Source organism: Bordetella genomosp. 10, assembly GCF_002261225.1.
In the GTDB taxonomy this organism is placed as follows: domain Bacteria; phylum Pseudomonadota; class Gammaproteobacteria; order Burkholderiales; family Burkholderiaceae_B; genus Bordetella_C.
The window spans coordinates 627725-1082692 of record NZ_NEVM01000001.1; the positions used below are offsets into that span (position 1 = coordinate 627725).

General features: G+C 67.9%; 392 protein-coding genes and 3 pseudogenes (2 of these 395 only partly in view). 210 read left to right on the forward strand and 185 right to left on the reverse strand.

Features of this window, described 5'->3' with window-relative positions:
* A protein-coding gene (locus CAL29_RS02725; protein WP_094851455.1) for a CYTH and CHAD domain-containing protein crosses the window boundary here: on the reverse strand, nucleotides 1-1258 show its 5' portion. It extends 491 nt beyond the left edge of the window; the window shows 1258 of its 1749 coding nt (coding positions 1-1258); its start codon is at nucleotides 1256-1258; its stop codon lies off the left edge, out of view.
* 407 nt (nucleotides 1259-1665) lie between these two features.
* Between CAL29_RS02725 and ribBA the strand changes: the two genes are divergently transcribed.
* Genes ribBA through CAL29_RS02755 form a run of 6 tightly spaced genes read left to right on the forward strand, consistent with a single transcriptional unit; the run spans nucleotide 1666 to nucleotide 5929 of the window.
* Entirely contained in the window at nucleotides 1666-2835 is a 1170-nt protein-coding gene (gene ribBA, locus CAL29_RS02730) for a bifunctional 3,4-dihydroxy-2-butanone-4-phosphate synthase/GTP cyclohydrolase II (RefSeq protein ID WP_094851456.1), read from the forward strand.
* A gap of 12 nt (nucleotides 2836-2847) precedes the next feature.
* Nucleotides 2848-3375: a 6,7-dimethyl-8-ribityllumazine synthase gene (gene ribH, locus CAL29_RS02735; protein WP_094851457.1), complete on the forward strand. Its 528-nt coding sequence runs from the start codon at nucleotides 2848-2850 to the stop codon at nucleotides 3373-3375.
* Entirely contained in the window at nucleotides 3359-3850 is a 492-nt protein-coding gene (gene nusB, locus CAL29_RS02740) for a transcription antitermination factor NusB (RefSeq protein ID WP_094851458.1), read from the forward strand. Before ribH ends, nusB begins: the two co-directional genes overlap by 17 nt.
* A 32-nt stretch (nucleotides 3851-3882) precedes the next feature.
* Nucleotides 3883-4848 (forward strand): thiamine-phosphate kinase, encoded by a 966-nt coding sequence (gene thiL / locus CAL29_RS02745; protein WP_094851459.1) that lies wholly within the window; start codon nucleotides 3883-3885, stop codon nucleotides 4846-4848.
* Between the two features lie 38 nt (nucleotides 4849-4886).
* The gene (locus CAL29_RS02750; RefSeq protein ID WP_094852666.1) at nucleotides 4887-5393 is read left to right on the forward strand and encodes a phosphatidylglycerophosphatase A family protein; all 507 of its coding nucleotides are present in this window, start codon (nucleotides 4887-4889) and stop codon (nucleotides 5391-5393) included.
* Nucleotides 5390-5929, forward strand: a complete 540-nt coding sequence (locus tag CAL29_RS02755; protein WP_256977150.1) for a CinA family protein — start codon at nucleotides 5390-5392, stop codon at nucleotides 5927-5929. Before CAL29_RS02750 ends, CAL29_RS02755 begins: the two co-directional genes overlap by 4 nt.
* A gap of 18 nt (nucleotides 5930-5947) precedes the next feature.
* On the opposite strand, the gene pyrF is transcribed toward CAL29_RS02755, so the two are convergent.
* From pyrF to CAL29_RS02770, 3 genes are all read right to left on the reverse strand, one after another.
* Nucleotides 5948-6766: an orotidine-5'-phosphate decarboxylase gene (gene pyrF, locus CAL29_RS02760; protein WP_094851461.1), complete on the reverse strand. Its 819-nt coding sequence runs from the start codon at nucleotides 6764-6766 to the stop codon at nucleotides 5948-5950.
* A gap of 73 nt (nucleotides 6767-6839) precedes the next feature.
* On the reverse strand, nucleotides 6840-8159 hold the full coding sequence (locus CAL29_RS02765; RefSeq protein ID WP_094851462.1) for an NAD(P)/FAD-dependent oxidoreductase: 1320 nt from the start codon (nucleotides 8157-8159) through the stop codon (nucleotides 6840-6842).
* Between the two features lie 92 nt (nucleotides 8160-8251).
* Entirely contained in the window at nucleotides 8252-8653 is a 402-nt protein-coding gene (locus CAL29_RS02770) for a diacylglycerol kinase (RefSeq protein ID WP_094852667.1), read from the reverse strand.
* A gap of 264 nt (nucleotides 8654-8917) precedes the next feature.
* Between CAL29_RS02770 and CAL29_RS02775 the strand changes: the two genes are divergently transcribed.
* Nucleotides 8918-9781, forward strand: coding sequence for a fumarylacetoacetate hydrolase family protein (locus CAL29_RS02775; RefSeq protein ID WP_094851463.1), 864 nt, complete (start codon nucleotides 8918-8920; stop codon nucleotides 9779-9781).
* Between the two features lie 159 nt (nucleotides 9782-9940).
* Nucleotides 9941-11029 carry a mandelate racemase/muconate lactonizing enzyme family protein gene (locus CAL29_RS02780; protein WP_094851464.1) on the forward strand — a complete coding sequence of 363 codons (1089 nt, stop codon included), beginning with the start codon at nucleotides 9941-9943 and terminating at the stop codon, nucleotides 11027-11029.
* Nucleotides 11030-11057: 28 nt separating this feature from the next.
* On the opposite strand, the gene CAL29_RS02785 is transcribed toward CAL29_RS02780, so the two are convergent.
* Nucleotides 11058-11969, reverse strand: a complete 912-nt coding sequence (locus tag CAL29_RS02785; protein ID WP_094851465.1) for a YihY/virulence factor BrkB family protein — start codon at nucleotides 11967-11969, stop codon at nucleotides 11058-11060.
* Between the two features lie 500 nt (nucleotides 11970-12469).
* Here CAL29_RS02785 and CAL29_RS02790 point away from each other — a divergent pair, with 500 nt between their 5' ends.
* The gene (locus CAL29_RS02790) at nucleotides 12470-16333 is read left to right on the forward strand and encodes a M48 family metallopeptidase (RefSeq protein WP_094851466.1); all 3864 of its coding nucleotides are present in this window, start codon (nucleotides 12470-12472) and stop codon (nucleotides 16331-16333) included.
* A 169-nt stretch (nucleotides 16334-16502) separates the two neighbouring features.
* Here CAL29_RS02790 and groL read toward each other — a convergent pair whose 3' ends face one another.
* The 9 genes from groL to CAL29_RS02825 form a co-directional block, all read right to left on the reverse strand.
* Nucleotides 16503-18143: a chaperonin GroEL gene (groL, locus tag CAL29_RS02795; protein ID WP_094851467.1), complete on the reverse strand. Its 1641-nt coding sequence runs from the start codon at nucleotides 18141-18143 to the stop codon at nucleotides 16503-16505.
* 38 nt (nucleotides 18144-18181) lie between these two features.
* Nucleotides 18182-18469, reverse strand: a complete 288-nt coding sequence (gene groES / locus CAL29_RS02800) for a co-chaperone GroES (protein ID WP_094851468.1) — start codon at nucleotides 18467-18469, stop codon at nucleotides 18182-18184.
* Nucleotides 18470-18979: 510 nt separating this feature from the next.
* A complete protein-coding gene (locus CAL29_RS31180; protein WP_143277588.1) occupies nucleotides 18980-19504 on the reverse strand; it encodes a hypothetical protein in 525 nt (174 codons plus the stop codon).
* Nucleotides 19505-20015: 511 nt separating this feature from the next.
* Complete coding sequence (locus tag CAL29_RS31185) at nucleotides 20016-21005, reverse strand: hypothetical protein (RefSeq protein WP_143277589.1); 990 nt, start codon at nucleotides 21003-21005, stop codon at nucleotides 20016-20018.
* A 645-nt stretch (nucleotides 21006-21650) separates the two neighbouring features.
* Nucleotides 21651-22265 carry a hypothetical protein gene (locus CAL29_RS31190; protein WP_143277590.1) on the reverse strand — a complete coding sequence of 205 codons (615 nt, stop codon included), beginning with the start codon at nucleotides 22263-22265 and terminating at the stop codon, nucleotides 21651-21653.
* A gap of 571 nt (nucleotides 22266-22836) precedes the next feature.
* A complete protein-coding gene (locus CAL29_RS02815) occupies nucleotides 22837-24969 on the reverse strand; it encodes a peptidase domain-containing ABC transporter (RefSeq protein ID WP_218831797.1) in 2133 nt (710 codons plus the stop codon).
* Nucleotides 24966-26216 (reverse strand): HlyD family secretion protein, encoded by a 1251-nt coding sequence (locus tag CAL29_RS02820; RefSeq protein WP_094851470.1) that lies wholly within the window; start codon nucleotides 26214-26216, stop codon nucleotides 24966-24968. The genes CAL29_RS02815 and CAL29_RS02820 overlap by 4 nt, the downstream gene beginning before the upstream one ends.
* A 14-nt stretch (nucleotides 26217-26230) precedes the next feature.
* The gene (locus CAL29_RS31195; protein WP_143277591.1) at nucleotides 26231-27079 is read right to left on the reverse strand and encodes a hypothetical protein; all 849 of its coding nucleotides are present in this window, start codon (nucleotides 27077-27079) and stop codon (nucleotides 26231-26233) included.
* A gap of 112 nt (nucleotides 27080-27191) precedes the next feature.
* Nucleotides 27192-28373 carry a radical SAM protein gene (locus CAL29_RS02825; protein WP_094851471.1) on the reverse strand — a complete coding sequence of 394 codons (1182 nt, stop codon included), beginning with the start codon at nucleotides 28371-28373 and terminating at the stop codon, nucleotides 27192-27194.
* A 1155-nt stretch (nucleotides 28374-29528) separates the two neighbouring features.
* Between CAL29_RS02825 and CAL29_RS32250 the strand changes: the two are divergent.
* Nucleotides 29529-29699 (forward strand): annotated as a pseudogene (locus CAL29_RS32250) (IS66 family transposase); the annotation flags it as partial.
* Between the two features lie 38 nt (nucleotides 29700-29737).
* Here the strand turns inward: CAL29_RS32250 and CAL29_RS32255 are convergent.
* A complete protein-coding gene (locus CAL29_RS32255) occupies nucleotides 29738-30046 on the reverse strand; it encodes an Ltp family lipoprotein (RefSeq protein WP_373559689.1) in 309 nt (102 codons plus the stop codon).
* Between the two features lie 184 nt (nucleotides 30047-30230).
* On the reverse strand, nucleotides 30231-30866 hold the full coding sequence (locus tag CAL29_RS02845; protein ID WP_143277592.1) for a hypothetical protein: 636 nt from the start codon (nucleotides 30864-30866) through the stop codon (nucleotides 30231-30233).
* Between the two features lie 591 nt (nucleotides 30867-31457).
* Between CAL29_RS02845 and CAL29_RS02855 the strand changes: the two genes are divergently transcribed.
* A complete protein-coding gene (locus CAL29_RS02855; RefSeq protein ID WP_094851476.1) occupies nucleotides 31458-32174 on the forward strand; it encodes an immunity 52 family protein in 717 nt (238 codons plus the stop codon).
* Between the two features lie 97 nt (nucleotides 32175-32271).
* On the opposite strand, the gene CAL29_RS02860 is transcribed toward CAL29_RS02855, so the two are convergent.
* The 5 genes from CAL29_RS02860 to CAL29_RS02880 all read right to left on the reverse strand — a co-directional run bounded on the left by CAL29_RS02860 (nucleotide 32272) and on the right by CAL29_RS02880 (nucleotide 38359).
* Entirely contained in the window at nucleotides 32272-33249 is a 978-nt protein-coding gene (locus CAL29_RS02860) for a tripartite tricarboxylate transporter substrate binding protein (protein ID WP_094851477.1), read from the reverse strand.
* 40 nt (nucleotides 33250-33289) lie between these two features.
* Nucleotides 33290-33967: a GntR family transcriptional regulator gene (locus tag CAL29_RS02865; RefSeq protein WP_094851478.1), complete on the reverse strand. Its 678-nt coding sequence runs from the start codon at nucleotides 33965-33967 to the stop codon at nucleotides 33290-33292.
* The gene (locus tag CAL29_RS02870; RefSeq protein WP_094851479.1) at nucleotides 33964-35106 is read right to left on the reverse strand and encodes a 2-methylaconitate cis-trans isomerase PrpF family protein; all 1143 of its coding nucleotides are present in this window, start codon (nucleotides 35104-35106) and stop codon (nucleotides 33964-33966) included. Before CAL29_RS02870 ends, CAL29_RS02865 begins: the two co-directional genes overlap by 4 nt.
* Nucleotides 35103-37754: an aconitate hydratase AcnA gene (gene acnA / locus CAL29_RS02875; protein ID WP_094851480.1), complete on the reverse strand. Its 2652-nt coding sequence runs from the start codon at nucleotides 37752-37754 to the stop codon at nucleotides 35103-35105. Before acnA ends, CAL29_RS02870 begins: the two co-directional genes overlap by 4 nt.
* A 224-nt stretch (nucleotides 37755-37978) precedes the next feature.
* A complete protein-coding gene (locus CAL29_RS02880; RefSeq protein WP_094851481.1) occupies nucleotides 37979-38359 on the reverse strand; it encodes a tautomerase family protein in 381 nt (126 codons plus the stop codon).
* A gap of 85 nt (nucleotides 38360-38444) precedes the next feature.
* On the opposite strand from CAL29_RS02880, the gene CAL29_RS02885 reads away from it, so the two are divergent.
* Nucleotides 38445-39302 (forward strand): LysR family transcriptional regulator, encoded by an 858-nt coding sequence (locus CAL29_RS02885; protein ID WP_094851482.1) that lies wholly within the window; start codon nucleotides 38445-38447, stop codon nucleotides 39300-39302.
* A gap of 12 nt (nucleotides 39303-39314) precedes the next feature.
* On the opposite strand, the gene CAL29_RS02890 is transcribed toward CAL29_RS02885, so the two are convergent.
* On the reverse strand, nucleotides 39315-40688 hold the full coding sequence (locus tag CAL29_RS02890) for a DUF4189 domain-containing protein (protein WP_094851483.1): 1374 nt from the start codon (nucleotides 40686-40688) through the stop codon (nucleotides 39315-39317).
* 206 nt (nucleotides 40689-40894) lie between these two features.
* On the reverse strand, nucleotides 40895-41320 hold the full coding sequence (locus CAL29_RS02895; protein WP_094851484.1) for a YybH family protein: 426 nt from the start codon (nucleotides 41318-41320) through the stop codon (nucleotides 40895-40897).
* 479 nt (nucleotides 41321-41799) lie between these two features.
* Here CAL29_RS02895 and CAL29_RS02900 point away from each other — a divergent pair, with 479 nt between their 5' ends.
* Nucleotides 41800-42054, forward strand: coding sequence for a hypothetical protein (locus tag CAL29_RS02900; protein WP_094851485.1), 255 nt, complete (start codon nucleotides 41800-41802; stop codon nucleotides 42052-42054).
* Nucleotides 42055-42193: 139 nt separating this feature from the next.
* Here CAL29_RS02900 and CAL29_RS02905 read toward each other — a convergent pair whose 3' ends face one another.
* Nucleotides 42194-43168 carry a Bug family tripartite tricarboxylate transporter substrate binding protein gene (locus tag CAL29_RS02905; RefSeq protein ID WP_094851486.1) on the reverse strand — a complete coding sequence of 325 codons (975 nt, stop codon included), beginning with the start codon at nucleotides 43166-43168 and terminating at the stop codon, nucleotides 42194-42196.
* A gap of 238 nt (nucleotides 43169-43406) precedes the next feature.
* Here CAL29_RS02905 and CAL29_RS02910 point away from each other — a divergent pair, with 238 nt between their 5' ends.
* From CAL29_RS02910 to CAL29_RS02925, 4 genes are read left to right on the forward strand one after another with little or no spacing between them, the layout of a single operon-like run.
* Complete coding sequence (locus tag CAL29_RS02910) at nucleotides 43407-43865, forward strand: Zn-ribbon domain-containing OB-fold protein (RefSeq protein WP_306430673.1); 459 nt, start codon at nucleotides 43407-43409, stop codon at nucleotides 43863-43865.
* Nucleotides 43862-45022 (forward strand): acetyl-CoA acetyltransferase, encoded by a 1161-nt coding sequence (locus CAL29_RS02915; RefSeq protein WP_094851488.1) that lies wholly within the window; start codon nucleotides 43862-43864, stop codon nucleotides 45020-45022. The genes CAL29_RS02910 and CAL29_RS02915 overlap by 4 nt, the downstream gene beginning before the upstream one ends.
* Nucleotides 45023-45029: 7 nt before the next feature.
* Complete coding sequence (locus CAL29_RS02920) at nucleotides 45030-45716, forward strand: 3-oxoacid CoA-transferase subunit A (RefSeq protein WP_094851489.1); 687 nt, start codon at nucleotides 45030-45032, stop codon at nucleotides 45714-45716.
* Nucleotides 45713-46375 carry a 3-oxoacid CoA-transferase subunit B gene (locus tag CAL29_RS02925; RefSeq protein ID WP_094851490.1) on the forward strand — a complete coding sequence of 221 codons (663 nt, stop codon included), beginning with the start codon at nucleotides 45713-45715 and terminating at the stop codon, nucleotides 46373-46375. The genes CAL29_RS02920 and CAL29_RS02925 overlap by 4 nt, the downstream gene beginning before the upstream one ends.
* Nucleotides 46376-46390: 15 nt before the next feature.
* Here the strand turns inward: CAL29_RS02925 and CAL29_RS02930 are convergent, their stop codons facing one another.
* Nucleotides 46391-47389 (reverse strand): Bug family tripartite tricarboxylate transporter substrate binding protein, encoded by a 999-nt coding sequence (locus CAL29_RS02930; protein ID WP_094851491.1) that lies wholly within the window; start codon nucleotides 47387-47389, stop codon nucleotides 46391-46393.
* A gap of 364 nt (nucleotides 47390-47753) precedes the next feature.
* Between CAL29_RS02930 and CAL29_RS02935 the strand changes: the two genes are divergently transcribed.
* The 3 genes from CAL29_RS02935 to CAL29_RS02945 all read left to right on the forward strand — a co-directional run bounded on the left by CAL29_RS02935 (nucleotide 47754) and on the right by CAL29_RS02945 (nucleotide 52010).
* A complete protein-coding gene (locus tag CAL29_RS02935; RefSeq protein WP_256977152.1) occupies nucleotides 47754-49832 on the forward strand; it encodes a 3-hydroxyacyl-CoA dehydrogenase NAD-binding domain-containing protein in 2079 nt (692 codons plus the stop codon).
* Between the two features lie 65 nt (nucleotides 49833-49897).
* A complete protein-coding gene (locus tag CAL29_RS02940; protein WP_094851493.1) occupies nucleotides 49898-51079 on the forward strand; it encodes a CaiB/BaiF CoA transferase family protein in 1182 nt (393 codons plus the stop codon).
* Between the two features lie 85 nt (nucleotides 51080-51164).
* Entirely contained in the window at nucleotides 51165-52010 is an 846-nt protein-coding gene (locus CAL29_RS02945) for an enoyl-CoA hydratase (RefSeq protein ID WP_094851494.1), read from the forward strand.
* On the opposite strand, the gene CAL29_RS02950 is transcribed toward CAL29_RS02945, so the two are convergent.
* Nucleotides 51991-52905: a LysR family transcriptional regulator gene (locus CAL29_RS02950; RefSeq protein ID WP_094851495.1), complete on the reverse strand. Its 915-nt coding sequence runs from the start codon at nucleotides 52903-52905 to the stop codon at nucleotides 51991-51993. The genes CAL29_RS02945 and CAL29_RS02950 overlap by 20 nt on opposite strands.
* 392 nt (nucleotides 52906-53297) lie before the next feature.
* On the opposite strand from CAL29_RS02950, the gene CAL29_RS02955 reads away from it, so the two are divergent.
* Complete coding sequence (locus CAL29_RS02955; protein ID WP_094852668.1) at nucleotides 53298-54020, forward strand: SDR family NAD(P)-dependent oxidoreductase; 723 nt, start codon at nucleotides 53298-53300, stop codon at nucleotides 54018-54020.
* 74 nt (nucleotides 54021-54094) lie between these two features.
* On the opposite strand, the gene CAL29_RS02960 is transcribed toward CAL29_RS02955, so the two are convergent.
* The 3 genes from CAL29_RS02960 to CAL29_RS02970 form a co-directional block, all read right to left on the reverse strand.
* Nucleotides 54095-55048: an HpcH/HpaI aldolase/citrate lyase family protein gene (locus tag CAL29_RS02960; RefSeq protein ID WP_094851496.1), complete on the reverse strand. Its 954-nt coding sequence runs from the start codon at nucleotides 55046-55048 to the stop codon at nucleotides 54095-54097.
* Nucleotides 55045-56202 (reverse strand): CaiB/BaiF CoA transferase family protein, encoded by a 1158-nt coding sequence (locus CAL29_RS02965; RefSeq protein WP_094851497.1) that lies wholly within the window; start codon nucleotides 56200-56202, stop codon nucleotides 55045-55047. Before CAL29_RS02965 ends, CAL29_RS02960 begins: the two co-directional genes overlap by 4 nt.
* A gap of 166 nt (nucleotides 56203-56368) precedes the next feature.
* A complete protein-coding gene (locus CAL29_RS02970) occupies nucleotides 56369-57286 on the reverse strand; it encodes a LysR substrate-binding domain-containing protein (protein WP_094851498.1) in 918 nt (305 codons plus the stop codon).
* Nucleotides 57287-57464: 178 nt separating this feature from the next.
* On the opposite strand from CAL29_RS02970, the gene CAL29_RS02975 reads away from it, so the two are divergent.
* From CAL29_RS02975 to CAL29_RS02990, 4 genes are all read left to right on the forward strand, one after another.
* Entirely contained in the window at nucleotides 57465-58910 is a 1446-nt protein-coding gene (locus tag CAL29_RS02975) for an aldehyde dehydrogenase family protein (RefSeq protein ID WP_094852669.1), read from the forward strand.
* A gap of 68 nt (nucleotides 58911-58978) precedes the next feature.
* A complete protein-coding gene (locus tag CAL29_RS02980; RefSeq protein WP_094851499.1) occupies nucleotides 58979-60091 on the forward strand; it encodes a zinc-binding dehydrogenase in 1113 nt (370 codons plus the stop codon).
* A 159-nt stretch (nucleotides 60092-60250) separates the two neighbouring features.
* The gene (locus tag CAL29_RS02985; RefSeq protein WP_094851500.1) at nucleotides 60251-61282 is read left to right on the forward strand and encodes a TRAP transporter substrate-binding protein; all 1032 of its coding nucleotides are present in this window, start codon (nucleotides 60251-60253) and stop codon (nucleotides 61280-61282) included.
* A 68-nt stretch (nucleotides 61283-61350) separates the two neighbouring features.
* Nucleotides 61351-63180 carry a TRAP transporter large permease gene (locus CAL29_RS02990; RefSeq protein WP_094851501.1) on the forward strand — a complete coding sequence of 610 codons (1830 nt, stop codon included), beginning with the start codon at nucleotides 61351-61353 and terminating at the stop codon, nucleotides 63178-63180.
* A 105-nt stretch (nucleotides 63181-63285) separates the two neighbouring features.
* Here the strand turns inward: CAL29_RS02990 and CAL29_RS02995 are convergent, their stop codons facing one another.
* Together CAL29_RS02995 and CAL29_RS03000 are read right to left on the reverse strand one after the other, a co-directional pair.
* Complete coding sequence (locus CAL29_RS02995; RefSeq protein WP_094851502.1) at nucleotides 63286-64686, reverse strand: four-carbon acid sugar kinase family protein; 1401 nt, start codon at nucleotides 64684-64686, stop codon at nucleotides 63286-63288.
* 6 nt (nucleotides 64687-64692) lie between these two features.
* Entirely contained in the window at nucleotides 64693-65970 is a 1278-nt protein-coding gene (locus tag CAL29_RS03000) for a ribulose-bisphosphate carboxylase large subunit family protein (protein ID WP_094851503.1), read from the reverse strand.
* Nucleotides 65971-66202: 232 nt separating this feature from the next.
* Here CAL29_RS03000 and CAL29_RS03005 point away from each other — a divergent pair, with 232 nt between their 5' ends.
* Nucleotides 66203-67081, forward strand: a complete 879-nt coding sequence (locus CAL29_RS03005) for a LysR substrate-binding domain-containing protein (protein WP_094851504.1) — start codon at nucleotides 66203-66205, stop codon at nucleotides 67079-67081.
* 62 nt (nucleotides 67082-67143) lie between these two features.
* Here CAL29_RS03005 and CAL29_RS03010 read toward each other — a convergent pair whose 3' ends face one another.
* The 3 genes from CAL29_RS03010 to CAL29_RS03020 form a co-directional block, all read right to left on the reverse strand.
* The gene (locus CAL29_RS03010; protein ID WP_094851505.1) at nucleotides 67144-67902 is read right to left on the reverse strand and encodes an SDR family NAD(P)-dependent oxidoreductase; all 759 of its coding nucleotides are present in this window, start codon (nucleotides 67900-67902) and stop codon (nucleotides 67144-67146) included.
* 179 nt (nucleotides 67903-68081) lie between these two features.
* Nucleotides 68082-69863: a sensor histidine kinase gene (locus tag CAL29_RS03015; protein ID WP_094851506.1), complete on the reverse strand. Its 1782-nt coding sequence runs from the start codon at nucleotides 69861-69863 to the stop codon at nucleotides 68082-68084.
* Nucleotides 69863-70549: a response regulator gene (locus CAL29_RS03020; protein ID WP_094851507.1), complete on the reverse strand. Its 687-nt coding sequence runs from the start codon at nucleotides 70547-70549 to the stop codon at nucleotides 69863-69865. The genes CAL29_RS03015 and CAL29_RS03020 overlap by 1 nt, the downstream gene beginning before the upstream one ends.
* Nucleotides 70550-70768: 219 nt before the next feature.
* Between CAL29_RS03020 and CAL29_RS03030 the strand changes: the two genes are divergently transcribed.
* The 4 genes from CAL29_RS03030 to CAL29_RS03045 all read left to right on the forward strand — a co-directional run bounded on the left by CAL29_RS03030 (nucleotide 70769) and on the right by CAL29_RS03045 (nucleotide 79812).
* Nucleotides 70769-76174 carry an autotransporter domain-containing protein gene (locus tag CAL29_RS03030; RefSeq protein WP_179283881.1) on the forward strand — a complete coding sequence of 1802 codons (5406 nt, stop codon included), beginning with the start codon at nucleotides 70769-70771 and terminating at the stop codon, nucleotides 76172-76174.
* A 50-nt stretch (nucleotides 76175-76224) separates the two neighbouring features.
* Nucleotides 76225-77163 (forward strand): LysR substrate-binding domain-containing protein, encoded by a 939-nt coding sequence (locus tag CAL29_RS03035; RefSeq protein ID WP_256977155.1) that lies wholly within the window; start codon nucleotides 76225-76227, stop codon nucleotides 77161-77163.
* Between the two features lie 137 nt (nucleotides 77164-77300).
* Nucleotides 77301-78743, forward strand: coding sequence for an argininosuccinate lyase (locus tag CAL29_RS03040; RefSeq protein ID WP_094851509.1), 1443 nt, complete (start codon nucleotides 77301-77303; stop codon nucleotides 78741-78743).
* 109 nt (nucleotides 78744-78852) lie between these two features.
* A complete protein-coding gene (locus tag CAL29_RS03045) occupies nucleotides 78853-79812 on the forward strand; it encodes a Bug family tripartite tricarboxylate transporter substrate binding protein (RefSeq protein ID WP_094851510.1) in 960 nt (319 codons plus the stop codon).
* A 52-nt stretch (nucleotides 79813-79864) separates the two neighbouring features.
* On the opposite strand, the gene CAL29_RS03050 is transcribed toward CAL29_RS03045, so the two are convergent.
* Nucleotides 79865-81028, reverse strand: a complete 1164-nt coding sequence (locus CAL29_RS03050; RefSeq protein ID WP_094851511.1) for a glycosyltransferase family 4 protein — start codon at nucleotides 81026-81028, stop codon at nucleotides 79865-79867.
* A 384-nt stretch (nucleotides 81029-81412) separates the two neighbouring features.
* On the opposite strand from CAL29_RS03050, the gene oxlT reads away from it, so the two are divergent.
* The 7 genes from oxlT (at nucleotide 81413) to CAL29_RS03085 (ending at nucleotide 89383) form a co-directional block, all read left to right on the forward strand.
* Nucleotides 81413-82672, forward strand: coding sequence for an oxalate/formate MFS antiporter (gene oxlT / locus CAL29_RS03055; RefSeq protein WP_094851512.1), 1260 nt, complete (start codon nucleotides 81413-81415; stop codon nucleotides 82670-82672).
* 186 nt (nucleotides 82673-82858) lie between these two features.
* Complete coding sequence (locus CAL29_RS03060) at nucleotides 82859-84169, forward strand: SGNH/GDSL hydrolase family protein (protein ID WP_373559714.1); 1311 nt, start codon at nucleotides 82859-82861, stop codon at nucleotides 84167-84169.
* Nucleotides 84170-84223: 54 nt separating this feature from the next.
* A complete protein-coding gene (locus tag CAL29_RS03065; protein WP_094851514.1) occupies nucleotides 84224-85153 on the forward strand; it encodes a LysR family transcriptional regulator in 930 nt (309 codons plus the stop codon).
* Nucleotides 85154-85386: 233 nt separating this feature from the next.
* On the forward strand, nucleotides 85387-86385 hold the full coding sequence (locus tag CAL29_RS03070) for a threonine/serine dehydratase (RefSeq protein WP_256977157.1): 999 nt from the start codon (nucleotides 85387-85389) through the stop codon (nucleotides 86383-86385).
* A 5-nt stretch (nucleotides 86386-86390) separates the two neighbouring features.
* Nucleotides 86391-87458, forward strand: coding sequence for a DUF4392 domain-containing protein (locus tag CAL29_RS03075; protein WP_179283882.1), 1068 nt, complete (start codon nucleotides 86391-86393; stop codon nucleotides 87456-87458).
* Entirely contained in the window at nucleotides 87455-87928 is a 474-nt protein-coding gene (locus CAL29_RS03080) for a RidA family protein (RefSeq protein WP_094851515.1), read from the forward strand. Before CAL29_RS03075 ends, CAL29_RS03080 begins: the two co-directional genes overlap by 4 nt.
* 54 nt (nucleotides 87929-87982) lie before the next feature.
* Nucleotides 87983-89383: an MFS transporter gene (locus tag CAL29_RS03085; protein WP_256977158.1), complete on the forward strand. Its 1401-nt coding sequence runs from the start codon at nucleotides 87983-87985 to the stop codon at nucleotides 89381-89383.
* A 117-nt stretch (nucleotides 89384-89500) separates the two neighbouring features.
* Here CAL29_RS03085 and CAL29_RS03090 read toward each other — a convergent pair whose 3' ends face one another.
* The 6 genes from CAL29_RS03090 to CAL29_RS03115 are packed head-to-tail and all read right to left on the reverse strand — an operon-like array spanning nucleotide 89501 to nucleotide 97058.
* Nucleotides 89501-90832, reverse strand: coding sequence for an FAD binding domain-containing protein (locus CAL29_RS03090; RefSeq protein ID WP_179283883.1), 1332 nt, complete (start codon nucleotides 90830-90832; stop codon nucleotides 89501-89503).
* Nucleotides 90829-93174 (reverse strand): xanthine dehydrogenase family protein molybdopterin-binding subunit, encoded by a 2346-nt coding sequence (locus CAL29_RS03095; protein ID WP_094851517.1) that lies wholly within the window; start codon nucleotides 93172-93174, stop codon nucleotides 90829-90831. The genes CAL29_RS03090 and CAL29_RS03095 overlap by 4 nt, the downstream gene beginning before the upstream one ends.
* Nucleotides 93175-93178: 4 nt before the next feature.
* On the reverse strand, nucleotides 93179-94261 hold the full coding sequence (locus CAL29_RS03100) for an ABC transporter ATP-binding protein (RefSeq protein ID WP_094851518.1): 1083 nt from the start codon (nucleotides 94259-94261) through the stop codon (nucleotides 93179-93181).
* 8 nt (nucleotides 94262-94269) lie between these two features.
* Nucleotides 94270-95076 (reverse strand): ABC transporter permease, encoded by an 807-nt coding sequence (locus tag CAL29_RS03105; protein WP_256977160.1) that lies wholly within the window; start codon nucleotides 95074-95076, stop codon nucleotides 94270-94272.
* A complete protein-coding gene (locus CAL29_RS03110; protein WP_094851519.1) occupies nucleotides 95073-95969 on the reverse strand; it encodes an ABC transporter permease in 897 nt (298 codons plus the stop codon). The genes CAL29_RS03105 and CAL29_RS03110 overlap by 4 nt, the downstream gene beginning before the upstream one ends.
* A 3-nt stretch (nucleotides 95970-95972) precedes the next feature.
* Nucleotides 95973-97058, reverse strand: coding sequence for an ABC transporter substrate-binding protein (locus CAL29_RS03115; RefSeq protein ID WP_094851520.1), 1086 nt, complete (start codon nucleotides 97056-97058; stop codon nucleotides 95973-95975).
* 112 nt (nucleotides 97059-97170) lie between these two features.
* Here CAL29_RS03115 and CAL29_RS03120 point away from each other — a divergent pair, with 112 nt between their 5' ends.
* Nucleotides 97171-97857 carry a response regulator transcription factor gene (locus CAL29_RS03120; protein ID WP_094851521.1) on the forward strand — a complete coding sequence of 229 codons (687 nt, stop codon included), beginning with the start codon at nucleotides 97171-97173 and terminating at the stop codon, nucleotides 97855-97857.
* Here the strand turns inward: CAL29_RS03120 and CAL29_RS03125 are convergent.
* From CAL29_RS03125 to CAL29_RS03135, 3 genes are all read right to left on the reverse strand, one after another.
* The gene (locus CAL29_RS03125) at nucleotides 97814-99880 is read right to left on the reverse strand and encodes an ATP-binding protein (protein ID WP_179283884.1); all 2067 of its coding nucleotides are present in this window, start codon (nucleotides 99878-99880) and stop codon (nucleotides 97814-97816) included. The two genes, CAL29_RS03120 and CAL29_RS03125, sit on opposite strands and share 44 nt — an antisense overlap.
* A 411-nt stretch (nucleotides 99881-100291) precedes the next feature.
* A complete protein-coding gene (locus tag CAL29_RS03130; protein WP_218831798.1) occupies nucleotides 100292-102034 on the reverse strand; it encodes an ABC transporter ATP-binding protein in 1743 nt (580 codons plus the stop codon).
* Nucleotides 102035-102154: 120 nt separating this feature from the next.
* Nucleotides 102155-102796 (reverse strand): PadR family transcriptional regulator, encoded by a 642-nt coding sequence (locus CAL29_RS03135; RefSeq protein WP_094852676.1) that lies wholly within the window; start codon nucleotides 102794-102796, stop codon nucleotides 102155-102157.
* 83 nt (nucleotides 102797-102879) lie between these two features.
* On the opposite strand from CAL29_RS03135, the gene CAL29_RS03140 reads away from it, so the two are divergent.
* A complete protein-coding gene (locus CAL29_RS03140; protein WP_094851523.1) occupies nucleotides 102880-104682 on the forward strand; it encodes an ABC transporter ATP-binding protein in 1803 nt (600 codons plus the stop codon).
* A 39-nt stretch (nucleotides 104683-104721) separates the two neighbouring features.
* Here CAL29_RS03140 and CAL29_RS03145 read toward each other — a convergent pair whose 3' ends face one another.
* The gene (locus CAL29_RS03145) at nucleotides 104722-105747 is read right to left on the reverse strand and encodes a Bug family tripartite tricarboxylate transporter substrate binding protein (protein ID WP_094851524.1); all 1026 of its coding nucleotides are present in this window, start codon (nucleotides 105745-105747) and stop codon (nucleotides 104722-104724) included.
* 97 nt (nucleotides 105748-105844) lie between these two features.
* The gene (locus CAL29_RS03150; protein ID WP_094851525.1) at nucleotides 105845-106882 is read right to left on the reverse strand and encodes an isopenicillin N synthase family dioxygenase; all 1038 of its coding nucleotides are present in this window, start codon (nucleotides 106880-106882) and stop codon (nucleotides 105845-105847) included.
* 548 nt (nucleotides 106883-107430) lie between these two features.
* On the opposite strand from CAL29_RS03150, the gene CAL29_RS03155 reads away from it, so the two are divergent.
* The 6 genes from CAL29_RS03155 to CAL29_RS03180 all read left to right on the forward strand — a co-directional run bounded on the left by CAL29_RS03155 (nucleotide 107431) and on the right by CAL29_RS03180 (nucleotide 115172).
* Complete coding sequence (locus CAL29_RS03155; protein WP_094851526.1) at nucleotides 107431-108369, forward strand: ABC transporter permease; 939 nt, start codon at nucleotides 107431-107433, stop codon at nucleotides 108367-108369.
* Nucleotides 108366-109253, forward strand: coding sequence for an ABC transporter permease (locus CAL29_RS03160; RefSeq protein ID WP_094851527.1), 888 nt, complete (start codon nucleotides 108366-108368; stop codon nucleotides 109251-109253). The genes CAL29_RS03155 and CAL29_RS03160 overlap by 4 nt, the downstream gene beginning before the upstream one ends.
* A gap of 26 nt (nucleotides 109254-109279) precedes the next feature.
* Nucleotides 109280-110851 (forward strand): ABC transporter substrate-binding protein, encoded by a 1572-nt coding sequence (locus CAL29_RS03165; RefSeq protein WP_094851528.1) that lies wholly within the window; start codon nucleotides 109280-109282, stop codon nucleotides 110849-110851.
* Between the two features lie 75 nt (nucleotides 110852-110926).
* On the forward strand, nucleotides 110927-112378 hold the full coding sequence (locus tag CAL29_RS03170) for an amidohydrolase family protein (protein ID WP_094851529.1): 1452 nt from the start codon (nucleotides 110927-110929) through the stop codon (nucleotides 112376-112378).
* Nucleotides 112375-114126, forward strand: coding sequence for an ABC transporter ATP-binding protein (locus CAL29_RS03175; RefSeq protein WP_094851530.1), 1752 nt, complete (start codon nucleotides 112375-112377; stop codon nucleotides 114124-114126). The genes CAL29_RS03170 and CAL29_RS03175 overlap by 4 nt, the downstream gene beginning before the upstream one ends.
* A gap of 95 nt (nucleotides 114127-114221) precedes the next feature.
* Nucleotides 114222-115172, forward strand: a complete 951-nt coding sequence (locus tag CAL29_RS03180; RefSeq protein ID WP_094851531.1) for a LysR family transcriptional regulator — start codon at nucleotides 114222-114224, stop codon at nucleotides 115170-115172.
* On the opposite strand, the gene CAL29_RS03185 is transcribed toward CAL29_RS03180, so the two are convergent.
* Both CAL29_RS03185 and CAL29_RS03190 read right to left on the reverse strand, forming a co-directional pair.
* Nucleotides 115173-116099 carry an N-carbamoyl-D-amino-acid hydrolase gene (locus CAL29_RS03185; protein ID WP_094851532.1) on the reverse strand — a complete coding sequence of 309 codons (927 nt, stop codon included), beginning with the start codon at nucleotides 116097-116099 and terminating at the stop codon, nucleotides 115173-115175. It abuts the gene before it with no gap.
* 300 nt (nucleotides 116100-116399) lie between these two features.
* On the reverse strand, nucleotides 116400-117383 hold the full coding sequence (locus CAL29_RS03190; RefSeq protein ID WP_094851533.1) for a LysR family transcriptional regulator: 984 nt from the start codon (nucleotides 117381-117383) through the stop codon (nucleotides 116400-116402).
* A gap of 244 nt (nucleotides 117384-117627) precedes the next feature.
* Here CAL29_RS03190 and hydA point away from each other — a divergent pair, with 244 nt between their 5' ends.
* The 8 genes from hydA (at nucleotide 117628) to CAL29_RS03230 (ending at nucleotide 125483) form a co-directional block, all read left to right on the forward strand.
* On the forward strand, nucleotides 117628-119124 hold the full coding sequence (gene hydA / locus CAL29_RS03195) for a dihydropyrimidinase (protein WP_094851534.1): 1497 nt from the start codon (nucleotides 117628-117630) through the stop codon (nucleotides 119122-119124).
* Between the two features lie 79 nt (nucleotides 119125-119203).
* Nucleotides 119204-120058 (forward strand): transporter substrate-binding domain-containing protein, encoded by an 855-nt coding sequence (locus tag CAL29_RS03200; protein ID WP_094851535.1) that lies wholly within the window; start codon nucleotides 119204-119206, stop codon nucleotides 120056-120058.
* A gap of 33 nt (nucleotides 120059-120091) precedes the next feature.
* A complete protein-coding gene (locus tag CAL29_RS03205) occupies nucleotides 120092-120844 on the forward strand; it encodes an amino acid ABC transporter ATP-binding protein (RefSeq protein ID WP_094851536.1) in 753 nt (250 codons plus the stop codon).
* On the forward strand, nucleotides 120844-121521 hold the full coding sequence (locus CAL29_RS03210; protein ID WP_094851537.1) for an amino acid ABC transporter permease: 678 nt from the start codon (nucleotides 120844-120846) through the stop codon (nucleotides 121519-121521). Before CAL29_RS03205 ends, CAL29_RS03210 begins: the two co-directional genes overlap by 1 nt.
* 12 nt (nucleotides 121522-121533) lie before the next feature.
* On the forward strand, nucleotides 121534-122202 hold the full coding sequence (locus CAL29_RS03215; protein ID WP_094851538.1) for an amino acid ABC transporter permease: 669 nt from the start codon (nucleotides 121534-121536) through the stop codon (nucleotides 122200-122202).
* Between the two features lie 106 nt (nucleotides 122203-122308).
* A complete protein-coding gene (locus CAL29_RS03220) occupies nucleotides 122309-123244 on the forward strand; it encodes a dihydrodipicolinate synthase family protein (RefSeq protein WP_094851539.1) in 936 nt (311 codons plus the stop codon).
* 147 nt (nucleotides 123245-123391) lie between these two features.
* A complete protein-coding gene (locus tag CAL29_RS03225; RefSeq protein WP_094852677.1) occupies nucleotides 123392-124051 on the forward strand; it encodes an aspartate/glutamate racemase family protein in 660 nt (219 codons plus the stop codon).
* A 4-nt stretch (nucleotides 124052-124055) separates the two neighbouring features.
* Nucleotides 124056-125483 carry an FAD-binding oxidoreductase gene (locus CAL29_RS03230; RefSeq protein WP_094851540.1) on the forward strand — a complete coding sequence of 476 codons (1428 nt, stop codon included), beginning with the start codon at nucleotides 124056-124058 and terminating at the stop codon, nucleotides 125481-125483.
* Here CAL29_RS03230 and CAL29_RS03235 read toward each other — a convergent pair.
* The 6 genes from CAL29_RS03235 to CAL29_RS03260 all read right to left on the reverse strand — a co-directional run bounded on the left by CAL29_RS03235 (nucleotide 125458) and on the right by CAL29_RS03260 (nucleotide 130978).
* A complete protein-coding gene (locus CAL29_RS03235; RefSeq protein ID WP_094851541.1) occupies nucleotides 125458-126009 on the reverse strand; it encodes a hypothetical protein in 552 nt (183 codons plus the stop codon). The two genes, CAL29_RS03230 and CAL29_RS03235, sit on opposite strands and share 26 nt — an antisense overlap.
* A gap of 4 nt (nucleotides 126010-126013) precedes the next feature.
* Nucleotides 126014-127246, reverse strand: coding sequence for an aconitase family protein (locus CAL29_RS03240; RefSeq protein WP_094851542.1), 1233 nt, complete (start codon nucleotides 127244-127246; stop codon nucleotides 126014-126016).
* Nucleotides 127243-128157 (reverse strand): isocitrate lyase/PEP mutase family protein, encoded by a 915-nt coding sequence (locus CAL29_RS03245; RefSeq protein ID WP_094851543.1) that lies wholly within the window; start codon nucleotides 128155-128157, stop codon nucleotides 127243-127245. The genes CAL29_RS03240 and CAL29_RS03245 overlap by 4 nt, the downstream gene beginning before the upstream one ends.
* Nucleotides 128158-128211: 54 nt before the next feature.
* Nucleotides 128212-129195 carry a Bug family tripartite tricarboxylate transporter substrate binding protein gene (locus tag CAL29_RS03250; protein ID WP_094851544.1) on the reverse strand — a complete coding sequence of 328 codons (984 nt, stop codon included), beginning with the start codon at nucleotides 129193-129195 and terminating at the stop codon, nucleotides 128212-128214.
* Between the two features lie 113 nt (nucleotides 129196-129308).
* Nucleotides 129309-130124, reverse strand: a complete 816-nt coding sequence (locus CAL29_RS03255; protein ID WP_094851545.1) for an HpcH/HpaI aldolase family protein — start codon at nucleotides 130122-130124, stop codon at nucleotides 129309-129311.
* A complete protein-coding gene (locus tag CAL29_RS03260; protein ID WP_094851546.1) occupies nucleotides 130121-130978 on the reverse strand; it encodes a TauD/TfdA dioxygenase family protein in 858 nt (285 codons plus the stop codon). Before CAL29_RS03260 ends, CAL29_RS03255 begins: the two co-directional genes overlap by 4 nt.
* Nucleotides 130979-131193: 215 nt before the next feature.
* Between CAL29_RS03260 and CAL29_RS03265 the strand changes: the two genes are divergently transcribed.
* A complete protein-coding gene (locus tag CAL29_RS03265; RefSeq protein WP_179283885.1) occupies nucleotides 131194-131973 on the forward strand; it encodes an IclR family transcriptional regulator in 780 nt (259 codons plus the stop codon).
* A 94-nt stretch (nucleotides 131974-132067) separates the two neighbouring features.
* Here the strand turns inward: CAL29_RS03265 and CAL29_RS03270 are convergent, their stop codons facing one another.
* The gene (locus CAL29_RS03270; RefSeq protein ID WP_094851548.1) at nucleotides 132068-132940 is read right to left on the reverse strand and encodes a LysR substrate-binding domain-containing protein; all 873 of its coding nucleotides are present in this window, start codon (nucleotides 132938-132940) and stop codon (nucleotides 132068-132070) included.
* A gap of 154 nt (nucleotides 132941-133094) precedes the next feature.
* Between CAL29_RS03270 and CAL29_RS03275 the strand changes: the two genes are divergently transcribed.
* The 4 genes from CAL29_RS03275 to CAL29_RS03290 all read left to right on the forward strand — a co-directional run bounded on the left by CAL29_RS03275 (nucleotide 133095) and on the right by CAL29_RS03290 (nucleotide 137589).
* The gene (locus tag CAL29_RS03275; RefSeq protein ID WP_094851549.1) at nucleotides 133095-134093 is read left to right on the forward strand and encodes a Bug family tripartite tricarboxylate transporter substrate binding protein; all 999 of its coding nucleotides are present in this window, start codon (nucleotides 133095-133097) and stop codon (nucleotides 134091-134093) included.
* A 47-nt stretch (nucleotides 134094-134140) separates the two neighbouring features.
* A complete protein-coding gene (locus tag CAL29_RS03280; RefSeq protein ID WP_179283886.1) occupies nucleotides 134141-135520 on the forward strand; it encodes an MmgE/PrpD family protein in 1380 nt (459 codons plus the stop codon).
* Between the two features lie 64 nt (nucleotides 135521-135584).
* Nucleotides 135585-136568: a Bug family tripartite tricarboxylate transporter substrate binding protein gene (locus CAL29_RS03285; protein WP_094851551.1), complete on the forward strand. Its 984-nt coding sequence runs from the start codon at nucleotides 135585-135587 to the stop codon at nucleotides 136566-136568.
* A 118-nt stretch (nucleotides 136569-136686) separates the two neighbouring features.
* Complete coding sequence (locus CAL29_RS03290; RefSeq protein WP_094851552.1) at nucleotides 136687-137589, forward strand: NAD(P)-dependent oxidoreductase; 903 nt, start codon at nucleotides 136687-136689, stop codon at nucleotides 137587-137589.
* Between the two features lie 73 nt (nucleotides 137590-137662).
* On the opposite strand, the gene CAL29_RS03295 is transcribed toward CAL29_RS03290, so the two are convergent.
* Nucleotides 137663-138484: an N-acyl homoserine lactonase family protein gene (locus CAL29_RS03295; RefSeq protein ID WP_094851553.1), complete on the reverse strand. Its 822-nt coding sequence runs from the start codon at nucleotides 138482-138484 to the stop codon at nucleotides 137663-137665.
* A 217-nt stretch (nucleotides 138485-138701) separates the two neighbouring features.
* On the opposite strand from CAL29_RS03295, the gene CAL29_RS03300 reads away from it, so the two are divergent.
* The 8 genes from CAL29_RS03300 to CAL29_RS03335 are packed head-to-tail and all read left to right on the forward strand — an operon-like array spanning nucleotide 138702 to nucleotide 146010.
* The gene (locus tag CAL29_RS03300) at nucleotides 138702-139445 is read left to right on the forward strand and encodes an SDR family NAD(P)-dependent oxidoreductase (RefSeq protein ID WP_094851554.1); all 744 of its coding nucleotides are present in this window, start codon (nucleotides 138702-138704) and stop codon (nucleotides 139443-139445) included.
* Between the two features lie 15 nt (nucleotides 139446-139460).
* The gene (locus tag CAL29_RS03305) at nucleotides 139461-140429 is read left to right on the forward strand and encodes a branched-chain amino acid ABC transporter permease (RefSeq protein WP_256977164.1); all 969 of its coding nucleotides are present in this window, start codon (nucleotides 139461-139463) and stop codon (nucleotides 140427-140429) included.
* Nucleotides 140429-142306: a branched-chain amino acid ABC transporter ATP-binding protein/permease gene (locus CAL29_RS03310; RefSeq protein ID WP_094851555.1), complete on the forward strand. Its 1878-nt coding sequence runs from the start codon at nucleotides 140429-140431 to the stop codon at nucleotides 142304-142306. The genes CAL29_RS03305 and CAL29_RS03310 overlap by 1 nt, the downstream gene beginning before the upstream one ends.
* Nucleotides 142296-143006: an ABC transporter ATP-binding protein gene (locus CAL29_RS03315; protein WP_094851556.1), complete on the forward strand. Its 711-nt coding sequence runs from the start codon at nucleotides 142296-142298 to the stop codon at nucleotides 143004-143006. Before CAL29_RS03310 ends, CAL29_RS03315 begins: the two co-directional genes overlap by 11 nt.
* Before the next feature lie 44 nt (nucleotides 143007-143050).
* A complete protein-coding gene (locus CAL29_RS03320; protein ID WP_094851557.1) occupies nucleotides 143051-144271 on the forward strand; it encodes an ABC transporter substrate-binding protein in 1221 nt (406 codons plus the stop codon).
* A 24-nt stretch (nucleotides 144272-144295) separates the two neighbouring features.
* Complete coding sequence (locus CAL29_RS03325) at nucleotides 144296-145246, forward strand: NAD(P)-dependent oxidoreductase (protein WP_256977166.1); 951 nt, start codon at nucleotides 144296-144298, stop codon at nucleotides 145244-145246.
* Nucleotides 145247-145250: 4 nt separating this feature from the next.
* Entirely contained in the window at nucleotides 145251-145640 is a 390-nt protein-coding gene (locus tag CAL29_RS03330) for a cupin domain-containing protein (RefSeq protein ID WP_094851559.1), read from the forward strand.
* 43 nt (nucleotides 145641-145683) lie between these two features.
* Nucleotides 145684-146010, forward strand: coding sequence for an NIPSNAP family protein (locus CAL29_RS03335; RefSeq protein WP_094851560.1), 327 nt, complete (start codon nucleotides 145684-145686; stop codon nucleotides 146008-146010).
* Between the two features lie 93 nt (nucleotides 146011-146103).
* Here the strand turns inward: CAL29_RS03335 and CAL29_RS03340 are convergent, their stop codons facing one another.
* Entirely contained in the window at nucleotides 146104-147495 is a 1392-nt protein-coding gene (locus CAL29_RS03340) for an MmgE/PrpD family protein (RefSeq protein ID WP_094851561.1), read from the reverse strand.
* 231 nt (nucleotides 147496-147726) lie between these two features.
* Here CAL29_RS03340 and CAL29_RS03345 point away from each other — a divergent pair, with 231 nt between their 5' ends.
* The gene (locus CAL29_RS03345) at nucleotides 147727-148437 is read left to right on the forward strand and encodes a GntR family transcriptional regulator (protein WP_094851562.1); all 711 of its coding nucleotides are present in this window, start codon (nucleotides 147727-147729) and stop codon (nucleotides 148435-148437) included.
* A 30-nt stretch (nucleotides 148438-148467) separates the two neighbouring features.
* Here the strand turns inward: CAL29_RS03345 and pcaC are convergent, their stop codons facing one another.
* Complete coding sequence (gene pcaC, locus CAL29_RS03350) at nucleotides 148468-148878, reverse strand: 4-carboxymuconolactone decarboxylase (RefSeq protein ID WP_094851563.1); 411 nt, start codon at nucleotides 148876-148878, stop codon at nucleotides 148468-148470.
* 160 nt (nucleotides 148879-149038) lie between these two features.
* On the opposite strand from pcaC, the gene CAL29_RS03355 reads away from it, so the two are divergent.
* The gene (locus tag CAL29_RS03355; protein WP_094851564.1) at nucleotides 149039-149953 is read left to right on the forward strand and encodes an NAD(P)-dependent oxidoreductase; all 915 of its coding nucleotides are present in this window, start codon (nucleotides 149039-149041) and stop codon (nucleotides 149951-149953) included.
* A 210-nt stretch (nucleotides 149954-150163) separates the two neighbouring features.
* A complete protein-coding gene (locus CAL29_RS03360; RefSeq protein ID WP_094851565.1) occupies nucleotides 150164-151147 on the forward strand; it encodes a Bug family tripartite tricarboxylate transporter substrate binding protein in 984 nt (327 codons plus the stop codon).
* Nucleotides 151148-151229: 82 nt separating this feature from the next.
* Here CAL29_RS03360 and CAL29_RS03365 read toward each other — a convergent pair whose 3' ends face one another.
* Both CAL29_RS03365 and CAL29_RS03370 read right to left on the reverse strand, forming a co-directional pair.
* Nucleotides 151230-152033, reverse strand: a complete 804-nt coding sequence (locus CAL29_RS03365; RefSeq protein WP_094851566.1) for an SDR family NAD(P)-dependent oxidoreductase — start codon at nucleotides 152031-152033, stop codon at nucleotides 151230-151232.
* A gap of 96 nt (nucleotides 152034-152129) precedes the next feature.
* Complete coding sequence (locus CAL29_RS03370; RefSeq protein ID WP_094851567.1) at nucleotides 152130-153482, reverse strand: MFS transporter; 1353 nt, start codon at nucleotides 153480-153482, stop codon at nucleotides 152130-152132.
* A 130-nt stretch (nucleotides 153483-153612) separates the two neighbouring features.
* On the opposite strand from CAL29_RS03370, the gene CAL29_RS03375 reads away from it, so the two are divergent.
* A complete protein-coding gene (locus CAL29_RS03375; RefSeq protein WP_094851568.1) occupies nucleotides 153613-154710 on the forward strand; it encodes a LacI family DNA-binding transcriptional regulator in 1098 nt (365 codons plus the stop codon).
* Between the two features lie 163 nt (nucleotides 154711-154873).
* Here CAL29_RS03375 and CAL29_RS03380 read toward each other — a convergent pair whose 3' ends face one another.
* From CAL29_RS03380 to CAL29_RS03405, 6 genes are all read right to left on the reverse strand, one after another.
* The gene (locus CAL29_RS03380) at nucleotides 154874-156139 is read right to left on the reverse strand and encodes an MFS transporter (protein WP_094852679.1); all 1266 of its coding nucleotides are present in this window, start codon (nucleotides 156137-156139) and stop codon (nucleotides 154874-154876) included.
* 148 nt (nucleotides 156140-156287) lie between these two features.
* Nucleotides 156288-157274, reverse strand: a complete 987-nt coding sequence (locus CAL29_RS03385) for a tripartite tricarboxylate transporter substrate binding protein (RefSeq protein WP_179283887.1) — start codon at nucleotides 157272-157274, stop codon at nucleotides 156288-156290.
* Between the two features lie 133 nt (nucleotides 157275-157407).
* Nucleotides 157408-158550, reverse strand: coding sequence for a hypothetical protein (locus CAL29_RS03390; protein WP_094852680.1), 1143 nt, complete (start codon nucleotides 158548-158550; stop codon nucleotides 157408-157410).
* Nucleotides 158547-159332 carry a ferritin-like domain-containing protein gene (locus CAL29_RS03395; protein ID WP_094852681.1) on the reverse strand — a complete coding sequence of 262 codons (786 nt, stop codon included), beginning with the start codon at nucleotides 159330-159332 and terminating at the stop codon, nucleotides 158547-158549. The genes CAL29_RS03390 and CAL29_RS03395 overlap by 4 nt, the downstream gene beginning before the upstream one ends.
* Entirely contained in the window at nucleotides 159322-160305 is a 984-nt protein-coding gene (locus CAL29_RS03400) for a hypothetical protein (protein WP_094851570.1), read from the reverse strand. The genes CAL29_RS03395 and CAL29_RS03400 overlap by 11 nt, the downstream gene beginning before the upstream one ends.
* Nucleotides 160306-160362: 57 nt before the next feature.
* Nucleotides 160363-161382 carry a glycosyltransferase gene (locus CAL29_RS03405; protein ID WP_094851571.1) on the reverse strand — a complete coding sequence of 340 codons (1020 nt, stop codon included), beginning with the start codon at nucleotides 161380-161382 and terminating at the stop codon, nucleotides 160363-160365.
* A 283-nt stretch (nucleotides 161383-161665) separates the two neighbouring features.
* Here CAL29_RS03405 and CAL29_RS03410 point away from each other — a divergent pair, with 283 nt between their 5' ends.
* Nucleotides 161666-162913, forward strand: a complete 1248-nt coding sequence (locus CAL29_RS03410) for an acyltransferase family protein (protein WP_179283888.1) — start codon at nucleotides 161666-161668, stop codon at nucleotides 162911-162913.
* Here CAL29_RS03410 and CAL29_RS03415 read toward each other — a convergent pair.
* Together CAL29_RS03415 and CAL29_RS03420 are read right to left on the reverse strand one after the other, a co-directional pair.
* Complete coding sequence (locus CAL29_RS03415) at nucleotides 162882-163763, reverse strand: EamA family transporter (RefSeq protein ID WP_094851573.1); 882 nt, start codon at nucleotides 163761-163763, stop codon at nucleotides 162882-162884. The genes CAL29_RS03410 and CAL29_RS03415 overlap by 32 nt on opposite strands.
* A gap of 215 nt (nucleotides 163764-163978) precedes the next feature.
* A complete protein-coding gene (locus CAL29_RS03420) occupies nucleotides 163979-165574 on the reverse strand; it encodes an MFS transporter (RefSeq protein WP_094851574.1) in 1596 nt (531 codons plus the stop codon).
* A gap of 147 nt (nucleotides 165575-165721) precedes the next feature.
* Here CAL29_RS03420 and CAL29_RS03425 point away from each other — a divergent pair, with 147 nt between their 5' ends.
* Nucleotides 165722-166669 carry a LysR substrate-binding domain-containing protein gene (locus tag CAL29_RS03425; protein WP_094851575.1) on the forward strand — a complete coding sequence of 316 codons (948 nt, stop codon included), beginning with the start codon at nucleotides 165722-165724 and terminating at the stop codon, nucleotides 166667-166669.
* A gap of 1 nt (nucleotide 166670) precedes the next feature.
* Here the strand turns inward: CAL29_RS03425 and CAL29_RS03430 are convergent.
* The 4 genes and pseudogenes from CAL29_RS03430 to CAL29_RS03450 all read right to left on the reverse strand — a co-directional run bounded on the left by CAL29_RS03430 (nucleotide 166671) and on the right by CAL29_RS03450 (nucleotide 171395).
* A pseudogene (locus CAL29_RS03430) lies at nucleotides 166671-167654 on the reverse strand (tripartite tricarboxylate transporter substrate binding protein).
* Nucleotides 167655-167770: 116 nt separating this feature from the next.
* Nucleotides 167771-168580: an HpcH/HpaI aldolase family protein gene (locus CAL29_RS03440; RefSeq protein WP_094851578.1), complete on the reverse strand. Its 810-nt coding sequence runs from the start codon at nucleotides 168578-168580 to the stop codon at nucleotides 167771-167773.
* Nucleotides 168581-168650: 70 nt separating this feature from the next.
* On the reverse strand, nucleotides 168651-170408 hold the full coding sequence (gene araD, locus CAL29_RS03445) for an L-arabinonate dehydratase (RefSeq protein ID WP_094851579.1): 1758 nt from the start codon (nucleotides 170406-170408) through the stop codon (nucleotides 168651-168653).
* A gap of 6 nt (nucleotides 170409-170414) precedes the next feature.
* On the reverse strand, nucleotides 170415-171395 hold the full coding sequence (locus tag CAL29_RS03450) for a Bug family tripartite tricarboxylate transporter substrate binding protein (RefSeq protein WP_179283889.1): 981 nt from the start codon (nucleotides 171393-171395) through the stop codon (nucleotides 170415-170417).
* Nucleotides 171396-171558: 163 nt separating this feature from the next.
* Here CAL29_RS03450 and CAL29_RS03455 point away from each other — a divergent pair, with 163 nt between their 5' ends.
* The gene (locus CAL29_RS03455) at nucleotides 171559-172683 is read left to right on the forward strand and encodes a LacI family DNA-binding transcriptional regulator (protein ID WP_218831799.1); all 1125 of its coding nucleotides are present in this window, start codon (nucleotides 171559-171561) and stop codon (nucleotides 172681-172683) included.
* 43 nt (nucleotides 172684-172726) lie between these two features.
* On the opposite strand, the gene CAL29_RS03460 is transcribed toward CAL29_RS03455, so the two are convergent.
* The 3 genes from CAL29_RS03460 to CAL29_RS03470 form a co-directional block, all read right to left on the reverse strand.
* Nucleotides 172727-173533: an amidohydrolase family protein gene (locus CAL29_RS03460; RefSeq protein ID WP_094851581.1), complete on the reverse strand. Its 807-nt coding sequence runs from the start codon at nucleotides 173531-173533 to the stop codon at nucleotides 172727-172729.
* A gap of 22 nt (nucleotides 173534-173555) precedes the next feature.
* Complete coding sequence (locus tag CAL29_RS03465; protein ID WP_094851582.1) at nucleotides 173556-174356, reverse strand: SDR family NAD(P)-dependent oxidoreductase; 801 nt, start codon at nucleotides 174354-174356, stop codon at nucleotides 173556-173558.
* Between the two features lie 96 nt (nucleotides 174357-174452).
* Nucleotides 174453-175010: a carboxymuconolactone decarboxylase family protein gene (locus CAL29_RS03470; RefSeq protein ID WP_094851583.1), complete on the reverse strand. Its 558-nt coding sequence runs from the start codon at nucleotides 175008-175010 to the stop codon at nucleotides 174453-174455.
* A gap of 494 nt (nucleotides 175011-175504) precedes the next feature.
* On the opposite strand from CAL29_RS03470, the gene CAL29_RS03475 reads away from it, so the two are divergent.
* Nucleotides 175505-176377, forward strand: coding sequence for a LysR substrate-binding domain-containing protein (locus tag CAL29_RS03475; RefSeq protein ID WP_179283890.1), 873 nt, complete (start codon nucleotides 175505-175507; stop codon nucleotides 176375-176377).
* Between the two features lie 111 nt (nucleotides 176378-176488).
* Here the strand turns inward: CAL29_RS03475 and CAL29_RS03480 are convergent, their stop codons facing one another.
* The 4 genes from CAL29_RS03480 to CAL29_RS03495 all read right to left on the reverse strand — a co-directional run bounded on the left by CAL29_RS03480 (nucleotide 176489) and on the right by CAL29_RS03495 (nucleotide 181052).
* Nucleotides 176489-177292 carry an SDR family NAD(P)-dependent oxidoreductase gene (locus CAL29_RS03480; RefSeq protein ID WP_094851585.1) on the reverse strand — a complete coding sequence of 268 codons (804 nt, stop codon included), beginning with the start codon at nucleotides 177290-177292 and terminating at the stop codon, nucleotides 176489-176491.
* An 86-nt stretch (nucleotides 177293-177378) separates the two neighbouring features.
* Entirely contained in the window at nucleotides 177379-178362 is a 984-nt protein-coding gene (locus CAL29_RS03485) for a Bug family tripartite tricarboxylate transporter substrate binding protein (protein WP_094851586.1), read from the reverse strand.
* Between the two features lie 118 nt (nucleotides 178363-178480).
* Nucleotides 178481-179473, reverse strand: coding sequence for a Bug family tripartite tricarboxylate transporter substrate binding protein (locus CAL29_RS03490; protein WP_179283891.1), 993 nt, complete (start codon nucleotides 179471-179473; stop codon nucleotides 178481-178483).
* 133 nt (nucleotides 179474-179606) lie between these two features.
* Nucleotides 179607-181052, reverse strand: a complete 1446-nt coding sequence (locus CAL29_RS03495; protein WP_143277595.1) for a CoA transferase — start codon at nucleotides 181050-181052, stop codon at nucleotides 179607-179609.
* A gap of 103 nt (nucleotides 181053-181155) precedes the next feature.
* Between CAL29_RS03495 and CAL29_RS03500 the strand changes: the two genes are divergently transcribed.
* Nucleotides 181156-182097: a LysR family transcriptional regulator gene (locus tag CAL29_RS03500; RefSeq protein WP_094851589.1), complete on the forward strand. Its 942-nt coding sequence runs from the start codon at nucleotides 181156-181158 to the stop codon at nucleotides 182095-182097.
* 35 nt (nucleotides 182098-182132) lie between these two features.
* Here the strand turns inward: CAL29_RS03500 and CAL29_RS03505 are convergent, their stop codons facing one another.
* Both CAL29_RS03505 and CAL29_RS03510 read right to left on the reverse strand, forming a co-directional pair.
* Nucleotides 182133-182435: a hypothetical protein gene (locus tag CAL29_RS03505; protein ID WP_094851590.1), complete on the reverse strand. Its 303-nt coding sequence runs from the start codon at nucleotides 182433-182435 to the stop codon at nucleotides 182133-182135.
* A 40-nt stretch (nucleotides 182436-182475) separates the two neighbouring features.
* Nucleotides 182476-182820 carry a DUF2322 family protein gene (locus CAL29_RS03510; RefSeq protein WP_094851591.1) on the reverse strand — a complete coding sequence of 115 codons (345 nt, stop codon included), beginning with the start codon at nucleotides 182818-182820 and terminating at the stop codon, nucleotides 182476-182478.
* A gap of 145 nt (nucleotides 182821-182965) precedes the next feature.
* On the opposite strand from CAL29_RS03510, the gene CAL29_RS03515 reads away from it, so the two are divergent.
* Nucleotides 182966-183790 (forward strand): isocitrate lyase/PEP mutase family protein, encoded by an 825-nt coding sequence (locus CAL29_RS03515; RefSeq protein ID WP_094851592.1) that lies wholly within the window; start codon nucleotides 182966-182968, stop codon nucleotides 183788-183790.
* Between the two features lie 44 nt (nucleotides 183791-183834).
* Here the strand turns inward: CAL29_RS03515 and CAL29_RS03520 are convergent, their stop codons facing one another.
* The 12 genes from CAL29_RS03520 to CAL29_RS03575 all read right to left on the reverse strand — a co-directional run bounded on the left by CAL29_RS03520 (nucleotide 183835) and on the right by CAL29_RS03575 (nucleotide 196801).
* Nucleotides 183835-184938 (reverse strand): porin, encoded by a 1104-nt coding sequence (locus CAL29_RS03520; RefSeq protein WP_094851593.1) that lies wholly within the window; start codon nucleotides 184936-184938, stop codon nucleotides 183835-183837.
* Between the two features lie 322 nt (nucleotides 184939-185260).
* The gene (locus tag CAL29_RS03525) at nucleotides 185261-186052 is read right to left on the reverse strand and encodes a heme ABC transporter ATP-binding protein (protein WP_094851594.1); all 792 of its coding nucleotides are present in this window, start codon (nucleotides 186050-186052) and stop codon (nucleotides 185261-185263) included.
* Nucleotides 186052-186993: a FecCD family ABC transporter permease gene (locus CAL29_RS03530; RefSeq protein ID WP_094852683.1), complete on the reverse strand. Its 942-nt coding sequence runs from the start codon at nucleotides 186991-186993 to the stop codon at nucleotides 186052-186054. Before CAL29_RS03530 ends, CAL29_RS03525 begins: the two co-directional genes overlap by 1 nt.
* A gap of 52 nt (nucleotides 186994-187045) precedes the next feature.
* On the reverse strand, nucleotides 187046-187900 hold the full coding sequence (locus CAL29_RS03535; protein ID WP_373559691.1) for a heme/hemin ABC transporter substrate-binding protein: 855 nt from the start codon (nucleotides 187898-187900) through the stop codon (nucleotides 187046-187048).
* Between the two features lie 97 nt (nucleotides 187901-187997).
* Nucleotides 187998-189254, reverse strand: a complete 1257-nt coding sequence (locus CAL29_RS03540) for an MFS transporter (RefSeq protein ID WP_094851595.1) — start codon at nucleotides 189252-189254, stop codon at nucleotides 187998-188000.
* A gap of 253 nt (nucleotides 189255-189507) precedes the next feature.
* On the reverse strand, nucleotides 189508-190947 hold the full coding sequence (locus tag CAL29_RS03545) for an NAD-dependent succinate-semialdehyde dehydrogenase (RefSeq protein WP_094851596.1): 1440 nt from the start codon (nucleotides 190945-190947) through the stop codon (nucleotides 189508-189510).
* Nucleotides 190948-191129: 182 nt separating this feature from the next.
* Nucleotides 191130-191819: an aspartate/glutamate racemase family protein gene (locus tag CAL29_RS03550; protein WP_094851597.1), complete on the reverse strand. Its 690-nt coding sequence runs from the start codon at nucleotides 191817-191819 to the stop codon at nucleotides 191130-191132.
* Nucleotides 191820-191880: 61 nt separating this feature from the next.
* Complete coding sequence (gene pepE, locus CAL29_RS03555; RefSeq protein ID WP_094851598.1) at nucleotides 191881-192570, reverse strand: dipeptidase PepE; 690 nt, start codon at nucleotides 192568-192570, stop codon at nucleotides 191881-191883.
* Between the two features lie 49 nt (nucleotides 192571-192619).
* Nucleotides 192620-193354: an AroM family protein gene (locus tag CAL29_RS03560; RefSeq protein WP_256977168.1), complete on the reverse strand. Its 735-nt coding sequence runs from the start codon at nucleotides 193352-193354 to the stop codon at nucleotides 192620-192622.
* Nucleotides 193355-193376: 22 nt separating this feature from the next.
* A complete protein-coding gene (locus tag CAL29_RS03565) occupies nucleotides 193377-194309 on the reverse strand; it encodes a DUF1177 domain-containing protein (protein ID WP_094851600.1) in 933 nt (310 codons plus the stop codon).
* Between the two features lie 31 nt (nucleotides 194310-194340).
* Nucleotides 194341-195942 carry an OPT/YSL family transporter gene (locus tag CAL29_RS03570; RefSeq protein ID WP_094851601.1) on the reverse strand — a complete coding sequence of 534 codons (1602 nt, stop codon included), beginning with the start codon at nucleotides 195940-195942 and terminating at the stop codon, nucleotides 194341-194343.
* A 91-nt stretch (nucleotides 195943-196033) separates the two neighbouring features.
* Nucleotides 196034-196801 carry an IclR family transcriptional regulator gene (locus CAL29_RS03575; protein ID WP_094851602.1) on the reverse strand — a complete coding sequence of 256 codons (768 nt, stop codon included), beginning with the start codon at nucleotides 196799-196801 and terminating at the stop codon, nucleotides 196034-196036.
* 336 nt (nucleotides 196802-197137) lie between these two features.
* Here CAL29_RS03575 and CAL29_RS03580 point away from each other — a divergent pair, with 336 nt between their 5' ends.
* The 13 genes from CAL29_RS03580 to CAL29_RS03640 all read left to right on the forward strand — a co-directional run bounded on the left by CAL29_RS03580 (nucleotide 197138) and on the right by CAL29_RS03640 (nucleotide 212052).
* Nucleotides 197138-197707, forward strand: a complete 570-nt coding sequence (locus CAL29_RS03580; RefSeq protein ID WP_094851603.1) for a hypothetical protein — start codon at nucleotides 197138-197140, stop codon at nucleotides 197705-197707.
* A gap of 119 nt (nucleotides 197708-197826) precedes the next feature.
* Nucleotides 197827-198606, forward strand: coding sequence for a hypothetical protein (locus CAL29_RS31955; RefSeq protein ID WP_143277596.1), 780 nt, complete (start codon nucleotides 197827-197829; stop codon nucleotides 198604-198606).
* Between the two features lie 220 nt (nucleotides 198607-198826).
* Complete coding sequence (locus tag CAL29_RS03590; RefSeq protein WP_094851605.1) at nucleotides 198827-199222, forward strand: BlaI/MecI/CopY family transcriptional regulator; 396 nt, start codon at nucleotides 198827-198829, stop codon at nucleotides 199220-199222.
* A complete protein-coding gene (locus CAL29_RS03595) occupies nucleotides 199219-200964 on the forward strand; it encodes a M56 family metallopeptidase (protein WP_094851606.1) in 1746 nt (581 codons plus the stop codon). The genes CAL29_RS03590 and CAL29_RS03595 overlap by 4 nt, the downstream gene beginning before the upstream one ends.
* A 64-nt stretch (nucleotides 200965-201028) precedes the next feature.
* A complete protein-coding gene (blaOXA, locus tag CAL29_RS03600; RefSeq protein WP_094851607.1) occupies nucleotides 201029-201865 on the forward strand; it encodes a class D beta-lactamase in 837 nt (278 codons plus the stop codon).
* Entirely contained in the window at nucleotides 201862-203136 is a 1275-nt protein-coding gene (locus CAL29_RS03605; RefSeq protein WP_094851608.1) for an acyltransferase family protein, read from the forward strand. The genes blaOXA and CAL29_RS03605 overlap by 4 nt, the downstream gene beginning before the upstream one ends.
* Before the next feature lie 83 nt (nucleotides 203137-203219).
* Nucleotides 203220-205046 (forward strand): ABC transporter ATP-binding protein, encoded by a 1827-nt coding sequence (locus CAL29_RS03610; protein ID WP_094851609.1) that lies wholly within the window; start codon nucleotides 203220-203222, stop codon nucleotides 205044-205046.
* Between the two features lie 204 nt (nucleotides 205047-205250).
* Nucleotides 205251-206180 (forward strand): ABC transporter substrate-binding protein, encoded by a 930-nt coding sequence (locus tag CAL29_RS03615; protein ID WP_256977171.1) that lies wholly within the window; start codon nucleotides 205251-205253, stop codon nucleotides 206178-206180.
* A 22-nt stretch (nucleotides 206181-206202) separates the two neighbouring features.
* Entirely contained in the window at nucleotides 206203-207072 is an 870-nt protein-coding gene (locus tag CAL29_RS03620) for an ABC transporter permease (protein WP_256977172.1), read from the forward strand.
* Nucleotides 207069-207797 (forward strand): ABC transporter ATP-binding protein, encoded by a 729-nt coding sequence (locus CAL29_RS03625; protein WP_094851612.1) that lies wholly within the window; start codon nucleotides 207069-207071, stop codon nucleotides 207795-207797. Before CAL29_RS03620 ends, CAL29_RS03625 begins: the two co-directional genes overlap by 4 nt.
* Nucleotides 207798-207814: 17 nt before the next feature.
* A complete protein-coding gene (locus CAL29_RS03630) occupies nucleotides 207815-209149 on the forward strand; it encodes an LLM class flavin-dependent oxidoreductase (protein WP_094851613.1) in 1335 nt (444 codons plus the stop codon).
* Between the two features lie 150 nt (nucleotides 209150-209299).
* Nucleotides 209300-210352 carry a mechanosensitive ion channel family protein gene (locus CAL29_RS03635; protein ID WP_094851614.1) on the forward strand — a complete coding sequence of 351 codons (1053 nt, stop codon included), beginning with the start codon at nucleotides 209300-209302 and terminating at the stop codon, nucleotides 210350-210352.
* Nucleotides 210353-210495: 143 nt separating this feature from the next.
* Nucleotides 210496-212052 carry a DHA2 family efflux MFS transporter permease subunit gene (locus tag CAL29_RS03640; protein WP_094851615.1) on the forward strand — a complete coding sequence of 519 codons (1557 nt, stop codon included), beginning with the start codon at nucleotides 210496-210498 and terminating at the stop codon, nucleotides 212050-212052.
* Here the strand turns inward: CAL29_RS03640 and CAL29_RS03645 are convergent.
* Nucleotides 212000-212974, reverse strand: coding sequence for a LysR substrate-binding domain-containing protein (locus CAL29_RS03645; protein ID WP_094851616.1), 975 nt, complete (start codon nucleotides 212972-212974; stop codon nucleotides 212000-212002). The genes CAL29_RS03640 and CAL29_RS03645 overlap by 53 nt on opposite strands.
* Before the next feature lie 185 nt (nucleotides 212975-213159).
* On the opposite strand from CAL29_RS03645, the gene CAL29_RS03650 reads away from it, so the two are divergent.
* The 4 genes from CAL29_RS03650 (at nucleotide 213160) to CAL29_RS03665 (ending at nucleotide 217589) form a co-directional block, all read left to right on the forward strand.
* A complete protein-coding gene (locus tag CAL29_RS03650) occupies nucleotides 213160-214161 on the forward strand; it encodes a tripartite tricarboxylate transporter substrate binding protein (protein ID WP_094852685.1) in 1002 nt (333 codons plus the stop codon).
* A 4-nt stretch (nucleotides 214162-214165) separates the two neighbouring features.
* Nucleotides 214166-215689 carry a UxaA family hydrolase gene (locus CAL29_RS03655; RefSeq protein ID WP_094851617.1) on the forward strand — a complete coding sequence of 508 codons (1524 nt, stop codon included), beginning with the start codon at nucleotides 214166-214168 and terminating at the stop codon, nucleotides 215687-215689.
* A 31-nt stretch (nucleotides 215690-215720) separates the two neighbouring features.
* On the forward strand, nucleotides 215721-216506 hold the full coding sequence (gene hpaI / locus CAL29_RS03660; RefSeq protein WP_094851618.1) for a 4-hydroxy-2-oxoheptanedioate aldolase: 786 nt from the start codon (nucleotides 215721-215723) through the stop codon (nucleotides 216504-216506).
* Between the two features lie 126 nt (nucleotides 216507-216632).
* Nucleotides 216633-217589 carry a Bug family tripartite tricarboxylate transporter substrate binding protein gene (locus CAL29_RS03665; RefSeq protein ID WP_094851619.1) on the forward strand — a complete coding sequence of 319 codons (957 nt, stop codon included), beginning with the start codon at nucleotides 216633-216635 and terminating at the stop codon, nucleotides 217587-217589.
* A 15-nt stretch (nucleotides 217590-217604) separates the two neighbouring features.
* Here the strand turns inward: CAL29_RS03665 and CAL29_RS03670 are convergent, their stop codons facing one another.
* From CAL29_RS03670 to CAL29_RS03710, 9 genes are all read right to left on the reverse strand, one after another.
* The gene (locus CAL29_RS03670) at nucleotides 217605-218471 is read right to left on the reverse strand and encodes an IclR family transcriptional regulator (RefSeq protein ID WP_179283892.1); all 867 of its coding nucleotides are present in this window, start codon (nucleotides 218469-218471) and stop codon (nucleotides 217605-217607) included.
* Complete coding sequence (locus CAL29_RS03675; protein WP_094851621.1) at nucleotides 218455-219609, reverse strand: CaiB/BaiF CoA transferase family protein; 1155 nt, start codon at nucleotides 219607-219609, stop codon at nucleotides 218455-218457. Before CAL29_RS03675 ends, CAL29_RS03670 begins: the two co-directional genes overlap by 17 nt.
* A 1-nt stretch (nucleotide 219610) precedes the next feature.
* The gene (locus tag CAL29_RS03680) at nucleotides 219611-220507 is read right to left on the reverse strand and encodes an HpcH/HpaI aldolase/citrate lyase family protein (RefSeq protein WP_094851622.1); all 897 of its coding nucleotides are present in this window, start codon (nucleotides 220505-220507) and stop codon (nucleotides 219611-219613) included.
* Complete coding sequence (locus tag CAL29_RS03685) at nucleotides 220494-221417, reverse strand: MaoC family dehydratase N-terminal domain-containing protein (protein WP_094851623.1); 924 nt, start codon at nucleotides 221415-221417, stop codon at nucleotides 220494-220496. Before CAL29_RS03685 ends, CAL29_RS03680 begins: the two co-directional genes overlap by 14 nt.
* A gap of 11 nt (nucleotides 221418-221428) precedes the next feature.
* A complete protein-coding gene (locus CAL29_RS03690; protein WP_094851624.1) occupies nucleotides 221429-222625 on the reverse strand; it encodes an acyl-CoA dehydrogenase family protein in 1197 nt (398 codons plus the stop codon).
* A 147-nt stretch (nucleotides 222626-222772) separates the two neighbouring features.
* Complete coding sequence (locus CAL29_RS03695; RefSeq protein ID WP_094851625.1) at nucleotides 222773-224125, reverse strand: MmgE/PrpD family protein; 1353 nt, start codon at nucleotides 224123-224125, stop codon at nucleotides 222773-222775.
* A 129-nt stretch (nucleotides 224126-224254) separates the two neighbouring features.
* Nucleotides 224255-225406, reverse strand: a complete 1152-nt coding sequence (locus CAL29_RS03700; protein WP_094851626.1) for a CaiB/BaiF CoA transferase family protein — start codon at nucleotides 225404-225406, stop codon at nucleotides 224255-224257.
* A 10-nt stretch (nucleotides 225407-225416) separates the two neighbouring features.
* Complete coding sequence (locus tag CAL29_RS03705) at nucleotides 225417-226397, reverse strand: Bug family tripartite tricarboxylate transporter substrate binding protein (protein ID WP_094851627.1); 981 nt, start codon at nucleotides 226395-226397, stop codon at nucleotides 225417-225419.
* Nucleotides 226398-226467: 70 nt separating this feature from the next.
* Complete coding sequence (locus tag CAL29_RS03710; RefSeq protein WP_094851628.1) at nucleotides 226468-228165, reverse strand: acyl-CoA dehydrogenase family protein; 1698 nt, start codon at nucleotides 228163-228165, stop codon at nucleotides 226468-226470.
* A 164-nt stretch (nucleotides 228166-228329) separates the two neighbouring features.
* Between CAL29_RS03710 and CAL29_RS03715 the strand changes: the two genes are divergently transcribed.
* Nucleotides 228330-229199, forward strand: coding sequence for a LysR substrate-binding domain-containing protein (locus CAL29_RS03715; protein WP_094851629.1), 870 nt, complete (start codon nucleotides 228330-228332; stop codon nucleotides 229197-229199).
* On the opposite strand, the gene CAL29_RS03720 is transcribed toward CAL29_RS03715, so the two are convergent.
* Nucleotides 229192-229962, reverse strand: coding sequence for a lysozyme inhibitor LprI family protein (locus CAL29_RS03720; protein WP_094851630.1), 771 nt, complete (start codon nucleotides 229960-229962; stop codon nucleotides 229192-229194). The two genes, CAL29_RS03715 and CAL29_RS03720, sit on opposite strands and share 8 nt — an antisense overlap.
* Before the next feature lie 486 nt (nucleotides 229963-230448).
* Here CAL29_RS03720 and CAL29_RS03725 point away from each other — a divergent pair, with 486 nt between their 5' ends.
* From CAL29_RS03725 to CAL29_RS03750, 6 genes are read left to right on the forward strand one after another with little or no spacing between them, the layout of a single operon-like run.
* The gene (locus CAL29_RS03725) at nucleotides 230449-234204 is read left to right on the forward strand and encodes a nitrate reductase subunit alpha (protein ID WP_094851631.1); all 3756 of its coding nucleotides are present in this window, start codon (nucleotides 230449-230451) and stop codon (nucleotides 234202-234204) included.
* A gap of 10 nt (nucleotides 234205-234214) precedes the next feature.
* A complete protein-coding gene (gene narH, locus CAL29_RS03730) occupies nucleotides 234215-235771 on the forward strand; it encodes a nitrate reductase subunit beta (RefSeq protein WP_094851632.1) in 1557 nt (518 codons plus the stop codon).
* 9 nt (nucleotides 235772-235780) lie between these two features.
* Nucleotides 235781-236557, forward strand: a complete 777-nt coding sequence (narJ, locus tag CAL29_RS03735; RefSeq protein ID WP_094851633.1) for a nitrate reductase molybdenum cofactor assembly chaperone — start codon at nucleotides 235781-235783, stop codon at nucleotides 236555-236557.
* Between the two features lie 13 nt (nucleotides 236558-236570).
* Nucleotides 236571-237257: a respiratory nitrate reductase subunit gamma gene (gene narI, locus CAL29_RS03740; RefSeq protein ID WP_094851634.1), complete on the forward strand. Its 687-nt coding sequence runs from the start codon at nucleotides 236571-236573 to the stop codon at nucleotides 237255-237257.
* Between the two features lie 9 nt (nucleotides 237258-237266).
* A complete protein-coding gene (locus CAL29_RS03745) occupies nucleotides 237267-238010 on the forward strand; it encodes a peptidylprolyl isomerase (protein ID WP_094851635.1) in 744 nt (247 codons plus the stop codon).
* A gap of 29 nt (nucleotides 238011-238039) precedes the next feature.
* The gene (locus CAL29_RS03750) at nucleotides 238040-239329 is read left to right on the forward strand and encodes an MFS transporter (RefSeq protein ID WP_094851636.1); all 1290 of its coding nucleotides are present in this window, start codon (nucleotides 238040-238042) and stop codon (nucleotides 239327-239329) included.
* On the opposite strand, the gene CAL29_RS03755 is transcribed toward CAL29_RS03750, so the two are convergent.
* Nucleotides 239326-240291, reverse strand: a complete 966-nt coding sequence (locus CAL29_RS03755; RefSeq protein WP_094851637.1) for a Bug family tripartite tricarboxylate transporter substrate binding protein — start codon at nucleotides 240289-240291, stop codon at nucleotides 239326-239328. The genes CAL29_RS03750 and CAL29_RS03755 overlap by 4 nt on opposite strands.
* A 68-nt stretch (nucleotides 240292-240359) precedes the next feature.
* A complete protein-coding gene (locus tag CAL29_RS03760) occupies nucleotides 240360-241562 on the reverse strand; it encodes a mandelate racemase/muconate lactonizing enzyme family protein (RefSeq protein ID WP_094851638.1) in 1203 nt (400 codons plus the stop codon).
* Nucleotides 241563-241718: 156 nt separating this feature from the next.
* Between CAL29_RS03760 and CAL29_RS03765 the strand changes: the two genes are divergently transcribed.
* The 4 genes from CAL29_RS03765 to CAL29_RS03780 all read left to right on the forward strand — a co-directional run bounded on the left by CAL29_RS03765 (nucleotide 241719) and on the right by CAL29_RS03780 (nucleotide 245178).
* Entirely contained in the window at nucleotides 241719-242459 is a 741-nt protein-coding gene (locus CAL29_RS03765; RefSeq protein WP_094851639.1) for a FadR/GntR family transcriptional regulator, read from the forward strand.
* A 66-nt stretch (nucleotides 242460-242525) separates the two neighbouring features.
* Nucleotides 242526-243182 (forward strand): TetR family transcriptional regulator, encoded by a 657-nt coding sequence (locus CAL29_RS03770; protein WP_094851640.1) that lies wholly within the window; start codon nucleotides 242526-242528, stop codon nucleotides 243180-243182.
* 165 nt (nucleotides 243183-243347) lie between these two features.
* Nucleotides 243348-244190 (forward strand): amidohydrolase family protein, encoded by an 843-nt coding sequence (locus CAL29_RS03775; protein WP_094851641.1) that lies wholly within the window; start codon nucleotides 243348-243350, stop codon nucleotides 244188-244190.
* Between the two features lie 16 nt (nucleotides 244191-244206).
* Nucleotides 244207-245178 carry a tripartite tricarboxylate transporter substrate binding protein gene (locus CAL29_RS03780; protein WP_256977173.1) on the forward strand — a complete coding sequence of 324 codons (972 nt, stop codon included), beginning with the start codon at nucleotides 244207-244209 and terminating at the stop codon, nucleotides 245176-245178.
* A 39-nt stretch (nucleotides 245179-245217) separates the two neighbouring features.
* Here the strand turns inward: CAL29_RS03780 and CAL29_RS31205 are convergent, their stop codons facing one another.
* The 4 genes from CAL29_RS31205 to CAL29_RS03790 all read right to left on the reverse strand — a co-directional run bounded on the left by CAL29_RS31205 (nucleotide 245218) and on the right by CAL29_RS03790 (nucleotide 249220).
* The gene (locus CAL29_RS31205; RefSeq protein ID WP_143277597.1) at nucleotides 245218-246270 is read right to left on the reverse strand and encodes a Bug family tripartite tricarboxylate transporter substrate binding protein; all 1053 of its coding nucleotides are present in this window, start codon (nucleotides 246268-246270) and stop codon (nucleotides 245218-245220) included.
* Between the two features lie 53 nt (nucleotides 246271-246323).
* Nucleotides 246324-247178, reverse strand: coding sequence for an MBL fold metallo-hydrolase (locus CAL29_RS31210; protein ID WP_179283893.1), 855 nt, complete (start codon nucleotides 247176-247178; stop codon nucleotides 246324-246326).
* A gap of 5 nt (nucleotides 247179-247183) precedes the next feature.
* Complete coding sequence (locus tag CAL29_RS31215; RefSeq protein ID WP_143277599.1) at nucleotides 247184-248134, reverse strand: hypothetical protein; 951 nt, start codon at nucleotides 248132-248134, stop codon at nucleotides 247184-247186.
* 156 nt (nucleotides 248135-248290) lie between these two features.
* The gene (locus CAL29_RS03790; RefSeq protein ID WP_094851642.1) at nucleotides 248291-249220 is read right to left on the reverse strand and encodes a LysR family transcriptional regulator; all 930 of its coding nucleotides are present in this window, start codon (nucleotides 249218-249220) and stop codon (nucleotides 248291-248293) included.
* Nucleotides 249221-249312: 92 nt separating this feature from the next.
* Between CAL29_RS03790 and CAL29_RS03795 the strand changes: the two genes are divergently transcribed.
* Nucleotides 249313-249771, forward strand: coding sequence for a GlcG/HbpS family heme-binding protein (locus CAL29_RS03795; protein WP_218831800.1), 459 nt, complete (start codon nucleotides 249313-249315; stop codon nucleotides 249769-249771).
* A gap of 77 nt (nucleotides 249772-249848) precedes the next feature.
* On the opposite strand, the gene CAL29_RS03800 is transcribed toward CAL29_RS03795, so the two are convergent.
* On the reverse strand, nucleotides 249849-250316 hold the full coding sequence (locus CAL29_RS03800) for an Lrp/AsnC family transcriptional regulator (protein WP_094852689.1): 468 nt from the start codon (nucleotides 250314-250316) through the stop codon (nucleotides 249849-249851).
* Between the two features lie 103 nt (nucleotides 250317-250419).
* Between CAL29_RS03800 and CAL29_RS03805 the strand changes: the two genes are divergently transcribed.
* The 3 genes from CAL29_RS03805 (at nucleotide 250420) to CAL29_RS03815 (ending at nucleotide 253591) form a co-directional block, all read left to right on the forward strand.
* A complete protein-coding gene (locus CAL29_RS03805) occupies nucleotides 250420-251703 on the forward strand; it encodes a diaminopropionate ammonia-lyase (protein WP_094851643.1) in 1284 nt (427 codons plus the stop codon).
* A gap of 36 nt (nucleotides 251704-251739) precedes the next feature.
* The gene (locus CAL29_RS03810; protein WP_094851644.1) at nucleotides 251740-252513 is read left to right on the forward strand and encodes a LamB/YcsF family protein; all 774 of its coding nucleotides are present in this window, start codon (nucleotides 251740-251742) and stop codon (nucleotides 252511-252513) included.
* 136 nt (nucleotides 252514-252649) lie between these two features.
* On the forward strand, nucleotides 252650-253591 hold the full coding sequence (locus tag CAL29_RS03815) for a Bug family tripartite tricarboxylate transporter substrate binding protein (RefSeq protein ID WP_179283894.1): 942 nt from the start codon (nucleotides 252650-252652) through the stop codon (nucleotides 253589-253591).
* A gap of 15 nt (nucleotides 253592-253606) precedes the next feature.
* Here the strand turns inward: CAL29_RS03815 and CAL29_RS03820 are convergent, their stop codons facing one another.
* The 8 genes from CAL29_RS03820 to CAL29_RS03855 form a co-directional block, all read right to left on the reverse strand.
* Nucleotides 253607-254584: a Bug family tripartite tricarboxylate transporter substrate binding protein gene (locus tag CAL29_RS03820; RefSeq protein WP_256977174.1), complete on the reverse strand. Its 978-nt coding sequence runs from the start codon at nucleotides 254582-254584 to the stop codon at nucleotides 253607-253609.
* A 124-nt stretch (nucleotides 254585-254708) separates the two neighbouring features.
* The gene (locus tag CAL29_RS03825; RefSeq protein WP_094851646.1) at nucleotides 254709-256094 is read right to left on the reverse strand and encodes an LLM class flavin-dependent oxidoreductase; all 1386 of its coding nucleotides are present in this window, start codon (nucleotides 256092-256094) and stop codon (nucleotides 254709-254711) included.
* 40 nt (nucleotides 256095-256134) lie between these two features.
* Nucleotides 256135-257019, reverse strand: a complete 885-nt coding sequence (locus tag CAL29_RS03830; RefSeq protein ID WP_094851647.1) for an ABC transporter ATP-binding protein — start codon at nucleotides 257017-257019, stop codon at nucleotides 256135-256137.
* Between the two features lie 17 nt (nucleotides 257020-257036).
* Entirely contained in the window at nucleotides 257037-257816 is a 780-nt protein-coding gene (locus tag CAL29_RS03835) for an ABC transporter permease (RefSeq protein ID WP_094851648.1), read from the reverse strand.
* The gene (locus CAL29_RS03840) at nucleotides 257813-258700 is read right to left on the reverse strand and encodes an ABC transporter permease (protein ID WP_094851649.1); all 888 of its coding nucleotides are present in this window, start codon (nucleotides 258698-258700) and stop codon (nucleotides 257813-257815) included. The genes CAL29_RS03835 and CAL29_RS03840 overlap by 4 nt, the downstream gene beginning before the upstream one ends.
* Nucleotides 258697-259761, reverse strand: a complete 1065-nt coding sequence (locus CAL29_RS03845; RefSeq protein ID WP_094851650.1) for an ABC transporter substrate-binding protein — start codon at nucleotides 259759-259761, stop codon at nucleotides 258697-258699. Before CAL29_RS03845 ends, CAL29_RS03840 begins: the two co-directional genes overlap by 4 nt.
* A 47-nt stretch (nucleotides 259762-259808) precedes the next feature.
* Nucleotides 259809-261329, reverse strand: coding sequence for an amidohydrolase family protein (locus tag CAL29_RS03850; protein WP_094851651.1), 1521 nt, complete (start codon nucleotides 261327-261329; stop codon nucleotides 259809-259811).
* A gap of 275 nt (nucleotides 261330-261604) precedes the next feature.
* Nucleotides 261605-262489, reverse strand: a complete 885-nt coding sequence (locus CAL29_RS03855; protein WP_094851652.1) for a LysR family transcriptional regulator — start codon at nucleotides 262487-262489, stop codon at nucleotides 261605-261607.
* A 95-nt stretch (nucleotides 262490-262584) separates the two neighbouring features.
* On the opposite strand from CAL29_RS03855, the gene CAL29_RS03860 reads away from it, so the two are divergent.
* The 3 genes from CAL29_RS03860 to CAL29_RS03870 are packed head-to-tail and all read left to right on the forward strand — an operon-like array spanning nucleotide 262585 to nucleotide 266078.
* Entirely contained in the window at nucleotides 262585-263628 is a 1044-nt protein-coding gene (locus CAL29_RS03860; RefSeq protein ID WP_094851653.1) for a Bug family tripartite tricarboxylate transporter substrate binding protein, read from the forward strand.
* A 5-nt stretch (nucleotides 263629-263633) separates the two neighbouring features.
* On the forward strand, nucleotides 263634-265043 hold the full coding sequence (locus tag CAL29_RS03865) for an MmgE/PrpD family protein (RefSeq protein ID WP_143277600.1): 1410 nt from the start codon (nucleotides 263634-263636) through the stop codon (nucleotides 265041-265043).
* A gap of 45 nt (nucleotides 265044-265088) precedes the next feature.
* Entirely contained in the window at nucleotides 265089-266078 is a 990-nt protein-coding gene (locus tag CAL29_RS03870) for a quinone oxidoreductase family protein (RefSeq protein ID WP_094851655.1), read from the forward strand.
* Between the two features lie 3 nt (nucleotides 266079-266081).
* Here the strand turns inward: CAL29_RS03870 and CAL29_RS03875 are convergent, their stop codons facing one another.
* Nucleotides 266082-267725, reverse strand: coding sequence for an ATP-binding domain-containing protein (locus CAL29_RS03875; protein WP_094851656.1), 1644 nt, complete (start codon nucleotides 267723-267725; stop codon nucleotides 266082-266084).
* Between the two features lie 185 nt (nucleotides 267726-267910).
* Here CAL29_RS03875 and CAL29_RS03880 point away from each other — a divergent pair, with 185 nt between their 5' ends.
* The 9 genes from CAL29_RS03880 to CAL29_RS03920 all read left to right on the forward strand — a co-directional run bounded on the left by CAL29_RS03880 (nucleotide 267911) and on the right by CAL29_RS03920 (nucleotide 275591).
* A complete protein-coding gene (locus CAL29_RS03880) occupies nucleotides 267911-268834 on the forward strand; it encodes a helix-turn-helix transcriptional regulator (protein WP_218831801.1) in 924 nt (307 codons plus the stop codon).
* A 115-nt stretch (nucleotides 268835-268949) separates the two neighbouring features.
* Nucleotides 268950-269654 carry a fumarylacetoacetate hydrolase family protein gene (locus tag CAL29_RS03885; protein WP_094851657.1) on the forward strand — a complete coding sequence of 235 codons (705 nt, stop codon included), beginning with the start codon at nucleotides 268950-268952 and terminating at the stop codon, nucleotides 269652-269654.
* A 287-nt stretch (nucleotides 269655-269941) separates the two neighbouring features.
* Nucleotides 269942-270388, forward strand: coding sequence for an SRPBCC family protein (locus tag CAL29_RS03890; RefSeq protein WP_094851658.1), 447 nt, complete (start codon nucleotides 269942-269944; stop codon nucleotides 270386-270388).
* Nucleotides 270389-270565: 177 nt separating this feature from the next.
* Entirely contained in the window at nucleotides 270566-270865 is a 300-nt protein-coding gene (locus CAL29_RS03895; protein ID WP_094851659.1) for a YXWGXW repeat-containing protein, read from the forward strand.
* 367 nt (nucleotides 270866-271232) lie between these two features.
* The gene (locus CAL29_RS03900) at nucleotides 271233-271811 is read left to right on the forward strand and encodes an RNA polymerase sigma factor (RefSeq protein WP_094851660.1); all 579 of its coding nucleotides are present in this window, start codon (nucleotides 271233-271235) and stop codon (nucleotides 271809-271811) included.
* Nucleotides 271808-272296, forward strand: a complete 489-nt coding sequence (locus CAL29_RS03905; RefSeq protein ID WP_094851661.1) for a hypothetical protein — start codon at nucleotides 271808-271810, stop codon at nucleotides 272294-272296. Before CAL29_RS03900 ends, CAL29_RS03905 begins: the two co-directional genes overlap by 4 nt.
* Complete coding sequence (locus tag CAL29_RS03910; RefSeq protein WP_094851662.1) at nucleotides 272293-272781, forward strand: periplasmic heavy metal sensor; 489 nt, start codon at nucleotides 272293-272295, stop codon at nucleotides 272779-272781. Before CAL29_RS03905 ends, CAL29_RS03910 begins: the two co-directional genes overlap by 4 nt.
* A gap of 96 nt (nucleotides 272782-272877) precedes the next feature.
* The gene (locus CAL29_RS03915) at nucleotides 272878-274437 is read left to right on the forward strand and encodes a DUF1800 domain-containing protein (RefSeq protein WP_094852692.1); all 1560 of its coding nucleotides are present in this window, start codon (nucleotides 272878-272880) and stop codon (nucleotides 274435-274437) included.
* A gap of 5 nt (nucleotides 274438-274442) precedes the next feature.
* The gene (locus tag CAL29_RS03920) at nucleotides 274443-275591 is read left to right on the forward strand and encodes a DUF1501 domain-containing protein (RefSeq protein ID WP_094851663.1); all 1149 of its coding nucleotides are present in this window, start codon (nucleotides 274443-274445) and stop codon (nucleotides 275589-275591) included.
* A 13-nt stretch (nucleotides 275592-275604) separates the two neighbouring features.
* On the opposite strand, the gene CAL29_RS03925 is transcribed toward CAL29_RS03920, so the two are convergent.
* The 5 genes from CAL29_RS03925 to CAL29_RS03945 form a co-directional block, all read right to left on the reverse strand.
* On the reverse strand, nucleotides 275605-276426 hold the full coding sequence (locus tag CAL29_RS03925; RefSeq protein WP_094852693.1) for an alpha/beta fold hydrolase: 822 nt from the start codon (nucleotides 276424-276426) through the stop codon (nucleotides 275605-275607).
* 81 nt (nucleotides 276427-276507) lie between these two features.
* Complete coding sequence (locus CAL29_RS03930) at nucleotides 276508-277047, reverse strand: DUF2846 domain-containing protein (RefSeq protein WP_179283895.1); 540 nt, start codon at nucleotides 277045-277047, stop codon at nucleotides 276508-276510.
* A 92-nt stretch (nucleotides 277048-277139) separates the two neighbouring features.
* Nucleotides 277140-278273 (reverse strand): DKNYY domain-containing protein, encoded by a 1134-nt coding sequence (locus tag CAL29_RS03935; RefSeq protein WP_094851665.1) that lies wholly within the window; start codon nucleotides 278271-278273, stop codon nucleotides 277140-277142.
* Nucleotides 278274-278277: 4 nt separating this feature from the next.
* Entirely contained in the window at nucleotides 278278-278784 is a 507-nt protein-coding gene (locus CAL29_RS03940) for a YcxB family protein (protein ID WP_143277601.1), read from the reverse strand.
* A 119-nt stretch (nucleotides 278785-278903) separates the two neighbouring features.
* Entirely contained in the window at nucleotides 278904-280247 is a 1344-nt protein-coding gene (locus tag CAL29_RS03945) for an energy transducer TonB (RefSeq protein WP_094851667.1), read from the reverse strand.
* A 446-nt stretch (nucleotides 280248-280693) separates the two neighbouring features.
* Between CAL29_RS03945 and CAL29_RS03950 the strand changes: the two genes are divergently transcribed.
* The 3 genes from CAL29_RS03950 to CAL29_RS03965 all read left to right on the forward strand — a co-directional run bounded on the left by CAL29_RS03950 (nucleotide 280694) and on the right by CAL29_RS03965 (nucleotide 284967).
* A complete protein-coding gene (locus tag CAL29_RS03950) occupies nucleotides 280694-281212 on the forward strand; it encodes a sigma-70 family RNA polymerase sigma factor (RefSeq protein WP_179283896.1) in 519 nt (172 codons plus the stop codon).
* 50 nt (nucleotides 281213-281262) lie between these two features.
* Nucleotides 281263-282309 carry a FecR domain-containing protein gene (locus tag CAL29_RS03955; protein WP_094851668.1) on the forward strand — a complete coding sequence of 349 codons (1047 nt, stop codon included), beginning with the start codon at nucleotides 281263-281265 and terminating at the stop codon, nucleotides 282307-282309.
* A gap of 150 nt (nucleotides 282310-282459) precedes the next feature.
* The gene (locus CAL29_RS03965; protein WP_179283897.1) at nucleotides 282460-284967 is read left to right on the forward strand and encodes a TonB-dependent receptor; all 2508 of its coding nucleotides are present in this window, start codon (nucleotides 282460-282462) and stop codon (nucleotides 284965-284967) included.
* Between the two features lie 17 nt (nucleotides 284968-284984).
* Here CAL29_RS03965 and CAL29_RS03970 read toward each other — a convergent pair whose 3' ends face one another.
* The 7 genes from CAL29_RS03970 to CAL29_RS04000 all read right to left on the reverse strand — a co-directional run bounded on the left by CAL29_RS03970 (nucleotide 284985) and on the right by CAL29_RS04000 (nucleotide 291817).
* On the reverse strand, nucleotides 284985-285911 hold the full coding sequence (locus tag CAL29_RS03970) for an SMP-30/gluconolactonase/LRE family protein (protein ID WP_094851671.1): 927 nt from the start codon (nucleotides 285909-285911) through the stop codon (nucleotides 284985-284987).
* 2 nt (nucleotides 285912-285913) lie between these two features.
* Complete coding sequence (locus CAL29_RS03975; RefSeq protein WP_094851672.1) at nucleotides 285914-286873, reverse strand: Bug family tripartite tricarboxylate transporter substrate binding protein; 960 nt, start codon at nucleotides 286871-286873, stop codon at nucleotides 285914-285916.
* A 97-nt stretch (nucleotides 286874-286970) separates the two neighbouring features.
* Nucleotides 286971-287930, reverse strand: coding sequence for a tripartite tricarboxylate transporter substrate binding protein (locus tag CAL29_RS03980; protein ID WP_094851673.1), 960 nt, complete (start codon nucleotides 287928-287930; stop codon nucleotides 286971-286973).
* A gap of 51 nt (nucleotides 287931-287981) precedes the next feature.
* The gene (locus CAL29_RS03985; RefSeq protein WP_256977289.1) at nucleotides 287982-289046 is read right to left on the reverse strand and encodes a cyclase family protein; all 1065 of its coding nucleotides are present in this window, start codon (nucleotides 289044-289046) and stop codon (nucleotides 287982-287984) included.
* A 65-nt stretch (nucleotides 289047-289111) separates the two neighbouring features.
* A complete protein-coding gene (locus tag CAL29_RS03990; protein ID WP_094851674.1) occupies nucleotides 289112-290053 on the reverse strand; it encodes a hydroxyacid dehydrogenase in 942 nt (313 codons plus the stop codon).
* Nucleotides 290050-290733: an RraA family protein gene (locus CAL29_RS03995; protein WP_094851675.1), complete on the reverse strand. Its 684-nt coding sequence runs from the start codon at nucleotides 290731-290733 to the stop codon at nucleotides 290050-290052. Before CAL29_RS03995 ends, CAL29_RS03990 begins: the two co-directional genes overlap by 4 nt.
* Before the next feature lie 91 nt (nucleotides 290734-290824).
* Nucleotides 290825-291817: a Bug family tripartite tricarboxylate transporter substrate binding protein gene (locus CAL29_RS04000; RefSeq protein ID WP_094851676.1), complete on the reverse strand. Its 993-nt coding sequence runs from the start codon at nucleotides 291815-291817 to the stop codon at nucleotides 290825-290827.
* Between the two features lie 97 nt (nucleotides 291818-291914).
* Between CAL29_RS04000 and CAL29_RS04005 the strand changes: the two genes are divergently transcribed.
* A complete protein-coding gene (locus tag CAL29_RS04005; protein ID WP_094851677.1) occupies nucleotides 291915-292646 on the forward strand; it encodes an IclR family transcriptional regulator in 732 nt (243 codons plus the stop codon).
* Between the two features lie 89 nt (nucleotides 292647-292735).
* On the opposite strand, the gene CAL29_RS04010 is transcribed toward CAL29_RS04005, so the two are convergent.
* On the reverse strand, nucleotides 292736-293629 hold the full coding sequence (locus CAL29_RS04010; protein WP_094851678.1) for a LysR family transcriptional regulator: 894 nt from the start codon (nucleotides 293627-293629) through the stop codon (nucleotides 292736-292738).
* A gap of 23 nt (nucleotides 293630-293652) precedes the next feature.
* A complete protein-coding gene (locus CAL29_RS31515; RefSeq protein ID WP_179283846.1) occupies nucleotides 293653-293877 on the reverse strand; it encodes a hypothetical protein in 225 nt (74 codons plus the stop codon).
* Nucleotides 293878-293931: 54 nt separating this feature from the next.
* Here CAL29_RS31515 and CAL29_RS04015 point away from each other — a divergent pair, with 54 nt between their 5' ends.
* The 6 genes from CAL29_RS04015 (at nucleotide 293932) to CAL29_RS04040 (ending at nucleotide 300934) form a co-directional block, all read left to right on the forward strand.
* The gene (locus tag CAL29_RS04015) at nucleotides 293932-294930 is read left to right on the forward strand and encodes a Bug family tripartite tricarboxylate transporter substrate binding protein (protein ID WP_256977176.1); all 999 of its coding nucleotides are present in this window, start codon (nucleotides 293932-293934) and stop codon (nucleotides 294928-294930) included.
* A gap of 27 nt (nucleotides 294931-294957) precedes the next feature.
* On the forward strand, nucleotides 294958-296019 hold the full coding sequence (locus CAL29_RS04020) for an Ldh family oxidoreductase (RefSeq protein ID WP_094851679.1): 1062 nt from the start codon (nucleotides 294958-294960) through the stop codon (nucleotides 296017-296019).
* A gap of 24 nt (nucleotides 296020-296043) precedes the next feature.
* Nucleotides 296044-297081, forward strand: coding sequence for a Bug family tripartite tricarboxylate transporter substrate binding protein (locus CAL29_RS04025; RefSeq protein ID WP_256977177.1), 1038 nt, complete (start codon nucleotides 296044-296046; stop codon nucleotides 297079-297081).
* A gap of 98 nt (nucleotides 297082-297179) precedes the next feature.
* The gene (locus CAL29_RS04030; RefSeq protein WP_094851680.1) at nucleotides 297180-297947 is read left to right on the forward strand and encodes an MBL fold metallo-hydrolase; all 768 of its coding nucleotides are present in this window, start codon (nucleotides 297180-297182) and stop codon (nucleotides 297945-297947) included.
* Between the two features lie 177 nt (nucleotides 297948-298124).
* On the forward strand, nucleotides 298125-298865 hold the full coding sequence (locus tag CAL29_RS04035; RefSeq protein WP_094851681.1) for an ABC transporter substrate-binding protein: 741 nt from the start codon (nucleotides 298125-298127) through the stop codon (nucleotides 298863-298865).
* A 134-nt stretch (nucleotides 298866-298999) separates the two neighbouring features.
* On the forward strand, nucleotides 299000-300934 hold the full coding sequence (locus CAL29_RS04040; protein ID WP_094852698.1) for a redoxin family protein: 1935 nt from the start codon (nucleotides 299000-299002) through the stop codon (nucleotides 300932-300934).
* On the opposite strand, the gene CAL29_RS04045 is transcribed toward CAL29_RS04040, so the two are convergent.
* Nucleotides 300913-301254, reverse strand: coding sequence for a winged helix-turn-helix transcriptional regulator (locus tag CAL29_RS04045; protein WP_094851682.1), 342 nt, complete (start codon nucleotides 301252-301254; stop codon nucleotides 300913-300915). The genes CAL29_RS04040 and CAL29_RS04045 overlap by 22 nt on opposite strands.
* Nucleotides 301255-301416: 162 nt before the next feature.
* Here CAL29_RS04045 and gstA point away from each other — a divergent pair, with 162 nt between their 5' ends.
* Nucleotides 301417-302046: a glutathione transferase GstA gene (gstA, locus tag CAL29_RS04050; RefSeq protein WP_094851683.1), complete on the forward strand. Its 630-nt coding sequence runs from the start codon at nucleotides 301417-301419 to the stop codon at nucleotides 302044-302046.
* A 96-nt stretch (nucleotides 302047-302142) separates the two neighbouring features.
* Here gstA and CAL29_RS04055 read toward each other — a convergent pair whose 3' ends face one another.
* On the reverse strand, nucleotides 302143-302520 hold the full coding sequence (locus CAL29_RS04055; RefSeq protein WP_094851684.1) for a YXWGXW repeat-containing protein: 378 nt from the start codon (nucleotides 302518-302520) through the stop codon (nucleotides 302143-302145).
* 388 nt (nucleotides 302521-302908) lie between these two features.
* Between CAL29_RS04055 and CAL29_RS04060 the strand changes: the two genes are divergently transcribed.
* The 4 genes from CAL29_RS04060 to CAL29_RS04075 all read left to right on the forward strand — a co-directional run bounded on the left by CAL29_RS04060 (nucleotide 302909) and on the right by CAL29_RS04075 (nucleotide 307817).
* A complete protein-coding gene (locus tag CAL29_RS04060; RefSeq protein WP_094851685.1) occupies nucleotides 302909-303568 on the forward strand; it encodes a M24 family metallopeptidase in 660 nt (219 codons plus the stop codon).
* 131 nt (nucleotides 303569-303699) lie between these two features.
* Nucleotides 303700-304218, forward strand: coding sequence for a sigma-70 family RNA polymerase sigma factor (locus CAL29_RS04065; protein WP_256977178.1), 519 nt, complete (start codon nucleotides 303700-303702; stop codon nucleotides 304216-304218).
* A gap of 49 nt (nucleotides 304219-304267) precedes the next feature.
* Nucleotides 304268-305281: a FecR domain-containing protein gene (locus CAL29_RS04070; protein ID WP_094851687.1), complete on the forward strand. Its 1014-nt coding sequence runs from the start codon at nucleotides 304268-304270 to the stop codon at nucleotides 305279-305281.
* Nucleotides 305282-305414: 133 nt separating this feature from the next.
* A complete protein-coding gene (locus CAL29_RS04075) occupies nucleotides 305415-307817 on the forward strand; it encodes a TonB-dependent siderophore receptor (protein WP_094851688.1) in 2403 nt (800 codons plus the stop codon).
* Nucleotides 307818-307868: 51 nt separating this feature from the next.
* Here CAL29_RS04075 and CAL29_RS04080 read toward each other — a convergent pair whose 3' ends face one another.
* Together CAL29_RS04080 and CAL29_RS04085 are read right to left on the reverse strand one after the other, a co-directional pair.
* Entirely contained in the window at nucleotides 307869-308912 is a 1044-nt protein-coding gene (locus CAL29_RS04080; RefSeq protein WP_094851689.1) for an NADPH:quinone reductase, read from the reverse strand.
* An 18-nt stretch (nucleotides 308913-308930) separates the two neighbouring features.
* Nucleotides 308931-311255 carry an acyl-CoA dehydrogenase gene (locus tag CAL29_RS04085; RefSeq protein ID WP_094851690.1) on the reverse strand — a complete coding sequence of 775 codons (2325 nt, stop codon included), beginning with the start codon at nucleotides 311253-311255 and terminating at the stop codon, nucleotides 308931-308933.
* A 273-nt stretch (nucleotides 311256-311528) separates the two neighbouring features.
* Between CAL29_RS04085 and CAL29_RS04090 the strand changes: the two genes are divergently transcribed.
* The 5 genes from CAL29_RS04090 (at nucleotide 311529) to CAL29_RS04110 (ending at nucleotide 316574) form a co-directional block, all read left to right on the forward strand.
* The gene (locus CAL29_RS04090; RefSeq protein ID WP_094851691.1) at nucleotides 311529-312497 is read left to right on the forward strand and encodes a Bug family tripartite tricarboxylate transporter substrate binding protein; all 969 of its coding nucleotides are present in this window, start codon (nucleotides 311529-311531) and stop codon (nucleotides 312495-312497) included.
* Nucleotides 312498-312506: 9 nt separating this feature from the next.
* Nucleotides 312507-313454, forward strand: a complete 948-nt coding sequence (locus CAL29_RS04095) for a LysR family transcriptional regulator (RefSeq protein WP_094851692.1) — start codon at nucleotides 312507-312509, stop codon at nucleotides 313452-313454.
* A 62-nt stretch (nucleotides 313455-313516) separates the two neighbouring features.
* On the forward strand, nucleotides 313517-314470 hold the full coding sequence (locus CAL29_RS04100) for a Bug family tripartite tricarboxylate transporter substrate binding protein (RefSeq protein WP_094851693.1): 954 nt from the start codon (nucleotides 313517-313519) through the stop codon (nucleotides 314468-314470).
* Nucleotides 314471-314487: 17 nt separating this feature from the next.
* Nucleotides 314488-315720, forward strand: coding sequence for a CaiB/BaiF CoA transferase family protein (locus tag CAL29_RS04105; RefSeq protein WP_094851694.1), 1233 nt, complete (start codon nucleotides 314488-314490; stop codon nucleotides 315718-315720).
* A gap of 71 nt (nucleotides 315721-315791) precedes the next feature.
* Nucleotides 315792-316574 (forward strand): enoyl-CoA hydratase/isomerase family protein, encoded by a 783-nt coding sequence (locus CAL29_RS04110; RefSeq protein WP_094851695.1) that lies wholly within the window; start codon nucleotides 315792-315794, stop codon nucleotides 316572-316574.
* Nucleotides 316575-316592: 18 nt separating this feature from the next.
* On the opposite strand, the gene CAL29_RS04115 is transcribed toward CAL29_RS04110, so the two are convergent.
* On the reverse strand, nucleotides 316593-317651 hold the full coding sequence (locus CAL29_RS04115; protein WP_094851696.1) for a LacI family DNA-binding transcriptional regulator: 1059 nt from the start codon (nucleotides 317649-317651) through the stop codon (nucleotides 316593-316595).
* 237 nt (nucleotides 317652-317888) lie between these two features.
* Here CAL29_RS04115 and CAL29_RS04120 point away from each other — a divergent pair, with 237 nt between their 5' ends.
* From CAL29_RS04120 to CAL29_RS04175, 12 genes and pseudogenes are all read left to right on the forward strand, one after another.
* The gene (locus CAL29_RS04120; protein ID WP_094851697.1) at nucleotides 317889-318872 is read left to right on the forward strand and encodes a Bug family tripartite tricarboxylate transporter substrate binding protein; all 984 of its coding nucleotides are present in this window, start codon (nucleotides 317889-317891) and stop codon (nucleotides 318870-318872) included.
* Nucleotides 318873-318914: 42 nt separating this feature from the next.
* Entirely contained in the window at nucleotides 318915-320270 is a 1356-nt protein-coding gene (gene gudD, locus CAL29_RS04125; protein ID WP_094851698.1) for a glucarate dehydratase, read from the forward strand.
* A gap of 295 nt (nucleotides 320271-320565) precedes the next feature.
* Nucleotides 320566-321576, forward strand: a complete 1011-nt coding sequence (locus CAL29_RS04130) for an aldo/keto reductase (protein ID WP_094851699.1) — start codon at nucleotides 320566-320568, stop codon at nucleotides 321574-321576.
* A gap of 385 nt (nucleotides 321577-321961) precedes the next feature.
* Nucleotides 321962-322480 carry a (2Fe-2S)-binding protein gene (locus tag CAL29_RS04135; RefSeq protein WP_094851700.1) on the forward strand — a complete coding sequence of 173 codons (519 nt, stop codon included), beginning with the start codon at nucleotides 321962-321964 and terminating at the stop codon, nucleotides 322478-322480.
* Nucleotides 322480-324756 carry a xanthine dehydrogenase family protein molybdopterin-binding subunit gene (locus CAL29_RS04140; RefSeq protein WP_094851701.1) on the forward strand — a complete coding sequence of 759 codons (2277 nt, stop codon included), beginning with the start codon at nucleotides 322480-322482 and terminating at the stop codon, nucleotides 324754-324756. Before CAL29_RS04135 ends, CAL29_RS04140 begins: the two co-directional genes overlap by 1 nt.
* A 50-nt stretch (nucleotides 324757-324806) precedes the next feature.
* Complete coding sequence (locus tag CAL29_RS04145) at nucleotides 324807-326216, forward strand: c-type cytochrome (protein ID WP_094851702.1); 1410 nt, start codon at nucleotides 324807-324809, stop codon at nucleotides 326214-326216.
* A 154-nt stretch (nucleotides 326217-326370) separates the two neighbouring features.
* Nucleotides 326371-327372 carry a tripartite tricarboxylate transporter substrate binding protein gene (locus tag CAL29_RS04150; RefSeq protein WP_094851703.1) on the forward strand — a complete coding sequence of 334 codons (1002 nt, stop codon included), beginning with the start codon at nucleotides 326371-326373 and terminating at the stop codon, nucleotides 327370-327372.
* 102 nt (nucleotides 327373-327474) lie between these two features.
* Nucleotides 327475-328623 carry a mandelate racemase/muconate lactonizing enzyme family protein gene (locus CAL29_RS04155; protein ID WP_094851704.1) on the forward strand — a complete coding sequence of 383 codons (1149 nt, stop codon included), beginning with the start codon at nucleotides 327475-327477 and terminating at the stop codon, nucleotides 328621-328623.
* 239 nt (nucleotides 328624-328862) lie between these two features.
* Entirely contained in the window at nucleotides 328863-329588 is a 726-nt protein-coding gene (locus CAL29_RS04160) for a DUF3348 domain-containing protein (RefSeq protein WP_094851705.1), read from the forward strand.
* A 12-nt stretch (nucleotides 329589-329600) separates the two neighbouring features.
* On the forward strand, nucleotides 329601-332897 hold the full coding sequence (locus CAL29_RS04165; RefSeq protein WP_094851706.1) for a DUF802 domain-containing protein: 3297 nt from the start codon (nucleotides 329601-329603) through the stop codon (nucleotides 332895-332897).
* Nucleotides 332894-333535, forward strand: a pseudogene (locus tag CAL29_RS31800) (OmpA family protein); the annotation flags it as partial. The gene CAL29_RS04165 and the pseudogene CAL29_RS31800, both read left to right, overlap by 4 nt.
* A gap of 596 nt (nucleotides 333536-334131) precedes the next feature.
* Nucleotides 334132-334881, forward strand: a complete 750-nt coding sequence (locus CAL29_RS04175; protein WP_094852699.1) for a DUF2894 domain-containing protein — start codon at nucleotides 334132-334134, stop codon at nucleotides 334879-334881.
* 114 nt (nucleotides 334882-334995) lie between these two features.
* On the opposite strand, the gene CAL29_RS04180 is transcribed toward CAL29_RS04175, so the two are convergent.
* The 5 genes from CAL29_RS04180 to CAL29_RS04200 all read right to left on the reverse strand — a co-directional run bounded on the left by CAL29_RS04180 (nucleotide 334996) and on the right by CAL29_RS04200 (nucleotide 341570).
* Nucleotides 334996-336204 (reverse strand): hypothetical protein, encoded by a 1209-nt coding sequence (locus tag CAL29_RS04180; RefSeq protein WP_143277602.1) that lies wholly within the window; start codon nucleotides 336202-336204, stop codon nucleotides 334996-334998.
* A gap of 30 nt (nucleotides 336205-336234) precedes the next feature.
* The gene (locus CAL29_RS04185; RefSeq protein WP_094852700.1) at nucleotides 336235-337158 is read right to left on the reverse strand and encodes a LysR family transcriptional regulator; all 924 of its coding nucleotides are present in this window, start codon (nucleotides 337156-337158) and stop codon (nucleotides 336235-336237) included.
* Nucleotides 337159-337331: 173 nt separating this feature from the next.
* The gene (locus CAL29_RS04190) at nucleotides 337332-339851 is read right to left on the reverse strand and encodes a FepA family TonB-dependent siderophore receptor (protein WP_094851708.1); all 2520 of its coding nucleotides are present in this window, start codon (nucleotides 339849-339851) and stop codon (nucleotides 337332-337334) included.
* A gap of 203 nt (nucleotides 339852-340054) precedes the next feature.
* Nucleotides 340055-341068 carry a FecR domain-containing protein gene (locus CAL29_RS04195; RefSeq protein WP_179283899.1) on the reverse strand — a complete coding sequence of 338 codons (1014 nt, stop codon included), beginning with the start codon at nucleotides 341066-341068 and terminating at the stop codon, nucleotides 340055-340057.
* Nucleotides 341061-341570, reverse strand: a complete 510-nt coding sequence (locus tag CAL29_RS04200) for a sigma-70 family RNA polymerase sigma factor (protein ID WP_373559715.1) — start codon at nucleotides 341568-341570, stop codon at nucleotides 341061-341063. Before CAL29_RS04200 ends, CAL29_RS04195 begins: the two co-directional genes overlap by 8 nt.
* Before the next feature lie 250 nt (nucleotides 341571-341820).
* Between CAL29_RS04200 and CAL29_RS04205 the strand changes: the two genes are divergently transcribed.
* The 6 genes from CAL29_RS04205 (at nucleotide 341821) to CAL29_RS04230 (ending at nucleotide 348660) form a co-directional block, all read left to right on the forward strand.
* Nucleotides 341821-342489 carry a PepSY-associated TM helix domain-containing protein gene (locus tag CAL29_RS04205; RefSeq protein WP_094851711.1) on the forward strand — a complete coding sequence of 223 codons (669 nt, stop codon included), beginning with the start codon at nucleotides 341821-341823 and terminating at the stop codon, nucleotides 342487-342489.
* 29 nt (nucleotides 342490-342518) lie between these two features.
* On the forward strand, nucleotides 342519-343034 hold the full coding sequence (locus tag CAL29_RS04210) for a DUF2271 domain-containing protein (RefSeq protein ID WP_094851712.1): 516 nt from the start codon (nucleotides 342519-342521) through the stop codon (nucleotides 343032-343034).
* 38 nt (nucleotides 343035-343072) lie between these two features.
* A complete protein-coding gene (locus tag CAL29_RS04215; RefSeq protein ID WP_094851713.1) occupies nucleotides 343073-343885 on the forward strand; it encodes a DUF4198 domain-containing protein in 813 nt (270 codons plus the stop codon).
* 92 nt (nucleotides 343886-343977) lie between these two features.
* Nucleotides 343978-344961, forward strand: coding sequence for an FAD:protein FMN transferase (locus CAL29_RS04220; RefSeq protein ID WP_094852701.1), 984 nt, complete (start codon nucleotides 343978-343980; stop codon nucleotides 344959-344961).
* On the forward strand, nucleotides 344958-346553 hold the full coding sequence (locus CAL29_RS31805; RefSeq protein ID WP_256977180.1) for a sulfite reductase subunit alpha: 1596 nt from the start codon (nucleotides 344958-344960) through the stop codon (nucleotides 346551-346553). The genes CAL29_RS04220 and CAL29_RS31805 overlap by 4 nt, the downstream gene beginning before the upstream one ends.
* Before the next feature lie 106 nt (nucleotides 346554-346659).
* Entirely contained in the window at nucleotides 346660-348660 is a 2001-nt protein-coding gene (locus CAL29_RS04230) for a DUF4139 domain-containing protein (protein WP_094851714.1), read from the forward strand.
* A gap of 132 nt (nucleotides 348661-348792) precedes the next feature.
* On the opposite strand, the gene CAL29_RS31530 is transcribed toward CAL29_RS04230, so the two are convergent.
* From CAL29_RS31530 to CAL29_RS04240, 3 genes are all read right to left on the reverse strand, one after another.
* Entirely contained in the window at nucleotides 348793-348945 is a 153-nt protein-coding gene (locus CAL29_RS31530) for a hypothetical protein (RefSeq protein WP_179283900.1), read from the reverse strand.
* Between the two features lie 245 nt (nucleotides 348946-349190).
* Nucleotides 349191-350054 (reverse strand): hypothetical protein, encoded by an 864-nt coding sequence (locus CAL29_RS04235; RefSeq protein ID WP_094851715.1) that lies wholly within the window; start codon nucleotides 350052-350054, stop codon nucleotides 349191-349193.
* The gene (locus tag CAL29_RS04240; RefSeq protein WP_094851716.1) at nucleotides 350047-351498 is read right to left on the reverse strand and encodes a DUF2515 family protein; all 1452 of its coding nucleotides are present in this window, start codon (nucleotides 351496-351498) and stop codon (nucleotides 350047-350049) included. Before CAL29_RS04240 ends, CAL29_RS04235 begins: the two co-directional genes overlap by 8 nt.
* A 566-nt stretch (nucleotides 351499-352064) precedes the next feature.
* Here CAL29_RS04240 and CAL29_RS04245 point away from each other — a divergent pair.
* From CAL29_RS04245 to CAL29_RS04275, 7 genes are all read left to right on the forward strand, one after another.
* On the forward strand, nucleotides 352065-354191 hold the full coding sequence (locus CAL29_RS04245; RefSeq protein WP_094852703.1) for a TonB-dependent siderophore receptor: 2127 nt from the start codon (nucleotides 352065-352067) through the stop codon (nucleotides 354189-354191).
* Nucleotides 354192-354426: 235 nt separating this feature from the next.
* Nucleotides 354427-356712: an ATP-binding protein gene (locus CAL29_RS04250; protein ID WP_094851717.1), complete on the forward strand. Its 2286-nt coding sequence runs from the start codon at nucleotides 354427-354429 to the stop codon at nucleotides 356710-356712.
* Nucleotides 356705-357172: a response regulator gene (locus CAL29_RS04255; RefSeq protein WP_218831803.1), complete on the forward strand. Its 468-nt coding sequence runs from the start codon at nucleotides 356705-356707 to the stop codon at nucleotides 357170-357172. The genes CAL29_RS04250 and CAL29_RS04255 overlap by 8 nt, the downstream gene beginning before the upstream one ends.
* Complete coding sequence (locus tag CAL29_RS04260; RefSeq protein WP_094851719.1) at nucleotides 357169-359151, forward strand: hybrid sensor histidine kinase/response regulator; 1983 nt, start codon at nucleotides 357169-357171, stop codon at nucleotides 359149-359151. The genes CAL29_RS04255 and CAL29_RS04260 overlap by 4 nt, the downstream gene beginning before the upstream one ends.
* Nucleotides 359152-359551: 400 nt before the next feature.
* Nucleotides 359552-360886 (forward strand): MFS transporter, encoded by a 1335-nt coding sequence (locus tag CAL29_RS04265; RefSeq protein ID WP_094851720.1) that lies wholly within the window; start codon nucleotides 359552-359554, stop codon nucleotides 360884-360886.
* A 140-nt stretch (nucleotides 360887-361026) separates the two neighbouring features.
* Nucleotides 361027-361860 carry a substrate-binding domain-containing protein gene (locus CAL29_RS04270; RefSeq protein WP_094851721.1) on the forward strand — a complete coding sequence of 278 codons (834 nt, stop codon included), beginning with the start codon at nucleotides 361027-361029 and terminating at the stop codon, nucleotides 361858-361860.
* Between the two features lie 174 nt (nucleotides 361861-362034).
* Nucleotides 362035-362433 (forward strand): hypothetical protein, encoded by a 399-nt coding sequence (locus CAL29_RS04275; RefSeq protein ID WP_306430674.1) that lies wholly within the window; start codon nucleotides 362035-362037, stop codon nucleotides 362431-362433.
* A gap of 71 nt (nucleotides 362434-362504) precedes the next feature.
* On the opposite strand, the gene CAL29_RS04280 is transcribed toward CAL29_RS04275, so the two are convergent.
* The gene (locus tag CAL29_RS04280) at nucleotides 362505-363407 is read right to left on the reverse strand and encodes a LysR family transcriptional regulator (protein ID WP_179283901.1); all 903 of its coding nucleotides are present in this window, start codon (nucleotides 363405-363407) and stop codon (nucleotides 362505-362507) included.
* Between the two features lie 222 nt (nucleotides 363408-363629).
* On the opposite strand from CAL29_RS04280, the gene CAL29_RS04285 reads away from it, so the two are divergent.
* A complete protein-coding gene (locus tag CAL29_RS04285) occupies nucleotides 363630-364262 on the forward strand; it encodes an RraA family protein (protein ID WP_094851723.1) in 633 nt (210 codons plus the stop codon).
* 112 nt (nucleotides 364263-364374) lie between these two features.
* Entirely contained in the window at nucleotides 364375-365364 is a 990-nt protein-coding gene (locus CAL29_RS04290) for a Bug family tripartite tricarboxylate transporter substrate binding protein (protein ID WP_094851724.1), read from the forward strand.
* 100 nt (nucleotides 365365-365464) lie between these two features.
* On the opposite strand, the gene CAL29_RS04295 is transcribed toward CAL29_RS04290, so the two are convergent.
* Entirely contained in the window at nucleotides 365465-366259 is a 795-nt protein-coding gene (locus CAL29_RS04295; protein ID WP_094851725.1) for an IclR family transcriptional regulator, read from the reverse strand.
* Between the two features lie 102 nt (nucleotides 366260-366361).
* On the opposite strand from CAL29_RS04295, the gene CAL29_RS04300 reads away from it, so the two are divergent.
* From CAL29_RS04300 to CAL29_RS04315, 4 genes are all read left to right on the forward strand, one after another.
* Nucleotides 366362-367369, forward strand: a complete 1008-nt coding sequence (locus CAL29_RS04300) for a Bug family tripartite tricarboxylate transporter substrate binding protein (protein WP_256977184.1) — start codon at nucleotides 366362-366364, stop codon at nucleotides 367367-367369.
* A 50-nt stretch (nucleotides 367370-367419) separates the two neighbouring features.
* Nucleotides 367420-368934, forward strand: coding sequence for a class I adenylate-forming enzyme family protein (locus CAL29_RS04305; RefSeq protein WP_094851726.1), 1515 nt, complete (start codon nucleotides 367420-367422; stop codon nucleotides 368932-368934).
* Complete coding sequence (locus tag CAL29_RS04310) at nucleotides 368931-369785, forward strand: citryl-CoA lyase (protein WP_094851727.1); 855 nt, start codon at nucleotides 368931-368933, stop codon at nucleotides 369783-369785. Before CAL29_RS04305 ends, CAL29_RS04310 begins: the two co-directional genes overlap by 4 nt.
* 118 nt (nucleotides 369786-369903) lie before the next feature.
* Nucleotides 369904-370731 carry an SDR family NAD(P)-dependent oxidoreductase gene (locus tag CAL29_RS04315; protein ID WP_094852706.1) on the forward strand — a complete coding sequence of 276 codons (828 nt, stop codon included), beginning with the start codon at nucleotides 369904-369906 and terminating at the stop codon, nucleotides 370729-370731.
* A 3-nt stretch (nucleotides 370732-370734) separates the two neighbouring features.
* Here the strand turns inward: CAL29_RS04315 and CAL29_RS04320 are convergent, their stop codons facing one another.
* Nucleotides 370735-371199, reverse strand: a complete 465-nt coding sequence (locus CAL29_RS04320; RefSeq protein ID WP_143277603.1) for a hypothetical protein — start codon at nucleotides 371197-371199, stop codon at nucleotides 370735-370737.
* Between the two features lie 396 nt (nucleotides 371200-371595).
* On the opposite strand from CAL29_RS04320, the gene CAL29_RS04325 reads away from it, so the two are divergent.
* Nucleotides 371596-372279, forward strand: coding sequence for an antibiotic biosynthesis monooxygenase family protein (locus CAL29_RS04325; protein WP_179283902.1), 684 nt, complete (start codon nucleotides 371596-371598; stop codon nucleotides 372277-372279).
* A 150-nt stretch (nucleotides 372280-372429) separates the two neighbouring features.
* Nucleotides 372430-373503, forward strand: coding sequence for an ROK family protein (locus CAL29_RS04330; protein ID WP_094851730.1), 1074 nt, complete (start codon nucleotides 372430-372432; stop codon nucleotides 373501-373503).
* 20 nt (nucleotides 373504-373523) lie between these two features.
* Here CAL29_RS04330 and CAL29_RS04335 read toward each other — a convergent pair whose 3' ends face one another.
* Nucleotides 373524-373844: a thioredoxin family protein gene (locus CAL29_RS04335; RefSeq protein ID WP_094851731.1), complete on the reverse strand. Its 321-nt coding sequence runs from the start codon at nucleotides 373842-373844 to the stop codon at nucleotides 373524-373526.
* Between the two features lie 283 nt (nucleotides 373845-374127).
* On the opposite strand from CAL29_RS04335, the gene CAL29_RS04340 reads away from it, so the two are divergent.
* The gene (locus CAL29_RS04340) at nucleotides 374128-374910 is read left to right on the forward strand and encodes a class I SAM-dependent methyltransferase (protein WP_306430675.1); all 783 of its coding nucleotides are present in this window, start codon (nucleotides 374128-374130) and stop codon (nucleotides 374908-374910) included.
* Between the two features lie 41 nt (nucleotides 374911-374951).
* Here the strand turns inward: CAL29_RS04340 and CAL29_RS04345 are convergent, their stop codons facing one another.
* The 3 genes from CAL29_RS04345 to CAL29_RS04355 all read right to left on the reverse strand — a co-directional run bounded on the left by CAL29_RS04345 (nucleotide 374952) and on the right by CAL29_RS04355 (nucleotide 378888).
* Entirely contained in the window at nucleotides 374952-375878 is a 927-nt protein-coding gene (locus CAL29_RS04345) for a 2-hydroxyacid dehydrogenase (protein WP_094851733.1), read from the reverse strand.
* A gap of 151 nt (nucleotides 375879-376029) precedes the next feature.
* Nucleotides 376030-377658, reverse strand: coding sequence for a methyl-accepting chemotaxis protein (locus CAL29_RS04350; protein ID WP_094851734.1), 1629 nt, complete (start codon nucleotides 377656-377658; stop codon nucleotides 376030-376032).
* A gap of 234 nt (nucleotides 377659-377892) precedes the next feature.
* Complete coding sequence (locus CAL29_RS04355) at nucleotides 377893-378888, reverse strand: Bug family tripartite tricarboxylate transporter substrate binding protein (RefSeq protein WP_094851735.1); 996 nt, start codon at nucleotides 378886-378888, stop codon at nucleotides 377893-377895.
* Between the two features lie 312 nt (nucleotides 378889-379200).
* Between CAL29_RS04355 and CAL29_RS04360 the strand changes: the two genes are divergently transcribed.
* Entirely contained in the window at nucleotides 379201-379662 is a 462-nt protein-coding gene (locus tag CAL29_RS04360) for an Lrp/AsnC family transcriptional regulator (RefSeq protein WP_094851736.1), read from the forward strand.
* 31 nt (nucleotides 379663-379693) lie between these two features.
* Here CAL29_RS04360 and CAL29_RS04365 read toward each other — a convergent pair whose 3' ends face one another.
* From CAL29_RS04365 to CAL29_RS04385, 5 genes are all read right to left on the reverse strand, one after another.
* Complete coding sequence (locus tag CAL29_RS04365) at nucleotides 379694-380248, reverse strand: cysteine dioxygenase family protein (RefSeq protein WP_094851737.1); 555 nt, start codon at nucleotides 380246-380248, stop codon at nucleotides 379694-379696.
* A gap of 175 nt (nucleotides 380249-380423) precedes the next feature.
* Entirely contained in the window at nucleotides 380424-381932 is a 1509-nt protein-coding gene (locus CAL29_RS04370) for a class I adenylate-forming enzyme family protein (protein ID WP_094851738.1), read from the reverse strand.
* A 30-nt stretch (nucleotides 381933-381962) separates the two neighbouring features.
* Entirely contained in the window at nucleotides 381963-382412 is a 450-nt protein-coding gene (locus tag CAL29_RS04375; RefSeq protein WP_094851739.1) for a PaaI family thioesterase, read from the reverse strand.
* Nucleotides 382409-383422 (reverse strand): zinc-binding dehydrogenase, encoded by a 1014-nt coding sequence (locus tag CAL29_RS04380; RefSeq protein ID WP_094851740.1) that lies wholly within the window; start codon nucleotides 383420-383422, stop codon nucleotides 382409-382411. The genes CAL29_RS04375 and CAL29_RS04380 overlap by 4 nt, the downstream gene beginning before the upstream one ends.
* Before the next feature lie 41 nt (nucleotides 383423-383463).
* Nucleotides 383464-384351 carry a VOC family protein gene (locus CAL29_RS04385; protein ID WP_094851741.1) on the reverse strand — a complete coding sequence of 296 codons (888 nt, stop codon included), beginning with the start codon at nucleotides 384349-384351 and terminating at the stop codon, nucleotides 383464-383466.
* Between the two features lie 428 nt (nucleotides 384352-384779).
* Here CAL29_RS04385 and CAL29_RS04390 point away from each other — a divergent pair, with 428 nt between their 5' ends.
* Nucleotides 384780-388025 (forward strand): hypothetical protein, encoded by a 3246-nt coding sequence (locus CAL29_RS04390; protein ID WP_094851742.1) that lies wholly within the window; start codon nucleotides 384780-384782, stop codon nucleotides 388023-388025.
* Nucleotides 388026-388029: 4 nt separating this feature from the next.
* On the opposite strand, the gene CAL29_RS04395 is transcribed toward CAL29_RS04390, so the two are convergent.
* Nucleotides 388030-388902 (reverse strand): FadR/GntR family transcriptional regulator, encoded by an 873-nt coding sequence (locus tag CAL29_RS04395; protein ID WP_094851743.1) that lies wholly within the window; start codon nucleotides 388900-388902, stop codon nucleotides 388030-388032.
* Between the two features lie 282 nt (nucleotides 388903-389184).
* Here CAL29_RS04395 and CAL29_RS04400 point away from each other — a divergent pair, with 282 nt between their 5' ends.
* From CAL29_RS04400 to CAL29_RS04430, 7 genes are all read left to right on the forward strand, one after another.
* A complete protein-coding gene (locus tag CAL29_RS04400; protein WP_094851744.1) occupies nucleotides 389185-390387 on the forward strand; it encodes an ABC transporter substrate-binding protein in 1203 nt (400 codons plus the stop codon).
* The gene (locus CAL29_RS04405) at nucleotides 390384-391241 is read left to right on the forward strand and encodes a branched-chain amino acid ABC transporter permease (protein WP_094851745.1); all 858 of its coding nucleotides are present in this window, start codon (nucleotides 390384-390386) and stop codon (nucleotides 391239-391241) included. Before CAL29_RS04400 ends, CAL29_RS04405 begins: the two co-directional genes overlap by 4 nt.
* Nucleotides 391241-392314, forward strand: a complete 1074-nt coding sequence (locus tag CAL29_RS04410; protein ID WP_094851746.1) for a branched-chain amino acid ABC transporter permease — start codon at nucleotides 391241-391243, stop codon at nucleotides 392312-392314. The genes CAL29_RS04405 and CAL29_RS04410 overlap by 1 nt, the downstream gene beginning before the upstream one ends.
* Nucleotides 392311-393114, forward strand: coding sequence for an ABC transporter ATP-binding protein (locus tag CAL29_RS04415; protein ID WP_256977186.1), 804 nt, complete (start codon nucleotides 392311-392313; stop codon nucleotides 393112-393114). Before CAL29_RS04410 ends, CAL29_RS04415 begins: the two co-directional genes overlap by 4 nt.
* On the forward strand, nucleotides 393111-393827 hold the full coding sequence (locus CAL29_RS04420) for an ABC transporter ATP-binding protein (RefSeq protein ID WP_094851747.1): 717 nt from the start codon (nucleotides 393111-393113) through the stop codon (nucleotides 393825-393827). The genes CAL29_RS04415 and CAL29_RS04420 overlap by 4 nt, the downstream gene beginning before the upstream one ends.
* 135 nt (nucleotides 393828-393962) lie before the next feature.
* The gene (locus CAL29_RS04425; RefSeq protein WP_094851748.1) at nucleotides 393963-395207 is read left to right on the forward strand and encodes a Zn-dependent hydrolase; all 1245 of its coding nucleotides are present in this window, start codon (nucleotides 393963-393965) and stop codon (nucleotides 395205-395207) included.
* A 10-nt stretch (nucleotides 395208-395217) separates the two neighbouring features.
* On the forward strand, nucleotides 395218-396726 hold the full coding sequence (locus CAL29_RS04430; RefSeq protein ID WP_094851749.1) for a M81 family metallopeptidase: 1509 nt from the start codon (nucleotides 395218-395220) through the stop codon (nucleotides 396724-396726).
* Between the two features lie 47 nt (nucleotides 396727-396773).
* Here the strand turns inward: CAL29_RS04430 and CAL29_RS04435 are convergent, their stop codons facing one another.
* On the reverse strand, nucleotides 396774-397853 hold the full coding sequence (locus CAL29_RS04435; RefSeq protein ID WP_094851750.1) for a hypothetical protein: 1080 nt from the start codon (nucleotides 397851-397853) through the stop codon (nucleotides 396774-396776).
* A gap of 186 nt (nucleotides 397854-398039) precedes the next feature.
* Between CAL29_RS04435 and CAL29_RS04440 the strand changes: the two genes are divergently transcribed.
* Entirely contained in the window at nucleotides 398040-399428 is a 1389-nt protein-coding gene (locus CAL29_RS04440; protein WP_094851751.1) for an MFS transporter, read from the forward strand.
* On the opposite strand, the gene CAL29_RS04445 is transcribed toward CAL29_RS04440, so the two are convergent.
* The 3 genes from CAL29_RS04445 to CAL29_RS04455 form a co-directional block, all read right to left on the reverse strand.
* Nucleotides 399406-401025: an EAL domain-containing protein gene (locus tag CAL29_RS04445; RefSeq protein ID WP_094851752.1), complete on the reverse strand. Its 1620-nt coding sequence runs from the start codon at nucleotides 401023-401025 to the stop codon at nucleotides 399406-399408. The genes CAL29_RS04440 and CAL29_RS04445 overlap by 23 nt on opposite strands.
* A gap of 158 nt (nucleotides 401026-401183) precedes the next feature.
* Nucleotides 401184-402809 (reverse strand): DUF3999 domain-containing protein, encoded by a 1626-nt coding sequence (locus CAL29_RS04450; RefSeq protein ID WP_256977187.1) that lies wholly within the window; start codon nucleotides 402807-402809, stop codon nucleotides 401184-401186.
* An 11-nt stretch (nucleotides 402810-402820) separates the two neighbouring features.
* A complete protein-coding gene (locus CAL29_RS04455) occupies nucleotides 402821-405928 on the reverse strand; it encodes a DUF2339 domain-containing protein (protein ID WP_094851753.1) in 3108 nt (1035 codons plus the stop codon).
* A 316-nt stretch (nucleotides 405929-406244) separates the two neighbouring features.
* On the opposite strand from CAL29_RS04455, the gene CAL29_RS04460 reads away from it, so the two are divergent.
* The 6 genes from CAL29_RS04460 to CAL29_RS04485 all read left to right on the forward strand — a co-directional run bounded on the left by CAL29_RS04460 (nucleotide 406245) and on the right by CAL29_RS04485 (nucleotide 411596).
* Nucleotides 406245-407270, forward strand: coding sequence for an acyl-CoA dehydrogenase (locus CAL29_RS04460; protein WP_143277604.1), 1026 nt, complete (start codon nucleotides 406245-406247; stop codon nucleotides 407268-407270).
* Nucleotides 407258-407875, forward strand: a complete 618-nt coding sequence (locus CAL29_RS04465) for a class I SAM-dependent methyltransferase (RefSeq protein WP_094851755.1) — start codon at nucleotides 407258-407260, stop codon at nucleotides 407873-407875. Before CAL29_RS04460 ends, CAL29_RS04465 begins: the two co-directional genes overlap by 13 nt.
* Nucleotides 407872-408549: a glycosyltransferase gene (locus CAL29_RS04470; protein WP_094851756.1), complete on the forward strand. Its 678-nt coding sequence runs from the start codon at nucleotides 407872-407874 to the stop codon at nucleotides 408547-408549. The genes CAL29_RS04465 and CAL29_RS04470 overlap by 4 nt, the downstream gene beginning before the upstream one ends.
* 10 nt (nucleotides 408550-408559) lie before the next feature.
* Nucleotides 408560-409252, forward strand: a complete 693-nt coding sequence (locus tag CAL29_RS04475; RefSeq protein ID WP_179283903.1) for a PIG-L deacetylase family protein — start codon at nucleotides 408560-408562, stop codon at nucleotides 409250-409252.
* Between the two features lie 190 nt (nucleotides 409253-409442).
* A complete protein-coding gene (locus tag CAL29_RS04480) occupies nucleotides 409443-410525 on the forward strand; it encodes a tripartite tricarboxylate transporter substrate binding protein (RefSeq protein WP_256977188.1) in 1083 nt (360 codons plus the stop codon).
* Nucleotides 410526-410657: 132 nt separating this feature from the next.
* Complete coding sequence (locus CAL29_RS04485; RefSeq protein WP_094851758.1) at nucleotides 410658-411596, forward strand: 2-hydroxyacid dehydrogenase; 939 nt, start codon at nucleotides 410658-410660, stop codon at nucleotides 411594-411596.
* Nucleotides 411597-411687: 91 nt separating this feature from the next.
* On the opposite strand, the gene CAL29_RS04490 is transcribed toward CAL29_RS04485, so the two are convergent.
* From CAL29_RS04490 to CAL29_RS04500, 3 genes are all read right to left on the reverse strand, one after another.
* Nucleotides 411688-412668, reverse strand: a complete 981-nt coding sequence (locus CAL29_RS04490; RefSeq protein WP_094851759.1) for an NAD(P)H-quinone oxidoreductase — start codon at nucleotides 412666-412668, stop codon at nucleotides 411688-411690.
* A 216-nt stretch (nucleotides 412669-412884) separates the two neighbouring features.
* Nucleotides 412885-413586, reverse strand: coding sequence for an LrgB family protein (locus CAL29_RS04495; protein WP_094851760.1), 702 nt, complete (start codon nucleotides 413584-413586; stop codon nucleotides 412885-412887).
* Nucleotides 413583-414035, reverse strand: a complete 453-nt coding sequence (locus CAL29_RS04500; RefSeq protein WP_094851761.1) for a CidA/LrgA family protein — start codon at nucleotides 414033-414035, stop codon at nucleotides 413583-413585. Before CAL29_RS04500 ends, CAL29_RS04495 begins: the two co-directional genes overlap by 4 nt.
* 196 nt (nucleotides 414036-414231) lie before the next feature.
* Here CAL29_RS04500 and CAL29_RS04505 point away from each other — a divergent pair, with 196 nt between their 5' ends.
* Nucleotides 414232-415236 carry a LysR family transcriptional regulator gene (locus CAL29_RS04505; protein ID WP_094851762.1) on the forward strand — a complete coding sequence of 335 codons (1005 nt, stop codon included), beginning with the start codon at nucleotides 414232-414234 and terminating at the stop codon, nucleotides 415234-415236.
* Here the strand turns inward: CAL29_RS04505 and CAL29_RS04510 are convergent.
* Together CAL29_RS04510 and CAL29_RS04515 are read right to left on the reverse strand one after the other, a co-directional pair.
* Nucleotides 415166-415912, reverse strand: coding sequence for an SDR family oxidoreductase (locus CAL29_RS04510; protein WP_094851763.1), 747 nt, complete (start codon nucleotides 415910-415912; stop codon nucleotides 415166-415168). The two genes, CAL29_RS04505 and CAL29_RS04510, sit on opposite strands and share 71 nt — an antisense overlap.
* A 255-nt stretch (nucleotides 415913-416167) precedes the next feature.
* A complete protein-coding gene (locus CAL29_RS04515) occupies nucleotides 416168-416827 on the reverse strand; it encodes a protein-L-isoaspartate(D-aspartate) O-methyltransferase (protein ID WP_094851764.1) in 660 nt (219 codons plus the stop codon).
* Nucleotides 416828-417371: 544 nt separating this feature from the next.
* Between CAL29_RS04515 and opgC the strand changes: the two genes are divergently transcribed.
* The gene (gene opgC / locus CAL29_RS04520; RefSeq protein ID WP_094851765.1) at nucleotides 417372-418628 is read left to right on the forward strand and encodes an OpgC domain-containing protein; all 1257 of its coding nucleotides are present in this window, start codon (nucleotides 417372-417374) and stop codon (nucleotides 418626-418628) included.
* Here the strand turns inward: opgC and CAL29_RS04525 are convergent.
* The gene (locus CAL29_RS04525; protein WP_256977189.1) at nucleotides 418609-419382 is read right to left on the reverse strand and encodes an SGNH/GDSL hydrolase family protein; all 774 of its coding nucleotides are present in this window, start codon (nucleotides 419380-419382) and stop codon (nucleotides 418609-418611) included. The genes opgC and CAL29_RS04525 overlap by 20 nt on opposite strands.
* A gap of 473 nt (nucleotides 419383-419855) precedes the next feature.
* On the opposite strand from CAL29_RS04525, the gene CAL29_RS04530 reads away from it, so the two are divergent.
* Nucleotides 419856-420539, forward strand: coding sequence for a lipopolysaccharide kinase InaA family protein (locus CAL29_RS04530; protein WP_094851766.1), 684 nt, complete (start codon nucleotides 419856-419858; stop codon nucleotides 420537-420539).
* 47 nt (nucleotides 420540-420586) lie between these two features.
* Here CAL29_RS04530 and CAL29_RS04535 read toward each other — a convergent pair whose 3' ends face one another.
* The gene (locus tag CAL29_RS04535; protein ID WP_094851767.1) at nucleotides 420587-421294 is read right to left on the reverse strand and encodes a GntR family transcriptional regulator; all 708 of its coding nucleotides are present in this window, start codon (nucleotides 421292-421294) and stop codon (nucleotides 420587-420589) included.
* 422 nt (nucleotides 421295-421716) lie between these two features.
* On the opposite strand from CAL29_RS04535, the gene CAL29_RS04540 reads away from it, so the two are divergent.
* The 11 genes from CAL29_RS04540 to CAL29_RS04590 all read left to right on the forward strand — a co-directional run bounded on the left by CAL29_RS04540 (nucleotide 421717) and on the right by CAL29_RS04590 (nucleotide 432312).
* Nucleotides 421717-422502, forward strand: a complete 786-nt coding sequence (locus CAL29_RS04540; protein WP_094851768.1) for an SDR family oxidoreductase — start codon at nucleotides 421717-421719, stop codon at nucleotides 422500-422502.
* 14 nt (nucleotides 422503-422516) lie between these two features.
* The gene (locus tag CAL29_RS04545) at nucleotides 422517-423650 is read left to right on the forward strand and encodes a pyridoxal phosphate-dependent aminotransferase (protein ID WP_094852711.1); all 1134 of its coding nucleotides are present in this window, start codon (nucleotides 422517-422519) and stop codon (nucleotides 423648-423650) included.
* Between the two features lie 138 nt (nucleotides 423651-423788).
* Nucleotides 423789-424670 (forward strand): alpha/beta fold hydrolase, encoded by an 882-nt coding sequence (locus tag CAL29_RS04550; RefSeq protein WP_094851769.1) that lies wholly within the window; start codon nucleotides 423789-423791, stop codon nucleotides 424668-424670.
* A gap of 36 nt (nucleotides 424671-424706) precedes the next feature.
* Nucleotides 424707-425957 carry a hydantoinase/carbamoylase family amidase gene (locus tag CAL29_RS04555; protein WP_094851770.1) on the forward strand — a complete coding sequence of 417 codons (1251 nt, stop codon included), beginning with the start codon at nucleotides 424707-424709 and terminating at the stop codon, nucleotides 425955-425957.
* Nucleotides 425954-426832, forward strand: coding sequence for an ABC transporter ATP-binding protein (locus tag CAL29_RS04560; protein ID WP_094851771.1), 879 nt, complete (start codon nucleotides 425954-425956; stop codon nucleotides 426830-426832). Before CAL29_RS04555 ends, CAL29_RS04560 begins: the two co-directional genes overlap by 4 nt.
* Nucleotides 426832-427641 (forward strand): class II aldolase/adducin family protein, encoded by an 810-nt coding sequence (locus tag CAL29_RS04565; RefSeq protein WP_094851772.1) that lies wholly within the window; start codon nucleotides 426832-426834, stop codon nucleotides 427639-427641. Before CAL29_RS04560 ends, CAL29_RS04565 begins: the two co-directional genes overlap by 1 nt.
* Before the next feature lie 78 nt (nucleotides 427642-427719).
* Complete coding sequence (locus tag CAL29_RS04570; RefSeq protein WP_094851773.1) at nucleotides 427720-428562, forward strand: TauD/TfdA dioxygenase family protein; 843 nt, start codon at nucleotides 427720-427722, stop codon at nucleotides 428560-428562.
* A gap of 112 nt (nucleotides 428563-428674) precedes the next feature.
* A complete protein-coding gene (locus CAL29_RS04575; RefSeq protein ID WP_218831804.1) occupies nucleotides 428675-429709 on the forward strand; it encodes an ABC transporter substrate-binding protein in 1035 nt (344 codons plus the stop codon).
* The gene (locus tag CAL29_RS04580; RefSeq protein WP_094851774.1) at nucleotides 429706-430491 is read left to right on the forward strand and encodes an ABC transporter permease; all 786 of its coding nucleotides are present in this window, start codon (nucleotides 429706-429708) and stop codon (nucleotides 430489-430491) included. Before CAL29_RS04575 ends, CAL29_RS04580 begins: the two co-directional genes overlap by 4 nt.
* Nucleotides 430488-431273 (forward strand): ABC transporter permease, encoded by a 786-nt coding sequence (locus tag CAL29_RS04585; protein ID WP_218831805.1) that lies wholly within the window; start codon nucleotides 430488-430490, stop codon nucleotides 431271-431273. The genes CAL29_RS04580 and CAL29_RS04585 overlap by 4 nt, the downstream gene beginning before the upstream one ends.
* Nucleotides 431257-432312 carry a cupin domain-containing protein gene (locus CAL29_RS04590; protein ID WP_094851775.1) on the forward strand — a complete coding sequence of 352 codons (1056 nt, stop codon included), beginning with the start codon at nucleotides 431257-431259 and terminating at the stop codon, nucleotides 432310-432312. The genes CAL29_RS04585 and CAL29_RS04590 overlap by 17 nt, the downstream gene beginning before the upstream one ends.
* 26 nt (nucleotides 432313-432338) lie before the next feature.
* Here CAL29_RS04590 and CAL29_RS04595 read toward each other — a convergent pair whose 3' ends face one another.
* The 9 genes from CAL29_RS04595 to CAL29_RS04635 form a co-directional block, all read right to left on the reverse strand.
* Nucleotides 432339-432848 carry a hypothetical protein gene (locus tag CAL29_RS04595; protein WP_094852714.1) on the reverse strand — a complete coding sequence of 170 codons (510 nt, stop codon included), beginning with the start codon at nucleotides 432846-432848 and terminating at the stop codon, nucleotides 432339-432341.
* A 170-nt stretch (nucleotides 432849-433018) separates the two neighbouring features.
* Entirely contained in the window at nucleotides 433019-434089 is a 1071-nt protein-coding gene (locus CAL29_RS04600; protein ID WP_256977190.1) for an alpha/beta hydrolase, read from the reverse strand.
* A 109-nt stretch (nucleotides 434090-434198) separates the two neighbouring features.
* Nucleotides 434199-436730 (reverse strand): TonB-dependent siderophore receptor, encoded by a 2532-nt coding sequence (locus CAL29_RS04605; RefSeq protein WP_179283904.1) that lies wholly within the window; start codon nucleotides 436728-436730, stop codon nucleotides 434199-434201.
* A 119-nt stretch (nucleotides 436731-436849) separates the two neighbouring features.
* A complete protein-coding gene (locus CAL29_RS04610; RefSeq protein ID WP_094851777.1) occupies nucleotides 436850-437857 on the reverse strand; it encodes a FecR domain-containing protein in 1008 nt (335 codons plus the stop codon).
* Nucleotides 437850-438398 (reverse strand): sigma-70 family RNA polymerase sigma factor, encoded by a 549-nt coding sequence (locus CAL29_RS04615; protein ID WP_256977191.1) that lies wholly within the window; start codon nucleotides 438396-438398, stop codon nucleotides 437850-437852. The genes CAL29_RS04610 and CAL29_RS04615 overlap by 8 nt, the downstream gene beginning before the upstream one ends.
* Nucleotides 438399-438619: 221 nt before the next feature.
* The gene (locus CAL29_RS04620; protein ID WP_094851778.1) at nucleotides 438620-439546 is read right to left on the reverse strand and encodes a PhzF family phenazine biosynthesis protein; all 927 of its coding nucleotides are present in this window, start codon (nucleotides 439544-439546) and stop codon (nucleotides 438620-438622) included.
* Between the two features lie 142 nt (nucleotides 439547-439688).
* Nucleotides 439689-441896: a DUF2207 domain-containing protein gene (locus CAL29_RS04625; RefSeq protein ID WP_143277605.1), complete on the reverse strand. Its 2208-nt coding sequence runs from the start codon at nucleotides 441894-441896 to the stop codon at nucleotides 439689-439691.
* On the reverse strand, nucleotides 441883-442446 hold the full coding sequence (locus tag CAL29_RS04630) for a LemA family protein (protein WP_094851780.1): 564 nt from the start codon (nucleotides 442444-442446) through the stop codon (nucleotides 441883-441885). Before CAL29_RS04630 ends, CAL29_RS04625 begins: the two co-directional genes overlap by 14 nt.
* 240 nt (nucleotides 442447-442686) lie before the next feature.
* Nucleotides 442687-443931, reverse strand: a complete 1245-nt coding sequence (locus CAL29_RS04635) for a DUF445 domain-containing protein (RefSeq protein ID WP_256977292.1) — start codon at nucleotides 443929-443931, stop codon at nucleotides 442687-442689.
* A gap of 178 nt (nucleotides 443932-444109) precedes the next feature.
* Between CAL29_RS04635 and CAL29_RS04640 the strand changes: the two genes are divergently transcribed.
* Complete coding sequence (locus tag CAL29_RS04640) at nucleotides 444110-445021, forward strand: ketopantoate reductase family protein (protein WP_094851782.1); 912 nt, start codon at nucleotides 444110-444112, stop codon at nucleotides 445019-445021.
* 1 nt (nucleotide 445022) lies between these two features.
* On the opposite strand, the gene wrbA is transcribed toward CAL29_RS04640, so the two are convergent.
* On the reverse strand, nucleotides 445023-445622 hold the full coding sequence (gene wrbA / locus CAL29_RS04645) for an NAD(P)H:quinone oxidoreductase (protein WP_094851783.1): 600 nt from the start codon (nucleotides 445620-445622) through the stop codon (nucleotides 445023-445025).
* A gap of 166 nt (nucleotides 445623-445788) precedes the next feature.
* Here wrbA and CAL29_RS04650 point away from each other — a divergent pair, with 166 nt between their 5' ends.
* Nucleotides 445789-446682, forward strand: a complete 894-nt coding sequence (locus tag CAL29_RS04650) for a LysR family transcriptional regulator (protein WP_094851784.1) — start codon at nucleotides 445789-445791, stop codon at nucleotides 446680-446682.
* A 91-nt stretch (nucleotides 446683-446773) separates the two neighbouring features.
* Here CAL29_RS04650 and CAL29_RS04655 read toward each other — a convergent pair whose 3' ends face one another.
* Nucleotides 446774-447166, reverse strand: a complete 393-nt coding sequence (locus CAL29_RS04655) for a hypothetical protein (protein ID WP_094851785.1) — start codon at nucleotides 447164-447166, stop codon at nucleotides 446774-446776.
* Between the two features lie 319 nt (nucleotides 447167-447485).
* On the opposite strand from CAL29_RS04655, the gene CAL29_RS04660 reads away from it, so the two are divergent.
* Complete coding sequence (locus CAL29_RS04660) at nucleotides 447486-447842, forward strand: YciI family protein (RefSeq protein WP_094851786.1); 357 nt, start codon at nucleotides 447486-447488, stop codon at nucleotides 447840-447842.
* 179 nt (nucleotides 447843-448021) lie between these two features.
* A complete protein-coding gene (locus CAL29_RS04665; RefSeq protein ID WP_094851787.1) occupies nucleotides 448022-449302 on the forward strand; it encodes an RNA polymerase sigma factor in 1281 nt (426 codons plus the stop codon).
* 87 nt (nucleotides 449303-449389) lie between these two features.
* On the opposite strand, the gene CAL29_RS04670 is transcribed toward CAL29_RS04665, so the two are convergent.
* A complete protein-coding gene (locus CAL29_RS04670; protein WP_094851788.1) occupies nucleotides 449390-449959 on the reverse strand; it encodes a Dps family protein in 570 nt (189 codons plus the stop codon).
* A 412-nt stretch (nucleotides 449960-450371) separates the two neighbouring features.
* Complete coding sequence (locus CAL29_RS04675) at nucleotides 450372-452378, reverse strand: NYN domain-containing protein (protein ID WP_094851789.1); 2007 nt, start codon at nucleotides 452376-452378, stop codon at nucleotides 450372-450374.
* Between the two features lie 217 nt (nucleotides 452379-452595).
* Between CAL29_RS04675 and CAL29_RS04680 the strand changes: the two genes are divergently transcribed.
* Nucleotides 452596-453855 carry an aminotransferase class V-fold PLP-dependent enzyme gene (locus tag CAL29_RS04680; protein WP_179283905.1) on the forward strand — a complete coding sequence of 420 codons (1260 nt, stop codon included), beginning with the start codon at nucleotides 452596-452598 and terminating at the stop codon, nucleotides 453853-453855.
* Nucleotides 453856-454175: 320 nt separating this feature from the next.
* The gene (locus CAL29_RS04685; RefSeq protein WP_094851791.1) at nucleotides 454176-454715 is read left to right on the forward strand and encodes a hypothetical protein; all 540 of its coding nucleotides are present in this window, start codon (nucleotides 454176-454178) and stop codon (nucleotides 454713-454715) included.
* Nucleotides 454716-454740: 25 nt separating this feature from the next.
* Here the strand turns inward: CAL29_RS04685 and CAL29_RS04690 are convergent, their stop codons facing one another.
* Nucleotides 454741-454968 carry the end of an FUSC family protein gene (locus CAL29_RS04690; protein ID WP_094851792.1) on the reverse strand. Its footprint extends 1857 nt past the window's final position, so 228 of the gene's 2085 nt are visible here — the last part of the coding sequence; its start codon lies off the right edge, out of view; it ends in the stop codon at nucleotides 454741-454743.

Here is a 454968-nt window from a genome sequence, read left to right on the forward strand (position 1 = left end):
CCTCGGCGGCGCGCAGGGCTTGCGCGGCGGCATCCTCGCCGGTCAGGCCCAGCGTGGTTGCCGCTTCGTCGCCCGCCGTCACGCCGTTGGCCGCAATGGCGTCGGACGACGGGGAGGCGGCGCCGGCCAGCCCGCTGGCCGGTCCGGTGGCGGCGGCCGGCACGTCCAGGCTCCATTCCAGCATGTCCAGCAGCCAGCCCTGGAATTCCGGGCTGGCGGCGATCTCGCGCGAAGGCGCGGAAGGCGGCGGCGCTTCCATCGGGAAGGTCGGCATGCCGGCGCGGACCAGGGCGGGGATGATGCTCTCCTGCAATACGTCCTGGTCGCGATTGGCGCCGAAGGCGGCGAAGAAGGTCCGTATGCCTTCCTGCAGCGGCGCCGGCGGCAGCCCCGCCCAGCCGTCGTACAGGCGCCAGGCCGAGCGCAGCCGGCGCATGCCCACGCGCAACTGGTGCACGTGTTCGGGGTTGCCGGCCTTGCGGATGCCGTCGGTGTCGACTTCGGCCAGGACGGCCGCGTTGCGGATGATCTGGTCCAGGCACTCGGCCGCGACCGCCCCCAGCGCCTGGGCTGGCGACATGGCCGGGTCCAGGCGCACGTTGCGCGCGCCGGTGCTGGTCCAGAATTCATCGATGGCGGCGGCGCGGGCCTCGTCGTCCTGCAAGCCGTCCAGGGTGTGGGCCAGGCGCGCCAGGCGGTCGCCGCGCTCGGATTTGCTGCGCGCGTCCATCACCAGCCCGTGGCGGCGCAGCCAGGCGCGAGCCGCGGTGAACAGCGCGGCGGGCTTGCCCGACATCAGCTCGAACTCGATCTCGCTGATCGGTAGTTCCAGCGCGCCGGCGCGCAGTAAGCCGCGGTCGTAGGCGATTTCCACCGTGCCCTGGCGGTTGCGCACCTTGCGGATCAGGCGCGTGACGTCCGTCTCGTAGCGCAGGCCCAGCTCGCCCTTCAGGCCGGCCAGGGTGGCTTCCACCTCCGTGCCGGCATAGACCGAAAGGTCGAGGATGGGGCCGGGCCGGGGGTGATTGAGCTCGATGCGGGTAATCGCGTTGTTACCCGGCGTCTTCAGCGTCTGCACCCAGACATTGCCTTCGCGGCGCAGGCGTATCGCCACCCGGGCGCGGGCCAGCTCGCGGTCCGGCGTGTCGAAATACATCGCATGCAGGCGAATGCGGCTGGCGTCGCGCTGTTTGACTTCCTGCTCCAGGGCCTTGCGCGCGGCGGCGGGCACGTGAAGTTTCAATTCCTGTTCCGACATGACGCTCCGGGAAACGATAAAAAAAGCCCACAAACCACCGCGCGGCTGACGCCGCTTGCTCTCCCCCAATGGGGGCCGCAACCCTCGGTGCCCATCCAGGGCGTAGCGGAGCCGGCTTTGCCGGTCCGCCAACGCCGCCCCCTTGAGGGGGCCCGCGAAGCGGGTACGGGGTGGGCTCCCCCTGGCGGCTCGGTGGCAAAAAAGACAGGGGATATTACCGACCGCAGGCCGAAATTTGATGACGATTCATAATCCTGTCACCGATCGGTTGGTTGTATCCTTATATATCCATTCCGATGACAGGGTTATGTCTCCCAGTGTATCGCCGGGACGCCTGCCGCGGATATCCGGCCGCGCGCCCCCGAGAGCGGTAAAATCCCTTCCTTTACCGCTCACGCTCCTTCGCCATGTCCGCACAGTTGAGTCCCGCCCCTGCCGAACCCGGTTCGTTCGGCATCGCGCCGGTGACTGAAATCATCGCCGAACTCCGCGCCGGCCGCATCGTCATTCTGGTCGACGAGGAAGACCGGGAAAACGAAGGCGACCTCGTCATGGCCGCCGAATTCGTCACGCCCGAGGCCATCAATTTCATGGTCACCCACGGCCGCGGCCTGGTTTGCCTGACCTTGACCGAAGAGCGCTGCCGCCAGCTCGACCTGCCGCTGATGGCCAGCCGCAACGGCACCCGTTTCGGCACCAACTTCACGGTGTCCATCGAGGCCGCCGAGGGCGTGGAGACCGGCATCTCGGCCGCCGACCGCGCCCGCACCATCCGCGTCGCCGTGGCGCGCGACGCCCGCCCGGCCGACCTGGTGCAGCCCGGCCACATCTTCCCGGTGCGCGCGGTGCCCGGCGGCGTGCTGATGCGCGCCGGCCATACCGAAGCCGGCTGCGACCTCACCGCCATGGCCGGCCTGACCCCGGCCGCGGTCATCTGCGAAATCCTCAAGCCGGACGGCACCATGGCGCGCCTGCCCGACCTGGTGACCTTCGCGCGCGAGCATGGCCTGAAGATCGGCACCATCGCCGACCTCATCCAGTACCGCAGCGAACACGAATCCATCGTCCAGCGCATCGGCGAGCGCGCCATGCAGACCGCCTGGGGCAGTTTCCGCGCCATCGCGTATCGCGACACCGCCACGGGCTCGGCCCACCTGGCGCTGGTCCACGGCGACATCGACCCGCAGCGCGAAACCCTGGTGCGCGTGCACGAGCCGGCCTCGGTGCTGGACGTGCTGGACACCGGCGCCAGCGAGCATAGCTGGGGCGTGTCGCAGGCCTTGCGCACCATCGCCCAGGCGCCCGCGGGCGTGGTGGTGCTGATGAACCTGCAGGCGGCCGCCGACGAACTGTTCGGCCAGATCGCCAACTGGTCGGCCGGCGACGTCAAGCATGCCACGGGGGGCGGCGACCGCATGGGCCTGCGCACCTACGGCATCGGCGCGCAGATCCTGCGCGATCTCAACGTCGGGCAGATGAAATTGCTCGCGCGTCCGCGCAAGATGCCCAGCATGGCCGGCTTTGCCCTGACGATTACCGGTTACGATTGCGATCCTCCGATATCCACCCAGCAATAAGGCAGCTCATCCATGAATCCATACACCTTATCCCCTGATATGAACGGCGAGGGGCTGCACATCGGCATCGTCCGCGCCCGTTTCAATGAGGAAATCGGCCAGGCCGAACAGGATGCCTGCCTCGAGGAACTGGAAAAGCTGGGTGTCGACGAGCGCGACGTGATGCTGGTGACGGTGCCGGGCGCGCTGGAACTGGGCGTGACGCTGGCCAAGATGGCCGAAACGTTCGAATTCGATGCGCTGGTGGCGCTGGGCGCGGTGATCCGCGGCGAAACCTACCACTTCGAAGTGGTCAGCAACGAAATGGCCGCCGCCATCACGCGCATCTCGGTGGAAACCGGTATCCCTATCGCCAATGGCGTGCTGACGGTCGACACCGACGAGCAAGCCCAGGCGCGCGCCGCCGTCAAGGGCCGCGATTGCGCCCAGGTCGCGGTGGAAATGGCCAACCTGGTCGCCGCCCTCGAGCCCGAGGAAGACGACGAGGATGAAGAAGACGAAGATTTTGATGACGAAGACGACGATGACGACCGCCGCTGATAACGCCGCGCAGGCGCGCGCCAATGCGCGCAGCGCCCGCCGCCGTGCGCGCGAATTCGCGCTGCAGGGTGTTTACGCGTGGCTGCTGCGCGGCGACCAGGGAACCCAGGACGCCGGCGAGATCGATGCCCACCTGCGCGACGCGGAAGATTTTTCCGAAGCCGACGCGCAGTGGTTCAAGACCTTGCTGCACGGCGTGCTGCGCGAAGCGCCGACCCTGCGCGAACGCTTCATGCCCTTCGTGGACCGTCCGCTGGCGGAGCTGTCGCCGGTGGAGCACGGCATCCTGCTGATCGGCAGCTATGAACTGGTGCACCACGTCGAGGTGCCGTACAAGGTCGCGATCAACGAGGCGGTGGAACTGGCCAAGTCGTTCGGCGGCACGGACGGCTTCAAGTTCGTCAACGGCGTGCTGGACAAGCTGGCCGCCGAAGTGCGCGAACACGAAGTGCGCGCGGCCGCGGCGCGCCGCTGACGGCGCCCGCGCGCCGGAGGCAGGGAGAGCCTGTGGCGTCCGAATTCGATCTCATCGACCGCTACTTCAAGCGGCCCGCGCCGGCGGGCATGCTGGGCGTGGGCGATGACTGCGCGCTGTTCGGCGTGCCGCCGGGCATGCGGGTCGCCACCAGCACCGACCTGTTGATCGAAGGGCGGCACTTTTTCCCGGACGTCGATCCGCGCGCGCTGGGACACAAGGCCCTCGCCGTCAACGTTTCCGACCTGGCCGCGATGGGCGCCCGTCCCATCGGCTGCCTGCTGGGCCTGGCCCTGCCGACGGTCGAGCCGGCCTGGCTGGCGGCGTTTTCCGAGGGATTTCACGCGCTGGCCGAGGCCAGCGCCTGCCCCTTGATCGGCGGCGACACCACCGGCAGCACCCTGGGAATCGCCATCAGCGTCACCGTGTTCGGCGCCGTCGCGCCGGACCAGGCATTGCGCCGCGACGGCGCGCGCCCGGGCGACCAGGTGTGGGTCTCGGGCGCGCTGGGCGCGGCGGACATCGCCTATCGCCTGCTTAGCGGCCAGATGCCGGCCGACGCCGGCCTGCTGGCGGCCACGCGCGGCGCGCTGGAATGGCCGCAGCCGCGCGATGCCCTGGGCCAGGCGCTGGCCGGCGTGGCCAACGCCGCCATCGATATTTCCGACGGCTTGTTGCAGGACCTGGGCCACGTGCTCAAGGCCAGCGGCGTGGGCGCCGAATTGCGTTTTGCCGATCTGCCGGCGGCTCCCGCGCTGCGCGGCGTCGATCCGGCCCGCCTGCGCCATGCCTTGCTGGGCGGCGGCGACGTCTACGAACTCTGTTTCACCGCCGCGCCCGAGCGCGCCGACGCCGTGCGCGCCGCCGCCGCGCGGGCGGGGGTGGCGGTTACCGCCATCGGACGCATCACCGCCGCCGCCGGCCTGGCCGTGCTGGGCCCGGATGGCCGGCCGGAAACCGACCTGCCGCGCGGCTTCGATCACTTTTCCACGCCATGACAGATCCCAATTCCGGGCAGCCGCCCGTTTCGCCGTCCATGCGCGACCGCGCCCGCGTGCCTTATCCCACCCTGGGCTGGATCTGCCGGACCCCGGCCCGTTTCATCGCCTTCGGTTTCGGCAGCGGCCTGGTGCGTCCGGCCTCCGGCACCTGGGGCACGCTGATGGCCTGGTTCCTGTGGCGCGTGGCCGTGCCGCCGGCGTCCAATGTGGCATTGGGCCTGTTTCTTGCTTTTGCGTTCGTATATGGTTGCTGGGTTTGCCACCGCGTCGGCGCGGAACTGGGCGAGCACGATCATGTGGGCATGGTATGGGACGAGGTGGTCGCCTTTTGGCTGGTCCTGTGGCTGAGTCCGGCCACGTGGATGGCGCAACTGGTCGCATTCCTTTTGTTCCGCGCCTTCGATATCGTGAAGCCGCCCCCGATCAAGTACTTCGATGCGCGCATGAAGGGCGGCATCGGCGTGATGTGGGATGATTTGCTGGCCGCTGTCTATGCCTTGCTATGCATGGCCGTGTTGGTTCGACTAGGAGTCTTGCAATGATGAATCGCGATGATGGCGGGGATGCCATCGAACTGGCCACCCGGCTGGGCAAGGAATTGACGCGGCGCGGCTGGATGCTCGGGACGGCCGAATCCTGCACCGGCGGGCTGCTGGCGGGCGCCATCACGTCCGTGCCCGGGGCCAGCCGCTGGTTCGACCGCGGCTACGTGACCTACAGCAACGAAGCCAAGGCGGTGGACCTGCAGGTGCCCACCGAGACCATCGATTCCTTCGGCGCGGTCAGCGAGCCCGTGGCGGTGGAAATGGCCAACGGCGTGCTGCTGGCCTCGCGCGTGTCGCACATCGCGGTATCGACCACCGGCATCGCCGGCCCCGAAGGCGGCACGCCGGGCAAGCCGGTCGGCCTGGTCTGCTTCGGCTTTGCCATGCGCGCCGGCGACGGCATCACCACGCTGGCCGCCACGCACGTATTCCAGGGAGATCGCGCGCAGGTGCGCCAGGCTTCCGTGGTGTTCGCCCTGCGCGGCGTGCTGGAAATGATGGGCGTGCGCGAGACGGAACTGGACGCCGTCTGATTTCCTTCGATTACGCCGTCAACGCACCGCGTTGATCTGGTCGCGGAAGGCCCGCGCCGATTCCGCGGCCGCTTCGCGCCAGTCGTCGCCGCCCGACGCGTACAGGATGGCGCGGGACGAATTGATCAACATGCCGGTGCCGGCCTGGTTGCGGGCATTGTTGACGGTGGCGGTGATGTCGCCGCCCTGGGCCCCGATGCCCGGTATCAGCAGCGGCACGTCGTCGCCGATGCGCTCGCGCACCAGCGCGAGTTCATTGGGGAAGGTGGCGCCGACCACCAGGCCGCACTGCCCCTGGCGATTCCAGATGTCGGCCACCAGGCCAGCCACGTGCAGGTAGAGCGGCTGGCCGTCCTCGGTCTTGAGGAATTGCAGGTCGGAGCCGCCCGGGTTGGACGTGCGGCACAACACGAAGACGCCGCGATCGCTCCAGCCGAGATAGGGCTCCACCGAGTCCAATCCCATATAGGGGCTGACCGTCACGGAATCGGCCTGGTAGCGCTCGAAAGCCTCGCGCGCATATTGTTCGGCGGTCGAGCCGATGTCGCCGCGCTTGGCGTCGAGAATGATGGGGAGGCTCGGGTGGTTGGCGCGGATGTGCTGGCACAGCGCTTCCAACTGGTCTTCGGCGCGATGCGCGGCGAAATAGGCGATCTGCGGCTTGAAACTGCACGCATAGGGCGCGGTGGCGTCGACGATGTCCCTGCAGAACTGGAAGATGGCGTCGGGCTTGCCGGCCAGCTCGGCCGGCAGGCGGCCCGGATCCGGGTCCAATCCCACCGTCAGCAGCGAGTTGGTCGTGGTCCAGGCTTGATCCAGTTTTTGCTTGAAATTCATGGGAGATACGGTAAACGGCGAGAGACGGGCCGGGGCCGGCTGGTGCGAGGCCAGGCCATGGCCGGGAATGGATTCAGTGCAGCTTGACCCGCGCCCGCGTGCGCCGCATCAGCAGGCGGGCCAGCGCCAGGCACAGGGTGCGCCAGATGCCCAGCACCGCGCGGTGGTGCATCAGGTGCAGGTTCATGTACATCAGGCGTGCCAGTGTACCGCTTACGAACAGGCCGCGGCCGGCCAGCTTGCCCATGAGGCTGCCGAAGCCTGCCCCCTGGCCCAGGGAGGCCAGGGACCCGCGGTCCCGGTAGTGAAAGGCGTTGTCCGGTTCCGGCTGGCGGCGGATGCGGCAGCCGATCTTGCGCGCCAGGTAGGCGGCCTGCTGGTGCGCCGCCTGGGCCCGCGCGGGCACGCTGCCGTGTCCCGCCCAGGGCGCCGCGGCGCAATCGCCCAGGGCCAGCACGCGCGCGTCGGCCGTTTCCAGCCGTTCGTTGACCTCCACCTGATGCAGCCGGTTCAGCGGCAGGTCCAGCGTCCGCAGCACGGCGGGGCCCTGCATGCCGGCGGCCCAGATGCAAAGCAGGGCGGGAAACTCGCCGCCGTCGGCCATCTTCACGCTGTGGCTCGTGACCTCGGCGACGCGGCGGCCGGTCTGCAGCTTGATGCCCAGTTCGGCCAGGCGGCGGTGGGCGGCCGCCGACAGCTTCTCCGGCAGGGCCGCGAGGATGCGATCGGCGTCTTCGATCAAGGTGATCGTCAGGTCGCGGTCGGGCTCGAAACTGGGCAGGCCGTAGGCGCCGACCACCCGCCCGGCTTCGTGCAGCTCGACGGCCAGTTCGACGCCGGTGGAGCCGCCGCCGACGATGACCAGGTTCAGCCGCGCCGTCGGATCGTGCACCTTGGCCTGGTCCACCTGGATCATGGCCTTGAGCAGGGTGAGGCGAAACTGCTCGGCGTTCTCGGTGGCGTCCAGCGTCACCGCGTGCCGCGCGGCGCCCGGCGTGTCGAAGAAATTCGATTGGCCGCCGATGGCCAGCACCAGCGTGTCGTAGGGCAGGGCGCGCTGGGGGATGACGGGAATGCCTTGGGGGTCCGTGATCGTGCCGACGGTGATGGTTTGCCGCTCGCGGTCGACGCTCGCCAGCTTGCCCAGCACGAAGCGGAATCCGCACAGATGGGCCAGGACGAGGTAGGACAAACCTTCCTGGTGGATGTCCAGCGTGCCGACGGCGACTTCATGCAGCGACGGCTTCCAGATATGGAAGGGCCTGGCGTCGACCAGGGTGACGAAGTCCGGCCCATGGAGCCGGCCCAGACGCGCCGCCAGCTCCAGGCCCCCGGCGCCGCCCCCGACGATGACGACACGATGCGGAGACGGGGAATGGGGGTTCGGCGGCATGGCGCGAGTATAGACTTTCAGCCGCCTGACTCGTAAGGAAAACTTTCAAATATCCCTATATTCTGGCGTCTTCAAGGAGACCGGCAGGCGGCCTAAAGGACGAACCTGCCGAGCGCGACGGCAACCCAGAGAACGACGGTGAAAATCAGCAACAGCATGACCGCCGCGCTGCCCAGGTCCTTGGCGCGGCCGAGCAGCGGATGCATTTCCACGGACAGGGCGTCGGCCAGGGCTTCGACCGCGGAATTGAGCAGTTCGGTGACCAGCACCATGATGACGGAAAAAATCAGCAGGAAGACTTCCGCCACCGATCGGCCCAGCCAGAAGGCGGCGGGAATCATGAGGATGGCCAGCGCCAGTTCCTGGCGGAAAGCGGCTTCGTAGCGCAGCGCGGCCTTCAGGCCCTGCAGGGAATAGCGCAGGGCGTTGAAGATGCGGCGCACGCCGCCGGTGCTTTTGAAAGGCGAGTGCTGGGGAGGGGGCGTAGGCGTCATGGCGAATACGTCGTGGGGGCGCGCGGGCGCGGCCCGCGGGTGTCGATGCCGGCGGCTCGGAATGGCGGCCGGACCCGCATCATAACTGCCGCGGGTGGCGGCAGTGCGGTAGAGTTTGCGTCGGGGCGCGCGCGGCATCCCGCGCGGCGCGGATATTTTTCATCGCCGGGCCGCTCCCAAGATGAAAAGCGCCCCCTCGGGGGGCAGCAAGCGGCGCAGCCGCGCGGCGTGGGGGCCTTTTTTCACTTCGAGGAAGAGATAGCCATGAAGTTGATGCGTTACGGCGCCAAGGGCGCCGAAAAACCCGGACTGGTGGATAGCGAGGGCCAGGTGCGCGACCTGTCCGGCGTGGTGACGGACATTACCGCCGACCTGCTGACGCCGCAGGGCCTGGCGCCGCTGGCCCGGATCGACCCCGCCGCCTTGCCGCGGGTGGCGCAGCCCGGCCGCATCGCGCTGCCCTGGGCCGGCATGGGCAAGTTCGTGTGCATCGGCCTGAACTACGCCGATCACGCCGCCGAGGCCGGCCTGGCCTTGCCGGCCGAGCCCATCATTTTCATGAAGCCCATCAGCGCGGCGGTCGGCTGCAACGACCCGGTGGTGCTGCCGCGGGACTCGGTCAAGGGCGACTGGGAAGTGGAGCTGGGCGTGGTCATCGGCGCCCGCGCGCGCTACGTGTCCGAGGCCGACGCGCTCAAGCACGTGGCGGGTTATTGCGTGGTCAACGACGTGTCCGAGCGCGAATACCAGATCGAGCGCGGCGGCACCTGGGACAAGGGCAAGGGATGCGACACCTTCGGGCCGGTCGGGCCCTGGCTGGTGACGGCCGACGAGGTGCCGGATCCGCAGGCGCTGGATATGTGGCTGGACGTCAATGGCGAACGGGCGCAGACGGGCAATACCCGCACCATGATCTTCGGCGTCGCCCAACTGGTCAGCTACGTCAGCCGCTTCATGACGCTGTACCCCGGCGATCTCATCAGCACCGGCACGCCGCCGGGCGTGGGCATGGGCGCCAAGCCGCCGCGCTACCTGAAGCCGGGCGACGAAATGCGCCTGGGCGTCGCGGGGCTGGGCGAACAGCATCAGACGGTCCATGCCTGGGATCCGGATCTGATAGATGGCTGAATGAGGCCATGCGGCGGCGGGGCCGGCGCGGCGGAAGCGCGAGGTTACCGACGAAACGAATTCGAACGCGGTAGCGGCGGCGTCCTCGGGTAGATTGGACCGATACCCATCGACGCCGCCGGCTCATCGTGATCCGGCGCCTGCACTGGAGCATATTGCATGAGCAAGGCACCCACCGCCGTGCGCGCATTGCGTTTCTACGAAGCCCGGATCCAACTGGGCAAGCCCATCGTCGACGCCGCGCACACGATACCCGCCATCGGTTTCCTGGTCGCGGAAATCGAGCTGTACAACGGCAAGCGAGGCCAGGGCTATCTGCTGGCCTATCACTATTCCCCGCACGCGATCCGCGGCGCGCTGCGCGATATCGAACAACAGGCCGTGGGCCTGGATTGCGCCGCGCCCGGCCTGCTGCGGACGCGCTGCACCATGGAACACGCGTATTTCGGCAACGAGGGGCTGTTGCATTGGGCCCTGGGCGTGGTCAACGTCGCCTTGTGGGATGCATGGGCGCGCACGCTGGATGTCTCCATGCATCGTTTGTTCGGCACCCACTGCGACAGCATCCTCGTCTATGGCTCGGGCGGCTGGTTGTCGTTCTCCGACCAGGAGCTGGTGGAGCATGTGTCCGACCAGGCCCGCCGCGGCTATCGCGCGGTGAAGATCAAGGTGGGCTCCTCCGATATCTCGCGCGACATCGCGCGCCTGCGCAAGGCGCGCCAGGCCATCGGCCCCAGCGTGCGCATCATCATGGACGCCAACCAGAGCCTGCAACGCTCGGATGCCTTGCTGCTGGCGCGCGAGGCCGAGAACCTGGGCATGGTGTGGTTCCAGCAGCCCCTGGACCGCCTCGACTACGACGGCTATGCCGCCTTGCGCCGCCAGACCGGACTGCCGCTGGCCATGGGCGAGTCGGAGTCCAACCTGGAAGGCCTGAAGCGGCTGATCGCCGGCAACGGCATCGACATGTGGCAGCCGGACCTGATCCGCCTGGGCGGCGTCGAGAACTGGCGCGCGTCCGCCGCCTACGCGGCCGCCCATCACGTGCAGATCATGCCGCACTACTACCGCGACTACGACGTCCCGCTGCTATGCGGCACGCCCGGCGGCTTGGCGGCCGAGAGCTACGACTGGATCGACGACCTCATCGACACGCCCATGCGCATGGAGAACGGCAACGCCTTTCCGCGCGAGGGCCCGGGGTGGGGCTTTCGCTTCAAGGAATCGGTGCTGACGGAAATGCGTTGAGGATGCGGCCGGCGCCTGGGGCCTGGCCCTAGGCGGCGGGGTCGGCCGGCACGGTCCGCGTTTCCTCGGACTTGGACCCCAGGTGGCGCGCATATTGCCGGGTGAACACCGCGCCGAAGAAAAAGATCTGCGCGGAATAGTAGATCCACAGCAGCAGCGCCACCACCGAGCCGGCCGCGCCGTAGGCCGAGGCCACCTTGCCGCTGCCCAGGTAGAGACCGATCCCCCACTTGCCCAGCACGAACAGCGCCGCCGTCACGATGGCGCCCGGCACCACGTCGCGCCAGGGGATGGTGACGTTGGGCAGCAGCTTGTAGATCACGGCGAACAGCGCGGCCACCACGGCGAAGGAGAACAGGCTGGACAGGACGTCGGCCAGCGTCGCGAAAGCCGAATTGGCCCATAGCGCGCCGTAGTAGTGATGCGCCGCCGCCAGCGCCGCGTTGACGGTCAGCGAGATCAGCAGGAACAGCGCCAGCACCAGCACCAGGCCGAAGGACAAGAGGCGGCTGCGCACCAGGCCCTGCACGCCGGCCTTCTTCTGGCCGCGCACTTCCCACAATTCGTCCAGGCTCTCCTTCAATTCGGCGAAGGCGGTGGTGGCGCTGAATATCAGCACGCCCAGCGAAATGACGGTGGCGATGACGCCGCTGCCCGATTCATGCGCGCTGGCGAGCACGATCTGGATGACCTCCGCGCCGCGGTCGCCCATCAGGTCGCGCAACTGGTCCACCAGTTGGGAACGCACGGCGTCTTCGCCGAAGAACATGCCGGCCAGCGCGATCACCAGGATCAGCATGGGGGCGAGCGAGAACACCATATACAGCGCGAGCGCCGCGCCTTTGCTGGACGCGCGGTGCTCGGACCATTGGCGCGCCGACGCCATCAGCAGGCGCAGCAGGGTGGAAGGGCGGTCGCGCAGGCGGGACAAATAGGACATGGCGTATGCGGATCGTGGAAGGCTGCTCAAAGGCCGAGGGTCTCATAGTACCGGCAGGCTGTCCCAGGAAATGGGATTCGGCTGTGTCGGCGTTGCAATTGGCATGCCCGCCGGGGCTGCCGGGTGGGCATAGCTATGCCTTCGCGTCCCTCGGTTTGCCCCTCTGCAAACGGAAACAAAAGGAAATTGCTGGGCAGGGCTCATTCCTGCGCCCCGCGTTTACGTCATCCGTAGGGAAAAGAAGCTGCATGGGATGACGGCGCCGGCTTGGCGACGGGCTGCCCTGGGAAAATCCCATGGGCAAAATTTCCATCCAGGAACAACGCTTGCCCCTCGGCAGTCACACGACTCCATGGGTATTGATTCCAACTATTACACATTGAGTTTCTATTTGTAGCAAAGCCGGCCGTGGCTGGGCTACGATTCGGGCGCTCCGCGCTGCGGTAAGCAAGGACACCGCCGCGGGCCTGAATCCAAGACCCCAACGACGGAACTTGCTCGTGTCCACACTCCCCGACTCGCTGCCGCCCGGCTTCCCCGCCACGTCATCGCCTCCCCGCCCGACCAGCGCCTATCGCAACCGCGCCTGGATCGCCGTGGCCGGCCTGCTGGTATTCATGGTGCTCTACCTGGGGCTGGCCGGCTGGCTGGTCTATACCGCCTATCGCCTGCTGGGCGGCGCCATCGCGTCGAGCGGCGCGCTAGCCGGTCCCGGCGAATCGGCCGGCGACAACGTCATCGTCGGCTACGCGGTCGGCGGCTGCGCGGCCTTCCTGGCCGCCTTCATGCTCAAGGGCCTGTTCTTCGTCAAGCGCGGCAGCGTCGACGACGAATACGAGGTCAAGGCCGATACGCAGCCGGAACTCTTCGCCTTCCTGCGCGCCATGGCCGACGCCGCCGGCGCGCCGCGGCCGCACCGGGTCTTCCTGTCGTCGCGGGTGAACGCGTCGGTGTCGTACGACCTGTCCATCCTCAATCTGTTGATGCCCTCGCGCAAGAACCTGGAGATCGGCCTCGGGCTCGTCAACGTCTTGACGCTGGGCGAGCTGCGCGCGGTGCTGGCGCACGAATTCGGCCATTTTGCCCAACGCTCCATGGCGGTCGGCCGCTGGGTCTACATCGCCCAGCAGATCGCCGGCCACCTGGTGGCGCGGCGCGACCGCTTCGACCGCTTCCTGCAATCCATCTCCAATTCGGATTTCCGCATCGCCTGGATAGGCTGGCTGATCAGCCTGATCGTCTGGGCCATCCGCGCCCTGGTCGATTCCGCCTTCCGCGTGGTGGTGCTGATGCAGCGCGCCTTGTCGCGCGAAATGGAATTGAACGCCGACCTCGTCGCCGTGCACCTCACCGGTAGCGACGCCCTGGTGCATGCGCTGCATCGCCTGCAGGCCGCCGACGACTCCTGGGACCGCGCCCTGCGCTTCGCCTTCAACGAGAAGGGCGACGGCCATCCGCCGGCCGATATCTTCGCGGTGCAGACCCGCATCCTGAGCCATATGCGCCGTATCCTGAACGATAGGACCTACGGCGTCGTCGACCCCGTGCCCGCCGAGAACCCGGCCGCGCACCGCGTCTTCACGGCCGGCCTGGCGCAGCCGCCGCGCATGTGGCTGACCCACCCGCTGAATCACGAGCGCGAAGCCAATGCCAAGGCCAACTACGTGCCCTCGCCGGTGGAGGAGGGCAGCGCCTGGGACCTGTTCCGGGACGTCGAGGCGCTGCGCCTGCGCCTGACGGAAATCACGCTCGGCCCCAAGGACAAGGACGCGGTCGCGCCGGAAGCGCCGGACGTCACCTTGCGGCGCCTGGACGAACAGTTCAACCGCGAGTACCTGGACAGCCGCTATCGCGGCATCTACTTCGGCCGCTCGCCGGTGCGCCACACCGCCGACGCGGGGGCGTTGTTCGATCCGTCGGCCTCGGCCGATCCGGCGGTGCACGCCAGCTTCTATCCGGCCAGCCTGACGCAGGACATGGAGGAGTTGCGCGCCCTGGAGCTGGATGTCGACCAGTTGTGTGGCCTGGCCGAAGGCGACCTCAAGGTCGAGGGCGGCAAGATCCGCCATCGCGGCGGCGAGGCGTCGCTGTCGGAACTGCCGTCGCTGCTGCAATCGACGCAGCGCAACCTGGACACGGTGCGCGCCCGCCTGCGCGATCACGATTATGCCTGCCGTAGCTGGCACCTGGCGGCCGCGCGAAACGCCGGCCCCGAATGGGCCGCCTATCTGGAAGGCGTGCTGCGCGCGCTGCATTTCGCCGATCACGCGGAAGCCGATCTGCGCGACGCCAACGCCGCCTTCCATAGCCGGATTTCGGTGGAGACCGTCGCGCGCCGCGTCAGTCGCGGCGGCCGCAAGCGCGTCCTCGCCGCCGCCAAGGATCTCTACGCGACGCTGCAGCAGACCTACGCCAAGGCCACCGAGGTGCAATTGAATCCGCGTTTGGCCGCGGCGACCGGCATCGAGGACTTTCCGAAGGAACTGGGCGCGTTCGAGCTGACCGAGCCCACCGCCAAGAATCTCGGTAGCTGGATCGACGTCATCGACGGCTGGGTCAACTCCGCCACGGGCATGCTGGGCGCCTTGCGCAGCCGCTCCCTGGACGAACTGCTGCTGACCGAATCGCGCATCGCCGCGCACGCCCTGCAACAGGCGCCGCTCGATGCCGCGGAGACGCCGCCGCGCGTGCCGCGGTCCTACAGCACCCTGCTGCCGGGGCAGGAGCGCCAACGGCAGACCAAGCTGAACTGGTGGAGCCGCTTCCTCATCGCCGACGGCGTGTTCCCTTCGTTGTTGCGGCTGGCGGTCGCGGGCGCCATCGTCGCGGTCGTGCTGGGCATCAGCATGTTCCTGGGCAACGCCACCTTGATCATCTATAACGGGCTCGCCCAGCCGGTCATGGTCAGCGTGGGCGACAAGCTGCGGGTGCAGGTGCCGGCTCACGGCTACGTGAGCCATACGATGGAACCGGGCGCCGCCTATACGGTGGAGACCCGCACGCTCAAGGGCGACGTCATCGAGTCCTTCAACGGCGACATCGACCGCCGCTTCTCCCACGTGGTGTACGACGTCGCCGGCGCCAGCCCGCTGGTGGAGTGGACCGCCGCCTACGGCAACGCCTCGCAGCGGCCGCCGGTGTGGCACGGCGCGCCGCGGTGGAGCACCATCAGCGTCGACTACTTCTTCCGCGACCCGCCCAATTCCGTCAAGACCAAGGGAGGCGGGGCCACGCGCACCGCGCTGGAGGGCGGCGGCGACGGCAGCCCGGCCGAATTGCTGCGCCTGGTGCCGTCCGAGGAAGAACGCGCGACCATGCTGCTGGCGCACGCGCGCTGGGATCCGCCCACCAACCCGCATTCCATGGAATGGTTGATCGCCGCGGCCGGCGCGCCGGGGTTCGACGAGGTGCTGGCGCAGCGCCTGCGCCTCGCGCCCAAGGACATCATGCTGAATCGCCTGCGCCAGGACACGACCACCGGCGCGCAGCGCGAGGCGGTGTGCAAGGACCTGCAGCAGCAGGCGCAGGCGAATCCCGCGGACGCCGACGCGCAATACCTGGCCATCCGTTGCATGCCGGAGTCTCCCGCCAAGGACCAGGCCTTCTTCGATGGCAACAAGCGCTGGCCGCAGCACGCCTGGTTCGCCAATGCGGCCGGCTATCTCGCGGCGGCGAAGGGCGATTGGGCGACCGCCCAGCCGCGCCTGCTGACGGGCTATCTGCACCTGCCCATGATGCAGCCCGCCATCGGGTCGGAGCTGGTCCGCGTGATGCGCGCCAGCGATCATCCCGATACCTTCCGCATCGACGAGATCGTCAGCAATTCGCGCGAGCTGAGCACGTTGCGCGTGCTGGAAACCGGGCAGGGCCTGGCGCAGCGGCCCGACCTGCAGGCCTTCTCCGCGCTGGCCCAGGGGCGTCTGGAAGTCGCCGTCGGCCTCGCGCACCAGAAGCCCGCGACCGAGGCGCGCATCCTGCGCCTGGTCGGCGCTTCCGACGGCGCGTCGCAAGCCGCAGTCGATCGCGCGCTGGCGCTGCCGGGCGGCGAGGGCCTGGACGAGGATACGATCTGGACCAGCATCGCCTTGGCGGCGCGCGCCAAGCGCGACTATGCGCCGCTGCTGGCCCAGGTGCCGGACGCGCTGCAGCGCTACAAGCCGGCCATGGTCCAGTTCCTCGAAGCGCTCCAGCAGAAGCGCCCGGCCGCCGTGGCGGAACAGAGCCTGAACGGCCTGCCGCCCGCGATGCGCGGCCAGGCCTATGCGATGGCGACGGTCCTGCTGGGCAAGGATACGCCGCCGGCCTGGCGCCGGGGCGCGATGACCCTGCTGTTCGCGCCGGAGCATCCTTACTTCAAGAGTTGAGGTCTCGGAGGCGGCGGAGCGAGGGCGATTTTATAAAGCGAAGAAGTTGCCTTGCCGCCTCGCTCGCCATAGACCATAGACGTAAAAAACCCCGGGGGTTGGATTCCAACCCCCGGGGTTTTTGCTTGGGAAGGCAGCCGTTGCCGGCCGCCTCTTGGGCAAGGACTTCTTAGAAGTCCATGCCGCCCATGCCACCCATGCCGCCGGGCATCGCCGGGGCAGCGGGCTTGTCTTCGGCCAGTTCGACCACGGCGGCTTCGGCGGTCAGCAGCAGGCTGGCGACGGAGGCGGCGTTTTGCAGGGCGGTGCGGGTCACCTTGGTGGGATCCAGCACGCCTTGCTCGACCAGGTCGGTGTACTCGCCGGTCGCGGCGTTGTAGCCGTAGTTGCCCTTGCCGTTCAGCACGGTGTTGACGACCACGCTGGCTTCTTCGCCGGCGTTGGTGACGATGGTGCGCAGCGGTTCTTCGACGGCACGCAGGATCAGCTTGATGCCGGCGTTCTGGTCAGGCGTATCGCCCTTCAGGTCGACGATGGCTTGCTTGGCACGCAGCAGGGCCACGCCGCCGCCGGCCACGACGCCTTCTTCCACCGCCGCACGCGTGGCGTGCAGGGCGTCTTCGACGCGAGCCTTCTTTTCCTTCATTTCGACTTCGGTCGCGGCACCGACGCGGATCACGGCAACGCCGCCGGCCAGCTTGGCCACGCGTTCTTGCAGCTTTTCACGGTCGTAGTCCGAGGTGGCTTCGTCGATCTGCACGCGGATTTGCTTGACGCGGGCTTCGATCGAGGTGCTGTCGCCGGCGCCGTCGATGATCGTGGTGTTTTCCTTGCCCACTTCGATGCGCTTGGCCTGGCCCAGCTCTTGCAGCGTGGCCTTTTCCAGCGACATGCCGGTTTCTTCGGAGATGACCACGCCGCCCGTCAGGATGGCGATGTCTTCCAGCATGGCCTTGCGGCGATCGCCGAAGCCGGGCGCCTTGACGGCGGTGGTCTTCAGGATGCCACGGATGTTGTTCACCACCAGGGTCGCCAGGGCTTCGCCCTCGACGTCTTCGGCGATGATCAGCAGCGGACGGCTGGACTTGGCGACTTGTTCCAGCACCGGCAGCAGATCGCGGATGTTGCTGATCTTCTTGTCGTAGATCAGGACGAAGGGATCGTCCAGCGCGGCGACTTGCTTTTCCGGGTTGTTGATGAAGTAGGGCGACAGGTAGCCGCGGTCGAATTGCATGCCTTCGACGACATCCAGTTCGTTTTCCAGCGACTTGCCGTCTTCGACGGTGATGACGCCTTCCTTGCCGACCTTGTCCATCGCGTCAGCGATGATCTGGCCGATGGAGGAATCGCTGTTGGCCGAGATCGAGCCGACCTGGGCGATTTCCTTGCTGGTGGTGACCGGCTTGGATTGCTTCTTCAGCTCGGCGACGGCGGCGGCAACGGCCTTGTCGATACCGCGCTTCAGGTCGATCGGGTTGAAACCGGCGGCAACGTACTTCAGGCCTTCCTGAACGATGGCCTGGGCCAGCACGGTGGCGGTGGTGGTGCCGTCGCCGGCGTTGTCGGAGGTCTTCGAGGCGACATCCTTGACCAGTTGGGCGCCGATGTTTTCGAACTTGTCCTTCAGTTCGATTTCCTTGGCGACGGACACGCCGTCCTTGGTCACGGTCGGGGCGCCGAACGAGCGCTCCAGCACGACATTGCGGCCCTTGGGACCCAGGGTGGTCTTGACCGCGTTAGCCAGGACGTTCACGCCGCGGACGATGCGTACTCGGGCGTCGTCGCCAAACAGAACTTGCTTGGAAGCCATATTCTTTCCTTACGGGGAATTCTGATGAGATGAGGGATTTACTGGATCACGGCGAGGATTTCTTCCTCGCGGATGACGAGCAGTTCCTCGCCATCGACCTTCACCGACTGGCCGGCGTACTTGCCGAAGAGCACCTTGTCGCCTGCCTTCAGATCGACCGGCAGGATCTTGCCGTCTTCCGTGCGCTTGCCGGGGCCGACGGCGATGACTTCGCCTTGGTCAGGCTTTTCAGCGGCGCTGTCAGGGATGACGATGCCCGAGGCGGTTTTGCGCTCGTTGTCCAGACGCTTGATGATCACGCGATCATTCAGAGGACGCAGGGCCATGAAGAACTCCTGTTTTCTTGAAACGGTAAGGGGGGTTGTCTCGCTTGCCCCGGGGCCGGAAGGGCGAAGGTGCTTGTTAGCACTCACCGGAGGCGAGTGCTAATTATAAGGATGCTTGGAGAGGGTTCAAGGGGGGAGGGGGTGGCTGTTACAAAATTGGGGGAGGTGTTGACGGAGGTGGCGGATTGTTGTCGATGTTCACGGCCGATGAAATTTGTCCACCTAGCGTGAAATTTTCGAACTGCCCCCTGATCGACGGTTTCGCCTGTAGGCAAGAAGGGGACAAATTCGATTCCTCTTGCTGCAATCTTCTGCCACCGAATGGCTTCCGCCGGTTGAACAAAACGGGTGATCGGTAGATATCCGTTCGGGATGTGGGCCTTAACACGCACCGAAAAACTTCACGGCCTGCCGCCCCCGGTTCTCTAAGATTGGGGTGACGGGCAACCAGGATTAAAAGCTGCCGTAGAGTTCGGGAGCGACCGCCTGCGGCTAGAAAGCACTGGAGGCTTATTCACCCACGTAATGGAACCAGCCCTTCCCGATACGGGTGACCATACCTTTGGGTTCGTAGGGCGGCACATCCCTAGCGTCGTAAAGATAGGCATCGTGGCCCACGAGCTGCTGTTCTAGCAGATCAGCGTAGTCAACAGATCCGTCGTCTGCGAAAGTGAAGCTTGCCTCCATGATGCTTATTCCGGCAGCGTCAAACGCTCGTCGCAGTTCGGAGAAGATCGCCTTCGAGGCGGGCGTGAATGGCGCATACGGCTCTCGATTTGCCAGGCAGGCGCCGCTGGAACTGGTCGGGGGATCCGCGTAAAGTTGCGTGCCAGTCTTTAGATAGCGGCACCAGTCCATATCCCGATAAGCAACAACATTTCGATCGCGCGCAACGGTGAGGATGCCAGAGAGATCGCTGGGTCCCGTTACCGAACGCCTCGCAAGAATCATCACGGCAAGCAACGCTAACGCCAATACGATGCCGATGATCGCGATTCGGCGTGGTCTGACGATGCGGATTTGTCCCATGTTCATTCGCAACGGTGAGGCCGTTTAGACCCGCCAGGCGATTCACCCCAAGGGCAGATCGAACCCCAGATGAAGCACATATACAAAATCACTTATCTAAATGGAAAGATCTACGTCGGGATGGATCTCACGGGTAGCCTGAGCTACTTCGGCTCGATCAACGAAGCGCTTCTGCGCAGCGACTTTACCCGAGGGGAAATGCTCGATTTCACCATCAGGAAACAAATCCTGTGGGAGTCTTCGACGGCTACTGATGCTGAGGTTCGGAGGCAAGAAGTGGAGATTATCCGTACCCTTGGCGCCAACGACCCGAGCGTCGGCTACAACCGTTGGGCGAAATTCGGGGAGCTAACCGGGGCCGGTGTCGAAGTTTACGGTAGCTGGAATTCTGGTCAGGAAAGTGGACCTAGCCGGAGCCGGCCGCGCCGGTCGGGACCGTCTAAGGATATCTCGTCCGTCCGCTTTCGACTCTGGGCGGTCTTACCGACGTTGTGGCCATTCGGATGCCCGCTATCCTCTAGAAGAGTTGGATCGACATACGCGCCGCATGCCTGGATTGCAGTGTCGGCAGATGTCTATCAATGAATGTATTCAAGCCATCGTGCGCATCTTGAGACCAAGTATCGTTGAAGATGCTGGTGTCCAAGGTGGCCTTGAACTTGTCGAGGTCAACTAAGGACAAAGATCGCAAGAACTCCGTCACATCAGCTAGCGCATGGCTAGTGACGTCCGGTATCGGCCAATGATCGTAGAAGCTCGTGCCGAAACGCACTGCGCAGACTTTGATTTCGCCGCTTCGGTACTCCGAGATCGACGAGACGAGCCCTCCGCTGCCGTTGGGCCAACTGAATTGCGTCTCTTGCAGGCTCAGCTGCCAGATGTGCTCGTCCACAGCCTGACCTATTAGAAGGAGCGTCCAGCCATGGCCTTCCGCTGCCATACCCACAATTGTTCCCGTATCGATGTGGCGTTCCAATTCTTGCCAAAGGGCGCCTTTTGCGCAGAGTAGAGCAGCTTCAAGTGCTGCGCGTGATGCACGATCCGCAGCTTGTTGGCGAATTACTCGTGCCTCCCTCCGCTCATTTTTCTCCGCCTTGTTTTGTGCCCGTCTGGCAATGAGTTCAAATGTTGGAGCGGTCAGTTCCTTTACCTGTGTATTCAGTGCCTCACCGGTAATGCGGATATATGAAAAGATGTCCTCGATGTGCGCCAAAAATAAGTCGATACGCCATCGGCAATCGCTGCGCATCCACTCTGTGGCACCGTCAAGCACGCCTGCGTCGGCAGCGACCTCGGCTGCTGAGAGCCGCCATTTATCGAATATGCGTAGGAGAATTCGTTCCAGGAGTACCGCCACCTTGGCGCTCTGTACTTCAAGCCCGGCTGAGTTAGTCCAGTCAATGTCGTCCAGACCGAAGCGGCGCGCCCGTTGAATGATGTCATTGGCCTTTCCAATCTTGAAGCGTCGGCCGTTGCGATGAGCAAGCAAATAGACGTGTGATTTCATTTTCAGTGGTGTTCATCAAGCCCGCACCTTGCTTGTAACAAGGCAGCTAATATTCGTGAGTCAGCTATTCTGCTGGCCATACGAGATGCCGAAGTCTTGCCCCCCATCTATGATGAAAATTTTGTCTGGTCTCCTGGGAAAAATCGACAGCATAGTTACTTTTTGGACGTTAGTCTTCAACTTCCGGTTTGGGTGAGGCCTGACGATCACCGTTATGGCTTCTAGGGTCAGCAGCCAGCCTGAAGCAGTCGGCCAAGGGGGTGTTGCGACAGGCAGTTCCTGGCCGATGTCGGTCACCGCCAAGCCATTGAGGTTGTATCACTGAGCCGGCGGAATGGGTCAAAAAAGGAAAAATTCCACGCTAGGTGGACAAGAAGCGGGAAAGTTCTACCTTAGCTGGACAAAAAATTCCATCTTGTTTGAACAATTCCAACCTGACCATTGATTTTGCGAAACTCACGATTCCATCGTGTGTGAACTTCGACAGGGGGGATGTGGGAGGTCAGAGAGCTGGGATTCCTCTCCGCGAGTTTGGAACTCTAGGCGCCCCCGGGGGTACCAGCTGAGTCTAATTGAAAGGGATGCTAACGTTAGAGGTAAGCGATCTGCCCAAGGCTCGTCCGCTTGACCCAAAAGTTAGACCGCTCAAGCCGATGGCCAAACATTCGAGAAGTCCATTTTTACCCTGATTTGATTCTCGAAATCCATAATGCTTCTGGCACACTCGACTTTTCCCCACCAACGGTCAACAACATAGCCGTTAATTGGGTCGCGATAATAGTAGCTATTGCTTCCGATTCTTTGATCTGAATTCACCGGGGCTAGCACACACGGCAAGCCAAGTGCATAGATGGCACTTTCTGGAAAGGTCATCGCTCGGTGTTCGATATCGATCATGAAGTTTTGAATGCCATTTGCTACCTTTATCGTTATGCCATATCCATCCGGCAGTTGATTGCCATGTGCGTAATTGCAGCGGAATTTTTCGTAGACGATATTCTCGAACTTCATGCCAATCCTTCCATTTTTGTTCTTGAAGGGGAATAATGTATCTTTAAGGTTGAGGCCTCCATGCATGAGTTCGATGATATCGAGATATTCGACAATAAACTTTCTGAACCTATCCCCTACGGGCTTAATCTTCGGGTACATCTTCTTTGCCGTGCCGTCGATGGCTAGGCACGCAAAGAGCATTGCCTTATCTAGGTCTCCGCTATCACATGCATCTAACGAGTATTTAATATGATCAGCAATTTTCATGGCTATTTAACTATGAAGATGAACGACAAAAATGTAGCCTAATATTGGTCGCCTAAATTTGGAATTTAATTATTCCGATCAGAAAAAGCTATTAGATTTCATTTGGGCAATCGTACCTTCATGAGCGCAAGGTGACTTTTGTCTAGCTGCTAGCCATTAGCAGCATGCTGCCGCAACTCTTCTCCGAGAAAACTACAAGTAAGATGACACGGCAATAACCTCCCTGATGACAGAATTTCTGCTTGGTCGTCGATGTTAGTGGATGCGGATTCCGCGCTGCCGGAAATTAGGCAAAGGGGATGTCAAATGTTGACACCGAATTCCATTGAATGCGGGAGTTGGGGGTGGTGGTTTCGGACGTGGGATCAGAAGCCTCGGCCGGTTCTCAACACGGTTTCACCCGTGCAGGGATTCGTCAGGGGACATTTGCGGGGGCTTTGATTCGCCCTTCGCCAGCCTGCCGTGTAAATACAGCAAGGGTCAGAGTGTCGATGGTGTGCGGTCCCGCTGGGCGCGCGCCACGAAGCCGAGTGGCTGCCCAAAAAGAGCAACATCGTTGTCTCAGCCAGCCTTAGCGCTCGCTCACGATCCTACCGTGTTCGAGATGGAGGACTCGGTCCGCACTAAGAATAGTTTCGGGGCGATGCGCGATGATGATTCGTGTCATCTTAAGAGAACCGACGGCCGTATTTACGTTGCGTTCGCAGGCGATGTCCAGGTGGCTAGTTGCTTCATCAAGAAGCAGGCAGCTGGGCTTCTTATAAAGCGCCCGCGCCAATAGCACGCGTTGTTTTTGTCCGCCGGATAGCACGCTACCCATATCTCCGGTCAGCGTGTCGTAACGCATCGGGAGGGCCTCGATTTCATCGTGGATACAGGCCATCTTCGCGCAGGCCACTACCCAGTCCGGATCAGCTTCAGGATCGAAAAAGCTAATATTCTCGAATAGCGAACCAGCAAAGAGCATGTCGTCCTGCATCACGGTCCCAAACACCTGACGCCGCGTCCTAGAGTCTGTTTGTTGGGTGGCCGAATTCCTTACGACGATGGAACCCGTGCTTGGCATAAGAATACCGAGCAACAAGTTTGCCAACGTTGATTTGCCGCTACCCGAGACGCCAGTGATGGCCACTGATTCTCCCGGCTGAATCGTGAAGCTCACATCGTTGAGTACAAGCGGTTCGAAGTCGCCATAGCGAAAGCTTAGATTCGAAACTATCAATTGGATAGCGCCTGCGTCGTCCGCAATTGAGCCGACATGCTGTGGATTCTCCAGATATTCCGTTCCCATCAGTGCAATATCTGAGAGTCGCTCCGCCTGCACCACCAGCATGCGATAGTCGACAGTCTTGTCGATTAACGCAAACATGCGGGTCTGAAACAGTACTTTGTACGCGAGGAAGGCTATCAACGTCCCCAATGTGAGCTCGCCAGCGATAACGAAATGCGAGCCTAACCATACGACAACAATATTTTCGAAACTAGAAAAAAATCCGTTTGAATGCTTATGGAAGAAAGTTAGCCGTTGGACGCGAATATTCGCATTGATTTGATCGGTCAACAATGGGAGCCACGCTCCTCGACGGCCATCCTCTTTGGAGAATAGCTTGATAGCTCTTATGCCGCGCAGCGTTTCAACGAAGTGACTTTGTTGTTTTGCTTCATGGACCAAATGCGCCTGCATGGCAGCACGCAGAGGTTTAAACCAGATCGTACGAATTGTCGCATAGGCCCCTGATGCCAAGAGAACCACGCTGGCAAGGATTGGGTTATAGAGAAATAATAGTGCAAGGGCCAAAAGCGTCATGACGCCATCTAATGCACCTTCCAGAAAAGAGGTGGTAATGGTGCGCTGAATGTCATCGATGGCGCCGAACTTCGAAAGTAAATCTCCTAGATGGCGCTTGTTGAAAAAGTCGACCGGCAGACGGATAAGGTGAGAAAAAATATTGGCGCGCCAGCGCAAATTCCATACGGCACCCACATGCATCAGCAACCACGATCGTAAAAAAGCAGTTGTGTGCTCACATATGGCCAGTACCAAGAAGGCGGTGGCCAGCAGATTCATTAATTCAACGTCGGCCGAAATAAGAACGTGATCAATAGTCCACTGAACATAGAATGGTGCAGCAAGGACAAAGATTTCAAGCACCACCGAGAAAACGAAAGTTTGCAAAAAAGCGCCGCGTAGACCTTCGAGTGAACCGATTAGATGAAATAGCGGAATTGTCTGCTGTTCGTCTTTTTTTTCAAACTCGGTAGCTGGCCAGAGTTCTAACGCTACTCCCGTGAATTTTTGTGAAATCTCCGCCATTGAGATTTTCCGATAACCGCGAGCGGGGTCATGAATATATACTGCGCCAGATTTAACGCGCTCGAGTACTACGAAATGATTGAATTCCCAATGCAGAATACACGGCGTTCGCAGATTTCTTAGGGAATCGAGTTTCAATTTAACCGCTCGGCTGACCAGCTGCATACGAGAGGCGATCTGAACGAGTCCGGTAAAGTTTGTGCCCTTTTGAGAGATGAAAAAACGCCTGCGTAGTTCCGGCAGTCCTACGCGGTGTTCATAATATCCCGCGATCATGGCCAGACAGGCCAAACCGCATTCAGCAGCCTCTGTCTGAAGTACAGTCGGTATGCGGCGCTCCCTGTGAAAAGAAAATGTTGTTTGCGCTGTTTCTTTTTGGCCGTGTGTCACAGCTTTTCTCTTAATCGATAAAGTGGTACAAACGCCCATTCGAAAAGGCGTCGAGTCTCTAGTGGCAAACTTGCATCTAGTAGCATGCCCGCGCGCAGGCGTTGTCCCTTGCCACGCAAATCATCGAGGAATTGACGCTCTAAATTAATCTTGACTAGATATACCGGGTTCCTGTTGTTTTGGTGATAGGGTGCTATATCTGCGATTTCTTCATGCAGCGTCGAGATTTCGGCAATGGAGAGAATGTTCCCGCGTTGTAAGCCGTATTTTTGATACGGGAATACGCGATAGCGTAACTTCACCGGCAGGCCTGGCTTTAGATGACCTACAGCGTGACTTTGCACATAAAGATGAGCTTCCAGCGGCTGATCATTTGAAATTATGGACATGAGAGGTTTGGTGGGGCTCACGCGCTGGCCGATATGAGCCACAACAGCCGTTGCCGAACCGTCGGCAGGGGCGATCACAGAAAACTCGCGAGCGGCGTCGTTTTCAGTTAGTTGTTGAGATATTTCGGCTAGTTTTCCTCTAAGCTGCGAACGTTCCTGCTGATGCTTATGCGGCATCCCCGCCAACGTTTCTGCGGTGTCCTCCTTCACCCGAATGGCGGTGAGGTGATCGCGTTCAAGAGCATATAGTCGACTCTGTTTCTCGTGGAAATCGGCTTGGACTTTGTCCGCCAGTTCTTTTGAGACTGCACCTAGTGGCTCGAGTCGACGATACCGGCTGGTGCTATCGCGTGCCAGCATCACGAGTTTTCGCTGCTCATCGATTAGTTCGCCATATTTGGCGATTTCCCGGGACTGATTTTCCAACCGCTGCTTCCATCGCCTCAGTTCAATCTCTTGCAATTTCTCCACGACTGAAAGATTCTTTGCAAGCAACTGCTGTCGCACGGAAAGGTGTTTATTGATGGCTACCATGGTTGGATTGCCACTGCCATCCCATTGCTCTCCTGACACTACGTAGAGGACGGCACCCGTTTTGACCTCTTGGTCGTCTGCTACGTGTTTAGCTGTGATAACCCCACGGAAGGGTGAAAACACTTTGACAATGCCATCTCTTGGGACTAGCTGTCCGGCCACTGACGTGTACCTCGTATAGCTTCCTATCACAAAGATTGCTATCAGCACGCTGGCGGCTACCGCTGATAATGCGGCTATGGTCTTCAGAGATGGCGGTTGGGCAATAATGGTCTCGCTCGTATGTCTAGCACGGCTCGCCTCTATAGCTGCTTTTCGGAACATGACTGTTCGACGTGTCAGTCTGCGCGAATTTCATTTTCATTGTGCAGGCGTTGGGCGGTTCCTTGTCGGCTCAGAAGATTAAAATCGTGGTGTGTTCCGTCGTAGTAGATGATGTTGTTTTTCAGGATATCCATACCGATGTAGCCCAAGTTATCGACTACTTCTTCGTTTTTTGTATGTCTGGGAATTACTGGTAGCGATTTGAGAATCTGTCCGTTAATTTTCAAATCAACAAGTCTCATGTGCTCGTTTCTTGGCAGCTCTGCTTTGAATATATCCATAATTTTTGGACTTTCTTTTCCTTTGGGTTTTGACGCTAGTAGCGAAGCTTGAATAAAGGTAAAGGGAGCACCGGAGTCGACCAACATGGGAATCATACGGTTGTCGAGTTCGACCGAAGTTGCGATGACGTAGTAGGGATTCGGGATGGTAGTTCCCCGTCGTATGTTGAGGTCGTTGACAGTTCCTATATCGAACGGCGGGCTGGTAAAAAAGCAATTCTCTTCGAAGTCCACAACGACAGCATTAGGCCCTGCGATAGCTTGTGGACTCAATATTCCAGAATAGCCATCTTCAGAAAGAGCCGATTCGGTGAGAAGGTAGAAGTCCTGCCGAATAGCATTTCCATGATAGTCCGCCAGGGTTGCCTTCACCTTTCGTGCATTGCCTGAACCGACAATGGCATGCTGTCTCTCGATCGTCGCGCTGGGATTCTCGTCGAGCAGGAATTCATCCCATAGGCTGTGCGAGTTGGAGCCTGTATCCAGCATCATCTTGGCGGGTCTACCATTGACTAGAATATGGACTGTCGGATTCGCTTTGCTCTGCATGTCGTCGTATTGAATTGAGCTTTGGAATTGCACGGGATTGCTAGTCAGAGTGGTAGCGCAACCCACTGCTTTCGCTTTTGCCAAGACTGGAATAAAAAGCATAGTTAAAGAAAGAAAAAAAGAGTTCTGGATGCTGTCATGACAATTAAAGCGAATCAGAAGAATGGAGGTTCTTGGAAATTTCGTGGAGCGGAACCCCTCGCTTGGCGAGGTATGCGGCGCTCTTTAAATACATTGCCTTCAGTGCCTCACAATAAATCGAGGGCTGATCAGCGTTACCATTCTTCATGCGATGGAGAGGGGTTTCGTCACGTGTAACGTGCCCACATACATTGAGCCAAGTGCATCGGGCGCATGAAGACGGGATGCTTCGTGGTGCACATATGCTGGAGACCATACTGTGCCAAGCTAGAAATTCTGGAAAAGTGGCGCTTTTGACATTCATGCCGGAGTTAAAGATTTCCGGCGCGGCGTTTCGCAATGTGTCGTCATGCCCAATGTCGCCACCACTCGATACAGTGAAAACTACTGTGTCGCTCGTCGAAGCTATTAACCGGTCTTTTGACGCCTTCTCTTTTTTTTGGAGAATTCCCTGCAGCGTCAGATCAATAATATTTATTCGATTTTTTTTGTTTTCGTCTCTTTCCCAGCACTCGAAGAGATCGCCTACAAACTTTACAAAGCGTGCTGTATCCGTCGGGCTCGCAGAGTCATGTGTTTCGTCGGGAAAGAGGAATTGCATGCGAGAGAAGCCTAACTCCTTAGTCAGGCACATATAAGTGGTGCTCGCATTGGACTCAGGGCTGACCACGCAAAGCGAACCGAAGCTAGGTATACGTCCTTCGGAAAATGCCTGCTTCACTGCAGCAATCTTTGGCACCATGCTGTCGAACGTTCCGCGGCCGCGGTGGTCAATCCGATTCGCGTCATGCTGTGCTTTGGATCCGTCGATACTGATCCCTACGGAAATCTGGTGGCGCGAGAACACTTCAAGCCAAGCTTCGTTTATCAAAACGGCATTGGTTTGCACGGTGAATCGAACCTGCTTTGCGTCATGCAGTCCGGTTTTTATTATCGATACGATTTCCGCGAACCGCTTCGGTCCTAGAAGCAAAGGCTCTCCACCATGCATATCTAGTTGGAAAGCCGTTTCCGAGATTTTCTGAGGCAGCGTTCTCAGAAATTTCACAAGGCTCTGGACGGTTTCCGCTGAAATGAGCGGAGGGTGATTTTCAAAGTCCTTGTTTCCCTTGTTGAAGAAGTAACAGTACTTGCAGTTTAAATTGCATCTCTCGGCAACCTTTAGAATGATCTCGATGTGGCGCATCGTTAACGTCCTCCGTGGAAGGTCCCCGAGGGCCTGTTAGAGCCGTCGGAGACGTTGCAAGGAACTGTTCGTATAACAACTAGAAGGCCTTGCTCCAGATTCTGTTAAAAGGTGTAGGGGGAACCTGCGGCGCTGCACCTACGATCTGATCAAGCTCAGATTGTGGGATATCTTCGATGAGCTTGTTCTCGGTGGCTTCACGTTGAGCGCGCTCCAAGTGCCGAATAATGTCATGGGTAGTCATTTTTCAATCTCTCTTTCCCGCGTTGAAGGATCGGATCCGCGGCGGCGGGTCGCTGAGGTCCGGAGACGGTGATTGATTGCTTGTTGCAGATGAGGTGTTCTTGGCGAACACACGCTTCTAGCTTTTCGAGTTCTTCCGCTTCAGAAGAAGCTCAACGGCAGGACCCAACGCCACTACGAGGTGGAAGGATAGATTTGGAGGTCGATTTGGAACGCTGCTGTTTCGCTTCAGTGGTACATCTATTGGGAAGGGTTCCGATGTAACTCCCTTCCTTTAGCGAGTGCTTGTGGAGGCCAAATTGGTCTGAATTCGGCTTGCGGCGCACGATCTTGCGTGCAGTTAATGCAAGCTGCGCGGTCGTTAGGTGGTAAGCGACTACCCAGTACCGCCTTTACTGTTTGACTGGTGATGTCCTGTGTGCACCAGCCGGCCATCGCAGGTGTGACGAGCACCGCGTATGCTCAGGCGGCGGGCGAGCCGATAGAATGGCCACCATGCAATCAATCGTCCTCACCTCCACCCGACGACATCGATGTGAAGGCCCCGTTGCCAAGCAGCTCAAAGAGGTGCGGGCGTTGCGTGAGGAACGTTCCGCCTGACATGAGGAGTGCGAAGCACTGCAACAGTCCAGGCATGATGATAAGAACGAGATCGCGTTGGAACTTGAACTCGAAGAGCTCAGGGTCAATCAGGGCGAGTGGGCAGCCGTCACCGAACGGTCTGCATGCAAGCCCTCGTCTGCGCCGATTCGTTGCCCCTTGCCGCCGTATCTGCCGCGTGCGGTCATCGAACCCCGTCCGCACGCCCCGTTCTGCCTGGATTGTGGTAGTCAGTGGTGGTGCTTGGGCTGTAGAGTACGTGCCAGCCAGCTTCAAGGTCATCCAGCACGTCCGCCCGTGCTTTATCTGCATGTGCTGCGACTGCATGATTCAGCAAGTACGCAAGACCATACCTTTTTGCATCGGCAGCCTGCCATCTACGCTCGCGAAGGCGTCGAACTCAGCGACAGCACAATGGCCAACTGGGCCGGCGTGCACCATCAACTGCTCTTGCCCTTGGTGGCACGGCTGCGCGATCATGCCTTCGCGGCTAGGGAGCTGCGCACGGCACACGCCGGTCTTCAGCATGCTCCTGCTGCATGTGCTCCGTGGGTTGTCTGGCTTTTGGTGTATTTGTTGCCAGCGCTCGACGACAGTCGCTCAATGAGTCCCTTACATGAAAAGCCCATCATATCGAGATACTGCCTCGCGGATCTTTCTGCCTGTTTGTTCCAATCCACATAGAGACTATCGACAGCAACTGTCGCATCTGACAGCTTATAACCATCCCCTGTAGCCGAAGATGGCTGCTCAATCAGCCCATCGCGTGAGAAACCTTGGATGCTCAGATATAGATTACGGAAGCGCTGAGGCGACAGGGTGGCTCCCAACAGATCAAATATTTTTTTTCTATGGGAATGCGTCCGCTATCCGAGGAAGAGACTCATACTGTCTGTCGTCGCGTCACGGACAGTGTCCCTTCTGGGTTGTTTGACAAGTTAATATGGTCGCCGAATGGAATGGCTTAACGGCTACTAATGCAGCGAAGAACATATTGTTTCTGTGGACACGCCCTTACTTGCTGCCAGGTTCAACACCGTCATTCGGATGCAGAGTCCGCTGATCTATGTCCTCGGGACGCTTACTCTGCCAGACTGCCCAGTAACGCTGACGTTTGTCTTCGATGGACTCTCGGTTCTGCTCAAACCATTGCGCCGAGGCCGGAGTCAGCTCCATCCAGGCATTGTTTTTTAGAAGGTCGCTGAGATCCTTGTCGCTGAGCGTGCGACGAGTGTAGGTATTTGAGTAAGCTGGCCACAGTGAAAACCTGCCGTAAAGTGCGCCCATTCGGACGATGCCTTGAGCATAGTAGACCTTACCGGCCGCGAGATCGGCTTCCAGAAAGTCCGCGGCTTCCGAAACAATCATAAAAAGGTGGTGACCGGGTGTGGTGGTGTACGCCAGGTTGGTTCCCTTCGCTAACGTGCCAATGAGCTTTGACTGAGGGTCCGTTGCGTCATAGACGGTGCCATTGACACCACCGCCAAAGAATGAATTGTTCCGCAGGAAAATCACTTGAGATTGTTCGATGCTCGGCGGAGCCGGAGCCTTCGAGCGGACCATAGGCGCACCGCATCCGGTGAGGGCCAGTACAAGACAAGTAAACAGGATGCTGCGGATCGGCATGGTGTTCCGGGAAGGTTGCGACATGGGATAGCTAGCTAACGCCTAAATTAATAGTAACCTATTAAAACTAAATATGTAAATTGGAATCAACGAGATTTTGTTTGTGTGTGATAGACCGACGCGCTCCGGATTTAGCACGAAGCAGGTTTAGAGTCCGGAATTAAAATCTCTTCTTGTCCGCCACCCTTGGTGAGTTGCTGAGACGGCCGGCGCAAGCGCCATATACTGGGCGGGATTGCCACCTTGGTTGGTGATACGCGACGAGAGGGACGCCTTGCCCAGAAGCGGGAAGCCTTGCGAGACGTGCCTGCCCGATCTGCGAGTGCAGGTCAGGCGTAGGTACGGCGTGAACTGGAACACCTACGAATACCAAGCCAGAAGAACGGGATTTACCTACGACACCGAGTGTTGTCCTCATGGAGGATGATGGGGAGGGCGCCGAAATAGTGAGCAGGCTTTCGTACCATACAGGGGGAAATTGAACGGCAAGCTTTTATTGTTAATGGTTCTTTTGTCTATGAGATAGTACTTTTAAAACCTTAAGGCATTCGCCCGAATGCTCTCAATATTGAATGAATATCGTCGAGTTCGAAAGACTTGTCTAGAAGACGAAGAATGATCATTACGTGCAAATTCAGAGACCCCACGCTCGCTTCGGAAGACTTTCCCGAGATGCTGCGTCGAATGTACTGCGTTACCTCCTCGCTCGCGGAAAAGTCGGAAGGGTTGAACCACTGGTTCGCACAAGGAAACTCTCTTGAAGAGGCGCATCTATATCCAGCTTTTGAAGGTGGCGAACCATCAACAGCACTACTTGCTGTGCTGAATCATAAGTATCGGAACGACAAATCCTTCACGTTCATCTCGATATGGAATGGGGCTGCCGAGCAACGTGACGGAGTTTCGCTTGCGTTGTACGTGAATGACAGGGGCCAACCTTGCACTTTGACTATTTCGAATCATAAGCGGAGAGCCAATAGGTTTGGCGGCGCAGATGCTGTTAAAGATATAGTCGCTGCATTGGTAAGGCTGTTTCAACCTTTGTTTGTATCTGTCTCGCCTCGCTATTACGCTCAAAAGCAAGTTTTCGACGACAAACCTGGCGTGGGTTGGATGCTGTACCTCCCGCAGGTAATCACGGCAGAACAGGTTCCGGAAGCCCAAGCTTTAATTCCTCTGCCCGTTGGCGGAAAGAAGCAGACCGGTACTATCATCGTCAGCGTGGCGGACGAAGTGTTTTCGCTGGACAATCCCCGCCATGTCGAGTTGGCGAACCAGATTGAGATTCGCCTGGTGGACCAGGACTTGTTGCCGCGCTACGCGGACCTCTAGTGCTTGGCCTGTCTCCCAATCACGATCAACATTGACCGAATGAAATCTCGCAGGCCAGCCGGATCGATACGCCCGATCTGGCCTGCTCAGGCCGTCCTCAGTCTGCCTTGAGAGCCACCGTCGAACTCAACTTGTGCCAGGTCGCCACCTCGTTCTTGATGATCGACGCAAATTCCGCCGACGTTCCGCCGGCGGGCGTCAGGCCTTCGGCTTTCAGCTTTTCCGCGAGGTCCGTCGATTGCAGCGCCGAGTTCACCGCGGCATTGATCTTTTCGACGATTTCCGGCGGCGTTCCCTTTGGCGCGATGAGCCCGTGCCAGAGCGGTACCGCGTAATCGGGCACGCCGGATTCCTGCACCGTCGGAACGTCCGGCAGCGTCGGGATACGCTCGGCCGTCGTCACGGCCAACGCTCGCAGCTTGCCGCTTTGTATCATCGGGATGGCCGCTGCCGCGCTGCTGAAAAAGACATCGACGGTGCCGGACAGCGTGTCGGCCAAGGCAGGCCCCGTGCCCTTGTAGGGGATGTGCCTCAGCTTGATTCCGGCGCGCTGGTTCAATAGTTCGCCGGCGGCATGAACGATGCTGCCCGTGCCGCTGGACGCGAAAGTGATCTTGCCGGGCTCGGCCTTCGCCAGCGCGATAAATTCCTTGAAGGTCTTTGCCGGGAGTTTCGGATTGGCGACCAGGATCAACGGGCCCTGCGAGATCCGCACGATCGGAGCGATGTCGTTCACCGGATCGAACTTCAGCTTGAAAACGCTCGGGTTCACCGTGTAGCTGGAGGCGATCAGCGTGAGCGTGTAGCCGTCGGGCGCGGCTCTGACACCATACTCGGCGCCCAGATTGCCGCCGGCGCCCGGCTTGTTTTCTACGACGATGGATTGCCCCAGCGAGCCCGATAGCTTGCTGGCGATGAAGCGCGCCTCGAAGTCCGATCCCCCGCCGGCCGCGAAGGGAACGACGATCCTCACGGGCTTGGAGGGCCATTGGTCGGCCGCCTGCGTGGCGGTGGCCGTAAGAACAGCCAAGGCGGCTGCGGAAAGAAGCAAGGTACGGCGATATTTTTTGATCATTATGTCTCCCTCTGTGGTGGAAATGCAGAAACGGTGCTGCCTACATAGTCATGTTGTCGAGAATGTCCTGTCTGGCGCGCGCAATGTGACGGCGCATGGTTAGCTCGGCCATTTCCGGATCCCGGTCCGCGATCGCGTCGACGATGCGTTGGTGTTCATGCATCGATCGCTCGGTACGCTGCGGCCGGCGACGCTGCTGCCGCCGGCAGAGATCGATAAGGCCGTGGTAGTCCTCGCTGAGGAACTTGATGAGAAACTCGTTGCGGCTGGCCCGGACAATGGCCGAGTGGTAGTCGATGTCCAGATTGGGAAACGAGGTGGCGGGATCGTCGGGCATGGCCTGCCTGGCAAGCCATTGGCGCTCCAGCGCCTCGCGCAATTGGTCGATCTCGGGTTGTGTGATCCGTAGCGCCGCTTCGCGGGCCGCCATTCCTTCGATGGCCTCGCGCAGTTGGAAGATGTCGTTGACCTTTTTCGCGTCAAGCACCACCACGCGCGCGCCCTGGCGTGGAATACGGGTAACGAGGCTGCGTTCCTCGAGGCGGCGTATGGCTTCGCGCAGGGGCGCGCGGCTGACCCCGAACTTGCGTGACATCTCGGGCTCGCTGATCTTGGCGCCCGGCGGAATCTCGCCTTCTAGAATGGCATCCCGAAGCCTAGCCAGCACGTTGTCGGACACCGGCTCCCATTCGCGATCGAAGTCTTCCTTCGCACTCATGCCGCGCTCCTTTCCACGCTTGCGGCGGGAACGTAGACCTTGCCCTCCATCAAGCGGCGGGCCGTGCGGTAGACCGAGGTTTCGCAGACATGCGGCCTGCCGTCTTTCTCCTGGACCTTGGCGCCGACGAGGAGGATGCCCGACGGGTGTTCGATTGCGACGTCTTCGCCCGTGGGACGCCTGGCCATTGCATGAGCGACCGTCCCGTCGAGATGAATCGCCGCCGCGACGCACATGCCGCCGGTCAGGGGCGTCGCCCGATGCGGTTGGCCGGTCGACATCACGCGCACGCGCAGGTGGCAGTCTTCACGCGACGGACTGGATAGAAGGGCGACCTGGGGCAGGCTGCGCACTCGCAGGCGCGCATCGTCGGCGTCGGTGGCGATGCCGATCTTGACGGCCGCGGCCCTGCGGATCGCTTCGCAATACATCAGGGCACGCGAGTCGGCGTCCAGTTCGGCGGGCGTCTCCCCGCCGGTCAAGCCGATCGCGTCGGCCCGAAGCATGACGACCGGATTCGCCGCATCGACGATGCTGACCTCGATGGATGGCCAATCGCCTTCCAGCTCGAGATTCTCAATACGTGAGTCGGTCGGGATCAGCTTGCCGGTGACGGCGCCGCCGGGTTCCAGGAACGATAGCCGGACAGGCGCGCCGGCGCCGGCGATGCCGGGCAGTACGCAGTCTCCCTGCACGGCCGCGCGGCCGCCGACCAGGGGGAATCGCGACACGATCACCTTGCCGGTGTTGGTGTTGTGGATGCGAACGGTCGCCGCATCGCCCGTGGCGTGTACGAGGCCTTCATCGACAGCATACGGGCCGACCGCCGAGGAAATGTTGCCGCAGTTTCCCTTGTACTGGACGATGGCCGAGTCGATCGGCACCTGCGCAAAGGTGTAGTCGACGTCCGCATCGGGGCGCGTGGACGGGCCGACGATGGCGATCTTGGACAGCGACGAAATACCGCCGCCCATGCCGTCGAGCTGCCGTCCGTACGGATCCGGCGTCCCCAGCACCGCGCAGAAGATCGCGTCGCGTTCCCGCTCGCTTTCAGGCAGGTCGGACACCTTGAAGAACAGCGCGCGGCTGGTGCCGCCACGCATATAGACCGAGGAAATGGCCAATTGGTCGCCGTTCATGCGGTGGTCTCCTCCTGGTGTATGAGACGATCCAGCACGAAGGGGAACATCCCGCCGCGCCGCCACACCTCGACTTCACTGGCGGTGTCCAGCCTGCAACGGCATTGGAATCGCTCGGTACGGCCATCGGCACGATGCATCGTGACCGTCACCGTGCCGCCGGGCGCGGCCGACGACGTGTCGATATCGAAGGTCTCGATGCCCTCGAGACCCAGCGTCGAGCGGCTTTGGCCGGGCAGAAACTGCAGCGGCAGGACGCCCAGGTTTGCGAGATTGGCGCGATGGATGCGCTCGAAGCTTTCCGCGATGACCGCGCCGACGCCGAGCAGGCGCGTACCCTTGGCGGCCCAGTCGCGGGACGAGCCCGCGCCGTAGTCCTTGCCGGCGATCACGACGACCGGCACGCCCGCCGCGCGGTAGCGTTCCGCCGCCTCGAAGACGCTGCTTGGCGCCTGGTCGCCGAAGACCTTGGTATAGCCGCCCTCGATACCGGGAACCAGTTCATTGCGCAGCCGCGTATTGGCAAAGGTGCCGCGCACCATCACCTCGTGGTTGGAGCGGCGCGAGCCGTAGGCGTTGAAGTCGATGCTCGCGACGCCGTGGTCCTGCAGGTATTTCGCCGCGGGCGTGCCAGCCGCGATCGCGCCGGCCGGGGAAATATGGTCGGTCGTGATGCCGTCTCCGAGCATGAGCAAGGCGCGCGCGGAACGGATGTCCGCGGGGGCGCCATCGGCCCGCTTGAGTTCGGCATAGGGGGGACGACGGATATAGGTGCTGCCGTCGTCCCAGGGAAAGAGTTCCGACAGGGGCGGGGAAAGCGTTTCCCATGCGTCCTCGCCCTTGAACACGTCGGCGTAGCCCGTGACGAACGCGGCCGGTGTGACGTGGCGCGCGACGATCTCCTGCACCTCGGCGGCATCGGGCCAGATCTCGGACAGGAAGACCGGCTTGCCATCGGCGTCGACACCGATCGCATCGCGCGTCAGGTCGATGCCCATATGGCCCGCGATCGCGTACGCGACCACCAGGGGCGGCGACATCAGATAGTTGCCGCGCACCAGCAGGTGGATGCGGGCCTCGAAGTTGCGGTTGCCCGAAAGCGCCGAGCACACATGCAGCTTGCGGTCTCGGATGGCGGCCTCGATGGCCGGATCCAGCGGTCCCGAGTTGCCGCCACAGGTGGCGCAACCATAGCCCGCGATGCCGAAGCCCAGCTTCTCCATCGGTTCCAGCAGGCCGGCCGCGGCAAGGTAGGCGCCGACGGCGCGGGAGCCGGGGGTCAGCGAGGTCTTGACCCATGGACGGCTGATCATGCCGCGGCGAACCGCATTCCGGGCCAGCAGGCCGGCGGCGATCATGACGGCGGGGTTCGATGTGTTGGTACAGCTCGTAATGGCGGCGATGACCACCGCGCCGTCCTCGAACCGGACCTCGGCCGGGGCGATCGGCTTGTCGCCATGCTGCGCGGCGACCTCGCCCAGCGGCACCCGCTGATGCGGCTTGCTGGGGCCCGCGACGCAAGGCTCCACCTCCGACAGGTCCAGCGTCACCAGCGCCGAATAGGTCGGTTCGACGCTGTTTGCATCGCGCCACAGGCCTTGGAACCGGGCATAGGCCTCGACCAATGCCACTTGCTCGTCGCCGCGGCCAGTCAACGAGAGATAAGCCGTCGTCGCGGCGTCGATGGGGAAAAGCACACAGGTCGAGCCATACTCCGGTCCCATGTTGGCGATCGTCGCCCGGTCCGCCACGGGCAATTCGTCGAGGGCCGGACCGCAGAACTCGACCATGGCGCCGACCACGCCGGCCGCCCGCAGCTTTTGCGTCAGCGTGAGCACGAGGTCCGTCGCCGTCACGCCGGGCCTGAGCTTGCCGCTCAGCCTCACGCCGATGACGCGGCCCAGGGGCGTGACCAGCGGCAGGCCCATCATGGCCGCCTCGGCCTCGATGCCGCCGACGCCCCAGCCGAGCACACCCAGCCCGTTGACCATGGTGCTGTGGCTGTCGGTTCCGACCATGGTGTCCGGATAGGCGACAACGCCGCGCGCCGTCTCGCTCGTGCGTACGACAGTCGCAATGTGTTCGATATTGACTTGATGGAGGATGCCCTTGCCGGGCGGGACCACGCGCACGTTGTCGAAGGTCTTCTGTGCCCACTTGGCAAGGCGAAAGCGCTCCGCGTTCCGGGAAAACTCCAGATCCATATTGCCGATCAGGGCGTCCGGCCGGCCCGAGAAATCCACGACCAGCGAGTGATCGATGACCAGGTCGACCGGAATCTGCGGGTTGACGCCGCGTGGATCGCCGCCCGCATCGGCCATGTCGTTGCGCAGCGTCGCGATGTCGACAAGCGTGGGGATGCCCGTGTAGTCCTGCATCAGAACGCGGGCCGGGTGATAGGAAACCTCGATGGGCTGCGTCTGGTCGGGTTGCCAGTGGATCAGCGCGGACAGATCGTCCTGGCTGATGCCATTGACCCCAAGATTGCGCAACACGTTCTCCGCAAGAATACGCACGCTGTAGGGCAGTCTGGCCAGGTCGATATCGGGAAAGGCGGCAGCCAGGCTGTAGCCAAGAACCGGCGTGGATCCAGTCGTCGGGACCGGGCGCAGGTAGGCGTCTTGAGGGCGGCTTTGGTCGGAGGGCATGGATCTTTTTCGGTCGTTTGGTGCGGGGAAGTGTATTCCTGTGTTTGTTGAGTTGTCGACAGATTTATGAAAAAAAGGCGTTTCATGTTATGAAACGCCGTTTTACAGGAGGGTTTTGTCTACAGAAGATTTGCCGGCTTGAAGAGCTGTCGACAGAAAAGTGCGACCGAGAGTGCTCCCACCGCATGCGGGCCGGTACGCCAGCGGCGTCGCACGGGTACGCCTCAGGCGTACTGCGCGATGCCGTTGCCGAGAGACCAGTTCTCCTTCACCACCTCCAACACGTTGATGAATACGTCCTCGGGACGGATGCCGGGATTCTCGCCGAGCAGCTCGGCGATCCGCCGGAACAACGCTTTCTTCTGGTCCGCGCTGCGGGTGTTGTTCGCGGTGATCTGGATAAAGACAAGGTTGTCGCTGCGCGCGACATCGAGGTATGAAGCGCCATAGCGGAAGTTCGCGGCTTCATGTTCCGTCAAGACCATGAACTGGTCATCCTCGGGGACGTCGAACGTTTCGCGCAATGCGCGATAGACGCCGTCAAAGATGGCCTGCCGGTAGGCTTCCGTCTTTCCTGTACGTAGTGAGATATGGGCGAGTGGCATCGTGAATCCTGTTTAAGGGTTGTCCTGCCAGCCATTATCTATTTTGGTAGGATATAGGTGTTTATTTCAGAAATAAATATTAGAAATGTCTGAACGCCTTCTCGATCTGGATGCCGTCCGGGCCTTCGTCCGCATCGCGGAGCTGGGCAGTTTCACGCGCGCGGCTGAAGTCCTGCGGACCACGCAGGCCGCGGTAAGCCTGAAGCTGAAGCGGCTCGAAGACAGGCTCGGTTTCCGGCTCGTCGAACGCACGCCGCGCCATGTGGAGCTTTCGGGGCAGGGCGCCGCCTTCCTCGTGCACGCGCGAGCGCTCCTGGAGGCACATGAACGGGCCTTGTCCGTCGCCGGCGGCGCCCGGCGCCGCCTGGCCATAGGTATCAGCGACCACGTGGCGGGGCCCGAGCTGCCTGAGCTCATCGCCCGCATGAACAGCCAGAATCCGCAGTTGCTGATCGAAATCCGGATCGGCTCGTCGGGGGACCTTCTTCAGCATTTCGACCGGCGGGAACTGGATACGGTGATCGTTCGTCAGCACGCCGATCGGAGCGACGGCGAAATGATCGTCGAAGAGAAATTCGGCTGGTTCGCCGCGCCAGGCTGGCAGCATCGCGCGGCGGATCCGCTGCCGCTCGCCACGATGGCGGCGCCCTGCGGCGTACGGGCGATGGCCGAGCAGTTGCTCGATGAGGCAGGCGTCCCCTGGGCCGAGGTCTTCGTCGGCGGCGGTGTCATGACGGTTGCCGCTGCCGTCATGGCCGGACTCGGCGTTGCCGCGCTGTCTCCGCGCATGGTCCCCCTCGGCGCCGTGGACGTCGGCCCCAAGCTGGGACTCCCCGATCTGCCGCGGCTCCCCGTTTTGCTGCATTCCAGGGTCAAGGACGATCGAGGGCGGGACGCGCTCCGCGCACTGTCAGCGGCTTTCCGCAGCGCGGTGCGAGGATAACCGAGCCTTGAATCAACGCCGCGCCAGCATCGCTTCCAGTTCGGCGGCGCGGTCGGCCGTCCGGTTCAGCACGCAGGAATTACTGTCCAACATGGCTGCCGTGCCGCCGTTCGTGTCCGGCGCGCAATCCGAATCGCGTGACTTGATCCACGCGCGCTCCTGATCTCGCAGGGTGCTCATTGCGGGCTGGTCGAGCACCTGGCGCAATTGCCCGTAGGCTTTGTTCAAGCGCGCGTCCTGGAAAGCGAGTTCAGTGCCGATGCAGTCGTTCATCGACGCGGTGACGCCGCCACTGGCGTTCACGCAAGCCTGGAAGGAAGGACGCAGCTTGGGCTGCGCTTGCGCCTGCGGGTTTTTATTGGCGAGGGGCGGCGTGGGCGTGCTGTCCTGCCGATGCGCCTGCGGCGTTTGTGGCGTTTGCTCCTGAGCCGGAGCGGCCGAGGAAGACTGTTGCTTGGCGAAAGGCGCCGTCGACGGATAGGAGGCGCCGGTGCAGCGGACCATTACCGCGCACTGCTTGCCATATTTCGCATCGCACTTTGCACGGAAAGCCTGGTTCAGCACATTCGGGTCGGGATTGGTTTCCGGCGTCAGATATTCGTCGTTCTTCGAGGGATCCAAGGGGTAGCCCGTGGCAACGCAGGTGTTGTTGAACGTGGCGAGGATCCGGCATGCGCCGCCTTGGCAGCGCGCCATCGCGTGGTCCTCGGCGTCTTTCCGGGTAAGCTCGTCGACGGAAATACGCACGGTGTCGTCGCGCGGTCCCACGGCGATTGCGCCCCAGAATTGGCGCAGGGCCCGGTAACCCCTGGAAAACTTGTCCAGTTCCTCGGCCGTTGCCTGGGCAGCATGCTCACTGGCCTCAGCTTCGAATTTGTCGGAGTACCTGGCGCCGGTGCAGATCGCGAACGTGACGAGGCGGCATTGGCCGGTCGGATTGGCCTTGTCGCATTTTTCGACGGCGTAGCGGCCCGCGTCCCGCGGGTAGGCGGCGAAGCCCGAATAGACCTTGTTCTGGTTGTCCACGGCCAGCGCGCCGCAGGCTTCGGAGAAGGTTTCCATTACCTGGCAGTCCTGGCCATCCGCCTTGCGGCAGGACGCCACGGCGGCTCGGGATGCCTCGGCTTCGCTGCGTTGCTCGTACGCCCAGGACAGCCGCCCCTTGGCGTCGGCGGCGAAAGCCGCCCAGGTCGCCGCGCGCGCGGCGGGCTCGGGCTGCTGGTAGCCGCCGTTGTCGCCCTGGCCGTTGTAGTAAGGTGAATTCGGACGATCAGGGGGAATGCCCGCCGGATTTCCGGCACAGGGAATGCCCGGCGCGCACTGCGCCCAAGTCGAGGAAAAACATGCCAGACACAGCAAAAGTCCGAACAGTCCACGCCCGATCATCTTCGAATACTCCTATTGGCAATATGCATGGCGCGCCGTCCGAACGGCAGCGCGCAGTATTTTGGGGATTACCCATCGATCTTAAAGGATGCTTGCCTGGATACGCTGGTTTCCGCGCGACCCGGGTAATGACTTTCCCGTCGCGCAGTGGATACCGTGGACCGCGAGCTATATAAATAAGCGTAGCGTCGCTTGGGGAAGCGCCGTCAGGAGCCTTGGCGGTCTCTCAACACTGTTTCCCCGGTGCGGGGATTCGTCAGGGTGACGTTTTCGAGCGCCTTGATTCGCCATTCGCCCGCCTGCCGTGTCAGCACGGCAAGGATCAGCGTGTCTACTGTGTGCGGTCCCGCCGGATGATGAGGACCGGCCGCGAGGCGGCTCCAGAAGTGCACGACCGCGGCGGCGTCGCCGATCGCAACCTTGTCGATCAACTCGTTCTCGAGCGTGGAGTCGCTGTAGATGGTTGCGTGGATGGGAGCATGCAGCTTGATGATCTCGTCAACGCCGCGCACATAATGTCCAAACCGATTCACGAACGTCGCATCCTCATGAAACAGTCCGCCGAGAGCCTGCATGTCGTGATTGTTCCAGGCGGCTTGAAATGCCCGGGGTGCGTCTTCGGGTTGTTTCATTGGATGCTCCAAGGCGTTTATATGATCAGGGCATCCAATGCCCGTCTTGGATGCCTATAGTCCGGAAGGCAGGGCGAGTTTTGCATATTAAGGTGCGGTCCTTCCGTGTCATTGGCCGCCTGAACTTGTTGACCTGCAATCGACGTATGACACAATCGACTTCTTGAGATTAACAGCAAAATTGGATGCCAAAAATGTTCCCGGCGAATAGTGATATTCAATCCGATTGCCTGATCTCTGCGTTCCCGAGCTTGCTTCGTTCCGAGGTGACCGTCGTCACGGATTTGATTCGTCCCTGCGTGGATTCGGAATCTCTCGTCTCTGTTTCAGGCGAGTCTCTCAATGCTCCGTACCGAATTGCAAATGGAGCGCTTTGACCTGACAGCCTGACGGGCGTCCCGTATTGAGAGTAAGGTACGAAGTAGAGGCCTTGATTTGCCCGGCACTTCGGCCTGTGCCTCAGCGGGAACCGGAACATCATGAAGACCTATCGCTTAGTGCTGCGGCCAGTCCTCGCCGCGGTCGCGTGCGCGACGATCGCCGCCTGCGCGGATAATCCGCCACGGCAGGCCGATATGGACTATCGGAGCCAGCCATCTCCCACCACGCAGGGGACGAGCAACGCCCCTGGTTCCTCGGGCCAGCGCTTGACCATACAGTCTGGCGAGGGAGAAAGGTTGAATCTTCCCTGGTTCGTCAGGGACACGCAGGACTGGATCAACAACAGCAACTGATCCAGGTCTGATTCACTGCGCGGGAGCCGCCGCTCCCGGCCATGGATCTACCCGTAACCTCCAAGTAGCGTTGGCTTTCCGCGCATCGTGGCATGGCCTCGCCGGCGAAGATCGCCGGCGGACCCTTGCACCTCCGGGCCTATTCCACTTTGACCCCCGTGGTCTTCACCACTTCCTTCCACTTCGATGCTTCGCCGGCCACGTAATCCGTCACTTGCGAGGGCGACATGGGGCCGACGGGTTCGCTGTATTGGCCGGCCAGACGCTGCACCATTTCAGGCGAGTTCATGATTTCGTTGACGGCCTTGTTCAGCTTCTCGACGATGGACGGGTCCGTGCCGGCCGGCGCATAAAGTCCCAGCCAGGTGTAGACGTCGAGGCCGGTAACGCCGCTTTCGGCCAGGGTAGGCAGATCGGGGAAGAGTTTGCTGCGCTGGGCGCTCACCACGCCGATCGGGCGCAGTTGGCCCGACTTGATGAAGGCCGCCACGCTCATCGAATCCTGGATCGCTACCTTTACTTCACCGGATACCACGGCGTTGGTGCCGGGCGCGGCCCCCTTGTAGGGAACGTGCACCATGGGCAGTCCGGTGATTTTCTTGAGCCATTCGCCCCCGAGGTGCGTCGACCCGCCGAAGCCGGCCGTGGCATAGGGAATGCCTTGCTGGGATTTGCCCCAGGCCAGAAATTCCGGGATGGTCTTGACGGGTAGCGCGGGATTGACGACGAGCAGGTTCGGTGCCTTCGCCAGTATGGAAATCGGAGCGAAGTCCTTTACCGGATCGTAGTGGACACGGTCGTTCACCGCGGGTCCGATCACGTGCCCCGTGGCGCTGACGAGCAGGGTATAGCCGTCATTCTTCTGCCGGGCGACGAACTCCGTACCGAGTTGGCCGGCGGCGCCCGGCTTGTTCTCCACGATGAAGGTCTGGTTGAAGCGTTTTCCCAGATCCACCGACAGCAGGCGCGCCACGATATCCGTCATGCCGCCCGGCGCGAAGGCCACGACGACGGTCACGGGGTGGTCGGGATACTCGGCCCGAGCGGCGCCCGCCGCCAGGGTGGATACGAGGAGCGCGCCAATGGCGCAGCGGCCAAGCAATTTGCGAATCATGAAGTCTCCAGGGATTCTTATCGTTGGGCCCCCCGGCGGGGGCCGCCGAATGTGACGCAAGGTCCCATTTCACTCGGAGTATGGCGTTTGCGCGCGTGAAGCTCCATCCGAAAGTTTCGAACGCTTTGTTCGATACCGTCCAAGCGTGCGACGCCCCGGCACCTGTTCGAAACTCCCTAAACATGGGTTCGAATATTTCTGATGGCCCGGCTCGGCAACTGTTTCTAGAATGCGATGGATGCCGCGCTTTTCCGCGGCGCATCTCTATAAACCGGAGACGGCTGCCGCCACGGCAGCATTGGACGATATGTCGCAGATTCCCACGGAGACGCCAGATAGCGCCGAACGGCAGTATTTCGACTGCCTGTCCAAAGGCCTTTTCATGTTGCCGCATTGCCTCGAATGCGGTCGCCACCATTTCTATCCCCGTGTGCTGTGCCCGCACTGCGGCGCCGACAGCCTGGAATGGGTGCCCGCCAGCGGCAAAGGCGTGGTGTATGCCACCACGACGGTGCGCAGCAAGGCCAGCGTCCATAATGTCTGCCTGGTCGACCTGGAAGAAGGCCCCCGGCTGATGAGCCGCGTCGTCGACATCGACAGTACGGCGGTGCAAATCGGCCTGCCGGTGCGCGCGCGCGTGGACGAAGTCGACGGCAAGCCATTGCTGGTGTTCGTGTCCGCGGAGGGCCAGGCATGAAAAAGAGCTATCGAGGCGCCATCGCGATTCTCGGGACCGGCATGGCCGGGCTGGGCGACTGCGGCGGAAGGACGGAACAGGAAATCATCGCGCAAGCGGCCCACGCGGCGGTGGCGGCCAGCGGCCTGTCCATGAAGCAGATCGACGGCATCATCACGTCCAGCCTGACGTCGCCATGGTGGGTTATGCGCATGGCCGAATACCTGGGAATCACGCCCACGTTTTCGGACAGCACCATGTTCGGCGGGTCTTCGTTCATCGCGGATCTGAAGGTCGCCGCGATGGCCGTCGAGGCCGGCCTCTGCGAAAACGTATTGGTCTGTTATGGCGCCAACCCTCGCAGCGTCCCCAGCAGCAGCGAAATCAACCAGATGCGCGCCACGCTCGATCCGCAACCTTTCGAGCACCCTTACAAACCGTTCAACCCCGTGTCCAGCTACGCCCTCGCCGCGTCGCGGCATATGTACCAGTACGGGACGACCCGCGAACAACTGGCCGAAGTCGCCGTCGCCGCGCGCGCCTGGGCGCAATTGAATCCGCTGGCGTTTTCGCGAAAACCGCTGACCGTCGAAGACGTCATCGGCGCGACGATGATTTCCGATCCCTTGACCGTGCGCGATTGCTGCCTGGTCACCGACGGCGCGGGCGCCTATGTCGTCACCAGCGCGGCCAGGGCCAGGGACCGGCACGACAAGCCTATCTATGTCCTGGGCACCGGTCATGCGCATTGGCACCGCCAGATATCATGCATGCCGGATCTCACCGTGACACCGGCGGTGGACTCGGGACGGTCCGCATACGAGGAGGCCGGAGTGCGGCCATCCGACATCGACGTGGTGGAGCTCTACGACGCCTTCACCATCAATCCCATACTCTTCCTGGAGGACCTGGGATTTTGCCCGAAGGGGGAGGGCGGCCGTTTCATCGGCGGTGGAAGAATCGCGCCGGGCGGGGATTTTCCGCTCAACACGAACGGCGGCGGCCTGTCTTTCGGCCATCCCGGGATGTACAGCATTTTCCTGATCATCGAAGCCGTATCGCAATTGCGCCGCGAGGCGCAGGCGCGTCAAGTTGCGAAAGCCGACCTTGCGTTGGTTCATGGCAATGGCGGCGTCCTGTCCAGCCAGGCGACGGCCATTCTTTCGCACAGTCTGTGAGACCTTCATGAGTAAAGTCGTTGAATCACTGGCCCGGGCGGTCGAAGACCTGCCGGACGGCGCCACGGTATTGATCAGTGGGTTCGGCCTGTCCGGCCAACCGAGCGAGCTGATCGAGGCCGTGGTGGACCAGGGCGCCCGGGATCTTACGGTCGTCTGCAATAACGGCGGCACCGGGGAGGCCGGGCTGGCCCGCCTGATCAATCTGGGCAGGGTGCACAAGTTGATTGCTTCGTATCCTCGCGGGGCCAGCGCCCAGGCTTTCGAAACCGCGTTCGCGGCCGGCCGGCTGGAATTCGAATGCGTTCCGCAAGGTACGCTGGCCGAGCGTTTGCGTGCGGCCGGAGCAGGCTTGGGCGGCTTCTTCACGCCGACCGGCTATGGAACCCTGCTTGCAGCCGGGAAGGAAACCCGCATGATCGATGGCGTCGGCCATGTCTTCGAAAGTCCTTTGCGCGCCGACTTCGCGCTGGTCAAGGCCTACCGCGCGGACCCGCTGGGAAATCTCGTCTACCGCAAGGCCGGGCGCAACTTCGGGCCGCTCATGTGCATGGCGGCCAGGACGACGGTGGCGCAGGTCCATGCCCTGGTCGAAGCGGGAAATCTCGATCCCGAGCACATCGTCACGCCGGGAATCTTCGTGCAGCGGGTCGTCCCGCAAGCTGACGCATGGTATGAAGGGGCGAACGCATGATCCATCGATTTACGCGGACGGAAATCGCGCGGCGGGCCGCGGCCGATATCCCGGCCGGCTCTTACGTCAACCTGGGCATAGGCATGCCGGTGATGGCCCTGGATTTCTGGCGGCCCGGGGACGGCGTCACCGTGCACAGCGAAAACGGCATTCTCGGCATGCGGGCGCGCACGGAATCCGATCCGGAAGACCCGGACCTGACCAATGCGTCCAAGACCAGCGTGGCGCTCGCGCAAGGCGGCAGTTTCTTCCATCATGCCGATTCATTCGCCATGATGCGCGGCGGCCATCTCGACTATTGCCTGCTCGGGGCTTACCAGGTTTCCGAGCGCGGGGACCTGGCGAACTGGTCTCTCGGGGATCCGAATGTGGCGGCGGCCGTCGGCGGCGCGATGGATCTCGCGGTGGGAGCCAAGCGGGTTCACGTCCTGATGGAACACCTCACGCGCGACGGACATTCGCGTTTGCGGCGGGAGTGCAATCTTCCTTTGACGGGAATGGCCTGCGTGGACCGTATCTATACCGATCTGGCCGTTGTGGATGTGACGCCTGAAGGGTTTCTCGTGCGGGACATGGCGCCGGGGCTGAGCCGGCGCGAACTCGATACGGCGACGGATGCCCCGCTGCGTTACGCGGCGGAGCTGGACCATATCGCGTGAACGGGCAGGCTCGGATCAGTCCTTGATTCGTATGCCCGTGGTCTGGACGAGAGTGCGCCATTTATCCAGTTCGTCCAGCACGAACTGCCGGGTCTGGGCCAGGTCCCGGGGCGGCGTTGGTTCGCTCGACTGCTTGCGCAGGGTCTCCACCATTTCGGGCGCCTGCACGATGCGGGTGGTGGCCGCGTTGATTTTGGCGGCGATGTCCGGCGGCAGATTGGCGGGCGCGAAAAGGCCCAGCCACGTGTAGACGTCGAAGTCCTTGAAGCCGGACTCGGCCAGCGTGGGGATTTCGGGAAAGAGTTCGCTGCGGTGCGCGCTCGTCAACGCGATCGGGCGCAGCTTGCCGGCCGCGAGGAAAGGCGTCACCGTCACGGAGTCCATTACGGAGACCTGTATCTGCCCGGCGACGGTATCCGTGACCGCCGGCGCCGCGCCCCGATAAGGAACATGCACGAAAGGCGCGCCGCTTTCCTTGCGCAGGAGTTCGCCGGCCAGGTGGGTCGACCCGCCCGCGCCGGAGGTCGCATAGGGGACGCTCGTCTGCTTACGGGCCCATTCGAGGAATTCCGCCGGGGTCCGGGGCGGAATCCCGGGATTGACGACGATCATGTTCGGCGTCTGCACCAGCGCGGCGAGCGGCAGAAGATCCTTGGCGGGATCGTAATTCACATGCTGCTGCGTGAAAGGGGAGATGACGTAGCCGGTTGCCGTGATCAACAGGGTGTAGCCGTCGGCCGGTCGCCGGGCGACATATTCCGTGGCGACTTGCCCCGCCGCGCCCGCCTTGTTCTCGACGATGAAGTTCTGCTTGAACGTGGCCGTGAGTTCCTTGGCGAGCAAACGGGAGACGATGTCGGTCATGCCTCCGGGCGCATATCCCACCACGATCGTGACGGGCCGCTCGGGCCAGTCGTTCGCGGCGGCATGAGCGGTCGCCGGCACCGAGGACAATGCCGACGCGAGGGGAAGCAGCCAGGCGCATAGGCGCCGGCGCATGTACGGACTGAGCATAGGGTCTCCTTCCTGCCGATGTGCGTTGGATGAAGCGTCTTTGCGCCTCACCGTGCCGTCGGGACGTCGGCGGCATGGCGCCAAGTGTAGGAACGCACCGCGGGCGTGGCTATCCGAAATTTTGAAACGCCGGATTCGGCAATTTCAAACCGCGAGCAGGCAGGCGTTCGCGCGCTCCTGCGTTCGTGGGGACGGCTGGCCAGGTTTGAATATCACGAAGGCGAGCTTCGAATATTTCCCATGGTCAGGGCGGCGTGCCGCTCCCTAAAATCCAAAACCATAGGATGGGCGTCTCGCTTCGGACGTCCTGATTTAGCCGGCACAAAAAAACAGGAAACCACAGATGGACGTAAGTACGCTTGCCTTGACCTCACTGACCGAAGCCGTGGGTTACGCCGTGACCGGCCGGGTCGCCATCCTGGTACTGGACAACGCACCGGTCAATGGCCTGGGCGACACTGCCCGCGCCGGCCTGCAGCAGGGGCTGATGCGCGCAAGGGAGGATGAAAGCGTTGCCGCCGTGGTGATCATCGGTGCGCGCGACATATTCTGCGGCGGCGCGGACATACGCCAATTCAACACGCCGGCAGCGAGCGCGCGGCCGATGTTGCGGGACGTCATCGCGACGATCGAGGGCCTGTCCAAGCCCGTGGTGGCCGCGATTTCGGGCTTCGCGCTTGGCGGCGGCCTCGAGCTGGCGCTCGGGTGCCACTATCGCCTGGCGAAGTCCGGAGCAAGGCTTGGCTTGCCTGAGGTCGCCTTGGGGCTCATACCGGGCGGGGGCGGCACGCAACGTCTGCCGCGCGTCGTCGGATTGGAAACGGCCTTGCGGATGATCACCAGCGGGAAGCCGGTTTCGGCCGAGAAGGCGGGCGCCATCGGCCTGGTCGACAAGGTCGTGCAAGAGGACCTTCTGGGCGCCGCGATCGCCTATGCGGACGAAGCCGCCGGCAAGACCGCGCATCCCGTCGTTGGCCTGCGCGATATCGGCAACGATGCGGCCCTCCTGGCGGGTTTCCGGGAGAAACTCAACCGCAAGGCGCGCAACGCGAAAGCCCAGATGGCGGCGATCGACAGCGTGGAGGCGGCAATGCGCTTGCCCATCGAATCCGGGCTCGCCGAGGAGCGGCGGATATTCGATAGCCTCGTGGAAGACCCGACGTCGCGCGCCTTGCGCCACCTCTTCTTCGCGGAGAAGAGCGCCCCGCGCTTCAGCCATGAGGGCCCTTCCAGGTCCATCGAGCGCGTGGGGATCCTCGGCGCCGGAACGATGGGCGGCGGTATCGCCATGGCTTTCGCCAACGCCGGATATACCGTCGCGCTGGTCGAGCGCGAGCAGGCGGCGTTGGACCGCGGCGTGGCCCTCATCAGGAAGAACTACGAGATATCCGCCGCGAAAGGAAAGTTCAGCGCGGCGGACGTGGCTGAGCGATTGGCTCGTATCGAGACCGGACTGGACATCGGCGCATTCGCCGACGTCGACCTGGTCATTGAGGCCGTGTTCGAAGACATGGGTGTGAAGCAGGACGTCTTCAGGCAACTGGATCGTATCTGTCGTCCCGACGCGATATTGGCCAGCAACACCTCTCGATTGAACATCGACGAAATCGCGCGGAGCACCTCGCGTCCAGCGAATGTGATCGGCCTGCACTTCTTCAGCCCGGCCAATGTGATGAAACTGCTGGAGGTGGTCCGCGGACAAGCCACCAGCGACGGCGTCATCGCCGCCTGCATGGCGGTCGCACAAAAGATCGGCAAGATCCCCGTGCTGGTTCGCGTGTGTGAAGGCTTCGTGGGCAACCGCATGCTCACCGGGTATTGGCGCGAGGCCAACTTCTTGCTGGAGGAGGGCGCCAGCCCGCAGCAGATCGACCGGGCCCTTACGGCATTCGGCATGGCCATGGGGCCGCTGGCCATGGCCGACCTGGCGGGCCTGGACATCAACTGGGCGACGCGCAAGCGCCTGGCGCCGACAAGGCCGGCGCATCTCCGATATTCGAAGGTCGCCGACCGGATCTGCGAAGCAGGGCGTTTCGGACAGAAGACCGGCGCGGGCTATTACCGCTACGAGCAGCATGGCCGCGAACCTGTCCCGGACCCCCTCGTCGACGCGATTGCCCGGGAATGCGCGCGGGAGGCAGGCATCGAGCGCAGGACCATCGGCGACGAGGAAATCGTCGAGCGCTGCATGCTCGCGCTGATCAACGAAGGCGCCCAGATCTATGCGGAAGGCATCGTCCAGCGGGCTTCCGATATCGACGTGGTCTATGTGAATGGCTACGGGTTTCCAGGCTGGCGGGGCGGGCCGATGTTCTACGCGGAAGCGCTGGGACTTGCGACGGTCCTGCAAAGATTGCGGGCCTTGCATAGCTTGCACGGCGCCCATTGGCAGCCCGCCGCCATCATCGAGAAGCGCGTGGCCGAGGGCGCGTCGACCTTTTGACCGTGACGGCGGGAATTTCAACCGGCGGGTCGATCGTTCAAATTACGAGGAAGAGTGGAGAAAATATGCTGCATGAAGCCATGAGCGGCATTCGGGTCATCGATATGTCCCGCATCCTGGCCGGACCCTGGTGCACCCAGAACCTGGCGGACATGGGCGCCGAGGTCATCAAGATCGAGCACCCGGAACGCGGCGACGACACCCGTGGATGGGGGCCGCCCGATCACCGCGCTGAAGACGGCTCGGCTTCGATGGCGGCCTACTTCATGGCCTGCAATCGCGGCAAGAAGTCGGTCCGCCTGGATTTCTCGACGCCCGAGGGGGCCGCAATCATCAGGAAACTCGTGCTCGAGGCCGACGTTTTCGTTGAAAACTTCAAGGCGGGCGGATTGCGCAAGTATGGCCTGGACTACGAATCCCTGCGCGCCATCAACCCCAGGCTGGTCTATCTCTCCGTGACCGGATACGGTCAGACCGGGCCGATGGCGGACAAGCCCGGATACGACTACGTCTTCCAGGGCATGGGGGGCTTGATGAGCTACACCGGCCTGCCCGATGGCGCGGCCGGCGCCGGGCCCTTGCGGACCGGTGTCGCGGTCGTCGATTTGACGACAGGCATGTATGCCACGGTGTCGGTGGTGTCGGCGCTTCGGCAGAGGGACCACACCGGACTGGGCATGCATCTGGACATCTGCCTTCTCGACGTCGCGGTCGCGCTGAATGCCAACCAGGCCGCGAACTACCTGGTGTCCGGCGACCCGCCCAGGAGAACCGGCAACGCCCACCCGAATTGCGCGCCTTATGAAGTATTCGCGTGTTCCGATGGCCATCTCATTCTGGCGATCGGCAATGACGGCCAGTTCGGACGCTTCTGCCGTTTAATCGGCCGGGAGCAGTGGGCCGGCGATCCGCGGTTCGCCACCAACAGCAGCCGGCTGCGGCACATGGCGGAGCTGGGGCCGATGATCGCCGCATTGCTGAAAGAGCGGCCCCGGGCGGAGTGGACCGGGCTGTTCGATGCTCACGGTGTCCCCTGGGGGCCTATCCAGAACCTCGAAGAAGTGTTTTCCCACCCTCAGGTGCTTCATCGGAAGATGATTCAAACGGCGCACCATCCTCAACTCGGAGTCCTGCGGCTGGTCAGGAATCCGCTTCTTGCCGGCAGCCCGGACAGTGCCCTGGCGGACGCCCCGCCGGTTCTGGGCCAGCACGATGATCTGCTGGCCGTGTACCAGGAACAGGCCTGATCGCCCGATTTGTATTGCGGCGCCACCCGCCTGCCGTCGCGGCGGGCAGGGCGCCGGCCACCGACATCACTTCAGGATCACGACTATGACGACAAAAAATCATCCCCACGCGCTCGTGGAAATGGACGCGAAGGGGATCGCCACGCTCACCATCAAGGACGCCGGCGTTCTCAATCTGCTGGGCTCTCCCGTCATGGACGGTCTCCTCGCAGCGTTGGACGAGCTGCGCAACGAAGCGGACGTGCGGACGGTCATTCTCACGGGCGGGAGCGACCGCGCCTTCGTGGCGGGCGCCGACATTGCCGAAATGGCGAAGCTGAATGACGAAACGGGACAGCGCTTCATCTCCAAACTACGCGACCTGTGCAATGCGGTCAGGCACTTTCCGGTTCCCGTCATTGCGCGCATCCCCAATTGGTGTCTCGGTGGTGGAATGGAACTGGCGTTGGCGTGCGATCTGCGGATTTGCGCCGATCATGCGCAATTCGGCATGCCCGAGGTAAAAGTAGGCATTCCCTCGGTCATACACGCCGCGCTGCTTCCGCGGCTGATCGGCGGCGCGAACAGCGATTGGATGCTGCTGACGGGCGAGCTGATCGACGCGGCCAAGGCGAAGGCTTGGGGATTGGTCAATGACGCGGTGCCGATGGAAAGGCTGGATGAGCGCGTCCGCGGCCTAGCCGAAAACTTCGCGGCGCTTGGCCCGGCGGTTATCCGGCAGCAGAAGCGCTTGCTGCGCGCGTGGGAGGTATCTTCGATCGATGCCTCCATAGAGGCGAGCGTGGCCGAGTTCGGCGCCGCGTTCAGCACCGGCGAGCCGCAGAAATTCATGCGCGAGTTCCTGGAGCGCAAGCGCGCGGAGCCAAAGCCTGACGCGCGCGCTGCCGGGCCCCTTGGCGGAGCGGCGCCGGTCAGTAACCTTCCCGGGTAGCCGCCACCGCCGGGTCTTCCAGCAGGTACTCCGCCACCTGTTCAGCGAGGGGCGAAAGAGGCCCTGTCGAGGGCCGGACCAGGGTGAGTTCACGGATCGCCCACGGCTCGGCCAGTTCGACCGCTGCGATCTGCTTATCGGCGAGCGCGACGGTGGCGACGCTCCTGGGCACCAGGGCCACGCCGACGCCGCCCGCAACCAGGGATAGCACGGCGTCGAAAGTATGGGCATGGATACGGACATTCGGCGTCTTTCCCGCCAGCTTCGCCATGTCCCGCAGAAAGACATAGTTGCTGCTCGTCTTGCTCATGCAGACAAAGTCCAGGTCCAGGACGGCCGGAAACTTCAACGGCCCGTTTGCAACGATGGGGTGATTCGGCGGCGCCGCGATAATCAGCTCGTCGACGGCATAGCGGCGGGCACGGACGCCTTGCGACCGGGATTCGCCGGCGAATATTCCAATATCCGCTTCCTGTCCCGCGACGGCGGCCTCGATCGTCGTGCTGGTGCGCTCCTCCAGCAGGATGTTCACATTGGGATTGGCGGACAGAAAACGCCGGAGGCTGGGAACGATGAAGCCATTCAGGGAGCTGCTATTGGCGAAAAGCTTCACGCTTCCCTTGATTCCGCTGGAGAAGCTGCCAAGTTCGCCATGCATGCGTTCCACGTCGGCGAGCACCGTCCGGACGTGCTTCAGAACGAACTCCCCTTCGGCGGTAAGTTCCATGCCGCGCGCTTCCCGCTTGAATAGCGGCACGCTCATGGCGAACTCGAGATTCTTCAGCCGGTAGCTTGCCGCGGACGCAGTCAAATGCAGCGCGCTCGCGCCGCCCGACAGGCTTTTTGCTTCAGCAATCGCCAGGAAGAGCCGCAGGTCGGTAAGTTCGTAACGCATCCGGAAGTGTCCTTACTCGTCTTTCCGCGACGCGGGAAGACCGGCGTGCATTGTAGTCGACCGGAAAATGGCTGACGGATTTCAGCAGCGGGCATCCGCTCTCCGGCCATTCCAGTCTGCTGCGCGACGGAATATCGCCATCCGCGCATCGCCTACTCCTGCGGTGATCTTTACTCACATTACGCTGCATTAATATCCATTGAGCCTCCCCCAAGGCGTCTCTGATAATGGGATCGCGCCAGAGCCGTGAGTCATAGGCAGCAGCGCATACGCGCCGGCACTGGCGGCGAACCCGGCAAGCGCGGGTTCTCACCAAAAAAACTGGAGACAGCGTGGAGAAGACGATCGAAGGCGGCGCGGCCGGCCGGGTCGCCGTCGTGACGGGCGGCGCAATGGGCATAGGCGCGGAAACGGCCGAACAACTGGGCAAGCGCGGTTATCACGTCGTGCTTGCCGATATCAACAAGGAAAACGCCGATGACACGGCCGCGCGCTTGTCCGCGCAGGCGTTGTCGGTGTCCGCCGTGCAGATGGACGTGGGCAAGCCGGAATCGATCGCGGCGGCCTTCGCGTCGATCGCCCGGGAACACGGCCGTTGCGACGTGCTCGTCAACGGCGCGGGCATCGCCAAGCTGGTGCCATTCATCGACTATCCGCTCGACACGTTTCTTGCCACGATGAACGTCAACGTCACCGGCACGCTGCTGTGCGCCCAACACGCCGCGCGCATGATGGCGCAGCGCCGCTGGGGGCGCATCGTCAATATCGCGTCGGTGGCAGGGATGCGCGCGGTGGGCCGCGGCCGCACGGCCTACGGCACGTCCAAGGGCGCGGTGATCGCGCTGACGCATCAGATGGCCGTCGAGCTGTGCGATTACGGCATCACCGCCAACGCGGTCGCGCCGGGGCCCGTCGATACGCCGATGACCAAGGTCCTGCACAGCGACCAGTTCCGGGAGGAATATTCGCGCGCCATTCCGATGAAACGCTACGGCACGACCTCGGAAATCGCCGCGGCAATCTGCTATCTCGCTTCCGACGAGGCGGCCTACACGAACGGCATCGTGCTGCCGGTGGACGGCGGCTTCCTGTCGTGGGGCGCGGGCGCCGTCTGACGCACGGGCGGCGCATCCGCGGCGCCGCTACAAGAAACGCCGTCCGGAACAGGAAATTCCGAACGGCGCGCTGTTCAGTGAAGGTCCGCCGCCCCCAGCATCAGGATGCGTTGGGCCATGCGCAGATTCGCGTAGTCGATCATCTTCCCGTCGACGGCCACGGCGCCGCGTCCTTCGCTCTCCGCCTGCCGCATCGCGTCGACGACGCGGGTCGCGAAAGCGAGTTCTTCCGCCGAGGGCTTGAACGCATCGCATGTTGCTTTGATCTGTGAAGGGTGAATCACTTGCTTGCCATCGAAACCGAGAGCCGCCGCCTTTTCCGCCCATGCGCGCGTGAGCGTCGCATCGTGGTACGCGCCGCACGGCCCGTCGATCGCGCGCAGCCCGAAGGCGCGCGCCGCGACCAGCACGCGCATCATCGGATAGGCGAACAGGTCGAGCGGCGTTTCGAGGTAACGGCCATCGGCGCCGGAAACGGTCTGCCGATAGCCGGTCGGCGAGCCTCCGATCTCCGCGCTGCGGGCGCCGATGGAGCCGGCAAAGTCGCCGACGCCCAGATGCAGCGCCGCGACGCGCTTGCTGCTCTGCGCGAGGCTGTCGACCATGACGAGGCCGAGCGCGGTTTCGATCAGCAGATCCAGCATGAGCGGCGCCCGGCGCGCGTCGCCTTCCGTCGCGTCGATCATGCGCGCGATGTCCTCGATATGCGCGGGGCGCTCGGCCTTCGGCACGATCAGCGAATCGAGCCGCGCGAGCGGACTGAGCGTGCGGATCTCCTCCTCGATGGTGCGGCTGCCGTAGGCATTCACGCGCACCAGGACGGTCTTGCCGCCCCAGTCCAGTTCTCGCAGCGCGCTGACCGCGCCTTGCAGGGCGCCGGCTTTCTCGGATTCGGGCACGGCGTCCTCGAGATCGAGGAACACCGCGTCCGCGGCGGAGCGCGCCGCCGATTCGACGTGACGCCGGCGGTTGGCCGGCACCGCGAGCACCGTGCGCGTCAGGCGATAGCCGGTGGTGGGCTGGCTCATACGGCGCTCCGCTTGCTCAGGTCAAGTTCTTCCAGCACGCGCTGCGTGTGCTCGCCGACGGCGGGAATCGGCTTCATGACGGGCTCGACGCCCGCAATCGTGATGGCCGGCACGAACATGGTCAAGGGACCGGCCGGCGACGCGACTGTGCGCGTACGCCCGCGGGCATGGATTTGCGGATGATCGACGAACTCCTCGACCGAATTCATGCGCGCGTTGGCGATCGCGGCGTTGTCGAGGCGCGCGAGCACGTCGTCGCTGGTCCACTCGGCGAAGCGCGCTTCGATAAGCGCTTCGAGCGCGTCGCGATGGGCGAGGCGCCGTGGATTGCTGTCGAAGCGCGGATCGGCGGCGATAGCCGGGTCGCCGAGCACGATATTGCAGAACGACTGCCATTCGCGCTCGTTCTGGATGCCGAAGAAGATGCTGCGGCCGTCGCCGGTGCGAAACGGCCCGTACGGCGCGATGGTCGCGTGGCGCATGCCGTTGCGCTTGAGCGGCTTGCCGCTGCCGCTCACGTAGTAGGCGGGGTAACTCATCCACTCGGTCATGGAATCGAAGAGCGAGACCTCGAACGCGGTGCCGAGGCCGGTGCGCTCGCGGTTGTACAGCGCCATGAGGATGCCGTTGAGCGCGTACATGCCGGTGGCGATGTCGGCGATCGCGATGCCGCATTTGGCCGGCTCCGCTTCGCTGCCGTTGATGTCGAGAAAGCCGGATTCGCATTGCACGAGCAGGTCGTAAGCCTTCTTGTCGCTGTACGGGCCGCCGCTGCCGTAGCCGGAGATATCCACGGCGATCAGGCGCGGGAAACGTTCGACGAGCGTCTTCGCGTCGAGGCCGAGCTTGGCGGCCGCGCCGGGCGCCAGGTTCTGCAGGAAGACGTCCGCCGTTTCGAGCAGCGCGAAGAGCGCCCGCGCGCCTTCAGGGCTCTTGATGTCGAGCGCGACGCTCTCCTTCGAACGATTGGTCCAGGCGAACTGGCTCGACATGCCGTTCATGACGGTGTCGTAGTCGCGGCAGAAATCGCCCCGGCCGGGACGTTCGATCTTGATGATCCGCGCGCCCCAGTCGGCCAGATGGCGGGACGCGAGCGGCGCGGCGATGGCCTGTTCGAGCGATACGACGGTGATGCCCGAAAGCGGAAGCGGCATGCTTTGTCTCCTGATTATGCGGGTCACGATGACGGCGCCTTGGGCCGCCTCGCGAAAATCGTAGCGCCGACCGCGTTCCAGGAGGAAATACTCTTTGGAACTACGGGATATAGGCGTGACTAATATGACCTTCGTCCCGGCTTCCGCTCACGCGATTAATGCAGCCTCACGCCGGCGCCGGCGAGGCGCCGAGCGTTGGCGCCATCTCCGCGACGAGCGCGCGCATGCAGTCCTGCACCGCGCGGGCGGCGGCGGTCTGCGGCACGGCGTTCAGGCGGCACAGCGCGACCGAGCGCTCCAGCGTCGGGCTGACGATGTAGCGCGCCGGCGTGTTCCGCGACGTGTCGCGGCCGAGCAGGCCGGAGAGGATGGTGGCCGCTTCGCCGCGGCGCGCGAGTTCGAGCATGGCCGGCAGCGAGTCGATATCCGCGATGACGTTCAGGTCAAGTCCCGCGCTGTCGAATGCGCGCTCGACCAGCAGGCGCAGGCCGTGCAACTTGCCGGGCAGCACCAGCGGCACGCCGGAAAGCATTTCCAGGGCCAGGGTCTCGCCTTGTGGATCGCCGACCCACGCCGCGCCGTACACGGCCAGACGTTCGTTGAAAAGCGGAACGACCGTGACGCCGCGCGTCTCGGTCTCGCGGAACAGCACGGCGATGTCGAGTCTTCCGCTGGCGAGCAGTTCGTTGAGATAACCGCTCATGCTTTCGAAGATATCCAACTGGATGCCCGGGTGCCGTGCGCGCATGCGCTCGAACAGGGGCACCGCGAGCACCGAGGACACGCTCGTCGGCAAGCCGATGGCGACCTGGCCGGAAAGCGCGTGCTCGCCGCGCTTGACGTCGCCGCGCATCTGCGCGAACTGCTTGATGATGGATTGCGCGTGCCGGTAGAAGGTGGTGCCTGCGTCGGTCGGGGCGACGCCGGTGTAGCTGCGAACGAGGAGCGGCACGCCCAGATCGTCCTCCATTTCGGCTATCTGTTGCGACAGCGAAGGCTGCGAGATGGACAGCGCGAGCGCCGCCTTGGACAGGCTTCCAGCATCGACGCAGGCAACGAAATACCGCAATTGGCGGATGTCCATGCGTGTTTGTCTCCTCTGTATGCGGCCATGCGCGCGGCGCCGCTGGGTATAGGGATGAACTATGCCGAGTATCGCCAATTCGTATTTGTAGCGTCACTTGCGGCGTCCATATACTTTATTCGCCCAAGCGGGATTGACCAATAACCATTACATCGAACACATCGAACAGGAGACGCACATGCCCACGGAGGCTGGAACCATATTCATCGGCGGCGAATGGAGCGGCGCGGAATCGCGGGCATCGCTCGAAGTGCGCTCGCCGATCGACGGCGAGGTGTTCGCCGCGATCTCGCGCGGCGGGAAAGCCGAAATCGAACGAGCCGTCGCCGCCGCGCGCGCCGCGTTGGGCGGTCCGTGGAGCACGATGGCCGGGTTCGAGCGCGGCCGCATCATGAGCAAGCTGTCCGCGCTGATTCTCGATAACGCCGAGGAACTCGCGCAGATCGAGGCGCGGGACACCGGAAAGCCGATCACGCAGGCGCGCACGGATATCAAGGCGACGGCGCGTTATTTCGAGTTCTATGCCGGCGCCGCCGACAAGGTGCTGGGCGACGTGCTGCCCTTCCTCGACGGCTATCAGGTCACCGTGCAGCGCGAGCCGCGCGGCGTATGCGGCCTCATCATCCCCTGGAACTACCCGGCCTCGATGTTCGGCCGCACCATCGGTCCGGCGCTCGCGACAGGGAACACCGTCGTCCTGAAGCCCGCCGAGGATGCCAGCATGAGCTGCGCGCGCCTGACCGCGCTCGCGCACGAAGCGGGTTTGCCCGCCGGCGTCATCAACCTGGTCACCGGTCTGGGCGAGGAAGCGGGCGCGGCGCTGTCGCAGCACGCCGACGTCGATTTCCTGTCGTTCACCGGTTCGCCGGAAGTCGGCACGCTGATCCAGACGGCGGCCGCGAAGAATCATGTGCCGTGCGTGCTGGAACTCGGCGGCAAGTCGCCGCAGATCGTGTTCGAGGACGCCGATTTCGAGGCAGCCGCCAAGACCATCGTCGGCGTCATCACGCAGAACGCGGGGCAGACCTGCTCGGCGGGCAGCCGCGTGCTGATCCAGCGCTCGGTCTATGAACGCTTCGTCGGCGTGCTCAGGGAGAAGATGAGCGAGGTGCGCGTGGGCGCGCCCGCGGCGGATCTCCAATGCGGACCGGTCATCAACAGCGCGCAGCACGTCAAGGTCAAGGGTTTCATCGAGCGCGCCGCCAGCGGCGGCATCAATGTGATCGCGCAGGGCACGCTGGACGAGAGCGCGGCCGCGACCGGTTACTTCGTCACGCCGACGCTGTTCGGGCCGGTGCCGGTCGAGCACGAACTGGCGCAGGACGAAGTGTTCGGTCCGGTGCTCGCCGCCATCCCGTTCGAGGACGAAGCCGAGGCCATCGCCATCGCCAACGGCACCGCATACGGTCTCGTCGCCGGCCTGTGGACGGAGAACGGCGCGCGCCAGATGCGCGTCGCCAAGAAGCTGCGCGTGGGCCAGGTGTTTATCAACAACTACGGCGCGGGCGGCGGCATCGAATTGCCGTTCGGCGGCGTGAAGCGCAGCGGCCACGGCCGCGAAAAAGGTCTCGAGGCGCTCAAGGAATACACCGTCGCGAAGACCGTCGTGTTGAAGCACGGCTAAAGAGAGCGACGGCCCGCCCAAGCGGGGGCCGCACGCTATCGATTACAAGCTTCAGGAGACAACATCGCATGACCGCCTTTCCCGAGTTTTCCCGCGCAGCCGTGCTGCGTGAATTCAAGGCGCCGCTCGCCATCGAGGACGTGCCGATTCCCCGCGACGTCGAACCTTCCGCCGCGCTCGTCAAGCTCGAAATGTCGTCGATCTGCGGCACCGACATTCATCTGTGGCAGGGCTCGCTGTCGCTGAAGGTGAACCTGCCGGTGATCGTCGGCCACGAGATGGTCGGCCGCGTGGTGCGCGCGGGCGCGGGCGTCACGACCGATTCCGTCGGCACGCCGCTGAAAGTGGGCGACCGCGTGGTCTACACGCACACGTCGTGCGGCGGCTGCTTCTTCTGCACCACCGCGCGCAAGCCGACGCTCTGCATGAATCGCCGCGCGTACATGTACGAAAACATCGAGGAAGCGCCGTATCTGCTCGGCGGATTCTCGCAATACGGCTATATCCTGCCGCAGGCAGGCCGTCTGCGCGTGCCGGATTCGGTGTCGAACGAACTTGCCAGCCTTTCCAGTTGCGCCCTGCGCTCGGTGATGAATGCGTTCTCGCAGATCGGCGAAATCGAGCCGACCGAGACCGTGGCGATCCAGGGCGCGGGTCCGCTGGGCTTGCTCGCGACGGCGAACGCGCGCGTGCGCGGGGCGAAGAAGATCATCGTGATCGGCTCGCCGTCCGCGCGGCTGAAGATGGCCGAGCGCTTCGGCGCGGACGTGTGCATTCCGGTCGAAGGCACGACCGCGCAGGAGCGCCTGGACGCGGTGCTCGCACAGACCGAAGGCCGCGGCGCGGACATCGTGATGGAGTTCACCGGTGTGCCGGCGGCGTTCGCCGAAGGCCTGGCGCTCGCGCGCAAGGGCGGCCGCTATCTGGTGGTCGGGCAACTCGGCGAAGCCTCGACGACCGTGGCGCCGTCCATGATCGTCAAGAAGAATCTGCAGGTGTTCGGCTCGTTCTCGGGCGACGCGCGCAGCTACTCGCTCGCGCTCCAGTTCCTCGAAAAGCACCAGCACGACTTCCCGTTCCACGAAATGATCACCGGCCGCTACACGCTCGACCAGGTCAACGTCGCGATGCAGCGTATGAAGAATTTCGAGGAAGTGAAGCCGGTCATCACGATCGACTAGGCGATCGACCAAGCGATCGACCAGGACCCAGGCCAGTATTTCGCGGCAGCGCCGCGGCACGTCCGCCGGCTCGTTCCGGCGGCTTTCAGAAGAAGCCCATCTTCCGCGCAGCCTGCGCCGGAACGATGCATGGCGGATTGAACAACCAGGAGACAAAGCATGAAAATCAATCGTCGAAGCTTTCTCATGACGGGCGCGGGCGCGGCGGCGTTGGCCGCGTCGGACATGGTGGGCGCGCCATGGATCAAGCGCGCTCAGGCGGCGGAGTTCAGCTACAAGGTCGGCACGGACCTGCCGGCGTCGCATCCCCTGAACGTGCGTATCCAGCAAGCCGCGGACGCCATCAAGAACGATACCGACGGGCGCATGGAAATTCGCGTGTTCGCGAACAACCAGCTCGGCGGCGACCCCGATATGTTCGCGCAACTGCGGGCGGGCGCGCTGGAGTTCTTCACCCTGTCGGGCGCGAATGCGCTTTCGTCGCTCGTCCCGAAGACGGCGATCACCGGCGTGGGCTTCGCGTTCAAGGACTACAGCCAGGTGTTCGGCGCGCTCGACGGTGAACTCGGCGCGCATCTGCGCGGCCTCATCACCAAGGGCGGTCTCGTCGTGCAGGACAAGGTATGGGACAACGGCTTTCGCCAGATCACGACCAGCTCCAAGCCGATCAATACGCCGGCCGACCTGCGGGGCTTGAAGATCCGCGTGCCGCCGGGCCGGTTGTGGATCTCGCTGTTCCGCGCGCTGTCGGCCGCGCCGGCCTCGATCAGCTTCAACGAAGTGTATTCGTCGTTGCAGACCAAGGTCGTCGAAGGTCAGGAAAACGCGCTCGCGGTGGTCGACACGGCCAAACTCTACGAAGTGCAGAAGTATTGCTCGATGACCAATCACATGTGGGACGGCTTCTGGTTCCTGGGTAATCGCGCGGCATGGGAAAAACTGCCGGCGAGCGTCCGCGACGTCACCTCGAAGCACCTCAACGCCTATGCGCTGCTGCAACGCCACGACGTGGAAAAACTCAACGCCTCGCTTCAACAGGCGCTGGAGAGCAAGGGCTTGAAGTTCAACGCGCCCGACATGACCGGATTCCGTGAAGTGCTACAGAAAGGCGGGTTCTACGCCGAGCAGAGGAAGTTCTTCGGCGAGGAGGAATGGGGGCTGCTCGAGAAGGTCACCGGGAAGCTGGCATGAGAACACAGATCGCGGAGGATTTCTCGCAAGGAGCGCGCGACGGCAGGGCGACGCCGTCCGTGCCTGCCATGCCGGCCGGCCTCGCGGTGGCCGACCGCGTGCTCGGGCTGATCGTGTCCGTGCCCGCGGCCCTGCTCGTGTTGGCGGAGATCGTGCTGCTCTTCAGCGGCGTGGTGGCCCGCTACGCGCTTCACAACCCGCTGGTGTGGAGCGACGAACTGGCGGGAATCCTGTTCCTGTGGCTCGCGATGACCGGCGCCGCGACGGCCTTGCATCGCGGCGCGCACATGCGGATGACGGCGATCGTCAATCGCGCGGGCAAGGAGTGGGGAGCGATCTGGGACACCGTCTCGCTGGTCGCGAGCCTGTTGTTCCTGGGGCTGATCGCGGCGCCGGCCTATGCGTACTTCAACCAGCAATGGGGGCTCGTCACGCCGGCGCTGGAAATCAACGACGCGCTGCGCGTCGCCGCGATCGTCTACGGCGTGTCCGTCATGTTGCTGATGTCGATCGTCAAGCTGCTGGCGCTCGGCTGGAAGCAGGCTGCCATGGGCATCGTCGTGGTCGCGGCGGTCATAACGGGCCTGCACGCGCTCGGTCCGGCGCTGCAATCGCTCGGCAACGTCAACCTGCTGATCTTCTTCGTCGGCGTGGTTGGATTCACCGTGCTGTCGGGCATGCCCATCGCGTTCTCGTTCGGCTTGGCGGTGTTTTCGTATCTGTCGCTATCCACCTCGATGCCGCTGGAGATCGTCGTGAGCCGGATGGACGAGGGCATGTCGCAGCTTCTGCTGCTTGCCGTGCCGATGTTCATCTTTCTCGGCCTGCTGATCGAAATGACCGGCATGGCCCGCGCGATGATCAACTTCCTCGCTTCGCTGCTCGGCCACGTGCGCGGCGGCCTGTCGTATGTGCTGGTCGGCGCGATGTACCTGATCTCGGGCATTTCCGGCTCCAAGGCCGCCGACATGGCCGCGGTCGCGCCGATCCTGTTCCCGGAGATGAAGGCGCGCGGCGAGAAACCGGGCGAGCTCGTCGCGCTGCTGTCGGCGACCGGCGCGCAGACGGAAACCGTGCCGCCGTCCATCGTGCTGATCACGATCGGCTCGGTAACCGGCGTGTCGATCTCGGCGCTCTTCACGGGCGGCCTGCTGCCGGGGCTCGTTCTCGCGATGGCGCTGTGCGTCCTGGTGTGGTGGCGTGCGCGCGGCGCCGTCCCGGCGTCCGCCGAACGCGCGCGCGGCTCGGAAATCGCGAAGCTCCTGGTGATTTCGATTCCCGCGCTCGCCTTGCCGGTGGTGATCCGCTTCGCGGTGGTCGAGGGCGTGGCGACGGCGACGGAAGTATCGACGGTCGGCATCGTCTATTCGCTGATCGCCGGCCTGCTCATCTATCGCCGGTTCGACTGGAGGCGCATTTTCCCGATGCTCGTCGAGACGGCGGCGCTGTCGGGCGCGATCCTGATCATCATCGGCACGGCGACGTCCATGGCCTGGGCGCTTACGCAGTCGGGTTTCTCGAACAGCCTGGCGTCGTTCATGGAGCATCTGCCGGGCGGCGCCGTGAGTTTCATGGCCGTGTCGGTGGTGATGTTCGTGCTGCTGGGCAGCGTGCTGGAAGGCATTCCGGCGATCGTGCTGTTCGGGCCGCTGCTGTTCCCGATCGCGCGCGACGTGGGCATCCACGAAGTGCAGTACGCGATGGTCGTGATTCTGTCGATGGGCCTGGGGCTGTTCTCTCCACCGTTCGGCGTCGGCTACTACGGCGCGTGCGCGGTCAGCAAGATTCATCCGGACGAAGGCATCCGGCCGATCGTCGGCTATATGCTGGCGTTGTTCGTCGGCATCATCGTGATTGCGGCGGTGCCGTGGATTTCGATCGGATTCCTGAAGTCCTGACGGTGCGGATGTCCTGCCGCCACCGTCGAGGGCAGGCGGTTGTTCTGGGGGTGGCGATGTCGGAAGACATCGTCACCCTCGGGGGTCTGCGTCGTCAGGTCTCTATCAGGCGATGTTCCCGTCGCGCGCACTGACGAAGAATCCCGCGTCGCCCATTTGACCGCCCTTCAATGCAAGCTGAAGGTTCCGCAGATGCGGCTTTTCGGAGATGACGCGGCATAGCGGCGCGCCGGGCGTCAGACGCGTGTCGATCTCGAGCGCATCCGGCCCGAGCACCTGCGTGACCTGGCTCGACGTGTCGCCACCGGACAGGATCAGGCGGCGCAGCGGCTGGGCCTTGAGCACCGCATCCGCGATCGCGCCGAGCCGCTGCCCCAGCGCGCGGCCACCGAGATGACGCGCATCGTCGCGGGTCATGCCTCGCGCCGTGAGCGCGTCGAGCATCTCGCCGATGCGCGGGTCGCGCGGCCCGCGCGCCGTATGCAGGATCACGCTGCGGCCGTCGCGCAATGCGTGGAGCGCGCGATTCACGATGTCGTCGAATGCGCTTGCGCCCTGTCGATCGTCGATCAGCGCGCGGGCGTCGATGGCGATGTCCGCGAAACCCGCCGCGATCGCCGCGTCGATCTGCGTCGCCGACAGCGGCGATGCGCTTCCCGACATCGCGAGTATCGGCGCGGCCGGCTCGATCCGGTCGAACGAACGCGTTACCGCGGGCAGGGTTCCTTGCTCGGCCCACCATTGCGTCATGGCGTATTCCAGGCCGGACGAGCCAACCGCAAATACCGGCCCGTGGGTCTGCGCATAGCCTTCGAGCAGTCGCCCGATTTCGGTCAGATGTGCGCGCGTCGCGGTATCCAGCAGCAGGCCGGCGGGCGCGGCGTCGAGCGCCGCCTGCCACGCGCCATCGAGCGCGGCGCGGCCCTCCTCGAAATTCGGCAGGTGGAAGCCTTCCAGCGGCAAGTCCGTCTGCCGCGCGAAGTGGCGCAGGAGATCGCCTTCGTCCATCGGCGTGACCGGATGCGCGCTCATGATGGGATGGCGATCGATACGGTAGATCTTGCCGTCCGTGCCCGAGCGCGCGAAAAGATTGCCGAAGATGCAATAGCGCTTCAGCGCGGGCGTGCCCGCGACGATCGGAATGGTTCGCGGGCCGAAGCCTGCGCGCGCGATTTCCATCACGCGCCCGATGCTGCCGATATGGGGCGCGCTGTCGAACGTCGAGCAGACTTTATAGTGAAGGATAGGCGCGCCGAGCGCGCGCAGCGCGGCGAATATGGGCGTCAGCGCCGGGGTCATTTCGGCGGGCGTCATCGCCCGGCTGTCGCCCGCCACCCCGATGGCGTCGAATCCGCCGAGCGCGGCGAGCCGTTCGGGCGTGGGCGGCTTCAGGAAGAGGGCGCAGCGCAGCCCCGCGAAGGCCAGCACTTCGAGCGCATCGGTGGATCCGGTGAAATCGTCGCCGTAGAAGGCGAGTCGCAAGGTCGGACGGCAGGCTTCGCTCATCGTCGTTCAAATCGCCTTGAAGTGGGACAGCGCGGCGCTGAGCGCGGGGTGCGTCTGCGCGTACGTGTCGAGGTCGATGCCTTGCATCGCCGCTTCCCAGCCTTCGCGCATGCTGGCCACGCCCGCTGAGATGCCCCGTGGATGCCCGATGATGCCGCCGCCCGCGAGGTGCATCAGATCGACCGAGCCCAGGGCTTTATACATATCCGGGGCCTGCGACGCCCATTGTCCCGACGAGAACACCGGCATCAGCGGCTGTACGCCCGCAAAAGGGGCGAGGCACGAGCGCGCGGAGTCGATCACCGACGCATCCGGCTCCCAGAACTTGCCGCGCACGCCGTTCACGTGCAGATGGTCGATGCCCGCGAGCCGCCAAAGCTTCTGGTACGCCGCGAACGAAAAGCCGAGCTGCGGACAGCGCGTGAACGCGCCCCAGCCGTTGCGGTGGCCGTGCAGGGGCAACTGCGAATGCCGGCGCATGTGCTCGATGCCCGCGAAGCCAACCCAGTTTATGCACATCATGATGCAGGTGCCCCCGGCGGCGAGCACCTGGTCGTGACGGCGCAGCATCTCGTCGATGGTGCCGGAGATGTTGATCGCGTACATCGGCATGCGTCCCATGCGGTCGGCATGGCGGTGCAGCACCGGCATGACGGCCGCGAGACGCGCGTCGAAACTCGCATATGACGGATTGCCGAGCAGTTCGTCATCCTTGACGAAGTCGATGTCGGCGGCGCAAAGATCGTCGACGATCTTCGCGGTCTCCTCCGGCAACAGGCCGATGCTCGGCTTGACGATCGTGCCGATCAGCGGACGGCCATGCACGCCGGTCACGCGTCGCGTGCCTTCGATGCCGAACGCGGGGCCGGGAAAGCGCGCGGCATAGTCGTCGGGCAGGTCGATGTCGAGCAGCCTGAGGCCGGTGACTTCACCCAGCTCGAACAGGTTGCCCGCGATGGTCGAGAGCAACTGCGGCAGATTCGTGCCCACGTTGTCGACCGGGAAGGCGATTTCTATCTCGCCGCGATAATAGATCGGCGTGGGGTCGCGGCGCTCGACGAACGCGCTTCGCAAGGAAGGCTCCAGCACGGGCGGGAGCGAATCCACGCGTACCACGCGAGCGCGGGCGCGCTCCTTCAATTCATCGGTTTCGCCGGATAGCGCGAGAAAGGTGCCGCTCGACTGTTCTCCCGCGATGACTTCGGCGGCCTTTGCCAACGGCACCGAGCTTTCCGCGAAGTAACGCGCCGTGAATTCCGCGCGGGGACGAGGGTTGTTGAGCATGTTGACGGCTTTACATTGCAGCGGGCGCGAACGGAATGGAGTGCGCCGTCTGTCTCCATATCTCGATTTATTCGGCGCGCACGAGAAGGCAAGGAACGCCTTTGCATGCGCGCTTCCGAGCGACTGACTATAAGATTGACGCTCAAAAGCTTCAAACGATATGATTTCTGCGCGCGATGCGAAAAACTCACAATAGCCGCCGCGAGCGCTCCGTCTGCGAGGAAATCTACGCATGCCCCGTCCTTCACTCAATGCGTTGCGTGCGTTCGAAGCCACCGCGCGCCTGCGCAGCTTTGGCGAAGCCGCGTCCGAACTATCCGTCACGCACGGCGCGATCAGCCGTCACATCCGCTCGCTGGAGGACAACCTGGGCGTGCTGCTGCTCCTGCGCAACGCCCATGCCACCGAGCCGACGCCGGAGGGCGCGCAACTCGCCGAAGGCCTGTCTCGCGCGTTCGCCCTGATCCAGGCGAGCGTAGACAGGGTGCGGCCGGGTCCGCTCACGCTGTCGTGCTCGGCCTCCATCATGATGTACTGGCTATTGCCGCGCCTCTCCAGGCTGCATAGGAAGGAGCCGCAACTCGAAATCGGCTTTCACACGGGCTACGGCGAGGTCGACTTCGCGCGCGATAACGTCAGCGTGGCGATCCGGCTGTCCACCATCAAGCCGCCGAAGGACATCGAGCCGAAGCCGCTCGTCGATGAGTGGATCGGGGTGGTCTGCTCGCCCGAGTACATGCGCATGACGCGCATCACCACGCCCGACGATCTCGAACGCGCGCGCTTGCTCGCTACGGCTACACGCCCGGCCGCGTGGGACAACTGGTACGAGGCGAGCCGCTTGTCGCCCGCGCGCCGTCCCGCCGTTGCCGAATCGTTCGAGCATTTCTATCTGCAGATCCAGGCCGCGAAGTGCGGTCTCGGCGTGGCGGCGGTGCCGCGCATGCTGGTGCGCGACGAACTGGATTCCGGCACGCTGGTTGCGCCGTTTGGCTTTGTGAAGGGGCCGCGCAAGCTGGTGCTGTGGGTGGCGCCGCATCTGGAGGCGCGGCCGCAGGCCGTGGCGCTCGTCGATTGGCTCAGGGAAGAATGGCTGAGCACCGAGGGTTAGGCCGGATGATGTGACAGCATGAAGTGGCGGCATGACGCGGCCGCGCGAACCCGCTGCCAGGCTTACATCGCCGTTCCGCCGTCCGCGTTATAGACGCTGCCCGTCACGAACGACGCCTGCGGCGACGCGAGGAACGCCACCACTTCCGCGATTTCCTCCGGCTGCGCGCCACGGCCTATCGGCGTGACGGCGTAGATCGAGTCGATGAAGCCTTCCGGCTTGCTTGCCAGTTGCCGGCGCACGAAATCGGTCAGCGTGAAAGCCGGCGCGACCGCGTTCACGCGTATGCCCGACTTGGCGAATTCGCGCGCGAGCGACTTGGTCAGCGCGAGTATGGCGCCCTTGGACGTCGCGTACGCGGAGGTGCCCAGCATGCCGCCGCCCCTGATGCCCGCGATCGAGCTGAGATTGACGATGGAGCCGCTCTTCTGCTTCAGCATCTGACGGATCGCTTCCTGGCCGCAGAGCCAGGTGCCCGTCGTGTTGACTTCGATTACGCGGCGGAACTCCTCCGGCGTGATGTCGAGAAACGGCTTGGCGCTTTCGAGCCCCGCGCTGTTGACCAGTACGTCCAGGCGCTCCCATTTCGCGACGACCGCGTCGACCATCGCCTTTACGCTGGTTTCGTCGGCGACGTCGACCGTCACGGGCATCGCCTCGAAGCCGCTTGCGCGTATCGCTTCGGCGGCCTCCTGCGCGGCGGGTCCACGTAGGTCGGCGATGGCGACGCGATAGCCGCGGCTCGCGAGCAGTTGGGCGGTGGCGTGGCCGATGCCGCTGGCCGCACCGGTGATGATTGCTACGGGTGTCTCGTTCGTCATTGTTGTGATCGCAGGGTTCGTCAGGTAGACGGCAAGGCCGTCCAGGTGGGAGAAAAGGCGGGGAGCGCGCTGGGCTGGCAAAAATATAGATCGCAGGCCTTGGCGGCATCAAACGAAAACATCTCAGCGGGCGCGGAGAAAAAGTCACAAAAGGCGCGCTGTACGGCCCGGCATGGAACCTAACCCGCCCCCACCCTCCCAATCTCAAGCCAAACCCGCGTCCCCTCGCTCCCGCTCTCGATCGCGAGCCTCGCCCCCAGCTTCGCCGCCCGCGCCCGCATCCCTCTCAACCCATGCGCCCCGGCCCGCTCCACCCCGTCAGTGGAAAAACCGCGCCCGTCATCGCTGATGGAAATCAGCGCCCCATTCCCTTCCGGCCGCGCCGCGATGCGGACGTTCCTGGGCTGCGCATGCCGGATCGCATTGTTGACCGCCTCCTGCACGATGCGCAGCACCGCCAGCGTTTCGTCCGGCGTCAGGGGCGGCAGGCCGGGCAGCGGATGGATATCCCATTCCAGGCGGATGCCGATGGCCTTGAGCTGCGGTTCGAGGCGGAAGCGGAGATTGGCCAGCAGCGGCAGCAAACCGGGAGACTGAGTGTCCAGCGAGTCGATGATCAGGCGCATGTCCTGTAGCGATTCCTCCAGCGACCTGACGAGTTCGCGCTTGTCGGTTTCCGGACGCCGCGCCATATGCAGCGCCGCGACCAGGTGCGCGCCCATGCCGTCGTGCATGTCCTGCAGGATGCGTTCGCGCTCCGTCGTCACGGCCGTGCGCTGCGATACCGCGGCCTGTTCCCGATCCAGGATGAAGGCCTCGGCGAAGGCGAAGAGCAGCACGAGGCAGAAAGGCGCCGCGCCGATCACGCTCCACCGGAAGTCGTTCCAGGACATCAATTCCATCCCGACCAGCGAGGCCTGGGCGATGCCGGCCAGCCACAGCAGGGCGGTCAGCCCCAGCGCCCAGTGCTTCAGGGAACGCGAGATCCAGCCCCGGTAGAGCAGCAGGCCGATGACCGCGGCGCGCGCCAGGATGTGCGGCCAGAGCAGCAGCCATAGCAAGTCGGTGACCGGGCGCATGATGGCCGCGACGGACACGGCAATGAGCGTCGCGATGGTCAAGGCATGCCAGGCGGGCAGGAGCCAGCGCACGCGGAAGCCGGCCAGGTTATACCCCGCCACGAACAACACCCAATACATGGTGGTCGAGGAGAATATGCGCAGCAATTCCTGTTGCCCGCGGCTGATCGGCAGGACCCAGGAGATATACGAGGTGGCCGCGAATACGCCCACCAGCAAGCCGAATTGCAGAAGGTGCGTGCGCCGCTGGCGGCGCAGGTAAGCCACCAGGAAGCACAAACCCGCGCCGAGGACGATCAGCAGTCCGTACGGTATCGCCACCTGCAAGGCGTAGCGAATCCGCCATGCCGGATCTATCTGCTCCGCCGGCCCTATGGTTATCGCGGACAGGCCGCTGCGCACTTGCGAGCTGCCTTGCAGGCGGACGGCCAGGGTGTTGGCGCCGGGGAGAAACAGGCGCGATGGCAGCACCAGGCGCACGGGGGCGTCGCTCATCGTCGTGCCCATCTTGTCGGGCGTGTCGAAAGCGACGCCAGCGTTCAGAAGCGATCCGTTGAGCCAGAATTCCGCGATGACGGAGATATGCGGGGCATAGAGCACCAGGGGCTGCGTGGGAATCTCGTCCAATGTGAACGTCATGACGTACCAGGCATAGCCGTCCAGGTCTCGATGCGTGAGTCTCCAGACGTCGGGAAGCGTCACCGGCGTGCCGCCCGAAACAGGAGGCTGCGCCGCGTCGCCGGGGATGAATCGCGCCTGCCGCAACTCGATGGCCGGGTTCTCGGCCAAGGCCGGCGCCGCGGTGATCGCCAGGAAACACATGGCCGCCAGGAAATGCGCCAGCACTGCCCGGAAGACGACGGCAGGCGTGCGCCCGCTCACTAGATCAGTCCCTTGCTGCGCGCGGCGTTGACGGCTTCCACGCGATTGTGCACGGCCAGCTTGCCGTAGATGCGCTTGATGTGCGTGGTGACGGTATGGATGGACACCGACAGGCGGGCGGCGGTTTCCGAGGCCGAATAGCCCAGCGCGACATGGTTCAGGATGTCCACTTCGCGCGGCGTCAGGTCGCCGGCTTGCGGGCCGTGACTCGAGGATCTGCGCTCGGAAGCCAACGGCGCCGGCGCGAAACGCTTGAGCAGGTGCCGCGCGATCTGCGGCGACAGCGGCGCGTCGCCCGCGTGCACGGCCAGGAGCGAGCGGACGAATTCCGCTTGCGTCGTGTCCTTGAGCAGATAGCCGCGCGCGCCGGCCTCGATGGCGCGCACGACGTGCGTTTCGTCGCCGAAGACAGTGCTGACCAGCACCGTGGCGTTCGGCCGTTCGCGGTTCAGCCATGCGATCAAGTCCGATCCGTCGCCGTCGGGCAGCCCCAGATCGACGATGACGACGTCGCACGGCATCTGTCCCAGCAGGCGGCGCGCGTCGGCCATGTTCTGCGCGCTGCCCGCCAAGACCAATCCTTGCCGGGCGCTGAGCATGCGCTCGAACTCGATGCGCAAGGCGGCGTCGTCCTCCACGATGAAAACGCGCACGGGGGCCTTTGTCTGTCCGGGTTCCATGTCCATTGCAAGTCGGGTCCTGGGCCGTATTCTAGAGCCAGCACCTCGTCCCGGGGATGGCGGTCTTCAGCGGCTCGCCAAGTGTTGTTTCGTACCTAGAACGGGTGATTCGCGGACGCCGGCATTTCCATAGACTCGCGGGGTTTTCCATCCTCCTATCCAACGGCCATGGGCGCTTCCAAGAAAACCCGCAAGACCTCTCATCGAAAATCGGGAAAAACGGGCGTGCTGCGCCGCAACGTGCTCGCGCTAGCCACCTTGTTCGCACCGGTGGCCGCGCTGGCGGACGGCGGGGCGGGCGGATCGGGGGTGGTGGCGTCCAGTACGCATGCGGCGGGGGGCGAAGCGAACTACGCGCCGGGAGGCGAGGGCGGGGCCGGCGCCAACGGGTCTGTCGATAGCGGCGCTGGCGGCGGCGGCGCGGGTTTTGTCGCGGGCGCGGGCGGCATGACGCCTTATGGCGGCCTGGGTGGCGCTGGAGGGGTGCATGGACGCGAGCTCTCCGTCGTGTCAGGCGGGATTTCAGGCTCTTTCGTGGGCTCCCCGGGGGGAGACGGCTGGCAAGCCACGATCCCGGGCGGTGGCGGCGGCGGCGGCGGGGAAGGCGGCTCCGGGCTGGTGATTACTTCGCCGGTGACCTCGCCCATTGGTCCCGGATCCATGATCGTATACGGGTCCGCCAACGGGGGAAGCGGTGGCGGCGGTGGGACTGCCGGATTGGACGGCTCCGGCCTTTCCAGCGGCGGATGGGGCGGCGACGGCGGCAATGGGGTCGTGGTCACGACCTCTTCCGGGGTCTCGCTGGCGTCGAGCACCACCAGCTTTTCGGGCGGCGGGGGCGGAAAGGGCGGTAGCGGCAACACGGACAACGCCGGCTTGGCGGGCGACGGCGGCCGCGGCGGAGTCGGGCTGCTCTACATCACGACGGCGTCCAGCGGCAGCGTCATCGAGATTTCGCTGGTGGATGGCGGCACGGTGCGCGGTGGCGTCGGCGGTGGCGGCGGCTTCGCGCTTCCGAGCCCGGGCGGTAACGGTGGAACGGGCGGCAACGGAATACAGACCGGGGCCGGGGCCTATTCCATCGATATCGGCGGCGCGGGCCAAGTGGTGGGCGGACGCGGCGGCGTGGGGGGCTTTTCCGCAATTTCGACGCCCGGCACGGGCGGGTCGGGCGGCATAGGCATCCTGGGCGACAACATCGCTGTGAACAATCATGGATCGATCAGCGGCGGCGCGGGCGGGTCGAATACCAACCCGGGCGGTGGCGTGTCGCTCGGCGGCGTCGCCATCCAGGGCAGCGATTTGAGCATCGAGACCGACGGCCTCATCGCCGGCGGCGTGAGCGGCGACCTTGCGACGCAGGCGCCCGCCATCGTCTTTACCGGCGGCTCGAACGTGCTGCGGTTCGACGGTCCCGTCGCGGGATTGACGGGAGATATCCAGCTCGGCGCCTCGCCGTCGCCCGGCTTGACGGCATTGACGTTCAACCAGCCCACGGACATCGTGCTGCCGAACGACATCACCGGCGCGGGCAATATCACCAAGAAAGGGGCCGGGACCCTGGCCCTTACCGGAAACAATACCTTCGACGGCGATGTCGACGTTGCGCAGGGCACGCTGGCGGTGGGCAGCGACGCGGCCCTGGGCGTCGCGTCCAACAAGCTCGCGTTCGGCGACGGCGCGGCCTTGAAATGGCTCAATGCCTTCGACCTGGCGCCGACGCGCGGAATTACCCTGAACCCGGGAACGGCGACGCTCGACACCAATGGCTTCGATACGACGATCTCGACCAGGATAGCCGGTTCGGGCTCCTTGAACAAAGCGGGCGACGGCAAGTTGACGCTGCTGCTCAACCAGGCATACACCGGCACGACGACCATTTCCGGCGGGACGCTGCAGCTCGGCGACGGGACGACGGGAGCGTGGTTGAGTGGTCCCATCGTCGACAACGGCCAGCTCGTCCTGGATCCGCCCGCGGTCGGTCTTTCGCTCGACAGCGTGGTCCAAGGCAGTGGGAGCGTGGTGGTCGGCGGCAGCGGCACGACCCTGTTCACCGCGGACAGTACCTACACAGGAAGCACGACGGTATTGCCGGGCGCGATCCTGCAATTGGGCAGGCGCGATTCGCCGAACGATACGGGCTCGATCACCGGCGACCTCGTCAACAACGGGACCGTGTTTTTTTTCCGGAACGGGGACTACGCCTACAACGGCGCGATCTCCGGCAACGGCATCGTTGTTCCAGGCGGCGCCGGGACGCTGGCGTTAAACGGCGTCAGCGCTACGCCCGGCTACATGGAAGTCATGTCCGGCAAGCTGCTGGTAGGGGACAACCCCGTCACGCACGGCAACGCGGTCTACGGCAACAGCATTACCGTCGACGCGGGCGCCACGCTCGGCGGCTACGGCAGCGTGGGCGGCGCGGTCCGCTTGAACGCCGGCGCGCATCTTCAGCCGGGCAACGGCTTGGGCACGTTGACGGTCGGGAGCCTTCAGGGGTTGCCGGGCAGTTTCCTGGATGTCTCCCTGGGCGCGCCCGGGCCGAATTGGACCATTCCCGGCGCCAGCGGCAGCGTGGCGGTGACGGGCGATCTGGAGCTGGACGGCGTCAGGGTCAACGTCGCCTACGCCAGCGGAATGGGCGCGGGCGTATACAACCTGTTCAGCTATGGCGGCACGCTGACCGGCTCCATGCCGATCCTGAGTAAGACGCCGATAGGCAGCAGTTTGTTCGTGCAGGGATTGAGCGACGACAAGCGCATCAACCTGGTCAGCGGCGATGTGCCCGATCTGAATTTCTGGAACGCCGACGGCAGGGCGCTGCCATCGCGGATGGGCGGTGGTTCCGGAACCTGGTCCAGGACCGCGACGGATTGGGCGGATATGACCGGGCACGTGATGGGCGCCATGCGCCCGCAGCCCGGCTTCGCGATCTTCGGCGGCACGGCGGGCACGGTGAACGTGTCGAATGCGGCGGGCGCGGTGCAGGCGACCGGCATGCAGTTCGCCAGCGACGGCTACGCCATGACGGGTGATGCGCTGACGCTCGTCGCGGATGGCGGCCATCCCGCGCCCGTGCAAGTGACCGTGGGCGACGGCAGCGCGGCCAGCGCCGGCTGGACGGCGACGCTGGGCAATGTCCTGGCGGGCAGCGATGGCCTGGACAAGCGGGGCCTGGGGACATTGGTGCTGACGGGCATGAACACCTATACCGGCGGCACGACGATCAGCGCCGGGAAACTATCCATAGGCGACGACCGTTCCCTGGGCGACGTCGCCAACGCCTTGACCTTGAATGGCGGCGTGTTGCGCGTGACTGGCGCCACCTTCCGCGGCACCCTGCGCGATATCACGCTGGGCGCGGCGGGCGGCGGTTTCGATATCGCCGACGCGGTCAATACCTTTACCCTGAACCAGGCGTTGTCCGGGACCGGCTCCTTGAGCAAGTCGGGCGACGGCACCCTGGTATTGGTACGCGACAACAGCTATGGCGGCGGCACGTCGGTCACGGCGGGGACGCTGCAGCTAGGCATCGGCGGCAACTTCGGCGGCATCGCCGGCGATGTGAATGTGGGCCCCGCCGGCACGTTGGCTTTCGACCGCGGCGACATCGTGACCTTCGGCGGCGCGATTTCCGGCGCCGGCACGGTGCGGCAGATGGGCGTGGGCACGCTGGTCCTGGCCGGGCAGAATACGTTCACCGGCACGACCGTGGTCGATGCGGGCCAGCTTCAGGTGGGCGACGGCGCGACCGGCGGCAGTTTGTCCGGCGATATCCGGAACAACAGCCGCCTGGTCTTCAATCGTTCCGACGATACGAATTTCAGCGGCTCCATCTCCGGGGCTGGCACGCTGACGAAACTGGGCGCGGGTACCTTGGCGTTGAGCGGCGACAGCAGTGGATATGCCGGCATGACGCAGGTGGCGATGGGTGGCCTGCAAGTCGATGGCGCGCTGGGCGGGACGCTTTTCGTCAATCCGATGACCACGCTGTCCGGCGTGGGCGCCGTGGGGCCCGCGACGATCGCGTTCGGCGCGACGCTGTCGCCCGGCAACGCCGCCACGCCGATGGGAACGCTGCGCGTCAACGGCGACCTGACGTTCATGCCGGGCGCGACCTTGCGCGTGCAGACCGCGGCCGACGGCAGTCATGGCAGCGTGCACGTCGCCGGCACGGCGAGCCTGGCGGGCTCGGTGGTGGACCTGGGACAGGACGGCACTTATGCGGCCTCGACGTCGTACACCATCCTGACCGCGGACAACGGCGTCCGCGGCGCCTTCGGCGCGGTGTCGAGCAACCTGGCTTATCTGACGCCCAGCCTGGCCTACAGCGCCAATGACGTGGACCTGTTGATGCAATTGAAGCAGGTGCCGGATGAGGGGGGATCGGACAATGGCGGCGGGTCGGACAGTGGCGGCGGGTCGGACAGTGGCGGCGGGTCGGACAGTGGCGGTGGGTCCGATGATGGCGGGGGCACCCGGCCTATCCGGTTCGCGGATCTTGCCGCCACGCATAACCAGCGCGCGGTCGCCAATGCGCTGCAAAGCCTGCCCGCGAGCAACGGGCTGTATACGCGGGTGTTGAACCTGCCCGAGGGCGCGCCGCCCGCCGTGTTCGATTCGATGTCGGGCGAAGCCTATGCCGGCGCCATCGCCGTGCTGCGCGGCGTGAGCGATAACGTGACCAGCGTGCCGCTATCGCATTTCCGCGCGAATCTGGACGCGGCGCGCCTGCCTGGCGCGGCCACGGCCCAACTGGGGAACGGAGATGCGTCCGCGCTGCCGTCGTCCGCCGCGCAGCCTGTCTGGGCGCAGGTTTTCGGCAACTGGCGCACGCTGAGCGGCAACGGCGATGCATACAGGACGCAGGATTCCGATGGCGGCCTGTTCCTGGGCGGCGATCATGGCGTGGGCAATGGCTGGCGCGTCGGCGGCGCGCTGGGCTATACCGACAGCCATGCCACCGTGCGGGATCTGTCTTCGACCACCGACGCCGACAGCTACAGCGCCACGATCTATGGCGGCAAGGGGTTCGAGGCCGGACCCGGAAAGATCAACGTGACCGTGGGCGCCGCGTACACCTGGCACGACGTCAAGACCCGGCGCAGCGTGGACGCGGCCGGCGCGAACGAATCGCTGAAGAGCAATTACCACGCGAGCACGGGTCAATTCTTCACCGAGCTGGGCTATGCCTTGCCCTTGAATGACCGCGTGTCCGTCGAGCCATTCGTGGGCGCGGACTATAGCGATCTGCGCACCCGCGGGTTCGCCGAATCGGGCGGCGACGCCGCGTTGGCGGGCAAGCCCGGCCGCAGCCAGCTCGCCACCACCACGCTGGGCCTGCATGCGCAGACGACCTTCGAAAGCGCCGGCGCGCAAGGCCGCCTGCACGCCACCGTGGGCTGGCGCCATGCCTACGGGGATGTCGATCCGAAGGCCACGCTGGCTTTCGACGGCAGCCAGCCGTTCACGGTCTATGGCGCGCCGGTCGCGCATGATTCGGCGGTGCTGGCGCTGGGCGTGGATATGGAGGTGAGCCGGCACACGACGGTCGGCGTCAGCTACAACGGCCAGTTCGGCGCCGGCAGCCAACTGAATGCCGGGATGCTGGATGTAAAGTATCGCTTTTGAAGCGTGCCGGAAGGTGGGACATCGGTCCCGGCCGGGACCGCCTGCCGTCCATGTCTATCACTTTCCAGCAACTGCATTGCCTGCGTGAAGTCGTCGCCCACAAGTTCAACGTGTCGCGTACGGCGGGCGCGCTGTTCACCACGCAGCCCGGCATCAGCAAGCTCATCCGCGCGCTCGAGACCGAACTGGGCGTGGAGGTGTTCGTGCGGCGCGGCAATCGCCTGGTCGGCCTGACCGAGGCGGGCAAGGAAGCCTATACGCTGGCCGGGCGCATCCTGCGCGATACCCAGGCGCTTCGCCAGTTGGGCGCGGGCGGGGAGGGCGCCGAGGCCGAAGGCGTGCTGCGCGTGGGCACCACCCACATCCATGCCCGCTATCACCTGTTGTCGCCGACCGACCGCTTCGTCGCCGCCCACCCGAAGGTGCGGCTCGAATACTCCTTGGGCACGCCCGCCGAAATCTACCTGAAGGTGCGCGACGGTTCGCTGGATTTCGGCGTCAGCACGCTGCCGGGCGCCACGCCGCCCGGCCTGCTGGCCATCCCCGCCTACGATATCCCGCGCTGCCTGGCGGTGCCCGACGGCCACCCCCTGCTCGATGGCCGTCCCATCACGCTGGACGAGCTGGCGCGCTGGCCGTGGGTCGTGCACGACGAGCGCTACACGTCCGGCGCGGTGGTCAGCCAGGTCTTCCAGCGCCATGGATTGCAGCCGCGCGTGGTGATGCGGGCTTCGGACGTCAGCATCATGAAGACCTATGTGGCGCGCGGCATCGGCATCGCCGTGCTGCAGAAGATCGCCATGTCCGACGAGACCGATGGCCGCTTGCGCGAGATCGACGTCAGCCACCTGTTTCCCGCCTCCACCGCCATGGTCACGCTGCGCGAGGACTATCTGCTCAGCGCCTACGCCCTCGACTACCTGGCCATGATCCTGCCGCATCTTACGCGCGCCGAACTGCTCGCGCAGCTCGGCGGCGAATCGGCTTGAGACGCGCCGCCACGCGGCTCGGCGCGCCCGCGATCATTCCCCGCGGGGAATGATCAATACCCGAAAAGTCATTTGACCGTGCGCCGAGGCGCCCTGCAGAATCCCGCCGGCAACTTACCTTACCGTCAGGATCGCGCATGTCGAACATCACGCCTACCGGCGCCAGCCCCGCTTCGGACGTCAACGCGGTATTCCGCGGCGGCGCGCGCGCGCCGCGCTGGCTGTCGCAGATCAATATGGCGTCCCTGCGCATGCTGGCCGAGCGCGGCATCGTGGCGCGGGACAAGGCCGCGGCAATCGCGCGCGGTGTGCTGCAACTGCACGAAAGCGTCTCCGGCACCGGCGCGGACTATCTCGACTACGAAAAGCAGTTGACGGCGCTGGTCGGCGACGACGCGTCGCTCATCCACGCCGGGCGCAGCCGCCAGGATATTTCCTCCACGCTGGTGCGCATGAACCTGCGCGACGACCTGCTCGGCTATCACCAGGCCATCGGCCGCACCCGCTCGCGCCTGGCCGAACTGGCGGCGCGGCACCGCGACACGCTGATTCCCGCGTATACGCACGGCGTGCAGGCGCAGCCGACCACGCTGGCGCACTACCTGCTGGCCTTCTCCAGCGCGCTGGGCCGGCAGATGGCGCGCCTGGCCGATGCCTGGAAGCGCGTGAATCTCTGCACGCTGGGCACCGCGGCGCTATCGACCTCCAGCTTTCCCATCGACCGCCGGCGGCTGACCGCCTTGCTCGGTTTCGACGGCATGGTGGAGAACGCCTACGACGCCAACCAGCTCGGTCCGGTCGACAGCAGCCTGGAGCTGGCCGGCGCGCTGGCCTCGTGCGCGGTGCAGATCGGCATGTTCGCCCAGGATCTGCATGCGCAATACGCCTCGCCCACGCCGTGGATGACGCTGCAGGGCGCGCTGACCGGCATCAGCAGCCTGATGCCGCAGAAACGCAACCCCGCCGCGCTCGAACAACTGCGCGCGCAGAGCAGCCTGCTGCTGGCGGAATTGCAGGGGCCCTACCTGACCGCCCATAACGTGCGCAGCGGCATGTTCGACTACCGCGCCTACGAACCGCTGCCGCCATCGCGTCCCGGCCTGGTGCTGGACCTGCTGGAGAAAGTCGTGGGGGGCTTGATGGTCGACCCCGCGCAGGCGCGCGCCGAGGTCGAGGCCGACTATTCCACGGCGACCGAGATCGCCGACAAGCTGATGCAGAAGGCCGGCGTGCCCTTCCGCATCGGGCACCACTATGCATCCGAGTTGACCGACCTGGGCCGCCGGCAGAAGAAGGCGCTCAAGGATATTCCCTACGCCGAGGCGTCGCGCCTCTATCGCGAGCAGACGGGCGCCGGCCTGCCCCTGGACGAACAGGACTACGCGCAGTGCATCGACGCCGGCCGAATGATCGCCGGGCGGCAAGGACTGGGCGGTCCGCAGCCTGGCGAGATCGACCGGCTGCTGCAAGCCGATATCGAGGACAACGCGCGTGCCGGTTCGTGGAACGACACCATGCGCGAGCGCTTGGAGACGGCTACGCGGGAGTTGTCGCGCCTGACGCATGAATTGACGAACTGACGAATTGACGGACGCCTGGCGCGGCGCATGACGCGCCAGGCCGCGCCGCGGGCAACCGCGGCGGGACGTGCGCCTCATAACGACACGAAGCCACAAGGAGACCTCGAATATGAAACGCCTCTTATCCTTACTCGCCGCGGTGTCCGTCTGCGCGGCAGCGCATGCGGCGTCCTATCCTTCGCGGCCGATACGGCTGGAGCTGCCGTATTCGCCGGGCGGCGGCGCCGACGTGGTCGGCCGCCCGCTGGCCGAAGCCTTGACCAAGGTGCTGAAGACGTCGGTCATCGTCGAGAATCGCGGCGGCGCCAGCGGCATCATCGCGATGAACTACGTCAAGAACGCTGCGCCCGACGGCTATGCGCTGGTGCTGCCGCTGACCGCGCAGGTGGCGGTCAACCAGAACCTGTTCAAGAGCCTGCCCTACGATCCCCTCAAGGACTTCCAGCCCATTGCGCTGCTGGGCAAGGCGCCTTATTTCCTGACGGTCAATCCCAGCCTGCCGGCGCAGAACCTGCAGCAATTCATCGCCCTGGCCAAGCAAGACCCGGGCAAATACTCTTACGCGTCCACGGGCCCGGGCAGCGGCCTGCATCTGTCGATGGAGCTGCTCAAGTCCATGGCCGGGATCAATATCGCCCACATCCCTTACAAGGGTGGTGGCGACGGCATCGCCGACCTGCTGGCCGGCCGCGTGCAGGCGATGTTCCTGAGCGCCGGCAGCGCCAAGGGCCTGATCGACTCGGGCAAGCTGCGCGCCATCGCGGTGACCACCAAGACCCGGTCCGAGGTCTATCCGAATGTCCCCACCATCGCCGAGGCCGGCCTGCCGGGCTACGAATCGTACGTCTGGTATGCGCTGATGGCGCCCAAGGCCACGCCGCCGGAAGTCGTCAAGACGCTGCACGACGCCGTCGTCGCCGCGCTGAAGGACCCCGTCGTGACCAGGGAATTCGCCGTGGACGGTATCGAACCCGTCGGCTCCACCCCGCAGGAACTGCACGATTTCATCGTGTCGGAAAGCCTGAAGTGGAAGCAGGTGATGCAGCAGGCGGGGGTGAAGCAGCAATAGGGGTAGATGGCCGATTGGAGGCGCTTGGGTTTTAACGTCCAAGCGCCAGGCCTCAAGGAAAGGTCGCCTGGATCCACCCTAGAAGATCGTCCGCATGCGCTTGCCAGGTGCGTCTCTCGTCCACGATCCATTGCGCGGCGCGGCGGCCTAGCAGGCGTGCTTTGGCGCGGTTCCGGTACACCCATTCCAAGGCCTCGACGATCTCGTCGACGCTGCTTTCGCCCCAACCTTCGGTTCCCGCGCCGGGCACGGGTGCCTGATGCTTCAGGGCGATGCTGTTTTCGCTGGTCAGGATGTCGAGCATGCCGGTATTCGCCGCCGCGATGACGGGGGCGCCGCAGGCCATGGCTTCCTTCACCGGGAGGCTCGTGCAGGGTTCCGCCCGGGAAGGCTGCAAGCAGACGTCGATGTCTCGCAATACCGTCGGCATCATCTGGTTGGGGATGTGGCCCAGGTCGATGACCTTGTTCGGGTCCACGCCGTTATCGCGGGCCCAGGCTTTCACGTCCACCGTGCCGTTTCCACTCAGCTTGACCCCGTGTTCCAGGCGGCCCTTGAAGCCCGCTGCCCATTGCGGCCAGGGTGACTGCCAGGAGGTCACCAGGACGGCGTCGGGATGCCGCGCCGAGAATGCGCGAAACGCCATCAGGGTGAGGTCCTGTCCCTTGCGGGCCTCGATTTTTCCGCCGGTGAAAATGTAGAACTTGCCGGGATCGAGCACGCCGGAGCGGGTGCCCGGGCAGAAGAGGGACGTGTCCACGCCTTCGAGAATCACTTTGACTTCGCGTCCCGTCGCCGCGCGCAGGCATTGCGCGTTCCATGCCGAGCCGCATAGCAGGGCGTCGTAGCGGGACAAGGCCTGTTTGGCATCGGGCAGGCGCGTATCGGCATAGACGATGCGGCCGATATTGGATTGCCCGTGGACATCGTTGCCGCGGACGTCGTCCCCCAGCGAGTCGATCACCGTTCCCTTGATCCTGGCCATGCCGCCGCTGTCGCGCTTCATCGTGGCGAGGAACTGGTTGGACTCCATCATCGCCGACAGGATCGCGCCGCGGCGCAGCGGGTCGACCATGACCAGGTCGAGGTCGTCTATCGCCACGCCCATGAGCGGGCGGACGTCAGGAACCTTGACGAACTGGCTGAAGAGGTTGAAGCCGAGAATCCCCCACCCGAAGGTGTTGTTCATCTGCCAGTTCAAAAAAATATTTCGCATCGCGTGTGCTGCTTGAAAGAGGAAAGCGAACCCGCGATTCTCTCAGGAGATGAGTTCTTTCGGTAGCGAAAACCTCTGATATACGCCCGTCAAACGCAATTTCTCATGATGTGGAGTGTTTGTGACGTGAAGTTATCGAACTGGGAACAACATGGTTCCCGCGGCAGATCCGACTTTGCTTATTCGGCTTGCCCCCGGTGGCGAGGAAATGCCCCGCTGCACTATCACAGGGCCTGGATCGCGCACCATAAGGTGGCCAACGAACGATGTCCCCATTTTATTCGGCCCATCCTTCCGCCCGTTTTCCAGGGGAAAGCCCGTAGCGCGACATGGCATGTCCTTTGCATTCGGTTTACCTCCAGACCAACCGGCCTGGAGCCCGACATGAACGTATCGACCGAAGCCGCCCTGAGCAGTCCCAAGGACATCCTGGGCAGTCGCTGGACCCAACTGGTGCTTGGCCTGGTTTGCATGATGGCCATCTCCAGCCCGCAATACGTGTGGACTCTTTTTACCAAGCCGCTGTCGGCCAAGCTCGGCGTGCCGCTGTCGGAGCTTCAGGTCACCTTTTCGCTGTTGATCGTCCTGCAGACGTTCTTCTCGCCTTTCCAGGGCAGCCTCATCGACCGCTTCGGCCCGCGCCGCCTGATCGCGATCGGCACGCTGATGTCGGGATGTAGCTGGATCCTGGCGTCCATGGCCTCGTCCATCGGCATGCTTTACCTGACGTACGGCATCGTGGGCGGCCTGGGAACCGGCATCGTCTATGTCGGCGTGGTGGGGCTGATGGTGCGCTGGTTTCCCGACCGGCGGGGCTTCGCGGCCGGCATGGTCGCGGCCGGATACGGCATGGGCGCGATCCTGACGACGTTTCCGATCTCCAACGCCCTGGCCGGCAGCGGCCTGGAGGCGACGTTGTGGCAGTTCGGCATCATCTTCTCCATCATCGGCGTCCTCGCCGCGCAGGGGCTGCGCGCGCCGGCGCATCCGGTGGAGGCGGCCGCGGGCGTGCCGGCCGGCAGCCCGAAGGACCTGGCGCCCCGCCAGATGCTCAGGCAGCCGCTGTTCTGGCTGATGTTCGTCATGATGACCATGATGTCCACCTCCGGGTTGATGGTGACCTCGCAGATGGCCAGTTTCGCGCGCGACTTCGGCGTCGCCGACCTGCTGGTCTTCGGCATGGCGGCGCTGCCGCTGGCCTTGACGGTGGACCGCCTGACCAACGGCCTGACCCGTCCTTTCTTCGGGTGGGTGTCGGACCGCTACGGCCGCGAGAACACGATGTTCCTCGCGTTCGCGCTGGAAGGCGTCGCGATGGCGATCTGGCTGGCCACGCGGGATCATCCGATGCTCTTCGTCCTGCTGTCGGGCGTGGTGTTCTTCGGCTGGGGGGAAATCTTCTCCCTGTTCCCGTCCACGCTGACGGACACCTTCGGCACCCGTCACGCCACCGCCAATTACGGCTGGCTGTATATCTCGCAGGGCATCGGCTCCATTCTGGGCGGGCCGCTGGCCGCCCTGATGCACGAAAAGACCGGTAGCTGGCACCCGGTGTTCTATTCGGCGATCACGCTGGACATCGTCGCCGCGGTGGTGGCGATCGCCGTGCTCAAGCCGGCCCGGGCGCGCTACCTGGCGCGTTGACCCGCTTGCCGGGAGCCATGGCCGGCGTCGCGGCGGGGATCGCCCTATACTCGCAATGCGTCGTCGGCCGGTCGATGCGGTTCGACCCGGCTTCTTGAGTCAACTTGCCTGTCCCAAGCCTTGTGTCCTCCGGGGCAAGACACTGGGGCAGGGCCCGTGCTTATGCAATCCTTGATCAGACTTTGCCTGGCGTATCGCCGCTTGGCCGCGGCCTTGCTCGCGGGGGGATGCGCCGCCGCGTTTTCTTCGGCGGCGTGCGCGCAACCGCCACAACCACCACAATCGCCACAATCATCACAAGCGCCGCAAGCCTGGCACACGTCGTGGAGCACGGCGTTGCAGGAGATTCCGCGGATGGCCGCGCTTCCTCCGCTTTACCAGGCGCCGCCGGTGGCGGGGCGCACCGTGCGCCAGGTGATCGTGCCCACCTTGAGCGGCGGCGTGGCGCAATTGCGCGTCAGCAACCGCTATGGGACCCGGCCCCTGTCGATCACGCGGGTAAGCATCGCGCGCAGCGGCGCCGGGGCCGGCATCGTGCCGGGCAGCGAGAAAGCGGTGACGTTCGGCGGCAGCGGCGCGCTGGTATTGCGTCCGGGCATGGAGATGGACAGCGATCCCATTCCTATCGCCGTGACGCGCGGCGCGCGCCTCGCGGTCAGCATGGTCATGGGCGGCGACGACGCCATGCAGGCGTGGCACAGGATTGCCGGCCGGGTCAATTACGTATCGTCCGTGGGCAATCACGCCGGCGACATATCCGAAGCGGCGTTCAAGGTCCGTTTCACGCAATACGCATGGATCACCCGCCTGGCGGTGGGCGGCAAGGGCCCGGGCGGCGTGGTGGCCATCGGCGACTCCATCACCGATGGCCTGCGGTCGACGCTGGGCGCGGATCGCAGTTGGCCCAGCGTGCTGGCCGTCCGGGTGGCCACCGAAGGCAGCGTCCCGATGGCCGTGTTGAACGCGGGAATCAGCGGCAACCGCCTGCTGTCCGGCTCGCCCTGTTATGGCGACAGCCTGGAATCGCGCGTCGAGCATGACGCCCTGGCGCTGCCCGGCGTGCACACGGTGATCGTGCAGGTCGGCATCAACGACATCAATTTCTCCGCCATGCCCCCGCGACGCGGCCTGGACTGCGATACGCCGCACACGGTCGTCAGCGCGGACGACCTCGTCGCCGGCTACCGGCGCGTCATCGCCGCCGCGCACCACCGCGGCCTCCGGGTCCTCGTCGGCACGCTCACGCCCGCCGCGCTGCCGCCGGATCGGGAAGTCGTGCGCCAGCGGGTCAACCGCTGGATCCGCGGCGGCCAGGGCTTCGACGGCGTCGTGGATTTCGACAAGGCCTTGCGCGACCCCGGCCAGCCGGGGAAGTTGAAGCCGTCCTACGACAGCGGGGACCATGTGCATCCGAGCGACGCGGGCTACGCCGCGATGGCGCACGCGGTGCCCTTGGCGCTTTTGAACGGAAAACCGCCGCCTCGTGGGGCGATGTGAGCAGGCGCGGGACAGGCTGGCGCCTGCGCTTCCCGGCGGCACGATAGGCCGACAATGAATCTGAAGAGCCTCGAGATTTTCTATTGGGTCGTCAACCTGAGCAGCTTCAATAAAGCGGCGGCCAAGTTGCACACGACGCAACCCGCGGTTTCCCAACGCATCGCCGCGCTGGAAGAGGAATTGGGAATTCGCGCGCTGGACCGGAGCTCGCGCGCGGTCAAGCTGACAGCCAAAGGGCGCGTCCTATACGACTATGCCGAGCGATTCCTGGCATTGCACGCGGAGATGATGCAGGAAGTCGCCGAAGCGCACCTGGTAAGCGGCGTGTTGCGGCTGGGCGTGGCGGAGACCATCGTTCATACCTGGCTCGTGGAGTTTCTGGAGCAGTGCCGCCATAAATATCCCAACCTGACCGTGGACATCGTGGTCGACATCACGCCGAAGCTGCGCGACGACGTGAAATCGGGGGAACTGGACATGGCGTTCCTGCTCGGCCCGCAGCAGGACGGCGAGCTGGTCGAAGAACCGCTGTGCAGCTACGAACTCAATTTCTTTTCGGCGCCGTCGTTCAAGGTGGGCAAGGAGCCCTTGTCCATCAGCGATATCGTCGCCCATCCGCTCCTCACGTTTCCCAAGCGGACGTACCCGTATACGTTTCTGCGCCAGGCGCTCATGACGCCGGAGCACGGGGCTCCCCGGATCTTCACGAATTGGTCGATGTCGACCATTGTCCGCATGGCCGAAGACGGCTTCGGCGTGTGCGTGGTGCCCAGGCTGGCGGTGCTGAAGGAAGTGGAGCAAGGCCGCCTGAAGGTACGCCGCACGCAGCTTCAGTTGCGCGATCTCAGCTTCGCGGTCGCCTACGCGCGCGGGAGCGACGAACCCATAAAGGCGGCGCTTGCGAAGCTCGCCGGGGAAATCGCGCGCACGTCGATGGCAGGCCATCGCAAGCGGACTCGAACCGCCAGATCGGCGGCATCCTGATGCCCGTGCCCCTGGCATGGGGCCGGCGGACGCGCAAGACCCGTTCGCGTTTCTCATAAGTGCTTTCCCTGATAACCGTCCGTGCAACGGCGAGTCCTACCCCCGCGTCTCTCTGGGAACAGAAGCGAAGAATAAGTAAATCTTATTGAAATCAATCCAAAATCAGGATTTGTAGTTATAGAACCGAGCAGATGTAATGGCCGTGCAATCTCGCATTTCAGCCAGGACCTGCCTTGGATACTCACACAAATTCCGATAGCTACGCGATCGCCTTCGGCGACGTGCAACAGGCGCACGCTCGCATCCGCCCCTACGTCGTGCGTACTCCGCTCCTCGAGAGCCGGACGCTCAACGACCTGATCGGCGCCCGCGTTCTCGCGAAAGCCGAATGCCTCCAGAACGCCGGTGCGTTCAAATTCCGTGGCGCCTGCAACCGGCTGCTGCAGTTGACCGACGCGCAGCGCAAGGCCGGCGTCGTGGCCTTCTCATCGGGCAACCACGCCTTGGCTACGTCCGCGGTGGGCCGCATGTTCGGCGTGCCCGCGACCATCATCATGCCCGCCGACGCGCCCAAGGCAAAGATCGAAGGCGCGCGGGCCAACGGCGCGACCGTCATTCTCTACGACCGTGAAAAGGACGACCGTGAAGCCATCGGCGCCGACATCGCTCGCAAGACCGGCGCCATCATCGTTCCGCCTTACGACGATCCCCACATCATGGCGGGGCAGGGCACCGCGGGCATCGAGATCGTCGAGCAGGCGCAAGCCATCGATGCCCCGCTCGACGTCGTCATCGCGGCGAGCAGCGGCGGCGGGTTGGTCGCGGGCGTGGCGACCGCGGTCAAGCATCTGTCGCCCCGCACGGCGGTATATGCCGGCGAGCCCGCGGGCTTCGACGAACTCGCGCGCTCGCTGGTTTCCGGGCAACCCGAAACGAATGCGCCGGGCACCCGCTCGATATGCGACTCCCTGCAGGTCGCCAAGCCCGGCAAGCTGACGTTCCCGATCAACAAGCGCTATCTGGCCGGCAGCCTGGTGGTCACCGACGACGAAGTCAGGCAGGCGATGAAAGCGGCGTATCAGCACCTGAAGCTGGTCGTAGAGCCGGGGGGCGCGGTGCCCCTGGCCGCGCTGCTTGCCGGCAAGCTGGACGTGTCCGGCAAGACCGTCGCCATCGTTCTGAGCGGCGGCAACGTCGACGCTTCCGTCTTTATCGAGGCCCTGAAGGGATAGCCGCCATGTTGAGTCCTGAATCCAAGACCTATCACCGCGTCGCGCGCACCATCGACGATTTCATGAAGGTCGACTACACCGGCGTGGGATTGATCGGCAATCTCTACGCGGCGCTGCAATCGCGCCAGCCCGGCTACGCTTGCATGGGCGCGGCCGAGCGCATCGTGAAGGCCGTCGAGGCGAATCCCGGTCCCATCCTCATCGCCACGGGCTTTCCGGAGGGCGGCGGCGCGCCGGAGACGGACGGTCCCATCGGCGCGGCCTTGATGGCGCGGGCATTCTTCCTGGGCTTGCGCCGGGAAACCGTGATCGTCATCGACGAGGACTGGGAAGAAATGATGGTGGCGACGTGCCGCGGCGCGGGGATGGCCGTCATGCCGTTCCCCGGCGATGGCGTGATCAGGCCCTTCGACTTCCTGCGGCCCGTCTATATCCGGACGGTGCCCAAGGACGATCGCGGCGCTCACGCCATCTGCGACGCGCTCATCAGGGAAACGAAACCGAGCGCCGCCATTGCGATCGAACGCCCCGGCTGCAACGCGAAGGGTCTTTATCACGGCCTGGGCGGCCGCCCCCTGGACGGCCTGGTTGCCAACCTGGATTACCTCTTCGAGCAGGCGAGGCAGGCCGGCATCCCGTTCATCGGCATCGGCGACGGCGGCAACGAGCTGGGCATGGGCGTCATCGCCGAGGACCTGCCGCAGTTCTCCCCCAAGGCCGCCGATACCGGCATTCCGGGCCGAGGGGGCGTGGCGGCGGTCACCGCCGCCGATTGGCTGGTCGTGGCGAATATCTCGAATTTCGGCGCCACCGGCGTCGTCGCCGCGCTGGCGGCGCTTCTGGAGAATCCCGTCGTCTTTCACGAGCCGGAGCTGGAAACCCGGAGCACCGAACTGTGCGTGGCCCATGGTGGCGTCGACGGCATGTTCATGGCGCCCGAGCCCGCGCATGACGGCATCGCGATGGAGGAGTACGCAGGCATGGTCCGCGCCTTGCGCGGCAGCGTGATGCGCGCGCTCGGACATTCGATCAACTGGCAGGGGCATCGCGGCGACTGGAGGCAGTTGAAATGAGCGCGAACACGTTTTCGGACAGGTTGGCCGAACTGGGGTTGGCGCTGCCTGCCGTCAACCCACCACGCGGCAGTTATGTTCCCTCTGTGCGAGCCGGTGATCTGTTGTTCATCGCGGGCCAGGCGCCCCGGCTGGACGGGGTGCTGAAGTTTGCCGGAAAAGTCGGCAAGGACCTGACCGTCGAGGACGGCCAGCAGGCGGCCCGGTTGTGCGCGCTCAATATCCTGGGACATCTGGCGGCCGCGTGCAACGACGATATCGGCAAGGTGGCGGCGGCGGTGCGCCTGGCCGGCGTCGTGAATTGCGGCGAGGATTTCGAGTCGCATTCGAAGGTCCTCGATGGCGCGTCGGAGCTCATTGCCGCGGTATTGGGCGAACGCGGCCGGCACGCGCGCATCGCCACCGGCGCCTCTTCGCTGCCCACCGGCATGGCGGTAGAGGTCGAAGCGGTGTTTCAACTCAAGTCATGAGTCCGGCGCCCCCGGGCAACCGCCCCGGGGGCCGGACAAAGCCACGAAAAGGGGATGATCGTGCACGCCACGGCGAATTCGCCCGCGCATGCGGGCCTGCAACTCGAACGCGATTCTGTCTATAGAAAGGTCGCATTTCACACCATGCCATTCCTGATGCTGTGCTACGTCGCGGCATACCTGGATCGCATCAACATCGGTTTTGCGAAGTTGCACATGCTGGCGGACCTGGGCTTCAGCGATGCGGTCTACGGGCTGGGAGCCGGTCTGTTCTTTATCGGCTACCTGATCTTCGAAGTGCCGAGCAATCTCTGGATGATGCGCATAGGCGCCAAGAAGACGATATCCCGCATCATGATCCTGTGGGGCCTGATCTCGGCGGCTTTTTCCTTCGTCGAGACGCCCACGCAGTTCTACGTCCTGCGCTTCCTGCTGGGCGCGGCGGAAGCCGGATTCTATCCCGGGGTGATCCTGTACCTGACGTACTGGTTTCCCGCCGATCGGCGCGCAAAAATGGTGGCCCTGTTCGTCGGCGCCGTTCCCTTGTCGGGCATGATAGGCGCGCCGCTTTCCGGCGCCATCATCGAGTTCGGCCACGGCGGTCACTGGACTACCCTCCTGTCGCTGCGCGACCTCCTCCCCGAGGGAGGATTCGCGCTTGGGGCGGCCCGGCGCGCTCATGCGCTGGCAGGCTGGCAATGGATGTTCATCATCGAGTCGGTGCCGTCCTTGATTCTCGGGCTGCTTTGCCTCAAGTACCTGTCCGACGGACCTGCCGACGCGAAGTGGTTGTCGGAGTGCGAGCGCGCGCTGATAGAAAGGGAACTCGCGTCCGAACAGGCAGCCAGCCGCCATGACAAGTCGGCCACCTCCCTGGCCGCGGCGCTCGGCGATCGCCGCGTGTGGAAGATGACCTGCATCTGCTTTTGCTCGGCCATCTGCTCCTATGGCGTTTCATTCTGGCTGCCGACGCTCGTGCAACAACTGAACGTCGGCGACGTGATGCATGTCGGCTGGTATACGGCCGTTCCGTTCACCGCTGCTTTTGTCGTCATGTACCTGATAGGGCGCAGTTCCGACCGTCTGCGGGAAAGGCGCTGGCATCTGGTCGGGCCGTTCGCTTGCGTATGCGCCGGCCTGGCGGGCAGCGTCTGGGCGCACGATTCGATGGGTCTGGCCCTCCTTGCCTTGACAGTCGCCGCGATCGGCGCCTATAGCACGACGTCCATGCTGTTCAGCATTCCGGGCTTGTTTCTTTCCGGGGTGGGAATGGCCGCCGGCGTGGCGATGATCAACTGCTTCGGCGGCCTGGGCGGCTTCGTCAGTCCCTACGTGGTCGGCGTGGTCAAGGACATGACCGGCAGCACGGACAACGGCGTATTCTTCATCGCCTGCGTGGCGATCGTCGGCGCGGGCCTGACGCTGACCTTGCCGCCAAAACTGGTCAACCGGTAGAAGGGCGGCCGCCCCAGCACCTCTTCCCGCGGCCCCGCATCGACCACGCGGCCGGCTTCCGGTACGACGACGGTGTCGAAGCGGGCGAGCTGCCTGGAGCGCGTGCGGGCGCGTCCGTCAAGCGGAAGCGGCCAGATCGCCGCGGAGCCCCAGGAGTAGCTCCCGCAATATCGCCGTCCTGTATGCGCCATGCGCGTACGTATCGTCGACCGGATCGCGGCCCAGCAGTGCCGGCAAGGTGTCGTTCGCCTCCGGCTGGTCCAATCCGCGCAGCAGCATTTCAGGATCGGGCGCGCGGAAAGCGCAGGCGGCATAACCCGCTATGCCGATGCGCACATGGCCATCGGCGGCGCGCGCGGCGGTGACGCCTATCAGGGCCGCCCGGCCTGGCCGCTGGCGAAAGTTCCGGTGAAAGAGCGACCGCGGAACAGGTATCCGGACGCCGACGATCAATTCCGTCGACGCCGCGCCTGCCGAAAACCATTCGTCGGCGGGAATGGCGCCTGATCGGCCGAGTATCCATGCCCCGGCGGCGATCAGCAAGGGCGAATAGCAGCCATCGCGGGCGTTGCTGACGAGGTTGCCGCCCAGCGTTCCCCGGCTTCGCACGTAGACGTCGCCGATATGGCCGGCAACCTCGGCCAGCTTCGGCAACGACTGGTCGACCACGGGCGACGCGGCGATATCGGCGTGCGTGCAGCAGGCGCCGATGTGCAAGTTTCCCTCCAGGATGGAAATGCCTTTCAGCGCTTCGATTCCCTCGATGTCGATCAGTTCGGCGGGCTTCTCGGTGGCCCGCCGCAATGCGGGAACCAGTTGCTGGCCGCCGGCCAGCCAGCGCGACCCTGGCAGCCGGGCAGAGAGCTGGAGAGCCGCCGAGAGCGACCCGGGGCGATGGATCCGCGGCTGCGGCGCGTTCCTGTCCCGCTGCCGCATGTTCTGGATAGCCTTCTCCACGGCGTCGACGATGGTCTGATACCCCGTGCAACGGCACAGGACGCCGGCGAAGGCGGCGCGGATGTCGTTTCTGCTCGGCTCGGGATTGGATGCCAGCAACGCATGGCATGCGAAGACGAATCCGGGTTTGCAATAGCCGCACTGGAATACGGCCGGTTGATTGCACGCGTCGTTCAGCGCGGACAGTTTTCCCGGATTGCGCTCGAAGCCCTCCAGCGTTACGACGTCGCTGCCGATCAGGGTGTCCGTCAAGACCGTGCAGGATTTGGCGGGCCGGCCGTCGAGCAGTACCGCGCAATTCCCGCAATGGCCCGAATCGCACGCGGGCTTCGGCGATTCGATCGAAAGCTCGCCGCGGAGCCAGTCCATCAAGACCATGCCGGTCTCGGGCGCGCCGTGCCACTCTCCGTTGATGCGTACCGCATTCGCGCCGTTCGCGGGCGCGTGGCGGGGCGCCACTCCATTTCGTTCTTCGGGGGCGTTCTCTTTCATTGTTTTGCGCGCCTGTGATGAAGCGCGTTCCATACGTGTTCCGGCGTGGCGGGCATCTGTATGATCCCGTCGGACTCTTGATGCAGCGCATGCTGCACGGCATTCATGATGGCGGGCGGCGCCGCGGATGCCGCGGCCTCGCCACACCCCTTCAGTCCCAGGCGGTTGGTGCCGGAGGGCGTGTTCTGGAAAATCAGCCGCGCGTCGGGCATGTCCGCGGCCTGGGGCAGGTGGTAACTGGAGAAGTCGGCGCTGGCCAACTTTCCCCTGTCGTCATACCTGCATTCCTCGATCAGGGCCTGGCCCAATCCCTGGGCGATGCCGCCATACTGCTGGCCCATGACCCCTTCGGGGGAAAGCAGATGGCCGAAGTCCGAAACGGCGGTATAGCGGACCACGGACGTCCTGCCCGTCGCCGGATCGACCTCCACCTCGCATATGTGGCAGCCGTTGCCATGCGTGCCGGATTGAACGGTCGCCGTGACATGCGAGTCGAAGGGATGTTGCAAGCCGCTTTCGGAGCGCGCCATCTTCGCCGCATCGAGCAGCGTCAATGCGATGTCGCCCATCCACAGGCGGCCCATGCGCCAGACGATATCGTCCGCGGATATGCCGGTGCGCGCGGCCAGCCAGGCGCGCGCCTTGGCCAGTGTTTCGTCCGCCGCGTCGAGGATCGCCGTCGAGCCGGACAGCATCGATTTGGATCCGCCGGTGCCCGTGCCCTGGCGCAGGCGGTCGCTGCGGCCTTGGGCGACCTGTATGGCCGCCGCGGGCAGCGAGAGGTAATCCGCCAGTACGCGGGAATAGGCCCTGCGATGCCCCTGCCCGCTGCTCTGCGTGCCGACGTCCAGGCGTATGGCGGCATCCGGAAGAAAGGTGATGCGGGCCGTCTCCCGGGGCAGGCCGCCCGTGTTCCGCTCCAGGATCTTGGCCAGTGCAAACCCGCCGTTGGTTTCGATGAAGTTTGCCATGCCGATGCCGCGGCGCAGGCCTCGCGCCCGGCTTTCTTCGCGCCGTTGCGCGAATCCCGCATGGTCGGCTTCCTCCAGGGCCCTTTGGAAGTTGGCGCGGAACATGCCGGACTCGATATGTATGCCCGTGGCCGTCGTATAGGGAAGCCGCGTTTCGTCGATCAGGTTGCGCCGGCGCAATGCGACGGGATCCATGCCGGTCTCCCGCGCCGCCTCGTCGATCATGCGTTCAAGGACATAATGCGCTTCCGGCCTGCCGGCTCCGCGATAGGAATCCAGCGGGGCGGTGTGGGTCAGGACGCCGCGCACGCGGGCGTGCACGGTTTCGATGGCGTAGGGGCCGCACAGCAGCGGCGCGCCGCAGGTCGTCGAACTGAAAGGGCCATAGTTGGACAACTGGGCCCCAAGGTTGGCGATGGTGTCGGCCGCAATGGCGAGAATGCGGCCGTCGGCGCTCAAGGCCATGGTCGCGTCGGTCCAGTTGTCGCGGCCTCGCACATCGGTGAGGCAGCCTTCGGTCCGCGTCGCGCTCCATTTGACGGTCGCCCGCAGATGCTCGGCGGCCAGCAGGACAAGCACCTGTTCCGGATAAACGAATATCTTCGCCCCGAAACTGCCGCCCACGCGCGGCGTGACGACCTCCAGCCGGCTCGCGGGCCAGCCCAGAACGTCGCACGCGATCACGTCTCGCGTCCAATGGGCGCCCTGGGTCGCCGACACCAGCACGAAGGAGTCCGACTTCTCCACGAAAGCAGCAATGGCATTGCGCGTTTCCATGGGAGAAATGATGATGGCGTTATTGCGCAGGCGGCGCCGGACGATATGCGCGGCGCCGCGCAATGCGGCGTCGCGAGCCGCGGAACTGCCCATCTCCCAGTCGAAGCACAGGTTGTCCGGAATGTCGTCCCAGACCAGGGGCGCGCCATCCCGGGCGGCCTCGTCGGCATCCGTTACGGCGGGCAGGAGACGATAGGAGACGCGGCATCGGGCGGCGGCCCGGCGCGCGGCCAGCTCCGAGCGCGCGACGACCATCGCCAGGATTTCTCCTTCGTAGCGGCATTTCGCGGACGCCATCAGCGTGCGCGGCGGATCGGCCCGCGGACTGCCGTCGCGGTTGTCGAGCGGAATGATGCAGGGGATGGGCTTGATGCCGGCGGGCAGGTCGTTCGCCGTCCAGAACGCCAGGACGTCCGGATCGTCCAGGACATCGCGGCTGATGTCCAATATCTCCGCGTGCGGGTGCGCCGCGCGGACGAATGCCGCGTGCAGGCAGCCCGCGGGATGAATATCCGCGGTGAAGCAGCCGTTCTCATAGGCTTGCCGCAGCCAGGGCAACGCGTCGACGGGCGAGCTCGTGGGATCGTTTCGCATCGCCTCAAACCGGCAGCAGGCGGGCGGCGTCGGACCGCCAATGAATATGCACGGGAAGCCCGGGCGCCAGGCGCCGCGCCAGGTCCGTGTCGGAATTCGGCACCAGGGCCTTGATCGTCAACCTGTCGTCCACCGCAACGTTCGTTTCGATGGCCTGCCCCAGGTAGGTGACCGAAAGAATCCGGCCGGGTACGCGATTCTCTCCGCGTCCGGTATCCGGTGTTCCCGTATCCGCCTCCAGCCGCGTGCGTTCGGGACGAAAACTCACCAGCGCGCGGCTGCCCGGACGGAATCGGCGCGTATCGCATTGGAGCGTTCGCTGCGTGGCCGCGCAGAGAAAGTGTTCTTCGTCGACGATGGTTCCCTCGATGAAATTCGAGCGTCCCATGAACTCGGCGACGAAGCGGTTGGCCGGTTCCTCATAGACCTGCGATGGCGTGCCGATCTGCTCGATGCGCCCTTGATTCATGATGACCAGCCGGTCCGCCATGCTCAGCGCCTCGTCCTGATCGTGCGTCACCATGACGGTGGTGAGGCCGGACTCCTTCTGGAGTTGGCGAATCTCCTGCCGGACGTCATGCCGCAAGCTGGCGTCCAGCGCGGAAAGCGGCTCATCGAGCAGCAATACCGCGGGGTCGATCGCCATCGCGCGCGCCAGCGCCACGCGTTGCTGCTGTCCGCCCGACAACTGCCGCGGCAGGCGGTCCGCCAGGCTTTCCAGTTTTACCCGCTCCAGCGCGCGCCGCACGCGCAGGGAAACTTCCGATGCCGGAAACTTGCGCATGCGCAGGCCGAACGCGACGTTTTGCTGCACCGTCATGTGGGGGAACAGGGCATAGCCCTGGAAGACCATGCCGATGTTGCGCAGATAACTGGGCGTCGCGGTAATTTCCTTTCCGTCCAGGAAGATTTCTCCTTTGCTGGCCGAAACGAAGCCGGCCAGCATGCGCAGCGTGGTGGTCTTGCCGCAGCCGCTGGGACCGAGGATGGCGACGAGCTCCCCCCGTTCGATGTCGAGGTTGAATTCCGAGACGGCCCGGAAATTGGCGTAGTGCTTTTCCACGCCCTTGAATGAGAGATAAGTCATGGCGGTGCTCAGAAAACCCGGCTTAGCTTGACGTAGCGGTCGGAGATCATCAGGGCGGCGCCGATGATCAGGATCTGCACGGTGGCCACGGCGCATACCGTGGGGTCCATATTCCATTCGAGATAATTGAGGATCGCGATGGGCAGCGTGGTCATGCCGGGGCCGACCAGGAAAATGGATTTCTCCAGGTCGGTGAAGGAGACGATGAAGCTGAACAGGCCGCCGGCGACCAGCCCGGGCCGGATCATGGGCAGCGTGACGTGCCACAGCACGGCCCACGGTTTCGCGCCGAGATTCAACGCGGCCTCTTCGACGCTTTCGCTGACGGAAGCGAGCGAAGCCACCGTGAGCCTGACGATCCAGGGGATGGTCAACACGACGTGCGCGCCCAACAGCCCCGGCGTCGTGCCGGCGACCTGCCAGTCCGTGAGCACTTCGAACTGGATATAGAAAACGTAGAGGGCGCTGCCGGCGACGACGCCGGGGATCAGCATGGGCGAAAGCAGGACGGTCGAGATCAGGGCGCGTCCCGGAAACCGGCCCCGGACCAGCGCCAGGGCCGCCGGCACGGCGACCAGCAGGCCGGCCGCCGTGGACAGCAGCGCGACCTGCATGCTCAATAGGAAACCGTCGCGGAAGTTGTCCAGGTTCCACGCGTTCACATACCAGGCCACCGAGTAGCCGTGGGGAGGGAGGCTGATGATCTTGTTGCTGAACAGGCTGACCCATGCCACCGCGACCAGCGGCATGACGACGAAACCCAGGGTCAGGAAGACCAGGCAGCGGTAGGCGGCAATCGACAGCCGGTTGGTCACGACGCGGACTCCTTGCGTTGGGGATCGTGCCGTCCCAGCAGCCAGGACGACAGGACCGTCAATACCAGCGTCGTCGCCATCAGGACGAACGCCAGCGCGGCGCCGAAGGGCCAGTTGTTCGCGCGCGTGATCTGCTCATAGACTGCCGGGGCCATCATCTGGAATTTGGGACCGCCTATCAGCAACGGCGTGGCGTACGCGTTCATCGACAGGATGAAACACAGCACGGTGCCGGCGATGACGCCCGGCATCATCATCGGCAACAGGACCTCCAGGAACATTCTTGCCGGCGCCGCGCCGAGGCCCAGGCCCGCTTCCTCCAGCGGGCGCGGAATCGATTCGATCACGCTTTGCAGGGTGATGATCATGAAGGGCAGATTCACCGAAATGATGCCTATGAGCACCGCCTTGCCGGTATAGAGAAGCTGGACGGGATCATGCGTGAGGCCTATCGCGGTCAGGAAGGCATTCACGACGCCCCTGTCGCCCAGCAGGACCAGCCAACCGGCGACCCGCACGGCGTTGCCCATCAGCAGGGGCAGGATGACGCAGATCAGGAGGAAGCTCTTCAGCCTGGTGGAGGTGACGCGCGCGATGTAGTAGGCAGGGGCGACGCCGAGGACGAGGCACAGCGCGGTGCTGAACAGGCTGATGCCTATCGTCCGCCACAGGATGTCCAGGTAGAACGGGTCCGAGAAGAACCGGAGGAAATTCTCGATCGTCAGGCCGTCCACCATGAATTTTCCCGGCACGAACCGGTTCAGGCTGTACCTTCCGAGCAGGACGAGCGGAAATGCCAGAAGGATGACGACCAGGACGATGGACGGGGAAAGCAGGAGCGGGGCGGCAGCCCCGCGCGGGCGCAAGGGGCCGAGATCCAGCGAGCGGCTCATGGCTCAGACCTTGATGTTCTTGTTCCACCAGTCGAGCCAGGCCGACTGATTCTTCGCCGTGTATTCCAGGTCGAAGTGATTCAGTTTCTGGCGCTCCGCCGCCGTGAATTCGACCGCGGCGGCCTGCTCCGGGGGCAGGGCGGCGTTGTCGATGGGCACGGCGTAATAGGTCAGCGTCGCCATCCGCTGGGCGACGGCGGGCGTCAGCATTGCGTTCAGGTAGCGGTACGCGTTCTGCTTGTTGCGCGCCTTCTTCGGGATGCACATTCCCGTCTGGTAGGCGATGGCGCCCTCCTTCGGATAGGCGGCCCGCACGGGCAGGCCATTGGCGCGCCACTGGGCGGCGCGGGCCAGATAGTTGGCCGTGATCCATATCTCGCCGGAGGCAAGCGCCGCCTCGGTTTGCTGGTGCGACGGGTAGATGCGCGGATTCACGGCCTTTTTCAGTTCGAGGAGCTGCTTGAACGCCGGCGTGACATTGCTCATGCCGCCGCCATCGAGCAGGCCGAGCGCGAAAAAGTAGTTGTAGTAAATCTGGTCGATCAGTCCGACGCGGCCCGCATAGGCGGGATTCATCAGGTCCGCGAACGAGGTGGGAGGCGTCTTGATTTTGTCGGGGTTATAGATGAGGACGACGCCGCTCAGGCCGAAGGGAATGAAATAAGGCGTCTTCATGCCGGGCAGCAAGTGCCTGGCGTTGGGTATCTTGTCGTAGTCCAGCGTTTCCAGCGCGTCCTGCAACTGCAATTCGTAGGCATCCGCATCGGTGAAATTGGCGATGTCTATCGTGCCGCGCGGCAGGGCGCGCTCCGCCAGGATCTTCGTTTTGCGCTCCGGCGCGCCGGCGAGATCCCGGCGGATGGTCATGCCCTTGGCTTCCAGCTCGGGAGACTCCAGGGCCTTGACGACGTTGGCGTTCCAGTCGCCGCCCCAATTGGAGACGACAAGGTCGCCGCTGAACGATTCGGCCCAGGCGGAGCGGGGCAGCCCATAACCCAGCATGGCCGAACCGGCAGCGGCGCCCATGCCCTGGAGGAACCGCCGGCGCGGCGGGAATGAGGGAAATCGATCGCTGGCTTCCTTGGACATATGAGACCCCTTGGTTTTGCGTTGGTGATATGGGGGTCCACTTTAGGAAGGAATATTTTCTGGAATTCTTCTTGTATATTTCTGGAATGTTTCTATAAACGTATACCCTGTCATGACTTACCCGATATTGATCGTGGAAGACGATGCGACCATCAGCACCATCGTTTCGGGATACCTGGAGTCGGAAGGATTCGTGTCCGAGGTGGCGCACAGCGGACAGGAGGCCTTGCGGCGCGTGGCGGTTGGCCGCTATAGCCTGGTGCTGCTCGATCTGGGGCTGCCGGACGAGGACGGGCTGGCCGTCTTGCGCAAACTGCGCAGCCGTATTTCCGCGCCCGTCATGGTCGTCTCCGCCCGCAATTCGCTGGATGCCCGGTTGACCGCGTTCGAGTTGGGGGCCGCCGATATCCTGGCCAAGCCTTTCGATCCCCGGGAGCTGCGGTACCGGGTGCTGAACCTGATAGGGCGCGAACGGCAGGCGGAGTTGCCGGCGTGTTTCAGGATCGGCGATTGGACGATGGACGCGGTGACCCGCACGATCACGGACGAAAACGGGCGGGACGCCGGCTTGACCAGCCAGGAGTTCGCCGTGTTGCTGCTGCTGGCCGGCGGCAACGGCAAGGTGTATTCACGCGGGCAGATTATCGATGCGGCCTCGGTTGCCTCCGAGCCGGAATCCGACCGGTCGGTGGACATCCTGATCAGCCGCATTCGCAAGAAACTTTCCGTCCGGCGCGATCATGCATGGCGGATAGTCACGGTGCGCGGGATCGGCTACCGGGCCGAGCGCGCGGCCTGACTTTTTTCCGAGGCGGCGGCAGGAAGCGGTCCAGGATGAGAATGGCTTCCCGCGCGCATTGCGCCAGGTTGGCGCGGGCGGCTTCCAGGCTGTAGTCGCCGGTGATTCCCGTTGCCAGACCCTGCTGCGCCTCGACCAGGACTTCCAGGGAGGAGGCTGCCTCGCGTAGCGCGAGAAATCCCAACTGGGCGGCATTGCCCTGCACCCGGTGCAGCAAGCCCGGAGATGGATAGGACGTTCCTTCCGGCATGCCGGCGATCAGCTTGTGCAGCAGATCGCGGGCGCTGCCGCAGGCGTCGGCGAAACGGCGCTCGCCGATATCCTTTCGCAGTCCTTCAAGCACCGCGGCCGGTCCCGCATGCCCCTCGGCATCTTCGGCGCCGGCGGCCGGCACGGCCTGCGCGGGCGGTGGCGCCGGGTCGGCCTGCGCGAACGCATTCTGCGCGGGGCGCCTCAGGCTGGTGCGCAGGACACGCCCCAGCTCGGCCAGGCGTAGCGGCTTCTCGATGACGCCGTCCATGCCGGCATGCTCGCATCGCGTGCGCGTGTTGCCGGAGACATTGGCGGTAACGGCAATGATGCGAAGGTCGTCATGGCATTTTCCCCGCCGGGCGCGCAGCCGGCAGGCGACGTCGTAGCCGCTTTCTTCCGGCATTTCCAGATCCAGCAGCACCACGTCCAGCCGATCCGCCACGACCGCGTCGCAGGCATCGTCGCCGCTGGAAAGAATGCGCGGAATATGGCCGAGACGGTGCAGGAAATCCTCCGCGACATACATATTGAGCGGGTCGTCATCCAGCACGCCCACGCGCAGCGCCGCCGCGGGCGCGGTATATCCCGTCCCGTCCTCGGCGCCGGCGGACGGCGCGGAGTCGGCGGGGATGTCGAACCAGAACCGGGCGCCCCGGCCAGGATTGTTGCGCGCGTGAATGGCGCCGCCCATGGCGCCGACAAGTTGCCGGGATATTGCCAGCCCCAGGCCCGTGCTCTCCGCATTGTCGGGAGAGGCGCTGGCGAAGAACTCGAAGATATTGCCCAATAGGGAAGCCGGAATGCCCGAGCCCTCGTCGGACACCGTGTACTGCAAACTTCCTGCCTTGCGCTGCACGGAAATGCGTACGGTCCCCGAGTCGGAATATTTGACGGCGTTGCTCACGAGATTGACCAATACCTGCACGACCCGGGCGCCGTCGATGCGCATTCTTGGCATGGCCTGGGCGGGCATGTCGTATTCCAGCCTGAGCCCGCGCTCCCGCGCGCGCTGGCTGAATTCCGCGTGCACCTGCAGGACAGGTTGCACGGGGTCCATGTCCGTGGGCGTGATGGTCACCCCATTCGCTTCGTTTTTCAGGTAGTCCAGGAGATCGGTCATGACGGCCGAAAGCCTGTTGCAGGAATCCAGCAGGAGCGTGCCCTGCCGCTGCTGGGCGGGCGAGACGGCGTCGAGCGCCAGCATCTGGGCAATGCCCAGCACGCCATTCAGTCCATTGCGCACTTCATGGCCGAAGATCGCCAGGAATCGCGCCATGGAGCGGGACATGAACTCCGCCTGGCGGACGGAGCGGCGCAGCGAGCGTTCGCGGGCCTTCAACTGCGTGATGTCGGCGCGTACGCTGACGACGCCTCCGGACCGCGTGCGGCGTTCGCTGACCCGTATCCACTTGCCGGTATCCAGATGCTGTTCGAAGAAGCCCACGCCATTGCGGTGGAAGTCGATTCTCCGCCTCAACCAGTCCTGGGGATCCTCGTTGATGACGAATTCCCCCGTGCGGACCGAACGGGTGGCGATTTCCTCGAAGGGAACGCCGCGATGCGCCATCGCGCCGGCTGACGGGTAAATGCGGTAGTACTGTTCATTGGCGAGGATGAGCCTGTCCGCCTTGTCGAACAGCACGAAGGCTTCGGGAAGCGCGTCCAGGCTGCTTTCCAGCTCCGACAGGAAGTTCCATAGCGAGTGCACGCGGCCGTTGGCCACGGTCGTGTGTTGCAGAATCCCGCTTTCCGCGCCCGTGGCGGTCGCCACCAGGGACCTGCGCCCGGCCGTTATCGATATCTGTGCGGAAACGGGCGCGGCGGCCGGACGGGTGTTGGCGTGTTCAAGCGGGTTTCCGCTCCGGTCATCCGGGGGCGATTCGCATGCGTGCGCATTCAAGAAATCGCGTAACTCGCCGGGAAGCTTATCCCAGGGCAGGGTGCGCGCGCGCCATCGTCCCATCGGACGGTGCAGGGGACCTTCCAGCTTGAGCGAGATGCCGGGCCGGCAATGCCAGCGATAAGTCGGCGCGTCTCCACCGGACGCGAAGGAGGGAGGAGCTTGCGAGAACTCGTACACGGCATTGTTTCGCAGGCGGCGACGGCCGCCGGCCAGGACCAAATACGTATCCTAGCCATGTGCGCGCTGCCGTGGCAACGTAGAGGTATCCCCGATGCGGCTTCAAGCCCCCCGCCGCCCCAGCACCTCTTCCCGCGGCCCCGCATCGACCACCCTCCCGGCTTCCAGCACGACGACGGTGTCGAAGCGGGCGAGCAGGCTGGGGCGGTGCACCGAGGCGATGATGCAGGCGTTGGGGAAGGCGGCGTCCATGCGGTCGAAGACGTGGCCTTCGGCCGTGGGGTCGAGCGCGCTGGTGGGTTCGTCCAGCAGCAGGATGGAACTGCCGTGGGCGGCCAGCACGCCGCGCGACAAGGCCAGGCGCTGCCGCTGGCCGCCGGAGAGATTGCTGCCCCGTTCGTTCAGTCCGCTGGCCAGTCCATCCGGCATGCGTTGCAGCACCTCGTCGAACACGCCCGTGTGCACCGCCGATTCAAGCGCCTGCGCGTCGGCCGGTTCGCCGAAGGTCAGGTTTTCCTGCACGCTCGCCTCGAACACCTCGGCCTCTTGCGGGATGAGGGTGGCCAGCGTGCGCAGCTCGGCCCAGTCCACCGGCTGGCCGTCGCGCAGCAGTTCGCCTTCTTGGGGCGGGTACAGGCCGGCCAGGGTGCGCAGCAGCGTGCTCTTGCCGCCGCCGCTGGGGCCGATGAGCGCCACGCGCGCGCCGCGCCGCAGTTGCAGGTTCACGCCATGCAGGCCGCCCCGCGCGTTGTCGGCATAGCGCCAGGTGGCGCCGCGCAGTTCCAGGGTCTGCCACGGCGCCTCGGGGATGACCGCGGGGATGGCCGCCTCGGGGTCGCCGGGCGCGTGCCAGATCGGCTCGGCGCTGCCGTAGTCGGTGTGCATGCGCGCGAAGCTCTGGAAGTTCGCGGCCATCGCGCCGACCACCTGGGCGGCCTGCTGCGCGTATTGGTAGATCATGAAGACGGTGCCCAGCAGCACGGCCTGCCCGGGTTCGCGATTGCGCAGCACGTATTCCACCACCAGTATCCACGTAAGCCCCATGCCCAGGATGTCCACGGCGAACCACTTGCCTTCGGTCACGGTGACCGAGCGGCGCAGCGGCACCATGATGGCATCCATGCGGCGGCCCAGCAGTTTGCGCGAAGCCGCCTGTAGCCGCAGGCCGATGACCGTGCCGGCGTTGCCGACGAAGTCGAGCAGCGCGGCGGCATAGCGGCGCTCTTCGTCGTTCTCCGCGCGCGCCAATTGCATGAGCGTGCGGTCGAAACGCAGGATGATGACGGCGATGACGATGTAGCCGCTGATCGCGATGGCGCCGCTGACGTAGGACAGCAGGGCCAGCGCGACCAGCGGGCCGACGAAGTTGAAAATACTTTGCAGGTAGCCGAACTGGTTCTGCGCGAAGTCGGACAGCGCGCGGCTGGACTGCATCACGCGGTGCTGCAATTCGCCGGAATGCCGGCCGTCGCGCCACGCCAGCGGCGCCGCCGCGATGCGCGCATACAACTGGTCGGCCAGGCGCGTGCGCACCTGCACCCCCACGTTGCGTTCCAGGATGCGCCCCGGGCCGTGCAGGAACCACGACAGCAGGTAGATGAGGACGAGATAGACGATCCAGCGGCCGGACGTCATCATGTCGCCCTGCTGCAGGGCGTTGATGGCGTGGGACGCCAGCCAGGGCATGGTCAGCCGCAGCAGTTGCGCCGCCGAAAGCAGGCCGGCGGCGCCCAGCAATTGCGGGCGCTTGCCCTGCGCGTGGCGCCAGAGGGCGGCATAGAGTTCGCGGGCGGCGTTGCCCAGGCTGGTGGAAGGCTTACGGGTGGCGGATGCGGATTTGGTCACGTGCTGGCGGTCGGCTTGGGTTGATGCCCCTCGAGCGGGCGGTCGGACAACGCTCGTTCGGTCAAGCAAAGCAGGGCGTTAGCCTACTACATACGCCGCGCGCGTTCGCCGCCCGCGGCGTCAGCCCCGGGGCGCCGGACCGCCTTCCGCGCCGGCCGCCGTGCCCTCGATCTCCGCGGCCGCGCGCAGGAGGATGGCGGCCACGCGGCGCTGTTCTTCCTGCGGCGCGTCGCTTTTTTGCAGCAGGGCGCGCTTCAGGCGCCTGCGCGCCTCGACGAATTCCGGCAGCCACGCGCCGCCGGGGTTTTCGCCGTCCTCGGCCATGGCCCCGCGCAGGTACTTCATTTTCCGCGCCAGCAGCGCCAGATCCTGGAACATCTCGTCCAGCCGCTGCTGCCGCGCCTGCACGAAGCGCCTGCCTTCTTCCGACAAGCGGTACGACTTCTTGTTGCCTACGACGTCGGCCTCGACCAGGCCCAGTTCGTGCACATAGGTCAGCGCCGGGTAGATCACGCCGGGGCTGGGCACGTAGGCGCCTTCGCTGCGCGTCTCCAGCGCCTTGATCAATTCGTAGCCGTGGCTGTCGCCGCCGGCCAGCAGGCCCAGCAGCATCAGTTGCAGGTCTTCCGACGAAAACCGGCGCCCGCGCATCAGCTCGCCGCGGCCGCCGAAATCTCCATGGCGGCCATGGCCGCCGCGCCCGTGTTCGTCGCGCCGGGGCGCGTGATGGCCCGGGCAATGCGTGTGGTGGCGATGTCTCATGAACAACTCCCATATCGTAAGATATGTCGTATGATATGTCTTAAGATATATATCGTCAATCGACTGGTCTATCGACTATCGCTATGAAACGTGTCTCCTTCTTCTTCACCCAGGCCGTCCAGGCGATAAGCCTGGTCTGGAACACCTCCCGGATCCTGTTCCTGGGATTGATCGTGGCCACCATCGCCGCCGGCGCCTTGCCCGCCTGCGCGGCATGGATCGGACAGCACATCGTCGACGCCGTGGTCGCCGCCATCCAGCTCCGTTCGCGGACCGGCAGCGCGCCGCTATGGCCCGTACTGCGCTATGTCCTGCTGGAAGCCGGCGCGCTCATCCTGCTGGCCGCCATGCAACGCGCGCTTTCCGTCCAGCAGTCGCTGCTGCGCGTGCAACTGGGCCAGAAGGTGAACATGCTGATCCTGGAAAAGGCCCAGCAGTTCTCGCTCATCCAGTTCGAGGACGCCGAGTTCTACGACCGCCTGGTGCGCATCCGGCGCGACGCCTCCACCCGCCCGCTGTCCCTGATCATGAAGTCGCTGGGACTGGTGCTGAACCTGATCCTGCTGGCCAGCTTCGCCGTGCTGCTGGTGCATTTTTCGCCCTGGGTCTTGCTGCTGCTGGTCGCGGGCGCCTTGCCCGTGTTCGCGTCCGAGGCGCATTTCTCCGGCAACGCCTTTCGCCTGTTCAGCCGGCGCGCGCCGGAAAGCCGGCAGCAGAACTACATAGAAAGCCTGTTGTCCCAGGAGGCCAATATCAAGGAAGTGAAGATATTCGGCTTCGCGCCGCTGCTGCTGCAACGCTACCGGGACACCTACGCGCGGCTGTATGCGGAAGACCGGCGCCTGACGCTGCGCCGCGACGGCTGGGGGTTCGTGCTGGGGCTTTTCGGCACCGCGGCCTTCTATGGCGCTTATGCCTGGGTTGCCTTCGACACCGTGCAGGGCCTGATCTCCCTGGGCCAGATGACGATGTACCTGGCGTTGTTCCGCCAGGGCCAGTCGGCGATCAGTTCGGGGCTGACCGCGATAAGCGGGCTGTATGAGGACGGGCTTTATCTATCCAACCTGCACGACTACCTGGCCCATCCCGTCGCGCCGCGAACCGGCACCTTGACGCAGGGCGTGCGGCCGGGCGACGGCTTGCGCTGCGAAAACGTCGGCTTCACCTATCCGGGCGCCGGCGAGCCCGCGCTGCGCAATATCGACCTGCACCTGGCCCCGGGCCGCAGCCTGGCGCTGGTGGGTGAAAACGGTTCCGGCAAGACCACCATGATCAAGCTGCTGACGCGCCTGTACCGCCCCGACCAGGGCCGCATCCTGCTGGACGGCAGCGATCTCCAGGATTGGGAGGAGGACGCCTTGCGCCGCCGTATCGGCGTCATCTTCCAGGACTTCATCCGCTATCAATTGCCGGTCAGCGAGAACCTGGGCGTGGGCGACGTGCGGGCCTTCGGCGAGGAGGCCCGCTGGCGCGAGGCCGCCGGCCAGGGCGCGGCGGCGGAATTCATCGAGCGGCTGGAGCACGGCTATGCGACGCAGCTCGGACGCTGGTTCGCGGGCGGCCAGGAACTGTCGGGCGGCCAGTGGCAGAAGATCGCCCTGTCGCGCGCCTACATGCGCCGCGACGCGGACATCCTGGTGCTGGACGAACCCACCGCGGCCCTGGACGCGGCCGCCGAGGCCGAGGTGTTCGAGCATTTCCGCAAGCATGCGCAGGGCCGCATGACGCTCCTGATATCGCACCGCTTCTCCAGCGTCAGGAACGCGGACGAGATCCTGGTGCTCGATCGCGGCCGCATCCTGGAGCGCGGCGATCACCAGGAACTGATGAAGCTGGACGGACGGTACGCCCACCTGTTCGATCTGCAGGCGCGGGGATACCGGTAGGCCGGACGCGAGTCCGGGCGCACGGACCCCGGCGCCGGCCTATGCCGTCTGTTCCAGCTTGAACCGGTGGACCAGGTCCTGCCACATGGCGTGTTCCCGCACGACGTATTTCTGGAAGTCCTCGGTGCTGCCGCCCACCGGCACGGCATGGAAGGTGTCCATCCACTTCCGCACTTTCTCGTCCTTCAGGGCGACGTTGAATCCCTCGTTGAGCCTGTCCACCGCTTCCTTCGGCACGCCGGCCGGACCGAATATGCCTTGCCAGGAATTGAGCGGCTGGGGCGAGGCGCCCGCCTCGACGATGGTGACCGCGTCGGGCAGCGCCGGCGACCGCTGGGCCGTCGTCACCAGCAGCGCCCGCGCCCGTCCGTCGTTGACCAGCGGCATGGCGTCGGCGATGTTGAGCACCGCCACCTGGATCAGGCCGCCCATGAAGTCCTGCATGGCCGGCGTGACGCCGCGGTAGGGAACGTGGGTCAGTCCCAGCTTGAAGGCGGTCGACACCAATTCGCCGGTGATCTGGTTCGAGGTCGCGACGCCGGGCGTCGCGTACGCGGTGCCGGGTTTCTTGCGGGCCCAGGCGACGAACTCGTCCATGTTCTTCGCCGGCACGGACGCATGCACCAGCAGGACGTTGGGCTGGTCCGTCAGGTGGATGATGGGCGTGAGGTCTTGCAGCGCCCGGTAAGGCATCTTGTCGCCCATCACCGCGGGCTGCACCGCCAGCGTGCCGACGTGCGCCATGCAGAAGGTATAGCCGTCGCCGCGCGCATGGGCCACGCTGGCAACGCCGATCATGCCGCCGGCGCCGTCGCGGTTCTCGACCACGACGGGCTGGCCCAGGAAGGTCGACAGCGGCTCGGCCATCAGCCGCGCGAAGGCGTTGATCGACGCGCCCGGCGGGAAGACGATGACGAACCTGACGGGCTGGGTGGGCCAGTTGCCCTTCGCCGCCCGTCCCTTGGGCATTCCCAGGGTCATCAGCGAAAGGCCGCCTAGGCCCGCCAGGACGCGGCGCCGGCCGCGGGTGGTGCTGCTTTCCTTGCTGCTTGCTTCATCGAACATGCGGTTCCCCTTGCTCGTTCACGCGCTCACGCGCTTGTGCGCTTCGGCATCGTCGTCCGCGCGCGTATTTTCCCGTGCTCCGCTCTCAGGCCCGGTCTCAGTACGCCGACAGCGTGACGTCCGAGGCCGGCTTGTCGCGGTCCGCGTAATTCTGGTTGCGATACCACGCCAGGTACTCGGTGTAGGTGATGGGCGCGTACTTGGGCGGATGATCCTCGTCCTGGCAGGTGGGCAGGCATTCCATGGTCCAGTCGATATTGCAGTCCATGAAGAAGGGAATGGCGTAGCGTTCCTTGCCGGAATTGTTGATGACGCGGTGAGGCGTCGCCAGGAAGCGGTCGTTGGTCCAGCGCCGCAGCAGGTCGCCGCCGTTGACGAGGAAGCTGCCGGGCAGCGCCGGGGCGTCGATCCATTTCCCGTTGGGCAGGCGTATCGACAGGCCCTGGACCTTGTTCTGCACCAGCAAGGTCATGAAGCTGGTGTCGGAGTGCGGGGCGAGCCCGAACTGGTTCTCCACCTGCGGCTCCTGCTCGGGATAGTGGGACAGGCGCAGCGTGTACATAGGGTCGCTGAAGGCCTGCTGGAAGGCATCGGCGGGCAGGTCCAGGGCCAGGGCATAGAGCGGCAGCAGCGATTTGCCGAGTTTTTCCAGGGCATCCGCATAAGCCGTCACGACGCCGCGGAATCCGGGCAATTCCGGCGGCCACCGGTTGGCGGCGCGAAAGCGCACGCCGTTGACGACGTCGGGATGGTTCTCGGGCAGGTCGCGCTTGACGAAGAACGACTCGACCATATTGGGCCGGTTGTTCCGATTGAGCTGCGAATGGCGCGTGGTCGAGCCCTTCAGCGGCAGGTAGCCCATGTTGTGCTCGTTGAAGGGATGCTTCATCTTGGCATCGAGCGCCAGGGCATGGAAGGCGGCGGCCGCCTCGAAGGTTTCATCGATCAAGGCCTGCGGGACGCCGTGATTGACGATGAAGTAGAAGCCGATGTTTTCCAGCGCGTGCCGGAGCTGCGCCGCCAGCGCTTCCCGGGCGCCCGGCGCGCCGGCCAGGAAGGGCCCGATGTCGAAGACGGGAATCTCCTCTTTCGCGTCGGGACGGATGTCGGCGAGACTGGGGGCGTATTCGGTCATGGGGCGCTCCGGGTTGGTGGCGCTTTCATCTTGCCGCACGCCCGGGCGCGGCCATCCATGGGGTATGCCCTAGGACCCCGCGGCCGCGCGCGCGTAACACGCGTCCATCCGCGTTGCAGGTGATTGATTTATAGAAGAAAAATCCGGCGGCCCGCGTGCCGTTCCCTGGCCGCCATAACCGTGGCTCATGGGGCCTGCGCAAAAATCTATAGATGGCGCGTGCCTTTCCGGGTGCCGGCCGCGGGTATCACTCTTTGCCTAGACGCCATAACGCAGTGTTATCGGTGGCGCCCGCACATGCGCGCGCGGGGTTTTCCAATGCCAGGGAAATCAAGGGCTTAGGCCCGGCGCCGGCGGTGGTTGCCGCATTTCCCGTTAGTGGATTTCCCCTACCTGTCGGCGGGCCGGGGTGGTGGCATTCTGCTGGCAGACCGTTGGCCTGGGGGGCTGGCGGACCCGGCTCACGGCTCACATATAAGGTCTTGCCGCATGCGTATCTGCTTGCCGACGGAAGACGTTTCCGTCCGTCACCCGTTCGCGGGTGCCGCATGATCCGACAACTGCTTCATCGCGCCTATGTTTCCCTCCCGGTGCTGCTGGGAGTCATCCTGATCTGCTTCGTCCTGCTCCAGGTCGCTCCGGGAGATCCCGCCGCCGTCATCGCGGGTCCGACCGCGAGCGCCGCGCAAATCGCCGACATCCGCGCGGAGATGGGGCTGGACAAGCCCTGGCCCTACCAGCTCGGCATGTACGTCTGGCGGCTGGTCCATCTGGACCTCGGCCGATCGATGATCACCAACGTGCCCGTCGTCGACGAGATCGCGGGCACCATAGGCGCCACCGCCGAACTCATGCTGGCCAGCGTCGTCTGGTCGGTCCCCCTGGCGATCTTCCTGGGCACGGTGGCCGCCTACCGGCGCGGGAAACTCGTCGATCGTTTCGTGATGACGCTTTCGGTCATCGGCGTCTCGCTGCCGGTCTTCTGGGTCGGCTTGCTGCTCGTCCTCTACGTCGGCGGGGCGGGGTGGCTGCCCTATATCGGCCGCGGCGGCCCGCTCTGGACCATCGCGGGCCTGGCGTCCATCGCGCTGCCCGCGCTGACGCTGGGTTCGGTGCTGATCGGCCCGGTGGCCCGGATCACCCGCACCGCCGTCATCGAGACCCTGAGCGGCGACTATGTCAGGACCGCCCGCGCGAAAGGGGCGGGGGAGGGGCGCGTGGTCCTGCGCCACGCGCTGCGCAATGCGCTCCTGCCCATCGTGACGCTGGTGGGCCTCCAGGTCGGCAATCTCCTGGGCGGCGCCGTCGTGACCGAGCAGATCTATTCCTGGCCCGGCATCGGCCGGCTGGCGGTCGGCGCGATTTTCAGCGGCGACTATCCCCTGACGCAAGGGGCCATCCTGGTGACGGCATTGGGGTTCATCTTCATCAACCTGATCGTGGATCTCCTGTACGGCTACCTCGATCCGCGAGGAAAGAAATCATGAGCGCAACGACCGGGGAAGGCGCGCCGGGCGCGATGCCGCTCGCGCGGATCGCGGCGAGGCTGCGGGCCGATCCCATCCTCCTGCTGTCGCTGCTCGCCGTCGTCGCCATCGTCGGGATCGCCGTATTCGCGCCCTGGATCGCGCCGCACGATCCCTACCTGACCAATATGGCGATGGCGCGCAAGGCGCCGGGGTGGGTGTCGCCGGACGGCGTCCGATACCTGCTCGGCACCGACGTCCAGGGCAGGGACATCCTGTCCCGCGTGATCTATGGCATCCGCGCGACCTTGACGTTCAGCGGCCTGGCGGTGGTGTTCGGCTCCGGCGCGGGCGCCTTGCTGGGGATCTTCGCGGCCTATTTTCGCCAGCTCGACGGCGTGGTCATGCGCGTCGTCGACGTGCTGCTGTCGTTTCCGGCGATCCTGTTCGGCCTGAGCCTGTCGGCGCTCCTGGGCCCCGGCACGCTGTCCATGGTGCTCGCCCTGGCGATATCGGCGGTGCCCGGCATGGCGCGCATCGCGCGCGGCTCGGCCATGGTCGTGATGAAGCAGGAGTACATGGAGGCCGGCCATGCGATGGGTTTCGGAAACGGCTATCTCATCTTCCGCTACCTGCTGCCGAACTGCTCGTCCATGCTGATGATCTACGCCACCTTGCAGCTCGGGCACACCATCCTGCTCGGCGCCGTGCTGTCCTTCCTGGGCCTGGGCCCGCAGCCGCCGTTCGCGGAGCTGGGCAGCATGGCCGCGGACGGCAGGAAGTTCCTGCAGATATTTCCCCACATCTCGACCATTCCCACGATGACGATCTTCCTGATCGTCCTTGCCTTCAATCTGCTAGGCGACAGCCTGCGCGACGCGCTGGATCCCAAGCTGCGGACATAGAAACGCTTTCAGAGAAAGGAATCGATATGAAGTCTCTTCCTCAGACCCTGGCGCCCCTGGTGCTCGGCTGCGTCGCCATGCTGCCCCTGGCGAACGCCTGGGCCGAGACGACCGTCACCATCCTCCGCGAGCTGGAGTCGGAACGCTACGATCCGCCGCGGACGACCGCCCGCGGCGCGGCCGAGGTCCTGTTCATGGCCGGCGATACCCTGGTGGGCCTGGACTACGACATGAAGACGCCCGTGCCGGCGGTGGTGAAAAGCTGGACGGTTTCGCCCGACGGCCTCACGTACACCTTTCAATTGCGCCAGGACGTGACCTTCTGCAGCGGCAAGAAGATGACCGCCAAGGACGTGGTCGCCACCTACGACCACTGGCTCGATCCCGAGACCAAGGGCCTGGAAAAGTGGCGGGCCGGTCCCGTGGACAGCATCACGGCGCCGGACGACTACACGGTGGTCTACAAGCTGAAGCAGCCCTACAACGAGCTGCTGACGCAAATGGCCCACTACATGCATACCATCATCAACATCGATCAGGTGAAGGCCCTGGGCAAGGACTTCGGCGTGAAGGCGTTCGACGGCACCGGGCCCTATTGTTTCGTCAGTTGGACGCCGCGTGACCAGGTCGTCCTGAAGCGGCACGAAGGCTACGACTGGGGGCCGGCGATCTACAAGGATCCGCGGCCCAAGGTGGACCGCATCGTCTGGAAAATCGTGCCGGAGGAAAGCACGCGCCTGACGGCGGTGCAAGGCGGCCAGGCCGACCTGAGCCGCTACCTGCCCCAGTGGTCCATCAAGGACCTGAAGGCCGACAAGCGGCTGTCCGTGAGCAAGGCCGATCCCTTCTACTGGACCTTCTTCCTGGGCTTCAAGCTCGACAAGCCGGTGCTGGCCGACGTGAACGTGCGGCGCGCGCTCAACCTCGCGATAAACCGCAAGGCCCTGACCGAGGCCATCACCTTCGGCGAAGCCACGCCGGCGACCAGCATGCTGGCCACGTCGACCCCCGCCGGCAAGAACGAATATTTCCGCTACGACCCCGCCGAAGCGAATCGGCTTCTGGATGCCGCCGGCTGGAAGATGAGCAGCGACGGCTATCGCTACAAGGATGGACAGAAGCTGTCCATCCTGCATTACGGCATCGCCGGCTACTGGAAGGACATCCTGGAGGCCGTGCAGGGCGATATGAAGAAGGTCGGGGCGGAGCTGAGGGTCCAGTTGTTCGACTCGACCGCGGCCTGGGGGAAACTGGCGACCCAGGAATTCGACGAGTTCAGCATGAGTTTCGGCTACATGAGCACCGGCGAGGCCCTGAACAGCTATTTCCTTTCCAGCAGCATCCCGGTGCCGAACCGCATGAACTGGCGCGATGCCGATACGGACCGGTGGCTGGCCGAGGGCGCGGCCTCGCTGGACCCGGCGAAGGCGGACGCCACCTTGTCGCAGGCCCTGACCAAGCTCTCGGAGGCCGCGGTGTGGATTCCGCTTTATCACGACTCGCTCTACCTGGTGGCCGGCCAGCGGCTCAAGCCCGTGCGCGCCCACGGGATTTTCGGCACCGGCACCTACAAGGGCCTGGACATCGAGCTCAAGTAAGGACGCGGGCCCCGCGCCCGGTCCGCTTTCGCGGCCTCCCGCCATAGACGACATAGATTCCCCCGACGATTACTCATGCAAACGCTCCACTTCAAGAACTTGTCCATGGTCCTGGCCTGGGATGCCGACGCCGGGTCGCACGTCTACCTGGCGGATGCCGACCTGGTCATTCGCGGCAACGAGATCGTCCACGTCGGACCGGCCTATGCCGGACCCGCGGACCAGGTGATCGACGGCCGCGGCCGCATGGCCATGCCGGGCCTGATCAATATCCACACCCACCCGTCCTCGGAACCGGGCAACCGCGGCCTGCTGGAGGAACTGGGCAGCGAGAAGCTGGGCCAGAGTTCCCTGTACGAGTACATGCCCGTCTTCCGGCTGGGCATCGAGTTCGCGCCCTACGCCAACCAGGTGGCGATTTCGGAGATGCTCAAGAGCGGCGTCACCACCGTCGTCGATATGTCGCTGCCCCGGCCCGGCTGGGCCGACGTGGTGGCGGAAACGGGGATACGCGGCGTGTTGGGGCCGATGTTCCGGTCGGCCTCGTGGAAGACCAACGACGGCCATTCGGTCGAATATTCCTGGGACGAACCGGCGGCGCGCAAATCCTTCCAGGCGGCGCTGGACGTCGTGGACAGCGCGATGAAGCATCCCAGCGGCCGGCTGTCCGCCATGCTCTGCCCCTCCCAGATAGACACCTGCTCGCCCGAATTGCTGAAGGACGCGCAGGCCGAGGCGCGCCGGCTGGACATTCCCTTGCAGATCCACGCGGCGCAGAGCGTGGTCGAGTTCGCCGAGATGACGCGCCGGCATGGCCGCACGCCCATCGAGTGGCTGGACGATCTCGGGCTGCTGGATAGCCGCCTGGTCATCGGCCACGGCATTTTCCTGAACGACCATCCGGCCTTGTTCTGGCCCCAGGCCGACGACTTCGAGCGCTTGAGGAAATCCGGCGCGCACGTCGCGCATTGCCCGACCGTATTCGTCCGCCGCGGCATCGCCCTCAATTTCCTCGGCCGCTACCTGCGCGCCGGCATCAACGTGGGCATAGGCACGGACACCTTTCCGCACAACATGCTGGACGAGCTGCGCACCGCCTGCTACGTGGCGCGCCTGCAGGCCGGCAATTTCAAGGCTGCCTCGACGCAGGAGGTCTTCGACGCGGCCACGGTCAACGGCGCGAAAATCCTCGGCCGCGACGACATCGGGCGCCTGGCGCCGGGCTGCAAGGCGGACTTTTCGCTGGTCGACCTGACGCACGACTACATGCGGCCGTGCCGCGAACCGCTGCGCAGCCTGATCTACTCGGCCGGCGACCGCGCCGTCCGCGACGTTTACGTCGACGGCCGGCAGGTGGTGCGGGACGGGCAGGTGTTGACCATAGACGTGGATCGCGCCCTGGCGGAGGTGGAGCGCGGCCAGCAACTGAACATCGCGACGGTCTCGCAACGCGACTACGCGGGCCGGGACATCGATGCCATGTCGCCGCGCGTATATCCGTTGGCGGCCGGCGGGACCGGCGTATGAGCGACTGCCTGTTGTCGGTCCGGGGCCTGACGGTCGAGTTCGGCAAGCGCGCGTCGCCTTTCCGGGCGGTCAAGGGCCTGGACTTCGATATCGGGAAAGGGGAAACCGTCGCGCTGGTGGGGGAGTCCGGGTCCGGGAAGTCGGTGACGGCCTTGTCCATCCTGCGGCTGATCGAGCGCGCCGGCGGGCGCATCGCCGGCGGCCAGGCGCGCTTCGTCGCGCGCGACGGCCAGGCGATGGATCTGTTCTCGCTGGAAGAGTCGGCATTGCGCAAGGTGCGCGGCAATGAGATTTCGATGATCTTCCAGGAGCCCATGACCTCGCTCAACCCGGTGATGACGATCGGCGACCAACTGGCCGAAGTCTATCTGCTGCACCAGCGGGTGTCGCGCGACGCCGCCTGGAAGCAGGCCGAGGCCATGCTGGAGGCCGTCAGGATCTCGGAACCGCGGCGCCGGCTGACGCAGTATCCCGGCGATCTCTCCGGCGGCATGCGGCAGCGGGTCATGATCGCCATGGCATTGGCGTGCCGTCCCGCCCTGCTGATCGCCGACGAACCCACCACCGCGCTGGACGTGACGGTGCAGGCCGAGATCATCCAGTTGATCCAGGACCTCCAGCGCGAGGTCGGCATGGCGGTGCTCTTCATCACCCACGATATGGGCGTCGTCGCCGAGGTCGCCGACCGCGTGGTGGTGATGCGCCACGGCGACCGCATCGAAGAAAACCAGACCGCGCGCCTGTTCGCGCGGCCGGAACAGGCCTATACGCGCGACCTGCTCGCGGCGGTGCCCAAATTGGGAGAGGGAGCCCCGCCGGCGGCGCCGCCGGCCGGCACGCCCGTGCTGGCGGTCAAGGGACTGTCCAAGCGCTTCCCGGTCAAGGGCGGGATGCTGGGGCGGGTGGTGGCGAACGTCCATGCCGTGGAAGGGGTTTCGTTCTCGTTGAACGCGGGGGAAACGCTGGCCATCGTCGGCGAGTCCGGGTCGGGGAAATCCACGACGGGCCGGCTGCTGATGAAATTGATCCAGCCCTCGGCGGGCACCATCCAGCTCATGGGGCAGGACGTGACCGCGCTGACGCCGGCGGAAATGCGCGAGAAGCGCCGCCACATCCAGATGATCTTCCAGGATCCCTACGCGTCCTTGAATCCGCGCCTGCATGCCTGGGACCTGGTCAGCGAACCGCTCAAGCTGTATGGCGGCCTGGACGCCGGGCAGCGGCGCGAACGGGCCGCGCAGCTCTTCCGGCGGGTCAACCTGCCCGAGGAATTCCTGGACCGCTATCCCCACCAGTTTTCCGGGGGACAGCGGCAACGGCTATGCATCGCGCGCGCCTTGAGCGTGAACCCCAGCATCGTGGTGGCCGACGAGCCGGTGTCGGCCTTGGACGTGTCGGTGCAGGCCAAGGTGATAGACCTGATGAAGGCGCTACAAGCGGAACTCGGGCTGTCCTACGTCTTCATTTCCCATGACATGGCGGTCGTGGAGAAAATGAGCCATCGCGTGGCGGTGATGTACCTGGGGCAGGTCGTTGAAATCGGCCCGACGGCGGAGGTGCTGCACCGCCCCCGCCATCCCTACACGCAGCGCCTGCTCGCCGCGGTCCCGATCCCGGACCCCGCCCGGCGCGGCCACAAGGCGGCGCTGGCGCCGCGCGAGATTCCCAGCCCCATACGCAAGCTCGGCGACGAGCCGGTCGTTCACGCGCTGCGGGAAGTCGGCAACGGGCATTTCGTCCAGGCCTGAGGGGGAGGGGGCGGCGCCCCCCATCGGGTAGAATCCTTGCGAAAAAAGACGGTCGGTCCGACGGACGACGACCGCCCTTCAAGAGGAATTTCAGGATGCCGGACGAACTACCGGGCAAGGTCCGCGCGGGCGCGCTGAACCTGCGACAGATCGAGGTCTTCCACGCCATCATGATCACGGGTTCGCTGAGCGCGGCGGGCCGCCTGCTGCACGTGACGCAGCCGGCGATCAGCCGGGTGCTGGCGTCCATCGAGTACCGCCTGGGCTATACGCTTTTCGAGCGCTTCAAGGGCCGGCTGCATCCGACCAAGGAAGCGCGCAAGCTCTTCGAGCAGGTCGAATCCATACAGGCCGGCGTCGATCGTCTCAACGAGCTGGCGGTGGGCATGGCGCTGCATGGCGGCGGAAGCATCAGCGTGGTGTCCAGCCCCAGCTTCGCGGAGTGGTTGATTCCCCACGCCACGTCCAAATTCGTCGCCCGGCATCCCAATGTCAGGGTGCGCTACCGGCCATTGGGCATGGACGCGCTGCTGCCCCAGGTCCTGCTCGGCCACGCCGACCTGGCGATTTCGACGTTCCGGCCCGAACATCCCAATCTCATTACTCAGGACCTGGCGTGCGGCCGGATCGTCTGCGTCCTTCCGACGGGGCATCGCCTGGCCAGGGAAGCGGTGATCGACGCCGCCATGGTGGCCCAGGAACTGCTGGTGGGCTACGTCGAGAATACGCCCTTGCGGGACGCGCTGGCGCCGTTCTGGAAACCGCTGGGCCGCGAGGTGGAGCCCGCCATCGAGGTGCGCTCGGCGCAGACGGCGTGTTCCTTCGTGAGAAGCGGGGTGGGCGTCGCGCTGGTCGATTCCTATGGACTGGCGCCGGGGCATGGCCTGGTGGTCCGCCGCATCGAGCCCGCCATCGACCTGTCCGTCCACATTACGCACTCGCGCGTGGAGCCGCCTTCGTCGATGGCGAAGGCCTTCCTGGCGCAGTTCTCGCGCGTCGTGAAAGCGGAATTGCCCGAGATGGAACGGGCTATCCTCGATCGCTGATCAGTCGCCGGTGGGCAGCGGGTCGCCCGCGCCGGTGCGCTCGACGATCAGCTTGTAGTGGTGCGGGCTGCGATGCTTGGCGAAGTTGAAGACATGGTCGCGGAACATCTGGCCCAGGCCCAGGTCGATCCTGGCCATGATGACCTCGTCTTCCTCATAGCTGGACCGTGCGACGATTTCCCCCGACGGCGCCACGATCATGGAGCTGCCTATCATGTGGTGGCCGTCTTCCGAGCCGCATTTTCCGGCGGCGCCTATCCAGACGGCGTTCTGGTAGGCGCTCGCCTGCAGCACGATTTCATGCGTGGTCGTGCGCCAGTGGATCAACTCGTTCCAGTGGATGTTCCAGGACGGCGTGTTGTAGCCGAGGACGATCAGCTCGGCGCTCTGGAGCGACATGACGCGATAGGTCTCCGGCCAGCGGCGGTCGTTGCAGATGCACATGCCGACGTTCGTATCGTCCATGTTCCAGACGCCGAAGCCGAGGTCGCCGACTTCGAAGAACTTCTTTTCGAGATGCTGGAAAGGCGCGTCGGGCTTGTGGTCGCTGTGGCCGGGCAGGTGGATCTTCCGGTACTTGCCGATGATCTTCGCCGTCTTGTCGACGAGGATGGAGGTATTGAAGCGGCGTCCTTCCGGCGTGATTTCGGCGTAGCCCAGGTAGAAGCCGATGCCCAGCTCGCGCGCAGTGTCGAAGAGCGGCTGCACGTCCGCGTTGGGCATGCTTCGTTCGAAGAAGCGGTCCACGGCCTCGGCCTCGGTCATCCAGTAACGCGGAAAGAAGGTCGTCAGCGCCAGTTCCGGGAAGACCACCAGTTCGGCGCCGCGGGAGGCCGCTTCGCGCATCATCGCCAGCAGGCGCTTGACCACGGCGGCGCGGTCCTCGGCGAGATGGACGGGACCCATCTGCGCCACGGCCAGGCCCATTTTGCGGCTGTTTGAAGATTTGCTCACAGAGATGACTCCTCGGATTTCCCATTGCCGCCCATGGCAAGGCCGCGTCCGGATGAACGTCAAGCATGCATGCGCGCGGGAATTAGGGGAACCCTGGGAATATGCCCAGGGCCGGGCCCGCCATGGCTGCAGGCGGTCAGGCTAAACCGATGTTTTTCATGGGTTTTTCGCCGTTCTTGCGCACGGCGCGCGCGGCCGGGCATAACCGCGGCGCATAGGTAATGCGCAAAGATTGATAGAAACGGGCCGGGGAGGGCGCGGCCACCGGCGCCGCTACTTGCGGCGCGGCGCCGATGCCTTGCCGGCGCCCGTGTGGGCGCCGGCGTTGGCCGCGGCCGGCATGTCCAGGTCGAAGTTGCCGAAGTCGCCTTCCTTGCGGAACGTCGCCTTCAGCGTCTCCATGAAGGAGAGGGAAATCTGGGACACCGGCTCGTCCCGCAGGCGCACGAGATAGGCTTTCAAGGTGGGGGCCGCCGCGATGGGGCGGGTGACGATGCCGCTGGCGGTCCAGCTCTTGGCGGAGAACTGGTCGACCAGCGCGATGCCGGCGCCGGCCTGCACCAGGGCGCACGCGTTCTGCGGCGAGCCGACGTCGAGCACGGAGCGCGCTTCGTGGCCGCTGTTCTCGAACAGCTCGCGCACCATCTGGCCGAACGGCGATCCCTTGTCGTAGGAGATGAAGGGATATTCGAGTAGATCCTTGATCTCCAGCATGGAACGCCGGGCCAGCGGATGGTTGTACGGGCAGATGCAGACGAGCCGCGCGCTGCCGATTTCCTCCTGTTCGAGATTGGGATGCTTGATCGGCAGGATGGTGACCGCGAGATCGGCCTGCTGCTTGATCAGCCTGTCCGTCAACGGCGTATGGGTGAGGTAGTGGAAGGTGAGCTTGACGTGCGGGTGCGACTGGCGATACGCGGCGATGGCGGCGGGAATCAGCATATGGCCGACGCTGGGGCTGGCGACCAGGTTGAGGATGCCTTCCTGGTGCTCGTACAGCTCGCGCGCCATGTCGTTCACGCGCTGGACGCCGTCGTAGACCGCCTCGACCTGGTGGAAAAGTTTCTTCGCTTCCTGGGTCGCGTGCAGGCGGCCGCGGATGCGCTTGAACAACGGGAAACCGATCCGCTGTTCCGTGTGCGAGAGCAGGCGGCTCACGGCGGGCTGCGAGACGTAGAGCATTTCCGACGCGCCGCGGATGGAGCCGGCGATCATGACGGCCCGGAAAACTTCGATCTGCTTGAGGTTGATCTTCATGGAAGGGCGCTCGCCCGAGGATGTCGAGGAATGAACCTAGGGTTAATACTAAAGCAGTCTAGCGGCCAGGGCGTAGCCGGTGTACGCGCCAAACCCCGTGAAAACCCGAATTCGGGAAGGTTTGTCGCCGGCGCGGCAGAGAGAGACTTAACACAAAGTTAAGGTAGGTGCTTAAACAAGCAATAGGCACCGCGTCGCCGGCGCTTCAATAATCTGCCGGTTGAACTTGAGAAGGCAAGCAGCCATGGCGACTTCAAAGCAGGATTCGGGGCCGTTCGATCTCACCATCCGCAACGGCCGGATCGGCAACGCCGACGGAACGCGCTTCGCGGACATCGGCGTGCGCGACGGCGTCATCGTCGCCATCGAACAGGGGCTGCCCGCCGGCAAGGAGGACGTCGACGCCACCGGACTGTGGCTGCTGCCCGGCGGCATCGACAGCCATACGCACATCGAACAGTTGTCGGGGATGGGCGTGATGTGCGCCGACGACTTCTATTCGGGAACGGTGGCGGCGGCATTCGGCGGCACCACCACCATTCTTTCCTTCTGCGCCCAGCATCGCCAGGACCGCATTCCCGACGTCCTGGCCGACTACGCGCAAAGGGCGAAGGAAAAAGCGGTCATCGACTACGGCTTTCACCTGATCCTGGCCAATCCGGACGAGCAGGCGCTGGTTCACGACCTGCCCCGGATCATCAAGGACGGCATCACGTCCCTGAAGGTCTACATGACCTATGACAAGCTGAAGCTCGACGACTACCAGCTCCTGGACGTGCTGGCGGTGGCGGGGGAGCAGAGCGCGATGGTCATGCTCCATGCCGAGAACCACGACATGATCCGCTGGATCGCCAAGCGCCTGCTGGAGCGGGGCCATGCCGCGCCGAAATACCACACCATCGCGCACGACGCGCTTGCCGAGTCGGAAGCGACGAATCGCGCCATCGCCTTGTCGCGGCTCGTGGACGTGCCGGTCCTGATCGTGCACGTGGCGGGCGAGGAAACGGTCGACATCATCCGCAAGGCGCAGCAACTGGGCGCCAAGGTCTTCGCGGAGAGTTGCCCACAGTATCTCTTCCTCGAAGCCAGCGACGCCGACAAGCTGGGCATGGAGGGCGCCAAGTTCTGCTGCAGCCCGCCGCCCGGCGACAAGGCATCGCAGGAGGCCGTGTGGGCGGGCTTCAAGGACGGGACGCTGAGCGTCTACTCGTCCGACCATGCGCCCTATCGCTTCGACGCTTCGGGAAAGCTGCCGAAGGGAGACGCCACGACGTTCAAGGAAATGGCCAATGGCGTGCCGGGGATCGAGCTGCGGCTGCCCCTGCTTTTCTCGGAAGGCGTGATGAAGGGGCGTCTTTCCATCGAGGAATTCGTGGCGCTGACGGCGACGAACCATGCGCGGATGTATGGTTTGGCCCCGAGAAAAGGGGCGATCGCCGTTGGCGCGGATGCGGACGTCGCGCTCTGGGACCCGGCTTGCAAGGTCGTCGTGGACGCCGCCATGCTGCACGACCGCGTCGGCTATACGCCCTACGAAGGGCGCGAGCTGCAAGGCTGGCCGGTGCGGGTGTACAGCCGCGGGCGCTGCGTGGTCAAGGATAAGGAACTCCAGGTGGAGCGCGGCAGCGGACAGTTCATTGCGCGCACCCGGCCGGAGCCGATGATCGATCGGAAGCCCTCCGCCGGGCGGGGCCTGTTCAGCGGGCTGGTCGGCCTGAAAAACCCGTTTTCCGGGAAGTAGGCATTTCGCCAAGCCTGGCAAGAACCGCAAGCCCCGCAAGCCCCGCAAGAGCCGCACGTCCTCTATCCAGGAGCCGTCTATGCAATGTCTTACCAAGTTGATTCGTCAATGCCTGCTGGGAAGCGCCTTGTTGCTGGGCGCGGCAACGGCGGGCATGGCGCAGACCGGTCCCATACGCACGGCGGTGGATTCCACCTTCGCGCCGCATGCGATGACCAAGCTCGACGGCGGGCTCCAGGGGTTCAACATCGACCTCGGCCATGAGATCGCGAAGCGGCTGGGCCGCGAGATCACCATCGAGCCGGCCGAGTTTTCCGGCCTGGTGCCGGGCTTGAACAGCGGACGCTACGATTTCCTCATCGCGCCGGTCACCGTCACGCCGGAGCGCGCCAAGTCCCTGCTCTTCACGGAAGGGTACCTGGACACGGACTACACCTTCCTCGGCAAGAAGAGCACGCCGCCGGTGACCTCCCTGGACGACCTCAAGGGCAAGGTGATCGCGGTCAACAAGGGCTCGAACTACGAGGCCTGGGCCAAGGAGAACGCCGAGAAATACGGCTTCAAGTACGAGGTCTACGGCGCGAACGCCGATGCCGTGCAGGCGGTCATCGCCTCGCGCGCCGACTACAACCTGGCCGGCACCACCGTCGTCGCCTGGACGGCCAAGCAGAATCCCCGGCTCGCGACCAGCTACACCATCAAGACCGGCCTGGTCTGGGCGGTGGCTTTCCGCCGGGACGACCAGGCGGGCCGCGCCAAGGTATCGAATGTCCTGAAATGCATGAAGAAGGACGGCACGATCGCGGCGCTGGCGAAGAAATGGTTCGGCTTCACGCCCAAGCCCGAGGATTCGGCGGTGGCCATCGCGGCCGGCACGGGCGTGCCCGGCATGGACGGCTACGACCCGACGCCCGTGACGCCGACGTGCCCGTGATCCATCGGTCCTGAAAAAAACAAGGGGTGCCAGATGAGTTCCATGCCCATGTTGCAGATTTCGGATTTGCGCAAGCGCTATGGCCAGACCGAGGTGCTGCGCGGCGTGAACCTGCGGGTCGACGCGGGGCAACTGGTCTGCGTCATCGGTCCTTCCGGATCCGGGAAGAGCACCATGCTGCGCTGCTGCAACCTGCTGGAGGTGCCGACGGCGGGCAGCATCGTCGCGAACGGCCATGACGTGCTCGATCCCCGCACCGACGTGAACCGGATGCGCCAGGACGTCGGCATGGTCTTCCAGCAGTTCAACCTGTATTCGCACCTGACCGCGATCCAGAACGTGTCCCTGGCACTGCGCAAGGTCCAGAAGCGTAGCAAGGCGGAGGCCAGGTCCGTCGCCATGGCGGCATTGGAGCGCGTGGGCCTGGCGCACAAGGCGGATTCCCTGCCCGCGCAGCTTTCGGGAGGCCAGCAGCAGCGCGTCGGCATCGCGCGGGCGATCGCCCTGGAGCCGAAGATCATCCTGTTCGACGAGCCGACCAGCGCGCTGGACCCGGAACTGGTGGACGACGTGCTGGGCGTGATGCGGCAGCTCAGGGAAAGCGGCATGACCATGCTGGTGGTCACCCATGAAATGGCGTTCGCCCATGCCGCCGCCGACCACGTCGTCTTCATGGACGGCGGCGTGGTGGTGGAAGAAGGGTCGGCCGCCGACATCTTCGAGCAGCCGCGCGAGGCGCGCACGCGCAGCTTCGTTTCCCGCTACGCGTCGAGGCTGAGTCACTGATGGCGGCGACCAGCGGATTCGTCTTCACCTTCTTCAACTACGACGTCGCCGCTCAATATGCGGGCGCGGTGGCGAAGGGGGCGCTGATCACCGTCGGCACGGGCCTGGCGGTCATCGTCACCGGCCTGGTGGCGGGCATCGTGCTGGCGGTTTTCAGGGCGTGCCGCAACCCGGTCGCGACTTTTCTCATCGTCGTGTTCGCGGACGTCTTCAGGTCCCTGCCGCCCCTGGTCATTCTGATCGTCCTGTATTTCGGCCTGCCGGAGGCGGGGCTGCCGCTTTCGTCCTTCTTCGTGACCTGGTTCGCGCTCAGCCTGGTCCTGGCGGCCTATGCGGAAGAGAGCGTGTGGGCCGGGATATCGTCGCTGCCCGTGGGGCAGATGGAAGCCGCGCGGTCGACCGGATTGGGATGGTGGCAAGCCATGGGCAGCGTGGTCCTGCCGCAGGCGCTGCGCCGCGCGGTGCCGACGCTGACCAACCGGGTGATCTCGATTACCAAGAACACCGCGCTGGGATCGGTGGTCGCCCTGAACGAGATGCTGAACGTGGCCCAGGGGGCGAGCAGCCTCTCGGGCAACCCGACGCCGCTGATGATGGCGGCCTTCGCCTACGTGATCATCTTCCTGCCCTTCGTGGTGTTCTCGCGATGGCTGGAGAAGCACTGGGTCGCGGGCTGACGGGGCGGCGACATGGACAACATCATCCAGACCTTCTTCGACGCCAAGACCTACTCGGACGTCTTCCCCTATTTGCTGAAGGGGCTGTGGACCACGATATGGCTGTCCGCCATCGTGATCCCGCTCGGCGCGCTCGCCGGCCTGGCGCTCGCCATCGTGATGACCCAGGCGCGCCGGCGCCTGGCGCGATGGACCGCCATCGCCTACGTCGATTTCTTCCGGGCCTTCCCGCCCCTGGTCCTGCTGATCCTGATCTACTTCGGATGGCCGTTCCTGGGCATCGAGTTGAACAAGCTGGCGGCGGTCGTCATCGCCTTCGTGTTGAACAACGCCAGCTACTTCGCCGAGGTCTTCCGGGCGGGAATCGAGAGCGTGCCCAAGGGGCAGGCCGAGGCCGCGCGCTCGACGGGACTGGCGAACTGGCAGACGCTGCTCCACGTCGTGATCCCGCAGGCCGTGCGGAACGTGCTGCCGGACCTGGTGGGCAACAGCATCGAGATTCTCAAGCTGACGACGATCGCCAGCGTGGTGGCCCTGCCGGAGCTGCTGCGCGCGGCCCGCGACGCCCAGGCGCTGGTGTTCAACCCGTCGCCGATCACGTTGGCGGCCATCATGTATCTGGCCTTGCTGTGGCCCCTGACCCGGTGGCTGGGTTGGCTGCAGCGGCGGCGGGCGCACTGAGCGCGCGGGACATAACGAGAAACCGGAGCGCGCGCATCGGCGCGCGCCGCCAAGGGAGAGCGGGTCCCCGACGGGACGGAACGCATTTATTTTCGTGAGGACAACCATGAGCAACGGCAAGCATCGCCTGGATGAAAAGGCATCCGGCGTCTATATCATCGCGGCGACGCCTTTCGGCGACGACGGCGAACTCGATCTGTACAGCGTCGACAGCCTGACCGACTTCTACCTTGAGAAAGGCGTCACCGGCTTCACCATCCTGGGCATGATGGGCGAGGCGCCCAAATTGAGCGAGGCCGAGACGACGACGGTCATGGAACGCATCCTAAAGCGCGTGAACGGCAGGGCGCCGGTCGTCGTCGGGGTCAGCCATTCCTCCAACCGCCACGTGCATCGCCTGTCGAACGAGGCGATGTCGCTCGGCGCGGCCGGCGTCATGGTGGCGCCCGCGCCGAACCTGAAGACCGACGAGCAGGTCCATGGCTACTACGCCGCGATCGCCGACCTGCTGGGCAAGGACATCCCGATCTGCCTGCAGGATTTCCCGCAGGCGACGGCGGTCCATACCTCGGTATCGGTCATCCATCGATTGATCGACGAATTCCCGCAGATCGTGATGCTCAAGCACGAGGACTTCCCGGGCATGCGCAAGCTGAGCCGGATCCGCAAGGAAAGCGAGGAGGAAGGGCGCCGGCGCATCAGCATACTGGTGGGAAACGGCGGGCTGTTCCTGCCCCAGGAGATGCTGCGGGGCGCGGACGGCGCGATGACGGGCTTCGCCTATCCCGAGATGCTCGTGCAGGTGTGCAAGCTGTTTGCCGACGGCAAGCCGGAAGAGGCGGAAAACCTGTTCAATATCTACCTGCCGCTGCTGCGCCATGAGTTCCAGTACGGCATCGGCCTGGCCTTGCGCAAGGAAACCCTGCGCCGCCGTGGCGCGATCCGGTCGGCGTTCGTGCGCAAGCCCGGTCCGGTGCTGGACGCGACGGACCAGGCGGAACTGACGCGCCTGATCGCGCGGCAAGACGCCGCCCTGACTTGAAAGGGAAGCCCACCCCCTACCCGCTTCGCGGGCCCCCTCAAGGGGGCGGCGTTGGCGGACCGGCAAAGCCGGCTCCGCTACGCCCTGGATGGGTACCGAGGCTTGCGCCCGGCTTTTTTCTTAAACAGCGGAAATTCGGAGATGATCATGAGCAAGACTCTGTATGTCATCAATCCAAACAGCAATACGGATGTCACCGCCGGGATCGACGCCGCGCTCGATCCCTTGAGAAGCGCCGATGCGCCCCGCATCGAGTGCGTCACGCTCGCGGAGGGGCCGCGGGGCATCCAGACCCAGGACGACGTGGACCGCGCCGCGGTCCTGGTGCGGCGTTTCGCGGAGGAGCATCGCCAGCAGGCCGCGGGCTTCGTCACGGCATGCTTCAGCGATCCGGGGCTGCATTCGATCCGGGAGATTCCCGACGTCCTTTCGCTGGGCATCAGCGAATGCGGCGTCCTCACGGCGATGACCATGGGGCTGCGGCTGGGCGTCATCGCCATCCTGGACATCTCCATCCCGCGGCACTTGCGAACCTGGGCGGCGATGGGCGTGCAGGACCGCGTCGTGGGCGAGCTGGCCATCGGCAGGACGGTGGCGGAGCTGGCCGATAGCGAGGCGACCCTGGAAGCGATGATACGCACCGGGAAAGCGCTGCGGGACACGCATCGCGCCGACGTCCTCGTGATGGGCTGCGCGGGCATGGCGCCCTACCGGCAACGCCTCCAGGATGCCGTCGGGCTGCCCGTGGTCGAACCCACGCAGGCGGCCGTCTCGATGGCGCTGGGCCGGCTGCGCCTGGGATGGTGACGGCATGACGTCCGCGACGCCCGCCGTCCGGCCGCGGTTCGAGGACAAGCTCCGTGCCATCGTGGGCGAGGCCGGCCTGGTGACGGCCGGGGACGAAAGAGAGCCGTACGAGATCGACTGGCTCAGGAAGTGGCGGGGCAGGGGCAGCGTCGTCGTCAGGCCGGGGACGACCGAAGAGGTCGCCCAGGTCATGCGCCTGTGCAACGAAGCGCGGATCCCCGTGGTGCCGCAAGGCGGGAATACGGGCATGAGCGGCGGCGCCACGCCGGACGACAGCGGGGCGCAGGTCATCCTGAGCACCACGCGCCTGCGCGCCGTCAGGGAAGTGGACCCGCTGAACAACACGATCACCGTCGAGGCCGGCGTGCCGTTGGCCCGCGTCCAGGAAGAGGCCGACGGCGTGAACCGCTTTTTCCCGCTCAGCCTGGGGTCGGAGGGAAGCTGCACGATAGGCGGCAACCTGGCGACGAACGCGGGCGGCATCGCCGTCCTCAAATATGGCAACACCCGCGACCTGGCGCTGGGCCTGGAAGTGGTCTTGCCCGACGGGCGGATCTGGCGCGGCCTGCGGGGCTTGCGCAAGGACAATACCGGGTACGACCTGCGCGATCTTTTCATCGGCTCGGAAGGCACGCTGGGGATCATCACCGCGGCGGTGCTGAAGCTGTTTCCCAAGCCGGCCGCGCGCGCGACGGCCTGGGTGGGCTGCGCCGGGCTCGAACAACTGGTGCGGCTGTTGGCCCGCGTCCGCGATGCCTGCGGCGATCGCCTGGTGGCCTTCGAAATGCTGACGGGCCCCTCGCTCCGGTTGATCCTGGACCAGGTCGCCGACGTCAGGAATCCGCTCGAAGGGCCGCACGCGTACCATGCCTTGATCGAGGTGGCCGATACCCGGGACGAAGGCCTGGCCGCCCTGCTCGAACGCAGCCTGGCGCAGGCGGTGGGCGATGGCCTGATCGACGATGCGGCCATTGCCTCCAGCCTTTCCCACCGCCTCTCGTTCTGGAAGATCCGCGAGGGAATATCGCAGGCCCAGGTCAGGGCGGGGAAGGCGGTCAAGCACGACATCGCGCTGCCCGTCTCGGTGCTGCCGCGTTTCGTGGAAGCGGCCGAGACGGCGGTGCGGGGCGTCATGCCGCATGCCCACATCGTCAATTTCGGACACCTGGGCGACGGCAACCTGCATTTCAACGTGCTGCTGCCGAAGAACGCGAGCGCGGGCAAGGTGGCCGAGGCCAATGCGCTGTTGAACCGCGTCGTCCACGACCTGGTGGTCGAGAACGGCGGCAGCATCAGCGCCGAGCACGGCATCGGCCAACTGCGCCGCGACGAGCTGCGGCACTACAAGTCGGCCGTCGAGTTCGACCTCATGATGACCTTGAAGCAGGCGATCGACCGCAACCAGATCATGAATCCGGGCAAGCTGATCTGACGCCGGCGTCGCCCGCATGCGCCTTGAGCCAGTTGGCCTCGCCGCCTGCCTCCAGGATCTCCAGGGCCGCGCCCGCGAGCGGGGCCACGGACAATCGTCCGCCCGTGGTCAGGTTCGCCACTTCCCCGGTGCGGAAATCGACTTCCAGTTCGTCTCCCTGGCTGGCGAAGGCCCGTATGCCGGTGGCGAAGGGCAGCACCCGCAGGCCCACGGACACCGACAGGCGGTAGAAGCTGCGCGCCATCGATTCGCTCAGGACGGCGAGGCCCAGCGCGGCCAGCGCGATCGGCCCCTGGATGTGCATCGGTCCGCGCCCGAAACGTTCGCCGGCGATCACGAAATCGCCTGGGCGCGCCTTGCCGGCGAACGCCGGGTCCAGGCCGCACATCGCCAGCGGCGCGAGCCGCTCGGGCTCGTACACCACCTGCCGGGTCATTTCGATGTCCATGATCTGGCCGTCGTTGAGCACGTCGTCGCCGAATACCCAGGCGCGGCCCCGTTGTTTCATGTCCTTGATGTCGGCCATCGGCTCATTTCCCCGTATCCAATGCCGCCGGATTCGCGATCGCGCCGGCGACGGCCGACGCGGCCACCACGGCCGCGTTGGCGATGTAGACGGCGGACTGCATGCTGCCGAGCCGGCCCGCGTCGTTGCGGGTGGCCGTGCAGATGGACGTGTCGCCGTCGCCCAGCGGCGTGTAGGCGCCATAGCAGGGCCCGCACACGCCCGCCGCCATTTCCGCGCCGGCCTGCGCGATGTCGGCGACCAGTCCTTCGCGCAGCGCCTGCTGATAGATGGCCTGTGTCGCCGGAATGACCGTCAGGCGGGCGGTCCGCGCGACGCGCCGGCCGCGCAGGACGCGGGCGGCGGCGCGCAGGTCCTCCATCTTGCCGCCGATGCACGAGCCGATGAAGGCGGACGTGATGGGCGTGCCCAGCGCCTGCGTCAGCGGCACGCAGTTCTGCGGATCGGGTGGCAGGCAGACCTGCGGCTCGATGCCGCCGACGTCCCATGCCAGACGGCGTTCGAACACGGCGTCGTCGTCGCTGCGCCAGGGCGTGGACTCGTCCGGACAGATGGCGGTCTTGACGCCGATGTCGACTACGGCATTGCACAGGGTGTGCCGCTCGTCCTGGCTGGCATGGCGGATGTAGGGCCCGCAGAATTCGATGCACTTGTAGTCGCCGGCGTCCGCCCCGATGCGCGCGGCGATCCATTGCGCGATGTCGCGGCTCATCACGCCCTCGGCCGGCGTGCCGTGGAGGTCGACCCGGATGGTGCGCGGCACGCGCAGCCAGACCTTGCCGGTGGCCAGGGCCAGCGTGACGCTCATGCCCAGCGCGATGCCGATGGCGCCGTCGCACCCCAATGCCGGCGCCCGCGTGTCGGCCGCCACGACCAGCATGCCGGCGCCGAGTGCGCCGGTCTCCAGCGGCAGGTTGTGGCTGATGCCCTGCCGGCCGGTGTCGAAGAACCAGCGCACGCCCTGCGCCTTCGTGTCCGCGCGCATGAAGGCCTGCGCCTCCAGGTGGCCGGGCGCGGAGGAGTGCGTGGTGTGGTCGATGGTGACGAGCATTTTCCCGGGCGCCGCCAGGTTCGCATAGCCCAGCGACGCGATCAGCTTCCGGTGCCGGTGGTAGTTCAGGTCGTGCGCCGCGATGATGTCCGGCTCGGCCCAGACGACGTCGTCGGCGCGCACCCGCGGCAGCTTGGCGGCGCGCGCGAGGATTTTCTCGACGGCCGTATGACCTTGCGCGATCATGCGGCACCCGCCGGGACAGCCGCCAGGGCCTTCGCGACGTGGCCGGAGAAGGCCTCGTCGATGGCGTTGGCTTCCTCCAGGCCCAGCAAGGCCGCGATCTGCGGCAGGGACCACATCGAGGACGCCGCGGCCTCGGCGCCGCCGGTCTCGCGCAATTGCCGCAGGTAGTGCTCGTGCGTGTACGCCTGGGCCTGGAGCAGCGAGACGGGATAGAGCACCAGCGGATAGCCGAGCTGCTTCAGGCGGCGCGCCGGCACGGTGGGGCGCAGGCCCTCCACCATCAGCACGATGGTCGGCTTCCTCAGGCTGGACGTGACGCGCCGCATGTCTTCCTCGGACGACACCGACATCAGCATCGTCGCGTCCGCGCCCGCGTCCTCGTAGGCCCGCAGCCGGGCGATCGACGCATCCAGTCCTTCCACTGCCAGCGCATCGGTGCGCGCGATGATCATGAAGTCGCGATCGCGGCGCGCGGCGAGGGCGGTCTGGACACGCGCCGTCATCTCCGCTACCGGCACCAGCTTCTTGCCCGACATCGCCGCGCATTTCTTGGGGAAAGGCTGGTCCTCCAGGTGGATGGCCGCCGCGCCCGCCGCTTCGAAGGCGCGCGTCGCGTGCGCCACGTTGACCGCGCCGCCGTAGCCCGAATCGGCGTCGGCGATCAGGGGCAGGCCGCTGGCGCGGGTGATGACGCGCACCCGGTCGACCATGGCGTCGACGCTGATGACGCCCACGTCGGGCTCTCCCAGCGTGGCCGCCACGCACAGGCCCGACATATAGGCCACGCGGAAGCCCGCCTGCTCGACGAGCCGGGCGGAAATCCCGTCATAGCAGCCGGGGGCGATGAGGGCGCCGGCGCTGTCCTCGCGCAACAGTTCCCGCAAGCGGGCGCCGGGGTGTAGGGTCGTCATGATGATTCCTTATTGATCGATATTCGGAAGCCGGCCCGCGTCCGGGGCTCGACGCTAGTTCGCCGTGGCGCCGCTGGTCTTGACCAGTTCGCCCCAGCGCTGCGTTTCGGCGTGCACGAACCGCTCATAGGCGTCCCGGTCGATATAGGTGGCGGGCGTGTATCCGGCCGACCGCACGCGTTCCTGATAGTCCTTGGACGCCAGCAGCGTTTTCAGGCTGGCGCTGAGCACGTCCAGGACCGGGACGGGCGTGCCCTTGGGCGCGAACAGTCCATACCATCCCTGGATCACCATGTCGGGCTCGCCCAGCTCCTTCACGGTCGGGATGTCGGGATAGCCGGGCACGCGCTGGTCGGCGGTCAGCGCGAGCGCGCGGATCTTGCCGGACTTGATGAAGGGGCCGGCCGTGCTCAGCGTGTCGAAGATGACCTGCACCTGGCCGCCCACCAGGTCCTGGATCATCGGCGCGCTGCCCTTGTACGGCACATGCGTCAGCTTGACGTGGTTGCGGGTGTTGAACAGCTCGCCGACCAGGTGTCCGCCGCTGCCCACGCCGGCGCTGCCGAAACTCATCTTGTCGGGGTGCGCGCGGGCATAGTCGGCCAGTTCCGCCAGGCTGTGGACCGGCACGCTGCTGTTCACGGCGATGACGAAGGGGTACGTCGCCAGGTTGCCGATGGGGATCAGGTCTTGCTCCGGGTTGTACGGCATCGCCTTGTACAGGCTGGGATTGATCGCCTGCGTGCCGACGTAGGAGGCCAGCAGCGTGTATCCGTCCGCCGGCGCCCGCGCCACCTGCGCCGCGCCGATGTTCCCGTTCGCGCCGGAGATGTTCTCCACGATCACGGTCTGGCCGGTGTGCTCGGACCAGTGCATCGCGTATTGCCGAGCCAGGAAATCCGTGCCGCCGCCGGCCGGCGCCGGCGCGATCAGCCGCACGGGCTTGGATGGATAGACTTCCGCCTGGACGGAAGGCGCGATCAGCAGCGCCGCCAACAGGGCCCAAGAGGGGGCGATACATCGCCATTTGTTTTGCATCGTTGTCTCCAGTTTTATATTTGGCTGTTCCTGCCTCGGCGCCCGGCGGCGGGGCGGGCAGGCGGTTCGTATTCTTGTCGGCCGGTTCGCCGGCCGGAAGACAAGCTGTCCATTTACCGGACAGCCGGGGCCGGCCTGGCTGCGGCGAGCGTCGCGGCGAAGCCGTTCGAGAGGAGGCGGCGGTCGCTGCCCGCCACCAGGATGCGGCAACCGGCGCGGACATAGTGTTCGCGGGATACTCGCATGGCCTCGGGGCCGGCGTCGAACAACAGGCCCACCACGTCGACGCCGGCGCGGTGCACGCGTTCGATCATGCCGTCGAGCACGCGTTCGACTTCCGGGTCGCGCCGATCGCCGTCCTTGCCCATCGACACGGCCAGGTCGAACGCGCCCAGGACGATGGCGTCGACGCCGGGGACGGCGAGGATCTCGTCGAGATTGCGCAGGCCTTCCATCGTTTCCACCAGCAGCCAGACGGTCGTGTTCTCGTTGGCCCAGCGCGCATACGCCGGCCAGTCCAGCGTCTGGTGGCCGGTGGCGCGGATCAGGGGACAGGCGCCGCGGCGTCCCGGCTCGTAGCCGGCGGTCCGGTATTTGGCCGCCCCCACCGCCTGCCGGGCGGCCTCGGCGGTCGATACCTGGGGCACGATGATGCCCATGGCGCCCGCGTCCAGCACCCGCGCGATCTCGGCCGGTTGTCCGCAGGGCACGCGGACGATGGGCGTGAGGCCGGTGGCCTCCGCCGCGCGGATCATGTCGACCACGGTATCGAGTTCGAACGAGCCGTGCTCCCAGTCTATCCAGACGTAGTCGTAGCCGGCGTGTCCCGCCGCCTCGACGATCTCGGCGCAGCGCATCTGCACGAAGGCGCCGACGGGCACGCGGTCCTGGTGCAAGGCTTCCAGGACATTGTTTTTCCGCTCTATCATGCCGCCGCCTCCTGATGCTGGAGATATTCGCCGCGATGGTCGCCCAGGATGGTGGCGCGGAACAGCCGGCGCAGTTGCGCGTGGTCGTAGTCCAGCAGCGCCAGGTGCATCGTGCAGCGGTTGTCCCACATCAGCAGATCGTGCTTGCGCCACTGGTGCCGGTAGACGAACTCGGGCTGCACGGAGTGCTTGAACAGGTATTGCAGCAGGGGCGCGCTTTCCTCCTCGGTCAGGTGTTCGAAGCGGCTCGTCAGCATCTCGCTGACGTACAGCGCCTTGCGCCCGGTCGCGGGATGGACGCGCACGACCGGGTGCAGCACGGGCGGATTGCGCAGTTCCTTCTGGCGCCGCGATTCCGCGTCCATCCGCTTCAGGTGCCCGGCGTTCACCACGGTATGGACGGCGCGCATGCCCTCCAGCAGGCGCTGCATGCCGGGCGAGAGCGTGTCGAAGGCCATGTACATGTTCGTGAACATGGTCTCGCCGCCGACCTCGGGCAGCTCGTGCGCATGCAGCAGCGACGCCATGCTGGGGCAGATCGTCTGCGAATGGTCCGAATGCCACTGCTGGCCGAAGACCGTCTTGCGTTCCTTCCCTTCGTTCGTCACCTCGATCAACTGCGGATACTTGCCGGACCGGTATTCCGGAACGTGGGAGTGATCGTCCAGCTCGCCGAACAGGGCGCTGAAGCCGATGTGCGTCTCGAAGCCGATGGCCTGGTCGCGGAACAGCAAAACCTGGTGCCGGTGGAACAGCTCCTTCAGTTCGCTGAGCGTTTCCGCGGAGGGTTTGTCCGTCACCTGGAATCCGAGGACTTCGGCGCCGAGTGCGTATGAGAGTTTGCGTACCTTCATGTGCTTCCTGTCTCCATGACCCGCCCTGGTGGCCCAGGGCAAAGTGTTGTATACGTGCGTTGGGTGTCCGGCGCCACGATGCGGCGACGGATGGATTGTTCGATGGGCGCGGCGCCCGGTGAAGGCTTCGTGTCCGTATACCGGACAGCCGCCGGGCCCGCGGCGTCGCGCGCGGCGAAACTACGATGCCGGGCATGGGGACTGGGGGGCGGGCGGTGAGCAAACAGAGCGACGAGGCTGCCGGTCCGGGCGCGCTGCGGCGCGGCCTGCGCATCCTGCTGCACTTGCAGCGCGGCACGCGGCCGCTCGCGCCCGCCGAGATCGCGAAGGCGGTGGACATGACGCGGCCTACCGTGTATCGCCTGCTGGACGTGCTCGAAGCCGAGGGCTTCGTCCGGCGGGACGAGTCCGGCAAGGCGTTCGTGGCGGCGGCGCCGGAAGTCGATGCGGGCAGCGAGTGGGCCATGTTCATCAAGCGCATGCGGCCCCTCATGGAAAGGATCGCCGCCCAGACCGGCAACGCGGTCTTCCTGTCCCGCCGCGACCAGCGCGACCTGATCTGCCTGCATCGCGAGATCGGCTCGCACCCCGTGCAGATACTGTCGTTGCCGATCGGCGGCCGTTCGCCGCTGGGCGTGGGCGCCGGCGGGATCGCGATGCTGGGCTCGCTGAGCCAGCGCGAAATCGATGAGGTGATCGAAGCCAACGCCGCCGAATACCTGGAGTGGGGAAACCTGCACGTCTCGACCATCCGGAAACTGATCGAGAACTGCCGCGCCCGGGGATACTCCGTGGTGGGCAACTACGCGCTACAGGGCGTCCTGGCCGTGGGCGTGGCGATCGCCGGCAACGCGCGCCGGCCCGTCACGTCCCTGAGCGTGACGGCGCCGCACGACCGTCTGCCGCTCCAGCGCCAGCGCGAGGTCGCGGCGCTCATGCGCGGCGAGTTGGCGGCGGCCGGCATCGAGCGCACGCCTTCCAGCCGTGGGCGCTAACCGCCGGTCGCCATGCTCGGGCCATAAACGGCGGGCCACAAACCACGGGCCACAAACCGCGCGCCATGGGTAGCGGACCGGCCGGCCATGGCGCCTACCTCACGCTGACTATCCAGTCGGCAAAGGTGCTGAACGGCGGGACCGCCGCGCGGACCGGATCGCTGACGAGGTAGTAGCCGTTGCCGCTGAGCGCGCTGTGCGCCAGCGGCTGCACCAACTGGCCGGTGGCGAAGTCCTGCGCGATATAGGCGCGTTGCGTGACCGCGATGCCCAGGCCTTCGGCGGCGGCCTGCAGGCACAGCACGGCGTTCGCCAGGGGAAGGAAGCGCGTCTCGCCGCCCGCTGCCACGCCGGCGGAAAGCAGCCAGCGGTCCCAGCAGTCCGGCGCGATCATCGACTTCAGCAGGGTTTCGCGCAATACGTCCTCGGGGGCGCGCAGGCGTTCGGCCATCGACGGCGCGCAGGCCAGCACCAGCTCGTCCGCGAACAGCAGGTCGGCGCGCAAGCCCGGCCAGCGGCCGTTGCCGCAACGCACAACGAAATCGGCGTTGTGCAGGTCCGTGTCGTCGGCGCGGGCGACCGTGGCGACCTCGATGTCGATGTCGCTGTGCCGCGCGTAGAGCGACCCCAGCCGGGGCATCAGCCATTTGATGGCGAGGCTGGGGATGACCTTGACCCGGATGCGGCGATTGGCGCCGGCTTCGGACGCCCTCGCCAGCACCGACTCCAATTGGTCGAACAACTGCGCCGCCTGCACGGCCAGTTCGGCACCGGCGGTGGTGAAGCCGATGTCGCGCCCGTCCTTGTGCACCAGTTGCACGCCCAGTTCGGTCTCCAGGCGGCGCAACTGGTGGCTGACCGCGCCCGGCGTGATGTGCAGGAGTTCGGCGGCGCGGCCCACGCCGCCGCTGCGATGCACCGCGTCCAGCACCCGCAGCGGCCCCAGTCGGTTTCTCAGTTTGTGCATTGTTGAGATGGAGTAAATGATCCGGGAATAAATTTCCACAGACGCCGGAGAGGAAGCGGCCTACAGTCTGCCTTGCGAGACAAAAACAAATCAAGTGTCGGACCGATCGCCGCCTGTTGCATCGCGGCAAGGATCCGGCCCAGGAGGAGACGGCATGAACACGCTTCATCGGCGCCGGGCGCTCGCCCGCGCGTTGCTCCCGTTCGCTTGCGCGGCCCTGTGGGGCGTGCGCGCCGAGGCGGCCTACCCGGACCATCCCATCAAGCTCGTCGTGCCCTTCGCCGCCGGCAGCGCCGCCGACACGCTGTCGCGCGTGGTGGCCTCGGCGCTGGCCGAGCAATTGGGCCAGCCCTTGGTGGTGGACAACCGCGGCGGCGCGGGCGGCACCATCGGCACGGTGGACATCGCGCGCGCCAAGCCCGACGGCTACACCCTGGGCATCGCCGCGCAGGGCACTCTCGTCAACAACCAGGTGCTTTACCGTTCGCCCGGCTACGACTCGATCAAGGACTTCAGCTTCATCAGCGAAATCGCCGACGTGCAGAATCTCCTGGTCGTCTCCGAGAAGTCGCCTTACCACAGCGCGCGGGCGCTGCTGGACGCCATCAAGGCCAAGCCGCCGGAGACCTTCCGCTATTCGTCCAGCGGCGTGGGCACCAGCCACCACATCGCCGGCGCCACCGTGGCGAAGTACCTGGACAAGCCGATGATGCACGTCCCCTATACCGGCGCGCCGCAGGGCCTGAGCGCCATCCTGAGCGGCGACGTCGACATGGGCCTGTATAACCTGCCCGCGGCCATCGGCCTGGTGAAGTCGGGCAAGCTGCGCGCGCTGGCGGTCACCGGGCCCAGGCGCTCGGCCCTCTTGCCGGATATCCCCACGCTGGACGAGAGCGGCCTGAAGGGCTATTCGGTGACGCTGTGGTGGGGGCTGGTGGGGCCGGCCGGGCTGCCCGCCGACGTTTCGGCGCGCCTGTATGCGGCGCTGGACAAGGTCATGAGCAATCAGGCCCTGCGCGACAAGCTGATCGGCCAGGGCTTCACTTTGCCCGATACCCCCATTCCCAAGCCCGCCGCCTTCCAGGACCTGGTGCGGCAGGACCTGGCCAAGTGGGTGCCCGTGCTGAAGGAATTGGGCACGGCGGCGCAATGATTCCGCCGCGACACGCCAAGAACGACCAAGTACCAAGGAAACCTAACGTGCAATCCCTTTCCGAGACGCCGCCCCTGGCGCGCCGGCTGGCCGATCTCGTCCTGTCCATTCCCGACGAGGAACTTCCGGCGCTGGCGCTGGAGCATGCCAAGATGAGCCTGGCCAGCACGCTCGCCAGCGCCGCCGTGGGCTACGGCATCGCGTCCGCCCGCATCATCCGCGAGCTGGAGCTGGCCGACGGCGGCGCGGAGACCGCTGCCGTCTGGTTCGACCGCCGCCGCCTGCCGCTGGCGAACGCCGCGCGGGTCAACGCGGTGGCGAGCGACGCGGCCGCCTCGGACGACAGCGATATGCGCAGCATCGCGCACATCGGCACCATCGTCTCCAGCGTGGCGCTGGCGGTGGGCGAGCGCGAGGGATCGAGCGGCCGCGACGTGCTGGCCGCCATGGTGCAGGGCTACGAGGTCGCCGGCCGCATCGACGAGTCGCTGACGCCCGCGCGCATGCAGCGCGGTTTCCATGGCTCCTATTCCACGGTGTTCGGCGCCTGCGTCGCGGCCGGCCGCTTGCTGCGACTGGATGCGCGGCGGCTGGCCCATGCCATCGCGCTGTCGGCGACGTCGATAGGCGGCATGGCCATCGCGGCCGACACGAGCTGGGCCCGCGAGTATCACGCCGGCCTGGCGGCGAGCACGGGCATCCGCGCCGCGCTGGCGGCGCAGCGCGGCTTCGAGAGCGAGCTGGGCGTGCTGGAGCGGCCGCGCGGCTTTCTCGATGCCCTGGGCGGGCAGGCGCGCGAGGACATCGTGCGCGACTGGGGCGCTTCCTGGGACATCGTGACCGACATGGCCATCAAGCTGATGCCGGGCGCCCATCCCTTCCACGCCACCGCCGAGGCGGCGGCCGAGGCGGCGCGCGCCGGCCGCGTGCGGCAGGACGATATCGCGCGCATCGTCGTGTCGTCGGCGGTGCAGTGGACCGATTTCAAGGGCGAGCCGCATCCGCGCAATCTCGTCGACGCCGCCCATAGCCTGCACTATTTCGTCGCCGCGGCCATCGCCGACGACGGCTTCTCCTGGCAGCACATGGACGAGGCCAGGATGGCCGATCCGGCGATCGCCGCGTTGCAGGACAAGGTCGAGTTCGATCCCGATCCGCCGCCGCTGCCGGACCGCTTTCCGCACCGGCATGGCGGCACGGTCGCCATCCACATGAAGGACGGCAGCGTGCATCGCGGCGTCTGCGTCGCGCCGCGCGGGTCGGGCGCGCGCGGCATCGATTGGCGCGACGTGGAGGACAAGTTCCTGCGCCTGTTCCCGCGCGCCGGCTTGCCGGCGGACGCGACGGCGGCCTGCCTGGAGGCCGTCAGGCATCTGGACCGGGCCGATTCCATCCGGTCCCTGATCCATCTGCTGGGCAGGCGTTGACCGTATTCCCGACCTGGACCAACAAGGCCGGAAAGGCCGCCCCAAAACGAAGAGAGGAGACACCATGAAACGACGCATCGCATTCGCACTGGCCGGCATCGCCCTGTGCCTGGGCCTGGGCCGGACGGCCGCGGCCGCCGACAGTTTTCCGTCCAAGCCCGTCACCATCATCGTTGGCGTGGCGCCGGGCGGCAGCCTGGACGCGCTGGCCCGGCTGCTGGCCACCGAGCTGGGCAAGGTGACGAACAACACCTTCGTGGTGGAGAACGTCACCGGCGCGGGCGGCCTGCTCGGCTTCCAGCGGCTGACCCGCTCGCCGGCCGACGGCTACACGCTGATGTTCAGCAACCAGTCCATGGTGCTGATTCCCTTGCTGTATCCCAAGGCCGGCCTGGACATCGTGAAGGACACGACGGCGATCGGCACGGTCGCCAACGTCCCCATGGTGCTCAGCGTGAGCAACCAGAGCGGCATCCAGGACCTGCCTTCCATGTTGAAGGGCATGCGCAGCGGCGCGCTGAAGCTGTATTTCGGCTCGGGCGGCCCCGGCACGACCGCCCATCTGGCCGAGGCGCTGTTCCTGCAGATGGCCGGTGTGAAGGCCGAGCTGATCCAGTACCGTGGGTCGGGTCCGGCCATCACCGATTTGATGGGCGGCACCATCCAGGCGGTGCTCGACCAGACGGTCACCATGCTGCCCCTGCATAAAGGCAAGCAGGTCAAGGCCATCGCGGTGGCATCCAAGGAGCGCCTGCCGCAGATGCCGGACGTGCCGACCTTCGCCGAGGGCGGGGTGCCGCAGTTCGACCTGCAGATATGGAATGGGCTGGTCGGTCCCAAGGGGATGCCCAAGGACGTGGTGGCCAAGCTGGCCGACGCGGTGTCCAAGGCGGTCCAGACGCCCGCCTTCCGCGAGCGTATCGATACACTGGCCGCGCGGGTCCCGTCGCCGGAGGAGCGCAATCCCGCGGCCTTCACGAACACCTTGAGGCGCGACCAGAAGCAGTTCGCCGACCTGGCCAGGAAGATCGGCCTGGAACCCCGTTGAACCCGCGGCCGCGCTCGGGCGCGGCGTGGGTGCTTTATTTTTTGCCGCTGGGCCTTTGAAGGCGAAAAATGCCTTTGGGGGGATAACAAGCGGAATAGAGACTTTTTGGAGGAAGGAAATGAGCGACACGATCTACGGATTCATTGGACTGGGCAATATGGGCGGCCCCATGGCGGGGCGCCTGCTCGACGCCGGCTGCACCTTGCACGTCACGGACAGCAATCCGGCGGCGGTGCAGCCGCTGGCGGCGCGCGGCGCCGTGGCCCACGGCAGCGCGCGGGAAGTGGGCGACGCGGCCGACGTGGTGTTCCTCAGCCTGCCCGACGGCAAGGTGGTGGAGAAGGTGCTGGGCGGCGAGCAGGGCCTGGCGCGGGCGAGCCGGGCCAAGTGCGTGGTCGACCTGTCGACCATCGGCCCCGCGGCGGCGCGGCGCGCCTTCGAGATCCTGGCGGCGCAGGGCATCGAGTACGTCGATGCGCCCATCAGCGGCGGCGTCAGCGGCGCCGAGCGCGGCACGCTGGCGATCATGGTCGCCTGCCCGCCGGCGCGCTACGAGGCCCTGACGCAGGTGCTGGGCAATTTCGGCAAGCCTTTCTATCTCGGCGCCGAGGCCGGCCAGGCCCAGGTGATGAAGCTGGCGAACAACCTGCTGTCGGCCACGGCGGTGGCCATTACGTCGGAAGCCATGGCGCTGGGCGTGAAGGCCGGGCTGGACCCGAGCGTCATGATCGACGTCATCAATGCCGGCTCGGGCCGCAACTCCGCCACCATGGAGAAATTCCCCAAGGCGGTGCTGACCGGCACCTTCAACGTGGGCTTCGCCGCGCGCCTGGCGCACAAGGACGTGCGCCTGTGCCTGGAAGAAGCCGAACTGCGCGGCGTGCCCATGGTGGTGGGCTCGTCGGTGCGCGAGATGCTGGTGATGACCACCGCCATTTGCGGCCAGGACGCCGACTATGCCGACGTGGCCCGCGTCGTGGAGGACTGGGCCGGCGTCAAGGTCCGTGCGAAGAAGCCCTAGGCGTCGCCGGCCTGGCCCGCGCCGCCGGCCCAGGCTGCGCCGCGCGCCGGCGCGGCCCGGCGCGCGGCGGGGTTCAGGCGGAAGGCGCGACGTCCAGGCGCACCACCTTGCCTTCGAGGCTGGCGTCGGGCGCGGGGTAGCGCTGCATGACCAGGGGATCGTGGCCCGGCACGATGTGGGCCTCGGAATCGGCCATGGCGCGCACGATGGCGTAGCCCTCCAGCATGTCGGCCACGTTGTGCACCAGCGGGAAGGGCGCATTGCGGCCGATGTTGCCGTACAGGTGGGACGCGTCCGAGGCCAGCACCACCCAGCCGCGCCGGGTCCAGACGCGCACGATCTGCAGGCCCGCGGAGTGGCCGCCCACCAGGTGCAGGGACAGGCCGGGCGCGAGCTCGACGGTACCGCGGTGGAATTTCACGCGCTCCGCGTACACCCGGCGCACGAAGGCGACGACGTCCTCGATGTCGTACGGGTGGCGCATGATCGCGTGGCACATGCAGCGGCCGGTGGCGTAGGAGACCTCGGCGTCCTGCACGTGCAGGGTGGCGGCGGGAAAGTCGCCCAGCGTGCCCGCGTGGTCGTAGTGCAGGTGGGTAATGACGATGTCGCGTATCGACGCGGCGTCGATGCCCAGCAAGGCCAGCCCCTGGGCCGGCCGCATCAGCAATTGGCGGCCGCGCTGCGAGGCCGCGTCTTCGCCGAAGCCGGTGTCGACCAGGTAGACCTCCTGCCCGCGGCGCAGGACCCACACGAAGTAGTCGAGGTCGGAGTCGGCGTCATGGAAATCGACGGTGCCCAGGTAGTTGTCGGAGGCGCGCCGATTGGCGTGATGCGCGTAGCGGATGGCATAGACCTCGAACGGATCGGGGGCGTGCCCGGAAGCGGTGCTCATGGTTGTCTCCTGTCGTTGTGTCCTGCGTTCTGTCCGGTTGGGCGCGGCGGCCGCGGCACGCCCTGGGCGGGATCAGGGTAAATCCTTAAATGAAATGCTTGTGTGACTGGTATTCAATCATACAATCAGTCTATAGTACAAAGGTACAACGATAATAACTATCCGGAAAAAGACGACGCGGCCGGCAACGCCGGCATCCGCGCGCAAAGGAGACGGTATGGGAGTGCTCGAAGGAAAAGTCGCGGTCGTCACCGGCGGCGCCGGCGGCATCGGCCTGGAAATCGCGCGGGCCTACCTCCGCGAAGGCGCCAGCGTAGGGATACTGGACATCGACGCGAAGGGCCTGGCCGAGGCCGCGCGCCAATTGCCGGGCGTCCAGGCGCTGTCCTGCGACGTCTCCGACCGGGCGCAGGTGAAAAGCGTGGTCGACGCCTATGCGGCGCGGGCGGGCGGCCTGGACATCCTCGTGAACAACGCGGCCTATTTCTACTACGCGCCGCTGGTGGACATGCCCGAGGACAAGGTGTCCCGGATGATAGACGTGGGTCTGAAGGGCGCCTTGTGGTCCTTGCAGGCCGCCACGCCGCACCTGGTCGCGCGCGGCGGCGGCGCGGTCATCAACCTGTCCTCGGTGGCCGTGTCGGTGTCCATTACCAACGCGGCGGTGTACAGCGCTATCAAGGGCGCGCTGGACACCCTGACCCGGCAGCAGGCGGTGGAGCTGGGCGCGCACGGCATCCGCGTCAATGCGCTGGCGCCGGGACCCGTGGTCACGCCCGGCGCGAGCTCGGTGATTACCGAGGAGGGCTGGGCCAAGCGGCGCGGCCGCACGCCGCTGAACCGCCTGGCCACCGGCGCCGACATCGCCGAGGTCGCGGTGTTCCTGGCGTCCGATGCCAGCGCGACGGTGGCCGGCGTCACGCTGAAGGTGGACGGCGCGATGACCGTCCAAGGCTACTGACGCGGCCCCTTCGCCATGGACATGACCGGATTGCAGATCCAAGTCGAGGCCTTCCTGCAGGCGCTCACCGCCGGCGTGCTGGTCGGCGGCCTGTATGGCTTGATGTGCGTCGGGCTGGCGCTGATCTTCGGCATCATGCGCGTCATCAATTTCGCCCAGGGCGATTTCATGATGCTCGGCATGTACGTGACGTATTACTTCTCCATCCTGCTGGGCGCGCACTGGCTGGCGGGCTCCGTGCTGGGGCCCTACGTGTCGGTGCTGCTGGCCGTGCCCGTGATGTTCGCGGTGGGCTACCTGGCGCACCGCTTCCTGATTTCCCGCGTCACGGGCCGGCGCGGCGCCGCGCTCGACGGCGACGGCCACTATGCCCAACTGGTGCTGACGCTGGGCATCGCCCTGATCCTGCAGAACGGCGGCATGATGGTGTTCGGCCCGCAACTGGTGTCGCTGCGCACGCCGCTGTCGAGCAGCGCCTGGGAGATCGGCCCGCTGTGGGGCGACTACGTCAGCGTGTTCGCCAACAAGGGCCGCACCGTGGCCGCGCTGATCTCGGTGGCCGCCATCCTGGTGCTGTGGGCGGTGATCGCGCGCAGCCGCCTGGGCAAGGCCCTGCGGGCTTCGGCCGACAACCCGGTCGCCGCTTCCTACATGGGCATCGACGTCAATCGCTCATACCGCCTCGCCTTCGCCCTGGGCACCTGCGTGACGGCGTTGGCCGGCGGCCTGCTGGCCACCAATTTCCCCTTCCATCCCTTCGTCGGCCTGGAGTACGTGATCATCATGTACGCCGGCGTGGTGCTGGGCGGCATCGGCAGCATCCTGGGGGCGTTCTGGGGCGGCATGGCGATCGGACTGGTGCAGCAGTTGTCCGCGCTGGTGCTGCCGATGCAATTGCAGAACGCGGCGATCTTCGTGTTCTTCCTGTTGATCGTGATGCTGCGGCCGCAGGGATTGTTCGGCCGGGTATCGGAGCGGACGTGATGAAACGACTGTCGACTCCCCTGGCGTTGCTGCTGCTCGCGGCGATCTACCTGGCCGCCGCGCTGCTGGTGAGTAATGCGTACCACCAGTTGATCTTCACGCTGGTGCTGGTGTGGGCCTGCTTCGGCCTGTCCTGGAACATGCTCAGCGGCTACACGGGCCTGGTCTCCTTCGGCCATGCGGCCTTCTTCGGCCTGGGCGCCTACGCGACGGTGCTGGGGCAGATCTACCTGGGCCTGTCGCCCTGGGCGATGCTGCCGCTGGCCGCCGCCATCGGCGCCGTCGCCGGCGTACTGGTGGGCCTGCCCACCTTCCGCCTGCGCGGGCACTACTTCGCATTGGCGATGCTGGCGTATCCGCTGGCCTTGCTGTACGTATTCGAGTGGCTGGGACTGCAGGAAGTGACCTTTCCCATGCAGCGCGAGCATCCCGCGCTGTTCATGCAGTTCGCCGACCGGCGCTACTACACCGTGGTCGGCCTGGCCATGCTGCTGGTGTTCGCATGGATCACCCTGCGCGTGGAGCGCACGCGCTTCGGCATGGCCCTCATCGCCATCAAGCAGAACGAAGCGGCCGCCGAGGCCGCCGGCATCGACACGCTGCGCTGGAAACTGCGCGCCATCGCGTTGAGCGGCGCCATCGCGGGGGCCACGGGCGCCTTCTACGCCGTGGTGCTGCTGGTGGTGACGCCGTCCTCGGTGTTCGGCATGCTGGTGTCGGCGCAGGCGCTCACGGTGTCGATGTTCGGCGGCGTCGGGACGGTATGGGGGCCCATCATCGGGTCGGCCATCCTGGTGCCGCTGGGCGAGCTGCTGCATGCCGAGCTGGGCGCCACCTATCCGGGCATCCAGGGGGTGATACTGGGCGTGGCCATCATCGCGGTGATCCTGGCGGCGCCGGAGGGCGTGTTCTGGAAGCTGCGCGACGCCTTGCAGCGGCGCAGGGCCGAACGCGGCCAGGCCATGGCTGCGGCGACTGCCGCGGGGACCGCGGGACCGGCCGGCGTCGAGGGCGAGGACGAACCCCGCCCACGGACGCTCCAGCCCGTCCAGCCCACGGAGCCTGCCCAGCCCACCTCGTCTGCCCCGTCCGTCCAGCCCGCCCGGTCCTCGAACGCCGCGTCCGCCGCGCCCGCCGCCGGCGACATCATCCTGGACGTGCAATCGGTATCGCGCAGTTTCGGCGGGCTCAAGGCCGTGCAGAACGTCAGCTTCTCGGTGCGCCGCGGCATGATCCTGGGCATCATCGGCCCCAACGGCGCGGGCAAGACCACGCTGTTCAACCTGCTCAACGGCTTCCTGCGGCCGGACACCGGCAAGGTGATCGTCAACGGCGTGGACATGGCGGGCCGCAAGCCGCACGTGCTGTGCGCGGCGGGCGTGGGCCGCACGTTCCAGGTGATGCGGCCCTTCATGCGGCTGACGGTGGCGCAGAACGTCAAGGTGGGCGCCTACGTGCGCGCCCGGGACGAGGCGCAGGCCGAGGCGCTGGCGGCGCAGGCCATCGCGCGCGTCGGCCTGTCCGATTGCGCGGGCAAGATCGCCGCGCTGCTCACCACCCGCGAGCTGCGCCTGATGGAGCTGGCCCGCGCCGTGGCCGGGCAGCCCGAACTGCTGCTGCTGGACGAAACCCTGGCCGGCCTGGGGCATGGCGAGGTCGACGACATCGTCGGCGCCATCCGGGCGCTCTCGGCCGAAGGCGTCACCGTCGTCATCATCGAGCACACCATGCAGACCATGGTGCGCCTGGTCGACGAGTTCCTGGTGCTGGACCACGGCCAGGTGCTGACCCGGGGCGACCCGCAGTCGATCACCCGCGATCCCCAGGTGGTGCAGGCCTACCTGGGCAAGAAGTGGAGCGCGCAACATGCTGCTTGAGATCGATCGACTGGAGGCGGGCTATTCCGCGGCGCCGGTGCTCAAGGGTGTATCGGTGACGGTCGGCGAGGGGATGTTCGTCTCCGTCGTGGGCCCCAACGGCGCGGGCAAGAGCACCCTGTTCAAGACCATCTCGGGCAGCGTCGCGGCCCGCTCGGGAAGCATCCGTTTCGACGGGCGCGACCTGCTCGCGGTGCCCGTCGACCGGCGCCCGCACCTGGGCATCGCCCACGTGCCGGAAGGGCGGCAGGTGTTCGCCTCGATGACCGTGCGGGAGAACCTGGAGATGGGCGCCTATACCGAGGCCGGGCGGCGCGACTGGGCCCGCAACCTGGAGCGCATCCATGCCTGGTTTCCCGTGCTCGAACAGCGCGCGCGGCAACTGGCGGGCACGCTGTCGGGCGGCGAGCAGCAGATGGTGGCGATCGGCCGGGGCCTGGCGTCGTCGCCGCGCCTGCTGATGCTCGACGAGCCGTCGATGGGCCTGGCGCCCGCCGTCGCCGATTTCATCTTCGAACGCCTGATCGACATCCGGCGGGAAGCGAACCTGACCATCCTGCTGGTGGAGCAGCGGGTGGCGGAGGCGCTGCAGTACGCCGACCGGGGCTACGTGCTGGAAACCGGGCGCGTGGTGCTGGAAGGCACGCATCAGACGCTGCAGGCGGACGACCGCGTCCGCCGCGCATACCTTGGGATGTAGAACGTGAAGCGCCCCGAGCGGGCGGGAAAGGCGAGGAGATCGACATGCAGAAGAAATCCGCGGTTTTCAGTTTCATGGCGGGCGTGGCCCTGGCTGCGAGCCTGCTGCCGGGCGCCGGCGCCGTGGCCGAGCCGGCGCCGGTGAGCGTCGGCCTCATCGCGCCCATGTCGGGCATCTATGCGCGCTACGGGCAGGTCATGCGCATGGGCGCGGAGATGGGCGTCAAGGACGTCAACGACCAGGGCGGCATCAAGGCGCTGGGCGGCGCCAAGCTGAAACTGGTGGTGGTCGATTCCGGCGATTCCACCGAGAAGGCCAAGAGCGCGGCCGAGCGCATGGTGTCCGACTACCCCGACCTGGTCGTCGCCACGGGGGCCTACCTGAGCTCCTTCACCCTGGCCGTGACCGAGGTGACGGAGCGGGCCAAGCTGCCGATGCTGACGCTGTCGTATTCCGACCTCATCACCTCGCGCGGCTTCAAGTACATCTTCCAGACCTCGGCGCCGGCCGGCAAGCAGGCCGATATCGCCCTGCCCAGCATTCTCGAACTGGCGCAGAAGGCCTCGGGCAAGCGTCCCAAGACCGTGGCCATCGTGACCGACAACACGGCTGCCTCGCTGTCCACGGTCAAGGCGCTGAAGGACGGCCTGTTGAAGAAGAACGGCCTGGAGCTGGTCGTCGACGAGACCTTCACGCCGCCGCTGGCCGATGCCTCGTCCCTGATCCAGCGCGTGCGCTCGCGGCGGCCCGACCTGCTGTTCTTCCTGCCTACCGTGATCTCCGACGCCAAGCTCATCCTGGAGAAGATGAACGAGACCAACGTGAAGGTGCCGGTGATCTCCTTCGGCATCGCCATCGCCGAGCCCGAGGTGGTCAACACGGTCAGCCCGGCGCTGCTCAACGGCGTCATGTCGGCCGTCGGCAATTGGGGCGCCAAGGGCCAGGAAGCTTTGATCCAGCGCATGAAGACGGAATACAAGGAGCCCTGGATGACGCAGAACGCCATTTCGACCTATGGCGACATATGGATCATGAAGGCGGCCCTGGAACGCGCCGGCAAGGCGGACCGCGAGGCCGTCGGGCAGGCCATGCACGCGCTGGACGAGGGGCCCAGCCCGTATTTCCCCGGCGGCGTGATCAAGTTCGACGAGGCCGGGCATCGCGTCGGCGCGACGCTCACGGTCATCCAGTGGCAGAACGGCGTGCCGGTCACCGTGTTCCCGGAGGCGCAGGCGGTGGCCAAGCCGATCTGGCCGGGCAAGTAGGCGGGTTGCCCGCCGCTGCGTGGGTTGAGTGGGTCGGACACGACATCAGGAAATCAGGAAGGTAGGCAAATGGACAGGAATCGAATCGGCTTCATCGGTTTGGGCAATATGGGCGGACGCATGGCGCGCCGGCTGGTCGACGCCGGCATCGCGGTGTTGGGCTTCGACACCGACTCGTCGCGCGCGTCGGCGGCGGGGGCCGAGGCCGCCGCGACGATTGGCGACGTCGTGGCCGGCGCCGACGTGGTGCTGCTGTCCTTGCCCGACAGCAAGGTGGTGGAGGCCGTGGTGGAGGGCCCGGGCGGCATCCTGGAAAACTGCCGTCCCGGCCAGATCGTGGTCGACCTGAGCACGGCGGCGGCCAGTTCCACCGTGCGCCTGGGTGCGCGCTTCGCGGCGTCTGGCGTACAGTATGTCGATGCCGGCATATCGGGCGGCGCGGCGGCGGCGGAGAAGGGCACGCTGACGCTGATGGTCGGCGGCGACCCCGGCGCCATCGCGGCCCTGGACTGGATATTCGCGCCCATCAGCGCCAAGGTGGTGACGATGGGCGCCAGCGGCGCCGGGCATGCCACCAAGCTGCTCAATAATTTCCTGAACGCGGTCAGCCTGGCGGCGACGGCCGAGGTCATGGTGGCCGGCAAGAAGGCGGGCCTGGACCTGCATCGCCTGCTGGACGTGATCAATAGCAGCAGCGGGGTGAACTTCGCCTCGCTCAAGCGCTTTCCGTTCATCGTCGACGGCGATTACCTGGAGGGAGGCCTGACCAGCAAGCTGATGACCAAGGACGTGGTGCTGTACGTGGACATGGCGCGCGAGCTGGGCGTGGCGTCGCTGAACGCCGCCGGCCCGGCCGCCTGCTTCGGCCTGGCCACCGCGCTGGGCTATGGCGACCAGATCAGCAATCGGGTGGTGGACGCCATCGGCGATGTGTCGGGCGGCGTCCGTTTGAATAGCGTTTCAACCAAGGAGTAGCGACATGCAAGTATTTCACGGCCGGGACCAGGGTAAGCCTTCGGAGCAGCGTGGTCCGACGTTCACCGGCGTGGTGTGGGCCGATCCGGTCATGCCCACGTCGGACAACGTCGGCATCAACCACGTGTTTTTCTCGCCGGGCGCGCGCACCTTCTGGCACGCCCACGAGTACGGCCAGGTCCTGCACGTGACCGCGGGCCGCGGCTGGATCTGTTCCGACGGCTCGCCGCCGCAGGAAATCCGCCAGGGCGACGTGGTCTGGATCCGTCCCAACGAACGGCACTGGCACGGCGCGGCCGCCGATACCTTCATGGCGCACCTGGCCATCTCGCTGGGCAAGGCCGATTGGCAGGAAGAACTGCCGCAAGCCGAGTATGCTCAGGCGGGACGCTGAACCCGCGTCACCCGCGTCACGCGACGCTGCAAAGGAAACGCCAATGATCATCGAAACACGCATCTACCATTGCCTGCCGGGCCGCCTGCCGGCGCTGAACGAGCGCTTCAGCAAGACGACGCTGGAGTTCTTCAAGAAATACGGGATCCGGCCCATCGGATTCTGGACGACGCTGGTCGGTTCGAGCAACCACGCGCTGACCTATATGCTGCAATGGGACAGCATGGAAGAACGCGAGCGCAAGTGGAACGCCTTCCAGGCGGACCCGGAATGGATCGCCAAGCGCGCCGCCAGCGAAGCGGAGAAGGCCATCGTCGAGCGCATCGAGAACAACTTTCTCGCGCCGACGGACTATTCGCCCATGCGTTGACCGTTCGTTGGCTGTTCGTTGACCGTTGACGGCCATGCCCCAAGGACGCGCGCCCGCCCGGCGCCGCGTCCCTTGCGGGCCGCCGTGGCCGCGCTAAGGACGCGTGGCCAGGCGCATGGGCAGCGATCCGTCGGCGGCGTGCTCCAGCGACCAGACCGCGTCTATCAGGCGATCGGCATCCACGTTCACGCCGCCATCGTGGTTCAGTTGCCGCAGCTTCTGTTCGATCTCGCGGTCCTCCAGTGGGCGGGCGAGGGAGCCGCGCGGGGCCGAGATGTCGCGCTGCAAGGTCTTGCCGTCCGCGAAGACGACATGGACCTTGACGGCGTCGACGGACATGTCGGCGTCGTAGCGGAAGACCACGCGTGATCCCAGGGCGCGCAGCGTCGGATCGGCCGCCGCCTCGTCCGAGAATTCCGCGAGACCCGCGCGTCCCCGGACCAGCGACACCGCCACCGCATGCTGGGCGCAGACCTGCGATTGCCGGCCGTTGGAAATGGCCGGGCGGTCCGTGCGCTGCCGCAGCAAGGGGTGGCCGAGCAGTTCGATGGACGCGATGCCGCGCCATCCTCCGTCGGCGATCGCCGGATCCCGCGCCAGGTCCAGGCATGCGTCGATGACAGGATTCAGGACGACGCCGCAAGGGTAGGGCTTGTATGCGTTGTTCAACAATTCCCACCGTTCTCCCAGCCCTTGGGTGATCTCCGTGAAGCGCGGCGCGTCGCTCACCACGCGCAGGAATCCCCGCTCTCCCTCCAGGGGTCGGGCGGGACCGTCGAAGCCTTCGAGGACCAGGAAGGAGGAAAGCAGGCCATTGCGCGCCGCGTTGCCGACGCTGATGCTCTTGGCCGCCGTGCCCAGCGTTTCCACCAGGCCGCCCGCCTGGACCGCGGCCGCGCCGATGACATGGACGTTTTGCGCGGCATCCAGTCCCAGGCATCGGCCGGCCGCCAGGGCCGAGCCGAAGACGCCGCAGGTCGACGTGATGTGCCAGCCCCGGGCGTAGTGTTCCGGTGAAATGGCGTTGCCGATGCGGCACGCGGCTTCGACGCCCAGGACGAAGGCGTGCAGCAGTTGGCGGCCGCTGACGGGACGGGCCTCGGCGAGGGCGAACAGCGCCGGCGCGATCGGCGAGGTGGGATGGATGATGGTCGGATGATGCGTGTCGTCGAAATCGTAGAGATTCGCCGCCATGGCGTTGAGCGCCGCCGCGGTCGGCATGTCCACGCGCTCCGCGCGCCCCGCCAGGCTGGCCTGGGGACCGGCGGAAAAGCGGGAATAGGCGCGCAGCGCGGCTTCGATCGTCGGCGTGCGCGCGGCGGACAGCGCGACCGCGAAGAAATTCAACAGCGCGCGGCAGGCGGCGTGGCGCACGTTCGCGGGGACGTCCTCCCACTGGCTGGCGGCGATGAAACGGGCGAGTTCCGCGCTGACGGCGCCGGCGTCAGCGGCGCCGTCGGTCGGGGAGGGAAGGGTCGGGCTCATGGCGCATCCTGTTTTCGGTATTATGGATGGATTGTATTATTGAGTGATCATATTGGGTGATCATAGTCAGGGAGACCACGGCGTGCAACGTGCGCAAGATGTGCGACGTGCGCGATGCCGCGAGACCAGGCCGGATGGCCTGGATTTGCCGGCTAAACTATCGACCTTCGGGATGTTCCACAGCGGTCCCGCGGCGCTTGCCGCGCCGGGCCCTTCTTGCCTCAAAGACGCATGACTTCTTCCGCAGAGACACAAGACGATTTCAAGGTCGAGCGCGTTGCCTCGGTGCTGCGCCACCGTGTCACGGACAGCATCCGGAATGCGATTCTCGTCGGCCGCTTCGCCGCGGGCGAGCGGCTTCCCGAACGCGAACTCTGCGAGATGACCGGCGTCAGCCGCACCCTCGTGCGCGAAGCGCTGCGGCAACTGGAGTCCGAAGGGCTGATCGTCGTCATCCCGCATCGGGGACCGGTGGTCGCCCGGGTGACGCCCGAGCAGGCGCGCGGCATCTACCAGGTGCGCGAAGAGCTCGAAGGCCTGGCGTGCCAGCTTTTCGCGGAATTCGCCTCGGAGGCGCAACTGGCGGATTTGCGCGAGGCGTTCCAGACGCTCAAGCGGGCCTTCACGCGCGGCACCGCGCTGGAACGGATCACGGCCAAGAACGCGTTCTACCAGTGCCTGCTGGACGGCGCCGGCAACGAGGCCCTGATGACCACCCTGCGGCTCCTGAATTCCCGCGTCATGCTGCTGCGGTCGACCTCCATGCAGGCGCCCGGCCGCGCCAAGCAGAGCGTGGCGGAACTCTCCGTGCTCATGCAGGCGCTGGAGGCGCGCGACGGCAAGGCGGCCCGGGCCGCCGGCAGCCAGCACGTGCGCAACGCGGCCAACGTCGCGATAGCGATACTCCAGGAATCGCTGGCGGCGCAGGCCGTCGCCGTGTAGTAGAAGGCAGGCGCGTAAGGAGCCGGCGGATCAGGCGACCGGACCGTCCTTTTCCATCTCGGCGATCACTTCGCGCGCGGCCTTCATGGCGTCCAGCGATGCGGGCACGCCGCAATAGATCGCCGCCTGCAGGACGACCTCGACGATCTCGGCCTTGGTGATGCCGTTGTTGATGGCGCCCCGCATGTGCAGGCGCAACTCGTTCGGCCGGTTCAGCGCGATCAGCATCGCCAGGTTCAGGAAGCTGCGCGTCTTGCGCTCCAGGCCGGGCCGGGTCCACACGTCTCCCCAGCAATACTCCGTGACCAGCTTCTGCAAGGGCGCCGTCAGGTCGTCCGCGCTGTCCAGCGATTTGTTCACGTAGGCGTCACCGACGACGGCGCGACGCACTTCCAGGCCTTTCCTGAATTGCTCTGACTGAAATTCCGGCCTCATTGCCATGACTGTGATCTCCACGGGTTGAAACGCGGCGGCGGACCATCCCATTGCCGTCGTTTGTGTATTAGCATAATACAATCCTATTGTATTTCCATAAGCGAGATGGCGATGCGGCGGAAATCTTCCGCCGCTCGTCCTCGAAATCGACCGGAGCGAGACTTCAATGACGACGCAAATGCATCTCGGGTTCGTGGGCATCGGACGCATGGGCGCCCCCATGGTGGAGCGCCTGCTGAATGCTGGATTCAAGGTCACCATCCACGATAGACAGCCGGCGGCGCTGAAAGCCCTGCAGGCCAAGGGCGCGGACATCGCCGCGTCGCCCAGGGCGGTCGCGGACGTCGCGGCGACCGTGCTGGTGTCGCTGCCGACGCCGGACATCGTCCTGGCGGTGGCCCTGGGGGACGACGGCCTGGTGCACGGCAAGGCGGTGCGCACCGTGGTCGACCTGTCCACCAGCGGGTCCCAGGCGGCGCGGTCGCTGGCCGAAGGCCTGGCCAAGCGCGGGATCGAAAGCATCGATTGCCCGGTCAGCGGCGGCGTGACGGGCGCCGGGAAGGGCACGCTGGCGCTGATGGTGTCCGGCCCGAGCGCCCGCTTCGAGGCGTTGCGGGAGGTGCTTGCTGTGCTGGGCAAGCCCGTCCACGTGGGCGAGAAGCCCGGCATGGCGCAAACGATGAAGGTGATCAACAACCTGATCTCCGTCACCGCGCTGAGCGTCACCTCCGAGCTTATGGTCATGGGGGTGAAGGCCGGGCTGGATCCGGACGTCATGCTGCAGATCATCAATGCCGGTTCCGGCCGGACCAATGCCTCCGAGGACAAGATTCCTCGTTTCGTCCTCACCCGGCGTTTCGATTTCGGCTTCGCGCTGGGGCTGTCGGCCAAGGACGTACGCCTCTGCCATGAGGAGAGCGAGCAACTGGGCATGCGGCTGCGGGTGGGCGAGGCGGCGCGCCTCCTGCTCAACGATGCGCGGGACAAGTTCGGCGACGACGCGGACCTGACCGAGATCATCCGCTACGTCGAGGAGGAGGCCGGCGTGGAGGTGCGTGGCAAGGCCGCCGGGGAAAAGTAGGCGTCCATCGCGGTAGGTGCTCATCGCAGTAAGCGTCCATCAGTAAGCGCCCGTCGCCCCCATTCCCGCGGGCAGCCGGGCGGGCGCGCGGGGCGTCGGAAATCAAAAATGCCCCCACGCCGCGCGGCTCACGCCGCTTGCTGCCCCCCAAGGGGGTGTTTTTGCCTTGGGGCGGCCCGGCGGCAAAAAAAGAAAGATCGGAGACTATCGATGTACGGCTTATCCAGAAAAGTCGGCGCGGCGCTTGCGCGCCTGGCGCTCTGCGCGGCGATCCTGCCGGGCGCGGCCCAGGCCGCCTATCCCGACCGTCCGGTCAGGGTCATCGTGCCGTTCGCCGCCGGTGGCGGGGCCGACATCGTCGCCCGGCTGGTCTTCAAGGGCGTGGGCGAGCAACTGGGCAAGGCCTTCATCATCGACAACCGCGGCGGGGCCGGCGGCATCGTCGGCGCGGACGCCGTCGCCAAGGCCGAGCCCGACGGCTACACGCTGCTGCTGGGGCAAAGCGGCCCGAACGCCATCAACCCGTCGGTGTTCAGCAAGCTCCCCTACGACGCGCGCAAGGACTTCGCGCCGATTACGCAACTCACGCGCTATCCCTACGTGATCGCCGTCAAGAAGCAATTGCCGGTCGACAACCTGAAGGCGCTGATCGATCTGGCCAAGCGGAAGCCCGGAACGCTGACCGTGTCCACGGCCGGGCAGGGGAGCTCGGCCCACCTCGCCATCGAGCTGTTCATGCGGCAGGCGGGGATTTCGATCAACCCGGTGCCGTACAAAGGGGCGGGGCCGGCCTTGCTGGACGTGGTCAGCGGCGTGGTGGACATGACGTTCGGCGACGCCGCTTCCGCGTCCAAGCAGGCCCAGGCCGGGAACGTCAAGGCGCTTGCCGTCACGGGCGCCCGGCGATCGCCGCTGCTGCCCGATGTGCCGACGGTGGCCGAGGCCGGCGTGCCGGGCTACGAGGCCTCGGCGTGGCACGGCGTCCTGGCGCCGCGCGGCACGCCGGCGCCCATCGTCCATACCTTGCAGCAGGCCATCGCCAAAGTGCTGGCGGATCCGGCCTTGCGGGCGCGCCTGGCGCAGGACGGCATTGAAACGGTGGGCAGTTCGCCCGAGGAATTCAACCGGGCGCTGCTGGCCGAAATCGACAAATGGCACCAGGTCGTGGTCGACGCGCACATCAAGCTCGAATAGCGGACGGACGTTCCGGGTATGCCGGAACCGGAATGATGGGCCTGCATGGGACCTACATGGAACCGGCGGCCTGCCCGCCCGATCAGCTTGCGAGCCACCCGCCGTCTATGGGCATGACGACGCCCGTGATCTGCCGCGCGGCGGGGCCGCACAGATAGACCACCATTTCCGCCACGTCCGCGGCGTCCACCAGTTGTCCGTTCGGCTGCTTTCCTTTTAGAAAAGCCGTGACGGCCGCCTCCCGTTCCAGGCCTTGCTCCCGCATCAAGGCGTCGATACGGGCGTCGATGCTGGGCGTCAGCACCGAGCCGGGACAGAGGGCGTTGCAGGTGATGCCGTCTTCCAGGCACTCCAGCGCGACGGCACGCGTCAGGCCCACGATGGCCGTTTTCGTGGTGACGTAGTCCACCCGGTTCGGGGCCGCGCGCGCGCCGTACACGGACGTCATGTTGAAGATGCGGCCCCATCGCCGGGCGCGCATGGACGGAATGACCTGCTGGATCGCGCGAAACGCCGCGGTGAGGTTTATCGCCAGGGAATCGTTCCACTGTTGCAGCGGCAGGCGCTCGACCGCGTCGAAGTGCCGGACCACCGCATTGTTGACGAGGATGTCGATGGGTCCCGCCCGCGCGACGGCCCGGTCGACCAGGGCGCCTGCCGGATCCGGGTCGTGTCCGGGGAGCAGGTCGCACTGGACATAGAAGGCCTCGACGTCGAACGCGCCGCGCAGTTCGGAGACTTTCTCCGCCATGCTTTCCTCGGGCGCCAGGCCGTGCAATACGATGCGGCAACCCTCCTTGGCGAGGCGCTCCGCGATGGCCAGTCCCAGGCCGTCGTTGGAGCCGGTGACCAATGCGGTTTTGCCGCGGAGGTTCGATAAGGTCATGATGCGTGGGTGTCCGGTGATTCGAGGGGCCGCTGGGGCTGAATGGCATGGTGCCGGCGGGCCGCGTGTATGGCAAGGGCCCGCCCGCGTCCGCGCTCAGTGCCGATATTGCGCCGCGGCGACGGTGGATGGCGTATTCATGTCCGGCGCGTCGTCGCTGGAAAGGTCCCGGCCCTTCGTCTCCGGCAGGAAGCGCAGGATGATGGGCAGCGCGATGACGGAGACCGCGATCAAGTAGCCGGCGGGCGCGATCGGATTGCCGGTGACGACGCCGAGCCAGGTGGCGACATACGGGCCGGGGCCGCTGACGAGCACGTTGGCCAGGTTGAAGCCGGTGGCGCTTCCGGTGGAGCGCGATCCGGCGGGGAATAGCTCGACCATCAGGACGACGGTCGAGACGCTGGCCAGGGACTGGCACAGCGCGATCAGCGACAGACCCGCGACGATCAGCATGACGTCGCCGGTGGAGATCAGCTTGAAGGCCGGGACGAGCAGGACGATGAAGCCCACCGTTCCCACCAGGTTGATGCTGCGGCGGCCGTATCTGTCGACCAGGTGGCCCGCCACCACGCACAGGCAGAGGTAGATGGCCAGGGTGACGGTGCTGATGGTCAGCGCGAGCGGGCGCGTCAGGCCCACGGACACGATCAGCAGGTTCACGGCGAACGCGGCCAGATAGTAGTAGCCGACGCCTTGCACGGCGCCGACGGCGAAGGTCAGCAGGATAGGGCGATAGTCCTTGCGGGTCTTGGTCCACAGCGAGGAGTCGTCGATGCGGTTTTCGCGCTTTATCTGGTTGAAGACGGGCGTGTCTTCCAGCTTCAGCCGCAGATAGAGGCCCGCGAAGGAGAGCGGCGCGGCCGCGATGAAGGGCACGCGCCATCCCCAGCTCTCCAGGTCGGCCACCGAGAGCGAGGTGGTAAAGATCAGGGCCGTCAGGCTGGCCATCATCAGCGCGAAGGCCGAGGTGGCCGAGCCGATGCTGCCCACCAGGCCGCGGCGGTGCGCGGGCGCGCTTTCGACCAGGAAGGCATTGGCGCCGGTGACTTCGCCGCCGGTGGAAAAGCCCTGGATGCAGCGGATGACCAGCAGCAGGACGGGCGCCCAGATGCCGATCTGGTCATAGGTGGGCAGCAGGCCCAGGAATGCGGTGCTGATGCCCATCAGCAGGAGCGAGATCGACAGGGCGACCCGCCGGCCGTGCTTGTCGCCGATGGGGCCGAGCACGACGCCGCCGAGGGGGCGCAGCACGAAACCCACCGCGAAGATCGCCAGCGTGGCGAGAATCTGCGTCGCCGGCGTGTTATTGGGGAACATCTGCTTGCCGATCACCACGGCGAAGAAGCCGTACAGGCCCCAGTCGAACCACTCCATGAAATTGCCGATACCTACGGCGATAGCTACGCGTTTTAGGTCCGGCGAGCCGGATTCCTGGACGTTTCTCATCATTTGTCTCCTTTTCGCCTTGAGCGGAATCGCGATGCGCGAGGAAGGAATCTATGTCGTTTTTCTGTTAGCGCTATCAGCGATAGGGGCGATCTTACCTCAGGGCGCGGGCCTGTCAAATATAATTTTCGCCATGGAAACGCCCCTCGATAGAAGCCGAAAGCAAGCCGTCCGTGGCGGGAAAGCGGCGCCGGCGCGCGCCGGCGACGGCGTGGCGGGCAAGCGCCGCCCCAGCGGCCAGGGCGTGCGCATGATCGACGTGGCGCACGCCGCCGGCGTCTCCCTGATGACGGTTTCGCGCGCCCTCAGGCAGCCGGACCTGGTCTCGGAGGCGGCCCGCAAGGCCGTCCTGGACGCGGTGCGCAAGACCGGCTACGTCACGAACAGCGTCGCCGCGACGCTGGCGTCGAACCGGTCGAATGTCGTCGGCCTGATCGTTCCGGGCATCCAGAACTCGCTCTATGCCGAGACGACGAAGGGCATCGCCGACGTCCTGCGCGCCAGCGGCCTGCACCTGATCCTGGCGGACAGCGGCAATTCGCTGGACGAGGAGGAGTCGCTGGTGGGGGCGATGCTGTCCCAGCGGGTGTGCGGCCTGATATTGCATAACACCGACCACACGCCGAGGGCGCTGGCGATCATGAAGAACGCCGGGATTCCCATCATCGAAACCGGCGACATTCCCGCCGATCCGATCGACATGGCGGTCAGCTACTCGAACGCCGAGGCGTCGACGGCCATGACCTTGCACCTGGCCAGGCGGGGCTACAAGCGCATCGCTTTCGTCTCCCTGGACACGAAGCACAACCGGCGCGCCAGCGAGCGCTTGCGGGGCTACCTGGCCGCCTTGAAGTCCGCCGGCTTGCGCAAGGACCCGCGCCTCATCCGCGAGGCGGCGCCCGGCATCGCGTCGGGCGCGGAGGTCATGAGCCAGTTGATGAAGGTGACGCCCGCGGTCGACGCGATTTTCTTCGCCGGGGACGTGCTGGCGCTGGGCGCGCTGTTCGAGGCGCAGCGCCAGGGATGGAAAATCCCCGACCGCGTCGCCATCGCCAGCTTCGACGACCTGCCCATCCTGCAACACTCCGTCCCCCGCGTCACCTGCCTGCGCCTGCCCCGCCTCGACGTCGGCCGCCGCAGCGCCCAAGCCCTCCTAGACCGCCTCCAAGGCCTCGACGCCCCGGTGCATCTCAACCTGGGCTTCGAAATCATCCAGCGCGAAAGCACCTGATCCTTCGTGCCCCCGGGGCGCTTACCCGGAAAAGCCCATATGGCGCCCGGCTCAGGGTGAAGGATTTAGCTTCGTTATTCTTGATAGCGCTATCAGCGTCGGGTATCGCCAAGCGGTATCCGCATGAACATGCGTGGCAACGTGCGACGGAGGCCAGGACGCCTCAGGTCGCCGGTGCGGGGGCTTGTTCCGGGGTGGTGGCGGCGTAGGGGCTGACGCGGCCTATCCACCACATGGCGAAGAGGATGCAGGCACAGCATAGCCATCCGTTCACGCCGTAGCCGGAGATGCGGCCGGCGGGGGTGGTGCTCAGCGTCAGGCCGCCGATCCAGGCGCCGGTGCCGGTGGCGATCTGCTGCACCGCGGAATTCACGCTCATGAAGGCGCCGCGCCGGTGCGGTTCGGGCACCGTGGTGAGCAGCGCCTGGACCGGGATCATGCGGGAGTTCGCCGACACCATGAAGAAGGGGAACAGCACGATGAGGCACCACAGCGGCAACTGCGGAAGATGCGTGATGAACAGGACGGGCGCCAGGGAACACAGCGCGGCCACCTGGAACACCCGCCGCTTGCCGTAGCGGTCGGAAAGCTTGCCGACCCGGCGCGACGTGAAGAAGGTGGCGAAGCCGCCGGCCATGTAGATCAGCGAGATATTCTCCGGCTCCACCCCCAGGTTGCCCACGAAGGTCGGGGAGATGAAGGGCACGATCAGCATGTGCGAGCCCATGACGATGGCCGTCAGGATGAAGCCGCGCACGTGCGCGGGCTCGCGCAGCAGGGACCACAGGTCGGGCAGGGTTCTCGACAAGGGCACCGGCGGAATGCGGATGTGCGCGGTGAGGGTGGGCAGCACCTTGCAGGCGCCGGCCCAGATCAGCACGGAAAGCAGGACCAGTTCGAAGAACGGCGAGCTCCAGCCGTAATGCGCGCCGAGCACCACGCCTAGCGGCACGCCCGCCACCGCGGCCAGCGAAAACGAGGTCATGACCAGGCCCATGGCCGCGCCGCGGCGCTGCGGCGGGATGACGTCGCCGATGATCGCGAGCAGCACGGAGTTCAGCACGCCGCCCGTCAGCCCCGCGAAGGCGCGCGACAGCAGCAGCGCGTGGTAGTTGGTCGCCATCGCGCAGACCAGGTTGGACAGGGCGAAGAGCGCGTACACGACCAGCATCATCGTGCGGCGGTCGAAGCGGTCCACGTAGGTCGCCGCCAGGAGGCCGGAAATGCCGGCGCACCAGGAATAGGCCGATACCGCCGCCGCGAAGGCGGCCGGGGAGATGGTGAAGGCCTGCATGATCTGCGGCCCCAGCGGCATCATCACCATGAAGTCGACGATGATGGTGAACTGGGTCAGCGCGAGCAGCCACAACAAGGCGCGCTCCCTGCCCGGGGTGAGCAGCGCGGCGGAAGATGCGTTGGAGGAAGACATGGATGCCAGGGATGCGGTGCGCGGGCGCATCGACGTGCGCCGCGCGTTAAGCGGAAGGTGACGGGGAATTCAACGACCGGACGCGGGATGGATGTACCCGCGGCGCGTCCAGGGCAGGTGCGAGGCCGTTTCTCGGATCGCCACGCCTTCAGTCCACGACTGCATGGGATTGTTGCACAATGACCCGCCAGCGCGCTATTTCATCGGCCAGGTATTTCTTGAAGAACGCCGGCGACTCCGCCATCGGCGCCATGCCGAGGTCGATGAAGCGTTGGCGCAGCGCCGGTTCCTCCATCGCCTGGTTGATGGCCTTGTTCAGCTTGTCGACGATGGGCTTGGGCGTGCCGGCGGGGGCGACGATGGAGTACCAGGTGGCGACTTCCATGCCGGTGACGCCCTGCTCGGCCATGGTCGGTATGTCCGGCACGGCCGGGAAGCGCTTGGCCGCGGTGATCGCCAGCGCCCGTATCTGGCCGCTTTCGATCAACTGCTTGGAGCTGGGGATGTTGATGAAGCTGAAGTCGGCCTCGCCGCTGATGACCGCCGTCAAGGCCGGCGCCGAGCCCTTGTAGGGCACGTGGGTGGCCTGGATGCCCGCCTTGATCTTGAACAGCTCGCCCGACAGCTGCTGCGTGCTGCCGCTGCCGGCCGACGAGAAGTTCAGCTTGCCGGGATGCTTCTTGGCGTAGTCGATGAACTCGGCCACGGACTTGACCGGCAGCTTGGGATTGATCAGCAGCAGGTTGGGCGCTTCCGCGAATATGGCCACCGGCTCGAAATCCTTGACCGCGTCGTAGTCGAGGTGGCGATACAGCGATTTGTTCACCGCCAGGGCGGTCGACGACAGCGACAGCGTGTAGCCGTCGGGGGCCGAGCGGGCGACATAGGACGCGGCGATGTTGGTGCCCGCGCCGGGACGATTCTCGACCACGATGTTGCCATGCAGTATGTTGGCGAGCTCCTTGGCCAGCAGCCGCGCCGCCACGTCGTTGCCGCCGCCGGGCGTGTAGCCGACGACGATCTTCACGGGATGCTCGGGATAGTTGTCCGCCGCGGTGGACTGCGCGCAAGCGGCGCCGGACAGCAGGGAAAGGCCAAGAAGGGCTGTAGCAAGTCTTGTCGTTACCTTTTTCACAGGCTTAGTCTCCGTCGTTTTTTTGTGTGTGGTGGTGCTACGGAGACGAGTCTGCGCCGTTCGCGCCGGCTCGGCATTCACGATAGGCCAACCCCTCTTCAGAAAAAACGAAGGGGGTGGGCTGCGACTACGGCTATGACGCCAGCTTCAGCAGGACGCGCACCCATGCGTCGAGCCGCGCCTGGGCCAGCGCCGGGCCGTCCCGCGCCGGGCCATCGGCGGCGTCTTCGTCCCTCAGCGCCCGCGCAGCCTCCGCCACCTGGTCCCTGAAGGAGGCCGCATCCCCGCGCCACGCCACGATCCGATGACGCAGGCCCAATTGGGCTGCGCGGACGGCGTTCGCGGCCTGTTCGGGCTGGTCGGTGAGCACCAGCACGATGGGCTTGCGGTAGACCGAGGCGATGGACAAGGTGGCCATGCCGGGCGCCGAGACGATCACGTCGCTGTGGGCGGCGCGGTCGACCCAGCGTTCGTCGCGTCCGGTCCAGCCGGGCAGGCCCTCGTAGCCTTCGCCCACGCAGTGGGCGGCCATGCCGGCCGCGGCCAGCCCCGCCGTCAGGGCGCCGGCCAGGTCGGGGCCTCGAAAGTGCGGATTCAGGTAGACGGCGGCGCGGCCCGGTTGGCGGAGACCGGACACGTCATCGCCCGGTTCGCCTGAAATCGCCGGGCCGGGCGCCGCCGCCACGGCGACCGGCGTCGGCAAGCGGTAGGTATCGCCCGCGCCCGTCGTCTCCGCGTCGCCATAGGCAAAGTCATGCTCGATCCGTGCCCGCGCCGACGCGATCTGCCATGCCACCACGCGCCCGAACAGGCCGGCCAACCACCCCGCCAGCCGGCCCTGGAAATTCCCCTCCAGGGCCGCGCGCAGGCTGGCTCCATAGACGTGCACCACCTTGCGCCGCCCGCCCGGCAGCCATCCCAGGGTCAGCAAGGCCGGGTGGAAGGAATCGTTGACCACCAGGTCGGCGTCGCGCATCCATGCGCGCAGGCGCCGGATGTCGCGCAGCATCCGGGTCGGGAAGAACATGTAGCGGGCGACGTTGCGGTCGGTCTCGCGGCGCAGCATGTTCTGCGCGGCGTCGAATTGCACCGCGTAGTGCCGCGAGAGCACGGGCGCGTCGATGCCGAATCCCGCCAGGAACCGCCGCCCTTCATCCGAAGTGGTGACGACCTGGACCCGCGCGCCCGCCGCCGTCAGGGCATGCGCCAGCAACTGGGCCCGCATCAGGTGCCCGCGGGCGTCGGCGGTCGCCAGGTAAAGAATCCGTGGCGTCATCGATGCGGATCGCGCTCCGGCGTCCGCATGGCGTCCGCCGCCGGCCGGGATCGCCAGGCGCATAGCCAGCCCGCCAGGTACATCCCTATCGATCCGCTGATGCCGAAGCCGCGCTCGATGCCGCGTATCTCCCGCAGCAGCGCTTCCAGCCGGGGCAATTCCGGCGTTGCGACGATGCGCGTCAGGGTGTGCATGCAGAGCCGGACATGCCGGGACTCGTCATCCAGCACGCCCGCGAGCAAGGGATGCAGCGGATGGTCCGCGCCGATGGTGTCGCAATGGCGGCGCAATACGCGGACGCCCATCTGTTCCGCGCACAGTCCGATGGCATAGGCCGGCACCAGCACGCCTTGCGAGAAGTGCGGCGCGTGGCGCAGGGCCAGTCGCTTCCAGCGGGCGATCTTGCGGCGGCTGAGCCAGTCCGGCTCGCCGGTATGGGTCGAGCCGCCGCGCTGCGCGATGGCGTCCGCGAACATGCGCACATGCCCGCGTTCTTCCTCCAGGTGCCGGGCGGCCTGGCGCGACAGCCAGGCCGGCGAGTCCTGCGACGTCCACTCGTCCTGCAGGGCTTGTTCGGTGGACGCTTCGCCGATGAGATACATGCGCAGGAGCAGGACCTCGCCCGCCTGGCTGGCATGCAGCCGGCGCAGCGCGGCGCGCTTGATGCGGTCCACCAGCCGGGCTTGAAGGCGCGGCCAGCCGCGCGCCGGCGGCGGCAGCAGGCATGCGTGGACATCCCGCGCATCCGGGGCGTCCGGGGTATTCGGGGCGCTAGTCGGCATGGTCCGTATGCGCATCGCGTTGCCGGGTGAGGATCAGGCCGAGGAAGCTGTCTTCCATGAACAGGCGCGCCACCCGCGCCGCCTGGGGAAAGGCCTGCTGGATGCCGTTGTAGCGGAGATAGCCCTGGCCGTCGCGGGCGCCGACGGTCAAGGCGTCGTTCTTGGCGAAGCCATGTTCGCGCAGGGGCTGCAATAGCGTTTCGTTTTCCAGGCCGAACAGGAACAGGTCTCCCTGGACGGCGCGGCGCGGAATGTGGCCGCTCAATGCCTGCATGTCCAGCGACCAGTTGCCCTGCGCGATCCGTGCCGGAATGTCCGCCTCGCCGCCCAGTTGGCTCTGGAAGCGGACGCGCGCGAGCTGCTTGGCGACCTTGCCCACGCCCAGGGAAACGATGATGTCGGCGGCGTCCGCCCGCTGCCCCGCCACGCGCACCTGCACCAGTCCCTGCGCGATGCGCGCCGTCAGCGATGGCTTGGCCAGCACGTCGACGGCGCGCTCGGGCGTCAGGACGGTCTCCTCGCCCTTCGGCCCATTCACGGTGACGCGATACGGATCGAGCTGGATGTCCGTGAAGTCGCCCCGGACCGGCGCATGCGCGTGCATGCTCGTTTTCCACTTGGCGCCGTCGCGGCTCAGCTTCAGGTGCAGGCTCAGCGGCACGCGCGCGCCGTGCGCGTCCACGCCGCTGCCTTGCAGCAGGACGTCGCCCACCGGCGTGTCCGAGGCATAGGCGCGCGCATTGTCGAAGCGGATCGCGTGGGCCTCGGTATCCACCGTGGCGCGCGTGTCGGGATCGGCCAGCGCCAGGCGGTCGCAGGCCTGGCCGCCCGCGGTGGCGTCGCCCAGCGGGCACCCGCTATGGGACTCGAAATTGAAGACGCCGCGGCCGGTGTACGACGCGGCGGCCGCATGGGCACTGGCACACAGGAACAGGGCGGTGGCGAGAGTGCGGGAAGTCGGGCGGATGGCCATCTGGAGTTTCCACGGAATAATCATGCCCGCGCCTCCGATGGGAGGGCGGGGCGGCGATCAATGACGATGATAGGAGAGCGCCTGGGCGTCGGCGCCGCGGCGCGCGGTATCGATGCCGATGCCTCGCGCCAGCGCCCCCAGCGCATCCACCGCGGAGAATCCCAGGATCATGGCGATGGCGGCCAGCCGGCGCGGCCCGCGCAGCGGCGCCATGTCCTGCCGGTTCAGCGCGCGCAGGCTGTGGCGCAAGCGGATCGCCAGCACGCACAGCGGACCGACGGGCCCGCTGCGCGCCAGCCATTGCAGGCGGGCGGGCGCGTAGGCGCGCACCAGGAAGGGCGTGAGGCCGACGCTGTCCTGGCCGCGCATCCAGCGCAGTTGCAGCGCTTCGCGCCTGCTGTCGGGCAGGCGATGTTCGGTGTGCGCGCGCGGCGCGTAGCGCAGGGCGATGCCCGCGGCGGCGAGGCGCAGTCCCATGACCTGGCAGTGCGCGCGATAGACGCCCTGCATGGGCTGATAGCGGTATTGGTCGAACAGCGCGCGCTCGAAGGCCACGTTGTTGGCGTAGAAATTGGCCGTGGCCGCCGGCCCCAGCCGGCTGGGGAAGTACATGAAGTCGATGGTCGTCAGCGCCGTGCCCGCCACGGTCCCGGCATAGCTCGTGCGGCCGGCCACCACGCGCGGCGCGCCGGCTTCGGCGAAGGGCGCCAGCAGTTGCGCCAGCCAGTCGGCGTCGGGCACGCAATCGGCGTCGCCGAAGACGACGTAATCGCAGCGCGCGGCGTCGGTGCGGTCGAAGCCCTGGTTCTTGGCCTCGTAATAACCGGTCTCCGGCTGGATGCGGACGAAGTCGACCGGACGGCCGGCCAGCGCTTCGATCTCGCCGCAAACCGCTGGCGGCAAGCCGTCGTGGGTGATCACGACCTGGGCCAGGCAGGCCAGGGGAAGACTTTGTCGAGTCAAGACCGCTACCAGCCGTTTCAGGCTGCCTGCAACGCGTTGCGGATCGGCCCCGCCGCGCAGGTTGTTCGTTTCCAGCACCAAGGCGGTTCTTGCGGCGATCTGTTCTGTGGACATCGCGCTCTCGTTCTTCGGAGGTCGGCCAATTCTAAACCGATGAGCAAGCGGCGCGCCGGAAGATAAGGAAACATTCTCTGAGTTATCGAGACCGCGCGCCCCCGGCTCGCGTGATAGCCTCCCCGCATACTTTCATCCCATCGCGGCCGGGCGCATTTTTCCGCCTCGGACCGCAACGCCCGGGACAACGCGCCCGGGACCACCGGGCGAGGCGCGATGCGCGCAGGCATCGACGCCGATTGTTCCCGCGCGTAGCTCCCATATGCTCCCACGCTGCCGGAGATTGCCGCCTCGCCCTTTCATCGAGGAGGGCCGAGCGATCGCGGACCGCAATATCTGGCAAAACACACCCCAACCGGCGCCCGGCCAGCGCGCCTCCCATCTTCCCTCGCTGACGCCGCTGCGCGGCATTGCCGCGGTCTGGGTGGTCCTGTACCACTACGGCGTGCTCTACTTCCCCAGCATGCAGCCGGACAAGCACACGGGTCTCTTGAACAAGGGCTACCTGGCGGTGGACCTGTTCTTCCTGCTGAGCGGCTTCGTCATGGCGCATGTCTACCGCGACATGTTTTCGCGCCAGGTCGATACGCGCAGCTATTGGACTTTCCTGTCGGCGCGCATCGCGCGCCTGTATCCGCTGCACCTGGTGGTGCTGGGCCTGTTCGTGGCGCTGGCGCTCGTGGTCGGCGTCGTGAGCTACGCCTCGGGCGGGCCGCCGGCGGGCATCCCGGTCACCGGCGTGCGATCCCTGCTCGCGCTGGTCGCCAATCTTTTCATGCTGCAAGGCCTGCATGCCAGCACCTTGAGCTGGAACTACGCGGCGTGGTCCATCAGCCTGGAATTCATGGCGTATCTGGTGTTTCCTTTCGTGCTGGTGGCGGTATGGCGGGCGCGTCTGCGGACGCAGGGCGCGCTGGCGCTGGCCTTGTGCGCGGTGCTGGCCGGGCTGGCGTGGTGGTCGGGCGACGACTTCAACCAATGGGACGGGCCCACCACCTTGCTGCGCTGCCTGCCGGAATTTCTGCTCGGCACGCTGCTTTATCGCGTCTACCTGTCGCCGGCGCGCGCCGCCTTGCTGTCGGGCGACGCGGTCGCGCTCGGCTTGCTGGCCATGCTGCTGCTGACGCTACACGCCAAGGGGCCGGACCTCCTGGCGATCCTGTTGCTGGCGGGGCTGCTGATGGCGGTGGTGTCGAACCGCAGCCGCATCGGCGCATGGCTGAACAGCAGTCCGCTGGTCTGGCTGGGCGAAGTCTCGTATGCCCTGTACCTGGTCCATGGCCTGGTGCAGCATACGACCAGCGAAGTGCTGTCGCGCGGGCTGCACATCCAGGACAGGCACGTGCTGTCGAGCAATTCCTCGCTGGGGATGCTGGTCCTGATGCTGGGGACCAGCCTGTTGCTGGCGGCCGCCTGCTACCGCTGGATCGAGAAGCCGGCGCAGCGTTACCTGCGCGGGGCGCTGGCGGCGCGGCGCGACGGCGCGCTTGCCCGCCGCGCTATCCTGGCAACGAAGCCGCCGCCGGGCTGACCGGCGTGCGCGGCGCGGTGAAGGCGCTGCCCATGGAGGCGGCCATGATCATGCCGATCGCCAGCCATTGCGTGGCGCTGAGGTGTTCGTCCAGCATGAGCAGGGCCAGCAGCGCCGCCGCGGCGGGCTCCATGCTGAGCATGATGCCGAAGGCCTGCTTGGGCAGGCGCTTGAGCGCCACCATTTCCAGCGACATCGGGATGGCGCTGGAGAGCGCGGCCACGCCCAGGCCGACCAGGAGCACGGTGGGCGACAGCAGGGCCATGCCGGCCTGCGCCGCGCCGATCGGCACGACGACGAGGGCGGCGACGGTCAGCCCCAGCGACACGGAGTGGCCCGCGTGCAGATGCCCCACGCGCTTGCCGTTGACGATGTAGGTGGCCCACAGCGCGGCGGCGGCCAGGGCGAACGTGACGCCGGTGGGGTCCAGCGTGCTGACGTTGTTCACCATCGGCAGCAGCAGCCCCAGGCCCACGATGGCCAGCAGCACCCAGACGAAATCCAGGGGCCGGCGCGAGCCGAGCAAGGCCACCAGCAGCGGCCCGGAAAACTCGATGGCCACGGCCACGCCGAAGGGTATGGTGCGCAGCGCCATGTAGAAGCACAGGTTCATCGCGCCCAGGGCCACGCCGTAACAGGCGACCCGCCGCGCATCCCGCGCGCGCAGGGGCCAGCGCCAGGGGCGCCATAGCAGAAGCAGCAGCAGCGCGGAGAATCCCACCCGCACCGCCGTCGTGCCCGCCGCCCCGACCAGCGGAAACAGCGTGTGCTTGGCCCACGAGGTCCCCAGCGCGAGAAAGATCACGGAGCCGAGAACGGACAGTAACGGTAACAACGAGGCGCGGCGCATGGGGTGGGCGAACGGTGGGCGTAAGGCGTGATTTTGCCGCATTTCGCCGATTGCCGCCCCGTCGCCCGATTCGGAAAATAGATGCGATCGAATCCATTTCGAGGAGAAAAGGCAAGGAAATCGAAAAAAAGATGCGATGGCATCTTTTCGGAGGCAACGTCGCCCCGCTGCGATGTCTTTCGGCCGGATGGCATGGCGGCGGGGCGTCGGCAGGATCAGGATGCGCTGGCGGTGGTGGCTCGGCGCATGGTGAGGTAGCTCGCGAACGCCAGGGTCCAGACGGCGAGGGCGCCGTAGAGCATGATCCAGCCGAAGCCGTGCGTGAGCGCGGCACGGGCCAGGGCTTCCAGCGTTTCCGGCGGCAGGCCGGTGGTTGTGGCGGCCGTGGGGTTGCGCAGGTCGCCGGCGGCGATGCGGCTGGCAAGGGCGCGGATGGCGTCGCCGGCGAGCTGTGCGGGCAATGCGGTCCGTAGATGCCGGGCGACGCCCGCGACCAGCAGGAAGCCCATCGTGGCGATGTTCACCGCCAGGGAAATCATGCGGGCGCTCATGTCGATGCCGGACGCCATGCCGGCGCGCGCACTCGATACGGAGCCGGTGCTGGTGTTGGTGACGGGAGTGTTGGTCAGGCCCAGCCCGGCGCCGGCGACCAGGCATCCCGGCAGCACGGTCAGCCACGGCGTCGTGCTGCCGATGCGCATCAGCAGGAAGCCCAGTCCGATGACGAACAATCCGCCCGGGATGACGATGCCGGGCCGATAGCGCAGCGCGAGCCGTTCGCCCAGCGGCGGAAGGACCAGCGTGGGCAGCGTGTAGGCCAGCAGCCAGGCGCCCGCGGTGGCGGCGTCCAGGCCCAGGGCGCCCTGGAAGTAGATGGGCAGGTAGATGACCATGGGCCAGAAACTGAAGTTCATGCCCGCGGAACCCAGCAGCGCACCGGAGAAATTGCGGATGCGGAAAACCGGGAAATGGAACATGGGATGCGCGGCGCGCCGCTCGGCGGCGAGGAACGCGCAGAAGGAAACGAGGCTCGCCGCCAGCGCCGCAAGGGCGGAGGCGTCGCCGAAGCCGGCATCGGCGCCCTGCGTCACGAAGTACGCCAGTCCCAGCACCGCCAGGGATAGCGTGACGGTGCCCGCGACGTCCAGCCGGCCCGCGTCCGGATTGCGCGATTCCCGCACGCTGTTCATGGCGAGGATCCACGTCAGCACGGCGACGAAGACGTGCACCCAGAAGACCCAGCGCCAACTGGACAGCGCCACGATGACGCCGCCGATCAAGGGGCCGAAGCCCAGTCCGATGCCGAAGACGATGCCCCAGGCGCTGAACGCCTTGGCGCGCAGGCCCGGCTGGCTGAACTGGCGCGAGAGCACGGCCACCAGGCAGATCAGCATCGCGCCGCCGCTGGCGCCTTGCAGGACGCGGGCGCCGATCAGCAGGGGCGTGCTCCAGGCCAGGCCGCACAACAGGGACGACGCGCCGAACAGCGCGATCGCGTAGAGGAATACCCGCTTGCGGCCATAGCGGTCGGCCAGCGTGCCGGTGGCCATCAGCACCGCGGCGCAGGCGATGGTGTAGCCGTTCATGATCCACTGCATGCCCTGGAAGCTGCCTTGCAGGGTGTTTTCCAGGAGGGGCAGGATCACCGGCACGCTGGAGATCTCCAGGCCGGACATCAGGGCGGCCAGGCAGACGGCCAGCAGGGCGAGGCGGTCGCGCGGCGAGAAGGCGGTTTGCGGCGGCGGGTGTGTCCGCCGCGGGGATGGGGGCGCCGGTGGCGTGGCGGAGGCTTCGAGGTTGCGCGCCTGCATGCTGCGGTTACTCCGTGGGGAAGAAGGCGTCCGACGTAAGGGCATAAGGGGGCGGACACGACGAACGGAGTTTATGGGAATAAAATTCTCAAATTGTCTAGATAAATTCCTGGCTTTGGATCCTGAAATGATCCAATTGGACGCGTGATGATCGACAAGCTGGACGGCGTGACCACCTTCGTGCAGGTCGTGGAAGCGGGCGGGTTCGCCGCCGCCGCGGAACGGCTGGACCTCACGCGTTCGGCGGTCGGCAAGGCCATCGCCCGGCTCGAGGCCCGGCTGGGGGTGCGCCTGATCCAGCGCAATACGCGCAACCAGGCCCTGACGGCCGAGGGGCTGGCCTATTACGAACGCTGCGTGCGCGCGCTCGCCGAACTGGATGCCGGCGAGGCCGACCTGGACAGCGGCCGCATGGCGCCCAGCGGGCGCTTGCGCGTCAGCGTGCCCGAGGCCTTCGGCCAGCTCTGCGTGGCGCCGGTGCTGCTGGACCTGACGCGCCAGCATCCGGCGCTGCACGTCGACCTGTCCTTCACCGACCGCTACGTGGACCTCATCGAGGAAGGCTTCGACCTCGCCGTCCGCATCGGCGCGCTGGAAGACAGCAGCACGCTGGCGGCGCGGCGCCTGGGCACGCAGCATACGGGCATCGGCGCGTCGCCGGCCTACCTGGCGCGCCACGGCACGCCGCGCGACGTCGACGACCTGGAGGGGCACGTGCGCATCGCCTATTCGCATGGCGGCGCCACCGCGGCATGGACGCTGCGCGACGCCGCCGGCCGGACGCGGCGGGTGGACGTGCCCACGCAGATCAGCATGGACGACATACAGGCCATTGCCAACGCCGCCGCCGAAGGCCTGGGCCTGGCGTGGCTGCCGAGCTGGCTGATGGCGCATTACGTGCGGCGCGGCGCGCTGGTGCAGGTGCTGGAGAACACGGCCATCCCGCCGCAGGAGATCTACGCCGTCTGGCCCCGGGTCCGTCATCTGCGCTGCAAGACCCGCGCGGCCATCGATGCCCTGGTCGCGCGGATCCCGGCGTTGATGGGCGCGGAAACGGCGTCGCGCCACGGCCGTCCCGGCGCGCTTATCCCTTAGCCTATTCCTTGTCCAGCCCGATCCGCTTGACGATGGCGCCGTAGCGCGCGTATTCCGCGTTGACGAAGGACGCGAAGTCGGCGCCTTTCTTGTAGACCAGGGGCGTGTCCAGCTTGTTCGCCGCTTCCTGGTACGCCGCCGTGTGGACCGCCTGGTCGCAGGCCGCTTCCAGCCTGGCGCGCACGGCGGCGGGAAGGCCCTTGGGCGCGATGAGGCCGCCCCATACGGAGAAGGCGATGGGATAGCCCAGTTCCTTGACCGTCGGCACGTCCGGATACGCCGCCAGCCGCGTTTCGCTGAACAACGCCAGGGGCCGGAGCTTGTACTGCCGGGACACGGTGGGGGTTTCGTCGAAGACGTCTATCTGTCCGCCCATCAGGCCGGTGACCATCTCGCTGGAGCTCTTGTAGGGCACGTGCAGCGCGCTCGCGCCCGCCGCGTCCATCAGGCCCTGCATGGAAAGATGCAGGACCGTGCCGGCGCCCGACGACCCGTAGTTGATCTTGCCCGGGTGCTGCCTGGCCGCATCGATGACGTCCTGCAGGCGATGCTACGGCGAATCGCTCTTCACCATCATCATCAACGGCACCTCGTAGGTTCCGCAGATGTGGTCGAAGCTGTCCGGCGCGTAGCCGGTCTTGCGGATGGCCGGCTGGATGGCTTCCGGGCCCACCACGCTCAGGCCGATGGTATAGCCGTCGCGCGGCGCGCGGGCGAGCTCGGACATGCCGATGGCGCCGCCCGCGCCGGCGCGGTTCTCGATGACGACGCCCTTGCCCAGCGCCTCCGTCAGCGGCTTCTGCAGGATGCGCGCCATGATGTCGGAGGTCCCGCCCGGTCCGAAGGGAACGATCATGGTGATGGGCCGCGCCGGGTAGTCGTCGCGGGCCCACGCGGGCGCGGCGGCCGTGGCGAGCAGGACCAGGCAAAGGGATGCGGCGGCCGGGCGCGAGGACCTGGCCGTACGGCGTATCGGGGCTGGCATGGGTTGTCTCCCTGGTTTTTTTTCGTGATGGTTGCGGCCGGCCGCCGCCGCTTTCCGGCGATGCGCGCCGGGGCGGCAGGGCGAGGTCTCCCGCCGGCCGGCGCGGGTCTATCGGTTCAATACACCGTGCCGTCGAACGTGCGCGCGAGGTCCGGCTGGATGGCCTGGATGAAGGCGGTGGCCTGGCGCATCATCATTCCCATGTCGGACGCCACGGCGACGAAGCGGTAGCCCAGCGCCAGGAACTGGCGCACGATCTCCGGCGTGGGGCCGACGATCCCGCAGGGCTTGCCCAGGGCCTGGCAGCGCTTCGCGACGTCCTCGATGACGGCCAGCACGTCGGGATGGGTGATGTTGCCGATGTGCCCCATATTGGCCGACAGGTCGCCGGGCCCGAGGAAGAAGGCGTCGACGCCGGGCACCGCCGCCATCGCCTCCAGATTGCTGACGGCGCGCGGCGTTTCCAACTGGATGATGGTGAAGACCGAATCGTTGGCCCGCGCGCCGTAGCCGGTCGCCGTGCCGTAGCCGCTGGCCCGATGCACGGCCGCGAAGCCGCGCGTGCCCTGCGGCGGATACTTGGCGTTGGCGACGGCCTGCGCGGCCTGTTCCGGCGTGTCGATGAAAGGGAACATCAGCGTGCCGGCGCCCAGGTCCAGCGCGCGCTTGACGCAGACGGCGTCGTTGGCGGGCAGGCGCGCGATGGCGCAGGCGGACGTGCCCGCGATCGCCTGCAGCGTGTGCAAGGTGTCCTTCTGGTCCATGGGCACGTGCTCGAGGTCGACGAGCAGCCAGTCGAAACCGGCGCGCCCCATGGCCTCGGCGGTGCTGGTGGCGCCCGACATCAGCCAGGTGCCCAGCGGCACGCCCGGTCGGGCCAGGCGCTGGCGGAAGGGATTGACGAGCAGGTCGTTGTTCGCGGTCATGAGGATTCCTGATGGGAGATGGAAGTGGGGCGCCGGCTTGCGTATCGGGCGGGCGCGGCGCCGGTACGGGTCAGTAGATCGGCGGCTCCGGCGTCGGCGCGCTGCCTTGCAGGAAGGCGAAGTCGCAGCCTTCATGGGCCTGGGTGACCTGCTCCTGGTACAGCTTGGCGTAACCCCGCGCATAGGGGCGGGCAGGCGGCTGCCAGGCCGCGCGGCGCGCCGCCAGTTCCGCATCCGATACGTCCATGTCCAGGCGCCGCGCGCCGATGTCCAGGGTGACGCGGTCGCCCGTGCGCAACAGCGCGAGCGGCCCGCCCACCGCCGCCTCGGGGGAGATATGAAGCACGCAGGTCCCGTAGTGCGTGCCGCTCATGCGCGCGTCGGACAGGCGCAGCATGTCGCGCACGCCCTGGCGCAGCAGTTTCCTGGGTATCGGTAGGTTGCCCCACTCGGGCATGCCCGGCGCGCCGACGGGGCCGCCGTTGCGCAGCACCAGCACGGTGTTGGCGTCCACGTCCAGGTCGGGATCGTTCATCGCCGCGAGCATTTCCTCGTTGGAGTCGAAGACCAGCGCGCGGCCGGTGTGGCGCAAGAGCGCGGGCGTCGCGGCGGAAGGCTTGATCACCGCGCCGTCCGGACAGAGATTGCCCCGCAGCACGGCCAGCGCGAGCCCGGTCTCGGGACAGCCGGGCTCGGCCGCCTTCAGCGGGCGGTCGGGATCGCGGATCACGTCGTCGTCTTCACAGGCCTTGCCGGCGATGTTCTCGCCCAGGGTGCGTCCCGTGACGGTCAGGGCGCCCAGATCCAGCCGCGGCCGCAATTTTTCGAGCAGGGCGGGCAGGCCGCCGGCATAGTGGAAGTCTTCCATCAGGCGGTCGCCCGAGGGGAACAGGTTGGCCAGCACCGGCACTTCGCGGGCAATGGCGTCGAGGTCGTCCAGGCTCAGGGACAGGCCCGCGCGGCCCGCCATCGCCATCAGGTGGACGGCGGCGTTGGTCGATCCTCCCAGGGCCATGTAGGCGACGATGCCGTTGCGCAGGGAGCCTTGCGTCAACAGGCGCGAGGGGCGCAGGTCTTCCCAGATCATCTCGGTGATGCGCCGGCCGCAAGCCCAGGCCATGCGCGTATGCGCGGCGTCCATGGCCGGCAGGCTGCTGGCGCCCGGCAGCGACAGGCCCATGGCCTCGACGATGGACGTCATGGTGCTGGCGGTTCCCATGGTGTTGCAGGTGCCCGGCGCGCGCGTCATCCGCGATTCCAGCGCGATCCACTCCTGGCGGCCGATATTGCCCACGGCATATTCGTCCCAGTATTTGCGGGTGTGGGTGCCCGCGCCCACGGTCTGGCCCTTGTAGCGGTCATTCAGCATGGTGCCCGCGGGACAGAAGATCGCCGGCAGGTCCATGGACAGCGCGCCCATGACCAGCCCCGGCGTGGTCTTGTCGCAGCCGCCCATGAGCACCGCGCCGTCCAGCGGCAGGCTGCGCAGCAGTTCCTCGGCCTCGATGGCCAGGAAGTTGCGGTACATCATCGTGGTGGGCTTGACCATGACCTCGCCCAGGCTCAGCGCCGGCAGTTCCAGCGGATAGCCGCCGGCCTGCAGCACGCCGCGCTTGACCGCGGCGGCCCGTTCGCGCAGATGGGCATGGCAGGGCGAGAGCTCGCTCCACGTGTTCAGGATGCCGACCACCGGCCGGCCCATGAATTCCTCGCGATCCAGCCCCTGTTGCTGCATGCGCTGCCGGTGCGCGAAACCGCGCATGTTGTCGGCGGCGAACCATCGCTGGCTGCGCAGGTCTTCGAGGGCTTTGCGTTTGGCGTCGGACATGCTGCTTCATTCCATCTTGATGTTGGCGCGCTTGACCAGGTCGCCCATGGCGGCATAGTCCTTGCGCAAGAGCGTCGCGAACTCCTCCGGCGTCGAGCTGAGGATGTCGTAGCCCTGCGACGTGAGCAGTTTGCGGAATTTCGGATCGGCCAGGACGGCGCCCATGGCCGCGTTCAGTTGCGCGACGAGCGCCGGCGGCGTGCCGTGCCGGACCAGGATGCCGTTCCACACGACGGAGTTCGCGTCGGCGATGCCCGCTTCCCGCATGGTCGGCACGCCGGGCAGCAAGGGCGAGCGCTTGTCGTCGGCGATGGCCAGCGCCCGCAGCTTGCCGGCCTGCACCAGCGGCACGATGGCGGGAAGGTTGTTGAACATCATGGGGATGCGGCCGCCGAGCACGTCGTTCAGCGCTTCGGGGCCGCCCTTGTAGGGCACGTGCAGCAGCTTGATGGACGCGCGCAACTGGAACAGCTCGGCCGCCATGTGCATGGTGTTGCCGATGCCGGCCGAGCCGTATTCGATCTTGCCCGGCTGGCGCTTGGCGGCGTCGATGAGTTGCGCCAGGGTGCGGTAGGGCGTATCGGCGCCGACGACCAGCACGTTGGGCATGCTGTGCGTCAGGCTGACCGGCTGCAGGTCGTCCAGCACGGAATAGCCCATCGAGGGGTAGATGTGCGGGTTGATGGCGAGCGTGCTCAGGGAGCCGAGCAGCAGGGCATAGCCGTCGGCCGGCATGCGCTGCGCGACATAGGCCGAGCCGATGTTGCCGTTGGCGCCCGGCCGGTTCTCGACGATCACCGATTGGCGCAGGCGATCGCCCAGGGCCTGGGCGAAAGGCCGGGCGAACTGGTCGGCGGCGCCGCCCGGCGGATAGGGCACGACGAAGGTCAAGGGCCGGTCGGGGTAGGAAGCGGCCGCACAGGCCGGCTTCAGTATTCCGAAACAGAGGGCCGATGCGGCCCCGAGGGTAAAGCCACGGCGGTTCATGATGTCTCCTTCCATTTTTCCCTGCGGCGCTGGACGGGGTCGCGGGCGCTTTCTTGGTTACCGGTAACATACGACATTGGTTACCGGTAACACCGAGCTGCGCCAAGTCTATAATGCGTTTCCTCCCGCCGTCAACGCGGCGGTCCGGATAGAAGGGGCATCGTTGGCAGGCAAGAAGAAGGCATCCACGCGGACGGCGGCGCCGCCCGCGCCCGCGGGGCGGCGCAAGATCGCCGCGATCACCATTCACGACGTGGCCGCGCTCGCGGGGGTTTCGGCCATTTCCGTGTCCCGTTATTTCAACCAGCCGGACAGGGTGTCGGAGGCGCTGCGCGCGCGCATCGAGGACGCCGTCGCCCGGACCGGCTTCGTGCCCAGCCAGGTGGCGATGGGCCTGGCGTCCGCGCGCTCCAAGGTGGTGTGCGCGGTGATACCGAGCATCGCCAATTCCGTTTTTTCCGAAACCGTGCAGGGCATGACGGACGTGCTGCGCTCGTCAGGCCACCAGTTGCTGCTGGCGACCAGCAACTATTCCATGGCGGAAGAGGAAACCGCCGTCTGCGCCTTCGCGGGCTGGCGGCCGGCCGCGATGATCTTGACCGGACCCACGCATACCGAGCGCACCGACGCGGTGCTGCGGGCCGGCGGCTTCCCGGTCGTGGAAACCTGGGACGTGCGTCCCAACCGGCCTTTTCATCAAGTGGGATTCGCGCACGACCGGGTGGGATACGAGCAGGCCAGGCACCTGCTCGGGCAGGGCTTGCGCCGCATCCGCTTCCTGCGCACCGGCATGCGCGAGGACTTCCGTGGGGAACAGCGGTCGCAGGGGTATGCGCGGGCAATGGCGCAGGCGGGCCTGCAAGCGGACATCCACGTGCCGGAGTCGCTCGATCCCTACGAGGCCGGCGCGCAAGCGATGGCCCGGTTCGCCGCGGAGCCGGTTCGCCGGCGGCCGCAGGGCATCATTTTCGCCAACGACAATATGGCCGCGGGCGCCATCCTGGCCGCGCCCGCGCTGGGGCTCGCGCTGCCCGGGGATTGCGCCATCGTCGGCTTCGGGGATTTTCCGGTCGCCCGGCGCTTGACGCCGGCGCTGACGACGGTGCATCCAGGCCGCTACGAAATCGGCCGCACGGCGGCGCTGCTGGTCCTGCGCCTGATCGGGGAGGACGGCGGGCCCGGCGCCGCGGCGCCACCCGAGTCCCATTTGATCGACACCGAGTTCCACATTCGCGCCAGCTCGCTGGTGGCGGGCCGGCGGCGCCCTGGAAACCCGGGCTCTCCTTGACCTTGGCGTCCTTCGCCGCGGTTCGCGTTCCCGGGGGATTCGGTCAGCCGTAGAGACGGGCGGGGTTGGCGTTCAGGATGGCCGTCAACGCATCCGGGGTATCGGCGCAGGCCTGGCGCAGCAGGTCGAACAGGGTGTCGACGCTGGGGCGGTCATAGGCGATGTTGACGTGCGGCCAGTCGCTGCCCCACAGGATGCGGTCGGGCGCGCGCGCGATCAGCCGCCGCATGAGCGGCAGCGCCGCCCGGTAGCCGTCGTGTCCCCGGGTGATGCGGTCGGCTCCCGATATCTTCATCCAGACGCACGGCTCGTCGAGCAGGCGCAGCAGGGGAGTGGGATCCTGGCCCTCGTCGACCGGTATCCGGCCCATGTGGTCGATGACCAGCGGCACGCCATGGGGCGCCAGCGCCGGCACCGCTTCGAGCACGTCGGCCAGGTCGGCGTGGACCAGGGCATGCCAGCCGTACGGCCGTATGCGCCGGAGCAGCGCGCTCATCCCGTCCAGGTCGGGTTTGCCGGCCAGATGCTTCATCATGCCCAGCCGGATTCCGCGCACGCCCAGCCGGTGCATGTTGTCCAGGGTCTCTTCGGGCGTGTCGCGGTCGATGAGGGCGATCCCGCGATAGGCCCCGGCGCTGGCTTCCAGCGCGGCCAGCAAGGCGCCGTGGTCGTCCCGGTAGGGCGTGGCCTGGACGATGACGCCGCGCGTGATCCCGCAACGGGCATGCGCGGCGCGCAGCGCGGAAAAGGGCGCTTCCTCCGGCCGGTATGTAGGATTTCCCGTCAATGGGAAATCCTTCCATGGGCCGAAGATATGCGTATGGCAATCCCAGATATCGTTTGTCGGCATGTCCGCTATCCCTGGCCGGCGCTCAATCGCACCGCACGCTCATGCCGCCGTCGACGATGATCTCGGTCCCGGTGATGAAACGGGCCTCGTCCGACGCCAGGAACAGCGCGGCGTTGGCCGTGTCGGTACCGTCGCCCATGAAGCCGAGCGGAATGCGCGCCTGGCGCTGCCGCAGCAGGGCTTCCACGTCGCCGCCGGCGCGTTGCTTGGCCAGGCGCGCCTCCACCATGGGGGTGTGCATCTGGCCGGGTACGACGGTGTTCACGCGGATCCGGTGCTTGGCATATTCGACGGCGACGACCCGGGAGAACTGGATGATCCCCGCCTTGGACGAGGCGTAGCCGACCTGCGCCGCGCCGGTCCAGCGGATGCCGGAAGTCGACGCCGTGTTCACGATGGCGCCTCCGCCTTGCTGCTGCATGACGGGGATGACGTGCTTGCAGGCCAGGAATACGCTCTTCAGATTGAAGTCCATCTGCGCGTCCCAGTCTTCCTCGGAGAGATCGACGGGGCCGCCGCGGCGCGATCCGCCGACATTGTTGACGAGAATGTCGATGCGGCCATAGTGGTCCAGGCAGGCCTGGACCATGGCCTTGACGTCCGCGCTGCGGGTGGCGTCCGCCGTCCACGCGCGGATTTCACCCGGCGCGTCCTTTGCCAGCGCAAGCGTTTCCGTCATGGCATTGGCGTCGATATCGACGGCCAAAACCTTGGCGCCTTCCTGCGCGAAGCGCACCGCGACCGCCCGGCCATTGCCCCAGCCGGGACCGACGCAGCCCGCGCCGGTGACGATCGCCACCTTTCCTTCCAGTCTTCCGTTCATGGTGTCATGACTCCTTATGAGTGAGGGGGAGGCCCGGCATGTGCATGGTGCGCCCTCCTGCCGCTGCGCGGCCGCGTTTGGGGCGGCCCGGCACGCTCATGCCCCAGCCCGCATTTCGCGCGGTTCGCCTTCGGGCGGGTCGATGCGGAATACGTTCAAGGTCATCGAGATCAGGGTGTAGTAGCCGGCCAGGGTGACCAGGTCGAGAACGCCGTCGCGTCCGAACATCGCTTCGGCGCGCTGATAGACCGGGTCGGGCACGTCGTGCGTTTCATGCAGGACCGTCAGGAACTCGTGCACCAGGGCCTCGTCGTCGCGGGTGAAGGGAATCGGCCGCCGGTCGCGGATGGCGTCGACGACCGCGGCGTCCACGCCGGCCTCCAGGGCGATCTTCTTGTGCGCCCACCACTCGAATTCCGCGCCCCACCAGCGCGCGAGCACCAGGATGCCCAGCTCCGACAATCGCGGCGGCAGCGAACTGTCGTAACGGCAGAATTGCCCCAGCGCCTGCGCCGGCTCCGCCATCGCCGGCCGATGCAGCCATACGGCCAACGGCCCGCGAACACGGCCGCGCGGCCCGGCAGCGATGAGATCGTGGACCCGCTTCTGCGCGGGCGACATTGCCTCTACCGAGGGAGGGGTGACTCTTGCCATGGAAGGGCTCCTGTTCAGGTTGCGGGCCGGACCGGGATCTCGGCCAAAGCGTCATTCGGGCTTGATGCCCAACGCGGGGTAAAGGCCGGGAGTGACCGTTGCTCGATGAAACCAGCGTCAGGGTGCGTAGCCGTCCAGATTGATGCTTCGGCCCGCCCCGATGCCGCTTGCCAAAGTAGCTGGGGGAGCGGCGATGGCGAGCAGCCAATGCAGGATGCGCTTGGTCAAGGAAGTCTCCTCCGTATTTGTTGTCTTGTGGGGAGATTCTGCTTAAGCTCGAAGATATCCGTCCAATTGCATTTTTGGATGTGAGTAATTCCTTATCGGAATTACCGGGGTGGATGGGTATGTTCCTTCCGCTAACCGCAACCGCAACCGCAACCGCAACCGCAACTGCTTTCCTCTTTCCGGCTTCCGATTCTCGATTCTCGATTCCCCGATTCCCCGATTCCTCGATTCTCCCTTCCCATCCCATGGATCCCAAATTCCTGCGTATGTTTCTCGTCCTGGCCGAGGAGTTGCACTATGGCCGGGCCGCGGAGCGGCTTTTCATTTCGCAGCCGCCGCTGACCAAGGCGATCCAGCAGATGGAGGAACGCCTGGGAGTGACGCTTTTCGATCGCAACAGGCGCAGCGTGCGCCTGACCGTGGCCGGCCGCGTGCTGGTCGAGGAAGCGCGCCGGTTGCTCACGCAGACCGAGCTTTCCGTCCGCGCCGTGCAGCGCGCCGAGCGGGGCAATGCCGGCCGGATACGCATCGGTTTCGTCGCCGCGGTGCTGTTCATGGACATACGCGAGGTGATTCTCGGACTGGAGCGCAAGATGCCCGGCCTGGAGACCGTATGGGAGGAAATGGGATCGTCCGAGCAGATCCAGGCGCTGGCGCAGGATCGCATCGATATCGGCTTCGCGCAGATATCGCGGGGGATGAGCGAGATGATGTCCATTCCGGTGGGACGGGTGGACCTGGTGGTTGCGCTGGAGACGGGGCATCCCCTCGCGCGCCGCCGCAAGGTCCGCCTGTCCGACCTGGCCGAGGATGCGTTCATCGCCATTCCGCGGCATAGCGGTCCCAGCTTCCACGACCTGACCATTGCCGCGTGCATGGGCGCGGGCTTCAGTCCCCGCATCGTCCACTACGCCAAGCACCTGGTGTCGGTGGTCAGCCTGGTCGCGATGGGACGGGGCGTGTCGCTGGTGCCGCGATCCTTCGCGCGCGCCGGCGTGCCGGGGGTGGTGTTCAAGCAGATCGACGGCATGGCCATCGAGGCGGAGTATTCGGCGGTCTGGAATCCGGCGAACACGCTGCCGCTGCTGCCGCGCGTCCTGTCGCTGCTGGAGACGGGACGCGCTGCGGGGCGGACGTGAGGCCCCGGCGCATCGAAGCATCGAAGCGTCGAAGCATTGGTGCATTGGTGCATTGGAGTATCGAACATCCAGCATCGAAGTCCACGGCCCGATCCGGCGGCGCGTCCCCGCTCAGCCTCGCTTGACCAACAGCCCGCCGTCGACCGGCAGCAGCACGCCGGTGATGTACCTGGCTTCGTCCGACGCCAGGAACAATGCCGCGTTCGCCACGTCCATGGCGGTGCCCATATGACCCATGGGAACGAGCGCGTCCCGTTCCGCCCGCACCTGTTCGCGCGGCACGCCCCGTTCGCGCGCCCGCCGCTCGATCGCCATGGGCGTGTCGATCAGGCCGGGAAGCAGCGCGTTCGCGCGGATGCCGTATTGCGCGTTTTCCATGGCCAGGTGCTGGGTCAGCGCATTGACCGCGCCCTTGCTGGTCTTGTAGGTCAGCGTGGGGCGCGCGGCCAGGGACGAGGTGGACGATACGTTGATGATGCAGCCCGAGCGCTGGGCGATCATCACCGGCAGGACGTGCTTGCAGGTCATGAACATGCCCTTCAGGTTCATGTCCATGATGGCGTCCCACATGGCGACGTCCAGGTCGGTGGTCCGGCGGTCGCCCGTGGAGCGGCCGACGTTGTTGTGCAGGATGTCGATGCGGCCGTAGCGGTCGACGCAGGCCTGGGCGATCGCGCGGCAGTCTTCCTCTTTCGTGATGTCCGCCCGCAGGGTCGATGCGCTCGCGTCCAGCTTGGCGACGGCTTGCAGCGTGTCGTCGGCCCATTCGGGATTGATGTCGACGATCAGCAGCGTGGCGCCCTCGGCGGCGAAGCGTTCGGCCACCGCGCGACCGTTGCCTATCGTCCCGCCCGGCTGCTGTCCGCCGCCGACGATGATGCCGACCTTGCCGGCCAGCCTTCCTTTTTCATTCATGGGACTTCCTTTCCAACGTTTGAAACGGGGGCTTCATGGCCGCGCGGCGCCGGTCCTTCCGCCGGGAAGCGCGCGCAACGGGTCGTTCAGCCCATGGAGACGTGCCCCTCCTGGATGACCTTGCGCCACCGCGCGATTTCCTCGTGCACGTAGCGGGCGAGATCGGCGGGGGTATTGGGGGTGTTGGTGATGCCCTCGCTGCCCATGCGCTGCCGGAACAGGTCGGATTGCGTGGCCTCGATGGCCGCCCGGTTCAGCGTGTCGACGATGGCCGGCGGCGTGCCGGCCGCGGCGAACAGGGCGTACCAGACGTCGGCGGCGTAGCCCGGGTAGGTCTCCGCGATTGTCGGGATGCCCGGCCAGGAGGGCGAACGTTCGGCGCTGGTGAGCGCGATGGCGCGCAGCTTGCCGGCCTTCACCAGCGGGGTGACGGCGCCGGCGGTGCCGAAGAACATGTCGATCTGGCCCCCGACCAGGTCGGTCATCGCCGGGCTGGCGCCCTTGTAGGGAACGTGCGTCAGCGAGACGTGCGCCATCTCCTTGAACAGTTCGGCAGCCAGGTGAACCGCCGTGCCATTGCCGGACGAACCGAAGGTCAATTTCCCGGGATGGGCCTTGGCGTAGGCGGCGATGTCCCCGATCGTCTTGAAAGGACTGTCCGGCCGCACCACCAGGACGTTCGGCGCCCGTCCCACGATGGCGATGGGCGCGAAGGCCTTTTCGGTCTCGTAGGGAAGCTTGGGCGCCAGCGTGTCGTTGATGGCGTGCGCGGACGTGTTCAGCAGGACGGTATAGCCGTTGGGCTCGCTGCGCGCGACGTAGTCGCTGCCGACTACCGTGCCCGCGCCGGGCCGGTTCTCCACGATCACGCTGGTCTTCAGTTCCGCGCCGATGCGTTCGGCCAGGACCCGCGCCAGGGTGTCCGTCCCGCCTCCAGGGGGGAAGGGGACGATGAGATGGATGGGCTTGTCGGGGAAGGTATCGGCCGCGTGTCCGGCGAGGGGAAGCCAGGCCAGGATCGCGGCCAGGCCGAGGCCGGCCACCAGCCGCACGAGGAACGGCTTGCGCATGCTTGTCTCCGAATATGTTCTTTTGTGCGGGTAATGTCGCCTTTTCCGTCCGCCGGGTCCAATTTGCATTTGGGATTGCAGTAATTCGCTGCGGGAATCACTGGTCCCAGGAGTTGCGCTATTCGGACTTCAGGCCCAGCCGCTTGATGGTGTTGGACCAGCGCGCGTATTCCTGGCCGATGTAGGCCTTGCACTGTTGCTGGTCCATGTTCATCGGCTCGGCGCCCTGAAAGTCCAGGCTTTCCTTGACCTTGGCGTCCTTCATCGCCGCTTGCATGGCGTCGTTCAGTTTCGCCAGCACCGCGGGCGGGGTGCCCTTGGGCGCCGCCAGGACCTGCCAGGTGCCGGCGTCGAAGCCGCGCAGTCCCGCCACGCTTTCGCTGAGCGAGGGCACGTCGGGCAATGCCTGCGAACGATGGCCCGACGTCACGGCCAGGGGCTTGACCTTGCCGGCCTTGATGAAGGGCAGCGCGCTGTTGAACGAGCCCGAATACATGAAGTTGACGTTGCCGCTGGCGAGGTCCGACAAGGCCGGGCCGTTGCCCTTGTACGGCACGTGCTGAAACTTCAGGCCCAGCCTGCCCGCGATGTCCATGGACACCAGGTGGTCGATCGAGCCGTTGCCCGAGGAACCCTGGAAGTACTTCGACGGATCCGCCTTGACCGCCTTGTAGAAAGCCTCGGCGCTGGTCGCGGTGTCGCTCTTGGGCACCAGCAGGATCAGCGGCACGGACACCGAGCAGCCGGCGACGTCGAAGGCCTTGGTGGGGTCGAGATCGGCCCGGTTGAACAGCGCGGGCGCGGTAGTCACCGAGGAGGTGCCGTACATCAGGGTGTAGCCGTCCGGCTTGGCGCGCACCAGTTCCTGGGTGCCGATGTTGCCGCCGGCGCCGGGACGGTTCTCGATGATGATGGGCACGTTCAGGATTTCGGACACGCGCTTGAATAGCACGCGGCCGATGGCGTCGGTGGGACCGCCCGGCGCGAAACCGATCAGCAGGGTGATGGGCTTGTCGGGATAGGTATCGGCGGCGCGCGCTTGCGGGAGCGCGGCGGAAAAGGCGATCAACGCCAGGGCGGCGGTTTGCGCGAGTTTGATGCGGGGCGTCATGGTTTGTCTCCTTGTTATAAGAATATGGGCCGGCGAATCGGGAAGGGGCCGGTGAATCAGCGGTGATTCGGTCGACGAATCAGCCGGTGATTCGGCCGACGAATCGGCCAGTGAATCGGCCAACGCGCCGGCGTCAGCCCATGCCGGCCAGCCTGTCCAGCCACGTCGCCGGATGGGCGCCGTTGGGCGCGGGCGGCAGCGACCAATGCGCCGGCGTGTGGGAAAACTGGGCCACGGGCGGAAATTGTTGCAGCACGCCATAGGCCGAGGGGCGGGTCTCCAGCAGCGGCAGGAGGCCTTCCGCGAAATGGCGGCGGTCCTCGCGCGGCGTGAAGCCGGGTTCCAGTCCCAGGCCTTGCACCCACATCGACGTCCGCGTCAGCGATACCTTGACGTGATAGCTGCCGCCTTCGGTGGCGCGGCGCAGCAAGGCCAGCATGACGCCGGCCGCGCCCAGGTAGCCCGTCAGGTAGTCGTTGAGCAGATAGGTCGGCACCACGCGCGGCTTGCCGCCGGGCACGCCCTCGCTCACGGCGATGCCGGCCACCGTCTGGCCCAGTTGCTCGAAGCCGCCGCGTTCGGCCCACGGGCCGCTGTCGCCGAAGGCGCTGACGCTGACGTAGATCACGCCGGGACGCAGGGCGGCCGCGTCCTCGGCGCCCAGGCCGCGGCGGGCCAGGCTGCCGGGCCGCCAGGACTGCACCACCACGTCGGCGCCGCTGACCAGTTCGCGCGCGCGCTGCCGGTCGGCGGCCTGCGTCAGGTCGAGAAAGGCGGAGCGCTTGCCGATGTTCGTGTCTATCGTCTGGCGGAAGGGATCCTGGTTCATCGGCGGCGTGATGCGCAGCACCTCGGCGCCGTGTTCGGCGAGCGAGCGCGCGATGACGGGGCCGGCGATGACGTGGCCCAGGTCCAGCACGCGCAGCGCGGACAGCGGCCGCGGGCCCGGGCAGGGCGGTTCGGGATCGCTGTCGGCGATGCGCGTGACCTCGATCACCGGCTGCTGCGCCAGCAGCGCGCCCTGGGGATGGCGCAGCCATTCCTCGGCGCTGCGGGCATAGACGCCGGGCAGGCGTTTTTCCTCGAAGGCGGCTTCCAGGTCGTCGCCTTTCCAGCGGCCGATGGCGCGGCCCAGGGCGGCGGGGGTGTTGGCGCAATCCAGCAGCTCCAGCACGCCGTCTCGCAGGTGGGGATAGGAGCCGATGGGGAAGAACCAGCGCTGGTCGGCGGTCCGGTAGAAGTCCGCCTTCAGTTCGGTCAGCAGCGACAGCGCCGGCAGGCCGTAGCCGTTCTGGGTCTGGAAATGGCCCGGGTTGAGCGAGGCCGCCGCCTGCATCCAGTCGATGGCGACGGTCTGGCGCCGGCCGGTGGCCAGGTGCCACCATTTCTCCACGGCCAGCGCATAGGCGCCGATGGCCGCGCCGGCCGACAGCGTCAGCGCGTGCGGCGAGTCGAACGCCGGCGCCTCGCCGTGAAAGCGCAACCTGGCGGCGGGCGAGCCGTCCCACGGCTGTTGCGCGCCGAGCAGGTCCGCGATGGCCTGGCAGGCGCTGTGGGACAGGGCGGGAGAGACTGGCATGACACGGGCTCCATCTTCATCGAATGCGGGAAAGCAGTCTATAAAGCAGGAAAAATCGCGTCCAACATATAATTTATGGGTCTGTGAGACATAGCGTGTCTTTATGATCAACAGCCGCCTGCTTCGCCAATTCATCGCCGTGGCCGAGGAACTGCACTACGGCCGCGCCGCCGCGCGCGTCGGCATTGCCCAGTCGCCGCTCAGCCAGGCCATCCAGAAGCTGGAGGCGCACGTCGGCACGCCGCTGTTCGTGCGCAACAAGCGCTCGGTGGCGCTGACGCCGGCCGGCGCCGTGTTTCTCGAAGAGGCCTATCAGTGGCTGCGCTACGAGACGGTGGCGATCCAGCGCACCTTGGGCGCCAGCAGCGGCGGGACCGGGCAATTGGCCATCGGCTTCATCGGCAGCGTGGGCTACGGCTTCATGCCCGAATTGATCAGCCGCTTTCGGCTGGAATATCCCCAGGTGCGCCTGCGCGTCGTCGAGATGACGACCAAGGACCAATTGGAGCAGATGCAGGGACGGGCGCTGGACGTCGGCATGCTGCGCACGCCGCTGCCGGTCGCCGCCCCGCAGATCCAGACGCGTTTCTACCAGCGCGACGTGCTGGTGGTCGCGCTGTCCAGGAGCCATCCCCTGGCCGGCCGCAAGCGCATCGACCTGCGCGAGCTGGCGGGCGAATCGTTCATCTCGTTTTCGCGGGAGAAGGTGCCCGCCGCGCACGCGCAATTGATTTCCGTGTGCGGCGCGGCGGGTTTCTATCCGAACATCGAGCAGGAGTGCTCGCAGATCGCCAGCGTCATCTGCCTGATCGCGGCCGGCTTGTCGGTGGCGCTGGTGTCCGGCAACCTGACTTCGCTCATGCACCCCAAGGTCTGCTACGTGCCGATTTCGAATCGCACGTCCGCGCTCGACCAGGAGGTCTCGATCGCCTGGCGGCGCAACGACGCCAATCCGGCGCTGCATTCCTTCCTGGAGGTCGCGCGCGCCTTGGGGACGGGGGCGAGGAATGCGCCGGCGGTTCCAGCCGGTGGCGGCATGGCGTGACGCGCGGTGCGCCGTACGGAACGCGCCGGCAGCGATTACTCGTACTGGTTCCTGTAGCGGGCAGGGGGCCGCGTCCGGGTGATTTCGAACAGTTCGGCCTCGGACGAACCCGGGTTCGGGCCCGAGGGATCGTTCCATCCGTGTATGACGGTGATGGTGCCCTCGTCCTCGGTCTCGAGTACGTATTGCCAGTAGGCGGTCTTCCAGGCGCTGGCGACCTCCTTCATGCCCAGGGCTTCCGCGACGTCGACCACGGGCCTGTCTTTCTTTTCCAGGCAGGCCTGGTCGATGGCGGCGACGAGCTGCTCGTACGCGGAGGCGGGAGTTGATGTCGGCATACGGGATCCTTGACGGGTTTCGTTGATGGCGTGGCCTCGTTCAGCGGCCGGCCTTCACGACCTCGATGCGCAGCGCTTCGCCGCCGCCCACAATCGCCAGCAGGCGGTCGACGTTGGGATGGGCGCCGGGACGGTTGCGCGCGTCGGTGGTGTGCTCGCCGAACACGGCCAGGCCATGCTCGGCCGCCGCGGCGTCCAGCTTGCCGAACGCCTGCGACAGGTATTGGTAGATCGCCAGCGATCCCTGCTTGCCGGGCTGGTTCTCTATGCTCGCCACCACGGCGCCCTTGCCGTCGATGAGATCGATACGCTGGACGCCGTCGATGGACGGCAGTTGCTGAAGATTGTCCTTGAACACCGGGCCGGGATGGATGACTGGAAGCATTGCGGATTTCCTGAAGTGGCTTGCGAGCCGACATCTTATCCGAGGCCGGCGCTTCGCCGCCGCGCGGGGGCGCCAGGCGGGTTATCGTGCAGTACTTATCGCGGAACCGGCGGAACACCCGACCATCCTAGCCACGGAGACCTCCATGTCACGAACCATCGCGGAAAAACGCGCCGCCTTCCGTGCCCTGCACGCGAGCGGCTGCTTCATGTTGCCCAATCCCTGGGATGCGGGAAGCGCCCGCTATCTGGCCAGCCTGGGATTCCAGGCCCTTGCGACGACCAGTTCAGGTTACGCCTGGTCGAAGGGCCATGCGGACAACCATGTCGAGCGCGATGCGGTGCTCGCGCATCTGCGCGAGATGGTCGCCGCGACGGACCTGCCGGTGAATGCGGATTTCGAGAACGGGTTCGGCGCGGACCCGGCCGCGGTGGGCGAAAGCGTGAGGCTGGCCGTCGCCACGGGCGTGGCCGGCCTGTCGATCGAAGACGCCACCGGCGCCGCCGATGGTTCCCTGTTCCCGCTGGATGTGGCGGTGGCGCGGGTGGCGGCGGCGCGGCGCGCGATCGACGAGAACGGCGGCGATACGCTGCTGGTCGGCCGCGCGGAGAATTTCTTCTCGGGCAAGCCGGATATCGACGACGTGCTGGTCCGCCTGCGAGCCTATGCCGAGGCCGGCGCCGATTGCCTGTACGCGCCGGGCATCAAGACCCGCGAGCATATCGAGGCGGTGGTCGGGGCGGTGGCGCCCAAGCCCGTGAACGTGCTGGTCAGCGGACCCTCCGACTTCACGTTGCAGGACCTGGCCGCGATGGGCGTGCGCCGCGTCAGCGTCGGCGGCGCGCTCGCGCGCGCGGCCTGGGGCGGGGCCATGCGCGCGGCGCAATTGCTGGCGCAGGGCCGCTTCGACGGTTTCGCCGACGCGGCGCCGGGCGCCCAATTGAATGCGCTGTTCCTGAAAGACCGGTAAGGCGGCGGCTTCGGCGGCACACGATCGCAGGCGGTCGGAAGCGGTCAGAAGCGGTGCTGCATGCCCACGATGAACTGCGTGGCGTTCCACTCCTTGTCGAACCACGCGCCGTCGAGATAGGCGACGTAGGTGTAGACGTTCGTGCGCTTGCTGAGGTCGTGGCTGTAGCCCAGGCTGTACACCTTCTGGTCGTGGGCGCGCTTGCCGAAGCGGCGCACGTTGCGGTTGGGCGCGTTCCACTGCACCTGCCCGAGCAGTTTGCCGGCGCCGGTTTCGTAGGATGCGCCCAGCGTGTAGCCGTTGACCAGGCCGCCCCGGAACACGGCGGCCTGGCCCAGGTTGTTGGGATGCACGCCGTTGATGTAGGCGTCGCGGTGCTGCGCCCAGCCGGCATGCAGGGTGGCGGGGCCGAACGAGGCCTTGCCGCCCAGGCCGTATTCGCGCGGGGAGACGTCGTAGTGCATGCCGCGGGTGCTGGTGCGCGATTCCAGCGAGGTTTCCTGGTAATAGGCGGCCACCTTCCAGGCCGCCCCGCCGTAGCTGGCCGCGCCGCTGAATACGCGGTCCCTGGCGTCCTTGCCCAGGAGCGACGGGTGCAGGCCGTCCTTGTTCTGCGCGAGGTGCGCGTCGAAGGAATAGCTGGCCGTGGCCTGGAAGCCGCCGAGGTCGGCGGTGATGAACTTCAGCGTGTTGTCGGCGCGCGGCGTGGTGTTGCTGTTGATCGCGCTGCCGGCGCCGGCCAGCCTGTAGCTGGCGCCGAAGGGGCTGAAGATGTCCGTCATGGCGCTGGCGGCGAGCGTCTGCCGGCCCATGCGGAATTCGCCGAAGCCGCCTTCGAGGCCCAGCCAGGTGGTGCGGCCGAACACGCCGCGCTCGGGCGGCGTCCCCTTGCCGTTGGCGGCATTGAAGCCGCCCTCCAACTGGAAATTGACCCTGAGCCCGTCGCCCAGGTCCTCCGAGCCGCGCAGGCCGAACTTGGATGCGCCCTGGCCCCCGCTGATCATGCCGTTGGAGGCGCCGAGGCCCTTGATGTGGAGATACTGGTAGCCGGCGTCGAGCGTGCCGTACAGCTTGACTTCACTCGCCGAGTGCGCCGGCATGGAGACGCTGGACGCGGCGATGGCGAATGCGAGCGGATAACGTTTCATGTGTGTGGTGTTTCCCAAGAAGGATGGTGATCGCGGCAAGCGGGGCAGCAGCGTCGGGACCCAGGGGCCGGCCGTCGTCCTCGCACGGATGCGATCGGACGGCTGGGCGTCATGGGTGCGGATAGCGTGGGCGTTCGACGGCCCGCGGTTCGACGGGCCGCGAACAGGCGGCCGCGCCGGACGAACCGCGCGCTCATCGAAGCGCGTACGCTGCGGGGTAGGTGAGGGGTGGCGGGACGAACGTTCCGCGGCGATTTTTTGCTATTTGCTTGCGCTGCGGTGTACGGAAATATCAGTCCGCGTTGCGATGTTTCATCGGCGCCTATTCGCGCGCCAGCACCAGCAGCTTGCCCGCCTGGCGGGGATGCGGCATCACGTCGGCGTCGATGTCGTACACCGCGCGCAACAGGGCGGGCGTGAGCACCGCGGCGGGTTCGCCCGCGGCCGCGACCGTGCCGCCGGCCAGCAGCACCAGGCGATCGCACCAGTACGCCGCCAGGTTGATGTCGTGCACGATCACCAGGACGCCCAGGCCGTCCTGGTGCGCCATCGTCCAGGCCGTGCGCAGCAACTCGATCTGGTGCTTGGGGTCCAGGCTGGAGATGGGTTCGTCCAGCAGGAGATAGGGCGGCGCGCCGTCGCGGAAGGCGGCGCGGCATTGCGTCAGCACGCGGGCGAACTGCACGCGCTGCTGCTCGCCGCCGGACAGTTCGGGATAGCGGCGGTCGGCCAGGTGCGCCACGCCGGCCTGCGCCAGCGCGCCGTCGATCAACGCGTCGACCTCGTCCGGATTCAATTCCGGGAACGGGTAGGCGCCCATGGAGACGACGTCGCGCACGCCCAGGTCGAAAGTCAGCGACGGTTTCTGCGGCAGCACCGCGCGGCGGCGCGCCTGCTTGCGCGCCGGCACGCCATGCAGGTCGGCGCCGTCCAGCAGGACGCGGCCGGCGCCGGGCCGCAGCTCGCCCGCCAGGGCGGCCAGCAGCGTGGACTTGCCGGCGCCGTTGGCCCCGAGCAGGCCCGTCATGCTGCCCGGCCGCACCGACAGCGATACGTTCTTCAGTACGCGGGCTTGGCCGCGCGTCACGTCGATGTTGTCGGCCTGCAGCGTCATCAGAATCTGCGCCCCCGCGCCAGCAGCCACAGGAAGAAGGGACCACCGACCAGGCTGGTGACCAGGCCGATGGGCAGTTCCGCCGGAATCACCGCGACGCGCGCCAGCCAGTCGGCCAGCAGCAGCGCCAGCGCGCCCGCCAGGATGGAGGCCGGCAGCAGCCTGCGATGGTCGGCGCCCAGCGTCATGCGCAACAGGTGCGGCACCACCAGGCCGATGAAGCCGATGCCGCCGGTGGCGGCCACCAGGGGACCGACGATCAGCGCGGTGGCCATGACCAGCCGCCGCCGCACCGAGGTCAGCGCGTAGCCCAGGTGGCCCGCCTCCCGTTCGCCCAGCAGCAATGCGTTCATCACGCGCCATTGGCCGATCAGCCATGCCGAGCACAGCAGCGTCCAGGGCCCCAGGAAGGCCAGCAGGCGCCAGTTGGCGCCCGCCAGGCTGCCCATGCTCCAGAAGGTCAGGTCGCGCAACTGGTTGTCCGACGCCAGATACGTCAGCAGGCCGATGAGGCTGCCGGCCACCGTGTTGATCGCCACGCCGGCCAGCAGCAGTCCGGCCACGCCCGGCGCGCGGCGTCCGACGAGATAGGCGCAGGCGGTGGCGGCCAGGCTGCCGGCGAAGGCGGCGGGCGCGATGACGGCATAGCCCCCGCTGGTCAGGACGATGGCGCTGACCGCGCCCAGCGCGCCGCCGGCCGAGATGCCGACCAGCCCGGGTTCGGCCAGCGGATTGCGGAACAGGGCCTGCAACGCCGCGCCGCAGACGGCCAGGCCCGCGCCGGTCACCGCGGCGAACAGGACGCGCGGCAGGCGGATGTTGAACAGGACGTTGCGCCAGAGTTCGTCGTCGGGCTTTTGCGGCGTGTGCGACCACAGCAGCCGCAGCGCATCGGCCAGCGGAATGCGCACCGCGCCGCTGGACGCCGCCAGCAGCGCCACGGCCACGACCGCCAGCGCCAGGCCCAGCAGCGCCGCGTCGCCCTTCAGCGCGTCAGGCGGGCGTGCGCCGCGGACTCTGGCGAGCGACACAATCGGTCTCTTTCAATTGGCGCACCGCTTGCGGCAGGCGCGGTCCGGTGCCCAGCGCCAGCAGGTCGTCCATGACGACGATGCACGAGGCCGCCGGCGTGCCGGCGATGCCGGGCATGGCGCGCAGCTTGTCCAGGCCGCCGGAGGCCTCCAGCGAGGTGCTGGTGATGACCAGCACCTGGGGCGCCAGCGAGGAGAAGGCTTCGGCCGACAGGGTCTTGTAGCCGTGCTGGTCCTGCAGCACGTTGTGCAATCCGGCCAGCCGCAGGACCAGCCCGGCGGCGGTGCCGCTGCCCGCGCCTTGCGGCGTGCCGGTGCGGTTCATGATCAGCAGCGCCCGCGCGTTCGAGGCCGGCAGGGCCTGGGCGGCTTGCAGGTCGCGGTCGACCGATTCGATGAGGCGCCGGCCCGCGGCCTCGTCGCCCAGGATTTGAGCGATCCGGCCGATGCGCTTGTGCAGGGATTGCACCGAGGGCTCGTCGGAAACGGTCTCCACTTGCACGCCCGCGCTGGCCAGTTGCTTGATGGCGTCGGGCGGCCCGGCCTGCTCCGACGCCAGGACCAGGTCCGGCTTCAGCGCCAGCACGCCTTCCACCGGCGTGGCCCGGTAGTAGCCGACCCGCGGCAGCTTGGTGGCCGCCTCCGGGTACAGGCTGGACAGGTCGTCGCCGACCAGGCGGTCGCCATGTCCCAGCGCATAGACAATTTCCGTGACGCTGCCGCCCAGGGTTACCACGCGGTGCTGCGCCTGGGCCTGCGCGGACCCGGCCCAGGCCAGCAAGGCGCCCAGCAGGAAGGCCGTCGCTCGATGCATCATGATGTCGTCCTTTCTTCGGCGGCCGCCGGTGCGGCCACAGCGGCAACGATAACAGTTCTCAATAGGCGCGTGGCGGATCCGGCGGCGGCCATCGTCGCTATTCGCTCGCCGCCTGGTCCATCGCGCCGCGCATCAGGTCCTCGGTCACGCGTATTTCGACGCCCACGGGAGACATCTGCGTCGCCGGCTCGAAGGGCGCCACCGGCGCGCCCGCCGGCGACCGTCCGCGCCGCCAGACAAAGAACACCGCCATGCCCAGGTTGAGCAGGGCCATGGCCCAGAAGAAGCCCGCCGCCCCGGCGTGCTCCATCAGCAGGGAGATGGTCATGGGGCTGACGGCCGAACCGACGGAGTTGATCAACAGCAGGCCCTGGATCATGCGGACCAGCGCATCGGGGCCGGCCTTGTCGGCGGAATGGCTGACGGCGACGGGATAGATGGCGAAGATGCCGCCGCCCAGCAGGAACAGCGGCACGCACAGCCACGCCGGCGTGCTCGGCAGCAGGAGGATCAGCAGCGAGTCCGCCACGCACACGAAGCCCAGCGCGATCAGCACGGTCTGCCGGTCCTTGTGATCCGACCAGCGTCCGACGGGGTATTGCAGCAGCATCGCGCCCAGGATGGTGGCCGACATCAGGCTGCCCACCTGGTCGACGTTCATGCCCACGTGCTGGAGGTAGAGCGGCAGCAGCGTATAGATGGCCGCGATGGCCACGCCCGAGCCGAAGCAGCCCACGACGCCGGTGGAGGTGGTGCGCAGGAGGTCGCCGAAGCGCAGGGGCTGGACCCGTTCCATCACCGGCGAAATGCGCGGGATGATGACCATGGGCAGCACCGACAGCGATGCCAGCATGCCGCCCACGATGAAGGGCACGGTGGCGCCCGCCGCGTCGACCGCGCCCAGTATCAACTGGCCCAGCAGGGTCGAGCCGTAGAACGAGATCATGTACAGCGCCAGCAGCCGTCCCCGCTGCCGGGGCGTGCCGGCCAGCAGCAGCCAGCTTTCGACGACCAGGAAGACGCCCAGCGTCGCCCAGCCGTTGACCAGGCGCAGGATGAGCCAGAACGCGGGATCCGAGAACAGGCCTTGTAGCAGGAAGGTCACGGAAATGACCGATACGAAGCTGCTGTAGGCCCGGATATGCCCCACCCGCGCGATCAGGCGGTCGTTGAAGAACGCGCCTATCGTCAGGCCGATGAAGTAGGCGGACGAAATCAGGCCCACGGTCATCGCCGAGGCGCCCGAGGAATCCAGGCGCAGGGTGGTCAGGGATGAAATGAAGCCATTGCCGGTCGCGACGACGAAAAGACCAAGGATCGGCGCCAGGACGGTAGTGAAAAGCTGCCCAAACATCGTGGGTGAAGGTGTAGCGGTGAGAAGACGCGCATGCGCCGGAACGGCCGCGGGCCACGGGGCCGGCCGGCAATGCCCGCGTCTCGTGCGGGCGGGGCAATCCGGCGGGCGTGATTATCGCTCATCGGCGTTGGACGGGTGGGAAAAGAAACGGGGCGCGCGTTCCTGGGTGGAACACGCGCCCCGTTCGGCGCCGGCGGCTGCCGCGGGACGCGCCGCCACGGATCGCGGCGGCGCGCCGGGCCGGCCGGAATCAGACGCCGACCACGGACACCGCCTTGGTCACCAGGTAGGCTTCCAGCGCTTCCGGACCGCCTTCCGAGCCGTAGCCGGAGTCCTTCACGCCGCCGAACGGCAGTTCGGCCGAGGGCGTGGCGGGCTGGTTGATCCAGACCATGCCCACTTCGAGGCGGCGCGACAGTTCGGTGACGTTCTTGAACGAGCGGGTGAACGCATAGGCGGCCAGGCCGAAGGGCAGGCGGTTGGCTTCCTTGATGGCGTCTTCCAGGTTCTCGAAGCTGCGGATCGCGGCGATCGGGCCGAACGGTTCTTCGTTGAACACGTCGGCGTCCAGCGGCACGTCGGTCAGGACGGTGGGGGCGAAGAAGTTGCCCGCCGAGCCGATGCGCTCGCCGCCGGTGGCGACCTTGGCGCCCTTGGCGCTGGCGTTCTTCACGATCTTGTCCATCGCGACCAGGCGGCGGTCGTTGGCCAGCGGGCCCAGGGTGGTGCCGTCGGCCAGGCCGTCGCCCAGCTTGAGGCTTTCGGCGTGCTTGACCAGCGCTTGCTCGAAGGCCGCCTTGACGTCCTTGTGGACCAGGAAGCGCGTCGGCGAAATGCAGACCTGGCCGGCGTTGCGGAACTTGGCGCCGCCCGAGGCCTTGACGGCCAGTTCGACGTCGGCGTCCTGCGCCACGATCACGGGGGCGTGGCCGCCCAGCTCCATGGTCACGCGCTTCATGTGCTGGCCCGCCAGCGCGGCCAGTTGCTTGCCGACCGGGGTGGAGCCGGTGAAGGTGACCTTGCGGATGATGGGGTGCGGAATCAGGTAGCTGGAGATTTCGGCGGGCGAGCCGAACACCAGGCCGACCACGCCCTTGGGCAGGCCGGCGTCGACGAAGCAGTTCAGCAGGGCGGCGGGCGAGGCCGGGGTTTCCTCCGGCGCCTTCACCAGGAAGGAGCAGCCGGAAGCCAGGGCCGCGCCCAGCTTGCGCACGATCTGGTTGACGGGGAAGTTCCAGGGCGTGAAGGCCGCCACGGGGCCCACCGGCTCCTTGAGGACCATCTGCTGGGCCGCCGGGTTGCGGGCCGGCACGATGCGGCCGTACACGCGCAGGGCTTCGTTGGCGAACCAGTCGATGATCTCGGCGCCGGCGGCGACTTCGATGCGGGCTTCGGCCAGCGGCTTGCCCTGTTCCTGCGTGAGCAGGCGGGCGATGTTGTCGACGCGCTCGCGCACCAACTGGGCAGCCTTGCGCATCAGGGTGCAGCGCTCGTGGGCCGACATGTCGCGCCAGGTTTCGAAACCGCGCTGGGCGGCGGCCAGGGCCAGGTCGAGGTCTTCCTTGCTGGCGTTGGCGACCTGGCCGATCTTGCTGCCGGTGGCGGGATTGACGACGTCGATACGCTTGTTGCCGCGCGCTTCGCGCCATTCGTTATCGATCAGGAGGAGAGTGTCGGGGTAACTGCTCATGGATGCTCCATACCTTTCAAGGGAGAGTTCGGGTCACGTCACGGGATCGCGTCACGATGTCGTTGTTATCTTGCGGTGCGTTCTTCCGCCCAGCCGGGAGGGAAACGCCTGCGCAGCTTGGTAGGCTAACATTTTTAACGATTCGTTCGAAAGTTCCCCTTTCCCTGTTTCCGGTATTTCCCCTATTCCTTTCCGGCATGCCTTCCGGGAATGCCTTCCGGCATCCCCGGGACGGCGCCAGCCCCCAGCCACTCCGCCGCGAACATCCCCGCCGCGCTGACGGCGTCGACCGCCGCGCAGCCGATTTCGGCGCGGACGCGAGGGGCCAGGCCGATGGTGGTCAGTCCCGTGCACGAGAAGACGATGACCTTGGCGCCTTCTTCGTGCAGCCGGCGCGCGCAGGCCAGCGCCGCCTCGCGGCCGACGGGCGTCAGGAGATCCATCGTTTTCGTCACGCCGTCCGGCCGCGCGTAGGGGACGTCCTCGCCCAGCAGGCGCCGGAAAGGCGCCGGCGCGGCGGCGCCTATGCCCATGACCGCCGCGGGCAATCCAAGACAGGCCGCGACACGGGCGGCGGCGCTGCCGGCCGACACCACCGGTATGGAAACCGCCGCGCGCAGTTCGGCCAAGCCGGGATCGGCCGCGCAACTCAGGAACAGCGCCTTGCACCCCTGGTCCTGGAGCGCCCGGCCGAGGCGGACGATCTTGGGGACGGCCATGGCCTGGCTTTCATCGTCGTAGATGCCCTCGGGCTGATCCTCGATGCATCGCGTGATGGTGCGCAGGCCGTATTCCCGTTCGAGGATGCGGCCGTGTTCCAGCAGCACGGCCGGGTCCGCCGTGGTGAGTACCCGGATGATGCCCAGGGACATGGGGATTCTCCTTGTTCCGCTTGGTTCGCGTTCGATTCGGCGTTGGCCGGCCGGCTTGCATTCACTCCGCCAGCATGGCCGGCGGGGCGACGTCCACCGCTTCGCGGCCGCCCTGGAAGACGCGGGCGGGGAAGGGGCCGTTCAATTGCATCTGCTTGCCGCGCACGCGCAGCCAGTCGCCTTCGGGCAGGCCGATGATCTTCATTTCCGGGCGCACCGCCATGAATTCGGCGAGGCGCTGGTCGCGCGTCTCGCCCTGATGGCCGGCAGGCAGGGCATTGGTGTAGTGCGGATTGATCTGCACGTCGATCAGGCCCAGGGCGTCGAAACCGCCCGGGTCGACGATGGGCATGTCGTTCGTCGTGCATATCGTCGGGCATGCGAGATTGGCCCCCGCGCTCCAGCCCATGTACGACATGCCCGCGGCGGCGGCGCGCCGGATGGCGTGCAGCCAGCCGCGCTGCCGGGCTTCCCGCGTCAGTTGGAAGGTGTTGCCGCCGCCCACGATCACCAGTTCGAAGGCGTCGATGTCGGCGGGCTTGACGGTATGCGCGCCCGTCAAGGCTACGCCCGCCGGCGCCAGCGCCCGGCCCGCCTTGTCCGTGTATTCATCCCAGGTGGTGGTCACCCCGGCAAAGGGCAGGAAAAGCGCCTTGGCGCGCGCGCCGGCCAGTTCGCGCACCAGTTCGATCGCGTGGTTCAGATAGCCGCCGTCCGGCGAGCGTGAGTTGCTTAGCAGAAGAAGATTCATGGCTGAAATCGGTGTCGATGATGGAAGGGATGCGGACGCGGACCGAAGATCAGGCCAGCAGTTCGGCGGTGAGTTTGGCGATGAGCGCGTTCGACAGGATCACGGGCAAGCCGCTGGCCCGCGCGGCCGCGCGGCGATGCGCTTCGGTGAAGCCCATGCAATCCAGCAGCAATACCTGCGCGCCGCGATCTCGCAACGCGACGGCCGCGCGCTCCAGTGCGTCCAGGCCGTCGGCATAGGGCGACGCGGCCTCGCAGATGGGCGGCTTTGCCAGCATGGCGAACTTGCCCGCCTCGCTGGCGGCCTGCTGCGGCAAGGGCACGACAATGCCGACCTGGCGATCCCCGGCGATGGCGGCCGCCGCGGGCGGGACGATGCGGTCGGGTTCGACCAGCCAGGCCGGATCGAGGTCCAGGCCGTGGAATTCACCCGTGCACAGGATCAGCACGACCTGGCAGCCGCGCGTCTGCAACTCGGCCAGCTTGCCGTCCAGGTCCCGGCGCACGGCGGCCTTGTCCAGCGTGACCGAGCTGCCGTCCAGCAGGCGGGTCACCAGCAGCGGCGCGTCCGCCCGCGGCGCGTAGCGGGCGGCGATTTCCTCGCGCGACAAGCCGTCGAGCACGCCCAGGTGCAGGCATTCGACGCCTTCAGGCAAGGCGGCGTCGAGTATGGGAGCGATATCCGCGCGCGGCGCCTGGCCTATGGTCAAGGTGCCCAGGCGCTTGCGGCCGTGCGTCTCGGTCGTCGCCGTCGTCGCGGTCGTTGTCATGGAAGCAGTTTTCATGTCGTTTCCTCGGCTGGCGCGGTCATTGGCGCTTTTGCAGATGGGCCAGGGAGCCGTACAGGCTCAACAATTTCTGGTACTCCGCCTCGTCGTGGAAACGGCAGGTGCCGCGCGTGTATTCCTTGGCGACTTCCACGGCGAAGCGCACGGCGGCGGCGATGTCGTATTCGTCGCTGGCCCCCGTGCCGCAACCGGGCACGACGCTTTGCGCCGAGATGGCCACGCCCACGGTGGGCGCGGTGGTGGCGGTGGAGGGCTGGAGGATGCTGTTCAGGTGATAGACGCCGTTGCCGTAAGGCGTGATGTCCTGGGTGGTGATGGGGAAGGTCACGGCGGGGCGGCCGCTGGTCATTTCCATGATGCGCACCAGGTCTTCGGACACGCGCAGGATATAGCCTTCCTTCACGGTCGGGGAGATCGCATAGCCCTTGTGGTTGAGGATGCGGTTGCCCTTGGTGGTGTCGATGGACAGCACGGCGTCCATCTCGGGCGTGATTTCGTTCGCGTTCAAGGTCTCCGTGTCCATGGGCGAGTCCATGAAGTCCACCGGTTCGTGCGGCCGCGTGGGCGCGTCCGGGCAAATATGCGTGCTCAGCACCACGTCGCCGGGCAGCGCGTCGCCCTGCTGGCGCATGTGGGCCAGCTTCAGCGCGGCGGCGACGGCCGCCACCGCGCCGTCGCCGTCGGACACCAGGCCGATGCGGCTGGGGCGCGCGCCCACGCCGCCCAGGCGGCCGACGATGCCCAGGGTCGGGGCCTTGCCGCCGGCATGCCTGCCTTCGGTGCCGGCGATTTGCACGCGCACCAGGTCGGTCTTGCCTTTCGGGCCTTCGATCGTCTTGACCGTGACCTTGGCGTATTGGGCATAGGGGGACAGCAGGTCGACGACCGTCTGGCCGCTGCAGTAGGCGCTATCGAGGGCGTCGTAGGCCTTGAGGGTGTGGGAGAGGCTCATGAGGTTTCCTTGTCGTGGTTGGCGTGGCGGCTTACTTGGACTTCAGGTGCGCGCGGGCCATGGAATTGAAGAAGTTGTAGAGGGCGTCGCCGGCGATGCAGCCCGCGGCGAAGACTTCGGCCTTGCCGCGGGCCGACTCGCCCCAGCGGCGTTGGATCAGGATGCGCAGCAGGATACCGACCAGCACGGCCCAGCCGGCGCTGGCGTTCAGGATCAGCAGGCCGGTGGACAGCAGCACGCCCAGTTGGCGGCGCGGTCCGCCCGCCAGTTGGATGAGCGCGCCCGGGATCGCCCACATCAGCAGCTTGCCGGCTACGCCGGGCGCGATGCCTGCCTTGATGGTGGCGACATAGACCTTGGCGACCGGCGGGATCAGGTTCTGGGCGAAGTAGGCGCCAAAGGAGAAATACACCATCGGGATGGCAATGACGAAAGCCAGCATGCCCGCCGCGAGTTGCTGGCGGCGGCCTTCGAGTTCGAAGCGGGGGTCCGCGCCATTGCCCCGCAGCATGTAGCCCGCCCGCAGGTCGTAGCCCATGTCGGCGAAGGCCGGGCCGGTGGCCGCGGAAAAGCCGCACAGCATGACCAGGGCGATGGGCGGGAAGCCCAGCAGCATGCCGATGAGCAGGGTGATCAGGGCGACGGCAAAGGCCGGAAACCAGCCCGAGTGCATGGCCGCGATGCCGACGATCATCTCATGCACGAAGGCGGCGAAGGCGGCGTAGGCGATGAAGAGAACCAGCATGGGCAGGGACATCTCGGCATACAGGCCGCTGCCCAGCGCGATCAGCGCGGCCAGCACGATATAGGCGATGGCCCCGAAACGCAGGGTTTTCGTGAGTTCGAAAGCGATCTGCCCGGTGCCGGGCGCGGACGCCGCGGCTGTCGCCATGGCCGCGGTTTCCGGCGCGCGCCGTTGCCGGATCTGGCCGATGACCTGTAGCAGCGCCACCAGGCCGGCGCCTATCATCAAGCCGTGCGGCAGGTAGATGGCGTTGATGTCCACGCCGGCGATCGGCTGGGCATAGGCGCGCGCCAGCAGGCCGATGCCGAACATGGACAGCGCCCAGATGTTGCCCAGGAACGCGGTTCCGAAGGCCGACATCGGCACGCCCAGCCAACTGCCGGCCACGCCCGCGCCTATGCCCAGGCCCAGCAGGGCCGCCTGCTTGCCGCCGGTGTCGCCCGCCTTGATCGCTTCCGCCGCCGCGGTGCCGGGCGGCCAGGCGCCCGAGGCGGGGAAGATGCGCGTGTCGAACATGCGGTACAGCAGATAGCCGTCCAGCAGCATCGCCAGGGAAACGCCGATGAACATGGGGACGATGAGGTCGTTGCGGCCGAACAGGAAGGGAATGGCGATGGGCAGCAGCAGGCTGTTGGCGGCGCCGAACGTGGCCGAGGAAATGGCCGACTGCGCCAGGTTCTGCTCGTGCACGGAGCGGAAGCGGTTCAGGGCGGACAGCGGCACGCGGGCGAGCAGCATGGCGATGAGCGCGCCGATGATGGACGTATTGGGCGTCACGCCCAGCGAGGTCAGCAACTGGATGCCGATGATGGCGCCGAGGACGCTCAATAGCGCCAGCAGCACCAGCGTGCCGCCGGCCAGGGCGCGAGGATGGGACGGTGTTTGCATGGATTCCCTTGATTTCGTATCGGTGTACGTATCGGTGTTCGTATTGGTGCTCACTCACATCGGCGACGGCATGCCGCTATGCCGCTGGCGATCAGGACCGCGCCGTCCAGAATTCATCTCCCGCCGCGCGGCCGATGGCGCGGGCGTGGCCGACGAGCCGTTGGGTCAGGGCGTCGACGAAGTCCTGATCTTCCTGCGGCACGGGAAAGCTCAGGCAAAAGGCCAGGGTTTCGCCGCTCTCCGGATCGGCCACCGAGCAACTGATGGAGCCAACGCCCGGCAGCGCTTCGTCCATGGCGATGGACCAGCCGTCGCGCCGCACTTGCTCCAGCCGCTTGCGCAACGCGGGCAGGTCGCCGGGCGCGCGCGCCGGCACCACGGGATAGTGTTCGCCATAGAGGCGCGTCAACGTGTCGTCGGGGATGCGCGCCAGCAGCGTGCGGCCGGTCGACACGGCGACCGCCGGCGAGCGGTGGCCGGGCCAGGTCACGACGCGCAAGGGGTGCGAGCCGTGGCGCACGCGCAGCACGACCACGTCGCGGCAGGTTTCATCCAGCACCGAGATGTAGGCGGTATGGCCGGTTTCCCGCACCAGCGCTTGCAGGGCGTCCTCCATGCGATCCAGGATCGAGGAGGACGAGCGCACCTGATGGGAGAGTTCGAGTATGAGCAGGGCGGGGCGGTAGGCCAGGGTGCGCGCATCGCGCTCCAGGAGGCCGCACGCCATCATCTGCTTCAGTACGCGCGATGCGCTGCTCTTGGGGACGCCGAGGTGGTTGACCACGTCGGTGACGGTGAGATCGCGGCCGCTATGGGCCAATAGCCGCAGGACATCCGTGGCGCTGTCGAGAATGCTCATTGTTGGAGAATGCTCATTATCGAGTTCCGTAAAATGGAACTGTGTCTTGAAAAATGGAACCAGTTAATTCTATGGTGCGCCGCACAGGGTGGAAGCTGGAGAAAACCCTAGATAGGCCGGCATAGGGGGCGCTTCCTTCGCAAGAATGGCCGTTACGGGTACGCTGCCACGGAGCGGTGCGCGAGCCGTTCAGCGATTCGGCGATTCGGTAATTCGGTAATTCGGCGTTTCCGCGCGTTTCCCATGCAGGTTCATCGTGGCGGCCGGGCGCGAGGTTTGCGGGCGGCGTCATTGCCATTCTTTTTTTAGCCGGCATCACCCGGTGCCGAACCCATCATGAACACTTCCCATCCCATCATGCTTATCCGCCATGCGGAGAAGCCCCTGCGCGAATCCCGCTACGCGCAGGACATTGCCGGCGCGGGCGGCAGGCACGGCCTGAGCTCGCGGGGCGAGCGGCGCGCGCAACTGCTGGCGGCGTATTTCATGTCATCGGAGGACCTGCTGCGCGAACGCGGGCTGTGCCGGCCGCGGTTCATCTTCGCGGCGGCGACCACGCCGCGGCATCGCAGCACCCGGCCCGTGGATACGGTCAAGCCGCTGGCCGCGGCCCTTAACCTGGCGGTGCGCGACGAGTTCGCCTCCGACCCGCCCTTCGACAAGGCGGCCGACACGCTGTGCAGCGCCGCGGCGCAAGGGGCGGTGCTGGTCAGTTGGCGGCAGGACACCTTGCCCGAACTGGCCCGCGCCATCGGCGCGCGCGGCGTGCCCGACGTCTGGCCGGAGAGCCGTTTCGACATGATCTGGCTGCTGGAGCGTTCGGGCGGCGTGTGGACGCTGACGCAAGTGCCGCAGATGCTGCTGCCGGAAGACAGCGATGCGCCGATCCGGGACGAGCGAGGATAGCCGCCCGGCCGTTGAAACAGTTTGCTACCTGCTTGCCATATCCGGGTCCAAACCGAATATCTTCTTGCCTCGCGTGCGGCCCGCCGCTGCCGCTTCCTCCACTCGAAGCCTGAAGAAGAATGCATAAAGCCCTCGATCGTGACCCGAGCATTGCCCTTGTCCCCTTGAAATGGCTGCGCCGCGCCGGCGTCGCCGCCGCCGTCGCGATGGCCTTGCCGGTCGCCGCGCCGGCATCCGCCCAGGGCGTGACGCAGTCCGCCCACGCGGGCGCCCACGCCGCGCCGCCGCAGGATGGCGCGGCGGATGCCTCCGGCGCGGCCGCTCATGCCGGGGCGGCAGCGCCTGCCGCTTCGCCTGCCCCCGCGCCGACGCAGGGCGCCGGCGGTGCTTCCGGCGCGTCGGCCCACGCCGGCGCCGCTTCGCCGGGCGCCTCCTCGCCGCAGGGCGATGCCGCGGATCCCTTCGCCGCGCCGGTGACGACCGGCCCGATGAATCCCTATGCGCCGCGCCAGGCGCTGGCGCCGGTGCAGAAGACCGTCATCCAGAACCAGGCGGCCTACGAGCGGCTGATGAACAACAGCGGCATCACGGTGCAGTGGCTGTGGCACGCCGACCGCGGCCATCTGAAGGCGCGCGACGTCAACGACGTGGTCAGCATCGAGGGCACGCAGTCCAACTACGAAGGCACGCTGAAGATCAAGGGCGACGTGGTCGCGATCTCGGCCGACCGCTTCCGTTTCCGCGGCACCATCCTCATCGTCGATGCGCCCGACAAGGGACGGAACTGTGAACGCACCGGCGATTTCGATTTCCGCATCAGCGGCAAGCGCAAATACTGGCGCTTGCAGCAGATGGAATTCTGCGACGGCCTGACCGACTACGTGGACGTCTATTTCTAAGTCCCCGGGCACTGAAGGGCGCGGCCGAGGTCGGGCCTTTCGTGCCGGGTATGTTCATCCGATGGCGACAGCGGCCGCAAACAGCCGCAATGGCCGTGGCCGCGCAAAGTCGGGGTGAGTGCGTCCTGAAGTAGAAGAATAGTTCTAGACAATATTTTCTAGAACGAATATTCTAGCTACTCCGCATGATCTTCAACGCCCGCCCGCCGTCCATCCAAGCATGAACACCCGATCCAGCCCCCCGCCGGTCAAACCCACCAGCGCCGAACTCGACGTCTTGCAGACGATCTGGGAGATCGGACCCTCGACCGTCAAGCAGGTGCACGCGGCCATGGCGCCGGCGCGGCCGGAGCTGACCTATGCGAACGTGTTGCGGCTGATGCAGATCATGCACGGCAAGGGGCTGCTCGCGCGCGACGAACGCGAGCGTTCCCACGTCTATGCCGCGGCGCAGAGCCAGAAAGCGACGCAGGGCGGACTGGTGAAGGACCTGATCCGCAAGGCCTTCGCCGGCTCCGGCAAGGCGCTCGTCCTGGCGGCCTTGCGCGAGGGCCACGTGAGCAAGCAGGACCGCGCCGAAATCGAGGCCTTGCTGCGGGGCGAGGACAAGCCGTGAGCCAGTCGCTGCTCGTCCTCGCCTGGGCCTTGGGCAAGACCCTGCCGGTCTTCCTCTGGAAGGGACTGTGCATCCATGCCGTGGCCGCGGGCCTGCTGCTGCCGATGCGTCCCGGCGATACGCGGCCGCGCCATGCCGTGCTGTGCCTGGCCTTGCTGGCCTGCGGCGTGGTGTTCGCCGTCGACGTGGCGGGCGCATATCGCGCCGAGCTGGCGTCGCTGGCGTCCGGGCGGATTTCCTACGTGGGTGGCGGGCAGGCGGCGCCGGCCGGCGCGTTCTGGCCCTTGTGGCTGGCGGCGGGCTGGTTCGCGGGCGCCGCGCTGGTCGGCGCCAGGATAGGCGTGGGCCTTGCGTGGCTGCGCCGCGCGCTGGACGCCAGCGCGCCCTGGACCGATGCGGCGTGGCGGACGCGGGTCGACGCGATGGCGCGCGCGCTGCGCCTGCCGCGCGCGGTCGGCTTGCGCATCGCACACGGCTTGTCCTCGCCCGTGACGGCGGGATGGCTCAAGCCGGTGATCCTGGTGCCGGCCCATATCGTCACGGGAATGCCCGCCGATCTGTTGGAAGCCTTGCTGGCGCACGAGCTCGCCCACGTGCGGCGTCTCGATTTCCTGGTGAACCTGCTGCAGCATGGGGCCGAGGTCCTGCTGTTCTTCCATCCTTCGGTATGGTGGCTCTCGCGCCGGATCCGGGTGGAGCGCGAACGGATCGCGGACGAGGTCGCGGCCGGCCTGATCGGCGATCCGCGCCGGCTGGCCCGCGCGCTGGATGCATTGAGCCGCGCGGCGGACCCCGGCGCCGGCGATGCGCGCGTGCGCATCGCACAGGGCGCGAAGGACGGGCCATTGGTGGATCGCATACGCCGCCTGGCGCATCCGCGCCCGGCGCCTCGCCGCGGCTTGGCCCTGCCGCTGCTGGCCGCCATGCTGGCGCTGGCCGGCGCCACCTTGTGGTCGGCCGCCGACCTGGGACCCGCGCGGGCTGCGCGGGCGCTGGCGGAAAATGGCGGGCATGGCGGCGTGCTGGCGGACTATCCGGCCATCCAGGCGCTGATCGAAGCCAGCGGCGCGGCCCATGTGCTGGTGGTGGACAGCCGCTCCGGCGACAGGCTGGCGGCGCGCGCGGAAAACGATGTCGTGCCCATCGCGTCCCTGACCAAGCTGATGACGGCCATGGTGGTGATGGACGCTTCCCTCGACATGACGCAGCCGGTGCGCGTCGCGGAGGAGGACGCCGCCGCGACAAAGGACGGGATGTCGCGCCTGCCGGTCGGCACGGTCGCCACGCGCGATACCTTGCTCAAGCTGACCCTGATGGCCTCGGACAACCGGGCGGCGTACGCGCTCGCGCGCAGCTACCCCGGCGGCTTGCCGGCGTTCGAACTCGCCACGCAGCGCAAGATGGCGGCGCTGGGGCTGGCGCACACCACGTTGCGGGAGCCCGCCGGCGTTTCGTCCGCCAACCAGTCCACCGCCACCGATATCGAACGCATCGTCCGCGCGGCGGCGAACTATCCGGCCATCGTGCGCGACACGGTCGCGCTGGGCGAGGACGTGCGCGGGGAGGACGGCGTCATCCGCTACCGCAATACCAATGTGCTGGTCGGGCGGCCGGATTGGGATATCCGCTTGTCCAAGACCGCCACGTCCGAACGGGCCGGCCGCTGCCTGGCGATGCGCGTGCAGGTCCACGGCCATGATTTGACGCTGGTGCTGCTGAACGCGCGCCGGCAACCCGCATAGCGGCGGCTCGCCGCCAAGTGTCTTCTTTTCCTCTGTCCTTTTCCCCTGTCCTTTTCCCACGATCATGAAATCATGCTTCACGCGGCGCGCCGCCGCGTTCCTGGCACTGTCCGCGGCTTTCGTCGCCGTCGCCGCCCCCGTGCAGGCTCGCACGATCTGTACCCTTGCCGCCGATGCCGCCGATGGCCGCGTCCTGGTGGAGCAGGGAGCCTGCGGCGATCGCTATACGCCGGCCTCCACGTTCAAGATCGCCATCAGCCTGATGGGATTCGACGCCGGCATCCTGAAGGATGAGAACACGCCGGTCTGGAATTTCCAGCCCGGTTATCCCGATTGGGGCGGTGAGGAATGGCACAAGCCCGCCACGCCGGCGCGGTGGATCAAATACTCGATCGTCTGGTATTCGCAGCAGGTCGCCGAGCGCCTGGGCCAGGCCCGGTTCCAGGAATACACGTCGAAGTTCCACTTCGGCAACGAGGACGTGTCCGGCGAGCCCGGCAAGCACAACGGCCTGCAGGGCGCGTGGATCATCTCCTCCCTGCGGGTGTCGCCGCGCGAGCAGGTCGATTTCATGCGCAAGATCGTCAATCGCCGGCTGCCCGTCAGCGCGCATGCCTACGACATGACGGCCCGCATCCTCGACCTGGGACCGATCGCGGACGGCTGGCGGCTGTACGGCAAGACGGGCACGGGGTCGCCGGGCAGCGACGGCCATTACGACCCCAGCCGCGCCTACGGCTGGTTCGTGGGCTGGATGGAGAAGGACGGCCGGAAAGTCGTTTTCGCGCGCCTGATCCAGGACGAGAAGGCGATGACGCCCAGCGCCGGCATGCGCGCGCGCGGCAGCCTGGCCGAAGCGCTGCCGGGCCTGGTCGCGGCGGCGGATGGGCGAGGAAAATGAGCCCGAGCCCGCCGCCGCCGGGGCCGCCCGCGCGCGACCTGGGCATCGATACGCTGCGCGGCGTCGCCATCCTGCTGGTGTTGCTGCATCACTTCAATATCGCGTATTCCCTGCGGGACACGACGCTTGCCGCGTGGCTGGGCTGGCCGCTGCTGCATGCGATCGCGCGCAACGGCAACTATGGCGTGACGATCTTCTTCGCCGTGTCGGGATTCCTGATCACGCGCAATGCCCTGGCGCGCTGGGGCGACCTGGCGCGCATCGACGTGGCGGATTTCTACGCGCTGCGGGCGGCGCGCATCCTGCCCTGCCTGGCGCTGGTCGTGGCGGCGGTCGATGCGCTGGCGTTGGCCGGGCTGCCCCTCTTCGACAACCGGGCGGGCGCGCCGGTGTCGCTCTGGACCGTCAATGCCGCGGCGCTGACGTTCTGGATGAATGTCCTCGTCACGCACGTGGGATGGATCAACTATCCCTTGGGCGTGTTGTGGTCGCTCTCCGTCGAGGCGGTGTTCTATTTGTTGTTTCCCGTGTTGTGCGTGGGACTGGCGGGCGCGCGGCGCTGGCTGCTGCCCGGGCTGGCGATCGGGGTCATTTGCGCCGCGCCGTGGTATCGCCTGGCCAACCAGGGAGAGGCGGAGGCCTATCTCTACGGCTACCTGGCCTGCTTCGACGCCATCGCCATCGGCTGCTGCGGCGCGGTGCTGGCGCGGCGCGGCCATGCCGGCCTGTTGGGAACGCGCGTCGCGCGCGCCGCGATCCTGGCGGCGATGTCCGCCTTGTACCTGGCCTGGCCCATCGGCGTGAGCAACGTGCTGGGCACGACGGCGATGGCCCTGGGCACCGTGCTGTTCCTGGCGGGATCGGGGGCGGCGGAACCGCGTCGCCATGCCGACCCGGCCACGCGGCGCGCGGCAGGATCGCACGATGAGGCGCGCGAGGAGGCGCGTGAGTACACCAGCGGCCACGCGATTGCCCGGCCGCTGTGGATAACTCGCGCGCTGGCGGCGTGCGGCCGCCGCAGCTACGAACTCTATCTCTTTCACCTGATCGTCCTGGGCATCGCCCGCGGCATGCTGCCCGCCAGCCATGTAGCGGGGGATGGGCGCCTGCTCATGCTGCTGGCGTATCTGCTGGGCTCGGCCGCGCTGGCCGCGGCCGTGGCGCGGATGTGGTCGGACCCCGCCAACGCCGCCATCCGCAAGCGCTTCGTCCGCGGGCTGCCCATGAAGGCGCGCGCTGACGCGGCGGCGGGCGCGGACTCGGCGGGTTAGCACGGAGAGGGGCGGAGAGGGCGGAAAGGGCGGGATACACTGGAAATTACTCGTCCGTTTCGCGACAGCCCGTTTTTTCCGCCATGCCACGTAAATCCAAGCGCACGCGCATCGATATGCGAGGCCACGTCTTCAAGGACGTCCTCGGTTACACCCTTCGTCACTGGCGCCAGCAGCCGCGCCGCATCGCCCTCATCGTTTTCCTGGTGCTGGGCGGCGCGCTCGCGGACGTGGTCACGCCGCTGTTCGCCGGCCGCCTCGTCGATGCGGTGACGGCGGGGCCGGCCTCGAATCCCGCCATCTGGAAAATGGCCCTGTCCGCCTTCGCCCTGCTGGTCGTCGTGGGCCTGGCCGGCACCGTGCTGCGGCAGTTGTCCTATGGCGCGATCTCGGCGCTGACCGTGCGCATGATGAACCGCATCTGCGCGCAGGCCTTCCACCGCGTCCAGCGCTTTTCCAGCGACTGGCACGCCAACACCTTCGCCGGCTCGACCGTGCGCAAGATCACCCGCGGCATCTGGGCGCTGGACCTACTGAACGACACCCTGCTGGTCGCGCTGCTGCCTTCGCTGACCATGCTGGTGGGCGCGGCCGTGCTGCTGGGCTGGCACTGGCCCGTCATGGGACTGGTGGTGGGCGGCGGCGCCGTCGTCTACCTGGTCGTGATCGTTTCCCTGTCGCTGCTCTACGTCGCGCCGGCGGCGCGTCTGGCCAATTCCTGGGATACGCGGCTGGGCGGCGCATTGGCCGACGCGGTGAGCTGCAACGCGGTGGTCAAGGCCTTCGGGGCCGAGTCCCGCGAGGAGAAGCGCCTGGCGCGCATCCTGGACAAATGGCGCGACCGCACCTACCGGGGCTGGATACGGGGCACCATCAACGGCGGCCTGCAAGGCGCGCTGCTGATCCTGATGCGCACCGCCATCGTCGGCGCCGCGCTGCTGCTGTGGGCCGACAAGCAGGCCAGCGCGGGCGACATCACCTTCGCATTGACCATGTACTTCATCCTGCACGGCTACATGCGCGAGGTCGGCATGCACGTGCGCAACCTGCAGCGCTCGGTCAACGACATGGAGGAACTGGTGAGCCTGGAGCGCCAGCCCCTGGGCATCGCCGACCGGCCGGGCGCGCGGCCCATCGTCATTACCAAGGGCGACATCCGCTTCAATCGCGTGACCTTCCAGTACGGCGGCCACCTGACGCCGCTGTACCGCGACTTCTCCCTGCACATCGCGCCGGGCGAACGCATCGGCCTGGTGGGGCATTCCGGTTCCGGCAAGACCACGCTGATCAAGCTGATCCAGCGCATGCACGACGTGAACGCCGGCAGCATCGACATCGACGGACAGGACATCGCGCAGGTGGCGCAGTCGTCGCTGCGCGCGCAGATCGCCATCGTCATGCAGGACCCGGTGCTGTTTCACCGCACCCTGGCGGAGAACATCGCCTATGCGCGCCCCGGCGCCTCGCAGGCGGACATCGAGGCGGCCGCGCGCTTGGCCAATGCCCACGATTTCATCGCCGCGCTGCCGCGCGGCTATGACACGCTGGTGGGCGAGCGCGGCGTGAAGCTGTCCGGCGGCGAGCGCCAGCGCGTTGCCATCGCCCGCGCCTTCCTGGCCGACGCGCCCATCCTGATCCTGGACGAAGCCACCTCCAGCCTGGACAGCGAAAGCGAGATGCTGATCCAGCAGGCGATGGAACGGCTGATGGTGGGCCGCACCACGCTGGTCATCGCGCATCGGCTGTCGACGGTGCGCGCGCTCGACCGGCTGATCGTGCTGGAGAAGGGCCGCATCATCGAGGAAGGCACGCACGACGACCTGATCCAGCGGCCCGGCGGCGTCTACCGGGGCTTGTTCGAGCGGCAGGCGCTGTCGCTGACCCAGGCGCTGGAAACCGCGGCGGAATGACGCGCCGCGGCCGGCGGCAAGCGGTGGTGCCGCGCGGCCGGACGCCAGGGGCGCATTGCGGATCGTCGCCGGATTAGTTCATGCGTATTTTGTATTTTTGCCGGCCGCGGCGGCTTCTTAAGATGTCCGGATATTCTCGATTCGGATGTTATGGACAGGCGCACATTTCTTGCCGCGACGTCGTCGGCGGTACTTTCAGTCGGCTTGAACGCGAGTGTTCGGGCCCAGCCGGCGGTGGATCCCAAGACCAGGCTGGTCGCGGCCGACCAGGGCGAGCTGGTGCGGGTCCTGCTGGAAGCGAGCGGGGAAAGAAAGAAGCTGGGCTTCGATCTACAACTGCCGAATTTCGCCGGCGGGCCCGCCATCTTCGAAGCCATACGGGCCGGGGCGCTCGACATCGCCTATGTCGGCGACACGCCGCCCATCCAGGCGCGGGCGGCCGGCACCTTGCTGCCCATCATCGCCACCATCTCGCGCCAACTGTCGACGTACCGGCTGGTCAGCCGGCCGGGGCTGACGATCGACAAGCTGGCGGAACTCAAGGGCAAGCGCATCAGCTATATCGAGGGCTCCGGGCGCCAGGTGTTCCTGATCGAGGCGCTGGACCGCGCGGGCCTGACCCTGAAGGATATCCAGCCCGTCGCGCTGCGGATCGCCGACCTGCCGGATGCGATCCGTTCGGGGGCCATCGACGTCGCCGTGCTGAACGAGCCCTATGTCACCCGGCTGGCCGCGCAGGTGGGCGCGACGCCGGTGCGGGACCCGGTCGAGCGCCAGCTCCTGCCGGGCGTCAGCTATTTCTACGCGCGGCCGGAGGTGCTGGCCAATCCCGCGCAATCCGCCGCGATCGGTGAATTCCTCGGCGCCTTCATCCGGGCCGGGAAGTGGAGCAACGAACACCAGCAGCAGTGGGGCAAGGCCTACTACACGGACTTCCAGCGGCTTACGCCGCAAAGCACCGCGGCCATTCTCGCGTCCCAGTCGCCCCTGGTTTTCCAGACGTCCCGCGAAGCCGTGGCCGATCATCAGAAGCTGATCGACATCCTGTATGCGGCCGGATCGATCAAGCAGCGCCTGGACGCGGCGCAGTCATTCACCGACGCCTACGACGCGATCATCGTCGCGCAGCGTTGAGCCGGTCATCCCAGGAAAGCCGATGTCGCCACCCTCGATGTCCCCGCCCGTTTCGCGGGCAGCCGCCTACCCGGAGCACGCCGCCGCCGATGACGCCGCGCCGCGGGAGACGCCCGTCACGCGTTTCGTCCCGCGGCGCCTGCCTGCGGGCATGCGCCTGCTCGGCCCGCTCATCGCGCTGGCCGCGTGGGAGGGCGCGTCGCGCCTGGGATGGCTCTCTCCCGCGACGCTCAGCGCGCCGTCCCAGGCATTGGCCACGGCAGTCCAGATGTTCTCCGACGGCGAACTGCTGCCCCATCTGCTGGCTTCCGCGACGCGCGCCTACACCGGCCTGTTGCTGGGCATCGTCGTGGGCGTGGTCCTGGCGCTGGCGGCGGGCCTGACCCGCGCCGGCGAGGCATTGATAGACGGCCTGGTCCAGATCAAGCGGGCCATTCCCACGCTGGCCCTGATTCCCCTGGCGATCATCTGGCTGGGCATCGGCGAGGCCATGAAGGTGTTTCTTATCTTCACCTCGGTGCTGGTGCCGATCTACATCAACACGCACGCGGCGTTGAAGGGCATGGATATCGGACACGTCGAACTGGCGCAGACGCTGGGCCTGACCCGTGGCGAATTCATCAGGAAGGTGGCGCTGCCGGGCGCCTTGCCCGGTTTCTTCACCGGCTTGCGGCTGGCGGTCGCGCTGTGCTGGACGGCGCTGGTGGTATTGGAGCTCGTCAACACCCAGACGGGAATCGGCTACCTGATGAACCGCGCGCGCGATTGGGGGCAGACCGACATCATCGTGGTCGGCATCATGATCTACGCCGTGCTGGGCCTGGTTTCCGATGCGGCGGTCCGGCTGCTGGAAGCCCGCGCGCTTTCCTACAAGCGTTCGCTCGGATCATGAGCGCCCGCCCTTCGACGGACGCGGCCGTGCAACTGCGCGGCCTGTCGCGCGGCTTCGGCGGCGGGACCGTCCTGGACCGGGTGTCGCTCAGCGTGCCGTCCGGCCAGTTCGTCGCCTTGCTGGGGGAATCCGGCTCCGGCAAGACGACCTTGCTGCGCACGCTGGCGGGCCTGGACGACGATGCGCAGACCTCCGGAAGCGTGCGCGTGCGGGGCAACGTGTCCGTGCTGTTCCAGGATTCCAGGCTGTTGCCCTGGCTGTCGGTCATCGACAACCTCAAGCTGGGCCTGCGGCGCGCGGATGCCGACCGGGCCGCCCTGGAGATGCTGGACGCCGTCGGCCTGGCCGGCAAGGCCACGGCGTGGCCGTCGACCTTGTCGGGCGGGCAGAAGCAGCGCGCCGCGCTTGCCCGGTCCCTGCTGCGCGAGCCGGACGTTCTGCTGGCCGACGAGCCATTCGGGGCGCTCGACGCATTGACGCGGCTACGCATGCACGCCCTGTTGTTTCGCCTGGTCGAACGGCAGCGTCCCACGGTGATCCTGGTGACCCACGACGTGGACGAGGCGCTGGCGCTGTCGGACCGCATCCTGGTGCTGCGCAACGGCCGCATCGAGGAGGATCACCACGTCGGCCTCTCCCATCCGCGGCAGGCCGGCGATGCGGCGTTCGTCGCCCTCAGGGCAAGGCTGCTGCGCGGCCTCGGGGTAGAGAAGAATCCAGTCTAGAAGGGAAAGGACCCGCCATGGCTCGACAACTGCATCTGAACCTGTTCCTCATGGCTCGTGGACACCACGAAGCCGCCTGGCGCCATCCCGCCTCCAGCCGGCGCGCCTTGACCGATATCGAGCTTTACGCCGGGGCCGCGCGCATCGCCGAGGCGGCAAAATTCGATGCCGTGTTCCTGGCGGATTCCCTGGCGGCCGCCGAGAACGGCGGGCTGATCGCCTCCGGCGCGCTGGAGCCGCTTACGCTGTTGACGGCGCTGGCGGGGCGGACCAGCCGCATCGGGCTCATCGGCACCGCGTCGACGACCTACAGCCATCCCTATACGCTGGCCCGCCAGTTCGCTTCCCTGGACCATCTGTCCGGCGGCCGGGCCGGCTGGAACATCGTCACGTCCTGGGCGCCGCGCGCGGGCGCCAACTACGGACGCGAGGAAAACGTGGGCCATGGCGACCGCTACCGCATCGCGGAGGAGTTCATCGAGGCGGTCGACGCGCTCTGGCGCAGCTATCCCGCCGACGCGGTGCTGGACGACCGCGCGGGCGGCCATTATCTCGATACGGCCCGTGTCCGGCCCGTCGGCTACAACGGCGAGCACATCAGGACCCGCGGTCCGCTCAATGTGCCCGCCGGTCCGCAGGGACGGCCCCTGTACGTCCAGGCGGGCCAGTCCGACGATGGCCGCAACTTCGCCGCGAAATGGGCGGAGGCGATCTTCACCGCGCACCTGACCAAGGCCTCGGCGCAGGCGTTCTACAGCGACGTCAAGGGGCGCGCCGCCGGCCATGGGCGGCGCCCGGAAGACATCGTCATTCTTCCCGGCATCAGCGCCGCCATCGGCTCGACCGGGTACGAAGCGCGCCAGGTGTGGGAAGAACTCGACGCGCTCACGCATCCGGACGTGGGACTGGCCCGGCTCTCCGACCGCTTCGGCGGGCACGACTTCCGCGGCATTCCGCTGGACAGGAAGCTGACGCGGGACGATTTTCCCGATCCCGACCAGGTGCAGGCGTCGAAGAGCCGTTCCATCGGCTACGTCAACCTGGCGCTGGGCGAGGGCCTCACGCTGCGTCAACTGCTCAGCCGGCTGGCCGGGGCCCGCGGCCACCTGGCCGTCGCCGGCACGCCGGAAGAGATTGCCGACATCATCCAGGACTGGTTCACGTCCGGCGCGTCCGACGGATTCAACGTCATGCCGCCCATCATCTACCGCCAACTGGAAATCTTCGCCACCGAAGTCGTACCACTGCTGCGCAAGCGCGGCCTGTTCCGCGAGGAATACACGGGCACGACGTTGCGCGAACACTATGGCCTGCCGGCCGTGAGGCAGGCCGGACAGGCCCTGGCGGCATAGCGGCGGCCGCGCGCCCCGGAAACGGCGGCGGAATGACAATTGCTGCGCGGCGCCCCTGGAGAGGGGCGCCGCGCCATGGACGCCGAGTCCCTTGATCCCGCGCCGCGCGCGCGCCGACGGGCGTTTGCCCGGAACTTCAAAGGAGACTCGATGAGGAAATGGCTGGATATTCGCGCATTCATGGGCATACCCGCACTGGACTGGCTGTATGCCGCCGCCGCGACCCTGCTGGGATTTTTCATACTCACCTATCTGCTGCGCTTCGTCGTCGACCGCGCGCAGGCGCTGGCGCGGCGAACGCGGTCGAGGTACGCGCAGATCCTCGTCGACGTGCTGCGCGGCACCAGCAAGACCACGCTGTTCATCGCCGCCTTGATCATAGGCGCCAAATTCCTTCCCCTGACCGAGCGTTGGGACAGCCGGCTGGACCACGTCTGGTTCCTGGTCATCGGCTTCCAGATCGCCCTGTGGATAAACCGCGGCGTCGGCATATGGACCGCTTCGCGCCTGGCCGCGACCGGCGACGTCGTCCACAATCCCGTCATCACGACCATGACCGCCTGGACCCTGCGGGCCCTGCTCTGGTCCATCCTGCTGCTGGCCGTGCTGGCCAACATGGGGGTCAACATCACGGCCTTCGTCGCCAGCCTGGGCGTCGGCGGCGTCGCGGTGGCGCTGGCGGTCCAGAGCATTCTCAGCGACCTCTTCGCGTCCCTCGCCATCGGCCTGGACAAGCCGTTCGAGCTGGGCGACTTCGTCGTTTTCAACGACATCGCCGGCAGCATCGAGCATATCGGGTTGAAGACCACCCGCATCCGCAGCCTCAGCGGCGAGCAGATCGTCTGCGGCAATACCGAGCTGCTGAAGAATACGCTGCACAACTACAAGCGCATGAAGGAGCGCCGCATCCTTTTCACCTTCGGCATCAGTTACGACGCCCGGCCCGAACAGTTGCGCCAGGTGCCGGACATGGTCCGGCAGGCGGTGGAGGCGGCGGGCGACACCCGCTTCGATCGCGCCCATTTCAAGGGCTTCGGCACGCAGGACCTGACCTACGAGGTGGTCTATTACGTCACCGACCCTAGCTACAACCTGTACATGGACGTGCAGCAGAAGGTGAACCTGGACATCATGGAAGGCCTGGAGCGGCTGGAACTGGCGTTCGCGCTGCCGATGCGCAATATCCACGTCGTCAGGCGGTAAGGGCGGCCCAGCCTGGAAAACGGGGGCGTATGGGGGGCATTCCCCCTGCCCGCCGTGGGGCCGGTCAGGCCATATTCAGCTATTCATGCGACGCTATGGCAATTGCTGCGCCGCAATGCCGCGGCCGCTCCCTATCCGAATCCATGGCTGCCCAACAACCCCCTTCCTACCCGCCCCTGCACGGCGGGCAACTCGTGCTCGCCACCTTCGCGGTGGCGCTGGCGACTTTCATGAACGTGCTGGATACGTCGATCGCCAACGTGGCGATTCCCACCATCTCGGGAAATCTCGGCGTTTCCGTGGACGAAGGCACGTGGGTGATCACCGTGTTCGCGGCCGCCAACGCCGTGTCGATCCCGCTGACCGGCTGGCTGACGCAGCGGCTGGGGCAGATCAAGCTGTTCGTCGGCGCGGTCGCCCTGTTCACGCTGGCCTCCTTCCTGTGCGGCATCGCGCCCAACCTGCCCGTGCTGCTGTTCGCGCGCGTGCTGCAAGGCGTGGTCGCGGGACCGCTGATTCCCATGTCGCAGGCGATTCTCCTGGGCTCCTATCCCAAGGAGAAAAGCTCGATGGCGCTGGCGCTCTGGGCCATGACGGCGACCGTCGGGCCCATCGCGGGGCCTTCGCTGGGGGGCTGGATCACGGACCGCTATAGCTGGTCGTGGATCTTCTACATCAACATCCCGGTCGGCATCTTCGCGGCGCTGGTGAGCTGGAGCATCTACCGCCATCGCGAATCGCCCACGCGCAAATTGCCCATCGACCTGGTGGGCCTGTTCCTGCTCGTCACCTGGGTCGGCGCCTTGCAGATCATGCTGGACAAGGGACGCGACCTGGACTGGTTCAATTCCGGACTCATCGTCGGGCTGGCCGTCACGGCCTTCGTCAGCTTCGTCCTCTTCGTGATCTGGGAGCTGACGGAGGAACATCCCATCGTCGACCTGCGCCTGTTCGGGCAGCGCAACTTCCTGGGCGGCACGGTCGCCATCTCCATCGCCTATGGCGTGTTCTTCGGCAACCTGGTCCTGCTGCCGCAGTGGATGCAGGAATACCTGAACTACCGCTCGGTCGACGCCGGCATGGTGATGGCGCCGCTGGGCATCTTCGCGCTCATCCTGTCGCCGGTGGTGGGCAAGCTGCTGCCCAGGTCGGATGCGCGCATCATCGCCACGGTGGCCTTCCTCACCTTCGCGGGCGTGTTCTACATGCGGGCCGACTACGTGCTGGATATCGATACCTGGCACCTGGTGCTGCCCACCTTGCTGCAAGGCATCCCGATGGCGCTGTTCTTCATTCCCTTGACGGCCATCATCCTGTCCGGCCAGCCACCGCAGCGCATACCCGCCGCGGCGGGCCTGTCGAACTTCGTGCGCGTGTTCTGCGGCGCCGTCGGCACCTCCATCGCGGGCACGGTGTGGAACAACCGCACCGTCCTGCACCACGAGCGGCTGACCGAGGCGGCCAACGCGGACAATCCGGTGTTTTCCCACCAGATCGACTTGATGCGCTCGCTGCTGCACCTGGACACCAACGCCGCGAACCACCTGTTCGATTCCACGGTCAACGCGCAGGCGGCGATGATGGGGCTGGACGACATCTTCTTCGTGTCGGCCCTCATCTTCCTGATGATCATCCCTCTGATCTGGATCACGCGGCCGGCCAAGGGCGGCGGCGGGGCGGACGCGTCAGCGGCGCATTGAATGCGGCGCGCCGCAGGCATTCGATCATCCGCAGCGCGATCGCGGTCGGCGCGACGTTGCGCATGGCGATGATGCCGACGCTGGGCAGGTCCAGCTCCACGGGCAGGGGCAGCACGCGCAGCGCGCCCGCCCGCTCGTACTCCCTGGCCGCGCTGGACGCCAGGAAGCCGACCCCCGCGCGGCGCTGCACGAAGAGCACCGTGGCCTGGTAGGACGACGACTCGATCACATCGCCGGGCGGCTGCACGCCGTGGCGGTGGAACTGCTGTTCCAGCTTCACACGCAGCGAGGCCCACGGCGGCGGCATGACGCAGGGCAGCGCCGCGATGTCGGCCCAGCCCGGCTTGCGCCGCCGCGCCAGGGGATGGTCCGGCGCGACGACCGCCGCCATGGGCTCCGCATAGAGCGCTTCGGTCGTCAGGTCGGGCGCGGCATAGCCCGGCTCCAGGCGGCCCAGGAACAGGTCGATCTCGCCCAGGCGCAGCTTGGGCAACAGTCCCGTCAGGTCGCCCGTCTCGACCAGCACCGTGGCGCGCGCGGACTGCTTCTTCAAGGCATCGACGGCGTCGGCCAGCAGCGGCGACAGCGCCACGCCCATGACGCCGATGCGGACGCGGCCGGCGGCGCCGCTTTCCTGCGCGCCGATCTCGTCGCGCGTGCGCTCGTACTGGGCCAGCACCGAACGGGCGAAGCGCACCATGGCGACTCCCGCCGCCGTCGGCTCGGTGCCGCGCGTGGATCGCGTGAACAACGTCTGTCCCAGCATGGCTTCGATTTCCGTCAGCATGCGAGACACGGCCGGTTGGCTGACGGAGAGGAATTCGGACGTGCGTCCCAGATGGCGGAACTGGTCCAGCGCCACCAGCAGTTGCAGATGGCGCAGCTTGATATTGCTGCGCAGCACGCGATCCAGTTGAGCCATGGCCGCGAGTGTACTTAACCGGGACGTTATGTAGCAATGCCGATATTCGAATGGAGGGTTATGGCAAGGGCGGCCACAATGCGGGCACGCCCGGGCGTTCGATCCGGGCCGACAGCACCGCCGCCCTCGGGCCGCCGCCTGTCCGGCGGCCCGAGGGCGCGGTAGAAAAACAGAGCGAGGAGACCATGAAAAAACATTCCGCGGCATCGCCGCTGCGTAGAACGCTATTGCTGGGCAGCGCGGCCATGGCCGCGTCGGCGCTGCTGCCGCGCGCCGCCCGCGCGGCGGGTTTCCCGGACCGGCCCATCACGTTCATCTGTCCGTGGGCGGTGGGCGGCACCGCCGACCAGTCCATGCGCGTGCTGTGCCAGGCCGCGGGCAAGGCGCTGAACCAGACCATCGTGGTCGAGAACCGCGCGGGCGCGTCGGGGATGATAGGCGCCAAGGCCATCGCCGCCGCCAAGCCGGACGGCTACACCATCGGGCAGATCCCCATCTCCGTCACCCGGTTCGCGCAACTGAACATGCTGTCCGCCGACCCGCGCACCGACTTCACCTACATCGCGCGCACGTCCGGGCAGACCTTCGGCATCGTGGTGAAAGCCAATTCGCGCTTCAAGACGCTGGCGGACATGGTGGCGTACGCCAAGCGCAACCCCGGCCTCGTGTCCTACGGGCACGCGGGCGTGGGCGGCGCCACCCACGTGGGCATGGAGCAGTTCGCCATCGCCGCCGGCATCAAGCTCAACGCCATCGCCTACAAGGGCGGGGCGCCGGCGTTGCAGGACCTGCTGGGCGGGCAGATCGACCTGCTGGCCGACTCCAGTTCGTGGGCGCCGCAGGTGCAGGCCGGCAATCTGCGCCTGCTGGCGACGTGGGGCGAGCGGCGGCCGCCGCGTTTCCGCGACAGCCCCACGCTGAAAGACCTGGGCTACGACGTGGTGGTCGACGCGCCCAACGGCGTGGGCGCGCCCAAGGGCCTGGACCCGGCCGTGGACAAAATCCTGCGCGACGCCTTCCGGCAGGCGGTCGCCAGCGATGACTTCAGGAAGATCACCGACACCATCGACGCGCCCATCATGTATCTGGATGGCCCCGACTACCAGCGCTATGTGTCCCAGGTCTACGACCAGGAAACGCAGTTGATCGCCCGCCTGAAACTGAAGGCTCTGTTGCAACAAGGTTGAACCCGTGACGTTTTCCCCGCTGATCCGGCTGCACCCCGAAGACAATGTGTTGATCGCGCGCGACGGCCTGGCCCTGGGCCAGGTCATCGCCGAGCACGGCCTGCGCGTGCGCGCGCAGGTGCCCGCCGGGCACAAGATCGCCGCGCGGCGGATCGCGCGCGGCGAGGCGGTGCGCAAGTACGACGTGGTCATCGGCGTGGCCGGCCGCGACATCGAGGCGGGTGACCACGTGCACACGCACAACGTCGAACTGGCGGACTTCCAGCGCGACCCCGGCTTCTGCCGGGACGCCGTGCCGGTCGACTGCCTGCCGGAAGCCGAGCAGGCCCGCTTCATGGGCTACGTCAGGCCCGACGGCCGCGTGGGCACGCGCAATTTCATCGGCATCCTGTCCTCGGTGAACTGTTCGGCGACCGTCATCCGGAATATCGCTGCGCACTTCGACGCCGAACGGCTGGCGGCGTATCCGAATGTCGACGGCGTGGCGGCCTTCGCGCAGACGAGCGGCTGTGGCATGTCCTCGCCGAGCGAGCATTTCGACGTGCTGCGCCGCACCCTGGCGGGCTATGCGCGGCATCCCAACCTGGCGGGCGTGCTGATCGTCGGCCTGGGCTGCGAGCGCAACCAGGTCGACGCGCTGGTCGATTCGCAGGGCCTGGCGCAAGATCCGCGCGTGCGCACGCTGGTGATGCAGGACACGGGCGGCACGCGCGCCACCATCGCCGCCGGCATCGCGGCGGTGCGCGAGATGCTGCCGGCCGCGAACGCCTGCCGCCGTGTCGCGGTCTCGGCTCGGCACTTGAAAATCGGCCTGGAGTGCGGCGGTTCGGACGGTTTCTCCGGCATCACCGCCAACCCCGCGCTGGGCGCGGCCATGGACATCCTGGTGCGGCATGGCGGTACCGCCATCCTGTCGGAGACCCCTGAGATCCACGGCGTGGAGTACCTGCTGACGCGGCGCGCGGTCAGCCGCGAGGTGGGCGAGAAATTGCTGGCGCGGCTGGCCTGGTGGGAGCGCTACGCGGCCGGGCAGAACGCGCAGTTCAACGGCAAGGTGGGGCACGGCAACCAGCAGGGCGGCCTGGCCAACATCTTCGAGAAATCGCTGGGGTCGGCGATGAAGGGCGGCAGCACGCCCTTGCAGGCGGTGTACGAGTACGCGGAGCCGATCGAGCAGGCCGGCCTGGTGTTCATGGACTCGCCCGGCTACGACCCCGTCGCGGTGACGGGGCAGATCGCCAGCGGCGCCAACCTGATCTGCTTCACCACGGGCCGCGGGTCGATGTTCGGCTCCAAGCCCGCGCCGACCCTGAAGCTGGCCAGCAACACGCCCATGTACCGCCGGCTGGAGGAGGACATGGACATCAATTGCGGGCGCGTCCTGGACGGCGAACTGAGCGTGGCGGAGATGGGGCAGGTGATTTTCGGCGAGATCCTCCAGGCCGCCTCGGGCCGGCCCACCAAGAGCGAGATCCTGGGCCTGGGCGACAATGAGTTCGTGCCCTGGCACCTGGGCATCGTCAGTTGACGACCGCATATTTTTCTCTGGAGACCATGCCATGCCCGCTCTGAATCCTTTCAAATCCGCGCTGGCGTCGGGGACGCCGCGCATCGGCCTGTGGCTGTCCATGGCCGATTCCTATCTCGCCGAGGTCGCGGCCACCGCGGGCTTCCATTGGCTGCTGATCGACGGCGAGCACGCGCCCAACGACTTGCGCAGCACGCTGTACGCCTTGCAGGCGATCGCGCCCTATTCCTCGCAGGCGGTCGTGCGGGCCGCCGACGGCGACACGGCGGGGATCAAGCGTCTGCTGGACATCGGCGCGCGCACGCTGCTGATTCCGATGGTGGACACCGCCGAGCAGGCCCGCGCCCTGGTCGCTGCGACGCGCTACCCGCCGCATGGCGTGCGCGGCGTGGGCAGCGCCGTGGGGCGGGCGTCGCGCTGGAGCCAGCGCACGGATTACCTGGGCGTGGCCGACGACGAGATCTGCCTGCTGGTGCAGGCCGAGAGCGTCACGGCCCTGGGCAACCTGCAAGCGCTGTGCGAGACGGACGGCGTGGACGGCGTCTTCATCGGCCCGGCCGACCTGGCCGCGTCCATGGGACATCGCGGCAATCCCGCGCACCCGGAGGTGCAGGCCGCGATCGAGCAGGCCATGCGCACCATCGTCGCGTCGGGGAAGGCTGCCGGCACCCTGACCTCCGACCCGGCCCTGGCGCGGCGCTACCTGGACCTGGGCTGCACCTTCGTCGCCACGGGAGTGGACGTCCTGCTGTTCGCCAACGCGGCGCGCGCGCTGGCGCGGGATTTCGGCTGCCGGGCCGATCCGCGGGGGGATTGAAAGGTTGCGGCCGGCCCGCGCCGCGCCGCAGATATCAGGCCGCTGATATCGTCGCGCCCTGTATTGACCGTGAAGGAGCCGATTCCAATACTTACGCCATTCCGATAACAGGAGACAACCGTGGAAATGGCGAGAAGAGTATGGGTGGCGGGTCTGCTGGCGGGCGCCTTGTGCGCGCCGCTGCCCGGCATGGCGCAGGAGAACGGCCCCATCCGCATGATCATGCCGTATACGCCCGGCGGCGGCGCCGACACGCTGGGACGCCTGGTCGCCACCAGCATGAACAAGCGCGGCGATCGCAACATCGTGGTGGAGAACAAGCCGGGCGCCAACACCATCCTGGCGACCGACTACGTGTCCACGCAAAAGCCGGACGGCAATACGCTGCTGTACGCCTCGAGCTCGTTCACGATCAATCCCCATCTCTACAAGGTCAGCTACGACCCCGCGACCAGCTTCAGCCCCGTGGCGCTGCTGTCCGAGATTCCCCTGGTGATGGTCACCACCAAGGACTCGCCTTTCCACCGGGTGCAGGACGTCATCGACAAGGCCAAGGCCAAGCCCGGCCAGGTGTCCTTCGCGTCGTACGGACTGGGCAGCGCGGCGCACCTGGGCGGCATCCTGTTCGAATCCAAGGCGAGCGTGAAGATGCTGCACGTGCCCTACAAGGGCAGCATGCCCGCCCTGAACGACCTGATGGGCCATCACGTCGACGTGGCCATCGTCAGCCTGGAGTCGGCCCTGGCCATGATCAAGGGCGGCGAACTGCGGGCCTTGGGCATCTTCAACCAGGACCGCCTGTCCTCCCTGCCCGACATTCCCACCATGGTGGAAACCGTGCCGGGCTGCGTGGCCGTCGGCTGGAACGGCATCCTGGCGCCCAAGGGCACGGACCCGGCGGTGGTGAAGAAGCTGAACGAGCAGGTCAACCAGGCGCTGGTGTCGGCCGACCTGAATCAGTACTTCGCCAACCAGGGATTGGAGCCCAGGCAGCGCACGCCCGAGGCGTTCACGCAGATCATCAAGGACGAAAACGCCAAGTGGGGCCAACTGGTGCAGGCGGCCGGGCTCAAACTGCAATAGCGTGGACGTGGAGGCTCAGCCGGTCTTCCCCACGGCATAGCGTCCGGGGGCAGGCGGGGCGCCCGCCGGACGGTCCTGCGCGGCCGTCGCGGGGGCGCCGAAATGCCGGCGCAATTCCTCGCGCAGGATGGTCTCCATCCGCTCGCGCGAGGCTTCGAATTCATGCGCGTGCACGCCGATGCCGATGGCCAGGGGCGAGCTCGCGACGTCGATCGGCAAACGCGTGGCGACGACCGACGACCCGGCGGTGACCGCTTCGCGGCTGTACGCGAAGCCGCTTTGGCGGCAGGCGCGGATTTCCGCCATCAGGGCGTCGAGGTCCAGCGGCGCGGCGATCTCGCTGTCTATGGCGTTGGCGTTGCGCGCGATGCGCAGGATCTCGTCGTCGTCGCGCAGGCTCAGCAGGACCTTGCCCACCGCGGCGCGGCAGATCGGGCGCATCAGCCCGGGCTTCAGGCCGACCCGCGACGGACGCGCGGAGACGATGTGCATGTACTGGGCGTACAGGCCGTTCTGGATCGCCAGCAGCACCACGTGGCCGGTGGCCTGCGCCAGCGTCTCCATCAACTGCAGCAGGCTGCCTTCGTTGAACAGGCGATGATGCATCCAGAGGCCGAGGAAGGCCACCCGCACGCTGGGATAGAAGGTGCGGGCGCGGCGGTCGTGCAGCAGGTAGCCGAGGTTGTGCAGTCCGTGCAGCAGCACCGAGGTGCTGGATTGCGGATACCCCAGCTTGCGGGAAATGTCGTTGACCGTCAGCGGCGTCTGCTCGACCGCGAAGAGTTCCAGGATCTCCAGGCCGCGGTGCACGGCCCCCACGGACTTGCCGTAGGGATCGTTGGGAAGGTAGGCAGTGGCCGGCGGGTCATCCGCGCCTTGCATCGTGGTCGTCTCCAAGCAGCCGCGCGTTGGCCTCGCCGAGCGCGGGGGAGGCGGCGCGCAGCGGCGGGCGCAGGCCATCGAAGCGGATCGGCAGTCCGACGGTTCGCTGACCGTCTTTTTCCTGGATCATACCCAACCGGCGGGCGTGTTCGTCTTCGGCCAGTTGGGCGATGGTCTGGACGGGGGCGTTGGGGATGCCGGCCTCGTCCAGGATGCGGGACAAGGCGTCGCTGTCGTATCGCGCGGCGTAGGCCTCGATGACGGGCAGCAGGGTCTGCTGGTTGACCACCCGGTCGCCGTTGCGCAGGTAGCGGGGATCCTCGGCCAGGTCGGGGCGGCCCATGACGCGGCACAGTTGCGCGTACAGGCGGTCGTTGCCCGCGCCGATGACCAGCCAGCCGGTGCGGGTGCGGAAGGCCTGGTAGGGCACGATGCCGGCGGCGCCGGAGCCCTGGGGTTTCTGCGGGCCGCCGCCCATGGCGTGGCGGGCCATGGGCGTGGCGACCCACGCCAGGGCCGTCTCGAACAGGGAGGTCTCGATGTGTCCGCCCACGCCGGTGTCCTTGCGCTCCAGCAGGGCGGCGAGGATGCCGAGGGCCGACCACATGCCCGCGCCCATGTCCACCATGGAAACGCCCACCCGCACGGGGGGCCGCTCGGCGCTTTCGCCGGTGACGCTCATGAGGCCGCAATAGGCCTGCATCAAGGGGTCGTAGCCCGGCTTGTGCGACAACGGGCCGCCGCTGCCGAAGGCGCCCAGGTCGCAGTACACCAGCGCCGGCTTCAGCGCCCGCAGGCGGGCCGCGTCCACGCCCAGCTTGGCGGCGGCGCCCGCGCGCAGGTTGCAGACCACCGCGTCGGCGCGCGCCAGGATGAGGGCGACCAGGGCGTCGCGCTGCGCGGCGTCGGCGAGGTTCACCGCCAGGCTGGCCTTGTTGCGGTTGAACGCGCTGAAGTGGGGGCCGGCGCCGTTGACGAAGGGCGGCCCCCAGCCGCGCGCGGCGTCGCCGCCGTCGGGGTTCTCGACCTTGATGACCTCGGCGCCCATCTCGGCCAGGATCAGGCCCGTATAGGGCGCCGCCACGCTGTGGCCGAGTTCGACGACGACGTATCCCCGCAAGGGGTGCGCGCTGGACATATCAGGATTCCTTGTCGGGGTGCGCCGCGGCGGCGGCGCGCTGGAGCAGGCGCATGGCGCGCAGCGCCACCGGCCGGTCTATCATTTCGCCTTCATGCGCCACGGCGCCGGCGCCGCGCGCCACCGCCTCCTCGTAGGCCGCGACCACGGCGCGGGCGCGTTCGAGCTGCGCCGCGCCCGGGCTGAAGGCTTCGTTCAATACCGCCACCTGGCGGGGATGCACGCAGGTGGCGGCGGCGAAGCCCAGCCGGCGCGAGCGCAACACCATCTGGCGGTAGGCGTCGTCGTCATGCGTGCCGGCCACGCTGGCCAGCACGCCCAGCGGCAGGATGCCCGCCGCGCGGGCGGCGTGCACGCCCATCATCTTGGCGACGTACAGCGTGTCGGCGGACGGCTCGGCGTCCAGGTCGGTGGCCAGGTCCTCGCCGCCCACCGCCATGCCGACCAGGCGCGGATGCGCGCGGGCGATGGCGTCCAGCCGGGTGACGCCCGCCGCGCTTTCGACCAGCGCGACCAGGCGCGTGTGGCCGCGCGGCAGGCCGCGCTCGGCCTCGCGCGCGTCGATCACCTCGGCGATCAGTTGCAGTTGCTCGGGGCCCAGCACCTTGGGCACGACCAGGCCGTCGACGGCGGGACCGACGGCGGCATGGATGTCGGCGACCGCCAGGTCCAGTTCGCGATTGATGCGGACCAGCACGTCGGCGCCGCCGGCGCCCGCCTGGGCGGCGGCCTGCGCGACGCCTTGCCGCGCGGCGGCCTTCTCGGCGACCGCGACGGCGTCCTCCAGGTCCAGGATGATGGCGTCGGCGCCGCGTTCATGGGCCTTGGCGACGAAGCGGGGGGCGTTGGCGGGGCAGAACAGCAGCGAGCGCCAGAACGGCAGTTCAGCGTGCGGCATGGTCGGCCTCCCCGGCGGACGCGAAACCCAGCGTGACCTGGGCGCTCGGGCGGCCCCGCGGATCGAGGGCGCGGGCCTGGACGATGTCCAGGCCGGCGTCCCCGTCCCTGGCCGGCCCGGCGCCTTCCAGCGTCATCGTGTCGCCAAGGAAGAGGGGGCTGGACAGACGCGCCTCCAGCCGGCGCAGCGGCGCGCCGCCCATGCGGCGCAGGGCGGCATCCACCAGCAGATGCAGCGTCAGGGCGCCGTTCATGACGCAGCCCCGGTAGCCTTCCTTTTCACGGGCATAGTCGGCGTCGTAGTGGATGCGATGGCTGTTCCACGTCAGCGCGCTGTAGCGGAACAGCAGCACGGGATCGATCAGGCGCTGTTCCCGCCACGCGGCCGGCGGCAGGCCGGCATCCGTGGAGGAGACGGCCGCGGAAGCGCCGTCTGAGGATGGCGCTTCGCGATAGACCACGTTCTGCTTCTCGATGACGGCGTCCTGCCCGTCGACGCTGATCGTATGCGTGACCTGCACGAACACCAGCGGTCCCGAGCGGCCGGTCTTGGGCGTGATCGCGCTGATGCGGGAGGTCTTCACCGCCTCCGCGCCGATGCGCAAGGGATGCAGGAACACGACTTCGCGGCCGACGAACATGCGGCGCGGCAAGGCGATGGGCGGAAGGAAATCGCCTTTCGCGGGATGGCCGTCGTGGCCGATGCGCGCGGCCGGGACGTTGGGCGTGAAGAAGATCGAATACCAGTGCGGCGGAATGGCCGAACCGCGCCGGTAGGCCTGGGGGTCGAGGTCGCTGAGCACGGCGGCGCGGCGCGCCAGGGTCAGGCCGATTTCGTCGTCACGGGTTTCCGTCCGGCCTATCCATTCGGAATAGTCGGATGCGGCGGTCGTGGAAGTGTCGGGGGGCATATCGTTTCCGTTCAGTAGGAGCGCGGCAGGTCCAGGGTGTGCTGCGCGATATTGGCCAGGATCAGGTTGGTGGACACCGGCGCGATGCGCGCCAGGCGCGCCTCGCGCCACTTGCGCTCGACGTGGTATTCGCGGGCGAAGCCGAAGCCGCCGTGCGTCTGCATGCATGCTTCCGCGGCGTTCCACAGCGCCTCCGCCGCCACGTAGCGCGCCACGTTGGCCTGCTCGCCGCAGGGCAGGCCGGCCTCGAACATGGCGGTCGCGCGGCGGATCAGCATGTCGGCGGCTTCCGACTGGATATAGGCCTGCGCCAGCGGGAACTGGATGCCCTGGTTGGCGCCGATGGGACGGCCGAACACCACGCGGTCGCGCGCGTATTGCGTGGCGGTCCGGAGAAACCAGCGCGTCGAACCCAGCGCCTCGGCGGCGGTGATCATGCGTTCCGCGTTCATGCCGTCGAGGATGTAGCGAAAGCCCCGGCCTTCCTCGCCCACCAGCGCATCGGCGGGGATCTCCAGGTTCTCGAAGAAGACTTCCGTGGCGTGGTGGTTGACCATCGCCTTGATGGGACGGATCTCCAGGCCGCGGCCCAGGCTCGCACGGATGTCGACGAGGAAGGTGGAAATGCCGTCGATGCGCTTGGCCACCTCGTTGGCCGGCGTGGTGCGGGCCAGCACCAGCATCAGGTCGGAATGCTCGGCGCGCGACGTCCACACCTTCTGGCCATTCAGCACGTAGCCGTCGGCGGTCCGGGTCGCGCGCGTCTTGATCTGCGTGGTGTCCGAGCCGGTGGTGGGTTCGGTGACGCCGAAGGCCTGCAGCCGCAATTCGCCGGCGGCGATGCGGGGCAGGTACTTGCGCTTCTGCGCCTCGCTGCCGTGGCGCAGCACGGTGCCCATGATGTACATCTGCGCGTGGCCCGCGGCGGCGTGGCAGCCGGCGGCGCAGATCTCCTCCATGATCACGGCGGCCGCCCGCAGGGGCAGCCCGGTGCCGCCGTATTCCTCGGGAATCAGCGCCGCGAGGAAGCCGGCGTCCGTCAGCGCCTTGATGAAATCGGTGGGGTAGTCCTCGCGCTCGTCCAGGCCGGACCAGTATTCGGCGGGGAAGTCGGCGCATACGCGGCGCACCGAGTCGCGGATGTCGGGATAGTCCTCGCCCAGCGCCATGGAGAGAGGCGAGTCGGAGGTGGATGGATTTTGCGTCATGGTGTAGGTCCGGAAAGAAGGAAAGGGTTTCGGCGGGCCGGCGGCGTTGCGGGATTTATCGTTGGAGGTATCGGGGAATCCGCCGGCGCGCGTGACGGCCGGCGCGCGGCCCGCGCCGCGGCAAGGGCGAGCGGCCCGCGCGTCGCGTCAGTGCGCGCGCGTTGGCCAGAGTTCGTCCAGCGGCGTTTCGTCCAGCTCGCGCACGGTCCGCAGCAGGGCGTCGCCCACGGCCGCATAAGGACTGTGATCGAGGCAGTCGCGGAACTTCGCGTCCAGTTCGAAGGGCGTCAGCGGCCGCTTGGCGTGGCCGGCGGGATGCGCGACCCGGTCGCTGCGCAGGGGAGGCGCGCCATGGCGCTCCACGATGACTTCGTCGAACGCGGCGGCGCCGTTCCAGTCGGCCGAGTCGGCGGCGACGGTTTCCACGCGCACGCGGCGCATCAGGTCCTGCATGTCGGGCGCGGCGGCGCAGGCGTCGGTCAGTTCCGCCAGGCCGACCTTGCCGTGCCGCAGCGCGCAGGCCATGGCGAATTCCATGCTGAACTTCGCCTCCAGCCCGGTGCGCGGCGCGTGATTGCGCAGGATGGTCGCGTGTTCCTCGCTGATGCGGACGCGCACGGCCGCCACCTCGCGCGCGGGTATCGGCGTGCGGGCGAGCAGGGCCAGCAGGGCGTCCAGCGCGCGATGGGTGTAATAGCAGGTCGGGTAGCGCTTGAGGCTGACCGGCTGGCGCTCCACCAGCCAGCCGCTTTCCGTGGCGCGCGGGGCGCGGGCCGTGTCCACGTCGCCCTGTGGAGAATGGGCGCGCAGGAAGCCTTGCGGGTGTTCGAGGACGTCCGCGCCGGCCGTCATGCCGGCCGCGGCCAGTTGCGCGGCGACGACGCCGGCCTGCGCCGCCCGGCCCGTTTGGTATGACTTCGCCATGCTCCCGAAATTGGCCATCAGGCCGGCGCCCTGCGTCGCGCCCAGGCCGATGGCGTGCGCCGCGCGCGCGCCGTCCAGCCGCAGCAGGCAGGCGCAGGCCGCGGCGGCGCCGACGGCGCCGAAGACGCTGGTCGTATGCCAGCCCTTGATGGGATGCATGCCGCGTTCGCGCTCGACCAGGTCGCCCCAGGTCTCGTAGCCGACGACGTAGGCGTCCAGCGCGTCGCGGCCGCTGCGCCCCAGGGCCTGTCCCAGCGCCAGGATGGCGGGCGCCATGACGGCGCTGGGATGGCCGCGCAGCGCCACGTCGTCGTAGTCCAGGACGTGTGCCGCCATGCCGTTGACCAGGGCCGCGCTGGCGGCGTCGACGCGCGATCCGTTGACGCATTCCCAGGCCTGGCCCGCCGGCAGCGGGGCCAGGCCCGCGCACAGGACCCGCGGCGGCGCCTCGGCCGATCCCGCCATCATCGTGGCGATGGTGTCCACCACGCCGGGCAGCGCGGCAAGCCGCGCGGCGGCGGAGGTGCCGGTGACGGCGGCGCGCGCGATGCGTTCGCCGAGATCCCGCGTAAGCATTGTCTCTTCCTTCTCGTTGCCTTGGGCACGGTCGCCGTCGCGGCGGCCGTGCCGGTTTTCAGGCAATGAGAATAGGGACGCGGGAAAGGCGCGGCAATACTTGGCGCCCGGATATCAGCGGGCTGATATTCAGGACGCCGCGGGGATCTCCTCCGGCGGCAGCGGCGCGAAATCCTGGCCTTCGGCCAGCGGCGCGTGGCGGTAGGTCGCCGGCGTGCGGCTGAGCTTCACCGGCGCGCCCAGGCCGCGGTAGCCGCCTTCCATCTCGACCACCATGCCGCGATGGGCGGTATGCGGATGCGTCAGCGCCGCGTCCACGTCCAGCACCGGCGCGGCCGGCACGTTGGCGGCCATCAGGCGTTGCAGCAGGTCCGCGGCGTCGAAATCCGCCAACGCGGCTTCCAGGGCCTGCTTGAGCTCGGCCCGGTGGGTCGACCGGCCGCCCGCGTCGGCGTAGCGCGGGTCGCCGGCCAGCGCGGGGCGGCCGATGACGGCGCACAGGATGCCGAACTGGCGGTCGTTGCCCACGGCCAGGAACAAGGGGTCGGTGCGCGTGCGGAAGGTGTCGTAGGGATAGATGTTGGGATGCGCGTTGCCCGTGCGGCGCGGCGTGCGGCCGTCCGTGAACCAGTTGGCCGCATGCGGATGCAGCAGCGAGATGCCGCTGTCGTACAGCGCGGCCTCGACGAATTGCCCGCGGCCGCTGCGCTGGCGCTCCTGCAGCGCCAGCAGGACGCCGATGACGGCGTTCAGGCCCGTCACCATGTCCACCACCGGCAGGCCCACGCGCAGCGCGTCGCCGCCCGCTTCGCCGTTGACGCTCATGATGCCGCTCATGGCCTGGATCGCCGCGTCGTAGCCGGGCAAGGCGCCCAGCGGGCCGTCGGCGCCGAACCCGGAGACGCGGCACCAGACCAGGCGGGGAAAGCGCTCGGACAGCGCCTCGTAGCCCAGGCCCCAGCGCTCCATCGTGCCGATCTTGAAGTTTTCCACCAGCACGTCGGCCTGGGCGATCAGCGTCAGCAGCCGCTCGCGGCCGGCGTCCGTGGAGAAGTCCAGGCGCTGGATGCGCTTGTTGCGGTTCAAGCCGAAATAGTACGACGCCACGCCGTCGCGGAAGGGCGGCCCCCAGGCGCGGGTGTCGTCGCCCTGGGGCGGTTCGATCTTGAGGACGTCGGCGCCATGGTCGCCCAGGATCTGCCCGCAATACGGGCCGCCCAGGATGCGGGAAAGATCCAGGACACGGATGCCGGCCAGGCTGCCGGGACCGGATTGCGTCATGCGGTGCTCCTCAGTTGATTTGCGCGCCGGAGCGCTTGACCACGTCGGCCCACTTGGCCTTTTCCCGCGCGATGAAGGCGCCCAGCGCCTGCGGGCTGCTGTCCGGCGCGGACTCCAGCCCCTGCGAGGCGAACAGGGCCTTGACCCTGGGCGAGGCCAGCGCCTGCACGAAGGCGCGATTGAGCGCGTCGATGCGGTCCGCGGGCGTGCCCGCCGGCGCGACGACGCCGAAGAACACGCTGACGTCGTAGCCCGCATAGCCTTGCTCGGCGATGGTGGGCACGCCCGGCAGCGCGCGCGAGGGGCTGGCGGTGGTGACGCCCAGGGCGCGCAGCTTGCCGGTTTCCACATAAGGCTTGGCCGTGAGCACGTCGGTGAAGCTCATGGCCACGTGGCCGCCCAGCAGGTCGTTGAGCGCCGGGCCGGTGCCCTTGTACGGGACGTGCAGGAAGTCGGTGCCGGCGACGCTGTTGAACATCACGCCCGCCAGGTGCGAGGACGCGCCGCTGCCCGACGAGGCGAAGGACAGCGCGCCCGGATGGGTCTTGGACCAGGCCACCAGCTCCGGCACGGTCTTGGCCGGGATGCCGGGATTGACCACCAGCACGTTGGGCAGGTAGCCGACGTGGATGACGGGCGCGAAGCTCTTGACCGGATCGTAGCCCAGCCCGTGGTACAGGCTGGCGTTGATGGCCAGCGGCCCGGAGGTGCCGAACATCAGCGTGTAGCCGTCCGGCGCGGCGCGCGCGACGTATTCCGCGCCGATGTTGCCGTTGGCGCCGGCGCGGTTCTCGACGATCATCGGCTGCGGCAGGTGGGTGGACATCTCGTTGGCCAGCGTGCGCGCCATGGCGTCGGTGGGACCGCCGGGCGGGTAGGGAATCACCAGCGTAATGGGCTTGGCGGGAAAGGCGTCGGCCGCGTGGGCGGCCAGGGGGGCGAGGACCGCCGCCGCGATGGCGGCGCCGGCAATGAGATTGCGTCTTTGCATGGTGGTTTGTCTCCGTTTCGTTTTATCGGCTTTCGCCTTGGTTCTGTTTTCTGTTTGCTGTCGCTTTGGATTACGCCGTGGGCGCCGTGGCCGCGACTGGGTTCCAGTCCGCGGGCAAGCCATCCGGCGCCAGCGGATCGCGGGGCAGCACGCGGTGTTGCAGGACCAGTTGCGCCCAGCGCAGGCGGTCGGCCGAGCCGCCTTCGACGGCTTCCCAGGCCATGGCGATGGCGCTGGCGCAGTGGTACAGCGCCGAGGCGGCCTGCCGGGCCAGCACGTCGCCGCCATCCCGGGCCGCGGTCTCCGCCAGGGCGCAGGCGCCGTCCATCGCCCGGCGCAGCGCGTCGGCGAAGGCCGGGGCAAGCCCGCCGGCGGCGGCGCGGGCCAGCAGGTCTTCCGTGTGCGCGCGCAGCGCGGGCAGGGCGTCGTCGCGCTTGATCGCGCGAATCACGTCCAGCGCCACGATATTGCTGGTGCCCTCCCAGATCGAGCCGAGATGGGCGTCGCGGACCAGGCGCGGGTCGCTCCATTCCTCGATATAGCCGCAGCCGCCGCGCACTTCCATCGCGTCGCCGGTGACCTTGCGGGCGTCGCGGCAGGCGCGGAACTTGATCAGCGGGGTGAGGATGCGCAGCAGGGAATAGGCGCCGGCCTCGCCCGCGTCGGAGCGCGCCAGGGCCCGCGCCGTCTGGAACATCATCGTGCGCGCCTGTTCGGCGGGGACGCGCAGCTTGTCGAGCTGGCGCCGCATCAGCGGCATGTCGCGCAGGCTGCGGCCGAAGGCGCGCCGTTCGCGGGCGATGAACTCGGCCTCCGCCACGGCGCGCCGCATCAGGCCGGCCGCGCGCACGCCGTTGGACAGCCGGGAGTTGTTCACCATGTCGGCGATCTGCACGAAGCCCCGGCCCGCCTCGCCGACCAGGTAGGCGACCGCCCCTTCCAGGCGGATCTCGCCGCTGGCCATGGAGCGCGTGCCGAGCTTGTCCTTCAGCCGCACGATGCGGTAGCGGTTGGCGCTGCCGTCTTCCAGGCGGCGCGGCAGCAGGAAGAGCGAAATCCCCTTCATGCCAGCCGGCGCGCCGTCGGGCCGCGCCAGCACCATGGCCAGGTCGGCGTCCGGATTCGAGCAGAACCATTTGTCGCCGTGCAGCAGCCAACTGCCGTCGCCGGCGGGTTCGGCGCGCGCCGTGGTGGCGGCGATGTCCGAGCCGGCCGCCTGCTCCGTCATGAACATGGCGCCCTGGGCCAGTTCCTCGAAATCCAGCGAGGTCAGGCGCGGCAGGTAGCGGGCGATCAGCTCGGGGCTGCCGAACTTGCGCAGCGTGCGGGTCAGGGAGTCGGTCATCGACACCGGGCAGCACAGGCCGAATTCGGACTGCACGAAGAGATAGGTCAGCACGTACTTGACGGTGGCCGGCATGGGACCCCGCCAGCCGAGCGTTTCGTCGCGATGCGACATGGCGCCCAGGCCGAACTCGCTGAGCGCGATGCGCTCCAGCGCCACGTAGGCGGGATGCTTGAGGACGCGCTGTTCGTCCAGGCCGTTGCGCGAGCGGTATTGCAGCGTGGGCGGATGATGGTCCGCGATGCCGGCGAGGTCGTCGACCTTGCCGCCGGCCAGCTCGCCCATGCGCGAGAAGTGGGGCGCCATGTGGCGCAGCAGGTCGCCGGGCAGGTAGAGCGGCAGCAGCGCATGCAGCTCGGCGTCGGCGGCGTAGAAGTTCTCGCCCCGGCGGTCGGGGATGGGGTGTTGTTCGGCCTGCGGCATGCCGTGTCTCCTCGGCGGGATGGTTTATCCACGGATTCTAGGCAGGCGTACGATAGCTATCCAATATTGATTTTGTTTTATACGATTCGAGAAAAATATGATGGCCTCGCCTGCCTGCGCGGACGGCGCGGCCTTCGCCATTCCGCGAAGGAAGGAGGCTACCCATGGAACTGAGGCATCTGCGCTATTTCTCCGTCCTGGCCGAGGAGCTGCATTTCAGCCGCGCGGCGGCCCGGCTGTCGATCTCGCAGCCGCCGCTGTCGGTGGCGATACGGCAATTGGAGGAAAGCGTCGGCGCGCGCCTGTTCGAGCGCAACAACAAGGAAGTGCGCCTGACGGCCGCGGGGCAGGCGATGCGGATCTCCGCGCGCAAGATCCTGGCGCAGGCCGAGGAAGCGGCGCTGGAGGCGCGCAACGTGGCGGCCGGCCTGGCCGGCCGGCTGCGCGTCGGCTTCGTCGGCGCCATGCTGTACCGCGGGCTGCCGCAGGCCCTGCGCAACTTCCAGGCGCGCTATCCCCAGGTGCGGGTGACGCTGACCGAATTGAACTCGGGCGACCAGATCGCGGGCCTGATGCACGACCGCCTGGACCTCGGCTTCATCCACACCAGCCGCATGCCCGACGAGCTCGACAGCCGCCTGCTGTTGTCCGAACCGTTCGTCTGCTGCCTGCCGGCCCGGCACCGGCTGGCGCGCGGCGCCGCCGTGCGGCCCGTGGACCTCACCGGCGAGCCCTTCGTCCTGTTCTCGCAAAGCGTCTCGCCCGACTACTACGACCGTATCCTGGCCATCTGCGCGGAGGCGGGCTTCCGTCCGGAGGTGCGGCACGAGGTGCGCCATTGGCTGGCCGTGGTGTCGCTGGTGGCGCAGGGCCTGGGGGTGGGATTGGTGCCGCGGGCCCTCCAGCACTCTGCCCTGCGCGGGGCGGCGTTCCGCCCCCTGGCCGGCGTGGAGGCGCGTTCGGAAACCTATGGCGTCAGCCGGCGCGACGCGCACAATCCGCTGGTGGCGCGGCTGTTCGACGAATTCAGCTAAGGTCTCGCGCCAGGCCCCAGTCGATGCGCATGCGCTTGATTTCCCAGACCCGTTTCGCGGTCAGCGGCAGCAGGCAGCCGGCGTGCGATTCGGGGTCGGCGGCGGCACCGCACAACGCGTTGGCGCCCTTCAGCCATTTCCGCTGGCTATCGCGCAGGCCGCGCACGCGATCCGGCGCCAGGCCGGGCGCGTCCAGCGTCTTGCGGTACAGCAGGTTCAACTGGTCGTCGTAGCGTTCGTGGAGAAACTGGTAGGGCGCGTCGGGGTTCATCACGCCGGGCAGGCGGCTCAGGTCGTAGAGCGAATCGGCGTTGCCGTTGTACAGGCCGTTGTAGCCCGTCTTGATATAGACGAAGTGGCCGTCGTTGGCCTCGCCGCTGGTGCGCCAGCGCAGCAGCACGTAGTCGGTGTTGCCCAGCCGCGCCACCACGTTGGACTGGATGTCCGACACCTGCAGATGGCTGTCGGTCAGCGTGAAGGCGTAGCAGGGACCGTCGCGGTTGATGTCCTCGGTGTTGGGCAAGGGGCACTGGCCCAGCTTGATGCTGCTGCCTTCGATGGTGTCCGATTCGTTCAGGTCGACTTCCATGATGGCCAGCATGGCCGCCGCCTCGTCGCCCTGGCGCCACATATCGAGCAGGTCCAGGTTGAACAGGCCCTCGGCGCGCGCGCAAGGCATGAACGCCGTGGCCAGGGGCAGGGCCAGGGCCAGCGTGGCCGCGGCGCGGCGCGCGGCGCGTTGCAGGAAGCCGGGAGTAAGCATGATCCGTCCATCTCGGTTGTGGCCGGGCAAGTGTAAACGCACCGGGGACGTTGCGGCGGCGCGGCGTTCCGGATGACGGCGGCCCCGCTTTCTTGATCTGGCGCAAACAATCCCGTTTTTTCCCGCTCCCGCAAGAGGAACGGCGCTTTTCCGCCTGGGGTTGCCTGTATAGTTCAATCGCTGACTGATTAAAGAACAGTTGACTGGCGGTCCCGGGGTCTCTTGTTGAGACGACGACGGCGTAACGCTCTTCATCCTGTGCGCGGCGCCACTGCCGCGACTGTCATCAGCGCTGGCGGCTGCAGCCGCCGCAATCCTCGGGGCAAGTCCGGCCGGTTTCCGCGCCTGGACCCGGCCTCAGTCGCGCGAGTCCAATGGGGGGCTCGCCCGCGCATCCAACCTTCGTCATTTGATACGACGCCGCCCGCCGCGGCCCGTCGGGTTTCCTCGCGCGTCCGTGCCGCGCGCGGGAGAGGAGTGCTTGCCGTGAGTTTCTTTCTAGACCGTCTCAAGTATTTCTCCCGTCCCAGGAAGGCTTTCGCCGACGGGCACGGCAGCCTCAGCCGCGAGGACCGGACCTGGGAAACGGCCTACCGCGACCGCTGGCAGCACGACAAGGTCGTGCGCTCCACCCATGGCGTCAATTGCACCGGCTCCTGTTCGTGGAAGATCTACGTCAAGGGCGGCATCGTCACCTGGGAGACGCAGCAGACCGACTACCCGCGCACGCGGCCGGACATGCCCAATCACGAACCGCGCGGCTGTTCGCGCGGCGCGTCCTATTCCTGGTATCTCTATAGCGCCAACCGCATCAAGTACCCCATGATCCGCGGCCGCCTGGCCCGCATGTGGCGCGAGGCGCGCAAGACCATGGCGCCGGTGCAGGCCTGGCGCCACATCTGCGCGAACCCGGAGCTGTCGCAAGCGTACAAGTCCGTGCGCGGCATGGGCGGCTTCGTGCGCGCCGGGTGGGACGAGGTCAACGAGCTGGTGGCCGCCGCCAACCTGCATACCGCCAAGGAATACGGCCCGGACCGCGTGGTGGGTTTCTCGCCCATCCCGGCCATGTCCATGGTGTCCTTCTCCGCGGGCAGCCGCTATCTGTCGCTGCTGGGCGGGACCATCCTCAGCTTCTACGACTGGTATTGCGACCTGCCGCCGTCCAGCCCGCAGACCTGGGGCGAACAGACCGACGTGGCCGAATCGGCCGACTGGTTCAACTCCAGCTTCATCATGATGTGGGGCTCGAACGTGCCGCAGACGCGCACGCCCGACGCGCACTTCATGGTCGAGGCGCGCTACCGCGGCGCGAAGATCGTCTCGGTCTTCCCCGACTATGCCGAGGGCGCCAAGTTCGGCGACATCTGGCTGCATCCCAAGCAGGGCACCGACGCGGCGCTGGCGCTGGCCATGGGCCACGTGATCCTGAAGGAATTCCATCTGGAAGGGCGCAGCGCCTACTTCCGCGATTACTGCAAGCGCTACTCCGACATGCCTTTCCTGGTGCGCCTGGCCGAGCGCGACGGCCGCTACGTGCCGGAGCGCCTGCTGCGGGCGGCCGACATCGAGGGCGGCCTGGGCCAGGACAACAATCCCGAATGGAAGCCGCTGGCCTACGACGAGGGCCAGGGGCGCGACGTCCTGGTGGCGCCGCGCGGCTCCATCGGTTTCCGCTGGGGCCAGAAGGAAGGCGGCGACCAGGGCAAGTGGAACCTGGAAAGCAAGGACGCCGACGGCGCCGACGTCGACCTGCGGCTGAGCCTGGTGGGCGTGCACAGCGACGTCGTGCCGGTCGCCTTTCCCTATTTCGGCGCGCGCGAGCACGACTATTTCCAGGGCACGGACCACGACGAGATCCAGGTGCGCAACATGGCGGCGCGCCGCGTCGCCACGCGCGAAGGCGAGGCGCTGGTGGTCACGGTCTACGACCTGCTGATGGCCAACTATGGCGTGGACCGCGGCCTGGGCGGGGGCAACGTCGCTGCGAGCTACGACGACGACGTGCCCTACACCCCGGCCTGGCAGGAGCGCATCACCGGGGTGAAGCGGGAAGACGTCATCACGGTGGCGCGCCAGTTCGCCCAGAACGCCGACAAGACCCAGGGCAAGTCCATGATCATCCTGGGCGCGGGGCTGAACCACTGGTACCACATGGACATGGTCTACCGCGGCATCATCAACCTGGTGGTGATGTGCGGCTGCGTCGGCAAGTCCGGCGGCGGCTGGTGCCACTACGTGGGCCAGGAAAAGCTGCGGCCGCAGACCGGCTGGACCACGCTGGCCTTCGGCCTGGACTGGAACCGGCCGCCGCGCCACATGAACGGCACCTCCTTCTTCTACGCCCATACGGACCAGTGGCGCTACGAGACGCTTAAGGTCGACGAGATCCTGTCGCCGCTGGCTGACGCCAGCCAGTTCCGCGGCTCCATGATCGACTTCAACGTCCGCGCCGAACGCATGGGCTGGCTGCCCTCGGCGCCGCAACTGCACGACAATCCGCTGGCGGTGGCGCGCGCCGCCGAGGCCGCCGGCCAGGACCCGGTGGCCTACGCCGCCGAGGGCCTGCGCAGCGGCCGCCTGAAGTTCGCCTGCGAGGACCCGGACCATCCCAACAACCATCCGCGCAACCTGTTCGTGTGGCGCTCCAACCTGCTGGGCTCGTCGGGCAAGGGACACGAATACTTCCTCAAGCACCTGCTGGGCACCGAGCACGGCGTGCAGGGCAAGGACCTGGGCGAGATGGGCGGGGAGAAGCCGCAAGAGGTGGTCTGGCGCGAGGAAGCGCCGCGCGGCAAGCTGGACCTGGTGGTGACGCTGGATTTCCGCATGTCCACGACCTGCGTGTACTCCGACGTGGTGCTGCCGACGGCGACCTGGTACGAGAAGAACGACCTCAACACCTCGGACATGCATCCCTTCATCCACCCGTTCACGGCGGCGGTGGACCCGGTGTGGGAATCGCGCAGCGATTGGGACATCTACAAGGGCATCGCCGCGGCCTTCAGCCGCCTGGCCAAGGAAGAATTGCCGGTGGCGCGCGACCTGGTGCTGACGCCGCTGCAACACGACACGCCGGGAGAACTGGGCTATCCCTGGGAAGTGAAGGACTGGACGCGCGGCGAGGTCGACATGATCCCCGGCAAGACGGCGCCGTCGATCGCCCTCGTCGAGCGGCGCTACGGCGACCTGTACGACCAGTACACCTCGCTCGGCCCCCTGACCCGCAAGCTGGGCGTGGGCGGCAAGGGCATCAACTGGAAGGCCGAAACCGAGTGCGACCTGCTCGGCAAGCTGAACTACGTGGTCGGCGAAGCGGGCGCGGCCCAGGGCCTGCCGCGCATCGACACCGATATCGACGCGGCGGAGACCATCCTCACCCTGGCGCCGGAGACCAACGGCCAGGTCGCGGTGAAGGCCTGGCAGGCGCTGTCGGCCCAGACCGGCCGGGACCACACGCACCTGGCGCTGCCGCGCGAGCACGAGAAGATACGCTTCCGCGACCTGGTCTCGCAGCCGCACAAGATCATTTCCTCGCCGACCTGGTCCGGCGTCGAGTCCGACAAGGTCAGCTACAACGCCGGCTACACCAACGTGCACGAGCTCATCCCGTGGCGCACGCTCACGGGGCGCCAGCAGTTGTACCAGGATCATCCCTGGATGCTGGCCTTCGGCGAGGGGCTGTGCGTCTACCGGCCGCCGGTGGACACCAAGTCGGTGCGCCCGATGGAAGGCGTGCGCGACAACGGCAACAAGAGCGTGGTGCTGAACTTCATCACGCCGCACCAGAAGTGGGGCATCCATTCCACCTATACCGACAATCTTCTGCTGCTGACGCTGTCGCGCGGCGGTCCCATCATCTGGATGTCGGAAAAGGACGCCGTGCGCGCGGGCCTGGTGGACAACGACTGGGTGGAAGCCTTCAACGTCAACGGCGCCCTGGTGGCGCGCGTGGTGGTGAGCCAGCGCGTGCCGGAGGGCATGACGATGATGTATCACGCGCAGGAGAAGATCGTGAACATGCCGGGTTCCGAGATCACCGGGACGCGCGGCGGCATCCACAACTCGGTGACCCGCATCGTGCTCAAGCCGACCCACATGATCGGCGGCTACGCGCAGTTGTCCTATGGCTTGAATTACTACGGCACCGTCGGCTCGAACCGCGACGAATTCGTTATCGTGCGCAAGCTGGCGCGCGTCGACTGGCTGGAAGGCGAACGCCGGGCCGCCACGGCCGAGGCATGAGGAGATCGGCATGAAAGTACGCGCGCAAATCGCCATGGTGTTGAACCTGGACAAGTGCATCGGCTGCCACACCTGTTCGGTGACCTGCAAGAACGTCTGGACCTCGCGCGAGGGCATGGAGTACGCCTGGTTCAACAACGTCGAGACCAAGCCCGGCATCGGTTATCCCAAGGATTGGGAAAACCAGGCGCACTGGAACGGCGGCTGGCGCCGCCTGGCCAACGGGCGGATAGAGCCGCGCCAGGGCGGCAAGGTCAAGCTGCTGGCGCACATCTTCGCCAACCCCAACCTGCCGGAGATCGACGACTACTACGAGCCCTTCACCTTCGACTACGACCACCTGCAGTCGGCGCCGGAGCTCAAGGCCGCGCCGACAGCGCGTCCGCGTTCGCTGATCACCGGCCAGCGGATGGAGAAGATCGAATGGGGCCCCAACTGGGAGGAGATCCTGGGCGGCGAGTTCGCCAAGCGCTCGAAGGACTACAACTTCGAGGACGTGCAGAAGGACATCTACGGCCAGTTCGAGCACACCTTCATGATGTACCTGCCGCGCCTGTGCGAGCACTGCCTGAATCCCAGTTGCGTGGCGAGTTGCCCGTCGGGGTCGATCTACAAGCGCGAGGAGGACGGCATCGTGCTGGTGGATCAGAACAAGTGCCGCGGCTGGCGCATGTGCGTGTCCGGCTGCCCGTACAAGAAGATCTACTACAACTGGAACAGCGGCAAGGCCGAGAAGTGCATCTTCTGCTATCCGCGCATCGAGGCGGGGCAGCCCACGGTCTGTTCGGAAACCTGCGTCGGGCGCATCCGCTACCTGGGCGTGCTGCTGTACGACGCCGACCGCATCCAGGCCGCGGCCTCGGTGGCGGACGAGCGCGGCTTGTACGAGTCGCAACTGGACGTGTTCCTCGATCCCGAGGACCCCGCGGTCATCGCCCAGGCGCGCGCCGACGGCGTGCCGGAGGACTGGCTGCAAGCCGCGCGGCAGTCGCCCACCTACAAGATGGCCGTCCAGTGGCGCATCGCCTTCCCCCTGCACCCGGAGTACCGCACGCTGCCCATGGTCTGGTACGTGCCGCCGCTGTCGCCCATCCAGGCCGCCGCCAGCAGCGGGCAGGTCGGCAGCTTCGGCGAGCTGCCGGACGTGAAGTCCCTGCGCATTCCGCTGCGCTACCTGGCCAACCTGCTGACCGCCGGCGATGAGGCGCCGGTGGCGCTGGCGCTGGAGCGCCTGCTGGCGATGCGCGCATTCATGCGGGCGCGCACCGTGGACGGGGAGGAGCGGCCGGCCATCCTGCAACAGGTGGGCCTGTCCGTGGCGCAGATCGAGGAGATGTACCGCTACCTGGCCATCGCCAATTACGAAGACCGCTTCGTCATCCCGACCGCGCACCGCGAATACGCCGAGGACGCCTTCGACCTGAAGGGCAGTTGCGGTTTTTCCTTCGGCAACGGGTGTTCGCCCGGCGCGCCGGCTTCGTCGCCGTCTTCGCTGTTCGGCGCCAAGCCCAAGGGAGATGCGCGCAAGACGGTCTTCATGGAAGTCGAAGTCGCGCGTACGCGCTGAGGAGAGGATATGAGTCTGTCCAACGCCACACCGGCCGCTGAATCGGACGCCACGCCGGATACAACGCCGGACACAACGCCGGCCGGCGCCGACGCCGAGCTCTACGCGGCCCTGTCCCTGCTGCTGCGCTATCCCGAGGCGGACTGGGTGTCCGCGCTGCCGGAGATGCGCCAGGCGCTGCCCGCCGCCGCGCGCGCCGCCCTGGCGCCGCTGCTGGCATGGTTCGCCAACGCCGCCGACCTGATCGCCTTGCAGGAAGTCTACGTCGAGACCTTCGACAGCCGCCCCGCGCATTCCCTGCATCTGTTCGAGCACGTGCACGGGCAATCGCGCGACCGCGGGCAGGCCATGGTCGACCTGCGCGAGGAATACCTGGCGCACGGGCTGGCGCCCGACCCGGCCGAACTGCCGGACTACGTGCCGCTCTTCCTCGAATTCCTGGCCCGGATCCCGCCGGCGGACGCGAGTCGCCTGCTGGGCGACGCCATCCACGTGCTGGCGCGGCTGGGCGACAAGCTGGCCGAGGCGAAGAGCCCTTACGCCTGCGTCTTCGCGGTGCTGCGCGGCAAGACCGATGTCCAGCCCCAGCCCTTGCCCGAGGCGCCGGAAGGCGGGCTGGAGGAAACCCCCGTGGTCTTCGGCCCCGAGGCCGGCGGCCCCGGCACCATGCTGCGGCAGATGCAGGGCGAGGCGCCGCTGCGCTTCCATGCCTCGGATCCGCGCGGCAAGCGCGGCGGCGCGGCGCCGCCGGCGCCGCCTGTTCAGAGCGGTCCCGCGCGGACTTGAGGAGACCATCATCATGGGCGATTACCTGCGCTACTTCTTCTTCGCGGTCTACCCCTATATCGCGTTGACGATATTCCTGCTGGGCAGCCTGGCCCGCTACGACCGCGACCAGTACCGCTGGAAGAGCGATTCCAGCCAGTTGCTCAAGCACGGCACGCTGCGCTGGGGCAGCAATCTTTTCCACCTGGGCATCATCGCCCTGTTCTTCACGCACCTGGTGGGCCTGCTGACGCCGCCGGCGGTGTATCACGCGCTGGGGCTGAGCACGGCGGCCAAGCAGGAGATGGCCATCGTGGTCGGCGCCATCCTGGGACTGGTCTGCTTCGCGGGGCTGGTGCTGCTGATCTGGCGCCGCTTCAGCGAGCCGCGCCTGCGCGCGACCTCGCGCACGTCGGACTGGCTGACCCTGATCTGGATCCTGATCGTGCTGACCCTGGGCCTGATTTCCATCCTGACCTCGCGGCAGCACCACGACGGCGGCGTCATGGTGGCGCTGGGCGATTGGGCGCAGCACATCGTGACCTTCCGCGGCGGCGCCGCCGCCATCATCGCCGGCGTGCCGATGATCTACCAGGCGCACATGGTGCTGGGCATGACGCTGTTCGTGATCTTTCCCTTCACCCGCCTGGTGCACGTCTGGAGCGGCTTCGCCTCCGTCGCCTACCTGGGCCGCGCCTGGCAACTGGTGCGTTCGCGCTGAGGAGACGCCATGATCACCGTCAACGGTACGGCCATCAGCGAAGCGGACCTCGGGGCCGAGGCGGCGCGCCACCAGGGCGCCGAGGATCCCATGATGAGCGCCGCGCACGAACTGGTGCTGCGCGAACTGCTGCGCCAGCGCGCGGCGGAGCTGGGCATCGCCGAGCCGGACGCCGAGGCCGCCGTCCGGGCGGTGCTGGCGGCCGAGGTGAAGACGCCGGCGGCCGACGAGGACACCTGCCGGCGCTATTTCGAACAGCACCTGGAACGCTTCATGACGGGCGAGAGCGTGGAGGTCAGCCACATTCTTTTCCAACTGACCCCGCGCATCGATCCCCAGCGCCTGCGCGCCCACGCCACCGGCATCCTCAACGGCCTGCTGGCGGGCCGCGAGGACTTCGCCGAATGCGCCCGCCGTTATTCCAACTGCCCCTCGGGCGCGGGCGGCGGCCAACTGGGCGAGTTGCGGCGCGGCGACGCGGTGGAGGAATTCGAGCGGGCTGTCTTCAGCCTGCCCGGCGACACGCTGGCGCCGCGCCTGATCGACACCCGCTACGGTTTTCACATCGTGCGCACGGGCCGCAAGCAGGCCGGCGAGCCGGGCGAGTACGAGGCCGTCAAGCCCATGATCGCCAGTTGGCTGGAGGCGGCCAGCCGCCGGCGGGCGGAGTCGCAATACCTGCAATGGCTGGTGGGACAGGCGCGCATCCGGGGCGTGGCGATGCAAGGCGCGGACACGCCGCTGGTGCAGTGACGCATGGATGGAACCTAAAAGGAAAGAACATGGATCAACCGTTGCCCCGGGCCTATCCGGTGCTGTATGCCAGCACCCTGGCCTTCATGGTCTGCTTTGTCGTGTGGATGATGTTCGGCGTGCTGGGGATTCCCATCCGCGACGAGCTGGGCCTGAACGCCTTCCAGTTCGGGCTGTTGACGTCGACGCCGGTGTTGACGGGCGCGGTGTTCCGCCTGCCCCTGGGCATCTGGACCGACCGCTACGGCGGCCGCATCGTGATGACGGTGCTGCTCCTGCTGTGCGCGGTGCCGGTCTTCTTCGTGGCCTATGCCCAGGCCTTGTGGCAGTTCCTGTTCATCGGCCTGTTCCTGGGCCTGGTCGGCGCCTCGTTCGCGGTGGGCACGCCCTACGTGGCGCGCTTCTTTCCGCCGAGCCGGCGCGGCTTCGCCATGGGGTTCTTCGGCGCGGGGACCGTGGGGGCGGCCGTCAACCTGTTCGTCACGCCCATCCTGCTGAATCACTACGGCTGGCGCATGGTGCCGAAGATCTACGCGGTCGTGCTGGTGGTGACGGCCGTGGGCTTCTGGTTCGCGGCGGCCAGGGATCCCGGGGCGGGGAAGAAGGGCGGCAGCCTGGCCTCGCAGTTCGAGGTGCTGAAGGACCCCAGGGTGTGGCGCTACTGCCAGTACTACTCGATCACCTTCGGCGGCTTCACGGCCTTGTCGCTGTGGATACCCCAGTACATGAAGGCGGAGTACGGCCTGAGCATCGCGGCGGCGGCCGGCCTGGCGGCGGGTTTTTCCCTGCCCGGCTCGATACTGCGCGCCGTGGGCGGCGTGCTGGCCGACAAGTGGGGCGCGCACAGCACGACGTGGTGGTGCCTGTGGGTGGCATGGATATGCCTGTTCCTGCTGTCCTACCCGGACACCACCTTCACCATCAGGACGATAGGCGGCGCGGCGTCGCTGCACATCCACCTGCCGATCTGGCTGTTCACGGGCCTGCTGTTCCTGCTCGGCATGAGCTTCGCCTTCGGCATGGCGTCGACCTTCAAGTACGTCGCCGACGATTTCCCGGACAACATGGGCGTGGTGTCCGGCATCGTCGGCCTGGCCGGCGGCCTGGGCGGCTTCCTGCTGCCGCTGATGTTCGGCGCGCTGCTGGACACGCTGCAGGTGCGGTCCAGCAACTTCATGCTGCTCTACGGCGTGGTGTGGGTGTCGCTGATCATCATGTACGTGTCCGAGGTGCGCAAGCTGCGGGTGCTCGGCGACCGGAGCGGCCCGCGCGGCCCGCGCGCCCCGGGCGCCTCGGGCGCCGCGGCGAACTTGAACTAGTCGATGTGGATATGCCGCGCCTCGATGAGGTCCTTCCAGCGCTGGTATTCCCGCGCCTGGAAGGCGGTGAATTCCTCCGGGGTGTTGGCGACGATCTCCAGGCCCTGTTCCTCCAGCTTGCCGGCGACCTCGGGGTCCTTCATGCTGGCGATGGCGGCCGCGGCGAGCTTGGCCTTGATATCGGGCGGCAGGCCCTTGGGCGCGGCCAGGGCCTGCCAGGAATAGATCACCGCGTTGGGCACGCCGGCTTCGGCCAGCGTCGGCACGTCCGGCAGGACGGGCGATCGCCGCGCGCCCGTCACCGCGATGGCGTGCAGCTTGCCGGCCTGGATCAGGCCCAGCACCGCGTTGACGTTCTGGAAGGAATAGTCGACCTGGCCGCCCATGAGGTCGCTGATGGCGGGCGCGCCGCCCTTGTAGGCCACGTGCATGCCCTCGGTGCCGGTCTGCTGCAGGAAGACTTCGGCCGACAGGTGGTCCGACGCGCCGTAGCCGGAGTTGGCGAAGCTCACGTGCCCCGGCCTGGCGCGCAGTTCGGCGATGACGTCCTGCACCGTGCGCGCCTTCTTGTCCGGTCCGGCGACCAGGACGTTGGGCGCCTGCACCGCGACGGTGATGTAGTCGAAATCCTTCAGCGCGTCGTAGGGCATGGACTTGATCAGGTGCGGCGCGATCACGTAGGTGCCCAGCGACGACATCATCAAGGTGTAGCCGTCCGGCGCGGCGCGGCTGACGTAGCCGCCGCCTATCGTGCCGGTGGCGCCCGGACGGTTCTGCACGATGAAGTTGCCGCCCAGCCGCTTCTGCAATTGCTCGGCCATGATGCGGCCGATGGCATCGGTGGCCCCGCCGGCGGGGAAGGGCACCACCACCTGCACGGGATGGTCCTTGGGCCAGGGCGATTCCGCCGCCGCGCCGAATGCGGCGCAGGCGAGCAACACGCCCGTCAGTAATCTCTTCATGCCTGTCTCCTCTGGAATTCTGGGTATTCTGTTTTTCGTTTTCTGCTATCGGCGGCCCGCGCCTGCTTTTATCGGCGGCTGGTCCGCACGACCGCGTCCTCGCGCTTCGCCACATCGGGATGCAGCCGCGTGCCCAGGCCGGCCGCCGTCGGCGCCAGCACCATGCCGCGCTCGACCACCGGCAGCTCGGTCACCAGGTCGCGATACCAGGTGCTCAAGGTGGCGCGCACGACCTCCTGGAAGATCGCCGTCGGCGCGTGGATGGCCAGGTGCAGGCCGGCGACCAGCGTCACCGGGCCGGTGCAGTCATGCGGCGCCAGCGGGCGCGCATAGGCCTGGGCCAGCGCGGCGATCTTGCGCCCCTCCGTCAGCCCGCCGCACCAGGCCAGGTCCAGCATGACCACGTCCAGCGCGTCGCGCGCCAGCAGGTCGCGGAACGGCACCAGGCCGGCCAGCGTCTCGCTGCCGCACACCGGCACGCGCGTCTGGCGGCGCAGGTCGGCCAGGGCCTGGACGTCGTCCATCTTGGCGATGGGATCTTCCGCCCAGAACACGCCGTAGTCTTCCAGCCCGCGGCAGATGCGCGCCGCTGCGCCGGCCGTCCACATGCTGTGCAGCTCGCACATCACGTCGATGCGGTCGCCCACCGCGTCGCGGATCTTGCGGAAGGGTTCGAGCCCGCGCCGAAGGTCCTCTGGTCCGATCAGGTGGCCGCCGGTGGCCGCCGCATAGCCGTCGAACGGCCATATCTTCATCGCCGTGTAGCCTTCTTCGAGCAGGCTCCCGGCCAGCTCGCCCGCGTCGCGCATGAAGGCGATCTGGTCGTCGTAGGGGCCCTTGGGCGCCTCGGAGCCGTCCGTGCTGCGGCGCACGACGCCGGCGGTGTTGTACGCGTAGCCCGCGCAGGTGTTGTAGGCGCGGATGCGGTCGCGCACGCCGCCGCCCATGGCGACGTAGACGGGGACGCCCTGGCGCTGGCCCGCCAGGTCCCATAGCGCGATATCGACGGCGCTGGCGGCGCGGACTTCCGCGCTGGCGCTGTGGAAACCCAGGTAAGGATTCATGAGTTGCTGCGACACCGCCTCGATATGCCGCGCGTCGCGCCCCAGCAGCCAGGGGGCGACCTGCTCGTGCAGGACGGCCTCCACGGCCTGCGCGCCGCGGAAGGACTCGCCCAGCCCGATCAGCCCCTCATCGGTTTCGATTTCCACCCAGATGAGATTGGGACGTTCGTTGATGCGGATGCTGCGTAGAGCCGTGATGGTCGCCATGCCCGGGTCCTGTCGAGGAGGGTTGGAAAAAGAGGCGCGGCGGCGTCGATACGCGGAAGGATTGCCGTCGCGGCTGTACGCATGCTCGGTTCGCGGCGTTACCATGTCAATGAATCGGCAGACTAGTATTACTACTTCGGATCGAGCGAGGTCATCATGGCCATCTCCCCGTTGAGCGATTTCGCCTACAAGCAAGTGCTGGCCATGGTCGAAGGCATGCAGCCCGACCAGCGCCTGCCCAGCGAGGAAGACCTGTCACGCAGGCTGGGAGTATCTCGGCCGGTATTGCGCCAGGCCCTGGCGCGGCTGCGCACGGAAGGCTGGGTCCATGCCCGGCGCGGCGCGGGCAATTTCGTCGGCAAGCCGCCCGCGCTGCAAAGCGCCACCTTCGGTCCGCTGCACAGCATTCCCGACATGCGCAGCTTCCTGGAATTCCGCTGCCTGCTGGAAGCCGAAAGCGCGGCCTGCGCCGCCCGTTGCGGCGATCCCCGGTTGCAGGACGAAATCAGCCGGCGGCGGCGCCTGATGGAAAGCGCGCTGGCGCACGGCCAGCCCGGCATCGAGGAAGACATCGCCTTTCACGCGGCCATCGCCGCGGCGAGCGGCAACCGTTTCTTCAGCATGACCATGAACGCGCTGGCGGAGCAGACCCGGGTGTCCATCAAGCTGATCCGCGAGCTTTCGCCGCAGCCCATGGTGCGGCGCGCGGTGGACGTGCGCAACGAGCATCGCGCCATCGACGACGCCATACGCGCGGGCGACCCCGACGCCGCGCGCGAGGCGATGCTGAATCATCTGCGCGGCGGATTGATGCGATTGTTCGGCAGCGAGGCGCGCGCCGCGGAGGGCGGCCATCCCCATGCGCATGGGGATGCGCCGGCGCCGGGAGGCTTATAATGCGATGAATTGTTCATATTTTTCCGGGCGTGGTTCGCCCAGGCATACGGAAAGGGAAAGCCATCCATGACCGCCCGTCCCGGCCCCAAGATATCCTCGCGCAAGCAGCCCAAGCAGGCCCGCTCCACGGAATTGGTCGCGGCCATCCTGGAGGCCGCCGCGAAGGTGCTGGCGGAGGAGGGCGCGCCGCGCTTCACCACGGCGCGGGTGGCGGAGAAGGCGGGCGTCAGCATCGGCTCGCTGTACCAGTATTTCCCCAACAAGGCGGCCATCCTCTTTCGCCTGCAAAGCGACGAATGGCGGCAGACCCAGGACATGCTGCGCGACATCCTGGAGGACGGCCGCCACCCGCCGCTCGCGCGCCTGCGCAAGCTGGTCCACGCCTTCTTCAAGTCCGAATGCGACGAGGCCGCCATGCGCACCGCCTTGAACGACGCCGCGCCGCTCTACCGCGATGCGCCCGAGACGCGCGAGGTGAAGGAGAGCGGGCAGCGCACCATCCAGGCCTTCCTGGAGGAAGCCCTGCCGCGCGCGCCGGCCGCCCAGCGGGCCCTGGCCGGCGAGGTGATCAATTCCACGCTGGGCGCCGTCGGCAAGCAATTCTCCGAACGGCCCCGCAAGACGGCGGAGATCGCCACCTACGCCGACGCCGTCGCCGACATGCTGTGCGCCTACCTGGAGAAGATCGCGGAGACCGGCGCGCGGCCGGCCAAGGCGAGGTAGTTTCCCCGGCTTCGCCGGTATGCCTGTCGGGGCCTCACCCGCTTCATTAGAAAAACTGCATTAGCGATAAACAAAAATTCGATATTCGCTGACGTCCGGAATCGCTAAGATGGCTTCCGTTCGAACAGGAGAAGGCCGGCCGCGGGTGGCCGGTCCCAGAAGAAAATGGAAGAGACGACACTCGGCACGCCGGCGGGCGCGCGGAAGGCCTTGCCGCCCGGCGCCTGCGATTCCCATTTGCACCTCTACGATACGGCGATCATCGACGCCCCCGCGGCCCCCAATCCGCTGGCCGGCTGCACGGCCGGCCGCTACCGCGCCCTGCGCGACAGCCTGGGCCTGCGGCGCGCGGTGGTCGTCACCCCGGCGCCGCACGTGGTCGACAACCGCGTCACCCTGGCCGCCATCCAGGCCCTGGGCGCGCGCGACACGCGCGGCGTGGGCGTGGTCTTTCCCGACGTGACGGACGCCGAGCTGCGGCGCCTGCACGAGGGCGGCATCCGCGGCATCCGCTTCACCGTCGCCATTCCCCGCACGGCCGTCACCCGCATCGACATGATCGAGGCCCTGGCGCCGCGCGTGCATGAGCTGGGCTGGCACGTGCAACTGCACATGACGCCGTCCCAGATCGTCGAGAGCCGGTCCATCATCGAGCGGCTGCCCTGCGCCATCGTGTTCGACCACCTGGCGCGCCTGGCCGACGGCCCCCTGGACGAACGCGCCTGGGCCATCGTGCAGGACCGGTTGCAGGCCGGCAAAACCTGGGTCAAGCTGTCCGGCTACTACCTGGCCGCGGATGCCGGCAAGGCGCGCGACGTGGCGAGAAAGCTCGCGGCGGCCGCCCCCGAGCGCATGGTCTGGGGCTCGGACTGGCCCCATCCCACCGAAATGCCCACGCCGCCGGAGACGGCGCGCACCCTGGACGCCCTGGAGGACTGGATTCCCGACGCCGGCCAGCGCAAGCGCATCCTGGTCGACAACCCCGAGCAGCTATACGGTTTCGAATAACTATCCGGAGACACATATGCAACGCTTCCAACGCATCCGCAGGGGATTGCTCCTGTCCGCCGTCCTGGCGGCCGCCCCGATCGCCGCCCAGGCCGCCTGGCCGGAACAACCCATCCGCCTCATCGTGCCCTATGCCGCGGGCGGCGGCGCCGACAACGTCGCGCGCGTCATCGCCGGTCCCCTGGGCGAGAAGCTGGGCCAGAGCATCATCGTGGAAAACCGCCCGGGCGCCGGCGCGACCATCGCCGAGGGCGTGGTGGCCCGCTCCGCGCCGGACGGCTACACGGTGCTGTACGACACCTTCACCTATGCCGTGAACGCCTCGTTGCGCAAGCTCAACTTCAACCCGTCCAAGGACCTGACGCCGGTGGCGATCACCGCCACGGCGCCGCTGATCCTGGTGGTGAATCCCAAGGTCAAGGCGAACACCCTGGCCGAGTTCGTGACGCTGGCCAAGAATCCCGACAACAAGGTGACCTACGCCTCCTACGGCATCGGCAGCGCGGCCCACCTGGCCGCCGAACTGCTGGCGCGCGACGCCGGCCTGAGCATGCTGCACATTCCCTACAAGGGCGGCGCGCCCGCGCTGGTGGACCTGGTGGGCGGACAGGTGAACGCCTATTTCGCCAATGCCTCGTCCGGCCTGCCTTACGTCCGCAACGGCACGCTGCGCGCGCTGGCGGTGTCGTCGTCCAAGCGGCTGAATACGCTGCCCGACGTCCCCACCGTGGCGGAAAGCGGCTATCCCGGCTTCGAGGTGCTGGAATGGCACGGCGTGTTCGTCCCGCACGGCACGCCGCCGGAGGCGGCCAGGAAGCTCGCCGACGCGGTCCAGGCGGTCATCAGCTCGCCCGACGTGGTCAAGCGCCTGAACAGCCTGGGCATCGATCCCAGCCCCATTCCGCCGTCCGGCGCGCAGGCCTACATCGACGACCAGGTCAAGCGCTGGTCGACCCTGATCAAGGACCGGAACATTTCCCTGGAATAAGCCGATCACTTGCACCGCGCCGCGCCGCGTCGCGGCGCGTCAGTCCACCCGGGCCCCGGACTCCTTCACGGCCTTGGACCATTTGGCGGCGTCTTCGTGCAGCACCGCCAGGAATGCCTTGCTGCTGCCGCCGATCACCTCGCCGCCGTCGGCCTGGATGGTCTTGACGACGTCGGGCGAGCGCAAGGCCTCGTTGGCCGCCTCGTTCAGGATGTCGACGACGGCTTGCGGCGTTTTCGCCGGCACGAAGAAGCCGTACCAGGTCCCCGCGTTGAATCCCGGATAGCCGGCCTCCGCGATGGTCGGCACGTCGGGCAGCGAGGCGCTGCGCCTGTCGGCCGATACCGCCACGGCGCGCAGTTGGCCGGCCCTGATCTGGCCGAAGGAGGTGGGGATGGACGACATCATCAAGTCGTCGCGGCCGGCGATGGTATCGGTCAGCGCCGAGCTGGCTCCCTTGTAGGGGATGTGCGAGAGCTGGATCCCGGCCGCCTGCTGGAACAGCACGCTGGTCAGGTGCGAGACCGTGCCGCTGCCCGGCGTGGCCAGGTTCAGGTTCTTGCCCTGCGCATTGGCCTTGCGCGCCGCGGCGACGATGTCGGCCAGCGTGCGGAACGGCGAGTGGGTCGGCACCACGACCACATTGGGCGCGTTGGACAGCCGGATCACGGGAATGAAACTCTTGAACGTGTCGTAGGACACGTTGGAATAGAGATAGGGGTTGATCACCATCTGCGAGGTCTGCCCCAGCAGGACGGTGTAGCCGTCCGGCGCCGCATTGGCGACGCGTACCGCGCCGATGATGCCGTTGGCGCCCGGCACGTTCTCCACCACGAAGGACGTCTTCAGCAGTTGGCTCATCTTGACGCTGACGACCCGCGCCATCAGGTCCATGCCGCCGCCGGCGCCGGTGGGGACGATGACCGTGACCGGCGCGCCGGGATAGCCGCCCGCGCGCGCCTCGCCGGCCAGGCCCGCGAGGGCCAGGGACAATACCGGCAATATCGCGCGCAACGATACGCCCGCGCGCCGGCCCCGCCGGGCCCCGGGCCAGTCGCGCCCGGGCAGCCTCCTCGTCTTGGTGGTGTTCATCGCATGTCTCCGTCCGTTCGAATTGTTTTGCGGCGCCGGCGAACCCGGGCCGCCTAGCCGGGCGCCGTCTTGGGCAGGGCCTCGGCGGCCGCCGCCTTGGCCGCCGCCGCGGCGGCCAGGCCGTTCTCGGTGCCGGACTCCGGCACGGCGCTGCCGTACAACAGGCCTTCCTTGATCTTGGGCACGGTCCGCCGCGGATCGAGGATGGGCAGGCCGTGGGTGGGCGCGATGACGCGCACGTCCAGCCGGTCCAGCAGCCATTGCAGCCGCTCGACATAGATGTTCATGTCGGTGAACTTGGTCCAGAACAACGCCCGGTCGGCGAAGACGGCGGACACTTCGGGGATGTTCAGCGAAATGGCTTCTTCGGCGAAGTGGCCGCAATGGCCGTCCTCGTGATAATGGCTGTACGCGAAGCCGTCGCCGGGGAACAGCACGCGCGCCTGGTGATCGAAGCCCCACCAGGTGGTGCGCAGGTCGCGGATGACCGGCTCCACCAGTTCGAACGTGCGTCCGCCCAGGTCGACCCGGTCGCCGCCGCGCATCTCCCGCAGGCGATGCGCGTACTGCGGGAAGGCCAGGTGGTAATCGCAGATGTCGCCGCACACGACCGCCTCCGGATACCGATGCAGCACGCGGCCCAGCCCGCCGGAATGCGGCGTTTCCTGGTGCGTGACGAAAAGGTATTTCAGGGGCGCCTTGCCCGCCAGCAGGGATTCCATCTGCGCGTTTATCAGCGGGAAGTCCTTGGGATGCCCGGTCTCGATCAGCATGGAAGCGGTCTCGCCGATCAGGAGGAAGGCCGCGTTGTACGTGTGATAGATCTTGCCGTTGGCCTGCTGCTCCAGGCAATCGCCCAGCCAGAACACGCCCGGCGCCAGTTGCCGCGGCATCGGTTTCTTGCTCACCGTCATCATCGCACCTCGTCCCGGTCCACGTATCTGGGTTCGACCATGCGCCGGTCCAGGCCGCGCAGCACGTCGTCCAGCATCTGGTACTGGCGCCGCACCAGTTCCCTGCCACGCAGGATGCGGCCATAGCCGGGCGCGATGGTCTCGATGTCGTATTTGTCGAAGACGTCGCCCAGCTTGCGCCGCAGCGCGTCGGTGCTGCCGCCTTCCAGCCACCAGTAGCGGGTGTTCAGGAGGAAGCTGCGGATATGCGCGGCGCTGGTGCGGTTGTCGTCGGCGGTCGTCGTCCAGGGGCCGTTCTCGTCCTGCGACCACTCATGCGAGAACGTGTCGGACGTGAACAGGGTGCGCGTCGCGGCGTCGTACATCCAGCGCGTGCTGATCAGGCGTATGGGCGCCTGGAAGGCCTGCAAGGGGCGGTGCTCGCCGCGGCCGACGTGCAGCGTGGCGGCGCGCCCGACCAGCGTGGTCTTGAGCGCGTAGCCGTCGTCCGGGCCGCCGGCGGCGTCGGAGCGCCCGCCGAAGTCCACCCACTTGGCGGCGTCGGCGTTGCCCGAATAGCATTGCTCGACATCGAAGGCGGCCGCGATCGCCTCGACGTTGCACACCGACATGTACTCGTTGATGCGCATCGGGAAGACCGACAGGGAATCGCCCGGCGCCAGCAGCGAGCCGATCTGCCCGATCAGCGAGCGCTGGTGCGCCGTATAGCCGCTGTCGAGCAGCAGCGCGCGGTCGTCGTGCTTGAGCAGGTAGCAGTTCGACGGCGCGTAGCCGCGCGCGGTGGACGGATAAGCGCTGACGCGGCCCGCGAGCCGCATGATGTTGTGCAGGGCATAGAGCTGGCGGTCGGCCAGGACGGTGATGTGGCTGGCGTGGCTGGCGTGGGTGTCGTGGCCGGCGGGTGCGTCGGCCGGGCGGACGGCGGGCCGGCTGGAGCGTAGTGTCTGCATTCCGATACTCGCGGTGCTGCCGGGGCAGCGGGTCTGGGAGTCGGAACGATTATGGGAGTGCGCCCCGCGCGCCGCCATCGCCCTGGACGTATGTGGACATGGGCCAGGAGCGATGGAACAAAGCGCCGGCGCGGGCTAAGGTCGGTGCCTATGGATTCAGCCATCGACCCGCAATCGCGCCGCAACATCGCGCAGCGCGTCCCGCAGCCAGCGGTGCGCCGGCTCCTTGTGCATGCGGTCGTGCCAATACATGGCGATATCGACGTCGGGCATGGGCACCGGGGGCGCCAGGACCTGCACGCCCGAGGTCGCCTCGAAATGGCGCGCCAGGTATTCGGGCACCGTCGCCAGCATGTCGGAGGCCGCGACGACGGCGGCCGAGGAGAGGATGGACGGCTGCCAGGCGCCGATGCGCCGCGTCCGGCCGGCCGCGGCCAGGGCCTCGTCCACGGTGGCCTCCAGCGTCGCGCTGCCGTCGCGGCCGCGGGCGTAGTAGACGTGCGGCCAGCGTATGTACTGCGCCAGGTCGATCGCGCCACGCACCTCGGGATGGCGCCGCGCCGCGATCACCGCCAGCTTCTGGCGCAGCAGCAGGGACACATGCAGGCCTTCGGGCACCGAGCGCATGAAGCTGATCAGGAGGTCGGCATAGCCTTCTTCGAGCTCGTGGCTGGACCGCGTCAGTTCCGGCACATGGGTGCGCAGGCGGATGCCGGGCGCCACGGCGCGCAGGCGGGCGATCAGGGCCGGGATGAGAACGAAGCCCACCGATTCCGTGGCGGCGACGTCGAAGCGCATGTCCGCATGGGCGGCGTCGAATTCATCCTGGCGCACCAGGGCGTGGTCGATCAGCGCGATGCCCTGGCGTATGCTCTCGGCCAGCGCCACCGCGCGTTCGGTCGGCACCATGCCTTTTTCCGTGCGCACCAGCAGCGGGTCGTTGAACAGCCCGCGCAGGCGAGCGAGCGTGGCGCTCATGGCGGGCTGCGTCATGCCCATGCGCAGCGCCGCGCGGGTGACGTGCGCCTCGCTGACCAGCGCCGTCAGGCAGCGCAGCAGGAAGATATCGAGATGTCTGGGTTCCAAGTGAGACAGCCGGAATCAGGGGCGTCCCCCCATGCCGGAAGCAGGCCCTCGCGTTTTTTGTTCGATCATGCCTTAGCCGACCGGAAAGCTCAATGATGGAAAACATGACCACGATCGCCATGGAAAGCATCTCCCTGCAGGCCGCCCTGGAGATTGCGCAACGCACCATCGCCTACGCGCGCAGCCAGGGGATGACGCCCATCGCGGTGTCCGTGCTGGACGTGCGCGGCGCGCTCAAGGTCTATCTGGCCGAGGACGGCACCAGCCTGCTGCGCGCCGACATCTCGCGCGCCAAGGCCTGGGGCTGCCTGGGCATGGGGTTCGGCAGCCGCAAGCTGGCCGACCGCACCCCGCGCAACGCCTACTTCACCACGGCGCTGCAGGCCATGAGCGACGGCAAGGCCGTGCCCGCGCCGGGCGGCATCCTGATCCGCAACGCGGCCGGCGACGTGGTCGGCGCGGTGGGGGTCAGCGGCGAGACCTCCGACAACGACGAGCTTTGCGCCATGCAGGGCGTGGAAGCGGCCGGGCTGCGCGGCGACCCCGCCTAGGGCCTGTCAACGCGGGCGCAGCGGGTCGGGTCGCGGCGATGGCCGCGCCGGCGTGTGCGCGCCTCGAGGACACGGCGCTAGTCGCGGAAAGGCACGTCCAGCGTCGCCTTGACGCAATCCATCGCCACGAAGGTCCTGAAACTGCGCACGTTGTTGTTCTGGAAGAAAAGCTTGCGCGTCAGTTGCGTGTACTGCGTCATGTCCTTGACCACGAAAATCAGGATGAAATCGCAGGCGCCGGTGACGTAGTAGCACTGCTGGATCTGCGGGCAGTTGCGGAAGGCTTCCTTCATCGCGTCGTAGAGATCGACCTGTTCGCTCTCGGTGGCGACCTCGGTAATGATGGTCAGCGGATGCCCCAGCGCCGGTCCGGAAAGCACCGCGCCCATTTTCCGTATCACGCCCTCCTGCTGAAGGCGCTTCAAGCGCCGGTTCACCGCCGCGGTGGACAAGTGCACCTGCTCGCCCAGGTCGCTTTGCGAGATACGGCCATGCTGCTGCACGAGTTCCAGCAGCTTCAAATCCACGTCGTCCAATGGCGTCACGGCCTGTCCTTGCACGCAATTTATTTGCGTCTGGAGGGTGAAAATGCATAAGAATTAACGCAGGGAGATAAATAACATATCGCCATTCACCCTGGATGGCTAAATGAAATTCTTCCTCAACCCGGCGTCCGCGCCGCCCGCGACTCCCCCGCAACCCATGGCCCGCTGCTCCGCGCGCGACGCGGCGGACGTGGAGGCCACCCTGCGGGCGGTCTTCGACTACCGGCCCACGCCGATGCGCGCGCTGCCCGCCATGGCGCGCAAGCTGGGCATCGCGGAACTGCACGTCAAGGACGAGGGCGCGCGGCTGGGCCTGCGCAGCTTCAAGGCCCTGGGCGGCGCCTACGCGGTGCTGCGGCTGATCATGGCGGAGGTGGGCAAGACGCGGGGACAGCCGTTTCCGGTCGCGGCGCTGCCGCGCGCGCGCTCCGGCTCGCTGCGGAGCGCGGGGGCGGCGGAGGTCTCCGCCGGCGCGGAGGGCGTGAACGCCGCATGGACCCGCGACTTCCACGACATGGCGGCGTCCATGACTTTCGTCTGCGCGACCGACGGCAACCACGGCCAATCCGTGGCCGCCGGCGCGCGCCTGGCGGGCGCCCACGCCGCGATCCTGGTGCATGAGGGTGTCACGCAGGCGCGCCGCGACGCGATCGCGCGCTTCGGCGCCGAGGTCATCGAAGTCGCCGGCACCTACGACGACGCGGTGGCCGAATCGATGCGGCTGGCGCGGGAGCGCGGGTGGACGCTGCTGTCGGATACGACCTGGCCGGGCTACGAGTCCATTCCCCAGTGGGTGATGCAGGGCTACACCTTGATCGCGCGCGAGGCCGAACGGCAGTTGGCCTTGCCGCCCACGCACGTTTTCCTGCAGGCCGGCGTGGGCGGTTTCGCCGCCGCGCTGGCCAGCGCCATGGCCGACCAGTGGTCCGCGGCGGCGCCGGCGTTCATCGTCGTGGAGCCGGCCCGCGCGGCCTGCCTGTACGAAAGCGCGCGGGCGGGGCGGCCGGTGAAGGTGGACGCCGGCGCGCCCACGCTCATGTCCATGCTGGAGTGCTACGAGCCTTCCCATCTCGCGTGGCGTTATTTGCAGCAGATCGCGGCCGCCTTCATGACGGTGGACGACGAGGACGCGGTGGCCGCCATGCGCGCCTTGGCGCTGCCCGAGCGCAGCGGGGAAGCGGTGCTGGCCGGGGAAAGCGGCGCCGCCGGCATGGCCGGCCTGCTGGCCGCGGCCGGGGACGCCGGTATGCGGCGCGACATCGGTCTCGACGAGGGCGCCCGCGTGCTGCTGGTCAATACGGAAAGCGCCACCGACGAAGCGCGTTTCCAGGCGCTGCTGGGTATTTCGTCATCCGACGTGGCGCTGCGCGCCGGCGCGCCGGCATAGGGGCAGCGCATTTCATCCTGAGAGAAGGAAACCATCATGCAAGGACAGATCAATCTGAACGCCGACATGGGCGAGAGCTTCGGCAAGTGGAAGATAGGCAACGACGCCGAGCTGATCAGGATCATCCGGTCCGCCAACGTGGCCTGCGGCTTTCATGCGGGCGACGCCACGGTGATGACCGAGACGGTCAGGCTGGCGCTGGAGAACGGCGCCTCGATCGGCGCGCATCCCGGCTTCAACGACATCTGGGGTTTCGGGCGCCGCCAGATCCAGATGAACGCGCGCGACCTGGAATACATGATCACGTACCAGATCGGCGCGTTGCAGGCGATCGCCAACGCCGCGGGCGCCAAGGTGTCGCACGTGAAGCCGCACGGCGCGCTGAACAACATGGCGCACCATGACGCCACGATCGCCGAGGCGGTCGCGCGCGGCATCCGAGCGGCGGACCGCGAATTGATCTTCGTCGCCAATGCCTGTTCCGAAATGGTGAAGGCGGGGCATCAACTCGGACTGAAGGTCGCGGAGGAGGCCTACGTCGACCGGACCTACTCCGATACCGGCCTGATGACGTCGCGCAGCCTTCCTGGCGCGATGATCACCGACCCCGCCCAGGCGGCGCGCCAGGTGCTCTCCTTTATCGAGGAGCAGGCCATCATCACGCCCTCCGGCAAGCGCATACACAGCGCGATACGGTCTTTCTGCACGCATGGCGACGAACCCACGGCGGTCGCCGTCGCGAGCCACGTGCGCAAGGAGTTGGAAAGAAACGGCATCGCGGTGCTGCCGTTGACGGAAATGCGGTTCTGAAGCATCGCCATATCGAGAGCACTCAAAAAACGCAAGGGGAATGAAAATGAATGCTGTGAATACGGCGCCGCGGCGCCGTCCGGGCAGGGCTCTTTCCAAACGTGCGCGGGCTCGGCCGCTCGCCGTGGCGGCATGCGTGGCCCTGTCCTGCTGGGGTAGCGCCGCCCATGCCGGGGAGGCGTATCCGAGCAAGCCCATCTACCTTATCGTGCCTTTCCCGCCGGGCGGCTATTCGGACCTGCTGGCGCGGCTGATCGCCACCAGGATGTCGGCGGACTTCGGAGAAAGCGTCATCGTCGAGAACCGGCCCGGCGCCGGCGGCAATATCGGCGCCGATCTCGTGGCGAAGAGCCGGCCCGACGGTTATACGCTGGTGATGGGCACCATCGGGACGCAATCCGTCAATCCGCTCATCTATTCCCACATGGCCTACGACGCGGCCAAGGACTTCAGCCCCGTGGCCTTCGTCGCGGACGCGGAAACCGTGCTGGTCGTCAATCCGTCCGTGCCCGCGCGGTCGGTCGCGGACCTGGTCAAGCTGGCGAAGCAGAAACCGGGCGACATGACTTTCGCCTCCGGCGGCAACGGCACGACCAGCCAGTTGGCCGGCGAATTGTTCAAGTCCGTCGACGGCGTCGCGATCAACCACATCCCGTACAAGGGCAACGTGCCCGCGCTGAGCGACGTCGTGGCCGGGCATGTCTCGATGTCCTTCGCCACCTTGCAGCCGGCCTTGCCCTTCATCAAGGAGGGCAAGCTGATTCCGCTCGCCACCCTGGGCACGGCGCGTGCGGCGGTCCTGCCCGAGGTGCCGACCATGGCCGAACTGGGCCGCAAGGAACTGACGGTGCGCAACTGGACGGGCCTGCTCGCGCCCGCGGGAACCCCGAAGGACGTCACGGCCAAGCTGGCCGCGGAGGTCGACAAGATACTCCGGAGCGCCGACGTGCGCGCGCAGATGGAAAGCCTGGGGCTGAGCTACGTGAAGATGGGGCCGGACGAGTTCGGAAAGTTCATCGCGTCGGAGACGACGCGATGGTCCGGGGTCGTGCGGCAGGCGGGCATCACGGCGAACTAGCGTCGCCGTGTCCCCTTAGTCCACGGTGGCGCCCGAGGCCTTGACGGCGGCGCCCCACTTCACGATTTCCTTGTCCATGAAGGCCTGGTATTCCTTGGGCGTCATCACCATCGGCTCCACGCCCAGGCTGGCCAGTTGCGCCTTGACGTCCGGCGAGGCCAGGATTTCCTGGATGGCCTTGTTCATGCGCGTGGTGATGTCGTTGGGCAGGCCGGCCGGGCCGAGGAAGCCGTACCAGGGCTTGGCGTCCACGCCCTTGATGCCGGTCTCGGCCAGGGTGGGCACGTCGGGCAGCGCGGCGGAACGCTTGGAGCCGGTGACCGCCAGCACCTTCAGGTTGCCGGCCTTGACCTGCTGCATGATGGGCAGCGGGTTTTCGAAGGCCAACGGCACCTGGCCGCCGACCAGGTCGTTCAGCAGGGGACCCGATCCCTTGTAGGGAATGTGCTGGATCTTCTGCTTGGTCGCGACGTTGAACATCTCGCCAATGATGTGCTGCGGCGTGCCCGAGCCGGCGGAGCCGAAGGACAGGGTGCCGGTCTTGGCCTTGGCGATGACGTCCTGGATGGAGTTCAGGCCGGACTTGGCGTTGACGGCGACCACGAAATTGGTGTCCGCCAGCGGCGACACGGCCGTGAAGTCCTTGTCCGGGCGATAGGGCAGGGAGCTGTAGAGCGTGCCGGCGATCACGATGGGACCGCTGGCAGCCAGCAGGAAGGTGTAGCCGTCCGGCTTGGCCTTGGCCACGTAGGCCGTGCCGATGTTGCCGCCCGCGCCCGAGCGATTCTCGACGACGATGGCCTGGCCGAACTTGGCTTGCAGCCGCGGCGCCAGCAGGCGCGCCAGGATGTCGGTGGTGCCGCCCGGCGCATAGGGCGACACGATGGTGATGGGGTGGTCGGGCCACGTGTCCTTCGCGTGGGCCGCCGGCAATGCGGCCATGCCGGCCACGGCGAACAGCGCCGCCAGGCGACGGGTCAGTGTCAGGCTCATCGGTTGTCTCCTCGTTTTTTTGGGGTGACGCGAGAGTACTGAAATACCGGGTCGATGCGAGGCCGTGTTTACCCTAGGGCCGGCAAGGCCCCAAGGGCAACGTAAGCTGGGGGTCAGTAAGGTATCAGCCGGCGCTTGCCGCGAGCGCCGGCGCGGGCTGTTCCTGCAGGCGTTGCGCGCGGGCCGTCGCGGCGGGATGGGGCGGGCGCGGCAGGCCCAGGTGCTCGCGCAGCGTGCGTCCTTCGTACTCGGTGCGGAACAGGCCGCGCCGGCGCAGTTCGGGCAGCACCAGCTCGATGAAATCGTCCAGGCCGCCGGGAAACCACGGGGACATGATGTTGAAGCCGTCGGCGCCTTCTTCCTCGAACCACTGCTGCAACTGGTCGGCGATGCCTTGCGGCGTGCCCACGATCTGCTGGTGGCCGCGCGCGCCCGCGATGCGCAGGTAGAGATCGCGGATGCTCAGGTTCTCGCGCCGCGCGAGGTCGACCAGCAGTTGCTGCCGGCTCTTGCCGGCGTTGGTCTCCGGCAGGTCGGGCACGGGGCCGTCCACGGGATAGCCCGAGACGTCGAAGCCGCCCAGCATGTTGGTCAGCAACTGCACGCCGACGACGGGATGGATCAAGTCCTGTAGCTGCGCGAATTTCCGCTCGGCTTCGGCCTGGGTGCGGCCCACCACGGGAAAGATGCCGGGCATGATCTTGACGTGGTCCGGGTCGCGTCCAAGGTCCCGCGCGCGCCGCTTGATGTCGCGGTAGAAGGTCTGCGCCTCGTCGAAGGTCTGGTGCGCCACGAAGATGACTTCGGCCGTGCGCGCGGCCAGTTCGCGGCCGGCGAGCGAGGCGCCGGCCTGCACGACGACGGGCCGGCCCTGCGGCGAGCGGGCTGCGTTCAGCGGTCCCCGCACCTGGAAGTGGTCGCCGCGATGATGCAGCGGATGCAGCTTTTCAGGGGTGAAGTAGACGCCGCTGTCGCGGTCGCGCACGAAGGCATCGTCTTCCCAGCTATCCCACAGCCCGAGGACGACGTCGTGGAATTCCGCGGCGCGGGCGTAGCGCGTGGCATGCTCCATGTGTTCGGCCCGGCTGAAGTTCTGCGCTTCGCTCTCGCCGCTGGAGGTGACTAGGTTCCACCCGGAGCGGCCGCCGCTGATGTGGTCCAGCGAGGCGAACTTGCGCGCCACGTGATAGGGCTCGTTGTAGGTGGTGGAGACGGTGGCGATGAGGCCGATGCGCTCGGTGACCGCCGCCAGCGCCGATAACAGCGTGAGCGGTTCGAAGTTGTCGCTGCGCGCCGTGCGCGACAGCGAGGGGATGTCGCGGTTGCGCACGCCGACGGCGTCGGCCAGGAAAATGGCGTCGAACTTCGCGGCTTCCGCGCGTCGCGCCAGGTCCGCGTAGTGGCGGAAATTGACCCCCGCGTCGGCCTGCGCGTCGGGGTGGCGCCAGGCGGCGATATGGTGGCCGGTCTGCATCAGGAAGGCGCCGAGCTTGAACTGGCGGGTGGGCATGTCGTGATCTCCGTCGGGATGGGGTTGCGCGGGCCCGGACCTACCACGCCATGCGCAGCGACGACAGGGCGGGCAGCGCGGGCGCGCCCGCCTCGGCCAGCCCGTCGAAGGGCTCGTCGCCGGCGATGGGCGCGCCGTCCGGGGCGAGGAAGTCGGCCAGCACGTCGTCGCGTATCCGGATGAAGCGGGGATCGCTGCGGTTGCGGGGATGCGGCAGCGGCACCGGCACGATGCGATGAATGCGTCCCGGCCGCGGCCGCATGACCACCACGCGGTCGCCCAGGAACACGGCTTCCTCGACGTCGTGAGTAACCAGGATCATGGTGATGCGTTCCTTTTGCCAGATGCCTTGCAGTTCGACCTGCAGCCGGGTCCGGGTGAGCGCGTCGAGCGCGCCGAAGGGCTCGTCCAGCAACAGCACGCGCGGCCGGTTGACCAGGCCGCGCGCGATCGCCACCCGCTGCGCCATGCCGCCGGAGATCTGGTGCGGATAGGATTTCTCGAAGCCTTCCAGGCCGACCAGGGCCACGTGCTGGGCCACCAGCTCGCGCTTGCGCGCGGCGTCCAGGGGCGCGTTGCGCAGGCCCACCGCGATGTTCTGTTCGACGGTCAGCCAGGGAAAGAGCCGGTGGTCCTGGAATACGATGCCGCGTTCGGGGCCGGTGCCGCGCACCGGCGCGCCGCCCAGCAGGATGCGGCCGTCGTAATGGTCGTCCAGGCCGAGGACCAGGCGCAGCAGGGTGGACTTGCCGCAGCCGCTGGCGCCGACCACGGCGACGAACTCGCCGGACGGGATGCTCAGGTCGATGCCGTCCAGCACCTGTAGGACGCCGCTTTCGGCCTGGGCATTGGCGTAGCGCTTGCCGACGCCTTGCAGGTCCAGATTCAAGGCTTGCGTGGAGGTTTGCGTGGATGCTTGGGTCATGCGTGGGTGTTCCGAGTTCATTGCGCGGCGCCGCGCAGGCGCGCAAAACGTTGTTCCAGCCGCCGGGTCAGCGCGTTCATGAGCCAGCCCACCACGCCGACGACGATCATGCCGAAGATCACCAGGTCCATCTGGAAGTGTTCGCTGCCCTCGATCAGCAGGTTGCCGATGCCCACGCCCGCCACCAGCAGGTATTCCGCGCCGATGGTGGCGAGCCAGGAATAGATCAGGGCGAGATAGATGCCGGTGAAGATGGCCGGCGCGGCGGCGGGCAGCACCACGTGGAAGAGCGTCTGCGCGCGGCTGTAGCCGTAGACGCGCGCCACTTCCAGCAGGGACTCGGGCGTGCCGCGTATGCCGTCGCAGGTGTTCACCACCACCGGCACCAGCGCCGCCAGGGAGAGGAAGACCACCTTGGCGGTGTCGCCCAGGCCGAACCACACCGAGATCAGCGGGATCCAGGCGAACAGCGAGATCTGCTTGAAGGTGTTGAAGCTGGGACCCGCCAGCCGGTTGAACCAGCGCGACAGGCCCAGCAGCGCGCCCAGCAGCAGGCCGGCGGCCGTGCCGATGAGAAAGCCGGTGAATTCGCGCGCCAAGCTGGCGCCCAGGGCGCGCCAGAGCTTGCCGGTGAGGATCTGGTCGAGGCCGGTCTCGGCCACCTTGGCGGGCGAGACCAGCAACGCGGAATTGACCACGCCGGCGCGCGCCAAGGCCCACCAGAGCAGGATCGCGGCAGCCGGCAGGACGAGGCCGCGCCAGCGTCCGCCGTTCCCGGCCTTGTCGCTCGCGCTCATGGCACGGCCTCCGCTTGCGCGCCGGCCCGGGTGGCGCGGCGGGCGCCGAGCAGGCGCGTTTCCAGGGCATCGAGCAGGCGATCGATGAGCAGGCCGACGGCGCCCACCACGATCACGGCGGCCATCACCAGGTCGAGCTGGAACAACTGGCGGCCATAGACGATCAGGTAGCCGATGCCCTCGCTGGAGGCCACCAGCTCCACCACCACCAGCGACAGCCAGGCCTTGGTGAAGCCCAGCCGCAGGCCGGTGAATAGCGTCGGGGTGGCCAATGGCAGGATCACCTCCAGCACCTCCTGGCGCCGGCTGTAGCCATAGGCGCGCGCGACCTCGCGCAGCGCCGGGCTGGCCAGGCGAAAGCCCTGCAAGGTGTTCAGCGTCACCGGCACCAGCGCCGCCTTGGCGATCAGGATGTACTTCAGCGGCTCGCCGATGCCCACGAGCAGCAGCACGAAGGGCAGCCAGGCCAGCACGGGAATCTGCACCAGGGCGTTGAAGGTGGGCAACAGATAAGCCTGCAAAGGGCGCCACAGGCCCATGGCCGTGCCCAGCGCCAGGCCCAGCACGCTGCCGCCGGCGAAACCCACCAGCACGCGCAGCAGGCTGGCGCGCAGGTTGGTCCAGAGGTCGCCGCTGGTGAACAGGTCGCGCAGCGTGTCCCACACATAGGCCGGGGGCGGCAGGACCTGGGGCGAGATCCAGCCGCGGTCGGCGCCCAGTTGCCACAGCGCGAAGAGGGCCAGCGGCAGGAGCCAGGGCGCCGCCAGCCAGACCGCGCGGCGCCGCCACGCGGATGTCCGGGCGGGGACGGCGGCCCCCGGGGCAGTGTCCGGGGCAGTGGCCGGCCTTGCGCGTTCGCCGCGCGCGAGGGTCAGGATGCTCATGATGCCGGCTTGCCCTTGGCGTCGAAGCGCGTCCAGTAGTGCTCCAGCCCCTGGTTCTTCAGGGCCTGGTCGAGGTAGCGGGTGTCGAACCAGTCGTCGACCGAGACCTCGCGCCGGATCAGCTTGAGCTTCAACGCGTCCGCCACCACGGCCTTGTAGCGCGCGACGATGAAGTCGTCGACCAGCGGGGAGTTGCGCGCGGCCAGGTCCTGCTTGTCGAACTCGGCGGCCCAGGATGCGTAGGGCACGCCGCTCTTTTCCCAGACCTTGAACAAGGCGTCGCGGTTCTTTTCATCGGAGGCCCAGCGCGAGGCGCGCACGAAGACGTCGACCACCTTCTGCACCTGCGCCGGATTCTCCTTGGCGAAGTCCTCGCGCACCAGCAGGGCCGCCTGGCGCGTGTAGGCCGGATCCTGGCCCTGGGTGGAATAGATCACCTTGGCCAGGCCCTGGTCGCGCACCTTGAACCATTCGTAGCCGCCGAAGGCCGCGTCCACGCCGTGCGACACCAGCGCGGCCTGCGCGCTGCCGGCGTCGAGGTTCACGCCCTTGATGTCGCGTTCGCTCAGGCCATGGTCGGCCAGCACGTTGATGGCCACCAGATGGCCGTTGGTGCCGCGGAAGATCGACACGCGCTGGCCCTTCAGGTCCTCGATGCGCGACAGCTTGGAGTCCGGCGGCACGACCACGTAGAGGTTGTTGCGCGCGCCGCTGATCACGAGCAGCTTGGTCTTCAGGCCGTTGGCGCGGCCGACCACCGCCGGCAGGTCGCCCTGGTAGGCGAAGTCGATCTGCCTGTTCGACAGCGCCTCGTTCACGGCCGGGCCGGCGCCCTTGAAGAACAGCCATTCGACCTTGACGCCGTCGGCCTTGAAGGCTTCCTCCAGCCATTGGTTGGCGCGCACCACGCCGCCGGGCGAACCGCCCCAGGTGATCGGGTCGCCGCCGCCCGCGGTGGCCACGCCGATGCGGATCACGTCCGCGGCCAGCGCGGCCGACGCGGCGCCGGCGAACGCCAGGGACAAGGCCGCGCGGGCGGCCCATCGTGCCAACTTGTTCATGCAGGTGCTCCAGGTACGGGGAAAGACGGTGCGGGCCGGGCAGGGGCTCAGGCGGCCTGCTGGCGCGCGGCGGTCAGCTTGCGCTCGACTTCGGTGCCGGCGAAGAAGGCGGGATTGGCTTCGGTGTAGAAGCGGTAGGGATTGCCGAAGACGAGGGCCTTGAAATCGGCGGCGCTGATGACGCCCTGTTCGACCAGGTCCCAGCTTTCCGCCAGGGGCTCGGTGAGGTCCGGCACGTCCCAGTGGCCGACGTCGGAAGACCAGATGGCGTTGATCTTCACGCCCAGCGGGTGCACGCGCTCGTTGAAGGCGGCCGCGACCGTGCGGTCGTCCGCTTCGGAGCCGAAGTAGAAGCTGTTCACCCAGCGGTCCCGGATGTCCTCGACCTTCTCGATTCCGGCCAGCGCGAAGTCGTCGATTTCGTCGGCGCGCGGCTCGCGGCTGTGGGGCAGGGCGGAGATGCCCAGGCTGTCGCGCAGCAACTGGGCGGGATCGACGTCGCGGCCGCGGATGAAGTCGGCGCCATAGCGCGCGAACAGGTCCTTGAGCAGGCCCAGGTCGGCGTTGGCCGGGTTGTAGTTCTGCACCGCGACGCGGTTGCGCTTCTCCCAGCGGTCCACCAGGTGGGTATAGACGTGCGAGCCCCAATCGGCGCCGCCTTCCAGCAGGCCGACGCGCAGGCCGGGGAAGCGGCGCGTGACGCCGCCGAAGAACAGCGCCTTGGCGAAGGCCTGCGAGCCATCGGCGAAGTGGCCGATGTGGTTGTTCATGTAGTTGCTGATGGACTGGCGGCCGGTCCAGCCCTGGCTGCCGTAGTGCGTGGTGACGGGCACGCCGAGCTCGACCACCTTGGCCCAGAAGGGATCGTAGTCGTACTCGCTGTCGATGCCGTAGAAATCGGTGTAGTGCGCGTACCTGGCGATCTCGGGATACTGGTCGGCGGGATACTTGTCGGCGATCGCCTTGACCGGACGCTTCACGCCGCCGGCGATGTTGATCACCTTCAGGCCCAGCGTCTTCACGGCGAATTCCAGTTCCTCGATGCCTTCCTGCGGCGTGTTCAGCGGAATGCCGGCGACGGGCGTGAGGCGGTCGCTGTACTTGCGGTACTGGTCGGCGTGGAAGTGATTGATGGCGCGATGCAGGGCTTGCCGCGTATCGTCGCGCGCGCCCAGCGGCGCCAGCACGTCGTTGGGAAACAGGATGGAGTAGTCCGCCCCTTGCTCGGCCAGGCGCTCGTAGAGCAGCTCGGGCAGCGTGTAGGTGGCGAGGTCCAGGGTGTTGCGGGTGACGCGGGCCCACCAGGGCGCGCGCAGCGTGCGGTTGTATTGCCGTTCTTCCGGCGTCTGGGCGTACCAGTCGCGGCCGTCGCGCTTGGTGTTGTGGCGCGAGCCCAGCGCGCGCCGCAGGGCGTCGACCAGCTTGGCGCCGCCGTAGTGCTGCACGTAGTCCTCGAGGATGGGCGCGTAGTCGTTGACGTGCACGTCGGTGTCGATGACGGGATAGTCCAGCGTCGCCTTGACAGCGGCGGAGCGGGAGGCGTGGATACGGCTCAGGCGATCGTTCATGCAGGTTCTCCGGAGGGGGGGCGACGGCGCGCGCGGGCGCCAGGCTCGGACACGGCGTAAGGGGAACGGCGTAACGGCGGCGGCGCGGCGGGAAGGAAAACGGAAAACGACGCACCGGAAACGACGCAATGCAACCGTCGGGAACTCTAAGCCCGCGGAGATTCGGGACCAACGATGGATTGGTTGTTTTCTACTGCTTATGAGCAAATTCGACGGCCGCGCCATCGCATGCGCGCGCCCGGCCGCCTTATTCGGAGAACGCTATTCGGAGAACGCTACGATCGCGCCGGCACCATGGCCAGGAGATTGGCGACGGCGGGCGCCGGATGGCCGGAACGATAGGCCACGCCCAGGCTGGCGCTGAGATCGTCTTCCTTCAGCGGCACGTAGCGCACCTGGTCGACGCGCGCCTGCTGCATGCAGGCCGGCACGATGGTGATCCCCAGCGAGCTGGCGACCAGGTTGATGGTGGAGGAAATCTGCGGCGCCTGCTGCACGATGCGCGGACTGAAGCCGCGCGCCTCGCAGGCGGTGACGATCATGTCCGACAGCCCGAAGCGCGTGGCGCGCGGATAGAGCAGGAAGGGCTCGTCGCTCAGTTCATGCAGGCGCAGGCTCTTGCGGCGCGCCAGGCGGTGCATGCGCGGCAGGGCGACCACCATGGACTCCGTGGAGATCAGCTTGAACCGCACGTCTTCGTCCATGCCGATGGGCAGGCGGACGAAGGCGACGTCGATGCGGCCCTGGCGCAGGGATTGCATCAGCGGAATGGAGCGATTTTCCTCCAGCGTCATTTCGACCTGGGGATAACGGTCGCGGTAGCGGTGCAGCGCCGTGGTCACCTCCGCGCAGAAAGACGCCGACTCGGTAAAGCCCACGCCGATGCGCCCGATCAGGCCCTGGGCGCTGCGACGGCAGCGGTCGGCGGCCTGGCCCACGCGATCCAGGATGTCGCGCGCCTCCTCGCGCAGCACCGCGCCGGCTTCCGTCAGCCGCACATGGCCGGGCTGGCGGTCGAACAGGCTGACGCCCAGTTCGCGCTCCAGCATCTTGATCTGGTGCGTTAGCGGCGGCTGCGCGATGCCGATGCGCTGCGCCGCCCGCGTGAAGTGCAGCTCTTCCGCGACGACCAGGAAATAACGGAGACGGCGCAAGTCCATACAAAATAAGTATTGGGAATGGGTGCTCAATATATTAGACACGCAGATATTGCGTGTCTAGACTGCCTCTCGGTCATAAGAAAGAGGAGACAACGATGAAGAACCCCAAGACCGACGATGCGGCGTCCGCCGCGACCTCCCCGGGCAGGCGGCGCCTGCTGCGGCGGGCGGCGGGGGCCATGCTGCTGCCGGCGTTGCCCATGGCGGCGGGGATGTCCGGCGCGGCGCGGGCGGCGGAGCGTTTCCCCGCGCGTCCCATCCGGATGGTCGTCGGCTTCCCGCCGGGGCAGACCAGCGACGTCATCGCCCGCGCCTACGCCGCCGCGCTTCAGGAGATCCTGAAAACGCCGGTCATCGTGGACAACAAGGCGGGCGCGAACGGCATCGTCGCCGCCCAGTTCGTGAAAGGCGCGGAGCCCGACGGCTACACGCTGCTGTTCGGCACGTCCGGCCAGATGGTGATCAACCCGGCCTTGTACGCGCATCTCAGCTACGACACGGCGAAGGACTTCGCCCCCGTCGCGCCGATCGCGCGCGGCCGGCTTTTCCTGGTGGTCAACAACGACCTGCCGGTGCATGGCCTGGGCGACTTGCTGGCCTATGCCAAGGCGCATCCGGGGACCTTGCGTTTCGGCTCGGGCGGCATCGGCATCACGTCGCACCTCGCCATGGAGATGCTGAAGTCGGCCACGGGGCTGGATGCGTTTCACGTGCCCTACAAGGGGTCGCCGGCGGCGCTGAACGGACTGATCGGGGGCGACGTGCAGATCCTGTTCGACTCCGGCGGCTCGCTGCTGCCGCTGGTCAATGCCGGCAAGGTGCGCGCGATCGCGGTCTCCACGCTGGACCGCTACCCCGCGATTCCGGATTTGAAGACGGTGGCGGAGCAGGGCGTGCCGGACTTCCAGGTCTATGCCTGGAACGCGGTGCTGGCGCCGCGGGGAACCCCGGCCCCGGTCGTGAACACGCTGGCGGCGGCTTTCACGCAGGCGGGCCATCGCGGCGTCGTCACGCAATCGCTGGCCGCGGCGGCGCACGATCTGCTGCCGGTCGAGCCGGGCGCCTTGAATCGATTCATCCAGACCGAAACCCTACGCTGGCGGCAGGCGGTCGACGCGGCCGGCATCAAACCCGAGTGAGCATCATGAGCACGAGTCATTCCAAGGCAGCCGGCGCCCATGCCGGCCATGAGACCCGCCGGCTGGCCGAGTTCGCGGCGGGGCTGCGCTTCGAGGATCTGCCCGGCGATCTGGTCGCCCGGATGCGGTTGCATGTCCTGGACGGCATCGGCGTCTGCCTGCATGGCGCGCAACTGCCCTGGACCCGCCACGTGGCGGACATGGTGCAGGCCGAGGGGAGCAACGGCGCGGCCACCCTGTGGGGCCAGGGCGGCGGCGCGCGGGCGCGCGCCTCGGTGTCGCAGGCGGCGCTGGTCAACGGCACGGCGGGCCACGCCTTCGAGATGGACGACATCCACAAGGAATCCATTCTGCACCCGAATTCGCTGGCGGTGCCGGTGGCGTTCGCGCTGGCGCAGGCCGATCCGGGCCTGAGCGGGCGCGACGTGATGACGGCGATCGTCGCCGGCTACGAGGTCGGCGCGCGCGCGGGCAACGCCGCGACCACGGCGCTGTTTCTCAACGGCTTCCACCCGCAGGGCGTCACGGGGCCTTTCGCGGCGGCCGCGACGGCGGGGCGGCTGCTGGGCCTGGACGCCCGTGCGATGCAGCATGCCCTGGGCATCGCGGGGTCCCTGGGCGCCGGCCTGATGGCGGCGCAGGAAGGCGCGATGGTCAAGCGCCTGCACGCGGGCCGCGCCGCGCAGGCGGGCGTGCAGGCGGCGTTCCTGGCGCAGCGCGGCTTCACCGGCATCGAGAACATATTGGAGGCGGAGTATGGCGGCTACCTCAGCGCGTTCGCGCGCGAGTACCGGATAGAGCGGCTGACGGACGGCTTGGGCCAGGATTGGGAGGCGGGCAAGGTGGGGTTCAAGATGTACCCCAACGTCACCAGCATGCATGCGGCCCTCGACGCCTACGTCCACCTGCGGCAGGCGCATGGCCTGAAGGCGGAGGATATCGAGCGGATCGAGGTCGGCTGCGGCCACATGACCTACGTGCACGTGGCCTGGCCGTACAAGCCCGCCGGCGTGACCGCGGCGCAGATGAACCTGTTCTACGGGCTCGCCGTGCTGGCCCTGAGGGGTAAACTGGGCGCCGGCGACTACGTGGACGAACGCATCGCCGACGGGGATGTGCTGGACTTCATGGCCCGCATCCATGCGTTCGAGGACGAGTGCATCGAGCGGCGCGGACCGGCCTTTCGCCACGCGGCGACCTTGCGTGTGCGGACGAAGGCGGGCGAGATATTCACGCACGACGCCTGGGCGCGCCGCGGCAGCCCGGAGAACCCGGTGACGCGCGCGGAGGTCGAGGACAAGTTCTTCCTGAACGTGGCGCGGCGGGTATCGGACGATGCCGCGCAGCGCATCGCCGAACTGGTGGCCGGGCTGGACGCCTTGCCCGATCTCGATGAACTCGTCGCGCTGCTCTGACGGCCGCGGCGGCATGAAGGGCAGGCCTTGGACAGGAGACGAACGATGCGGGCGATCACCATCGACAGCCATGGCGGACCGGAAGTGGTGCGGGTGCGCGACGACGCGCCGGTGCCGGTCGCCGGGCCGGGGGAAATCCTGGTGCGGGTGGCCTGCGCCGGCGTGAACTTCATGGATATCCACACCCGGCAGGGCAAGTACGCCGATTCGCAGACGTATCCGGTGCGGATTCCCTGCACGCTGGGGATGGAGGGCGCCGGCGTGGTGGTGGCGGCGGGACCGGGTGTCGCGCACCCCGCGGTCGGCCAGCGCGTCGCCTGGTGCATCGCGTGGGGCAGCTTCGCGGAGTACGCGGCGATACCGGCGCGGCTGGCGGCGGTGCTGCCCGATACGATCGCCTTCGATACCGCGGCGTCGGCGATGTTCCAGGGCTGCACCGCGCATTACCTGCTGCACGATGCGGCGGCCTTGACGGCCGGCGCCAACTGCCTGGTCCACGCGGCCTCGGGCAGCATCGGCCAGATCCTCGTCCAGATGGCCACGCGCATGGGCATCGAGGTCTACGCCACCGCGAGCACGGAAGAAAAGCGCGCCGTGGCCCTGGCGCGCGGCGCCGTGGCGGCCCTGCCTTATGACGACGGCGGCTTCGCCGACCGGGTGCGGGCGTTGACGGGAGGCCGCGGCGTCGACGTGGTATTCGATTCCCTGGGCAAGGCGACCCTGCGCGACAGCATGCGGGCGACGCGCAAGCGCGGGCTGGTCATCAACTACGGCAACGTGTCCGGCTCGGTGAAGGACCTGGATCTCTACGAATTGGGCGAGGCCGGTTCGCTGTTCCTGACGCGGCCGCGCCTGGCCGACCACATGGCCGACGCCGCCACCGTGCAGCGGCGCGCGGACGATGTCTTCGCCGCCATCCTGGACGGCAGCCTGCGCATCGATATCACGGACCGCTATGCGTTCGACGAGATCCCCAAGGGACACGCGCGCATCGAGGCGCGCGAGCAGGTGGGCAAGGCCGTCGCCTGGCTCTGAGGCCTATGCGCCCAGCTTCCGCCGCAGCGCCGCGGCGGCCGGTTCGGTGGCGATGAGGATCAGCTTGAGGGTGGCGCGCGTGGCGCCCACGAACAGCTTGCGGATCGCGCGTTCGTCCAGCGTCTCGAAGTCGATTTCCGTGAAGACCACGGCGGGTATCGATTGGCCCTTGAAGCGGTAGACGGACTCGGCCAGGATGTCGCCGTTGGTGTAGACCGGCAGTCCCAGAAGATCGTACTGCCCGGTGAAGCGGCGCAGCCCGTGCGGTCCCAGGCGGTCGTGCACCAGCACGCGCGAGCGCTGGTGGCCGTGGTAGCTGATGACCGCGATGTCCTCCGCGCGAAAGCCGTCCGAATAGCATTTGCGTATGGCCTGCTTGACCGCCAGCAGCAGGCTTTCCTCGTCGCGGTAGGACAGCACCTCGACGTCGTTGTCGGTGATGGGCGCCTGCGCATCGATGCGGATGTCGTCCGGCAGGATGGACTGCAGCAGGTCGACCACCGGACGGGGGCTGCGGAAATTGCTTTGCGCGCGCAGCCGCACCCAGCCCGGCATTTCCGGCGGCAGGTGGCCGTAGAGGTTCTGCATGGGATCTTCCAGCCACACCACGCGGGCCTCCGGCTTGGCCAGGCGCAGCACCATGCCGCCCCAGCGGGCGTTGAAGTCCTGCCCTTCGTCGACGATGACCGTATCGAACATGAAGTCCGGCGGCACGGCCAGGGCCTCGGCGTCGTCGATCAAGCGCTCGAAGGCGCCGGGCCGCGAAAAATCGGGGCTGCGGCCGGCGTGCCGCAGCAGGCGGTCGCACAGCAGGTGGAAGGACACCGCCAGCCCCCCTTCCGGGGCGATGCGGTTGAAGTGGTCGGCCAGCGGGCGGTTGAAGCAGACGTACAGCGGACGCTTGCCCTGTTCGACGGCGTCGCGGTATTCGGCCAGCGCCAGTTGGGTCTTGCCCGAACCCGCGGTGCCGGTGACGCGCAGGCGATACGGGTCGATATCCAGTTGCCGGGCCCAGTGGGCCAGGCCGCCGGCCAGGCGCGTGACCCAGGCGCGGGCCTGGCCGATCAGCGCGCTGACGTCGGTTTCCAGGCGGATGATGTCGCGCAGGAAATGGTCGACCTGGGCATGGCGGCGCGACGGCTCGCCCGGCGGCAGGATCTCGCGGATGACGGCGGCCAGGGCATCGCGCCGGCCGGCGTCGACGATGCGTTCCGGCGACAGGCCGGCCGTGGTGGGCGCCAGCACGCGATGGTCGGGACAGTAGAGCAGGTAGTCCAGCCGCACGTCGGCGCTGTCCAGGTTCAGGCCGCGGGCCAGCTTGGCGCGCAGGGTGTCGGCGGTGAGCGCCATCTGCACCGGCAGCAACTGGGCCTTGCCGGCATGGCGCTTGGCCAGCCCTTGCTCGGTCTCGTCCAGGGCGCCGGCCTTCTGTTCGATGACCAGCAGGTCGCCCGCCCGGTTGACGACCACGAAGTCGATTTCGCCGTGTATGGCGTGGCGGCCTTCGATATTGGTCCAGTGGATGGCGTGGTAGACGGTGTAGTCGTCGGAGAGGGCCTTTTTCAGGCGGGCCAGGGTTTCCAGCTCGCGCTGGGCCGGGCCGCTGCGTTGCAGGTTTTCCCATCCGTCCGGAATGATGTGCGCCACGTAAGCTCCTGTAGGGCTTTCCCTGTCATGCCTTTCCTGTCATGCCTTCCGTATCGTACCGATTTTGCGGCGGGACCGGTTCCGGGTCTAATGTCGGTTCGCCCGCGCAAGGCGGGCCCCGTGCGTGGCCGGCGCGATGCGCGGCAGCCGCCTTCGTTCCCTTGTTTCATTGCCGTTTCGTTTCCATGAGCGTCGATTCCGCCGCCGGGGCCGCGTCCCGTTCCGGCCTCGTCCGTACCTACGCGATGCGCGAACGCAGCGATCGCGGGGATTTCTACATCCGCGCGCAGGACGTGCGGCGGCCGCTCGAGGAAATGCACCGGCACGACTATTTCCAGATCCAGGTCAACCTGGGGGGCGACACCGTCCAGCAGATCAGCGGCGTGACCCGGCCTTTCCTGAAAGGCATGCTGGCCTTCATCCTGCCGCATCGCATGCACCGGATCCCGCATCCCGAGGGCGGCCGCTTCATGGTCGTCAATTTTTCCCAGCAATTCCTGCGGCCCGGGCTGGATTGCGATCCGCTGGACCTGGAGGACGTGCCGCTGAACGAAGTGCCCGAGCTGGCGCCGTTCCGCTTCCAGGAGTTCCTGGACTACCAGGTGCCCGAGGCTGAGCTGGACAACCTGGTCGCCTTGCTGGAGCGCATGCGGCGGGCGGACCAGGACCGGGTTTTCGGGTCCGCCGAGATCCTGCGCGGCTTCCTGCTGCAACTGATCGGCGAGGTCTGCCTGCGCCACGGCCCCGCGCTGCAGGCCCAGGCGCGCCGCGACGCGCCGCGCAGCGGGCGGCGCGAGGCGCTGGCGCGCGTGCGGGCGCATATCGAGCAGCACCTGGGCAATGCCGACCTGTCCTTGAACGGCGCGGCGGCGGCCGCCTTCCTGTCGCCCAGCTACCTGGCCCACCTGCTGCGCAAGGAGCTGGGCCGGACCTTCACCGAATTGGTGCTGGAGCGGCGCATGAACCGCGCCAGGTCGCTGCTGCTGACCAGCGACAAACGGGTGGCGGACGTGGCCCATGCCTGCGGTTTCGCCGACGAAGCCTATTTTTCGCGGCGCTTTCGCCAGCAAGCCGGCGTCTCGCCGCGCGAGTTCCGGCGCCTGGGATGAGCCGCGCGGCCCGATTTGCGTGGAAAGTTCCAAATCCTCAGCAAGGCTGTCCAAGTTCCGGGACGGATAGGCCGTAGACTATGGCTCCCACCTGAAGTCTGGAGCGAGTCACAGCATGTCTTCCTACGTCATCACCCCCGCCGAGCAGGCCTCGGTCGCCGTCGCCGGCGGCAGCCAGCGCTTCCCCGTCCGCCGCGTCTACTGCGTGGGCCGCAACTACGCCGACCACGCCCGCGAAATGGGCCACGATCCGGACCGCGATCCGCCGTTCTTCTTCAGCAAGCCCGCGGACGCCATCGTGCCGGCCGAGGGCAACATCGAATACCCGCCCCAGTCCGAGGATTTCCACTATGAAATCGAACTGGTCGTGGCCATCGGCAAGGGCGGCAAGAACATTCCGGTCGACCAGGCGCTGGATCACATCTGGGGCTACGGCGTCGGCATCGACCTGACCCGCCGCGACCTGCAGGCCGTGGCCAAGAAAATGGGCCGTCCGTGGGAGTGGGCCAAGGGCTTCGACGCCTCCGGCCCGGTCACGCCCCTGAAGCCGGCCTCCGAGGTCGGCCATCCCGAGACGGGCCGCATCTGGCTGAGCGTGAACGGCGAAGTGCGCCAGCAGGGCGACCTGTCCGAGCTCATCTGGTCGGTGCCCGAGGTGATTTCCTATATTTCGGAATCCATGGCCCTGCAGCCGGGCGACCTGATTTTCACGGGCACGCCGGCGGGCGTGGGCGCCATCCGTCCGGGCGACGTGGTGGCCGGCGGCGTGGACGGCATCGGCTCCTTCGAAATGAAGGTCGGCCCCAAGCCGGCGAAGTAAGCGCTATGGCCGCCCGCGGCCGCGGGCGAGCTCGAGGCAAGCCGGCCGCCCCTTGTGGCGGGAAAGGCGTCGCGCAGCGGCGCCTTTTTTCATCGCCGGGCCGCTCCCAAGATGAAAAAGCGCCCCCTCGGGGGGCAGCAAGCGGCGCAGCCGCGCGGCGTGGGGGCTTTTTTCCATGGCGGCTCTGGTTCCGGCTCCGGATTCGGAGTCGCCATGTCGAATCGGGCCCGCCCCGTTCGTCGTGACAGTACGACCCATCCATTCCCTTGAACGAGAGAGGAACCATCATGGCTACCGGTACTGTCCGACTCCATCGCGTCCTGCGCTGCCCGCCCGATCGCGTCTATCGCGCTTTCCTCGAACCCGCGGCCATGGCGAAATGGCTGCCGCCCCACGGCTTCACCTGCGAGGTCCACCAGATGGATGTCCGGGTCGGCGGCCATTACCGCATGTCCTTCCGGAATTTCGGCAGCGGCAAGGCGCATGGCTTCGGCGGCGAGTACACGGAACTGATCCCCAACGAAAAGATCCGCTATACGGATCGCTTCGACGACCCCGGCATGCCGGGCGAGATCCTGGCGACCATCACGTTGAAGCCGGTGAGTTGCGGGACCGAAATGCACATCGTGCAGGAAGGCCTGCCGGCGGCGATTCCGGTGGAAGCCTGCTATCTGGGCTGGCAGGAATCTCTGTCCCAGTTGGCGCAACTGGTCGAGCCGGAAATCCCCGACTGAGGGATGCGCCGCCGGGAGCGCGGGCCGCCGGCTCGATCCTCCCGCCTCGTCCTGCCTCATTCCATATTGCCGGGCCGCGCGCCCGGCAATATTTTTTTTCATTTTCCCCGCGACGGATTTCGCGCGCCGCGCCGTTCAAGAAGAAACGGCATGACCGATGCAACCCCGGAGGCACATATGAAGCCCGTGACTTTCCTGAAATTCCTCGCGGCCGGCGTGGCTACCGTGACGGCGGCCGCCGTCCATGCTCAGGAGATCATCATCGCGCCGATGGCGCCGCCTCCGCCGCGCGTGGAGGTCGTGCCCGCGCCCCGGCCTGGCTATGTCTGGGACAACGGCCACTGGCGTTGGGAACACGGGCGTTACGTGTGGATCGAAGGTTATTGGCGGCCGGTGCGCGTGGGCCGGGCCTGGGTGCCGGGCCATTGGCAGGAGCACGGCCCGAACTGGCGCTGGGTGCCCGGCCATTGGGCATGACGCGGCGGAAGGGGCGGCCGCGCGGCCTGTCGGCGCGCAGCCATCCCCACCGCGCAGCGTTTCCCGCCATGTAGCCCCCATTCATCGCCCTGCCTGCCGCGGTCCGTATTCGAAGCGGCCGGCGCGGCGTGGGACAAGGAGTCTTTCATCATGATGCGTATTCTGATTCTGGCGCTGGTCGCCACGGCCTTGAGCGGCTGCGTGGTCGCGGTGCGGCCGGTGCATGCGCGGCCGCCGGTCGTCGTATATTGAGCCGAGCCGGGACCGGCGGGCGCGACGCGTCCGGATGTCCGGCCGGTCCGGGCCCGTGCAATGAATAGGAGCGCCGCCACCCGATGCCTGCCCCCACGCCACCGGAACGCGCGTCTTGAGTGCTTCGAACCGCGCGTCCGAGCCTGACCCCGACGCCGAGCTGGTCGCCCGCGTGGTGCGGCAGGAGCCGGCCGCCGTGCGCGAGCTGGTGGCGCGCAAGCTGCCGCGGTTGCTCGCGTTGGCGACCCGGATGCTGGGCGACAGGGCGGAGGCCGAGGACGTCGCGCAGGACGCCTTCGTGCGGGTCTGGCGGCAGGCGCCGCGCTGGCGCGCCGGCGAGGCGAAATTCGATACCTGGCTGCATCGCGTCGCCTTGAACCTTTGCTATGACCGCTTGCGCGGCCGGCGCGAGGATCCGATGGCCGACATGCCCGACGACGCGGATCCGGGTCCGGGCCCCGACGCCGAACTGGCGCGGCGCGACCGCGAGGCCGCGCTGAAGGCGGCGTTGGCCGCCCTGCCGCCGCGGCAGCGCGAGGCCCTGATCCTGACCTACTACCAGGATCTGTCGAACGTGGAAGCCGCGGCCGCCATGGAGATCGGCGTGGAGGCATTGGAAAGCCTGCTGGCGCGGGCGCGGCGCAGCCTGCGGGAGCGGTTGGCGGCCATAGATACCGGGAGAGAGGGGCCATGACACCAGAGCGATTTCGTACCATCGTGGAGGCCTACGGCGCCGAGCCGCGGCGCTGGCCGGCGGCGGAGCGCGTCGCGGCCCAGGCCTGGGCCGCCGCGTATCCCGCCGAGTCGGGCTCGATGCTGGCCGGCGCGGCGTCGCTGGATGCGTGGCTGTCGGAGGACAAGGTGGCGGCGCCGGACGGGGCATTGTTCGACCGCATCCTGGCCGGCGGCTTGCCGGGCCAGGCCATGCCGCCCGTGGACGCCGCGCCGCCGCGCGCGGCCAAGTCTGGCCGGCCCGCGCGGCCCACGCGGCGCGGCTCGTGGCGCGGGCGTTTCTGGTGGCCGGGCGTGGCCCTGGCGGGCGTCGGCGTGGCGGGGGGCTATGCGGGGGCCCTGGCGGTTTCCTTGTCCATGGTGACGACGGCCCTGCCGCCGGGCCATGACGAACCCTGGCTGACCACGGGCTTCGGCAACCCCGTCGTCGATTGGAGCGAAGAATGAACGGACGCGCCTGGAAATTCGCCCTGGTCGGTTCGCTGGTGCTGAATGCCTTCCTGGTCGGCGGCATGGTGGGCGGCGCGTATCAATGGGCCATGTCGCACCGCGTGCACGCGGCCGCGCCGGCCCCCCGCACGGCCTTGCGCTTCGCCGCCGAGGGCTTGTCGCCGCAACGCCAGGCGCAGTTTCTGGAAGCGCTGAAGGTGGCGCGGCGCGACAACCTGGAGTACGTGCGGGAGGGGCGCGAGGCGCGCCATGAGGTGCTGGCGGCGCTGGCCGCGCCGCAGTTCGATCGCGCCGCGCTCGATGCCGCGCTGGCGCGCACGCGCGCCGCCGATACGGCGCTGCGCGTGGCGGTGGAAAGCGGCGTGGCCGACTTCGCGGCCTCGTTGTCGCCGCAGGAACGGATGGTCTTCGCCGACGGCCTGCGCGAGCGCGGGCAATGGCGCGAGCCGCAAGCGCCCGCACGGCCGGCGCAAGGCAAGTAGGGCGGCGCGCCGCCCATGGCCTGGGGCCATGTCGCGGAGGTTCGCGGGTGCGAATTTCCGGGCAGGGCGCCGGACCCAACGCTGGAGGATTTCACCATGAACACGACGTCGGATGCCAAGGGCGCGGCGATCGCATTGAACCGGTTCGGCCTGGGCGCGCGCGCCGGGGAGGCGCCGCCTGGCGATCCCAAGGGCAGCCTGCTGGCCCAGCTTGATCGCTACGATCCCCGCCCCGCCGCCTGGGCGGATCAGCCGGACTCGGCGACATTGATGACGAACCTGGCCGCGCAGCAGAAGGCGGTAAAGGAAGCCAACGCCGCCAATGCCGCCAACGCCGCCAATGCGGGCAAGGTCGCCAATGCAAACGGCGCGGCCGAAGCGGGCAATGCGGCCAAGGCAGGCCATGCGGGCAATGCAGCCAAGGATGCCAGGGCCGGCAAGCCGGGCAAGATGGACAAGGCGGCGGACAAGGCGGAGAAGGCCGCCCCCGGCGAATCCGAGGCGCAGAAAACCCTGCGCTTGACCATCCGCGACACCTATTGGGGCGCCGTCGACGCGCGCGTCGCAAGCGCCCTCGTCACGCCGACGCCCTTCGTCGAGCGGTTGGTGCATTTCTGGGCCAACCATTTCGCCTTGTCCACCGACAAGGGACCCGCCGTCGGTCTGCTGGCGGGCGCCTTCGAGGCCGAGGCCATCAGGCCCCACGTGCTCGGCCGCTTCGAGGACATGCTGGTGGCCGTCGAACGCCATCCGGCGATGCAGATCTTCCTCGACCAGCCCCACTCGGTCGGTCCGGACAGCAAGGCCGCGCTGCGCGCCGAACAACGCAATCCGAACGTGCGGCGGGGCCTGAACGAAAACCTGGCGCGCGAAATCATGGAGCTGCACACCCTGGGCGCGCGCAGCGGCTATACGCAGGCCGACGTCACCGAGTTCGCGCGCGCCCTGACCGGCTGGAGCATCGTGGAAGGCCAGGGCGGCCGCGACGGCACGCCGGGAAGCTTCATCTTCCGGCCGGCGCTGCACGAGCCGGGCACGCGCACGATACTGGGCCGCCGCTACGGCCAGCCGGGCGAGGAGCAGGCGCGCGCCGTCCTGGCCGATCTCGCCGCCTCGCCGGCGACGGCGCGCCATCTGGCGGGCAAGCTGGCGCGGCATTTCATCGCCGACAACCCGCCGCCCGAAGCCACCGAGCGGCTGGCGCAGGCCTATCTGCGCGGCGGCGGCGAACTGGCGCCGGTCTACCGCGCGCTGGTCGAGCTGCCCCAGGCCTGGTCGCCGGCGCCCGCGAAGTTCAAGACGCCGTGGGAGTGGCTGATCTCGTCGCTGCGCGGCCTGGGCCGCGACGACGTCGACAAGCTGCGGCCCGCGCCCACGCTGGCGCAGCTCGGACAGCCGGTATGGCGTCCCGGCTCGCCGGCCGGCTATGACGACGTCGCGGCAAGCTGGGCCGCGCCCGATGCGCTGGTGCGGCGCGTCGAGTTCGCGCAGCGTCTGGCCGCGCGCCAGGGCGACCGCGTCGATCCCGGCGCGCTGGGTCGCACATTGCTGGCGGGCACGCTCAGCCCGGCGACGGCCAGCGCGGTCGGCCGCGCTGAGAGCGTGCAGACGGCCGTCGCGCTGCTGCTCGTGGCGCCGGATTTTCAACGGAGGTAAGGACCATGACCACACGCCGCCATTTTCTCGGCCTCGCGGGCACGCTCGCGGGATCGATCATCGCCGCTCCGCGCATCGTCTTCGCCAACGTCGAAACCGAGCGCCGCTTCGTTTTCGTGATCCAGCGCGGCGCCGCCGATGGCCTGAACATCGTGGTTCCCTATGCGGACCCGGCCTACGCCGGCCTGCGCGGCGACCTGGCCATCGACAGCCAGGCCGCGACGCGGCTGGACGGCACCTTCGCGCTGCATCCCGCGCTGGCGCAGACCGCCGCCATATATGCCGCGCGCCAGGCCCTGTTCGTGCATGCGGTGGCCTCGCCGTACCGCGACCGCTCGCACTTCGACGGCCAGAACGTCCTGGAGACCGGCGGCGGCGCGCCCAACCAGTTGCGCGACGGCTGGCTCAACCGCCTGACCGGCATGCTGCCGAAGTCGCGCGAGAACGCCATCGCGTTCGCACCGGTCATTCCGCTGGCGCTGCGCGGCGCGGTCCAGGTGTCGTCCTATGCGCCGTCGGCGCTGCCGCCCGCGCCCGACGATCTGCTCACGCGCGTTTCCTCGCTCTATGCGCATGACAGGCAACTGGGCCCCTTGTGGGACGAAGCCATGCGGACGCGCGGGCTGGCGGGCGAGGCCGGCGCGCGCCAGGACCCCGCGCATCTGGGCCAGCTTGCCGCGCAGTTCCTGGCGCGGGACGACGGCCCGCGCATCGCGATGATAGAGACCGGGGGTTGGGACACCCACAGCGCGCAGAACCCGCGCCTGGCGAACCAGTTGAAGGCGCTGGACACCATGCTCGCGGCCTTGCGCGACGGGATGGGGCAGCACTGGGGCGCGACCACGGTGCTGGTGGCGACCGAGTTCGGTCGCACGGCCGCCGCCAACGGCACGGGCGGCACCGACCACGGGCAAGGCTCGGTCGCCATGGTGCTGGGCGGCGCGGTCGCCGGCGGCCGCGTCGTGGCCGATTGGCCGGGGCTGGGGCCGGGGAATCTGTACGAGGGGCGCGACCTGAAGCCGACGGCGTCGCTCGACGCGCTCATCGCCGGCGTCGCCGCGGGCGCCCTGGGTCTGGACCCGCATCGCGCGGCCTCGACCCTCTTCGGCACCGCCGGCGCGCCGCGGCCGTTGACGGGCCTGGTGACGGCCTAGGCGCAGGCTGGCGCTACCGCGTTCGCGTTCGCGCCAGCAATTCCAGGATGCCGCGCGTGACGGCCTCGGGCTGTTCCAGGCTGGGCAGGTGGGCCGCGCCTTGCACGATTTGCAGCGTGGCGTCCGGCACGGTCGCCGCCACGTGGCGGCAGCGTTCCTGGATGTGCGGATAGTCCAGGTCGCCCACGATGACGTGCGTGGGCGCGGCGATCCGGTCCAGGCGGTCGTAGGCCGCGTCGGTATCGAGCGAGTCGCCGGCCGGGGGCGCGCGCAGGATGCGCCCGTTCATGTCGAGGAACAATGCACGCGCCGGTCCCGTGACGCGGCCTTCGGGAGCCAGCGCGCCGTCCAGAAAGACGCGGGCCAGCAGCGCGTTGAGCCGGTCTGGATCGCCCGCCCGGCGGGCCGCCGCCAATGCGTCGGCCAGGGCCTGGCGTTCGGGCGGGTGCGTCGGCTCGGGCGCGCCGGCCACCGAATTGTCGATCAGCACCAGGCCGCGCACCCGCGCCGGATGGCGCAGGGCCGCGTCCAGCGCGATGCATCCACCTTGCGAGCAGCCCACCAGCACGGCCGGCCGGCCCGGGGCCAGGGCATCGAGCACCGCCAGCGCATCGGCGACCGGCGAATGCGGTTCGGAGACGGCGCGGGTCTCGCCGTGGCCGCGCCGGTCGTAGGCGATGGCGCGATATCCCGCGCGGCTCACCGCCGCCATCTGCGCCAGCCACATGCGATGGTCGCAGATGGCCGCGTGGAGAAAGAGCACCGGATCGCCGTCGCCGGCGGCGTGCACGGCCAGGTCGGCCTGGCCCGAGGAAACCCGCGAGAAGGATGGCATGCCCATGTCCCGGTCGGATCCGCCGCGCCCGACGGGATATCGGGTCTCGACGGTAACGCGGGCATGATACGCGGGCGGCGCTTACTGCGTCACGGAGTAGGACTGCGGTGTGGCGCCTTGCGGCGCCGGTTGCGCCGGCGTCGTGTAGTCCTGGCCGTAGGAATACGTCCGCTTGATCGCCCGGCGTTCGCGCGAGCCGGCGCCGTGGTAGCTCATCGACGCCATTTCGGCTTCGGCCTTTTCCTTCGGCTCCTCGTTGTACGTCAGCCTGCCGGCGCCCTTGTTGATGCGGACGTAGCGCGTTTCGCCGGCGGCCAATTGCAGCGGGAGCGGGGGCGCGTTGCTGTAGTCGATGGCGACGGTGTGCCGGCCGGCCGGACGATTCACGAAAAAGAAGTCGCCCGGGGACGTGCGGCCGGTCTTGCGGCCGTTGAGCAGCACGTAGGGATTGCCCGTCGCCTGTTCGCCCGGATTCGACGGCTGGTAGAAGTAGATGCGGCCCTGGCCGGGAGGCAGGCCGGCGTAGGTTTCCTCGACCCTGTCGTAGCTCGGCCTGGCGCAGCCGGCCAGCATGCCGGCGCTGAGGGCAAGGAGGGCGATGAGTCCGGATCGACGCTGCATGATGAGGCTGGCTCCTTCAAGTGTAAGAATATGCTTACATTTAAGCATATTGTGAAGGAATGCGTCGAATTATTTCTTGTTCGTCAAATCCCTCAACCGCGCCGCGCGGCTTCCCGGTGCCACCACCAGTCCGAGAGGTCGGCGTGGAATTCGAAGAAGGGGCGCCACCCGTCGAGGACCTTCTCCGCGGGCTGCGGCAGGCCGTCGACGTAGCTGCGCAAGCGGTCGGTGGCGCAGGAACGTATGCCCGGATGCGGCTCGCCCGGGACGGGAACGCGGAAGGTCGCGGCGTCGGCGCCCTCGATCAGGCGCTTCGCGTCATGGAACCAGACCCGCTGGGCATCCCGGCTGTAGCCGTTGCCCAGGACGCGGAAGGTGGCCGGATCGGCGCCGCGCAGCCGCGTGCCGTAGAAATAGACATGGTCCCGGTCGCGCGCGAAGACGCTGGTGTCGACCAGGGGATCCTGGGAAATGTCGCGAAAATTCAGGCGCACTTCCGGGACGACCTCGAAGGACTCGGGATGCGTGCTGCGTATCGACTTGCCGGTGATGTAGTAGGCGCGGCGCGCATCCCTGGCGTAGCGAAAGTTCAGGGGCGTGAAGGTGTCGCGGTCCGCGTCGTCGACGATGTACCAGTAGTACCGCGGCCGCGCCCCGCCCAACTGGCCCTGGCCGTATACGTGCCGCGCGTCGGCCAGCCAGCGTCCGCCGAGCCAGCGGAAGCTGGCGGGATCGATGTCCATCGGCTTGCCGTCACGGTCGGCCAGGGGCTGGCCGAGGAAATAGACGCGCTCCCCATCGTGGCTGTAGTAGCAGCGCGTCATGTCCGGATGGGCGGCGATGAATTCCGCTTTCCAATCCGTGTCGGCATAAGGGCCGATGTGCGGCTGCTTCCATGCCGCGCGCTCCACGTGATAGGTCAGGCCGCCCAGGGTGATTTCCTGTCCCTCGGGGGCCGCCCAGCGCGGGCCCAGCAGCCGCGCCACGATGGCCGCGTCGTCCGCGCCGTCGAAATAGTCCGCATACAAGCGGACCCCGCTGCCCAGCCATTCATAGGTCTGCTTCAGCGCCGCCCATTGCGCGGGCGTCAGCCCGATGCGCGCCAGCACCTCGTCTTCGGTGCGGCCGGTGGCCAGGAAGAAGCGGGTGGCGGCGTAGACGTCGTAGGGCAGGACGACGCGCGGTTCCGCGGACGCGGGCTGGGCGGCGGCGCGTTTGCGGGCCATGGCGTCAGGCGGGGCGGCGGCCGCTTCCCACCTTGGCGCGCAGGAATTCCAGCGCGCTGTCCGGGATGCTGGCGGTGGGCAAGGTCATGAACTGCGCCGGCCCCGTGAATATCATCCAGTAGCCGGGACGCTCCCAGATCTCGGTGATGGCCGGCCACTGCAGGCACGCCGCGCCCAGGTCGGAACGCAGGCCCAGGCCGTCGTCCTGGAAATCGATCTGCGCCGTGGGAAGGGCCAACCGGTGGAACTTGCCGACGGTGTTGCGATGGTGGGCCCGCCACAGCGTCGCGATGAATATCGGCGGCAGCAGGACGGCGCAGGCGAGCACGCCCAGGCTCCAGTCGGCCGGCCTGGTGGCCAGTCCATGCACCAGCAGGACGAGCAGCGCGATCTCCAGGATCCATAGCAGCTTGCGCCCCAGTATGCCGCGGCGCCAGACGTAGGTTCGTACGGCGTCTCTGACCATGCGTTCGGTGTAGGTGACCGTGTAAGAGGGCGGAGTGGCGGGCATGAACATCCGGTAAGCGAACAACCTTGGCGGTGCGGGCCATTCTATCAACCGGGTGTATCGCTGGATGGCAACACAGCAAACAGATGTAAGCGGCATGGCGCCGGGGCGCGGGGCCCGATTCAATGCCTGGCGCCGTCGGCGAGCCTGAAGTCGAAGGGGAGGAGGGCCGAGAAGCGGATGGGTCTGCCAGCGTCGAGAATGGGCTTGAAGCGCACGCCTTTCAACGATGCCAGCGCCGCCTCGTCGAGCAGGGGATGGCCCGAGCTCTCTTCTATCCGGGTCGACGTGATGTGGCCGAGCTCGTCCGCCTCGATCCTGACGACGACGCGGCCTTGCTCCTGGCGCGACTTGGCCTCGGCGGGATAGAACGGGCGCGGCGGCGAGCCGGCATAACGGGTCATGGAGCGGTCGACCAGCCTGCGCGCGGTTCTTGCGTCGGGGCTTGCGGCGGGAGGGCTTGCGGCAGGAGGGCTTGCGGCAGGAGGGCTGGAGGGTGAGCTTGGAAGCGTCGCTGGCTGATTCCGGGAGGTGTCGCGCCGGGCGTAATCCTGCGGATAGGGATCGGCGGCCGAGCCGTCATGGGCGGGCGGCTCGTTGGGATTGAAGGCGATGCGCAGCACCGCCAGGATCACGGCGAGGCCGAACAGCAGGACTTGCGGCGTCGGCCTGAAACTGAAACGCGTGCGCGGCGCCCGGACTGCCGGCAGCGCGGGCGGCTTGAAGTCGGGCGCGTTGTACGCCTGCGTCCAGGCCTGCAGCACGGCGTTCGGCATCCGCAGGATCAGCCAGTAGCCGAAATGGCTCATCAGCGTGTCCATGGCGAAGAAATGCCGCTCAAGCAATTCCTGGCTGGGCGCGGGATGGGCCAGGGCGGCGTCGATCGCCTCGGTCTGGCGCAGGCGTTCCTGCTCGCCCTGGCTGTGCCACAGCATCGATTCGCTGCATGCCTGGGCGATCCACGCCGCGGTCCAGCGATCCGCCAACCGGCCGCCGTTGCCGGTGTCCCAGTGGAAGCAGGCGACGGCCGCGTCGAACAGGTCCACGCGCCGCCAGGGATCGTGGACGAGCACCGTGGCGACGCGCGTCTCCAGCGCTTCCCGCGCGGCGGGCGAAAGCAGGCGTTCGTCCCGCAGCGCTTCGGAGAGCACGGCATGGGGATCGGTCTGTTCGCGGTCCAGGATGCGATCCAGCCATTCGCGCAGCGCCGCTTCGATGTTGACGGTGGGCGCTTGCGCCGCGGGCGGATGCGGTTCTTCGAGCGGGTGCTGGGGGGCCTGGGTGGCCCATGCCATCGCCGTTTCGTAGGCGGCGCGCAGGTTGCCGACGGCTTCGGCGTGGCCTTCCTGGTTGATCTGCTCGAGCGCCCGGGCATACGCCTGCATGACGGTCTCGGCGTCGGCGCCCGGCGGTAGCGACAGCCGGGCGTAGGCGTTCTGTATCTGTTGCGGCAAGGCGGCCATCATTGCTCCGGCGCGCGCGGGGTGGTCCTCATGGCGATTCCGAGGAGCATTAATATTCCAAGTTCTGCGGTTTATTTCTTAATGTAACGCAATTTGGGTGCATGTTCCCTATGGGAGCGTCAGAAATTCGCCGTTTATGGCTTGGACGCAACAAATTGATACGCTGAATGGCGCGCAGCGCGGAAATTTCCGTCGCTGGCCGGCTCGCGTTGAGCGCCCTGAAGCGGCGCCGCAGCATTGTGCGCAGGGGAAGTCCTCGCCGCCGGCGCGCGATGAGGCGGGGCCGCAACACCCAGGTTGACAATGGCCTTCTTCACGCACTTAAATAAGAACGATTTTTATTATTACCTGTGTGCAGTGACTGTGTGCGCAGTGACTTGTCTGCAACTGGCTAGCGCCAACCGTCGCCGCGGTGCCGAGGCGGTAGTGGCCCGATCAAAAGGCGAATCGTGAATTCCCCGGCAATTTGCCTACCCGACACCGTGGGCGCCCTGTACAGCGACCATCATTCCTGGCTCAAGAGCTGGCTGCAGCGCCGCCTCGGCAACGCGGAACAGGCGGCCGACCTGGCGCACGACACCTTCATACGGCTGCTCAGCAGCGAGCGGGTGCCCGCCACGCTGAAGGAGCCGCGCGCCTTCCTGACCACGGTGGCGCAGCACCTGGTGTCCAACCACTGGCGCCGCGAAAAACTGGAAAAAGCCTATCTGGACCTGCTGGCCCGGGCGCCCGAGGCGTACGCGCGTTCGCCCGAGGACCGGGCGATGCTGCTGGAAACGCTGGTCGAGCTGGACCGCCTGCTGGACGGCCTGCCGGCCATCGTGCGGCGCGCTTTCCTGCTGTCCCAGCTCGACGGCCGCAGCCATGCGGAAGTGGCCGCGGCGCTCGATATCTCCATCCCTACCGTCAAACGGTATATCGTCAAAGCGTTGCAACGGTGTTACTTTGCCGATCTTTCCGTGGCTTGATGCCCGCGCGCCCTCCGGCGCGAGGGCCGCGCTCGACAGCGTAGAGGGATATGTCCGCTTCACCTTGGTACAGCACGACCGCCGACGCCGCGGGCATTCCGCCCGAGGTCGCCGAGCGGGCGGTGCAATGGCTGCTGGCACTGCAGGCGCCCAATGTCGCGCCCGAGACAGTGGCGGCCTGGCGGGACTGGCGCGCCGGCGATCCCAGGCATGAATTGGCCTGGCAGCGCATCGAGTCGGTCAACGGCCGCCTGGCGCACCTGTCCTCGCCGCACAATGCCGCCGTCGCCCGCGCGACATTGGCGCCGGCGCGCCGGCGCTCGTCCGCCGGCCGGCGCCATGCCCTCAAGGCGGTGCTGCTGGCGGCCGGCGCGGGCGGCGTGGCCTGGGGCGCGCGCGAATACGTGCCGTGGCGCGCCTGGACGGCCGACTACCGCACCGCGGTGGGCGAACGGCGCACCCTGGTGCTGGCCGACGGCAGCGAACTGATCCTGAATACCGACAGCGCGGTCGACGTGCGCTTCGACGGCGCGCAGCGCCTGGTCCGGCTGCTGGCCGGCGAGATCCTGGTGCGCACCGCCAATGCCTGGGATAGCACGCCGCCCTTCGTGGTCGAGACCCTGCAAGGGACGGCACTGGCCCTGGGGCCGCGCTACGCCGTGCGGCTGCAGGACGGCGAAACCGCCGTCAGCGTGTTCAGCGGCGCGGTCCGCATCCAGCCGGGGCACGCCGCGGCGCATGCCCGCGTGGTGACCGCCGGGCATCGGGTGCGCTATACCACCACGGCGGTGATGGGCGACATGCCGGTCGACGACACGGCGGCGGCATGGAGCGAGGGCTATATCGTCGCCCGCAGCATGCGCCTGGCCGACTTCGTCGACGAATTGGCGCGCTACAGCGCGGACACCCTGTCCTGTGATCCGGAAATCGCCGATCTACGCGTGTCGGGGTCTTTTCCCGTGGCCGACGTCGACCGCGTGCTGGAGACCCTGAGCATGACGCTGGGCGTGCGCATCAAGACGCTGACGCGATTCTGGGGCGCCCGCTCCGTGCGCCTGATGGCGCGCGCGGCGCCGGAGGGCGGGCTGCGCAGTTGACGCCGCGGCGGCTGGCATACCCGGGGCGGCCGTCGCCGGCGGCGGTTACAAAATTCCTGATCCGATCTGATCCTTTTTTCGCTTTCGCGGGTCATGGCAGATGAGAACGCATTTTTCCATCTTCCATTCACACGCAAGAAAGGTCAGAACATGGGTCAGCTCCGGGCGTCGCGTCGCCAGTCGAGTCTAGGTTTCCGTCGCGCGGCGGCGCGCGCGTTGCGGCGCGCCGTGGGCGGCGCGGTCGTGGCCGCGCCGGCGCTGGCGGCCGCGCAGGCCGCGCAAGCGCAGGCGCAGGTTCAAGCGCCAACGCCGGCGCAGGCCCAGACCCAAGCCCAGGCTCAGCCGCAAATTCAGGCCCAGGCGCAAGCCCAGGCCCGCGCGTATGCGATCCCCGCCGGTCCGCTGGAGGAAGTGCTGGGCCGCTTCGGCCGCGAGTCCGGCATCATGCTGTCCTTCAAGCCCGTGGTCACGGCGGGCCGTGGCAGCGACGGCCTGCGCGGCCGCTATACCGTGCAGGACGGCCTGGACGCCTTGCTGGCCGGCACCGGCATCGACGCCACCCGGCAGGCCAACGGCAGCTATCTGCTGACGCGCCCCGCGTCCGCGGCCGGCGCGCAGGGCGCGACCACGCTGCCCACCGTCACCGTCAACGCCAGCCGCATCGCCAACGCGCTGCCCGAAGCCTATGCGGGCGGCAAGGTGGCGCGGGGCGGCGGCCTGGGCATCCTGGGCACGGCGGACATCATGGATACGCCGTTCAGCACCACCAACTACACGCGCGAAGCGCTGGACGACGCGCAGGCCCGCACCCTGGCCGACGTGGTCCAGAGCGAATCGTCGGTGCGCATGCTGACGGCCAGCACCGGCTTCGGCGAGGATTTCCAGATCCGCGGCTTCACGGTGTCGAGCACCGACGTCGGCCTCAATGGCCTGTACGGCCTGGCCTCGGCCAGCCGCATGCCGGCGGCCATCATGGAGCGCGTGGAAGTGCTGAAGGGACCCGGCACCCTGATGAACGGCATGGGGCCCAGCGGCAGCGTGGGCGGCAACATCAACATCGTCACCAAGCGCGCGGGGGAGGAGCCGCTGACCCGCGTCACCACCACCTACCAGAGCCCCGGCCAGGTCGGCACGCTGGTGGACGTCGGCCGCCGCTTCGGTGAAAACGACGAATGGGGCATCCGCGTCAACGGCCTGTACCGCGACGGCGCCACCGCCATCGAGAACGGCAACCAGCAGACCGCCCTGGGTTCGGTGGGGCTGGACTACACGGGGCGCCGGCTGCGCTGGTCGCTGGACGCCTATACCCAGCACGAGGACACCGACAACTTCCGGCCCCAGACCAGTTTCGCCTCCACGGTCACCGACATTCCCGGGCCGCCCTCCGGCCACGCCAACTGGTTTCCGGGCACCAAGCTGAAGTTGCAGGACTCGGTGGTCGCCACCCGCATGGAGTACGACGTCACCGACAACCTGATGGTCTACGGCGCCGTCGGCTACCGCTACGGCGAGGCCAGCCAGACCTTCCCCTCGGGTCCGGCCGGGCAGACAGGCGCGATGAACGTCCTGAACGCCTTCTACGATTCGAACAGCAACACCACGTCCGCCGACATCGGCGCGCGCGGGAAATTCCGCACCGGTCCCATCGGCCACACGGTGTCGCTGGACATCACGCGGTTGCAGCAGCAGCAGTCGACCGCCTACGTGACCGGCGGCACGCGCGCGTCCAACCTGTACGACCCGCAGCCGCTGGCGCCGATCACCGCCGATCGCCAGCGGCCCAGCAAGGCTTCGGACACCGTGCTGTCCAGCATCGCCCTGACCGACACGCTGTCGTTCCTCGACGACCGCATCCTGCTGACCGGCGGCCTGCGCCAGCAGCGCGTGCAGCTCACCAACTTTTCCACCGCGACCGGCGCGCGCACGTCCTACTACAACGAGGACGCCATCTCGCCCGTGGCCGGCCTGGTCGTCAAGCCGTGGGAGAACGTGTCGCTGTACGGCAACTTCACCTCCGGCCTGACGCGCGGCGGCATCGCGCCGGCCACCGCCGCCAACGCGGGCGAGGTCTTCCCGCCCTTCAAGTCCAAGCAGTACGAAGCGGGGGTGAAGGTCGACTGGGGCACGGTGACGACGACGGCCTCGGTCTTCCAGATCACGCGGCCCAACTCGATCACGGACCCGGCGACGAACATCTACAGCTTCGACGGCGAGCAGCGCAACCGCGGCTTCGAGCTGGCGGCGTTCGGCGAGGTGATGGACGGCCTGCGCGTCATGGCCAGCGGCACCTTCTACGACGCCACGCTGAAGAAGACCGCCGGCGGCGTCAACGAAGGCAACGATGCCAACGGCGTGCCCAACCATGCCTACAACCTGGGCCTGGACTGGGACGTGCCGGGCGTGGCGGGCCTGAGCCTGAACGGCCGCGTGATCTACACCTCGTCGATGTACTTCAACGCCGCCAACACCATGAAGCTGCCCGCCTGGACCCGCTATGACCTGGGCGCGCGCTACCGCACCCGCGTGATGGGCAAGCCGGTGGTGTTCCGCGCCACCGTCGAGAACCTGTTCAACAAGACCTACTGGCTGACCAGCGGCACCTACGCCACCGTGGGGGCGCCCCGCACGGTGCTGCTGTCGGCGCAGATCGACTTCTGAGGCGGCGCGGCGGCGGGCTAGGCGTGAGGCCGGGACAGCGCCAGGCCGGCATGCGGGGCCGTCATTTTCAGGATGGCGCCCGACACCGACTCGGTGCAGTACAGCGTCGCGCGTCCCGGGCCGCCATAGGCGATGTTGGTGGTCGACATGCCCTTGGGGCTGCGCCATACCACGATGGGTTCCGCGCGGGGATTGAGCAGCCAGACATAGCCCAGCCCCGGGTTGGCCACGACCACGTTGCCGGCCTCGTCCACCGCCAGGCCGTCCGGCCCGCTGGGGCCGTAGGAGGTGAAGAACTGGCCGACCTTGGCGACGCTGCCGTCCTCCATCAGCGGCGCGCGCCAGACCGCATTGCCGCGCGTCACCGCGACGTAGAGCACTTTTTCGTCGGGCGACAGGGCGACGCCGTTGGGGCTGGGCACGTTGGACAGCAGCAGGTCCAGCTTGCCGCGCGGGTCCAGGCGGTACACGCGGCCGCTGGGATCGTGCATGCCCGACTGGCCCTGGTCGGTGAAATACAGATTGCCCTTGCTGTCGAACACCAGGTCGTTGACGCCCTTGAAGCGCTCGGTGTTGCGGCGGGCGAGGTAGTCCTCGGTGCGGCCGCTGCGCAGGTCCAGCTTCACCAGGCCGTTCTTGTAGTCGGCGATCAGCAGTTCATGCGCCGACAGGAACTTCATGCCGTTGGGTTCGCCGTCGTATTCGGCGGCCAGCTCCCATTCGCCTTGCGGATCGATGCGGAAAATGCGGCCGAAGGGAATGTCGGTGACGTAGAGATTGCCTTGCGCGTCGAACACCGGCCCTTCCAGAAACGAGTCGATGGGGGCCCCGCCGCGATTGGCGTCCGCCCATGCCGAGCGCACGCCCGTGCGCCGGAAACGGGCCGGCATGGCGGTGTGGATCTCGGCGTCGCGCCACTCGGGCTGCCGGAACAAGGTCGTCATGGTCATTGCCTCTGCAGGTTGATCTGGCGGGACACGGCTTCCCACACCGTCTGGCGCTGGGCCACCATGCGCTGGAAGTCGTCGCCGGCCACGACGCGCGGATCGGCGCCCAGCGTGGCGGCGAATTGCCGCATGTCGGGCGAGGCCATGGCCTTGGCGACTTCCGCCTGCAGGCGCTGCTGCACGGCTTGCGGCGTGCCCTTGGGGGCCCACAGCCCGGTGAAGTTGATCACGCCTTCGTCGTCCAGCCCGGCCTGCTTGAAGGTCGGCACGTCGGGTAGCGCCTTCAGGCGTTCGTTGCCGCTGATGGCGAGCAGGCGCATGGTGCCGTTCCGCACCTGGGCGATCACGCCCGGCGTGGAGGCGATCTGGAAATCCACGGTGCCCGACAATACCGCCACCGTCGCTTCGCCGGCGCCCTTGAAGGGCACGTGCATCAGCTTGGTGTGCGAGGCTTGTGCCATGGCCTCGGTCGCGAAATGCGGCGTGGTGCCGATGCCGCCCGTGCCGAACGTCACCTTGCCCGGCTGCGCGCGGGCCGCCGCGAGCAGGTCCTGCAGGGTATGGAAAGGCGATTCCTTGCGCACCACCACGGCCATGGGGGCGAACATGAAAGCGCTGACCGGCGTCAGCGCCGTGCGCGGGTCCCAGGTCAAGGACTGGAAAATGAAGGGCAAGGTCGTATAGGTCGTGTCGTTGGCCATCAGCGTGTAGCCGTCGGGCTGGGCGTGGACGACCTGGGCGGCGCCTATGGTGCCGGTGGCGCCCGCCTTGTTGTCGACGATGAAGCTCTGGCCGGTCTGCAGGGTCAGTTGCTGCGCGACCTTGCGCGTGACCGCGTCCACCGCGCCGCCGGGGGGATAGGGCACGACGATGCGGACGGGGCGGTCGGGCCATGCCGCGTGGGCGGCGGCGCCGGCCAGCGCCAGCGCGGCGCCGGCGATCAGGGTGTGCAGTTTCATCCATGTCTCCTTCGCGTTTTTTCGCGTTCTCGCCAGCATTGCCGCTGGCATTTTTTTGCCGGCATTGCCGCCGGCATCTTTCCCGGCATCGCGCCGGTCATTCCGCCTGGATGCCCGCCTCGGCCAGCACCTGGGCCGATCGCTTCATCTCGCGGTCCACGAAGGCCGCGAAGTCGCGCGACGAGGAACCGACCGGCTCGGCGCCGAGGTCGGCCAGCTTCCGCCGGGTGGCCGGATCGTTGACGGCCTCGTGCAGGGCGCGCTCCAGCGTGCCGGCGACGTCCGCCGGCACGCCGGCCGGCAGGAAAACGCCGTTCCATTCATACATCTCGTAGCCCGGGATGCCGGACTCGGCGACCGTCGGCACGTCGGGCAGGCCCGGCACGCGGGCGCGCGCGCTGACGGCCAGCGCGCGCAGCTTGCCGCTGCGCACCAGCGGCGACGAGGCCGCCATGTTGCTGAACATCATGTCGATCTGGCCGCCCATCAGGTCCGACAGCGCCGGCGCGCCGCCCTTGTAGGGCACGTGGGTCAGCTTCAGCCCGAAGCCGTGGGCATACAGTTCGGCGGCCAGGTATTGCGCCGTGCCTATGCCCGGCGAGCCGTAGGTGACGCGGCCCGGCCTGGCGCGCGCCGCCTGCGTCAGGTCCTGGATCGTGCGCAGGGGCGAGGCGGCCGGCACCACCAGCAGATTGGGCGTGAGGCTGACCAGCGACACGGCGATGAAGTCGCGGCGGGTGTCGTAGGTCAGCGACTTGTACATCGCCGGGTTCACGGCATGCGCCGTGGCGTCGTACAGCACGGTGTAGCCGTCGGCCGGCGCGTGCGCCACGTAGGCCGCGCCGATGGTGCCGCTGGCGCCGGGCCGGTTCTCGACCACGACCTGCTGGCCGAGCAAGGCGCCCAGCTTGACCGACACCAGGCGCGCCTGCACGTCGGCGGCGCCGCCGGCGGAGTAGGGGACCACCATCTTCAACGGCCGGTCGGGATAGTGCGCCGCCGCCACGCAGGCATAGCCGGCGGCGGCCAGCGCGAGAAGATTTCTCAGTATCTTCATGTCGTCTCTGTTTCGTTATCGGTTTCGTTATCTTTTTTCCGGGGCGCGACGCTAGACGGTCGCGATCGGCGTGGCGGGCGATCCGGCCGCGCCGGGCAGCCGCAGGGGCGGCGCCGTCAGCAGGAAGCGCGTGCGCCCGTGCGCGGCCAGCCAGCGCGCCAGCGGCGTGAGATACCAGAGCTCGCCCAGATGGATGCCGTTCTTGAACAGGCAGTGTTCGTGCAAGGGCAACCGCGGCGCGCGGATGCCGGGTTGCAGGTTCACGTGCACGGCCTCGACGGCGGGGTTGTCGGCGACCAGGCAGGCCAGTCCGCTGTCGCTGATCCAGTCAAGCAGCCGCGCGTCGTGCCCGTCCAGGGCGCTGCACGAGCGCTTCAGCAGGTCCACCCGCGGTTGCTTGCGCATGTCCAGCAGCAGTTGCGCGAAGCCGGTATGCACGCACACCATGTCGCCGCGCTCGATCTCCACCGCGTCGGCCTCCAGCACCCGCATCAGGTCGTCGTAGCCGACGCGGCGCTGCGCGTCGCCGAAATGGCGATGCAGGTCCAGCATGACGCCGCGGCCCTGGGCGCCGTGCTCCGCCAGGTTCTCGATGCCCAGCGCATGCGCCGTGGGTTCCGGGAAGCGGGCCCAGGGTTCGGCTTGCGTATCCTCCCTGGCGGCTTGCAGCTCCACGCCGGCGCGATAGCCGTTGTAGAAGACCGCCTCCGCGCGGCCGTCGCCGTCGGCGTCGAAACGGCTGCCGATGTGCGCCAGGCTGTCCCATTGCGTGGAGTACTGAAGGCTCATCAGCACGGCGTCGTCGCAGACCACGTCGGTGATGCGCTCGTCCTCGTCGGCATAGGAAAAGCAGAAGCTCTGCTTGCCCGCGCTGGCGCCGTCGCGCAAGGTGGCGTAGCGGCGCGGCGGCTGGCGCTTGGGGTTGAGCGCCGTGCCGCCCGGGTAGTCCAGGGGCAGGGACAGGCAGAAGGTCAGTCCCTCGCGCACTTCCGCGATGCCTTGCAGCACCTTGCCGCGGTCCACCCAGTTCATGCGCCCGCGCTGGTCGTCGGGGCCGAAGTCGCCCCAGTTGGAGCCGGGCGGCCGCTGCCGCCAACGGGGATGGGGCGCATGCATCGACGTGCCCTCCGGCCGCTGCGCGGCGTCATCCCCGGATGAGGATCCGTGCTGGCCCGGGCTATTCATGCCGCCTCCTTCTCGTCCCGCAGCACCGCGAGCACGTTGTTGGCGGCCGCGGTGCCCATGCTGACGTAGGCATCGCGCGTGACGCCGCCGACGTGCGGGCTGAGGACGAGGTTGGGAATGCCGAAGTAGGGATGGTCGGCCGGCGGCGGCTCCTGCGAGAAGCTGTCCAGGCCGGCGCCGGCGACCTTGCCGCTGCGCGCGGCGGCCACCAGCGCGGATTCGTCGACGAGGCCGCCGCGCGCGGTGTTGACGATGATGACGCCGTCGCGGCAGCGCGCCAGCGTGCCGGCGTTGACGATGCCGCGCGTTTCGTCGGTCAGCGGCGCGTGCAGCGAGATGGCGTCGGACTCGGCCCAGATGCGGTCGAGGGGGACCGTGACGATGCTGTCCGGCAAGTCCCTGGCGTAAGGGTCGTGGCCCAGGACGCGCATGCCCATGGCATGGGCGATGGCCGCGGTGTTGCGCCCGATCGCGCCCAGGCCGATCAGGCCCAGCGTCTTGCCGCGCAGCTCGATGCTCTTGTGCGTGGCCTTGTCCCAGTGGCCGGCATGCATGCGCACGTTCATGGCGACGATGGACTTGGCGCAGGCCAGCAGCAGCGCGATGGCGTGCTCGGCGACCGCCGCCGCATTGGCGCCCGTGGCGGCCTTGATGGCGATGCCGCGTTCGGCCGCGGCGCCGCAATCGATATTGTCCGTGCCGCTGCCGTGCTTGGAGATGACGCGCAGCGATTTGCCGGCGCCGATGACCTTGGGGGTGATCCGGCCATAGCGGACGATCAGGGCCACCGGGTCGTGTCGCGCCACCAGGCCGGCGAGCTGTTCCTCGGTGAACTGGGCGCCGGCGTATTCGACCTGGTAGTCGCGCAGCAGGTCCAGGGCCGCCGGCGCCAGGTCGGCCGCCGTCACCAGGACGCGGGGCTTGGCGGCGGCGGTCACAGCGTTTCCCCTTGCTTGAGCACGCCGGCGCTCACCAGCGCGGCATGCAGCCAGGGCGCGTCGACGTTGCCCTTCCTGATTTCCTCGATGCGCTTGGCTTCCGATTTCACCTTGTGCGCGGCCAGGGGCAGCAGCGCTTCGATCTTTTCCCGTTCGACCGCGACCACGCCATCGGCATCGCCGCAGATGAAATCGCCGGGATGCACCGTGACGCCGCCGACCGACACCGGATGGCCGATGCGGCCGCCGACCTGCTTGGTGGGCCCGTTGGGATTGGTGCCGACGCTGAAGACCGGGAAGTCCATTTCATCGATGTCGAGGCTGTCGCGCGCCGCCGCGTCCATGACCACGGCGGCCAGGCCGCGTTCGCGCGCCACGTTCATCATGATGGTGCCCATCAGCGCGCAGGTGCGGTCGCCCTTGCCGTCGATCACCAGGACGTCGCCGGGCCGGGCCAGGGACAGGGCGGCATGGATCATGAGGTTGTCGCCGGGACGGACTTCCACGGTGAAGGCGACGCCGGCGAAGCGCATGCGCGGGCGCAGCGGCTGGATGCGGCCATGCAGGGCGCCGCGGCGGCCCGCCACGTCGGCCAGGATGGCGGGTTGGTATTGCGCGGCCTCGCGAACGGTGGCGGCGGAAACGCGTTCGAATTGCTTGTTGATGTCGGGGGTGGACATGGCGGACTCCGGATAGGGGGAAGGGCAGGCTCGGAAGGGCGGGTTCGGAAATGCCGGCAAGAGGCCCGGGCCTCTCGCCGGCCTCCGTGGACTAGTCGATGTGGACGCCGGCATCCTTGATGACGGGCGTCCAGCGCTGGATTTCGGACTTGATGAAGGCGCCGAACTGCGCGGGCGTGCCGCCCATGACGTCCGCGCCCTGCTCCTGCAGCACCTTGATCAGGCGGGGCTGCTTCAGGGCCTTGTTCATTTCCGCATTGAGCGCGTCGACGATGTCCGGCGGCGTGCCCGCGGGCGCCACGAAGCCGAACCAGGTCAGCGCTTCGTAGCCGGGATAGCCGGCCTCGGCGACGGTGGGCACGTCCGGCAGGTCCGCGACGCGGTGCGTGGAGGTCACCGCCAGCGCGCGGAACTTGCCGTCCTTGATGTGGCCGATCAGCGTGGGCACCGAGGACATGTACAACTGCACGCGGCCGCCCACCAGGTCGACCACCGCCTGCGTCGACCCCTTGTACGGGATGTGCATGAACTTGACGCCGGCCATCTTCTGCAGCATTTCGCTGGCGAGGTGGGCGACCGTGCCGTTGCCGGGCGAGGCGAAGGCCAGCGTCTGCGCCTTGGCGCCGGCCACCAGGTCGGCCAGGGTGCGGTACGGGCTATCGGCCGACACCACCAGCGCCAGCGGCGAGCCGGCCATCAGGCCGATGGGCGCCAGGTCCTTGATCGAGTCGTAGGGCATCTTGCGGTAGAGGACCGGGTTGATGGCCAGATTGCTGGTCTGCCCCAGCCCGATGGTGTAGCCGTCGGGCGCCGCCCGCGCGACGGCGTCGATGCCCAGGTTGCCGCCCGCGCCGGGACGGTTTTCCACCACGAAGTTCCAGCCCTTGGCTTGCGCCACTTCGCGCACGACTTCGCGCGCGATGAGGTCGGTGCCGCCGGCCGGCGGGAACGGCACGATGACGCGGATCGGTTTGTCGGGGTAGGTCCCGGCGTCGGACTGGGCGGGGATCAGGGTGCAAAGCAGCGCGCAAAGCAGCGGGCAACTGCGCGCGGCGCCCGAGAACAGGCGGCGTAGCGAGGGCATGAGCGTCTCCGTGATGATTATTTTTGGTGACGCTCATTCTGTGAGTCTGTTCCGCAGAATACAATAGCATTTCGTTTGATGAAACATGTCCCGTACCATGAAACAGACTGAGCGAGAAACGGCGTCCGATGGCGAGGCGGAAGAAGGCGTGGTTGCGGTGCGCCGCGCCCTGCGCATCCTGGAAGCCTTCGGGGTCGACGATCCCCACCTGTCGCTGGCCGAGTTGAGCCGCCGCACGGGCTATCACCGGTCCACGGTCCTGCGGCTGGCGCGCACGCTGGCGCTGGACGACTACATGGCGCAGCGCCCCGACGGCGCCTGGCGCCTGGCGCGCGCGGCGGGATGGCTGGGCGCCTGCTACCAGGCCACGTTCAACGTTCACGAGATCGTGGAGCCGGTGCTGCGCGAACTGACGATCGCCACGGGCGAAAGCGCCACTTTCTACGTGCGGGAAGGCAACCAGCGCATCTGCGTGGTGCGGGTCGAAGGGCCGAAGGCGATTCGCCATCATGTGCGAGTGGGGGCCGGCCTGCCCTTGAACCTGGGCAGTCCGGGCCGCGTCATCCTCGCTTTCTCCGGCGAGCCGGGCGAGCCGTATGAGACCGTGCGGCGGCAGGGCTACATGATGTCGCTGGGCGAGCGCGATCCGGAGGTCTCCAGCATTTCGGCGCCGGTGTATGGCCTGAACTGGACCTTGCTGGGCGCGGTGTGCATCTCGGGACCGCTGTCGCGCCTGACCGAAGCGCTGCTGCACCAGCACAAGCCCGCCGTGCTGGGCGCGGCCGAGCGGCTGTCGCGCGCCATGATGGGCACGCGGCCCGGCGCTTGAGGTTCGAGGTCTTCAGGGCCGGTGTTCAGGGTCGCTGTTTGACGCCGCGCGCTTGAGGCCAGGCGCCTGGCGTTCACGCGTTCAGGCGTTCAGATCCCGCCGCGCCGCTTCACCACCATGTCGAACAGCAGGCGCGCCACGGGACTGAGCGTGCGTCCGCGCCGCTGGATCAGGCCCAGCGTGCGGCTGACGACGGGCTGGTTCAGTTTCAGGCTGACCAGCGCTTCGTGGCGTCCCGGCGGCATGGCCAGGCGCGGCACCACGCCGACGCCCACGCCGGCCTCCACCATGCTGACCAGCGCGGGCACGTGCTGGACCTCGCAGGCCCAGCGCGGCCGGATCTCGCTGTGCGCCAGGGCCTGGTCGATGAGGAAGCGGTTGCCGCTGCCTTGCGCCAGGCTGATGTATTCGTAGGCGCTGAGGTCTTTCCAGCCGACCTGCCGCCGCCGCGCCAGGGGATGGTCCTTGTGCACCGCGGCCACGAAGGGTTCTTCCAGCAGCGGCTGGAACTCGATATCGGCGTCCTGGGTGCCGATGTAGGTCAGGCCGAAATCCGCGTCGCCGCGCGCCACCGCGGTCAGCACCACCGACGAGGACTCGTCGATCACGCGGATGCGGATGCGCGGGTATTGCCGATGGTATTCGCGCACGACGGCCGGTAGGAAATACGCTACCGCCGACGGCACGCAGGCGATGGTGACCTGGCCCGACATGCGCTCGGCCACGTCCTGGATGCCCACCAGCGCATTCTCCAGTTCGTTCAGCACGTTGCGGGCGCGCGGCACGAAGCCGCGGCCGATGGCGGTGAGCTCCACCTTGCGCGTGGTGCGGTTGAACAGCTCCACGCCCAGCGCGTCTTCCAGCTTGTCGATGCGCCGCGACAGCGCGGATTGGGACAGGTTCAGGGAGAGCGACGCCGCGCGAAAACTGCCGAGGTCGGCCACCGCCAGGAATCCGCGCAGATCGGCCAGATCGAATTTCATGGGTTTTGTGTTTCGTGCATTAATCAATCGAATATTTGCACTTTACTGGATAAGGGCGCGCCCGCATCATCTTTTCCGCACGATGACAGCACGCCGGCCATCGCCGCCATGCCGATACCTTCATCAAGAAAGGGAAAGGAGACCCCCGGATGTTCCAGATCGTTCCCCCGCGTACGCGCTGCCGGCGTGCGCTGGCCGCGCTTGCCCTGCGTTGGCCGCTGCCGATGCGTTCGCTGCCATCGATGCATGCGTCGCCGTCGATGCGACGGCCGCCGTTACCGCTGTCGCCGCGGTTCTCGCGATTGCCGCGCCTGTTGGCGTCCCTCTCGCTGGCGGTCGCGGCAACCTGCGCCGCGGCGCAGCAGGCGGCCGCGCAGCAGCCGGCCCCCGCGCCGGCCGCCTGGCAACCCGACCATGCCCTGCGCCTGCTGGTGCCCTACGGTCCCGGCGGCAGCTCCGACGTGATCGCCCGCGCCATCGCCATGGAAATGTCGCGCGACCTCGGCAAGCAGGTGGTCGTGGAAAACAAGGGCGGCGGCCAGGGCACCATCGCCACGCAGGAAGCGGCGCGCGCCGCGCCGGACGGCTACACGCTGCTGCTGGGCCACGTCGGCACGCTGGCGGTCAATCCCGCCATGATGTCCAGGCTGCCGTACGACCCGCGGAAGGACTTCGCGCCCATCATCCTGCTGGCGAAGCTGCCGATGGTGTTCGCGGTCAATGAAAAGCTTAAGGTCAAGGACCTGCCCGCCTTCGTGGCCATGGCCAAGGCCGCGCCGGGCAAGCTGAACTACGGGTCGGCCGGCAACGGCAGCGCCGGCCACCTGGCCTTCGAGATGCTGAAGACGGCGGCCGGCATCGACGTCGTGCACGTGCCCTACAAGGGGACCGGCGCGCAACTGACGGACCTGTTGTCCGGCAATATCGACGCGGCGGCCGCGGGCCTGCCCGGCCTGCTGCCGCATGCGAAGACCGGCAAGATCCATCTGCTGGCGGTCGGCTCGGCGCAGCGCCTGGCCGCGGTGCCGGACGTGCCCACCGTGGCCGAGATGGGCTATCCGGGTTTCGAGAGCGTGCAGTGGTTCGGCCTGCTGGCGCCGGCCGGCACGCCGCCGCAGGCCATCGCCCGCCTGCACCAGGCCGCGCTCGCGGCCTTGCATTCCGACACCGTGCGGCGCCGCCTGGAAGAGGATTCCAGCACGCCGTCCGGCGCCGGTCCTCGGGAATTCGCCGCCTTCATCGCCAGCGAGCAGACGCGCTGGGGCGAGGTGGTGCGCCGCGCGCATCTGCACGCGGATTGATGACGTTCGTATGGGATACACCAAATCATGACTGCTGCCGCCACTCCGCAAGACAAACCGCGTTTCAACGAAGCCGGGCTGACCGAACTGGGGACGCGCGCGTTCCAGGGGCTGGGACTGCCGCGCCAGGATGCCGCCGACGTCGCGCGCATCCTGCTGCTGGCTGATATGTTCGGCCTGTCCACCCATGGCTTTTCGCGCATCGAATCCTATGGCGAGCGTTTGCAGATCGGCGGCATCAACGCGCGCGCCCATATCCGGGTGGACGCGCCGGCGCCGGCCTTGCGCCTGGTCGACGGCGACAACGGCGTGGGGCCGCTCGTCGGCATGCATGCCTTGCGGGCGGCGATGGAGGCGGCGCGCACGCAGGGCGTGGGCGTGGCCTTCGCGCGGGGCAGCAACCACTTCGGCCCCATCTCGCCGTATGGGCTGATCGCCGCGCAGGAAGGCTTTGCCAGCATCATCGGCAGCAACGCCACCACGACCATCGCGCCCTGGGGCGGCAGCGACGCGCGCCTGGGCAACAGTCCCGTGGGTTTCGGCGTGCCGAACCCCGGCGGCGATCCCTTCCTGCTGGACATGGCCATGAGCGTGGTGGCGCGCGCCAAGATCCGCAACGCGCTGAAGGCGGGCCAGCCGATACCGGATACCTGGGCCACGGACGCGGCGGGCAAGCCGACCACCGATCCCAAGGCCGCGCTCGACGGCTTCCTGCTGCCGATCGGCGGCCACAAGGGCTATGGCCTGGCGTTGCTGGTGGACCTGTTCTCCGGGCTGTTGTCCAACGCCGCCTATCTGACCCACGTGCAGTCGTGGTCGGACGCGCCGGAGCAGGCGCAGAACCTGGGGCATTTCTTCATCCTCATCGATACGTCCCGGCTGGGTCCGGCGCAATGGCTGGCCGAAAGGATGAAGGATTTCGCGGCCATCCTGCACGGCAGCGCGCCGGCGGACCCCGACCGGCCGGTGATCGTGCCGGGCGAGATCGAAATGGGCAAGATGCGGCGCCAGCGCGAGGAGGGCATCGCGCTGGACGGCGCGGTGGTCGCCTTGCTGCGGGAGCATGCCGCCAAGGCGACGAGCAGTTGAGTTGATACGCGGAAGGAGACATCCATGCACAAGAACGAATCGCCCGCGCGCGCACTGCGCGGCAGCGGGCCGACACCGCGCGGCGGCGGCCGAATGGTGGCGCTGCTGGCGCTGGCGGCCGCGACTATTTCCATGGCCGCCGGCGCGCCCGCGCGCGCCGACTATCCCGAGCGGCCGATCCGCGTCATCGTGCCTTACGTGGCCGGCGGCGCGGCCGACATCACCGCGCGCGTGGTGGCGCAGAAGATGACGATGGACCTGGGCGTGGCGCTGGTGGTGGAGAACAAGCCCGGCGCCAACGGCATGATAGGCACCGACATGGTGGCCAAGGCCGCGCCCGACGGCTACACCCTGCTGCTGGACGCCAGCGGCCCGCTGGTGGTCAATCCGACGCTGTACAAAAGCACGCCCTACGATCCGCTGAAGGACCTGGCGCCGATCACCCAGTTGACCAGCTACCAATACGTGCTGGTCGTGCCGCAGAAATCGCCGATCCACAGCGTGGACGACCTGGTGCGCGAAGCCAGGGCGCATCCGGGCCAGGTGACGTACGGATCGGCCGGCATCGGCTCCGGCGGCCATCTGGCGGGCGAGTTGCTCGGCGTCATGACCGGCGCCAAGCTGACCCACGCGCCGTACAAGGGCAACGCGCAGGCCTTGACCGACGTGCTCAGCGGACAGCTTACGTTCACCTTCGATACGGTGGTCACGTCGGTGCCGCACATCCGCGCCGGCCGCCTGCGCGGCTATGCGGTATCGGGGCCGAAGCGCGCCGGCGTGCTGCCGGACCTGCCCACCATGGAGGAGTTGGGTTATAAGGATTTCAACGTGACCCAGTTCCAGGGCTTGCTGGCGCCGGCGGGCACCGACCCGCGCATCATCGCGCGCCTGCACGACGCGGCGGTCAAGGCGGTGCGCCAGCCGGACGTCGTGCGCAAGCTGGAAACGGAGGGCGGCAACGATATCGTGGCGGGCACGCCCGAGGCGTTCGCGCAGACCCTGCGCGACGACCTGGCGCGCTTTCGCACGCTGATACGGCAGGCCGGGGTGACCGCTGAATGAGCGCGCCGGGCCGTCCCAAGCGCGAATCCTCCCCCGGGGAGGGGTCGCGCAGCGACAGGAGGGCGCACCAATCAGCCCGGCGGCAGACGGAGAGAGACATGTACGACATCGATGTACTGGTGCAGGGCTTTCCCGGCCGCGCGCTGTTCCACGGCGGGCTGGGCTGGAGCACGACCACGCTGTTGCGCGGCGAGGGACGCCATATCCTGGTGGACGTGGGCGCCTTCGGCGTGCGCCACTATCTGGGCAAGCAGCTCGGCGACCTGGGCGTGAAGCCGGAGGACATCACCGACGTGGTGCTGACGCACGCGCACTACGATCACGCGGTGAACTTCACGCTGTTTCCCAAGGCCACGGTGTGGATCGGCGAGGTCGAGCTGGCGTGGGCGGCGGCCCAGCCGCCGGGCTTCAATCCGCTGCCCGAGCTTTACGTCCGCGAACTCGCCGGGTCCGGCCGCGTCCGGCGGATACGGCACGGCGACGCCTTCCTGCCCGGTTTCTCGGCCATCGACGCGCCCGGCCATACGCCCGGCCATCTGCTGTTCCATGTCGCCGGGGAGCGTCCCATCCTGTTCACCGGCGACGCCGCCAAGAACCGCGCCGAATTGTTGTCCATGACGGTCGCCGATACGGCGGACCCGGCCGCCAGCCGCGCCAGCCTGGAAGTCATCTGGGATTATTGGCGGCGCGATCCGGCCACGCTGCTGGTGCCGGGCCACGACCTGTGCATGATCCTGGATGCCGACGGCCAGCCCGAATACGTGGGCGAACGGCGCGCCGCCATCCGCACCTGGTTCGGGGAGACGCTGGAGGGCGGGCTGGTCGACCTCTGTTGCGGTGGGCAGACCGTGCATTACAGTGCATGATCGGGACGCTGGAGGATATGGAAAATGCGCATATCGTCACGCCGGACTTTCATGGAGCGCTGCCTGCTTGCCGCGGCCGCGAGTGTATTGGCGCCTGCCGGCCATCGCGTCGCCGCCGCCCAGGGCGCGCCCGCATCCCCTCACATCGATCTTCCTGAACGTAGAAACGGAAAAACCATGGCTTCTTCTATCGATCCTTCCATCGTCGCCAAGTTCACGCCCACGGGGCGTTTGCGCGCGTCCATCAACGTCGGCAATCCCATCCTGGCGCGGCGCGACCCGGCGACGGGCGCGGCGGGCGTTTCCGTCGACCTGGCGCATGCGTTCGCCGAGCGGCTGGGCGTGCCGCTGGACCTGGTGGTCTTCGACAGCGCCGGCAAGTCGGTGGACGCGGTGACGGCGGAACAGGCCGACATCGGTTTCTTCGCCATCGACCCGGTGCGCGGCGCGGGCATTTCCTTTACCGACGCCTACGTGCTGATCGAGGGCGCCTACGCCGTGCGGGAGGATTCGCCGGTGCGGGAGATCGGGCAGGTCGACGCGGCGGGGACGACCGTCATGGTGGGCAAGGGCAGCGCCTACGATCTCTACCTGACGCGCGAGCTGAAGCACGCGACGCTGCTGCGCGCGCCGACCTCGCCCGCCGTGGTCGACACCTTCATCGCCGAGAAGGCGGACGTCGCCGCCGGCGTGCGGCAGCAATTGGAAAGCGACCTCAAGCGCATCCCGGGCCTGCGCATGGTGCCCGGCAGCTTCATGGTCATCCGCCAGGCCATGGGCGTGCCCAAGGGCCGCGGCGAAGACGCCGCCAAGGTCCTGGCCGCCTTCGTCGAGGACATGAAAGCCAGCGGCTTCGTCGCCGAGGCCCTGAAGCGCCACAACATAGAAGGCGCCGCCGTCGCCCCCGCCGCCACCTGAAAGGGAGAGCTTCCCCTCTCGAAATGTTTAACTTTGCGTGAGGACTTCACGGGGCGCGCGCGGCTACGCTGTGGACATCCACCGGGCCATGGGCCCGGGCTTCATCCATCGATGTTCCGGGAGTCCCGACCATGCTGCTGCTCATCCTCCTCGCTTATCTGGGCGGCGCGCTGACCATCGTCAGTCCGTGCATCCTGCCGGTCCTGCCCTTCGTGTTTTCCAGCGCGAGCCAGCCTTTCCGCCGTAGCGGCCTGCCGCTGCTGGCCGGCATGGCGCTGACCTTCGCGCTGGTGGCCTCGCTGGCGGCGGTCGGCGGCGGCTGGGTGGTGGCCGCCAATCAGTACGGCCGCTGGCTGGCCCTGGCCCTCATGGCCCTGTTCGCCCTGGCCTTGCTGTTCCCGCATGTCTCCGACCGCCTGACCCAGCCGCTGGTGTCGGCCGGCAACCGCTTGTCGCGGACGGCGCAGGATGGCCAGGGCCGGCCCTGGGCGGCGCTGCTGCTGGGCGTGGCGACGGGCTTGCTGTGGGCGCCTTGCGCCGGCCCCATCCTGGGCCTGGTGCTGACCGGCGCGGCGCTGCAAGGCGCCAACGTGGGCAGCACCGTGCTGCTGCTGGCGTACGCCGCGGGCGCGGCGACTTCGTTGGGATTGGCCCTGCTCGCGGGCGGCCGCGTCTTCGCGGCGATGAAGCGCTCGCTGGGCGCCGGCGAATGGCTGCGGCGCGGCTTGGGCGTGCTGATGCTGGCCGGCGTGGCCGCCATCTCGCTGGGCTGGGACACGGGTGTCCTGGCGCAGGTGTCGACGGCGTCGACGGGCGATCTGGAGCAATCGCTGGTGAACCGCCTGGCGGGCGATCGGATGCCGGGCGCCCCGGCCGGCGGCCCCGGCGCGCCCGGCGGCGCGATGACCCGGACGGCCGGAGACGCGAAGAATAGCGGCGCGATGACCGGCGATGCCATGAATGGCGGCGCCATGACCGGTGGCGCCATGACCGGCGATACGATGAACGGCGACACGATGAACGGCGGTGTGATGAACGGCGGTGCAATGAACAACGGCGCGATGACCGGCGCCATGCAAGCCAAGGCGCCGCCGCCCCTGTCCTTGCCCGACGAAGGCCCGGCGCCTGCCCTGGACGGCGCGGTGCAATGGCTCAATTCGCCGCCGCTCACCCTGGCGCAGTTGCGCGGCAAGGTCGTGCTGGTCGACTTCTGGACCTATTCCTGCATCAACTGCCTGCGCGCGCTCCCTTACGTGAAGGCCTGGGCCGACAAGTACCGCGACCAGGGCCTGGTGGTCATCGGCGTGCACGCGCCGGAATTCGCCTTCGAGCGCGACGCCGACAACGTCAAGCGCGCCGCCGCCAAGATGGGCCTGGACTATCCCATCGCCATCGACAACAACTACGCCATCTGGCGCGCGTTCAACAACCAGTATTGGCCCGCGCATTACTTCATCGACGCGCAAGGCCGCATCCGGCATCACCATTTCGGCGAGGGCGAATACGACCGATCGGAGCGCGTCATCCAGCAATTGCTGCGCGAGGCCGGCGCGCGCGGCGTGCCGACTCAGGTGGCCGACGTGCGCGGCCAGGGCGCGCAACTGGCGCCGGACATGGCCGAGGTGGATTCGCCGGAAACCTACATTGGCTACGCGCGCGGCGAGCGTTTCGCATCGGGCCGCGTGACCCCCGACGCCCAGGCGCGCTACGCCGCGCCGGACAGCCCGAAGCTCAATCAGTGGGGATTGGGCGGCGCCTGGACCGTGGAAGAGGAAAGGGCTCGTCTCGACCAGGCCGGCGGCCGCATCGTCTACCGCTTCCACGCGCGCGACCTGCATCTGGTGCTGGGCCCGGCGGCGGGCGACAAGCCGGTGCGTTTCCGCGTGACGATAGACGGCAAGGCGCCCGGCGACGCCCATGGCACGGACGTCGCGGCCGACGGCAGCGGCACGGTGACCGAACAGCGGCTCTACCAACTGGTGCGGCAACCGGGCTCGGTGGGCGACCACACCTTCGCCATCGAATTCCTCGATCCGGGCGTTTCCGCCTACGCCTTCACCTTCGGTTGAGCGGCCGGCCGGGACTTCAGCCACAAGCCGAATTCCCGCATCACTTCGACCACCGGACGCATGCGCTCGCCGTCATCGGTCAGCGCATATTCCACTTTCACCGGCGAGGTCGGATACACCGTGCGCCGCAGCAGGCCGGCGTCTTCGAGGGCGCGCAGGTCCAGCGTCAGCATGCGCTGCGAGATGGCCGGCATGTCGCGGCGCAGGTCGCTGAAACGCTTGGGGCCGTCGAGCAGGAAGGAAACCACCAGCAGCCGCCAGCGGCCGCCGAGCAGGCGCATGGATTCTTCGACGGAGCAGCCGGTGAGCGTGTTTTTCATAAGGGACGGGCAATGCAGGCTAGGTATATTTTTTGTACCTACATGACATTTTAATGCCTTCTTCCCTTTTTATTTCTCCTCCCTAGAATATGCCGCACCCTGTGGAAAACCCGGCGCCGGCGTGAATCCGGCTTGCCCTTGGAGAATTGAAGGACGCATGGCATGAAGCTCTACTACATCCCCGCCAGTTGCTCGCTGTCGCCGCACATCGTGCTGAACGAACTCGGGCTGGACGCCGAACTGGTGAAGGTGGACTACAAGACCCACACCACCCAGGCGGGCGGCAACTACCTCGACGTCAACGAGCTGGGCTATGTGCCGATACTCGAACTGGACGACGGCGCGCGCCTGCGCGAAGGCCCGGTGATCGTGCAATACCTGGCCGACCGGAAGCCGGAGGCCGGCCTGGCCGCGCCCGCCGGCACCATGGCGCGCTACCGGCTGCAGGAGTGGCTGGCGATGTTGAGCAGCGAGGTCCACAAGGGCTTCATTCCCTTGCTGTACGCGCGGCAGGCCGGCCCTTACGCCCAGGTGGCCAAGGAGAAGCTGGCGCGGCGCTACGCCTGGATAGACCGGCAACTGGCCGGCGCGCAGTGGCTGATGGGCGAGCGCTACAGCGTGGCGGACGCCTATCTCTACGCGCTGACGGGGTGGGGGCAGGCGGAATGGATGACGTCCCGCTACAACGCCGACATCCACTTCGACGGCCTGCCCGGTCTCCAGGCCTGGTATGCGCGCATGCACGCCCGGCCCGCCGTGCAACAGGCATTGAAGGAGGAAGGGCTGGCATGAAACGAATCGGCCCCGCCATGGGACGGGGCCGATCCGGCGAGAAGCCCCGGGTCTGCTTCAACACCTGGCAGGCCCGGCGGCGCTACGCAATGCCGCTCAGCGGCGATAGGGATTGCCGGGATGGCGGTCGTAGCGATTTGGCACGCCGTCGCCATCGCGATCCCAACGCGACGCGGCATAGACCCAGCGACCGTTGTCCTGCCGCCATTGCGGCGCGTGGTAGACGTAGCCCGGGCGCGCCCGCAGCCAGTTGCCGCCGATCCAGACGTGGTGGTCGCGACGCCATTCCCAATGGCCCGGCGCCCAGACATATCCCGGCCGCGGCGCGGGCACCACTTCCACGCGCGGAGGCGGCGGCGCGACGCCGATGCTGATGCTGACGTCGGTATGCGCCGAGGCCGGCGCCGTCATGGCGCCCAGGCTGACGATCAACGCGATACCGGCGGACGTGGCAAGCTTGGCGATGGTTTTCATAGTCCTGCTCCTTCCTCGAACTGGCATCCGGGTATGGATGCGTGCAGTGCGATTTCATTATCCGAGCATCGCGCCGCCGCGGAAGCGCCGCGCCCGCCGCGTTCATTTCAGTCGATTTCGGAAACGGAAATCATGAAATCCGTTGAAACCGGACCGGCGATATGCAGGCCCTCGGGCCCTGGCGGCCCCGGGTTTCCTGCCGCATCCCGGGCACGATGCCCGCGTCGCCTCGCCGCGATGTCCTGCGTCCGGCGCCCCGGCCGGATTCTTCGCGCGAAGGGATAATATGGCCGTTCGCGGGCATCTGGCCTGGCGCCCCTGGCGCGACGGGCGCTGAGCGCCGTTCCGCCGTTTCGCCCATTCGCCGCTTATCGAGGAGATCCGCATCATGTCACTGGCCGCAAAAGAAGCCGTGGGCGCCGCGTTCAGCGCGGCGGCCATGCGGCACGCGCAGGCGCGCACCTGGGAGGCGACCGAGCGGATCGCCGCCCTGATCCGTCCCGGCATGCGCGAATCCGAGGCCATCGCCGCGAGCAAGGAGATGTTGGCGGCCTGTGGCATGGACCGGATCTGGCACCCGGTGTTGATCCGCTTCGGCGCCAACACCTTGCTCACGTTCGGCGAGCGCCCCGAGACCGACCCCGTGCTGGGCGAGGACGACATCTATTTCATCGACATCGGCATCGTGTGGCAGGGCCACGAGGGCGATTGCGGCATGACGCGCGCCACGGGGCAGGACCCCGACATGCGGCGCTGCGTGGAGGACGTGAAGCGCCTGCACGACATCGTGCAGCGGCATTGGCGCGAGGCCCGCGTCAGCGGCCAGGCGCTTTATCGGTTCGCCCAGGAACAGGCGCGCGCCATGGGCTGGGTGTTGAACATGGGGATGAAGGGACACCGCGTCAGCGATTTCCCGCACGCCATCTACAAGGCCGGCAAGCTGGCCGACCTGGACGACACGCCCAGCGCCGGCCTGTGGATACTGGAAATCCAGATCGCGCATCCGACCCGGCCCTTCGGCGCCTTCCACGAAGACCTGCTGGAATAATCCCGGCGCCCGGCCGAGCGCCGTGCTCGCCGGTTTGTCGTCCGCCCGCCACGCGCATGAAACCTTGCTTACGCGGAGAGGGGTTCATGAATATAATGCGAACCATTCGTATTTGAATGGCGAACGCGCCCGTGTCTGAAACCCCGCGACTTTCCCGGCAGGCGGTCGGCACCCTCTACATCGACAACCGCGGCTGGCTCCAGGGCTGGCTGCGCGGCAAGCTGGGCGACGCGCATCTGGCGGCCGATTTCGTGCATGACACCTTCGTGCGCCTGCTGGCCCGTCCGCGGACGACGCAGGAATTGCGCGAGCCGCGCGCCTTCCTGCGCACGGTGGCGTCCGGCTTGTTGATCGACCACTGGCGCCGCCAGGACCTGGAGCGCGCCTGGCTGCAAGCCTGGGAAGGCTTGCCCGAGGACACGCATCCCAGCGCCGAGACCCAGGCCATGCTGCTGCAGACGCTGCAGACCGTGGACGCCATGCTGGCGCGCCTGGGCGAACGCACGCGCGAGGCCTTCCTGCTCCAGCAGGTGCACGGCTGTTCGCAGGGCGAGATCGCGCAGCGCCTGGGCGTGTCCGACCGCATGGTCCGCAAGTACCTGTCGGCGGCCATGCTGGGCTGCCTGCAAATCTCCATGGCGGGCGCTTGATGCCCGTCCTCGTCATCCACGCGGCCCCGGCGGCCACGCGCTTCCGTCCATGAAACCGGCTGCCTTGAAGCTGCCGCAAGGCGCGGGTGGCGCCGTCGACTTCGACAGCATGCGGCAGGCCGCCGACTGGTACGCGCTGCTGACCAGCGACGCGGCCGGCGAGGACGACCGGCGCGATTGGCAGGCATGGCTGGCGCAATCGACCGCGCATCGCCAGGCATGGGCGGGCGTGGAATCCATCAACCGGCAATTCGTCATGCTGACGGGCAGCGGCGCCGCGCGCCAGGCCACCGCCAGCGCGCTGGACGCCGGCCAGGTCTCGGCGCGGCGCCGGCGCCGGATGCTGCGCGGCCTGCTGGTGGCGGGCGGCGTCTTCGGCCTGGCGGCCGGCGCCGGCCGCATCGCGCCCGTGCGCCGTCTGATCGCGGGCCTGCGCGCCGACCAGCAGACCGCGCTCGGCGAGATCCGCGAACTGACGCTGCCCGACGGCAGCCTGGCCTGGCTCAATACGGCTTCCGCCCTGCAAGTGCGCTACGACGACAGCGTGCGCCGCATCGTCCTGCTGTACGGCGAGGTCCTGATCCGCACCGCCCCCGACGCGCGCCGTCCCATGCTGGTGGAAACCGGGCAGGGCGTGCTGCGGCCGCTGGGCACGCGCTTCGACGTGCGCCAGGAGGAGGACGCGGCGACCCGGCTGGCGGTGCTGGAGGGGCGCGTGGAAGTGCGCCTGCATGCCGGCGGCGGCGCGCCGCGCGTGATCGAGGCGGGCCAGCAGGTGCGCTTCGACAGCCGGATGGGGCCGGTCGAGCCCGCGCCCCCCGGCCTGGACGCATGGCGCCGCAATATGCTGCTGGCGGACGACATGACCCTGGGGAGCATGACCGAAACCCTGGCGCGCTATCGGGTGGGCATCCTTGGCTGCGATCCGCGGGTGGCCGACCTGCGCGTGACCGGCGGCTATCCCCTGAGCGATACGGACCAGGCGCTGCGCATGCTGGCGGCGGCGCTGCCCGTCAGGATCCGCAGCCCGCTGCCGTGGTGGACCCTTATCGAACCCAGATAGGCGCGGATCCGCCGAAGCCGCGTTCGTCCAAGGCCAAGGCCGAGGCCGAGGCCAAGGCGAGGCCGCCGGTTCCGGATTTTGCCGTCTCGTCCGGCATGGAGGGTGATTCCCTCAACGCCGAGAGTCCTCCCTCATGTTCTCCTTGTCCCGTTTCCTCGCCCGCCCGGGCGCCCGCCCGCTGGCGCTGGCCGCCGCGACGGCGCTGCCCGCCGTCTTCCTGGCCGCGCCGGCCCACGCCGCCGGCGAACAGACCTACGCCATTCCCCCCGGCACCTTGAACCAGGCGCTCAATGCCTTTTCCGCCGCCTCCGACACGCCGGTCAGCGCGGGCGGCGACCTGACGCGCGGCAAGACCAGCGCGGGCCTGAACGGCCGCTACACGGTGGAAGAGGGCCTGGCCCGGTTGCTGCAAGGCAGCGGCCTGGAAGCCTATCGCCAGCCGGGCGTGGACAGCTATCTGCTGCGCCCCGCCCCGGCGCCCGCCACCACCACGCTGCCGACGGTCAATGTCGTGGGCGCCGCGCAAAGCCCCACCGGCCCCGGCCAGGGCTTCGTCGCCGAGACCAGCCTGGCCGGCGCCAAGACCAATACGTCGCTGCTGGAAACGCCGCAGACGATCAGCGTGACGACGCGCGCGCAACTGGACGCGCAGCAGGCCACCAACCTGACGCAGGCCGCGCGCTACATCCCCGGCGTCTACTTCGGCGACAACACCGACACCCGCAACGAATACTTCAAGGCTCGCGGCTTCACCCTGGACCAGTACCAGGACGGGCTCAAGCTGCTGACCCAGGGCGCGTGGATAGAGAACAAGGTCGATCCGTTCTTCCTCGACCGCATCGAGGTGCTGGAGGGGCCGTCGTCCGGCCTGTACGGCCAGTCTTCGCCGGGCGGCCTGGTCAACCTGGTGAGCAAGCGGCCCACCGATACGCCCTTCGGCCAGATCCAGTTGCAGACCGGCACGTACGGCCGCGCGCAACTGGGCGTGGACGTGGGGGGACGCCTGAACGACGACGGCTCCCTGACCTATCGCGTCACCGGCCTGGCCCGCGACACCGGCACCCAGGTCGACCGCATGCGCGAACAGCGCGTGGCGATCGCCCCGGCCATTACGTGGAAGAGCGCCGATACCCGTTTCACGCTGCTGGCCAGCTATCTCAAGGATCCGGAAGGCGGATTCTGGAGTTCGCTGCCCTATTCCGGCACGCTGCTGGACAACCCGGCGCTGCCCGGCGGCAAGCTGTCGCGCCGCCTGAACACGGGCCAGCCCGATTACGAGGACTTCAAGCGCGAGCGCGGCTCCCTCGGCTACGAATTCGAGCACCGCTTCAACGACAGGCTGACGGTGAAGCAGAACTTCCGTTATTCCTACGTCGACTCCACCTACAACGCGCTGCAAGCCTACAAGTTCGTCTCCGGCACGTCGATGCTGATGCGCGACAACTACATGTACAGCGGCCGCGCCAACAGCGTGTCGCTGGACAACCAGGCCTTGTTCGACTTCCGGACCGGGCCGCTCGTCCACAAGGCGCTGGCCGGCCTGGACTACCAGTACGTCGACCGCCACGACTTCTCGCGCTACGGCGCCGGGCCCGACCTGAACGTGCTGGCGCCCGACTACGGCATGACCATCACCGACCCCAAGGTGAACCTGAACCGCCAGCAGACGTTCCAGCAATGGGGCGTCTATGCGCAGGACCAGATCGGCCTGGACCGCCTGCAACTGACCCTGACCGGCCGCCAGGACCGCGCCGTCAGCGTTTCGCGCAACAACCTGACCTCGGCGCGCACCGACCAGGACGACAGCAAGTTCACCGGCCGCGCCGGCCTGAGCTACCAGTTCGACAGCGGCGTGGCGCCGTACGTCAGCTACTCGACCTCGTTCAATCCCAGCACCGGCAGCAGTTTCGGCGGCGACGCGTTCAAGCCGACCACCGGCCAGCAGTACGAAGCCGGGGTCAAGTACAAGCCGCAAGGCTGGGACGGCCTGTTCACCGCGTCGGTCTTCGACCTGAAGCAGCAGAACGTGCTGACCACCGACCCCGTCCACTCGGGCTACCAGGTGCAGACCGGCGAGGTGCGCGTGCGCGGCGTCGAGCTGTCGGCGGTGAGCAACCTGAGCGACAGCGTCAGCATGACGGCGTCCTACACGCACTTGAATCCCGAGGTGACCAAGGACAACGCGGGACTGGAAGGCAACGATCCGGCCGACGTGCCGCGCAACAACGCCAAGCTGTGGGTGGACTACACCGTGCGCAGCGGGCCGCTGGCGGGCCTGGGCGTGGGCGGCGGCGTGCGCTACATCGGCAGCCAGTACGCCGACACCGCCAACGTCTACAAGATCGGCGACGCGGTGTTGTTCGACGCGGCGCTGCGCTACGACCTCGGCTACCTGAATTCCCGGCTCAAGGGGTGGAACGTGTCGATCAACGCCGCCAACATCGCGGACAAGGTCTACGTGTCGGATTGCTCGGACATCAGTTGCCGCTGGGGCCAGGGCCGCACGATCTACGCGACGGTGGACTACCGCTGGTGAGCGCGGCCGGCCGCGTCGGGGGGCGTATGAAGGCCGGCATCGAGAGCCGGCTCAAGGCCTGACGACCACCTTGCCGACGTGCCGCCGCGTTTCCACGGCTTCATGCGCGGAAGCGATATCGTCCAGGGGATAGGCATGGATGGCGGGATGCCGCAGCGCGTCGGCGGCCAGCCAGGCGGTCAGGTCGGCGATGGCGCGGCGCTTTTCCGCCGCGGGCAGGGTGTAGATGAGCAGGAAGGCCACCTGGAGGTTGCGGCGCATCAGCGCCCGCACGGGAAAGGCCGGCTCCAGGTTGGTGTCGGAAGCGTAGACCGCCAGGCGGCCGTTGACCGCGGCCAGTTCCACGTCGGCCGCGAGGTTGGCGGCGAAGTCCAGGTCGACGATGCCGTCGAAACCGCGATAGGTCGCGGCATTGCCCGTCGCGCCATCGGCCGGCCCGGGGCGCGCGCCGCCGTCCGGCGCCTGCGCCGCCAGCCATTCGCGCGCGTGCAGCGGCAGATCGGCGCCGCGCCGCACGGTGGCGATGCCGGCGGCCTGCGCCACGGCCGCCTGGCTGTCGTTGGAGACCGTGCCCAGCACGCGGGCGCCGCGCAGGCGCGCCATCTGCGCGGCGTAGAAACCGACCGCGCCCACCGCACCATGCACCAGGATATCGCGGCCGGGCGCGGCGCCGGCGCGGTCGGCGCAGAACCAAGCGGTCAGGGCCGGCACGCCCAGCGCCGCGCCGACCTCGAAGGACACGTTGCCGGGCAGGGGCACGGCCAGGGCCTCGGGCACCGTGGTCCATTCGGCGGCGGTGCCGCCGGCGCGGTCGAGCTGGCATTCGTAAAGCCAGACGCGCTGGCCCACGCGCGCCGGGTCCACGCCGGGGCCGACGGCCTCGACCGTGCCCGCGCCGTCGTGATGCGGAATCACCCGCGGCCAGGGCTGCGGCCGCGGGCTGTTGCCGCCGCGCGCCTTCACGTCGGAGGGATTGATGCCCGAGGCCGCGATGCGCACCCGCAGCATGCCGGGGCCGGGATCCTCGGAAGGAAGGTCGCCGACGCGCAGTACGGCCCGCGCCGGGCCTTGTGTCTCGTAATACGCCGCCCGCATGCCGGTCTCCTTTTCCCTTTATTGGCTCGGTAGGCCCAATACCGCCTTGGCGACGATATTGCGCTGGATCTCGCTCGATCCGCCATAGATTGTAGTGACCAGCGATTGCAAAAAGGGCGCGCACGGGATCAGCGCCGTGCCGTCGGCCATGGGCATGCCCTGCCAGGAGGCGCCCGCGTCGTCGGCCCAGAGGACGATCTCGCGGGCGATGCGCACATAGGTTTCGGTCGCCAGCACCTTGAGCGCGGACACCGACGGCGGCAGCAGCTCGCCGCGCCGCACGATGTCGGCGTAGCGCCCGTACAGCGCCTCCAGTTCGCGCACGTCCCCCAGCAGCCGCGCATAGACCTGGCAGAACTCGGGCAGGTCGTACAGCGACTGGCTTTCCGCCAGTTGTTCCAGGTGATGCAGGGCCTGGCGGGATTGCTGCGGGCTGCCGGCGAAAATGCGTTCGTAGCCGAGCAGGTCCTTGGCGATGCCCCAGCCCTGGTTCAGCGCGCCCACCAGGTTGGCTTGCGGCACGCGCACGTTCTCGAAGAAGACTTCGCAGAATTCCTGCTCGCCGATGAGGTTGGTGATGGGACGGATGGTCACGCCCGGCGTGGCCAGGTCGATCAGCAGGAAGCTGATGCCGGCCTGCGGCTTGACGGTCTTGTCGGTGCGCACCAGCGCGAACATGTGGGTGGCGTCATGCGCCAGCGTGGTCCAGATCTTCTGGCCGTTGACGATGAAGTCGTTGCCATCGGCCACGGCCTCGGTGCGCAGCGAGGCCAGGTCGGAACCGGCATTGGGCTCCGAATAACCCTGGCACCAGATGTCCTGCCCGGCCAGGATGCGCGGCAGGTAGTGCGCCTGCTGGGCCGGCGTGCCGTGCTTGATCAGCACCGGTCCCAGGTTGATGATGCCCTGGTCGGGCAGGCGCGCGGCGCCCCAGCCTTCCATTTCCTCGAAAAAGATCAGCAGCTTGGCGGGCGGCAGGGCCATGCCGCCGTGCTCGCGCGGCCATGCCGGCGCCAGCCAGCCCTGGCGCGACAGCGTCATGTACCAGTCGCGCGCCTCGTGCAGGCGCAGGCGGCGCGGCACGTGGCGCAGGGCCTGGGGATAGTGCTCGCGCAGGAAGGCGCGCAGCATGAGGCGGAAGCCGTCGTCGCTCATGGCCTCGTAGTCCGTGCCGGCGGCGGCCGGTCCTTCGGCTTGCGCGGGACCGCCCTGTTGCTGGCGCAGCGCCAGGTAGCGGCCATGCAGCGTGCGCGGGCTGCCCAGCCAACTGGCGGCCTGCAAGGCGCGCTTCAGGTACAGCCCGGCGTCGTATTCGTCCGTATAGCCGATGGCTCCGTGCAACTGCACCGCTTCGCGGCACAGCGCGACCACGCGCTCGGCGATGCGCGCTTTCGCCAGCGCGGCGATGCGCGGCAGGGCGGCCGGCTGCGCGGCGCTGTCGCGCCAGGCCTCGGCGAGCAGGGCGCCGCAGACCATCACGCTGATGTAGGCGTCGACCATGCGGTGCTGCAAGGCCTGGTTGGCGCCGATGGGCTTGCCGAACTGAACCCGCGTCTTCAGGTAGTCCAGCGTCATGGCGTAGACGCGGCGGGCGATGCCGTACAGCTCGCTGCATTGCAGCAGGCGCACCGCTTCCAGCGCCTGCTGGCAGACCCGGTCCACTTCCGCGCCCTGCGCCAGCAGGCGGGCCGCCGGAAGATAGGCGTCGACGTGCAGCGTGCACAGCAGGCTGCCGTCGGCGCGCGGCTCCGTGTCCACCGTGACGCCGGCGTCGTCCGGCCGCACCCACACCAGCGTGGGCAGTTCGCCCAGGCGCGCATGCACCAGCCAGCCGTGCGCGCCGGCCGGCGCCACCCAGCGCTTGGCGCCCACCAGGTGCAGGCGGCCGTTGTCGCGGTTGACGGAGGTCGACACGGAGGTGGGCACGATCTCGCCCGGATTCTCCTGCCACGCCAGGCCCAGCACCACGTCGCCGGCCAGCACGCCTTGCAGCAGGTCCGCCACCGGCGGATGGGCGGCGAAGGCCGGCAGGATGAGCGCGGCCATGGCGCCGGCGCCCAGGTAGGGTTCGGGCAGGGGCGATTCCCCCACGGCGGTGGCGATGGCGCCGAGGGCTTCCAGGTCCAGCCCCAGGCCGCCGTGCGCTTCGGGCACCGCGGCGGCGATCCAGCCGGCCTCGGCCAGCGTGCGCCACGTGCCTGCCTCCCAGCCGGGCGCCGTGCCGCGCAGCGCGCGCAGGCGGGCCAGCGGCGAGACCTGGGCCAGCAGGCCGGCCGCCGCGTCCATGAAATCCGCGTGGCGGGGCAGGGCGCCGAACAGCGCGTGGGAATCGAGAGCCGTCATCGTGGTCATTCCTGGAATCGTCGTGGCGGAATTCTAGGCAGGCCATGCGCGCCGATTCATAACGGACTGCTGAGAGCAGCTATTACAAATGCCCTGTGATGCCGGCGCGGCAACGTCCTTAGAATGCCTCTGGATCAGAACAATTCAGCCCGGCCTTCTTCCCGAGCATACGTCCGCGAGACGGCGCGACGCACCCGGCCTTCCGGTGTCCGTCGCCCGCGCCGGCCGCGATGCGCGCGGCGAACGGCGAAGGCCCGATACGGAGACAAGAAGATGCGCGTTTGGAAGACATGGCTGGCGGCCGCCGCGAGCGGACTCCTGTTCAACCTGGCCGGCGCGGCATGGGCCGCGCCGCCCGACGCCACGCAGATCGAGCGCATCGTCATTCCCTATTCGGTGGGCGGCATCACCGACCTCTACGGCCGTCTCCTGGCCGAGCAATTGCAGGGCGGCCAGAAGCTGCCCATCCTGGCCGACAACCGCCCCGGCGGCGGCGGGGCCATCGGCACGGCCTTCGTCGCCAAGAGCAAGCCGGACGGCCGCACGCTGCTGCTGGGCAGCGTGGGCACCGCCACCAACCCGGCCATGATCAAGGCGCTGCCTTACGCGCCGCGGGACATCGTGCCCGTTGCCCAGGTCGCCATCAGCCCGCTCATTCTCTACGTGCGCGCCGACCTGGCCAAGGACCTGGACCAATTGGTGGCCTACGCCCGGCAAAGCCCCGGCAAGCTGACCTTCGCCAATTCCGGCGTGGGGTCCAGCCCCAATCTCGCGGCCGCGCTGTTCGCGCGTCAACTGGGCCTGCAGGTGACGCACGTCAGCTATCGCGGCACCTCGGCGGCGATCAACGATTTCCTCGGCGGGCAGGTGGATGCCTACTTCGATACGCTGCAGGCGATGACGCACGTGCGCACCGGCCGCATCCGCGCCATCGCGGTGGCGGCGCCGGAACGCCTGGCCGACGCGCCCGACCTGCCGACGCTGGACGAGCTGGGCGTGCGTGACGTCCATGCCTCCAGTTGGTGGGGCATTTTCGTGCCGGCCGGCACGCCGCCGGCCGTCATGCGCGAGTTGCAGGCGCGCTTGCGCAAGGCGGTGGAAAACCCCGTGGTGCAGGAACAGGCGCGGAAAATGGGCGCGGTGGCGATCTATCGCGACCAGCCCGCTTTCCAGGCGTTCTTCGATAGCGAGATCCGGCGCTGGAACGCGATCATCGCCGCCGAACACTTGTCCATCGAATGAACGATCTCCATGGCCAAGCACAATGACGCCCAGGGTTGGGACTTGCGCGCGCTGCATATTTTTTCCCTGGTCGCGCGCAGCGGCAGCATCACCAAGATCGCGATCGACCTGGGGGTGAGCCAGCCCGCCGTCAGCCGCTACCTGTCCATGCTGGAAAAGCAGTGCGGCGGCTACCTGTTCACCCGCAACGGCCGGGGCGTGGGCCTGACGGAGCTGGGCCGGCAGGTCTTGCCGATGGCCGAGCAGGTGCTGGCCGGCGCCGACGCCTTGAACGACGTGGTGGCCGCCGCGCACGGCCGCGTCACCGGCACGGTGCGCATCGGCACGCTGCCCTCGCTGAGCGAGGCGCTGATCGTGCCCCTGCTGCTGCGCGTGCAGAAGGAATATCCCGGCATCCACATGCAGATCGTCGAAAGCGGCGCCGGGCAGATCGAGACCTGGTTGCAGCGGCGCGAGATCGATATCGGGCTGCCGTATCGCAGCCACGACGCGCTGGGCGCCGACGAGGAAGTGCTGTTGCGCCTGCCTTCCTACCTGATCGGGCCGCCGGGCGACCAGGTGACATCCGGCCCGCAGGTGCCGTTCGCGAAGCTAGACGGATTGCCGCTGGTGCTGTCGCGCAAGCCGTCGTCCGTGCGCATGATGCTCGACGAGATGGGCCGCCGCCACGATATCGAAATCCGCGTGTCGGTGGAGGCCGACTCCGGCTTCATCCAGAAGCAGATGGCGGTCAGGCGGGCCGGCTATACGGTGCTGCCCTGGCACACGGTCAGCGCCGAGGTGCAGCGCGGCCAGTTGCAGGCCGCCGAGATCGTCCAGCCGGGCGTGCTGCGCATGGTGTCGCTGATGCTGACCGACCGGCCGACGCACGCGGTGAAGGTGGTGACGGGATTGCTGCGCGAGATCGTCAGCGCGTCGCTGGCGAGCCTGGACGCGCTGCCGCCGGACGCGGCCTGACGCATGAAGAAAAACACAACGACACGCCCGCTTGCGCGGGCACGCACCGAGGAGACCGAGCCATGTTCCGATTTCTGACGCGCGTCTGCGCGCTGGCCCTGGTGGCCGGCGCCGCGCACGCCGCCTACCCCGAGCGTCCGATACGCATGATCGTGCCCTTCGCGCCGGGCGGCGGCGCCGACATCACCGCGCGCGTGGTGGCCGACACGCTGGGCAAGAAGCTGGGCCAGCCGGTCATCGTGGAAAACAAGGCCGGCGCCGGCGGCATGATAGGCGCCGCCGCCGTGGCGCGCGCCGAGCCGGACGGCTACACGCTGCTTTACACGACTCCCGGGCAGCAGATGACCCTGCCTTACCTGATGAAGACCATGCCCTACGATCCGGCCGACCTGCGGCCGGTGTCGCAGGTGTCGCTGGCGCCCAGCGTGCTGGTGGTCAACAGGAAGCTGGGCGTGCGCACGTTGCAGCAGTTGATCGACCTGGCCCGCAAGCAGCCCGGCGAGCTGAATTTCGTCAGCGCCGGCATCGGCGCGTCCAGCCACCTGAACGGCGAGCTGTTGCAGATCCTGGCGGGAATACGGTTGCAGCACATCCCGTACAAGGGCACCGGCGACGCGGTGAAGGACCTGGTCGGCGGCAACGGCGACATCGCCATCGATACGGTGGGCATCTATACGTCCTTCATCAAGGACGGCCGCCTGATTCCCCTGGGCGTGACCACCACCGAGGAACTGCCGCTGCTGCCCGGCGTGCCGCCGCTGTCCAGGACGCTGCCCGGCTACGACGCCTCGCCGATCAACTACATCACCGTGCCCAAGGCCACGCCGGAAGCCGTCGTGCAGAAACTGGCCGCCGCCTTGCAAGCCACCATCGCCGAGCCCGAGGTCAAGCAGCGCATGCTGGAGCAGGGCATCCTGGCCATCGCCAACACGCCGGACCAGATGGCCGAGCTGCTGCGCAAGGAGCAGGCGCGCTGGCGCGAGGTGATCGAGAAAGCGCATATCCCGAAACAGTAACCGGAGCCCTCCGCGACATGTCACGCCAGCCGTCCCATCCGCTATCCCATATCCGCGTGCTCGATCTCAGCCGCGTGCTGGCCGGCCCCTGGGCCAGCCAGACCCTGGCCGACCTGGGCGCCGCCGTCACCAAGATCGAGCAGCCCGGCGTCGGCGACGACACGCGCGCCTGGGGCCCGCCGTTCCTGCGCAAGCCGGACGGCGGCAAGTCCAACGAGTCGGGCTATTACCTCATCTGCAATCGCGGCAAGCGGTCGGTCACCGTCAACCTGAAATCGCCGCGCGGCCAGGCGCTGATCCGGCGCATGGCGCGCGAGGCCGACGTCGTGCTGGAGAACTTCAAGGTCGGCGTGCTGGACGGCTTCGGCCTGGGCTACGAGCAATTGCGCAAGGAGAATCCGCGCCTGGTCTATTGCTCGATCACGGGTTTCGGGCAGACCGGCCCGCGCGCCAAGCAGCCGGCCTACGATTTCATGATCCAGGCCATGAGCGGCCTGATGAGCATCACCGGCGAGTCGGACGACCGCCCCGGCGGCGGCCCGATGAAGATCGGCGTGCCCATGGTGGACCTCATCACCGGCCTGTACGCGGCGACCGGCATCCTGGCGGCGCTGGCGCGGCGCGAGGTGAGCGGGGAGGGCGAGCACATCGACATGTCCATGCTGGACGTCGGCGTGACGCTGCTGGCCAACCAGGCGATGAACTACCTGCTGACCGGCGAGGTGCCGCCGCGGCGCGGCAACCGCCACCCCAACATCCAGCCGCAGCGGGTGTACCGCTGCCGCGACGGCTACATCATCATGGCCATCGGCTCGGACGCGCAATACGCCAGGCTTTGCAAGGTGCTGGGGCACCCGGAGATGGCGCAGGACGAGCGCTTCCGCACCAACGCCGGGCGCGTGGTCAACCTGGCGGTGCTGGACCCCTGGCTGGACGAGCAGTTGATCGGGCATGACAAGGGCACGCTGCTGGCGGCGCTGGAACGCGAGGGCGTGCCGTCGGCGCCGATCAATACGATCGGCGACATCTTCGAGGACCCGCAGGTGCGGCATCGGGAAATGCGCTTCTCCGTGCCGCATCCGGACGGCATGGAGATGCCGCAGGTGCGCAGCCCCTTCCGTTTCCGCAATAGCGCGCTGCGCCTGGAAGACGGCCCGCCCACGCTGGGGCAGCACACCGATGAAGTGCTGCGCGAACTGGGGCTGGGCGCGGACGAGATCGCCGAACTGCGCGCGGAGCAGGCGATCTGAGCGTCATGCCGCGGGGGCGGCGGACGCCGCCTGTCCCGCCTTATTCATGTCTACCAACAGAGAGGAGCACCATGCCCGACTATCGTTTCGACACCCTGCGCGTCGAGTTGCAGGACTACGTCGCCACCGTGTGGCTGGCCCATCCGCCCGTCAACGCCGTCAACACGCAATTGCTGCAGGACCTGACGCTGGCCATGGACCGGTTCGGCGAGGATCCGGACGTGCGCTGCGTCATCCTGACCGGCCAGGGCAAGGTCTTCTGCGCCGGCGCGGACCTGAAGAACCGCGGCCAGATGCTGGACCAGCCGGGCGGCCTGGCGCAGCATTCGCGCCGCACGCGCGAACTGTTCCACGCCATCCGGGAGTGCCCCAAGCCCGTCATCGCGGCGCTCAACGGCCCGGCGCTGGGCGCCGGCCTGGGCATCGCGGCGTCCTGCGACATCCTGGTGGCGGCGGACGCGGCCTGCCTGGCCTTGCCCGAGGTCGACGTGGGCCTGCTGGGCGGCGTGAAGCATGCGCAGCGCCTGTTCGGCCATTCGCGCCTGCGCCGCATGATGCTGACCGGGATGCGCGTCTCGGGCGAGGAGTTGTACCGCCTGGGCGTGGTCGAGGCCTGCGTGCCGGTCGACCGCCTGCTGGAGGAGGCCGGCGCCATCGCGCGCCAGATCGCCGCCAAGAGCCCGGTGTCCGTGCAACTGATGATCCAGACCGCCAACGCGATCGAGGACATGAGCCTGCGCGACGGCTATCGCTACGAGCAGGACATGACGGCGCAGGTCGCCAAGAGCGAGGACGCGCGCGAGGCGCGCCAGGCCTTCCTGGAAAAGCGCGCGCCGGTGTTCAAGGGACGATAGGGCCGGCGGGGCCGCGCCCTACGCGCTGTCGCGCTTGACGATGCTGAAGCCGATGTCGACCACGGATTGCGGCGGCATGCGGCCGTTGGCGCGGGTGGCGATCATGTCGGCCGCGGTGGCGCCGATGGCGGCGCCGTCCACGCGCACGGTGGTCAGGCTGGGCGTCATCGAGGCGGCGATGTCGGTGTCGCCGAAGCCCATCACCGCCAACTGGCCGGGCAGCGACAGGCCGCGCGCCACGGCCTCGGTGATGACGCCGATGGCCATCATGTCCGAAGTGCAGAAGACCGCCTGTATCGACGGGTCGCGGGCGAGGACGGCGCGCAGGCCGGCGCGGCCGTCGGCATGCGTGGTGGGGGCGGGCACCGGATGCACCACGGGCTCGGGCAGGCCCAGTTCGCGCGCGCGGCGGCGGTAGCCCTCGGCGCGCCGCTGGGCGCGCTCGTCGTCGCCGGTGAGGATGGCGCAGCGCGACTTGCCGGCCTCGTGCAGGTAGTCGCAGACCGCGCGCCCGATGGCGTCGTGCGACAGGCTGAGCAGCATGTCGATGGGCGTGGGCGTGCTGTCCCAGGTTTCCACCACGGGGATGCCGGAGGACTTGAGCAACTGGCGGCCCTGCGCCGAATGCATGATGCCGGTCAGCACGATGCCGTCGGGACGGCGGCCGATGATGGCGCGCAGCAGCGCGTCCTCGCGCGATTCGCGCGACGGCTCGTCGGCCCGGTCATAGCCAATCTGGCCCACCATCAACTGGTATCCCTTCGCCTCCAGCGATCCGGTCAGGGCTTGCAGCATGCCGCCGAACAGCGAGCCCGCGATGGTCGGCACCAGGGCCATCACCAGATAGCTGCGCGACGAGCGCAAGCCGCCCGCCATGAGGTTGGGCACATAGCCGAGCGCCTGGATGGCGGCGTTGACCTTCTCCAGCGTGACGGCCGATACCTGCCGCGGATGGTTGACGGCGCGCGAGACCGTGATCATCGACACGTTGGCGGCGCGCGCGACTTCGCGCAGCGTGACGCCGCCCTTGTCCTGGCCGCGGCCGGGAAGGTCTGGTGGATCGGAAGGTGCGTTCATGGACGTCGGTAAGGGCGGCTTCGCGGGTTGCGTGGATGGCGGCGTCGGCGCGCCCGGGGGGAGCGCGGTCGGCGTAAAGAGCGGAGCGGGGACACTAAGGGTATTCCCTGGTGTATTTCCCGGCCAAGACGGTCAATACTACGCCAACGTCGAGATGTTAACGTTAACATGTCATCAGACATCTTGCGGCGCCCTCCCCGGGCGACCCATTAGAAGATCCATCCAGGAGACAACGGAATGAAATCCAAGGCATTGAAATGCATGCTCGCGCTCGGCCTTTGCGCCGTGGCCGCGCTATCCACGGCGGCCCATGCGGCGTGGCCCGAGAAGACCGTCACGGTGGTCGTGCCCTTCCCGCCGGGCGGCGCGACGGACGCGGTGGCGCGCGCGGTCTTCAACAAGCTGGGCGACAAGTTCAAGCAGTCCTTCGTGATCGAGAACAAGGCCGGCGCCACCGGCACCATCGGCGCGTCCTTCGTGGCGCGCGCCGCGCCGGACGGCTACACCTTGATGGTGTCCTCGCTGGCGCCGCTGGTGGTGGCGCAGCACCTGATGCCCAGCATCCCCTACAACCCCGACAAGGACTTCACCTACCTGACCGTGGCGGTGCAGACGCCCAACGTGCTGGTGGTCAGCCCCAAGCTCGCGCCCAAGATCAACTCGATCCAGGACGTGCTGGCGCTGCTCAAGGCCAAGCCGGGCGCCATCAGCTTCGCCACCTCGGGCGCCGGTTCCTCCGACCACCTGACCGCCGAGCTGTTCTGGCAGAAGACCGGCACCAAGGGCCTGCACGTGCCGTACAAGGGCGGCGCGCCGGCGATTTCGGACCTGCTGGGCGGCCAGGTCGACATGTCCTTCCAGAACCTGAATGCGGTGCTGGCGCACATCAAGGCCGGCAAGCTCAAGGCCATCGCGATTACGGGCACCAAGCGCTCGCCGGTGCTGCCCGACGTGCCGACCTTCGACGAGTTGAACATGCCCGGGCTGGAGGTCTATGCCTGGCAGGCCATCGTCGCGCCCAAGGGCCTGCCGGCCGACCTGAAGAAGCAGATCGGCGACGCGCTGATCGAGGCGGTGAAGGATCCGGCCGTCAGCAAGCCCTTCACCGACGTCGGCTTGGAAGTCGTGGCCAGCTCGCCTGACGATTTCGCGCGCTTCCAGGCACAGGAGAGCGCGCGCTGGAAGCAGGTCATCGAGGCCGGCCACATCACCTTGCAGTAAACCCGTCGCCACTGTCATCGCCATTGTTGTTGGGATCCGCCTATGTCTTCCTGCTCCACGCTCCAGCCCCCGGGCCGCGCGCCCGTCGTCACCGACGTGCGCGTCGTGCCCGTGGCCGGCCACGACTCCATGCTGCTCAACCTGAGCGGCGCGCACGCGCCTTTCTTCACCCGCAACCTGTTGATCCTGACCGACAGCGCCGGGCGCCAGGGCGTCGGCGAAGTGCCCGGCGGCGAGAAGATCCGCGCCACGCTGGAGGACGCCCGTCCGCTGCTCCTCGGCCGTTCCCTGGGCGACTACCAGGCCGTGCTCAATGACATGCGGCGCCAGTTCGGCGGGCGCGACAGCGCCGGCCGCGGGCAGCAGACCTTCGACCTGCGCGTGACCATCCATGCGGTGACGGCGGCCGAATCGGCGCTGCTGGACCTGCTCGGCCAGTTCCTGGAAGTGCCGGTGGCGGCGCTGCTGGGAGAGGGCGTGCAGCGCACGTCGGTGCAGATGCTGGGCTATCTGTTCTACGTGGGCGATCGCCGCAAGACCAACCTGCCGTACCAGAGCGCGCCCGAGGCGGAAGACGACTGGCTGCGCCTGCGCCACGAGGAGGCGCTGACGCCGCAGGCCATCGTCAAGCTGGCGGAGGCGGCCTACGCGCGCTACGGCTTCGAGGACTTCAAGCTCAAGGGCGGGGTGCTGAGCGGCGAGGAAGAAGTCGAGGCCATCCGCGCGCTGCACGAACGCTTCCCGCGCGCCCGCATTACGCTGGATCCCAACGGCGGCTGGCTGCTGCGCGACGCCGTGCGCCTGTGCCGCGACCTGCACGGCGTGATGGCCTACGCGGAAGACCCCTGCGGCGCCGAGGGCGTGTACTCCGGCCGCGAGGTCATGGCCGAATTCCGCCGCGCCACCGGCCTGCCCACGGCCACCAACATGGTCGCCACGGACTGGCGCGAAATGGCGCATGCCCTGTCGCTGCAATCGGTCGACATACCGCTGGCCGATCCGCATTTCTGGACCCTGCAGGGCTCGGTGCGCGTGGCCCAGACCTGCCAGGCTTTCGGCCTGACCTGGGGCTCGCATTCCAACAACCACTTCGACGTGTCGCTGGCCATGTTCACGCACGTCGGCGCCGCCGCGCCGGGCCGCGTGACGGCGATCGACACGCACTGGATCTGGCAGGACGGCCAGCACCTGACGCGCAATCCCCTGCGCATCGAGAACGGCTACATCCAGTTGCCGACGCGCGGCGGCCTGGGCATCGAGCTGGACATGGACGCGGTGGAGCAGGCGCACCAGTTGTACCTGCAATACGCGCTGGGCGCCCGCGACGACGCCATGGCCATGCAGTTCCTGGTGCCGGGATGGAAGTTCGACAACAAGCGGCCCTGCCTGGTGCGCTGAGCCGGGGTGGGAGGACGCGGACGGGCATGTCCGCGTCCATCTTCATGTTTACCGCCGCGTCTACCGCCCGCGTCCCTTCCGGCCGCGTTTTTCTTTAGTTCCTTCCTTTTCCTTCCGCTTCTTTCGGCATTGATGAATGGATTGCACAAGCGTATGCGGATTTTACGGTCTACCCAACCATCCGCGGACGCAATACATTGCCATCCAGACCCTGCGCGGGTTCTCGCGGCGCCCCCCTGACACGGCTGCCGGACTGTCGAGATCCCGCCATTCACCATGGCAAGGGAGCCGATTCATGGATTACCGATATCTGGGCCGCAGCGGCCTGCAAGTTTCCCCGCTCTGCCTGGGCGCGATGATGTTCGGCGGCGAAACCGACGAAGCGACCTCGCGACGCATCATCGCCAAGGCGGCGGACCAGGGCATCAACTTCCTCGATACCGCGGACGTCTACCACGCCGGCCGTTCCGAGGAAATCGTGGGACGCGCCATCGCCGCCGACCGCGACCGCTGGGTGGTGGCCACCAAGTTCGGCTTTCCCGCTTCCGCCGCGGCGGGCCCGAACCAGCAGGGGCAGTCGCGCAAGTGGATCTGCCAGTCGGTCGAGGCGAGCCTGAAGCGGCTGGGCACCGACTACATCGACCTGCTGTATTTCCACCGGGCCATTCCGGGCCTGCCGCTGGAAGAGGGCGTGCGCGCCATCGGCGACCTGATCCGCCAGGGGAAGGTGCGCTACTTCGGGCTGTCCAACTTCCGCGGCTGGCGCATCGCGGAGGTCGCGCGCCTGGCCGACCAGTTCGGCATGGACCGGCCCGTCGCCAGCGAACCGCTCTACAACATCGTGGACCGCACGGCGGAGGTGGAGCAGTTGCCGGCCGCGGCCCACTACGGCCTGGGCGTCGTGTCCTACAGCCCCCTCGCGCGCGGCGTGCTGTCGGGCAAGTATGCCGTGGACGCGCCGCCGCCGGCGGACAGCCGCGCGGGCCGCGGCGACCGGCGCTTGCAGCAGACCGAATGGCGTCCCGAGTCCTTGAAGATCGCGCGCGCCATCGCCGAACGCGCGGGCGAACGCGGCGCCACCTCGATTGCTTTCGCGCTGGCCTGGGTGCTCAGGAACCGCCTGGTCAGCGCGACTATCGCCGGTCCGCGCACGGAGGCGCAGTGGGACAGCTACGTCGACGCGCTGTCGCTGCGGCTGACCGCGGAGGACGAGCAGTTCATCGACGCGCTGGTGCCGCCCGGGCATGCATCGACGCCGGGCTATACCGATCCCGGTTATCCCATCGAAGGGCGCGTCGTTGCGTAATCCGGCTGGCCGCCGGTTTTTGCCGGCGGCCCCGATTGAAATTCGGGCGGGCAGGCCTGCATGCGTAGATTTGTCCAAAAAAACTTGTCCCCAAAACTTGCCTAAGCGTATTTCATAAATACGCTGTATTTCGGTAAATATATCGAGGCCATGCAACACGCGCGCGAGCTTTCCTCTGGCGCCGCGCGAGGCTTTCGATCGTGCCCGCAAATCGCGATTGCCTGTTTCTCCAGCCCGCGCCGAACACCCTTCCGCGGCCCGCGCGGCGCGCCGAATTTTTTCGAGCCGGAGGGCCGGTCCGCGTGATAATTTCGCGGAATCGGCGGTGCTCGGCCGGTGGTTTCACACCTGGCCCGGTTGCCGTCACGGCAATGAGGAAAGAGCCATGGAACTCGAAATCAACGGCAAGATGCATCAGGTCCAGTCCAGCGCCGATACGCCCTTGCTGTGGGTGATACGCGACGAGCTGGGCATGACGGGCACCAAGTACGGCTGTGGACTGGCGCAATGCGGCGCCTGTACGGTGATCGTCGACGGGGTGGCGATGCGTTCCTGTGTGACGCCCGTCGACGGCATGGCGGGCAAGCACATCACCACCATCGAAGCGATCGAGGACGACAGCGTCGGCAAGCGCGTCGTCGCCGCCTGGGTCAAGCATCAGGTGCCGCAATGCGGCTACTGCCAGTCCGGCCAGGTCATGGCCGCGACGGCGCTGCTCAAGCAAATCCCCAATCCGAGCAACGAGGAGATCGCGGCCGCGATGATCAACCTCTGTCGTTGCGGCACGTACAACGCGATCAACGCGGCGGTGCACGACCTGGCCGGGACGCCCGCCGGCAAGACGGCCGCCGCTGACGCCGCCGTCGCCGAACGCGCCACCGCCGGCGCCGGGGAGATCGCGTGATGGACAACCTCTCCGACCCCTCCGCCGCGGACGACGTCTTCGCGGCCGCACAGGCGCTGAATGAACCCGTGAATATTTCCCGCCGCCGTTTCCTGCTGGCCTCGGCCGGCACCGCGGCGGGCGCCTTCGTGCTCGGCATGGGCCTGCCCGCGGGCGTCGCGCGCGCGCAGGCCGCGTCGCCGGCGGCGCCGCTGCGGGCCACCAAGGTGCCGGCCTTCCTGGAAATCCGGCCCGACAACACGATACGTTTTCAGAGTCCCTTCATCGAAGGCGGGCAGGGCGTCTACACCGCCATGGCGCAAATCGTCGGCGAGGAACTGGACGCCGATCCCGCCACCTTCATCGTCGAGAGCGCGCCGCCGGGCAGCGACTACGTCGCCATGGACAGCGGCCGGCGCATCACCGGCGGCAGCTCGTCGGTCCGCTTCGGCTACGCGAACATGCGCCGCCTGGGCGCGCTGGCGCGCGCGATGCTGCTGCAGGCCGCGGCCAATCGCCTGGACATCCCGGCCGGCGAACTCACCACGCAGCCGGGCCGCGTGGTGCACGCGGCGTCCGGCCGCAGCCTGGCCTACGGCGAGCTGGCGGGGGCCGCCATGGACCTGCCCGTGCCCGATCCGGGCAGCGTGAAGCTGAAGGACCCCGCGCAGTTCCGCTGGATAGGCAAGCCGGTGCCGCGGATCGACGTGTACGACAAGTCGACGGGCAAGGCGCAATACACCATCGACGTGCGCGTCGACGGCATGCTGCACGCCGCCGTCCAGCATGCGCCGCGGCTGGGCATGACCGTCGGGGCCTTGCGCAACGAAGACCAGGTCAAGGCCATGCCGGGCGTGCATTCCGTCCACGTCCTGCCGGGCGCGGTGGCGGTGGTGGCGGAGCGCTGGTGGGACGCCAGGCGCGCGGTCGAAGCCGTGCAGGTCGATTGGCGCGAAGCCGCCGCCGACGCGCCGGTGCGTGTCATGCCCGCCGATTTCTCGACGGCCGCGTTCCGTGACGGCATGGCCGGCCAGACCGCGGCGGGCGACGACACGGAAACGCACGGCGACGTCGCGCAGGCCTTCCAGAATGCCAAGACCGTGATCAGCGCGACGTACGACAGCCAGTATTTGCGGCATGCGCAACTGGAGCCGCCGTCGACGCTGGCGCGTTTCAATCCGGACGGCTCGCTGGAAATCTGGGCGCCCAACCAGGCGCAGGATATCTTCCTGGCCGATATCGCCAAGCGCACCGGGCTGGATCCGAAGCAGATCACGCTGCACTCGCCCTTGCTGGGCGGTTTCTTCGGCCGCCACTTCCTCTACGACACCGCCAATCCTTTCCCGCAGGCGATCGCGCTGGCCAAGGCGGTCGGCCGTCCGGTCAAGGTGATCTGGAGCCGCGAGGAAGAATTCCTGCGCGACGTCTGCCGCCCCATGGCGGTGGTGCGCTTCCGCGCCGCGCTGGACGCGGCCGGCCTGCCGGTGGCCCTGGAGGCGGTGAGCGCCACCGAGGGGCCCACCGAAGGCATCGCCAACAAGCGGGGCGAGAAGAACGACCCGGCCGCGGTCGAAGGGCTGGCCGGCAAGGCCTACGCCATTCCCAACCGCCGCATCGCGCAGTTGTACGTGAAGACGCCGATGATGCTGGGCTACTGGCGTTCGGTGGGCAACTCCATGAACGACTTCTTCTATGAGTCCTTCCTGGACGAGATCGCCGACAAGGGCGGGCAGGATCCCTATGCGCTGCGCATGAAGCTGCTGGAAGGCAACCCGCGGCTCACCAAGCTGCTGCAGGCGGTGGGCGAGCTGTCCGGCGGGTGGAAGCGCGGACCCTACGTCGCCGCGGACGGTACGCGGCGGGCGCGCGGCGTCGCCATGGCCTCGCCTTTCGGGACGCAGGCCGCGGCCATCGCGGAAGTCTCCATCGACAAGGAAGGCCAGGTGGTGGTGCACGACATCTGGGAGGCCATCGATCCCGGCTCCATCGTCAACCCGGCCATCATCGAGCACCAGGTCAACGGCGCCATCGCGCTGGGACTGTCGCAGGTGCTGCTGGAGCAGGCCGTGTACGAGCAGGGCAAGCCGGTGGCGCGCAACTACGACATGTACCCCATCCTGCCGCCCGGCCGCATGGCGCGCGTGCACGCGCGCATCGTCGAAAGCGGCGAGAAGATGGGCGGCATCGGCGAACCGCCGCTGCCGGCCGTGCCGCCCGCCGTCGCCAATGCGGTGTCCACGCTGACGGGGCAGCGCGTGCGCAGCATGCCCCTGTCGAAATTCACTTTCAAGGCCTGACCCCACGCCTGCGAAGGCCTGAACCCACGCCCGCGGGAAAGCGATAGCAAATGAAGAAAAGCCGGTTTGGACGCATTCTGGCCGCCTTGGCGGCGATCGTCGTCGTGGTCGCCGCCGCGGTGGCCGCCTACGTGACGCACACGCCGGCGTCGCCGTTCGATGGGCAGGCGCAGGCCGGCCAGGAGGCCGGCGCCGCCTCGCCGCAACTGATCCAGCGCGGCGAGTACGTGGCCCGCGCCAGCGACTGCGTGGCCTGTCACAGCGTGCCGGACGCGCCGCCTTTCAGCGGCGGCCTGGCGATGGCCACGCCCATGGGCGCGATCTACACGACCAACATCACGCCGGACAAGGCGACGGGGATAGGCGACTACACCCTGGCCGACTTCGACCGGGCCATGCGCCACGGCGTGGCGCGCGACGGGCACCGCTTGTATCCGGCCATGCCTTATCCCTCGTACGCCAAGCTCGGCGACGACGACGTGCGGGCGCTCTATGCCTACTTCATGCACGCGGTGCAGCCCGTCCAGCGGGAAAACCGTCCCGGCGAGATCCCGTGGCCCTTGAACATGCGCTGGCCGCTGGCGCTGTGGAACCTGGTCTTCGCGCCCGGCGGCGAGTACCGGCCCAAGCCGCAGCCCGGCGTTGCCGCCGCGCAGGACGCCGACGGCAAGAGCCGCCTGTGGAATCGCGGGGCCTATCTGGTGCAAAGCGCCGGCCACTGCGGCAGTTGCCATACGCCGCGCGGTTTCGCGATGAACGAGAAGGCGCTGGACGAAGGCAGCCCGCTGTACGTCTCGGGCGCCTTGCTGGACGGCTGGTACGCGCCCAGCTTGCGCAACGATCCGAACACCGGCCTGGGCCGCTGGAGCGAGGACGACGTCTACCAGTTCCTGAAGACCGGGCGTAACCGGCACGCCGTGGTGTTCGGTTCGATGACGGACGTGATCAACAACTCGACGCAGTTTATGTCGGACGAGGACCTGAAGGCCATCGCCTACTACCTGAAGTCGCTGCCCGGCGACCCGCAGCGCGACGGCGCGCCGTGGGCGTACGACGCGTCCTCGAACCAGGGGCTGGCGCTGGGCGAGCGGCTGAAGGTGCCCGGCGCGCAGACCTTCATGGCGCGCTGCAGCGCCTGTCACGGGGCCGACGGGCGCGGCCAGGCGCCGTGGATCCCGCCCTTGGCGGGCGCCGCCTCGTCCATGAGCACGGAGAATGCGTCCAGCATCAACGCCACCCTGAACGGCTCGGGCCGCGTCGTCGCCAACGGCATGCCGGACGCCTACCGCATGCCGCCTTTCCGCGCGCAGCTCTCCGACAAGGAGATCGCCGACGTGCTGACCTTCGTGCGCACGGCCTGGGGCAACCGGGGCGGCGCGGTCACCCAGGAGGCGGTGAAGGACCTGCGCACGCGCACCGACCCCGCCAGCAGCGAGGTGATCATCCTGCAGATGCGGTAAGGGGTGTCGGGGCATCTCCTCAATGAGGTGTTATAGGGGGTGTTTCCATCAATCGATTTTCTCGATGAAATCAGCCAGATAATTCATTCATCGGCTTAACGGCCGGGTCTAGGATGCAGGGACAACGAAATAAAAAACCTGCGAGGAGACCCGCATGTCCCATCCCCCCTTTGCCGGCGCGTGCCGGCGGGCCGGCCGCGTCCTGGCCGGCCTCGGACTCGGCGCGTTGCTCGCCGCCACGGCGCCGCTGGCGGCCGCCGCCGACTTTCCCGACAAGCCCGTGCGCCTGATGGTCGGCATGGCGCCGGGCGGCTCCAACGACACCGTGGCCCGCATGGTGGCGGCCGAGTTGAGCAAGCGCTGGCCGCAGCCCGTCATCGTCGAGAACAAGCCGGGCGCCAACAGCACCATCGCCACCGCCGAACTCAAGCGTTCCGCGCCCGACGGCTACACGCTGATGCTGGTGATTTCCTCCCACGTCACCAACACGCTGCTATATCCCAACCTCAGCTATACGCTGAAGGATTTCGCGCCGGTGTCGCTGATCGCGGATACGCCCTTCGTGCTGGTGGCCAATCCCAGGTTCGGCCCCAACAATGTGCGCGATCTCATCGCGCTGGCCAAGACGCAGCAGAAGGGCATCGATTTCGGCACGCCGGGGCAGGGCTCGACCCAGCACATTTCGCTGGAGCTGCTGGACCAGATGGCGGGCATCCGCATGAACCACATTCCCTACAAGGGCGGGGCGCCGGCCCAGACCGACGTCATCGGCGGCCTGATTCCCCTGATCTTCGCCACGCCGACGCAAAGCCTGCCCTTCATCAAGGACCACAAGCTGAAGGCGCTGGGCGTGACCTCCACCCAGCGCCTGCCGCAGTTGCCCGACGTGCCCACGCTGGCGGAGTCCGGCGTACCGGGCTACGAGGCCAATGTGTGGTTCGGCATCATCGCGCCGGCCGGCACGCCGCCGCGCACCGTCGATTTCCTGCACAAGGAAATCTCGCGCGTCCTGCAGGAGCCCGCCGTGCGGCAGCGGCTGACCGAGTTGGGATTGACGCCGCTGGACGAATCGCCGGCGCAGTTCCAGCAACTGATCGATGCCGAAAAGACCAAATGGACCAAGGTGATCCAGGAGGCCAACATCAAGTTCGATTGAATGCTCGCTCGCTCGATCGTTTGCCCGATCGTTCGAACTTTTCCGTTTTTCCTCGCTGTACGCCGCATCGGCGCGCCCAGTTTCATCGGAGCCCTTTCCTTCATGCCTACCATCGAATCCGTTTCCGTCTGCATCGCCCGCGTCCCGCTGGACAACCCCGTCACCTTCGCGACCCGCAAGGTCCTGGCGCGCGAATACTGCCTGGTGCGCGTGCGCGACACCGAAGGGCATGAAGGCCTGGGTTATTGCTACGCGGTCAACAGCGCCGGCCGCCTGCTGTCGGTGGCCGTGACCGACCTGCTGGCGCCGCGCCTGGTCGGGCAGGAATCGCTGCGGGTGGAAGGCCTGTGGCGCGAGATGTACCAGGAAGCGCTGCTGCTGGGCCGCGCCGGCGGCGTGGTCCGCGCGCTGTCCGCCATCGACATCGCCCTGTGGGACCTGAACGCGCGCAGCGCCGGCCTGCCGCTTTATCGGTACCTGGGCGCGGCGGTGGACGACCGCGTGCCGGCCTACGCCAGCGGCGGCTACTACCTGCCGGGCAAGACGCCGGACAAGCTGGCCGCGGAAATGGCGGGCCACGTCAAGGACGGTTTTCGGGCCGTCAAGATGAAGGTCGGCCTGGAAAGCGTGGCCGGGGAGCGCAAGCGCATCGCCGCCGTGCGCGAAGCCATCGGCGACGACGTGCGCCTGATGCTGGACGCCAACAATGCCTGGCGCGACCTGCCGACGGCGCTGGAATACATGCGGGCCTTCGAGCCCTACCGGCCTTTCTGGATCGAGGAGCCTTTTTCGCCCGACGACATCGACAACCATGCCCGCCTGGCCCGCGCCACGCCCGTCACCGTGGCCACCGGCGAAATCGAGGCCGGCCGCTGGCGCTTCAAGGACCTGCTGGCGCGCGAGGCGACCACCTTGTTGCAGACGGACGCCACGGTGTGCGGCGGCATCACCGAATTCCGCCGCATCGCGGCCACGGCCGACAGCCACGGCGTCACCGTGGCCCCGCACGCCTGGCACGACGTCCACGCCCACCTGGTGGCCAGCTCGCCCAACTGCACCTATGTCGAGTGGATGCCCGACGACCACATCGTCAACTTCCGCCGCCTCATCGACCGCCAGCTACAAGCCCGCGACGGCCACCTCCTGCTCCCCCGCGAACCCGGCCTGGGCTTCAACTTCGACCCCGCCGCCATCGAAAAATACGGCGTAACCTACCCCGGCGCCCAGGCCCCCTGGCAAGTGGTGCGCTAAGCCAGGCAAACACTTCCCGCGTAGCCGCAACTCAAGACCCCCGGCCCAATCGGGGACACCGCGGATCCGGGTCCCCCGGTCCGCTGGTGTCGCCCCTTGAGGGGAGGCGCGCACAGCGCGACTGGGGTGGGCCCCTCCTTCCGGTCCGCCGGTGGCGCCCCCTTTGGGGGGCCGCGCTCTGCGCGGTAGGGGGGGGCCACCCCCTGCTGTTAAACTCCTGGCTTTTTGACTCGGGTGCTATGGTGCAACAACCACGGCGCACAGGTCTCAGCGGTCCGGCGCTCATCCGCCTGCTCGCGCGTTTGACGGACATCGAAGCGACCCCGCCGGGGCAGTCGACCACCGACCGGATGGGGTCCTGGCTGGCCTGGACCGACGCCATCGCGCTGTCGGCCGCCCTGGATGGCGACCCGCCGGTGGTTCCGGCCAGCGCGCGGGGAGAGGATGGCGAAGAATCGCGCGCCTGTGCCGACGTCCGCGCTTACCTGGAAAAGTCCATCGAGGGCGTTTTCACGCCTCGCCGGCGCGCTTCGCCGACGGGCCGTGGCGTCCAGGTGGAAGAGCCGACGGATTTTTCCATTTATCGCCAGCGCTATCTGACGCTGCAGCAGACGATGGAAAACGCCATCGGCAGCCTGCGCGTGCGCCTGCGCACCATGCTCGCCGCCAGCGCGGCCGGCATGGCGCGCCTGGCGGTGCTGGATGCCGTCATGGAGCGGGTGCTGGCCGCGCGCGAGCACAACCTGCTGGCGGGCGTGCCCGGGCTGCTGGAAACGCGCTACCGGGACCTGCGCCAGGCCGAACAGGACGCGCTCGCCGAGGCCGAGGCGGCCCAGCGTCCGCCGCCGGTGCGCGCCGGCGCGTGGCTGGACGCCTTCCGCCGGGATATGCGCGCCGTCATGCACGCCGAGCTGGCGCTTCGTTTACAACCGGTCGAAGGGCTGCTTGCCGCCTTTCGCGCCTGATAACGGGACACCATGTCCAAATACCTGATCAATTTCGTCGTATTCCTGGCCGGTCTGGCCGTCGTCGCCTGGGTCGGCGTGGGCTATGCCGGCAGCAACGGCCTGGCGCTGGCGGTCACCCTGCTGATCGCCGCCTTCTACCTGGGCGGCGTGCTCGAACTGCAGCGCTACCAGCGCGCGACCGGCACGCTGGCGCGCGGCCTGGCCGACCTGGCCAGCCCGGCGGCCGACGCCGGCGCCTGGCTCGACCGCCTGCATCCCAGCCTGCGCAACGCCGTGCGCCTGCGCCTGGACGGCGAGCGCGTGGCGCTGCCCGGTCCCTCCATGACGCCCTATCTGGTGGGCCTGCTGGTCCTGCTGGGCATGCTGGGCACCTTCCTGGGCATGGTGGCGACGCTGCGCGGCACCGGCGGCGCGCTGGAAGCGGCCTCGGACCTGCAAGGCATACGCGCCTCGCTGGCCGCGCCCATCAAGGGCCTGGGTTTCGCCTTCGGCACCTCGGTGGCCGGCGTGGCGACCTCGGCCGCGCTGGGCCTGCTGGCCGCGCTGGCGCGGCGCGACCGCATCCAGGTCTCGCAGCAACTGGACAGCCGCATCGCCCGCGATATGGGCGGCCAGTCGCAGCGCCACCAGCGCGAGGAAGTCTTCCGCCTGATGCAGCGCCAGGCCGAATTGATGCCGGCGCTGGTCGAACGCCTGCAATCCGTGGCGCAGGCCGTGGAAACCCAGAGCCGGACGCTCACCGAGCGCCTGGCCGCCGACCACGCCGCGCTGACCGCCAAGCTGACCGGCAACCATGAAACGCTGAGCGCCCGGCTGGTGGGCGACCACCAGGCCCTGAGCGAGCGGCTGAGCGCCGGCCAGGAATCGTTGCAGCAGCGCCTGGGCGCGCAGCACGAGACCCTGGCCACCCGCCTGGGCGGCGGGCTGGACGCGCTGACCGAACGTCTCGGCGGCGGTCTCGATACCCTGGGCGATCGCCTGGGCGGGGGCCTGGACCAGCTCAACACGCGCATCGCGGGCGATTTCGAGGCCCTGAGCGGCAAGCTCGGCGGCGGCCTGACGACGCTGAGTTCCAGCCTGGGCGGCAGCCTGGCCACGCTCACGTCGACGCTGGGCGAGAACTTCGACGGGCTCAGCGAGCGCGTCGGCGGCCGCCTGGACAGCCTCACCGAGCGCGTGGGCGGACGCCTGGACGAACTGGGCCGCGCCACGGGCGACAGCCTCGCCGGCCTGGGCGCCCGGCTGGGCGAGGGCTTCGACGCCTTGAACGCCCGCCTGGGCGAGGGGCAGGAAAACCTGCACCAGCGCCTGGCGGCGAATCACGATGCCTTGAACCAGCAGCTCGACAGCCGCCACGAGGCGCTGCGCGGCGCCCTGGTCCAGGGTCAGGCCGAGCAGGCCGAACGCCAGGCCGCGCGCCTGGAAGCCATCGAGAACGGCCTCGCCGGCCGCCATGCATCGCTGCATGAAGCGCTGACCGGCAAGCAGGCCGAGTTGAACGACCACATCCGCGCCGGCTTCGATACCCTGCAAGGCGCCCTGGTCGCGGGCCAGGCCGCGCTGCAGGAAAAGCTGGTCGCGAATCACTCTGTCCTCGAAGAGAAGCTGGTGGCCAACCACGCCGCGCTGGAAGGCCGGCTGGGCGACAGCCTGGGGCGCCTGGGCGAGCAACTGGGCGCCAGCCATGCGGAGCTGGGCGGCAAGCTGGGCGCCGACGTTGCGGCGCTCACGGATAAGCTGGAAAGCGGCTACGACAAGCTGGCCGGCAAGCTGGAAAACGGCTACGGGGCCTTGAACGACAAGCTGGCCGCCAGCTACGAGACCCTCAACGGCACGCTGGCCGGCGGCCAGCAAGCCCTGGCCAGCCAATTGACGCAAGACCAGGAAAGCCTGCACCAGCGCCTGGCCCAGGAGCAGCAGACCCTGGCCGAGCGCCTTGCCGCCAGCCAGCAGGCCCTGCACGACCGCTCCGCCGCCGCCTACGAGGAACTGGCGGCCGCGGTGCAGCAGACCTTGCAGGAAAACATCGGCATCAGCGCCCGCATCGCCGGCGAGGCCATCCAGCCCGCCGTGCGCGCCACGCTGGATGGCCTGGCCAACGAGACCGCCACCTGGCGCGCCACCGTCACGGAATCGGTGCGCGAACAACTGGCCGGCCTGGCCGCGCATTTCCAGACCACCACCGGCGACGTCGCCAAGGTCTGGACCGATGCGCTGACGCAGCACCGGCAGGACAGCGAGCAACTGGCGCAGGCGCTGGGCGCGACGCTGGACCGCTACGCCGCCGCGTTCGAGGAACGCACCGAACGCCTGCTGGGCGACGTGGCCCTGCATCTGGAAAACGCCACCTCCGGCGTCACGCAGACCTGGCAAAGCGCCCTGGACAAGCAGGAACAGGCTGGCGCCCAACGCGCCGAAGCGCTGCTGCAAACCCTGGCCCAGGACCAGTCGCAGGCGCGCGCCGACGCCGCCGCCCAGGAACAGCAACGCCTGGAGGCATGGCGCGAAACCCTCGCCGGCATGACCGCCGAGTTGCAGGAACACCTGGACAAGATCGAGCGGCGCGCCACCACCCGGGCGGAGGAGATCAGCGACACCCTGGCCCAGGCCGCGCGCGACATGGCCGCGCAGGCCGAGGACCAGGCGCGCGATACGGTTGCCGAGATCGCCGGCCTGCTGCAGGCCGCCGCCGAGGCGCCGCGCGCCGCGGCCAGCGTGATCTCGGAACTGCGCGAGAACCTGTCCGCCAGCATGGAGCGCGACAACGCGATGCTGGAAGAGCGCGGCCGCCTGCTGGAAACCGTGGCGACGCTGCTGGACGCCGTCAACCATGCGGCCAACGAGCAGCGCGGCGCGGTCGACGCCCTGGTGACGCGCTCGGCCGAATTGCTGCAGGAGGTCGGCGTCAGCTTCACCTCGCACGTGGAAAACCAGACGGCGGCCCTCACGGCCCACGTCGAGCAGGAAACCGGCAAGCTCGCCGGCCACGTCGAGGCCGAGACGGCCAAGCTGGCCGGCATCGCCGCCCAGGTCACCGGCAGCGCGGCGGAAATCGGCAGCATGGGCGAGGCCTTCGGCGCCGCGGTGCAGTTGTTCGGCCAATCCAACGGGGCCCTGGTGGAGCAGTTGCAGCGCATCGAGACCGCGCTGGACAAATCGCTGGCGCGCAGCGACGAGCAACTGGCCTACTACGTGGCGCAGGCGCGCGAAGTGGTCGAGCTGAGCGTGATGTCGCAGAAGCAGATCATCGAGGACCTGCAGCAGCTCGCCGCCGCGCGGGCGGATAACGGCGCCGAGGCGGCATGAGCGACGATATCGACGCCGGCGTCGAGACTTCCGCGCCGACCTGGGCCGTCTTCGGCGACCTGATGTCGGTGTTGCTGGGCTCCTTCGTCCTGGTGCTGCTGGGCGTGATCGGCATGCAACTGGACCTGAGCAGCAAGCTGCGGGAAGAGGTCAAGCAACGCCAGGAAGAAGCGCAGCGCCGCCAGACGCTGGAGGAGGCCCTGGCCGTGCCGCTGGCGCAGGGCCGCATCACGCTGGTGAACGGGCGCATCGGCATCAGCGGCAACGTGCTTTTCGCGTTGAACTCCGACCAGTTGCAGCCGGAGGGCCGCGAGGTGCTGCAAAGCCTGGTGCAGCCGCTGACGACGTATCTGCAGAGCCATGCCGAGATCCTGATGGTCAGCGGCTTCACGGACAACCAGCAGATCCGCGAAGGCAACCGGCGCTTTGCCGACAACCTGGAGTTGTCCGCGCAGCGCGCGCTGACGGTCACGCGCGCGCTGATCGACGCCGGCGTGCCGCGCGGCGCCATCTTCGCCGCCGCCTTCGGCGCGGAGCAGCCGGTGGCGTCGAACGACGACGAAGACGGCCGCGCCAGGAACCGCCGCGTCGAAATCGCGCCGATCCCGCGTCAGACCGCGGATGGCGCGCCGGGGCAGGATAAGGACGGTGTTCAAGGGTCGGGCAAGGACGGCGTGCAGGGCAAGGGCGATGCACGGGGTCCGGCGAAGGACGGCATGCCGGGGCAGGACGGTTCTCAGGGCTCGGTGAAGGACGGCGTACAGGGCCAGGACAAGGACGCCTCGCAGGGTCCGCGCACAGACGGCGTGCAAGGTCAGGACAAGGCCGCTTCGCAGAGCCAAGGCAAGGACGGCACGCAAGGGCAGGGCAGCATCGGTTCGCAGGGCCCGGGCAAGGATGGCGGCCAGGGCCAGGAGAGCGCGCAAGCCCAGGACAAGGGCAACGCCGTCCAGGCGAGTCCGTCCGCGCCCGCGTCCACGTCCGGTACCATTTCCACGTCCGGTGCCGCCGAGGCGGCGGCTGGCGCGGCGGCGGCCGGCCTGACGACGGCCAAGGCCGCCGACAAGCCGACGCCCGCGACGTCGGCCAGCAAAGCGCCGGGCAACAAGTCATCGGCCGGCAAGGCGCCATTCCACAAGGCGTCCCCACACAAAACGCCCGCTCACAAGGCATCGGGCAGCAAAGCCCACGCGTCCACGTCGCAGCGATGACCCGCGCCGGTAAGCCATCCGATATGACCCCCGGCGCGACGCCCGACGCAGCGCCCGACGCGACGCCCGACGCAGCGCCCGACGCGGCGCCCGACACGCCGCCAGCCCCGACGCCGGAAGCGCGGCTTGCCGCCTGGCGCGAGCAGGGTTGGGAGCGCCTGGACCCCGTCGCTTTCTTCTTCATGGAAGCCCTTGCCCGCCGCACCGCCGCGCACGAAGGCGAAGCGCGGCAGCGCCTGGATGCGCGCATGGCGGATCTGATCAAGGCATACGCGGCGCGTATCGAAAAGGAAACGGGGGAAAATTCCACGGACGCGGCGTCCAGGCCATCCCCTGCCGCCCCGACGCCCCTGGCCGCGCTGCGCGACGAACTGACCGGCCAGGCGGCCGGCAACAGGTCCGCGCTACCCTGGACCGCGCACTATCCCGAGCTGCCGCTGCTCGACGAATTCCAGCAGCTCTGGTCGCGCGTCAGCGCCTCCCTGCGCGTGCAGGAATCGCAATTCCAGGTCCCGGACAATGCCGGCCCGCTGAACTCCAGCCACCTGGTGCACCGTTCGCTGACCTTGATGCGCGAACTCGCGCCCGGCTACCTGCATCACTTCCTGGCCTATGTCGACGTGCTGTCATGGCTCGAACCCATGGTCGTGCCCGCGCTGCCCCAGCGCGACGCCAAGCCCGCCGCCAAGGCCTCCGCCAAGACCGCCGGCGCCCGCAAGACCGCCACGAAATCCACCCGCAAATCCACGCGGGCCAAGCCGGGCGGCAACTGACACCTGGCGCTTCGCTCCGCCGATCCAGGCATGCGTCCGGGGAGCATCGCGGCCTTTCCGAAACCGCGCCGCGTCGGCACACCGCCGCCGCAACAGCAGCAGCCTCCGCCGCGCTCAGTCCTTCGCCACGGGACATTGCACCGCAGGGGGCTTGGCCGGCGCGGGATCGACGATGATTTCGGGATAACGGAAGATCCCTACCGATTCGCTGTCGACCACGGCCAGCACGGCGCCGTCCGGCGCCTGCACCACGGACTGCGTGCCGCCCACGTCCGCATGGCCTTCGCGCCGCGCGGGTATGCCGTCCCAGGGCGAAAAGACCCAGGCGTCCGGGTGCGTGTCGCGCCAGTTGCGCGGCGCCGAGCGAATCCGCGCGCCCGCGGCGTAGCGCATCTCGCCCAAGGCCAGGTCGCAAGGCAGCGTCCCGCGCGACAGTTCGAAATAACGCCGCTCGCCGTCCAGGCGGATCAGCGCATCCAATACCGCCAGGCCCGCTACCCGCAGCACCGTTCCCGCCGGCGCTTCGATTTCCCAGCGATCCGCGTCCGTGAACCCGTCGACGTAGCGATTGCCGTCGGTCGCGCGCAGCTCGGTGCCCGCGGGCAAGGCGATAGGCCTGTCATCCGCCGGCCTGTCATCCGCCGCGGGCATGGCGGCTTCGCCCGCCCCGTCGCCGTGCCTGGAGGACGACCGATCGCGGCCCCGGGGCATGGCCACCGCATTGCCGTCCGCCAGCACGCAATGCGCCATCCGCGTCGAGGCGCCGTCGCGGGCGGTGTCGAAGGTCACGCCCCGCGACGCATCGCAGCGCCAGCCGTCCACGGCTTGCACCCCCGCGCCGGTCGCGGCCAGCGACGTGGGGTAGCTCGCCGCGATGTCATGGGACGTCTCGTCATACTCGTCCGTCAGCTCCCGCGCGACCCGCGTGGCCTGGACGCCGCCGACGGCGACCGGCCGTGGAAACTCGGCCAGGGTGAAGGTCTCGGGCGCGCCGGCGCGGCGCAGGGTCAAGCGCGTCCCGGCCGGCATGTCGATGGCGCCGACGCGCGCCGCCTGCGCCAGCGTCATCCGCCGCGCCGCCTCCTCGCGGGCGAATTCGCGCTCGATCTCCCAGGTGAAATACAGGTACGCCAGCGCCGGACCGCTCAATAGCAGCACCACCGCCAACGACACGCCGTGCTTGACGGGCGAGGCGCGGAACGCGCGGCGGACCGGCTTGCCGACCGCCAGCAGGCCCAGCCAGCACGCCAGGCCGGCCAGCGCGCAGAACGACGCCGCCATCAGGAAGAAGAAGGACGCGGAAGGCAGGGGGACGGGAATCATGCCCGCCATCATAGCGGGCAGCAGTCCATCTCAGGCCGCCGCCGCGGCGGTCGGCGCCAGCGCCCGCACGGCCCCCTTCAACCTGGCGCGCAGCAGGTCGATGAAGGCTTCCGCGGCCAGCGAATCGGTGGCGTCGCGCCGCCGCGCCAGGCAGATGTCGCGCTCGTTGATGGGCAGCTTCAGCGGCACCGCGCACAAGCCGGCCAGGCGGAACTGGTACAGCGCCAGCGTCGGCGCCACCGTCACGCCCAGCCCCGCCGCGATGAAGCCGGCCGCCGTCGACAGGCTGTTGACCTCGTGCGCGCGCCGCCATTGGCGCGGATAGATGGCCGCGTCCAGGTGCTGGCGGATGCTGCTGTTGCGCTCGAAGCCGATGATGGGCAGCTCCACCACGTCGGCCAGGCTCAGTTGCCGCCGCGCCGCCAGCGCATGGTCCTCGCGGCAGATCAGGTAGAAGGTGTCGCGCGCCAGGACCTCGATGTCCAGGTCGGCGCTGGGCGAGGCGGCCGCGCACAGGCCGAAGTCCACCTGGCGGTTGCGCACCATGTCCAGGCAGACCGTGCTGGCCACGTCCTGCACCTGCACCGCGATGCCGGGATAGCGCTCGCCGTAGCGGGCGATCAGTTCCGGCAGGATGCCCGCGCAGATGGAGGGCAGGGCGGCCATCGCCACCTTGCCCTTGCGCCGCTCGACGTGATCGCGCATCTCCGCCAGCGCGCGTTCGGTTTCCGGCAGCAGATGCGCGACGATGTGCTGGAAGACGCCGCCTTCGGCCGTCAGCTCCACGTTGCGGGTATTGCGGGAAAAGAGCCGGACGCCGAGATCGCTTTCCAGGTTGGCGATCAGCGCGCTGAAGGCGCTCTGGGTCAGGCAGCAGTGCTCGGCGGCGCGGGTGAAGTTGCGCAGTTCCGCGAGCGCGGCGAAGGCCCGCATGTGGCGCAGGGAAAGATTCATGGCCATGTCTCCTCGGCGGCCTGCCGCTGCCGGCGGCCGTTGCGGCCGCGCGAAACGAAAAGGCGGCCGTCTCCGCCGCTATCTTATCGGGCCGGCGCGCCGCCGGCGTGCCGGGCAGGCTCGGTCCATGCACGGAATCGCCTCTCCGCGCATGGCCGGGCCCGCCGACACGGTCAGAACGAGACGGTGGCCGTCAGGTAATACACCCGGCCGGGTTCGTTATAGGTGTAGGCGCCCGCCGAGCTGTTGTTCGAGCGCCGCTCGATGGTCTTGTCGAACAGGTTGTTGATGCCGAAGCCCAGGCGGTAGTGCTTGTCGAAGGTGTAGCTGCCGCCGATGCCGAAGATGGCGTAGGGGCTGACGCTGGAGAGGGCGTCGCCGGCGGCGTCGGCGCCGGTGCTGGTCAGCGTGCGGGCCTTCTGGCGGCCGTAGAACGTGGCCGTGGCCTGCGCCCGCAGCGATTGCGTGATGCGCCAGTCCAGCGTGCTGTTGACGGTGTACTTGGGAATGATGCTCAGCGGCTGGTGCGTTTCCTTGCTGGCGTTGCTGAACATATAGGTGAAGTTGTTCAGCAGCTTCAGCGTCTCGCCCGCTTCGCCCACCAGGGGGATGTTGAGGTTGCCCTCCAGGCCGTGGATCAGCGCCTTGCCGGCGTTGTACCACTGGTAGTACTTATAGGACGGGAAGGCCGTGGTGGGCTGGCTGAACATGTCCGCCACGATCTTGTTCTTGTAGTCGTTGCGGAAATAGGTGAGGCTGGCGTCGGCGCCCGCGTGGTTGTTCCACTGCACGCCGATTTCCTTGTTCACGCCGATCTCGGGACGCAGGCTGGCGTTGCCCTGGATGTAGCAGGGGCCGGACACGCCCACCGGGCAGCCGTTGCCGCGCGTCGTGTACCAGTAGTTGGGATTGGACTGGTAAAGGTTGGGCGCCTTGAACACGCGCGCGATGCCGCCCTTGAAGGTGATTTCCGGCGTGGCCTCGAAGGTGGCGTTCAGGCTGGGACTGAAGTTGCCGCCGAAGCGGTCATGGTGATCGAAGCGCAGGCCCGGCGTGAGGATGAAGGACTGCGCGATCTCGATATTGTCTTCCACGTACAAGGCGTAGGAATCCGCCCGCGAGACCGGGTCGGTGGCGGCCGCCACGCCGCTGGGCGGGGACTGCTGGATGGAGTTGGGATCGTTCAGGCGCTGGTGGCGGTATTCGAAGCCGGTGGTCAGCACCTGGCTGAAGCCGCCCAGCGTGAAGGGCGTGTGCAGCTCGCCGTTGGTGTAGTAGTTCTCCAGCCGCGATTCGTTGAAGTTCAGCGGCGCGGTGCAACTGCCTTCGGGGCCGCCGGCGGTGCCCTTGACGCAATCGAGGTTGCGCGTGCCTTCGTACTGGAAGGTCAGGCGCGAATCGCCCAGCGCGCCCCATTTGCCGCGATGGGTGACGGACGCGGTCTGGCGATAGGTGCGGCGCACCTCGGCGCCTTCGTCGGCCAGTTGCTCGATGAAGGCGGCGTCCGACGTGCTGACGGGGTATTCGCCGGTGTAGATGTTGCCCTGGCGGCTGAAGCCCGCCTCCAGCTCGACGACGTGGTCGGGATTGATGTCCCAGCGCAGCAGGCCGTCGATGTCCTTGTTGCGCATCCCCTCGCGGCCGGCGGCGTTGGCGCTGACGGCCTGGCCGGCGTTGATGTCCGGGGAGTCGGCGTCGGTCTTGGCGACGTTGCCGTACAGGCGGAAGGACAGTTTTTCGGACACGGGCCCCGACAGGTTGAAGCTCAGCCGGCGGGTGCCGCCCTCGTCCTTGTTGTCCGGGAAGCTGAAATAGGTGGTGGCCGAGCCCGACAATTTGTCGGTGGGCTTCTTCGTGATGATGTTGACCACGCCGCCGGCCGCGCCGGAGCCATAGCGCGCGGCCGCCGGACCGCGGATGACTTCGATGCGTTCGACCGCCTCGGCGGGTACCCAGTTGGTGTCGCCGTGCGTGTCGCGCTCGCCGCTGCGGCGCATCAGCGCCGCTTCGCGCGATTGGACCGGCTTGCCGTCGATCAGCACCATGGTGTTCTCCGGGCCCATGCCGCGGATGTCGATCTGGCGCTGGTTGCCGTACGCGCCGGAGGAGCTGGCGCCGGTCAGGTTGACGCCCGGCACGGTGCGTATCAGTTCGGACAGGTCGTTGGCCGGCGGCCGCTCCTGGATGTCGCGCGCCGTGATGACGGAGACGCCCAGCGACTGCTTCAGTTCTTCCTCGGCGGTGCCGAGCACCTGCACGGCCTCGATGTCGTACACGGGGCCGTTGGCGGTCGACACCGGCGCCGCCTGCGGGAGGGGGACCAGACGGTAGCCGCCGCTGGCCGCCGGCACGGCGCGCAGGCCATGCGGCGTCAGCAGGGCATCCAGCGCCTGCGCCGGGGCGTAGCGGCCATGCAGGCCGCGGCTTTGCTTGCCGGCGGTCAGGGCGGGATCGATGGCGATCATCGCGCCGGACTGCTGGCCGAAGCGGTTCAGCACCTGGTCCAGCGTATTGGCCGGGATGTCGTAGTCGCGGGCGCCCGCGACGGCGGCATCGGTTTTCGCCTGGGCCAGGACGGCCGGCGCGGCGCCGGCCAGGGCCGCGCCGGCGGCGGCGTGCAACAGCAGGGACGCCAGGGATCGTTTGAACGGGGTGCGTTGTGCGATATTCGCCGCGCCACGGATCGCCATCATGAATTTTCCTTCCTTCGTTCACACAGGGGGGGGCGGCATGGTCCGCACGCCGCTTCTTGCCTGGTTGATGCACGAGATCCGGAAAACTGCCTGGCCGTTACAACTTTCCTGCCGCCCGGGAGGCCGCCCCCGCGCCGGCATGCGCGCGCCCCGCGTGCGGCCTGCCGCCGTTGCCGGGCAGGGCGCTTTCGCCCGGCGGACGCTCATCGCGGCGCCAGCGTCACCCAATACCGCGTCACGTAGCGCAGCCGCAGCGGCAGGATTTCCTGCAAGGCGGCCAGCACCGCGTCGGGCTGCTCCACCGGGAAAGCGCCCGACACCAGCAGGTCCGCCACGCTGTCCTCGCAGCCCAGGTGGCCGGCGCGATAGCGGCCGAGTTCCGCCACGAAATCCGCCAGGCGCATGCGTTCGGCCAGCAGCATGCCGTCGGTCCAGGCGGTGGCGGCGTGATCCAGGCCCTGCGGCGCGTCGATGGCGTAGGTGTCGAAGGCCGTCTGTTCGCCGGCGCGCAGGCGCAGGGTGCGCGCGCCGTCGCGGGTCTGGATGTCCACCGCGCCCTGCTGCACCGCCACGTGGACGACGGGCGAGACGCGCGGCTCGTAGCGCACCGTGTAGCGCGTGCCGACCGGGCGGATGCTGCCGCTGCCGGTGGCGACGATGAAGGGACGATGGCGCGCGTCCTCGCCGGTGACGACGAGGATGCGGCCCTCGCGCAGGGTCACCAGGCGCTGCGTCGCGTCGAAGCGCACGTCGATGGCGCTGGCGGTGCCCAGCATGACGCGGGTGCCGTCCTCCAGCACCACGGTCTCGCGCTGGCCGGCGCCGGTGCGGTAGTCGGCCAGCAGGCGGGGCAGGGGCAGTTCGCGCCAGCCCAGTCCCGCCGCCACGCCCAGCCCGGCCAGGCCCAGGGCCGCTTTCATCGCGCGACGGCGCGGCGCGCAGGCCGCGTCCAGGATGCCGCGCGCCACCGGCGGCGGCAGGCCGGCGGCGCCCAGGCGCAGGTCTTCGCCCAGGCCGCTCATGCGGCGCCAGGCGCGCTCGTGTTCGGGATGCGCGCGGCGCCAGCGCAGGCAGGCGGCGCGGTCCGCGTCGGTGGCGACGCCGGACTGCAGCGTGGCGGCCCAGACGGCGGCCTGCGCCACCACGGCCGCCGCGATGGGCCCGCCGCCGTCGCGCGGCTGGAAGGGCGCCGCCAGGGCGTGTCGCGGCTCAGCCATAGACCGCCGCATAGCAGTGCTGGAACGCCTTGATCATGGCCTTCTGCACGACGTTGACGGTGACGCCCAGTTCGGCCGCGATGGCGGGATAGGTCAGCCCGTCCAGTTGCGCCATCAGGAACATGGCGCGCGTGCGCGCCGGCAGGGCGTCGAGCACCCGGCTGACGGCGGCCAGCGCTTCCAGGATCAACGCGCGCGTTTCGGCCGACGGCGCCAGGGCTTCGGGTTGCTGGGCCAGCGCGTCCAGGTAGGCGCGTTCCAGCGCCTGGCGGCGGAAGTACTGGGCCGCCAGGCAGCTGGCCACGGTGTGCAGGTAGGCGCGCGGCTCGCGCGGCTGCACGGGGCTGGCGGTGGCGAGCAGGCGGGCGAAGGTGTCCTGCGCCAGGTCGGCCGCGTTTTCGCGGTTGCCCAGCTTGCGGCGCAGCATGCCGACCAGCCAGCCGTGGTGGTGGCGGTAGAGCGTTTCGATATCGGGAAGAAAGGCCTGTTCAGACACGACGATCACCTTGGCCGCGGCGGCGACACCGCCATTCAGGAAAAGTTCATCATTATAAATAAATATGATTCTTATTTGCGATAATGAATAAGTCATTGATTTCTTGAAGAAAGTGATCGACCGGCAGCCTCGCCAGCCACCGCGCGATCGCCGATTTCGAAACGCACTGAAACAGAGTCGGCCCGCTTTTCTCCCCGTTTTGTTAGTGAGATCGATTCTCATCATCTAGAATGCCCGCTGTTTTGCTTACGCTCAGATGAATCCTCCCTCCTCGCGCCGTTCGTATTGGCTCAAGACCCTGCACCAGTGGCACTGGATCAGCGCCGCGCTGTGCCTGGCGGGAATCCTGCTGTTCGCGCTGACCGGCTTGACGCTGAACAACGCCGCCCTGATCGAGGCCAAGCCGCGCGTGACCACCCGCCATGCCGAACTGCCGGCCGACCTGCGCCAGGCCCTGGTCGCCATGCAGGCCGCCGGCGCGGGGGCGGGCAGCGGGGCGGCGGCGCAGCGGCGCGGGCGGCACGCCCAGGCCGACCTGCCGCCCGCCGCGCTGGCCTGGCTGTCCGGCCAGTTGGGCATCGACGCGGCCGGCAAGACGGCGGAGTGGTCGGCGGACGAAATCTATGTCTCCCTGCCGCGCGCGGGCGGCGACGCCTGGGTCTCGCTGGACCTGGAGAGCGGCGCGGTGGAGTACGAAACGACCGATCGCGGCTGGATCGCCTACTTCAACGACTTGCACAAGGGGCGCCACACCGGCGTGGCCTGGCGTTGGTTCATCGACGCCTGTGCCGTGGCCTGTCTGGTGTTTTCCGTGACCGGCCTGTTGCTGCTGAAGATGCATGCCGGCCGGCGCCTGGCGACCTGGCCGGTGGTGGGGCTGGGCCTGCTGGTTCCCGTGCTGCTGGCCCTGCTGTTCATTCACTGACCTGCCCTGAAATTTCCTGGAGCGACCCTATGCGCAAACTGCTACTCACCGCCATCCTGGCCGGCGCGATCTCCCGCGCGGCCCATGGCGCGGAACTCAACGTCAGCGTGGAGATCCCGCGCCTGGACGTGGCCGAGTACCACCGGCCCTATGTGGCCATCTGGATCGAGAACGCCGACCAGAGCGTGGCGGCCGACGTGGCGGTCTGGTACGACGTCGCCAAGCGCAACAACGAAGGCACCGAATGGCTCAAGGACCTGCGCCAGTGGTGGCGCCGCAGCGGCCGCAACCAGCAGTTCCCGGTGGACGGCGTCAGCGGCGCCACCCGTCCGGCCGGCGTCCAGGCCGTGCGCCTGGACAGCAAATCGCCCGCGCTGGCGGCCTTGAAGCCCGGCCATTACGGCCTGGTGGTGGAGGCCGCGCGCGAAGTGGGCGGCCGCGAACTGGTGCGCGTGCCTTTCGAGTGGCCGCCCACCAAGCCGGCCCAGGCCACCGCGCGCGGCGAACACGAACTGGGCGCCATCGCCGTCAGCGCGGCGCCCTGAATCCCATTCCGAAATCATCCTTGCGTGAAGGAGTTCCCATGAAGTACGCAAACCGTCTCGCCGCCGTCCTGGCCCTGAGCCTGCCCGCCCTGGCCCTGCCGGGCGCCGCCCACGCCCACGATATGTGGCTGCTGCCTTCGTCGACGGTGTTGTCCGGCGAGCAGAACTGGGTGACCGTCGACGCCGCCGTGGGCAACGACAAGTTCTATTTCAATCATGCGCCGCTGCGCCTGGACAACCTGGCCATCGTCGCGCCGGACGGCAGCGCCGCCGAGGCCGAGAACCAGAACCGCGGCAAGCTGCGCAGCACCTTCGATCTGCAGTTGAAGCAGCAGGGCACGTATCGCGTGGCCGTGGTGAACGACGGCGTGTTCGCGCACTGGAAGGAAGACGGCAAGGTCAAGCGCCTGTTCGGCAAGGCCGACGGCCTGGACAAGATTCCCGCCAACGCGCAGGAACTGGGCATCAACCAGGTGATGGGCCGCGTCGAGACCTTCGTCACCGCCGGCAAGCCCAGCGCCGTCAAGCCGGTGGGCAAGGGCATGGAGCTGGTGCCGCTGACCCACCCCAACGATCTTTACGCTGGCGAGGCCGCCACCTTCCAGATGCAGATCGACGGCAAGCCGGCCGCCGGGCTGGAGGTGAACGTGGTGCCGGGCGGCAGCCGCTACCGCGACAAGCTCGACGAGATCAAGCTGAAGACCGGGCAGGACGGCAAGTTCCAGGTGAAGTGGCCGCATCCGGGCATGTACTGGGTCGAAGCCTCCCTGGAGGACGCCAAGACCACGGTGCCGCGCGCCGCCAAGCGCCGCATTTCCTACTCGGGCACCTTCGAGGTGCTGGCGCAGTAATGCCGGCGTCGCGTATGTCGGTTTCTCCTGGTTCTTCCGGTTCGTCTGTTTCGCCTGCTTCGTATCGGCCTCGCGCCTTGCCGGCCGCCGTCATGGCGCCGCCCACGGTGCGCTATGGACGGATGGGCGGCCTGCCTTGCGCCCTGGCCGGCGCCACCATGGGCACCACCTGGTCGGCGCGCCTCGCGCTGCCGGCCGGGGTGGGCGAGGGCGCCGCGCGCCGCGCCGTCCAGTACGCGCTGGACGACGTGGTGGCGCAGATGAGCCACTGGGAAGCGGACTCGGCCATCACGCGCTACAACCACGCGGCGGCGGGCTGGCAAGCCTTGCCGGCGCAGATGCTGGAAGTGCTGGACTGCGGATTGGCCGTCGCGCGCCTGACCGGCGGCGCCTACGATCCGACCCTGGGCGCGCTGGTGCAGGCCTGGGGCTTCGGCCCGCACCAGCGCGCCCATGAACCGCCGTCGGCCGCCGCCATCGACGCCGCCCGCGCGCGCTGCGGCTGGGCGCGTGTGCGGCGCGACGGCAACCATGCCTGGCAGGATGGCGGCGTGCTGCTGGACTTCTCCTCCATCGCCAAGGGCTATGGGGTGGATTGCGCGTCGCGCGCCTTGCAGGCGCTGGGCGTGGACGACTTCCTGCTGGAAGTGGGCGGCGAACTGCGCGCGCAGGGGCTGCGTCCCGACGGGTTGCCGTGGCGCGTGGCCATCGAGTGGCCCGACGGCGGCGGCCATGTCGACTACGTGGCGCTGGACCGCCAGGCCATCGCCACCTCGGGCGACTACCGCCGCTATTTCCAGTACGCGGGCAAGCGCCACTCGCATACTTTGGACCCGCGCAGCGGACGGCCCATCGACAACGGCGTCGCCTCGGTCACGGTGCTGCACGAAAGCTGCATGCAGGCCGATGCGTGGGCGACCGCCTTGACGGTGCTGGGCGCGGAGGCCGGGTTGCGCATGGCCAACGCGCAATCGCTGGCGGCGCTGTTCGTGGTGCGCGGCGAGCATGGCCTGGAGCCGCGCGCCAGCCAGGCCTTCATCGCCAGCCGCGCGGCCCAGTACGCCGGATCCGCATGACCGCGCGCGCCTGCCTCGCCTGCGGCGCGGTGCTGCTGTGGCTGCTGGTGTGCGCCTGGGCCTGGCTGCGGTGGCGGCGCCATGCCAGGGCGGAGCTTGCGAATGCGTCGTCCCCGGCGTTTGGGGCGGCAGTCGTGCCGGCATCCGCATCGACGCGGCAGGCGGCGGACGCCGTGGAGGCGGTCCTCGTCGTGCATGCGAGCCAGACCGGACAGGCGGTGGAGCTGGCGGAAATGACGGCCGGCGTCCTGCGCGCGGACGGCGTCGACGCTCGGGTCGCCGCGCTCGGCGGCATGGATGCGGGGCGCCTGTCCGCGTGGCCGCGCGTGCTGTTCGTGGCCAGCACCTATGGCGAGGGCGATCCGCCCGACGAGGCGGCGACCTTCGCCGACCGGGTCATGGCGAGCCTGCCCGATCTGCGCGGCGTGCGCTACGCCGTGCTGGCGCTGGGCGACGCCACCTATGAGAATTTCTGCGGCTTCGGCCGCCGGCTGGCGGCATGGCTGCGCGACAGCGGCGCCACGCCTTTGTTCGACACGGTCGAAGTCGACCGTGTCGACAGCCATGCGCTGCGGCGTTGGCACGCCGCGCTCGCGGGCCTGGCAACTGGCGCGCCCGCGCCCGAAGGGGGCTACGTCAGCGGCGAAGCGGATGGCGCTCCCGAACATGGCTATATCGGCGGAGCGCCGGTTGAAGGCGCGGCGGCCGGGACCGGGATCGTCACCACGATCACGGCCGAGACCGCGACTGCGCCGGCAGAGGCGCAAGCTCGCGTTCCCGCCGCGTCCGCCGAAGCTTTCGACTTCGGCCATCGCGTCTGGCGCCTGGCGGATCGCGTGCACGCCAACCCGGGCAGCACCGGCGCGCCGTGCTATCACCTGGCGCTGGCGCCGGCGGATGGCGAGGACCTGCCGGCCTGGCAGGCGGGGGATATCGCCGAAATCCTCATCGGGGCCGGCGAGGACATGCCGTCCACGGACATGGCGGCGGCGGTGCGCCGCGACTACTCCATCGCCTCGCTGCCCGCCGACGGCGTCGTCCAGTTGCTGGTGCGCCAACGGCGCGGCGCGGACGGCGCGCTGGGCCTGGGCAGCGGATGGCTGACCGCGCACGCGCCGCTGGGCGCGACGGTGCGCCTGCGGATCCGGCGCCACCCCGCGTTCCATGCCCCCGTCGACGACGTGCCCATGATCCTGGTCGGCAACGGCACCGGCATCGCCGGCCTGCGCGCGCATCTGAAGGCGCGCGCCGCCGCGGGCCGGCGCCGCAACTGGCTGCTGTTCGGCGAACGCCACGCGGCCAGCGACAGGTACTACGACGCCGAGCTCGCCGCCTGGCAGGCGGCCGGCGTGCTGGCGCGCATGGACCGCGTCTATTCGCGCGACGGCGGCGCGCGGCGCTACGTGCAGGAGGCCCTGGCCGACGCGGCCGCCGGCGTGCGCGAATGGGTCGCCGCGGGCGCCGCCATCTACGTGTGCGGCAGCGCCGGCGGCATGGCGGCGGGCGTGGACGCCGTGCTGCGGCAAACGCTGGGCGACGAGACGGTGACGGCGCTGGCGCGCGCCGGCCGTTACCGCCGCGACGTGTACTGAGCCCGAGCCCACCGCGCCGTAAACTTTTGTAGCCAGCCGACGCCTGCGCGCGCGGGGGGATTTCCGCTACAGTCATTTTCCCTTTCGCCACCTAGGACTCGCCCCCATGCCCTCCGCAGCGTTGTCGCCGCTCGCCATCGCCCTGTTCCTGGTCCCCGCCGCGCCGCTCTTGGCGCAAACGGCGGCGGCCCCCATCGATCGCATCACCTTGTCCTCGGGCGGCGTGGCGCAGGTGCACCGCCAGGTGCAGGTGGATGGCGATGGCGTGGTGCGCATCAGCGTGCCGGCCGCGCAGATCGACGATGTCCTGAAGAGCCTGCTGGTGCGCGATCCCCAGGGCGCCCTGGAGTCGGTCACGCTGGACGGCCCCGCGCCGGTGGACGAGGCCTTCGCGCAATTGCCTTTCGACGCCGGCCTGCTGGGCGCCTTGCCCGACCTGCTCAGGCAAATGCCCGGCACGCGCGTGCGCGCCACCTCGGGCGGGCGCAGCATCGAAGGCGCCGTGCTCGGCGCGCAGACCGTGGAGGCCAGGCAGGGCGACACCACCTTGCCGCAAAGCACGCTGTCGGTGCTGACGGCGGAAGGCCGCATCGATACCCTGCGCCTGGGCGCGGACACCTCGGTGGAGGTGCTGGACGACGGCATGCGCGAGCGCTTCGCCGCCGCCGTCGCCGCCCTGGGCCGAGCCGGCGCCGAACGCTACCGCAGCGTCGCCATCGCGGTGAAGGGCAAGGGCGCGCGCCAGCTCGGATTGGAATACGTCAGCGCCGCCCCGGTGTGGAAGCCGGCCTTCCGGCTGGTGCTGGACAAGGCCGGCAAGGCCCGGCTGCAAGGCTGGGCGGTGCTGGAAAACGCCACCGGCGAGGACTGGCGCGACGTCGACCTGACGCTGGCCTCCGGCGCCCCCGTGACCCTGTCGCAGAAGCTCTACGACCGCTATTGGCGCGAGCGGCCCGACCTGCCCGTGGTGGCGGGCGCGGCGGACCGGCCCCGCACCGACGAGGCCGCCGCGGAGGAAGCCGCGCCGGCCGCGTCCAAGGCCTACAGCATGGCCGACCGGCGCATGGCGGCCCCGCGCGCGGCTCCGCCGCCCGCGCCGCTGGTGGAAATGGCCGCGGCGCCGGCGCCGATCGCCGGCGCCGCGGAGGGCCCGGTCGCCCAGGAAAACCTGGTCAGCGTCAGCTTCCACCTGCCGCATCCGGTCAGCCTGCCGCGCGGGCAGACCCTGTCGCTGCCCTTCGTCGACGCGGAAGTGCCGGCCGAGCGCCTGGCGGTCTACCAGCCGGAGTCGGGCAGCCGCTATCCGGTCTCGGCGGTCATGCTGAAGAACGCCGCCGGCGTGTCCCTGCCCACCGGCATCCTCACCGTCTATGACGCCGACACCGGCTTCGTGGGCGACGCCCAATTGCCGGCACTGCCCGTGAACGAGCAGCGGCTGGCCAGTTTCGCGGCCGACCGCAAGGTGGAGATATCGTCCGAGACGAAGCCGGAGCAACGCACGGTCAAGATCTCGGTCAACCAGGGCATGCTGCGCGCGGAGACCCTGTCGCGCCGCGTCACCACCTATTCCATCAAGGGCGCGCCCGACGCCGCCCGCACGGTGATCATCGAGCATCCGCGCCTGGCGGGCTGGACCACCACGTCGCCGCAACTGGATTCGGCCACGCCGACGCACCAGCGCCTGCGCGTGCAGGTGGCGGCGGGCGCGACGGCCAAGGTGGAGGCGGTCGACGAGCGTCCGGGCGCGTCGACCTACGCCCTGGCCGACGCCAATGCGCAGGCCCTGCTGGCCTGGTCCAACGCGCCGGCCGATCCCGCCCTGGCGGCCAAGCTGCGGCAATTGGCGCAGGCCCGCGCCAAGGTGGCGGAGGCGGAGCAGTCGCTGGGCGAACTCGACCGGAAACTGTCCGCGCAGAACGACAACCAGGCGCGCCTGCGCGAGAACCTGGGCGCCGTGCCGCAGGACAGCGAACTGGGCCGGCGTTATTTGCAGATGATGGCGGATTCGGAAAACACGATAGGCGCGCTCGCCGGCCAGCGCGACAAGGCGGACGACAGCCTCCAGGCCCTGCGCAAAGCGTATGCGGAGGACCTCGCCAAGTTGTGACGGCCAGTCCGCGAAGCGGCGTCAGCCGTCGGCGCGGGGTGGGTGACGGGACCCGGCCATGCCGGGGGCGCGCGAGGTCGGGATCTCTATCCCATGCGCGCGCCGGCTGCGTACCCGTCGCCGCCGCGCCGCTTACTTGTTGTTGGGGCCGCTATGGCCGCCCAGTTGCGACAAGCCGGCCGGCGGCGCGGAATCGCCCGCGGCGGCGGGTTTGTTGTCGTCGGACTTGTTGCAGGCGGTCAGCGCCAGCGCCATCAGTGACGCAACGAGCAGATGCTTGATCATGTTCGGTCTCCTCGATGACTCCGCGTGCGCGGAATATCCATCATCGAGCAAAACCTATGCCCTCGCCTGACGACAGGCTGTCAGGCGGCAGCGTCCAAGCTGTCATGCCGCGCCGCAGCATGCGCGCCACGCCCGTGGCGGACGCTGTCATCGCCGCGCCGCGGGAATCGCCCGGAAATGATGGATCAGGGGCGTTACGTCTCTTGACGAACTCAACGCGGCCTCAAGGTTGCATCAAGGCTGCATCAAGGCGACTGCGGCAGCACCTTGTCGCCGCGCTTGATGGCGTTCTCCTCCAGGCGCTTGTTGCGGACTTCCCGTTCTTCCTTGGTTTTCCTGTCGCGCGCGGCGATATCGACGCCCTGCGCCGCCAACTGCTTGTTCTCGTACTCGACGTTCTTCTGGAGGATCTCGTTCTGGATTTTCTCGATGTCGAAGCTCAGCCCCATGCTGTAGGCAGGCGCGCCGTCGGTCCCCGCTCCCGTCGTGGAGACGTCGAGGGAGGCGAGTATGCCGTCCCCGGACCAGGACCATTGCGCGCCGAGATGCATCAGCGCCTGCCAGTCTTCCGGCGACATTTCATAGTCGGGGTCCGGACTGGAAGCATAGCCGTCGACCTTGCCGTTTTCATCGAGCAGGGAAGAGCGGCCGGTGAGCCGCGCGACGCCCTCGGGAAAGGCGCGTTTCCACTTGCCTTGCTTGAACTGCCGGAAGGTCTGCATGACGAAGGCCTGGGCTTCGGCGTGGCTCTTGAAATCGGCACGGTGCTGCAGCGTGACGGATTCCACGAACATGTCGGGCGAGCGCTTCTTGTCGGCGTACAGCGTGAAGGCGAACAACTGCTGCCAGCGGATCTCGTAGCCGGGACGGGTATAGACGGCCGTGACCTGGGGCGGCACGTTGGCGACGCTGTAGGAGACCAGGCCGTCGACGTTGCCGGTCTGGAAAGCCGGCACGCCGGAGTGCTTGGCGGTCTCGACGATATTCTTCCCCAGGTCGAAACGGATTTCGGACATTTGTTCGCCTTTGGCCTTGAAAAAAGTGAGGGTGGAAAGCGCCGCCAGGCCGACGCCCAGCGTTCCGCCGCGCAGGAAGATGCGTCTATTCATCCTTGTTCTCGTCGCCCCAGCCCCAGATTTTCTGCAATTCGCCGTCCATATAGCTGCGTTTCGTCTGCATCAATCTATGGAAGTCCCGCGCGATCTGTTCGACGTATTTCATCCGGTCCTTGGGATCCGGCAGGCTTTGCTGATGGTTTCTCAGGCCGTCCCATGCGCCGCTCCAGAAGCCCGAGGGCGGGTCGAACACCGTTTGCAGCTCGGCGTCGTCGGTGCTGGGCGCGGCGCTGTAGATGACGCGGTAGCGGGTGGTCATCAGGCCCCGGCTCGCGCGGGCGAAGCGATGGTTCATGTCCATCGTTTCCTTGAGCTTCTTGTCGTCGTAGATGAGCGGCTGCAGGATGTTGATCTGTTCCTGCACGGCAATGGTCTTCAGCTCGTTGAGCTGGATCGACGCCTTCCCGGCAGGCCTGCCTTCACGGGATTCGGCGATCAGGTAGTCGTACGTCTTCTGTATTTCGGCGGTCACCGGGAACTGGGCGACCTTCTCCAGGCGCGCGAACGCGGCACCGTCCTGCGCGATGCGGGTAAGCTCCCGGCGCGCCTCGTCCAGGACGTAGAACGCCTCGCGGAATTTGCTCCAGTACTTGGAGACGGGCAACAGGTAGTTGTCGCCGTCGCGGGGAATGTTGGCCTTGACGTAGTTGTGCGCCTGGTAGGCCGCGGCGGTATGCGCGCCATAGCCGCCGTCCATGCCTCCCCATGCGGGCTGCGTATCGAAGTACTGCGACGCGCGCTTGTAGACGGGGTCCTGGGCCTGGCGCGCCTGCTGGCGGTTGAACCAGGGCCTGCCGAACGGCAGTTGTTCGACCGCCGCGCGCGACTGCTGCTGGTATTCGGTTGCCTTGCGCTTGGTGACGTGATCCCGCAGCCGCGCCTCGTTCAGGCTGCCGTCCTTGTTCATGCCGAAGCGCAGGAAAAAGTACAGCCAGGGATAGATGTCCATGTAGAGCCACAGGTTGCCCTTGGCCAGCGCGGCGTAGACGCGCATCGCATGCGCGTAGGGCGACGCGCCGGACATGCCTTCCGAGACCACGCTGGGAATCAGCGACGTGCGCGCGGCCGTATGCCATCCGCCTTCCAGGACGTCTTCGCGGTCGAAGCGATAGGCCTCGACGATGTCCTTGACCACGAAGGCGGCCAGCGCGGGCCAATAGAACTGCACCTTGCCGGCCGACTTTTTGGCGCTCTTGAAATACAGGCCGGCATAGCGCGCCGCGATCCGGCGCGCGCGGTCCTCGGCGTCCGGCAGCAGGCGGTAGCACTTGTCGCCCGCATGCTGCGCGCTGACGCCGACCAGCGCTTCTTCCTGGGCGTATGACCAGACCAGCGCCGGCGGGATGTTGTGCTCGTGCTGGGCGTCGATGTCGGGCTGCGTCATGCAGGTGCCCAGTACTTCGATTTCGCGTCCGTCTTGCGCGGTGTCCTTGGCCATGGGGGGAGTGTCCGTCATCCGGGATAGGCGCCGCGGCCGGCGGGCGCGGCGCGGCGGACCGGCGGTCGACGCCGCGCGCCCGCCGGGGTGCCCGGGGATGTTATCCGAGCGGCGGATATGGGGACAATCCGCGCGGGCCGGCAGGGTCCGGCAATTCGTTACGGAGTTTGTCGTCCGGCAAGGGGGCGCGCACAGCGGGACAGGAATACGGGAGATTCTTGTAACGAATTGCTGGCGGAGGGGTGCGAAGACGGGCCCGCGTCACGGGGGCGTGGATGCTTTCACAATTCTTTCGTTTTCTCATAAACGAGAATTGATATTATTCGCAATTAATATTGATTCTTAAATACGAATAAGCAAACTCCGGGAGGTTTACCGTGGCACGCCACGTCCGACGACGCGCACAGCAGCAGGCTGGCCGGCCTTTTTTTGCCGCCGGGCCGTCCCAAGGCAAAAACGCCCCCCCGGGGGGCAGCAAGCGGCGCAAGCCGCGCGGCGTGGGGGCCTTTTTTTCGACCCGTCCGCTGGTGGCGGTGATCCTGGGCGTGGCTTGCACGCCCGCCGTCATGGCGCAGGCCCAGGTCGTTGACCCGGCGACCGGGGAACCCCGGGCGAAACCGGCCGCGGCCACGGCCACCACGGCCAAGTCCGCCACACCCGCCGGCGCGCCCGCCACCCTGCCCACGGTCACCGTCACCGGCGTGGCGGAGGATCCGGGCGCGGTGCACCTCGACGCCCCGGTCAACAACGGCGCGCTGGGCCAGCGCAGCGTCCTGGAAACGCCGTTCTCCAGCACCGTGGTGACCGCGCAGGACATAAGCGATCGCCAGGTCAACAAGCTGGGCGACGTGTTCGCGGTGGATGCCTCGGTGACGGACAACAGCGCGGCCTATGGCGCCTGGGCCAGCTACCTGACCGTGCGCGGCCTGCCGCTGGACTGGCAGAACTCCTATCGCATCGACGGCAATCCCTTCATCAGCTACGTGACGCTGCTGCCCTACGAGCATTTCGAGCAGATCGACCTGCTCAAGGGCGCCACGGCCTTCATGTACGGTTTCGGCTCCCCCGGCGGTCTCATCAACTACGTCACCAAGAAGCCGACCGACGAGCCGCTGCGCAGCATCGACGTCGGCTACGTGTCCAAGGGCCTGCTGCGGGAGCACGTGGACCTGGGCGGCCGCGTCGGCGACAGCGGCGCCATCGGCTACCGCCTGAACGCCACGCATGAAAGCGGCAACACGTACAACGATGGCCGCCTGAACCGCAACTCCCTGTCGCTGGCGCTGGACGCGCGGCTGAGCGACCGCTTGACCTGGGACTTCCAGACCCTGGTGCAGAACCGCGACGCGCACGACCAGGAACCGACCATCTACGCCGGGCAACTGAGCGGCAAGCGCCTGCCCAGCCCTTTGCGCAATAACGACCAGACCTTGAACGCCAAGGGCCAGTACGCCGACAACGAGTTCCGCTATTACTCGACGGGCTTGAAGTACGCCCTGAATTCGGACTGGATCTTCAGCACCAACTACAGCTACAGCTCCACCCGCACGCGCCGCAACGAGTCCGTGCTGTTCATCCAGAACCAGGCGGGCGACTACGAGGACTACCTGTCGGACTACGGCGAGGCCTATTCCTACAACCAGTGGCAGGGCATGGTCCAGGGCCGCCTGCGCACGGGCCCGGTCAACCACCAGGTGGTGCTGGGCGCGTCGTGGTCCAAGCAGAAGAACGACTACAGCGCCGACGGCGTCTATTTCCCCGCCGGCACGGGCAACCTGTACAGCCAGAACAGCAACGCCTACTACAGCGACGGCGGCCTGGACCTGTACCGCGCGGCCGAGATCACGCAGAAGTCCCTGTTCGCCAGCGACACCATGGACCTCGGCGGCCCGTGGTCGCTGCTGGCCGGCGTGCGCTACACCGACTACAGCCAGCGCGGCTTCGACACCACCGGCGCCGAGTCGTCCAGCTACAAGAAGAACGGCGTGCCGGCGCCCACCTTCGCGCTGATGTACAAGTTCTCGCCCCGCACCATGGCCTACGCCAGCTATATGGAAGCGCTGGAGCCGGGTTCGACGGTGGGCATCGCCTACGCCAACTACGGCGCGCTGCTGGATCCCCTGAAGAGCAAGCAGTACGAGCTGGGCATCAAGACCGGCCAGGAAGACTGGGCCGCCACGGCCGCCGTCTTCCGCATCGAGAAGAAATCCGAATACACCAACGCCAGCAACGAACTGGTGCAGAACGGCGAATCGCTGTACCAGGGCGTGGAGCTGGCCGCCTCCCGGCGGCTGGGCCATGACTGGACGGTGGGCGGCAGCCTGATGTTCCTGGACACGGAGTACCGCAAGGGCTCGGACTACGTCGGCAATCGCGTGGCCGGCGCGCCGCGCTGGACCGCCGCCGCGCAGATCGCCTACGCCGTGCCCGGCGTGCCGGGGCTGAAGCTGCGCGCCGACGCCAAGTACACGGGGTCGGCGATGCTGGGCGCGTCCAACGACGTGAAGGTGGGGGACTACACCATCTTCAACATCGGGGCCACCTACGACACCCGCATCTACGGCTACGACACCACCTTCCGCGCCGGCATCAACAACGTGGCCGACAAGCGCTACTGGTTGTACCAGTCGGCGGACTACGTCAAGGCCGGCGATCCGCGCACGTTCAGCCTGAGCGCCAGCATCAAGTTCTGACGTCGCGTGGTCCGGCATCGCGGGGCGCAGCGGGAAGGGGAGGCCGTTCGACGCCCCGCTTCCCACGCGCGCCCGCAGGTTGTTGCAGTAAGAAACATCTGGCCTGGGGGGCGGCCGCTGTTTCCTTTCGCGGCAGTGTCAACCTTTGGTTTCAGTTGCCGGCGGGCCGGGCGGCAAAAAGGGCGGCGGGGAGGGGGTATATATAATCGAACACTATCCCGAACCCCGCTTTCCGATGACGACAGACCTGCAAGCCTGCGATCAAGAACCCATACGCATACCGGGACACATCCAACCGCAGGGATTCCTGCTTACGGTAGATCGGAAAACCACGGAACTGTTGCGCATCAGCGCCAACGCCGGCCAATTCACCGGCGTCGACCCGCGGGCCCTGCTCGGCCGCACGCTGGAGGCCACCTCGCTGCTGACGCCGGCCTTGCTGCAGGACGTCCTCGCGCCCCAATCCCGCCCGCAGCCGCCCCGCGCGCACGGCATCGCCACGTTCGACAGCGGCAGTTTCCTCGTCATCTCGCACCTGTCGGGCGACGAGCGCATCGTCGAATTCGAATTCGTCGATCCCGCCCTCAAGGGTTCGCTGGATCTTCTCTATCCGGACATGCGCGCGGCGATCGAAACCCTGCAGGCCGACCGCACGCCGGCCGCGCTTTACCAGAGCGCGGCGCGCATCATCCGCGAATTGACCGGATTCGACCGCGCGCTGGTCTACGCCTTCGACGCGCAGTGGAACGGCACGGTGGTGGGCGAGGACCGCAACGACCGCCTGCCTTCGTATTTCGACCTGCGCTTTCCCGCCGGCGATATTCCCGCGCAGGCGCGTGAACTCTATCTCCTGAACCGCCAGCGCCTGATTCCCGACGCCGGCTACACGCCGGTGCCTCTTCTCGAACTCGACCGCGAAGGCGCCGGCCTGGCGCCGCTGGACCTCTCCTTCGCCGTGCTGCGCAGCGTCTCGCCCGTGCACCTCGAATACATGCGCAATATGGGCACGCCGTCGTCGTTCTCGGTGTCCATCGTGGCCGGCGGCCGCTTATGGGGGCTGATTTCCGCCCATCATGCGCAGCCTCGCACCGTGCCGCACCACGTGCGCGCCGCCTGCGATTTCCTGGCCCAGGTCATGGCCATCCAGATCGAGGGCCACGCGCGCGGCTCCCACGCGGCCGAGCGGGTCGAGCGGCAGGGCGTGCAGGCGCGCCTGCTGGCCTACATGGCCAGGGAAGACAACTTCGTGCAGGGCCTGGTCAAGCATCCGGAGGATTTCCTGCCCCTGGTGGACGCGCACGGCGCCGCCGTCATGCTAGACGGGGTCTGCCATACCGTCGGCGACGCGCCGGACGAGGCCGGCGTGGCCGCGCTGGTGGCATGGCTGGCCGGGCAGCACGGCGACAAGGAAATCTACAGCACGGACAGCCTGGCTACCGCCCGGCCCGGCGCGGCCTGTGCGACGCGCGGCGGGGAAGCCGTCGCCGGCCTGCTGGCGGTGCAGATTTCGCAGATCCATCGCAGCTATGTCCTCTGGTTCCGTCCGGAGGTGGTGCGCACCGTCCGCTGGAGCGGCGATCCGCACCGGGCCAAGGAAGCCGCCGCGGGCCGGCTGCATCCGCGGCAGTCCTTCGACATCTGGCGCGAGACCGTGCGCCACCGCTCGGCGCCGTGGACCGAGCCGCAACTGGACACGGCGGCGCTGCTGCGCAACGCCATCATCGGCATCGTCATGCGCAAGGCCGAGGAACTGGCCGACATCACCGATGAATTGAAGCGCAGCAATCGCGAACTGGAAGCCTTCTCGTATTCCGTGTCGCACGACCTGCGTGCGCCTTTCCGCCACATCGTGGGTTACGCCGAATTGCTGAAGGACGAGCTGCACCTGGAAGGCGGCGCCGCGGACGGGGACGCCGGGGCCGCGCCGGCGCCGGGCGGCAGCCGCCCGCTGCGCTACATCGAGACCATCATCGAAAGCGCCCACACGGCCGGCAAGCTGGTGGACGGCTTGCTGAGTTTCTCGCAGGCCGGCCGCGTGAGCCTGGCGCGCGAGGAGATCAACGTGGACCGCATCGTGGCCTCGTGCCGCCACTTGCTGCAGCCCGAATTGCGCGATCGCCAGGTGGCGTTCGACATCGGTCCCCTGGGCCATGTCACCGCCGATCCCACGATGCTGCGGCAGGTCTTCCAGAATTTGCTAAGCAACGCGATCAAGTACACAAAAGGCCGCGACGTGGCTAAGATCAAAGTGACCGCCAACCGGACGCCCGCCGCCACCGTCTTCATGATCGAGGACAACGGCGTCGGCTTCGACATGGCGTACGTGGGCAAGCTGTTCGGCGTCTTCCAGCGCCTGCATCGCATGGAGGATTTCGAGGGCACGGGCATCGGCCTGGCCAACGTGCGCCGCATCGCCGAACGCCATGGCGGATCCGCCTGGGCCGAGGGCGCGGTCGACCAGGGCGCCAGATTCTATTTTTCGATTCCTAACCGGGAGACCGCCGAAAATGTCGGTGCTTAAGAAAATCCTCCTCGTGGAGGACAACCCGAAGGATCTGGAGCTGACGCTCGTGGCCCTGGAGCGCAGCCGCCTCGCCAACGAAGTCGTCACGGCGCGCGACGGCATCGAGGCGCTGGACTGGCTGCTGCGGCGCGGCGCGCATGCGGACCGGCTGGAGGAAGACCCGGCGGTGGTGCTGCTCGATCTCAAGCTGCCCAAGATGGACGGCCTGGAAGTGCTGGCGACCATCAAGGGCGACCCGGCGGTCAAGCACGTGCCTGTGGTGATGCTCACTGCCTCGCGCGAGGAATCCGACCTCGTGCGCAGCTACGACCTGGGGGTGAACGCCTTCGTCGTCAAGCCGGTGGACTTCCAGGAATTCTACGAAGCGATCCGTGGCCTGGGCATGTTCTGGGCCATTCTGAACGAACCCTCGCCCGGCCAGTTGCGGTCCGGGCCGATGAAGGTGACCAAAGCGTGAACACCGGCGCCGGCGCGACCGAGATACTGCTGCTCGAGGACAACGATCTCGATGCCGAACTGCTGCGCCGCCGCCTCGAACGCGCCGGCCTGGATTGCCATATCGACCAGGTGTGGGAGGAGGCGGATTTCCGCGCCGCGCTGCGCGGGAAGTCCTATGGGGTCATCCTGGCGGACTACGTGCTGCCGCGTTTCGACGGCATGAGCGCCTTGACCATCGCGCGCGAGCTGAGCCCGGAGACGCCCTTCATCTTCGTGTCCGGCACGCTGGGCGAGGAAGTGGCCATCGAGTCGCTCAAGCACGGCGCGACCGACTACATCGTCAAGCATCGCCAGGAACGCCTGCCGTCGGCCATCGCGCGCGCGCTCGCCGAACGCGAGCAGCGCCGTGCGCGGCTGCGGGCCGAGCAAGGCCTGGTCGAGATGAACGCGGCGCTGGAGGTGATGGTGCGCTCGCGCACCGAGGAACGCGACCTGGTCTGGCGGCTTACCCATGACCTGGTGGCGATCTGCGATCAGGACGGCTTCATCCGCAACAGCAATCCGGCGTGGCGGGAGATGCTGGGCTGGTCCGAGGCCGACCTGCTGGACCGCCAACTGGCGTCGCTGGTGGCGCCGGGCAGCCAGGAGCTCGCGGTATCCGCGCGCACGGTGCTGCACAGCCAGACCTACGCGCAGGACGTGGACCTGGAAATGCTCGCCGCCGACGGCCGGGCGGGCCGCATGGTCAGTTGGACCTTCGTGCGGACGGAGGACGGCCGCATCTGCGGCACCGGCCGCGACATCACGCAGCGCCTGGAGCTGGAAGCGCAACTGCGGCAGGCGCAGAAGATCGAGTCCATCGGGCAGTTGACCGGCGGCGTGGCGCACGACTTCAACAACGTGCTGATGATCGTGCAGGGCAATCTGCAGACCTTGCAGCGCACGCTGGGCGCGAACGCTTCCGAGCGGGAAAGGCGCTGGCTGGACAACGCGCTCAAGGGCGTGGAGCGCGGCGCCAAGTTGACCAAGGGGCTGCTGGCCTACTCGCGCAAGCAGCCGCTGGCGCCCCAGGCCGTCGACGCCAACGAAACGACGACGCGCCTGGTGGGCCTGCTGACGCAGACGCTGGGCGCGCACATCGAGCTGCGCACCGAGCTGGCCGAGGCGGTGTGGCCGGCCTACGTCGATCCCAATCAGTTGGAGAACGCGCTGATCAACCTGGCGATCAACGCGCGCGACGCCATGTCGCCGCTGGGCGGCGGGCGCCTGACGATATCGACCTGCAACCGCAGCCTGGACGAGGCGTACTGCCGCCTGCATCCCGAAAAGACGCCCGGCGAATACGTCGAGCTGGTCGTCCAGGATACCGGGCCGGGCATGCCGCCCGACGTGCTGGAGAAGGCCTTCGATCCTTTCTTCACCACCAAGAAGGAAGGCCACGGCACCGGCCTGGGCTTGAGCCAGGTGTATGGCTTCGTCAAGCAGAGCGGCGGCCACGTGAAGCTGGTGTCGCAGGCGGGGCAGGGCGCGGCGGTGCATCTGCTGCTGCCGCGCGACCTGCGCGACGGCGAGCTCGGCGAGGCGGCGGCGGACGAAAGCGTCGTCGATTACCGCTCGCCCGGCAACGAGACCGTGCTGGTGCTGGAGGACGACGCCGAGGTGCGCAGCATCTCCACGGAAGTGCTGCGCGAACTGGGCTACCGCGTGCTGGAGGCGGGCGACGGGCCGTCGGCCCTGCGCCTGGTCGAGGAACATCCGGACATCGACCTGGTGTTCTCAGACGTCGGGCTGCCGGGCGGCATGAACGGGCGCGAGGTGGCCGAGCAGGTGCACCTGAAGCGGCCGGGCCTGCCGGTGGTTTTCACCTCCGCCTACGCCTCGCAGGCGCTGGTCAGCGACGGCGCCCTGATGCCCGGCGTGGAGCTGCTCGAAAAGCCGTTCACCACCCAGCAACTGGCCATGCGCGTGCGCCGCACGCTGGACCGGACGCGCGGCTGAGGCGGTGCGCCGGCCGGGTGCGGGGTTGCGGACGGCGGCATGCGGGGCGGGGAAATACGCCCCCCTTCATGCGCCCTCCGGGTTGCCGCCGGCGCCCCCGCTCCCGGGAATGTGGAGAAATCGCGGATTTGTTAGCGAATGATGCGGGCGCGTAAAGCGGCCGGGCCGCGGGGTTGCCCGCGGGCGCGGGGTTTGCGGGCCGGCGCGCGCCCGAGCGCGGCGTCTTGCGCGATGCGTCAGGGGAAAGCGCGGCCGTTCCCGTCCGCGCATTAATGTTCGCGTCAGCAAAAACCCTTACCGTCGATCTCCATAATCCGGCCTGCGCGCTCCGCCTGACAACAAAATGATGGCCTTGCCGCGTTGCATCGCCGCCGGATGATGTCCTTAGGATCCGATCATCATGCAGCCTTCTGCTTCAACGCAGCCCGGTCGTCCCGCGACGCACCGTTCCCCGCTTGCGCTCATGCGCACCGTATTGCGCGTGACCGCGGGCAACTTCCTGGAACAGTTCGACTTCTTCCTCTTCGGCTTCTACGCCAGCCAGATTTCCGCGGTGTTCTTTCCCTCCTCCAGCGAGTTCGCCGCGCTGATGAAGACCTTCGCCGTGTTCGGCGCCGGCTTCCTGATGCGGCCGCTGGGCGCCGTCCTGCTGGGCACCTATATCGACAAGGTGGGACGCCGCAAGGGACTGATCGTGACGCTGCTGCTGATGGCCTGCGGCACCGTGCTGATCGCCTTCGTGCCGGGCTACCAGACCATAGGCATGCTGGCGCCGGCCCTGGTGCTGATCGGCCGCCTGCTGCAAGGCTTTTCCGCCGGCGCGGAGCTGGGCGGGGTGTCGGTCTATCTCGCCGAAATGGCCACGCCGGGCCGCAAGGGCTTTTTCGCCGCGTGGCAATCGGGCAGCCAGCAGGTGTCCATCATCGTCGCCGCCGCGCTCGGCTACGGCCTGGACCAATGGATGGACAAGGGCACCATCGCGGCCTGGGGCTGGCGCATTCCCTTCTTCGTCGGCTGTATGATCATCCCCGTGATCTTCGTGCTGCGCCGCAGCCTGCAGGAAACCGAGGCCTTCCAGAAGCAGCAGCATCGTCCCACGCTGCGCGAGTCCTGGACCGCGCTGCTGCGCAACTGGGGCCTGATGCTGGCCGGCGCGTTGATGGTGGCGCTGACCACCTGCACCTTCTACCTGATCACCGTCTACGCGCCGACCTTCGGCAAGTCGGTGCTGCACCTGAGCACCGAGGACAGCCTGACGGTGACCTTCTTCGTCGGCATCTCCAATTTCATCTGGCTGCCCATCGGCGGCGCGGTGTCGGACAAGATCGGCCGCAAGGCCCTGCTGCTGACGATCGCCGTGCTGGCGGTCCTGACGGCCTATCCGGCCTTGTCCTACCTGGCGCAGGCGCCGAGCTTCCACAAGATGCTGGGCGTGCTGCTGTGGCTGTCCTTCATCTTCGGCATGTATAACGGCGCCATGATCCCGGCGCTGACCGAGATCATGCCCGCGTCGGTGCGCGTGGCCGGCTTCTCGCTGGCCTACAGCCTGGCCACCGCCATCTTCGGCGGCTTCACGCCGGAGATCTCCACCTACCTGATCCACGTCACCGACGACCGCGCGGCGCCCGGCTACTGGATGACCTTCGCGGCCGTCTGCGCCCTGTGCGCGACGCTGGCGGTGTACCGCAAGGGCGGGCAGGTCCATACTGCCCAGACCATCGCCGCGAAGTCCTGATGCCGCTTACCCGTTGCTGCTTCCCTGACGCCGCTTACATAACCACACCGCCGCGGGCCCCACGGAGGGGGCCGCAGCGTGTATAAATTCGCACTATAAAAACCGATCCGTTTTCGTCGAGAGAAAGAGGAGATCCCTACATGAAACCCTATCCGCGCCTGCTGTCGACCAAGGTCGCCGGCCTGCTGGGAGCCACCCTGGCGGCCGCCGCCTTCGCCTCGGCGGTCCACGCCGCCGAGGTGAGCGTCGTGACCTCGGGCGGCTTCACCGCCGCCTACAAGATCCTGGGTCCGCAATGGGCCAAGTCCAGCGGCAATACGCTGAAGACCCAATTGGGCCCGTCCATGGGCAAGTCCGACGAGGCGATTCCCAATCGCCTGGCGCGCGGCGAGAAAATCGACGTCGTCATCATGGTGGGCTATGCGCTGGACGACCTGATCAAGCAGGGCAAGGTGATTCCGGGCTCGCGCGTGGACCTGGCCGATTCGCGCATCGGCATGGTGGTGCGGCAGGGCCAGCCCAAGCCGAATATTTCCACCATGGCGGCGTTCAAGAAGACGCTGCTGGCCGCGCAGTCGGTCGCGTATTCGGATAGCGCCAGCGGCGTGTACATCGAGAACGAGATGTACAAGAAGATGGGCATCGAGGACCAGCTCAAGCCCAAGTCCACGCGCGTGCAGAAGACGCCGGTGGCCGAACTGGTGGCCGAGGGCAAGTACCAGCTCGGCTTCCAGCAGGTGGCCGAGCTGCTGCCGGTCAAGGGCGTGACCTTCGTCGGCCGCATTCCGGAAGAGGCCCAGTCGGTCACGCGTTTCGCCGCGGGCATTCCGGTCGACGCGGAGCATCCCAAGGAAGCCGCCGCGCTGCTGAAGTACCTGGCGTCCAGCCAGGTGCAGCCGACCGTGCGCAAGACCGGCCTGGATTCGGTCAAGAAGCCGGCCGCCAAGCCGGCTGCCGCCGCGCAAGGCCACTGAACGGCCACGCCGGCCGGCGACGCGGGCCGGTGACGTGGGCCCACGTGGCCCTCGTCGCCCCGGCGGCCTGCCTCACGGCGGCCGCGGGCCCGTCGCCCGCGCGCGGCGCCCGTGTCCCCCGCGCGTCACGTGCGGGGACGGATGTCTCTCCGTTATCATCGTCGCCTTATGGACATGATGACCATCCCGATACGACAGGAGTGCCCGCCGGGCGCCTGTGATTGCCGGCGCGAAATCCTGTTGCAGGATCCCGCCGCCGATCGTCGTGTCCTGATGTTGAACAAGCAGGAAGAGAAACGCCTGATCGAGCGCATCGAGGCGGTCCAGACCCTGGCGGATCTGCGCCACATGGAAAAGAAGCTGTTCCAGTTGCTGGGCATCACCCTGCGCATCGACCCCGGTCCCTATGAAGTGCGCACGGTGCGCGGCTTCATCATCAAGGTGGACGAACAGGTCGGCTTGTGCCGCCAGCTCCGCTCCTCGATCCCGGCCGCCGTGCGGCGCTGCCTGGAGCGCAATCCCGAAATCTCCTACGCGCTGTTGAACGAGCGCGGCCTGTTCAACGGGCTTTGAATCCGGCGGGCTTTGAAGCCAGCGGTCTTTGAACCTGGCGGGCGTTGAACCCGGCGGGGCTTTGGACGCGATCAGCCGCGATCGGCATTGCCGCCCGCGTGCGTATCCGTCCTCAGCGCGACCCGCTGCAATGCCCGCAGCGGGCCGCTGCCCGGGCCGGTGCGGGTGACCAGGTAATAAGGCAGGCGCGGCCAGGGCAGGGGACCGGCCACCGCGCGCAGGCGGCCGCTGTCCAGGTGCGCGCGGTAGTAGTCGATCGGCAGCAGCGCGATGCCCAATCCCGCCAGCACCAGTTCGCTGATCGCCACCAGGCTGTTGCTGGCCAGCATGCGCTGCATGCTCAAGCCATTCACGCGGGCCCAACTGTCGAACACTTCCGTCAGGCCGGAGCCGCCCGATTGCGCGAACACCGGCAGGCGCGCCAGCGCGTCGCGGGTCAGCACGCCGGAGGGCACGACCTCCGGCGCCGCCATCATGGAAAACGCGACCTCGGTCAGCTTCATGGACGTGAACTCCGGTCCGGGCAACTGCTGCGGCATGACGGCCATTTCGATGGCGCCCGCGCGCAGGCGCGCGGTCAGCGTCGCGGACACGTCCACATACGGCTCCAGCGTCACGTCCGGATATTCGCGCTGCATGTCCGCCACCCAGCGCGGCAGCCAGGTCCCCGCCACCACTTCCGTGACGCCGAAGGCCACCAGGCCGGCGGGCGCGGCGTCGGCCCCCGTGCGGGCGTACATCCGCTCGCGCAGCTCCAGCATCTGTTCGGCGGTCTCGAGCACCGCCCGCCCGGCGTCGGTCAGCACCGGGCGGTAGGCGGAGCGGTCGAACAGCGGCGTCTTCAATTCCTCCTCCAGCTCGCTCACGCGCTTGGACAGGGCGGATTGCGTCATGCACAGCTTGGCGGCGGCGCGCGAGAAGCTGGACAAACGGGCCGCCCAGAAAAAGGCTTCGATCTGCTTGAGGGTCAACATGCTGGAGAAACCTGGACGAAAGTCGAGTCGGATGGCGGATGATGGCAAGGGACCGCTGGGGCGGCACGGTGCCGCGAGGCCAGGCACGGCCAGTCCTCTTCCTATCCCAACATTCGTCAAAAAATTCATGAAAAATGCTGCAAATTTATCGCTTTTTTTCCTTATGTGCCGAGCGTAGCATCCGCCCCCAACACAATCATTATCAATAAACCGGAGATAAGCATGTCCGCAACGGCCGCCGCCGGCAACCCGGATCCCAGCCTGTTCGAAGGCCTGGCCACTTCCCTCATCAGCGACTGCATGCAGCGCATCGCCGGCACGCACGGCCTGGACGCGCGCCACGGCGACGCGCCCTTGCTCGGCACGGCCTACACGGTGCGGGTGCGGCAGGGCGACAACCTGCACATCCACGAGGCCTTGCGCCATCTGCAACCCGGCGACGTGCTGGTGGTGGACGGCGGCGGCTGCGTGGAGCGCGCCCTGGTCGGCGAGATCATGATGCAGGTGGCGCGCAAGCGCGGCTGCGCGGGCTTCGTCATCGACGGCGCCATCCGCGACCAGTCGGCCTTCCGCCGCGACGGCTTCCCCTGCTTCTCGGCCGGCGTCACGCATCGCGGCCCCTACAAGAACGGCCCCGGCGAGACCCGCTGCGCCGTGACGGTGGGCGGCGCGGTGGTCAACCATGGCGACATCGTCATCGGCGACGAGGACGGCGTGGTGTTCGTATCGCCGGCCCAGGCCGCCGCCGTGGCGCAGGCCGCGCGCGCCAAGCTCGCCGACGAGACGCGCACGCTGGCCGACATCGCCGCGGGCGCCTACGACGATAGCTGGATCGACGCGGCGCTCGGACGCTGATCGCGCGCCGGGCCATCGTCGTCCGGTCCGGCCGTCCCGACCGCGCCGGCCACAGCCCGGTGCCCGGCCCCCGGCGTTCCCTACACATAATTCTTTGAACTGGAGACTATCCATGCGTTTGCTTTCCCTGTTCCGCGCTTCGGGCGCCGCGGCCTGCGCCGCCGCCGCCCTGCTGGCCGCGCATGCGCCCGCCGCCGTGGCCGCCGGCTACCCCGAGCGTCCGATCCGCCTGGTGGTGCCATGGCCCCCGGGCGGCGCCACCGACGCGCTGGGCCGCATCCTGGCGCAGCAACTGGGCACCCGCCTGAAGCAGACGGTCATCGTCGACAACAAGGCCGGCGCCGGCGGCAACATCGGCACCGCCTCCTTCGTGCGCGAAGCGGCCGACGGCTATACGCTGCTGATGGCGACCAGCTCGACCAACGCGGCGAACCCGCATCTGTACAAGCACCTGGGCTTCGACGCGGAGAAGGCGTTCGCGCCGGTGGCCTTCGTCGCTTCCATTCCCAACATCCTCGAAGTCCCGAACAAGTCGCAGTTCAAGACGGCGCAGGAAATGCTGGCCTACGCCAAGGACAATCCCGGCAAGCTGAACTACGGTTCCGGCGGCATCGGTTCCTCGCAGCACCTGGCCGGTTCGATGCTGAATCACGCCGCCGGCGTGAACATCGTGCACATCCCCTACAAGGGCAGCGGCCCGGCGGTCTCGGACCTGCTGGCCGGCCAGGTGGACATGATGCTGGACACCGGTTCGCTGGCGCAGGTCAAGGCCGGCGCCCTGCGCGCGCTGGCGGTGGCGTCGCGCAACCGCCTGCCGGAACTGCCCGACGTCCCGACCTTCGACGAAGTCGGCGTCAAGGACATGTACGCCTCGGCCTGGTACGGCGTGGTGGCGCCCGCCGGCACGCCGGCGGACATCGTCGACAAGCTGAACCATGAAATCAACGCCATCCTGGCCGAGCCCGACGTCCGCAAGACCCTGACGGCAATGGGCGCGGAACTGGGCCAGCCGGAGACGCCGGCGCAGTTCGGCCAGTTCATCCAGTCCGAGATCGGCCGCTACAAGACCATCGTGGAACAGTCCGGCGCCAAGCTGGATTGACGGCGATGCGGACCGCGTCATCGAGGGCAGGCCCTGCGCTTCGATGACCGCGGTCCCTTCGCGTTTCATGCGGTGCATGAATCCATCGATCGCCGCGGGCCTATCCTTTCGCCAATTCCGCGCGCAATACCTCGGCGACCGTGCGCTGGCGGGCCGCCGGCATGCGGTCGATCAGCGTGGACAGGCTGATCGCCAGACGCGGGTAGCCTTCGGCGTCGCACCACGCCATGCCGACCCCCAGCACGCCGGGCACCGCCGCATTGCCGATGACCGACCAGCCGCGGTCGCGCGTGCTTTCCACCAGGCGCCGGATATGCGGCGCCGTCAGCCCGCCGTAGGCGCGGAGCGCGGTCTCGTTGCGCGCGATGATGTCGGCCGCTTCCGCCGGCGGCAGCGCGGCCAGCAGGGCCAGGCCGGCGGCGCCCACGCCCAGCGGCTGGCGGTGGCCCACGGTGACGGCCAGCACCTGCACCGGATAGTTGCCGATCTCGCGGTGCAGGCATAGCGAATCGTCGCCGGCCCGGCAGATCAGGAACACCGAATCGCCCAGCGCGTCGCTGATGCGGCGCATCGCGGGCCGCCAGCGCCGGATCGCCTGTTCATGCGGGTCGCCGTCGCCGGCCTCGGCCTGCAGTACGCGATAGCGCGGCTTGCGGCCGTCGCGCAGCGCATAGCCTTCGTCGACCAGCACGTCGAGGAAGCGATAGACGGTGGAGCGCTGCATGCCCGTCTGCGCGGCGATTTCGGTCACGTGCAGGCCGGCGCCGCCGGCCCGCCGCAACGCCCCCAGGATATGCAGGCCGCGCCGCAGCGTGCGCGGGCCGCCATCGTGCCCTCGCGTCCCAAGCCCCGCCGCATCCCGGCGCTTCGAATCCTTGCTGCTTGCTTTGTTCATTTTCTGGACAAACGATCTTTGACAGCGCTCCACATGCCCGCATCATAGGCCAAGGCAAACACAGATTTGTCCAAAACCTAGACAAACCACGGAGACAGGAAAATGACGCTTACACGCTGCGCGCGTGCGCTGACGGCCATGGTGCTGGGCGGCGCCGTCACCCTGGGGGCCATCGCCCCCGCCCAGGCCGAGACCCAGGACCAAACCAATTACCCCAGCCATCCCGTGACGATGATCGTCGGCTACGCCGCCGGCGGCGCCACCGACATCGTGGCGCGCCTGCTGGCCAAGTCGCTGACGCAGGAGTTGGGCCAGACCTTCGTGGTCGAGAACCGCACCGGCGCGAACAGCAATATCGGCGCCGAAGCCGTCACGCGCGCCGCGCCGGACGGCTATACGCTGTACGTCGGCTCGATCGCCAACACGATCAACATGACGCTGTACAGCAAGCTGAACTACGACGTGAACAAGGATTTCGCGCCCATCGGCATGATGGCCTCGGTGCCCAACATCCTCGTGGTCAACCCGAAGGTGCCGGTGCACAACGTCAAGGAATACATCGCCTACGCCAAGGCGCATCCGGGCAAGCTGAGCTGCGCCTCGTCGGGCAGCGGCTCGTCCATCCACCTGTCGTGCGAGCTGTTCAAGATGGAGACCGGCACCGACATCCTGCACGTGCCCTATCGCGGCAGCGGCCCCGCGGTCGCCGACCTGCTGGGCGGGCAGGTCGATTCGATGTTCGACAACATGCCTTCGTCCCTGCCGCACGTGCGCGCCGGCAAGCTGCGCGCGCTGGGCGTGACCACGCTGCAGCGCGTCAGCTTCGCGCCGGACGTGCCGACGCTGGCGGAATCGGGGCTGCCCGGCTTTTCGGTGGAATCGTGGTTCGGCCTGATGGCGCCGGCCGGCACGCCGCCGGCGGTCGTCGAGCGCCTGAACACGGCCCTGAACAAGGCGCTGAAGGATCCGGAGCTGCGCGCCACGTATGAGAAAAGCGGCTTCGTGCTGCCGCCGGCGGACAACTCGCCCAAGGCGTTCGGCGCGTTCGTCGCGGCCGAGACCGCCAAGTGGGCCAAGGTCGTGAAGCAGGCGAACCTGAAGGCCGACTAGGGCGTAGGGCGGACCGGGTCGGCCTCATTCGTCAACTCTAGGAGTTTCTGGTGTACCCCATCGATTTCTTTTTCCGCGCCGCGCGGCGCTACCCCGGCAACACCGCGGTGGACGGCCCCGCCGGCATCGTCACCTACGCCGAGCTGGCGGCGCGCGTGCGGGCGCTGGCGGCGGCCATGCAGGCCTTCGATCCCGCGCCGCAGACCCGCGTCGCCATCTGCGCCGGCAATACGGCCGAACACATCCTGGCGCTGTTGGCGACGCTGGCGGCGGGAAAGATATGGGTGCCGCTGAACTATCGCAGCACGCCCACCGAGATCGGCCGCATCCTCGCGGCGACGGAGCCGTCCATCGTCGCCGTCGATGCCGCCGGCGCGCCCCTGGTCGGCGACGACATCGCGGCGCATCGCATCGTTCTGGATGCGACGGCTGGCGCCGCTGGTCACGGCCTGGCCGACCTGCTCGCCCGTCATGCGGGCGCCGCGCCGGCCGCCACGGCCATGGACCGCGAGGCCGTCCAGGCCATCAAGTTCACCGGCGGCACCACCGGCCTGCCCAAGGGCGTCATGCAGCCGGCGCGCGCCTGGAACGCCGGCATCATCAACCAGATCCACGGGTGGGGCCTGGGACCGGAAGACCGCTACGTGGTGGCCGCGCCCATCACGCACGGCACCGGCACGTATCTCCTGCCCCTGCTGGCCCAGGGCGGCGCCTTGCTGCTGGTGGATGCGGCGAGTCCCGCCACCATCACCGCCGCCTTCCGCGAACGCGGCGGCACGCTCAGCTTCATGCCGCCCACGCTGATCTACATGATCATGGCGCAGGAGGGCGTGTCGCGGGCCGACTTCCCCAAGCTGCGCAATCTCATCTACGGCGGCGCGCCCATGCCGGTGGGCAAGTTCGAACAGGCCCGCGCTTTCTTCGGTCCCGTGCTCGGCACCACCTATGGCCAGACGGAGGCGCCGCAGATCGTGACGCTGATGCGCCCGGCCGATTTCGAGGACGCCGCCAATCTCGGTTCGGTGGGCCGCGTGACCTGGCTGTCGGACCTCGCCATCCTGGACCCCGACGGCCGTCCCTGCGCCGACGGGGAGATCGGCGAGGTGGCGGTGCGCGGCGACCTGGTGATGTCCGGCTACTGGCGCCTGCCGGAGAAGACCGCCGAGGCCCTGGTCGACGGCTGGCTGCGCACCGGCGACACCGGCCTGGTGGACGAGCGCGGCTATCTCTTCCTCAAGGATCGCCTGCGCGACGTGGTCATCACGGGCGGCTTCAACGTCTATCCGGTCGACGTGGAGAACGCGCTGATCTCGCACCCTGACGTGTACGAGTGCTCGGTGTTCGGCGTGCCGGACGATAAGTGGGGCGAGGCGGTGCACGCCGCCGTGCAGCCGCGCGCCGGCGCCGTCATCGACGTCGAGGCGCTGAAGCTGCAAGTGCGCGGGCTGCTGGGCCCCGTCCACACGCCCAAGCACATCCACATCTACGAGAGCCTGCCCCGGTCGTCGGTCGGCAAGGTGCTCAAGAACGCGGTGCGCGACGCCGCCCTGAAGGAGATCGCATGACTACCCCCTCGAACGAAAACGAATCGAAGCACGCGAACCATGGCAAGGGCGACGCGCCCGTCACGCGCCTGTGCGCCCATCATCTCGCCGGCATGTCCTATCGCGACGCCGACCTGGTCGAGGACCTGATCGGCAAGACCACCTTCACCGAGGTGCTGTTCATGCAGATCACCGGCCGCAAGGCGCGGCCGGTCGACCTGCGCATCGTCGACGCCGTGCTGGTCACGCTGATGGAGCACGGGCTGACGCCCAGTGCCATCGCCACCCGCCTGATCTACATGAGCGCGCCGGAGAACCTGCAGGGCGCGGTGGCGTCGGGCCTGCTGGCGGTGGGCAGCTCCTTCGTCGGCACCATGGAGAACTGCTCGCGCCTGCTGGACCGCATCCAGGCCGCGGACGATCCGCGCGCCGAAGCGCGGGAGATCGCGCGGGCCCACCGTGCGCAGCGGCACGCCATGCCGGGCTTCGGCCATCACCTGCACAAGCCCGACGATCCGCGCGCCATCAAGCTGCTGGCGCTGGCCGAGGCGGAGCCGGAGCTGGCGGGAAATTCCGTCAAGGCGCTGCGCACGCTGGCCGCCGCGGTGGACGAGGCGGCGGGCCGCCACATCACCATCAACGCGACGGGCGCGGTGGCGGCATTGCTGGGCGAGCTCGGCATCCCCACGGCCTTGATGCGCGGCTTCGCCGTGATCTCGCGCGCCGCCGGCCTGGTGGCCCACATCGCGGAGGAACAGGAAAGCCCCTCCGGCCGTTTCATCTGGGACACCATCGACAACGCCATTCCCTACGTGGGACAGGGCAAGTCGCATCAAACGTCGCATCAAACGTCGCATCAAACGCAGAAGTGAGGCGGCACATGGCCATCGACGCAAACACGCGCGCGGCGCGCGCGATTCCGGTGACGGCCGGTGCGGGGCGACCGGCATGACGGCCGCCGACCAGGAGTCGGGGGCGCCGTCGTCGGCCATGGAGGCGCCGCCACTTGCGCCCGGCCTGTCGTCGCGCCTGGCGGGCAAGGTTGCGCTGGTGGCCGGGGCGGGCGCCAGCGGTCCGGGCTGGAGCATAGGCAAGGCCTGCTGCGTCACGCTGGCGCGCCAGGGCGCGCGCATCGTCGCGCTCGACCGCGACCTGGCGGCGGCGGAGGACGCGGCGCGGGAGGTCGTTCGCGCCGGCGGCGCGGCGCTGCCGGTGTGCGCCGACGTCGGCGACGAGGCGGCGATGCGCGCGGCCGTCGCGCGCGCCATGGACGAGTACGGACGGATAGATATCCTGCAGACCAACGCCGGCATCGGCAAGGTCGGCGGCCCGGGCGATATCGGCGTGCAGGAGTGGGAGCGCATCCAGCGCGTGAACGTCACCAGCCTGCTCATCGCCAGCAGCCTGGTGGCGCCCATCATGCAGGCCCAGGGCGGCGGCGCCATCGTGACGGTGTCCTCGATCGCCGGCATCCGCTACACCGGCTATCCGCATCTCGCCTACAGCGTGAGCAAGGCCGCGGTCATCCATTTCGCCCGCATGCTGGCGCAGCAGTACGCCGCCGACGGCATCCGCGCCAACACGGTCATTCCCGGGTTGATCGACACGCCGCGCGTGCGCCACACCGTGGGCCGGATGTTCGACGCCGACGACGCCGGCGCCGCCAGCCGCGCGCGCGACCGCCAGGTGCCCATGGGCCGCATGGGCACGCCCTGGGAGGTCGCCAACGCCGTGGCCTTCCTGGCCTCGGACGAGGCGTCCTATATCACCGGCACGGAGCTGGTGGTGGACGGCGGCCTGGTGGGGAAATACGCGTAGGCGTCAGTGTCCTGTCCCGGACGTCAGGCGGGGCGGTTCGCCGCCCTGGGCCGGCGGCGGCATGTCGGGCGGGGTCCCGCTGGACGGCGGCTTTTGCCCGCCCCAATCGCGTCCGGCCAGCCAGTGCAGCAGCAGGGCGATCGCCAGCAGCAGGATCATGATCAGCCCCCAGGTGAACCAGCCCAGCACCGTCAGCCAGCCGGACAGCCCGTTCAGGATGGGCAGCGCATGGTTGATGTGGTTCAGCGCGTCGGCGATGCCGGCCTGCAGGGCATGCACCCAGCCGGCGTCGACCCAGGGCGGCATCCAGTCGGGCACGGGGGCATCCGCCGGCGGCGCGGCGGGGACGGGCACCTGCACGTCGCCGATGCTGCCCAGCAGCCAATGCATGAGTTTCAACGCCATCGACACGATGCCGGTCCAGATAACGGCCAGCAGGCCGAAGATCACCCAGATGATCGTTTTCATCCGCGCCATTTCCCGATCTGTTCTACACAAGGCCCGGCGCGGTTTCATCGCCGGGCAGTTCGTTCACGCGCCGCGGCGGCCAGGCGCCGGCGGCCCGTCGATTATCGCCGCGGGCCGGCGGCGGCGCGCGTGCTCAAAAAGTAAAAAGAAACCACAAGGACCGGACTTGCCGCTATAGTCGGAACACGCGCTAGATTTCTATTGATTTCCTTTTATTGCAATCCGGTTTCTTGTCGCGTTACGGCTTTGCAGTATTTCGGGTCTCCGCAAGGGGAGGAGCCCGAGGCCACGCGAGTGGCGATTCGCGTCCCGGGACGCGGATATTTCGTTGCAAGGGCGAGTATCGCCTCTGTCTTGCTTTCCGCACTCGTGTTCGATACGGCAATGGAGACAGTCATGTATTCAGTGCTCTTCGAAGTTCAACCCAAGCAGGAACGTTTCGCGGATTACCTGCGCCTGGCCGTTACGCTCAAGCCACGGGTCGACCGGCGGGTCGACGGGCTGATCGACAACGAACGTTTCGAGGACATGCAACGGCCCGGCTGGCTGTTGTCCCACTCCCTGTGGCGCGACGAAAAGGCCGTCGCGCGGTGGCAGGCGACGGTGGAGCACCATGCGGCGCAGGCGCGCGGCCGCGCCGCCATCTTCGCCGACTATCACCTGCGCGTCGGCAACGTCTGCTACGACAGCCATCCGCCCTCGCGCGCGGCGGCGCCCCAGCGGGATCGCCCCGCGCGCATGAACCGCGCCGAGCCCGCCGCCCGCGCCGGCCGATGGGCCACCCTGACCGAACTCGCCGGCGGCGCACGGGCCGCCGATGCGGCGTTGCGCGAGGAATTGCCGGCGCGGCTCGGCCTGCCCCTGGACAGCGCCGACCTGCTCGATTACAGCGTGTTCGCCAGCATCTATACGCCGGGCAAGCTGGCCTTGCTGGTTTCCTGGGCCAGCTACGACGCGGCCTCGGCCTGGCGGCCGGCCCTGCTGGACGCGCCCGCGCCGCGCCACCGCACGGTGCGCATCGTGCGCGATCACGGCATGCACGACGGGCGCGCCGGGGACGGGGAAGCGCCGCCGGCATAGGCGAGCCCCCGTATAGGCAAGCCTCCGCATGGGCAAAGCGCGTGCATGGGCACGCCGCGTGCTCATCCGCAGCGCATGCCGCGGCGGCGGCGTGCGGGCGGCCGGCGCCGCTCTCCCGCCGACCAGGTCCGCCGGCCAGGAGCGCTTTCCATGCAGAAAAACCCCCTCAGGCAGCCCCATGGCAGCCCCGACCTGCCTGCCGTGACGATAAGCAGCTACAGCCTGGAGTTGCGCGAGGGCAAGGGCTTCGTCGGCGACCGCGCCAGCCGCACCGCTTTCCGCGCCGGCCTGGACCGCTGGCGCAAGCTTTACCGCCGCCTCCTTGGCGAGGACGTGTTCGGCGTGATGCCCACCGAGGACATCGGCAAGCGGGCCGTCGACGAATTGCTGCGCGAGGAAGGGGACGCGGCGGCGGTCATCCTGTCCGCCATGGAGGATCACGCGGCCCAGCTCGCCCGCGTCGTGCGCCGCTTCGCGCGCCATCCGTCGTGGCAGGGCGTGCAGCGGGTGGCCGTCGGCGGCGGCTTCAAGCAGAGCCTGGCGGGCCGCCGCACCATCCGCCGCGCGGACCAGTTGCTGCGCGAGGCCAAGGTGGAGATCCGCCTGCGCGCCATGCACCATCATTCCGACGAGGGCGGCCTGATCGGCTGGGTGCACGTGGCGCCGCCCGCGCTGTGGCGGCACTACGATGCCATGCTGGCGGTGGACATCGGCGGCACCAACGTGCGTTGCGGCATCGTCCGCGTGCCGGGGAAGGAGGGGGACGGCAAGCGGCGCGATCCCGACGCCGCCCGCGTCGGCAATCTGCGCAAGTGGGGGCACGCCGCGGACAAGGAAACGACCCACCGGGAACACCTGGTGCAAGGCATCGCCGACATGCTGACCCGGCTGATCGACAAGGCGGACAAGAAAGGCCTGAAGCTGGCGCCGCTGGTGGGCGTGGCCTGTCCCGGCCACATCCACGGCGACGGCGTCATCACCAGCGGCGCGCAGAACCTGCCGGGCGATTGGGAGCACGAGAATTTCCACCTGCCGCACAAATTGATGGAGGTCCTGCCGTCCATCAACGGGATTCCCCCTACCGTGTGCCTGCATAATGACGCCGTGGTGCAGGGGCTTTCCGAATTGCCCTGGATGCGCGACGTCTCGCGCTGGGCGGTGCTCACGATGGGCACCGGCCTGGGCAACGCCAGCTACGTGAACGACGAGGCCCAGGAGGACTGAAGGGGCCCGCGCCGCCTCCTTTACAGCGCGGCCAGCGCTTCGCGGATGGCCGCCTCGCTTTGCGGGCGCACCAGGCGGGCGACTTCCTTGCCTTCCCGCAGGAAAACCAGCGTGGGCCACAGCTTGACGGTGAACGAGCGGCCCAGGCGCCGGCCCTTGCCGTCCTCGACCTTGATATGGTCCACCCCGGGATAGGCCGCCAGCGCATGGCCGATGAGGGGCTGCGCGGCCTGGCAGTGCGGGCACCAGGACGCGCCGAACTCCAGCAGGGTGGGCGCGCGCAAGGCGTCGATCTCTTCCCGGGTGGGTTCGGCGGGGAGCGCGGGGGCGGCTTCGGACATGAGCGGATGTCTCCTTCTGATAGACCGGCGGTCTGTTTCGCTGATTATTCGGCTCGTCATGCACATCATCGCATGTTGCATTGCATGCGCCACATGTTCCATCCCGGCCCCGGCGCCCCGGGGTTTAAGCTCGCTGTAGGCGAATTTTCAGCCGGTCGAAAACATCATGGCGATAAAGTTAAGCTCCGTGAAATGCTCGTGACATCACGCAACCCGCCTCATGCTTACGGCTTCTCTGCGCTCCGAACCCCATGCCGGCCCGCGGCGCAAGGAGCGCTTATTCGTGGAAAATCCCTCCGGCACCGTCCATCAAGCCGCCAACGGCTACTCCACCGCCGCCGAAGCCTATGTGCGCGGACGGCCCGAATACCCGCAGGCGTTGACCGACTGGCTGCGCGATGAAATCGGCCTGGGCCGCGGCGCGCGGGTGGTGGACCTGGGCGCGGGCACCGGCAAGATGACGCCGCGCCTGCTGGCGACCGGCGCCGACGTGGTGGCCATCGAGCCCGTCACGCAAATGCTGGACAAGCTGTCCACCACCTATCCCCGCGTCGAGGCGCTGACCGGCGCGGCGCAGGCCATTCCGCTGGCCGACGGCGAGGTCGACGCGGTGGTGTGCGCCCAATCCTTCCACTGGTTCGCCGGACCCGCGGCGCTGTCGGAAATCCATCGCGTGCTCAAGCCGGGCGGCCGCCTGGCCATGATCTGGAACCTGTCCGATACGCGCCTGCCCTGGGTCGCGCAACTGTCCGCCCTGATCAACCGGTACGAGGGCGACGCGCCGCGTTTCCACACCGGCGCGTGGCGCAACGCGTTCCCGCACGCCGGCTTCGGTCCGCTGGTGGAGCGCCGCTACGAGCACCTGCACATCGGCAAGCCGGAAGACGTCATCTTCCATCGCGTCCACTCCATCAGCTTCGTCGCCACCTTGCCGCCGGCGCGCCGCGCCGCCCTGGACCGCGAACTGCGCCGCCTGGTCGACAACGAGCCCACCCTGTGCGGCCGCGAGGAAATCGCCGTGCCGTATATCACCTCGGCGGTCCACACGCGCAAGCTGGCGGTTTGAACCGCGGCTTGGGCGCCTGCCAGGCCAAGCCAGGCCCGCCTTCAATATCCGCGTTGCGGATCGACCCGGTTTTCCAGGGCCTCGCCGGCATGCAGCCGGCGGACGTTTTCGGAAATCTGGTCGAGGATGCTCTGGATGCTGTTGGCCGAGGCGATGTGCGGGGTGACGTAGATGTTCGGCTCGTCCCACAAGGGGCTGGCGGGATCCAGCGGTTCGGCCTCGAACACGTCCAGCACCGCGCCGCGCAAGTGGCCCTCGCGCACCAGTCCCAGCACGTCCTCCGAGACCAGATGCCCCCCGCGCCCGCAGTGCACCAGGGCCGCGCCGCGCGGCAGCTTCCCCAGCAGCTTGCGGTCGAGGATGCCCTGGGTTTCCCCGGTCAACGGCAACAGGCAGACGAGGATGTCGCTGCCGGCCAGGAAGGCGTCCAGCTCGTCCGCGCCGGCGTAGCTGCGCACGTTGGCGATCTGCTTCGGCTGGCGCGACCAGCCCCGCACCCGGTAGCCGTGATGGAAGAGGGTGCGCGCCACGTGCGTGCCCAGCGTCCCCAGTCCCAATATGCCGACGGTGCGGCTGGACGCCGGCTCCTGGTCGACGCGATGCCAGTGGTGGCGGCGCTGGTTCATCAGCACCTGGTCCAGATTGCGGTGGAACAGCAACACGCTCCACAGGACGAACTCGCTCATGCCCGCCGACAGGTCCGGCGCCGCGACCCGGCAGATCGGCAGCGGCGGCAGCATCGGGTCTTCGAGTATGTTGTCGACGCCGGCGGCGATGGCGTGGATCAGCCGCAGGCGCGGGAAGCGCGCCAGCGCGCCGTGTTCGGGCCGCCAACAGGCGGCCACCTCGGCGTCCAGCGCGCCCGGGTCGTCTTCGGTATAGACCTGCAGGTCCGGGTATTGGGCGCGGGCCAGCGCGACGAGCTTGGGAATGTCGCTGTTGTCGCCGAAGAAAACGATCTTGGTCATGACGCGGTGCGGAAATGAGGACCGCGCCATTGTGGGCCGGCCGCGCCGGCGGCGTCCAGGCAGGGATAACTCGGCTTGCGGTTTCCTGTTGCGGTGCACCGTGGCGGCGCCGGCCCGGACGCCCCGGGCCGTATCCGTCAGCCCCGGTGCCTCAGGCCGGCAATTGCGCCATCGGCAGAGGCCGCGCCGGCTGCTCGATGGCCGGTCCGGCGTGCGCCGCCGACTGCCCCACCGTGAACAGCCGCATGGCGTCGGCCAGCACGTCGGCGCGTTCGACCAGCCGCTGCGCGGTGGCCGCGGCCTGCTCGACCAGTGCGGCGTTCTGCTGGGTGGCGCTGTCCAGGTGGGCCACGGCGTCGTTGACCTGGCGGATGCCCCGGGCCTGGTTGCCGCTGGCGTCGGCGACTTCGTGGATCACGTCGGCCACCCGGTGCACGGCCTGGTCGATGGCGCGCATCTGGCTGGTGGTGCGTCCGACCAGTTCCGTTCCGGCGGCGATCTGCTGCACGCTGCTGTCGACCACCGTCTTGATCTCGCGCGCGGACGCCGCGCAACGCTGCGCCAGGTTGCGGACCTCGGCCGCCACCACCGCGAAGGACTTGCCGACCTCGCCGGCGCGCGCCGCCTCGACGGCCGCGTTCAAGGCCAGGATATTGGTCTGGAAGGCGATGCCGTCGATCACGCCGGTAATGTCCGCGATGCGTTGCGCGGCGGTCGTGATGCCGGCCATGGTCTGTTCCACCTGAGCGGCGATGCGGCCGCCGTCGTCGGCCGCGGACTGGGCCTCGTCGACCAGGCTGAGGACGCGCTGGGTGGCGTCGGCATTGCCCTGCACCGATTCCGTCAGGGCGTCCATGGCCGCCGCGGTCTGCTCCAGCGAGGTGGCCTGTTCCTCGGTGCGCTGGGAGAGATCGATATTGCCCGCGGAGATTTCATGCGCGGCCTCCATGACGCCGCCGATCTGGTCGCGCACGTCGAGCACGATGGCCGAGAGATTGGCCTGCAACTGATTCAGCGCGCGTTGCACGGCGCCCAGGTCGTCGTGGCGTTCCACCTCTATCGTCGTGGTCAGGTCGCCGGCCGCCATCTGGGCGGCGAACACCGACATCGCGTCCACCGGCGAGGACAACTGGCGCACCAGCAGCGACGCGCTCAACAGGCCGCCCACCACGCCCGCGCCCCAGGCCAGCCAGAAAGGCTGGGGCGGCAGGCCGCCGTAGGCCGCCCAGGCGCCGGCCAGCGCGAACAGCAGCGTGGCGGCATAGCCCAGGCCGACGCGGCGCCCCACCGGCTGGCGCCGCAGGGCGCCCAGCCAGCCGGCCAGCCCCGTGCGCGTCAGCGCGCCCTCGCGCAGGCGATGGCCGCGCAGGGTGTCCTCGCGCATGGCCGCGTACAAGGCCTCCGCCTCCTCGACTTCCTCGCGCGACGGGCGCATGCGCACGCTCAGGTAGCCCACTTCGACGCCGTGCTCGACCACGGGGGTGACGTTGGCGCGCACCCAGTAGTGGTCGCCGTCCTTGCGGCGGTTCTTCACCAGGGCGGTCCAGGGGCGTCCGGACTGGATGGTGGCCCACATATCGGCGAAGGCGGCGCGCGGCATATCCGGATGGCGGATGATGTTGTGCGGCTGGCCGATCAATTCCTCCTTGCTGTAGCCGGAAACGGCCACGAAGGCGGGATTGCAGTAGCGGATGTTGCCGGACAGGTCGGTCGCGGAGACCAGGTGCTGCTTGTCGGAAAACAGGAACTCCCGCTGCGTAACGGGCAGGTTATTGCGCATGACGGCGTCTCTAGACGGCAGGCGGCGCCGCGCCCGCGCGCTCGTCCGCCCATTGTTATCGGTCCTCCGACTGTATGACGGCGCCGCCTTTTGAAAAACGCCGTGAAGGGCGGAGATTTGCCGTTTGTTCCGCTTTTTCCGCTTTCTTTTCCAAAGGCGCGGGCCGCCCGTCGCGCCGTCGCCGGCCCGCGCGTTGCCGCGGCGGCCGCAGCCTTCCGGACCGGGCCGGAAACGCTATTCCAGCGTGATGTGCGCGTCCTCGATGACCTTGCCCCAGCGGCTGATTTCCGAATTCACCAACTGCGCCAGCTCCTGCGGCGTGGAGGGCGCGGAGACGGCGCCCTGCGTGGCGATGGTCTCCTTGGTTTTCGGATCCTGGAGCAGGGCCACGACGTCATGGTTGATCTTGGCGACGATGGGCGCCGGCGTGCCCGCGCGGGTAAACAGCCCCCACCAGGACGTGACGTCGTAGCCCTTGACGCCGCTTTCGATCATGGTGGGCACGTCCGGCAATTCGGGCGAGCGTTTGGGCGACGTGACGGCGAGCGCGCGCAGCTTGCCGGACTTGATCAGCGCGATGGCCGCCGGCAGGTTGTCGATCGCCATCGGCACCATGCCGGACATGACGTCGGTCAGGGCGGCGTTGCTGCCCTTGTACGCGACATGGGTGATCGGCGTATTCGTCATGCGCTTGAACAACTCCGACGACAGATGCGGCGAGGTGCCCGAACCGGGGCTGGCATAGAAAGCCTTGTCCGGATGCGCCTTGAAGTAGGCGAGCAATTCGCTGACCGATTTCGCGGGCACGGCGGGGTTGACCACCAGGACGTTGGGAACCGTGGCGATACGGGATATGGGCGTGAAGTCCTTCACCGGGTCGTAGCCCAGCTTGTCCTTGTAGAGCCCGGGATTGATGCCGTGCGTATTGATCGAGCTCATGTAGAGCGTGTAGCCGTCCGGCGCCGCGCGCGACGCCAATTGCGCCCCGATGTTGCCGCCCGCGCCGGGGCGGTTCTCGACCACCACCGGCTGGTTCCACATCTTGCCCAGGCCGTTGGCGACGAGCCGCGTGAAGAAATCGGAACTGCCGCCCGGCGGGAAGGACACGATCAAGGTGACGGGCTTGGCCGGATAGTTGGCCGCATCCTGCGCCAGGGCGCCGGATGTCGCGGCGCCCATGGCGACGCCCAGCAGGCAGGCCGCGAGGCGGGTGTGTACGCGATGCTGCATGAATGTTTCCCCTTGGAGTTGGTAGTGGGTCGTGGTAATCGGTCGCGGTCGCGCCCGGCCGGCGATGCGAATACAAGACGAATTATGCGTCGCCACGATGGAAATATAGTCGCGCCGGCAGGCGGGAGCGCAAATCGATAACGAAAATTTTTTCTATTCATTGGCGATTTTAGGGGTTTCCACTTGGCGTCAAATCCAAAAATTGGTGAAGCAATCCTATTTATCGCGTCTTTTTTGTTGTCAGCTTCAACGCGTCCATGGACAATTCCACATATTGAGCGCGCCAATGACTGCAACCAGCGAAGGAAGACCATGGACGCCATAGACCGGAAGATCATTTCGATCCTGCAGGAGAACGCGGAAACGCCCATCCAGGCCATTGCGGACATCGTCAACCTCTCGACCACGCCGTGCTGGCGCCGCGTGCAGAAGCTCAAGGAATTGGGGGTTATCAAGAAGCAGGTGGTCTTGTGCGACCCGGCCATGCTCAATGTCGGCGTCACCGTATTCATCTCGGTGCGAACCAACCAGCACTCGCAGTCCTGGCTCAATAAATTCGCCAATCACGTCAAGGACATCCCCGAGGTCATCGAGTTCTACCGCATGAGCGGCGATGTCGACTATCTGATTCGCGTGGTCGTTCCGGACATAGCCACCTACGATACCGTGTACAAGAAACTGATCCGCATCGCGGACCTCCACGACGTCAGTTCTTCGTTCGCGATGGAGCAGATCAAGTACACGACGGCGCTGCCCGTCGACTACAGCGGCTGAACGGCGCGGGCAGCATTGCCCGCGCGGCGCCTCATGCCGGCGCCAGTTCGGCGATGCGATTGACGTGCGTGGAGACCCGCGGGCCGTCCACGCCGTATACGTGGATGGATATCGCGGTGCCGGCGCCGTCGTTGCGCAGCCGGTGGATTTCCTCCATGCCCGCATGGCTGGCGGCGGCGTCGCCTTGCGGCCGGTGGACGATGCCGCGGCGCGTCGCGCATCGGGTGGCCGGGTCCCAGGCGAAATGCTCCTCCTGCATGTCTCCTTCGAGGATGAAGTAGGAACACCAGGTGTAGTGCCCGTGTATGGGCGTGATCTGCCCCGGCCGCCATACCAGCGCCACGATGGTGAACAGCCCTTGCGGGTGCGCATACAGGATGTGGCGGGTGTAGCGGTCCGCATGGCCCTGGCGCTGTTGCGCGCTCAGCAGGCCCGCCGCGGGCAGGCGGTCGCGCAATGCATCGCATACGGCTTGTGGAAGCTGCTCCGGCGGCGCCGTCTCGATGGCGCGTCCGATCGCGGCCACCAGGCCGCCTAGCGCGGAACGGCCGGTCTGCGAAGCCGGCGCAAGGGTGCTGGTCAACATGAACGGGAATCTCTTGGTGTGGATACGTTCATGCTACGCGCGCCGTCGTGGAAAAAAGGCGTCTTATTTGCCGGGATATGGAGCTTCCTGAGCAAGGATTTCTATATTTCAGGAAACCGGCGGAATCCATGGATCCCGGCGCGCTGGATCCGTTCAAAAGGCGTTCAAAATGGGTTCAAGCGGATCCGGCGTGCTCGGCCTGGGCCATCAAGGCCTTGCGATCGACCTTGTTGGTCGGCGCCAGCGGCAGCGCGTCGACGAAGTAGACGCGGCGCGGGTGCTGGTAGGCCGGCGCATTCGCCAGCACGAAATCCTTGACCTGCCGTTCGCTCAGGTCCTTGCCGGGATGGCGCACGACGAAGGCGACCGGCTTCTGGCCTTTCATCTCGTCGCGCACCGGCACCACGCAAGTCTGCATGACCTCGGGGATGCGGGAGATGACGTGTTCGACCTCGCCGGGATAGATGTTCTCGCCGCCGCAATTGAACATATCGTCCACGCGGCCGACGAAGTAGTAGCAGCCGCTGGCGTCGCGCCGGAATACGTCGCCGGATTTGTACCAGCGGTCCGGCGTCAGCACCTGCGCCGTCTTTTCCGGCAGGTTCAGATAGCCCAGCATGTTGGCGGGCGTGCGCATCCACAGCTCGCCTTCGTCATCCGGGCCGACATCCCGGCCCTGCGCGTCCACCAGGCGGACTTCGACGCCCGGCAATGGCCAGCCCAGTCCGCCGCCGGGAGGCAGCGGCCGGCCCTGGGTCGGACCGAAGACGATGGGGCCGGCTTCCGTGGTGCCGTAGCCGCCGGCCAGCGAGGCATTGGGAAAGGCCTGCCTGACCGCCTCGTAGAGGCTGGCGGAGGCCGCCGCCGAACCCATGCGGACGTAGTGGACCTTGCGGGTGTCGATGCGGGACAGCGCTTCCTTCTCCTTGACGACCATGGCCATCATGGTCGGCACCGAAGTCACCCAGGTGACGCCGTGGCGTCCTATGGCGTCGATGAACTGCAGCGTGTCGAACTGCGGCAGCAACACGATGGACGCATGGCCGGCCAGCGCGAACTTGACCGAGGCCAGGGCGTTCATGTGGAACAACGGGGCCGCCACGATGAAGCGTTCGCCCAGGAAGGTCGCGCGGGTCGCCAGCCGCGAACGCAGCGTCCAGAGCTGGCCTTCATGCGATAGCTGCACGCCCTTGGGGCGGCCGGTCGATCCCGAGGTGTAGAGAATCATCGCGCATTCGTCCGCCGCGGGCACGACGGTGTCGAACGGACCTTCGTCGAGGAATTCCCGCCAGGCCGATTCGTCGTCCAGGCGCTGCGCGGCGATGCCCGGCGGCAACAACGCCTGGCGCGCCGCGTCGACGAAGACCAGGCGCGCCTCGCAGTCGTCCAGGATCAGTGCCAGCGTGTCGGCGGACACCTTGTAATTGACCGGGACCGCCACCATGCCCGCGCGCATGATGCCCAGGTAGGCGATGACGTATTCCGCGCGGTTCAGGCTCATCAGGGCAATCCGCGCGCCGCGCGACAGCCCTTTGCGCAGCAGGCCGCGCGCGCAGGCGTCGGCCTGCCGGTCTATTTCCCCGTGCGTATAAATGCGCGGCGATGCGGCATCGACGCAATCGATGATGGCGATTTCGTCCGCCGGCTTCGCCGCGTCCGTCAGCTTGCCCAGATTGACCAACATGCTTCCACCTTCTCTTGACGGTTACCCGTGTCACCCCGCGATGGGGACATAGGTGCCGCGGCCGATGGCGACCAGCTTGCCGTCGGCCGACATTACGTCGATATCCACCACCGCCGCGCTGCGGCCGGCCTTGCGCACCACCGCGACGGCTTCCACATGGGGCGCCATGGCGGGGCGCAGGTAGTCTACCCGCAAATTCATGGTCGGCACGCCGCCGCCCACCAGCATGCCGATGGCGAAATCGCCCACCACGTCGATCAGCGATGCGATTGCGCCGCCATGGAACTGGCCCGATCCCGCGGCGCCCCGTTCCAGGTTGTCGCTCATCGGCATGCGCACCGAAAAACGGGAGGCGCCGTGATCGATCTCCAGTATTTCCAGGTTCATCGCGCTGATGAAGCGGGAGCGCTTGAAAATCGCCTCGATGTCGGCGCGTTCGAGTTTCCCGGGCTCCGCCTTGGCGGTGTTCGTATTGCTCATGGTTTCACCATCACCTTGCCGAAGACCTGGCGGTCCTCGAGTTGCTTGAATGCCTCGTTGACTTCGGACAATCCGTAGACCTTGTCGATCACCGGCTTCAGCTTGCCCTGCCGCACCTGCTCCACCAGCGCCAGCAGTTCCTCGCGCTGCCAGCCGTTGGAGCCCAGGACCTGCAGTTCGTAGCTCCAGATGAAGCGCAGGTCTTCCTTGGGATCGTAGCCGGCGGTGGCGCCGCAGGTCAGGATGCGGCCGCCGCGGTGCAAGGTGCGCAGCGATTTCACCCAGGTATCGCCGCCGGTGAAGTTGACCACCACGTCCATGCCCTTGTCGGCGAAGCGGCGATGAGGCTTGCCGAAGTGCTCGAACACCCACTTCATGAAGTCATGCTGCTTGTAATCCAGCAGATGGTCGGCGCCCAGCTCCTTCAGCCGCGCCAGTTTTTCCGGGGAGGACGCGGCGGCGATGACTTCCGCGCCGGCCATCTTGGCCAGTTGCACGCAGCACGTGCCCACGCCGCCCGACGCCCCCAGCACCAGCACTTTTTCACCGGCGCGGATGCGGCCGATGGTGAGCATCATGCGCCACGCGGTGCCATAGGCCACCGGCAGGGCGGCGGCTGTTTCGTAGCTGACGTCGTCGGGAAGCTTGACCAGGTGATGGTCGGGCACGGCGCAGAACTCGGCCAGGCCGCCGTGGCGCGCCTCGCCGATGACGCCGCCGAAGGTCTTGCGGTCGGAGGGGTCGATCATGACGCGGTCGCCCACTTTCCAGCCGCCCTCGACGTCCGGGCCTACCTCGACGATTTCGCCGGCGAAGTCCAGGCCCATGATGATGGGCATGGGCACCGTGATGCCGGGCATGCCGTTGCGCGTGAAGACGTCATGGTAGTTCAGCGTGGCGGCGTGGACCTTGACGACGACCTCGCCGGCCTTCGCTTCGGGGTCCGGGAAGTCCTTCTCGTATTTGATGCTGCCGGGTCCGCCGTGTTCATGGATGACTGCTGCTCTCATTGTCTGTAGTCCCTCTGGAATGATGCGTGGTGGTGCTTTATTTATCTGGATTGAATGAACTGGAGCGCGGCGTGGCTCGCCTGCGCGGGCGCAACCCACAGCGCGTCCTGGCTGCCGTCCAGCGTGCGCGCCGCATGGGTTTCGATCTCGCGTTCCGACAGCAGGGCCCGCAGGGCGGGCAGCGAGGCGACTTCGATGCAGGCCGCCGAAACGCGGTGGATGGGATCGTCCAGGACCGGGCAGGCATCGCGCATGGCTTCCGGGCTCAGCACCCAGAAGACGCCGCGTCCCAACGCAAAGCGGTAGGCATCGCCATGCCGCGTGGGCGCGCCGAGCAACCGTTCGAAGCGGACCAGCGTGGCCGGCAGGTCGGCGGGGCAGAAGTAGATGGCGGCCAGGCCGGTGGCGCCGTTCGGATGCGACAGCAGATGCGGTTGCCACAGCACTTCGCGCGTGCCGTGTTCGATGACGATGAAGCGGGCTTCCGGGTACTGTTCCCCATCCAGGTAGATATTGCTGAAGCGCGCGCGCCGGATTTCGTCGTCGTGGGGACCGAAGGCCGCGTCGCGTTCCAGGCGGGCGGGCGCCGCCGCGGGAATCCGCCGGGCCAGGAGCGCGCGATGGGCTTCGTCGGCGGAGGCGCAATCCATGGCGACGATGTGCAGTCCTTCGTAGCGCTCGATCATGAGCTTGGCCGTGCTGTGCAGGGAGGGATCGACCAGGCCCAGCAGCTCGAAATAACCGTGCTTGAACATGGCGCAGTGATTGCCTGAACCCCAGGGCACGACCGGGCCGCCGGGCGTAATGCTGCCGGCATGCATGCTGCGGGACGACAGGCGGAAGCCCAGTTTCTCGAAGGCTGCCCGGGCCGCTTCCAGATCGCGGACGATCAGGCCGGCATGGTCCAGGTTCAGCGGCAATGACGGCATTGCATTCCCCATGAAAGTGATTGTTTTCCGGTCCCGCGCGCCGGCCGGCGGGCATGCGGGCATGTGTTCCCGAGCCGATATAGTACGCGGGGCAGGTGGGAATTCCATACCATTAAGCCGCGGTAAATACGGCTATCGAGGTATTTTTTTCTAGAAGATAGGAATTAACGCTAATTCGCTGCCAAGTTTCGCGGCGTTTTTGGATGTTTTCTGTGCGGCGCCGGCGCCCGTGACCGCCAGGGGATGGCTTTGCTTGCGGGCCGTCGTGAGCGCCGCCTGTCCGGATCGTTCGGAAAACTTCCACCGGGACAGGGAGCAAATCGCGGGGCGGTCGGCCGGCGCGCCGGGCGGGCGGCGCTGGTCTTCTCATGTCCGCGGCGGGGGCGGACTCCTATCGTTCATGCGTCTGGCCTCGAATGGGAGACGCAATGATCGAAGGCGCAAACCGTTTTTGGGCGGCGGGTTCCGTCGCCGTCGAGGCGCCGGCCGGTCCGGCCGCGGCCCCGGCTTTCGTCGCCGCGCCGGGCACGCCGCCGCGCGCCGGCAAGGGCGGCGCATCGCGCTGGCGATGGTTGCCGGCCTTGCTCGGAGGGCGTCCCTGGGCCCTGCTTTTCGCGTTGTCGAAGAAGGTGGCGCGCGCGCGGCGGGGCGGGGATGCGGACGGCGGGACGGGTTATTGCAAGGCCGCCGCTGCGGCGCGGGCCGCTGCGGCGTTTCGCGCCTGGAAGGCCGAGGGGCCGCGGACGTTCGATACGCTCTACGGGAGCGACGGCTCGCTGCGCCGCGACGTCGTGACCGTGCTGTGGCAGCGTATCGAACAACTGCTGCCGGCGCCGCTGGATGCGCCGGGTCCCGTGGCCGCCGGCGCGGCGGTTGCGAAGAAAATGCCCGCAACCACGCCCGCGACCACGCCCGCGCCCGCAACCGCGACTACGGCCGAGGCCATGACCCCGGTTCCCGATGACGGCGCCATGACCGCGGCGGAATTGCACGCCCTTGCCGGCAAGCTCAAGCGCGCCGAGGACATGCTGGGCACGCAGGACGGCGTCGCGCTGCGGGCAGTGAGAACGCTGCGCGAGCAGGTGCGGGGCGCGCGGGCCAGCCTGGGGCGGCCGCTGATGGTGGCGGCGGCCGCGCGGCAGGCGGATGCCTGTGCGCAGGCAGGCGCCGCCAGCGCCCGCCATCTGGGCATGGATATCTCCATTCCAGGCTTGCCCTTGAGCGCGACCGTGTCGCCCAGGATAGGCGCCACCTACGCAAGCGGCCTGGAGGTGGGCGACGACCTGGGGATAAACGAGAGCCGGACGTTCGAGGCGCGGCTCGGCGTCGTGGGACGTATCAAGGCCTTTTTCCTCAATCTGGATCTCGGCCTGGCCGGCCGGCACGCCCGGTCCGTGGGGCGCAGCTACCGCGATCGGGATCATCTGCTGGAGGCGCCGGACAGCAGGGCGTATCGGGCCGCGCGGCACGTCGCGGGGTTGGAGGATCTCGCGGATTCCATGGCGCATCCCTTGGCACATTCGCGTTCGCGTTGGGGCGTGCCGAAGGCGTTCTCCTTGCAGGACCTGGACCGACTGCGCCAGGCGGCCTGCGCCGACTACGATGCGTTCGCGAAAACGGCGGCGATGCTCGGCGTCGTGGTGACGCGGCCGCAAGCCGAGGGCGCGCTTCATCCGCTGTCGGAAAACCACCGGACGGCTGTCGGCGCCGGTTCGCCATCGAGGACGGTCACGACCGGCGTCAAGCTCACGGCGGGCGCCGGTTTCACGGCGGATATCGCGTCCGTCGCCGGCGGCACGGAAGCGGCGTTCGGGTCGCTGCACGCCCATGCGCGGGCCGAAGCAGGCGGAGCGAAATCGCGCACCGCCATCCGGACCTACGTGCCCGCATGGGAAGCCTTCGGGGCGCAGGAGGCGGAACGGGCGGGCGAGGACAACACGCGCCAGCGCCTGGCCCATCTGCGTGACGCCTTCCTGCCCACGCTGCGGGCATTGCATCGATCTCACGCCGGGCCGGCATGGGCCGAGGAAATAGACCCGGCAGTGAGCCGCGCAATGCCAAACGCGCTCCGAGCGTTCGATCTTCCTCGAATACTGGATGCCGTGACCATTTGGCGGCCCGGGGAGCCGCCGGTGTCCGCCGTCGACCTGAATTCCGCGCTCGACGCCCTGGCGCTGGAGCTCGATCTGTATTGCCTGTCCATGCGAGGCGCGCCGCACGACGAGCGCGCGCGTGAGCCTGCCCGCGCCATCGAACGGGCGTGGGGAATCCCCCCGGAGCAGGGCGCTTATGGCTATATGCGCGCGCTCGCCATCGCGGCCGCCTTGATCGGCCAGCACGCGCGGGAGACGCGGCAGCTCCCCCTGGCCGCCTACGAGGCGTTGACGGCGCGCCTGGCCGCGCCGGCCCTCCGTCACGATGGCGCGCTGATGAAACGCGTCACGGGTTTCGAGGACACCTTGCCGATCGAGACATGGAAAATCGAGATGGCGCTGGGCGCCGGCGTGGGCATGAGCGCGCCGGGCCGTCCCAAGCGCGAATCCTCCCTCGGGGAGGAGGTCGCGCAGCGACAGGAGGGCACACCAATCAGCGCGCCGGGCCGCTCCGAGCGCGAATCCTCCCTCGGGGAGGAGGTCGCGCAGCGACAGGAGGGCACAACCATGCCCGCGCCGGGCCGCCCCAAGGAGGGCCCATCAATCGGCCTGCCGCCGCTGGGCGCGGACGCCGACATCAGGGGCAGCATCCGGGGTTCGCGTGTCGCGCATTTCAATGCCTTGAAAGCGGGCGATTTCATCGACGTCGAGGTCAGCGTCGGCCTGTCCGCCCGACTGGGCCTGGGCGGGGCGATCGAACCCATCGTCGAACCCATCGCGGCCTGGGCGGGCGGCCAGTTGAGCGACGCCATGGGCGCCTTGGCCGAAGCCGGCCTGCCCGCCGGCATGGCCGGGAAATTGAAGGCGTCCATCGGCGACGCGCTGAAAGCGGTGTCGCCCTCGATCGGGGCGGGCGCCCACCTGGTCGTCGCCTTCAACTATTCCAAGCCGCTCGCCACGGCGCCGGGTCCCGGCGATGAGGACCATGCGTTCCGGCCAGGCGCCAGCGCCGCGCCCGGCTTCAACCTGGAGCACGTCCGCGTGCTCGCGCGCATCGACGGCGCGCAGAACACGGAGACCGTGCCCCTGACCACGATCATGGGCGAGCACGCCATCCGGTCGGTGCTGATGCGCCTGGACAATTGCTACAGGAAGGACGGCGACCCGGCCCGGGGCGAGCGCGAGGCAAGGGCGTACCTGGCCTCGCGGCCCGTCCGCCGGGACCTGCCCGCCATGTTCCTGAACCTGGGCAAGGACGACGGCGCCGCGATACGCCAGGTGCGCGCCTTCGTGCGCGTAGCCCTCGCGCAGCTCGCCGACGCCGGCGCCAGGCGCGCGCTGCGAGCATGCGAGGAAGATTTCTTCAACGCCATGCGAGCCTACGCCACGGCGGCCGCCGTGACCCCGGCGCCGTCCAGCGGCGACGCAGGAATCGCGCATCCGCGCGCATCGTCCGAATACGCAACGGCCGAGCAGGCGCTCCTTGCGCTGGCGACCGCGCTGACAGGACCCGCCGGCATCTACCAGGGCAAGCGCATGGAATACGCAACGACGCTGGCCCGCCTGCGCACTGGCGCGTAGACCTTTACGCTTCCCGCGCCGCCCGCTTCCCCGGCCGCCGCGCCGTCCGCCGGGGCGCCACGCGGCGCGACATTTCGGAGTCCAGGATCAGGCGGCCGCGCAGCTTGCCGTTGAGCTGCTTCACGAGGCCCGAGGCCTCCTGCATGTGCGCGACCATCAGGGCGCGCACGGTCTCGACGTCGCGGGCGCGCGCCGCCGCGGTGATGCGGCGATGGAGCGCCGCGTTGGCGTCGCCGAAACGGCGCTGCGCGGGCAGCGGCGTGTCGTTCTCGAACACGGTCAACTGGCGCAGCATCTCGTTGATCAACTGGCAGGAAAAACGCAGGAAGCTGTTGGGATTGGCCTGCGCCAGGATGTCATGGAAGTTGAGATCCTCCTTGCGCTGCGCGATGACGTCGGCGGTATGGCCCGAGGACGGATCGCAGCACTCGATGCTGCGCTCCAGCGCCTCGAAATCCGCTTCCGTCAGGTGCGGCACCGCGCCCGCCGCCAGTTCCGGCTCCAGCAGCTTGCGCACCGTGTAGATGTCGTCGATGGTGACCTCCTTGAAGAAGAGGTAGTTCTGCATCAACTGGAAGGTGCGGTCCAGCGTGACCTCGACGATGCGGCCGCCCCCGGCCGGTCCGGTGCTGATGGTGACCAGCCCCTGCACCTCCAGCGATTTCAGCGCCTCGCGCATGGTGCTCTTGCTGACCGAGAACATCTCCTGCAACTCGCTTTCGCGCGGCAGCTTGTCGCCCGGGCTCAGGTCGCGGTCGGTGATCAGGCGCTTGATTTCCTCGGCCACCAGGTCGGCGCGCTTGGGCCGCGCCGGCCGCGCGCGCGCGGTCGCGGCGATGGCGGCGGCGCCGATGGTGCGTTCCGTGGTTCGAGCCATGGGACTCCCCCGTTTCTTATCCGGATCGAAAGGACGCGGCGACCAGGGTTTAACCTGATACGCGCCCGGTTGACGGCCAAAATGGCGCTTCTATATTATCAATTCCGTCGTATTTATCATGATAAATAGCGATGAATACGAAAACCCTTGCGCGCGGCGCCGGCCATGCCCGCGGCGCGCGCAGGCCTTGTCCGTGTGCGCGCCGCAACGTACGGCGCGCGCCCGTGCTTCCATGCAGCTTCGCCGCCGTCCACCGCGCCGGCGCCAGTCTAGGGGAATACCGTGAATCGCCGTGAACTGTTGAAAATGGCCGCCCTGGCGGCCGTGCCGGGCAGCCTTTCCATGCGCGCCGCGTTGGCGCAGTCCGCCGGCCAGACCATCCAGTTTGGCTGTCCCGTTCCGATGTCCGGCGCCTTCGCCGCCAACGGCAAGTACGGGGACCTGGGCATGAAGCTGGCGATCGAGCAGTACGGCAAGGCGCTGGGCCGTCCGCTGGCCTACACGCTGCTGGACACCGAAGCCAAGCCGGCCACCGCCGTGCGCAAGCTGCAGGAGCTGGTGCAGCAGAAGAACGCGCGCTTTTTCGCCGGCGGCATCCTGTCGTCGGAAGCCCTGGCCATGGCCAAGGAGGCGCAGAAGGACGGCGCCCTGTTCATCACCACCGCCGGCGCCGACGAAATCACCGGCTCGGACTGCAACAAGTCGACCTTCCGCTGGTCCGTGCCGACCTTCGGCGCCATCGAGCGCACGGTGCGGCCGCTAATCGAGCAGATGCCCAAGGCCAAGCGCTGGTACACGATCACGCCGCAATACGTGTTCGGCGACGGCCTGCTGAACGCGGCCAAGAACATCTTCAAGGAAAAGGGCATCGAGCACGTCGGCAACAGCTACCACTCGCTGGCCGAAAAGGAATTCAGCGGCTATCTCACCAACGCGATGGCGGCCAAGCCGGACGTGCTGCTGCTGCTGAACTTCGGCTCGCAGTCCTCTGACGCGCTGCGCCAGGCGGTCAGCTTCGGCATGAAGCAGAACACCACCATCCTGATGGCCTGGGCCTCGGGCCTGGAGCAGTTCGAGTCGCTGGGCGCCGACCTGTGCGAGGGCGTGTACTTCGGCGCGCAGTACTGGCACGGCATCGACTCGCCCGGCAACAAGGACCTGGTCCAGCGCACGCAGCAGACCTTCAAGTTCAATCCCAACTACAGCCTGGCCGGCTCCTACATCTGCACCAAGATCTTCATCGACGCCATCATCAAGGCGGGCTCGGACGATCCGGCCAAGGTGATCCCGGTGCTGGAGGGCATGAAGTACGCCGGCCTGACCGGCGACGAGGAAATCCGCGCCGAGGACCACCAGGTGCTGAAGAACTACTACCTGCTGAGGGGCAAGGCCAAGTCCGCCATGAAGGACAAGGACGACTACGCCGACATCCTGAGCTTCGGCAAATCCTTCCTGCCCGTGGCGCAGACCGGCTGCAAACTGTGAATGTTTATCTGCTGCAGGTGGTCAACGGGATCGGCATCGGCATGCTGTACTTCCTGTTGGCCGTCGGCCTGTCCATCATTTTCGGCCTGCTGCGCTTCGTCAATTTCGCCCATGGCGCCTTTTACCTGCTGGGCGCCTATTTCTGCTACCAGGCCGTGGCATGGGGCGTGAATTTCTGGCTGGGGCTGGTCCTGGTGCCGCTGGTGGTGGCCTTGCTGGCATGGCTGGCCGAGCGCACCTTGTTGCGCCGGGTATACGACCAGCCGCATGAATTCCACATCCTCATCACCGTCGGCCTGGCGCTGGTGCTGCAGGAAGTGGTGATCCTGGTCTGGGGGCCGCTGGGCGACAACGTCGCCACGCCGGCTTCGCTGCAGGGCGTGGTCATGTGGGGCGGCTTCATCTATCCCAAGTACCGGCTGTTCGTCATCGCCTTCACCGCGGTGTTCGCGCTGCTGCTGTGGTGGCTGCTGGAAGGCACGCGGCTGGGCAGCGCGGTGCGCGCCGGCAGCGAATCGACGGAGATGGTGTCGCTGCTGGGCATCAACGTCTTCCGGGTGTTCGGCCTGGTGTTCGCGCTGGGCGCCGGCACCGCCGCGCTGGCCGGCGCGCTGTCCGCGCCCATCCGCGGCGTCGATCCCTTCATGGGGCTGGAGGCGCTGGGCGTGGCCTTCGTCATCGTGGTGGTCGGCGGCATGGGCAGTTTCGCGGGCGCGCTGGTGGGAGGACTCTTGATCGGTATCGTACAGAGCGTGATGAGCACGCTGTGGCCCGAAGGCGCGCGCCTGATGATCTACGTGGCCATGGCGGCGGTGCTGTTGCTGCGCCCGCACGGCTTGCTGGGGAGAGGGTGATGGCTGCATCCGATCGCACGAACGCCCCCTCGAACGGCCCCTCGAATGCCCCCGCCCACCGGCCGGCCGCGCGGCGGCCGGCGGCGGCCTACGCGGGCTGGTGGCTGTCGCTGGCCGTGGTCCTGATCCTGCCCCTGACGCTGGACTCGGGCACGCTCGCCACCGAAGTCCTGGTGTACGCGCTGGCGGTGCTGGGCTGCAACCTGCTGCTGGGCTACACCGGCCTGCTGTCCTTCGGCCAGGGGATTTTCTTCGGCGTAGGCAGCTATGCCCTGGGCATCCTGATGACGCGCGCGGGCCTGGGCCTGCCGGCCTCGGTGCTGCTGGCCCTGGTGGCCGGCGCGCTGACGGCCGCCGTCGTCGGCTGGTTCGCCATCCGGCAGCGCGGCACCTACTTCGTCATGCTGACGCTGGCTTTCGCGCAGATGTTCTATTTCCTGGCCTACAGCCTGCCGGACTGGACCGGCGGCGACAACGGCCTGCTCAACATCCCGCGGCCGCCCTTGTCCCTGTTCGGCACGACGCTGATGTCCCTGGACAGCCCCTGGCGCTTCTATGCCTTCGTGGCGGTCTGTTTCCTGGTGGTGTTCTGGCTGCTGCAACGGGTCACGGCCTCGGTGTTCGGCCGCACGCTGCTGGCCATCCGCGAGAACGAGACGCGGGCGCGCGCGGTCGGCTACGACACGCGGCGCTTCAAGCTGGCCGCCTTTACCCTGTCGGGGGCGGTGACCGGCCTGGCCGGCGCCTTCCATGCCCTGATGACCGGCATCGCGCCCTTGTCGAACATCGAATACCACACCAGCGAGATGATCCTGGTGATGACGGTGATCGGCGGCACCGGCAACCTGTTCGCGTCGGTGCTGGGCGCGGCGTTCTACGTCTTGATGTCCGACTGGCTGTCGACGCTGTGGCCGCGCTGGCTGTTGCTGCTGGGCCTGCTGCTGATCGGCGTCAGCCTGTTCATGCACAAGGGGCTGTGGGGCTTGTTGCAGCGGGGCTGGACGGCGCTGCGGCGCGGACGCTCCGCCGCGGCGGAGACCGGGCCGGACGGCGCGCGGGAGGGGGAAGCATGAGCAGCATAGGCATGGATGAACGGAATCCCGCGGACGCCACGCCGCTGCTCGACGCGCGCGGCGTCGTCAAGCGCTACGGGAAATTCACCGCCCTGGCGGGCGTCGACCTGCGCGTGCGCGCGGGCACGGTGCATTCGGTCATCGGTCCCAACGGCGCCGGCAAGACGACGCTCTTCCATACGCTGACCGGCACGGTGCCCATCACCTCGGGCGCCATCCATTTCGACGGCCACGACGTCACGCACGAGCCGGACAACGTGCGCGTGCGGCGCGGCATCGCGCGCTCCTTCCAGGTGACCAGCCTGTTCGCCAACCTGGACGTGCGCGAGAACCTGCGCCTGGCCGCGCAGGGCGCGCACGCCGCCGGCGCCTTCGACATGTGGCGCCCGCCCGGCCGCCACCGCGACGTTGCCGAACTGGCCGACGCCATCCTGGAACGGCTGGGCCTGACCGCGCGCGCCGGCAGCCCGGCCGGCGCGCTGTCGCACGGCCAGCAGCGCCGGCTGGAAGTCGGCATGGCGATGGCCGCGCGGCCGCGCGCCATCTTCCTGGACGAGCCCACCTCCGGCATGGGCGTGGACGACCTGGACGGCATGAAGGCGCTGATCCGCGGCCTGGCGGCGGACCACACGGTGCTGCTGATCGAGCACAACATGAACATCGTCATGGACATTTCCGATACGGTGACGGTGATGCAGCAAGGCCGCGTGCTGGTGGAAGGCACGCCGTCGGCCATCCGCGACGACGACCGCGTGCGCTCCGCCTACCTGGGCAATATGATTACCGGAGGCCGCGCATGACCGGCAATGGCAAACTGGCGCTGCGCGACGTCCACGCCTATTACGGCAAGAGCCACATCCTGCAAGGCGTGTCCCTGCGGGTGGACGAGGGCGAGCTGGTCACCCTGCTGGGCCGCAACGGCGCGGGCAAGTCGACGACGCTGCGCACCATCGCGGGCGCGCTGCGCCCGGCGCGCGGCGAGATCGTCTTCGACGGCGCGGTGGTGAGCCAGTTGCCCGCGCACAAGGTGGCGAGCCGCGGCCTGTGCCTGGTGCCGGAGCACCGGGGCATCTTCCGGCTGCTGACCGTGGAGGAAAACCTGCTGCTGGGCGCGCGCAGGCGCTCGCCCTGGCAACTGGCCGACATCTACCGCATCTTTCCGCGCCTGCGCGAACGGCGCCGCAACGGCGGCGCGCAACTGTCGGGCGGCGAGCAGCAGATGCTGGCGATCGGCCGCGCGTTGATGAACCATCCCCGCCTGCTGATGCTGGACGAGCCGGTGGAAGGCCTGGCGCCGGTCATCGTCGAGGAGATCGTCGCCCAACTGAAGCTGATCCGGCAGGAGGGCGTGGCCATCCTGCTGGTGGAGCAGAACCTGGAGGTCTGCACGCAGCTTGCGGATCGCCACTACATCATCGAGCAGGGCGCCATCGTTTACGAGGGCGACAATGCGGCTTTCGCCGCCGACGCCGGCGTCAAGGACCGTTATCTGGGCGTGGGCGTCGGCGCATGACGGCGGCGCCGGCCCGACGGGCAATGCCATGCCGGGCCGGGCGCCGCGCGCCCGCCGGCGCGGCGCCCGGCTGAATATCGCGCGGGACGCATGCCGTCCGCGCCGTTGTCCTACTTTTTATCTGGAAGGCACATCATGGATACCTCTATTCCCGACACCAAAACGTTGCGCGTGAACGGCGCGCGCCTGTGGGAATCGCTGATGACGCTGGCGCGCATCGGCGCCACGGACAAGGGCGGCGTGCGCCGCCTGGCCCTGACCGATCTCGACCGCCAGGGGCGCGACCTGGTGGCGGGCTGGGCGCGCGAGCTGGGTTGCAGCGTGCGCGTGGACGCCGTCGGCAACATGTTCATGCGCCGCGCCGGCCGCCGCGACGACCTGCCGCCCGTCATGGCCGGCAGCCATATCGACACGCAGCCCACCGGCGGCAAGTTCGACGGCAACTACGGCGTGCTGGCGGGCATCGAAGTGCTGCGCACCTTGCACGATCGCGGCATCCGCACCGAGGCGCCGCTGGAAGTGGCGGTGTGGACCAACGAGGAAGGCTCGCGCTTCGTGCCGGTGATGATGGGCTCCGGCGTATATGCCGGCGCCTTCACGCTGGAGCACGCCCTCGACGCGGTGGACCGCGACGGCGTCAGCGTGCGCGCGGCCCTGAAGGAGATCGGCTATGCCGGCGCCGAGGCGGTCGGCGGCCAGCCCGTGGCGGCGTATTTCGAGGCCCACATCGAGCAGGGCCCGGTGCTGGAGGCGGCGGACGTCGTCATCGGCCTGGTGCAGGGCGCGCTGGGGCAGCGCTGGTTCGACCTCACCATCACCGGCATGGAAGCCCATGCCGGCCCCACGCCCATGAATTTGCGCCATGACGCGCTGCTGGCGGCGGCCGACGTCGTCAAGCTGGTCAACCGCATCGCGCTGGACCACGCGCCGCACGCGCGCGGCACCGTGGGCTGCCTGGATACGTATCCGAACTCGCGCAACGTCATCCCGGGCCGCGTGCAGATGACGGTGGACCTGCGCGCCGCCGACGACGCCACGCTGGACCGCATGGCCGAGGCGCTGCGCGCGGGCATCGCCGCCATTCCCGGCGTCGACATGGACCTGCGCGAAGTGGTGTATTTTCCGCCGCAGGCCTTCGACCCGGCGCTGATCGGCATGCTGGCCGAAGGCGCGCGCGCCCTCGGCCTGTCGGCCATGGACGTGGTCAGCGGCGCGGGCCACGACGCCGTGTACCTGGCGCGCGTGGCGCCCACCGCCATGATCTTCGTGCCCTGCAAGGACGGCATCAGCCACAACGAGATCGAGGACGCCAAGCCCGAGCACCTGGAGGCCGGCTGCAACGTGCTGCTGCAGGCCATGCTGAGCAAGGCGGGTGTATAAGGAGCCGCAGATGAAAGTCCTGATCGCCCGCATGAACCACGAGACCAATACGTTCTCGCCGGTGCCCACGCCTTTGGCTTCCTTCGGCCGCAACGGCCCGCTCTACGACGACGACGCGCTGCGCGAGAACGACGGCGGCCGTACCGCCATGTCGGCCTTCATCGACCTGGCGCGGGCGCACGGCGCGCAGATGGTGACGCCGCTGTCGGCCTGGGCCTTCCCCAGCGGCCCGGTGCACGCCGATGCCTATGACGCCATGTGCGACCGCATCCTCGCCGCCTTGCCCGGCTGCGAGGCGATATTCCTGGACCTGCACGGCGCCATGGTGGCGCAGAACAGCGACGACGGCGAAGGCGACCTGCTGGCGCGCGTGCGCAAGGCCGCGCCCGGCGTGCCGCTGGCGGTGGCGCTGGACCTGCACGGCAACGTGACGCCGGCCATCGTCGACAACGCCGACGTCGTCGTCAGCTTCAAGACCTATCCGCACATCGACATGTACGAGACCGGCGAGCACGCGGGCCGGCTGCTCTGGCGCATGATCGCCGGCGAATTCCGCCCGGTCATGGCCTGGCGCCGCCTGCCGCTGATGACGCATACGCTGCGCTCGGCGACCGAGGGCGGCGCGATGCACGCGGCCGTCGAGGCCGCCAAGGCGGCCGAGGCGGCGGACGACGGCGTGGTGGCCGCGTCCGTGCTGGCCGGCTTCGGCCTGGCCGATATCGCCAAGCCCTGCATCAGCGTGATCGTGGTGGCCGACGGCGATCACGCGCTGGCCGACCGCACCGCGGCGCGCCTGGCGAACGACATCTGGAACGACCGCGACGGCTTCGTCTACCGCAGTCCGCCGATGGCGGATTCCCTGCGCGAGGCCGCCGCGCTGGCGCAGGGCAAGGACAAGCCCATCCTGCTGCTGGATCACGGCGACAACTGCAATTCCGGCGGCACCTGCGATACCACGGCGGTGCTGGAGGCCGCGCTGGCCGCCGGCATGGAAGGCATCCTGACCGGCCCGCTGTGCGACCCCGAGGCCGTGGCCGCCATGATCGCGGCCGGCGTCGGCGCGCGCGTTTCGCTGCCCCTGGGCAACAAGCGTCCCCTGGACGACATCGGCATCCATGCCCGGCCCATGCTGGCCAGCGGCATCGTGCGCGCCATCACCGACGGCGAATACGTGATCACGGGGCCGGCGTATACCGGCATGCGCGTGGGCATGGGCCGCTGCGCGGTGCTGGACATGGGCGCGGCGGTCGTGGTCGTGTCCGAGCTTCCGCACGAGCCCTGGGACCTGGGCGTGTTCGACAGCGTCGGCCAGGATCCCCGCCGCGCGCGCTTCCTGCTGCTGAAATCGCGCATGTATTGCCGGCCGGTGTTCGTGCCCATCTCGGCGGGCTTGGTGGAGATCGACAGCCCGGGCGTGACCACGTCGGACTATTCGATCTTCCCCTATCAGAAGCGGGCGCGTCCCTTGTTCCCGATGGAGGAGGACGCGCGCTTCGACCCGCGGGCGCCCGCGGTGTGAACGCGGCGCGCGGGACATGCCGCGCGCGCTTTATCGCTTTATCGGTCCTATGCGCGGCCGATGTCTTCCAGGCGGGCCTGGATGTGGCGGCGGAACGCGGCAAGCACGGGCACCGCCGCCGTCCGCGTAGCCGGGTCGGCTTCCACCGCGTCCGTGTCCGCGGACGCAGGCGCCGGCGCGCAGGCGTCCACGGCCCAGCCCATCATGCGCAGGGCCGTTGCGTCGTGCGTGGCGACGGCCCGGACGACGGCATGTTCCAGCTCGGGGGCCGGCCGGCCGCAGGCAAGGCTTTCCGCATGATTGCCGTCGGCGTGGCTGCCCGCCGAATGCGCGTTGCCGTCCTCGTCGATGTCATCCGACGGGAAAAGCCGGCGCAGCGCGGCTGCTTCGTCCAGCGCGTCGCGCAGGACGGCCTGGTTCCTGGGAAGCATCGTTCGATGGAGCTCGCCCCACGATTCCCGTTGCTGCAGGAAGGGGTTGTCGTCCAGGCGGCCGTATATCTGGCGCCGGGCTTCCCGCGCCGTGTAGTCCCTGAACAGCAGGCATAGCTGGTTGACGTGCTGCGTGATCGCGTGCTGGCGCCTTTCCGCCGGGGGCAAGCCGGAGAGGCCCGTGGGACACGCGTCGTACACGGCGGACAGGCGCCGCAATTCGGCGATCTTGGCGTCGAGGATCCGGCGGTCTTCGGCGTCCAGTTCGGACAGCCTTACCGTCTGCGTGGCAAAGTCCAGGGCCCCGAGCGCGTCGAGCGGCGACACGCTTTGCAGGACAGCGGGCATGGCGTCGGGAGCGCTTGCGGCTTCCTCGCCCAGGTTGGCGATCGCCGCCGTCGCCAGGCGCAGATCGGCGCGCGCGCTCGAGGACAGCACGTCCGGCGATGTCCGGTCGCCGGCGCGCGCGCAGCGGGGGGCATCCAGTCCCGCGGCCGCGCGTGAAATTTCCGCAAGGGATCGGACGCCGGCCGGCGAGCGCGATTCGGTCGCCGCCTTTGCGTCGCCGGCGCGCTGGGCCGGGTTGGGCCGCAGCCGGAACGGCGCGTCGTTCGCGTTGTCGACTTGATCGTGCAGCAGGGCCAGGGCGGGGGAGACGGGGCTGTGCGCGAGGTTGGAAGTGGATATCGAAGGCATGGGCAAGTCCTGAAGGGTTGTGAAAAGGCATGCATGGGTGCCACTTTCATCGCGGGCGTTCCCGCCATTCACGCCGCCGTCAGGTTTGACAGCGCCGGCGTTGCGGGAGTACACCGTTACCCGCTTCTCATGCCCGGCCGTGCAACGCGGCCGGCGCCACCGACCCTCTTCCACACGCCGTACCTCATGCCCGCGCCGCGCCTGTCGTTTTCACTGCAACAACCCCTGCCCATAGGACAAGGCCTGCCGGCCGCGGACCGGCGCCGCGCCGCATTGGCCGTGATGCTGGGCGTCTGCATGGCCAGCCTCGACACGGCCATCGCCAATACCGCGCTGCCGGCGATGGCGCGCGACCTGGGCGTGAGCGAGGCCGATTCCATCTGGGTCATCAGCGCCTATCAACTGGCGATGGTCGGGGCGCTGCTGCCGCTCGCCTCGCTGGGCGAAATCATCGGCTACCGGCGCATCATGGTGGCCGGCATGGTGCTGTTCACCATCGCTTCGCTGGCCTGCGGCCTGTCGCCCTCCCTGCCATGGCTGGTGGCGGCGCGCGTGGCGCAGGGCCTGGGCGGCGCGGGCCTCATGGCCGTGAACATCGCCATGCTGCGCTATATCTACTCGGACCGCATGCTGGGCGCCGGCGTGGGCCTGAATTCGCTGGTGGTGGGCTTCTCCTTCGCCGCCGGCCCCACGGTGGCCTCGCTGATCCTGACCGTCGCCAGTTGGCACTGGCTGTTCCTGATCAACGTGCCGGTGGGCATGGTCGCATTGCGGCTCTGCCAGTTGTCGCTGCCCGCCAGCGCCGGCAGCGGCCATCGTTTCGACGGCCTGGCCGCGCTGTTCGCCGCCGGCTTCCTGGCGTTGCTGGTCTTTGCCTTGAACGAAGGCGCGCACGTGGCGCCGCCGCGCATGATCGCGCTCAGCGCCGTGGGCGCGCTGGCCTGCCTGCTGGTGCTGCTGCGGCGCCAGGCGGGCCATCCGGCGCCGCTGCTGGCGGTGGACCTGCTCAAGCGGCCGATGTTCGCGCTGTCGGCGGCGACCTCGGTATGCACCTTCGCCACGCAGTCGCTGGCCTTCGTGTCGCTGCCCTTCCTGCTGCAGAACGCGATGGGCTACACCCAGGTGCAGACCGGCTTCCTGATCACGCCGTGGCCGGTGCTGGTGGCGGCGCTGGGTCCGGTGGCCGGGCGGCTGTCGGACCGCTATTCGGCGGGCCTGCTGGCGGGCGTCGGCCTGGCGGTGCTGGCCGTGGGCATGGTGTTGCTGGCATTGCTGCCGGAAGCGCCCGGCGCCTTCGACATCGGCTGGCGCATGGCCTTGTGCGGCGCCGGCTTCGGTTTCTTCCAGTCGCCCAACGTGCGCGCGCTGATGACCTCGGCGCCGCCCGCGCGCAGCGGCGGCGCGTCCGGCATGGTGGGCACGGTGCGCCTGCTGGGGCAGTCCAGCGGCGCGGCGCTGGTGGCGGCCTGCTTCCATGCCTCCACCGCGCAAGGCGCCCTGATGGCGCTGTGGTTGGGCGCGCTCTTCGCCGGCCTGGCCAGCATCGCCAGCTTCATGCGCCTGCGCTTGAACTGAGGCAGGCCGGCGCCGCGTCCTCCTGCCGCCGTTCCTGTTCGAGCGCCCCACGCCACGCGGCGAGGTCGCGCGCGCGCAGCGGCCGCGCATAGTAGTAGCCCTGGCCGAACTGCACGCCCCGCGCGCGCAGGAACTCGGACTGCGCCGCGGTCTCCACGCCTTCGGCGACCATCGTCAGGTCCAGCTTGTGCGCCAGGCCGATGATGGCCTCCAGCACCACCGCCGACACCGCCTCGGTCCCCGCGCTGTTGACGAAGGCGCGGTCGATCTTCAGGTAGTCGGCCCGCAACTGCTCGATGCAGGCCAGCGAACTGTGCCCCGTGCCGAAATCGTCGATGGCCCATTTCACGCCGCGTTCGCGCAGGCGCCGCATATTGGCGCGCGCCACGTCCGAATCCGGCAGGGCCGCGCGTTCGGTGATTTCGAGCACCAGGACGACGGGCGTGTCGCCCTCCAGACGCCGCAGCAGCGCCTCGACGTCGTCGACGAAGTCGGCGCGGGCGATGTGGCGGGCGCTGACGTTCAATCCCACGTGGGCGTGCGGCGGCAGGGCCAGCGCCCGCAGGTCGGCGGCCGCCAGCGCGAAAACGTGGCGCGTCAGTTCCGCGATGAGGTCGTTGTCTTCGGCCACGGGAATGAAGAGGTCGGGCCGTATCGGTCCGGCGGACGGATGGTGCCAGCGCAGCAGCGCCTCGACCCCGGCGAACGCGCCCGTTTCCAGGTCGATCACCGGCTGGTAGGCCAGATGGAATTCGCGGTTGCGCATGCCCTTGCGGATGTCGGCGGCCAGGGTCACGCGGCGATTGAAATAACGGCGCGTCAGGTAGCCGCACAACAGGCAGGCGAGGACCAGGAAGGCCATGTAGTTGCGCCAGATGTCGCGCCGGAACGAATCGATCTGGTGCTTGAGGACGGTGACGCGGACCTCCGCCTGGTAGATGTCGGAGGGGGACACCTGGGTCTGGTCGCCGACGGCGTGCGCGGGCCGTTCGCGCTCGCCGGGATCGAGCAGGGGCAGGCGGCGCTTGCCGAGCAGGATCTCGATGTCGTAGAGACCGTCGCGGGCCGCGGCGGTCTTGATGTCGTACAGGTACTGGGCATCGACGAAGGCCACGGCGCCCCGGCCGTTGGCCACGCCGTAGGAAACCTGGACGGCGGGCCGGTCCGGCACCAGCAGGGTGCCGGAGACCGGCGTGATGGTCAGCCCCGGCTCGATTTCCCCTTCGGGCGAGACGGCGTACAAGGGCGTCGTCACGTCCGGGTAGACCGACCAGCAGTAGATCTGGTTGTCCCGCACCAGGCCCAGCGAGCGGAAATACGGCCGCAGCGTGCTCATGCGCGTGATGTTGCGCTTGACCGCTTCACAGGGGCGGTCGAGGCTGGCGCCGGCCAGGGTGCGGGTCGCATCCTCGGCGTGCATCACGATGTTCTCGATCTGGTGGCGCACCACCGCGGCCGTGATGCCGGCTTCGTTGGCCGCCTGGTGGCGCGCCTCGGTGGCGATCAGGGGCAGGATGAAGAATATGGGGGCTAGCGTTCCCAGCAGCGTCAGCGCCGCCCCCCACAATCTGCGCTTGGATGGTTGGCTTTCAGGCACGCGCGTTCCCCGGTAAGAGGGTTGGGATGGGGCGCGGCGCCGGAACGGGGTGAGCTTGCCTTGCGTGGCGGCTCGCGGGGTGCCTGCTATGTCACCAGAATCTTGTCATTATGTAAATGAGACAAATCGTAGCTCGGGGTTTTTTGCGGTGCGGGATGTCAGGGGCGCGGCGCCGCGCGTGACAGGCGCCAGGCCATGAGGCCCAGCGCGGCCACGGCCGCAAGCAGTACGGCCCACAGGACGTAGCGGCGGCGCGCGCCGGGGTCCTCGCTGGCCGCCACGGCGGCCGGCATCGGGGCCAGCTCCCGGCCTATGCGCGCCTGGGCGGGCGCGGCGGCGCCCGCCGCCATCAGGTCGGAGAGGGGCACGGCCGCCGGTCCCCAGTTCGGATTGCCCACCGCCAGGACGAAGGGGCCGCTGCCGCGCGCCACGAAGGTGAGGACCGTGGGGCGCCAGCCTAGCGAGACCGCGGGCAGGCCGCCGCCGAGGCCGCCGCTGCGCGTGTCCACCAGCAGGCGCCATTGCCGGTCGGTATCGACCGGCACGGCCCAGGGCGGATTGCGCTGCTCGCCCGGGTTCGCCGTGGCCGGGGCGGTCGCCGGCGTCGTCGTCGGTGCATTCGCCGATCCATTTGCCGGTCCGTTCATCGGCCCATTCACCGATCCGTTCCCCGGCGTCGCCGCCGCCTGCAAGCGCAGCAATTGCCCCTCGGCCACCTGGCGCCAGGGCGCTTGCGCATCGCTGCGCGAGTAAAGCTGTCCGCGCGCCACCGTATTGGTTTGCGGCAGGTCGAACTGGATCCGGTCCACGGGATATGCGCCGCCGGTGTCGAACAGGTATTCGCCCGCGCTCGCGCCCGCCCGCGTGGGGATGCCGCCGCGCCATGCGCGCGTGGGCGGCGTGGCGTCGACGGGGACCGATTCGCCTTCGATGCCGGCCAGGGTGGGCGCGCCGTCCGGCCAGCGCAGGCGCAGGTAGCGGGCGCGCAGGCCGTCCAGTTCCACCCGTTCCTGCGCCAGCGTGGCGTCGCCGTTGGCGGTCTTCAGCAAGGACGCCTGGATCACGGGCGTCCAGTCGCGCAGGTCGGCGCTGGCGGAAACGTCGACGCGGCCTTGCCAGCGGCTGTCCTGCAAGTGGATCAACAGCGCGGAAAGCGGCGCGCCGTCCGCGCCCAGGTCGATGACGTCGCCGCCGCGCGTGGCGGGGGAGGGCGGCCTGGCCGCGGCGCGCAGGCTGCCGTCGGGGCCGATGGTGACGCTCAGTGCGTCCTCCCCCGGGCCCTGGCCGCCAGCGGCCGGCAGGGGAAACCAGCGCAGGGGCCGCAGGCTTGCCGGGCGCGCCGGCGCGGCGGCGTTGTCGAAGGTATAGGGCACCGGCTCGCCGGCGCTGTTAAGGATGCGCACGTCGCCCAGGTCGCCGCGCTGGCTGGCGGCATAGACGGCATCGTCGAGGGCGACCTGGTAATAGGGCGCGCTGGCAAGCTGCTCCAGCGCGTAGCGCCGCACGGGAACGCCGGCGGCGGGCGCGGCGCCGACGGCGACGGCGACGGCGGATGCCGCGGATATCGCGGATGCGGCAGGCGCGGCAACGGCGGCAAGGACAGGGGATGCGGCGGAGGATCCCGCGGCCGCGGCGTGGGCGGGGCCCGCGGTTCCGGCGGCCATGGCGGCCATGGCGGCGCCGGCGAACGCTCCCGCCACCAGCACGGCCGCGAGCGCGCGGCGCGGTCCGGCCTTGCGCGGCGTGCGGGACAGGGCGCCGTCGGGATGTGAAGGACGCGGCATGGGCGACGGAATCATGCGGAATTCTCCGTGGCCCCCGCCTTGCGAGGCGGCAGGGGCGAGAAATAGCCGATCAGGAGCAGCAGCAGGCCGATGCCGATGAAGGCGACGATGCGCGAGATGCCCGACAGGTAAGACAGATCGAAAAGGAACAGCTTGATCACCGTGATGGCCAGCAGGCCCGCGCCGGTGAACCACAGCGGCCGGCTGCCGCGGCGGGTGGCCAGGATCATGGTGGCCAGGGCGCAGACCGTCCAGAACACCGACACGGCGGCCTGCACCAGGGTCGATGCGCCGAGCGCGTCCAGGTCATAGGCGACGCCGCTCCAGTGGTGCAGCGTGCGCAGCAGCATGGCGTTGAGCCAGACGAAGGCCGTCAGCGCGGCCAGCGCGCGCGGCAGCGGACTGCCGCGGCTGTAGACCTTGCCGGCGGGGCGCAGGCCCAGCGCGTCCAGCCGCCTCACCCAGACCGTCGCGGCCAGCGCCGCCAGCAGGATCGCCACGTCCAGCGGGTTCAGCACGGGCAGGTAGAACAGCGGCGCGGCGTCGCCGTCGCTGAAGACGCTGAGCAGGCTCCAGCCCCACAGCAGCAGCGCCAGCGGCGTCGCGCCCCAGACCAGGTAGGCCCGCGCGTGCCGCCGCACGGGCCAGGCCAGGCGCGCGCCGGGGCCGGCCAGCAGGAGCAGCATCAGGCCATAGCCATAGGCCCAGGCGCTCCATTGCCAGGCGCCTTCCGGCACCCAGTCGCCCAGCCGCACATAGCCTTCCACCGTCAGCAGGGCGCACAGCGTCCAGAACGAGAAGGCGTGCAGCGCGTCCAGCAGGCGCGGCGGCAGGTCGTCGCGTTCGCGATAGAGCAGCAGCCACGACAACGCCAGCCCCACGGGCAGCGCCAGGACCACGGAAAGCGGCGCTCCGGCCAGGCTCGCCAGGGCGCCGATCAAGGCCAGCGCGGGCGGCAGCGCGACGCCGGGCCAACGCGCCAGGGGCCAGGCCAGCGCCCGGCGCAAGGCGTGCGCCAGCCAGGCCGTCAGCACCAGGAACAGGACGTCGGCGTCCAGCGCGTAGTGCCAACTGGCGAAGGCGTAGGGGTAAAGCGCGAAGTATTGATAGATCTCGTAGAGGCCGCCGATGGTCCACCACAGCATGCCCCAGACGGCCATCGCCACGCCGGTGCCGGACAACTCGCGCCGCCAGGCCGCCGCCGCCGGCTTGCCGTTCAACTGCCAGGCCGTGAACAGCGCGGCCACGGCGATCAGGAACTTGCCGAGGTAATTGCCATTGAGCACCGGCAGCGGCGCCGAGCCGGGGCCGTAGTACGCCTGCAGGCTGAAGAACACCAGCCCCGCGGCCACTTGCAGCAGCAGGGCGAAGGCCAGCGCCAGCAGCCGGCGCTGGCGCACGCTGATCCACGCGATGGCGGCGCCTTCGATCGCCCACACCGCGCTGGTGGTGGGACCGGTGAAGGCGAGCGGCACGGCCAGGGTGGCGAAGATGACGCCCAGCGCCAGCATGGCCTCGAACAGCAGCGCCAGGCGCGCATGGCGGCGCCGCAGCCAGGCAGCCAGCAACAGGTAGAAGGCGGCCAGCGCCAGCGCGCTGTAGGCCAGCGCGAATTCCTTGCCCTGCACCAGGGCCGCCTGCATCAGGATGGCCACCAGGGGCGTGCCGAACACCAGCGTGCCGTCGACGTAGTGCTTCAGGGCCAGGTCGCGGCGGATCGCATAGAGCAGGGCGATGCCCACGTACATCAGGAAAAAGAGCAGCAGGAAGGGTTCGGTGCTGGCGAACAGCGCCGGCTGATAGGCGGACGCGCCCCACGCCGCGCCGATGCCGAAGGTGAAGACGAAGCCCAGCAGGTTCAGCGAGCGCCAGGCCTTGAACCAGGCCACCGCCAGGATGCCGGCATTGAGCAGGGCGTAATAGCTGAACAGCATGACGTGGCTGCCGCCGCCGGTGGACAGCAGCACCGGCGCCAGGAAACCGCCGGCGCTGCCCATGAAGGCCAGCGCCGCCGCGTTCTGCCGCACCGCCAGCAGGGTGCTGAGCACGCAGATCGCGATCATCAGGGGCAGGGAGGCGCCGGCCGGCAGCAAGGCGTACAGGCGCGTCGCGGCAAAGACGGTCAGGTAGAGAATGCCGATGCCGCCGCCTTGCAGCACCAGCCCGTAGGCATGGCGCCGGTCGCGCAGGCGCCAGCCCGCGCCCAGCAGGACGATGGCCGCCCCGGCCACGCCGGCCAGGCGGAACTCGACCGGGAACATGTCGTTGTCGGCGGCGTACTTCAGCAGGAAGGCGATGCCGAAGAACAGCACGATCATGCCGACGCGCACGACCGTGTTGCCGCCCAGCAGCCACGCGCGGATGGCGGCCACGCCGCGCTCCAGCGCATCGGGCTGGCGCGGCGCGGCGGACGCAGCGGTGTTCATGCCGGGGGAGTGGGGAGCCGTGGAGGCGGTGCCCATGGTGGCTCCCGCGGCGGCGGAAACGGGCGGCGTGTTGGAATAGGCGTCCAGCGCGGCGTCCGCCGCGCCGCTCCCGGCGGCGGCTTGCGCCGTCGTCGTGTATGCACCGGCGCCAGCCGCCGCGCCGGGGAATATCTCGGCGTCGACGCTGGCCGGCGGCGTGCCTGCTTCGGCGCCCGCGGGCCGGGTTTGCGGCGGGAATCTGCCCGTTTCCCACGCGGGGGCCGGCGCAGCGCCGGTTGCATGATCCATATCCGGATGGGCTGGCGTACCCGTGAGGTAAGGCGGCGCACCCGCCGTATCCACGCCACCGGCCGCATCGGCCGTGCGTTCCGCACCAGGGCTGGCGGCGCCCGCCAAGCCACCCGCGCCCTGCGCGCGCGTCCGCAATTGCGCCACTTCGGCGCGCAGCAGCGTCACTTCGCGTTCCAGGCGCAGCACCCGCTCCGGCAGCGGCAGGCTGCTCGCCTGCCGCGCGGGATTCTGTCCGTATCCCGCCGCGCCGGCCGCGCCGCTGGCGGCCTTGCGCCGGATCAGGTGCGGCAGCGCGAAGCCGAGCACCGCGCCGACCAGGGCGACCTCGAATATGGGCAGGTCATAGGTCAGGGCGAAGCCCGCGCCGAAAAGGAAACCCAGGAACGCCAGGAACCAGCTCATGATTCTTCTCTCAAATGACAGCCAAGGCCACGCCGCGGCCCGTTCTCATCCGCGATTCCACGGTGAAAGAACAGCAAGCGCGCAGCGCGGCGCCGCGCTGCGGATTATGCCAACGCCGTCCCCAATATGTACCGTGCGTGACAGTGCGGCGCCGAGGGCCGCGCCTGAAACGACAGTCTCGCTGCCTGGAAAGCCGCGCCACGCCTGCATCCGCGGGTAGGGTTACTGAAATGGTCTATTGGTAACTCGAAATATCAGAGCAAAGAAATGCGGGCATGAGGATTGCAATTGCCCGGGGCAAAAAAAGGAGACCGCCTTGCCCCCCGCCCCCGCATTGCCGACACCGTTGCCCTGGTCGGACGACGATCCCGCCGCCAGCCTGCGCGCCTTGATATCCCATTTCGGCGATCCGCCCCTGCCGGGGGCGGGCCGCACCCTGGACCGATGGCGCATCCTGGCCGAGGTGGCGGCCATGGACGTCGCGGCGATCAAATTGTACGAAGGGCACACGGACGCCGTCGCCATCCTGGCGGAGCTGGACCCCGGCGGGCGCATCGACCGCCTGGCCCGCGCCCAGGTCGAGGACGCGCCGGTCTGGGCGGTGTGGGCCGCGCAGCCGCCGGATGCCCGCGTCGATGGCGTGGCGCGCGCCGAAGGCGTGGCCTTGAGCGGCCGCAAGGCTTGGTGCTCCGGCGCCCCCTGGGTCACGCACGCGCTGGTGACGTATTTCGACGAGGCGGGCGAGGCGGCGCTGGCCGCCGTGTGCCTGGACGCGCCCGGCGTGCGGGTCACGGCCGAGGGCTGGCAGGCGGTGGGCATGGGCCGGACCCGCAGCGTCGACGTGTGCTTCGACCAGACGCCGGCGTGGCCGGTGGGCGCGGCCGGCGCCTACGTTGCGCGGCCGGGCTTCTGGCACGGCGGCGCCGGCATCGCGGCATGCTGGTACGGCGCCGCGCTGCCCCTGGCGCGCGCGCTGCGCGCCGCCCAGGCGCGCCGGGCCGAACCGCATGCGCTCGCCCATCTGGGCCGGGTCGACGTGTCCTTGCGCCAGGTCGCGGCCTTGCTGCGCGAAACGGCCCGCGCCATCGACGACGACCCGCGCGGCGATGCGCAGGCGCCGGCCTTGCGCGTCCGCGCGGCCGCCGAAGCCGCCGCCCTGGGCGTGATCGAGGCGGCCGGCAAGGGGCTGGGGCCCGCGCCGTTCTGCCGCGATGCCGCGCTGGCGCGCCGCTACGCGGATCTCCCCGTCTTCCTGCGCCAGAGCCATGCCGAGCGCGATCTCGCGCAACTGGGGCAGGGCGTCGCGCGGCACACCACGGCGGAGGACGCATGGCGGCTGTAGACACGGCGTACTTCGAACGCCTCTATGCGGGGCGGGAAGATCCCTGGGGCATCTCCACGCATTGGTATGAAGCGCGCAAGCGCGCGCTGCTGCTGGCCTGCCTGCCCAGCGCGCGGCTGGGCCGCGTTTTCGAACCCGGCTGCGCCAGCGGCGTGCTGACGCAAGCCCTGGCCGAGCGGGCCGACCACGTGCTCGCCACCGACCTCAGCGAGCAGGCGGTGCAGGCCGCGCGCCGGCGGCTGGCGGACGCGGGCGCGCGCAACGTCACCGTGGCGCGCGCCGTGTTGCCCGACGAATGGCCGGTGGCGGCCGGCCAGGTCTTCGATCTCGTCGTGCTGAGCGAACTCGGCTACTACTTCGACGCGCCATCGTGGGCGCGCATGGCGGCGCTCGCCGTGGCCAGCCTGGCGCCGGGCGGCGCCATCGTGGCCTGCCACTGGCTGCACGATTTCGCCGAGCGCCGGCTGGATACCCATGCCGTGCATGGCGCCATCGCGCGGCAGGCGGGCATCTTCCCCTTGGCGGATCACGCGGAGCAGGATTTCCTGCTGCAGGCATGGAGCCGCGAGCCGCTGTCCGTCGCGCGCAGGGAGGGATTGGCATGATAGGTGTCGTGGTCCCTGCCCATAACGAAGAGGCCTGTCTGCCGGCCTGCCTGGACGCATTGCTGCGCGCCGCCCGCCATCCCGCCCTGAAGGGGGAGGACGTGCGCATCGTGGTGGTGCTGGACGACTGCCACGACGGATCGGCGGAGATCGTCATGGCAAGGCCGGTCACCGGCCTGCGCATCGCGGCGCGCAACGTGGGGGTGGCGCGCGCGCACGGCGCCGCGCACCTGCTGGCGGCGGGCGCGCGCTGGCTGGCATTCACGGACGCCGACTCCGTGGCCGACGAGCGCTGGCTGGCCGACCAGCTTTCGCTGGCCTGCGACGCGGTGTGCGGCTGCGTGACCGTGGACGACTGGTCGGCGCATCCGGCCGCGGTGCGCCTGCGCTATCTGGCCCATTACCAGCATCGCGACGATCATCGCCACGTGCACGGCGCCAACCTGGGCGTCAGCGCGCGCGCCTACACGGCGGCGGGCGGGTTCAGCGGCCTGGCCCTGGGCGAGGACGTCGCGCTGGTGGAGGCCTTGCTGGCGCAGGGCGTCGAGGTCAAGTGGAGCGCCCTGCCGCGGGTGGTGACCAGCGCCCGCAAGGTCGGGCGCGCCGCCGGGGGATTCGCCGATTTCGTCGCCGGACTGGCCGACGGCGATGGTCGCGCCGACGCCGTCGCTTGAGGCCGCCGTCATGCGCGCGATGTTCGATGCCGGACGCCTGCTGGTGATTTCGCCCCATCTCGACGACGGGGCGCTCGGTTGCGGGCTGCTCCTGACGGCGGCCGCGCGGGCGCGCGTGGTGACCGTCTATACGGCCATGCCGGCCGCCGCGCCGGCCGCCACGAAATGGGACCGGGATTGCGGGTTCGCCGATAGCCGCGACGCGATGCGCGCGCGGCTGGACGAGGATGCGCGGGCCATGGCGGTGTTGGGCGCCGAGGCCGGCCACCTGGAGTTTCTCGACAGCCAGTACGGGCCCTTGCCGAGCCGGGAGCGGCTGGCCAAGGCGCTGGCCGGGGAGATCGACGCCTACGCGCCGGACGTGGTGGCGATGCCGCTGGGCCTGCATCATTGCGACCACGAGCGGGTGCGCGAGGCCGCGCTGCTGGTCCTGCCGCAGCGGCGCAGGCTGTTGTGGGTGGGCTACGAGGACGAGTTCTACCGCTATCGCGCCGGCGTCCTGCAGCGCGTGCTGGGCCAGTTGGCGCGCCGCCGCGTCCGCGCGACGCCCATCGAGTGCGCCGGCCAGGGCGATCCCGAACGCAAGCGCCTGGCCGTCGCGGCCTATGCCAGCCAGTTACGCGCCGTCGGCCTGCACACCCCGGACGCCGCCGTCGACGCCGGGGAACGGTATTGGTGGCTGGACGCCGCTGGCGGCGGGTAGGGAATGATTGGATAGCAGGATGGTTGGTGAGCGGGGCGACCGTCGTTGTGGCGTGGGCGAGGCGGCGGCAGCGGGGCAGCGGGGCGGGCAGCCCGGCTGTAATCGCAGGGGGCGCAAGGAAGAAGCGGCTTGCTGTCGGTCAACTAATATTTTAGTATTTTAGTATACCAATGACATAAAGGAGACGCCCATGGCCCAAATCCATTCCCATCCGACCACATCGAATCCCGATTCCGCTTTCGCGTCCCGTTGTGGCGAGCGTCCGCGCGGCATGTTCCGCCGCGCCGTCCATGGCGTCGCCGGCCGCCTGCCAGGCCGCCTGTCCCGCGGCGCGGCCGCCGTGCTCGCCGCGCTGGCGTGCGCCCCGGCCTTCGCGGGCGCCTATCCCGACCATCCCATCACCATCATCATTCCCGCCTCGCCGGGCGGCGCCATCGATATCGTCGCGCGCCTGATCGGCCAGAAGATGAGCGTCTCCATGGGCCAGTCGGTCGTGGTGACCAACAAGCCGGGCGCCACCGGGACCATCGGCGAGGACTACGTGGCGAAGGCGGCGCCGGACGGCTATACGCTGGTGCTGGCGGCCAGCTCGCACGCCATCAACCCGTCCATGTTCAAGCTGCCGTACGATACGGTGAAGAGCTTCGCGCCGGTGGCGATGACGCATTCGGTGCCCCTGATGCTGGTGGTCACGCCCAGCCTGCCGGTGCACGACGTGCGCGAGCTGATCGCCTACGGCAAGGCGCATCCCCACGAACTGACGTTCGCCTCCAGCGGCCCCGGCGGCGCGCCTCATTTCTCCGGCGAGCTGTTCAAGAGCATGGCCGGCATCGACATGGTGCACGTGCCCTACAAGGGCAGCACGGCGGCGCATCCGGACCTGACCAGCGGCCGCGTGTCCATGATGTTCGACACCCTGGCGGCCCTGCATGCGCCGATTTCCGGCCATCAGGTGCGGCCGCTGGCGGTCACCACCACGCACCGCGCCGCGGCCTATCCCGACGTGCCGACCATGGCCGAGGCCGGCCTGCCCGGCTACGACACGAGCACCTGGGGCGGCGTGCTGGCGCCCGCCGGAACGCCGCCCGCCGTCATCGACAAGCTGAATGCCGAGATCAACAAGGCCCTGTCCGCGCCCGACGTGAAGCAGAACCTGGCGCAGATGGGCATCGAGCCGGTGACCCGGTCGCCCCAGTACTTCGCCGATTTCATCCAGTCGGAGATGGTCAAGTGGCAGAAGGTCGCGCACGACGCGAATATCCGGCCGGAATAGGCGCCATGCAGGTGTCCCGCAGTCCCCCTGTAGACGCCGTGTCCTCATTCATCGCCGACAAGATCATCGCCAACACGATCATCGTCAACGAGATCGTCGCCAACAAGATTCCCCACCTCGGAAGCCGAACCCGTGAAGCATCGCCTGCTGCAACAAACCCGCCTCATTCCCCAAGCCGACACGGCGCTGCGGGAACGCTACGACGTCCATCCGCTGTGGGAGGAGGCCGATGCCGACGCCTTCCTGGCGCGCCACGGCGGCGAGTTCGCCGGCCTGGTCACCACCTCGCGCCTGGGCGCCAGCGACGCGCTCATGGGCAAGCTGCCCAATCTGCGCGTCATCTCCAACTTCGGCGTCGGCCTGGACGCGATGGACGTGGCGGCGGCCCGGCGCCGCGGCATCGCCGTCGGCTACACGCCCGAAGTTCTCAACGATTGCGTGGCCGATACGGCCTTCGCGCTGCTGATGGACGTGTCGCGCGGCGTATCGGCGGCCGACCGCTACGTGCGGCGCGGGGAATGGCTGCGCGCGCCGTATCCGCTGACGCATCGGGTCAGCGGCAAGCGCCTGGGCATTTTCGGCCTGGGCCGCATCGGCCGCGTGATCGCCAGGCGGGCGCAGGGCTTCGACATGGAGATCCGCTATCACAACCGCCGGCCGGCGGCGGACCTGCCCTATGCCTATGAAAACAGCCTGATCGACCTGGCGCGCTGGGCGGATTACCTGGTCATCGCCAGCACCGGCGGCGCGGAGACGCGCCATATCGTGTCGGCGGAAGTGCTCGACGCGCTGGGTCCGCAGGGCTTCCTGATCAATATCTCGCGCGGCGGCAACATCGACGAGGCGGCCCTGGTGCGGGCCTTGCAGGAAAAGCGCATCGCTGGCGCCGGGCTCGACGTCTTCGAGCAGGAGCCGCGCGTGCCCGAAGCCTTCTTCGCGCTGGACAACGTCGTGCTGCTGCCGCACGTGGCCAGCGCCACGCACGAAACCCGCGCCGACATGGCCCAACTCGTGCTGGACAACCTGGAGGCGTTCTTCCGCACCGGCGCGGTCAAGGTCTCCGCCTTGTAGCCATTGCCGGGCGCGGTCCGCTTCGCGCGCGGGGGCCCGCGGCGCCGCTCATCCACGATGGCGGAGGCGGGCGCCGCGCGGCGCGGCGGCTTCAGCTCGCGTCCAGCATGATCTTGCCGACGTTGAGGTTCGCCTCCATGCGGCGGTGCGCGTCGGCCGCCCGCGCCAGCGGGAAGACGCTGTCGATGACGGGCTCGATGTCGCCGCGGGCGAAGGCGTCCAGCCAGCGCTCGCGGAAGCGCCGGACCATGGCCTGCTTGACCGCCGGCGGCCGCGACTTCATGACCGTGCCCATGATCTGCAGATGGCCGAACAGCAGCCGGTCCATGGGCAGCGTGGCGGACTTGCCGCCCATCAATCCCACCTGCACCAGCCGGCCGCCGTCGGCCAGGCTGCGCACGTTGCGCTCCAGATAGGGCGCGCCGACGAAGTCGACGATGACGTCCACGCCGCGGCCGCCGGTGGCGCGCGCCACGGCCTCGGCATAGTCCTCGTTCTTGTAGTCGATGACCAGGCCGGCGCCGAATTCGCGCACGCGCGCCGCCTTGGCGCCGTCGGCGGTGGCGTAGACCTCGGCGCCCAGCGCGCGCGCCAACTGGATGGCGGCCGAACCGACGCCGCTGGCCCCCGCGTGCACCAGGACTTTTTCCCCGGGTTCGAGGCGGCCCAGGTGCAGCAAGGCCTCGTGGGCGGTGACGAAGGCTTCGGGGATGGCGCCGGCGTGGATGTCGTCCAGGCCGGCGGGAATGGGCATCGCCATGCGGTAGTCGATGCGCGCCACCTCGGCGTAGCCGCCGCCGCCGACGATGCCCATGACGCGGTCGCCGGGCCGGTAGCCTTGCACCTCGCTGCCGACGGCGATGACCTCGCCGGCGATCTCCAGGCCCATCAAGGTGGAGTCGCCGAAGTCGGCGCGGCCGTAGGCGCCGCGCCGCTGGTTGAGATCGGCGCGGTTGACGCCGGCGGCGCGGTTGCGCACCAGCAGGTCGTGCGGACGGACGTCGGGCTCGGCGACGTCCCGTAGTTGCAGGACGTCGGCTTCGCCGAAATCCTTCATGTCGATGGCTTTCATGGTGGCCAGGGGCTCCGGGCGCGGGGCGCGGCCACCGCGGCCCTGGACGGCCCGGGCGGCGCGCGCCCCTGGATCAGGGGTGACGGAATCGCCCGATCATACTGATTCCCGGCGCCGCCGGCGTCGTGCCCGGAAATCCGCGGCCATGAGAGAGCTCGCCGGGCCGTCCCGGGCGCGCATCCTCCATCGGAGATGGCCGCCGCGCGGCCGTGCCGCTTACCCGCCCAGTACGCGGCTGACCAGGCCGCTGAGGGCCGGACCGGCGACGACCATGCCGATGCCGGCGATGACCAGCGTCAGGCTGGCGACCACGCCTTCCTCGCTGTCGCGCTCGCGCGCGCGGGCCGCGCCGAAGCCATGCGCGCCGGCGCCATAGGACGCGCCTTGCGCCAGTTTGGAGCGCAGCCGCAGCGCGGCCAGCAGGCCGTCGCCGGCGATCATGCCGACCAGCCCCGTGATGATGGTGAACAGGGACACCAGCTCCGCCGAGCCGCCCGTGCGCTCGGCCAGCGCGACGGCGAAGGGCGTGGAGATCGAGCGCGCCATCAGGCTGTGCGTGACTTCGGGCGTGAAGCCGAACAGGCGCGCCAGCAGGCAACTGCTGACCACCGCCACCACCATGCCGGTGGCCACGCCCAGGCTCAGCGACAGCGCGTGGCGGCGCGCGACGCCGCGGTATTCGTAGATGGGAACGGCGAAGGCCACCGTGGCGGGCCCCATCAGCCAGGTGAGCCAGTGCGTTTCCTGGAAGTACGAGGCATAGGGAATATGGACCAGCAGCATCAGCCCGATGGTCAGCGCCGGCACGACGATGGCCGGCGACAGCCACGGCTTGCGATGGCGCAGATACAGGGGCTTGACCAGGAAGTACAGCAGCAGCGTCCAGGCCAGGCAAAGAATCGGCAACCAGGTATTCATGGCCTCGGTTCCGCGTTCAGGCGGGCGTGGCGCCGCGCGAGCCGCGCCAGGCGGTCTTCCAGGCGGCGTCCCGCGTGCACGGCCAGGGCGGTGGCCGCCATCACCAGCAGCGTGCCCACCGCGATGGCCAGCACCAGTTGCACGCCTTCGCGGCGGAACAGGTCGAAGTACTTCACCACCGCGACGACGCTGGGGATGAAGAACAGCACCAGTTCGTTGAGCATCCAGTTGGCGCCGCCCTTGATCCATTCGATGCGGACGATGCCGGCGAGCAACAGCCCCAGCACCGTCAGCAGTCCCACCACGCCCGGGGCCAGCGGCAGCTTCAGCAGGGCGGTCAGCCACGCGGCCGCCGCGAAGGCGAGAACGAGAAACAGGCTCTGGCCCAGGCGCGATGCATGCGGGCGCAGGCGCGCCGCCAGGGGATGGGTAAGAAAGGAGGACTTCATATTGCTGCCGCTACGGAAAAAGTCTCCGGCACGCGCCGGACGGCCCTGTCGATGGGCCGTTGAGAAAAGTGTAGGGACGCCCCCCTGATGTATCCAGTGAATTATTTCTATTTTTATTATTCTGATTTGGCATAATCAGAAAAAGCGCGCGCACTGCACCGCCGCGGTGCGCGCGCCGGTCGCCTGGAGAACCGCGGTGGAACTGCGTGCATTGAAATATTTCGCCGAAGTGGTGCGTCAGGGCAGCTTCACCGCCGCCGCCGATGCACTATTCGTGACCCAGCCCACCGTCAGCAAAATGGTGCGGGTGCTGGAGGAAGAACTGGGCGCGCCGTTGTTGGCGCGCGACGACGACCGGCGCAAGCGCAGCGTCACCCCCACCGACGCCGGCCGCCTGGTCTATGCGCGCGCGCAGGAAATGCTGGCCGCGGAGACCCTGCTGCGCGACGACCTGGAGGCGCTGGGCGACCTGACGCGCGGCAGCCTGACCATCGGCCTGCCGCCGCTGGGCGCCTCGCTGGTGGCGCCGGCCATCGCCGCCTTCCACAAGCAGTGGCCGGGCGTCGAACTGAAGCTGCTGGAATCGGGCGCGCGCGCCGTGGAGCGGGCGCTGCGCGAAGGGGAGCTGGACGTCGGCATCTGCATGGCGCCCATCTCCGACGACATGGAAGGCATCCCCATCTGCGACTATCCGCTGCACCTGCTGGCGCCGCGCGAGGCGCGCTGGCAGGGGCGCCGGGAGGTGCGCCTGGCCGAGCTGGCGGAGGAGGCCTTTCTGCTTTACGGGGAAACCTTCCAGCTCAACGAGATCATCGACCAGGCCTGCCGCGGGGCGGGCTTCACCCCGCGCCTGGCTTGCCGCAGCAGCCAGTGGGACCTGATCGTGACCCTGGTGGAATGCGGCATGGGCATCGCATTGCTGCCGGCCCACTATGGCGAGCGCCTGGACCGGCGCCGCTTCGTGTCGATTCCCATCGCCCAGCCGGAAATCCGCTGGCAACTGGTGGCCAGTTGGCGCCGCAACGCCCAGCTCTCGCGCGCGGCCCGCGCCTGGGTCGAGGCGACGCGGGCTTTCTTCGGCGCCGATCCGGCGCGGGTCCGCGCGCCCGGTGCGCCCGGCATGTCCGCCGTCAGCGGCCGCCCGACACGTCCAGGAAAGCCCCGGTCGAGTACGTCGCTTCCTCGGAAAAAAACCACATGATGGCGCCGGCCACTTCCTCGGCCGTGCCGCCGCGCCGCAAGGGCACCATGTGCTTGACGCGGTCCACGCGGCCGGGCTCGCCGCCGCTGGCGTGGATGTCGGTGTCGATGATGCCGGGACGCACCGCGTTCACGCGGATGCCCTCGTCGGCGACTTCCTTGGACAAGCCTATGGTCAGCGTATCCAGGGCGCCCTTGGACGCGGCGTAGTCGATGTATTCGTTGGGCGAGCCCAGCCGCGACGCCGCCGAGGACACGTTGACGATCACGCCGCCCGCGCCGCCCAGGCTGATCGACATGCGGCGCACGGCCTCGCGGCAACAGATGAAGGGGCCGACCACGTTGACGTCCAGGATGCGGCGCAGGCGTGCGGCGGTCATGTCGCGCACCTTGGCCTGCTGTTCGAGGATGCCGGCGTTGTTCACCAGGCCGTCGAGGCGGCCGTAGCGCTGCTGCACGGCGTCGAACAGGCCGACGATTTCGGCCTCCTGGCCCACGTCGGCGCAGAACGCCTCGGCCTGTCCGCCGGCGGCGCGTATGCGCGCGACCACGCCCAGCGCGGCCTGTTCGTTGCTCTTGTAGTTGACGCAGACGGCGTAGCCGCGGCGCGCCGCGAGCAGGGCCGTGGCGGCGCCGATGCCGCGGCTGGCGCCCGTGATCAGCAGGACTTTTTTCATCGCCGGGCCGCTCCCAAGATGAAAAGCGCCCCCTCGGGGGGCAGCAAGCGGCGCAGCCGCGCGGCGTGGGGGCCTTTGTTCATCGCCGGGCCGCTCCCAAGATGAAAAGCGCCCCCTCGGGGGGCAGCAAGCGGCGCAGCCGCGCGGCGTGGGGGCCTTTTTTCATGGTGGAGCCTTGTCTGTCGGAGAGCTGTCCAGAGTGTATGCCAGGACGGCGGCGCCGCCTTTGTCGCCGCGCGGGCGGGCCCGCCGTGTCTATGGCCCGCTCGCCGGCCAACCCTGCTGCCCGATCAACGGCACGAAACTGACCGCGCCCAGGTCCTCTTCGTCGAACGCATCGGCATCGACGCGGGTGATGCGCAGCAGGCGCTGGCCGTGGCGCCGTCCGCCGGCCGGCAGCACCAGCCGGCCGCCCACGGCGAGCTGTTCGCGCCAGGCCGCCGGCACGTCCGGCGCGCTGGCCGACGCCACGATCACGTCGTAAGGCGCGCCCGGCGGCCAGCCCAGGCTGCCGTCGGCGTGGTGGACGGCGACCTTCAGGTAGCCTTGCGCGCGCAGGTTGGCGGCCGCCACGCGGGCCAGTTCGTCCAGGCGTTCGACGGTGTCCAGGCCGCCGGCCAGTTCGGCGAGGACGGCGGCGGCATAGCCGCAGCCGGTGCCGATTTCCAGGACCCGGTCGCCGGGCCCGGGGTCGGCCGCCTGCGCCATCAGCGCCACCACATAAGGCTGGGAGATGGTCTGGCCGCCGGCAATGGGCAGCGGGCCGTCCTTGTAGGCGTCGTCGCGCAGGGATGCCGGCAGGAATGCCTCGCGCGCCACCTTGCCCATGGCCGCGAGCACGCGCGGATGCCGGATGCCGCGCGGGATCAGTTGATGCTCCACCATGTGCAAGCGCGCTTCGCTAGGTTGGGTCATGGCATGGCTCCTGTCTCTCTCAAAGCTGAGGCTCGGCCGCGACCGGGCCGGCACGGGATGTGCCTGGCCCCGACCCTGCACCAGTTCCGTGCAATCCTTGACCGGTCGTTGCCATGGCAGGGCAGCCTCCCTGGGAAGCAGCGCCCGGCGGAGTTTTCTGGTTACTTTTCCGACAGCGAAGTTCACCTATTTCGTTCTTTCTATGAGTAAGCTCGGGTTTACCCGATGAAACAAATGCAGGATGGCGCGGCTGGCGGGGCCTAGGGCGGACGCATGGGGCCGACGGCGCGCCGAAAGGCCGGCAAACGCGCGCAATCGCGCCGGTCCGGCAGCCATCCGGAATCGACACATCCGGAATCGACAATCAACGATAGCGCCGTATCGGCCGGCCGGGACAGTCCCGGCGGCAGGGCTGGCGAAGGAACCGGCGGCGCGCCTGGGAACAGGCCGCCGCGCGGCGGGGACGGCGAGACAGCCCCGGCCATATGGAGGTTCCGCGGTCCGCCGGCGTGCGGATCGGCGCTATCGAAGGCAGAAGCAGACCATGGCGGCGAATCCTTCCCCTTCATTACCCCCTCATTCCGGCGCCCGCGCGCCCGGCGCGGCCAAGGCCGCCCGGCCGCGCATGTGGGAGCTGGACGCGGTGCGCGGGCTGATGCTGGTGCTGATGCTCTCGACGCACCTGCCCACCAAGTTCGCCATCCCCGCTTCCCAGCCCTTCGGCTTCGTCTCGGCGGCCGAAGGCTTCGTCATGCTGTCGGCCTACATGGCCGGGCTGGTCTACACCCGGCGCTACATGCGCGACGGGCTCGCCGCCATGCACAAGGCCTTCCTGCGGCGGGCGCTGGTGGTGTATTCGTGCCAGGCGGCCTGCCTGCTCTTCCTTTTCACCCTCATCGCGGTGCTGGGCCTGACCATTCCGCAGCCCGACGTGCAGCACCTGATGTGGTACTACCTGCAGCAGCCGACCACCGCCTTCCTGTCCGCGCTGGCGCTCATCTACAACCCGCCGCTGCTGGATATCCTGCCCATCTACGTGATGTTCATGCTGCTCAGTCCGTGGGTGCTGTCCATCGGGCTGCGGCACGGCTGGCGCACCATCCTGACCATCAGCGGGCTGCTGTGGTTCGCCACGCAGTTCGGCCTGTCCAAATACCTCTACGGCTGGCTGGTCGACCTGACGGGGCTGCCGGTGCCGTTCAGCGAAACCGGCGCCTTCGAAACCTTCGGCTGGCAATTGCTGTGGATCTTCGGCCTGTGGCTGGGGGCCACGCATGCGCGCGTGCCGGCCGGGGAGCGGCGTCCTTTCTCGCGCATGGAGGTGGCCGGCGCGGCGCTGGTCGCCGGGACCTTCTTCATCTGGCGCCACCTGACGGGCCAGGCGCCCTTCGCCGACGGCGAGCCCATCAATTTCCTGTGGGACAAGTGGCACCTGGGGCCCATGCGCCTGCTGAATTTCTTCGCGCTGGTCGTCCTGGCCATGCACTACGACGACTGGATAAAGCGCCGCCTGCCGCGCGTGCCTTTCCTGGAAACCATGGGCCAGTCCTCGCTGTCGGTGTTTTGCGCGCACCTGGTGGTGGTGCTGCTGGCCCTGTGCGTGGTCGGGGTGGCGACGCCCGCGCGCTCCTCCTGGCTGGACGCGGCGCTGTACATCGGCAGCGTGATCCTGCTCTATGGCGTGGCGGTGATCATGCGTTCCGGCAAGGCCGCGGCGACGGCGCGCCAGCAGGCCAGGCCGGCTCCGGCCCTGGCGGGCGCGGGCGCCGGCAAGGGCTGCGTCAATCGAGGTGGGCGGTGATGAGGCGCTTCCACAGCGCGTAGCCGTCCGCGTTCAGGTGCAGCTTGTCCTCGCGGAACAGGGCCATGCGCGGTTGGCCCTTGTCATCCACCATGGATGAATAGACGTCGATGAAATCGGCGTTGGGGACCGTCAGCGTATAGGCCTTGATCAAGGCGTTGGCTTCCTGGATCTGCGGCATCAGCGAGGCGCGCAGCGGGCTGGGCTTGATCGAGATATAGGCGATGCGGGTCTTGGGCAGGTCCGCGCGCACCCCTTCGACGAACTTGCGGAAGCTCTGCAATACCTGCTGCGGCGTGCGGCCCTCGGCCAGGTCGTTGTCGCCCGCGTAGACCAGCACCAGGTGCGGCTTGTAGGGCGCGACCAGGGCGTGCAGGTGTTGCGTACAGTCCATCATGCGCGAGCCGCCGAAGCCGCGCTTGACCACCACCGGCAGGGAACTGAAGTCGCTCTCCAGGTTGCTCCACAGCCGGATGGACGAGCTGCCGACGAACAGCACGCCGCCCGGCTTGGGCGGATGTTCCTTGTCGGCGGCGGCGAAGGCGGCCAGGCTGGCGTCCCAGCGATTGTCCACCGCGGCCGCGGCGTTCTTGTCCAGGGATGCCGTCATCGCGGACGTGGTCGCCGGCGCGGCGGGCGCCAGGACCACGGGCGTGGCGGAGGGCATGGGCGTGGCGGCGGTCTGGGCGCGAGCGCCGGCGGCGAGGACCGACAGAAGACCGCACGTCAACGCGGCGAGGCGTAAAACGTTCATCGAAACCTGAATGGCTGGATAAGGCCGCGGGATGAACTTGCCTGGTCCGGGATCGGCTCCCCTTCGGAAGCAACGGAACCGGGGTCCGGTCAGCCGCCCCGCAAGCCCTGCCGGGCCGCGTCGCGCGCCGTACCGGGCGCGCGGCCTGCGCCCGGTTGCCGGAACCGCATCATGATGCGGCAAGTCCCGGAGAGGTTAAAGAAATAAATTGTGTATGCCCCCGCCGGGGGAGGGCTGTTGTTATTCCGGCACAAAACCAGCCCAATGTGACGAAAATTTTACGGCCGGGTCCGAACTTTGTAAGCTTCTCCACGGTTTGGGCGTTTTGTTCAAACAGGACGGCGTATCCGCCGCGAGGGCCCATGGCCGCGTCCCGGACGTTCCGGACACGGCGCCGCGGGCCGCGCCGGCGCGCCATGCAAGGGAGACGCGACGCAGATGCCGCGCTCCCGGGGAAATAAAGGTGTCGGACGATGCGTCCGCAAGAATCGAGTTTTTGGTGGTCAGTACAGGGCGAGTGGGTGGAGGAGCCCAATAACCGGCGCGGCGGCTTCAGCGGCGTCCAGCGGGTGATCGTGCCGGAGTCGGGCGCCTGTTATTACGTGAAGCGCCAGCGCAATCACCTTTTTCGCAGTGTCCGCTATCCGGCGGGGCGTCCCACGCTGCTGCGCGAATGGCAGAGCATGCGTTTCTGCCAGAGCATCGGGGTGCCCACGGCGCCGCTGGTCTTCTTCGACATGCAGAAGAGCAAGGAAGGCTGGGACTCGATCCTGGTCACGCGTGGCCTGAGCGGCTACGTCAGCCTGGACCAGGCCTACGCGGAAAAACTCTGGTCCCCCGAGCAGCGCGCGGCGGCCCTGCGTGCGGTCGCGGGGGCGCTGATCTCGCTGCATCGCGCGCGCCGCAAGCATGGCCATCTCTATCCGAAAGAGGTCTTCGTCGATTTCTCCCATTCGCAGCCTGCCGTGGCGATCGTCGACTGGGAACTCAGCCGTTACCGCCTGACCGCCGCGCAGGCCGCCCAGCCCGACGTGCGGCGCCTCCTGAAGTCCCTGCTCGGCCTGGGCATGACGCAGGACGAACTGCGCCTGTTCTTCGACGCCTACCGCGCCAGCGGCATCCACCTGCCGCCGATGCCGCAGTTGGCGCGGCGCTAGGCCGACGACACCAGGCCGACATCAGCCTGGTCCCGGGCCGGCCGTCCTCATTCCGCCTTGGGAAACAAGGCGATGAAGTCCAGCAGCTTCTCCCCCAGCAGGTTCACGTGGCCGCGCATGGCCGCGCCGGCGCCTTCCTCGTCGCCGGTGGCCAGCGCGCGCAGCACGGCCGCGTGCTCCGTCAGCGTATCGGCGCGGCGGCTGGGCTTTTGCGTGACCATCTTGCGATACAGGCCGATGCGGTTGCGCAGCGCGCGCGTCTGCTCGGCCAGGAAAGCGTTCTGCGAGGCCTCGTAGATCAGTTCGTGGAAACGCCGGTTGATCTCGTAGAACATCTCCACCTCGCCGGTGCCGGCCAGCGCCGCCAGTTCCTCCTGGTAGCGGCTTAGCTGCGCCAGTTGGGCCGCGTTGATGCGGCGCGCCGCCAGGCGCGCGCACAGGCCCTCCAGTTCCGCCATCACCTGGAACATCTCGATCAGGCGCGTGGCCGACAGCGCCACCACCAGGGCCGGCTGGCGCGTGCGGATCTGGATCAGGCCCGCCGACGCCAGATGGCGCAAGGCCTCGCGCACCGGCGTGCGCGAAACCTGGAAACGCGCTGCCAATTCCACTTCGTCCAGGCGCGCGCCCGGCGCCAGCGTGCCGGCGAGGATTTCGCTTTCCAGCGTCTGCTGGATCTGGGCGGAACGGCTGGCGCCAGGCTGCGCCGCGGCGGACGCGAAGGACGGAATGGAGGACACGGGAAGGCTCGTCATCGGGGTAGGCCCCTGCCTGGGGCGCGGTGTTCAAGAGGAGGCGGCACGGCCTGCCCGGGCGTGGTCGTGGGCGGCTTGCGCGGCGGAAGACGGCCTTGGCCCGTAGCGCGCCGGCACTGGCGCCGTCCGAGGCAGGCTCGCCGTCACCCGCATTGTACCTTTTAATGTATGCAAGATAAATGATCTTGTATGCACAAGAACGCGGCGTCCATGCACCACGTTACGCCCTGTGTTGGGGCAGGCGAAAGCCAATATCCATGCGGTCATGGGGAAAGCTGGTTGGCATGGATGTTGCGTTTGCTGAACCGGCAAGGATGGAGAGACGGCCCGGAATCCGGGCGGGAACCTTCTCTCCAGGCAATCCGGATTCAAATCTTGCATACATGGATCCGACCCTGAAACCACGTCGAGGATAGGCAGCAATGGATCTGGGTTTGAACGGCAAGTCGGCGCTGATCACCGGCGCTTCGAAGGGCATCGGCCTGGCGACGGCGCACAGCTTCGCGCGGGAAGGCGTGTCCCGGCTGCACCTGGCCGCGCGTTCGGCCGAAGGACTGGCCGCGGCCAAGGCGGCGCTGTCGGCGGAATACGGCGTGGAGGTGCAGACCCATGCCCTGGACCTCTCCGTCACCGCCAATGTCCTGGCGCTGGCGGAACGCTGCGGCGACGCCGACATCTTGGTCAACAACGCGGCCGATTCCACGCCGGGGCCCATGGACCAGTTGTCGGACCAGGCCTGGCGCGACAGCCTGGACATGAAGATTTTTTCCTACGTGACCCTGACCCGCGAAATCTACGCGCGGATGAAGGCGCGCGGCCAGGGCGTCATCGTCAACGACATCGGCAACTCGGGCGAGAACTGGGACGCCAACTACATCGTGGGCACCACCGGCAACGCCGCCATGATGGCCTTCACGCGCGGCGTGGGCGGCCGCAGCCTGGACGACGGCATCCGGGTGGTGGGCGTCAATCCGGGGCCGGTCGCCACCGACCGCATGGTCAAGCTGATGAAGCGGCGGGCGGTGGACTGGTACGGCGACGAAAGCCGCTGGGAGGAACTGTTCGACAAGTATCCCGCCAAGCGGCCGGCCAGCCCCGAGGAAGTGGCCGATCTCATCGTCTACCTGGCGTCCGAACGCGCGGCCTACATCACCGGCACCATCGTGACCATCGACGGCGGCATCGCCTCGCGCCGCTCCATCATTTGAAGGCCGGGAACGCCATGCGCAGCTTCGAACAACGCAACGCCTACTTCGACCGCCTCTGCAATACGCCGGGCCTGATGTGGCTGGGGCAGAACACCAACCACTTCGATCCGCATCCCGCCGTCATCGCCGCGGTGACCGAAGCCCTGGCGCGCGGCGACTATCACGCCTATGCGCCGCCGGCCGGCTTCGAAACGCTGCGCCGCCTGATCGTGGACGATGCCGGGGTGCCGCAGGCCTGCGCCTTCGTCACCGACGGCGCGGTCGAGGCGCTGTACAACGTCTGCCGCAACGTCTGCGAGCCGGGCAAGGATTTCGTCACCACCGATCCGAGCTGGGCGTGGCCGATGGCGTTCGCGCGCCATGCCGGCGCCAACGTCGTCGAATTGCCGATCTACGACGCCGCGCAAGGGTACAAGCTGACGGCCGCGCAGTTGCGCGCCGCCGTGGGACCGGACACCGGCGTGATCTACCTGGTCGATCCCAACAACCCCCTGGGCACCTGCCACACCGAAGCGGAGATACGCGAAATCGCCGACATCGCGCGCTCGGTCGGCGCCTACCTGATCCACGACGCCACCTATTCGCAGTTCGCCGACGACTTCACGCCGGCCTTGCGCTTCTACCCGGAAAAGACGGTGATGACCTACAGCTTTTCCAAGTGGCTGGGGCTGGCCGGCATGCGGCTGGGCGCCGTCATCGCCGATGCCGACATCATCGAGCGGCTGGCCAGCGCGCCGCCCAACAACCTGGGCAGCAACGTGCTGTCGCAGCGCGCGGCCATCGCGGGATTGCAGACCAAGGCGGAATGGTTCCCCGAGGTCAAGCGGCGCTTGCGCCGCAACCAGGCCGCGCTGGCCGACGCGGTCGCGCGCGTGGACGGACTGCACCTGCCCGTCTACCCGTCGCAGGCCAATCTGCTGATCGTGGAGACCGGCGACGCGGGCGTGCGGCCGGAAGCGCTGGTGGCGGCCTACCAGGCCGAGGGCGTGATGATCCGCCAGGGCACGTACCACACCAAGCGCTTCGGCGACCGCTTCGTCAAGATCAGCCTGACCGTGCCCGAAGCCTGGGCCGACCGCTGCTGCGAGCTGCTGCCGGCCATGGTCGAGCGCGCGCGCAAGGCGCCGGCGCCGGCGGCCTTGTTCTAGCGTTTTTCCAGGGCGTTCTTCCGGGACGTTTGCGCCGGCTGCCCGGGGCGCGCCAGTCGCAGCGTCATGTTCGATTCGCAACGCCAGCAAGCCCGGCGGCATCCGGCAAGCCGCCAACGATACGAGGATACGAAAGCCATGCCCATCATCACCACGCGCGACGGCGTCAGGCTGCACTACGAGGAATGCGGCAGCGGCACGCCCATCCTGTTCGTGCACGAGTTCGGCGGAGACTGGCGTAGCTGGGAGCCGCAGATGCGGTACTTCGCGCGGCGCTACCGCTGCATCACCTATAGCGCGCGCGGCTATACGCCGTCGGACGTGCCGGCCGAGGTGGACCGCTATTCGCAGGAAATCGCCGTCGACGACATGGTCGACGTGCTGAACGGACTGGGCCTGGCGCGCGCGCACGTCGTGGGCTTGTCCATGGGCGGCTTCGCCACCCTGCATTTCGGCCTGCGCCACGCCGCGCGCGCCTTGTCGCTGGTGGTGGCCGGCGCGGGCTACGGCGCGGAGAAACAGTACGAGGACTATTTCCGCGGTGTCTCGCTGGAGGTGGCGCGCAAGTTCGAGGAAATGGGCGCGCCCGCGTTCTCCAGGATCTATTCGACGGCGGCGTCGCGCATTCCCTTCCAGCTCAAGGACCCGCGCGGCTGGGCGGAGTTCGCCGAGCAACTGGGCCAGCACGACGCCACCGGTTCGGCCAACACCATGCGCGGCGTGCAGGCGCGCCGGCCGTCGATCTACGACCTGGAGGACGAGCTCAAGCGCATGGCCGTGCCCACCCTGGTCGTCGTCGGCGACGAAGACGACCATTGCCTGCAACCGGGCATCTTCCTCAAGCGGACGGTGCCGGCCAGCGGCCTGCTGGTGCTGCCGAAAGCGGGGCACACCTTGAACATCGAGGAGCCGGGCCTGTTCAACCAGTTCGTCGGCGATTTCCTGGCGACGGTGGAGCAGGGCAAGTGGCTGCCGCGCGATCCCCGGTCCGCGCCGGCCGAGATCATGAAGACCCAATGAAGTGACGACCTTCTGCACAGGAACCTCGACCGCCCCATGAATGCCTTGCCTTCCCGTCTGGTCAGCCAGGAGCGCCTGATGCGCCGCCTGATGGCGATGGCCCGTATCGGCGCCACCGCGTCGGGCGGCGTCGATCGCGCGGCGCTGTCGGCCGAGGACGCGGCGGCGCAGGCCCTGCTGGCCGAGTGGGGCGCGGCCCTGGGCCTGGAGGCCACGCGCGACGCCGCCGGCAACTTCTTCCTGCGCTGGGAAGCCGGCGCGGGCGCGCCGCTGCTGTCGGGCTCGCACCTGGACAGCCAGCCCACCGGCGGCCGCTACGACGGGGTCTACGGCGTGATCGCGGCGCTGGAAGCCGTGCAGGTCATGCGGGAAGCGGGGCTCGCGCCGCGCCGGCCGGTGGAGATCGTGGCGTGGATGAACGAAGAAGGTTCGCGCTTCGCGCCGGGCATGATGGGGTCGGCCGTGTACGGCGGCGCCCGTGCGCTGGCCGAGATCCTGCCCGCGCGGGACGCGGCCGGCGTTTCGGTCCAGCACGCGCTGGCGGCCACCGCCGCCGCCTTGCCGGGCATCGCGGCGAGGCCGCTGGGCGGGCCGCCCTATGCCTACATCGAGGCGCATATCGAGCAGGGACCGGAGCTGGAGCGGGCGCATTGTCCCGTCGGCATCGTCAGCGGCATACAAGGCAAGCATACGTTTCGCGTGACCGTGCAGGGGGAGGCCGCGCATGCCGGCACCTCGGCGCGCGCCGAGCGGCGCGACGCGCTGCTGGCGGCCACCGCCATGGTGCAGGCCCTGGCGCGTGCGCTGCACGACGAGGCCGATATCGTGAAGTTCACGGTCGGCCGCTTCGACGTGACGCCCAGCGCGCCGTCGGTGGTGGCCAGCCGGGTGGTGTTCTCCATCGACCTGCGCCATCCGGACAGCGCGGAACTGCGGCGCCTGTCGGCCCTGGTGGCGCCGGTGTGCGAGGCCGCGGCGGGTCCTTGCGCGGTCGAGGTGGCGCGGCTGTCCGCGGCCGACTCCCTGACCTTTCCGGAAGCCATGCGGGCGCGCCTGCGCCGCGCCGCCGACCGCCTGGGGCTGCCGCGCCGCGACCTGCTTTCCGCGGCGGGCCACGATGCGCGGTATCTGCATCCGGTCTGCCCGTCCGCCATGCTGTTCGTGCCCAGCCGCGACGGCATCACCCATAACGAGGCGGAGTTCACCGAACCCGCCGACCTGTACGCCGGGGCCCGCGTGCTCGCGGATGTCCTGGCCGAACTGGCCATGCTTGAGGAGCAGCCATGAGCGGCGCCCATATTCTCGACCTGGATCGGCAGCCGCGCGGCGCGTGGGCGCCGGCGCGCAAGGAGGAGCCCGGCGCGGGGGCCTTGCTGAGCCTGGACGGCATTTCCAAGACCTTCGGCGCGACGCAGGCGCTGTACAAGCTCGCCGTCGACATCGCGCCCGGCGAATTCGTCACCGTGGTCGGCCCCAGCGGCTGCGGCAAGAGCACCCTGTTCAACATCGTCGCCGGGCTGGAAGAGCCGGACGCCGGCGGCAGCGTGCGATTCCTCGGCAAGTCCTGCCGCGCGGCCGACCTGCTGGGCAAGGTGTCCTTCATGCCGCAGCGCGACCTGCTGCTGCCGTGGCGCACCGTGATCGACAACGCCATCCTGGCCGTGGAGCTGGAAGGCGCGCGGCGCGCCGACGCCCGCCGCGCGGCGCTGGAGATGCTGCCGGAGTTCGGCCTGGCCGGCTTCGAGAACCAGTATCCGCACCAGTTGTCCGGCGGCATGCGCCAGCGCGTGGCGTTGATGCGCACCTTCATGTTCAAGCGCGACCTGATGCTGCTGGACGAACCCTTCGGCGCGCTCGATGCGCTGACCCGCAGCATGATGCAGCGCTGGCTGCTGGACGTCTGGCAGAAGCACCGCCGCACCATCCTGTTCATCACGCACGACGTCGACGAGGCCGTCTTCCTGGGCGATCGCGTGCTGGTGATGGCGGCGCGTCCCGGCCGCGTCAAGCTGGAACAGAAAGTCGACCTGCCGCGCCCGCGCCGCGCCGACATCGTCACCGCGCCCGAGTTCATCGCGCTCAAGCGCACCCTGCTGGAAGCCATCGAGGAAGAAAGCATGAAGTCGTTTCGCGCCGGCGATGCGCCGGGAGGAGAGGCATGATGGGCACGAACGACACCGCTACCGCGTCCGCCGCGGCCTCCGCGGGCTGTCCCGCCGGCATGCCGCAGACCGAATGGGACGCGCGCGTGTCCCTGGCCGCGTGCTACCGCCTGGTCGCCGGCCTGAAGCTCGACGACCTGATCTACAACCACATCTCCCTGCGCGTGCCGGGCACGCACGACCAGTTCCTCATCAACCCCTACGGCATGTTGTTCGAGGAGATCACCGCGTCGAGCCTGGTCCGCATCGACTTGCAGGGGCGCAAGCTCAGCGACAGCCCCTACGACGTGAACGCCGCCGCCTTCGTCATCCATGGCGCCATCCACCAGGGCAAGCGCGACGCGGCCTGCGTGCTGCATACCCATTCGGACGCCAGCATCGCCGTCTCGGCGCAGCGGGAGGGCTTGCTGCCGCTGTCGCAGTTCGCCATGCGCTTCTATCGCCGCCAGGCTTTCCACGACTACGAGGGCGTGGCCATCGACATGGACGAACAGGCGCGCCTGGTCGCCGATCTGGGCGAGCACCGCGTCATGCTGATGCGCAACCACGGCGTGCTGACCCTGGGCCGCACGCCGGGCGAGGCCTTCATGCTGCTGTATTACTTCGAGCGCGCCGCGCGCATCCAGTTGGCCATGCAGGCCGCCGCCGCGGGCGGCGCCGGTCCCATCCTGCGGCCCGGCGACGACGTCTGCGAGAAAGCGGCGCGCCAGTTCTGGGAGCAGAAGGGCGACATCCTGGTGGCCGGCGAGCGGGAATGGCCCGGGCTGCTGCGCCAACTGGATCGCCTCGATCCTGGCTACAAGACCTGAACTCGTCTCTCCACGAATACCCGTCACGAATACCCGCTACCCACACCCGCCACGAACACCAGCCCAAGAAGGTGCACCATGCTCAAGACCCACCCCCTGCATCCCGGTTTCGGCATCGAAGTGCTGGACCTGGATCTCGCCGATCCCGCCAGCGACGCGGCGGTCGATCAACTGGTCCGGGACCTGGACCGGCACTCGCTGATCCTGGTGCGCGGCCAGGCGTTGAGCAACCAGCGGCACGTCGAGATCAGCCGGCGCTTCGGCTCGCTGATGACCCATGTCCTGAAGCAGTTCCTCACCACGGGCCTGCCGGAAATCTACGTCCTGTCCAACGTCTCGGAAAACGGCAAGCCCATCGGCAATCACAAGGAAGGCTGGAACTGGCATTCGGACCTGTCCTACGTCGCCGAGCCCAGCATGGGATCGCTGCTGTACTCGGTGGAGGTGCCGCCCGAGGGCGCCGACACCCTGTTCGCCAGCATGCACCTGGCGTACGAGGCGCTGCCGTCCGAGACGCAGGCGCGCATCCGCAAGCTGACCGCCACGCATTCGTACGCCGGCTACTACGGCAAGGCCTTCGCCGACCGCGCGCCGCTGACCGACGAGCAGAAGGCGCGCACGCCGGACGTGGTGCATCCCGTGGTGCGCACGCATCCCGTGACGGGGCGGCTGTCCCTGTATGTCGGCGAGGACATCGTCAAGCAGATCGACGGCCTGCCGCCCGCGGAAAGCGCGGCCCTGCTGGCGGCGCTGAACCAGCACGCCGTCAGCGACGCCTTCGTCTACCGGCACAAGTGGCGCCAGGGCGATCTCGTCATCTGGGACAACCGCTGCACCATGCATTGCGCCACGCCTTACGAGGACGACAAGTACCGCCGCGTCATGCACCGCACCACCGTGGCCGGCACGCGGCCGTTCTGATCCGGCTCGGCCACCCATCCGCGGCGGACGTATCGCGCGGGCAATCGCACGCAAACCGCACGAAAACCGTACGCAATCGCACGCAATCCACTCACGACAAGGGGAAGCAAAAATGACCGTTATCCGCACTAAACGACGCCTGCTGGCCCTGGCGGCCTGGGCCGCCACCTTCGGCGCGGCAGCGGCCATGCTGCCCGCGCCCGCCATGGCCAAGGACCTGGTCAAGGCGACGCTGCGGCTGAAGTGGCTGCCGCAGACGCAGTTCGCCGGCTTCTACTACGCGCTGGCGCAGGGCTACTACAAGGACGAGGGCATCGATCTCACCATCAACCCGGGCGGCCCCAATCTGCTGACGGAGAACCTGGTGGCCACCGGCGCCGACACCTTCGGCCTGTCCGGCGGCACCGACAGCGTGCTGGCGGCCATCGACAAGGGCATGCCCATCGTGTCGGTGGGCGTGGCGCACCAGGTCACGCCTTTCGTCTTCGTGGCGCGCAAGGACGGCCCGGTCAAGACGCTGGAGGACTTCCAGGGCAAGAAGGTGACGGCCTGGTTCACCGGCGCCAACTACGTGCTGTTCGGCATGCTGGCCAACAAGGGCATAGACCGCGCCAAGGTGGACATCCAGCCGCAGCAGGTCAGCGTCACGCCCTTCGTCAACGGCGACGTCGACGTCATCACCGCCACCTGGTACAACGAGCTCTACACCATCCGCCAGCGGGTGGGCGAAGACAAGCTGCGCCTGTTCAAGGCCGAGGACTACGGCATCACCTTCCCGCGCGACACGCTCATCGTGTCGCGCAAGACGGCGCAGGAGCAGCCCGAGCTGGTCAAGGCCTTCCTGCGGGCCTCCATCCGCGGCTGGCGCGAGGCCATGAAGCATCCCAAGGAAGCGGTCGACACGGTGATGAAGGTGGCGCCGACCCTGGATCGCACGCACCAGGAATTCATGCTGACCGAGGCCTACCGCCTGATGACGGAAGGCAAGGCCAAGACCGACGGCCTGTTCTGGATCGACCCGGCCGCCGTCCAGGCCGCCGAGGATTTCCTGGTCAAGAACGGCGTGATCAGCAAGCCCGTCGACGTGGCGCAGGCCTTCGACGCCAGCTTCCTGAAGGCCATTCCCCTGGCCGACCGCCTGCCATGACGAAGCGTCCGCGCGCGTTTTCCTTCGGCGGCGGCGCCGGCGCGGCCATCCTGCGCGGGGTCGCGACCGTCGTCGTCATCGGCCTGGCGTGGGAAGCCGTGGTGGTGGGCGCCGGCATCAAGCCCTATTACCTGCCGCGCCTGTCGGCCATCCTCGGCGCCATCGCGGCGCTGCCGGATGCCTACCTGGCGGGCTTCCTGAGGACCTTGTCGGAAACGCTGCTGGGCTACGCCGCCGGCGCGCTGGTGGGCGTGCTGAACGGCGTGCTGTTCCACCGCTCGCGCCTGCTGCGAGAGACGGTCTTCCCCTTGTTCGTCATTTCGCAGACCATCCCCGTCATCGCCTTCGGCGCGGTCGTGGTGCTGTGGTTCGGCAACACCATCCTGGCCAAGGCCTTGATCGCCTTCTACCTCACTTTCTTTCCGGTGACGGTCAATACGCTGAACGGGCTGGAGGCCGTGGACAAGCGCCAGGTGGATCTGCTGCGCAGCTTCGGCGCCACGCGGCGGCAGTTGCTGTTCCGGCTGCAGTTGCCGGCGGCGCTGCCGCAGATCTTCGTTGCCCTGCGCCTGGCCTGCACCTTGAGCCTGCTGGGCGCCATCGCCGGCGAATGGTTCGGCGACACCACCGGGCTGGGCGTGCTGCTGCTGCAAGCCATGTACAACGAGCAATTCGTGGCCTTGTGGGCGGCGATCCTGATGGCGGGCCTGTTGGGCACCTCGTTCTACGGCCTGGTGGCCTGGGCCGAGCACAAGGCCGTGTTCTGGAGGAGCGAGCTGTGAAGACGCTGTCCTTCCCCCCGTTTTCCGTCTCCGCCTTGCCCTGGCCCTCGCGGGCGGCGCGGCGCGCGGCCCTGGGCCTGCTGGGCGTGTTCGTGCTGTGGGAGGCCGTGGCGCGGGGCCTGGACCTGCCCGCCTACGTGCTGCCCAGCGTCACGCGCATCCTGCAGGCCATCGCGCAGCAGCACGCGTTGCTCCTGAAGGCGGCCGCCATCACGGCGATGGAAGCCGCCGCGGGTTTCGCCATCGGGTCGCTGGCGGGCCTGTTCCTGGCCATCGTCCTGACCATGCTGCCGGCGGTGCGGCGCAGCGTGCTGCCCGTCGCCACGGCGCTGAATTCGGTGCCGGTAGTGGCTTATGCGCCGCTCATCCTGCTGTGGTTCGGCATGGGGCCGGAAAGCAAGATCGTCATGGTGGCGCTGGCGGTGGGATTCACTGTTTTCCTGCACGCGCTGGCGGGGCTGGACCGGGTGGATCCGCGCGCGGTCGACCTCATGCGCAGCTTCGGCGCGGATCGCGCGGCCATCCTGTGGCGCCTGCGCGTGCCGGCGGCCATCCCCCTGACGGCGGCGGGGATGCGGGTGTCGACGGTGCGCGCCATGATCGTCGCCATCGTCACGGAAATGCTGGGCGCCACGGGCGGCCTGGGATGGACGATATTCCAGGGCGTGCTGCAGATCGATTTCGTCCAGGTCTGGGCCGCCATCTTCGTCGCTTCCGCCATCAGCCTGCTGTTCTTCGGGGCGGTGAATCTATTGGAGAAGCGGTATGTGTTCTGGAAATGAAGCGTCCGAAGCGCTGTCCGCTGGGGCGTCGAACGAGGCGTTGAACGGGACGTCCGGCGGGGTGTCGAACGAGACGTCCGCTGTGGCGTCCATGGCGGCGCTGCCGCCGGGGCGGGCCGCCGCGCCGGCGGGCGCGGCGCAGGCGCGGGCGCGCTATTTCAATTCCGCCAATGCCTTCAACATTCACCTGGACCCGGTGCCGGCGCGCATCTTCACCGAGCCGGCCGCCGCCGCCCTGGCGGACGAAGGCGCGGCGGGCCCCTCCGCGACCGCCTTCTTCGCCTGCGACCAATCCGCGCAACTGGGATGCCCCTGGCCCGCCACCACGCCCTTCATGCTGGCCCGCTATGCGCGCATCGCCCCGGGCGCCAGCCTGGACGCCGATTTCGCGGCCAGCGGCTCGATCTGGTACGTGATCGCGGGCCGCGGCCAGGCGCGGCATACCGGCGGCGCCGAGGTCCTGGATTGGGCAAGCGGCGACGTCTTCTACCTGCCGGCCGGCGCCGCCACGCTGCGCGCCGAGGGGCCGCGGTCGGCCGTCTTGTGGCTGGTCACGGACGAGCCCCTGCTGGCCTACCACGGCCTGCGCGCCGCGCGGCCCGGCGACGCGCCGGTGCATTTCAAGTCCGGGGATATCGCCGCGGAAATCGATCGCATCCATGGCAGCGTGCCGGACGCCGGCACGTCGGGGCTGGCGGTCGTGTTCTCCAGCGAGGCCATGCAGGCGCGGCGCAACCTGATGCCGGCGCTGACGCTGTCCCTGAACACCTTGCCGCCGGGCTGCGCGCAAGCGCCGCACCGGCACAACTCGGCGGCCCTGACCCTCATCGTCGCGGGCGAGGCTTGCCATTCGCGTGTCGACGGGCAGGACTGCCCGTGGTCCGACTGGGCGACGCTGGTCACCCCCGCCGGCGCGCCGCATTCCCATCACAATAACGGCCCGCGCCGCGCGGATTTCCTCATCGTCCAGGACGGCGGCCTGTATTACGAAGCCCGCACCATGGGGTTCGCGTTCCTGGACGATAGCGCCCGGGACTAGGGGCGTGTCCCGGAAGTTTTCGCCCTCTATTCGCTCCGTCGATAGCGTGCGTCCGGGCCGATCCCGTGATGGGTCACGCGTTTTCCGTCCGCGCCCATGTACACGTACAGCGCCATGTGCCAGTGCTGGTCCTGCAGGTAGTAGTAGGTCCAGACCACTTCGCGCATCTCGCCCAGGCCGGCGGTTCCTATGTTCGCCGGCGGGCCGAACACGCAGCGCACCTGGCCGGGCGTCCAGCCGGGCTCGATGTCGCCGAAGAGTTCCGGGTTCAGCACCTGCGCCACGCTGACCAGGCGGCCGTCGGCGCCGATGTAGGCGGCCCAGGCCGTGCTGCCCTCCGGCTGCTGGGACCAGACGACGCGCTGGCCGCCGTCCGGCCCCGGGCATTGCGCCCCGGGCGGGCCGTATCGTTTTTCCATGTCGGACAACAGGGTGCCCGGCTTGGCGCTGCCCGGATCGGCGCAGCCGGCCAGCGCGGCCAGCAGGACCAGCGCGCCGGCGCGCAAGACGGAGAGGGGAATGGCAGGGGCAGGCATGATGGCGCTCCGGAAACCGCGCCGGAAGGGGCGCGGGAAATCCATCTAGCGTACACCTTCCGGCGGGCGTGTTGCCGGTGCGCGGCACTCGGCGCCTGGCGCCCGATCCTGCCTTGCAGGGGCCCGCGCCACGGCTTCGGCGCGAGACGCCCGCGGGCGTCTCGCTCCCATCACGGCTGGATGGACGTTGCCCCCGAAGCGATCTGCAGCGCCCGCGCCAGCGACGCGCGGATCATCTCGCCGTGGCCGAACTGGGGGAAGGTCTCGTAGGTGGCCTGGGCGGACGCGGCGCGCAGCTTCTCCGCCATTTCCGCCACGATGGCGCGCGGATCGGCGCGCTTGCCGTCCTGCCCCGCGGGCGGCCGCGCGCCGGGCGGTCCGTTCATCGCGCCGGCCGGGCCGTTGATCGCCCCGGGCCGCACGTTGGGATTCATCCGGCCGTCCGTGCGCGGCTTCGTGCCCACCAGGATGGCGACGCGCAGTCCGGCGGCGCGCGCCGGATCGAAGGCGCGCCATTCCCGCACCAGGGCGCCGTCGTTCCACCAGGCGGAGGGATCGCCGACGATATAGGCGCCGAAGGCGCGCGGCTGCGTGTACAGCACGTGCAGCGCGAAGAGGCCGCCATAGGAGTGGCCCCACAGCATCTCTCGCTTGGTATCGATGCGGGCGCGCGACCGCGCCAGGGGACGCACCTGCGTGTCGATGAAGCGGAGGAAGACGTCGGCGCCGCCGCCCTCGCGCCCGCGATCCAGCGGTATGGGAATCTCGCGTCCCTGCGCGTCGCGCACCGCCGGCGTGTAGTCGTAGGCACGCGACACCACGTCGTTGCGGGTGGCGATGTCGTAGCCTATGGCCACCAGCACCGGCGGATGCGCCTTGCCCATGGCCTGCATGTCGGCGTCGGTCAGCGTGGCCATGGCCGCGTTGCCGTCGAGCATGTACAGCGCCGTGTAGCCGCCCGCCGGCGCGGCCTGCTTGGGAATGGCGATCTCGATGCGGTAATGGCGCTTGCCGTCGGCCGAGTCCAGCCGGTGCTTCTCGAACCGGTAGTAGGCCGACTCGCGGTCCGCCACCGTCGGCCCCACGGGCTGGTCCCACGGTCCGCGCACGACGGCGCCTTGCGGTCCCGCGTCCGGCGCTGCCACGGCCTGCACCGCCGCGACCGACAACGCCATGGCGGCGGCCAGCGCCGCAAGCGCGCGGCCGCCGCGCCGCGGCATCATGGATGAAATCCTGGACATGCAATCACTCCTTCATACGTTCAAAGCGCACGTGCCGCGCAGTCTAGCGCGGTGCGTGCCCGATAGCTCCCACGCGCGGTGCCGGCGCACCCCGTACCGCGCCCCGCCGTCACCACGCATAGTTGAGGTTCGCGGTCACCGAGCGGCGCGCGCCGTAATAGCAACTGGCCACGCCGGAGCAGCTCGCGAGATATTCCTTGTCCGCCAGGTTGGTGGCGTTCAGGGAGAAGCGCAAGCCCTTGAGCGAGGGATTGATTTCCCCCAGGTCATAGCGGATGGCCGCGTCCCACAGCGTCACCGCCTCCATGTGATAGGCATTGGCGGTGTCGCCGTAGACCCCGCTGGTGTGGCGCATGCCGGCGCCCACGCTCACTCCGGGCAGGATGTCGCGGGGCAGCTTGTAGTCCAGCCACAGATTGACGGTGCGCTTGGGCACGCGCGGCAACTGGTTGCCCAGGTCCGTGGTGTTGCTCTTGGTGACCCGGCTGTCCATCAGGGTGCCCGACGCGATCAACGTCCACTGGTCCGTCAGCGCCATGTTGCCTTCCAGCTCCAGCCCGCGCACGCGTGCCTCGCCGGTCTGCACGTAGCACTGGCTGCCGTCGCACAGGTGGGTGGGATCCGGGTCCGGCGTCTGCACGTTCTGCTGGCGGATTTCGTAGACGGATAGCGTCACCATGCTGCGGCTGCCGGTGGGCTGGAACTTGAGGCCCGCCTCGATCTGCTTGCCCTTGGTGGGCTTGAAGGGCGTGCCGCCGTAGCCGGTGCCGTTGACCGGCTCGAACGACGTGGCATAGCTGACATAGGGCGCGAAGCCGTTATCGAACAGATAGACCAGGCCCGCGCGCCAGGTCGTCGCTTCATCGGTGTAGTGCGTCTTCGCGCCGGTGCTGCGGACCAGGGAGTTGTCCTCCGACCAGTCGTGGCGCAGGCCGAAGGTGGCGGTCCAGCGGTCCCAGCGCAACTGGTCCTGCGTATACAGGCCGGTCTGGTTGCTATCGCTGCGGCGCGACGGCGTCATCTTGCCGATGGTCACGGGGCCGCCGTACACGGGATCGAAGACGTCCAGCGTGCCGGCCTTGCCGCTGGCCGAGGCCACGCGTATGGTCTGCGTGCGGTAGTCGACCCCGGTGAGCAGCGTGTTGCGCACCGGACCCAGGTCGAAGTCGTACTGCACGTTGTTGTCCATCGTGAATCCTTCGGAACGGATTTCGTTGGACGAGGCGCTGCGCGCCAGCGTGCGGCCGTCGGACATCAGGTCGCCGGAGCGCGAGACCCCGGCGTTGTCGGTGTCCACGCGCATGTAGCGCAGCTTCTGGTTGAATTTCACGCTGTCGGAGAAGGCATGGCTGAATTCGTAGCCGATGGACGACTGCGTGCGGTCGTAGCGGTTGAACGCCGGTTCGCCGAGAAAGCGGTTGGAGCCGAAGTGGCCGTACTGCGTGCTGTAGTAGGTGCCGTGCGCCGGCAGGAACTGGTAGGTGCTGCCGCCGCGGTCCTGCTGGTAGTTGGCCAGCAGCGTCAACTGGGTGCGCCACGAGGGCCGCCACGTCAGGCTGGGCGCGATCATGACGCGGTTGAGGTCGACGTGGTCGACCTGGGTATTGCTGTGATAGGCGGTGCCGACGACGCGGTACAGCCACTTGCCTTCTTCGTCCAGCGGACCGCTGACGTCGCCGTTGAAGCGCGCCAGCCCGTTGTTGTCGGTCGATACGCCCACTTCGCCGCGCGCATAGTCGGTGGGGTGCTTGCTGACGACGTTGATCAGGCCGCCCGGCGCGATCTGGCCGTACAGCACGGACGACGGGCCGCGCAGCACCTCGACCCGCTCCAGGCCGTAGCCGTCGAACTGCGTGGCCGAGGCGGTGGCGCCGCTGCTGCTGCCGGGCGGGCGCAGGCCGTCCAGGTAGAGGTTGTTGGCGAAGCTGCCGGTGCGAAAGCCCCGCACGGAGATTTCGTCGACGCGGCTGTCCACGCCGTAGCCGCCGATGTTCACCCCCGCGCTGTAGCGCAGGGCGTCGGCGGAGTTGGTGGCGCCGAGCAGGTCCATCATTTCGCGGTTGACCACGGAGATCGATTGCGGCGTTTCCAGCAGCGGCGTGTCGGTCTTGGTGCCGGCCTTGCTGTCCAGCGAGATCGTGCCGATTTCCCGCATGCGCTCGGCCGACACCGCGACGGAGGGCAGGGTGGCGACGCCGCCGGACGACGGCGGCGCCGGTTCCAGCCGATAGCCTTCGCCGTTCGGGTTGGGGCGGGCGCGCAGGCCGCTGCCGGCCAGCAGGCGGTTCAGTCCGTCCTCGACCGGATAGCGGCCGTCCAGCGCCGGCGCCTGATGGTCGCCGGCCGCTCCGGGCGCGCCGATGATGGTGACGCCGGCCTGCTGGCCGAAGCGCAGCAAGGCTTCCCGCAAGGGCAGGGCGGGCAACTGGATGCGCACGGTGCGGCCGGCGGTATCGGCGGGCTGGCCTGGCGCGGGCGTTGACGGCGGGGCTGACGGTTGCGCGGACGTCTGGGCATCGGCATCGGCGGCCAGCAGGACGGCCGGCGCGCCGATGAAGCCGCTGAAGGCCAGGGTCAGGGCCAGGCCGAGAGGACGTCGGCGCGCGGCGCCGCGCCGGCGGGAAACGGGAAAGGAGAACATGGCGATCTTCGTTGGGAATGGGGCCTGGGGGGCAGGCCTACACCCGGTCATGACGAAGGCGCCGCGGCAATCTGCCTGGAAGTTTCAATTGGTTTCATTTTTTGGGTCCAGCTTCGGCGTCAGCTTTGCAACGTGACCCAATAGCGCGTCCGGTACCGCAGGCGCAGGCCCAGGTGGTGCGCCAGCGCCTCCAGCACGCGGTCCGTATCGTGGATGCGGAAGGTCCCCGTCACGCGGCGCGCCGCCACGGCGTCGTCGCATTCCAGGAAACCGTGGCGGTAGCGCGCGAGCTGCCTGAGCAGGTCGTCCAGCCGCAGGTCATCGGCGATCAGCACGCCTTGCGTCCAGGCCAGGTCGCGCTCGCGCCAGGCTTGCGGCGGCTGGAAGCCCGCGTCGTCGAAGCGGCGCGCCTGGCCGGCTTGCAGCGCCGCTTCGATGCGCCCGCCGGCGACCAGGCGCGCCGTTCCTTCCCGCAGCGCCGCCATCGTCTCGGACGGCGAACACTCCGGCAGTTGGCGCAGCAGCAGTTGGGCGCTGTAGGGCTCGACGTAGCCGTGCCGCGTGCGCAGCCGCAAGCCGGCGCCGCCGCCGTCGCGGTTGTCGACCAGCATCTCGCCCGCGTGCAGCACGACTTCGATGCGGGCCGTGTCCGTGTCCGTCCGGCCCTCGTGGATGTCGATGGCGGTGCGCGTGTTCAGCAGCAGGCGGGTGCCGTCGGCCAGCGTCAGGGGCCGTTGTTCGCCCACCGCGGTGCGCGTCTGCGCCAGCCAGCCCTGGCTGTCGGCCTGGCGCCACGCCATCCCGCCGGCCGTCAGGGCCGCCGCGCCGCCGCACAGCAGCTTGATGGCCTGGCGCCGCCCGCGCCGGCTGGCGACGGCTTTCAGCGCCTGCGCCGCGGGCGGAAGATCGCAAGGCGATGCGCCGCGCGGCGCCGCCGGCAGCATGCGTTGCAGGTCGGCGTAGCGGCGCCAGACGGCGGCGTGTTCGGCGTCGGCGTCATGCCAGCGCCGCCAGGCGTCCAGCGTGCCGGCGTCGGCGCCGGCCTCCAGGCGCACCAGCCATTCGGCGGCCTCGGCGACGATGCGCCGGTGCTGGCCGGCCGCGGGCGGCGCGGGGCGCTCAGCCATCGGCGGCCCCGTCGAAGGCGAGGTAGAGCCGCTGCCAGGCCTGGACCAGGTCTTTCTGCACCACGTTCACGCTGACCTTCAGTTCGCGCGCGATATCCGCATAGGGCAGGCCGTCGATGCGCGCGAGCAGGAAGGCGCGGTTCATGCGCGCCGGCATCCGGTCGAGGATGCGGCAGACATGGCCGAGCTGTTCGATGACCTGCAGCACGTCCTCGGGGGAAGGGGCCGCCGCCTCGGGTTGCAGGGCCAGGCTTTGCAGATAGGCCTGTTCCAGTTCGCGGCGGCGGTGGCGGTCGATGAGCAGGCGGGTGGCGATGGCCGTCAGGTAGCCGCGCGGGCGTTCGGGCCGCGCCCAGCGCGGTTGGCGCAGCAGGCGTTCGAACGTGTCCTGCACCAGGTCCAGCGCGTCGGCGTGATGGCCGTGCAGCTTGCGCCGCAGCAGGCCAAGCAGCCAGCCGTGATGCTCGCGGTACAGCGACGCCACGGCCACGGGGCCGGCGATGGCGTCGGGGGAGGGGATAACGGACTCGTCGGGTTCCAAGACGGGCGGCGCTGCTCAGGGATTGGATGCGGATTGAGAATAAGAATGATCCTCAATTATAAGCATGCGTCAGCCCGGTGACGTGTCCGGCGCATGTCGGCAACCGTCCTTTTGCCGCCCCCTGCGGCAAAGCGGCAACAACGATCTCCGTCGCGGGATCGCGCGCCTCCCGGCGCTGGCCGGGCGGCTCCGCCTTTGCCCCGCGCGGCGCGCGGACGGCTTCACGCCATGGCCAGCGGCGCCTGGTCGACTTCGCCGTCCAGCGCCAGCGTGCCGTTGAACGCCGGCACGCAATGCCCGCCCACGTGCGCGTACCAGGCGCCGTCGTGGGCGCGGGCCCGCGCGTGCAGGCGGCTCGGACGCCGCAGGTCTTCGCCCTGGACCACCAGCAGGTCCAGGTCGTCTTCCCCGCGCAGGCGCGCCAGCAGACAGGCCATGGCGCCCGTGGCGCTGCCGGTGGCCGGGTCTTCCGTCATGCGGGCGGTGAACATGCGGGCATGGACGTCGGGCGCGCCGCGCGCGCCGTCCAACGCATAGGCATAGACCGAATGGGCGCCGTCCAGCGGCAGCAGGCGCGCGTAGGCGGCGCGGTCCGGCCGGGCGCGCGCCAGCGCCTCGCGCGACGCCAGTTGCACCACCAGGAAGGGCAGGCCCACCGACACCACGCGCGGCGCATGGGCGTCGATGCGTATGTCCGATTCCTTCAGGGACAGGCAGGCGGCGGCCTGCGCGGCGCGGATCTGGGCCCGGCACGACAACGGTTCCGGCGCGCACAGTTCGGCGCCGACCACGCGGCCGTCCTGGCGCCAGAGCGCGATCTCCACCTGGCCGGTGGCTTCCTCGAAGGCGAGGGTGTCCGGCACCGGGATGCCGCGCGCCGTCATGTCGTCGGCCAGCGCGCAGGCCGTGCCCAGGTTGGGATGGCCGGCGAAGGGAATTTCGCGGTCGGGGGTGAAGATGCGGACGTGCGCGGTATGGCGGGGATCCGCGGGCGGCAGGACGAAGGTGGTTTCGCTATAGCCGAACTCGGTGGCGAGGGCCTGCATCTGGCGCGTGGACAAGCCCTGGGCATCGAGCACGACCGCCACCGGATTGCCCGCGAAGAGCCGGTTGGTGAAGACGTCGATGGTGGCGTAGCGGCGCAGCATGGGAGACTCCAGTCCGAACGGCGGGGACGCCCGTTATCCGGACGCCCCGCAACATTCAGGAAGCAAATCGGCCATGTTGCCCCTGGACCGGGTATCGGGACAGATACAGTTCAGGGCTTCTTGCGCATAACAGCACCGGGCCTCACCAACCGGAGCCGCCGCCCCCGCCGCCGCCGTCGCCGGACGACCCGCTGTCGAAAGACCCGCTGGACGAGGAATCGCTGCTGCCCGACCAACTGCTGCTGGTTCCCGGCGATCCCGACGAGGACGAGATCACGGGCGGCGTCACGTCGCTGCCGATGCTGTCCAGCGCCCGCCCGGGATCGCTGTGGTAGATGTCGTAGCCGCCATACATGTCCTGCATGGCCTGGACCGCCGCCACGCCGGCGACCGTGGCCGCCAGCCCCGCGAAGGCGGCCGCCCATTTCTTGCCGACGTCCAGCGCCACCGCGTAGGGCAGGTAGCGTTCGTACAGGCGCAGCTTGTCCTCGACCGTCGCCAGCGCCTCCAGGCGCGGCCCTTCGGCCAACGTCAGGTACTGCTTGAAGCCGTCGATGCGGTCCATAATTTCGGCGCCTTCGGCGGTGTAGCCGCGCAGGAAGCCGAAGGCGCGCACCACCACCGGCAGCAGCAGGGCCGGCAGCGCCACCGACAGGGCGCGCAGCGGCGTGGCGCCATTTTCAGCCGACAGCACGCCGATGCCGCCCAGCAGGAAGGGCAGGCCGAACAGCGTCCAGAAGATCAGCACCGCCCAACTGAAGCCGGCGCGGCGCAGCATCGTCCAGGCGGCGGTCAGCGTGCCCAGGCCCACCGCCATGAAGGGCAGGGCCATGATGGTCCCGCCGACCGGGCCGCCCTGCAGCAGCAGCGTGCCGATGCAGGCGGCCACGTACAGCAGCCACAGCCAGACGCCGCGGCGCGCGCGCTTGCCGCCGTCGGCGATGTAGCGCGAATACAGATTGTCCAGCGAGCTGGTCAGGGTGGCGCGCGCCTCGCGCAGCCGGCTGGACCCGGCATTGCTGCGGTAGAAGCTGGTGTGCGCGCCGAACATCTTGTGCAGGATGGTGCCGAGCAATACGTCGCGCGCCAGGCCGCGCCGTCCCTGCGCGTCGGGCTCCAGCAGCACGAAGCGCGTTTCCTTGTCCGCGCTGCGCTTGCTCGCGTTGCGGTCGATGCGCAAGGCGCGCAGGGCGATCAGTTCGATGACGGCGATGACGAAGCCCTGGTCGTCATTGCCCTGGCGCGCCATGTAGCGCACGGCCGGCGCCGACATGCCCTCGGGCGGTTCGTACAGCGGCACGATATGGCGCGGCGCGCGGCGGCGCGTGCGGAGATAGGCCGCCAGGTAGTACGCCGCCAGCAGCACGAAACCCGCCACCGCCACCAGCGGCGCGAGATTGTCGCGCAACTGGTAGTAGAGCCCCAGCAGGCGCGAGGGCGGCTGCACGATGCCCTTGGGCCAGGACACCGCCACGGTCAGCCCCTCGCGCGCGCCCAGCGGCTCGGTGTTCTCGAATACCACGAGGCCGGGCTGGCTTTCCGCCACGCGCGCGTTTTTCTCCGTGGCGCCTTGCGGGCCGGTGTAGAAGGCGGTCCTCAGGATGCGCGCGTTGTCCGGCAGGTGGATGCGGGCGATGGCGTGCGCGATGGGCAGCGTCCAGCCGGTGCCGGTGGCGTTCCAGTACAGCTCGTCGTGGTCCTGGTAGAAACCCAGTTGGCGCGTGGTGCGATAGCGTATCTCGTAGACGTGGGCGCCCGGCGGCAGCCAGCGGTCGGCGCTGCCGATACGGATGCGCACGCCGTTGGACAATTTCTCCAGGTCGTAAGGCTCGGGATTGCCGTCGCGCTTCACGCCCAGGACGTCGAAGCCGACCTCCACGCGCAGCCCGTCCCTGGCGTTATAGAGCGTGGGGAAATCGCGCAGGATGCCGCGCTTGATTTCGTTTCCCTGCGCGTTGACGAGCAGGCGCTCGGTGACCAGCAGGTCGCCGTTGCGCTGCACGTCGACGTTGGATTCGAAGACGGCGATGAATTCGCGCCCCATGGCGGCGGACGCCGCCTCCGCGTCCGGCAGGTACTGGGCGCAGGCGGGCGTGGCCAGCAGCAGGGCGGCCATGACCGTGGCGACCAGGCTGGCGAGGATGCCCAGCACGGTGCGCAGCGGCATGGGGACGCCGCGCCGCGCTTCCGCGGGCGCGGGCTCGCGCCGCGCCGTCCAGGGCAGGCGGCGCCGGCGCGGCGTTTCCACGCCGGCGGGCGCGGTCAGGGGCCGGGCATGGCGCCCGGGGCGCACGGGGCGCGCGGGGCGTTGCGGGCGGGAGGCATCGAGGCGCGGGTCAGAATGAGACATGGGGCACCGCGGCGTCGGCCGGATTGTCCAGTTCGAAATAGGGTTCCCGCGTGAAGCCGAAGCTGTTCGCCACCAGGTTGGCGGGGAAGGATTCGACGCGGATGTTCTGCTCGCGCGCGGCGCCGTTGTAGTAGCGGCGCGCCATTTGCAACTGGTCCTCGATCTCGCCGAGACTGTCCTGCAGGCTGCGGAAATTGGCGTCCGCCTTCAGCTCGGGATAGGCCTCGGCCACCGCCATCAGGCGGCCCAGCGCCAGGCCCAGGGCCTGTTCGGCGCGCGCCTGTTCCGGCACGCTGCCGGCGGCGATGCTGGTGGCGCGGCGCGTGGCGATGTCCTCGAACACGCCTTTCTCGTGCGCGGCGTAGGCCTTGACGGTTTCGACGAGGTTGGGGACCAGGTCCGTGCGGCGGCGCAACTGCACCGAAATCCCGCTCCAGGCCTCGCGCGTCATATTGCGCAGCCGCACCAGCGCGTTATAGGTGAAGACGATATAAAGCAGCACGGCCACCACGACGACGGCCGCGATGATGCCCCATGTTGAAGCCGGCATGGCTGTTCCTCTCTTGTTTTCCCCAGGCCGCCCGATCGTACCAATCGCGGTTACGTGGAGAAACGAGCGCCATGATGACGGGGTTTCCGATTGTTACTCGGTTTGCTCAGCGGTGTGGCGCCAGGCCGCTGGCGGCGGGACGCTTGTCCCATGGAGGTCCCGCGCCTGTCGCCGAATCGGCGCGCCCTCGTACGGAACCGGGCGCCCCTGAATTGGTAGATATTGATACATCTTCGCGGCTCACCGCCCCGCCAGCATGACCCCGGCGTGCAGCAGCAGCCCGATGACGCCGCCCACGATCATGCCGTTGAAGCGGATGTACTGCAGGTCGCGGCCCATGCTCAATTCCAGTTCGTCGACCAGGTGCCGTTCGTCCCATCCCTTCACCGTTTGCGCGATATGGTCGGTGACGCCCGTGCGCAGCGTCGAAGCCAGCCGCTCCGCGCCCGACAGCACGTGCTGGTTGATGGCGCGCCGCAGCTCGGGATCCTGGCCCAGGTTGCGGCCCAGCGACATCAAGGTCTGCTCCAGGTGGCGCGCCAGCACCGAGTCCTCGCTGAACAGGTCGCGCTTGAGGCTGTCGTGCACCTCGCGCCAGATGCCGCGCACGTATTCCTGCAACTGCGGATGGTCGATGACGCGCTGCTTGAAGTCGTCGATGCGCCCCTGCAGTTCGGGGTCGTCGCGCAGCCGCCGCACGTAGGCGCCGACCCAGGCCTCGTAGTCGCGCCGCAGCGGATGGTCCGGCTGCGCCAGCACGTCGTGCAATTCGTCCAGCACGGCGCGCGCGAGCCGGTCGGCCAGGCTGTCGGCGATGTCGTCGACCGACTTCACCAGGTTGATGGCCTTGGCGATGCGCGGCCATTCCTTGCGCGCGTATTTCACCATCAGGGCCGCCGCGCGCTCCTGCACCTGTTCCTCGTGCAGATAGGCGCCCAGGCGTTCCAGCGCTTCGTCCAGCAGCACGTGATGGCGGCCGTCGCGGCTCAGGACCGCGAGCACTTCGCCCACGGTGGCCGCGGCATTCCATTCGCGCAGCTTGCGCACCACGAAGGCCTGGATGGCGCCGTGCACCGCCTGTTCGTCCAGCAGGTTCAGCGCATGCACCGCCCAGGCCCGCGCGGAGCCGGCCACCACGCGGGCCTGGCGCGGATCGGCCAGCCACTGCCCCAGGCGGGCGGCGGGATCGAAGACGCGGATTTTTTCCAGCAGGGTGGTGGGATCGAGAAAGTGATCGCGCACGAATACCGCCAGGCTGTCGCCGATGCGCGCCTTGTTGGCGGGGATGATGGCGGTGTGCGGAATGGGCAGGCCCAGGGGACGGCGGAACAGCGCGACCACCGCGAACCAGTCGGCCAGCGCGCCCACGGTGGCGGCTTCGCAGAACGCGCGTACCCAGGACCACGCGCCTTGCGCGCCCATCGCGATGCTCAACGCGAATCCGGCCAGGGTGACGGCCAGGGAGGCCAGGGCCAGATTCTTCATGCGGCGCAGGGACGCCCGGCGTGGGTCGATCGGCAATGTTGCTCCTGGAACGGGTCGATGGGGAAGGGCGGATCCGCTGCATTCTAATATCCCGCGCCCTCGCCTATCATCGCGTGTGGACAGGCCCCGGGCGCGCCGGGGCCGCATGGATGCATGGGCGATATCTGGAGAAGTCAGCATGAAGACAGCAGTGATGGGCGCCGGCGCCGTCGGGTGCTACTACGGCGGCATGCTCGCGCGAGCGGGCCACCCCGTGACCCTGATAGGCCGGGCAAGCCACGTCGAAGCCATGCGGCGCGACGGCCTGTACCTGGAGGCGCAGGCTTTCCAGGAACATATTCCGGTGATCGCCACCACGGACGCCGAGGGCGCGCGCGGCGCCGAGCTGGTGCTGTTCTGCGTGAAGTCGGCCGACACCGAGGCGGCCGGCCGCGCCCTGTTGCCGCATCTGGCCCCCGGCACGCTGGTGCTGAGCCTGCAGAACGGGGTGGACAACGCCGAGCGCCTGCGCGCGGTGCTGCCGCAGACGGTGGTGCCGGCGGTGGTGTACGTGGCCACGGAAATGGCGGGGCCCGGCCACGTGAAGCACCATGGGCGCGGCGAGCTGGTCATCGGCGAGTCGCCGGCCAGCGCCGGCGTCGCCGAGGTGCTGGAGGCTGCCAAGGTGCCGACGCGCGTGTCCGACAACGTGATGGGCGCGTTGTGGGCCAAGCTGCTGGTGAACTGCGCGTACAACGCCTTGTCGGCGATCGCGCGCCTGCCGTACGGGCAGTTGGCGCGTGGTCCCGGCGTGGACGACGCCATGCGCGCCGTGATGGAGGAATGCCTGGCGGTGGCGAAGGCCGATGGCGTGACGGTGCCGGGCGATAGCTGGGCCGCGATCGAACAGATCGCGAAGTCCATGCCGGGGCAGTATTCCTCGACCGCGCAGGACATGATGCGCGGCAAGCTGACCGAGATCGACTACCTCAACGGCTACGTCGCGCGCCGCGGCCGGGCCCACGGCATCGCGACCCCGGTCAACGGCCTGCTGCACACCCTGGTGAAGCTGCTGGAAACGCCCCCCGCGGCGGGGGACGAGTCGAGGTAGGTCAGCCGAACAGCTTGGCGGCCGTGCGGGCGACCAGCGCGCCCTGGTGGCGCGCGCCGTCCAGTTCGTTGGCGCTGGGCTGGCGCGAGCCGTCGCCGCCGGCCAGCGTGGTGGCGCCGTAGGGCGAGCCGCCGGTGACCTGGTCCAGCGCCAACTGGCCCTGGAAGCTGTAGGGCAGGCCGACGATGGTCATGCCGAAATGCAGCAGGTTGGTGATGAGGGAGAACAGCGTGGTCTCCTGGCCGCCGTGCTGCGAGGCCGTCGACGCGAAGGCGGCGCCGACCTTGCCGTTGAGCGCGCCGCGCGCCCACAGGCCGCCGGCCTGGTCCAGGAAGGCCGCCATCTGCGAGGAAATGCGGCCGAAGCGCGTGCCGGTGCCGACGATGATGGCGTCGTAGTGTTCCAGGTCGGCCACCGTGGCGACGGGCGCCGCCTGGTCCAGCTTGAAGTGCGCGCCGCGGGCGATTTCCTCCGGCACGGTTTCCGGCACCCGCTTGACGTCGACCTGCGCGCCGGCGTCGCGCGCGCCCTCGGCGACGGCTTCCGCCATCTTTTCGATGTGTCCGTAGGACGAGTAGTACAGCACGAGGACCTTGGCCATGAGGGGGAACTCCTGTTTTTCATTGCGCGGCGCGAGGCGCCGCGGGATGGGCTCGCGCTTTCCGCGCGGCGCCCGGGTGTGGGGTAGCGATATCGTCAGCGTAGGGCTAGTCGTCTCCCGGGAGAAGCCTATATATTTCGATGGAATCCATCGAAAGGAACGATAGATGCTGGATGGCGTATCCCTGGACCAGTTACGGACCTTCCTGGCCGCCGCCGAGGAAGGCAGTTTTTCCGCCGCCGGGCGCAAGCTGCGGCGCGCGCAATCGGTGGTCAGCCAGACGCTGGCCAACCTGGAGGGCCAGTTGGGCGTCGTCCTGTTCGACCGCGCCGGCCGCTATCCGCGCCTGACCGAGGCCGGCAGCGCCTTGCTGGGCGAGGCCTGCGAGGTGGTGCGGGGCATGGAAGGCTTCAAGTCGAGGGCGCGCGCCATCGCCGAAGGCCTGGAGCCGGAGCTGTCGGTGAGCGTGGACGTGATGTACCCGATGGCGACCCTCACCGTGGCGGTGGGCTCCTTCCGCGAGGCCTTCCCGCACACGCCCCTGCGCCTGTACGTGGAGGCGCTGGGCGCCGTCGTCAAGCCGGTCATGGACGGGACCTGCCGGCTGGCGGTCATGGGGACCTTGCCGCTGGTGCCCGCCGGGCTGGATTCGGAATACCTGCTGGACGTCCCGCTGGTGACCGTGGTGGCGCCGGGCCATCCGCTGGCGGCGCTGCCCGGGCCGGTGGGCGCGGGCGACGTGGGGCGGCACGTGCAATTGATCCTGACGGACCGTTCCTCGTTGAGCGAAGGCCAGAACTATGGCGTGCTGTCGCCGCTGGTGTGGCGGCTGGCCGACCTGGGCGCCAAGCATGCCTTCCTGCGCGCCGGCTTCGGCTGGGGGCACATGCCCGCGGCCATGGTGCAGGCGGACCTCGACAGCGGCGAGCTGGTGCGCCTGGAACTGGACGGCCTGCCGCCGTCGCTGTCGCGCCTGTCCATGCACGGCGTGTACCGCAAGGAAACGCCGCCCGGGCCGGCGGGACGCTGGTTTCTCGACCGGCTCAAGCAGCGCGCCTGAGCGCGGGCGTCATCCGCCGTGGGCGTTGCGGGCCGCGTGCGGCCGGTGTCGTCGCGCCGTTGCCTGGCGGCGCACGGGCGTCATCGCCCTGTCATTGCTTGACCGCGCATTGGCGGCGCGCGATGTCCAGGTGCACGGCGGCGGCGCGGGCGCGGGCCGCCGCGTCGCCCGGCTTGTCCTGCAGCTTGCCGCTGGACAGCGCGATCAGCAGGGTGTCCGGCATGGCGGCGGTGTAGGCGCGCGCCACGCAGTCGCAATAGGTGGCGCGGGCGTTGCTGTCCTGGGGCGCGTACGGATCCAGCCGCGGCGTCTGCTTCAGCAGGGTCAGGCATTGCTGCGTGTTGCTCGTGACGGACTGCTGGCGCAGCGCCGCCACGTTCTGCGCGAGGGCGCCGCCGCTGTTGGCCAGCGCCAGCATGGCCAACACCGAGACCGCGCGCCGGACAAACCGGCGGGGCTGGACGAAGTAGGAAAGGACTTGCATGAAAAGGACTCCTGGCGCGCGCCGGCGGGAACGGGGCCGTTTCCCCTTCCGGGACAGGGCACCCTCATGAGAGCGGCATGGCGGCGGATCCGCGGCGCTCCGGCGGCAGCGCAGGCGTAGGTTAACGCCCGCCGGCGGCGCCTAATCCTGGAAAAACATCCCGGAAAGGCGGTACTTCCCGCCCATCGCGGCGAACGCTCCATGCCGCGCACATCCAGCCGCCGGAAGAAATGCGTCCCGGTTTGTGGCGCCGCCCGCTGCGTTTAGACTGCGGGAAAGACGCGGCGCGGCATCGCGCCGTCACACCGAGGAGATATCCATGGCTGCCTACCTGCTGCTCATCGTCGAACCGCCGGGCCAGCGCGCCGCCCGCAGCCCGGAGGAGGGACGGGAGGTCTATGCCCGCATGGTCGAGTTCGCCGGCGGCCTGAAGGCGCGCGGCAAGCTGTTGGCCTGCGAATCCCTGGCGACGGACACCGAAGGCGTGCGCGTGCAGGTGCGCGAAGGACGCAGCCGGCTGATCGACGGGCCCTTCACCGAGGCCAAGGAAATGGTCGGCGGTTTCTTCCTGCTGGACTGCGAATCGCGCGAGGAAGCCGTGCGGATCGCCGAGCAATGCCCGGCCGCGCAATGGAGCACGGTCGAGGTGCGCCGCGCCGCGCCCTGCTACGAATAGCCCGAATAGTCCACGATGGCCTGCGTAACCTCCATGACCCGCATGACTTTTGCGACCGAGGCGGAGGCATGGGGCACGGCCGCGGCCACGATGTCGAAGCCGCGTCCACCCGTTCGTCGTATCCATGAGCGCCGGTCCGGGGCGGCCGCCCCCGCGGGCCGCCATGGACGGCCCGCGCCATGACGCACGGCGCCTCCGCGGCGCGGGTCGCCGCCGCCATCGAGACGGCCTGGCGGGACGAGGCCGCCAAGGTCATCGCCAGCGTGGCGCGCATGGTGCGCGACGTCAGCCTGGCCGAGGACCTGGCGCAGGACGCCCTGGTGGCGGCCCTGGAGCATTGGCCGCGCCAGGGCGTGCCCGACAATCCGGGAGCCTGGCTGATGACCACCGCCAAGAATCGCGCGCTCGACCGGCTGCGGCAGGATGCGCTGCGCGCGCGCAAGCACGAAGGCATCGGCGCCGATCTCGAAGCCCTGGGCGCCGGCGTCGAACCGGATTTCGTGGCGGCCCTGGACGCCGCCCGCCAGGACGACATCGGCGACGACGTGCTGCGCCTTATGTTCGTCGCCTGCCATCCCGCCCTGTCGCGCGACGTGCGCGTGACGCTCACCTTGCGCCTGGTGGGCGGCTTGAGCACCGCCGAGATCGCGCGCGCCTTCTTTACCTCCGAGGCGGCCATCGCCCAGCGCATCGTGCGCGCCAAGCGCAGCCTGGCGGAGGCGAAGCTGCCTTTCGCGGTTCCGGATGCCGACGAACGCGCGCAGCGCCTGGACGCCGTGCTGGAGGTCATCTACGTGATCTTCAACGAAGGCTATGCGGCGACCTCGGGCGCGGACTGGGCGCGCCCCGCGCTATGCGAGGAGGCCTTGCGCGTGGGCCGCCTGCTGGCGCGCCTGGCGCCCGACGACAGCGAGACCGCCGGCCTGCTGGCCTTGATGGAACTGCAGGCGTCGCGGCTGGCGGCGCGGATCGACGCGCAAGGCGGCATGGTGTTGCTGGCGGACCAGGACCGGACGCGCTGGGACGACGCGGCCATCGCGCGCGGGTTCGATGCGCTGGACCGCGCCCTGGCGCTGGCGGCGGCGGGCGAGGGCGTGGGGCCGTACACGGTCCAGGCGGCCCTGGCGGCCTGCCATGCGCGGGCGCGGCGCGCCGCCGATACGGACTGGGCGGCGATCGTCGGATGGTACGACGTGCTGGACCGCGTCGCGCCGGGTCCGGTGGTGCGGCTCAATCGAGCCGTGGCGCTGGGCATGCTGCAAGGCCCGGCGGCCGCCTTGCGGGAGGTGGAGGATGTGGCGGAGGCCTTGAGCAGCTATCCCTGGCTGCACGCGGTGCGCGGCGACCTGCTCATGAAGCTGGGGCGGGAAGCCGAAGCGCGGCAAGCCTTCGAACAGGCGGCCGCGCTGACGGACAACGCGCCGGAGCGCGAGCTGCTGCTGGCGCGCGCGGCGCGCTGATCCGCGCCTGCGTCCCGCTCCCGTCGCATAGGGGGCTGGCGAACGCCTGGCCGAAGGCGCCGCGCCGGCGCCTTCCCCCCTCGGGCATCAATGGCCGGTCGAATCGCCGCGGCGGCTGGTTTCGAACAGGAACCAGGTGCGCTGCTCGGTTTCGTCGATCCAGTTTTCCAGCAGGCTGGCGGTGGCGATGTCGCCATGTTCATCGCACAGGTCGTGGGCGATGCGCATGGAGGCCGTCAGTTGCTTGTTGTCTTCCTGCAGTTCGGCCAGCATGTCCAGCGGCTGCACGTAGTCCGCGTCGTTGTCGAGGATGCGCTGGCTGCGGGCGATATGGCCGATGGAACGCAGGGTGGTGCCGCCCAGCTTGCGGACGCGCTCGGCGATGGGATCGGTCATCGCGAAGATCTCGGCGCTCTGGTCGTCCAGCAGCAGATGGTAGTCGCGGAAGTGCGGACCGCTGACGTGCCAGTGGAAATTCTTGGTCTTCAGGTACAGGGCGAAGACGTCGGCCAGCAACTGGTTCAGCGCGCCGCTCAGGTCGCGGGTGGCTTTGTCGGTGAGGTCGGACGGCGTGGACAGCGGCGCGAGGCGGCGCTTGACCAGGCTTGCCTTCTTGGAAGCGGAAGCGGACTTGCTGGAGCTGGCGGGTTTTTTCATGAAGTCACCTGGGTTGGACAAAGGGATGACGAAGAAGACTGGGCATGCGGATGCGCCATCCGGTTCGTTGCCTGCATGGCATGCGCGAACCGGCAGCCATGTCGCAGTCTAGCTCGTCATCCAGTCTCAGGGAATAGCGCGATAGCGTTATGTGGCATCGCGCACGCCGACAGCGGCCGACACGCCGCCGCGATGTGCCGGCCATTGCGTTGGCGGACCTCGCCGCGAGGCCGGCGCGGGCCTCCAGCCTGCGAATGAGATACGTTCGTGGCGCGCCTTCCCGACATGTCTTCGTGACACGTCTTCACAGCGCGTTTTCATTGCATGTTTTCATGACATGCCTTCGAGGCGCCCGCTCGCGCCATGCGGTCTATCTCGTTCGCGCCATGCCGTCCAGCGCCATACCGTTCATCTACGCGGCGTCATCCTTGCGCGGGCGGCGCGCACGTGTCGCGGTCTTGCGGGGCGCGCGCTTGGAGGCAGGCGGCGCGTCGCCGGCCGCCGCGTCAGGCGTTTCCGCCTGGGCCGCCCGGGCCGCTTCCGGCCGCAGCGCCTGGCTTGCGCCAGCGGGAGCCGCCGCGGTCGCCGCGCCCCTGCGGGAGCCACCGGTAGCGGCATTCCTCGGTTTCGCCGCCGCCGATCTCGCGTCCGTCACGTTCGCGGCCGCTGCGTTTGCATCGGCTGCATTGGTCGCATCGGCCACATCGGCCACATCGGCGACGCGCCCGGCGCTCTTCTTCGCGGCCGATGTGCGGCGGCCCGCGCCGCGCCGGCCGGCGGTCGTCTTGGCGGCAGGCGCTTCGGCGACGGTCGCCGCATCGGCGGCCGGCACGGCCGTATCCACCGCCGCCGCGTTGCCAGCGGTTTCGCTCGCGACCGCGTCGTCCACGATGGGCGAGGGCGCGAACGGGTCGGAGGCGCTCGTCTGCCGGGCCGCATCCTGCGCGGCCTTCTTGGCGGCGGCCTTGGCCGTGCGCGCGGGCACGGGATGGCGCTTGCGGTTCGGCTTGGCGTCGGCCTCCTGCGCCGCCGCGGCGTCTTGCGCCACGGGCGTGGGATCGTCCATCAGGCCGGTGTCGGCGGGGGCGCCGGTCGGCAGGAAAGGCGAGTCCAGCGCGGCGATTTCGGTGTCGCTGGTGGGCGGCTGCGGCGCGATGCCGTCGGCCTCGGCTGCCCCGCGCCATTCGCGATCGGCGCGGTCGCGCCGGGAGGCGCGCCGGCCCTCGCGCTGACCCGGGATCCGGGCTTCCTGTTCCCCGGCGCCGGCATGGCCTTCGTCCGATTCCGCTTCCTCGCCGCGTTGTGCGCGCGCGTCGCCCCTGCGCTCGTGGCGCGTCTCGTCGCCGCGTTCACTGCGCTCGTTGCGCGCGTCGTCGCGGTGGTCGCTGCGTGCATCGTCGCGTTGGTCGTTGCGCGTTTCGTCGCGGCGCTCATTGCCCGCGCCGCGCTCGCGTCCCTTCCTGCGCCCGTCGCCGCGCCCTTCGCTTCGACCTTCATTGCGCCCGTCGTTGCCGCGATTGTCGTTGCGGCTCTCACCGCGCCCCTCATTGCGCGCCGGTTGGCTATCGGATTCACCGCTCCCCGCGGCATCGACCGCCCCAGCGCTGCGATAGACGAAGGTGCCCGACTTCTCGTCGCGGCCGGTTTCCAGCAGCCCGCGCGCGCGGGCTTCGTCGAGCAGATTGCCGAAAGCCCGGAAGCCGTAGTAGGACTCGTTGAAATCCGGCTTGCGGCGCTTGATGGCGTCCTTCAGCGCGGACGCCCAGATCTTGCCGCTGTCGCCGCGCTCGGCCACCAGCGCGTCGAAGGTCTCGACCGCCAGTTCGATGGCCTTGCTGCGGCGCGCGTCCATTTCTTCCTTGCGGCGCCGCTCGTCTTCTGGCGAGCGGCGGCTGGCGCCGTTGTCGCGCGCGTCGCGTCGCGCTGCCGCCGAACGCTGGGTCTCGCGCACCAGGTCGTCGTAGAAGATGAATTCGTCGCAGTTGGCGATCAGCAGGTCGGACGTGGACTGCTTCACCCCCACGCCGATGACGTACTTGGCGTTCTCGCGCAGCTTGGAGACCAGCGGCGAAAAGTCGGAATCGCCGCTGATGATCACGAAGGTGTCCAGGTGGGACTTGGTGTAGCAGAGGTCCAGCGCGTCGACCACCAGGCGGATGTCGGCGGAATTCTTGCCGGACTGGCGCACGTGGGGGATTTCGATCAGCTCGAAATTGGCCTCGTGCATGGCGGCCTTGAAGCCTTTGTACCGATCCCAGTCGCAATAGGCCTTCTTGATCACGATGCTGCCCTTGAGCAGCAGCTTTTCCAGCACCAGGCGGATATCGAGTTTTTCGTAGTTGGCGTCGCGCACGCCGAGCGCCACGTTCTCGAAGTCGCAGAACAGCGCCATGCTGACGTTTTCGTGGGATGCAGCCATTTTCTCTCCAGGGCGGGCGGCGGCCGCGGCCGGTATGGCCACGGCCGAACGTCCGCCGATCGCGTATTGTCGCTTAAGTCCGCTTCTTGCTTAAGCCCGCCCCGATGGGGACGTCCGGGCGCCGCCGGCGCTATCATCTTCCGTCAGACGCCGGCCACGGCCTCCTCCGCGGCTTGCGCGTCCCCGCCATTCGATGCCGCCCCATACTTCCTTGGACATGCCGGACCCTCACGCTTCCTCCGCCGCCCCGACCGTCCCGGATGCCGCCACGGCCGCGCTGCCGGCGGCCTCGCTGCCCGGCGCGCCGCCGGCGCAGGCGTTCCCCGCCCCCTCCGAACCGCTGGACGGCCCGTCCTGGCGCGCGCATTTCCCGGTCTGCGCCGACCTGGCCTATCTGGACCACGCCAGCCTCGGCCCCACGCCGCGCCTCACCGCCCAGGCGGTGGCCGACAGCCTGGCCGAGCAGGGCCGGCGCGGCTCGCTGGCGCATCCGGGCCTGCACGAGATCGCCGACGCCGCGCGCGCCGAGTTCGCCGCCTGCATCGGCGCGCCCGCGGCACAGGTGGCGCACGCGCCCAATGCCTCCGCCGCCGTCAGCCTGATCGCGGCGGGCCTGCCCTGGGAAGCGGGCGACGAGGTCGTCGTGCCCGCCATCGATTTTCCCTCGGTGGTGCTGCCCTGGATGACGTTGCGGGCGCGCGGCGTGCACGTGCGCACGGTGGCCTGCGTCGACGGACGCGTGGACGTGGACGCCCTGCTGGCCGCCTGCAACGGCGCCACGCGCGTGATGTGCGTCTCCTGGGTGCAATTCAGCAGCGGCTGCCGTCTCGACCTGGCGCGCCTGGGCGCCGCCTGCCGCCAACGCGGCATTCTGCTGGTGGTGGACGGCGTGCAGGGCGTGGGCGCCTTGCGGTTGGACGTGGCCGACCTGCCCATCGACGCGCTGGTGGTGCATGCGTACAAGTGGATGCTGGCGCCCCAGGGCGTGGCCTGGCTGTACGTCGGCGAGCGGCTGGCGCAGCGGCTCGGCCTGTCCGCCGCCGGGCCGCGCAGCCTGACGCCGCGCGACTCGTATTTCGATCACCGCTACGAACCGCGCGCGGACGCGGCGCGCTTCGAGACCGGCATCCTCGGCTTCCACGGCATCGTGGGCGCGCGGGCCAGCCTGGCCTTGCTGCGCGCCGCCGGGCCGGCGCGCGTGGAGGCCGCGGTGCTGCGTCATGCCGGGCATCTGGCGCGCGGGCTGCTGGATGCCGGCTGCCATGTGCAGGGCGGGGCCGATCGCCGCGACTTCCACTCCGGCATCGTCGTGTTCCGCCATCCGCGGCTCGACGCCGCGGCCTGCCGCCTGGCGCTGCTGCGGGCCGGCGTGGTCACCGCCGCGCGCGAAGGCCACGTGCGGGTCGCGCCGCATTTCTACAACACCGACGCGGAGATCGAGACGCTGCTGCGCACGGTGCGCGACATGAAGGACTGACGGGGCGTCCCATGCGCCGGCCGCCGGTGCCGGCGCTGCAAGAGAGGCTTGTCCTGCTCCACGCGGGACGCGCGGTTTGCCATGCGTGCGCCTTGCTCGCGGGATGACGAGCTTCGAACAATCCTGAATAAAAACTGAAAATATCGCGCCGAAAGATACGAAATGCCGGACCCTCGCCAGTTCAGCAAAAATCTCGGCGTCCCGGGAAACGGACTGAAACGTCCTTCGTCAACCTTCCATCTTTTTCCGCACTCCGGACGGGTATATCTGGGTAAAGTAAGGGTGTGTACATCCCGTTGATGGATGTCCGGAGTACAACCATGAAGAAACTCACTCTCTCGACTTTGGCCGCCGCCACCCTGGTGCTGGCGTCGGCAACCAGCCCGGCGATGGCCGGTGGCTATTATCACGGCGGCTACGGCGGTTACCACGGCTACCACGGTGGTTATCACGGGGGCGGCGGCGGCTGGTGGGTCGCCGGTGCCCTGGGCCTGGTCGCCGCGGGCGCCTTGATTGCCGCCAACCAGCCCACCTACGTGGCGCCCGCGCCCGTCTACGCCGCGCCGGTTTATAGCGCGCCGGTCTATGCCGCGCCGCCCGTGTACGCCGCCCCGCCGGTCGCGCAGACGGAGTACGCGCCGCCGCCCGCCCGTTCCACCGGCGACCTGATCGCCTATCCGGCCCACGGCCAGACCCAGGCGCAGCAGAACCGGGATCGCGCGGAGTGCCAGAACTGGGCCGTCAACCAGAGCGGCTTCGACCCGTCGAGCGTGACGCAATACTCCAACAACGTCCAGGTCGATTCGTACAACCGCGCCATGTCCGCGTGCATGACCGGCCGCGGCTACTCGGTCAGTTGATCGCCGGCCGGGCCCGGTAATTCTTTCAGGCTGGCGCGTCGAAAGGCGCGCCTTCCAGGAAGGCCTGGTGAGCGCCGATCGTCGCGGCGATCTCGCGCAGCAGCAATATCGTTCGTAGTTGCGCCATGCGCGCGCCGGCCGCATCGATTGCGGCCGTTTCTGTTTTTTCCTCAGGCGCGCCGCCGGACAGCCGCCGCGCCAGGCGGTCGGCCAGCCGCGTGGCCAGTCGCGCCACCGCGCCGAATTGCGCGCG

Excerpts from the sequence above, each read along its gene's own strand:
- ribBA (WP_094851456.1), top strand. The coding sequence starts at position 1,666 with ATGTCCGCACAGTTGAGTCCCGCCCCTGCCGAACCCGGTTCGTTCGGC.
- ribH (WP_094851457.1), top strand. The coding sequence starts at position 2,848 with ATGAATCCATACACCTTATCCCCTGATATGAACGGCGAGGGGCTGCAC.
- nusB (WP_094851458.1), top strand. The coding sequence starts at position 3,359 with ATGACGACCGCCGCTGATAACGCCGCGCAGGCGCGCGCCAATGCGCGC.
- CAL29_RS02750 (WP_094852666.1), top strand. The coding sequence starts at position 4,887 with ATGCGCGACCGCGCCCGCGTGCCTTATCCCACCCTGGGCTGGATCTGC.
- CAL29_RS02755 (WP_256977150.1), top strand. The coding sequence starts at position 5,390 with ATGATGAATCGCGATGATGGCGGGGATGCCATCGAACTGGCCACCCGG.
- pyrF (WP_094851461.1), bottom strand. The coding sequence starts at position 6,766 with ATGAATTTCAAGCAAAAACTGGATCAAGCCTGGACCACGACCAACTCG.
- CAL29_RS02765 (WP_094851462.1), bottom strand. The coding sequence starts at position 8,159 with ATGCCGCCGAACCCCCATTCCCCGTCTCCGCATCGTGTCGTCATCGTC.
- CAL29_RS02770 (WP_094852667.1), bottom strand. The coding sequence starts at position 8,653 with ATGACGCCTACGCCCCCTCCCCAGCACTCGCCTTTCAAAAGCACCGGC.
- CAL29_RS02775 (WP_094851463.1), top strand. The coding sequence starts at position 8,918 with ATGAAGTTGATGCGTTACGGCGCCAAGGGCGCCGAAAAACCCGGACTG.
- CAL29_RS02780 (WP_094851464.1), top strand. The coding sequence starts at position 9,941 with ATGAGCAAGGCACCCACCGCCGTGCGCGCATTGCGTTTCTACGAAGCC.
- CAL29_RS02785 (WP_094851465.1), bottom strand. The coding sequence starts at position 11,969 with ATGTCCTATTTGTCCCGCCTGCGCGACCGCCCTTCCACCCTGCTGCGC.
- groL (WP_094851467.1), bottom strand. The coding sequence starts at position 18,143 with ATGGCTTCCAAGCAAGTTCTGTTTGGCGACGACGCCCGAGTACGCATC.
- groES (WP_094851468.1), bottom strand. The coding sequence starts at position 18,469 with ATGGCCCTGCGTCCTCTGAATGATCGCGTGATCATCAAGCGTCTGGAC.
- CAL29_RS31180 (WP_143277588.1), bottom strand. The coding sequence starts at position 19,504 with ATGAACATGGGACAAATCCGCATCGTCAGACCACGCCGAATCGCGATC.
- CAL29_RS31185 (WP_143277589.1), bottom strand. The coding sequence starts at position 21,005 with ATGAAATCACACGTCTATTTGCTTGCTCATCGCAACGGCCGACGCTTC.
- CAL29_RS31190 (WP_143277590.1), bottom strand. The coding sequence starts at position 22,265 with ATGAAAATTGCTGATCATATTAAATACTCGTTAGATGCATGTGATAGC.
- CAL29_RS02820 (WP_094851470.1), bottom strand. The coding sequence starts at position 26,216 with ATGTTCCGAAAAGCAGCTATAGAGGCGAGCCGTGCTAGACATACGAGC.
- CAL29_RS02825 (WP_094851471.1), bottom strand. The coding sequence starts at position 28,373 with ATGCGCCACATCGAGATCATTCTAAAGGTTGCCGAGAGATGCAATTTA.
- CAL29_RS02845 (WP_143277592.1), bottom strand. The coding sequence starts at position 30,866 with ATGTCGCAACCTTCCCGGAACACCATGCCGATCCGCAGCATCCTGTTT.
- CAL29_RS02855 (WP_094851476.1), top strand. The coding sequence starts at position 31,458 with ATGATCATTACGTGCAAATTCAGAGACCCCACGCTCGCTTCGGAAGAC.
- CAL29_RS02860 (WP_094851477.1), bottom strand. The coding sequence starts at position 33,249 with ATGATCAAAAAATATCGCCGTACCTTGCTTCTTTCCGCAGCCGCCTTG.
- CAL29_RS02865 (WP_094851478.1), bottom strand. The coding sequence starts at position 33,967 with ATGAGTGCGAAGGAAGACTTCGATCGCGAATGGGAGCCGGTGTCCGAC.
- CAL29_RS02870 (WP_094851479.1), bottom strand. The coding sequence starts at position 35,106 with ATGAACGGCGACCAATTGGCCATTTCCTCGGTCTATATGCGTGGCGGC.
- acnA (WP_094851480.1), bottom strand. The coding sequence starts at position 37,754 with ATGCCCTCCGACCAAAGCCGCCCTCAAGACGCCTACCTGCGCCCGGTC.
- CAL29_RS02880 (WP_094851481.1), bottom strand. The coding sequence starts at position 38,359 with ATGCCACTCGCCCATATCTCACTACGTACAGGAAAGACGGAAGCCTAC.
- CAL29_RS02885 (WP_094851482.1), top strand. The coding sequence starts at position 38,445 with ATGTCTGAACGCCTTCTCGATCTGGATGCCGTCCGGGCCTTCGTCCGC.
- CAL29_RS02890 (WP_094851483.1), bottom strand. The coding sequence starts at position 40,688 with ATGATCGGGCGTGGACTGTTCGGACTTTTGCTGTGTCTGGCATGTTTT.
- CAL29_RS02895 (WP_094851484.1), bottom strand. The coding sequence starts at position 41,320 with ATGAAACAACCCGAAGACGCACCCCGGGCATTTCAAGCCGCCTGGAAC.
- CAL29_RS02900 (WP_094851485.1), top strand. The coding sequence starts at position 41,800 with ATGAAGACCTATCGCTTAGTGCTGCGGCCAGTCCTCGCCGCGGTCGCG.
- CAL29_RS02905 (WP_094851486.1), bottom strand. The coding sequence starts at position 43,168 with ATGATTCGCAAATTGCTTGGCCGCTGCGCCATTGGCGCGCTCCTCGTA.
- CAL29_RS02910 (WP_306430673.1), top strand. The coding sequence starts at position 43,407 with ATGCCGCGCTTTTCCGCGGCGCATCTCTATAAACCGGAGACGGCTGCC.
- CAL29_RS02915 (WP_094851488.1), top strand. The coding sequence starts at position 43,862 with ATGAAAAAGAGCTATCGAGGCGCCATCGCGATTCTCGGGACCGGCATG.
- CAL29_RS02920 (WP_094851489.1), top strand. The coding sequence starts at position 45,030 with ATGAGTAAAGTCGTTGAATCACTGGCCCGGGCGGTCGAAGACCTGCCG.
- CAL29_RS02925 (WP_094851490.1), top strand. The coding sequence starts at position 45,713 with ATGATCCATCGATTTACGCGGACGGAAATCGCGCGGCGGGCCGCGGCC.
- CAL29_RS02930 (WP_094851491.1), bottom strand. The coding sequence starts at position 47,389 with ATGCTCAGTCCGTACATGCGCCGGCGCCTATGCGCCTGGCTGCTTCCC.
- CAL29_RS02940 (WP_094851493.1), top strand. The coding sequence starts at position 49,898 with ATGCTGCATGAAGCCATGAGCGGCATTCGGGTCATCGATATGTCCCGC.
- CAL29_RS02945 (WP_094851494.1), top strand. The coding sequence starts at position 51,165 with ATGACGACAAAAAATCATCCCCACGCGCTCGTGGAAATGGACGCGAAG.
- CAL29_RS02950 (WP_094851495.1), bottom strand. The coding sequence starts at position 52,905 with ATGCGTTACGAACTTACCGACCTGCGGCTCTTCCTGGCGATTGCTGAA.
- CAL29_RS02955 (WP_094852668.1), top strand. The coding sequence starts at position 53,298 with ATGGGCATAGGCGCGGAAACGGCCGAACAACTGGGCAAGCGCGGTTAT.
- CAL29_RS02960 (WP_094851496.1), bottom strand. The coding sequence starts at position 55,048 with ATGAGCCAGCCCACCACCGGCTATCGCCTGACGCGCACGGTGCTCGCG.
- CAL29_RS02965 (WP_094851497.1), bottom strand. The coding sequence starts at position 56,202 with ATGCCGCTTCCGCTTTCGGGCATCACCGTCGTATCGCTCGAACAGGCC.
- CAL29_RS02970 (WP_094851498.1), bottom strand. The coding sequence starts at position 57,286 with ATGGACATCCGCCAATTGCGGTATTTCGTTGCCTGCGTCGATGCTGGA.
- CAL29_RS02975 (WP_094852669.1), top strand. The coding sequence starts at position 57,465 with ATGCCCACGGAGGCTGGAACCATATTCATCGGCGGCGAATGGAGCGGC.
- CAL29_RS02980 (WP_094851499.1), top strand. The coding sequence starts at position 58,979 with ATGACCGCCTTTCCCGAGTTTTCCCGCGCAGCCGTGCTGCGTGAATTC.
- CAL29_RS02985 (WP_094851500.1), top strand. The coding sequence starts at position 60,251 with ATGAAAATCAATCGTCGAAGCTTTCTCATGACGGGCGCGGGCGCGGCG.
- CAL29_RS02990 (WP_094851501.1), top strand. The coding sequence starts at position 61,351 with ATGCCGGCCGGCCTCGCGGTGGCCGACCGCGTGCTCGGGCTGATCGTG.
- CAL29_RS02995 (WP_094851502.1), bottom strand. The coding sequence starts at position 64,686 with ATGAGCGAAGCCTGCCGTCCGACCTTGCGACTCGCCTTCTACGGCGAC.
- CAL29_RS03000 (WP_094851503.1), bottom strand. The coding sequence starts at position 65,970 with ATGCTCAACAACCCTCGTCCCCGCGCGGAATTCACGGCGCGTTACTTC.
- CAL29_RS03005 (WP_094851504.1), top strand. The coding sequence starts at position 66,203 with ATGCCCCGTCCTTCACTCAATGCGTTGCGTGCGTTCGAAGCCACCGCG.
- CAL29_RS03010 (WP_094851505.1), bottom strand. The coding sequence starts at position 67,902 with ATGACGAACGAGACACCCGTAGCAATCATCACCGGTGCGGCCAGCGGC.
- CAL29_RS03020 (WP_094851507.1), bottom strand. The coding sequence starts at position 70,549 with ATGGACATGGAACCCGGACAGACAAAGGCCCCCGTGCGCGTTTTCATC.
- CAL29_RS03035 (WP_256977155.1), top strand. The coding sequence starts at position 76,225 with ATGTCTATCACTTTCCAGCAACTGCATTGCCTGCGTGAAGTCGTCGCC.
- CAL29_RS03040 (WP_094851509.1), top strand. The coding sequence starts at position 77,301 with ATGTCGAACATCACGCCTACCGGCGCCAGCCCCGCTTCGGACGTCAAC.
- CAL29_RS03045 (WP_094851510.1), top strand. The coding sequence starts at position 78,853 with ATGAAACGCCTCTTATCCTTACTCGCCGCGGTGTCCGTCTGCGCGGCA.
- CAL29_RS03050 (WP_094851511.1), bottom strand. The coding sequence starts at position 81,028 with ATGCGAAATATTTTTTTGAACTGGCAGATGAACAACACCTTCGGGTGG.
- oxlT (WP_094851512.1), top strand. The coding sequence starts at position 81,413 with ATGAACGTATCGACCGAAGCCGCCCTGAGCAGTCCCAAGGACATCCTG.
- CAL29_RS03065 (WP_094851514.1), top strand. The coding sequence starts at position 84,224 with ATGAATCTGAAGAGCCTCGAGATTTTCTATTGGGTCGTCAACCTGAGC.
- CAL29_RS03075 (WP_179283882.1), top strand. The coding sequence starts at position 86,391 with ATGTTGAGTCCTGAATCCAAGACCTATCACCGCGTCGCGCGCACCATC.
- CAL29_RS03080 (WP_094851515.1), top strand. The coding sequence starts at position 87,455 with ATGAGCGCGAACACGTTTTCGGACAGGTTGGCCGAACTGGGGTTGGCG.
- CAL29_RS03085 (WP_256977158.1), top strand. The coding sequence starts at position 87,983 with ATGATCGTGCACGCCACGGCGAATTCGCCCGCGCATGCGGGCCTGCAA.
- CAL29_RS03090 (WP_179283883.1), bottom strand. The coding sequence starts at position 90,832 with ATGAAAGAGAACGCCCCCGAAGAACGAAATGGAGTGGCGCCCCGCCAC.
- CAL29_RS03095 (WP_094851517.1), bottom strand. The coding sequence starts at position 93,174 with ATGCGAAACGATCCCACGAGCTCGCCCGTCGACGCGTTGCCCTGGCTG.
- CAL29_RS03100 (WP_094851518.1), bottom strand. The coding sequence starts at position 94,261 with ATGACTTATCTCTCATTCAAGGGCGTGGAAAAGCACTACGCCAATTTC.
- CAL29_RS03110 (WP_094851519.1), bottom strand. The coding sequence starts at position 95,969 with ATGAGCCGCTCGCTGGATCTCGGCCCCTTGCGCCCGCGCGGGGCTGCC.
- CAL29_RS03115 (WP_094851520.1), bottom strand. The coding sequence starts at position 97,058 with ATGTCCAAGGAAGCCAGCGATCGATTTCCCTCATTCCCGCCGCGCCGG.
- CAL29_RS03120 (WP_094851521.1), top strand. The coding sequence starts at position 97,171 with ATGACTTACCCGATATTGATCGTGGAAGACGATGCGACCATCAGCACC.
- CAL29_RS03135 (WP_094852676.1), bottom strand. The coding sequence starts at position 102,796 with ATGAGACATCGCCACCACACGCATTGCCCGGGCCATCACGCGCCCCGG.
- CAL29_RS03140 (WP_094851523.1), top strand. The coding sequence starts at position 102,880 with ATGAAACGTGTCTCCTTCTTCTTCACCCAGGCCGTCCAGGCGATAAGC.
- CAL29_RS03145 (WP_094851524.1), bottom strand. The coding sequence starts at position 105,747 with ATGTTCGATGAAGCAAGCAGCAAGGAAAGCAGCACCACCCGCGGCCGG.
- CAL29_RS03150 (WP_094851525.1), bottom strand. The coding sequence starts at position 106,882 with ATGACCGAATACGCCCCCAGTCTCGCCGACATCCGTCCCGACGCGAAA.
- CAL29_RS03155 (WP_094851526.1), top strand. The coding sequence starts at position 107,431 with ATGATCCGACAACTGCTTCATCGCGCCTATGTTTCCCTCCCGGTGCTG.
- CAL29_RS03160 (WP_094851527.1), top strand. The coding sequence starts at position 108,366 with ATGAGCGCAACGACCGGGGAAGGCGCGCCGGGCGCGATGCCGCTCGCG.
- CAL29_RS03165 (WP_094851528.1), top strand. The coding sequence starts at position 109,280 with ATGAAGTCTCTTCCTCAGACCCTGGCGCCCCTGGTGCTCGGCTGCGTC.
- CAL29_RS03170 (WP_094851529.1), top strand. The coding sequence starts at position 110,927 with ATGCAAACGCTCCACTTCAAGAACTTGTCCATGGTCCTGGCCTGGGAT.
- CAL29_RS03175 (WP_094851530.1), top strand. The coding sequence starts at position 112,375 with ATGAGCGACTGCCTGTTGTCGGTCCGGGGCCTGACGGTCGAGTTCGGC.
- CAL29_RS03180 (WP_094851531.1), top strand. The coding sequence starts at position 114,222 with ATGCCGGACGAACTACCGGGCAAGGTCCGCGCGGGCGCGCTGAACCTG.
- CAL29_RS03185 (WP_094851532.1), bottom strand. The coding sequence starts at position 116,099 with ATGGGCCTGGCCGTGGCGCAGATGGGTCCCGTCCATCTCGCCGAGGAC.
- CAL29_RS03190 (WP_094851533.1), bottom strand. The coding sequence starts at position 117,383 with ATGAAGATCAACCTCAAGCAGATCGAAGTTTTCCGGGCCGTCATGATC.
- hydA (WP_094851534.1), top strand. The coding sequence starts at position 117,628 with ATGGCGACTTCAAAGCAGGATTCGGGGCCGTTCGATCTCACCATCCGC.
- CAL29_RS03200 (WP_094851535.1), top strand. The coding sequence starts at position 119,204 with ATGCAATGTCTTACCAAGTTGATTCGTCAATGCCTGCTGGGAAGCGCC.
- CAL29_RS03205 (WP_094851536.1), top strand. The coding sequence starts at position 120,092 with ATGAGTTCCATGCCCATGTTGCAGATTTCGGATTTGCGCAAGCGCTAT.
- CAL29_RS03210 (WP_094851537.1), top strand. The coding sequence starts at position 120,844 with ATGGCGGCGACCAGCGGATTCGTCTTCACCTTCTTCAACTACGACGTC.
- CAL29_RS03215 (WP_094851538.1), top strand. The coding sequence starts at position 121,534 with ATGGACAACATCATCCAGACCTTCTTCGACGCCAAGACCTACTCGGAC.
- CAL29_RS03220 (WP_094851539.1), top strand. The coding sequence starts at position 122,309 with ATGAGCAACGGCAAGCATCGCCTGGATGAAAAGGCATCCGGCGTCTAT.
- CAL29_RS03225 (WP_094852677.1), top strand. The coding sequence starts at position 123,392 with ATGAGCAAGACTCTGTATGTCATCAATCCAAACAGCAATACGGATGTC.
- CAL29_RS03230 (WP_094851540.1), top strand. The coding sequence starts at position 124,056 with ATGACGTCCGCGACGCCCGCCGTCCGGCCGCGGTTCGAGGACAAGCTC.
- CAL29_RS03235 (WP_094851541.1), bottom strand. The coding sequence starts at position 126,009 with ATGGCCGACATCAAGGACATGAAACAACGGGGCCGCGCCTGGGTATTC.
- CAL29_RS03240 (WP_094851542.1), bottom strand. The coding sequence starts at position 127,246 with ATGATCGCGCAAGGTCATACGGCCGTCGAGAAAATCCTCGCGCGCGCC.
- CAL29_RS03245 (WP_094851543.1), bottom strand. The coding sequence starts at position 128,157 with ATGACGACCCTACACCCCGGCGCCCGCTTGCGGGAACTGTTGCGCGAG.
- CAL29_RS03250 (WP_094851544.1), bottom strand. The coding sequence starts at position 129,195 with ATGCAAAACAAATGGCGATGTATCGCCCCCTCTTGGGCCCTGTTGGCG.
- CAL29_RS03255 (WP_094851545.1), bottom strand. The coding sequence starts at position 130,124 with ATGATAGAGCGGAAAAACAATGTCCTGGAAGCCTTGCACCAGGACCGC.
- CAL29_RS03260 (WP_094851546.1), bottom strand. The coding sequence starts at position 130,978 with ATGAAGGTACGCAAACTCTCATACGCACTCGGCGCCGAAGTCCTCGGA.
- CAL29_RS03270 (WP_094851548.1), bottom strand. The coding sequence starts at position 132,940 with ATGCACAAACTGAGAAACCGACTGGGGCCGCTGCGGGTGCTGGACGCG.
- CAL29_RS03275 (WP_094851549.1), top strand. The coding sequence starts at position 133,095 with ATGAACACGCTTCATCGGCGCCGGGCGCTCGCCCGCGCGTTGCTCCCG.
- CAL29_RS03285 (WP_094851551.1), top strand. The coding sequence starts at position 135,585 with ATGAAACGACGCATCGCATTCGCACTGGCCGGCATCGCCCTGTGCCTG.
- CAL29_RS03290 (WP_094851552.1), top strand. The coding sequence starts at position 136,687 with ATGAGCGACACGATCTACGGATTCATTGGACTGGGCAATATGGGCGGC.
- CAL29_RS03295 (WP_094851553.1), bottom strand. The coding sequence starts at position 138,484 with ATGAGCACCGCTTCCGGGCACGCCCCCGATCCGTTCGAGGTCTATGCC.
- CAL29_RS03300 (WP_094851554.1), top strand. The coding sequence starts at position 138,702 with ATGGGAGTGCTCGAAGGAAAAGTCGCGGTCGTCACCGGCGGCGCCGGC.
- CAL29_RS03305 (WP_256977164.1), top strand. The coding sequence starts at position 139,461 with ATGGACATGACCGGATTGCAGATCCAAGTCGAGGCCTTCCTGCAGGCG.
- CAL29_RS03310 (WP_094851555.1), top strand. The coding sequence starts at position 140,429 with ATGAAACGACTGTCGACTCCCCTGGCGTTGCTGCTGCTCGCGGCGATC.
- CAL29_RS03315 (WP_094851556.1), top strand. The coding sequence starts at position 142,296 with ATGCTGCTTGAGATCGATCGACTGGAGGCGGGCTATTCCGCGGCGCCG.
- CAL29_RS03320 (WP_094851557.1), top strand. The coding sequence starts at position 143,051 with ATGCAGAAGAAATCCGCGGTTTTCAGTTTCATGGCGGGCGTGGCCCTG.
- CAL29_RS03330 (WP_094851559.1), top strand. The coding sequence starts at position 145,251 with ATGCAAGTATTTCACGGCCGGGACCAGGGTAAGCCTTCGGAGCAGCGT.
- CAL29_RS03335 (WP_094851560.1), top strand. The coding sequence starts at position 145,684 with ATGATCATCGAAACACGCATCTACCATTGCCTGCCGGGCCGCCTGCCG.
- CAL29_RS03340 (WP_094851561.1), bottom strand. The coding sequence starts at position 147,495 with ATGAGCCCGACCCTTCCCTCCCCGACCGACGGCGCCGCTGACGCCGGC.
- CAL29_RS03345 (WP_094851562.1), top strand. The coding sequence starts at position 147,727 with ATGACTTCTTCCGCAGAGACACAAGACGATTTCAAGGTCGAGCGCGTT.
- pcaC (WP_094851563.1), bottom strand. The coding sequence starts at position 148,878 with ATGGCAATGAGGCCGGAATTTCAGTCAGAGCAATTCAGGAAAGGCCTG.
- CAL29_RS03355 (WP_094851564.1), top strand. The coding sequence starts at position 149,039 with ATGACGACGCAAATGCATCTCGGGTTCGTGGGCATCGGACGCATGGGC.
- CAL29_RS03360 (WP_094851565.1), top strand. The coding sequence starts at position 150,164 with ATGTACGGCTTATCCAGAAAAGTCGGCGCGGCGCTTGCGCGCCTGGCG.
- CAL29_RS03365 (WP_094851566.1), bottom strand. The coding sequence starts at position 152,033 with ATGACCTTATCGAACCTCCGCGGCAAAACCGCATTGGTCACCGGCTCC.
- CAL29_RS03370 (WP_094851567.1), bottom strand. The coding sequence starts at position 153,482 with ATGATGAGAAACGTCCAGGAATCCGGCTCGCCGGACCTAAAACGCGTA.
- CAL29_RS03375 (WP_094851568.1), top strand. The coding sequence starts at position 153,613 with ATGGAAACGCCCCTCGATAGAAGCCGAAAGCAAGCCGTCCGTGGCGGG.
- CAL29_RS03380 (WP_094852679.1), bottom strand. The coding sequence starts at position 156,139 with ATGTCTTCCTCCAACGCATCTTCCGCCGCGCTGCTCACCCCGGGCAGG.
- CAL29_RS03390 (WP_094852680.1), bottom strand. The coding sequence starts at position 158,550 with ATGACGCCACGGATTCTTTACCTGGCGACCGCCGACGCCCGCGGGCAC.
- CAL29_RS03395 (WP_094852681.1), bottom strand. The coding sequence starts at position 159,332 with ATGCCGACTAGCGCCCCGAATACCCCGGACGCCCCGGATGCGCGGGAT.
- CAL29_RS03400 (WP_094851570.1), bottom strand. The coding sequence starts at position 160,305 with ATGGCCATCCGCCCGACTTCCCGCACTCTCGCCACCGCCCTGTTCCTG.
- CAL29_RS03405 (WP_094851571.1), bottom strand. The coding sequence starts at position 161,382 with ATGTCCACAGAACAGATCGCCGCAAGAACCGCCTTGGTGCTGGAAACG.
- CAL29_RS03415 (WP_094851573.1), bottom strand. The coding sequence starts at position 163,763 with ATGCGCCGCGCCTCGTTGTTACCGTTACTGTCCGTTCTCGGCTCCGTG.
- CAL29_RS03420 (WP_094851574.1), bottom strand. The coding sequence starts at position 165,574 with ATGCAGGCGCGCAACCTCGAAGCCTCCGCCACGCCACCGGCGCCCCCA.
- CAL29_RS03425 (WP_094851575.1), top strand. The coding sequence starts at position 165,722 with ATGATCGACAAGCTGGACGGCGTGACCACCTTCGTGCAGGTCGTGGAA.
- CAL29_RS03440 (WP_094851578.1), bottom strand. The coding sequence starts at position 168,580 with ATGACCGCGAACAACGACCTGCTCGTCAATCCCTTCCGCCAGCGCCTG.
- araD (WP_094851579.1), bottom strand. The coding sequence starts at position 170,408 with ATGTCCGACGCCAAACGCAAAGCCCTCGAAGACCTGCGCAGCCAGCGA.
- CAL29_RS03450 (WP_179283889.1), bottom strand. The coding sequence starts at position 171,395 with ATGAACCGCCGTGGCTTTACCCTCGGGGCCGCATCGGCCCTCTGTTTC.
- CAL29_RS03460 (WP_094851581.1), bottom strand. The coding sequence starts at position 173,533 with ATGCCGACAAACGATATCTGGGATTGCCATACGCATATCTTCGGCCCA.
- CAL29_RS03465 (WP_094851582.1), bottom strand. The coding sequence starts at position 174,356 with ATGAACGGAAGACTGGAAGGAAAGGTGGCGATCGTCACCGGCGCGGGC.
- CAL29_RS03470 (WP_094851583.1), bottom strand. The coding sequence starts at position 175,010 with ATGGCAAGAGTCACCCCTCCCTCGGTAGAGGCAATGTCGCCCGCGCAG.
- CAL29_RS03475 (WP_179283890.1), top strand. The coding sequence starts at position 175,505 with ATGTTTCTCGTCCTGGCCGAGGAGTTGCACTATGGCCGGGCCGCGGAG.
- CAL29_RS03480 (WP_094851585.1), bottom strand. The coding sequence starts at position 177,292 with ATGAATGAAAAAGGAAGGCTGGCCGGCAAGGTCGGCATCATCGTCGGC.
- CAL29_RS03485 (WP_094851586.1), bottom strand. The coding sequence starts at position 178,362 with ATGCGCAAGCCGTTCCTCGTGCGGCTGGTGGCCGGCCTCGGCCTGGCC.
- CAL29_RS03490 (WP_179283891.1), bottom strand. The coding sequence starts at position 179,473 with ATGACGCCCCGCATCAAACTCGCGCAAACCGCCGCCCTGGCGTTGATC.
- CAL29_RS03495 (WP_143277595.1), bottom strand. The coding sequence starts at position 181,052 with ATGCCAGTCTCTCCCGCCCTGTCCCACAGCGCCTGCCAGGCCATCGCG.
- CAL29_RS03500 (WP_094851589.1), top strand. The coding sequence starts at position 181,156 with ATGATCAACAGCCGCCTGCTTCGCCAATTCATCGCCGTGGCCGAGGAA.
- CAL29_RS03505 (WP_094851590.1), bottom strand. The coding sequence starts at position 182,435 with ATGCCGACATCAACTCCCGCCTCCGCGTACGAGCAGCTCGTCGCCGCC.
- CAL29_RS03510 (WP_094851591.1), bottom strand. The coding sequence starts at position 182,820 with ATGCTTCCAGTCATCCATCCCGGCCCGGTGTTCAAGGACAATCTTCAG.
- CAL29_RS03515 (WP_094851592.1), top strand. The coding sequence starts at position 182,966 with ATGTCACGAACCATCGCGGAAAAACGCGCCGCCTTCCGTGCCCTGCAC.
- CAL29_RS03520 (WP_094851593.1), bottom strand. The coding sequence starts at position 184,938 with ATGAAACGTTATCCGCTCGCATTCGCCATCGCCGCGTCCAGCGTCTCC.
- CAL29_RS03525 (WP_094851594.1), bottom strand. The coding sequence starts at position 186,052 with ATGACGCTGCAGGCCGACAACATCGACGTGACGCGCGGCCAAGCCCGC.
- CAL29_RS03535 (WP_373559691.1), bottom strand. The coding sequence starts at position 187,900 with ATGATGCATCGAGCGACGGCCTTCCTGCTGGGCGCCTTGCTGGCCTGG.
- CAL29_RS03540 (WP_094851595.1), bottom strand. The coding sequence starts at position 189,254 with ATGTTTGGGCAGCTTTTCACTACCGTCCTGGCGCCGATCCTTGGTCTT.
- CAL29_RS03545 (WP_094851596.1), bottom strand. The coding sequence starts at position 190,947 with ATGAGCAGTTACCCCGACACTCTCCTCCTGATCGATAACGAATGGCGC.
- CAL29_RS03550 (WP_094851597.1), bottom strand. The coding sequence starts at position 191,819 with ATGTCCCTGGGCATCATCCGGGTACTCACCACGGCGGACCCGGCCGTG.
- pepE (WP_094851598.1), bottom strand. The coding sequence starts at position 192,570 with ATGAATCTTCTTCTGCTAAGCAACTCACGCTCGCCGGACGGCGGCTAT.
- CAL29_RS03560 (WP_256977168.1), bottom strand. The coding sequence starts at position 193,354 with ATGAAAACTGCTTCCATGACAACGACCGCGACGACGGCGACGACCGAG.
- CAL29_RS03565 (WP_094851600.1), bottom strand. The coding sequence starts at position 194,309 with ATGAGCCTCTCCCACACCCTCAAGGCCTACGACGCCCTCGATAGCGCC.
- CAL29_RS03570 (WP_094851601.1), bottom strand. The coding sequence starts at position 195,942 with ATGCAAACACCGTCCCATCCTCGCGCCCTGGCCGGCGGCACGCTGGTG.
- CAL29_RS03575 (WP_094851602.1), bottom strand. The coding sequence starts at position 196,801 with ATGAGCATTCTCGACAGCGCCACGGATGTCCTGCGGCTATTGGCCCAT.
- CAL29_RS03580 (WP_094851603.1), top strand. The coding sequence starts at position 197,138 with ATGAACACTTCCCATCCCATCATGCTTATCCGCCATGCGGAGAAGCCC.
- CAL29_RS31955 (WP_143277596.1), top strand. The coding sequence starts at position 197,827 with ATGCATAAAGCCCTCGATCGTGACCCGAGCATTGCCCTTGTCCCCTTG.
- CAL29_RS03590 (WP_094851605.1), top strand. The coding sequence starts at position 198,827 with ATGAACACCCGATCCAGCCCCCCGCCGGTCAAACCCACCAGCGCCGAA.
- blaOXA (WP_094851607.1), top strand. The coding sequence starts at position 201,029 with ATGAAATCATGCTTCACGCGGCGCGCCGCCGCGTTCCTGGCACTGTCC.
- CAL29_RS03605 (WP_094851608.1), top strand. The coding sequence starts at position 201,862 with ATGAGCCCGAGCCCGCCGCCGCCGGGGCCGCCCGCGCGCGACCTGGGC.
- CAL29_RS03610 (WP_094851609.1), top strand. The coding sequence starts at position 203,220 with ATGCCACGTAAATCCAAGCGCACGCGCATCGATATGCGAGGCCACGTC.
- CAL29_RS03620 (WP_256977172.1), top strand. The coding sequence starts at position 206,203 with ATGTCGCCACCCTCGATGTCCCCGCCCGTTTCGCGGGCAGCCGCCTAC.
- CAL29_RS03625 (WP_094851612.1), top strand. The coding sequence starts at position 207,069 with ATGAGCGCCCGCCCTTCGACGGACGCGGCCGTGCAACTGCGCGGCCTG.
- CAL29_RS03630 (WP_094851613.1), top strand. The coding sequence starts at position 207,815 with ATGGCTCGACAACTGCATCTGAACCTGTTCCTCATGGCTCGTGGACAC.
- CAL29_RS03635 (WP_094851614.1), top strand. The coding sequence starts at position 209,300 with ATGAGGAAATGGCTGGATATTCGCGCATTCATGGGCATACCCGCACTG.
- CAL29_RS03640 (WP_094851615.1), top strand. The coding sequence starts at position 210,496 with ATGGCTGCCCAACAACCCCCTTCCTACCCGCCCCTGCACGGCGGGCAA.
- CAL29_RS03645 (WP_094851616.1), bottom strand. The coding sequence starts at position 212,974 with ATGGCTCAACTGGATCGCGTGCTGCGCAGCAATATCAAGCTGCGCCAT.
- CAL29_RS03650 (WP_094852685.1), top strand. The coding sequence starts at position 213,160 with ATGAAAAAACATTCCGCGGCATCGCCGCTGCGTAGAACGCTATTGCTG.
- hpaI (WP_094851618.1), top strand. The coding sequence starts at position 215,721 with ATGCCCGCTCTGAATCCTTTCAAATCCGCGCTGGCGTCGGGGACGCCG.
- CAL29_RS03665 (WP_094851619.1), top strand. The coding sequence starts at position 216,633 with ATGGCGAGAAGAGTATGGGTGGCGGGTCTGCTGGCGGGCGCCTTGTGC.
- CAL29_RS03670 (WP_179283892.1), bottom strand. The coding sequence starts at position 218,471 with ATGCAAGGCGCGGATGACCCGCCGGCCACTGCCTACCTTCCCAACGAT.
- CAL29_RS03675 (WP_094851621.1), bottom strand. The coding sequence starts at position 219,609 with ATGTCCAGCGCGCACCCCTTGCGGGGATACGTCGTCGTCGAACTCGGC.
- CAL29_RS03680 (WP_094851622.1), bottom strand. The coding sequence starts at position 220,507 with ATGCCGCACGCTGAACTGCCGTTCTGGCGCTCGCTGCTGTTCTGCCCC.
- CAL29_RS03685 (WP_094851623.1), bottom strand. The coding sequence starts at position 221,417 with ATGCCCCCCGACACTTCCACGACCGCCGCATCCGACTATTCCGAATGG.
- CAL29_RS03690 (WP_094851624.1), bottom strand. The coding sequence starts at position 222,625 with ATGACGCAAAATCCATCCACCTCCGACTCGCCTCTCTCCATGGCGCTG.
- CAL29_RS03695 (WP_094851625.1), bottom strand. The coding sequence starts at position 224,125 with ATGCTTACGCGGGATCTCGGCGAACGCATCGCGCGCGCCGCCGTCACC.
- CAL29_RS03700 (WP_094851626.1), bottom strand. The coding sequence starts at position 225,406 with ATGACGCAATCCGGTCCCGGCAGCCTGGCCGGCATCCGTGTCCTGGAT.
- CAL29_RS03705 (WP_094851627.1), bottom strand. The coding sequence starts at position 226,397 with ATGCAAAGACGCAATCTCATTGCCGGCGCCGCCATCGCGGCGGCGGTC.
- CAL29_RS03710 (WP_094851628.1), bottom strand. The coding sequence starts at position 228,165 with ATGCCGCAGGCCGAACAACACCCCATCCCCGACCGCCGGGGCGAGAAC.
- CAL29_RS03715 (WP_094851629.1), top strand. The coding sequence starts at position 228,330 with ATGGAACTGAGGCATCTGCGCTATTTCTCCGTCCTGGCCGAGGAGCTG.
- CAL29_RS03720 (WP_094851630.1), bottom strand. The coding sequence starts at position 229,962 with ATGCTTACTCCCGGCTTCCTGCAACGCGCCGCGCGCCGCGCCGCGGCC.
- narH (WP_094851632.1), top strand. The coding sequence starts at position 234,215 with ATGAAAGTACGCGCGCAAATCGCCATGGTGTTGAACCTGGACAAGTGC.
- narJ (WP_094851633.1), top strand. The coding sequence starts at position 235,781 with ATGAGTCTGTCCAACGCCACACCGGCCGCTGAATCGGACGCCACGCCG.
- narI (WP_094851634.1), top strand. The coding sequence starts at position 236,571 with ATGGGCGATTACCTGCGCTACTTCTTCTTCGCGGTCTACCCCTATATC.
- CAL29_RS03745 (WP_094851635.1), top strand. The coding sequence starts at position 237,267 with ATGATCACCGTCAACGGTACGGCCATCAGCGAAGCGGACCTCGGGGCC.
- CAL29_RS03750 (WP_094851636.1), top strand. The coding sequence starts at position 238,040 with ATGGATCAACCGTTGCCCCGGGCCTATCCGGTGCTGTATGCCAGCACC.
- CAL29_RS03755 (WP_094851637.1), bottom strand. The coding sequence starts at position 240,291 with ATGAAGAGATTACTGACGGGCGTGTTGCTCGCCTGCGCCGCATTCGGC.
- CAL29_RS03760 (WP_094851638.1), bottom strand. The coding sequence starts at position 241,562 with ATGGCGACCATCACGGCTCTACGCAGCATCCGCATCAACGAACGTCCC.
- CAL29_RS03765 (WP_094851639.1), top strand. The coding sequence starts at position 241,719 with ATGGCCATCTCCCCGTTGAGCGATTTCGCCTACAAGCAAGTGCTGGCC.
- CAL29_RS03770 (WP_094851640.1), top strand. The coding sequence starts at position 242,526 with ATGACCGCCCGTCCCGGCCCCAAGATATCCTCGCGCAAGCAGCCCAAG.
- CAL29_RS03775 (WP_094851641.1), top strand. The coding sequence starts at position 243,348 with ATGGAAGAGACGACACTCGGCACGCCGGCGGGCGCGCGGAAGGCCTTG.
- CAL29_RS03780 (WP_256977173.1), top strand. The coding sequence starts at position 244,207 with ATGCAACGCTTCCAACGCATCCGCAGGGGATTGCTCCTGTCCGCCGTC.
- CAL29_RS31205 (WP_143277597.1), bottom strand. The coding sequence starts at position 246,270 with ATGAACACCACCAAGACGAGGAGGCTGCCCGGGCGCGACTGGCCCGGG.
- CAL29_RS31215 (WP_143277599.1), bottom strand. The coding sequence starts at position 248,134 with ATGCAGACACTACGCTCCAGCCGGCCCGCCGTCCGCCCGGCCGACGCA.
- CAL29_RS03795 (WP_218831800.1), top strand. The coding sequence starts at position 249,313 with ATGATGGAAAACATGACCACGATCGCCATGGAAAGCATCTCCCTGCAG.
- CAL29_RS03805 (WP_094851643.1), top strand. The coding sequence starts at position 250,420 with ATGAAATTCTTCCTCAACCCGGCGTCCGCGCCGCCCGCGACTCCCCCG.
- CAL29_RS03810 (WP_094851644.1), top strand. The coding sequence starts at position 251,740 with ATGCAAGGACAGATCAATCTGAACGCCGACATGGGCGAGAGCTTCGGC.
- CAL29_RS03820 (WP_256977174.1), bottom strand. The coding sequence starts at position 254,584 with ATGAGCCTGACACTGACCCGTCGCCTGGCGGCGCTGTTCGCCGTGGCC.
- CAL29_RS03825 (WP_094851646.1), bottom strand. The coding sequence starts at position 256,094 with ATGCCCACCCGCCAGTTCAAGCTCGGCGCCTTCCTGATGCAGACCGGC.
- CAL29_RS03830 (WP_094851647.1), bottom strand. The coding sequence starts at position 257,019 with ATGACCCAAGCATCCACGCAAACCTCCACGCAAGCCTTGAATCTGGAC.
- CAL29_RS03835 (WP_094851648.1), bottom strand. The coding sequence starts at position 257,816 with ATGAGCGCGAGCGACAAGGCCGGGAACGGCGGACGCTGGCGCGGCCTC.
- CAL29_RS03840 (WP_094851649.1), bottom strand. The coding sequence starts at position 258,700 with ATGAGCATCCTGACCCTCGCGCGCGGCGAACGCGCAAGGCCGGCCACT.
- CAL29_RS03845 (WP_094851650.1), bottom strand. The coding sequence starts at position 259,761 with ATGAACAAGTTGGCACGATGGGCCGCCCGCGCGGCCTTGTCCCTGGCG.
- CAL29_RS03850 (WP_094851651.1), bottom strand. The coding sequence starts at position 261,329 with ATGAACGATCGCCTGAGCCGTATCCACGCCTCCCGCTCCGCCGCTGTC.
- CAL29_RS03855 (WP_094851652.1), bottom strand. The coding sequence starts at position 262,489 with ATGGACTTGCGCCGTCTCCGTTATTTCCTGGTCGTCGCGGAAGAGCTG.
- CAL29_RS03860 (WP_094851653.1), top strand. The coding sequence starts at position 262,585 with ATGAAGAACCCCAAGACCGACGATGCGGCGTCCGCCGCGACCTCCCCG.
- CAL29_RS03865 (WP_143277600.1), top strand. The coding sequence starts at position 263,634 with ATGAGCACGAGTCATTCCAAGGCAGCCGGCGCCCATGCCGGCCATGAG.
- CAL29_RS03870 (WP_094851655.1), top strand. The coding sequence starts at position 265,089 with ATGCGGGCGATCACCATCGACAGCCATGGCGGACCGGAAGTGGTGCGG.
- CAL29_RS03880 (WP_218831801.1), top strand. The coding sequence starts at position 267,911 with ATGAGCGTCGATTCCGCCGCCGGGGCCGCGTCCCGTTCCGGCCTCGTC.
- CAL29_RS03885 (WP_094851657.1), top strand. The coding sequence starts at position 268,950 with ATGTCTTCCTACGTCATCACCCCCGCCGAGCAGGCCTCGGTCGCCGTC.
- CAL29_RS03890 (WP_094851658.1), top strand. The coding sequence starts at position 269,942 with ATGGCTACCGGTACTGTCCGACTCCATCGCGTCCTGCGCTGCCCGCCC.
- CAL29_RS03895 (WP_094851659.1), top strand. The coding sequence starts at position 270,566 with ATGAAGCCCGTGACTTTCCTGAAATTCCTCGCGGCCGGCGTGGCTACC.
- CAL29_RS03905 (WP_094851661.1), top strand. The coding sequence starts at position 271,808 with ATGACACCAGAGCGATTTCGTACCATCGTGGAGGCCTACGGCGCCGAG.
- CAL29_RS03910 (WP_094851662.1), top strand. The coding sequence starts at position 272,293 with ATGAACGGACGCGCCTGGAAATTCGCCCTGGTCGGTTCGCTGGTGCTG.
- CAL29_RS03915 (WP_094852692.1), top strand. The coding sequence starts at position 272,878 with ATGAACACGACGTCGGATGCCAAGGGCGCGGCGATCGCATTGAACCGG.
- CAL29_RS03920 (WP_094851663.1), top strand. The coding sequence starts at position 274,443 with ATGACCACACGCCGCCATTTTCTCGGCCTCGCGGGCACGCTCGCGGGA.
- CAL29_RS03925 (WP_094852693.1), bottom strand. The coding sequence starts at position 276,426 with ATGCCATCCTTCTCGCGGGTTTCCTCGGGCCAGGCCGACCTGGCCGTG.
- CAL29_RS03930 (WP_179283895.1), bottom strand. The coding sequence starts at position 277,047 with ATGCAGCGTCGATCCGGACTCATCGCCCTCCTTGCCCTCAGCGCCGGC.
- CAL29_RS03935 (WP_094851665.1), bottom strand. The coding sequence starts at position 278,273 with ATGGCCCGCAAACGCGCCGCCGCCCAGCCCGCGTCCGCGGAACCGCGC.
- CAL29_RS03940 (WP_143277601.1), bottom strand. The coding sequence starts at position 278,784 with ATGCCCGCCACTCCGCCCTCTTACACGGTCACCTACACCGAACGCATG.
- CAL29_RS03945 (WP_094851667.1), bottom strand. The coding sequence starts at position 280,247 with ATGATGGCCGCCTTGCCGCAACAGATACAGAACGCCTACGCCCGGCTG.
- CAL29_RS03955 (WP_094851668.1), top strand. The coding sequence starts at position 281,263 with ATGTCCGCTTCACCTTGGTACAGCACGACCGCCGACGCCGCGGGCATT.
- CAL29_RS03965 (WP_179283897.1), top strand. The coding sequence starts at position 282,460 with ATGGGTCAGCTCCGGGCGTCGCGTCGCCAGTCGAGTCTAGGTTTCCGT.
- CAL29_RS03970 (WP_094851671.1), bottom strand. The coding sequence starts at position 285,911 with ATGACGACCTTGTTCCGGCAGCCCGAGTGGCGCGACGCCGAGATCCAC.
- CAL29_RS03975 (WP_094851672.1), bottom strand. The coding sequence starts at position 286,873 with ATGAAACTGCACACCCTGATCGCCGGCGCCGCGCTGGCGCTGGCCGGC.
- CAL29_RS03980 (WP_094851673.1), bottom strand. The coding sequence starts at position 287,930 with ATGAAGATACTGAGAAATCTTCTCGCGCTGGCCGCCGCCGGCTATGCC.
- CAL29_RS03985 (WP_256977289.1), bottom strand. The coding sequence starts at position 289,046 with ATGCATGCGCCCCATCCCCGTTGGCGGCAGCGGCCGCCCGGCTCCAAC.
- CAL29_RS03995 (WP_094851675.1), bottom strand. The coding sequence starts at position 290,733 with ATGTCCACCCCCGACATCAACAAGCAATTCGAACGCGTTTCCGCCGCC.
- CAL29_RS04000 (WP_094851676.1), bottom strand. The coding sequence starts at position 291,817 with ATGCCCTCGCTACGCCGCCTGTTCTCGGGCGCCGCGCGCAGTTGCCCG.
- CAL29_RS04005 (WP_094851677.1), top strand. The coding sequence starts at position 291,915 with ATGAAACAGACTGAGCGAGAAACGGCGTCCGATGGCGAGGCGGAAGAA.
- CAL29_RS04010 (WP_094851678.1), bottom strand. The coding sequence starts at position 293,629 with ATGAAATTCGATCTGGCCGATCTGCGCGGATTCCTGGCGGTGGCCGAC.
- CAL29_RS31515 (WP_179283846.1), bottom strand. The coding sequence starts at position 293,877 with ATGCATCGATGGCAGCGAACGCATCGGCAGCGGCCAACGCAGGGCAAG.
- CAL29_RS04020 (WP_094851679.1), top strand. The coding sequence starts at position 294,958 with ATGACTGCTGCCGCCACTCCGCAAGACAAACCGCGTTTCAACGAAGCC.
- CAL29_RS04025 (WP_256977177.1), top strand. The coding sequence starts at position 296,044 with ATGCACAAGAACGAATCGCCCGCGCGCGCACTGCGCGGCAGCGGGCCG.
- CAL29_RS04030 (WP_094851680.1), top strand. The coding sequence starts at position 297,180 with ATGTACGACATCGATGTACTGGTGCAGGGCTTTCCCGGCCGCGCGCTG.
- CAL29_RS04035 (WP_094851681.1), top strand. The coding sequence starts at position 298,125 with ATGGCTTCTTCTATCGATCCTTCCATCGTCGCCAAGTTCACGCCCACG.
- CAL29_RS04045 (WP_094851682.1), bottom strand. The coding sequence starts at position 301,254 with ATGAAAAACACGCTCACCGGCTGCTCCGTCGAAGAATCCATGCGCCTG.
- gstA (WP_094851683.1), top strand. The coding sequence starts at position 301,417 with ATGAAGCTCTACTACATCCCCGCCAGTTGCTCGCTGTCGCCGCACATC.
- CAL29_RS04055 (WP_094851684.1), bottom strand. The coding sequence starts at position 302,520 with ATGAAAACCATCGCCAAGCTTGCCACGTCCGCCGGTATCGCGTTGATC.
- CAL29_RS04060 (WP_094851685.1), top strand. The coding sequence starts at position 302,909 with ATGTCACTGGCCGCAAAAGAAGCCGTGGGCGCCGCGTTCAGCGCGGCG.
- CAL29_RS04070 (WP_094851687.1), top strand. The coding sequence starts at position 304,268 with ATGAAACCGGCTGCCTTGAAGCTGCCGCAAGGCGCGGGTGGCGCCGTC.
- CAL29_RS04075 (WP_094851688.1), top strand. The coding sequence starts at position 305,415 with ATGTTCTCCTTGTCCCGTTTCCTCGCCCGCCCGGGCGCCCGCCCGCTG.
- CAL29_RS04080 (WP_094851689.1), bottom strand. The coding sequence starts at position 308,912 with ATGCGGGCGGCGTATTACGAGACACAAGGCCCGGCGCGGGCCGTACTG.
- CAL29_RS04085 (WP_094851690.1), bottom strand. The coding sequence starts at position 311,255 with ATGACGGCTCTCGATTCCCACGCGCTGTTCGGCGCCCTGCCCCGCCAC.
- CAL29_RS04090 (WP_094851691.1), top strand. The coding sequence starts at position 311,529 with ATGCGCGTTTGGAAGACATGGCTGGCGGCCGCCGCGAGCGGACTCCTG.
- CAL29_RS04095 (WP_094851692.1), top strand. The coding sequence starts at position 312,507 with ATGGCCAAGCACAATGACGCCCAGGGTTGGGACTTGCGCGCGCTGCAT.
- CAL29_RS04100 (WP_094851693.1), top strand. The coding sequence starts at position 313,517 with ATGTTCCGATTTCTGACGCGCGTCTGCGCGCTGGCCCTGGTGGCCGGC.
- CAL29_RS04105 (WP_094851694.1), top strand. The coding sequence starts at position 314,488 with ATGTCACGCCAGCCGTCCCATCCGCTATCCCATATCCGCGTGCTCGAT.
- CAL29_RS04110 (WP_094851695.1), top strand. The coding sequence starts at position 315,792 with ATGCCCGACTATCGTTTCGACACCCTGCGCGTCGAGTTGCAGGACTAC.
- CAL29_RS04115 (WP_094851696.1), bottom strand. The coding sequence starts at position 317,651 with ATGAACGCACCTTCCGATCCACCAGACCTTCCCGGCCGCGGCCAGGAC.
- CAL29_RS04120 (WP_094851697.1), top strand. The coding sequence starts at position 317,889 with ATGAAATCCAAGGCATTGAAATGCATGCTCGCGCTCGGCCTTTGCGCC.
- gudD (WP_094851698.1), top strand. The coding sequence starts at position 318,915 with ATGTCTTCCTGCTCCACGCTCCAGCCCCCGGGCCGCGCGCCCGTCGTC.
- CAL29_RS04130 (WP_094851699.1), top strand. The coding sequence starts at position 320,566 with ATGGATTACCGATATCTGGGCCGCAGCGGCCTGCAAGTTTCCCCGCTC.
- CAL29_RS04135 (WP_094851700.1), top strand. The coding sequence starts at position 321,962 with ATGGAACTCGAAATCAACGGCAAGATGCATCAGGTCCAGTCCAGCGCC.
- CAL29_RS04140 (WP_094851701.1), top strand. The coding sequence starts at position 322,480 with ATGGACAACCTCTCCGACCCCTCCGCCGCGGACGACGTCTTCGCGGCC.
- CAL29_RS04145 (WP_094851702.1), top strand. The coding sequence starts at position 324,807 with ATGAAGAAAAGCCGGTTTGGACGCATTCTGGCCGCCTTGGCGGCGATC.
- CAL29_RS04150 (WP_094851703.1), top strand. The coding sequence starts at position 326,371 with ATGTCCCATCCCCCCTTTGCCGGCGCGTGCCGGCGGGCCGGCCGCGTC.
- CAL29_RS04155 (WP_094851704.1), top strand. The coding sequence starts at position 327,475 with ATGCCTACCATCGAATCCGTTTCCGTCTGCATCGCCCGCGTCCCGCTG.
- CAL29_RS04160 (WP_094851705.1), top strand. The coding sequence starts at position 328,863 with ATGGTGCAACAACCACGGCGCACAGGTCTCAGCGGTCCGGCGCTCATC.
- CAL29_RS04165 (WP_094851706.1), top strand. The coding sequence starts at position 329,601 with ATGTCCAAATACCTGATCAATTTCGTCGTATTCCTGGCCGGTCTGGCC.
- CAL29_RS04175 (WP_094852699.1), top strand. The coding sequence starts at position 334,132 with ATGACCCCCGGCGCGACGCCCGACGCAGCGCCCGACGCGACGCCCGAC.
- CAL29_RS04180 (WP_143277602.1), bottom strand. The coding sequence starts at position 336,204 with ATGATTCCCGTCCCCCTGCCTTCCGCGTCCTTCTTCTTCCTGATGGCG.
- CAL29_RS04185 (WP_094852700.1), bottom strand. The coding sequence starts at position 337,158 with ATGAATCTTTCCCTGCGCCACATGCGGGCCTTCGCCGCGCTCGCGGAA.
- CAL29_RS04190 (WP_094851708.1), bottom strand. The coding sequence starts at position 339,851 with ATGATGGCGATCCGTGGCGCGGCGAATATCGCACAACGCACCCCGTTC.
- CAL29_RS04195 (WP_179283899.1), bottom strand. The coding sequence starts at position 341,068 with ATGGCTGAGCCGCGACACGCCCTGGCGGCGCCCTTCCAGCCGCGCGAC.
- CAL29_RS04205 (WP_094851711.1), top strand. The coding sequence starts at position 341,821 with ATGAATCCTCCCTCCTCGCGCCGTTCGTATTGGCTCAAGACCCTGCAC.
- CAL29_RS04210 (WP_094851712.1), top strand. The coding sequence starts at position 342,519 with ATGCGCAAACTGCTACTCACCGCCATCCTGGCCGGCGCGATCTCCCGC.
- CAL29_RS04215 (WP_094851713.1), top strand. The coding sequence starts at position 343,073 with ATGAAGTACGCAAACCGTCTCGCCGCCGTCCTGGCCCTGAGCCTGCCC.
- CAL29_RS04220 (WP_094852701.1), top strand. The coding sequence starts at position 343,978 with ATGGCGCCGCCCACGGTGCGCTATGGACGGATGGGCGGCCTGCCTTGC.
- CAL29_RS31805 (WP_256977180.1), top strand. The coding sequence starts at position 344,958 with ATGACCGCGCGCGCCTGCCTCGCCTGCGGCGCGGTGCTGCTGTGGCTG.
- CAL29_RS04230 (WP_094851714.1), top strand. The coding sequence starts at position 346,660 with ATGCCCTCCGCAGCGTTGTCGCCGCTCGCCATCGCCCTGTTCCTGGTC.
- CAL29_RS31530 (WP_179283900.1), bottom strand. The coding sequence starts at position 348,945 with ATGATCAAGCATCTGCTCGTTGCGTCACTGATGGCGCTGGCGCTGACC.
- CAL29_RS04235 (WP_094851715.1), bottom strand. The coding sequence starts at position 350,054 with ATGAATAGACGCATCTTCCTGCGCGGCGGAACGCTGGGCGTCGGCCTG.
- CAL29_RS04240 (WP_094851716.1), bottom strand. The coding sequence starts at position 351,498 with ATGGCCAAGGACACCGCGCAAGACGGACGCGAAATCGAAGTACTGGGC.
- CAL29_RS04245 (WP_094852703.1), top strand. The coding sequence starts at position 352,065 with ATGGCGCAGGCCCAGGTCGTTGACCCGGCGACCGGGGAACCCCGGGCG.
- CAL29_RS04250 (WP_094851717.1), top strand. The coding sequence starts at position 354,427 with ATGACGACAGACCTGCAAGCCTGCGATCAAGAACCCATACGCATACCG.
- CAL29_RS04265 (WP_094851720.1), top strand. The coding sequence starts at position 359,552 with ATGCAGCCTTCTGCTTCAACGCAGCCCGGTCGTCCCGCGACGCACCGT.
- CAL29_RS04270 (WP_094851721.1), top strand. The coding sequence starts at position 361,027 with ATGAAACCCTATCCGCGCCTGCTGTCGACCAAGGTCGCCGGCCTGCTG.
- CAL29_RS04275 (WP_306430674.1), top strand. The coding sequence starts at position 362,035 with ATGATGACCATCCCGATACGACAGGAGTGCCCGCCGGGCGCCTGTGAT.
- CAL29_RS04280 (WP_179283901.1), bottom strand. The coding sequence starts at position 363,407 with ATGTTGACCCTCAAGCAGATCGAAGCCTTTTTCTGGGCGGCCCGTTTG.
- CAL29_RS04285 (WP_094851723.1), top strand. The coding sequence starts at position 363,630 with ATGTCCGCAACGGCCGCCGCCGGCAACCCGGATCCCAGCCTGTTCGAA.
- CAL29_RS04290 (WP_094851724.1), top strand. The coding sequence starts at position 364,375 with ATGCGTTTGCTTTCCCTGTTCCGCGCTTCGGGCGCCGCGGCCTGCGCC.
- CAL29_RS04295 (WP_094851725.1), bottom strand. The coding sequence starts at position 366,259 with ATGAACAAAGCAAGCAGCAAGGATTCGAAGCGCCGGGATGCGGCGGGG.
- CAL29_RS04300 (WP_256977184.1), top strand. The coding sequence starts at position 366,362 with ATGACGCTTACACGCTGCGCGCGTGCGCTGACGGCCATGGTGCTGGGC.
- CAL29_RS04310 (WP_094851727.1), top strand. The coding sequence starts at position 368,931 with ATGACTACCCCCTCGAACGAAAACGAATCGAAGCACGCGAACCATGGC.
- CAL29_RS04315 (WP_094852706.1), top strand. The coding sequence starts at position 369,904 with ATGGAGGCGCCGCCACTTGCGCCCGGCCTGTCGTCGCGCCTGGCGGGC.
- CAL29_RS04320 (WP_143277603.1), bottom strand. The coding sequence starts at position 371,199 with ATGAAAACGATCATCTGGGTGATCTTCGGCCTGCTGGCCGTTATCTGG.
- CAL29_RS04325 (WP_179283902.1), top strand. The coding sequence starts at position 371,596 with ATGTATTCAGTGCTCTTCGAAGTTCAACCCAAGCAGGAACGTTTCGCG.
- CAL29_RS04330 (WP_094851730.1), top strand. The coding sequence starts at position 372,430 with ATGCAGAAAAACCCCCTCAGGCAGCCCCATGGCAGCCCCGACCTGCCT.
- CAL29_RS04335 (WP_094851731.1), bottom strand. The coding sequence starts at position 373,844 with ATGTCCGAAGCCGCCCCCGCGCTCCCCGCCGAACCCACCCGGGAAGAG.
- CAL29_RS04345 (WP_094851733.1), bottom strand. The coding sequence starts at position 375,878 with ATGACCAAGATCGTTTTCTTCGGCGACAACAGCGACATTCCCAAGCTC.
- CAL29_RS04350 (WP_094851734.1), bottom strand. The coding sequence starts at position 377,658 with ATGCGCAATAACCTGCCCGTTACGCAGCGGGAGTTCCTGTTTTCCGAC.
- CAL29_RS04355 (WP_094851735.1), bottom strand. The coding sequence starts at position 378,888 with ATGCAGCATCGCGTACACACCCGCCTCGCGGCCTGCCTGCTGGGCGTC.
- CAL29_RS04360 (WP_094851736.1), top strand. The coding sequence starts at position 379,201 with ATGGACGCCATAGACCGGAAGATCATTTCGATCCTGCAGGAGAACGCG.
- CAL29_RS04365 (WP_094851737.1), bottom strand. The coding sequence starts at position 380,248 with ATGTTGACCAGCACCCTTGCGCCGGCTTCGCAGACCGGCCGTTCCGCG.
- CAL29_RS04370 (WP_094851738.1), bottom strand. The coding sequence starts at position 381,932 with ATGTTGGTCAATCTGGGCAAGCTGACGGACGCGGCGAAGCCGGCGGAC.
- CAL29_RS04375 (WP_094851739.1), bottom strand. The coding sequence starts at position 382,412 with ATGAGCAATACGAACACCGCCAAGGCGGAGCCCGGGAAACTCGAACGC.
- CAL29_RS04380 (WP_094851740.1), bottom strand. The coding sequence starts at position 383,422 with ATGAGAGCAGCAGTCATCCATGAACACGGCGGACCCGGCAGCATCAAA.
- CAL29_RS04385 (WP_094851741.1), bottom strand. The coding sequence starts at position 384,351 with ATGCCGTCATTGCCGCTGAACCTGGACCATGCCGGCCTGATCGTCCGC.
- CAL29_RS04390 (WP_094851742.1), top strand. The coding sequence starts at position 384,780 with ATGATCGAAGGCGCAAACCGTTTTTGGGCGGCGGGTTCCGTCGCCGTC.
- CAL29_RS04395 (WP_094851743.1), bottom strand. The coding sequence starts at position 388,902 with ATGGCTCGAACCACGGAACGCACCATCGGCGCCGCCGCCATCGCCGCG.
- CAL29_RS04410 (WP_094851746.1), top strand. The coding sequence starts at position 391,241 with ATGGCTGCATCCGATCGCACGAACGCCCCCTCGAACGGCCCCTCGAAT.
- CAL29_RS04415 (WP_256977186.1), top strand. The coding sequence starts at position 392,311 with ATGAGCAGCATAGGCATGGATGAACGGAATCCCGCGGACGCCACGCCG.
- CAL29_RS04420 (WP_094851747.1), top strand. The coding sequence starts at position 393,111 with ATGACCGGCAATGGCAAACTGGCGCTGCGCGACGTCCACGCCTATTAC.
- CAL29_RS04425 (WP_094851748.1), top strand. The coding sequence starts at position 393,963 with ATGGATACCTCTATTCCCGACACCAAAACGTTGCGCGTGAACGGCGCG.
- CAL29_RS04430 (WP_094851749.1), top strand. The coding sequence starts at position 395,218 with ATGAAAGTCCTGATCGCCCGCATGAACCACGAGACCAATACGTTCTCG.
- CAL29_RS04435 (WP_094851750.1), bottom strand. The coding sequence starts at position 397,853 with ATGCCTTCGATATCCACTTCCAACCTCGCGCACAGCCCCGTCTCCCCC.
- CAL29_RS04440 (WP_094851751.1), top strand. The coding sequence starts at position 398,040 with ATGCCCGCGCCGCGCCTGTCGTTTTCACTGCAACAACCCCTGCCCATA.
- CAL29_RS04450 (WP_256977187.1), bottom strand. The coding sequence starts at position 402,809 with ATGCCGCGTCCTTCACATCCCGACGGCGCCCTGTCCCGCACGCCGCGC.
- CAL29_RS04455 (WP_094851753.1), bottom strand. The coding sequence starts at position 405,928 with ATGAGCTGGTTCCTGGCGTTCCTGGGTTTCCTTTTCGGCGCGGGCTTC.
- CAL29_RS04465 (WP_094851755.1), top strand. The coding sequence starts at position 407,258 with ATGGCGGCTGTAGACACGGCGTACTTCGAACGCCTCTATGCGGGGCGG.
- CAL29_RS04470 (WP_094851756.1), top strand. The coding sequence starts at position 407,872 with ATGATAGGTGTCGTGGTCCCTGCCCATAACGAAGAGGCCTGTCTGCCG.
- CAL29_RS04475 (WP_179283903.1), top strand. The coding sequence starts at position 408,560 with ATGCGCGCGATGTTCGATGCCGGACGCCTGCTGGTGATTTCGCCCCAT.
- CAL29_RS04480 (WP_256977188.1), top strand. The coding sequence starts at position 409,443 with ATGGCCCAAATCCATTCCCATCCGACCACATCGAATCCCGATTCCGCT.
- CAL29_RS04490 (WP_094851759.1), bottom strand. The coding sequence starts at position 412,668 with ATGAAAGCCATCGACATGAAGGATTTCGGCGAAGCCGACGTCCTGCAA.
- CAL29_RS04495 (WP_094851760.1), bottom strand. The coding sequence starts at position 413,586 with ATGAATACCTGGTTGCCGATTCTTTGCCTGGCCTGGACGCTGCTGCTG.
- CAL29_RS04500 (WP_094851761.1), bottom strand. The coding sequence starts at position 414,035 with ATGAAGTCCTCCTTTCTTACCCATCCCCTGGCGGCGCGCCTGCGCCCG.
- CAL29_RS04510 (WP_094851763.1), bottom strand. The coding sequence starts at position 415,912 with ATGAAAAAAGTCCTGCTGATCACGGGCGCCAGCCGCGGCATCGGCGCC.
- CAL29_RS04515 (WP_094851764.1), bottom strand. The coding sequence starts at position 416,827 with ATGACCCAACCTAGCGAAGCGCGCTTGCACATGGTGGAGCATCAACTG.
- opgC (WP_094851765.1), top strand. The coding sequence starts at position 417,372 with ATGGCGGCGAATCCTTCCCCTTCATTACCCCCTCATTCCGGCGCCCGC.
- CAL29_RS04525 (WP_256977189.1), bottom strand. The coding sequence starts at position 419,382 with ATGAACGTTTTACGCCTCGCCGCGTTGACGTGCGGTCTTCTGTCGGTC.
- CAL29_RS04530 (WP_094851766.1), top strand. The coding sequence starts at position 419,856 with ATGCGTCCGCAAGAATCGAGTTTTTGGTGGTCAGTACAGGGCGAGTGG.
- CAL29_RS04535 (WP_094851767.1), bottom strand. The coding sequence starts at position 421,294 with ATGACGAGCCTTCCCGTGTCCTCCATTCCGTCCTTCGCGTCCGCCGCG.
- CAL29_RS04540 (WP_094851768.1), top strand. The coding sequence starts at position 421,717 with ATGGATCTGGGTTTGAACGGCAAGTCGGCGCTGATCACCGGCGCTTCG.
- CAL29_RS04545 (WP_094852711.1), top strand. The coding sequence starts at position 422,517 with ATGCGCAGCTTCGAACAACGCAACGCCTACTTCGACCGCCTCTGCAAT.
- CAL29_RS04550 (WP_094851769.1), top strand. The coding sequence starts at position 423,789 with ATGCCCATCATCACCACGCGCGACGGCGTCAGGCTGCACTACGAGGAA.
- CAL29_RS04555 (WP_094851770.1), top strand. The coding sequence starts at position 424,707 with ATGAATGCCTTGCCTTCCCGTCTGGTCAGCCAGGAGCGCCTGATGCGC.
- CAL29_RS04560 (WP_094851771.1), top strand. The coding sequence starts at position 425,954 with ATGAGCGGCGCCCATATTCTCGACCTGGATCGGCAGCCGCGCGGCGCG.
- CAL29_RS04565 (WP_094851772.1), top strand. The coding sequence starts at position 426,832 with ATGGGCACGAACGACACCGCTACCGCGTCCGCCGCGGCCTCCGCGGGC.
- CAL29_RS04570 (WP_094851773.1), top strand. The coding sequence starts at position 427,720 with ATGCTCAAGACCCACCCCCTGCATCCCGGTTTCGGCATCGAAGTGCTG.
- CAL29_RS04575 (WP_218831804.1), top strand. The coding sequence starts at position 428,675 with ATGACCGTTATCCGCACTAAACGACGCCTGCTGGCCCTGGCGGCCTGG.
- CAL29_RS04580 (WP_094851774.1), top strand. The coding sequence starts at position 429,706 with ATGACGAAGCGTCCGCGCGCGTTTTCCTTCGGCGGCGGCGCCGGCGCG.
- CAL29_RS04590 (WP_094851775.1), top strand. The coding sequence starts at position 431,257 with ATGTGTTCTGGAAATGAAGCGTCCGAAGCGCTGTCCGCTGGGGCGTCG.
- CAL29_RS04595 (WP_094852714.1), bottom strand. The coding sequence starts at position 432,848 with ATGCCTGCCCCTGCCATTCCCCTCTCCGTCTTGCGCGCCGGCGCGCTG.
- CAL29_RS04600 (WP_256977190.1), bottom strand. The coding sequence starts at position 434,089 with ATGTCCAGGATTTCATCCATGATGCCGCGGCGCGGCGGCCGCGCGCTT.
- CAL29_RS04605 (WP_179283904.1), bottom strand. The coding sequence starts at position 436,730 with ATGTTCTCCTTTCCCGTTTCCCGCCGGCGCGGCGCCGCGCGCCGACGT.
- CAL29_RS04610 (WP_094851777.1), bottom strand. The coding sequence starts at position 437,857 with ATGGCTGAGCGCCCCGCGCCGCCCGCGGCCGGCCAGCACCGGCGCATC.
- CAL29_RS04620 (WP_094851778.1), bottom strand. The coding sequence starts at position 439,546 with ATGCTGCGCCGCTACGCCACCATCGACGTCTTCACCAACCGGCTCTTC.
- CAL29_RS04625 (WP_143277605.1), bottom strand. The coding sequence starts at position 441,896 with ATGTCTCATTCTGACCCGCGCCTCGATGCCTCCCGCCCGCAACGCCCC.
- CAL29_RS04630 (WP_094851780.1), bottom strand. The coding sequence starts at position 442,446 with ATGCCGGCTTCAACATGGGGCATCATCGCGGCCGTCGTCGTGGTGGCC.
- CAL29_RS04635 (WP_256977292.1), bottom strand. The coding sequence starts at position 443,931 with ATGAAGAATCTGGCCCTGGCCTCCCTGGCCGTCACCCTGGCCGGATTC.
- CAL29_RS04640 (WP_094851782.1), top strand. The coding sequence starts at position 444,110 with ATGAAGACAGCAGTGATGGGCGCCGGCGCCGTCGGGTGCTACTACGGC.
- wrbA (WP_094851783.1), bottom strand. The coding sequence starts at position 445,622 with ATGGCCAAGGTCCTCGTGCTGTACTACTCGTCCTACGGACACATCGAA.
- CAL29_RS04650 (WP_094851784.1), top strand. The coding sequence starts at position 445,789 with ATGCTGGATGGCGTATCCCTGGACCAGTTACGGACCTTCCTGGCCGCC.
- CAL29_RS04655 (WP_094851785.1), bottom strand. The coding sequence starts at position 447,166 with ATGCAAGTCCTTTCCTACTTCGTCCAGCCCCGCCGGTTTGTCCGGCGC.
- CAL29_RS04660 (WP_094851786.1), top strand. The coding sequence starts at position 447,486 with ATGGCTGCCTACCTGCTGCTCATCGTCGAACCGCCGGGCCAGCGCGCC.
- CAL29_RS04665 (WP_094851787.1), top strand. The coding sequence starts at position 448,022 with ATGACGCACGGCGCCTCCGCGGCGCGGGTCGCCGCCGCCATCGAGACG.
- CAL29_RS04670 (WP_094851788.1), bottom strand. The coding sequence starts at position 449,959 with ATGAAAAAACCCGCCAGCTCCAGCAAGTCCGCTTCCGCTTCCAAGAAG.
- CAL29_RS04675 (WP_094851789.1), bottom strand. The coding sequence starts at position 452,378 with ATGGCTGCATCCCACGAAAACGTCAGCATGGCGCTGTTCTGCGACTTC.
- CAL29_RS04680 (WP_179283905.1), top strand. The coding sequence starts at position 452,596 with ATGCCGGACCCTCACGCTTCCTCCGCCGCCCCGACCGTCCCGGATGCC.
- CAL29_RS04685 (WP_094851791.1), top strand. The coding sequence starts at position 454,176 with ATGAAGAAACTCACTCTCTCGACTTTGGCCGCCGCCACCCTGGTGCTG.